Annotated in this window: 393 protein-coding genes, 10 tRNA genes, 22 pseudogenes, 2 CRISPR repeat arrays, 1 riboswitch and 1 other annotated feature (1 of these 429 cut by a window edge); of the genes and pseudogenes, 242 read left to right on the top strand and 183 right to left on the bottom strand. The window is 41.7% G+C overall.

The genetic code is table 11. The features are described 5' to 3' along the window. The first annotated feature begins 238 nt into the window (after window positions 1-238). From sucA to phoC, 18 genes are all read left to right on the top strand, one after another. Window positions 239-3,046, top strand: a complete 2,808-nt coding sequence (gene sucA, locus M1E93_RS14345; RefSeq protein WP_004917756.1) for a 2-oxoglutarate dehydrogenase E1 component — start codon at window positions 239-241, stop codon at window positions 3,044-3,046. A 14-nt stretch (window positions 3,047-3,060) separates the two neighbouring features. Continuing rightward, entirely contained in the window at window positions 3,061-4,275 is a 1,215-nt protein-coding gene (gene odhB / locus M1E93_RS14340) for a 2-oxoglutarate dehydrogenase complex dihydrolipoyllysine-residue succinyltransferase (RefSeq protein ID WP_004917758.1), read from the top strand. Between the two features lie 134 nt (window positions 4,276-4,409). Further along, window positions 4,410-5,576 (top strand): ADP-forming succinate--CoA ligase subunit beta, encoded by a 1,167-nt coding sequence (gene sucC, locus M1E93_RS14335; RefSeq protein ID WP_004917759.1) that lies wholly within the window; start codon window positions 4,410-4,412, stop codon window positions 5,574-5,576. Further along, entirely contained in the window at window positions 5,576-6,448 is an 873-nt protein-coding gene (gene sucD, locus M1E93_RS14330; protein ID WP_004917763.1) for a succinate--CoA ligase subunit alpha, read from the top strand. The genes sucC and sucD overlap by 1 nt, the downstream gene beginning before the upstream one ends. Window positions 6,449-7,373: 925 nt before the next feature. Then, entirely contained in the window at window positions 7,374-8,942 is a 1,569-nt protein-coding gene (cydA, locus tag M1E93_RS14325) for a cytochrome ubiquinol oxidase subunit I (protein WP_004917765.1), read from the top strand. A gap of 14 nt (window positions 8,943-8,956) precedes the next feature. Further along, a complete protein-coding gene (cydB, locus tag M1E93_RS14320) occupies window positions 8,957-10,096 on the top strand; it encodes a cytochrome d ubiquinol oxidase subunit II (RefSeq protein ID WP_004917768.1) in 1,140 nt (379 codons plus the stop codon). A 12-nt stretch (window positions 10,097-10,108) separates the two neighbouring features. After that, entirely contained in the window at window positions 10,109-10,222 is a 114-nt protein-coding gene (gene cydX, locus M1E93_RS14315; protein WP_008912071.1) for a cytochrome bd-I oxidase subunit CydX, read from the top strand. 6 nt (window positions 10,223-10,228) lie between these two features. Beyond that, window positions 10,229-10,516, top strand: coding sequence for a cyd operon protein YbgE (gene ybgE, locus M1E93_RS14310; protein ID WP_004917770.1), 288 nt, complete (start codon window positions 10,229-10,231; stop codon window positions 10,514-10,516). Between the two features lie 133 nt (window positions 10,517-10,649). Next, window positions 10,650-11,045 (top strand): tol-pal system-associated acyl-CoA thioesterase, encoded by a 396-nt coding sequence (gene ybgC, locus M1E93_RS14305; RefSeq protein ID WP_004917771.1) that lies wholly within the window; start codon window positions 10,650-10,652, stop codon window positions 11,043-11,045. After that, on the top strand, window positions 11,042-11,725 hold the full coding sequence (tolQ, locus tag M1E93_RS14300; protein ID WP_004917773.1) for a Tol-Pal system protein TolQ: 684 nt from the start codon (window positions 11,042-11,044) through the stop codon (window positions 11,723-11,725). Before ybgC ends, tolQ begins: the two co-directional genes overlap by 4 nt. Before the next feature lie 17 nt (window positions 11,726-11,742). Next, on the top strand, window positions 11,743-12,165 hold the full coding sequence (tolR, locus tag M1E93_RS14295; RefSeq protein ID WP_004917775.1) for a colicin uptake protein TolR: 423 nt from the start codon (window positions 11,743-11,745) through the stop codon (window positions 12,163-12,165). Between the two features lie 36 nt (window positions 12,166-12,201). After that, window positions 12,202-13,320: a cell envelope integrity protein TolA gene (tolA, locus tag M1E93_RS14290; protein ID WP_004917777.1), complete on the top strand. Its 1,119-nt coding sequence runs from the start codon at window positions 12,202-12,204 to the stop codon at window positions 13,318-13,320. A gap of 139 nt (window positions 13,321-13,459) precedes the next feature. Further along, window positions 13,460-14,752 carry a Tol-Pal system beta propeller repeat protein TolB gene (gene tolB / locus M1E93_RS14285; RefSeq protein ID WP_104873339.1) on the top strand — a complete coding sequence of 431 codons (1,293 nt, stop codon included), beginning with the start codon at window positions 13,460-13,462 and terminating at the stop codon, window positions 14,750-14,752. A gap of 42 nt (window positions 14,753-14,794) precedes the next feature. Next, on the top strand, window positions 14,795-15,292 hold the full coding sequence (pal, locus tag M1E93_RS14280) for a peptidoglycan-associated lipoprotein Pal (protein WP_014657760.1): 498 nt from the start codon (window positions 14,795-14,797) through the stop codon (window positions 15,290-15,292). Between the two features lie 22 nt (window positions 15,293-15,314). Beyond that, window positions 15,315-16,082, top strand: a complete 768-nt coding sequence (gene cpoB / locus M1E93_RS14275; protein WP_004917784.1) for a cell division protein CpoB — start codon at window positions 15,315-15,317, stop codon at window positions 16,080-16,082. Between the two features lie 154 nt (window positions 16,083-16,236). Beyond that, a tRNA-Lys gene (locus M1E93_RS14270) sits at window positions 16,237-16,312 on the top strand. Between the two features lie 158 nt (window positions 16,313-16,470). Then, window positions 16,471-16,546 (top strand) — tRNA-Lys (locus tag M1E93_RS14265). Window positions 16,547-17,011: 465 nt separating this feature from the next. Beyond that, entirely contained in the window at window positions 17,012-17,758 is a 747-nt protein-coding gene (phoC, locus tag M1E93_RS14260; protein WP_004917790.1) for an acid phosphatase PhoC, read from the top strand. Window positions 17,759-17,838: 80 nt separating this feature from the next. On the opposite strand, the gene M1E93_RS14255 is transcribed toward phoC, so the two are convergent. After that, window positions 17,839-18,714, bottom strand: coding sequence for an aminoglycoside 6-adenylyltransferase (locus M1E93_RS14255; protein ID WP_004917792.1), 876 nt, complete (start codon window positions 18,712-18,714; stop codon window positions 17,839-17,841). A gap of 248 nt (window positions 18,715-18,962) precedes the next feature. Between M1E93_RS14255 and nadA the strand changes: the two genes are divergently transcribed. The 4 genes from nadA to M1E93_RS14235 all read left to right on the top strand — a co-directional run bounded on the left by nadA (window position 18,963) and on the right by M1E93_RS14235 (window position 23,457). Then, window positions 18,963-20,003 (top strand): quinolinate synthase NadA, encoded by a 1,041-nt coding sequence (nadA, locus tag M1E93_RS14250; RefSeq protein WP_004917794.1) that lies wholly within the window; start codon window positions 18,963-18,965, stop codon window positions 20,001-20,003. A 77-nt stretch (window positions 20,004-20,080) separates the two neighbouring features. Next, window positions 20,081-20,797 carry a nicotinamide riboside transporter PnuC gene (pnuC, locus tag M1E93_RS14245; protein ID WP_004917797.1) on the top strand — a complete coding sequence of 239 codons (717 nt, stop codon included), beginning with the start codon at window positions 20,081-20,083 and terminating at the stop codon, window positions 20,795-20,797. 367 nt (window positions 20,798-21,164) lie between these two features. Next, on the top strand, window positions 21,165-22,220 hold the full coding sequence (gene aroG, locus M1E93_RS14240; protein WP_104873340.1) for a 3-deoxy-7-phosphoheptulonate synthase AroG: 1,056 nt from the start codon (window positions 21,165-21,167) through the stop codon (window positions 22,218-22,220). A gap of 550 nt (window positions 22,221-22,770) precedes the next feature. Next, a complete protein-coding gene (locus M1E93_RS14235; RefSeq protein ID WP_004917800.1) occupies window positions 22,771-23,457 on the top strand; it encodes an outer membrane protein in 687 nt (228 codons plus the stop codon). 83 nt (window positions 23,458-23,540) lie between these two features. On the opposite strand, the gene gpmA is transcribed toward M1E93_RS14235, so the two are convergent. From gpmA to modE, 4 genes are all read right to left on the bottom strand, one after another. After that, complete coding sequence (gpmA, locus tag M1E93_RS14230) at window positions 23,541-24,293, bottom strand: 2,3-diphosphoglycerate-dependent phosphoglycerate mutase (protein WP_004917803.1); 753 nt, start codon at window positions 24,291-24,293, stop codon at window positions 23,541-23,543. Window positions 24,294-24,464: 171 nt separating this feature from the next. Further along, window positions 24,465-25,295, bottom strand: coding sequence for a CPBP family intramembrane glutamic endopeptidase (locus M1E93_RS14225; protein WP_104873341.1), 831 nt, complete (start codon window positions 25,293-25,295; stop codon window positions 24,465-24,467). A 212-nt stretch (window positions 25,296-25,507) separates the two neighbouring features. Beyond that, window positions 25,508-26,992, bottom strand: coding sequence for a molybdate ABC transporter ATP-binding protein ModF (gene modF / locus M1E93_RS14220; RefSeq protein ID WP_053110327.1), 1,485 nt, complete (start codon window positions 26,990-26,992; stop codon window positions 25,508-25,510). A gap of 167 nt (window positions 26,993-27,159) precedes the next feature. Continuing rightward, window positions 27,160-27,951, bottom strand: coding sequence for a molybdenum-dependent transcriptional regulator (modE, locus tag M1E93_RS14215; protein WP_014657765.1), 792 nt, complete (start codon window positions 27,949-27,951; stop codon window positions 27,160-27,162). Window positions 27,952-28,197: 246 nt separating this feature from the next. Between modE and M1E93_RS14210 the strand changes: the two genes are divergently transcribed. From M1E93_RS14210 to modC, 4 genes are all read left to right on the top strand, one after another. Next, window positions 28,198-28,347, top strand: a complete 150-nt coding sequence (locus M1E93_RS14210) for an AcrZ family multidrug efflux pump-associated protein (protein WP_014657766.1) — start codon at window positions 28,198-28,200, stop codon at window positions 28,345-28,347. Window positions 28,348-28,583: 236 nt separating this feature from the next. Further along, entirely contained in the window at window positions 28,584-29,354 is a 771-nt protein-coding gene (modA, locus tag M1E93_RS14205) for a molybdate ABC transporter substrate-binding protein (RefSeq protein WP_014657767.1), read from the top strand. An 18-nt stretch (window positions 29,355-29,372) separates the two neighbouring features. Further along, window positions 29,373-30,062: a molybdate ABC transporter permease subunit gene (modB, locus tag M1E93_RS14200; RefSeq protein WP_004917815.1), complete on the top strand. Its 690-nt coding sequence runs from the start codon at window positions 29,373-29,375 to the stop codon at window positions 30,060-30,062. 1 nt (window position 30,063) lies between these two features. Further along, the gene (modC, locus tag M1E93_RS14195) at window positions 30,064-31,137 is read left to right on the top strand and encodes a molybdenum ABC transporter ATP-binding protein ModC (protein WP_004917817.1); all 1,074 of its coding nucleotides are present in this window, start codon (window positions 30,064-30,066) and stop codon (window positions 31,135-31,137) included. 104 nt (window positions 31,138-31,241) lie between these two features. Here the strand turns inward: modC and M1E93_RS14190 are convergent, their stop codons facing one another. Further along, window positions 31,242-32,060 carry a pyridoxal phosphatase gene (locus tag M1E93_RS14190; protein ID WP_004917819.1) on the bottom strand — a complete coding sequence of 273 codons (819 nt, stop codon included), beginning with the start codon at window positions 32,058-32,060 and terminating at the stop codon, window positions 31,242-31,244. A gap of 335 nt (window positions 32,061-32,395) precedes the next feature. Between M1E93_RS14190 and pgl the strand changes: the two genes are divergently transcribed. After that, window positions 32,396-33,382 carry a 6-phosphogluconolactonase gene (pgl, locus tag M1E93_RS14185; RefSeq protein ID WP_004917821.1) on the top strand — a complete coding sequence of 329 codons (987 nt, stop codon included), beginning with the start codon at window positions 32,396-32,398 and terminating at the stop codon, window positions 33,380-33,382. A gap of 39 nt (window positions 33,383-33,421) precedes the next feature. Here pgl and bioA read toward each other — a convergent pair whose 3' ends face one another. Then, a complete protein-coding gene (gene bioA, locus M1E93_RS14180; protein WP_004917823.1) occupies window positions 33,422-34,693 on the bottom strand; it encodes an adenosylmethionine--8-amino-7-oxononanoate transaminase in 1,272 nt (423 codons plus the stop codon). Between the two features lie 93 nt (window positions 34,694-34,786). On the opposite strand from bioA, the gene bioB reads away from it, so the two are divergent. From bioB to bioD, 4 genes are read left to right on the top strand one after another with little or no spacing between them, the layout of a single operon-like run. Next, entirely contained in the window at window positions 34,787-35,824 is a 1,038-nt protein-coding gene (bioB, locus tag M1E93_RS14175; protein ID WP_004917825.1) for a biotin synthase BioB, read from the top strand. Beyond that, window positions 35,824-36,978: an 8-amino-7-oxononanoate synthase gene (gene bioF / locus M1E93_RS14170; protein ID WP_040132925.1), complete on the top strand. Its 1,155-nt coding sequence runs from the start codon at window positions 35,824-35,826 to the stop codon at window positions 36,976-36,978. The genes bioB and bioF overlap by 1 nt, the downstream gene beginning before the upstream one ends. Next, window positions 36,959-37,735 (top strand): malonyl-ACP O-methyltransferase BioC, encoded by a 777-nt coding sequence (bioC, locus tag M1E93_RS14165; RefSeq protein ID WP_071881678.1) that lies wholly within the window; start codon window positions 36,959-36,961, stop codon window positions 37,733-37,735. Before bioF ends, bioC begins: the two co-directional genes overlap by 20 nt. Continuing rightward, window positions 37,728-38,402, top strand: a complete 675-nt coding sequence (bioD, locus tag M1E93_RS14160; RefSeq protein ID WP_014657770.1) for a dethiobiotin synthase — start codon at window positions 37,728-37,730, stop codon at window positions 38,400-38,402. The genes bioC and bioD overlap by 8 nt, the downstream gene beginning before the upstream one ends. A 92-nt stretch (window positions 38,403-38,494) precedes the next feature. On the opposite strand, the pseudogene M1E93_RS14155 reads toward bioD, so the two are convergent. Next, window positions 38,495-38,623, bottom strand: a pseudogene (locus M1E93_RS14155) (contact-dependent growth inhibition system immunity protein); the annotation flags it as partial. An 860-nt stretch (window positions 38,624-39,483) separates the two neighbouring features. On the opposite strand from M1E93_RS14155, the gene uvrB reads away from it, so the two are divergent. After that, window positions 39,484-41,502 carry an excinuclease ABC subunit UvrB gene (gene uvrB / locus M1E93_RS14150; RefSeq protein ID WP_004917833.1) on the top strand — a complete coding sequence of 673 codons (2,019 nt, stop codon included), beginning with the start codon at window positions 39,484-39,486 and terminating at the stop codon, window positions 41,500-41,502. A 76-nt stretch (window positions 41,503-41,578) separates the two neighbouring features. Here the strand turns inward: uvrB and yvcK are convergent, their stop codons facing one another. Continuing rightward, complete coding sequence (gene yvcK, locus M1E93_RS14145; protein WP_004917836.1) at window positions 41,579-42,487, bottom strand: uridine diphosphate-N-acetylglucosamine-binding protein YvcK; 909 nt, start codon at window positions 42,485-42,487, stop codon at window positions 41,579-41,581. Between the two features lie 529 nt (window positions 42,488-43,016). Beyond that, a riboswitch (molybdenum cofactor riboswitch) is annotated at window positions 43,017-43,157 on the top strand. Here yvcK and moaA point away from each other — a divergent pair. From moaA to M1E93_RS14120, 5 genes are all read left to right on the top strand, one after another. Next, window positions 43,147-44,127, top strand: a complete 981-nt coding sequence (gene moaA, locus M1E93_RS14140; protein ID WP_014657771.1) for a GTP 3',8-cyclase MoaA — start codon at window positions 43,147-43,149, stop codon at window positions 44,125-44,127. It overlaps the preceding riboswitch by 11 nt. Window positions 44,128-44,154: 27 nt before the next feature. Next, the gene (gene moaC, locus M1E93_RS14135; protein ID WP_004917841.1) at window positions 44,155-44,634 is read left to right on the top strand and encodes a cyclic pyranopterin monophosphate synthase MoaC; all 480 of its coding nucleotides are present in this window, start codon (window positions 44,155-44,157) and stop codon (window positions 44,632-44,634) included. Beyond that, on the top strand, window positions 44,631-44,876 hold the full coding sequence (moaD, locus tag M1E93_RS14130) for a molybdopterin synthase sulfur carrier subunit (protein ID WP_004917843.1): 246 nt from the start codon (window positions 44,631-44,633) through the stop codon (window positions 44,874-44,876). The genes moaC and moaD overlap by 4 nt, the downstream gene beginning before the upstream one ends. Before the next feature lies 1 nt (window position 44,877). Next, window positions 44,878-45,330 (top strand): molybdopterin synthase catalytic subunit MoaE, encoded by a 453-nt coding sequence (gene moaE, locus M1E93_RS14125; RefSeq protein WP_004917845.1) that lies wholly within the window; start codon window positions 44,878-44,880, stop codon window positions 45,328-45,330. A 200-nt stretch (window positions 45,331-45,530) separates the two neighbouring features. Next, window positions 45,531-46,238: a Bax inhibitor-1/YccA family protein gene (locus M1E93_RS14120; protein ID WP_004917846.1), complete on the top strand. Its 708-nt coding sequence runs from the start codon at window positions 45,531-45,533 to the stop codon at window positions 46,236-46,238. Between the two features lie 126 nt (window positions 46,239-46,364). Here M1E93_RS14120 and M1E93_RS14115 read toward each other — a convergent pair whose 3' ends face one another. The 5 genes from M1E93_RS14115 to cecR all read right to left on the bottom strand — a co-directional run bounded on the left by M1E93_RS14115 (window position 46,365) and on the right by cecR (window position 52,138). Next, window positions 46,365-47,471: an ABC transporter permease gene (locus M1E93_RS14115; protein ID WP_104873342.1), complete on the bottom strand. Its 1,107-nt coding sequence runs from the start codon at window positions 47,469-47,471 to the stop codon at window positions 46,365-46,367. Window positions 47,472-47,483: 12 nt separating this feature from the next. Beyond that, a complete protein-coding gene (locus tag M1E93_RS14110) occupies window positions 47,484-48,623 on the bottom strand; it encodes an ABC transporter permease (RefSeq protein ID WP_004917851.1) in 1,140 nt (379 codons plus the stop codon). Beyond that, window positions 48,620-50,362 carry an ATP-binding cassette domain-containing protein gene (locus tag M1E93_RS14105; protein ID WP_426206997.1) on the bottom strand — a complete coding sequence of 581 codons (1,743 nt, stop codon included), beginning with the start codon at window positions 50,360-50,362 and terminating at the stop codon, window positions 48,620-48,622. The genes M1E93_RS14110 and M1E93_RS14105 overlap by 4 nt, the downstream gene beginning before the upstream one ends. 12 nt (window positions 50,363-50,374) lie before the next feature. Continuing rightward, on the bottom strand, window positions 50,375-51,367 hold the full coding sequence (gene hlyD, locus M1E93_RS14100) for a secretion protein HlyD (RefSeq protein WP_104873344.1): 993 nt from the start codon (window positions 51,365-51,367) through the stop codon (window positions 50,375-50,377). A gap of 84 nt (window positions 51,368-51,451) precedes the next feature. Continuing rightward, entirely contained in the window at window positions 51,452-52,138 is a 687-nt protein-coding gene (gene cecR, locus M1E93_RS14095; protein WP_426206996.1) for a transcriptional regulator CecR, read from the bottom strand. A 291-nt stretch (window positions 52,139-52,429) separates the two neighbouring features. Between cecR and rhlE the strand changes: the two genes are divergently transcribed. From rhlE to M1E93_RS14080, 3 genes are all read left to right on the top strand, one after another. Beyond that, window positions 52,430-53,767 carry an ATP-dependent RNA helicase RhlE gene (gene rhlE / locus M1E93_RS14090; RefSeq protein WP_014657777.1) on the top strand — a complete coding sequence of 446 codons (1,338 nt, stop codon included), beginning with the start codon at window positions 52,430-52,432 and terminating at the stop codon, window positions 53,765-53,767. Further along, window positions 53,767-54,729 (top strand): tRNA dihydrouridine(16) synthase DusC, encoded by a 963-nt coding sequence (gene dusC, locus M1E93_RS14085; RefSeq protein WP_104873345.1) that lies wholly within the window; start codon window positions 53,767-53,769, stop codon window positions 54,727-54,729. Before rhlE ends, dusC begins: the two co-directional genes overlap by 1 nt. A 165-nt stretch (window positions 54,730-54,894) precedes the next feature. Beyond that, on the top strand, window positions 54,895-55,143 hold the full coding sequence (locus tag M1E93_RS14080; RefSeq protein ID WP_014657779.1) for a GlsB/YeaQ/YmgE family stress response membrane protein: 249 nt from the start codon (window positions 54,895-54,897) through the stop codon (window positions 55,141-55,143). A 137-nt stretch (window positions 55,144-55,280) separates the two neighbouring features. On the opposite strand, the gene sseA is transcribed toward M1E93_RS14080, so the two are convergent. After that, window positions 55,281-56,120, bottom strand: coding sequence for a 3-mercaptopyruvate sulfurtransferase (gene sseA / locus M1E93_RS14075; RefSeq protein ID WP_104873346.1), 840 nt, complete (start codon window positions 56,118-56,120; stop codon window positions 55,281-55,283). A 27-nt stretch (window positions 56,121-56,147) separates the two neighbouring features. Further along, window positions 56,148-56,309, bottom strand: coding sequence for a hypothetical protein (locus M1E93_RS14070; RefSeq protein WP_014657780.1), 162 nt, complete (start codon window positions 56,307-56,309; stop codon window positions 56,148-56,150). Between the two features lie 241 nt (window positions 56,310-56,550). Between M1E93_RS14070 and dinG the strand changes: the two genes are divergently transcribed. Further along, window positions 56,551-58,659: an ATP-dependent DNA helicase DinG gene (gene dinG / locus M1E93_RS14065; RefSeq protein ID WP_014657781.1), complete on the top strand. Its 2,109-nt coding sequence runs from the start codon at window positions 56,551-56,553 to the stop codon at window positions 58,657-58,659. A gap of 90 nt (window positions 58,660-58,749) precedes the next feature. Here the strand turns inward: dinG and dps are convergent, their stop codons facing one another. Further along, window positions 58,750-59,253 carry a DNA starvation/stationary phase protection protein Dps gene (gene dps, locus M1E93_RS14060; protein ID WP_004917871.1) on the bottom strand — a complete coding sequence of 168 codons (504 nt, stop codon included), beginning with the start codon at window positions 59,251-59,253 and terminating at the stop codon, window positions 58,750-58,752. 289 nt (window positions 59,254-59,542) lie between these two features. Continuing rightward, window positions 59,543-60,430, bottom strand: a complete 888-nt coding sequence (gene rhtA / locus M1E93_RS14055) for a threonine/homoserine exporter RhtA (RefSeq protein ID WP_036943544.1) — start codon at window positions 60,428-60,430, stop codon at window positions 59,543-59,545. A gap of 363 nt (window positions 60,431-60,793) precedes the next feature. Between rhtA and M1E93_RS14050 the strand changes: the two genes are divergently transcribed. The 13 genes and pseudogenes from M1E93_RS14050 to M1E93_RS13990 all read left to right on the top strand — a co-directional run bounded on the left by M1E93_RS14050 (window position 60,794) and on the right by M1E93_RS13990 (window position 73,018). Beyond that, the gene (locus M1E93_RS14050) at window positions 60,794-61,369 is read left to right on the top strand and encodes a TIGR00730 family Rossman fold protein (RefSeq protein ID WP_004917874.1); all 576 of its coding nucleotides are present in this window, start codon (window positions 60,794-60,796) and stop codon (window positions 61,367-61,369) included. Between the two features lie 17 nt (window positions 61,370-61,386). After that, window positions 61,387-61,845: a GNAT family N-acetyltransferase gene (locus tag M1E93_RS14045; RefSeq protein ID WP_004917876.1), complete on the top strand. Its 459-nt coding sequence runs from the start codon at window positions 61,387-61,389 to the stop codon at window positions 61,843-61,845. A gap of 355 nt (window positions 61,846-62,200) precedes the next feature. Next, complete coding sequence (locus tag M1E93_RS14040) at window positions 62,201-63,799, top strand: ABC-F family ATPase (RefSeq protein WP_014657783.1); 1,599 nt, start codon at window positions 62,201-62,203, stop codon at window positions 63,797-63,799. 982 nt (window positions 63,800-64,781) lie between these two features. Next, a complete protein-coding gene (locus M1E93_RS14035) occupies window positions 64,782-65,108 on the top strand; it encodes a helix-turn-helix domain-containing protein (RefSeq protein WP_004917882.1) in 327 nt (108 codons plus the stop codon). A gap of 141 nt (window positions 65,109-65,249) precedes the next feature. Further along, window positions 65,250-65,765 (top strand): fimbrial protein, encoded by a 516-nt coding sequence (locus tag M1E93_RS14030; protein ID WP_014657784.1) that lies wholly within the window; start codon window positions 65,250-65,252, stop codon window positions 65,763-65,765. A gap of 45 nt (window positions 65,766-65,810) precedes the next feature. Continuing rightward, window positions 65,811-66,341 (top strand): fimbrial protein, encoded by a 531-nt coding sequence (locus tag M1E93_RS14025; RefSeq protein WP_004917888.1) that lies wholly within the window; start codon window positions 65,811-65,813, stop codon window positions 66,339-66,341. Between the two features lie 37 nt (window positions 66,342-66,378). Beyond that, window positions 66,379-68,877 (top strand): annotated as a pseudogene (locus tag M1E93_RS14020) (outer membrane usher protein). 79 nt (window positions 68,878-68,956) lie between these two features. Further along, window positions 68,957-69,706, top strand: coding sequence for a fimbria/pilus periplasmic chaperone (locus tag M1E93_RS14015; RefSeq protein ID WP_014657786.1), 750 nt, complete (start codon window positions 68,957-68,959; stop codon window positions 69,704-69,706). Between the two features lie 32 nt (window positions 69,707-69,738). Then, the gene (locus tag M1E93_RS14010; protein WP_004917893.1) at window positions 69,739-70,350 is read left to right on the top strand and encodes a fimbrial protein; all 612 of its coding nucleotides are present in this window, start codon (window positions 69,739-69,741) and stop codon (window positions 70,348-70,350) included. 11 nt (window positions 70,351-70,361) lie between these two features. Continuing rightward, window positions 70,362-70,865, top strand: a complete 504-nt coding sequence (locus M1E93_RS14005; RefSeq protein ID WP_014657788.1) for a fimbrial protein — start codon at window positions 70,362-70,364, stop codon at window positions 70,863-70,865. Next, a complete protein-coding gene (locus M1E93_RS14000; RefSeq protein ID WP_014657789.1) occupies window positions 70,865-71,398 on the top strand; it encodes a fimbrial protein in 534 nt (177 codons plus the stop codon). The genes M1E93_RS14005 and M1E93_RS14000 overlap by 1 nt, the downstream gene beginning before the upstream one ends. Window positions 71,399-71,407: 9 nt before the next feature. Next, window positions 71,408-71,953 (top strand): fimbrial protein, encoded by a 546-nt coding sequence (locus tag M1E93_RS13995; protein ID WP_014657790.1) that lies wholly within the window; start codon window positions 71,408-71,410, stop codon window positions 71,951-71,953. 54 nt (window positions 71,954-72,007) lie between these two features. Then, on the top strand, window positions 72,008-73,018 hold the full coding sequence (locus M1E93_RS13990; RefSeq protein WP_060560676.1) for a hypothetical protein: 1,011 nt from the start codon (window positions 72,008-72,010) through the stop codon (window positions 73,016-73,018). A gap of 386 nt (window positions 73,019-73,404) precedes the next feature. On the opposite strand, the gene M1E93_RS13985 is transcribed toward M1E93_RS13990, so the two are convergent. The 4 genes from M1E93_RS13985 to moeA form a co-directional block, all read right to left on the bottom strand. Then, on the bottom strand, window positions 73,405-73,752 hold the full coding sequence (locus tag M1E93_RS13985; RefSeq protein WP_169342108.1) for a hypothetical protein: 348 nt from the start codon (window positions 73,750-73,752) through the stop codon (window positions 73,405-73,407). 216 nt (window positions 73,753-73,968) lie between these two features. Next, complete coding sequence (locus tag M1E93_RS13980; protein ID WP_004917906.1) at window positions 73,969-74,304, bottom strand: zinc ribbon domain-containing protein YjdM; 336 nt, start codon at window positions 74,302-74,304, stop codon at window positions 73,969-73,971. Between the two features lie 162 nt (window positions 74,305-74,466). Further along, window positions 74,467-75,225: a molybdopterin-synthase adenylyltransferase MoeB gene (moeB, locus tag M1E93_RS13975; protein WP_104873348.1), complete on the bottom strand. Its 759-nt coding sequence runs from the start codon at window positions 75,223-75,225 to the stop codon at window positions 74,467-74,469. Further along, window positions 75,225-76,466 (bottom strand): molybdopterin molybdotransferase MoeA, encoded by a 1,242-nt coding sequence (gene moeA, locus M1E93_RS13970; RefSeq protein WP_053110319.1) that lies wholly within the window; start codon window positions 76,464-76,466, stop codon window positions 75,225-75,227. The genes moeB and moeA overlap by 1 nt, the downstream gene beginning before the upstream one ends. Window positions 76,467-76,714: 248 nt before the next feature. Between moeA and M1E93_RS13965 the strand changes: the two genes are divergently transcribed. From M1E93_RS13965 to yeiB, 3 genes are all read left to right on the top strand, one after another. Then, window positions 76,715-77,884 carry a YbfB/YjiJ family MFS transporter gene (locus M1E93_RS13965; protein ID WP_036943552.1) on the top strand — a complete coding sequence of 390 codons (1,170 nt, stop codon included), beginning with the start codon at window positions 76,715-76,717 and terminating at the stop codon, window positions 77,882-77,884. Between the two features lie 214 nt (window positions 77,885-78,098). Then, window positions 78,099-78,758: a GTP cyclohydrolase I FolE gene (gene folE / locus M1E93_RS13960; protein ID WP_004917919.1), complete on the top strand. Its 660-nt coding sequence runs from the start codon at window positions 78,099-78,101 to the stop codon at window positions 78,756-78,758. Between the two features lie 6 nt (window positions 78,759-78,764). Further along, window positions 78,765-79,922, top strand: coding sequence for a DUF418 domain-containing protein YeiB (yeiB, locus tag M1E93_RS13955; protein WP_104873349.1), 1,158 nt, complete (start codon window positions 78,765-78,767; stop codon window positions 79,920-79,922). Between the two features lie 54 nt (window positions 79,923-79,976). Here the strand turns inward: yeiB and sanA are convergent, their stop codons facing one another. Further along, window positions 79,977-80,678, bottom strand: coding sequence for an outer membrane permeability protein SanA (gene sanA / locus M1E93_RS13950; protein ID WP_004917922.1), 702 nt, complete (start codon window positions 80,676-80,678; stop codon window positions 79,977-79,979). Window positions 80,679-80,955: 277 nt separating this feature from the next. Between sanA and M1E93_RS13945 the strand changes: the two genes are divergently transcribed. Beyond that, window positions 80,956-81,798 (top strand): MurR/RpiR family transcriptional regulator, encoded by an 843-nt coding sequence (locus M1E93_RS13945; protein ID WP_014657798.1) that lies wholly within the window; start codon window positions 80,956-80,958, stop codon window positions 81,796-81,798. 6 nt (window positions 81,799-81,804) lie between these two features. Beyond that, a complete protein-coding gene (locus tag M1E93_RS13940; protein WP_104873350.1) occupies window positions 81,805-82,584 on the top strand; it encodes a sulfite exporter TauE/SafE family protein in 780 nt (259 codons plus the stop codon). Between the two features lie 12 nt (window positions 82,585-82,596). Here M1E93_RS13940 and M1E93_RS13935 read toward each other — a convergent pair whose 3' ends face one another. Continuing rightward, window positions 82,597-83,442 (bottom strand): rhomboid family intramembrane serine protease, encoded by an 846-nt coding sequence (locus M1E93_RS13935; protein WP_053110316.1) that lies wholly within the window; start codon window positions 83,440-83,442, stop codon window positions 82,597-82,599. A gap of 338 nt (window positions 83,443-83,780) precedes the next feature. On the opposite strand from M1E93_RS13935, the gene M1E93_RS13930 reads away from it, so the two are divergent. Next, window positions 83,781-84,131 carry a hypothetical protein gene (locus M1E93_RS13930; protein WP_004917933.1) on the top strand — a complete coding sequence of 117 codons (351 nt, stop codon included), beginning with the start codon at window positions 83,781-83,783 and terminating at the stop codon, window positions 84,129-84,131. A 421-nt stretch (window positions 84,132-84,552) separates the two neighbouring features. On the opposite strand, the gene M1E93_RS13925 is transcribed toward M1E93_RS13930, so the two are convergent. The 5 genes from M1E93_RS13925 to metG form a co-directional block, all read right to left on the bottom strand. Next, window positions 84,553-86,250, bottom strand: a complete 1,698-nt coding sequence (locus M1E93_RS13925; protein WP_004917935.1) for an NAD-dependent malic enzyme — start codon at window positions 86,248-86,250, stop codon at window positions 84,553-84,555. A gap of 547 nt (window positions 86,251-86,797) precedes the next feature. Beyond that, window positions 86,798-87,685, bottom strand: a complete 888-nt coding sequence (gene cdd / locus M1E93_RS13920; protein WP_004917936.1) for a cytidine deaminase — start codon at window positions 87,683-87,685, stop codon at window positions 86,798-86,800. A gap of 177 nt (window positions 87,686-87,862) precedes the next feature. Beyond that, window positions 87,863-88,558, bottom strand: a complete 696-nt coding sequence (locus M1E93_RS13915; protein WP_004917940.1) for a CidB/LrgB family autolysis modulator — start codon at window positions 88,556-88,558, stop codon at window positions 87,863-87,865. After that, window positions 88,552-89,025 (bottom strand): CidA/LrgA family protein, encoded by a 474-nt coding sequence (locus M1E93_RS13910; RefSeq protein WP_014657800.1) that lies wholly within the window; start codon window positions 89,023-89,025, stop codon window positions 88,552-88,554. Before M1E93_RS13910 ends, M1E93_RS13915 begins: the two co-directional genes overlap by 7 nt. A gap of 155 nt (window positions 89,026-89,180) precedes the next feature. Beyond that, entirely contained in the window at window positions 89,181-91,208 is a 2,028-nt protein-coding gene (gene metG, locus M1E93_RS13905; RefSeq protein ID WP_014657801.1) for a methionine--tRNA ligase, read from the bottom strand. 225 nt (window positions 91,209-91,433) lie between these two features. Between metG and apbC the strand changes: the two genes are divergently transcribed. The 4 genes from apbC to htpX all read left to right on the top strand — a co-directional run bounded on the left by apbC (window position 91,434) and on the right by htpX (window position 95,452). Then, complete coding sequence (apbC, locus tag M1E93_RS13900; protein WP_004917946.1) at window positions 91,434-92,546, top strand: iron-sulfur cluster carrier protein ApbC; 1,113 nt, start codon at window positions 91,434-91,436, stop codon at window positions 92,544-92,546. A gap of 206 nt (window positions 92,547-92,752) precedes the next feature. Beyond that, window positions 92,753-93,700 (top strand): IS30 family transposase, encoded by a 948-nt coding sequence (locus M1E93_RS13895; RefSeq protein WP_140035165.1) that lies wholly within the window; start codon window positions 92,753-92,755, stop codon window positions 93,698-93,700. A 165-nt stretch (window positions 93,701-93,865) separates the two neighbouring features. After that, on the top strand, window positions 93,866-94,426 hold the full coding sequence (locus M1E93_RS13890) for a LemA family protein (protein WP_004917948.1): 561 nt from the start codon (window positions 93,866-93,868) through the stop codon (window positions 94,424-94,426). Between the two features lie 69 nt (window positions 94,427-94,495). After that, window positions 94,496-95,452 (top strand): zinc metalloprotease HtpX, encoded by a 957-nt coding sequence (gene htpX, locus M1E93_RS13885; protein ID WP_014657802.1) that lies wholly within the window; start codon window positions 94,496-94,498, stop codon window positions 95,450-95,452. Window positions 95,453-95,764: 312 nt separating this feature from the next. Here htpX and M1E93_RS13880 read toward each other — a convergent pair whose 3' ends face one another. Further along, window positions 95,765-96,550, bottom strand: coding sequence for an AraC family transcriptional regulator (locus M1E93_RS13880; RefSeq protein ID WP_004917951.1), 786 nt, complete (start codon window positions 96,548-96,550; stop codon window positions 95,765-95,767). 386 nt (window positions 96,551-96,936) lie between these two features. Here M1E93_RS13880 and M1E93_RS13875 point away from each other — a divergent pair, with 386 nt between their 5' ends. Genes M1E93_RS13875 through dmsD form a run of 4 tightly spaced genes read left to right on the top strand, consistent with a single transcriptional unit; the run spans window position 96,937 to window position 101,478 of the window. Further along, the gene (locus M1E93_RS13875) at window positions 96,937-99,357 is read left to right on the top strand and encodes a DMSO/selenate family reductase complex A subunit (protein ID WP_426206995.1); all 2,421 of its coding nucleotides are present in this window, start codon (window positions 96,937-96,939) and stop codon (window positions 99,355-99,357) included. Continuing rightward, window positions 99,354-99,995, top strand: coding sequence for a DMSO/selenate family reductase complex B subunit (locus M1E93_RS13870; protein ID WP_014657804.1), 642 nt, complete (start codon window positions 99,354-99,356; stop codon window positions 99,993-99,995). Before M1E93_RS13875 ends, M1E93_RS13870 begins: the two co-directional genes overlap by 4 nt. Continuing rightward, a complete protein-coding gene (locus M1E93_RS13865; protein ID WP_104873353.1) occupies window positions 99,992-100,894 on the top strand; it encodes a dimethyl sulfoxide reductase anchor subunit family protein in 903 nt (300 codons plus the stop codon). Before M1E93_RS13870 ends, M1E93_RS13865 begins: the two co-directional genes overlap by 4 nt. A gap of 11 nt (window positions 100,895-100,905) precedes the next feature. Next, window positions 100,906-101,478 (top strand): Tat proofreading chaperone DmsD, encoded by a 573-nt coding sequence (gene dmsD, locus M1E93_RS13860; RefSeq protein ID WP_004917969.1) that lies wholly within the window; start codon window positions 100,906-100,908, stop codon window positions 101,476-101,478. A gap of 92 nt (window positions 101,479-101,570) precedes the next feature. Here dmsD and M1E93_RS13855 read toward each other — a convergent pair. After that, window positions 101,571-101,744 (bottom strand): annotated as a pseudogene (locus M1E93_RS13855) (IS3 family transposase); the annotation flags it as partial. Window positions 101,745-101,792: 48 nt separating this feature from the next. Here M1E93_RS13855 and M1E93_RS13850 point away from each other — a divergent pair. From M1E93_RS13850 to asmA, 6 genes are all read left to right on the top strand, one after another. Beyond that, window positions 101,793-102,002 carry a uridine kinase gene (locus M1E93_RS13850; RefSeq protein ID WP_104873354.1) on the top strand — a complete coding sequence of 70 codons (210 nt, stop codon included), beginning with the start codon at window positions 101,793-101,795 and terminating at the stop codon, window positions 102,000-102,002. A gap of 248 nt (window positions 102,003-102,250) precedes the next feature. After that, the gene (dcd, locus tag M1E93_RS13845; protein ID WP_104873355.1) at window positions 102,251-102,784 is read left to right on the top strand and encodes a dCTP deaminase; all 534 of its coding nucleotides are present in this window, start codon (window positions 102,251-102,253) and stop codon (window positions 102,782-102,784) included. Window positions 102,785-103,111: 327 nt separating this feature from the next. Beyond that, window positions 103,112-103,267 (top strand): hypothetical protein, encoded by a 156-nt coding sequence (locus tag M1E93_RS13840; RefSeq protein WP_174822166.1) that lies wholly within the window; start codon window positions 103,112-103,114, stop codon window positions 103,265-103,267. Between the two features lie 399 nt (window positions 103,268-103,666). Next, entirely contained in the window at window positions 103,667-104,311 is a 645-nt protein-coding gene (udk, locus tag M1E93_RS13835) for a uridine kinase (RefSeq protein ID WP_004917981.1), read from the top strand. Between the two features lie 51 nt (window positions 104,312-104,362). Continuing rightward, on the top strand, window positions 104,363-104,944 hold the full coding sequence (gene dcd, locus M1E93_RS13830; RefSeq protein ID WP_014657808.1) for a dCTP deaminase: 582 nt from the start codon (window positions 104,363-104,365) through the stop codon (window positions 104,942-104,944). A 123-nt stretch (window positions 104,945-105,067) separates the two neighbouring features. Next, the gene (gene asmA, locus M1E93_RS13825) at window positions 105,068-106,915 is read left to right on the top strand and encodes an outer membrane assembly protein AsmA (protein WP_104873356.1); all 1,848 of its coding nucleotides are present in this window, start codon (window positions 105,068-105,070) and stop codon (window positions 106,913-106,915) included. Between the two features lie 73 nt (window positions 106,916-106,988). Here the strand turns inward: asmA and M1E93_RS13820 are convergent, their stop codons facing one another. Further along, window positions 106,989-107,492: a hypothetical protein gene (locus M1E93_RS13820; RefSeq protein WP_426206994.1), complete on the bottom strand. Its 504-nt coding sequence runs from the start codon at window positions 107,490-107,492 to the stop codon at window positions 106,989-106,991. A gap of 80 nt (window positions 107,493-107,572) precedes the next feature. Here M1E93_RS13820 and M1E93_RS13815 point away from each other — a divergent pair, with 80 nt between their 5' ends. Next, window positions 107,573-108,520, top strand: coding sequence for an IS30 family transposase (locus tag M1E93_RS13815; RefSeq protein ID WP_140035165.1), 948 nt, complete (start codon window positions 107,573-107,575; stop codon window positions 108,518-108,520). 253 nt (window positions 108,521-108,773) lie between these two features. Here M1E93_RS13815 and M1E93_RS13810 read toward each other — a convergent pair whose 3' ends face one another. Beyond that, window positions 108,774-110,348 (bottom strand): TerC family protein, encoded by a 1,575-nt coding sequence (locus M1E93_RS13810; protein ID WP_004917989.1) that lies wholly within the window; start codon window positions 110,346-110,348, stop codon window positions 108,774-108,776. Window positions 110,349-110,592: 244 nt separating this feature from the next. On the opposite strand from M1E93_RS13810, the gene gndA reads away from it, so the two are divergent. After that, a complete protein-coding gene (gene gndA / locus M1E93_RS13805) occupies window positions 110,593-111,999 on the top strand; it encodes an NADP-dependent phosphogluconate dehydrogenase (protein WP_014657811.1) in 1,407 nt (468 codons plus the stop codon). 136 nt (window positions 112,000-112,135) lie between these two features. On the opposite strand, the gene M1E93_RS13800 is transcribed toward gndA, so the two are convergent. Further along, window positions 112,136-112,405 carry an Imm53 family immunity protein gene (locus M1E93_RS13800; RefSeq protein ID WP_426207290.1) on the bottom strand — a complete coding sequence of 90 codons (270 nt, stop codon included), beginning with the start codon at window positions 112,403-112,405 and terminating at the stop codon, window positions 112,136-112,138. Window positions 112,406-112,466: 61 nt separating this feature from the next. Here M1E93_RS13800 and M1E93_RS13795 point away from each other — a divergent pair. The 3 genes and pseudogenes from M1E93_RS13795 to M1E93_RS13785 all read left to right on the top strand — a co-directional run bounded on the left by M1E93_RS13795 (window position 112,467) and on the right by M1E93_RS13785 (window position 115,942). Beyond that, window positions 112,467-113,272, top strand: a pseudogene (locus tag M1E93_RS13795) (IS5 family transposase). Between the two features lie 723 nt (window positions 113,273-113,995). Beyond that, entirely contained in the window at window positions 113,996-115,186 is a 1,191-nt protein-coding gene (locus M1E93_RS13790) for a multidrug effflux MFS transporter (RefSeq protein WP_104873358.1), read from the top strand. Between the two features lie 120 nt (window positions 115,187-115,306). Next, window positions 115,307-115,942, top strand: coding sequence for a CatB-related O-acetyltransferase (locus M1E93_RS13785; protein ID WP_004917999.1), 636 nt, complete (start codon window positions 115,307-115,309; stop codon window positions 115,940-115,942). A 53-nt stretch (window positions 115,943-115,995) separates the two neighbouring features. On the opposite strand, the gene M1E93_RS13780 is transcribed toward M1E93_RS13785, so the two are convergent. The 10 genes from M1E93_RS13780 to hisG form a co-directional block, all read right to left on the bottom strand. Continuing rightward, window positions 115,996-116,238: a glycine zipper domain-containing protein gene (locus tag M1E93_RS13780; RefSeq protein ID WP_014657814.1), complete on the bottom strand. Its 243-nt coding sequence runs from the start codon at window positions 116,236-116,238 to the stop codon at window positions 115,996-115,998. Between the two features lie 90 nt (window positions 116,239-116,328). Next, window positions 116,329-116,760 (bottom strand): YbaK/EbsC family protein, encoded by a 432-nt coding sequence (locus M1E93_RS13775; protein ID WP_223854886.1) that lies wholly within the window; start codon window positions 116,758-116,760, stop codon window positions 116,329-116,331. A gap of 365 nt (window positions 116,761-117,125) precedes the next feature. Continuing rightward, on the bottom strand, window positions 117,126-117,737 hold the full coding sequence (gene hisIE / locus M1E93_RS13770; protein WP_004918003.1) for a bifunctional phosphoribosyl-AMP cyclohydrolase/phosphoribosyl-ATP diphosphatase HisIE: 612 nt from the start codon (window positions 117,735-117,737) through the stop codon (window positions 117,126-117,128). Further along, window positions 117,731-118,507, bottom strand: coding sequence for an imidazole glycerol phosphate synthase subunit HisF (gene hisF / locus M1E93_RS13765; RefSeq protein ID WP_004918004.1), 777 nt, complete (start codon window positions 118,505-118,507; stop codon window positions 117,731-117,733). The genes hisIE and hisF overlap by 7 nt, the downstream gene beginning before the upstream one ends. Then, window positions 118,489-119,226: a 1-(5-phosphoribosyl)-5-[(5-phosphoribosylamino)methylideneamino]imidazole-4-carboxamide isomerase gene (gene hisA / locus M1E93_RS13760; RefSeq protein ID WP_004918006.1), complete on the bottom strand. Its 738-nt coding sequence runs from the start codon at window positions 119,224-119,226 to the stop codon at window positions 118,489-118,491. Before hisA ends, hisF begins: the two co-directional genes overlap by 19 nt. A gap of 5 nt (window positions 119,227-119,231) precedes the next feature. After that, a complete protein-coding gene (gene hisH, locus M1E93_RS13755; RefSeq protein WP_088498606.1) occupies window positions 119,232-119,825 on the bottom strand; it encodes an imidazole glycerol phosphate synthase subunit HisH in 594 nt (197 codons plus the stop codon). Then, a complete protein-coding gene (hisB, locus tag M1E93_RS13750; protein WP_004918009.1) occupies window positions 119,825-120,892 on the bottom strand; it encodes a bifunctional histidinol-phosphatase/imidazoleglycerol-phosphate dehydratase HisB in 1,068 nt (355 codons plus the stop codon). Before hisB ends, hisH begins: the two co-directional genes overlap by 1 nt. 21 nt (window positions 120,893-120,913) lie before the next feature. Then, complete coding sequence (gene hisC, locus M1E93_RS13745; RefSeq protein ID WP_004918010.1) at window positions 120,914-121,984, bottom strand: histidinol-phosphate transaminase; 1,071 nt, start codon at window positions 121,982-121,984, stop codon at window positions 120,914-120,916. A gap of 9 nt (window positions 121,985-121,993) precedes the next feature. Further along, window positions 121,994-123,304, bottom strand: a complete 1,311-nt coding sequence (gene hisD, locus M1E93_RS13740) for a histidinol dehydrogenase (protein ID WP_076914365.1) — start codon at window positions 123,302-123,304, stop codon at window positions 121,994-121,996. Between the two features lie 5 nt (window positions 123,305-123,309). Next, on the bottom strand, window positions 123,310-124,209 hold the full coding sequence (gene hisG, locus M1E93_RS13735) for an ATP phosphoribosyltransferase (protein ID WP_004918014.1): 900 nt from the start codon (window positions 124,207-124,209) through the stop codon (window positions 123,310-123,312). 41 nt (window positions 124,210-124,250) lie between these two features. Continuing rightward, window positions 124,251-124,379 (bottom strand) — a sequence feature (His leader region). 245 nt (window positions 124,380-124,624) lie between these two features. Here hisG and M1E93_RS13730 point away from each other — a divergent pair. Continuing rightward, a complete protein-coding gene (locus M1E93_RS13730) occupies window positions 124,625-125,452 on the top strand; it encodes an SDR family oxidoreductase (protein ID WP_040132945.1) in 828 nt (275 codons plus the stop codon). Here M1E93_RS13730 and M1E93_RS13725 read toward each other — a convergent pair. After that, window positions 125,445-126,068, bottom strand: coding sequence for a glutathione S-transferase family protein (locus M1E93_RS13725; RefSeq protein ID WP_014657819.1), 624 nt, complete (start codon window positions 126,066-126,068; stop codon window positions 125,445-125,447). The genes M1E93_RS13730 and M1E93_RS13725 overlap by 8 nt on opposite strands. A gap of 159 nt (window positions 126,069-126,227) precedes the next feature. Here M1E93_RS13725 and M1E93_RS13720 point away from each other — a divergent pair, with 159 nt between their 5' ends. The 4 genes from M1E93_RS13720 to M1E93_RS13705 all read left to right on the top strand — a co-directional run bounded on the left by M1E93_RS13720 (window position 126,228) and on the right by M1E93_RS13705 (window position 130,460). Next, window positions 126,228-127,433, top strand: coding sequence for a serine hydrolase (locus tag M1E93_RS13720; RefSeq protein ID WP_004918021.1), 1,206 nt, complete (start codon window positions 126,228-126,230; stop codon window positions 127,431-127,433). 694 nt (window positions 127,434-128,127) lie between these two features. Then, on the top strand, window positions 128,128-129,549 hold the full coding sequence (locus M1E93_RS13715) for a hypothetical protein (RefSeq protein WP_104873359.1): 1,422 nt from the start codon (window positions 128,128-128,130) through the stop codon (window positions 129,547-129,549). 184 nt (window positions 129,550-129,733) lie between these two features. Further along, window positions 129,734-130,117: a hypothetical protein gene (locus M1E93_RS13710; protein WP_004918027.1), complete on the top strand. Its 384-nt coding sequence runs from the start codon at window positions 129,734-129,736 to the stop codon at window positions 130,115-130,117. A gap of 55 nt (window positions 130,118-130,172) precedes the next feature. Beyond that, entirely contained in the window at window positions 130,173-130,460 is a 288-nt protein-coding gene (locus M1E93_RS13705) for a hypothetical protein (RefSeq protein WP_004918029.1), read from the top strand. A gap of 249 nt (window positions 130,461-130,709) precedes the next feature. Here M1E93_RS13705 and M1E93_RS13700 read toward each other — a convergent pair whose 3' ends face one another. The 3 genes from M1E93_RS13700 to ybjG all read right to left on the bottom strand — a co-directional run bounded on the left by M1E93_RS13700 (window position 130,710) and on the right by ybjG (window position 134,987). Then, window positions 130,710-132,080 (bottom strand): L-serine ammonia-lyase, encoded by a 1,371-nt coding sequence (locus tag M1E93_RS13700; RefSeq protein ID WP_036943586.1) that lies wholly within the window; start codon window positions 132,078-132,080, stop codon window positions 130,710-130,712. A gap of 123 nt (window positions 132,081-132,203) precedes the next feature. After that, the gene (locus M1E93_RS13695) at window positions 132,204-133,520 is read right to left on the bottom strand and encodes a serine/threonine transporter (RefSeq protein ID WP_014657823.1); all 1,317 of its coding nucleotides are present in this window, start codon (window positions 133,518-133,520) and stop codon (window positions 132,204-132,206) included. An 858-nt stretch (window positions 133,521-134,378) separates the two neighbouring features. Then, entirely contained in the window at window positions 134,379-134,987 is a 609-nt protein-coding gene (ybjG, locus tag M1E93_RS13690) for an undecaprenyl-diphosphate phosphatase (protein WP_004918034.1), read from the bottom strand. 182 nt (window positions 134,988-135,169) lie between these two features. On the opposite strand from ybjG, the gene M1E93_RS13685 reads away from it, so the two are divergent. Then, window positions 135,170-135,589, top strand: a complete 420-nt coding sequence (locus M1E93_RS13685; RefSeq protein WP_004918036.1) for a secondary thiamine-phosphate synthase enzyme YjbQ — start codon at window positions 135,170-135,172, stop codon at window positions 135,587-135,589. 233 nt (window positions 135,590-135,822) lie between these two features. Here M1E93_RS13685 and M1E93_RS13680 read toward each other — a convergent pair whose 3' ends face one another. Further along, entirely contained in the window at window positions 135,823-136,086 is a 264-nt protein-coding gene (locus tag M1E93_RS13680) for a GrxA family glutaredoxin (protein WP_004918038.1), read from the bottom strand. A gap of 310 nt (window positions 136,087-136,396) precedes the next feature. Here M1E93_RS13680 and M1E93_RS13675 point away from each other — a divergent pair, with 310 nt between their 5' ends. The 4 genes from M1E93_RS13675 to M1E93_RS13660 all read left to right on the top strand — a co-directional run bounded on the left by M1E93_RS13675 (window position 136,397) and on the right by M1E93_RS13660 (window position 139,126). Next, window positions 136,397-136,729 carry a DUF1418 family protein gene (locus M1E93_RS13675; RefSeq protein WP_004918040.1) on the top strand — a complete coding sequence of 111 codons (333 nt, stop codon included), beginning with the start codon at window positions 136,397-136,399 and terminating at the stop codon, window positions 136,727-136,729. A 129-nt stretch (window positions 136,730-136,858) separates the two neighbouring features. Next, window positions 136,859-137,356, top strand: coding sequence for a YbjN domain-containing protein (locus M1E93_RS13670; RefSeq protein WP_004918042.1), 498 nt, complete (start codon window positions 136,859-136,861; stop codon window positions 137,354-137,356). 11 nt (window positions 137,357-137,367) lie between these two features. Further along, window positions 137,368-138,495 carry a 23S rRNA (uracil(747)-C(5))-methyltransferase RlmC gene (gene rlmC, locus M1E93_RS13665; RefSeq protein ID WP_072502941.1) on the top strand — a complete coding sequence of 376 codons (1,128 nt, stop codon included), beginning with the start codon at window positions 137,368-137,370 and terminating at the stop codon, window positions 138,493-138,495. Window positions 138,496-138,940: 445 nt separating this feature from the next. Continuing rightward, window positions 138,941-139,126: a hypothetical protein gene (locus tag M1E93_RS13660; RefSeq protein WP_163762151.1), complete on the top strand. Its 186-nt coding sequence runs from the start codon at window positions 138,941-138,943 to the stop codon at window positions 139,124-139,126. Window positions 139,127-139,269: 143 nt separating this feature from the next. On the opposite strand, the gene artM is transcribed toward M1E93_RS13660, so the two are convergent. From artM to M1E93_RS13630, 6 genes are all read right to left on the bottom strand, one after another. Then, window positions 139,270-139,938 (bottom strand): arginine ABC transporter permease ArtM, encoded by a 669-nt coding sequence (gene artM, locus M1E93_RS13655; RefSeq protein WP_004918049.1) that lies wholly within the window; start codon window positions 139,936-139,938, stop codon window positions 139,270-139,272. Further along, the gene (artQ, locus tag M1E93_RS13650) at window positions 139,935-140,675 is read right to left on the bottom strand and encodes an arginine ABC transporter permease ArtQ (RefSeq protein WP_004918050.1); all 741 of its coding nucleotides are present in this window, start codon (window positions 140,673-140,675) and stop codon (window positions 139,935-139,937) included. Before artQ ends, artM begins: the two co-directional genes overlap by 4 nt. Before the next feature lie 12 nt (window positions 140,676-140,687). Then, window positions 140,688-141,431 carry an arginine ABC transporter substrate-binding protein gene (artJ, locus tag M1E93_RS13645; RefSeq protein WP_004918052.1) on the bottom strand — a complete coding sequence of 248 codons (744 nt, stop codon included), beginning with the start codon at window positions 141,429-141,431 and terminating at the stop codon, window positions 140,688-140,690. 18 nt (window positions 141,432-141,449) lie between these two features. Next, window positions 141,450-142,178, bottom strand: a complete 729-nt coding sequence (gene artP, locus M1E93_RS13640) for an arginine ABC transporter ATP-binding protein ArtP (RefSeq protein ID WP_004918053.1) — start codon at window positions 142,176-142,178, stop codon at window positions 141,450-141,452. Between the two features lie 105 nt (window positions 142,179-142,283). After that, window positions 142,284-143,759, bottom strand: coding sequence for a DUF2867 domain-containing protein (locus M1E93_RS13635; RefSeq protein ID WP_014657826.1), 1,476 nt, complete (start codon window positions 143,757-143,759; stop codon window positions 142,284-142,286). A gap of 142 nt (window positions 143,760-143,901) precedes the next feature. Continuing rightward, a complete protein-coding gene (locus M1E93_RS13630) occupies window positions 143,902-144,801 on the bottom strand; it encodes a lysine exporter LysO family protein (RefSeq protein ID WP_004918058.1) in 900 nt (299 codons plus the stop codon). 266 nt (window positions 144,802-145,067) lie between these two features. Here M1E93_RS13630 and M1E93_RS13625 point away from each other — a divergent pair. The 8 genes and pseudogenes from M1E93_RS13625 (at window position 145,068) to M1E93_RS13590 (ending at window position 155,184) form a co-directional block, all read left to right on the top strand. Further along, window positions 145,068-145,873, top strand: a pseudogene (locus tag M1E93_RS13625) (IS5 family transposase). A 197-nt stretch (window positions 145,874-146,070) separates the two neighbouring features. After that, on the top strand, window positions 146,071-147,735 hold the full coding sequence (locus M1E93_RS13620) for a DUF2813 domain-containing protein (RefSeq protein ID WP_004918060.1): 1,665 nt from the start codon (window positions 146,071-146,073) through the stop codon (window positions 147,733-147,735). Between the two features lie 81 nt (window positions 147,736-147,816). Then, window positions 147,817-148,920 carry a macrolide transporter subunit MacA gene (gene macA / locus M1E93_RS13615; protein ID WP_426206993.1) on the top strand — a complete coding sequence of 368 codons (1,104 nt, stop codon included), beginning with the start codon at window positions 147,817-147,819 and terminating at the stop codon, window positions 148,918-148,920. Window position 148,921: 1 nt separating this feature from the next. Next, on the top strand, window positions 148,922-150,865 hold the full coding sequence (macB, locus tag M1E93_RS13610) for a macrolide ABC transporter ATP-binding protein/permease MacB (protein ID WP_004918063.1): 1,944 nt from the start codon (window positions 148,922-148,924) through the stop codon (window positions 150,863-150,865). 284 nt (window positions 150,866-151,149) lie between these two features. After that, complete coding sequence (locus tag M1E93_RS13605; RefSeq protein ID WP_104873360.1) at window positions 151,150-152,499, top strand: purine-cytosine permease family protein; 1,350 nt, start codon at window positions 151,150-151,152, stop codon at window positions 152,497-152,499. A gap of 11 nt (window positions 152,500-152,510) precedes the next feature. Beyond that, the gene (locus tag M1E93_RS13600; protein WP_014657828.1) at window positions 152,511-153,356 is read left to right on the top strand and encodes a nitrilase-related carbon-nitrogen hydrolase; all 846 of its coding nucleotides are present in this window, start codon (window positions 152,511-152,513) and stop codon (window positions 153,354-153,356) included. Next, window positions 153,353-154,102, top strand: coding sequence for an IclR family transcriptional regulator (locus M1E93_RS13595; RefSeq protein ID WP_004918066.1), 750 nt, complete (start codon window positions 153,353-153,355; stop codon window positions 154,100-154,102). The genes M1E93_RS13600 and M1E93_RS13595 overlap by 4 nt, the downstream gene beginning before the upstream one ends. 143 nt (window positions 154,103-154,245) lie before the next feature. Beyond that, a complete protein-coding gene (locus tag M1E93_RS13590) occupies window positions 154,246-155,184 on the top strand; it encodes a DUF1177 domain-containing protein (protein ID WP_014657829.1) in 939 nt (312 codons plus the stop codon). Window positions 155,185-155,287: 103 nt separating this feature from the next. On the opposite strand, the gene cspD is transcribed toward M1E93_RS13590, so the two are convergent. After that, window positions 155,288-155,539 (bottom strand): cold shock domain-containing protein CspD, encoded by a 252-nt coding sequence (gene cspD, locus M1E93_RS13585; RefSeq protein ID WP_004918068.1) that lies wholly within the window; start codon window positions 155,537-155,539, stop codon window positions 155,288-155,290. Window positions 155,540-155,922: 383 nt separating this feature from the next. Here cspD and clpS point away from each other — a divergent pair. Together clpS and clpA are read left to right on the top strand one after the other, a co-directional pair. Continuing rightward, a pseudogene (gene clpS, locus M1E93_RS13580) lies at window positions 155,923-156,243 on the top strand (ATP-dependent Clp protease adapter ClpS). A gap of 30 nt (window positions 156,244-156,273) precedes the next feature. After that, the gene (gene clpA, locus M1E93_RS13575; protein ID WP_004918072.1) at window positions 156,274-158,559 is read left to right on the top strand and encodes an ATP-dependent Clp protease ATP-binding subunit ClpA; all 2,286 of its coding nucleotides are present in this window, start codon (window positions 156,274-156,276) and stop codon (window positions 158,557-158,559) included. 66 nt (window positions 158,560-158,625) lie between these two features. Here the strand turns inward: clpA and infA are convergent, their stop codons facing one another. From infA to trxB, 6 genes are all read right to left on the bottom strand, one after another. Beyond that, window positions 158,626-158,844, bottom strand: a complete 219-nt coding sequence (gene infA / locus M1E93_RS13570; RefSeq protein WP_004244560.1) for a translation initiation factor IF-1 — start codon at window positions 158,842-158,844, stop codon at window positions 158,626-158,628. A 140-nt stretch (window positions 158,845-158,984) separates the two neighbouring features. Beyond that, on the bottom strand, window positions 158,985-159,686 hold the full coding sequence (gene aat / locus M1E93_RS13565) for a leucyl/phenylalanyl-tRNA--protein transferase (RefSeq protein WP_004918075.1): 702 nt from the start codon (window positions 159,684-159,686) through the stop codon (window positions 158,985-158,987). 8 nt (window positions 159,687-159,694) lie between these two features. Then, window positions 159,695-161,437 carry a heme ABC transporter ATP-binding protein/permease CydC gene (gene cydC / locus M1E93_RS13560; protein ID WP_014657831.1) on the bottom strand — a complete coding sequence of 581 codons (1,743 nt, stop codon included), beginning with the start codon at window positions 161,435-161,437 and terminating at the stop codon, window positions 159,695-159,697. Between the two features lie 2 nt (window positions 161,438-161,439). After that, window positions 161,440-163,206 carry a heme ABC transporter permease/ATP-binding protein CydD gene (cydD, locus tag M1E93_RS13555; RefSeq protein WP_014657832.1) on the bottom strand — a complete coding sequence of 589 codons (1,767 nt, stop codon included), beginning with the start codon at window positions 163,204-163,206 and terminating at the stop codon, window positions 161,440-161,442. A 354-nt stretch (window positions 163,207-163,560) separates the two neighbouring features. After that, a complete protein-coding gene (locus tag M1E93_RS13550) occupies window positions 163,561-165,234 on the bottom strand; it encodes a DUF7057 domain-containing protein (RefSeq protein ID WP_104873361.1) in 1,674 nt (557 codons plus the stop codon). 177 nt (window positions 165,235-165,411) lie between these two features. After that, window positions 165,412-166,374 (bottom strand): thioredoxin-disulfide reductase, encoded by a 963-nt coding sequence (gene trxB, locus M1E93_RS13545; RefSeq protein WP_004918087.1) that lies wholly within the window; start codon window positions 166,372-166,374, stop codon window positions 165,412-165,414. 543 nt (window positions 166,375-166,917) lie between these two features. On the opposite strand from trxB, the gene lrp reads away from it, so the two are divergent. From lrp to serS, 6 genes and pseudogenes are all read left to right on the top strand, one after another. Further along, the gene (lrp, locus tag M1E93_RS13540) at window positions 166,918-167,412 is read left to right on the top strand and encodes a leucine-responsive transcriptional regulator Lrp (RefSeq protein WP_004918089.1); all 495 of its coding nucleotides are present in this window, start codon (window positions 166,918-166,920) and stop codon (window positions 167,410-167,412) included. A 454-nt stretch (window positions 167,413-167,866) separates the two neighbouring features. Then, window positions 167,867-168,379, top strand: a pseudogene (locus tag M1E93_RS13535) (DNA translocase FtsK 4TM domain-containing protein); the annotation flags it as partial. Window positions 168,380-168,721: 342 nt separating this feature from the next. Continuing rightward, window positions 168,722-171,409 (top strand): annotated as a pseudogene (locus M1E93_RS13530) (DNA translocase FtsK); the annotation flags it as partial. A 77-nt stretch (window positions 171,410-171,486) separates the two neighbouring features. Beyond that, on the top strand, window positions 171,487-172,107 hold the full coding sequence (lolA, locus tag M1E93_RS13525; protein ID WP_014657836.1) for an outer membrane lipoprotein chaperone LolA: 621 nt from the start codon (window positions 171,487-171,489) through the stop codon (window positions 172,105-172,107). Between the two features lie 9 nt (window positions 172,108-172,116). Beyond that, on the top strand, window positions 172,117-173,460 hold the full coding sequence (locus tag M1E93_RS13520) for a replication-associated recombination protein A (protein WP_004918094.1): 1,344 nt from the start codon (window positions 172,117-172,119) through the stop codon (window positions 173,458-173,460). Window positions 173,461-173,610: 150 nt separating this feature from the next. Further along, on the top strand, window positions 173,611-174,900 hold the full coding sequence (gene serS, locus M1E93_RS13515) for a serine--tRNA ligase (RefSeq protein WP_004918096.1): 1,290 nt from the start codon (window positions 173,611-173,613) through the stop codon (window positions 174,898-174,900). Between the two features lie 79 nt (window positions 174,901-174,979). Here the strand turns inward: serS and M1E93_RS13510 are convergent, their stop codons facing one another. Next, the gene (locus tag M1E93_RS13510; protein ID WP_004918098.1) at window positions 174,980-175,459 is read right to left on the bottom strand and encodes an Lrp/AsnC family transcriptional regulator; all 480 of its coding nucleotides are present in this window, start codon (window positions 175,457-175,459) and stop codon (window positions 174,980-174,982) included. A 167-nt stretch (window positions 175,460-175,626) separates the two neighbouring features. Between M1E93_RS13510 and M1E93_RS13505 the strand changes: the two genes are divergently transcribed. Beyond that, a complete protein-coding gene (locus M1E93_RS13505; protein WP_104873362.1) occupies window positions 175,627-176,049 on the top strand; it encodes a DUF2000 domain-containing protein in 423 nt (140 codons plus the stop codon). A 36-nt stretch (window positions 176,050-176,085) separates the two neighbouring features. Then, window positions 176,086-176,625 carry a LysE family translocator gene (locus M1E93_RS13500; RefSeq protein WP_426206992.1) on the top strand — a complete coding sequence of 180 codons (540 nt, stop codon included), beginning with the start codon at window positions 176,086-176,088 and terminating at the stop codon, window positions 176,623-176,625. Here the strand turns inward: M1E93_RS13500 and M1E93_RS13495 are convergent. The 5 genes from M1E93_RS13495 to ycaO form a co-directional block, all read right to left on the bottom strand. After that, window positions 176,608-177,555 carry an IS30 family transposase gene (locus M1E93_RS13495; protein WP_140035165.1) on the bottom strand — a complete coding sequence of 316 codons (948 nt, stop codon included), beginning with the start codon at window positions 177,553-177,555 and terminating at the stop codon, window positions 176,608-176,610. The two genes, M1E93_RS13500 and M1E93_RS13495, sit on opposite strands and share 18 nt — an antisense overlap. 278 nt (window positions 177,556-177,833) lie before the next feature. Further along, the gene (gene pflA / locus M1E93_RS13490; protein WP_014657838.1) at window positions 177,834-178,628 is read right to left on the bottom strand and encodes a pyruvate formate lyase 1-activating protein; all 795 of its coding nucleotides are present in this window, start codon (window positions 178,626-178,628) and stop codon (window positions 177,834-177,836) included. Between the two features lie 143 nt (window positions 178,629-178,771). Continuing rightward, window positions 178,772-181,054 carry a formate C-acetyltransferase gene (gene pflB, locus M1E93_RS13485; RefSeq protein WP_426206991.1) on the bottom strand — a complete coding sequence of 761 codons (2,283 nt, stop codon included), beginning with the start codon at window positions 181,052-181,054 and terminating at the stop codon, window positions 178,772-178,774. Between the two features lie 69 nt (window positions 181,055-181,123). Next, complete coding sequence (focA, locus tag M1E93_RS13480; RefSeq protein WP_004918108.1) at window positions 181,124-181,981, bottom strand: formate transporter FocA; 858 nt, start codon at window positions 181,979-181,981, stop codon at window positions 181,124-181,126. A gap of 343 nt (window positions 181,982-182,324) precedes the next feature. Then, window positions 182,325-184,079, bottom strand: a complete 1,755-nt coding sequence (ycaO, locus tag M1E93_RS13475; protein WP_004918110.1) for a 30S ribosomal protein S12 methylthiotransferase accessory factor YcaO — start codon at window positions 184,077-184,079, stop codon at window positions 182,325-182,327. A gap of 178 nt (window positions 184,080-184,257) precedes the next feature. On the opposite strand from ycaO, the gene ansB reads away from it, so the two are divergent. Further along, window positions 184,258-185,301, top strand: a complete 1,044-nt coding sequence (ansB, locus tag M1E93_RS13470; protein ID WP_014657840.1) for an L-asparaginase 2 — start codon at window positions 184,258-184,260, stop codon at window positions 185,299-185,301. Between the two features lie 36 nt (window positions 185,302-185,337). Here the strand turns inward: ansB and M1E93_RS13465 are convergent, their stop codons facing one another. Further along, the gene (locus M1E93_RS13465; RefSeq protein ID WP_004918113.1) at window positions 185,338-186,774 is read right to left on the bottom strand and encodes an MFS transporter; all 1,437 of its coding nucleotides are present in this window, start codon (window positions 186,772-186,774) and stop codon (window positions 185,338-185,340) included. Between the two features lie 473 nt (window positions 186,775-187,247). Between M1E93_RS13465 and chiP the strand changes: the two genes are divergently transcribed. Both chiP and M1E93_RS13455 read left to right on the top strand, forming a co-directional pair. Further along, window positions 187,248-188,645, top strand: a complete 1,398-nt coding sequence (gene chiP, locus M1E93_RS13460) for a chitoporin ChiP (protein WP_004918116.1) — start codon at window positions 187,248-187,250, stop codon at window positions 188,643-188,645. A 68-nt stretch (window positions 188,646-188,713) separates the two neighbouring features. Further along, window positions 188,714-191,392 (top strand): beta-N-acetylhexosaminidase, encoded by a 2,679-nt coding sequence (locus tag M1E93_RS13455; RefSeq protein WP_014657841.1) that lies wholly within the window; start codon window positions 188,714-188,716, stop codon window positions 191,390-191,392. Between the two features lie 303 nt (window positions 191,393-191,695). Here the strand turns inward: M1E93_RS13455 and fur are convergent, their stop codons facing one another. From fur to ybfF, 7 genes are all read right to left on the bottom strand, one after another. Beyond that, the gene (fur, locus tag M1E93_RS13450; protein ID WP_004918120.1) at window positions 191,696-192,145 is read right to left on the bottom strand and encodes a ferric iron uptake transcriptional regulator; all 450 of its coding nucleotides are present in this window, start codon (window positions 192,143-192,145) and stop codon (window positions 191,696-191,698) included. Between the two features lie 173 nt (window positions 192,146-192,318). Further along, window positions 192,319-192,846, bottom strand: a complete 528-nt coding sequence (fldA, locus tag M1E93_RS13445; RefSeq protein ID WP_014657842.1) for a flavodoxin FldA — start codon at window positions 192,844-192,846, stop codon at window positions 192,319-192,321. Window positions 192,847-192,992: 146 nt separating this feature from the next. After that, window positions 192,993-193,286 (bottom strand): LexA regulated protein, encoded by a 294-nt coding sequence (ybfE, locus tag M1E93_RS13440; RefSeq protein WP_004918124.1) that lies wholly within the window; start codon window positions 193,284-193,286, stop codon window positions 192,993-192,995. Window positions 193,287-193,455: 169 nt separating this feature from the next. Beyond that, the gene (locus tag M1E93_RS13435; RefSeq protein WP_102780679.1) at window positions 193,456-195,564 is read right to left on the bottom strand and encodes a type I secretion system permease/ATPase; all 2,109 of its coding nucleotides are present in this window, start codon (window positions 195,562-195,564) and stop codon (window positions 193,456-193,458) included. A 3-nt stretch (window positions 195,565-195,567) separates the two neighbouring features. After that, window positions 195,568-196,896, bottom strand: coding sequence for an HlyD family type I secretion periplasmic adaptor subunit (locus tag M1E93_RS13430; protein ID WP_231405865.1), 1,329 nt, complete (start codon window positions 196,894-196,896; stop codon window positions 195,568-195,570). A 17-nt stretch (window positions 196,897-196,913) separates the two neighbouring features. Further along, window positions 196,914-199,001, bottom strand: coding sequence for a peptidase domain-containing ABC transporter (locus M1E93_RS13425; RefSeq protein WP_104873364.1), 2,088 nt, complete (start codon window positions 198,999-199,001; stop codon window positions 196,914-196,916). Window positions 199,002-199,232: 231 nt separating this feature from the next. Continuing rightward, entirely contained in the window at window positions 199,233-200,015 is a 783-nt protein-coding gene (gene ybfF / locus M1E93_RS13420) for an esterase (protein ID WP_072502949.1), read from the bottom strand. A gap of 310 nt (window positions 200,016-200,325) precedes the next feature. Between ybfF and seqA the strand changes: the two genes are divergently transcribed. The 7 genes from seqA (at window position 200,326) to ihfB (ending at window position 208,416) form a co-directional block, all read left to right on the top strand. Next, window positions 200,326-200,874, top strand: a complete 549-nt coding sequence (seqA, locus tag M1E93_RS13415; RefSeq protein ID WP_004918133.1) for a replication initiation negative regulator SeqA — start codon at window positions 200,326-200,328, stop codon at window positions 200,872-200,874. A gap of 61 nt (window positions 200,875-200,935) precedes the next feature. Then, the gene (gene pgm, locus M1E93_RS13410) at window positions 200,936-202,570 is read left to right on the top strand and encodes a phosphoglucomutase (alpha-D-glucose-1,6-bisphosphate-dependent) (RefSeq protein ID WP_004918135.1); all 1,635 of its coding nucleotides are present in this window, start codon (window positions 200,936-200,938) and stop codon (window positions 202,568-202,570) included. A gap of 299 nt (window positions 202,571-202,869) precedes the next feature. Further along, the gene (gene serC / locus M1E93_RS13405) at window positions 202,870-203,958 is read left to right on the top strand and encodes a 3-phosphoserine/phosphohydroxythreonine transaminase (RefSeq protein ID WP_004918137.1); all 1,089 of its coding nucleotides are present in this window, start codon (window positions 202,870-202,872) and stop codon (window positions 203,956-203,958) included. A 104-nt stretch (window positions 203,959-204,062) separates the two neighbouring features. Then, complete coding sequence (gene aroA / locus M1E93_RS13400) at window positions 204,063-205,337, top strand: 3-phosphoshikimate 1-carboxyvinyltransferase (protein ID WP_426206990.1); 1,275 nt, start codon at window positions 204,063-204,065, stop codon at window positions 205,335-205,337. Between the two features lie 202 nt (window positions 205,338-205,539). Then, window positions 205,540-206,223, top strand: a complete 684-nt coding sequence (gene cmk / locus M1E93_RS13395; protein ID WP_004918139.1) for a (d)CMP kinase — start codon at window positions 205,540-205,542, stop codon at window positions 206,221-206,223. Window positions 206,224-206,399: 176 nt separating this feature from the next. Beyond that, window positions 206,400-208,073 carry a 30S ribosomal protein S1 gene (rpsA, locus tag M1E93_RS13390; RefSeq protein ID WP_014657928.1) on the top strand — a complete coding sequence of 558 codons (1,674 nt, stop codon included), beginning with the start codon at window positions 206,400-206,402 and terminating at the stop codon, window positions 208,071-208,073. Between the two features lie 55 nt (window positions 208,074-208,128). After that, a complete protein-coding gene (ihfB, locus tag M1E93_RS13385; RefSeq protein WP_004918141.1) occupies window positions 208,129-208,416 on the top strand; it encodes an integration host factor subunit beta in 288 nt (95 codons plus the stop codon). 338 nt (window positions 208,417-208,754) lie between these two features. Here the strand turns inward: ihfB and M1E93_RS13380 are convergent, their stop codons facing one another. Beyond that, window positions 208,755-209,702 (bottom strand): IS30 family transposase, encoded by a 948-nt coding sequence (locus M1E93_RS13380; protein WP_140035165.1) that lies wholly within the window; start codon window positions 209,700-209,702, stop codon window positions 208,755-208,757. 407 nt (window positions 209,703-210,109) lie between these two features. Here M1E93_RS13380 and M1E93_RS13375 point away from each other — a divergent pair, with 407 nt between their 5' ends. The 6 genes from M1E93_RS13375 to kdsB all read left to right on the top strand — a co-directional run bounded on the left by M1E93_RS13375 (window position 210,110) and on the right by kdsB (window position 216,899). Then, the gene (locus M1E93_RS13375; RefSeq protein WP_053110294.1) at window positions 210,110-212,443 is read left to right on the top strand and encodes a DNA internalization-related competence protein ComEC/Rec2; all 2,334 of its coding nucleotides are present in this window, start codon (window positions 210,110-210,112) and stop codon (window positions 212,441-212,443) included. Window positions 212,444-212,478: 35 nt separating this feature from the next. Beyond that, entirely contained in the window at window positions 212,479-214,224 is a 1,746-nt protein-coding gene (msbA, locus tag M1E93_RS13370; protein ID WP_004918144.1) for a lipid A ABC transporter ATP-binding protein/permease MsbA, read from the top strand. After that, window positions 214,221-215,219: a tetraacyldisaccharide 4'-kinase gene (lpxK, locus tag M1E93_RS13365; protein ID WP_004918145.1), complete on the top strand. Its 999-nt coding sequence runs from the start codon at window positions 214,221-214,223 to the stop codon at window positions 215,217-215,219. Before msbA ends, lpxK begins: the two co-directional genes overlap by 4 nt. 390 nt (window positions 215,220-215,609) lie before the next feature. Next, window positions 215,610-215,825 (top strand): cold-shock protein, encoded by a 216-nt coding sequence (locus tag M1E93_RS13360; protein ID WP_004918147.1) that lies wholly within the window; start codon window positions 215,610-215,612, stop codon window positions 215,823-215,825. A 145-nt stretch (window positions 215,826-215,970) separates the two neighbouring features. Beyond that, the gene (locus M1E93_RS13355) at window positions 215,971-216,150 is read left to right on the top strand and encodes a Trm112 family protein (RefSeq protein WP_004918148.1); all 180 of its coding nucleotides are present in this window, start codon (window positions 215,971-215,973) and stop codon (window positions 216,148-216,150) included. Between the two features lie 5 nt (window positions 216,151-216,155). Beyond that, window positions 216,156-216,899, top strand: a complete 744-nt coding sequence (kdsB, locus tag M1E93_RS13350; protein ID WP_014657931.1) for a 3-deoxy-manno-octulosonate cytidylyltransferase — start codon at window positions 216,156-216,158, stop codon at window positions 216,897-216,899. Window positions 216,900-216,970: 71 nt separating this feature from the next. Here the strand turns inward: kdsB and elyC are convergent, their stop codons facing one another. Beyond that, complete coding sequence (elyC, locus tag M1E93_RS13345) at window positions 216,971-217,798, bottom strand: envelope biogenesis factor ElyC (protein WP_036943618.1); 828 nt, start codon at window positions 217,796-217,798, stop codon at window positions 216,971-216,973. A gap of 404 nt (window positions 217,799-218,202) precedes the next feature. On the opposite strand from elyC, the gene cmoM reads away from it, so the two are divergent. The 8 genes and pseudogenes from cmoM (at window position 218,203) to M1E93_RS13305 (ending at window position 230,256) form a co-directional block, all read left to right on the top strand. Next, complete coding sequence (cmoM, locus tag M1E93_RS13340) at window positions 218,203-218,991, top strand: tRNA uridine 5-oxyacetic acid(34) methyltransferase CmoM (RefSeq protein ID WP_004918152.1); 789 nt, start codon at window positions 218,203-218,205, stop codon at window positions 218,989-218,991. After that, a complete protein-coding gene (gene mukF, locus M1E93_RS13335; RefSeq protein WP_014657933.1) occupies window positions 218,988-220,313 on the top strand; it encodes a chromosome partition protein MukF in 1,326 nt (441 codons plus the stop codon). The genes cmoM and mukF overlap by 4 nt, the downstream gene beginning before the upstream one ends. Then, on the top strand, window positions 220,294-221,022 hold the full coding sequence (mukE, locus tag M1E93_RS13330) for a chromosome partition protein MukE (RefSeq protein ID WP_004918154.1): 729 nt from the start codon (window positions 220,294-220,296) through the stop codon (window positions 221,020-221,022). The genes mukF and mukE overlap by 20 nt, the downstream gene beginning before the upstream one ends. After that, complete coding sequence (mukB, locus tag M1E93_RS13325) at window positions 221,019-225,464, top strand: chromosome partition protein MukB (RefSeq protein ID WP_426206989.1); 4,446 nt, start codon at window positions 221,019-221,021, stop codon at window positions 225,462-225,464. Before mukE ends, mukB begins: the two co-directional genes overlap by 4 nt. Before the next feature lie 261 nt (window positions 225,465-225,725). Next, window positions 225,726-226,439 carry an acid phosphatase AphA gene (aphA, locus tag M1E93_RS13320; protein WP_004918158.1) on the top strand — a complete coding sequence of 238 codons (714 nt, stop codon included), beginning with the start codon at window positions 225,726-225,728 and terminating at the stop codon, window positions 226,437-226,439. A gap of 394 nt (window positions 226,440-226,833) precedes the next feature. Continuing rightward, the gene (ldtD, locus tag M1E93_RS13315) at window positions 226,834-228,561 is read left to right on the top strand and encodes a L,D-transpeptidase (protein ID WP_104873366.1); all 1,728 of its coding nucleotides are present in this window, start codon (window positions 226,834-226,836) and stop codon (window positions 228,559-228,561) included. 383 nt (window positions 228,562-228,944) lie between these two features. Next, a complete protein-coding gene (locus tag M1E93_RS13310) occupies window positions 228,945-229,493 on the top strand; it encodes a YcbK family protein (protein ID WP_014657936.1) in 549 nt (182 codons plus the stop codon). A gap of 116 nt (window positions 229,494-229,609) precedes the next feature. After that, window positions 229,610-230,256: pseudogene (locus M1E93_RS13305) on the top strand (MBL fold metallo-hydrolase). A 180-nt stretch (window positions 230,257-230,436) separates the two neighbouring features. Here the strand turns inward: M1E93_RS13305 and M1E93_RS13300 are convergent. The 4 genes from M1E93_RS13300 to pncB all read right to left on the bottom strand — a co-directional run bounded on the left by M1E93_RS13300 (window position 230,437) and on the right by pncB (window position 236,585). Beyond that, complete coding sequence (locus tag M1E93_RS13300; RefSeq protein ID WP_004918170.1) at window positions 230,437-231,627, bottom strand: amino acid aminotransferase; 1,191 nt, start codon at window positions 231,625-231,627, stop codon at window positions 230,437-230,439. Between the two features lie 350 nt (window positions 231,628-231,977). After that, window positions 231,978-233,099: a porin gene (locus tag M1E93_RS13295; protein WP_426207289.1), complete on the bottom strand. Its 1,122-nt coding sequence runs from the start codon at window positions 233,097-233,099 to the stop codon at window positions 231,978-231,980. Between the two features lie 531 nt (window positions 233,100-233,630). After that, the gene (gene asnS, locus M1E93_RS13290; RefSeq protein ID WP_004918174.1) at window positions 233,631-235,031 is read right to left on the bottom strand and encodes an asparagine--tRNA ligase; all 1,401 of its coding nucleotides are present in this window, start codon (window positions 235,029-235,031) and stop codon (window positions 233,631-233,633) included. 339 nt (window positions 235,032-235,370) lie between these two features. Further along, window positions 235,371-236,585 (bottom strand): nicotinate phosphoribosyltransferase, encoded by a 1,215-nt coding sequence (gene pncB / locus M1E93_RS13285; RefSeq protein WP_004918176.1) that lies wholly within the window; start codon window positions 236,583-236,585, stop codon window positions 235,371-235,373. Window positions 236,586-237,095: 510 nt separating this feature from the next. Here pncB and pepN point away from each other — a divergent pair. From pepN to M1E93_RS13270, 3 genes are all read left to right on the top strand, one after another. Beyond that, entirely contained in the window at window positions 237,096-239,714 is a 2,619-nt protein-coding gene (pepN, locus tag M1E93_RS13280) for an aminopeptidase N (RefSeq protein WP_088498589.1), read from the top strand. A gap of 405 nt (window positions 239,715-240,119) precedes the next feature. Then, window positions 240,120-241,130, top strand: a complete 1,011-nt coding sequence (gene pyrD / locus M1E93_RS13275; RefSeq protein ID WP_014657940.1) for a quinone-dependent dihydroorotate dehydrogenase — start codon at window positions 240,120-240,122, stop codon at window positions 241,128-241,130. A 297-nt stretch (window positions 241,131-241,427) separates the two neighbouring features. Continuing rightward, on the top strand, window positions 241,428-241,973 hold the full coding sequence (locus M1E93_RS13270) for a cell division protein ZapC (protein ID WP_426206988.1): 546 nt from the start codon (window positions 241,428-241,430) through the stop codon (window positions 241,971-241,973). 99 nt (window positions 241,974-242,072) lie between these two features. Here M1E93_RS13270 and M1E93_RS13265 read toward each other — a convergent pair whose 3' ends face one another. Next, window positions 242,073-243,188: a YcbX family protein gene (locus tag M1E93_RS13265; protein WP_104873367.1), complete on the bottom strand. Its 1,116-nt coding sequence runs from the start codon at window positions 243,186-243,188 to the stop codon at window positions 242,073-242,075. Between the two features lie 99 nt (window positions 243,189-243,287). On the opposite strand from M1E93_RS13265, the gene rlmKL reads away from it, so the two are divergent. The 6 genes from rlmKL (at window position 243,288) to rmf (ending at window position 251,433) form a co-directional block, all read left to right on the top strand. Beyond that, entirely contained in the window at window positions 243,288-245,396 is a 2,109-nt protein-coding gene (gene rlmKL / locus M1E93_RS13260; RefSeq protein WP_004918187.1) for a bifunctional 23S rRNA (guanine(2069)-N(7))-methyltransferase RlmK/23S rRNA (guanine(2445)-N(2))-methyltransferase RlmL, read from the top strand. Window positions 245,397-245,408: 12 nt separating this feature from the next. Continuing rightward, window positions 245,409-247,316 carry an ABC transporter ATP-binding protein gene (locus M1E93_RS13255; RefSeq protein WP_004918188.1) on the top strand — a complete coding sequence of 636 codons (1,908 nt, stop codon included), beginning with the start codon at window positions 245,409-245,411 and terminating at the stop codon, window positions 247,314-247,316. Between the two features lie 35 nt (window positions 247,317-247,351). Further along, window positions 247,352-248,626 carry a membrane integrity-associated transporter subunit PqiA gene (gene pqiA, locus M1E93_RS13250; protein WP_071599643.1) on the top strand — a complete coding sequence of 425 codons (1,275 nt, stop codon included), beginning with the start codon at window positions 247,352-247,354 and terminating at the stop codon, window positions 248,624-248,626. Next, complete coding sequence (gene pqiB / locus M1E93_RS13245) at window positions 248,623-250,272, top strand: intermembrane transport protein PqiB (protein WP_004918196.1); 1,650 nt, start codon at window positions 248,623-248,625, stop codon at window positions 250,270-250,272. The genes pqiA and pqiB overlap by 4 nt, the downstream gene beginning before the upstream one ends. Beyond that, a complete protein-coding gene (pqiC, locus tag M1E93_RS13240) occupies window positions 250,272-250,829 on the top strand; it encodes a membrane integrity-associated transporter subunit PqiC (RefSeq protein ID WP_004918199.1) in 558 nt (185 codons plus the stop codon). The genes pqiB and pqiC overlap by 1 nt, the downstream gene beginning before the upstream one ends. A gap of 433 nt (window positions 250,830-251,262) precedes the next feature. Next, complete coding sequence (rmf, locus tag M1E93_RS13235; RefSeq protein ID WP_014657943.1) at window positions 251,263-251,433, top strand: ribosome modulation factor; 171 nt, start codon at window positions 251,263-251,265, stop codon at window positions 251,431-251,433. A gap of 125 nt (window positions 251,434-251,558) precedes the next feature. Here the strand turns inward: rmf and fabA are convergent, their stop codons facing one another. From fabA to M1E93_RS13220, 3 genes are all read right to left on the bottom strand, one after another. Then, window positions 251,559-252,077: a bifunctional 3-hydroxydecanoyl-ACP dehydratase/trans-2-decenoyl-ACP isomerase gene (fabA, locus tag M1E93_RS13230; protein WP_004918201.1), complete on the bottom strand. Its 519-nt coding sequence runs from the start codon at window positions 252,075-252,077 to the stop codon at window positions 251,559-251,561. Between the two features lie 86 nt (window positions 252,078-252,163). Beyond that, the gene (locus M1E93_RS13225; protein ID WP_036943637.1) at window positions 252,164-253,900 is read right to left on the bottom strand and encodes an AAA family ATPase; all 1,737 of its coding nucleotides are present in this window, start codon (window positions 253,898-253,900) and stop codon (window positions 252,164-252,166) included. A gap of 306 nt (window positions 253,901-254,206) precedes the next feature. Next, complete coding sequence (locus M1E93_RS13220; RefSeq protein WP_014657945.1) at window positions 254,207-254,383, bottom strand: GhoT/OrtT family toxin; 177 nt, start codon at window positions 254,381-254,383, stop codon at window positions 254,207-254,209. Between the two features lie 162 nt (window positions 254,384-254,545). Here M1E93_RS13220 and matP point away from each other — a divergent pair, with 162 nt between their 5' ends. Beyond that, the gene (gene matP, locus M1E93_RS13215) at window positions 254,546-255,010 is read left to right on the top strand and encodes a macrodomain Ter protein MatP (protein ID WP_004918208.1); all 465 of its coding nucleotides are present in this window, start codon (window positions 254,546-254,548) and stop codon (window positions 255,008-255,010) included. 218 nt (window positions 255,011-255,228) lie between these two features. Here matP and ompA read toward each other — a convergent pair whose 3' ends face one another. Next, window positions 255,229-256,302: a porin OmpA gene (gene ompA / locus M1E93_RS13210; RefSeq protein ID WP_014657946.1), complete on the bottom strand. Its 1,074-nt coding sequence runs from the start codon at window positions 256,300-256,302 to the stop codon at window positions 255,229-255,231. 355 nt (window positions 256,303-256,657) lie between these two features. Next, window positions 256,658-257,179 carry an SOS-induced cell division inhibitor SulA gene (gene sulA / locus M1E93_RS13205; protein WP_014657947.1) on the bottom strand — a complete coding sequence of 174 codons (522 nt, stop codon included), beginning with the start codon at window positions 257,177-257,179 and terminating at the stop codon, window positions 256,658-256,660. Window positions 257,180-257,411: 232 nt separating this feature from the next. Here sulA and M1E93_RS13200 point away from each other — a divergent pair, with 232 nt between their 5' ends. After that, window positions 257,412-258,014: a TfoX/Sxy family DNA transformation protein gene (locus M1E93_RS13200; RefSeq protein WP_225829639.1), complete on the top strand. Its 603-nt coding sequence runs from the start codon at window positions 257,412-257,414 to the stop codon at window positions 258,012-258,014. An 83-nt stretch (window positions 258,015-258,097) separates the two neighbouring features. On the opposite strand, the gene yccS is transcribed toward M1E93_RS13200, so the two are convergent. After that, on the bottom strand, window positions 258,098-260,284 hold the full coding sequence (gene yccS, locus M1E93_RS13195; RefSeq protein WP_014657948.1) for a YccS family putative transporter: 2,187 nt from the start codon (window positions 260,282-260,284) through the stop codon (window positions 258,098-258,100). Between the two features lie 258 nt (window positions 260,285-260,542). Here yccS and helD point away from each other — a divergent pair, with 258 nt between their 5' ends. Continuing rightward, window positions 260,543-262,597 carry a DNA helicase IV gene (helD, locus tag M1E93_RS13190; protein WP_104873368.1) on the top strand — a complete coding sequence of 685 codons (2,055 nt, stop codon included), beginning with the start codon at window positions 260,543-260,545 and terminating at the stop codon, window positions 262,595-262,597. A 39-nt stretch (window positions 262,598-262,636) separates the two neighbouring features. Here the strand turns inward: helD and M1E93_RS13185 are convergent, their stop codons facing one another. After that, on the bottom strand, window positions 262,637-263,095 hold the full coding sequence (locus tag M1E93_RS13185) for a methylglyoxal synthase (RefSeq protein ID WP_014657950.1): 459 nt from the start codon (window positions 263,093-263,095) through the stop codon (window positions 262,637-262,639). 261 nt (window positions 263,096-263,356) lie between these two features. On the opposite strand from M1E93_RS13185, the gene M1E93_RS13180 reads away from it, so the two are divergent. Next, window positions 263,357-263,770, top strand: a complete 414-nt coding sequence (locus M1E93_RS13180; protein WP_004918221.1) for a CoA-binding protein — start codon at window positions 263,357-263,359, stop codon at window positions 263,768-263,770. Window positions 263,771-263,840: 70 nt separating this feature from the next. On the opposite strand, the gene hspQ is transcribed toward M1E93_RS13180, so the two are convergent. Continuing rightward, window positions 263,841-264,161, bottom strand: coding sequence for a heat shock protein HspQ (gene hspQ, locus M1E93_RS13175; protein ID WP_004918224.1), 321 nt, complete (start codon window positions 264,159-264,161; stop codon window positions 263,841-263,843). A gap of 219 nt (window positions 264,162-264,380) precedes the next feature. Here hspQ and M1E93_RS13170 point away from each other — a divergent pair, with 219 nt between their 5' ends. Further along, a complete protein-coding gene (locus M1E93_RS13170; RefSeq protein ID WP_223854711.1) occupies window positions 264,381-264,662 on the top strand; it encodes an acylphosphatase in 282 nt (93 codons plus the stop codon). Between the two features lie 12 nt (window positions 264,663-264,674). Here the strand turns inward: M1E93_RS13170 and M1E93_RS13165 are convergent, their stop codons facing one another. Beyond that, complete coding sequence (locus tag M1E93_RS13165) at window positions 264,675-265,004, bottom strand: TusE/DsrC/DsvC family sulfur relay protein (protein ID WP_004918228.1); 330 nt, start codon at window positions 265,002-265,004, stop codon at window positions 264,675-264,677. 182 nt (window positions 265,005-265,186) lie between these two features. On the opposite strand from M1E93_RS13165, the gene M1E93_RS13160 reads away from it, so the two are divergent. Then, window positions 265,187-265,271: transfer RNA gene (locus M1E93_RS13160), tRNA-Ser, on the top strand. A 198-nt stretch (window positions 265,272-265,469) separates the two neighbouring features. Then, a pseudogene (locus M1E93_RS13155) lies at window positions 265,470-265,872 on the top strand (tyrosine-type recombinase/integrase); the annotation flags it as partial. Here M1E93_RS13155 and M1E93_RS13150 read toward each other — a convergent pair. The 4 genes and pseudogenes from M1E93_RS13150 to M1E93_RS13135 form a co-directional block, all read right to left on the bottom strand. Continuing rightward, entirely contained in the window at window positions 265,798-266,202 is a 405-nt protein-coding gene (locus tag M1E93_RS13150; RefSeq protein WP_014657971.1) for a hypothetical protein, read from the bottom strand. The pseudogene M1E93_RS13155 and the gene M1E93_RS13150 overlap by 75 nt on opposite strands. Window positions 266,203-266,706: 504 nt before the next feature. Further along, a pseudogene (locus tag M1E93_RS13145) lies at window positions 266,707-266,907 on the bottom strand (IS3 family transposase); the annotation flags it as partial. A 198-nt stretch (window positions 266,908-267,105) separates the two neighbouring features. Further along, the gene (locus tag M1E93_RS13140; protein WP_036943657.1) at window positions 267,106-267,510 is read right to left on the bottom strand and encodes a DUF2251 domain-containing protein; all 405 of its coding nucleotides are present in this window, start codon (window positions 267,508-267,510) and stop codon (window positions 267,106-267,108) included. Between the two features lie 284 nt (window positions 267,511-267,794). Continuing rightward, a complete protein-coding gene (locus tag M1E93_RS13135) occupies window positions 267,795-268,682 on the bottom strand; it encodes a PhzF family phenazine biosynthesis protein (protein WP_004918271.1) in 888 nt (295 codons plus the stop codon). Window positions 268,683-269,322: 640 nt separating this feature from the next. Between M1E93_RS13135 and M1E93_RS13130 the strand changes: the two genes are divergently transcribed. Further along, window positions 269,323-269,991 (top strand): hypothetical protein, encoded by a 669-nt coding sequence (locus M1E93_RS13130; RefSeq protein WP_014657981.1) that lies wholly within the window; start codon window positions 269,323-269,325, stop codon window positions 269,989-269,991. A 1,017-nt stretch (window positions 269,992-271,008) separates the two neighbouring features. On the opposite strand, the pseudogene M1E93_RS13125 reads toward M1E93_RS13130, so the two are convergent. Together M1E93_RS13125 and M1E93_RS13120 are read right to left on the bottom strand one after the other, a co-directional pair. Then, window positions 271,009-271,769 (bottom strand): annotated as a pseudogene (locus tag M1E93_RS13125) (IS5 family transposase). Between the two features lie 450 nt (window positions 271,770-272,219). After that, entirely contained in the window at window positions 272,220-272,600 is a 381-nt protein-coding gene (locus M1E93_RS13120; RefSeq protein ID WP_071886628.1) for a nitrogen fixation protein NifS, read from the bottom strand. A gap of 960 nt (window positions 272,601-273,560) precedes the next feature. Between M1E93_RS13120 and M1E93_RS13115 the strand changes: the two genes are divergently transcribed. After that, window positions 273,561-274,319, top strand: coding sequence for a YnfC family lipoprotein (locus M1E93_RS13115; RefSeq protein WP_004918281.1), 759 nt, complete (start codon window positions 273,561-273,563; stop codon window positions 274,317-274,319). A gap of 184 nt (window positions 274,320-274,503) precedes the next feature. Here M1E93_RS13115 and M1E93_RS13110 read toward each other — a convergent pair whose 3' ends face one another. Continuing rightward, entirely contained in the window at window positions 274,504-275,694 is a 1,191-nt protein-coding gene (locus M1E93_RS13110) for a TPM domain-containing protein (RefSeq protein WP_042116439.1), read from the bottom strand. Window positions 275,695-276,156: 462 nt separating this feature from the next. Here M1E93_RS13110 and M1E93_RS13105 point away from each other — a divergent pair, with 462 nt between their 5' ends. Together M1E93_RS13105 and M1E93_RS13100 are read left to right on the top strand one after the other, a co-directional pair. Then, window positions 276,157-277,518, top strand: coding sequence for an alanine/glycine:cation symporter family protein (locus M1E93_RS13105; protein WP_004918286.1), 1,362 nt, complete (start codon window positions 276,157-276,159; stop codon window positions 277,516-277,518). A gap of 284 nt (window positions 277,519-277,802) precedes the next feature. Beyond that, a complete protein-coding gene (locus M1E93_RS13100; protein WP_004918288.1) occupies window positions 277,803-278,168 on the top strand; it encodes a hypothetical protein in 366 nt (121 codons plus the stop codon). A 38-nt stretch (window positions 278,169-278,206) separates the two neighbouring features. On the opposite strand, the gene M1E93_RS13095 is transcribed toward M1E93_RS13100, so the two are convergent. The 5 genes and pseudogenes from M1E93_RS13095 to M1E93_RS13075 form a co-directional block, all read right to left on the bottom strand. Continuing rightward, window positions 278,207-279,166: a substrate-binding domain-containing protein gene (locus M1E93_RS13095; protein WP_376738367.1), complete on the bottom strand. Its 960-nt coding sequence runs from the start codon at window positions 279,164-279,166 to the stop codon at window positions 278,207-278,209. Between the two features lie 83 nt (window positions 279,167-279,249). Further along, a complete protein-coding gene (locus M1E93_RS13090; RefSeq protein WP_004918292.1) occupies window positions 279,250-280,263 on the bottom strand; it encodes an ABC transporter permease in 1,014 nt (337 codons plus the stop codon). A 69-nt stretch (window positions 280,264-280,332) separates the two neighbouring features. Then, window positions 280,333-281,973: pseudogene (locus tag M1E93_RS13085) on the bottom strand (sugar ABC transporter ATP-binding protein). Beyond that, window positions 281,970-283,481, bottom strand: a complete 1,512-nt coding sequence (gene xylB / locus M1E93_RS13080) for a xylulokinase (protein WP_004918297.1) — start codon at window positions 283,479-283,481, stop codon at window positions 281,970-281,972. Before xylB ends, M1E93_RS13085 begins: the two are co-directional and overlap by 4 nt. A gap of 3 nt (window positions 283,482-283,484) precedes the next feature. Continuing rightward, window positions 283,485-284,522 carry an NAD(P)-dependent alcohol dehydrogenase gene (locus tag M1E93_RS13075; RefSeq protein ID WP_004918299.1) on the bottom strand — a complete coding sequence of 346 codons (1,038 nt, stop codon included), beginning with the start codon at window positions 284,520-284,522 and terminating at the stop codon, window positions 283,485-283,487. Between the two features lie 211 nt (window positions 284,523-284,733). On the opposite strand from M1E93_RS13075, the gene M1E93_RS13070 reads away from it, so the two are divergent. The 5 genes from M1E93_RS13070 (at window position 284,734) to M1E93_RS13050 (ending at window position 288,274) form a co-directional block, all read left to right on the top strand. Continuing rightward, window positions 284,734-285,285: a D-lyxose/D-mannose family sugar isomerase gene (locus tag M1E93_RS13070; RefSeq protein WP_426206987.1), complete on the top strand. Its 552-nt coding sequence runs from the start codon at window positions 284,734-284,736 to the stop codon at window positions 285,283-285,285. 75 nt (window positions 285,286-285,360) lie between these two features. After that, on the top strand, window positions 285,361-286,374 hold the full coding sequence (locus M1E93_RS13065; protein ID WP_004918303.1) for a LacI family DNA-binding transcriptional regulator: 1,014 nt from the start codon (window positions 285,361-285,363) through the stop codon (window positions 286,372-286,374). 166 nt (window positions 286,375-286,540) lie between these two features. Then, window positions 286,541-287,128, top strand: coding sequence for a YcxB family protein (locus M1E93_RS13060; RefSeq protein ID WP_230084753.1), 588 nt, complete (start codon window positions 286,541-286,543; stop codon window positions 287,126-287,128). Between the two features lie 102 nt (window positions 287,129-287,230). Next, a complete protein-coding gene (aac(2')-Ia, locus tag M1E93_RS13055) occupies window positions 287,231-287,767 on the top strand; it encodes an aminoglycoside N-acetyltransferase AAC(2')-Ia (RefSeq protein ID WP_004918308.1) in 537 nt (178 codons plus the stop codon). Window positions 287,768-288,010: 243 nt separating this feature from the next. Beyond that, window positions 288,011-288,274: a DUF2798 domain-containing protein gene (locus M1E93_RS13050; protein ID WP_014657992.1), complete on the top strand. Its 264-nt coding sequence runs from the start codon at window positions 288,011-288,013 to the stop codon at window positions 288,272-288,274. Window positions 288,275-288,494: 220 nt separating this feature from the next. Here the strand turns inward: M1E93_RS13050 and M1E93_RS13045 are convergent, their stop codons facing one another. After that, window positions 288,495-289,508, bottom strand: coding sequence for a LacI family DNA-binding transcriptional regulator (locus tag M1E93_RS13045; RefSeq protein WP_042116444.1), 1,014 nt, complete (start codon window positions 289,506-289,508; stop codon window positions 288,495-288,497). A 356-nt stretch (window positions 289,509-289,864) separates the two neighbouring features. Here M1E93_RS13045 and ascF point away from each other — a divergent pair, with 356 nt between their 5' ends. Together ascF and M1E93_RS13035 are read left to right on the top strand one after the other, a co-directional pair. Continuing rightward, window positions 289,865-291,304, top strand: a complete 1,440-nt coding sequence (gene ascF, locus M1E93_RS13040; protein ID WP_104873371.1) for a PTS cellobiose/arbutin/salicin transporter subunit IIBC — start codon at window positions 289,865-289,867, stop codon at window positions 291,302-291,304. A gap of 43 nt (window positions 291,305-291,347) precedes the next feature. After that, window positions 291,348-292,778 (top strand): 6-phospho-beta-glucosidase, encoded by a 1,431-nt coding sequence (locus M1E93_RS13035; protein ID WP_141173473.1) that lies wholly within the window; start codon window positions 291,348-291,350, stop codon window positions 292,776-292,778. 464 nt (window positions 292,779-293,242) lie between these two features. Here the strand turns inward: M1E93_RS13035 and M1E93_RS13030 are convergent, their stop codons facing one another. Then, a complete protein-coding gene (locus M1E93_RS13030; protein WP_004918323.1) occupies window positions 293,243-293,683 on the bottom strand; it encodes a PACE efflux transporter in 441 nt (146 codons plus the stop codon). Between the two features lie 97 nt (window positions 293,684-293,780). Here M1E93_RS13030 and M1E93_RS13025 point away from each other — a divergent pair, with 97 nt between their 5' ends. The 7 genes from M1E93_RS13025 to M1E93_RS12995 all read left to right on the top strand — a co-directional run bounded on the left by M1E93_RS13025 (window position 293,781) and on the right by M1E93_RS12995 (window position 301,530). After that, entirely contained in the window at window positions 293,781-294,686 is a 906-nt protein-coding gene (locus M1E93_RS13025) for a LysR family transcriptional regulator (protein ID WP_426206986.1), read from the top strand. A 28-nt stretch (window positions 294,687-294,714) separates the two neighbouring features. Then, window positions 294,715-295,038, top strand: coding sequence for a YnfA family protein (locus tag M1E93_RS13020; protein ID WP_014657996.1), 324 nt, complete (start codon window positions 294,715-294,717; stop codon window positions 295,036-295,038). 533 nt (window positions 295,039-295,571) lie between these two features. Next, window positions 295,572-298,619, top strand: a complete 3,048-nt coding sequence (gene fdnG, locus M1E93_RS13015; protein WP_102780659.1) for a formate dehydrogenase-N subunit alpha — start codon at window positions 295,572-295,574, stop codon at window positions 298,617-298,619. A gap of 12 nt (window positions 298,620-298,631) precedes the next feature. After that, complete coding sequence (fdxH, locus tag M1E93_RS13010; protein ID WP_004918334.1) at window positions 298,632-299,513, top strand: formate dehydrogenase subunit beta; 882 nt, start codon at window positions 298,632-298,634, stop codon at window positions 299,511-299,513. Beyond that, window positions 299,506-300,159, top strand: coding sequence for a formate dehydrogenase-N subunit gamma (gene fdnI, locus M1E93_RS13005; RefSeq protein WP_004918336.1), 654 nt, complete (start codon window positions 299,506-299,508; stop codon window positions 300,157-300,159). Before fdxH ends, fdnI begins: the two co-directional genes overlap by 8 nt. A gap of 104 nt (window positions 300,160-300,263) precedes the next feature. Beyond that, window positions 300,264-300,944, top strand: a complete 681-nt coding sequence (locus M1E93_RS13000; protein WP_036943684.1) for a hypothetical protein — start codon at window positions 300,264-300,266, stop codon at window positions 300,942-300,944. 127 nt (window positions 300,945-301,071) lie between these two features. Then, complete coding sequence (locus M1E93_RS12995) at window positions 301,072-301,530, top strand: YbaK/EbsC family protein (RefSeq protein WP_036943686.1); 459 nt, start codon at window positions 301,072-301,074, stop codon at window positions 301,528-301,530. Window positions 301,531-301,540: 10 nt separating this feature from the next. Here the strand turns inward: M1E93_RS12995 and M1E93_RS12990 are convergent, their stop codons facing one another. Then, window positions 301,541-302,089: a GNAT family N-acetyltransferase gene (locus M1E93_RS12990; RefSeq protein ID WP_080998005.1), complete on the bottom strand. Its 549-nt coding sequence runs from the start codon at window positions 302,087-302,089 to the stop codon at window positions 301,541-301,543. Window positions 302,090-302,102: 13 nt separating this feature from the next. Next, a complete protein-coding gene (locus M1E93_RS12985) occupies window positions 302,103-302,543 on the bottom strand; it encodes a GNAT family N-acetyltransferase (protein ID WP_004918344.1) in 441 nt (146 codons plus the stop codon). 289 nt (window positions 302,544-302,832) lie between these two features. On the opposite strand from M1E93_RS12985, the gene agp reads away from it, so the two are divergent. After that, the gene (gene agp / locus M1E93_RS12980; RefSeq protein WP_104873374.1) at window positions 302,833-304,092 is read left to right on the top strand and encodes a bifunctional glucose-1-phosphatase/inositol phosphatase; all 1,260 of its coding nucleotides are present in this window, start codon (window positions 302,833-302,835) and stop codon (window positions 304,090-304,092) included. 153 nt (window positions 304,093-304,245) lie between these two features. Beyond that, window positions 304,246-304,737, top strand: a complete 492-nt coding sequence (locus M1E93_RS12975; protein WP_104873375.1) for a GNAT family N-acetyltransferase — start codon at window positions 304,246-304,248, stop codon at window positions 304,735-304,737. Window positions 304,738-304,920: 183 nt separating this feature from the next. Here the strand turns inward: M1E93_RS12975 and M1E93_RS12970 are convergent, their stop codons facing one another. The 13 genes from M1E93_RS12970 to ttrS form a co-directional block, all read right to left on the bottom strand. Further along, window positions 304,921-305,358 carry a universal stress protein gene (locus M1E93_RS12970; RefSeq protein WP_004918350.1) on the bottom strand — a complete coding sequence of 146 codons (438 nt, stop codon included), beginning with the start codon at window positions 305,356-305,358 and terminating at the stop codon, window positions 304,921-304,923. A gap of 187 nt (window positions 305,359-305,545) precedes the next feature. Beyond that, a complete protein-coding gene (locus M1E93_RS12965; protein WP_239505631.1) occupies window positions 305,546-306,025 on the bottom strand; it encodes a tetratricopeptide repeat protein in 480 nt (159 codons plus the stop codon). A gap of 651 nt (window positions 306,026-306,676) precedes the next feature. Further along, window positions 306,677-307,162, bottom strand: coding sequence for an AmiS/UreI family transporter (locus M1E93_RS12960; protein WP_426206985.1), 486 nt, complete (start codon window positions 307,160-307,162; stop codon window positions 306,677-306,679). Window positions 307,163-307,165: 3 nt separating this feature from the next. Next, window positions 307,166-308,179: an AAA family ATPase gene (locus tag M1E93_RS12955; RefSeq protein WP_004918356.1), complete on the bottom strand. Its 1,014-nt coding sequence runs from the start codon at window positions 308,177-308,179 to the stop codon at window positions 307,166-307,168. 145 nt (window positions 308,180-308,324) lie between these two features. Continuing rightward, on the bottom strand, window positions 308,325-309,371 hold the full coding sequence (locus M1E93_RS12950) for an aliphatic amidase (RefSeq protein ID WP_004918358.1): 1,047 nt from the start codon (window positions 309,369-309,371) through the stop codon (window positions 308,325-308,327). Window positions 309,372-309,805: 434 nt separating this feature from the next. Next, entirely contained in the window at window positions 309,806-310,261 is a 456-nt protein-coding gene (locus M1E93_RS12945; RefSeq protein ID WP_426206984.1) for a DUF1097 domain-containing protein, read from the bottom strand. A 265-nt stretch (window positions 310,262-310,526) separates the two neighbouring features. Next, window positions 310,527-310,937 (bottom strand): acyl-CoA thioesterase, encoded by a 411-nt coding sequence (locus M1E93_RS12940; RefSeq protein ID WP_014658007.1) that lies wholly within the window; start codon window positions 310,935-310,937, stop codon window positions 310,527-310,529. A 212-nt stretch (window positions 310,938-311,149) separates the two neighbouring features. Further along, the gene (locus M1E93_RS12935; RefSeq protein WP_036943694.1) at window positions 311,150-311,941 is read right to left on the bottom strand and encodes a PhzF family phenazine biosynthesis protein; all 792 of its coding nucleotides are present in this window, start codon (window positions 311,939-311,941) and stop codon (window positions 311,150-311,152) included. A gap of 142 nt (window positions 311,942-312,083) precedes the next feature. Then, on the bottom strand, window positions 312,084-313,616 hold the full coding sequence (locus M1E93_RS12930) for a peptide MFS transporter (protein ID WP_004918490.1): 1,533 nt from the start codon (window positions 313,614-313,616) through the stop codon (window positions 312,084-312,086). A 443-nt stretch (window positions 313,617-314,059) separates the two neighbouring features. Then, a complete protein-coding gene (mdtG, locus tag M1E93_RS12925; RefSeq protein ID WP_004918491.1) occupies window positions 314,060-315,280 on the bottom strand; it encodes a multidrug efflux MFS transporter MdtG in 1,221 nt (406 codons plus the stop codon). Window positions 315,281-315,351: 71 nt separating this feature from the next. Continuing rightward, window positions 315,352-316,296, bottom strand: a complete 945-nt coding sequence (locus M1E93_RS12920; RefSeq protein WP_004918492.1) for a Kdo(2)-lipid IV(A) acyltransferase — start codon at window positions 316,294-316,296, stop codon at window positions 315,352-315,354. A 268-nt stretch (window positions 316,297-316,564) separates the two neighbouring features. After that, complete coding sequence (gene ttrR / locus M1E93_RS12915) at window positions 316,565-317,161, bottom strand: tetrathionate respiration response regulator TtrR (RefSeq protein WP_004918493.1); 597 nt, start codon at window positions 317,159-317,161, stop codon at window positions 316,565-316,567. 128 nt (window positions 317,162-317,289) lie between these two features. Next, window positions 317,290-319,035 (bottom strand): tetrathionate respiration histidine kinase TtrS, encoded by a 1,746-nt coding sequence (ttrS, locus tag M1E93_RS12910; RefSeq protein WP_081384213.1) that lies wholly within the window; start codon window positions 319,033-319,035, stop codon window positions 317,290-317,292. A gap of 264 nt (window positions 319,036-319,299) precedes the next feature. Here ttrS and ttrB point away from each other — a divergent pair, with 264 nt between their 5' ends. The 3 genes from ttrB to ttrA are packed head-to-tail and all read left to right on the top strand — an operon-like array spanning window position 319,300 to window position 324,144. Further along, a complete protein-coding gene (gene ttrB, locus M1E93_RS12905) occupies window positions 319,300-320,037 on the top strand; it encodes a tetrathionate reductase subunit TtrB (RefSeq protein ID WP_004918495.1) in 738 nt (245 codons plus the stop codon). Continuing rightward, entirely contained in the window at window positions 320,037-321,065 is a 1,029-nt protein-coding gene (gene ttrC, locus M1E93_RS12900; protein ID WP_014658010.1) for a tetrathionate reductase subunit TtrC, read from the top strand. Before ttrB ends, ttrC begins: the two co-directional genes overlap by 1 nt. Further along, window positions 321,058-324,144, top strand: coding sequence for a tetrathionate reductase subunit TtrA (gene ttrA / locus M1E93_RS12895; RefSeq protein ID WP_104873376.1), 3,087 nt, complete (start codon window positions 321,058-321,060; stop codon window positions 324,142-324,144). Before ttrC ends, ttrA begins: the two co-directional genes overlap by 8 nt. Window positions 324,145-324,282: 138 nt before the next feature. On the opposite strand, the gene M1E93_RS12890 is transcribed toward ttrA, so the two are convergent. Further along, entirely contained in the window at window positions 324,283-325,305 is a 1,023-nt protein-coding gene (locus M1E93_RS12890) for a nickel/cobalt transporter (RefSeq protein ID WP_104873377.1), read from the bottom strand. Next, entirely contained in the window at window positions 325,296-325,928 is a 633-nt protein-coding gene (locus tag M1E93_RS12885; protein ID WP_040132990.1) for a DUF1007 family protein, read from the bottom strand. The genes M1E93_RS12890 and M1E93_RS12885 overlap by 10 nt, the downstream gene beginning before the upstream one ends. A 259-nt stretch (window positions 325,929-326,187) precedes the next feature. On the opposite strand from M1E93_RS12885, the gene M1E93_RS12880 reads away from it, so the two are divergent. Beyond that, entirely contained in the window at window positions 326,188-327,234 is a 1,047-nt protein-coding gene (locus M1E93_RS12880; RefSeq protein ID WP_014658015.1) for a rhodanese-related sulfurtransferase, read from the top strand. Between the two features lie 33 nt (window positions 327,235-327,267). Here the strand turns inward: M1E93_RS12880 and M1E93_RS12875 are convergent, their stop codons facing one another. From M1E93_RS12875 to M1E93_RS12855, 5 genes and pseudogenes are all read right to left on the bottom strand, one after another. Beyond that, a complete protein-coding gene (locus tag M1E93_RS12875; RefSeq protein ID WP_014658016.1) occupies window positions 327,268-327,861 on the bottom strand; it encodes a LuxR C-terminal-related transcriptional regulator in 594 nt (197 codons plus the stop codon). A 172-nt stretch (window positions 327,862-328,033) separates the two neighbouring features. After that, window positions 328,034-328,794, bottom strand: a pseudogene (locus tag M1E93_RS12870) (IS5 family transposase). A gap of 180 nt (window positions 328,795-328,974) precedes the next feature. Continuing rightward, window positions 328,975-329,229, bottom strand: coding sequence for a biofilm formation regulator BssS (gene bssS, locus M1E93_RS12865; protein ID WP_004918503.1), 255 nt, complete (start codon window positions 329,227-329,229; stop codon window positions 328,975-328,977). 210 nt (window positions 329,230-329,439) lie between these two features. After that, a complete protein-coding gene (gene pyrC / locus M1E93_RS12860; RefSeq protein ID WP_104873378.1) occupies window positions 329,440-330,489 on the bottom strand; it encodes a dihydroorotase in 1,050 nt (349 codons plus the stop codon). Window positions 330,490-330,684: 195 nt separating this feature from the next. Then, a tRNA-Asn gene (locus tag M1E93_RS12855) sits at window positions 330,685-330,760 on the bottom strand. A 542-nt stretch (window positions 330,761-331,302) separates the two neighbouring features. On the opposite strand from M1E93_RS12855, the gene M1E93_RS12850 reads away from it, so the two are divergent. Together M1E93_RS12850 and M1E93_RS12845 are read left to right on the top strand one after the other, a co-directional pair. Continuing rightward, window positions 331,303-332,025: a hypothetical protein gene (locus M1E93_RS12850; protein ID WP_104873379.1), complete on the top strand. Its 723-nt coding sequence runs from the start codon at window positions 331,303-331,305 to the stop codon at window positions 332,023-332,025. A 38-nt stretch (window positions 332,026-332,063) separates the two neighbouring features. Further along, window positions 332,064-332,309, top strand: a complete 246-nt coding sequence (locus M1E93_RS12845; protein ID WP_231405861.1) for a hypothetical protein — start codon at window positions 332,064-332,066, stop codon at window positions 332,307-332,309. A gap of 125 nt (window positions 332,310-332,434) precedes the next feature. Here M1E93_RS12845 and M1E93_RS12840 read toward each other — a convergent pair. Then, a tRNA-Asn gene (locus M1E93_RS12840) sits at window positions 332,435-332,510 on the bottom strand. 218 nt (window positions 332,511-332,728) lie between these two features. On the opposite strand from M1E93_RS12840, the gene M1E93_RS12835 reads away from it, so the two are divergent. After that, window positions 332,729-334,444: an arylsulfatase gene (locus M1E93_RS12835; protein ID WP_004918507.1), complete on the top strand. Its 1,716-nt coding sequence runs from the start codon at window positions 332,729-332,731 to the stop codon at window positions 334,442-334,444. A 12-nt stretch (window positions 334,445-334,456) separates the two neighbouring features. Beyond that, a complete protein-coding gene (locus M1E93_RS12830; protein ID WP_004918509.1) occupies window positions 334,457-335,644 on the top strand; it encodes an anaerobic sulfatase maturase in 1,188 nt (395 codons plus the stop codon). A gap of 37 nt (window positions 335,645-335,681) precedes the next feature. On the opposite strand, the gene M1E93_RS12825 is transcribed toward M1E93_RS12830, so the two are convergent. Then, window positions 335,682-335,757 (bottom strand) — tRNA-Asn (locus M1E93_RS12825). Between the two features lie 122 nt (window positions 335,758-335,879). After that, window positions 335,880-336,398, bottom strand: coding sequence for a YlaC family protein (locus M1E93_RS12820; protein ID WP_426206983.1), 519 nt, complete (start codon window positions 336,396-336,398; stop codon window positions 335,880-335,882). Between the two features lie 471 nt (window positions 336,399-336,869). Between M1E93_RS12820 and cspE the strand changes: the two genes are divergently transcribed. From cspE to mgtA, 4 genes are all read left to right on the top strand, one after another. Further along, on the top strand, window positions 336,870-337,082 hold the full coding sequence (gene cspE / locus M1E93_RS12815; RefSeq protein ID WP_008911725.1) for a transcription antiterminator/RNA stability regulator CspE: 213 nt from the start codon (window positions 336,870-336,872) through the stop codon (window positions 337,080-337,082). A gap of 108 nt (window positions 337,083-337,190) precedes the next feature. Further along, window positions 337,191-337,382 carry a protein DsrB gene (gene dsrB, locus M1E93_RS12810; RefSeq protein WP_004918512.1) on the top strand — a complete coding sequence of 64 codons (192 nt, stop codon included), beginning with the start codon at window positions 337,191-337,193 and terminating at the stop codon, window positions 337,380-337,382. Window positions 337,383-337,903: 521 nt separating this feature from the next. Beyond that, window positions 337,904-338,602 carry an MgtC family protein gene (locus M1E93_RS12805; RefSeq protein ID WP_004918513.1) on the top strand — a complete coding sequence of 233 codons (699 nt, stop codon included), beginning with the start codon at window positions 337,904-337,906 and terminating at the stop codon, window positions 338,600-338,602. Window positions 338,603-338,755: 153 nt separating this feature from the next. After that, window positions 338,756-341,467 (top strand): magnesium-translocating P-type ATPase, encoded by a 2,712-nt coding sequence (gene mgtA, locus M1E93_RS12800; protein ID WP_104873380.1) that lies wholly within the window; start codon window positions 338,756-338,758, stop codon window positions 341,465-341,467. Window positions 341,468-341,526: 59 nt separating this feature from the next. Here the strand turns inward: mgtA and M1E93_RS12795 are convergent, their stop codons facing one another. After that, window positions 341,527-342,321 (bottom strand): hypothetical protein, encoded by a 795-nt coding sequence (locus M1E93_RS12795; RefSeq protein ID WP_225829582.1) that lies wholly within the window; start codon window positions 342,319-342,321, stop codon window positions 341,527-341,529. 298 nt (window positions 342,322-342,619) lie between these two features. Continuing rightward, window positions 342,620-342,934, bottom strand: a complete 315-nt coding sequence (locus M1E93_RS12790) for a DUF5339 domain-containing protein (RefSeq protein WP_004918520.1) — start codon at window positions 342,932-342,934, stop codon at window positions 342,620-342,622. A 1,188-nt stretch (window positions 342,935-344,122) separates the two neighbouring features. On the opposite strand from M1E93_RS12790, the gene fliZ reads away from it, so the two are divergent. Further along, window positions 344,123-344,635 (top strand): flagella biosynthesis regulatory protein FliZ, encoded by a 513-nt coding sequence (fliZ, locus tag M1E93_RS12785; protein ID WP_004918523.1) that lies wholly within the window; start codon window positions 344,123-344,125, stop codon window positions 344,633-344,635. Window positions 344,636-345,041: 406 nt separating this feature from the next. Here the strand turns inward: fliZ and putA are convergent, their stop codons facing one another. Next, window positions 345,042-349,007 (bottom strand): trifunctional transcriptional regulator/proline dehydrogenase/L-glutamate gamma-semialdehyde dehydrogenase, encoded by a 3,966-nt coding sequence (gene putA, locus M1E93_RS12780; protein WP_169342114.1) that lies wholly within the window; start codon window positions 349,005-349,007, stop codon window positions 345,042-345,044. Window positions 349,008-349,479: 472 nt separating this feature from the next. Here putA and putP point away from each other — a divergent pair, with 472 nt between their 5' ends. After that, complete coding sequence (putP, locus tag M1E93_RS12775) at window positions 349,480-350,964, top strand: sodium/proline symporter PutP (RefSeq protein WP_014658023.1); 1,485 nt, start codon at window positions 349,480-349,482, stop codon at window positions 350,962-350,964. A gap of 266 nt (window positions 350,965-351,230) precedes the next feature. Here the strand turns inward: putP and M1E93_RS12770 are convergent, their stop codons facing one another. Both M1E93_RS12770 and cycA read right to left on the bottom strand, forming a co-directional pair. Next, complete coding sequence (locus M1E93_RS12770; protein ID WP_004918526.1) at window positions 351,231-351,977, bottom strand: glutathione S-transferase family protein; 747 nt, start codon at window positions 351,975-351,977, stop codon at window positions 351,231-351,233. Window positions 351,978-352,396: 419 nt separating this feature from the next. Beyond that, window positions 352,397-353,800, bottom strand: a complete 1,404-nt coding sequence (gene cycA, locus M1E93_RS12765) for a D-serine/D-alanine/glycine transporter (RefSeq protein WP_076914412.1) — start codon at window positions 353,798-353,800, stop codon at window positions 352,397-352,399. Window positions 353,801-354,050: 250 nt separating this feature from the next. Between cycA and M1E93_RS12760 the strand changes: the two genes are divergently transcribed. The 14 genes and pseudogenes from M1E93_RS12760 to cas6f all read left to right on the top strand — a co-directional run bounded on the left by M1E93_RS12760 (window position 354,051) and on the right by cas6f (window position 366,585). Continuing rightward, window positions 354,051-354,123 (top strand) — tRNA-Lys (locus tag M1E93_RS12760). A 396-nt stretch (window positions 354,124-354,519) separates the two neighbouring features. Then, on the top strand, window positions 354,520-354,894 hold the full coding sequence (locus M1E93_RS12755; protein ID WP_426206982.1) for a hypothetical protein: 375 nt from the start codon (window positions 354,520-354,522) through the stop codon (window positions 354,892-354,894). Between the two features lie 1,266 nt (window positions 354,895-356,160). Further along, window positions 356,161-357,282, top strand: coding sequence for a M42 family metallopeptidase (locus M1E93_RS12750; RefSeq protein WP_004918530.1), 1,122 nt, complete (start codon window positions 356,161-356,163; stop codon window positions 357,280-357,282). Beyond that, window positions 357,279-357,557, top strand: coding sequence for a PTS sugar transporter subunit IIB SgcB (sgcB, locus tag M1E93_RS12745; protein ID WP_004918532.1), 279 nt, complete (start codon window positions 357,279-357,281; stop codon window positions 357,555-357,557). Before M1E93_RS12750 ends, sgcB begins: the two co-directional genes overlap by 4 nt. A 17-nt stretch (window positions 357,558-357,574) precedes the next feature. Continuing rightward, a pseudogene (gene sgcC, locus M1E93_RS12740) lies at window positions 357,575-358,887 on the top strand (PTS sugar transporter subunit IIC SgcC). An 11-nt stretch (window positions 358,888-358,898) separates the two neighbouring features. After that, window positions 358,899-359,705 (top strand): BtpA/SgcQ family protein, encoded by an 807-nt coding sequence (locus M1E93_RS12735; RefSeq protein WP_004918534.1) that lies wholly within the window; start codon window positions 358,899-358,901, stop codon window positions 359,703-359,705. A 123-nt stretch (window positions 359,706-359,828) separates the two neighbouring features. After that, a complete protein-coding gene (locus M1E93_RS12730) occupies window positions 359,829-360,263 on the top strand; it encodes a PTS sugar transporter subunit IIA (protein WP_004918535.1) in 435 nt (144 codons plus the stop codon). A 21-nt stretch (window positions 360,264-360,284) separates the two neighbouring features. Then, entirely contained in the window at window positions 360,285-360,914 is a 630-nt protein-coding gene (locus M1E93_RS12725; RefSeq protein ID WP_104873382.1) for an epimerase, read from the top strand. 19 nt (window positions 360,915-360,933) lie between these two features. Further along, the gene (locus M1E93_RS12720) at window positions 360,934-361,707 is read left to right on the top strand and encodes a DeoR/GlpR family DNA-binding transcription regulator (protein ID WP_053110762.1); all 774 of its coding nucleotides are present in this window, start codon (window positions 360,934-360,936) and stop codon (window positions 361,705-361,707) included. A 971-nt stretch (window positions 361,708-362,678) separates the two neighbouring features. Then, window positions 362,679-363,011 (top strand): helix-turn-helix domain-containing protein, encoded by a 333-nt coding sequence (locus tag M1E93_RS12715; protein WP_004918538.1) that lies wholly within the window; start codon window positions 362,679-362,681, stop codon window positions 363,009-363,011. A gap of 105 nt (window positions 363,012-363,116) precedes the next feature. Then, window positions 363,117-364,064 (top strand): IS30 family transposase, encoded by a 948-nt coding sequence (locus tag M1E93_RS12710; protein ID WP_140035165.1) that lies wholly within the window; start codon window positions 363,117-363,119, stop codon window positions 364,062-364,064. A 15-nt stretch (window positions 364,065-364,079) separates the two neighbouring features. After that, entirely contained in the window at window positions 364,080-364,913 is an 834-nt protein-coding gene (locus M1E93_RS12705; RefSeq protein ID WP_426206981.1) for a type I-F CRISPR-associated protein Csy2, read from the top strand. Between the two features lie 2 nt (window positions 364,914-364,915). Continuing rightward, window positions 364,916-365,941 (top strand): type I-F CRISPR-associated protein Csy3, encoded by a 1,026-nt coding sequence (gene csy3, locus M1E93_RS12700; RefSeq protein ID WP_104873396.1) that lies wholly within the window; start codon window positions 364,916-364,918, stop codon window positions 365,939-365,941. An 8-nt stretch (window positions 365,942-365,949) separates the two neighbouring features. Next, complete coding sequence (gene cas6f / locus M1E93_RS12695) at window positions 365,950-366,585, top strand: type I-F CRISPR-associated endoribonuclease Cas6/Csy4 (protein WP_004918644.1); 636 nt, start codon at window positions 365,950-365,952, stop codon at window positions 366,583-366,585. A 140-nt stretch (window positions 366,586-366,725) separates the two neighbouring features. Beyond that, window positions 366,726-366,994: direct repeats of the CRISPR family, unit length 28 nt; unit sequence GTTCACTGCCGCATAGGCAGCTTAGAAA. A 10-nt stretch (window positions 366,995-367,004) separates the two neighbouring features. Here cas6f and M1E93_RS12690 read toward each other — a convergent pair. The 15 genes from M1E93_RS12690 to fliF all read right to left on the bottom strand — a co-directional run bounded on the left by M1E93_RS12690 (window position 367,005) and on the right by fliF (window position 380,436). Beyond that, window positions 367,005-367,244, bottom strand: coding sequence for a type VI secretion system tube protein Hcp (locus M1E93_RS12690; protein ID WP_426206978.1), 240 nt, complete (start codon window positions 367,242-367,244; stop codon window positions 367,005-367,007). Beyond that, a complete protein-coding gene (locus M1E93_RS12685) occupies window positions 367,187-368,134 on the bottom strand; it encodes an IS30 family transposase (protein ID WP_140035165.1) in 948 nt (315 codons plus the stop codon). The genes M1E93_RS12690 and M1E93_RS12685 overlap by 58 nt, the downstream gene beginning before the upstream one ends. Before the next feature lie 1,380 nt (window positions 368,135-369,514). Further along, the gene (fliR, locus tag M1E93_RS12680; RefSeq protein WP_004918654.1) at window positions 369,515-370,297 is read right to left on the bottom strand and encodes a flagellar biosynthetic protein FliR; all 783 of its coding nucleotides are present in this window, start codon (window positions 370,295-370,297) and stop codon (window positions 369,515-369,517) included. A gap of 2 nt (window positions 370,298-370,299) precedes the next feature. After that, a complete protein-coding gene (gene fliQ / locus M1E93_RS12675) occupies window positions 370,300-370,569 on the bottom strand; it encodes a flagellar biosynthesis protein FliQ (RefSeq protein WP_004918656.1) in 270 nt (89 codons plus the stop codon). A 9-nt stretch (window positions 370,570-370,578) separates the two neighbouring features. Beyond that, complete coding sequence (fliP, locus tag M1E93_RS12670) at window positions 370,579-371,322, bottom strand: flagellar type III secretion system pore protein FliP (protein WP_014658072.1); 744 nt, start codon at window positions 371,320-371,322, stop codon at window positions 370,579-370,581. Window positions 371,323-371,334: 12 nt separating this feature from the next. Beyond that, on the bottom strand, window positions 371,335-371,763 hold the full coding sequence (gene fliO, locus M1E93_RS12665; RefSeq protein WP_004918662.1) for a flagellar biosynthetic protein FliO: 429 nt from the start codon (window positions 371,761-371,763) through the stop codon (window positions 371,335-371,337). A gap of 24 nt (window positions 371,764-371,787) precedes the next feature. Next, window positions 371,788-372,204 carry a flagellar motor switch protein FliN gene (fliN, locus tag M1E93_RS12660; protein ID WP_004918665.1) on the bottom strand — a complete coding sequence of 139 codons (417 nt, stop codon included), beginning with the start codon at window positions 372,202-372,204 and terminating at the stop codon, window positions 371,788-371,790. Continuing rightward, window positions 372,197-373,204, bottom strand: a complete 1,008-nt coding sequence (fliM, locus tag M1E93_RS12655; protein ID WP_004918669.1) for a flagellar motor switch protein FliM — start codon at window positions 373,202-373,204, stop codon at window positions 372,197-372,199. Before fliM ends, fliN begins: the two co-directional genes overlap by 8 nt. A 5-nt stretch (window positions 373,205-373,209) precedes the next feature. Beyond that, window positions 373,210-373,692 (bottom strand): flagellar basal body-associated protein FliL, encoded by a 483-nt coding sequence (fliL, locus tag M1E93_RS12650; protein WP_004918672.1) that lies wholly within the window; start codon window positions 373,690-373,692, stop codon window positions 373,210-373,212. Window positions 373,693-373,857: 165 nt separating this feature from the next. Further along, on the bottom strand, window positions 373,858-375,219 hold the full coding sequence (locus M1E93_RS12645) for a flagellar hook-length control protein FliK (protein ID WP_104873397.1): 1,362 nt from the start codon (window positions 375,217-375,219) through the stop codon (window positions 373,858-373,860). Then, window positions 375,220-375,663, bottom strand: a complete 444-nt coding sequence (gene fliJ, locus M1E93_RS12640; RefSeq protein ID WP_004918676.1) for a flagellar export protein FliJ — start codon at window positions 375,661-375,663, stop codon at window positions 375,220-375,222. Window positions 375,664-375,673: 10 nt separating this feature from the next. Beyond that, window positions 375,674-377,038 carry a flagellar protein export ATPase FliI gene (gene fliI / locus M1E93_RS12635; protein ID WP_004918680.1) on the bottom strand — a complete coding sequence of 455 codons (1,365 nt, stop codon included), beginning with the start codon at window positions 377,036-377,038 and terminating at the stop codon, window positions 375,674-375,676. Next, window positions 377,035-377,766, bottom strand: a complete 732-nt coding sequence (gene fliH, locus M1E93_RS12630; RefSeq protein WP_014658075.1) for a flagellar assembly protein FliH — start codon at window positions 377,764-377,766, stop codon at window positions 377,035-377,037. The genes fliI and fliH overlap by 4 nt, the downstream gene beginning before the upstream one ends. After that, a complete protein-coding gene (gene fliG / locus M1E93_RS12625; protein WP_036944176.1) occupies window positions 377,759-378,751 on the bottom strand; it encodes a flagellar motor switch protein FliG in 993 nt (330 codons plus the stop codon). Before fliG ends, fliH begins: the two co-directional genes overlap by 8 nt. Beyond that, window positions 378,748-380,436, bottom strand: a complete 1,689-nt coding sequence (fliF, locus tag M1E93_RS12620; RefSeq protein WP_004918690.1) for a flagellar basal-body MS-ring/collar protein FliF — start codon at window positions 380,434-380,436, stop codon at window positions 378,748-378,750. Before fliF ends, fliG begins: the two co-directional genes overlap by 4 nt. Window positions 380,437-380,674: 238 nt before the next feature. On the opposite strand from fliF, the gene fliE reads away from it, so the two are divergent. Further along, entirely contained in the window at window positions 380,675-380,986 is a 312-nt protein-coding gene (fliE, locus tag M1E93_RS12615) for a flagellar hook-basal body complex protein FliE (RefSeq protein ID WP_014658077.1), read from the top strand. 675 nt (window positions 380,987-381,661) lie between these two features. Beyond that, window positions 381,662-381,780: pseudogene (locus M1E93_RS12610) on the top strand (IS200/IS605 family transposase); the annotation flags it as partial. A gap of 135 nt (window positions 381,781-381,915) precedes the next feature. Here the strand turns inward: M1E93_RS12610 and M1E93_RS12605 are convergent. Continuing rightward, entirely contained in the window at window positions 381,916-382,635 is a 720-nt protein-coding gene (locus tag M1E93_RS12605) for a YadA-like family protein (RefSeq protein ID WP_036943751.1), read from the bottom strand. Window positions 382,636-383,232: 597 nt separating this feature from the next. Between M1E93_RS12605 and def the strand changes: the two genes are divergently transcribed. After that, window positions 383,233-383,736 carry a peptide deformylase gene (gene def, locus M1E93_RS12600; protein ID WP_004918698.1) on the top strand — a complete coding sequence of 168 codons (504 nt, stop codon included), beginning with the start codon at window positions 383,233-383,235 and terminating at the stop codon, window positions 383,734-383,736. Window positions 383,737-383,776: 40 nt separating this feature from the next. Here the strand turns inward: def and fliT are convergent, their stop codons facing one another. Genes fliT through fliD form a run of 3 tightly spaced genes read right to left on the bottom strand, consistent with a single transcriptional unit; the run spans window position 383,777 to window position 385,987 of the window. Then, on the bottom strand, window positions 383,777-384,166 hold the full coding sequence (gene fliT, locus M1E93_RS12595) for a flagellar protein FliT (RefSeq protein ID WP_004918700.1): 390 nt from the start codon (window positions 384,164-384,166) through the stop codon (window positions 383,777-383,779). Next, window positions 384,156-384,554 carry a flagellar export chaperone FliS gene (fliS, locus tag M1E93_RS12590; RefSeq protein ID WP_004918702.1) on the bottom strand — a complete coding sequence of 133 codons (399 nt, stop codon included), beginning with the start codon at window positions 384,552-384,554 and terminating at the stop codon, window positions 384,156-384,158. Before fliS ends, fliT begins: the two co-directional genes overlap by 11 nt. A gap of 5 nt (window positions 384,555-384,559) precedes the next feature. Next, a complete protein-coding gene (gene fliD / locus M1E93_RS12585) occupies window positions 384,560-385,987 on the bottom strand; it encodes a flagellar filament capping protein FliD (RefSeq protein ID WP_426206975.1) in 1,428 nt (475 codons plus the stop codon). Between the two features lie 349 nt (window positions 385,988-386,336). Between fliD and M1E93_RS12580 the strand changes: the two genes are divergently transcribed. Together M1E93_RS12580 and M1E93_RS12575 are read left to right on the top strand one after the other, a co-directional pair. Continuing rightward, window positions 386,337-387,419: a FliC/FljB family flagellin gene (locus tag M1E93_RS12580; RefSeq protein ID WP_104873398.1), complete on the top strand. Its 1,083-nt coding sequence runs from the start codon at window positions 386,337-386,339 to the stop codon at window positions 387,417-387,419. A gap of 222 nt (window positions 387,420-387,641) precedes the next feature. Next, window positions 387,642-388,370 carry an RNA polymerase sigma factor FliA gene (locus M1E93_RS12575; protein ID WP_042116490.1) on the top strand — a complete coding sequence of 243 codons (729 nt, stop codon included), beginning with the start codon at window positions 387,642-387,644 and terminating at the stop codon, window positions 388,368-388,370. Between the two features lie 152 nt (window positions 388,371-388,522). On the opposite strand, the gene M1E93_RS12570 is transcribed toward M1E93_RS12575, so the two are convergent. Beyond that, window positions 388,523-389,140: a bifunctional 4-hydroxy-2-oxoglutarate aldolase/2-dehydro-3-deoxy-phosphogluconate aldolase gene (locus M1E93_RS12570; RefSeq protein WP_014658082.1), complete on the bottom strand. Its 618-nt coding sequence runs from the start codon at window positions 389,138-389,140 to the stop codon at window positions 388,523-388,525. Window positions 389,141-389,142: 2 nt separating this feature from the next. Further along, window positions 389,143-390,096, bottom strand: a complete 954-nt coding sequence (locus M1E93_RS12565; RefSeq protein ID WP_104873399.1) for a sugar kinase — start codon at window positions 390,094-390,096, stop codon at window positions 389,143-389,145. 239 nt (window positions 390,097-390,335) lie between these two features. Here M1E93_RS12565 and kdgR point away from each other — a divergent pair, with 239 nt between their 5' ends. Then, window positions 390,336-391,121 carry a DNA-binding transcriptional regulator KdgR gene (kdgR, locus tag M1E93_RS12560; protein WP_040133018.1) on the top strand — a complete coding sequence of 262 codons (786 nt, stop codon included), beginning with the start codon at window positions 390,336-390,338 and terminating at the stop codon, window positions 391,119-391,121. A gap of 206 nt (window positions 391,122-391,327) precedes the next feature. After that, window positions 391,328-391,684, top strand: coding sequence for a hypothetical protein (locus M1E93_RS12555; protein ID WP_014658084.1), 357 nt, complete (start codon window positions 391,328-391,330; stop codon window positions 391,682-391,684). Window positions 391,685-391,716: 32 nt separating this feature from the next. Here M1E93_RS12555 and M1E93_RS12550 read toward each other — a convergent pair whose 3' ends face one another. Both M1E93_RS12550 and M1E93_RS12545 read right to left on the bottom strand, forming a co-directional pair. Then, window positions 391,717-392,631 (bottom strand): chitinase, encoded by a 915-nt coding sequence (locus M1E93_RS12550; RefSeq protein WP_014658085.1) that lies wholly within the window; start codon window positions 392,629-392,631, stop codon window positions 391,717-391,719. Between the two features lie 184 nt (window positions 392,632-392,815). Further along, window positions 392,816-394,858, bottom strand: a complete 2,043-nt coding sequence (locus tag M1E93_RS12545; protein ID WP_004918722.1) for a choline transporter — start codon at window positions 394,856-394,858, stop codon at window positions 392,816-392,818. Between the two features lie 211 nt (window positions 394,859-395,069). Between M1E93_RS12545 and betI the strand changes: the two genes are divergently transcribed. The 3 genes from betI to betA are packed head-to-tail and all read left to right on the top strand — an operon-like array spanning window position 395,070 to window position 398,886. Then, complete coding sequence (gene betI / locus M1E93_RS12540) at window positions 395,070-395,666, top strand: transcriptional regulator BetI (protein WP_104873400.1); 597 nt, start codon at window positions 395,070-395,072, stop codon at window positions 395,664-395,666. 34 nt (window positions 395,667-395,700) lie between these two features. Next, a complete protein-coding gene (betB, locus tag M1E93_RS12535; protein ID WP_004918726.1) occupies window positions 395,701-397,179 on the top strand; it encodes a betaine-aldehyde dehydrogenase in 1,479 nt (492 codons plus the stop codon). Between the two features lie 39 nt (window positions 397,180-397,218). Further along, a complete protein-coding gene (betA, locus tag M1E93_RS12530) occupies window positions 397,219-398,886 on the top strand; it encodes a choline dehydrogenase (protein WP_004918727.1) in 1,668 nt (555 codons plus the stop codon). Window positions 398,887-399,117: 231 nt separating this feature from the next. Here the strand turns inward: betA and cutA are convergent, their stop codons facing one another. Next, the gene (cutA, locus tag M1E93_RS12525) at window positions 399,118-399,465 is read right to left on the bottom strand and encodes a divalent-cation tolerance protein CutA (protein WP_004918729.1); all 348 of its coding nucleotides are present in this window, start codon (window positions 399,463-399,465) and stop codon (window positions 399,118-399,120) included. 677 nt (window positions 399,466-400,142) lie between these two features. On the opposite strand from cutA, the gene M1E93_RS12520 reads away from it, so the two are divergent. Continuing rightward, the gene (locus tag M1E93_RS12520) at window positions 400,143-401,615 is read left to right on the top strand and encodes a DASS family sodium-coupled anion symporter (RefSeq protein ID WP_014658088.1); all 1,473 of its coding nucleotides are present in this window, start codon (window positions 400,143-400,145) and stop codon (window positions 401,613-401,615) included. Window positions 401,616-401,671: 56 nt separating this feature from the next. Here the strand turns inward: M1E93_RS12520 and M1E93_RS12515 are convergent, their stop codons facing one another. Beyond that, window positions 401,672-401,881 (bottom strand): hypothetical protein, encoded by a 210-nt coding sequence (locus M1E93_RS12515; RefSeq protein WP_004918732.1) that lies wholly within the window; start codon window positions 401,879-401,881, stop codon window positions 401,672-401,674. 325 nt (window positions 401,882-402,206) lie between these two features. On the opposite strand from M1E93_RS12515, the gene M1E93_RS12510 reads away from it, so the two are divergent. Next, window positions 402,207-403,079, top strand: a complete 873-nt coding sequence (locus tag M1E93_RS12510; protein WP_004918734.1) for a DMT family transporter — start codon at window positions 402,207-402,209, stop codon at window positions 403,077-403,079. 160 nt (window positions 403,080-403,239) lie between these two features. After that, complete coding sequence (locus tag M1E93_RS12505; RefSeq protein WP_004918736.1) at window positions 403,240-403,560, top strand: hypothetical protein; 321 nt, start codon at window positions 403,240-403,242, stop codon at window positions 403,558-403,560. 48 nt (window positions 403,561-403,608) lie between these two features. Here the strand turns inward: M1E93_RS12505 and M1E93_RS12500 are convergent, their stop codons facing one another. Next, complete coding sequence (locus tag M1E93_RS12500) at window positions 403,609-404,703, bottom strand: NADH:flavin oxidoreductase/NADH oxidase (protein ID WP_040133020.1); 1,095 nt, start codon at window positions 404,701-404,703, stop codon at window positions 403,609-403,611. A 596-nt stretch (window positions 404,704-405,299) separates the two neighbouring features. Here M1E93_RS12500 and M1E93_RS12495 point away from each other — a divergent pair. The 3 genes from M1E93_RS12495 to M1E93_RS12485 all read left to right on the top strand — a co-directional run bounded on the left by M1E93_RS12495 (window position 405,300) and on the right by M1E93_RS12485 (window position 408,822). Continuing rightward, the gene (locus tag M1E93_RS12495; RefSeq protein ID WP_014658090.1) at window positions 405,300-406,616 is read left to right on the top strand and encodes a CitMHS family transporter; all 1,317 of its coding nucleotides are present in this window, start codon (window positions 405,300-405,302) and stop codon (window positions 406,614-406,616) included. A 371-nt stretch (window positions 406,617-406,987) separates the two neighbouring features. Beyond that, window positions 406,988-407,698 carry an RNA ligase family protein gene (locus M1E93_RS12490; RefSeq protein WP_197709082.1) on the top strand — a complete coding sequence of 237 codons (711 nt, stop codon included), beginning with the start codon at window positions 406,988-406,990 and terminating at the stop codon, window positions 407,696-407,698. Continuing rightward, window positions 407,695-408,822, top strand: coding sequence for an AAA family ATPase (locus M1E93_RS12485; RefSeq protein ID WP_163762067.1), 1,128 nt, complete (start codon window positions 407,695-407,697; stop codon window positions 408,820-408,822). The genes M1E93_RS12490 and M1E93_RS12485 overlap by 4 nt, the downstream gene beginning before the upstream one ends. 56 nt (window positions 408,823-408,878) lie before the next feature. On the opposite strand, the gene M1E93_RS12480 is transcribed toward M1E93_RS12485, so the two are convergent. From M1E93_RS12480 to citC, 8 genes are all read right to left on the bottom strand, one after another. Continuing rightward, window positions 408,879-409,934, bottom strand: a complete 1,056-nt coding sequence (locus M1E93_RS12480) for a 4-oxalomesaconate tautomerase (protein WP_036943769.1) — start codon at window positions 409,932-409,934, stop codon at window positions 408,879-408,881. Between the two features lie 177 nt (window positions 409,935-410,111). Further along, the gene (locus tag M1E93_RS12475; RefSeq protein WP_004918749.1) at window positions 410,112-411,545 is read right to left on the bottom strand and encodes an anion permease; all 1,434 of its coding nucleotides are present in this window, start codon (window positions 411,543-411,545) and stop codon (window positions 410,112-410,114) included. Window positions 411,546-411,781: 236 nt separating this feature from the next. Further along, entirely contained in the window at window positions 411,782-412,687 is a 906-nt protein-coding gene (gene citG / locus M1E93_RS12470) for a triphosphoribosyl-dephospho-CoA synthase CitG (RefSeq protein ID WP_014658094.1), read from the bottom strand. Next, the gene (citX, locus tag M1E93_RS12465) at window positions 412,668-413,213 is read right to left on the bottom strand and encodes a citrate lyase holo-[acyl-carrier protein] synthase (RefSeq protein WP_004918752.1); all 546 of its coding nucleotides are present in this window, start codon (window positions 413,211-413,213) and stop codon (window positions 412,668-412,670) included. Before citX ends, citG begins: the two co-directional genes overlap by 20 nt. A gap of 4 nt (window positions 413,214-413,217) precedes the next feature. Then, window positions 413,218-414,744 carry a citrate lyase subunit alpha gene (gene citF / locus M1E93_RS12460; protein WP_004918753.1) on the bottom strand — a complete coding sequence of 509 codons (1,527 nt, stop codon included), beginning with the start codon at window positions 414,742-414,744 and terminating at the stop codon, window positions 413,218-413,220. Window positions 414,745-414,754: 10 nt separating this feature from the next. Then, window positions 414,755-415,651, bottom strand: a complete 897-nt coding sequence (citE, locus tag M1E93_RS12455; RefSeq protein WP_004918754.1) for a citrate (pro-3S)-lyase subunit beta — start codon at window positions 415,649-415,651, stop codon at window positions 414,755-414,757. Then, window positions 415,651-415,947, bottom strand: coding sequence for a citrate lyase acyl carrier protein (gene citD / locus M1E93_RS12450; protein ID WP_004918755.1), 297 nt, complete (start codon window positions 415,945-415,947; stop codon window positions 415,651-415,653). Before citD ends, citE begins: the two co-directional genes overlap by 1 nt. Then, window positions 415,944-417,020 (bottom strand): [citrate (pro-3S)-lyase] ligase, encoded by a 1,077-nt coding sequence (gene citC / locus M1E93_RS12445; RefSeq protein WP_036943776.1) that lies wholly within the window; start codon window positions 417,018-417,020, stop codon window positions 415,944-415,946. The genes citD and citC overlap by 4 nt, the downstream gene beginning before the upstream one ends. A 371-nt stretch (window positions 417,021-417,391) precedes the next feature. Here citC and dpiB point away from each other — a divergent pair, with 371 nt between their 5' ends. Both dpiB and dpiA read left to right on the top strand, forming a co-directional pair. After that, complete coding sequence (dpiB, locus tag M1E93_RS12440) at window positions 417,392-419,029, top strand: sensor histidine kinase DpiB (protein WP_014658097.1); 1,638 nt, start codon at window positions 417,392-417,394, stop codon at window positions 419,027-419,029. Beyond that, complete coding sequence (gene dpiA / locus M1E93_RS12435) at window positions 419,022-419,705, top strand: two-component response regulator DpiA (RefSeq protein ID WP_004918761.1); 684 nt, start codon at window positions 419,022-419,024, stop codon at window positions 419,703-419,705. Before dpiB ends, dpiA begins: the two co-directional genes overlap by 8 nt. A gap of 65 nt (window positions 419,706-419,770) precedes the next feature. Here the strand turns inward: dpiA and M1E93_RS12430 are convergent, their stop codons facing one another. Further along, the gene (locus tag M1E93_RS12430) at window positions 419,771-420,802 is read right to left on the bottom strand and encodes an SEL1-like repeat protein (RefSeq protein ID WP_040133023.1); all 1,032 of its coding nucleotides are present in this window, start codon (window positions 420,800-420,802) and stop codon (window positions 419,771-419,773) included. 1,038 nt (window positions 420,803-421,840) lie between these two features. Between M1E93_RS12430 and dtpA the strand changes: the two genes are divergently transcribed. Next, entirely contained in the window at window positions 421,841-423,316 is a 1,476-nt protein-coding gene (gene dtpA / locus M1E93_RS12425; protein WP_004918766.1) for a dipeptide/tripeptide permease DtpA, read from the top strand. Between the two features lie 140 nt (window positions 423,317-423,456). Here dtpA and M1E93_RS12420 read toward each other — a convergent pair whose 3' ends face one another. The 4 genes from M1E93_RS12420 to M1E93_RS12405 form a co-directional block, all read right to left on the bottom strand. Further along, window positions 423,457-423,945 (bottom strand): DUF4822 domain-containing protein, encoded by a 489-nt coding sequence (locus M1E93_RS12420; protein WP_014658099.1) that lies wholly within the window; start codon window positions 423,943-423,945, stop codon window positions 423,457-423,459. Window positions 423,946-424,125: 180 nt separating this feature from the next. Further along, entirely contained in the window at window positions 424,126-425,109 is a 984-nt protein-coding gene (gene glpX, locus M1E93_RS12415; RefSeq protein WP_104873402.1) for a class II fructose-bisphosphatase, read from the bottom strand. A gap of 127 nt (window positions 425,110-425,236) precedes the next feature. Beyond that, entirely contained in the window at window positions 425,237-426,160 is a 924-nt protein-coding gene (locus M1E93_RS12410; protein ID WP_004918773.1) for an AEC family transporter, read from the bottom strand. Between the two features lie 559 nt (window positions 426,161-426,719). Beyond that, window positions 426,720-427,667, bottom strand: coding sequence for an IS30 family transposase (locus tag M1E93_RS12405; protein WP_140035165.1), 948 nt, complete (start codon window positions 427,665-427,667; stop codon window positions 426,720-426,722). A 131-nt stretch (window positions 427,668-427,798) separates the two neighbouring features. On the opposite strand from M1E93_RS12405, the gene M1E93_RS12400 reads away from it, so the two are divergent. The 13 genes from M1E93_RS12400 (at window position 427,799) to M1E93_RS12340 (ending at window position 440,480) form a co-directional block, all read left to right on the top strand. After that, window positions 427,799-430,588, top strand: coding sequence for a DUF2339 domain-containing protein (locus tag M1E93_RS12400; protein ID WP_014658101.1), 2,790 nt, complete (start codon window positions 427,799-427,801; stop codon window positions 430,586-430,588). Next, window positions 430,575-432,047 (top strand): DUF3999 family protein, encoded by a 1,473-nt coding sequence (locus M1E93_RS12395; protein ID WP_004918779.1) that lies wholly within the window; start codon window positions 430,575-430,577, stop codon window positions 432,045-432,047. The genes M1E93_RS12400 and M1E93_RS12395 overlap by 14 nt, the downstream gene beginning before the upstream one ends. Window positions 432,048-432,248: 201 nt before the next feature. Then, window positions 432,249-432,515, top strand: a complete 267-nt coding sequence (locus M1E93_RS12390) for a hypothetical protein (protein ID WP_014658102.1) — start codon at window positions 432,249-432,251, stop codon at window positions 432,513-432,515. Between the two features lie 73 nt (window positions 432,516-432,588). Then, window positions 432,589-432,993 (top strand): GFA family protein, encoded by a 405-nt coding sequence (locus M1E93_RS12385; protein WP_004918784.1) that lies wholly within the window; start codon window positions 432,589-432,591, stop codon window positions 432,991-432,993. 208 nt (window positions 432,994-433,201) lie between these two features. Further along, entirely contained in the window at window positions 433,202-433,618 is a 417-nt protein-coding gene (gene psiE / locus M1E93_RS12380; RefSeq protein WP_014658103.1) for a phosphate-starvation-inducible protein PsiE, read from the top strand. A gap of 294 nt (window positions 433,619-433,912) precedes the next feature. Next, window positions 433,913-435,466, top strand: coding sequence for an AbgT family transporter (locus M1E93_RS12375; protein ID WP_014658104.1), 1,554 nt, complete (start codon window positions 433,913-433,915; stop codon window positions 435,464-435,466). A gap of 35 nt (window positions 435,467-435,501) precedes the next feature. Then, on the top strand, window positions 435,502-436,734 hold the full coding sequence (pepT, locus tag M1E93_RS12370) for a peptidase T (RefSeq protein WP_072502186.1): 1,233 nt from the start codon (window positions 435,502-435,504) through the stop codon (window positions 436,732-436,734). A 221-nt stretch (window positions 436,735-436,955) separates the two neighbouring features. Then, a complete protein-coding gene (locus tag M1E93_RS12365; RefSeq protein ID WP_163762064.1) occupies window positions 436,956-437,642 on the top strand; it encodes a LuxR C-terminal-related transcriptional regulator in 687 nt (228 codons plus the stop codon). Further along, window positions 437,609-439,441: an excinuclease ABC subunit UvrC gene (gene uvrC, locus M1E93_RS12360; RefSeq protein WP_004918794.1), complete on the top strand. Its 1,833-nt coding sequence runs from the start codon at window positions 437,609-437,611 to the stop codon at window positions 439,439-439,441. Before M1E93_RS12365 ends, uvrC begins: the two co-directional genes overlap by 34 nt. A gap of 57 nt (window positions 439,442-439,498) precedes the next feature. Continuing rightward, window positions 439,499-440,047, top strand: a complete 549-nt coding sequence (pgsA, locus tag M1E93_RS12355; RefSeq protein WP_014658106.1) for a CDP-diacylglycerol--glycerol-3-phosphate 3-phosphatidyltransferase — start codon at window positions 439,499-439,501, stop codon at window positions 440,045-440,047. Between the two features lie 164 nt (window positions 440,048-440,211). After that, a tRNA-Gly gene (locus M1E93_RS12350) sits at window positions 440,212-440,287 on the top strand. A gap of 25 nt (window positions 440,288-440,312) precedes the next feature. Continuing rightward, window positions 440,313-440,386: transfer RNA gene (locus M1E93_RS12345), tRNA-Cys, on the top strand. Between the two features lie 7 nt (window positions 440,387-440,393). Further along, window positions 440,394-440,480 (top strand) — tRNA-Leu (locus M1E93_RS12340). 131 nt (window positions 440,481-440,611) lie between these two features. Here the strand turns inward: M1E93_RS12340 and M1E93_RS12335 are convergent. Further along, window positions 440,612-440,815: pseudogene (locus tag M1E93_RS12335) on the bottom strand (integrase); the annotation flags it as partial. Window positions 440,816-441,123: 308 nt separating this feature from the next. Here M1E93_RS12335 and M1E93_RS12330 point away from each other — a divergent pair. The 5 genes and pseudogenes from M1E93_RS12330 (at window position 441,124) to M1E93_RS12310 (ending at window position 444,340) form a co-directional block, all read left to right on the top strand. Continuing rightward, a complete protein-coding gene (locus M1E93_RS12330) occupies window positions 441,124-441,294 on the top strand; it encodes a hypothetical protein (protein WP_004918798.1) in 171 nt (56 codons plus the stop codon). Between the two features lie 561 nt (window positions 441,295-441,855). Further along, window positions 441,856-442,303: a CRISPR direct-repeat array (repeat unit 28 nt; unit sequence GTTCACTGCCGTATAGGCAGCTTAGAAA). A 9-nt stretch (window positions 442,304-442,312) separates the two neighbouring features. Next, window positions 442,313-442,678, top strand: a pseudogene (locus M1E93_RS12325) (DUF1367 family protein); the annotation flags it as partial. Further along, the gene (locus M1E93_RS12320) at window positions 442,647-443,003 is read left to right on the top strand and encodes a Ref family recombination enhancement nuclease (RefSeq protein ID WP_141173636.1); all 357 of its coding nucleotides are present in this window, start codon (window positions 442,647-442,649) and stop codon (window positions 443,001-443,003) included. The pseudogene M1E93_RS12325 and the gene M1E93_RS12320, both read left to right, overlap by 32 nt. A 44-nt stretch (window positions 443,004-443,047) precedes the next feature. After that, window positions 443,048-443,827, top strand: a pseudogene (locus M1E93_RS12315) (antitermination protein). 36 nt (window positions 443,828-443,863) lie between these two features. Continuing rightward, window positions 443,864-444,340: a DUF1643 domain-containing protein gene (locus tag M1E93_RS12310; RefSeq protein WP_163762062.1), complete on the top strand. Its 477-nt coding sequence runs from the start codon at window positions 443,864-443,866 to the stop codon at window positions 444,338-444,340. A gap of 332 nt (window positions 444,341-444,672) precedes the next feature. On the opposite strand, the gene M1E93_RS12305 is transcribed toward M1E93_RS12310, so the two are convergent. Further along, entirely contained in the window at window positions 444,673-445,005 is a 333-nt protein-coding gene (locus M1E93_RS12305) for a hypothetical protein (protein WP_014658133.1), read from the bottom strand. A gap of 142 nt (window positions 445,006-445,147) precedes the next feature. Here M1E93_RS12305 and M1E93_RS12300 point away from each other — a divergent pair, with 142 nt between their 5' ends. The 6 genes and pseudogenes from M1E93_RS12300 (at window position 445,148) to M1E93_RS12275 (ending at window position 448,785) form a co-directional block, all read left to right on the top strand. Continuing rightward, window positions 445,148-445,309: a helix-turn-helix domain-containing protein gene (locus tag M1E93_RS12300; protein WP_163767551.1), complete on the top strand. Its 162-nt coding sequence runs from the start codon at window positions 445,148-445,150 to the stop codon at window positions 445,307-445,309. 147 nt (window positions 445,310-445,456) lie between these two features. Continuing rightward, a complete protein-coding gene (locus tag M1E93_RS12295; RefSeq protein WP_167537612.1) occupies window positions 445,457-445,768 on the top strand; it encodes a phage holin family protein in 312 nt (103 codons plus the stop codon). Then, window positions 445,761-446,153 carry a M15 family metallopeptidase gene (locus M1E93_RS12290; protein WP_014658135.1) on the top strand — a complete coding sequence of 131 codons (393 nt, stop codon included), beginning with the start codon at window positions 445,761-445,763 and terminating at the stop codon, window positions 446,151-446,153. The genes M1E93_RS12295 and M1E93_RS12290 overlap by 8 nt, the downstream gene beginning before the upstream one ends. 18 nt (window positions 446,154-446,171) lie before the next feature. After that, on the top strand, window positions 446,172-446,600 hold the full coding sequence (locus tag M1E93_RS12285; RefSeq protein WP_426206966.1) for a lysis protein: 429 nt from the start codon (window positions 446,172-446,174) through the stop codon (window positions 446,598-446,600). A gap of 366 nt (window positions 446,601-446,966) precedes the next feature. Continuing rightward, window positions 446,967-447,585 (top strand): annotated as a pseudogene (locus tag M1E93_RS12280) (terminase small subunit); the annotation flags it as partial. A 112-nt stretch (window positions 447,586-447,697) separates the two neighbouring features. Beyond that, window positions 447,698-448,785, top strand: a pseudogene (locus M1E93_RS12275) (IS3 family transposase). A gap of 417 nt (window positions 448,786-449,202) precedes the next feature. Here the strand turns inward: M1E93_RS12275 and M1E93_RS12270 are convergent. Both M1E93_RS12270 and M1E93_RS12265 read right to left on the bottom strand, forming a co-directional pair. Further along, complete coding sequence (locus M1E93_RS12270) at window positions 449,203-450,981, bottom strand: AIPR family protein (RefSeq protein ID WP_163762059.1); 1,779 nt, start codon at window positions 450,979-450,981, stop codon at window positions 449,203-449,205. 152 nt (window positions 450,982-451,133) lie between these two features. Beyond that, entirely contained in the window at window positions 451,134-452,864 is a 1,731-nt protein-coding gene (locus tag M1E93_RS12265) for a replication endonuclease (protein ID WP_404935920.1), read from the bottom strand. 207 nt (window positions 452,865-453,071) lie between these two features. On the opposite strand from M1E93_RS12265, the gene M1E93_RS12260 reads away from it, so the two are divergent. Next, complete coding sequence (locus tag M1E93_RS12260) at window positions 453,072-453,206, top strand: hypothetical protein (RefSeq protein ID WP_004918846.1); 135 nt, start codon at window positions 453,072-453,074, stop codon at window positions 453,204-453,206. Between the two features lie 220 nt (window positions 453,207-453,426). Here M1E93_RS12260 and M1E93_RS12255 read toward each other — a convergent pair whose 3' ends face one another. Next, window positions 453,427-454,083, bottom strand: coding sequence for a CPBP family intramembrane glutamic endopeptidase (locus M1E93_RS12255; RefSeq protein WP_060561331.1), 657 nt, complete (start codon window positions 454,081-454,083; stop codon window positions 453,427-453,429). Between the two features lie 708 nt (window positions 454,084-454,791). On the opposite strand from M1E93_RS12255, the gene M1E93_RS12250 reads away from it, so the two are divergent. After that, entirely contained in the window at window positions 454,792-455,058 is a 267-nt protein-coding gene (locus M1E93_RS12250; RefSeq protein ID WP_004918857.1) for a hypothetical protein, read from the top strand. A gap of 277 nt (window positions 455,059-455,335) precedes the next feature. Here the strand turns inward: M1E93_RS12250 and M1E93_RS12245 are convergent, their stop codons facing one another. Both M1E93_RS12245 and M1E93_RS12240 read right to left on the bottom strand, forming a co-directional pair. Beyond that, on the bottom strand, window positions 455,336-456,283 hold the full coding sequence (locus M1E93_RS12245) for an IS30 family transposase (RefSeq protein WP_140035165.1): 948 nt from the start codon (window positions 456,281-456,283) through the stop codon (window positions 455,336-455,338). A gap of 631 nt (window positions 456,284-456,914) precedes the next feature. Beyond that, window positions 456,915-457,253, bottom strand: a complete 339-nt coding sequence (locus M1E93_RS12240; RefSeq protein ID WP_163762058.1) for a hypothetical protein — start codon at window positions 457,251-457,253, stop codon at window positions 456,915-456,917. A 595-nt stretch (window positions 457,254-457,848) separates the two neighbouring features. On the opposite strand from M1E93_RS12240, the gene M1E93_RS12235 reads away from it, so the two are divergent. After that, the gene (locus M1E93_RS12235) at window positions 457,849-458,451 is read left to right on the top strand and encodes a DJ-1/PfpI family protein (RefSeq protein ID WP_036943804.1); all 603 of its coding nucleotides are present in this window, start codon (window positions 457,849-457,851) and stop codon (window positions 458,449-458,451) included. A 789-nt stretch (window positions 458,452-459,240) separates the two neighbouring features. Here M1E93_RS12235 and M1E93_RS12230 read toward each other — a convergent pair. Continuing rightward, window positions 459,241-460,233, bottom strand: a pseudogene (locus M1E93_RS12230) (chitinase); the annotation flags it as partial. A gap of 730 nt (window positions 460,234-460,963) precedes the next feature. On the opposite strand from M1E93_RS12230, the gene M1E93_RS12225 reads away from it, so the two are divergent. Continuing rightward, window positions 460,964-461,373, top strand: the 5' portion of a protein-coding gene (locus M1E93_RS12225) for a DUF4431 domain-containing protein (RefSeq protein ID WP_014658149.1). Its footprint extends 241 nt past the window's final position; the window shows 410 of its 651 coding nt (coding positions 1-410); its start codon is at window positions 460,964-460,966; the stop codon falls past the right edge of the window.

Raw genomic sequence — 461,373 nt, 5'->3', positions numbered from 1 at the left:
AAGTGAAAGTAATAAGCCAAACTGCAAATGATGAAGACGCGAGCAAACTCGAGGAACCTTTAAAAACTGCAGTCAGTTTTTAAAGGTTCCTTAAAAGGGGAGCCCGGAGTGATAAAGGGAAACCCAAAGTGAGAACATGCATAAAGCACGTCCAGAAGAACCTTTATCGAGGCCGCTTAAACGCGGCAATTAGTTAACCACGGCGAAAACTAAAGCTGTAAAAGCTTAAGGGATCACAATGCAGAACGGCGTAATGAAGGACTGGCTGGATTCGAGCTTTCTGGCAGGCGCGAACCAGACTTACATAGAACAACTCTATGAAGATTATCTAACTGACCCCAATTCTGTTGATGCTGGCTGGAGAGAAATCTTCCAGCAACTGCCTGGAGCAGGCACCAACGCTGAGCAATTCCACTCACAAGCACGCGAATATTTCCGTCGCTTAGCAAAAGACTCGACTCGTTATCATACCTCTGTTAGCGATCCTGCAATCGACGCAAAACAAGTAAAAGTTTTGCAGTTGATTAACGCATTCCGCTTCCGCGGGCATCAAAATGCAAATCTTGACCCATTAGGTTTATGGAAACGTGAATCTGTTCCCGATTTAGATCCAGCATTCCATAATCTAACGAAAGAAGATTTCGACGAAACATTCAATGTGGGTTCTTTTGCGATTGGCAAAGAGACCATGAAACTTAGCGACCTGTATGATGCACTGAAACGTATTTATTGCGGTTCTATTGGTGCTGAATACATGCATATCACAAATACTGAGGAAAAACGCTGGATCCAGCAACGCCTCGAGTCTGTGAATGTCGCTGAGCAATTTACGAAAGAAGAAAAACGTCGCTTCTTAGCTGAATTAACAGCAGCAGAAGGGCTAGAGCGTTATTTAGGCGCTAAATTCCCAGGTGCAAAACGTTTCTCATTGGAAGGTGGTGATTCACTGATCCCAATGCTGAAAGATTTGATTCACCATGCGGGTAAACAAGATACGCGTGAAGTTGTACTAGGTATGGCTCACCGTGGTCGTCTTAACGTTCTTATCAACATTTTAGGTAAAAAACCGGCTGAACTATTCGATGAGTTCGCAGGTAAACACAAAGACCACTCAAGTGCTGGTGACGTTAAATATCACCAAGGCTTCTCTTCTGATTTCCAAACCGAAGGCTCACGTGTTCACTTAGCATTGGCATTTAACCCATCTCACCTTGAGATAGTTAGCCCAGTTGTTATTGGCTCTGTCCGTGCTCGTCGTGATCGTCTTGATGAAGGCCGTAGCAATATGGTGCTACCAATCACCATCCATGGTGACTCTGCGGTAGCAGGCCAAGGCGTTGTTCAAGAAACACTGAACATGTCTCAAGCGCGTGGTTATGAAGTTGGTGGTACTGTACGTATCGTCATTAACAACCAAATCGGTTTCACAACGTCTAACCCGAAAGATACTCGTTCAACAGAGTATTGTACTGACATCGCGAAGATGGTCCAAGCACCTATCTTCCACGTGAACGCTGATGATCCAGAAGCGGTAGCATTTGTCACTCGCTTAGCATTAGATTTCCGTAATACCTTTAAACGTGATGTGATGATTGACCTCGTTTGTTATCGTCGTCATGGTCATAACGAAGCTGATGAGCCAAATGCAACTCAGCCAATTATGTATCAAAAAATCAAAAAACATCCGACCCCACGTAAAATCTATGCTGACCGTCTAATTGAAAGTGGTGTTGTGACTGCTGATGAAGTCACTGAGATGGTTAATTTGTACCGTGACGCGCTAGATAGAGGCGACTGTGTCGTTGAAGAGTGGCGTGAAATGGGGCTACATTCTTATACATGGGAACCGTACCTGAACCATGAATGGAATGAAGAATACAAATCCACATTTGATTTAAAACGCTTGCAAGAGCTTGCGGTTAAAACCAGTACTATCCCTGCTGAAGTTGTCACTCAGTCTCGTGTTGAGAAAATTTACTCTGACCGTGCTGAAATGGCAAAAGGCGAAAAACCTCTTGATTGGGGTGCAGCAGAAACATTGGCATATGCAACCTTGGTTGATGAAGGTATTCCTGTTCGTCTATCTGGTGAAGATGCTGGCCGTGGTACGTTCTTCCACCGTCATGCTGTTGTTCATAATCAAACGAACGGTTCAGTATATGTACCGCTGCAAAATATCCATAACGGGCAAGGCGTGTTTAATGTTTGGGACTCAGTTCTGACAGAAAACGCGGTGTTGGCATTCGAATATGGCTACGCGACGACAGAACCACGCGCTCTGACGATTTGGGAAGCTCAATTTGGTGACTTCGCAAACTGTGCGCAAGTGGTTATCGACCAATTTATTAGCTCAGGTGAGCAAAAATGGGGTCGTATGTGTGGCTTGGTAATGCTTTTACCACACGGTTATGAAGGCCAAGGCCCAGAGCACTCCTCTGCACGTTTAGAGCGTTATCTGCAACTGTGCGCAGACCAAAACATGCAAGTGTGTGTGCCGTCAACGCCTGCTCAGGTTTATCACATGTTACGCCGTCAGGCACTACGCGATATGCGTCGTCCTCTGATTGTGATGTCACCTAAATCACTGCTGCGTCATCCATTAGCGGTATCAAGCATGGAAGAGCTGGCGAATGGTAAATTCCTGCCAGTAATCGGTGAAATAGATGAAATCAATCCGAAAAACGTGAAACGCGTCATTCTGTGTTCAGGTAAAGTTTATTACGATCTGTTAGAACAGCGTCGTAAGAATGAACAAACAGATGTTGCTATCGTGCGTATTGAGCAGCTATATCCGTTCCCACACGAAGATATTCAGCAAGCGCTGGCGCAATATGCGCATGTTAAGGATTTCGTATGGTGTCAAGAAGAGCCATTGAACCAAGGCGCTTGGTATTGCAGCCAACACAACTTCCGTGAAGCTATCCCTGCAGGGGCGACTTTACGTTATGCAGGTCGTGCTGCTTCTTCATCTCCAGCAGTTGGTTATACGTCCGTTCACCAAGAGCAGCAACAAGCTCTGGTTAATGACGCGTTGAACATTGAATAATTAAAGGATAGAAAATGAGTAGTGTAGAAATTCTTGTTCCAGATCTTCCTGAATCCGTTGCTGATGCTACGGTTGCCACATGGCATAAAAAACCAGGTGATAGCGTTGAACGTGACGAAGTGCTGGTTGAAATCGAAACGGATAAAGTTGTACTAGAAGTTCCTGCAAGTGAAGCGGGTGTACTAGAAGCTATCGTTGAAGACGAAGGTGCAACAGTGTTATCTAAACAACTGTTAGGCCGTATTCGTTTGGGTGATAGCACTGGCATGCCAGCGGATGTGAAACCTGCTCAAGAAGCTGCACCTGCACAACGTCAAACGGCGAGCTTGGAAGAAGAGAGCAATGATGCACTGTCTCCAGCGATCCGTCGCTTAGTTGCAGAGCATGATCTTAACCCAGCAGATATTAAAGGCACGGGTGTTGGTGGTCGTCTGACTCGCGAAGATGTTGAAAAACATTTAGCAGCGAACAAATCAGCGCCTGCTGCTAAAGCACAAGCACCTGCTGCTCCACAAGCGCCACTGGCACATCGTAGCGAAAAACGTGTACCAATGACACGTCTGCGTAAACGTATTGCTGAGCGTCTGTTGGAAGCGAAAAACAGCACTGCGATGTTAACAACCTTTAACGAAGTTAACATGCAGCCAATCAAAGATCTGCGTAAGCAATATGGTGAAGCGTTCGAAAAACGTCACGGTGTGCGTTTAGGCTTTATGTCTTTCTACATTAAAGCAGCGGTCGAAGCACTGAAACGTTATCCAGAAGTGAATGCTTCTATTGACGGTACAGATGTGGTTTACCACAACTATTTCGACATCAGTATTGCGGTATCGACACCTCGTGGTCTGGTAACACCAGTATTGCGTGACGTTGATGCGATGAGCATGGCTGATATCGAGAAGACAATTAAAGAACTGGCTGTTAAAGGTCGCGACGGTAAATTAACGGTTGAAGACTTAACTGGTGGTAACTTCACTATCACTAATGGCGGCGTATTTGGTTCTCTCATGTCCACACCTATCATTAACCCACCACAAAGTGCAATCTTAGGCATGCATGCTATTAAAGATCGCCCTATGGCGGTTAATGGTAAGGTCGAAATTCTTCCAATGATGTACCTTGCATTATCTTATGACCACCGCCTAATTGATGGTAAAGAGTCAGTTGGCTTCTTAGTGGCTATCAAAGATATGCTGGAAGATCCAACTCGTTTACTGCTGGACGTATAGCAACATAACAGGGCAGGGGCATACCTGTCCGGTCTGAAGTAACCGATGCAACCGGCTCCCGCCGGTTGCTAAATCAGTAACAATTGCAGGAGGCGAATAAACGCCTCTTCAGACTCAATTATGGATAGAACATCATGAATTTACACGAGTATCAGGCAAAACAGCTTTTTACACGCTACGGTTTGCCAGCACCAACGGGTTATGCCTGCTCATCAGCAGATGAAGCTGTAGAAGCGGCTAAAAAAATCGGAAACGGCCCATGGGTTGTTAAATGCCAAGTTCACGCAGGTGGACGTGGTAAAGCTGGCGGCGTTAAAGTCACAAGCAATATCAACGATATCAAAGAATTTGCTGAAAAATGGTTAGGTAAAAACCTTGTTACTTACCAAACAGATGCAAATGGTCAGCCTGTTAACCAAATCCTTGTTGAACATGCGACAGATATTGCTAAAGAGCTGTATTTGGGTGCAGTAGTTGACCGTGGCACACGTCGTGTTGTGTTTATGGCTTCTACCGAAGGTGGTGTTGAGATTGAGAAAGTTGCTGAAGAAACGCCAGAACTGATCCACAAAGCAGTTATCGACCCATTAACAGGTCCTATGCCTTTCCAAGGCCGTGAATTAGCATTTAAATTAGGCTTAACGGGTAAACAAGTTAGCCAATTCGCTAAGATCTTCATGGGCCTAGCGACTATGTTCTTAGAGCGTGACCTTGCTCTAATCGAAGTCAACCCATTAGTTATCAATACTGAAGGCGACCTAGTTTGTTTGGATGGTAAATTAGGTGTTGATAGCAACGCACTATATCGCCAAGCAGAAATGCGTGAAATGCATGACCCATCTCAAGAAGATGCACGCGAAGCACAAGCTGCACAGTGGGAACTGAACTATGTTGCACTTGATGGCAACATCGGTTGTATGGTTAACGGTGCAGGTCTTGCAATGGGAACCATGGATATCGTTAAACTGCACGGCGGTGCACCAGCTAACTTCTTAGACGTTGGTGGTGGCGCAACTAAAGAACGCGTAACTGAAGCATTTAAAATTATCCTTTCAGATAAGAGCGTTAAAGCTGTTTTCGTTAACATTTTTGGTGGTATCGTTCGCTGTGACCTGATTGCAGACGGCATCATTGGTGCAGTAGAAGAAGTTGGCGTGAATGTACCAGTAGTGGTTCGTTTAGAAGGTAACAATGCAGAGTTAGGTGCGAAGAAACTGGCTGATAGCGGTCTGAATATTATCGCAGCAAACAGCCTGACGGATGCAGCTAAGAAAGCAGTAGCAGCGGCGGAGGCCAAATAATGTCTATTTTAATCGATAAAAACACCAAAGTAATTTGCCAAGGTTTCACTGGCGGTCAAGGTACTTTCCACTCCGAACAAGCGATTGCTTACGGTACTAAAATGGTTGGTGGTGTGACTCCGGGTAAAGGTGGCACAACTCACTTAGGCCTACCTGTATTTAATACTGTTCGTGAAGCTGTAGAAGCGACAGGCGCAACCGCTTCTGTTATCTATGTTCCAGCACCATTTTGTAAAGATTCTATCTTAGAAGCAATTGATGCGGGCATTAAACTGATTATCACTATTACTGAAGGTATCCCAACGCTGGATATGCTGACTGTGAAAGTGAAATTAGATGAAGCTGGCGTACGCATGATCGGTCCAAACTGCCCAGGTGTTATCACGCCGGGTGAATGTAAAATTGGTATCCAACCAGGTCATATCCATATGCCAGGTAAAGTCGGTATCGTTTCACGTTCAGGTACGCTGACTTATGAAGCGGTAAAACAAACGACAGATGCAGGTCTTGGCCAATCAACTTGTGTTGGTATCGGTGGTGACCCAATCCCAGGTTCAAACTTCATTGACATCCTGAAGATGTTCCAAGAAGACCCACAAACCGAAGCAATCGTCATGATCGGTGAAATTGGTGGTAACGCAGAAGAAGAAGCGGCTGCTTACATCAAAGAGCACGTAACTAAGCCAGTTGTTGGTTACATTGCAGGTGTAACAGCGCCTAAAGGTAAGCGTATGGGCCACGCTGGTGCGATTATCGCTGGCGGTAAAGGTACAGCTGACGAGAAATTTGCTGCATTAGAAGCTGCGGGCGTGAAAACAGTACGTAGCTTGGCAGACATTGGCGATGCTGTGAAATCAATGTTGGCAAAATAAGCTCTCGCTTAGCATAAACATTTAAAACAGTGAGGCTCGTATTCCAAAAGAATACGGGCCTTTTTTGTTGTGCGTGGCGCGCTAGACACAGAGGGATAACACAGGTGCTGTTATCGATAAATTAGCGGATTATCGCAGTGTGGATACGTGAGATGGAGTGTCGTACTCTTTTTGGCGGCCTAGTTTTTTTAGATTTAATTGTACTATGCAACTACCCTTTAACGGGTTCCAATTATCGCCGTTTGACGGTTATTTATACTGCTTAAATGTTGTACTCTAGTCTTAAGTTGGGTGTTTTTCACTCAATGTGATTAAATATACTACTAAAGTGCCATTTTTAATAACGGATGCTTAGTCTTAATTAATAAATCTAAAATAGTCAAATAAGCAGAGATTATTTAGTAATTAATAAAATTCATAATAAAAACCAAATAGGCTAATATTATAAATTAAATTATCTTTTTATGAAGTTTTAAATAAAAAGTTAATTTTTTAGGCTCTCTTTTAGAAAATTAAGAATATTTGTACTATTATCAATAACAGACAATTAACATTTAAATAACCATTAATTGATGATAAGGATAATCGCTTAACAACAATCAAAAAAGTTGACGCAAATCAATTCATTAGTACTAGCATTATTTTTATAATTTGCTTAAATTGGTGTGCGATCAAATACTCATTTTTCTATTATAGGGTATAATTATTGATATATATTCAGAATTCAAATCTGAATCACGCAAAAGAAGTTTATTGTATGTGAAGATAAGCGTACTATTATTATAGTGTCGTTAGAGTTTTTGATTTTGTTAATTATTTGTTGTTTTGAGGCATTTTTTGCTGGTAGTTAAGAGGCTTTCTTTAATTGTATTGGAAGCTGGGTTGCCGCAAGTCGGTGTCTTCCTGCTAGGAGCAAGGAGTCAAGATGTTTGATATTGTCGAACTGTCAAGATTACAGTTTGCCTTAACTGCGATGTATCACTTCCTGTTCGTACCACTAACGCTTGGTATGGCGTTTTTGCTTGCGATCATGGAAACGGTATATGTGCTGTCTGGTAAGCAAATTTATAAAGATATGACTAAATTCTGGGGCAAGTTATTTGGTATTAACTTTGCTCTAGGTGTTGCCACTGGTTTGACTATGGAGTTCCAATTCGGGACTAACTGGTCTTACTATGCCCACTATGTTGGAGATATCTTCGGTGCACCACTGGCAATCGAAGGTTTGATGGCATTCTTCCTTGAATCAACGTTTGTTGGTTTGTTCTTCTTTGGTTGGGATCGCTTAAGCAAAACTCAACACCTTGCGGTGACTTGGTTAGTTGCTTTAGGTTCTAACTTCTCTGCGCTGTGGATCCTCGTTGCGAACGGTTGGATGCAAAACCCTATCGCTGCAGACTTTAACTTCGAAACAATGCGTATGGAAATGGTCAGCTTCTCTGAGCTGGTCCTGAACCCTGTTGCACAAGTTAAATTCGTTCACACAGTTGCTGCTGGTTATTGTACTGGTGCGATGTTTGTTCTGGGTATCAGCTCTTACTATATGCTTAAGGGCCGTGACCTTGCGTTTGCTAAACGTTCATTTGCAATCGCTGCAAGCTTCGGTATTGCCGCTGTACTATCTGTTATCGTTCTTGGTGATGAATCAGGCTACGAAATGGGTGACGTGCAGAAGACCAAGTTAGCCGCGGTAGAAGCTGAGTGGGAAACGCATGCTCCACCTGCAGCGTTTAACCTGATCGCTTGGCCTGACACCGAAAAAATGGAAAACAAATTTGCAATTGAAATTCCATGGGTGATGGGTCTTATCACAACGCGTTCACTGGATACACCAGTTCTAGGTCTGAAAGATCTGATGAAGCAACACGAAGTTCGTATTCGTAACGGTATGATTGCATACGGTGAGTTACAACAACTTCTTGCGGGTAATAAAGACCCTGAGTTGCGTAAATCTTTCGAAGCGAACAAGAAAGATTTAGGTTATGGTCTTCTGCTGAAACAATACGCACCAAATATTGTTGATGCAACAGAAGCACAGATCCAAAAAGCGGTTAAAGATAGTATCCCGAATGTAGGTCCATTGTTCTGGGCATTCCGTATCATGGTTGGCGTAGGCTTCCTGCTGCTGATTATCATCGGTCTATCCTTCCTGTCAGTGGTACGCAACCGTATTGGTCAAAACAAATGGTTACTACGTACCGCATTGTTCGGTATTCCATTACCGTGGATTGCGATTGAATCAGGCTGGTTCGTTGCAGAATATGGTCGTCAGCCGTGGGCTATCGGTGAGGTTCTCCCTGTTTCCGTTGCACACTCAAACTTGACAACCCATGATCTGATTTTCTCTCTAGCTCTGATCTGTGGTCTGTATACACTGTTCTTAATTGCTGAATTGTTCCTGATGTTCAAATTCGCTCGTAAAGGGCCAAGCAGCCTGAAAACTGGCCGCTACCACTTTGAACAGAAAAACAACTCTGCACAAGACGTTCAGTAAACAGGAGTCCACTTATGTTTGATTATGAAGTTCTTCGATTTGTGTGGTGGATTCTAATCGGCGTTCTGCTGATTGGCTTCGCTGTCACGGATGGCTTTGACATGGGCGTCGGCTTCTTATTACCAATTCTAGGTAAAACAGATACTGATCGCCGTATCATGATTAACTCAGTTGCGCCGCACTGGGATGGTAACCAAGTTTGGTTGATCACCGCAGGTGGTGCGATGTTTGCAGCATGGCCACAAGTGTATGCTGCGGCATTCTCAGGTTTCTATGTCGCGATGATTTTAGTGCTTGCAGCACTGTTCTTCCGCCCAGTCGGTTTTGACTACCGTTCTAAGTTGGAGAATCCAAAATGGCGCAACATGTGGGACTGGGGTCTATTTATCGGTGGTTTCGTTCCACCATTAGTTATCGGTGTTGCGTTTGGTAACCTGCTTTTAGGTGTTCCATTCCAAATCGATAGCCAACAATATCTGACTTATACAGGTAACTTGTTCGGCCTACTGAACCCATATGGTCTGTTAGCTGGTGTTGTTAGCTTAATGATGATTGTGACTCAAGGTGCAACATACTTACAAATGCGTACGACTGGTGAACTACACCTACGTGTTCGTAAAGCAACTTATGTAACAGCATTATTAACTCTGCTGGCTTTCGCAGGTGCAGGTGCTTGGTTGGTTATGGGTATCGATGGCTACGTTGTGACTTCAACTATCGATACATTAAGCGTATCTAACCCACTGAACAAAACTGTCGAAGTTGCTTCAGGTGCGTGGTTGACTAATTTCAACAACTATCCTGTGCTGTGGGCATTACCTGCTCTAGGTGTGGTATTGCCACTGTTGACTATGCTGTTTAGTAAAGCAGACAAAAATGCGTTAGCGTTTGTGAGTTCATCTCTCACTATCGCTTGTATCATTTTAACTTGTGGTGTTGCAATGTTCCCATTCATCATGCCATCAAACATCATGCCAAATGCAAGTTTGACCATGTGGGATGCAACATCTAGCCTGTTTACTCTGCAAGTTATGACGGTTGTTGCGATTATTTTTGTTCCAATTGTATTGGCTTACACTGCGTGGTGTTACTACAAAATGTTTGGCCGTTTGGACAAAAACTTCATCGAAGGCAACAAGCATTCACTGTATTAAGGAGCATAACATATGTGGTATTTTGCCTGGATTCTTGGCACGCTGTTAGCTTGTAGTTTTGCAGTGATTGCAGCTCTAGCTTTAGAGCATGCGGAAGATAAAGCTGCTGCTAAAGATGGCGAGTAATAAATAATGCTGGTGGATAAAAGCTATCAGCTATTGGATAAGGGTCCGGTACGGATCCTTATCCTTATATTAGCGTTAGGGATTGCTGGGAGTGTCATGTGGGATCCAACCCAATTTGCGGCTAAAACCAGCTCATTTCTTATCTGGCAAGGGTTATTACTTATTTGGGCAACCTGTAGTGGCATGATTTTTGGTGTCGGATTTCGACCTAATAAATTGATTTGGCGACTACTTTTCCATCCTTTACCTGCCATCATTATCCTTATCTGGGGCTTGGTTAAAGTCTTCAGCTAATCTAATTGTCAATTATGGGTCTGCGGATCCATAATTTTTTTTTGATAACTTTACCCCTAGGTCATTCCAAAGCGCCACCGTCTTGAGTATAGTGGCACCGTTAATTAATTTAACCTAGGATGGAGTGATTGTTATGTTATTTCGTTGGCCTGTTCGCGTCTATTATGAAGATACGGATGCGGGCGGTGTGGTTTATCATGCACGTTATCTCGCTTTTTTTGAACGGGCTAGGACCGAGATGCTACGGGATAAAGGTATCAATCAACAAAGTTTACTGGCTGAGAATATCGGGTTTGTTGTCAGGAGTATGACAACGGACTTTGTCAGAGCGGCTCGGCTGGACGATTTATTGGAAATTGAGACACAAATCATTGAGATGAAGCGTGCCTCTTTAACCTTTCAACAAAGGTTAATTGATTCACAAGGTAACCTGCTTTGCGGGGCTACGGCCCTGATTGCTTGTGTGGACACATCAAAAATGAAGCCGACAGCGCTTCCTAAGTCTATTGTCGCGGAGTTTAAACAGTGACTGACATGAATATCGTGGATTTATTCCTAAAAGCGAGCCTATTGGTTCAGATCATTATGTTCGTTTTGATTGGTTTCTCTATTGCTTCTTGGGCCATCATTATTCAGAGAACAAAAATTTTAAATGCGGCAGCTCGAGAAGCGGAAGCGTTTGAAGATAAGTTTTGGTCTGGTATTGAGTTATCTCGCTTATACAAAGAAAGTCAGGCTCGCCGTGACTCGCTAAGTGGAGCAGAACAAATTTTCCATGCAGGTTTCAAAGAGTTTGTTCGTTTACACCAAGCGAATATTCATGCACCGGATGCTGTTGTCACCGGGGCATCTCGTGCTATGCGCATTTCGATGAACCGTGAGCTTGAATCCGTAGAAGCGCACATCCCATTTTTAGGGACGGTTGGTTCTATTAGCCCTTATATTGGTCTTTTTGGTACGGTATGGGGAATTATGCATGCCTTTATTGCATTAGGTGCGGTTAAACAAGCAACACTACAAATGGTAGCGCCGGGTATCGCTGAAGCGTTGATTGCAACAGCAATTGGTTTGTTTGCAGCAATCCCAGCGGTAATGGCATATAACCGATTAAATCAGCGAGTCAATAAGCTAGAACAGAGCTACGATAACTTTATGGAAGAGTTTCTGGCTATCTTACATCGCCAAGCATTCTCTGCTGATAAGAAATAATACGGGGAGATAAGCGAATGGCGCGCAATAGTCGCAGACGTGAGCTAAAATCCGAAATCAACATTGTCCCATTGCTGGATGTTTTGTTGGTACTGTTGCTAATTTTTATGGCGACAGCACCGATTATTTCACAAAGCGTGGAGGTTGATCTGCCGGATGCCGCTGAAAGCCAGACCGTATCATCAAGCGATAATCCACCGATTATTTTAGAGGTTGCGGGAGTTGGTCAATACAATATGTTAATTGATGGTGAGCGCTTAGAGCTACTACCACCAGAACAGATTGCGGCTGAAGCGAAAGCTCAGCTAGATAAAAATCCAAAGGCGATTTTCCTTATCGGTGGTGCAAAAGAAGTGCCCTATGATGAAGTGATTAAGGCATTGAATATTTTGCATCAAGCTGGGATCAAATCGGTCGGTTTAATGACTCAACCCATGTAATTGAGTGAGTAATGATTCTTTTTTTGGAAACCAATTGTGGGAAAGACAAAAGAGAAAAAAGATAATTTAAGGCTTTCTCTTCTAACGTCGCTTGCGTTGCACGTTTTATTGATAGGCCTAATTATAATTGGTTCCTTAGTTTCCGTTGTCAAACTTGGCGGCGGAGGGGAGGAGGGGACTGTCATCGATGCGGTGATGGTCGATCCCGGCGCGGTTGTTCAGCAATATAACCAAATGCAACAACAAGAAAATAGCGCTAAACAAGCAGCTAAAGAGCGTAAAGAGAAAGAGCGTAAACAAGAAGCTGAGCTAAGGGAAAAGCAAGAGCAGGAACAAAAACGTCTGCAACAGCTTGAGCAAGAGCGTATTCAAAGTGAACGAGAAGCGCAGGAGCGGCAAAAACAAGTTGAGCAGCAACAAAAACAAGCAGCTGAAGCGGCAAGAAAAGCGAAGGAAGAGCAAAAAATAGCGGAAGAAGCGGCGGCAAAAGCCAAAGCAGAAAAAGAACGCTTGATTAAAGAACAAGCTGCCGCGAAGGAAAAAGCAGAGGCTGAAGCGAAAAAAGAAGCCGAAGCGATAAAAGCGAAAGCAGCGGCTGATGCTAAGGCGAAAGCGGAGAAAGAAGCGAAAGCTAAAGCGGAAAAAGAGGCGAAAGAGAAAGCGGAGAAAGAAGCGAAAGCTAAAGCAGCTAAAGAAGCTAAGGCCAAAGCCGATAAGGAAGCAAAAGCCAAAGCAGCTAAAGAGAAAGCAGAGGCTGCAAAAAATTCCGCTGAGATTGATAATCTACTCGGTGATTTGACCTCTACAGGGCCAAGTCGTGAAGGTGGAGCGGCTTCCGCAGGCCAAGGTGGCGGTAAACGTTCTGGGGCATCCAATGCAGACGTTGAAAATTATGCAAGTAAAATAAAAGCCGCGATTCAGAGTAAGTTTTATGATTCAGATACTTACCGTGGACGTACGTGTGAACTTAAGTTACAAATTGCACCTGATGGCTTATTAGTAAGTATTACCCCTAAAAATAATGCTTCTAATGACCCAGCACTGTGTAGTGCAGCAATCAGAGCTGCAAACCTTGCAACGTTACCACGCCCACCGGCGGATGTGTATGAAGCATTTAAAAAACAAGGAAGTACAGTTGTATTTAGCCCAAAATAAGATAAGTCGGAGCTGTCTGTATTGAATTTATGTCTGCTATAGCATAAATAGTTCTTACAATATCTAGTTTTGTTAGTATACCTTTGTTAAAATTCAGCGAATTATTGTGGCAGTGAATACCACAGTAAGGGAGATAAGGATGAAGCAGGCTTTTAAAGTAGTTCTCGGGTTCCTCATGTTATGGGCAACAGTTGCTCAGGCTGAAATCCGTATTGAGATCACGGAAGGTGTTAATAGTGCTCAGCCAATAGGGGTTGTTCCTTTTAAATGGTCTGGCTCAGGTACACCTCCACAAGAAATCGGGCAAATTGTTGGTGCTGATTTACGCAATAGTGGCAAATTTAACCCTATTGAGCCTAGTCGTATGCCTCAACAACCTGCGACCGCTTCTGAAGTAGTTCCTGAGGCTTGGACAGCATTGGGGATTAATGCCGTTGTTGTCGGTCAAATCCAACCCGCGGCTGATGGCAGCTATGTGGTTAGCTACCAATTAGTTGATGTTGCTGGTAGCCCAGGCACGGTCTTATCTCAAAACCAGTATAAGGTCACTAAAGAGTGGTTACGTTATGCCGCCCATACCGCAAGCGATGAAGTTTTTGAAAAGCTGACTGGTATTCGTGGTGCATTCCGTACACGTATCGCCTATGTTGTGACTAATAAAGGGGGTCAATACCCTTATGAATTACGTGTTTCTGATTACGATGGCTATAACCAATTTACGGTTCATCGTTCTCCGGAACCTTTGATGTCGCCAGCTTGGTCACCTGATGGTGAGCGTTTGGCGTATGTGACGTTTGAAAGTGGCAGTTCAGCACTGGTGATTCAGACGCTATCGACTGGCGCCGTTCGTCAGGTTGCATCATTCCCTCGTCATAATGGTGCTCCAGCGTTTTCTCCAGATGGGACTAAACTGGCTTTTGCTTTGTCAAAAACAGGTAGCTTAAATCTTTATATTATGGATTTAGCGAGCGGCCAAATTCGTCAAGTGACTGATGGTCGTAGTAATAATACAGAGCCAAGCTGGATGCCAGATAGTCAAACATTGGTCTATACATCTGACCAAGCGGGTCGTCCGCAAATTTACAAGATTAATATTAATGGCGGTAGCCCTGAACGTGTGACCTGGGAAGGTACACAAAATCAGGACGCTGATGTTAGCCCGGATGGATCTTTCATTGTAATGGTCAGCTCCGGCGGTGGTCAGCAGCATATCGCCAAACAGGATCTGGCGACGGGTAACGTTGAATATTTAACGAAAACGTTTCTAGATGAAACGCCGAGTATCGCACCTAACGGCACTATGGTTATTTATAGCTCCTCTCAAGGCTTGGGGACTATATTGCAGCTAGTTTCGACCGACGGGCGTTTCAAAGCGCGTCTTCCGGCAACCGATGGACAGGTTAAATTTCCTGCTTGGTCGCCGTATCTGTGATGCATAATAATAATGTGTGGCAAACTATTAAGGATCAAAACGATGCAACTGAATAAAGTGCTTAAAGGGCTGATGATCGCATTACCAATCATGGCTGTCGCAGCTTGTAGCTCTAACAAAAACAATGACCAAAATGGCGCGGATTCTTCAATGAACCAAACTAACAGCGGTCTGTCTGCGGAAGAGCTGGCACGTCAGCAAATGCAAGAACTGCAAAATAACAATATCGTTTACTTCGGTTTCGATAAATACAACGTATCTCCAGAATACGCTGATATGTTAGATGCTCATGCAGCTTTCCTACGTAACAACCCATCTGTTAAAGTTGTTGTTGAAGGTCATGCGGATGAGCGTGGTACTCCTGAGTACAACATCGCACTGGGTGAACGTCGTGCTAATGCAGTTAAAATGTACCTGCAAAGCAAAGGTGTAGCGGGTGATCAAGTTTCTCTGGTTTCTTACGGTAAAGAAAAACCAGCTGTGTTAGGTCACACAGAAGCTGATTACGCTAAAAACCGTCGTGCAGTTATTGCATACTAATCGATAAGCGAAATTATCTCTTATGAACAGTAACTTCAGACATTTATTTGTAGGTCTGTCGTTATTGGTTGGCGTAGCGGCCCCTTGGGCCGCTATTGCCCAAGCGCCAATCATTAATGTCGGATCCGGTTCATCCGGTGATCGTCTTACTCAGCTTGAGACGGCAGTTAACTCTCAAGGCCAGATCTTATATCAAATCCAGCAACAGATTGCTGACAACCAACGCGATATCGATACATTGCGTGGTCAGATTCAGGAAAATCAATATAAACTGAATCAAATTGTTGAGCGCCAAAAAGATTTGTATATGCAATTAGGTCAGGTGAGTGGCGGTACTACAGAATCATCAAATTCATCGGCAGCAGCGGACTCCTCCACTTCAGCACCTGCACCAGAAGCTTCTGGTGGTGGCGAAAAGGAAGATTATAATGCTGCAGTTGCGCTTGCGATGAAAAGCAAATCTAAAGCGCAAATCGATGAGGCCATCGGTGCATTACAAAGCTTTATTAAAAGCTATCCCAAATCCAGCTATCAATCTAATGCTAACTATTGGTTAGGGCAACTTAACTATAATAAAGGTAGCAAAGATGATGCGGCATTCTACTTTGCAACTGTTGTGAAAGAATATCCTAAATCCCAAAAAAGCAGTGAGGCCCTGTATAAAGTCGGCCTGATCATGCAAGACAAAGGGCAGAAGGATAAAGCAAAAGCGGTTTATCAACAGGTGCTGAAACAGTATCCGAATAGCGCTGGTGCTAAACTTGCAGAGAAAAAGCTTAGCTCACTTTAATGATTAACCCCGAAGAAGTAATTACCGAATATTTCGGGGTTAACCGTATGATAAGTGTGCATTCAATCGTTTTTTTCAAAAAAATCATTGCACCATCGTCAGAAATGAGTAATATAAGCCGCCGTTGACGCAAGAATAAGTTGTTAAGTTTAATGGGTCGTTAGCTCAGTCGGTAGAGCAGTTGACTTTTAATCAATTGGTCGCAGGTTCGAATCCTGCACGACCCACCATTAACAGCCTCTATTTCGTTAATGTGCTTTAAGATGTGTGAGTTAATTTAGTCGGTAGAACAAGAGCTCATTGAACGCTTGTTCGTATTAGGCCTCAAACACAATGAGTCACCCTGCACGACCGCCATCTTAAAATAAAAAAATCAGTTATATCAGATGGGTCGTTAGCTCAGTCGGTAGAGCAGTTGACTTTTAATCAATTGGTCGCAGGTTCGAATCCTGCACGACCCACCATCTATAGAAATGCCATTATCTTCAAATCCTTCCATTTTCTAGCGTAGTTAAATTGTGTTATTCAATCTAAAAGCCCATCAAGCAAAATAGCGCTATATTGGCCACAATGGCTCGTATGTGTCGATGATTTCCAGAAATGCGCCTGTATCCTCTCCTAATCGATTAATTATACCGGTATTAGGGTAAGGGGCGGCATTGGGAATGGACCCGTGTAGACGCCGATTTTCAAACCTCTTCGTATGAGTAAGTCGATATTTAGTCGCGATCTTGTGGCTATCATCACCTAACTCTTGAGCAAAAACCATTCAGCCTGAGTTATTGTGTGGGTATTGACTTCTTTTTTTGAGAACTTACGCAAGGTATTACTGACCTACTTGGACTAGTCTAAATAAAACATCAATAACTGATCACCTTGTAAAATATAAATTATTTTATCTATGGCAAAGACTAGGAAAGGACTAGCGGATGAAAAAACTATTAGCAGTATTCTGCGCAGGGGCTTTTGTTTCAACCAGTGTATTTGCGGCGATCCCTCCCGGCAATGATGTGACAACTAAACCCGATCTTTATTATTTAAAAAACTCACAGGCTATTGATAGTTTAGCGTTATTGCCGCCACCACCTGAAGTGGGCAGCATCTTATTTTTAAACGACCAAGCGATGTATGAAAAAGGCCGTTTATTGCGAAACACTGAGCGTGGAGAACAAGCCGCTAAGGATGCTGATCTGGCTGCGGGCGGTGTTGCGAACGCATTTTCTGAAGCTTTTGGTTATCCCATTACCGAAAAGGATGCGCCTGAAATTCATAAATTGCTGACGAATATGATTGAAGATGCGGGGGATTTAGCAACTCGCTCAGCCAAAGAGAAATACATGCGCATTCGTCCATTTGCGTTCTACGGTGTTGCTACCTGTAACACGAAAGATCAGGACAAATTATCTAAGAATGGCTCTTATCCTTCCGGACACACCGCAATTGGCTGGGCATCTGCACTCGTATTGTCAGAAATTAACCCAGAAAACCAAGATAAAATTTTAAAACGTGGTTATGAACTTGGCCAAAGCCGAGTCATCTGTGGTTACCATTGGCAAAGTGATGTTGATGCAGCTCGTATCGTTGCATCGGGTGCGGTAGCAACTTTACACTCCAACCCTGAATTCCAAAAACAGTTACAAAAAGCCAAAGACGAATTTGCTAAACTGAAAAAATAGCTTTACTTAAAAACGATACCGCCCCATCAGTAACAACGAGAGGGGCGGTTTTTTATTGTGTTTTATATGGTAAAATCGCGTCAGATCCCTTCAGGCAATAAACTGTTATCTTGCAACATGCCAACTACCAGTGTTTGCATGCGCTGGCCAAGAGTGTGGTCGATGGTATAATTGAGCTGCTGGGCGACTTCCACCGTGATTTCATCAAAGCATTTCATCAACAGATGTAAGCTGTATGCAGCTTGTTGCGCATTACGGTAATCAAACAAGGTTTCCATTGCTTGGATAATGTGCTCTGGCATCCATTGTTGATATGCTCTGCCGTGATACCAAACATCTTGCTGCCCTTTACTTTTGTTTGAGACATAGCACTCTAACATCGTCAGTAGGGCATTTTTCATATCAACGTCTCTTGACCAAGCGCTCCAGAGTTCATTACGCGAAAGGGCAATCGCAACTTGATGTGATTCATACCAAAATTCGTTCACAATAAACGTGAATTTGTTTTGACTGAGTTGCTTAGGCGGAAGTTGTACCTGATCACTGTCGGGAAGGTTATCCGTGATACCGCTTTTATCGAGTAAAATGGTGTAGCCACGGGCATAAGTATTATCAAGCCCATATTGCTTCATCTTTTGCAATCGACTTGGTTCAGCAAAGGTAAAATCAACTTTTCTTCCTTGCTCGTAAATCGCTAAACAAGTCGGGCATTCAGGCTCATTTTCACCACCATTTGTAAGATGTAGAGCCACTAGAGGCTGACCAAATTGATGTATCCATTGTTGGTCATGAAAAAGTGCTGTTACACCTGAACCGACTAATTCAATATCAATGTCTGAATAATGATCAATTTGTTGTTCTCTACCTCTTGAGCCTGTCAAAATGACGGCATCAATTCTAGGATCGAGCAAAGAAACGGAAATAATTTTATTGATTAAAGATGCAGGTGATTCCATAGCTAACCCATCGAATTTATTGATGTGGCTAAGATACCTGTAAAATGATTAAAATGCTAAAAAACTCGATAATTATCATGATTATTTAGTGAATAGTGAGAAATCACGCCATCATCACCAAAAATCGAGAAGACTTCCTCAATGAATTGGGGTATCTTGTTTAGTATATAAAACAAAAATGTGGTTTTCGACCCATTTTATAGGCGATTTTAGATGTAAAATTGCATTATGCTAAACAGAGGCACAAGATGAGCGAGTTTATTGATTTTAACCAGTCGGTTTATCCGTTCCCTGCTAGACCTGCATTGCTAAGCTCAGAAGAGAAAGCATTTTATCGTGAGCGCATCAAAGCGTTATTGCTGGAAAAAAATGCGGTGATAGTTGCACATTATTATACCGATCCTGAAATCCAAGCATTGGCTGAGGAAACAGGTGGATGTGTTGCTGACTCTCTGGAAATGGCTCGTTTTGGCGCCCGTCATAGTGCATCAACCCTGCTAGTCGCGGGGGTACGTTTTATGGGGGAAACCGCAAAAATCTTAAGCCCTGAAAAAACCGTTTTAATGCCAACATTAGATGCCGAATGTTCACTTGATTTAGGCTGCCCAGAGGCGGATTTTGCGCGTTTTTGCGATCAGCACCCTGATCGTACAGTGGTGGTTTATGCGAATACCTCTGCGGCGGTGAAAGCACGAGCAGATTGGGTGGTGACATCCAGTATTGCGGTAGAATTAATCGAGCATCTTGATAGCCTAGGCGAGAAAATTATTTGGGCGCCTGACCGCCATCTTGGCCGTTATGTTCAACAACAAACAGGGGCTGATATTTTGTGTTGGCAGGGCGCTTGTATTGTTCATGATGAATTTAAAACCCAGTCTCTGAGCAAAATGAAAGCGCTGTATCCAGAAGCGGCGGTGCTGGTTCACCCTGAGTCTCCTCAAGCTGTTGTCGAGCTTGCTGATGCTGTCGGCTCGACAAGCCAATTAATCAAAGCGGCGCAAACGTTGCCTCATCCATCAATGATAGTCGCGACCGATAAAGGCATTTTTTATAAAATGCAGCAAGCGTGCCCTGATAAGTCTTTGTATATCGCGCCGACCGCGGGGGAAGGTGCGACATGCCGTACTTGTGCCCATTGCCCTTGGATGGCGATGAATGGTTTAAAAGCAATAGCACAAGCCTTAGAGAGTCACGGGGAGCAACATCAAATTTATGTGAGCGAAGCGCTACGTCAAAAAGCGATGTTACCTTTAAATAGAATGCTAGATTTTGCAGAGAGTCTAAAATAAAAGAGCACTATTGTTTATATCGAGGCCACGCGGAATCATAATGTGGCATGACATAGGGTTGAGAGAAGGATTTTGGGATGGATTTCTTTAGCACAAGTAATGTATTAGTGAATATTCCTCTATGGGATAGTGTGTATGAATTGTCATACATCGAAGCAGTAGGAACAGTGGCTGGTTTGTTATGTATTTTGCTAGCTAGTCTTGAAAAAACCATTAATTACTTGTTTGGTTTAATCAATGTGACGCTGTTTGGGGTGATTTTTTTTCAAATCCAACTGTATGCTAATTTACTTTTACAGGTATTTTTCTTTATCGCCAATATTTATGGTTGGTATGCGTGGAGCCGAGTGGATAACCAGCAACAAACGGAACTGAAAATTCGCTGGTTAAGCCTGCCTAAGGCGACGATAACAGTGATCATCTCTTTATTTGTGATCATTTACCTAACATACAATATTGATTGGGTCTTTGGGGTATTGGCGGAATGGGCAATTAACATTTTGAATCTGTTTGGCGCTAACCTAACAATGCCTGTGTTAGAACCCGATGCATTTCCATTCTGGGATTCGACCATGACAGTATTATCTGTGGTTGCAATGATCCTGATGACGCGTAAGTACGTTGAAAATTGGCTTTTATGGGTGATCATCAACGTAATTAGTATTATCGTATTCTATAAGCAAGGGGTATATGCGATGTCATTAGAGTACCTCATTTTGCTAGGTATCGCGCTGAATGGTTCAAGGCTTTGGGTGAAATCGGCAAAACAAAACGGCTCTGTGCCCCTCTCATAAACCACGGTGACGAAAATTAACAATAAAACGGCTAAAGTAACATTATCGATGTTTTGCCGTTTTTATTGTTTTTTACTCTAAAATTCCCCCTAAATATGGGGCTATTGTGCTGTTTAATCGCCTTTAGCCTCATTTTATAATCTGAAAGCTTAAAACTAACTATTTCATACTAAGCTTGCCTGTTTACAGAAGGCGGCTGAACGGTTAGATTAAAATTTCGATACCTGTCGTCTTTCAAGTTGCAGCATTGTGAGTGGTAAGAGAATCTCTCTTCGCTTAAAAGTAAGTGTTTACCATCGGCCTGCTATTGGAATCCATAGGGTATGTAAATCATCTATATAAAAAAATAAACATTGGATTAACGGGTATGAATTATCAGAACGATGACGTCAGAATTAAACAAATAAAAGAATTATTGCCACCAATTGCGTTGTTGGAGAAGTTTCCAGCGACGGACAAAGCGGCGTTTACCGTTCATGAAGCACGTCTCGCCATCCATAATATACTGTCAGGCGAAGATGATCGCCTTGTGGTTGTGATTGGTCCTTGCTCTATTCATGATACTAAAGCTGCTCTGGAATATGCCGAGCGCCTTAATAAGTTACGAGAAGAACTCAAAGATTCGCTAGAAATTGTGATGCGTGTGTATTTTGAAAAACCGCGTACCACAGTAGGTTGGAAAGGGCTAATTAATGACCCTAATATGGACAATAGCTTTAATATCAATGAAGGGCTACGTATTGCCCGTGAACTATTGGTGAAAATTAATGACCAAGGCCTGCCGACCGCAGGTGAATTTCTCGATATGATCAGCCCTCAATATGTCGCTGACCTAATGAGCTGGGGGGCGATTGGTGCACGCACAACAGAATCGCAAGTACATCGTGAATTGGCTTCTGGTCTCTCTTGCCCAGTTGGCTTTAAAAATGGAACAGATGGCACGATTAAGATCGCTATTGATGCGATTAATTCAGCACGTTCACCGCATTGTTTCTTATCGGTCACCAAATGGGGGCATTCTGCAATCGTCAATACTAGCGGGAACCCAGATTGCCACATTATTTTACGTGGTGGTAAAGAGCCAAACTACAGTGTGGAACACGTTAAGGCGGTGCGCGAAGGGCTAGTGAATGCAGGTCTAACCCCCAGCATTATGATTGACTTTAGCCACGCAAACAGTAACAAGAAATTTGAAAGACAAATGATAGTTGCTGATGACGTCAGTGAGCAATTACGCCAAGGTGATCGCTCTATTACAGGTGTCATGATCGAAAGCCACCTTGTTGAAGGCAATCAAAGCCTAGAGTCAGGTGAGCCTCTGGTTTATGGGAAAAGTGTCACTGATGCATGTATCGGATGGGATGATACAGAAAAAGTATTGCGCCAATTGTCTGATGCGGTGATTGCTCGTCGCCAGAAGTAATCGATAGTATTTCATATAGGAAGCCAGAGTCTTGTTGCTCTGGCTTTTTTACGTTATTAGATAGGAGAATCGTACTCTTTAGATTGGTAAACCGACAGGCAGCATACCACTCTCCTATTACTTATTATGAGATTAGAATCTCTAAAGCTATTGACCGATATGGTGTGGATAGCGATAGAGCAATCTAAACTTACTTTTTGGTTGTGTTGAGCTATTTTCGGATGAGTTCATGATGAACATAATCGCACTACCAAAAATAAAACGCCAAAATACCTTAAATCACGATCCGCTAAAAATACCTGTAAAAGGGGTTTTTGTGGCCTTTCTGCTCATGAATAAATAATGCAAGGAAAAATCAATATTTAAGATTTTTCTTGTCGAGCTATTCACTGTATTTACTCGTTATTATAGTTTGTTTATTTTTATTATCTTAGTTTTATATTTTTTGTTTTCAGTAAAAATGAACAAATCATTCAAAAAACTTCTCTTTCTTTAATGGTCTCTAAAGTAAATAATCCCTTTTCGATATTATAACTAAAGGGAAATATTAATGAGGAAGTTACAACTTGCATCGTTAACATTTGCATTAATCAGCACGATGGGAAGTGCTTTTGCGTCAACTAACCAAGAGGGATATTACGGTTCCGCACGACTTTCTAAAGTGTGGCAAAAAGCGGATAGTATGGATACGAGTCTCCGCCCAGGGATTGGCCAGTTTGTTTCTGGTGATGATAAAGATGATTTCTACAATGCTTCTCTTGCAGCGGGTTATCAGTATGGTAATGGCTGGCGTACCGAAGGGGAGTATAGTTTTAATAAAAAAGCGGAGTACACCAGTGGCTCAACCGCTTTTTCAACCAGCTTTAATCATCACAAAACGGAATCGCAGCGTTTAATGCTGAATGTTTATCGTGATTATGATATCTACCAAGGGATTTCAGTGTATGGCACCGTGGGATTGGGTGTTGCAAAAGTGAAATCATCGGGATGGCAAGGTAATGCCGCACGTCAATATGGTAGCAATACTGACACTAACTTAGCGTACTCGATTGGCGCTGGTGTAAGTTACGAGCCTATTGATAAATTAAATTTTGACTTGGGATATCGTTATATTGATTTAGGGAAAATCGAAAGCGGTATGAATCGTTTTGCCAATGCGCGTGGCATACAGGATGAGCAGATGAAAGCGCACCTTAAGTCACAAGAGCTTGTGTTAGGCGTTAGATATCTATTTTAATTTTTAACGTATTATTATTCATTGGAATATGTCATACAAAAAGGGTTGGCGATTAGCCAACCCTTTACTTTATTTAACTTTAATTATTTTGCTTTGCCTTGGTTGGCAACCGCTGCTTGTTTTGCAGCGATTTCATCTTGGTTGCCAAGATAGTAATGTTTGATTGGTTTCATGTTTTCATCAAACTCATAAACCAGTGGCACTGCTGTTGGGATATTGAGGTTAAGAATTTCTTCTTCGCCCATGTTATCCAAGTATTTTACCAGCGCACGCAGTGAGTTACCGTGAGCTGCAATAATCACTTTTTCACCCGCCGCAACACGTGGTTTGATCTCTTGTTCCCAGTAAGGCACAACACGCTCAATGGTTGTTGCTAAGCTTTCTGTTACTGGCAGTTCCTCGCTAGACAGTTTTGCATAGCGTGGATCGTGGCCTGGGAAACGTTCGTCATCTTTTGTTAGCTCAGGTGGCGTGATGGCAAAACCACGGCGCCAGAGTTTAACTTGCTCATCACCATATTTAGCCGCAGTTTCTGATTTATCTAGACCTTGCAGTGCACCATAGTGACGCTCATTTAGTTTCCAGCTCTTTTCAACAGGCAGCCATTGCTGATCAACCTGATCAAGGATGTTCCATAAGGTATGGATAGCACGTTTCAGAACTGAGGTATAGGCGAAATCAAAGACAAAGCCTTCATCTTTCAGCAGTTGGCCTGCATTTTTTGCTTCTTCACGGCCTTTGTCTGACAGCTCAACATCAGTCCAGCCAGTGAAACGGTTCTCTTTGTTCCACTCGCTCTCACCGTGTCTTACCAAAACCAGTTTAGTTACAGCCATAGCTTAAACTCCTATCAGTACATTCAAATTAAAATGAATCATTGCTGACTTACATTATAGGGATAGTCAATCCGAACGCTAGTCACAACTGATGTTTTACCCAAACCAAATCAAAAAAGTGATAGTCAGTCGGTTATTTGGATAAAAATCGTACCTTAATCAGCTTGTTTTTTATCCAGCAACCATTTTGACTGGGTAAGTAAAAAATAACAGATGCAATAGATTTAACCCGAAGTGAAACGATACAGCAAGCCATAATTTGCCACTCCACATCCATGCTAGTCCATAAATAATCCCTGCAAGGGTCGCAAAAAGGATCAGCAACGGGCCTCCCGCGAAATGCACAGCCCCAAACACTAAGGCACACACGATTAATGCAAGATAAGGGGAGCCAAACCATTGAGTGAGGCGCTGCTGGAGATAGCCACGAAATAATGCTTCTTCGGCTAATGAGACAAATAATAAATTGCAAATAATGAATGCAGGTAACCAAGTCGGCAAATGCCACTCAAAACCTAGTCCTCCCGCAATGGCAGCAACAACCAATAACATAGGAACGGCAATGATCAGTAACCACCATTGCCAAGGTTTTGCTGTTTTGGGGGCTTGAGCTGAAAATAGGCTGGGGAGACAAAATAACAAAACAAAAGGAACCAAGGCCTTATCAAAGTTAAAGTACATGGTAAATGGTCTGCTTTGCTCGCCAACAATCACGCTATCGAGGTATTTGAGGTTATGAAATCCTGGGAAAAAATGAATCAATAGGCCTACAGAGCAGATAACAAGCGTGACCTCGCTAATAACTTTGACCCAGACATGATATTGAAAGCGCCAACCTATCACGCCAATGACAATAATGGCGACAAATAAGAGAATTGCTTGCCAACTTAGTACACCCGTAAATAGTGCTATTGTTGTCGCAAGTAAGAGTAAAAATGTGGCAATAAATCGATGCGTTGCAAGTGTTGTGAGTGAAGCCGCCAAAATAAACCAACTGGCCATACGTTGTTCCTAAAATCTATTCGAATTATTTAAAGCGGCACAGTGTAATTGTTTTCAGTTATTTTCCGAGGAAAAAGCACAGCTATTGGTCTGGAATGATAAAAAATTAATATAAATAAACAGGTTATATAGCTGAGTATTAAGTGTGCGAACTAATCATTAGATTAATTTAGGTCGATAATCAAACATTATCGACCCCAATGATGGCGCGGTTAGACCGTTTGTTGCTCGACAGTTTCTATGTCATAACGATATTTGCCGTTATCAGGAACAAACTTCAATCGATGGGTAATGCAAGTTGGCGCATCTTCTTGATGGTGAGTAACAAAAAGAAGCTGAGTCGTGCCTTGGCTGAGCATTACATCAATAAAACGTAGGACTAATAAACGGTTTAAACCATCTAGCCCTTGAAGTGGCTCATCTAAAATCAAAACAGCCGGATGTTTGACTAAGGCGCGTGCGATAAGCACAAGTCGTTGCTGACCCCATGATAAGCTATGGAAAGGTTGTTGTGCTGTTTGTGAGGGAAAACCGAGTAGGGCTAGCCACTCATAAGCCAGTTGAATTTGGCGATCAGAAGGTGTCTGATATAAACCAATTGAGTCGTGGAACCCAGAGATGATCACATTAATCACGCTAGTCGCGACGCGGTACTCTTGATGAATGCTGTTACTAACATAACCAATATGGCGTTTGATATCCCAAATCGTCTCACCTGTGCCTCTGCGACGACCAAATAGCGTTAAATCATTACTATAGCCTTGAGGATGATCTCCGGTAATTAGGCTTAATAGCGTGGATTTCCCTGCACCGTTTTCGCCGATAATTTGCCAATGCTCACTGGGATTAACCTGCCAGTTCAAACCATGCAAAATCGGTTTGTCGTTATAGCTGACCACGCCGTTTTTCAAAATAACCCGTGGAATATCGCTAGGAAGTGGGGCTTCAGCCGTTGGATCTTCCATTTCAGGGATAGTGAGATGTTTTAAGCTTTCGCTATGTTGAAGCTGGGTGATTAACGTGTTAGCAAGTACTGACTCACGGCTGCCTGATAAAGTCAGTTTGCAGTCGGCTAATACGCCCATATTGTCAATAAAGTCGGGTAACTCATCAAATCGGTTCAGGATCAATACAATTGTTAACCCTTTTTCAGATAAGCTGCTAAGTAACTCGCTCAGATTATTTCGTGAATAGACATCAAGGCCATCAAAAGGCTCATCAAGCACTAATAAATCAGGTTCCCCCATAAGGGTTTGGCAGAGTAAAACTTTGCGTGTTTCCCCTGTTGACAGATATTTAAAGCGTCGAGAAAGCAGATCGTGAATGCCAAATTTTGTGGCCAGTTCAAGACAGTATTCATTGTCTCGGTGGTGGAGTTGGATAATTTCAGCGGCGGTATATCCGGTATCGTCTTCATCTTCACTAAGCAGATCCGTGTTATTACGCTGCCACTCTTCATTAATCATGTTTTGCAGTTGTTCGAAAGAGAGGCGTACGGGAGATACAAAGCTATTTTCCACAATACCTGAGAGTGGTTTTAGTTCCCCTGATAACGCTTTTGCAAGTGATGACTTACCACTACCATTGGCCCCAATAAACGCCCAACTTTCATGCTGATTAATGGCTAATTCAGGAATATCCAGTGTTTGTGTGTCACTGAGCTTAAAGCTGCTGTGACGAAGGGTGATTGCTTTCATGCCACTTCCTTATTTTTGTCATTATTTTTGTCGTTATTTACCTGTCACCTCAACAAATAATCATGATTACAGATAAAGTCAATCATTCACTGGAGAAAGGCGCACAAAAAACAAGCTTGCACTTATCTATTGGTGAGGAAATGGCGTATTTAGATAAGTGCACGTGGTTAGCATAGTGTGGCAATAATCACTTGATCGGCATTAAATAGCGCTGTGACATTATCGTTGAGCTGCAATTGTTGGCTATCGACTTCTTGGTTACTGAGGGTAGAGCATAGGCTCTCACCACCTAATAGGGTCACGATCACTTCGCTGTTTTCTTGACCACGTTCAAGTGCGGTTATCTTCCCAGCGAGTTGATTGTCAAATTCACTATTTTTTATTGGTTGCTTCGTCAATTTTATCCAAGGTGCTTTAATCAGAGCGAGTACTTCCTTACCTTCAGTAAGGCGTAGACGGTTGGCACTCTGTTCTGTAAGAGCGGCATTAATGATGGTTTTATTGTCGGCCAATAACACTTGGACATGTTGTTGAACTTGGTGATGGTCACGAGCAATCAGAGTACCAAAAAACTGATTACGCGCGCTGGTTTGCAATGAAAAACGGGAAATCGCGGCTAGAAGACTATCAAGAGGTAATGTGTCTTCTTTGAGAACATCAAAGGCTTTTTGCTGAATTTGTGCCAGTAAGTCGTATAGCTGTAGCAGTCTTTCCCCATAGTGGGTCAATGTTGTGCCACCACCACCTTTACCGCCAGTGGCTCTATCCACTAAAATATCGTCAGCAAGCTGGTTCATTTCATTGATAGCATCCCAGGCACTTTTATAGCTGATCCCAGCCAATTTAGCACCTTGGCTAATAGAGCCTGTTGCTTTGATTTGCTTGAGCAATGAAATTCGGCGAGGGTCTGCAAATAAACTCCCTTGTAGCTTTAGTGTCAGTAAGATTTCTGCTTGCATAAATATAACCCTTCCTATCAGATTGAATATACTCAAGTTGTACTTTGTATTAGTGAGAGTATATAAATAAACTGTCATCGCGACGCTTAATAAAAAAGCACGTTTAGTGTGTCGTTAGAAATAGAATTTGTCTACAATAGTGACAGCTATCCCGCTATTATATACGTTATTATTTAAATTCAGCTTTATTTTCCCTCGTCAGCGCATCAGTTGGCTGGTGGGCACAGTATCACTGAAGAGGCTTTAATGTTAGAAATTTTAAAAAGCATGGGCTTTGCCCTGTTGATGGTTCCCGTTGTGATGTTTTTGATTATGGGGCTAATTTACGGCCTCGGGGCTTTCTTTAATCTGCTATCTAAAGCTCACGTTCCGCACCATCATACAGAGAAGGAATAACTCTCCTCCCTATTTAAGTTCGCCTGTTTTTTAGTGGTATACTGAGAAACAGGCAACTCTATCTATTTGTCTTTGGTTGATACGCTTTTAAAGCAAGTCTTCCCTCACTTTTCTGCTTCTGGTATAAGTTTTGATGCAATTCATTGCGCTAGCACACTTTTCTGCACGCGATGACTTTAAGTTATCGTTATATCCTGTTATATATAGCGTGATAACTAATATTAGGGTGGACTGAAATGAAAAAAAATTTGATCACGTTGTTGGCGGGTGTCACGATAACACTTTCTATGGCAAGCCATACGGTTGCAGCAGAGAAAATAACTGTTTTTGCTGCCGCCTCTTTGACAAATGCGATGAATGAAATTTCTGAACAATATCAGAAAGAAAACAAAGTAGAAGTTGTCTCATCATATGCATCATCATCGACACTTGCTCGTCAAATTGAGCAAGGAGCGCCTGCAAATCTATTTATTTCTGCCGATCAGCAATGGATGAATTATGCTATTGATAAGCATTTGATGGTTGAAAACACGCGCTACACTTTATTAGGTAATGAGTTGGTATTGATCGCACCCAAAGATTCCAAAATTGAAAAGGTGGAGATCAATAAACAAACGGATTGGAAAAAGCTGCTTGATGGCGGCCGTCTGGCGGTAGGCGATCCGGAGCATGTTCCTGTTGGGATTTATGCGAAAGAAGCATTGAGCTATTTAGGGGCATGGGATACGGTCAATCCGTTATTAGCACGTACCAATAATGTGCGTAGTGGTATGGCCTTGGTTGAACGCGATGAAGCGCCTTTAGGGATAGTGTATGGCTCCGATGCCGTTGCTAGCCAAAAAGTCAAAGTCGTTGGTATTTTTCCAGCAGACTCGCACAAACCCGTTGAATATCCAATGGCTATTGTGAAAGACCAAGATAATCAAGCAACTCGTGACTTTTATGAATATTTGAAAACGCCAGCCGCTTCAGAAGTATTCAAACGTTACGGTTTCACCCCACGTTAAGGGATTTTAGTATTGCAGATGTTAAGTGCTTATGAATGGGAAGCCATCTACCTGAGCTTAAAAGTTTCAAGTGTGGCAGTCATGTTTAGTTTGCCACTAGGTATTTTGGTTGCATGGGTATTGGTGCGTTGTCATTTCCCCGGCAAAACACTGCTGGATAGTATTATCCATCTACCATTGGTGTTACCGCCAGTGGTAGTGGGGTATTTATTATTGATCAGTATGGGACGCCGCGGTTTTATTGGGGAATGGCTGTATAGCTGGTTTGGGTTTAGCTTTACGTTTAGCTGGCGCGGTGCCGCATTGGCCTCCGCCGTGGTGGCTTTTCCATTGATGGTGCGGGCGATCCGTTTAGCGCTCGAAGCCGTTGATCGTAAACTTGAGCAAGCGGCTCGAACATTAGGCGCGACGCCATTACGTGTCTTTTTTACGATAACTATCCCATTATCACTGCCCGGTATTATTGTGGGAACGGTATTAGCATTTGCACGCTCATTAGGGGAGTTTGGGGCGACTATCACCTTTGTATCGAATATTCCCGGAGAAACACAAACCATCCCACTTGCGATGTATACCTTAATTGAAACACCGGGGGCGGAAGTGGATGCAGCCCGCTTGTGTGTGATTGCTATTATCTTGGCATTAATTTCACTATTAGTTTCAGAATGGCTGACCCGTTGGGGCAAAAAGCGATTGGGGGTAGCCTGATATGTTAGAGCTGGATTTTTCACAGCAGCTTGGTGAGTTAGCGCTTGAAGTGAATACCTCGCTACCGACAGAGAGCATTACTGCCATATTTGGGTTATCTGGAGCAGGGAAGACCTCATTAATTAATGTGATAGGGGGGCTAACCAAGCCTAATCGAGGGCGTATTGTGCTCAATGGACGGACGCTGGTCGATATCGAAAAAGGCATCTGCTTGCCGCCCGAAAAGCGCCATATTGGCTATGTCTTCCAAGATGCACGGCTATTTCCCCATTATCGAGTCAAGAATAATTTACGTTATGGTATGGCTCCCGAAATGAAAGGGCGCTTCGATGAAATTGTGACGTTGTTAGGCATTGAAAAACTTCTAAATCGTTTTCCTATTACATTATCAGGTGGGGAAAAACAGCGTGTCGCTATTGGCCGCGCACTGTTAACCGCACCTGAAATTTTATTGATGGATGAGCCATTAGCTTCTCTTGATTTACCGCGTAAACGTGAGCTACTACCGTATTTAGAAAAACTGTCTCAAGATGTCAAAATCCCTATTTTATATGTCAGCCATAGCTTAGATGAGATTTTACGCCTTGCCGATAAAGTGATTGTGATGGCACAAGGTAAAGTTAAAGCTTTTGGAGCATTAGAGGAGGTGTGGGCAAGCAGTGCATTGCGTCCTTGGCTCCAACAAGAGACATTAAGTAGCGTGTTAAATGTGATATGTCATGGTCACCACCCTGACTATGAGATGACTGCAGTGATTGTGGGCAGTCAAAAATTATGGATCCCGCGTATTGATACAGAAAGAGGCGGGCAGTTGCGTTTACGCATTGATGCCTCTGATGTGTCTTTAGTATTAGAAAAGCCACAGGTCAGCAGTATCCGTAATATTTTATCAGCGGAAGTGGTTGAATGGATTGAAGATGGCGAGCAGGTGGATGTGAAGCTTGATTTAGGCGAACAGCATTATTTATGGGCGCGTATCACACGTTGGGCGCGTGACGAATTGTCTATTCGCAAAGGTCGTCGAGTTTATGCACAGGTTAAAAGTGTTTCATTAAGCCGCCATTACACATCATAACAGTACGTTAGCTGATATCTAAAGTCATGCCGCTTGAGTGAACAGCATAAAGTGGCAAAATGAGTTAATTAGGGGGCTTATTATTGGCCCCCTAATAGATAAAATTACAATACGTATTTATGGATCACTTCAGCGATACCCGGTTGGGTGTTATCACGTGTAACCAGTTTTGCTTGTTGTTTGATTTCATCGACCGCTTGGCCCATAGCAACACCTAGTCCAGCCGTTGTTAACATGCTTAAATCGTTAAAGTTATCACCAAAAGCAACCACATCATTCATGGTCATACCCTGTGATTCAACCCACTGTTTTAGTCGTTGGCCTTTGCTGTTTCCTTTGCGGCCGACGTCGACTTGATCAGCCCATGACCATTCACATTCCAAGCCAAAATCATCTTCAATACCGCGAACAACCTCTTTGAGCTGATCGATATTTTCTGAACTGACGGCAAATTTCCAAATAGATTGATAATCATGTAAGACATCAGCATAGTTTTCGACAAACTGAATATTAGGACGTTGAGCCACTGGCAGGGTTTCTGCCCAACTTAGCGTCCTTTTGATCCCTTCTGTCGGTGCGTTGTATAGCATGGCATCATCAACATACATTAAATGTTGAATATCGGTGCCACGCAGCCTTTCAATCATTTGTGTTGCTGATTCGAGTGTCATAGGGTCTGAAGAAAGAACTTTTTTACCTAAATAATCATAAAGATAAGTACCATTGCAGCAAATTGCAGGGGTATCAAGGTTAAGCTCTTGGTAGAAAGGATGAATGGCAACATGATGGCGCCCTGTCACAATCAACACTTTAACGCCTTGGCGACGTGCTTCATTTAATGCAGCAAGCGATTCGGGCAAAATTTTCTTTTGAGGATCAAGCAGTGTTCCATCAAGATCGAGCGCAATAACGCGGTATGACATAAACGGCTCCACGTGATTTGAGGTTACATATGCCTTAATGAGTGGCCATATGATGGTTTTTGTCGTTGTCAGCTAAACAGAAAGGGATCTGTTAGCCTGATAATAATCCAGTGCTAAAATAATTTTATCATCTTAGCGGATATTGCAGATTAACTAAAGTGGCGCAGAATGAATCGAGTCAGGTTATTGGTAATCTGTTGTTTTAATCATTTTGAGATAATTTAGTGGCGCGATGTATTGAAAAGAGGGGGATTGCTTGTTATTCGCTAGTCTATCCTGAGATTAACCGTCATAATGGAAGAAGATATTTTTATCATGAATCATAAGGAGACAGGATGAATCAGGTTGTCTATATTGCTAGCCCCGAAAGCCATCAGATCCACGTTTGGTCTATGAACGAAGCCGGTGAACTGACGTTATTACAGACGGTGACAACACCAGGCCAAGTACAGCCAATGGTATTAAGCCATGATAAAAAGCACCTTTATATTGGTGTCCGACCCAATTTTCGAGTAATCACTTATCAAATTGAAGATAAGGGCACTCTCAGACTAAAAGCTGAGACGGCAATTCCAAGTACACCGGTACATTTATCATTAGATAACACTGGTAAGTATTTGTTTGTGCCGTCATACCATCAACATAATTTGGCTGTCTTACCTATCAACCAAGAAGGTGTACCACAAACCGCGATCCAAGTGATCGAAGGGCTACGAAACCCACACTCTTCACATGTTGATGCTGACAATCAACAATTATGGGTGCCGTGTTTGGGGGAAGATCATATTCGCTTATTTGATCTGCATGACGATGGTCATTTAACCGAAGCTTCTGCTGATCAAATCAGTTCAGCAAAAGGCGCAGGCCCTCGCCACCTTGCATTCCATCCACAGCACAAAGTTATTTATTGTGTTAATGAGTTGGATTCAACCATTAACGTTTACCATAAATTTACTCGCTATCGCCAAGTTCAGCATATTAACGTATACCCGGAAGGTCGTGAAAGCCAACGTTGGGCGGCAGATATTCATATCACGCCTGATGGACGTCATCTGTATGCGAGTGAGCGTTCAGATAGCTATATTAGCCATTTCCGAGTATCTGATGATGGCCGCGAGTTGACCCTAGAAGGGATTTATCCAACAGAAGCTCAGCCTAGGGGCTTTAACCTTGATGCAACAGGGCGCTTCTTGATTTCTAGCGGGCAAAAATCTGACAGTATTTCTGTTTCAGAAATTGACCCGATTACAGGTAAACTCACCCAAATTGGTCGCTACCCAGTGGGCAAAGGCCCAATGTGGGTGACGGTATTAGCGCGTTAATTGCTAAACTAAGATCTCCTCAAAGCACTGAGGGGATCTTTACCCCTCAATCACGTTTCTCATTGCACTTGTCACTTTACTCAGTTGTTCCGGTGAAATAATGTAAGGTGGCATAACATAAATCAGCCGACCAAATGGCCTTACCCAAACCCCTTGTTCAACAAACTTTTTTTGTAATTCAGCGGTATTGACTGGCTGCTGCATCTCAATCACGCCAATCGCCCCTAAAACGCGCACCTGCTTGACGCTTGTGTGGGAGGACAAAGGTGCTAATTCAGCTAAGAGCTGCTGCTCAATCTTGGCGACAGTATGCTGCCATGGGCTTTCAAGCAATAATTTTAGGCTTGCGTTGGCGACGGCGCACGCTAATGGGTTCCCCATAAAGGTTGGCCCATGCATGAAACAGCCCGCTTCGCCATTACTAATCGTTTCGGCAACATGACGCGTTGTTAAGGTGGCTGATAGTGTCATATATCCCCCCGTGAGGGCTTTGCCTAAGCACATAATATCCGGTGAAATAGCCGCATGGTCACAAGCAAATAATTGGCCTGTGCGCCCAAATCCTGTCGCGATTTCATCGGCTATCAGTAATATGCCATAGTGATCACAAAGCTCACGAACGCCTTTTAGGTACTCGGGGTGATAAATACGCATTCCACCCGCACCTTGTACGATAGGTTCGAGTATAATTGCTGCAATTTCGCGATGTTTTGCTGCAAGTTCCTGCTTAATTGGTAATAAATCATCACTGTTCCATTCATCATGAAAACCACATTGTGGAGCCTCAACAAAAATATGAGGAGGTAGATAACCTTTGTATAGGCCATGCATTGAATTATCAGGATCACATACTGCCATCGCACCAAAAGTATCCCCATGATAACCATGGCGTAAAGTTAAAATACGTTGGCGCTTTTCCCCTCTTGCCTGCCAATACTGGAGTGCCATCTTTAGTGACACTTCCACAGCCACCGATCCTGAATCGGCAAGAAAAATACACTCTAAAGGCGCTGGAGTGATCTCAACGAGTTGACGGCACAAATTCACTGCGGAAGGGTGAGTGATGCCACCAAACATGACATGAGACATTTTTTGTAGCTGCTCAGTAGCGGCTTGATTGAGAACGGGATGATTGTAGCCGTGGATCGCCGCCCACCAAGAAGACATTCCATCAACAAGTGTTTTTCCATCAGCCATAATCAACTCTGCGCCTTTAGCCTCAACGATGGGATAGGCGGGGATCGGGTGGCTCATCGAGGTGTAGGGATGCCAGATATGCTTGGCATCGAATGCAATATCAGAACTGTCCATTTTACTTTGTTGTCAACTTATTTAAATGAATTTGGTTGACATGATAACCACAATATTTAAACTGGCAACGACTTTTTATGATGGAGATCTGCCGTGAGCGAATTAAAAAAGTGGACAACTAAACAGGCTAATGAATTGTTCTCTATGCCTTTCTTTGAGCTTTTGTTCCAAGCTCAGCAAGTTCATCGACAGCATTTTGACCCACAGCAAGTACAGGTCAGCACCTTGCTTTCAATCAAAACAGGGGCATGCCCAGAAGATTGCAAATATTGTGCACAAAGTGCTCGTTATAAAACCGGATTAGAAACCGAACGTTTAATGGAAGTTCAGCAAGTTCTTGAATCTGCAAAAAAAGCGAAGCAAGCAGGCTCAACGCGTTTTTGTATGGGAGCCGCTTGGCGTAATCCTCGTGAGCGCGATATGCCTTATCTCGAAATGATGGTGCGAGAGGTGAAATCGCTAGGCATGGAAACCTGCATGACACTGGGAATGATTGACGATAGCCAAGCTCAGCGCCTTGCCGAAGCGGGGCTTGATTACTACAACCATAATCTTGATACCTCCCCTGAATACTATGGCAACATCATTACCACCAGAACTTATCAAGACCGCTTAGACACATTGGATAATGTACGTAATGCGGGTATCAAAGTGTGCTCTGGAGGGATTCTTGGTTTAGGGGAAAAAATCAGCGATCGAGCAGCGCTGTTGGTTCAACTTGCGAATTTACCTAAACCGCCAGAAAGTGTACCGATCAATATGCTGATGAAAATGGAAGGCACCCCGATGGCGGATAATGAAGATGTCGATCCTTTTGATTTCATTCGAACTATTGCAGTAGCACGTATTATGATGCCGACCTCTTACGTCCGTTTATCGGCGGGTCGCGAATATATGAACGAGCAAACCCAAGCACTCTGTTTTATGGCAGGCGCTAATTCCGTATTTTATGGTTGTAAGCTGTTAACCGCTCCTAATCCGAATGAAAATAAAGATATCTCCTTGTTTAAAAAATTGAATATTAACCCAGAGCGTATTGAAGTGAGCGAAGGGGATAATCAACAAGCGGCACAATTAGCGGAGTCTATTTTGACAGCCGATAATTCACAGTTCTATAACGCGGCTGTCTAATGAGTTGGCAAACATTTATTCAAGCGCAACTCGAGCAGCGTAAACAAAATGCGGCTTGGCGTAAAAGAACCTGTATTGATTACAGCACAGGTCGTGAGTTGCGAATTAACGGGGAAAATTACCTGAATTTTTCAGGAAATGATTACTTAGGGTTAAGCCATCACCCCAAGGTCGTCGAGGCTTGGCAGCAAGGCGCCACATTATATGGCACCGGCAGTGGCGGTTCAGGGCACATTACTGGTTTTACTCGCGCCCATTATGATTTGGAAAACGCGCTATCTGCATGGTTGGGATATCCAAGGGCACTATTATTTATTTCTGGTTTTGCGGCGAATCAAGCGGTGATCACCGCTTTAATGGGGCAAGGGGATCGCATTTTAGCCGATAAACTTAGTCATGCTTCGATTTTAGAGGCATCAATGCTTTCAAAAGCTAATTTACGGCGATTTGCTCACAATAGCCCTGCATCATTACAAAAATTGCTCACCAGCACTTTAGATGTAAAGACACTCGTGATTAGTGAAGGGGTGTTTAGCATGGATGGTGACAGTGCGCCTTTAGCGGAATTAAAACAGCTCGCGGAACAACATCACGCTTGGTTAATGGTCGATGATGCCCATGGTATTGGCGTAAGAGGGCGAGAAGGGCGTGGTAGTTGTGATGTGCATGGTATTAAACCTGAATTACTGATTGTCACCTTCGGTAAAGCATTTGGTTTGAGTGGCGCTGCCGTTCTGTGTGATGAAGCAACCGCAGATTACTTTATTCAAGCGGCTCGCCACCTTATTTATAGTACCTCAATGCCACCAGCTCAGGCAGTTGCGCTATCAGCAACATTACAGCAGATCCGTACAGCCGATGATGCAAGGGAACGGCTTAATCAACATATTGAATATTTCAGAAAAAATAGTCAATTTAGTGATCTGCAATTAGCTGATTCACAGATGGCAATTCAACCCGTCATTGTGGGTGATAATGAGGTGAGCTTACAGCTTTCTGATTATTTACGACAAAAAGGGCTATGGGTACAAGCGATACGTCCACCGACTGTCCCACCAGGCAGTGCACGGCTACGCATTACCTTGAGTGCAGCTCATCACCAACAAGATATCGATCAACTGTTGGAGGCGTTAAATGGTTTTACCATTAAGTGATGAAAAACAAAAAATCGCTTCGGCTTTTGGTAAAGCAGCAAAACGCTATGATTCGATAGCTTATTATCAACAAAATAGTGGTCATCAACTGCTGGATTTATTAGCTTCAGCACGGGTCAATTTACCGGCTAAAAAAGTGATTGATGTTGGCTGTGGCACTGGTTTTTTCAGCCAAATAATTAAAGCACAAGGGGCTGAAGTGACCGCATTAGATTTATCGTCCGGCATGTTGGAGGTTGCACGTCAAAAAAATGCGGCTGAACAGTATATCTGTGCGGATATGGAAGCACTGCCTTTTGCCGACCAAACTTTTAATGTGGTTTTTTCTAATTTGGCTATCCAATGGTGCTCTGACTTATCACTGGCCCTGACTGAACTACATCGAGTGACTAAAAATGGTGGGGTGATTGTATTTACCACGCTTGCTAAAGGCTCTCTATCGGAGCTATCGCAAGCTTGGGCTAGGTTAGATGGCTATTCGCATGTGAATGAATTTTTAAGTTTTGAACAGATAAGCGCGAGTTGCCAACCATGGCAGCATCAATTGCTGCTTCAGACCGATACACTACATTTTCCGGATTTAGCTCGATTATTGAATTCATTGAAAGGCATTGGCGCGACCCATCTCACCGCAGGACGGCGTGGTGGATTGATGACAAGGCAGCGATTACATCTACTTGAGAGCGCTTATCCCACGTCAGCAAACGGTCTTGAGCTCACTTATCAAACTGTATTTGGAATAATTTATCGTGACTAAAACTTATTTTGTGACCGGCACTGATACTGAGGTCGGTAAAACAGTAGTCAGTTGCGCATTACTGCAAGCGGCTAAACAATTGGGTTATCAAACCGCGGGGTATAAACCGGTTGCTTCAGGCAGCGAACAAACAGCACAAGGGCTACGTAACAGTGATGCACTTTTTTTACAAACAAACAGCACATTGCCGTTAACTTACCAAGAAGTGAATCCAATTGTATTCGAAGCGCCAACATCTCCACATATTATTAGCGAAAAAGTTGGGTTGCCAATTGATTTTTCAGTGATGACAAACGGATTAAAACATTTGCAGTCAAAAGCGCAGTGGGTGTTGGTTGAAGGTGCTGGCGGCTGGTATACGCCATTATCAGCACAACACAGTTATGCAGATTGGGTGGTTGAGCAACAATTGCCAGTGATTATGGTGGTTGGCATCAAACTGGGTTGTATTAATCATGCCTTATTAACCGCACAAGCGATTAACCAATCAGGGCTAAAATTGGTGGGGTGGGTGGCGAATGAAGTCGAGCCAGCAGGAACCTATCAGGCCGAATATTTAGAGACATTGCACCGTTCGATCAATGCGCCTTGCCTTGGTATCATTCCTCATCAAGATGCCGAACAATTTGCCGATGTAGGGCAGTATGTTGATGTGACAGCGATTTAATTTTTTAGTGGTTAATTGTCTATTTTATCAGAGAGCTTGTTTTTCAATATAAACACGCTCTCTGGTGTATTGAACGAAAACTCTTTTGTTGTACAACGGCTCAACGCTAAACGTAGCCCAGCGCCTATCTCTTCCGTTGAATTATCAAGCGATAAAATGACATGTCTTGATTCATCAAGTTCACGCCATCCTTCCCATTTTTCATGGCGACTTGGCTTAATTAGGGGCTTGTGTGTAAAGCCCCTATATTAAATTTTTATATTCTAAATAATTCAATATTCAGGTAGGTAATAAACGGAGATAGGTAGGGAGTATCGATAACTATCAGACTCGGCTAGCTGAGCGCATTCAATAATCTTATATCCTGAAGTAGATGCTATAACTTGAGCGTTGTTAAACAGCAAAAATATCCTTTAACACCGAATGATAAGGACGATGGCGTAGTCATGGTACATTGAGTGTAATGTTTGGTTATTTATGATCGGATAAGTGTGCCTATCTAGTGGATCTTACTAGATAATTTTTTATGTTCCTGTTTATTCTGTGTAAAAGGCTATTTTGGATCGTTAATCCGTCATTTTTGTCAACTCGGATCCGTTAAAAAAGAGTAAATACTGTTTTTATGATAAATTCTGAGTAAAAATATTTTCACTGAATTGCCATTTTTTTGTCATGTATATGCGCTATGTGGTTTTTAGAGTGGAACGGAAACGCACTATCTGAAAGGGATTGCAGAGTTATCCACTATTTCTGTGGATAACCTTGTGAATTAGATCTAAAAAAACAACCGAATCCAAGGTGACAAGCGGCTTTGCCTTTATTTGATGTGATTTCAGACTTATAAATAATAATTTTAAAATACAATAAGTTAAATAAAATCAAGACATGGGTTGTTATTTGAGATAAGACTAGAAGTCGCATCAGCATAAAATATATAAATCACTTTAGGTCAAGAAAAATTTTTGGGGATAACCTTGTTTTAACCACAATAAAAAATTGCTGGAGAATTTTTAAACTTAGCACTTGAAGCTGGTTTTTTATCCAGTATCATAGGGGGGAGATCGGTTAAGAGGCGTGGGTAATGAGTAAAGTATTTAAATTGTATTCTGATTTTCAGCCTGGAGGGGATCAACCCGAGGCAATTCGTCAGCTTTCTGAAGGGTTAGAAGATGGACTTGCTCATCAAACCTTACTCGGGGTAACAGGCTCAGGTAAAACCTTTACGATTGCCAATGTCATCGCCAAAGAAAATCGCCCAACCATGTTAATGGCACACAATAAGACGTTGGCAGCACAATTGTACAGTGAGATGAAAGCCTTCTTCCCTGACAATGCCGTTGAATACTTTGTCTCTTATTATGATTATTATCAGCCAGAAGCCTATGTGCCTAGTTCAGATACCTTTATCGAAAAAGATGCGTCTGTTAACGAGCATATTGAGCAAATGCGTCTGTCAGCGACAAAAGCACTACTTGAACGGCGTGATGTGATAGTTGTGGCTTCTGTTTCGGCTATTTATGGTCTTGGTGATCCTGATAGCTATTTAAAAATGATGCTGCATTTGACCGATGGGATGATTATCGATCAGCGGGCTATTTTGCGGCGCTTAGCCGATCTGCAATATACACGTAACGACCAAGCTTTTACCCGAGGTACGTTCCGCGTACGGGGCGAGGTGATTGATATTTTCCCCGCAGAATCAGATGAATATGCGTTACGTGTCGAATTATTTGATGAAGAAGTGGAACGGTTGTCTTTGTTCGACCCATTAACGGGGCAAATTCAGCATCGTGTTCCTCGCTTTACAGTTTATCCGAAAACCCACTATGTGACGCCGAGAGAGCGGATCTTAGAAGCGATGGAACAAATTAAGGTTGAACTGGCGGATAGGCGTAAGGTGCTCCTCGAAAATAATAAATTGCTAGAAGAACAACGTATCACCCAACGTACTCAATTTGATCTCGAAATGATGAATGAGCTGGGTTATTGCTCAGGTATTGAGAACTATTCACGTTATTTGTCTGGTCGCGCGCCAGGAGAGCCGCCACCGACGCTGTTTGATTACCTACCTGCTGATGGTTTATTGGTGGTGGATGAGTCGCACGTTACTATCCCGCAGATCGGAGCGATGTATAAAGGTGACCGCTCTCGTAAAGAAACACTGGTAGAGTATGGATTCCGTTTACCGTCTGCGCTTGATAATCGACCATTACGTTTTGAAGAGTTTGAGGCGCTTGCGCCACAAACTATCTATGTTTCCGCGACGCCGGGTAATTATGAAATAGAAAAATCAGGTTCAGAGGTGATAGAGCAGGTTGTGCGACCAACAGGCTTGCTAGATCCTGTGATTGAAGTGCGGCCTGTTGCCACTCAAGTTGATGATTTGCTTTCTGAAATTCGTATTCGTTCGCAGAAAAACGAGCGTGTGTTGGTGACAACGTTAACAAAACGAATGGCAGAAGATTTAACGGAATACCTTGAAGAGCATGGTGAACGGGTTCGTTATTTACACTCTGATATTGATACGGTAGAACGGGTTGAAATCATTCGTGACCTACGTTTAGGTGAGTTTGATGTGCTGGTGGGGATCAACTTGCTGAGAGAGGGTCTCGATATGCCAGAAGTGTCATTGGTGGCTATTCTCGATGCCGATAAAGAAGGCTTTTTACGCTCTGAACGTTCACTCATTCAGACAATTGGTCGTGCGGCGCGTAACCTTAATGGTAAAGCAATTTTATATGGCGATAGAATCACCAATTCAATGGAAAAGGCCATCAAAGAAACGGAACGCCGCCGTGCTAAGCAGATAGCCTTTAATGAGCAACACGGTATTGTGCCGCAAGGCCTGAACAAAAAAATTGGCGATATCTTGCAAATTGGTCACAAAGTGGGTGGCAAATCGAAAGGTCGCAATAAAGAGAGTGCCAAAATCGATAAACGTGAAGATATTCAATTATTATCAACAAAAGAGTTGGAGCAACGTATTTCGCAACTTGAAGCGCAGATGTATAAACATGCTCAGGATTTAGAGTTTGAAGCGGCGGCAAATGTAAGGGATCAATTGCAAGAGCTAAGGGAGCGTTTTATTGCTAATTCATGATGCTACAAAGGTTAACGGCTCTATGAGTTTTTGCTGTTAACCTTTGGCGTGATTGGTGGTGATATCCCGTGGTGGTTTAAAACAAACGCACGGTTTCTTCGATAGCTTGCAAGAGTAGCTTACGGTCATGACGATAAGGAATATCATCGGCCTCTAACACCCGTTGAGTGACTAACCGCTCATGGCGAATAGGCGCGATATTCGTTCTAGGGCCAACAATCACGGCATCAATTTTTTTGCAGCCGATATGCTGCTCCATCATGGTTAACTTTTCTTGTAACGTGAGGCTAGCTGCGGATGTACTTAGCTCTTTACCTAGGTTACCGATATAGATCATCGGGGCTTTACATTCGCGCAAAGCATCCGTGATATCTTCCAACAGTAGCAGTGGCATCAGGCTGGTGAAGAAACTACCCGGGCCAATTAAAATTAAATCCGCTTGATGAATTGCTTCAATCGCTTCTGCTGTGGCTTTTACGGTTGGGTAGAGTCGTAACTCTTTCGGTAATTCAATCAGAGCATCAACATTGACCTCGCCATACACTTCATTACCCATCTCATCAATCGCCATTAAGTCGACGGGAGATTCTGACATAGGAATGAGTTTGGCATCCACTTTGAGCATATTGCGGATCAAATTAATGGCATCAAGAGGGCGTACACTGAGGTGATCTAATGACTTTAGCATCAGATTACCTAAATTATGGCCTGAAAGTTCGCCGTTGCCACTAAAACGGTATTCAAACATCGCCGATGCGATTGATGGCTCAGTAATTAATTGATTGAGGCAGTTGCGCATATCTCCCCAAGCAATCCCACCTTCCGCTCGACGAATACGACCAGTAGAACCACCATTATCCGTCGTGGTGACAATTCCAGTTAATCGAGAGCCTAAAGAGGAAAGCGAAGACATTACGCGACCAAGCCCATGTCCGCCGCCAAGGGCGACAACATGCCTAAAATCAGTCAAACTACTATTCGGCATAGTGTTCCTATATCAGTTATTTTTTCAGCGCCAAGGCTATTATACAGTGTTATTGCCAGTTAAATGCAATTTAAAACGCGATTATCACGTCTATCACAAAACGGCGCTAATTTATCATAAAACACCGTTTGGGGGTCATTTACCGTCATCATTGACAGATAAAAATTGAAAATGATGGCAGTTTAAACAGCAATTATCTCATAGGGCTGTTTTTTACTATCCAAAAAAGATCAAAATTTGGGGCAAACCTAATCTAAGATTGCTCTTAATTAACGATTAAAAATAGGGGCTGGATGTTTTTTGTACATGCGCTTAATATTGGGTTTAATAGGTGACATAATACAAATTAGAACATTAAATTTATACTGAATTAACAAATGCATAACTAAACCCTAAGTCGTTGTATAATATATTATATACCGAAATTCAAATTCGCTTTTTCCTTTCTTTTACGCTAAAATCCCCACATAAACTAAGTGAACAAAGTGAGCAATTTGATTGTTAACCTATGCTGGCTTTGTGGGCTTGTTGATAAATATCACTCCTAGCCTTTGTGTCTAAGTTCGCGATAACGAATATGATGCTTTGGCCGTGGCCTCTGAGCCACCAGGGTGCAAGATAGAAATGTCTGCATCTCCCGTATTTGGAAAGGTGTCATTATGCAGCAGCTTGTCGATCAATTTGCTCGGAAATTTTATTATCTCCGTTTATCTATTACAGATGTTTGCAACTTTCGTTGCACATACTGCCTTCCCGATGGTTATAAACCAAGTGGTCGTCACGAATTCCTTTCACTGAGTGAAATTCAGCGCATTAGCCGTGCTTTCGCAGAATTGGGCACAGAAAAGGTACGCATCACAGGCGGCGAGCCGACCATGCGTAAAGATTTTACCGATATCATTGCCGCTATCCATGAAAATCAAGCGATCAAAAAAATTGCGGTGACGACAAATGGTTATCGTATGGCTCGTGATGTACAAAAATGGAAAGAGGCGGGACTCGGAGCGATTAATGTCAGTGTTGATAGCCTAGACCCGCGTCAATTTGCGGCAATTACTGGGCAAGACAAGTTTTATCAAGTGATGCAAGGCATTGATGCTGCCTTTGAAGCGGGATTCGACAAGGTCAAAGTCAACGCAGTATTGATGAAAAACGTCAATGATATTGCTTTAAAATCCTTTTTAAATTGGATCAAACATCGTCCAATCCAACTCCGCTTTATCGAATTAATGGAAACGGGGGAAGGGAGTGACCTTTTTAATCGTTTCCATATTTCGGGAGAAACGATCCGCGACCGTCTTATTGAAGAGGGGTGGTACAGTGTGCCACGCTCTCGTAGCGATGGCCCCGCCCAAGTCTTTAGCCACCCTGATTACCAAGGGGAAATTGGTCTTATCATGCCTTATGAAAAAGATTTCTGCCAAAGTTGTAACCGACTACGCGTTTCTTCTTTGGGGAATCTTCATCTGTGTCTATTCGGTGAAAATGGTATCCCACTACGTGACTTGTTAAGTGACGATAATCAAAACGAAGCATTAAAAGCACGTATCCAAAGTGGTCTACAATTTAAGCGAGAGACGCACTTTTTACATATGGGCGACAGTGGCATCACCCCGAATTTATCCGTTATTGGCGGTTAATGAATTTTTGATTTTTCAGGAGAAAATATGTCCCAACTGACTCATATTAATGCGTCGGGTGAAGCGCATATGGTGGATGTTTCTGCAAAAGCTGAAACAGTCCGTGAAGCGAGAGCCGAAGCATTTGTCACGATGAATAAAGAGACCTTAGCGATGATTGTTGAGGGGAGCCATCATAAAGGCGATGTATTTGCGACCGCACGTATTGCTGGTATTCAAGCAGCGAAAAAAACATGGGAGCTGATCCCGTTATGTCATCCGTTGCTGCTAACAAAAGTTGAAGTGACGTTGCAAGCATTGCCGGAGCAAAATCAAGTCCGTATTGAGTCCTGCTGTCGATTGACAGGAAAAACAGGGGTTGAAATGGAAGCATTAACTGCCGCTTCAGTAGCTGCTTTAACCATTTATGATATGTGTAAAGCGGTGCAAAAAGATATGGTAATTGGACCTGTTCGCTTATTAGAAAAAACAGGTGGCAAATCTGGTCATTTTAAGGTGGACGCATGATTACGGTACTTTTTTTTGCTCAAGTACGTGAATTGGTGGGAACAGCTCGTCTCGAATTATCAGAACATTACTCAAATGTTGAAGCATTGCGTCAAGCATTGGCACAACGTGGTGACCGGTGGGCTTTAGCTTTAGAAGATGGCAAGTTGTTAGCGGCAGTTAACCAATCTTTTGTAGCAACAGATCATCCATTGGAAGATGGCGACGAAGTGGCCTTTTTCCCACCGGTGACCGGGGGCTAAGATGGAAAATACGCATATTGCGGTACAAACAGAAAATTTTAGTGTAGGCGAGCAGTATCAATGGCTTGCTGAATGTGATAGCGATGGCGCGGTCGTAACGTTTACAGGCAAAGTCCGAAATCATAATTTAGGCGATAGCGTTGCAGCATTAACGTTAGAACATTATCCCGGAATGACGGAGAAAGCGCTGGCCGCTATTGTGGTCGAAGCGCGTCAACGCTGGGCACTACAGCGAGTTAGTGTGATCCACCGAGTAGGTACTTTACAGCCGGGCGAAGAGATTGTTTTTGTGGGTGTGACCAGTGCTCATCGTGGCGCTGCTTTTCAAGCGGCTGAATTTATTATGGACTATTTAAAAACCAAAGCACCATTTTGGAAGAAAGAGACATTGCCTGATAATGAACGTTGGGTCGAGGCAAAAGAGAGCGATGAAGCTTCTGCAAACCGTTGGTGATCAGTAAATTTCATTTATATTTAAAATAATTTTTAGCGTATTTAGACGCCCGTCAGCAGCGGCATGGCATAAATTCTAATCAATGGTTTTAAGTTTGTTGAATGGTATTGTCAATAATTTATGATAAACTTTGTAGGAATTTGTCTGGCTACGGCACGTTGCTGTGGTCGTTTCTTACTAATGTATGAAGGGTAACCATCATGGATCGATTCGATCAACGTAATGATTCTCTTGTCCAGCGCAGCAGTGCCGGCATTCAGACATTTATGTCACAGGTTTATGGCTGGATGACTGTTGGTCTGTTACTGACTGCTTTTGTTGCTTGGTCCACACTGAATAGTGGCTTATTTTATACCATAGCGACTAATAATGTTCTGTTTTTTGGTTTAATCATTGTTGAGTTTGGACTTGTACTTGGTTTGTCATTTTTACTGCCAAGAATGAGTGGTATGATGGCAACGGGCATGTTTATGCTCTACTCAGTACTTACTGGGCTAACAATTTCTGTGGTTTTAGCTGCTTATACAATGGAATCGGTAGCAGGAACATTTTTTATCACGGCGGCAATGTTTGGTGCACTAAGTGTTTATGGTTACACCACAAAGCGTAGCCTAAGTGGTATCGGTAACTTCCTGTTTATGGCGCTTATTGGCCTAATTATCGCTTCTATTGTCAATATTTTCATGAAAAGCTCAGCATTATACTGGGTGATCACCTATGCAGGTGTTCTGATTTTTGCAGGCCTGACCGCATATGATACTCAGAAACTGAAAGAGATGGGTGCACAAATTGACGTGGAAGATAAAGAAAGCATGCGTAAACTCGCTATCCTAGGTGCATTAAACCTGTATCTGGACTTTATCAACCTGTTCTTAATGCTGCTACGTATTTTCGGCGACCGCCGTTAATCATGTATAAATTGTGTATTTAAGATACACAATAGCTTTTAAAGAATATCAACCCTTGTCATGGTCAAACAGACAAGGGTTTTTTATTGTTTAGTAAAAAATATAGTCGTGACTAATAGGTAATTGCTACGCTGTTTTCTGCCGAAAGAGGTAGTAAGCAAAGGTACTGGTAATGACTGATATCACGAGCAGTGGCCATAGGCTCGGCCAAATAACACTAAAATCAGCATCTTTTAAGTAAATCTGTTTGGTGATTTCAGTGAAATGGCGGATTGGATTGATCAAGGTAATTTCTTGCAACCAAATGGGCATATTCTCAACGGGAGAAATATAGCCTGAGAGCAAAATAGCGGGCATCACAAAAACAAATACACCGATAAATGCTTGTTGTTGGGTTGAACACAAAGCCGATATTAATAATCCAAAACCCACTAGTGAAAGGCCATAAACCACCATAGTTGCATAAAATAGCGTGAGGGAGCCTGCAAAGGGGATTTGGTAACAGAAGATACCAATGACTAAGACTAAAGTCGCTTGCGCGGTGGCAATAATCAATGCGGGTACGGCTTTACCGATAAAAATTTGCCAAGTCGTGAGCGGCGATACAAGTAATTGGTCAAGGGTTCCCTGTTCGGCCTCTCGGGCAATCGACAGGGAAGTGACAATCAGTACGCCAATGGTCGTGATTAATGCCACCAGTGATGGCACGATAAACCATTTATATTCCAGATTAGGGTTATACCAGTTACGAACCACTAACTCGCTATTATTGGCTAAAGGGCGGCCTGCCGTTAGCTCGCTTTGATATTGCAATACGATTTGTTCAATATAGTTAGCGGCAATTTGCGCGCTGTTAGAGTTACGTCCATCAAGTAATAACATCATCTTCGCGGTGTGCTGGCTATCGATGTCAGCGCTAAAATTTTGCCCGAAGCGTACGACTAATAAGCTTTCTCGGTTATCCAGTGTTTCTCGGATCTCGTGCTCATTTTTGAGTAATCGTACTTGAGAAAAGGCTTCTGCTTTTGCTAATCGTTGAGTTAATTCGATAGAGTGCTTCCCGCCATCTTGATCGAAAATGGCGATCGTGGTGTTGGTAACCTCAAGGGTTGCAGCCAAAGGAAACAAGATCATTTGGAAAATAACAGGCATGAGCAAAATGAGCCGCGTTTGCTTTTCCTGCAATAACGTCTGTAGTTCTTTCATGATCAAGGTATATAGGCGGTAAAACATATTTCATCCTTATCAATCAAGACGACGGCGTGTTTTCCATGCCGTTAAGCCAATAAATAAAATAGCGGAGGCGATAAGTAACAGCAGATTGGTGAACAAAACAATATAGATATCGCCTGCCAGAAATAGCGTTTGTAAGCTGCTGACAAAATAGCGCGCCGGAATGAAATAAGTCACGATTTGGACAAATATTGGCATGCTTGAGATTTCAAAAATAAAGCCTGATAGCATAATTGCTGGCAAAAATGCCGCATTTAATGCGACCATTGCGGCATTAAATTGATTGCGAGTGATGGTGGAAATCAATAGCCCCATTCCGAGAGCGGTCGCTAAATAGAGGCTAGTGATCAAAAACAGCACTAAGAGTGAGCCTCGATAAGGTATATTTAATAGTGATGTCGTGACAATCATACACAAGATCATCACAAAGGAGCCTAAGACTTGATAGGGTAATAATTTGGATAAAAGCAATTCGGTGCGTGTAATCTGTGTCGAGAGAAGGGCTTCCATTGTGCCGCGCTCCCATTCACGAGCAACAACCAGTGATGTCAAAATAGCTCCAACTACCGTCATTATGATACTAATGGCACCGGGTATAATGAAATGCTGACTAATTGCAGCTTCATTGAACCAATAACGCATATTTAACTCAATGAGGGGATCTGTGGGATAGCCTCGATTTTCACCTTGTTGTATCAACCACGTATACCAGATCCCTTTGGTGTAGGCTTGTACAAAGTTCGCAGTATTAGGCTCACTGCCGTCGGTAATCACTTGTATGGCGGCATGCCCTTCAGGACGTAGCAATTGGGCTGAGAAGTTCACGGGGATAACGATAATGCCGCGAATTTTGCCCGCTTGCATTTTTGCAATTAATTGTTGCCGATTATCGCTAACCGTAGCGTCAATAAAAGGGGAGCCTGTAAATGTATCGACGAGTTGGCGTGCTTCATGGCTTTGTTGATCCATCAAGATGCCAACACGTAATTGACTGGAATCCAAATTGATCCCATAACCAAAAATAAATAACAGCATTAGGGGGATCACAACGGCAATCAATGCACTACTGGGATCGCGTACGATTTGTTTGCTTTCTTTAATGCATAATGCACGGAGTCTACGCCAAGAAAAATGAGACGCGTTGGCGGTCATTGTTCCTCCCGCTGTTTATCATAATCAAGTATCAACCCAATAAAAGCATCTTCCATTGATGGATTTGGATGACTTTCACTAGCGACTTGCTGTTTTAGCTCATCTGGCGTACCTGCGGCAATGATCTTGCCGTGATACACTAATCCTATGCGATCACAATACTCTGCTTCATCCATAAAGTGAGTTGTCACCATGACGGTTACGCCTCTATCGACCATGCCGTTGATATGTAGCCAAAACTCACGTCGAGTGAGAGGGTCGACCCCCGATGTCGGTTCATCAAGAAATAAAATATCTGGCTCATGCATAAGGGAGCAGGCAAGGGCAAGGCGTTGTTTAAAGCCAAGAGGGAGTGAATCAGTTATTTGATTAATAATTGGCTTAAAATTAAAGGCCTCAACCATTTCAGCTATTTTATGTGTTTGATGCTTACCATGCAGACCATAAACACCAGAAAAGAATTTGAGATTTTGCCCAACCTTTAAATTGCTATAGAGCGAGAATTTTTGCGCCATATAGCCGAGGTGTTGCCGTGCTTTATCTGAGCTGGTCTTTAAATCCATTCCTAACACTAAGGCGTGACCTTCGGTTGGTCTCATCAATCCACACATCATTTTAAAGGTGGTTGACTTCCCCGCACCATTGGGGCCGAGTAAGCCAAAAATTTCACCGCGTTTTACTTGAAAATTGACGCTATCCGTCGCGGCAAAATCACCAAATTTTTTCGTTAGATCACGCGCTTCAATAACGGTTTCACTTGGATTAGCAGGGATTTGCGGCATGATAGCCGCCAATTCTGAGCGATGGGAAGGCCCCCCACCTAAGAGATCAATAAAAGCATCTTCAAAACGTGGCTCTGCCTCAATCAGCTTCCCATCAGGCATATGCAAACGGTGAAGTAGCGACGTTTTAGACGCATCAGGCTTTAATATTAAGCGGATATAACGCCCTTGGATCACGCCATCGCTGGTTTCCGGAAGAACGAGGGCATTTTGCAATATTGTACGTTTATTGGCGGCCGGAACATCTAATAAATAGGAGCGACCAACCATAGTTTGGGTCAGATCTTGAGGTTTCCCTGAAAAAAGCAATTGGCCTTGGTTAAGGAGCAAAACATTTTTGCACTGTTGGGCCTCATCAAGATAGGAGGTACTCCAAAGGATCAGCATCCCCTCATCGGCTAAAGTGTGTACCATTCGCCATAATTCGCGTCGTGCGATGGGATCAACCCCAACCCCAGGCTCGTCTAAAAGTAGCACCTTTGGTCTGCCAATCAGTGTGCAAGCTAACCCTAGCTTTTGTTTCATACCGCCGGATAATTTACCGGCAAGTCGACCTGTAAAATTTGTTAAATCAGTAAAGGTGAGCAACTGACGATAAATTTTCTCTCTCTCTTCACCGAGGACGCCACGTAAATCAGCATATAAATCAAGATTTTCTTGGACGGTCAGATCTTCATATAGGCCAAATTTTTGTGGCATATATCCTAAATTAGCATGCACTTGTACGCTGTCTTTAATCGGATCTAATCCCATTAGACTGATTGTGCCTGAATCAGGTTTTAATAAACCGGCAAGCATTCTCATTAACGTCGTTTTGCCTGCACCGTCTGGGCCGACTAAACCCGTTACCGAGCCATCATAGATCTCGGCCGTTAAGCTCTCTACTGCGGGGGAGTCTAAACCCTGAAATGTTTTTTCAACCCCTTGAAGACGAATGCAGTCATCGTGCTTACTCATCATGCACTCTTATCACTGAATTTCAGCAAAGCGGATGGTAACTGGCATGCCTTGGCGTAGTGCCTCATCAGGATCGCTGACAACGATGCGTAGCCGATATACAAGATCAGTACGTAATTGCGGAGTTTGTACGCTTTTTGGCGTGAATTCAGCGGTTGGTGATACAAAACCAATAGTACCGTGATAAGGGGGATCTGGACGGCTATCGGTGTAGAGCAAAACTTCTCGACCAGGAACGGCCATCCCTAAATTAGGCTCATCGACATAAGCCCTTACCCAAACAGGCGTCGTGAGAGTGACACTAAATACAGTATTACCAGCACCGACAATGCTGCCAGGCTCAATGGCTCGCGTTAGGATGGTTCCATCTGAGGGGGCTGTTAATACGGTATCTTTTAAGTCTAATTCTGCCTGTGCAACAGCCGCTTCAGCTTGTAACCATTCGCCTCGTGCAGCCGCTATCTCTTCTTGACGGAAACCGCTTTGATACTGGTTTAGTTTATCTTGTGCGGCTTTTAATGCGGCAAGTGCTTGATTTCGATTTGTCTTTGCATTGTCGAGCTCATTGGCAGAAATCACATGGGAGGCTGCGAGCCCTTTTTGGCGCTGGTAAAAACTTTCAGCGTATTTCCATGCCGCTTGTTTTTGGGCAACCTCAGCTTCAACTTGTGCAATTTCTTGAGTGCGATAGCCTTTTTCTTTCATAGCTAGCTGGGCTTTTGCACTGTCTCTAACGCCCTTTGCTTTGTTTAATGCGTTGATATAAGGCGCTTGGTCAAGCTGGCCTAAAGCTTGACCGGGGGTAACGCGCGCGCCTTCATCAACATTCAAAGACGCGAGCTTCCCACCAACACGAAAACCAAGGTTGACGGTTCGTACATCAACATTACCATATAAGGTTAATGTTTTATCTTGCTGTGATTGATACCAATAATAACCACCCGCAGCGAGACCGATTACTATGACAATAAGAATTAAAAAGATTGAACGACGTTTATTGTTCATAATTAACCTTATTCTTCGTGTAGATTACATGTCTAAAAATAGATAGTTCGATAATCTATAACCGTTTTTTATGGATTAATGATATCACTTTTGTGCCTCTTTGCGATGACGCAATCCTTCCAACAAGATATTGGTGTGCTCTATCAGTACTTGGTTAATGATTTTATATTCCTCTTCATTGATATGTTTCCAGCCAGTTTGCCGAAGTAACGTCTCTCTTGCGATACGAAACGAGAGCGTTTCCCCTAAGATGGCATGGGTTTGGATTAAGGTGGTTAGGCTGTTGGGATCGGAGCCTATATAAATGGCAATAAGACGGTTTAATTTGGTGTAAATAGGTCCGAGAGCCTGCTCATGAATAATGGTATAGGCTTCGGTTGGGTTGAGTTGCTCTCTAGCGAGTATTCGAGAAAAACTCAGGTTCTTTTTTTCTAGCTGAAAGTAATTATAACCGACTAATGCTTTTTGCAAGAGTTTGATGGCCTCATCAGGAGGGGGATTGGTTTGACGAAGATATGTATCAATTTCCGCGGTTATCTCGCTAAAGTTTTCTTTTATTGTGTTCGCAATCAATTGGGCTACAGCGAGATACAGCCCCTCTTTCGAACCAAAATAATAGGAAATGGCGGCAATATTTTGCCCCGAAACTTGAGCAATTTTGCGGGTTGTTGCTCCGTCGAGACCTAATTCACCATAGACATCTGCAGCTGAGCATAGCAACTGCACTCTGGCGTTTTCTCCTCGATGTGTTGACGGTGTGTTTGTAATCATGAAATTTCCTTAAACATTCAAAACTAAATATCAACCTAACAAGCTCTACACGGCTTTTTGCATAATTCAGTGACGGAAAACGACATATTCTAGTTTGTAATAGTTATATATACTATATTTGAGTAATTTTGTATTAATTTATTTTCTAAACTAAATTAATATACTTATTAGAGCCAAATAATGTTAGACTTCCCGCAATTGCACGGCAGTTTGCATCTTTTCTTCATCTACAATCCTTCCCCTCGAACTGCCTCTGATCATTCAGAGTGGTGAAGTCCGGAGTAATTTAATTTGACTAGTTTTTCAGACCTCGCATTAAACGAGGAAATTCTGCTCGCTATTAATGAGTTAGGCTACGAAGCCCCTACGCCTATCCAACAGCAAGCTATCCCAGCAGTCCTTGATGGTCACGACCTCTTAGCGAGTGCTCAAACAGGAACAGGGAAAACGGCGGGTTTTACCTTACCCATTTTACAAAAATTAATTTCGACTCCTAGAATTGGAAAAGATCGCAAACCGATTAGGGCATTGATCTTAACGCCGACACGTGAATTGGCTGCGCAAGTCGCTGAGAATGTTAAGGAATATAGCCGTCATTTAAGGATCCGCTCATTTGTCGTGTTTGGTGGTGTCAGCATCAACCCACAAATGATGAAGTTACGTGGCGGTGTTGATATTTTGATTGCGACGCCGGGGCGATTACTCGACCTAGAGCATCAAAATGCGGTCAATTTATCTCAAGTTGAGATCCTTGTTTTGGACGAAGCCGATCGTATGCTTGATATGGGGTTTATTCATGATATTCGCCGTGTGATCAGTAAGTTACCTAAAAAACGTCAAAACCTGCTGTTTTCAGCTACATTCTCTAATGAAATTAAACAATTAGCGAATAAATTACTGGACAAACCTGTGACGATCGAAGTCGCTCCTCGTAACTCGGCTTCTGAGCAAGTCACCCAGTTTGTCCATCATGTCGATAAGAAACGTAAAGCAGAGCTGTTATCTTACATGATAGGCCGTGAAAACTGGCAGCAAGTTCTTGTTTTTACACGCACAAAACATGGTGCGAACCGCCTTGCTGAACATCTAAATAAAGATGGCGTAAAAGCGGCGGCAATTCATGGTAATAAGAGCCAAGGCGCGCGTACACGTGCATTAGCAGATTTTAAATCAGGTGATGTTCGAGTACTGGTGGCGACAGATATTGCGGCACGTGGTTTAGATATCGAACAATTGCCGTATGTTGTTAACTTTGAACTGCCTAATGTAGCGGAAGATTATGTTCATCGTATTGGTCGTACAGGGCGAGCAGACGCAACAGGAATGGCTGTTTCACTGGTATGTGTTGATGAGTTAAAGCTGCTAAAAGATATTGAAAAGCTACTAAAAAAACCGGTTCCTGTTATGGCGATAGAAGGTTATGAGCCTGATCCTTCCATTAAACCTGAACCTATCCAAAAAGCGCCGCAGCGTAATAATGAAAGGCGTAGTGCAAATAAACGCCATAATACGTCTGTGAAGCCGCGCCGCGAACGTACTGGTGCTGATAGCTCAAAAGATAAATCGGCATCAGCCTCACCATGGAAAAGCGCACAAAAAAAAGTGCGTCAGGGACGCGGTGAAGGCTAATGCGTGTGTTACTTGCCCCGATGGAGGGGGTACTTGACTCGCTTGTGCGCTCCTTACTCAGTGAGGTCAATGATTACGATCTCTGTATTACTGAGTTTGTACGAGTTGTCGATACCCTTTTACCGGCAAAAACGTTTTATCGGTTATGTCCGGAATTGCGTCATGGCAGTCGGACACCATCAGGTACGTTAGTACGCGTTCAGTTATTGGGGCAGCACCCTCAGTGGTTAGCTGAAAACGCCTATAGGGCAGTTTCGCTGGGTTCATGGGGGGTAGATCTGAATTGTGGATGCCCCTCTAAAACCGTGAATGGCCATGGGGGTGGTGCAACTTTACTAAAGCAACCAGAGCTTATTTATCGTGCCGCAAAGGCGATGCGAGAGGCTGTTCCAGAGGAACTACCTGTTTCTGTTAAAGTCAGGTTAGGGTGGGATAATAGCCAATTTTGTCATGAAATCGCAGATGCCGTGGAGCAGGCTGGAGCGACGGAATTGACGGTGCATGGCCGTACCAAAGAAGATGGCTATCGAGCTGAAAAGATTAATTGGCAAGCTATTGGCGATATTCGTCGCCGCTTATCCATCCCTGTAATTGCCAATGGTGAGGTGTGGGATTATGAAAGTGCTCAGCACTGCCTAGCAATAACGGGATGTGATGCGATTATGATTGGGCGGGGCGCTCTGCATACGCCTAATTTAAGTCATGTCATAAAAAGCAATCAGCCCAAAATGGCTTGGGAGCACGTCGGCAGCTTGCTATTAAAATATACAGAGCTTGAAAAACAAGGAGATACGGGGAATTACCATGCCGCACGTATCAAGCAATGGTTAGGCTATTTACGTAAAGAATATCAGCAAGCAGACAGACTATTTTCTCTGATCCGAGCGCTAAAGAGTGCTCGCCAGATCGCCGAAGTGATCGAATCTGAACTAAAAAAGCCAGCAAAAATGATGGAATTTTAATCATTCGGTTGTTTATGATTTGCTAAAATAGAGTATTAGTTCTTAACTTAAAGGGCTAATGGCTTTTTTAATCATGCTAAATTGACTTAAATCGTATGTCATAAGATGGCAAACTAACATGGTTAAAATCTATTTTTACCGTATTAATTCGTTTGGAGGTCGATGATGGGAGTCATTTCTTGGGTCATTTTTGGTCTGATTGCAGGGGTATTGGCTAAATGGATTATGCCAGGCACTTACCATATTGGTTTTATCATGACTATTGTACTCGGAATTGTTGGGTCTGTTGTGGGTGGCTACATCAGTACCTTCTTCGGTAAAGGTAAAGTAGACGGCTTCAATTTCGGTAGTTTTGTTGTTGCGGTTATCGGTGCGATCGTCGTGCTATTTTTAGCTGGGATATTTGCCAAATAGCGATTGACTAAACTTATCTCGATTTGAAAGAAATAACCCTCTCCGTGAATAGAGGGTTATTTTTTTGAATGCTATTTAATGTTGATTAAGTATTAATCCGATTTTTAGTTCAATTAATCTTTTGATTAGATGAATAATTAAGACTCTATAGGTAACCCATTGTCTTGGCCCCATTCTGCCCAAGAGCCATCATATAGCTTAACATTTGTGTTGCCTAATAGAGTCAGAGCCATGAGCACCACAGCCGCCGTCATACCAGAGCCACACGTTGTGACGGAAGGGGCATGAATATCAATACCTTGCTCTGCAAATAGGGCTTTAAGTTGGGCTGGTGATTTAAATTCACCATTTTCAACTAATTGATCCCAAGGCATGTTTTTACTACCGGGGATGTGGCCCATACGTAGCCCTGGGCGAGGCTCAGGTGCTTGCGCTAAGAAACGTGCCGCGGCACGAGCATCAATAATTTGTACTTTTCCCTGTTCTACGAGGTTAAGCATTTGTGTTTGATTTAATGCGTTGTCACCGTGGCGCTGAGCGGTGTAGTGCTGTGGGGCTGGCGGCGTGACCTCACCGGATTCAGTTTGGAAACCGAGTGCTTTCCATGCTTCAATGCCACCCGCGAGAAGTTTGACATTTTTATGGCCCATTGTGGTGAATGTCCACCACGCACGTGGTGCTGAGAATAAATTATTCTGGGCGTAAATAATAACCTGAGTGTTATTGTTAATTCCCATTTCACCGACCGCACGGCTAAAAGTTTCAGCATCAGGCAGCATATGAGGCAGGGGTGTTCGAGTATCAGCAACCTTATCTTGATCAAAAAACTGTGCGCTTGGAATATGCTCTTCTAACCAACGTTGTCGGCAATCATAGGGTGCTGTTGGGGGCGGAGATGAAGCATCTAGTACGATAAGGTTAGAGTCAGACAAATGGTCATGTAACCATTCGGGTGTTACAAAATAAGCGTCATACATAAATTATCTTCATCCTGAATGTAAATATTATTGAACCTGACCCGCTGAAGGTATAATTGAGGGTTGCTGTGCCTGACTCTGCTCAATAGGTGTCGTTGAGCGTGTATAAATATTCATGCCAGCTAAGACAATTCCACCGATGGAGCCGAATGCGCAGAGTGCGCAAAGCGCGATAACAACCTTTTTCATTTTTATAGCCTGAATTGAAGAAATAAACCCAAAGTATAACCCGATGTTTGTTGCAGACAAGTTAAATACTCTTTTTTGTGCGGATGGATCCGGAATTTGCCAACCTGTTCCCAATTTTATGGCATAATGGTTTTTTAAACAGTAGTTTTTGCGAGCGCCTTCGTAAGCATATATTGTTTAATTCGATGTTATTGACCTACTTGGTTATCCTATATCTTCTAATGTGAACAGCAGTGAGCCTATGTCCCTGTCAAATAAAATGAAAGAACATATAACCCAATGGTACAAAGGGTTATCACAGCACATTGACGGGTTCGTATCCCGCGCGCCTCAGCGCCAAATGATTGCTGAAGTTGCTAAAAATTTGGCGGACGAAGAAGGGCGGCATTTGGTTATTGAGGCTCCTACAGGGGTTGGTAAAACATTATCTTATTTGATACCGGGTATTGCTGTTGGCCGAGAAGAAGGCAAAACATTGGTTGTCAGTACTGCGAATGTTGCATTACAAGATCAAATATTCAGTAAGGATCTGCCCTTACTCAGTAAAATTATTCCTGATCTTAAATATACAGGGGCTTTTGGGCGAGCACGCTATGTGTGTCCACGCAATCTGGAAGCAATCTGTGCCGCAGAAGGCGAACAAATTGACTTAATGTTGCTGGTGGAAGATAAAACCGAAATCGCAAACAGTGAAGAGAGAGCGATTTGCCAGCAGCTACGTAATGATTTTCATAGTTTTGCATGGGATGGCTTACGGGATCACCATAAGCGTGCTTTTAGCGATAGCTTATGGCGTAAGGTCAGCACTGACAAAATGAACTGCTTAGGCCGTAATTGCCAATTTTATCAGCGTTGTCCCTTTTTTATTGCTCGGCGGGAAATTGAAGATGCGGATGTGGTGGTTGCAAACCATGCGCTGGTGATGGCGGCAATGGAAAGCGAATCGGTATTACCAGATCCTAAAAAACTCCTTTTAGTACTGGATGAGGGGCATCATGTGCCTGACGTAGCAAGGGATGCGTTGGAAGTGGAAGGCGAGATCACACTCGTTCAATTAACAGCACAGGTGGATAATTTTCTTCATCATGTGGGGCAATATCTCGCTCAGTTTAGGCCTGCCAAGCCGCCAAAATTAGCGAACCCAGAGCGGTTACAGCAGCACGCGGAAAAGTTAAGAGAAGCATTTCGTGATTTTTCGCTACTAACCAACGCATTATTACCAGAAACCTCAAAGGATAATGAGTACTTATTTCCGATGGGGCTGTTGCCTGAGGCAATGCAGCTATGTTGCCAAGAACTTTTCAAACTGACCGACGGGCTAAGAGGGTTAGCGGAATCAATTCTCAATGATTTAACCGAGCAAACGGCTAAACAGGATATTGTTCGCTTACATCGCTCTATTCTATTAACTAGCCGAGCAATGGGCTATTTTGAAAATATGGCGAAATTATGGCGGTTAGCGTCAATTGACCAAACATCAGGAGCGCCAATTTCGAAATGGCTTAGCCGTCGTTATGAGAAAAACCAGTCTCGTTTATTTCTGCACTGTGCTGGGATACGGGTTAGTGAGCAATTACAGCAGCTATTATGGCGCAATGTGCCACACATCGTGATCACATCAGCGACGTTACGCTCACTTAATAGCTACTCTCGTTTTCAAGAATTGAGTGGGTTATCAGAAAAAAGTGATGACCGTTTTGTGACGCTGTCTTCACCCTTTAATCATATTGAACAGGGAAAACTGATTATTCCTCAAATGAAGTACGAACCAACTATCTCGAATGAAGAGCTGCATTTAGCGGAGATGGCAACGTATTTCCGGCATCAATTAGAAAAAGGTACTCATCGAGGTATGCTAGTGTTGTTTAGTAGCCAGCGAGCGATGGAAGGGTTTCTGGAACATGTAAAAGATTTACGCCTACAATTGTTAGTGCAAGGGGATCAGCCGCGTTATCGGTTAGTTGAAACCCATTGTGACAGGATCAATAAAGGGTTAACCAGTGTACTGATAGGGTTGCAGTCATTTGCGGAAGGGCTTGATTTAAAAGGTGAGTATTTAACACAGGTACATATCCATAAAATCGCTTTTCCACCGGTGACTAACCCCGTGATTATTACTGAAGGTGAATGGTTAAAATCGCTTAAACGTTATCCGTTTGAAGTACAAAGTTTACCAAGTGCATCATTTAATTTGATTCAACAAGCAGGAAGGTTGATCCGTAGCCATGAATGCTATGGTGAGATTGTTATCTATGATAATCGATTGATCACCAAAAATTATGGTAAGCGGTTGCTGAACGCATTACCCGTGTTCCCGATTGAACGGCCGGCTATGCCAAGCGGTACGTAACGTTAACGTCTTTCTTAATAGTGTAATAACAATAAGGCCACACATTAGTGTGGCCAAGGGGTCAATCAACGTTGACTATTTTTATCGACATTACTCAATATTAGCTTCTAAGAACCATAAGAACTTATCGAGGTCGCGTGATGCCGCAGTAAACATATCCGCGGTATCTTCATCTTCGACTTCATCGATAGCTTTACGAATATCGTTAGCCACAACCGCATAACGGTCTGCTAATGCTTTTAGATGATCTTGAACATCGTGGATATCAATTGGATAAGCTTCTAACGATGTAAATTTATTGACTTGCTGAGTCGTACCAATTGCAACTCCACCAAGTTGTACAGCACGCTCAGCAAATTCATCAAGGTGCTCAACTAAAGTGGTACGGAAGCCATCTAGCATTTCATGTACGGCAATAAAGTTACGACCGCGCATATTCCAATGTGCTTGTTTGGTCATTAAAGAAAGATCAGTAAAATGGATGACCATAACATTCAAAATATTGATAGACTCTAATTTAACGCTATCCTCAACATCATTGCGGGTATATAAAAGATTTGCTTGAGGTGCTTTTACTAATTTAGCTGTACTCATAATCTTCCCCTTATAAGTAATTAATTATTCAATAATCTGTTTCTGTTAATTAATATAAAACAACAGAACCAACTTGTCATAATGCAATATTCTATTACTTTGATAGGTAAAATTGATAACGGCTTATAATTAAATAAACGCTTAATAAATATTACTATAGGATTAATAAGCTAATATTTCAATGATATTAAAGAAAGTTTACAATAAATAAGGTTAATAAAGAAAATGTTGTTAACTTTATTAACCTTTATACAAATTAAATAATAAAGAAATTTCTTCCTCTATTTATTTAAGAAACCTCTTCTATTTTTGTTTTAGGGCGTGCTGTGGATGTTGAGCCTATTGAGGCACAAACAATACATAATAGTGCTAACCATTGAGTAACGGTTAAATGCTCTTGGAGGAAGACAATTCCAAGGAATGCCCCCATACAAGGCTCAAGGCTCATCAAAGTCCCGAAGGTTTTTGCTGGAAGTCGGGTAAGCGCTATCATCTCTAAGGTATAAGGAAAGGCTGTAGAGAGAACAGCAACAGCCAACGCCAACGGCAAAATAGCAGGGTCAAACATGACCTCAACACCTGTCTGCATTAACCCAATAGGGAAAAAGATCAGGGTTGAAATAAAGGAGCCTATTGCTACGGTTGCGGCACCATAACCTGCGCCAGCCCGTTGGCCAAAAATAATATAGATCCCCCAACAAACGCCCGCACCAAGGGCATATAAGGCACCGACAAGATCTAGGCCATTAATATCATCACCGATAGGCAATAAAAAGAGCAGCCCAACGATGACCAACGCTATCCATAAAAAGTCAATGGGGCGGCGGGATGAAAACATTGCGACAGCCAGTGGCCCTGTAAACTCAAGTGCTACCGCGATCCCAAGTGGAATTCGTTCTAAGGATAAATAAAACAAATAGTTCATGGTCCCCAAAGAAAGACCATAAGTTAACAGGGGAATAAGAGAGTTTCGCCTAAACTTTAATCGCCAAGGTTTAAAAATGACAAATAAAATAATGGTCGCAAGCAATAAGCGTAGCCCAGTCACTCCTGGTGCACCGATAACAGGAAACAGTGTTTTAGCTAGAGATGCTCCGCTCTGAATTGAGGTCATTGCCAGTAATAGCAATCCCACGGGTAATAGAGGAAAGGCACTCTTTTTAGTATCGGCAGACATGGATCGTTGAACCTCAGAAATACGTAATAAAATCAGCAAAAAAATGGCTGATTATTCTTCAATAAAAGAAAATTTTGACAAAGAAAATGTACGTGCTGACTATTAACAACTCAGGTACATAACATAAGCGGTGATTATGACATAAATTTAACATGGATAATATGTATTTATAAAATAGAGAGCACGATAAAACATAGCATTTAATATTTATTTTGTTGACTATATACCCCATGTGTAGGCGCTTTAATTAATTTTAGACAGAGTTTTATATGTTGATGAGGGTGGGATGAGAATGTGTGTTGAGCTTATCCTTATGTAACGTATAATTATTTTCCATAAAAACACGATAAAAACGAGGAAAAAATGAGAAAAATTAACAGTATTGCCGTTTATTGTGGTTCCAGCATGGGAGCTAATGAAGTTTATAAGCAACAGGCGATTAAATTTGCAGAAGAAATGGTCAAGCGCAATATTACTTTAGTTTATGGTGGGGCAAGCGTTGGTATTATGGGCACGGTGGCCGACACTATTTTATCTCAAGGTGGTCAAGCAATTGGAGTTATTCCTTCACTACTTGAAGAGCGTGAAATTTCTCATAAAAATCTGACTAAATTGTATAAAGTTGACACGATGCATCAACGTAAAAGTAAGATGATTGAGCTTGCCGATGGCTTTGTTGCTCTACCTGGAGGTTACGGCACTCTTGAGGAATTTAGTGAGGTGTTCACTTGGAGTCAAATAGGGCTACACACTAAGCCTTGTGGGCTATTTAATATTAATAACTATTGGCAGCCACTAATTGATATGACGAACAAAATGGCTGATGAGGCTTTTTTACAGGAAAAATATCGCCATATGGCGATAGTTGAAAATGATCCAGCAGCTCTACTCGATCGTTTTGAAACCTATCTTGCGCCATCGGTTAAAACTTATGATTAAACTTCGGTGAGGTATTTATGATCCGCTGTGCAGTAAAACACGATATTGAAGCTGTGCTGTCTCTCTATGAGCTGTTATTTACTGAAATGGCAGCGCTTGATAGTGAAAGAATGCAGCCTGCTAAACAGATGAGAGATTTTGTTGAAAATACCATTAGTGATGAAAACTTTCATTTGCTCGTGGCGGAATATGATGGGCAAGTTAAAGGCTTTTGCATTGCTCAAAAGCAAACGGCACCGCCTTATAATTGTATGGTTCCTCGGCAATTTGCCTATATTTTTGACCTTGTCGTATCTCCCGAGTTGAGAGGCCAAAAAGTGGGGCATCAATTAATTGAGCAAATGAAAACATGGGCAAAAGACAATCAATTAAGCCATTTAGAGCTTACTGTGTTAGCACAAAACCATAAGGCAATTAAGTTTTACGAGAGAGAGGGGTTAACAGAAATCACGCGTACCATGGGAATTAAGTTATAAAATACCATTGATGGTCTAATAATAAATATTAGGCCATCACGACATTATAAATAAATTCTATCTTTTATTATCGCGATATTAAGTTGCCTTAGCGAACAATATTTTTATTTAGAACTTAAAGTTCATCATACGACTTTTTAATTCCATTTATTATATCGCCATAATAGCAATAATAAGTATTGGTATATTGTGGCATAACCGATAAATGCTTACCTCGTTTGATTATATACAGGGCTGGATGGATTACTATTCATCTAGGGTGATGCAATCAGTACAAGATCTAAGCGAATGATTGTGGCATAATGCGCCGCTATTTGGTTGGGTATCCTCGACATCGTAAATTAAAGGCATAGAAGTGTTACAGACAAGCAATATCACTATGCAGTTTGGCAGTAAGCCGCTGTTTGAAAATATTTCCGTTAAATTCGGAACAGGGAACCGTTATGGTTTAATCGGGGCAAATGGCGCCGGTAAATCGACATTTATGAAGATATTAGGGGGCGATCTTATACCAACTGCGGGGAATGTGAGTACCACTGACCCTAATGAGCGCATTGGTAAACTTCGTCAGGATCAATTTGCCTTCGAAGAATACACAGTGCTCGATACTGTCATTATGGGGCATGTTGAGCTATGGAATGTAAAACAAGAGCGCGACCGTATTTACGCACTTCCTGAAATGAGTGAGGAAGATGGCTACCGCGTTGCTGATCTTGAAGTCGCTTACGGTGAAATGGATGGCTACAGTGCGGAAGCTCGTGCGGGTGAACTGTTACTCGGTGTGGGCATTCCTGTCGAGCAGCATTACGGCCCGATGAGTGAAGTCGCCCCAGGTTGGAAATTACGGGTACTGTTGGCTCAAGCACTGTTCTCAGATCCCGATATTTTGTTACTCGATGAACCAACCAACAACTTGGATATTGATACTATTCGTTGGTTAGAGCAAGTGTTGAACGATCGTAATTGCACTATGGTCATTATTTCCCATGATAGGCACTTCCTGAATACGGTTTGCACGCATATGGCTGACTTAGATTACGGTGAATTGCGTTTGTTCACGGGTAACTATGATGAGTATATGATTGCTGCAACACAAGCCAGAGAGCGCCTGCTTGCGGATAATGCGAAGAAAAAAGCGCAAATTGCCGAATTGCAATCCTTTGTGAGTCGCTTTAGTGCGAATGCTTCAAAATCAAAACAGGCCACTTCTCGAGCACGTCAAATTGATAAAATTCAGCTTGAGGAAGTTAAAGCTTCTAGCCGTCAAAACCCATTCATTCGTTTTGAACAAGAGAAAAAATTATTCCGTAATGCCCTTGAGTTGGAAGGGGTGACGAATGGTTATGATCAAGCTCCGCTGTTTAAAAACTTAAATTTATTACTTGAAGTAGGGGAAAAAATGGCGGTTATCGGTGCGAACGGTATCGGTAAAACCACATTTTTGAAAACACTCGTTGGCGAACTTCCTCCTAAGAGTGGTACGGTTAAGTGGTCTGAAAATAGTGCTATTGGTTATTATGCACAAGATCATGCAGAAGACTTCGAAACAGATCTGACCGTTTTTGACTGGATGAGTCAGTGGAAAAGTGAAGGCGATGATGAACAAGCGGTTCGCAGTGTTTTAGGACGCTTACTCTTCACTCAAGATGACATCAAGAAAAAAGTATCAGTACTGTCGGGGGGTGAGCAGGGTCGTATGTTATTTGGTAAGCTAATGATGCAACAACCAAATATCTTAATTATGGATGAGCCTACCAACCACTTGGATATGGAATCTATTGAGTCCTTAAACCTAGCCTTAGAGCTTTATAAAGGCACATTGATTTTTGTCTCTCACGACCGTGAATTTGTCAGTTCATTAGCAAGTCGTATCTTAGAAATCAAAGAAGATAAAGTCATTGATTTCAAAGGAACTTATGATGAATATTTGAAGAGCCAAGGTGTGATTGAATAAGTTTACTGGCGTCAGATAGTCAATGGAAGACCTAGCTTTAAGCTAGGTCTGAGATGACTGAACCTGCAATTTAAATGGCATCGTTACCTGTTTTAGATAGGTTAAATTACCCAATAAAGTAGGTAATATTAAAAAATTAGTGAAATTTGCAGCAAGCCCTCGACCCGTTTTGGCGTCTTCATGTGGTTTCGTCAACCGAAAATGACATTCAGTGCCGCTAGGGTTATTTTCGGCTCACCATTACGAAATACTCAAAAACGCATTTCCTCAAGTAATACGCATTCAGCTTAACTCAACTGACAATATCGTTTTCACTAAACATTTCCCGCGAGCAGTTTTAATGGCCTGTGACCACATAATGTAACTTTCTACTTTGGTAGCGAGTGCTAGAGGTAGTGGCTCCTCTGAGAGATATCATTAAGTTTATATAACTCAATATTAAGCGATATATGGTGATCTCAATATAAAACATGTGCTGTATTAGGAAATAGCCTCAGAGCCATTGTCATTAATTTATTAATTTAATTTATTTGTATAAAATATCTTTTCAATGTCTTATATCCCTATAAATTAAGTCGATATTAACATGTTATTGTATTTTAATAAGAAGTAGTTAAAAAATGAGTAAATAGATGTACATGATTTACAATTGACTTTTTACTCATAATTTGATGGTTAATTGTTGAGCAGTCATAACTTAAATGACCAAAAATATGCCTTATTTTTATAATATATATCGTCATAAAATCACCAGAAGTGAGTAATTGTGGTGATTATCATCTTCCAATAAAGACCATCAAAATTAGATCATCATAACTCATTGTAATCAAATGAGATTATTTTTTTGTATTGATGGTTTTTTTTATATTTAGATAAAGTGAGATTTTCACAGGTATTTAAATAATAAATTAAATTCGTATAATTATCGCGACAAAAGGAAGTAGTAAGTATTAGTCTTAAATATCAGGAGTGGAGACGCTATATGCATATAGAAAAATTTAATTATTCTAGCACCAATGATGGTAAGTCTATTACAAAGATAGTTGGTGCCTCCATGAAAAGAGCAAGAAGAGAAAAGGGATTATCTGGATATGAAATTGCAGTTAAATTAAATATCTCTCAACAACAAATCTCGAGATATGAAAGGGGAATTAATCATATTAGTGTCGATACGCTATTTAATTTTATATTAGCGCTAGATATTAGTTATGAAATTTTAATTCAATATATATTAGAAGAAATGAAGTTAAGTGATATTTATATATTAGATATTAACAATGCCAGTAGGAATGACTTTTTAGTTATATAAATTCTTTTTATTTAAAATCATATGTAAGAATAAACATAATATCCATATTGGATATTATGTTTATTTTCTCAATGGGAAATAAAACGAAACAATACCCCTTATTATAATGGGTATCTATTATCTTATTTTATAGAGGCAGTTATGAGTAAAAAAATTATTTTAGCAGCATTAATTTCCGGGGTAATGAGTTCATCCGTTTTTGCCGCAGGAAGTGGCACGGTATCTTTTCAAGGTGAAATCATTGATGCTCCATGCGGTATCAGTGCTGACACTGCTAGCCAAATTGTACCAATGGGTAAAATCTCCAATGCTTCATTAGCGGATGGTGGTAAATCTACTGCACAAAATTTTAATATTCAATTAGTTGATTGTGATGTTAGCACACTGAAAACAGTTGATGTTTCTTTTACTGGCGGTGCAATTGGTACTGATAGCGATATGTTAGCGATACAAGGTTCAGCATCAGGTGCAGGTGTTGTGGTTATAGGCATGAATGGTGAAAAAGTGAAATTCGATGGCTCATCGGTCACTAACCAAAACCTACTAACAGGTCGAAATACACTGAACTTTTCTGCTTATTTACAAGGATTAAGTGGGCAAGCGATTGTTCCTGGTGATTTTACCGCAGTATCTAATTTCTTATTAGAGTACAAATAATACTTGAAAAGTATTGATATTTAATTTTGAACATAGGACTTCAGTATGAAAGAAAATATGTATTATACCACTATGGCCTTCTTGATTTCTGGAGTCCTTTCATTTGCACATGCTGATGAAGAAACAGGGTTGTTAACTATTCAAGGAGAAATTACAGATGCAGCATGTGCAATCGCGACAGGCTCGAAAGAACAATCTATTGATTTAGGAACGATTCCTATAAGTTTAATTAAACAAGATGGCAAAGGTCCGGAAAAAAGTTTTTCAATTCATCTTATTAATTGCAATTTAATAAGACATAACAGCCAGAATCAATTATGGAATGCAGTTGAATTAACTTTTGATGGTCCATCTGAAGATAATATTTTTTCAATTTTTGGCGATGCTCAGGGTGTGGGGTTATCTTTAAGAAATTCGAGCGATATAAATATTATTCCCGGTAGGCCAGTATCAAAAATAGATATTACTCCACCATCAATGAGATTGGATTATCATGTGAGATTAGTCTCCAATACCAAACCATTACAATCAGGGTCTTATTACTCTGCGATTCGATTCAAACTTGAATATTATTAAAAATCATTGATGAAATTATTTAATTAGGGATGCTTATATGTATTCATATAAATTGGTTTCCTATCGGCCAAATATGGTTTGTTTATATATTTCAGTTGCGTTAAATATATACCCAATAAACTCTATTGCTCATAATGATATTGAATTTAACACGGATGTGTTAGATGTCGAAGATAAAAAAAATATTAATTTAAATCATTTTTCCCGCGCCAACTATATTATACCGGGTAGCTATTCTTTGACTCTCAGAGTGAATGGCGATGAATTATCAGAAATACCCGTTAAATTTATTACGCCTAAAAATGATCCAAAAGGAAGTGAACCCTGTCTTTCACCTGTAGAAACACAAAAGTTGGGGCTAACGAAAGACGCTTATAATTCACTGGCATGGTGGAACGATAATCAATGTGTGGATCCTAATAGCTTAGTAGGGATGTCAATTACTGGGGATTTTTCAACATCTTCTTTAAATGTAAGCGTTCCTCAGGCTTATTTAGAATATAGTGCACCTAATTGGGATCCACCTTCTCGTTGGGATGAAGGTATTCCAGCAATAATGTTGGATTACAATTTAAACGCGACAGCCAATCATTCTTACAATGATGGTAACGATATTTATGCACTAAATGGTAACGGGCTTGTCGGCATCAATACAGGTGCTTGGCGCTGGCGTGCAGAGTGGCAAAGCCGTTTAGATTATAATACTCAGTCATACGTAAAAACGAATAACGATTTTCGTTGGAACCGCTTTTATACCTATCGTGCAATTCCATCATTACAGTCAAAACTAACACTGGGTGAGGATTACTTACAGTCAAATATTTTTGATAGTTTCCGCTTTATTGGTGGTAGCTTGCGCTCGGATATCAATATGATGCCACCGATCTTACGTGGTTATGCGCCAGAGGTAACAGGGATCGCACAAACCAACGCGACAGTGATGATTAGCCAACAAGGACGCACTATTTACGAGACACAGGTCGCACCTGGCCCATTTCGTATTCAAGATTTGAGTGATGCGGTTTCCGGCAAGCTTGATGTCACTGTAAAAGAGCAAGATGGTTCGACGCAACAGTTCCAAGTAGATACGGCAAGTCTACCTTTCTTAACGCGTCCGGGACAAGTGCAATATAAGTTAGCTTTAGGGCAGCCAACGGATATCGATCGACATAGCCAAGGTGATAGCTTTGCCACAGGGGAGTTTTCATGGGGGGTGACTAATGGCTGGTCTTTGTTCAGTGGAACGCTAAATAGCCAAAATTATAATGCACTCTCATTAGGCCTAGGACGTGATTTGCTCAGTTGGGGGCTATTTCAGGAGATATTACGCACTCGATTTCTAAATTACCGAGTGAAGAGCGCATACATGGTGGCTCATATCGTGTGAATTACTCAAAACGTTTCGAAGCGATCGACAGTCAAATTCAATTTGCGGGCTACCGTTTTTCTGATCGCAACTATATGACTATGTCTGACTATCTAAGTGCTAGGCAATATGGTGAACGTTACGGCAGTAGTAAGGAGCAATACACCGTATCGATGAGCAAGAATTTTAGTGACGCAGGCGCATCTGTTTACCTCAATTATAATCATCAAACCTTCTGGGATCGTCCTGATAATGATTATTACAGCGTTATGTTTTCCAAATATTTTGATATTGGAACGATTAAAAACGTCAGTCTAACGGTTTCGGCAAATCGTAGTATTTACCAAGAGAGCCATGACGATAGCGGTTATTTATCGGTGAATATTCCATGGGGCAGTGGGGTACAAATCGGCTACTCGCTCGATACTAACCGTCACGATACAACCAATCGTATGACGTATTACAACAGCACTGATGAACGTAATAGCTATCAATTGAGTGTAGGGAATACGCGTAAGGGGCTATCAAGTAGTGCGTTCGTGACTCATCAAGGCGATCTTTCGCGCATTACAGCTAATGCTAGCTATATGCGTGGGCAATATAGCGCAGTGGGAGCTTCTTTTAATGGTGGTTTAACACTAACACCAAATGGCGGTGCTTTCCATCGTATGAGTTCGATGGGAGGAACGCGTCTATTAGTTGATACTGATGGTATTTCTGATGTTCCTATCAAAGGTTATGGCAGCCCGATAACGTCAAACCGATTTGGTAAAGCGGTAGTGACTGAGCTCAGTAGCTATTATCGCAATAAAGCCAGTATCGATCTCAATGCGTTGCCTAATGATGTTGACGCTCAACAATCTGTTGTTCAAGCCACTTTGACAGAAGGTGCTGTTGGTTACCGCAAATTCTCTGTCATATCAGGGCAAAAGAGAATGGTGGAGATCCGTTTGGCAGATCATTCTTTCCCGCCATTTGGGGCTCAAATCTTTAATCAAAAAGGGCAAGAAGTCGGCATCGTCGGTGATTCAGGAAGCGCTTACGTTAGTGGGATCAACGCAAATGAAGTGATGAGTGTGCAGTGGGGGGGGGGATGCTCAATGTCAAATCACCTTCCCTGAGCCACTTCAAAATAGTGAACACGCATTGTTATTGCCGTGCCGTGTATAGCTGTCATGCATATAGCTTAAATGCCCAGAACAATCATTGATAAACCACATTAGGTACTACATAGGAAGGTAACGATTAAATGAAACTAAACACCAAATTTATTGCAGGGGTTGGGTTAGCCAGTTGCGTGTTATCCAGCACCAATGTATTAGCGGCTATTTCAATGGACCGAACGCGTATCATTTTTGAGGGAATGCAGAAATCGGTATCGTTAAATGTCGCTAATAATAACAAACAACTTCCGTATTTAGCTCAAGGTTGGATAGAAAATGAAAAAGGAGAAAAAATCACCTCTCCATTAATTGTGTTACCGCCTATTCAACGTATTGAGCCTGCGAAATCAAGCCAAGTAAAAATTGAAGCATTACCCGCTATCAATTCATTACCACAAGATAGAGAGTCGTTGTTTTATTTCAACTTACGGGAAATTCCGCCTAAAAGTGATAAACCCAATACATTACAAATTGCACTACAAACACGGGTCAAACTTTTTTATAGGCCAAAAGCCATTATTAGCGGACCAAATACCGTTCCTTGGCAACAAAAATTAACCTTATTAAAAGAGGGGAATAGCGTAACGATAAATAATCCAACGCCTTATTATGTCACCGTTATTGAAGCTGGTGAAAGTAATCAGTCTGCACCAATTAAAGATTTTAAGCCGATTATGCTAGCCCCTTTTAGTGAGCAAAATCTTGGCGTGAATAGTCATCAACTCGGTAATACGCCAGTGCTGACTTATGTTAATGACTATGGTGGTCGCCCTAATCTCACTTTCAGTTGTCAAGGAAGTACGTGCCATGTTGATCCAGATGCAGCAGAGAAATAAGGCTAATGGTGCCTATGAAAGAGGGTAGATAAATGACTTTACATAAGCGATTGGCTATCTTTTGGACGCTGCTAATAGGGGCGCCATTGGGATGGGCAATGAATGAAAATACTCAGCTATATAATTCAGCGAATAATTGGGATGTCGATGGTCAACAAGGCGTGTTGTATGTTCGTGGTTCTTTATCGGAAAGTCCGTGCCGCTTAGCGATGACATCTGAATACCAATCTATTGATATGGGTAATTTTGAAACTGCGCAACTTAATCGTATTGGGGCAAAAGGGCGGGCGGTTCCTTTTCAAATAGAGCTATTAGATTGTATTTCTCATCCAACATCATTACTTGATGAAAAAACAGGACAAACAGCGTGGAGTCACTCTCAGCCAGCGGTAAAAATACGCTTTGTAGCACCATCAACAAATGAAATGCCTAATTTGGCTTTAGTCGAGGGGGCAAAAGGGTTTGGGTTACAGCTAAGTAATGCGTCAGGTACGGTTTTGTCTTTAGGGGAAGAGAGTCACCCTGTGTTATTACCCTCTGGCCAACGTCAACTGACCTACACGATTACACCGGTTAGGACGGGATCACTCTTAATCGCTGGAGCATACCATGCGGTGATCTCATTCCAGATGCTCTATGAATAGGAGCAGTGATAATGAAAAAATCGTTTATTCATCGGGTGAGGTGTTTGCGTAGCCTAGTGCTCAGTAGCATTTTATTAGTGAGTACCAATACTAGTGCGGATATTTATACTTTAAGGATTAAAGTCAAAGTATTACAGCAAACCTGTACCGTTAATCAAAACCAAATTATCACTGTTGATTTCCCTGACATGGTTATTAAGGATATTGATGGACAGCGTTATGAAACGTCGATCCCTTACACATTAGCTTGTGATGGCTCTGCGAATAATCCAGCATTGAAACTCAAATTTAGTGGAACGCCAGCCAGTTTTAACACCCAGTATCTTGAAACATCAGAGAGTGATTTGGGGTTAGAAATTCGCGTTGATGGCACGGCAACTGAGCCAGGACGTTGGGTTGATTTCTACTTTAACACATTACCTAAATTAACCGCAGTCCCTGTATTAAAAAATGGGGGTTCGGTGAATGCTGGGGTATTCAATGCATCAGGCACATTAAGTGTGGAGTACCTATGATGAGCAAACAAAACAGGCGTCTAATAAAGCCCATGTTTGCCTTTATGATAGGCGCTTATATGTCGCCTGCATTAGCCAATACCGTGGATGTGAAATTTAAAGGAACATTACTTGAAAATCCCCCTTGTGATGTTTATAGCGATAAAGGAATTAATCAATCAATACAGATTGATTTCCAAGACATAGGTATCAATAAAATTAACGGTATCGACCATCAACGGCCTTTTACCGTAAATATAGATTGTCGAAGTTATACGTCACGACCTTCATCTTTAGCACTGTCTTATAGCGGTGATGCTGCGAATGGTTTTGATGCCAATGCGTTACAAGCCGATGTAACAGGTCTCGGTGTACGTTTATATCGAAATGAAAATGGAAGTGTTGTGGCACCAAATAGCCACTTCACCTTTAATTTGCCTAGTAATGGCTTTACGGCGCTGAATTTCTATGCCGTACCTGTAAAGGATCCACAAGTGAACTTACAGGAAGGCCCTTTTGAAGCGATTGCAACCATTGCATTGCAGTACCCCTAAGGAGGAAAAATGAAGCATATGGGTATTTTTTTAGGGGTAAGTTCGTTGGTGGGGGCGCTTTCTGCAAATTTATATGCTGCCACAAATAGTAGCCAAGTGACATATGGCGGCACATTGGTAGCAGAACCCTGCGAAATTGTGCCTGAATTTGAGAACTTTTCTGTTGAGTTCAATAGTATCTCAACGAAAGAGTTGTACTCAAACAGCAGGATCTTAAGTAAGGAATTTGAGCTTCAATTGAAAGATTGTGACGCTTCAATTGCAAATTCAGTAACGACTATTTTTAATGGCAACGCCACGCCGGATGGGCTTTTAGAGTTTGATGCCAATAGTGAGGCATCGGGAGCCGCAATCGGTATTGAAACGTTAAGTGGTGTGAAACTCCCATTGAATCCGACGAGTGGAGTATCTTATCCATCACAGCCGATAAAAAATGGTGCCATGACGATCCGATTACGTGCTTATCTTCAAGGAAAAGCGGGAGCGATTGCCAATAACAGCATCAAACCCGGTAATTTTTCTGCCACCATGACATACACCCTAAGCTACCAATAAGTGGCTGAAATATGTCTTCAACGGGCCAATAATTCAGTTTAAATCGAGGATCATATGAAAAACATATGGGGTCAACGTTTATTTAAAAATTATCTGTTATTTAGTGTATTGTTATTGTTAGGCACTAAAAGTTTTGCATCAACACCTTGGATAAATTCGCAGTGGATCGGTGTTAACAGTTATGAAGTGAGGATCCCTTCGAGTTCAGGGCGCTGTTATAACCCCCAAAATTTAACGAATGGGAGTTGTTCTAATGTCAATATTTCTTCATACCGTCTTTTCCACTATGCGCCAGTGAATCAGTTTCCATGGATGAGAACAGTCAACCAGTGTACTGTGGAAATTGAAATAACTTTGTTACTAAGAAGCGTTGCTTATGATAGGTATGGCGCTTTTCTCTTAACTCCACCACCGACAGGAACACGCTACATCAATTCATCTGGAGGATTAAACCATTCATATTATAGGTATACCGCAAATCGGAGTTGTGAAAGTGTCTTAAATGATCTATCGCTGTTTCAAATGTCAGGTACTAGAGGGGTAGGCCAAGCGGCTCCAATAATTATATCTAGTGTGGCGAATCCGAACGATTTTAGACGAATATGTTGGCGGGTGAATGTATATGGTGCGAATAACACATCATCTTCTTTAGTTGCAGGTAGTGGCATCGATGAAACGGACTGTACACGTTCTACACCCGAAGTACCGATTGCTTGTACATTTGAGATGTCGACATTACTGGATCATGGAACGGTGGATTCTAATCAGCTCAATGGACATAAGGCAACGGCCACAGGGTATGTAACCTGTACAGGGAATACCAAAGTGACCACACAGTTACTCGGTAACGGCACTACCAGCAATACCATTCTTGCACCAGGCTTATATTCAGAAGCAAAGGTCTGTGCACGCAACACTTGCTCTTCAGGTAATGAACAATACACGATTGATACGGCTATGAATGTAAAAACGCCTTTTAATGTGGAATCGACATTACATAGTTCAGGAAGTATTGCTGCTGGGGAATATCAGGGAACTGTGGTATTAGTAACGAGTATGTTTTAAAGAGTATTATATAGACTTTAAACGGCTCGCTTTCGTTATTGTGAGCCGTTTGCTTTATTGACTGACCAATCCTTTTAAGCACGTTTCTAAAAATTATTTAGCAGATTATGTATTGATAACATCGGGAACAGTGTGGTTTCCCAATGTGTATTGTCGGTCAAAAAATGATTTTTCTAATCATCATTTATTATGTTTCGAGACCGAATCTAAGCCTCATTAAGTTTGTGAACGCTCTGAAACCTAGCTGAGCTAGGCCAACAGACTGTTATCGTTAAATGAGTTCTCAAAGGTGATGACTAATCTAGACATCATTCTTTCTAAGAAATTAATTCGACAACAAGCATATAGAGATGAACGTAGCGCCCTGATCATACAGAGAGGCTACGCTACTCCCAACCGTTCGAATGCTCTTTTGATAAATGCGGTAAAAGTGATAAAAAGACCTCGATTTTTCGCTCGACAGTCATATTCACAAAATCATCCATCGCAATCTCTACGCGTTGTATCTTTCCATCACGGATCGTGAATTTATACATCAAATGCCCAGTCCAGCTTCTGTGAACGAAAACACAGCCATCCTCACTGTATGATAGCCATTTATCTTCCATGCATGAAGGAAGCCAGCCATTCAGTATGTTTCTTTCGGCTGTTTCCGACAGAGGGTAATTCAAATGGTGAACCAATGGCTCATTTTCAAAAAACTTCAGATTTTTAAATTGGCTCTTATCGATCACTTAATTTACCAGACTAATAATATCTTACGGTACAGCCTATACAAACATCCGATTGAGATCAAAGTTAATCATAGTTTCATGGGGGGAATTTTGTCAGCTGACGAGGTGGGGATACTGGAACCTTTTTAGATCAAACTCCTCAATAAAAAATGAGGACTTTATTCGCACTTTGAGACCTAGCTGAGCTAGGTCTTAGTATTTAACTGAACAAGTTAATTAATTCTTTTTCACAAACTCAGATTTCAGCTTCATTTGGCCGAAACCATCAATTTTACAATCGATATTGTGGTCGCCTTCGACTAAGCGAATGCCTTTTACTCGAGTACCAATTTTCAACATTGATGAGCTACCTTTCACTTTTAAATCTTTAATGACAGTGACGGTATCGCCATCCGCTAATAGGTTCCCGTTAGCATCTTTAACGATCAACTCATCGCTTTCTTCTACAGGCTCGGCATCATTCCATTCATGCGCACACTCAGGGCAGATATACATATCGTTATCAGTATAGGTGTATTCAGACTGACATTTCGGGCAAGGAGGGAATTGCATATTAAATACTCTCAGTAACTTATTTAAAAATGTAAAGTGATGACTGCTTATTGATGTCAGCCAACACGAAAGGGGATAGTATAAGGTTAAAGCAAAAATAATTTATTTTTTAGGAATATTCTTAATCGAGCGGTGCGTTTGTCACCGCCCTAATGGAAGAAATTATTGGTGTGCGCACACTTCACAATGGGGGTCTTTGGTCAGTTTGAATTGGCGGAATTCCATCGTCATCGCATCAAAAAACAACACGTTACCAGTATTGACCTTGCCATATTGGGTAAGCAATTTGAGGGTTTCCATTGCTTCGAGTGTACCTATCGTACCAACCAAAGGCGCCATTACGCCGGCTTCTACACAGGTTAGACTATTTTCACCAAACAAGCGGCTCAAGCAGTGGTAACAAGGCTCTCCTTCTTGATAGGTGAAAACAGATAGCTGCCCTTCCATACGGATAGCGGCACCGGAAACAAGTGGTTTCTTATGCTGGAAACATAAGCGATTTAACTGCTCTCTAATAGCCACATTATCAGTGCAATCAAGGATAACATCATGGGTCATTATCCGTTCATTCAGTTGCGCATCGTCCAACTGTGCATTGACCGTTTCAATACAAATATGTGGATTGATTGTGGCTAACTGTGCTTTAGCTGAATCAACTTTAGGTTGACCAACCGTCGCATCACGGTGCAAGGTTTGTCGCTGTAGATTAGACAGTGAAACAGTATCGAAATCGACTAAAGTGAGTTGACCTACACCAGCGGCAGCTAAGTATTGTGTGGCTGCGCAACCTAAACCACCAAGGCCAATGACCAGCACTTTGCTGGCCTTGAGTTTCTCTTGCCCGTCAAAATCAAATCCACGTAAAATGATTTGGCGGTTATAACGCAACATCTCTTGATCGGTAAGCTCTTGCACGGTCATTATTCGCTTTTGAGTAAGTCATTAAACATTTCGACATCAACGGTTTCGCCTACCGCGACATGCCCACGCTCCCTTTCTAAGACGATAAAGCAGTTGGCTAAGCTAAAGGAGCTAAATACATGAGAGCCTTGGTGGCCAGTTGTTGCAACTTGCAGTTGCCCATGTTCATTGACGCTTAGGATCCCGCGTTGAAAATCCAGACGACCGGGGCTTTTTTTCAACGGTGTGGTAACAGGAACTTTAAATTTCATTGGCGCTTTCCATTGGCTATTCCCAGAAAGGCGAGCAATCAACGGCTGCACGAGTTGATAAAAGGTGAGTGCTGCGGAAACTGGGTTACCCGGTAATCCACAAAACCACGCTGAATGGAGTTTACCAAAAGCAAATGGTTTACCGGGTTTGATTGCTAGCTTCCAGAAGCCGATTTCTCCTAGCTCCTCTAAAATTTGTTTGGTGTAATCCGCTTCACCCACGGAGACGCCACCACTACTAATCACTAAATCAGCTTGGTTATCTGCATCAATAAAGGTCTGCTTGAGTTTTTCAGGGGAATCAGGAATAACACCAAGGTCGATAACCTCACAGTTAAGTTTTTCGAGCATTAGGCGAACAGTAAAACGGTTAGTGTCGTAGATCTGCCCCTCTTTGAGTGGTTGACCCACCGCTTGCAACTCATCTCCCGTAGAAAATACCGCAACTTTTAGACGGCGGTGTACATCAACCGTTGAAATACCCAAAGATGCAATAAGAGGCAATTGAGCCGTGGATAGCAGAGTACCCGCGGGGATCACACTACTACCTTTTGCGATATCTTCCCCAGCACGGCGGATATTGCTGCCTTTTTTAACTGTACCTGTAAACACGACCCCTTGAGCTGTCTCTTCCGTTTCCTCTTGCATGACGACAGTATCGACACCTTGTGGAATAGGGGCGCCAGTCATAATGCGCACACAGCTACCGTGCGGAAGCTCCCCTTGCATTGGTTGACCTGCGAATGATTTTCCTGCTACAGGCATAGGGGTTTTCCCATCCCACTCAGCGAAACGAAAACCATATCCATCCATTGCAGAGTTATCAAATGGGGGAACATTCATTGGCGAGGTGATGTCGGCTGCGGTGATGCGTTGGGCCGATTCTGTGAGCGGAATGCGCTCTGAGTGAGTCACTGTTTGTGTTTGAGTGAGTATTTTATCGAGTGCTTGCTCAAGTGAGATCAACCCAGCGGTATGACACATGTCCATTAGTACCCCTATTATTCTGCTTTGCCATTGAGGCTTAAGATTTTGTCGTGCTGCTTATTATGGCAGAGATATCGCGAGGGGTGAATGAATAGAAATTGATTAAGAATAGCTTTTCGTTGGATTTTACGAGAAGTCTCGCGCGAATAAATGCCTTAGATAGCCTTACGGACATAAATTGTATTTTTGTTAATGTTATGTTAAACAGTAATCTGATTAATTATTGCATTCTAAATGAAACTAAGGAATTTATGGTTTCCGCCAATGAACAGGCGCACCCTAGCCGTAGTGCAGCCGCCTTCCATATTGCTTTTAGTGGATTTCTTTCGCTCGTTGTTGTTATGGGGATAGGGCGCTTTACGCTAACTCCCCAAGTCCCTTTAATGATTGAAGAGCATCAACTTACACTCTCTACAGCCAGTGTGGTCGCTGCTTTTAATTATTTAGGGTATTTGTTGGGCTCCTTTGATGCAATGCGTGCGCGTCAACACGTTGAAAGACGCATGTGGTTGGGAATATGGGGTGCCGTTGCGATAACCTTGATTTCCGCACTTCTTGATGGCCCTATTTTACATAGTATTGCCCGTTTTTTTATTGGCTGGGCGAGTGGCATGGCACTGGTACTCGTGGTTGCTTGGGCTAATGAGAATTTAGCAAAATTAAATCGACCTGCATTAAGTGTGGCGGTATTTGCTGGAACCGGAGCTGGAATATTTCTTAGCGGTCTGTTTGCGGTAGCCATCCAAGATTGGCAATTATCTGCCAGCCAAGGTTGGTTAATCTACGGTGGGTTAGCACTAATTTTTAGTCTATACATTAGCTGCCATATTCCACGTACGGGGCAGTGGCATCGGCCTGTCGGGGAAATAAAAAAACTTCAGCTTACGCCAGAAATCAAGCGACTGGTATGGAGCTATGGATTGGCTGGCTTTGGTTATATTTTGCCAGCGACATTTTTATCACAAATGGCCGCGCAGCGTTTCCCTGATAGTTTATTTGCCCAATTTGTTTGGCCGGTCTTTGGTATATCCGCGGTGGTGGGCATTCTAATCGCCATGCTACTACGTAATTTCTCGACAACCCAAAACCGATTAGCGATCACTTTATGGTTACAAGGGATCGGAATATTAATCTCAGAAGTTATTTCGGGTATTTCAGGGTTGGTGATTGCCGCAATCCTAATTGGTGGGGGGCTTATGTGTGCGGTACAGTTGTCAATGCAACTAGGACGTGAATTGGCCCCGGAACATAACCGTTTTATGGCGGGTTTACTCACGACATGTTATGCAATCGGGCAGCTTATTGGCCCTATGTTGTCTTTTATTTCCACGACATTCACCGGAAAACTAGAACCTGCTTTATACAGTGCGTTTATCGCATTGTGTGTCGCGGGTGGGTTAGTTTATCGCCGTTCTCGATAAAGAATAGCTCTGAAAATATGTTATTAATTATAGTTAAATGATGATATATCCGAGGGGAGCATCAAAGGCTATCCTGATAAAATGAATATTTGTTGATGCAAATATTTCATCTGATCTATGGATGTAATGCTGGATTATCTAAACTTGCTGTTTTAGAGTACAGCGCACACCTGCATTTTCATAAAAAATCGTTATATCGTTTGTGGAGAATCTAATGTCATCTCTGAGTAAAGAAGCCGAATTGGTGCATGCTGCTTTGGAAGCAAGAGGGCTTGAAACCCCGTTGCGTATCCAACCAAAATCAGGCGAAGAGCGTAAGCAACTGATTGAAGGGCATATGACAGAGATCATGAAGTTACTGAATTTGGACTTAACTGACGATAGCTTGGCGGATACACCAAAGCGCATCGCTAAAATGTATGTCGATGAAATTTTTTCAGGTCTAGATTACGCGAACTTCCCAAAAATCACCGTCATTGAAAATAAAATGAAAGTTGATGAGATGGTCACTGTGCGTGATATTACCTTAACAAGTACATGTGAACACCATTTTGTTACTATTGATGGTAAGGCTACAGTTGCTTATATTCCGAAAGATAAAGTGATTGGCCTGTCAAAAATCAACCGTATTGTTCAATTTTTCTCACAACGTCCTCAAGTACAAGAACGCTTAACTCAGCAGATTTTGGTGGCCTTACAGACATTGCTAGATACTAATAATGTTGCGGTATCAATTGATGCTGTGCATTACTGTGTTAAAGCTCGAGGTATCCGTGATGCGACCAGTGCCACCACCACCACCTCGTTGGGTGGACTGTTTAAATCTAGTCAAAACACACGTCAAGAGTTTTTGCGCGCAGTGCGTCACCTGTAATCTATTATGACTGCCATATTATCGCATCGCTCCCAAGAAGGGCGAATTGATAGGCTTGATGCAACACGTGGCATCGCAATCTTAGGTATTCTATTAATGAATATTTTTGGGTTTGCTTTGCCGCAAATGGCTTATATTAATCCTGTTTATTCTCAATCTATTAGCCAAACTGATATGGCTATTTGGGTGGTTTTTAACCTATTTATTCAGGGTAAGTTTTTAACGATTTTTTCGATTTTATTTGGTGCGACGTTAGCGTTATTACGTCGCAAAGGCGACCGATGGAATATGAGTCGTTTAGTCATTTTGGCGGTACTAGGGCTGATTCATGGTATCGGTTTTTGGTCAGGAGATATTTTATTTGCTTATGCAGTAACGGGATGTATTGCGTTACTGATATTTAAACAATATGACTCTGGCAACCTATTAAAAATAGCAGGCTTTGTCTATGTTATTGGATTAGTGAGTTTATTGTTGTTAGGTAGCACGGTGGGGTCGAGTGATTTTTGGGTCGTTTCTGAAGAGCAAGCGTTGTACGAATCACTGGGAAACACTACGGGGGGGAGTGTTAGCTTAATCTATCGCACTCAATCGATGTTAACCATGGTGGAAATGCTGTTTATTCAGTATGGGTGGCAGCTGCTGGGGCTAATGATCGCGGGGTATGTCGCGATGCGCAGTGGATGGTTAAGCGGGCAATTCAGTTCCCAGCATTATCGACGTATGGCAATGCTATTAATTATTCCCGCTTTGCTTGTTCAAGCCGTATCTCTTTATATGCAAAGCCTATCAGGATGGAGTTATTTTGCGACAGCCATTGTGGGCTATGTTGTCAACGAATTGATGTCCCCATTACAATCTTTTGGTTATATCGCCCTTATTTACGGTTTTTGGGGAACGCTACAGCATAGTGTGTTGGCCAAAATGCTACAGTGCACGGGGCGAATGGCATTAAGTAATTACTTATTGCAAACCTTAATTTGTGTGACGATTTTTTATTATTTAGGCTATTTCAACCATTTTTCACGGTCTGAGTTGTTGCTCTTTATTGTGCCAATTTGGGCGGTAAACCTATTATTTTCTTATTTCTGGCTCTCCTTTTTTCATCAAGGCCCGATGGAGTGGGGGTGGCGAAGGTTAACCGAAAAGTTAGATAGAATATAGAAAAGGCGAGATAAAACAATTCAGGCAGTTACCCTGCCTGATTGCTAGAAATTTTTAAATTTTGTTGATTTCATCGGGAGAAACAGCCGGATAGCCCTTGATCCCTTCTGGCATTTTAATGGGCGCAGGGATAGACTCTTGCTCCCCTAAAAACTTAGGTTCGCGGTTTAAAACATAGAGATCCGCTAAAGCCCCCAACCGAGCAAACACTTCACGTATTCTTACTTTAAACATCGCTTTTGGTGTTGGCACCGCTAAACATTGCGCATCTATCCCTTTGTGCTTAGCGATAAACAACGCGCGTTCGCAATGGAAGCGCTGGGTAATAATCGTAAAATTGTCGGTATCAAATACTTTCCGTGTGCGCACGACAGAATCCAATGTTCTAAACCCTGCGAAGTCGAGAACAATTTTTGAAGCGGGCACGCCTGCTTTGATTAAATCCTTACGCATGGCGATGGGTTCATTATAACTGTGTGCACCATTATCACCGCTAAGCAGTAGATACTTCACCTTTCCACTGTGATAAGCATCTGCTGCCCCCTGAATTCGGTAGCTATAGTATAAATTTTGGACGCCACTTGAATAATATTTAGATGTACCCAATACCATACCAACATCACGTATTGGCAGATCAGCGACATCTTCATAAATATCAGGAGCCGTATCCCACGCTATCCAACGGTCAAGTAAAATAATAGTGACTAACGCTATCCCTAAAATCGCTATCAGACCATAAAGCAGACGTTTCCTCATTGTCCTTGCCTTTAATATTAATAGTCATGGTGATAAGGCTACTTGAGTTAAATAGGGGAAGCAAGTCGGGCAACGTAAAGTCCTGTCAATCGATTTAAGGGAGGGTTCTGTCGATAGTGCAAAAATGCGAATTGGCGGCTAATAAGAAAAATCTAGCCTAGTTGATGTAGATCAATTTTCTATCTATCACTTGCGGCAGTAGGTACATGATTGTCGATTTTATTGTCAGTATGATAATAGCTCCCAACTACCCTACAAAGAATAAGAAGGAATGGGTATGTCAACATTGACATCAAAATTGGAAAGCTTATTGAATAGAGGTAAAGGAACTGAACAGCGTCTTGCCCGTTTTTTGCTAGATAGTCGTGATAATTTTGTTGCAATGAATGTGGCGGAGTTGGCTCAAGCTGCGGGAGTGAGCAGCGCATCTGTCATTCGTTTTACTCGCCAAATGGGGTATCGCGGATATTCTGATTTTAAAGTGGACTACTTATCGGATGAAAAACAATATAAAGCTGAAAGCCTCAGCGGTAGCTTGAACCCTTATGATGATACAGAGCAAATTATCGCTAAATCGGGGCAAATGTTTATTACAGCCATTGAAAAATCGCTGGAATTACTTGATCCCAACACCATGGATGAGATTGCGCAAAAAATAGTTGAAGCGAAACGTATTGTTTTATTTGGGGTTGGTACTTCTGCGATTGTGGCTTATGACATCTTCTATAAATTAATCCGTGTAAACAAGTATGCACTATTTAGCCCTGACTTACATGTACAGCTAAGTTATTCGTCTAATGTAGATGCCGATGATCTGGTTATCGCGATCACGGCAAAAGGGAATACGCCAGACATTAACCATATGTTAAAGTTAGCAAATAAAAAAGGGTGTAGCACCATCGTATTAACCCGCTTTGGGCAAGATGAAGCCGTGCGTTTGGCGGATTTAGTCCTTCCCTATTTCTATGATGAACAGCTCTTTCAGACTGGCGTGATCACACCACAAGTTTTGCAAATGGTCGTTTTTGATACGCTGTTTTTTAAATATTTAACACTCACCAATGAAGATGTCGTGCTTGCATTACAGAAGGAACGAGAAGCCATAATACAATTAGGATGAGGCAGAATGATTTTTACTGAGTTAGTTATCGGTGCATTGATTGGTTTGGTTATTAGTACAACGGGGGTCGGGGGCGGAGTTATTGTTTTGCCAATATTGACCTATTTTTTTGGTCTTAATGCGCTGGCTGCTGTGGCGACGGCTAATTTTCTTTCGATGTTGATGAAAGTGTCATCGTCATATATGCATTTTCGTTTAGGGAATATTCCCCTTAAAGGGGCATTAATTGTGCTTGCTATCATGCTACCTAGCACATTTCTATCAAGCCTCCTTGTTACTTGGTTGGGGAGTCTGCCTGAATATACCCAACAAGTTGAGCGGGGGATCAATCTACTTGTTGCTGCCGCTATTATTTTTTCGCTGTACTTATTTATTCACCGTATGTTTTTTGCCACACCGATACAAAAAACTACCCTGAAACAACATCAAATTGGGGGAATGTTTTTTCCTGCTGTGATAGCTGGGGTCGTGCTTGGTGCGACGGGGGTTGGAGGTGGGGTGGTGGTTTTACCCATGCTATTACGTTATATGCAATTAAACATTAAGCAAGCGATTGGAACTTCTATTGTGGTGACTACTGTCTTATCCGGCTCTTCTGCATGCGCTTATGCGCAAGATGGACACACCGATTTAACATTGGCGTTAACCTTATGTATTGGTGCATTACTGATTATGCCACTCGCAAAATATTTGCTGCTCAAACTATCAGAGCGTACCTTTCAATATCTGACATTGCTGCTGATCTTATGCAGTGCCATTATGATGACACTTAAGGTGATAAACTGACCCTTCTCAAGATTATTGGTTGGCATCAGCAAGCTCTGTATAGACTTCCTGATAAATAAACTCTCGCTCCTCTAGTAAGTGCTTATTTGTAGAAAATGAATAGAGGTAGATCATCATCGTAAGCAAACTTGCTGCAATGACCGTAATACAGAGATTAGCAACACGTAACTTATGGGGAACAAGTATATAAGCGATGCTGATTAAGGCGCCGATGATAGCACCACCAATATGTGCTGCATTATCAACGCCGGACTGCAATCCATTAATTAACGTTAATGCAATCATGGCAATCAGATTATAGAGTTGGTATTTTTGTCTACGCTGTATTACGGGATGAGGATTGGGTTTATTGATAACCACTTTGATTAAATATATCACTGAGGCTGCTGCAATTCCCATAATCGCGCCAGAAGCCCCAACACCGATAGTAATGTATACAGTACTATCAGTCCAAAGGTCGCTATTTGATATTTCGTAATATTGCCAATATGCACTAAATAAGGCCGCGCCGATGCCTGAGATAATATAAATAGCTAATAATTTGAATTTGCCGTAGGCACGTTCACAGCCGATACCTATCACAAACAATGCTAAGCAATTGAAAGCAAGGTGCATGCCATTAGAATGTAGCATCATACTGATTGGATAGCGCCACCAATCACCCGTTAATGAAAGCTGATAAATATTCGCTCCAAACAAAATAAGATTACTTTCACGAGAATCAAGGGGGGATGCAAAGATGATTTGATAGAAATAGACAGCAATATTCAGTAAGACTAGAGTCAGAGTCAGCGCTATCGCGCCCAAAGAGAAGCGAGCTTTTGATTTTATTGAGAAAGGATTTTGCTGCTCTGCCATATTATTACTCTACAAGACGACCACTATAGTTGAAATATTATAATATAGTAATATATTTTCGTTAATTTTAATATAATTGAATGAGGATTGACGTTATCCAAAGCATAATGTGCTGTTCTCAGTGCTTTTAGTTATGACCTGCGTTAGGAAATAAAATTATTCCATATTAAGAGTATTACCTTTTAAGTATATTCCTAATGTTGAAATAAAAGTGATCATTTCGGCAATTTTAACATAATAGTATTTCACTTAATCCAAATTTTTTATTACCATGCGTGGTTGCTTTTTAATGTTTATCAAAAAATAAATAATTATCTTTTTAAGATAGGGAGATATCGATGTCTTACGAAAACAAAAGTGTTCCAAATGAAATCAAACGCTGGAATTGGGGGGCATTTATTTTTAATATCTATTGGGGTATTGGTAATAAATCTTATTTGCCATTACTCACATTAATTCCTTTATTGAATATAGTCTGGATATTTGTTTGTGGTATTAAAGGCAATGAATGGGCTTGGAAAAATGGCGATTATGACTCTGTTGAAACCTTTATGAAGGTACAAGAGACATGGAACAGAGCTGGGTTATTTTGTTTCATTATAAGCATTGTTGTCACATTTATTATGTTCTTCTTCTTGTCTTCAATAATCGCAATATTTGGAGCAGCATCAATGCAAGGGCACTATTAATAGCGAATATGTCAGCAAACGCTGATAATACATCAAGATTATATAATATGTTCGCTTATTTTCAGTCTAATCATGATTGAAAAAGAGAAAGCTGAAAAAGGCCGTTAAGGTGCTATCAGATTAAAACCCCATGTTATTATCCTCATGGGGTTTTGTTTTTGAATAAGTCAGTTTAAGTGACCACAATTAGGCAGTTTTCATTAGCTATTGGCATAAAAGATATGCAGTGGCAGTTGAGTAAGTTCAAAATCGATAGCAGTCTTCATTTTCGGTATGAAATGGCCTTGATAAGAGGATTCATTGAGAGGCTGGTTTTCAATTGATATAGATGAAAAAAGTTTTTTAGACTCTAATTGATTAAAGCCCTAACCAAAAGGTTAGGGCTTTGCCTGTAATATAAGGGTAACGTCCTTAATTACAACTAAAAAGAAGTACGTTTATAAGTACGATACTCTGGTTTCCAGAAGTTACGTTCAATGGCTTCATCCAATGCATTATCAGACGTTACGGTTGCAACACCTTGCACCTGTGCCTCTTTGGCGACTTGTTTTGCAATAATACGTGAAACTTGTTGGATATCAGATAGAAGTGGTAATAGTGGGCCTTCCCCTTCTTTAGCAAGTGGTGAACATTCGGCTAATGCACGGCTTGCTGCCATTAACATTGTTTCAGTGACACGTTTTGCACCTGAAGCAATTACACCTAAACCAATACCAGGGAAGATATAGGAGTTATTGCATTGAGCGATAGGATAGACTTTATCCTTGTAATTTACAGGTGAGAACGGGCTACCTGTTGCCACCAGTGCTTTACCATCGGTCCAGTTAATAATATCTTCTGGGCGAGCCTCAACCCGTGATGTTGGGTTAGATAATGGCATGACAATTGGGCGTTCACAGTGTTTATGCATCTCTTTGATGATCTCTTCTGTGAATAGGCCTGCTTGACCTGAAACCCCAATTAGAATAGTAGGTTTTGCATTACGTACAACATCCAGTAAAGAGATTGAATCACTGTTTACATCCCAATCACTTAGGTTGTTGCTGCTTTGCGTTAGCTTACTTTGGAAATCGAGGAGGTTAGGCAGTTTATCGGTTAATAAACCAAAACGGTCGACCATGTAAATGCGTGAACGCGCTTGTTCATCGCTTAACCCTTCTGATTTCATTTGTGCGATGATTTGCTCTGCAATTCCGCAACCAGCAGAGCCAGCGCCTAAGAAGGCGACACGTTGATCACTGAGTTTACTCCCCGCAGCATGGCTAGCGGCAATCAAACTACCTAAAGTGACAGCAGCAGTGCCTTGAATATCATCGTTAAAGCAGCACAACTCATCACGGTAACGGTTGAGTAATGGCATCGCATTTTTTTGCGCAAAATCTTCAAATTGCAGCAGTACATTAGGCCAACGACGTTTTACCGCTTGAATAAACTCATCGATAAATTGGTCATATTCTTCGCCTGTAATACGTGGGTGACGCCATCCCATATACAATGGGTCATTTAAACGTTGTGGATTATTAGTGCCGACATCAATAACAATCGGCAGGGTATAGGCTGGGCTTATACCACCACAAGCGGTGTACAGTGAAAGCTTACCGATTGGGATCCCCATACCGCCGATACCTTGGTCACCCAAACCTAAAATACGTTCGCCATCAGTGACAACGATCACTTTAACATTTTGTTTGGTCGCATTTTGTAGCATATCATCAATATATTCACGGTTTGGATAAGAGATGAATAAGCCACGAGCACGGCGGTAAATATCAGAGAAATGCTCACATGCTTCACCGACTGTTGGCGTATAAATGATGGGCATCACTTCAGTCAAATGAGCATCAATCAGGCGGTAAAACAGGGTTTCGTTGGTATCTTGGATATTTCTTAGGTAGATATGTTTGTCGATATCGGTTTTGAAATCGATTAACTGGCGATAAGCACGCTCAACTTGTTCTTCAATAGTTTCTACCTGTTCAGGTAGGAGACCATATAGGTTAAAGCTAGCACGTTCTTCTTCGCTAAAAGCACTACCTTTATTTAGCAAAGGAAATTCAAGCAGGATAGGGCCTGCATAGGGAATGTACAGAGGGCGTTTTGTTTCGTATTCATGTTCCATGAAAAATCACTCTTTGGACGATTAAAAAACAACAGTCGATGTAGATCCTAAGGTAAACAGAAAATATGTACAGTGATTATTGATACAAAGAGTTAAAATATTTGTTAAATAGCATTATCTATATGATAAATAATATAATCGATTTTTTCACCATGGAAAGAAATTGCACTGGAATGGTCTTTTTAGCCCTTACTTTTTGTCAAATGGAAGGGATGGCCTATCTATCTCGATTGTAGGGAAGCAAAGTGTAGGTTAAGTAAGATGTTTTCAATTAGAGCAATGTGTTAAATATACATAAGAAAAATTATAGAGTTAACCTTTTCTAAGCGATAAATATTATTCTTTATCTTACGAATTTTTTATTTTAATCGCAGCGAGCTTTGTGAGTATTAATATTTTTGATAAGAATGGTTTTATAGAAATATTAAAAGATCGTATAAATCAATTGATAATCTTTAAGTCGAATTGGGCAGTACACTAAAAAGTAGAGAAGGGCTATATAACAAATTGCCGCCATACTCTCTGGCGGCAATCAGCGATAAAACGATTAATTAAGATAAATTAACTCTTTTTGTTGGCAGCCTAGTGCCTGCAATGTATTTTCAGTGATACACCACTGTTTAACGATAGCATCTTGTTTTTCAACAAGTACCGCTTGCTCAATAGCGTGTAGGTCTTTACCTGCCATGTTTACCATAATCAACGCGGCTTGTAGAGGAGGTAAGCTTGGGTTAAATGCTGCGTTTTCAGCATAGCGACCCGTGAATAATGAGCCATCTTTTAGCTGTAGCGCAATGCCTGAGTGAGATTGGCTATAAGGGGCATGAGACTGGTTTGCCGCTTCGATAGCAGCACATAACAAGCGATTACGGCTTGGTGTGCTATAGCCGTGATCAACACTATCCATTAACAGCGTTGTGATTGCTAAATCAGCTGGTCCAAACGAATCGGGTAAATAGTCATGTAATGTTGCAGGCTGGCGCTCAGGTAAACGGATTGCGATTTTACCGCCACCGCGTAATTCATTCATAAACTGGCGGCAGTGGCCACAAGGTGTGTGGTTTACGGTGATGGAAGTGAGCTGTTTTTCACCTTTCATCCATGCATGGGTGACGGCACACTGTTCCGCATGGATGGTTTGTGCGATAGCGACATGGCTAAATTCCATGTTAGCACCGAAATAGAGGTTGCCACTGATGCCTTGAGCAATCGCACCGACATTAAAGTGGGAAATTGGTGTGACAGCGTAAGCGGCTGCGAAGGGCAATAATAAAAATGCCAATTCACTATCACTATAACCACAATCAGCTTTAAGCTGATTAACTTGTTCAGCACTCAGCATCCCTTGAAAGTCTGGCGTATCAATAATGGGTTTGAGTGCGGTTTGCAACTTTTCTGGAAGTTGAGACCAAGCGGACTTAAATCTTGAATGCATGAGATACCTCCCTAATCACTTATTTACATTCTATGTAATAAATCATTAAACCATATGTGATCAATGTCACTTTTCAAATGAAATAAATGAAACTCATCTTATAATTGAGAGATGTATCTCAAATTTTTGACGAAGTAAAAAACAAAAGAGGCAAATAAGCCTCTATTGGTTTTGAGTCTAGCCGAAAAGATGAAGAATAACAGGGAAGACAAAGGGGGCGAGCAGTGAGGTAATCACCCCACAGGTCATTAAGGCTAAAGAGCTATATGCGCCTTCAATATAGTTGATTTCAGCACATCGAGCTGTACCGAGCGCATGAGAAGCGGTTCCCATTGCTAGCCCTCGTGAGGCGTGAGTGCGAATGCGCAATGCATCAAATAAGGCGTGACCAAACATGGCTCCTAGTATCCCGACAAAAATAACACAGGCAGCGCTAATAGCAGGGATCCCACCAATGGAATCAGCAACCGCCATGGCAATCGGCGTTGTGACGGATTTCGGTAAGACAGAGGCGGCGATATCCGGTGTTGCGCCGAGCCATAAAGCAATTGCAGTACCTGTAAACATAGCAACTAGGCTACCTGCTAAACAGATACTCAATAATGACTTCCATTGCGCTCGAATTTGGTGCATCTGCTCGTATAGAGGGAAAGCTAATGCAACAACAGCAGGTTGCAATAAGTCATTTAAGATCTTACTTCCCGCAAAATAGTGCTCATAAGGCGTATTGGTAAAAATCAGTAATGGAACAATGATGGCGATTGCGACTAACAATGGATTCAATAAAGGCAGTTTTAATTTTACTGACAATTTTCTCGCAATATAAAACACAATAATTGTTAGTGGTAACGACCACCAGATATGTTCTAGCATTTGTCATTCCCCTTATTTTGTTCAGTATCGCTAGTCACGCTGATAGTGTCTTCAGGCGGGAGGGGAACTTCATCAGGTTTAACCCCAACAATTTGGCGCTCTTTATGGATATAGTGGGAGCTAAAAGCCACCACGACCATGACGATTAGCGTGCTAATAAAACAAGAAACGAGAATAGGAACCAGTTGCTGACTTAATTGACCATAATAATTCATGATGCCGATACCTATTGGTACAAACAGCAAGGTCATATTTTTGAGAAGAATGGAACAACCAGGTTGCGCCCAGTGGGCTGGGATAATTTGCAGAGCTAGCAACATAAACAGTATTAGCATACCGATGATGCTACCGGGAACAGTAAATGGAAGCAGTGTTGATAACAGGTTCCCAACGATCAGACAGAGATAAAGCAGCGCAAAAGCGCGCAAATACTGCCATCCGGTTATCAGCACATATTTTAATGACATGAGACTCGTCCTATTATGCTAAGTGTATTCATCATACAATTAACTTTATAATTGTGCTATAGATCACAGTTAAAACTGCATAAAAAAAGCGGAGAATTCATCATTCCCCGCTTTTCGCTTAATAATTAACTCTTTCCCGTTTGGGAACCGTTATTTTATTTTACTTGCATACCCGGTTGAGCACCGCTGTCTGGGCTTAGCAGGTAAATATCTTTACCACCAGGGCCTGCGGCCATTACCATACCTTCAGACAGACCAAAACGCATTTTACGTGGTGCCAAGTTTGCCACCATCACGGTCAGTCGACCTTCTAATACTTTTGGATCAGGGTACGCACTGCGAATACCAGAGAACACTTGGCGAGTTTCACCGCCAATATCCAATTGCAGTTTTAATAGCTTGTCAGAGCCTTCAACAAAGTCGGCTTGTTTGATAAGCGCGATGCGTAGATCGATCTTGGCAAAGTCATCAAAGGTAATCGTCTCTTGGATTGGATCATCGGCCAGTGGACCTGTTAACACCTTAGCTGGCTTAATGCTCTCTTTAGAGGCTTCCACCATAGCTTCGACTTTCGCCATTTCAATACGCGTAAATAGCGCCTTAAATGGCGCAACATCGTGGTGAGTTAACGGCGTGGTGATAGAATCCCATGTAAGCTCGATATTGAGGAAAGCTTCTGCACGTTTTGCCAGCCCCGGTAAAATAGGTTTCAAGTAAGTCATCAAGACACGGAATAAATTGATGCCCATTGAACAGATATCTTGAAGCTCTTGATCTTTACCTTCTTGTTTAGCGACAACCCAAGGGGCTTTTTCGTCGACATAACGGTTAGCTAGATCGGCGAGAGCCATTATTTCGCGCACCGCTTTACCATATTCACGACTTGTATAGGCGTCACCAATAATTTGTGCCGCGTCAATAAATTGTTGATAGAGCGCTGGGTCTGCGATGTTATCGGACAATTTCCCGCCAAAGCGTTTTGCAATAAAGCCCGCATTACGTGATGCTAGGTTAACCACTTTATTGACGATATCGCTGTTAACGCGTTGAACAAAGTCTTCTAAGTTCAAGTCGATATCATCAATACGCGATGAAAGTTTCGCGGCATAGTAGTAGCGTAGGCAGTCGGCATCTAGGTGATCCAGATAAGAACGCGCTGTGATAAAGGTACCACGAGACTTAGACATTTTGGCGCCGTTAACGGTCACATAGCCATGAACAAATAGGTTAGTTGGCTTACGATAACCACTGCCTTCAAGCATTGCAGGCCAGAATAAGCTGTGGAAATACACAATATCTTTACCGATAAAATGGTAGAGGTCGGTCTTTGAATCTTTATTCCAAAATTCGTCAAAATTGATATTGCCACGTTTGTCACACAGGTTTTTAAATGACCCCATATAACCAATTGGCGCGTCTAGCCACACATAGAAGTATTTACCCGGTGCATCTGGAATTTCAAAACCAAAATAAGGCGCATCACGGGTAATATCCCACTGCTGTAAGCCTGATTCGAACCACTCTTGCATTTTGTTGGCGACTTGCTCTTGCAGGGCACCTGAACGAGTCCACGCTTGTAGCATGTCACTAAATGCAGGCAGGTCGAAGAAGAAGTGCTCAGTATCACGCATCTCTGGTGTCGCACCAGAAACTACGGAACGTGGGTTAATCAGCTCTGTCGGGCTATAGGTCGCACCACAAACCTCACAGTTATCGCCATATTGATCTTCTGCTTTACAGGTTGGGCAAGTACCTTTTACAAAGCGATCGGGTAAGAACATGCCTTTTTCAGGATCGTAAAGCTGTGAAATAGTGCGATTTTTGATAAAACCGTTGTTTTTAAGCTTCTTATAAATGAGCTCGGATAACTGTTTGTTTTCTTCACTGTGTGTTGAGTGATAGTTATCGTAGCTAATCGCAAAACCAGCAAAATCGTCCTGATGCTCTTTGTTCACTGCTGCAATCATATCTTCAGGAGAAACACCTAATTGCTGAGCCTTCAGCATGATTGGTGTGCCGTGCGCATCGTCCGCACAGATAAAGTGAACTTCTTTGCCGCGCATTCGCTGATAACGGACCCAAATATCAGCCTGAATATGTTCCAGAATATGACCGAGATGGATTGAACCGTTAGCATAGGGTAACGCACAGGTTACCAGTAGTTTATTCGCGACTTGAGACATAGTAACTTTCTTACTTCCATTATTGAAAAGGGACTTTGATGTTAACCGATCAATTGTTTCGCGGCTAGGGTAATAAAATATTAATCCGTAATTTATGTGAAAAAGGAATTTTTTACTCTTAGTGGCTTTTCGTTAGTAAGGCGGTCACTATTTTGATGGTTCTCTGTTATGATAAATAGCAGTGAAAGAACGATAGTGTTAAAAATATAAAATAAAGGAGCCGGGATGAACGATAAATCCCCCGAGCAGAACAATCCAGAACTGCTGACTGAAAAAGTCTCCACCGTTTTGGCTTCATTTACACACCCAACACTGAAGCGTAATCTGATTTCTATCAAAGCATTACATCACTGTGCAATGTTGGATAATGTGTTGCATGTTGAACTAGTTATGCCATTCGTATGGAAGGGGCCTTTTCAGACTCTGATCAGCGAAAAAACGGCGGAACTGAAACAAGCGACTGGCGCTCATGCGGTTGAGTGGAAATTGCGTCACGATATTACCACGTTAAAACGGGCAAATGATTTGCCGGGTATTAACGGTGTTCGTAACATTTTGGCCGTCAGTTCCGGTAAAGGTGGGGTCGGTAAATCCAGTACCTCTGTCAACTTAGCGTTGGCACTTGCCCAAGAAGGGGCGAAAGTCGGTATTCTTGATGCGGATATCTATGGCCCATCGATCCCAAATATGTTGGGAACCACCATGGAGCGACCAACTTCACCAGATGGTCAGCACATGGCTCCGATTATGGCCTACGGTCTTGCGACAAACTCTATTGGATACTTAGTCACCGATGATAATGCAATGGTGTGGCGCGGGCCAATGGCAAGTAAGGCGCTAATGCAGATGCTACAAGATACCTTATGGCCTGATTTAGATTATTTGGTTATCGATATGCCACCGGGAACGGGGGATATCCAATTGACACTGTCACAAAACATTCCTGTTACAGGTGCGGTTGTTGTCACTACGCCGCAAGATATTGCGCTGGTGGACGCAATGAAAGGGATTGTGATGTTCAAAAAAGTCAATGTACCCGTTCTTGGTATCGTCGAAAATATGAGTGCACATATCTGTAGCAATTGTGGTCATGTGGAACCTATTTTTGGCACAGGCGGCGCAGAGAGACTCGCTGAGAAATATAACACGCAATTGTTAGGGCAAATTCCTTTACATATTTCTCTACGTGAAGATTTGGATCGTGGTCAACCTACTGTGATGCGTGATCCTGAAGGGGAATTTGCGGATATCTACCGTGAAATTGCCTCAAATATCTCTTCATTGATGTATTGGGAAGGGGAAAAAATCCCGACCGAGATCTCATTCCGAGCAGTTTAATATCGGTCTCTATTTGAAGGGGTTATTTCAGTTTTCTGGGATAGCCCCTTATATTTCAATCTACTAACCATACGCCTTATCGACCAATCCCTTTCCAACTTTCGCGAATTCAGATAATAAGTGCAACGCTCGGTCATGTTAGATGGAAGGACGGTTAGCTACTGATAAGCTATCCTGCTCTTCCGACCAAAGATGAGCGAGTAAGTATGAAGTATCAGCAACTAACCGAAGGACAACGATACCAGATATCGATACTGCGTGAGGATAATTTATCCTGCCATGAGATAGGTATCCGTATCGGTGTAAGCAAGTCCACGGTCTCCCGTGAACTGAGGCGTAACACTTCAGATACTGGTTATAACCCACAACAGGCACACCAGAAGTGCTGTGATAGGCGGCTGTCATCTGCCAAAAGGACAATTCCTCAGCAGACCATAGATTTCGTGATATTTGCTCTGGAGTGGAAGTGGAGTCCTGAGCAAATAAGTGCAATTGGCAGCATTATTGGTCTTAGCGTCAGCCATGAATGGATTTACCAGTATATCTATGCGGATAAGCGTAGCGGTGGCGAGTTGTACAGGCATCTTAGGCAGGGCAAACGGCGATATCGTAAGGGCTACGGGCAGAAACGAGGGCGCATCCCTGATGCGGTATCCATTGAGCTACGGCCGTCAGTCGTCGATGACCGTAGCCGTCTGGGGGACTGGGAGGCCGATTTGGTGCAGGGTAAACAGGGCACTGGTGCTATCGTGACACTGGCAGAACGCAAAAGCCGTATTTACCTGACAAAAAAGGTGTTTTCAAAGGATGCGGTGGAAGTCAGTAAGGCCATTATCTCACTGCTGAGTGAGTATCAGGATGTATGTCACACAATAACGTTCGATAACGGTCTAGAGTTTAGTGAGCACAAGGCGATAGCAGAAGCACTGAACGCAGATACGTACTTTGCCCATCCGTATGCCTCGCATGAGCGTGGGCTGAACGAGAATACGAATGGGTTGTTAAGACAGTTTATCCCGAAAGGAACAGACCTGCGGACAGTGACAGAAGAAGACTTACAACGCTATCAGGGAGCGTTGAACAGCAGGCCACGCAAGTGTCTGGGGTTCAGACAACCTTCGGTGGTGTTTGCGGAGCTAAGAAAGGCGGCTTAGCGTTGCACTTCGGACTTGAATCCGCCTTTTCTTATTTGTTATTTGCGTATTTCTCTATTTCATTATGATAGCGTAGAATGTTTACTATCTGTTTTTTATTAATGCTTACTCGTTAGGGCTTTGATATTGCATTTTTTTCCTATGGCGGATGCCTAAAAGGTGATTATGAAATTTTTAATTTTGATTGTCGTATTAGTATTGATTGTTATCTACTTTTATAACCGAATTGTGGCAATGCGTGAGGCTGTTATATCGAGTGAAACTGAGATTTCGGTACAATTAGACCGCCGTGGAAAAGTATTTGATAGTTTACTAGCAACGGTCAAAAAATATTTAAGCCATGAGTCAGAAGTTTTCAGTAAAATTACTGAATTAAGAACTCAGGCGAAAACAGCAACAGGGGCTCAGGCGAAAGAAGCGGAAGATGCCTTGTCTAAAATGGTCTCTAGTGGTGCGATTAATGTTGCAGTAGAAGCGTATCCTGAGCTGAAATCTGATGCCATCATGGCTAATTTGCAAGAGGAGATCGTCTCCTCTGAAAATAAACTGTCATTTGCCAAACGCGGTTATAACCGAGCATTGGAAGCGTATAAAGCCTATATTGCCTCAATGCCAGCCGTTTTTATCGTTAACCTCATTCCGAGTTTAAAAATTGATAAAGATTATTGGCGTCTTGATGAAGAAGCCATAAAAAGTGAAGAGTCCCGCCGTATTAACTTTGATTAACGATAACAAATCCATTGTATTTATCAGGGAGCCTTATGCTCCCTGAAAAGTTAGGCAGGGTATAATGTTATGGATTTTAGAAACGTCATACGCAAAAACAATATCCGTACACGATTAGTCGTGGTGAGTTATATCTTCATTATGCTGATTGTTGGATTATTAGTGGATACAGCGACACATCCTGACGAGTGGGGTGGTTTTTTTGAAAATATGCTGGCATTTGCGACCTTTAAACGCTTTCCCGTTGCTACATTAATTATTTTAGGACTTACTTTTTTAGGATTAATTTATATTCATTTTCGCGGACACAAAATGATGTTAGCGGGTATGAATGCTAAAGAGATTACTGCGGAAAATGCCAGTACCGCGGAAGAAAAGCAGCTTTATAATATATTAGAAGAGCTAAGTTTAAGTGCGACTTTACGTTATGTGCCGCGTTTGTATATTTTAGATAGCGACGAGCCAAATGCTTTTGCTGCGGGTTGGAGTGCTAAAAATGCGTTGGTTGGTGTTACGCGTGGTTTATTACAAACGCTCAATCGCCATGAAATTCAGGCGGTGATGGCACATGAAGTTGGCCATATTATTCACGGCGATTCTAAATTGACACTGTATGTTGGTATCTTGGCGAATGTGATTTTGACCATCACAAACATAGTTAGCCAAATTTTTATTCGTACGGCAGGACGTAGCCGAAATAGTGCATCCAATAAAGCACAGGTGGTTTTATTAGCGCTTAATTTTATTCTGCCGTGGATAACGCAAATTCTCTATTTTTATCTTTCACGAACGCGCGAATATATGGCAGATGCGGCAGCCGTTGATTTAACAACCGATAACCAAGCAATGATCAGCGCCTTACGAAAAATCTCCGGTCAGCATGAGAAAACAGACTATGATCATTCGAGTATTGGAGATGCTTATCGTAGTGCGGCCTATATTTTTAATAAGGGGGATTCCGTGTTTTCGACCCATCCTTCGATTGAAAATCGTATTGCTGCCTTAGAAGGGCGTAAAACGTTTTAATTGTGCCTGCTGTAGGTTGATAAATAACGGTATGCCTACAGCAGGGATCTAACCGCAATCGAATTCCCCTTTCAGGCTATTTCTTCTTAATATTTAGTGTTTTTTTAGTTATCGGGGTTATACCAGCAGAGTGTTCTGCACAAGTTTCCCTGATAACACGGATATATCGCTAACATCCACCGCGCCCAATGGCACAAACCTTAAATAACCGTCTGCGGCTAAAATTGAGCGCATCCTCATTATTATTTAGTTGTAAAAAAATCGTGGGGAAAATATCGGCAAAGATTGAATTTGTATTTGTCAAAAAACAAGTTAAAAATGGTGGATATCCGAATCGTCATTTTTAAAATGAGAAGGGGATTGCCCCATCTGTTTTTTAAACATAATTGAGAATGCCCCTGCACTATTGTAACCCAACTCATAAGCCACTTCGGTAATCGATTTCCCGGACAAAATATGGGAAAGCGAGTTCAGTAGGCATGCCTGCTGACGCCATTCTGAAAACGACATGCCAGTCTGGGTACGAAAGAAACGGCTGAAGGAGCGCTCGCTTTTGTGCAGCTGTTCTGCCCACTCCCCCGGTTGCGAAGTAATAACCGGTTTGCGCATAAACTCACGGCAGAGGCGGCCGAGCTTTTCATCTCGCGGGATCGGGGCGAAAAACGGCAGTGGGGGCATACGTGCCAGTTCGCAAAGAATCAGCTGCATCAGCACCCCGTCACGCCCCTGAATATCATATTCCGCAGGGATGTCCACTGCTTCCAGCAGTAACTGACGCAGCAGCGGAGAGACACTCACCACCTCACAACTGACGGCGTGGCGCGGCTTTGCTGCTGGTTCGATATACAAACTGCGTGTGCTGACATTCAGCATCCGAGTTTCATGGGCGACCTGTTCTGGGATCCACACTCCGCAGGAAGGTGGGATCACCCATTCACCGTCTGCGGTGCTGATTTCAATCAGTCCGGTGGCCGGATATAAAAATTGTGCCCGACGGTGCGCGTGGTATTCCAGTAGGGTATCGGGCAAATAATCTGTACCGAGAGCAATGACATCCCGCGCGATATTATCCACGCTTTTTAACGGAATATTTCTCATGAAGGCCGCGCTCCCTATCTAACGGAAAGAAAAATTAGAGGGTGTTATATCAGATCCTGTTACCGTAAAACAGGTCTTTTATGGCAATAACAGAACTGAGTGCCATATCTGTATTTTTACGGCAACAAATATAAAACGTTCAGTTAACAGGAGCAGGGATCAGGCCGGAATTCAAATGCCGTTGTCTGATTTTCGCATGGCGGCAATATATTAATCCATTACTATTTTGCTGCCGCCATTCTGTTTATACAGACTTTAATTATTACCGGCTATTAAGCGATTGCCGGTGGCGTAATGTTATTTCCGGTCATTTGAAATTAAATAATATTTATTATTTCCTGATTTTTAAATGCCGCACTGTATTTCTCACTCAGGGTAAATCCATTATGAGTCATCAATCCGGTCACGATAATGAAAAATCCGGCACTCTCGGCGAAATAAGCCGACGCCGTTTCATACAGGCCAGTTCTGTATTATCTGCGGTGCCGTTTCTGGCATCCGAAAGTATTGCATCCGTTCCGTCCGATCCTACACAGATTCCTGTTCATCAAACGGATGACGGGGTTCGCATTGTACCGACATGCAGCAGTTTTGACTGCGGTGGGAAATGTGATATCCGGGCACATATCAAAGACGGAAAAGCCATCCGCATCAGTACCCGACCGGATGCGGAACTGAATGAAGATATGCCGATCATGCGGGCTTGTGTGCGCGGACGCGGTTACCGGAAATTTATTTATCACCCAGACCGCCTGAAATACCCGATGAAGCGGGTCGGTAAGCGCGGTGAAGGGCGTTTTGAGCGCATCAGCTGGCAAGAAGCAACCAGCCTGATCGCCGCAGAATGGCAACGTATCAGTGACACATACGGCCCCGCGTCACGGTTTGTCAGCCTGAGTACAGGCGTGACCGGCGGGATTTTTTCCGGTGCGAATATGCTGCGCCGTCTGTTTAATCTGACGGGCGGGTTTCTGGAAAACTACCATTCCGTCAGTAACGGTAACACCATGGCAGCCACGCCGTATACCTACGGCACCGCCGCCAGCGGCAGCACACTTGATACCCTAGAAAATACCCCACTGGTGATCCTGTGGGGGCATAACCCGAACGAAACTATTTTCGGGCACAGTAACCACTATTTCCAGAAGATGAAAAAGAACGGCACTCGGTTTATTGTGGTCGATCCGCGCTATTCCGATACCGCCTCCTCATTAGCCGATCAGTGGATCCCGATCCTACCGACGACAGATAACGCCATGATGGATGCGATGATGTATGTCATCGTCACAGAAAATCTACATGATCAGGCGTTTATTGATAAATACACGCTGGGTTTTAGCGAAGAGCAGATGCCGGAAGGTGTAGCGGATAATGAATCACTGGTGGCCTATCTAACGGGTAAAAAAGACGGCATAGCCAAAACCCCAGAATGGGCAGAGAGAATCACTAAAGTTCCGGCGGAAACTATCCGTCAGCTGGCGCGTGAATATGCCACAACCAAACCGGCGGTGCTGATGCAGGGCTGGGGACCACAGCGTCATATCTGCGGTGAACGCAGTGCGCGCGGTGCAACGCTGCTGGCAACCATCACTGGTAATGTCGGCGTGCGCGGCGGCTGGGCGGCAGGTTACGGCATGGCACTGAATCCGGAACTGCGCAAAACCATCGCCGGACCAAAGCTGTTTGATAACCCAGTAAAAGCCAAAATCAACATCACCAACTGGGTGCAGGCGTGTGAGGACAAAAATCTGGTCACGCCGGATAACGGACTGAAAAATGCAGACAAACTCGACACCGAAACCAAAATGATTTTCTCAATGGCGGGTAACTATTTGACCAACCAAAATACCGATATTCTCCATGCCGCAAAAGTGCTGGAGGATGAATCGAAAGTCGAATTTATTGTCTGTAGCGATCTCTATCTTACCCCGAGTGCGAAATATGCGGATTTGCTACTGCCGGAAACCAGTTTTTTGGAACGCTGGAATATCGGTGGCACTTGGAGTTACGGCGATTACCTGATCCTATCTGAAAAAGCAATTGAACCGGAATTTGAACGTCGTACCGATTACGACTGGCTGTGCGACGTAGCCGAAAAACTGGGGGTTCGTGATGCATTCACCGAAGGGCATGAGACAGATCGTGACTGGATAGAATTCCTCGTCAATGATGCAGCACAAAAGCGCCCAGAAGATAATATTCCGACGTTTGATGAGCTGCTGATAAAACGCCGTCATTTGTTAACTCATCGTCCACATACCCAAAATGTGGCTTTTGAAAAAAATATTCAGGATTTTGAGAACAACCCGTTCCCGACTCCGTCCGGCAAAATCGAGATTTTCTCCAAACGCCTGTATGACATGCACAATCCGGACATTCCCGCGCTATCTCATTATGTTCCAGCCATCGAAGGACCGGAAGATAGCCTTACCGCGAAATACCCGTTACAGCTGATCACTTGGAAAGGTCGCAACCGCGCGAACTCCACGCAGTTCGCTAACCCGTGGTTGCAAGAAGTGCAGCGGCAGGAGCTGTGGATTAATCCATTCGATGCGGCGGATCGCGGTATCAGTGACGGTGAAAAAGTGAAAGTACATAACGATCGCGGTATCACCATGATCCCAGTAAAAATCACACAGCGCATTATGCCCGGTGTGGTTGCATTACAAGCCGGAGCTTGGTGGCTGCCGGACAACAATGGCATTGATCAGGGCGGATGTGCCAACGTGCTCACCTCGTCACGCCGTACCGCGCTCGCCCACGGCAATGCGCACCAAACATTATTGGTTGAGGTGGAAAAAGCATGAGCAAATTCATCGTTTATCCGGCAGTCAGCAGCAAACAGTTAGGTTTTTATATTGATTCCGCCCGCTGCTCCGGTTGTAAAGCGTGTCAGGTAGCGTGCAAGGACAAAAATAATCTTGATGTCGGCCGCCGCTTCCGTCGGGTGTATGAAATGACCGGCGGCGGGTATAGCCGCAATCAAAACGGCGCACTGATTAATAACGTGTTCGCCTATACGCTTTCTATTTCCTGTAATCACTGTAAAGACCCGATCTGTGTGCGCAACTGTCCGACAACTGCAATGCATAAACGCGAAGGTGACGGCATTGTGATGGTCAATACTGATAAATGTGTTGGCTGTGGTGCCTGTGCGTGGTCGTGTCCGTACGGCGCGCCGCAGATGAATCCGGAAACAAAGCAGATGTCGAAATGCGATTTTTGTATCGATCTTCAACAAAAAGGTGAACAGCCGGTATGCGTTAGCACCTGTCCACTCGGGGCGATTCAGTTCGGCCCAATAGACGAACTGAGGGCGAAATACGGCGACCTTGATTACGTGACTGGGCTGCCAGATCCGTCAATAACTCATCCGAATCTGGTGATTAACCCGCACTGGGGCGCGAACTTTGATGATATGAACAGTGAGAGAAAAGAAAAATGAATGAGTGGTCACTTTTAATTTTCACTTACATGATGAATGCGGCGGTGGGGCTGTGCGTTGTGAGTGGGGTATTTGCCATGCATTTCAGCCATCGCCTCCCGACAGACAGCTTTAAGCGTTTTATGATGCTGACGATTTTTATTATCTGCGGTATTGCGGGTGTGGGATCTGTTGCATCAATTACTCACCTCGGCGTGCCACTCAATGCGCCGAATGCCATTAATAACGTATTCAGTGCTTGGCTTAGCCGTGAAGTAGTGGTTACCGCATCATTTGTTGGCGTATTGGGTATCAGTTTTCTCTGGTTGTGGAAGACGGGCAAATTTTCTTTTCTGTTATATGGTGGAGCGATGGCGATCGGGCTGTTCGATATCTTCTGTATGGCATCGATTTACCGTTATACCTCGATTCTGACTTGGAATGATATCAATACCTATCTGATGTTTTACGGTACGACGCTGACACTTGGTGCAGTGCTGTTTATTCTGCTGGTGGTGATAGTTGAGAAAACCGGACACAGAGTTGGGATTGCGCTGCCCGCTGATACATTGTCATTATCACAGCTGTGGCTGTTGTGGGGGATGATGGCGGTAAGCCTAGCTGGTCGTCTGCTGTATCAGCCATTTTATGAGCATTACCTGACCCTCACACAGTTGACTCATAAATCCATTACATTTCCGCTGTCACCGATTGATGCGTATGACAGTATTGCCGAGCTGCGGATTGGTGTCCTAGCGGCAGCCGCAATTGGTGTGGCACTCTGCTGTATATCTCTTGTTCGAGCGCAGAAAAAAGCACATAACGGCGTACCGGTCTGCGGCGGGTTTATCACCGGCTGTTTACTGACTATTGCGGCAGAATTTATGTTGCGTTATGTGTTCTATTATATTCATATCTGAAGGGAGATGTAATGAATAAGACAGCTCACTATGCGGCCGCGTTTAATGTACTGGGGATCTGCTATCTGTTCCCGCCGGATGATGACAGCAACCGGATGGCGATGCGTCTGTTTACCCTGCCGGGATTTGCCCAGCAGTGGCCGTGTGAGGTGGATAGTACACTCTGCATGCAACTGAGCCGCACGGCCGCAGAGGGGGCGGAGGTACTGAAATCGGCATGGCAATCTCTGTTCGTCGGGCCAGGGTCGTTACCGGCGCCACCTTGGGGCTCGGTGTATCTCGATGCGGAAGGATTGTTGCAGGGGGATTCGACTCTTGCGCTGAGCGCTTTTCTAAAACAGGAGCGGCTAAAACTAAATACCCCGTATCCGGAACCCGCAGATCACATCGGGCTGATTTTATTTCAGGCGGCGGTACTGGCATCTGAAATGCGAGAAGTAGCGGTTAATACACTGCTCAGTCAGCACCTGATGAGTTGGTTACCGCGTTATTCGCAGCGTCTGGACACGCACGGAAACAGTCCGTTTTACTCCGCACTGACCCGACTGACAGTGACCACCGTGCAATCATTTATAAAAGCATAATCTTCACAGTGATTGATTACATCCCCATAATCTGATGCGCCTCTTTCTCTGGGGCGTTTTTTTGTGGCAGCACCAAGTGCCTTTCCTTAAGGTAAATTACCTGCCCAGACTTCATTAGGGGCTAAAAGATTAAAATTTTGATTCAGCAAATTATCCGCCACGGCATCACTGTGTTTGCGTTTGGTAGCCATTTTATAAACGATACGTTGAGTAACGATGAGACCCAATTGAGCTATTAGCCTTCGAACATAAAGATTAACGAGATAGACCAATTGGAAGAGCGGTTAAAAGTCAATTATAACCACGCAAATTTCATGGATCACAGCTTGTGGCATCAATATCTCAAAGCACCCAAAAGCGGTAAATCAGTAGAAATTCTTCAATACGACTATGTCGCTTATACATACAAAGAAACCAGCATTTACTTCAAACCTAACAAAGTTGGTATCGAAGGGGTCTTGCTACTGACAGATAAACGTTTATATGAAGAGAGAGATTTTTCGATCTTGTCGGTACTTGTTTGATAAAAGGGATAAAACGGATAAACGTACTATAATAAAAAGGAATGTATTTTTGTTGTGCGATTGAATGATGCAATAGAGCCGTTTCACCTGATGTTTTTGCAGTTTATTGAACCGCCAAAACAGTATGCCGATATTACCGTGCTTCGTGATGGTAAAAACCGCGTTAAAAGCGAAAATCGGTAAATTTTGCAAGACTAAACAGCGTTAGACTGTTTTGGCATGGAAAATAATGAAAGGGGGATACAATTATGCGTCTTTGTGACCGCGATATTATTCAATTGATGGATGAAGGAAAATTAGTGATTAACCCACGTCCATCTATTGAACAGATCAATGGAGCAGCTGTGGATGTGCACCTATCAGGTATATATCGCATTTTCCATGGATATACTTCAACTGCTATTAACCTGAGTGAGTCAGATGATGCAATTAATAGCGAAATTAGCGGAGTCATGAGTGATAGAATAGTTCTCAAAGCCTATGAGCCTTTTTACCTTTATCCAGGGCAATTAGCACAGGCACTCCTTGATGAGATTATTACCATACCTGATAATCTGGTGGGGTGGATAGAAGCGCGTTCATCATTATCACGATTGGGGTTAATGGTGCATATTAATCCTCAACGACTTGACCCCGGCTGGAGTGGGTTAATTAATCTAGAGTTTTATAATGCAGGTAGGCTTCCATTGATCCTAGGCTCTAATAAGATGTTTGGCACTTTAAGTTTTGAGCCATTATCTGGTTGCGCAGACCGCCCTTATAATAGCCGACAAGATGCGTAATATTAAAATCATCAAGGAATGGTAGGTCGTCGTATCAGTGAAGATTGATAAGAAAAGTATTGCGGAATTATCTTTATGTTAATTTGAGGTAATTCCGCCTATTGTGCAGAAATTAGTATTGTGTGAGTTTTTGTGGTGCGTAGCAGATAAAAAATGAAATGATTTCTGACGGCACTGGTCATCTTGCTAGTCGTGATTGTAGTTAGACCAACAGCGTTGGCATGTCTGGTCGACCCCTAGTATGATGACAGGACTTGCTTCGAACACCGCTCTTAATGCAAGCCAACCTGTCTTGAACGCTGAAAATATGCGTCTTGACGTAGAATTATGGCCTTTGCTTTCTTATCGCTTATCTCTATCGTTTATCCATTGAACAAATTGTTTTTAAACGATGCCGTCGTTCATCATACGCCAGAAAGTGAAACTCAAATGGATGTTAACCCACTGATTGCGCCAATGGGTAACAAACACCAAACTCTATAGAGAAGAGTCAATGGTATTGAAAAAGTTGAAGTATCAAATAGTTTAGCGCTCAGGAAAACTCAGAATGATGAGTATAATATTACGTAACATCAACCTTCCCTTAAAAACGATGAGCGAAAAATAACGGATAATAACTATCTTAGAGGGAGAAGGGCGTAAAACGTTTTAATTGTGCCTGTTGTAGGTTGATAAATAACGGCATGCCGATAACAGGGATCTAACCGCAATCGAATTCCCCTTTTATGGATATTTCTTCTTATTATTTAGTGTTTTTTTAGCGAGTTTGCTTTGTGAAGCTGGAACCTCACGCCATTAACTCCTATAATTCCGGCAACCATAACTTCATCAATATGAAGTCATGCATTTCATTTCAGATTTATTTAACCAGGTTATCATTTTATGACTGACATAGCGCATCACTGTACCATTGTTGGTATATCAGGAGCTTCTGCATCCGGAAAAAGCCTTATCGCGAGTACGTTATATCGAGAGTTACGGGAAAAGGTTGGTGATCATAATATCGGTGTTATACCAGAAGACTGCTACTATAAAGATCAAAGAGATATACCAATGGAAGAGCGGTTAAAAGTCAATTATGACCACCCAAATTCCATGGATCACAGCTTGCTGTATCAACACCTCAAAGCGCTCAAAAGCGGTAAATCAGTAGAAATTCCTCAATACGACTATGTCGCTCACACACGCAAAGAAACCAGCATTCACTTCAAACCTAAAAAAGTTATTATTATCGAAGGGATCTTGCTACTAACAGATAAACGTTTACGTGAAGAGATGGATTTTTCGATCTTTGTCGATACTCCGCTTGATATTTGCTTGATGCGACGGATAAAACGTGATGTAAATGAGAGAGGCAGAACGCTGGATTCTGTGATTGAACAATATAATAGAACCGTTCGTCCGATGTTTTTACAGTTTATTGAACCGTCAAAACAGTATGCCGATATTATTGTGCCTCGTGGCGGTAAAAACCGCGTTGCCATTGATATCTTAAAAGCGAAAATCGGCGAATTTTGCCAAGACTAAACAGCATTAGACAGTCTGGCGATGGAAAATAATGAAAGGGGGGATACCATCATGCGTCTTTGTGACCGCGATATTATTCAATGGATGGATGAGGGAAAATTAGTCATTAGCCCACGTCCACCTATTGAACGGATCAATGGAGCAACGGCGGATGTGCGCCTAGGAAACCAATTCCGCGTTTTCCGTGGGCATACCGCAGCCTTTATTGACCTAAGTGGCCCGAAAGATGAAGTTAATGCGGCGCTTGACCGTGTCATGAGTGATGAAATAATTCTCAAAGACAATGAGCCTTTTTTCCTCCATCCAGGGGAATTAGCACTTGCAGTCACTCTAGAGTCTGTTACCCTGCCTGATAACCTAGTGGGGTGGTTAGATGGGCGTTCATCGTTAGCACGATTGGGGTTAATGGTGCATGTTACTGCTCATCGAATCGACCCCGGTTGGTGTGGGCAAATTGTGTTAGAGTTTTATAATTCAGGTAAACTCCCATTGGCCCTGCGCCCTGGTATGGTGATTGGCGCTTTAAGTTTTGAGCCATTATCTGGCAGCGCAGATCGTCCTTATAATAGCCGACAAGATGCAAAATATAAAAATCAGCAAGGGGCGGTCGGTAGTCGTATCAGTGAAGATTGATAACGAGAAGTATTGCGGAATTATCTTTATGTTTAATTTGAGGTAATTCCGCATATTGTGCAGGGATAGGTGTAGTGTGAGCCTTTTGTGTGGCGTAGCAGACATAACTTGAGTGAGGGAAGAATGAAACGATTTCTGACGACACTGGTCATCTTGCTAGTCGTGATTGTAGTTGGGCTAACAGCGTTGGTCATGTTAGTGAATCCAAACGACTTTAGACAGTATCTTGTGGAGCAAGTCGAGAAAAAGAGCGGCTATCAGCTCGATTTTAAAGGCGATATGCGTTGGCATGTTTGGCCGACCCTTAGCATTATTACAGGACCTGTTTCGGTCACCGCACCTAATGCAAGCCAACCTGTCTTGAGCGCTGAAAATATGCGCCTTGACGTAGAATTGTGGTCTTTGCTTTCTCATCGTTTATCTGTTGAACAAATTGTTTTAGACGGTGCAGTCATTCGTCATACACCAGAAAGCGAAGCTCAAACTGATGCTAACTCACCGATTGCGCCAGCAGGTAACAAGCAGACACCAAGCTCTACGGAGAAGAGCCAATGGCTATTGGATATTGAAAAAGTTGAAGTATCAAATAGTTTAGTGATCTGGAAAACTCAGAATGATGAGTACAACTTACGCAATATCAACCTTTCCTTAAAGAAAAATGATGAGCGAAAAATTACGGCTAAATTCAGCGGTAATTTAAATAAAAACCAGCAGGAGCTGCGCTTTGATGCGCGAGCAGAGCTTGATCTCTCCCAGCTTTCACATCAAATTAGTGGGCAATTAACTCAATTTGATTACACCTTTACAGGTGTTGATTTGCCTGAAGGTGGCATAACGGGTCAATTCACCAGTGATTTTGCTTACATTAAAGAGAATGTTGCGACAGCCAGTTTAAATAATATTGTCATTAAGGCGAATGAAAGTGAATTAACCGGTAAAATCGCAGCACAATTAGGCAATATCCCTGATGTTCGTGTTCAGTTATCTTCTCATCGCTTAAATTTAGATAAATTACTGGGTACACCGCATACAAATGCAGGCTCCCATAATGCGAATGAATCCGATAATCCTGCTCGAGTGGGGGTTAAACCTGTTATTTCTGGGAAAGAAACCCAAAAATATGATTTATCGAATTTAAAATCCTTTACTGCCAATATTGATCTCAATATCGATAATTTGATTTATCGTGGAATGGAGGTAAGCGCAGTAAAACTTGCAGCACAAAATCAAGCGCCTCAATTAGTCATTTCTCAGTTAGAAGGGAAGGCGTTTGGGGGACTATTCTCACTGCCTGTGACCATTAATTATGCTGCGATCCCCGCGCAAGTCATGGCGAAGCCTAATATCCAAAATATTAATTTAACGCCGTTATTAAAGGCATTTAATATGCCCGAAAAATTGAGCGGTATTGTGACTATCAATGCGGATTTATCGGGGCCTGGTTATGATGATTATGCCGTGAAACATTTATGGCAAGGTCCTGTGAGTTTCAGTTTACAAAATGCACGTTTAGCGGGCTTAAATATTCCGTTATTGATCCAACAATCTATTTCACGGGTGACCAATAAAATTAATGCGCCGGTCAATACGGGAAATTATACGGAAGTTGAATTGTTCACCGTTAATGGTCGTTTAAATAAAGGAACCGTCAATATTGCTTCAATGAATGCAACGTCTCCACTCATCTCGATTACCGGACAAGGTTGGGCAAATGTACCAGCCGAAACCCTAGATGTGAACTTGGGCGTACAAATCACTAAAGGTTGGGGTGGTGATTCTCGCTTTATCCAGCAGTTACAAGCGATGACTATTCCACTGCGTATTTATGGTGGATGGAGCAATCTGCAATATCAATTGAATGTCGAAAAATTGCTACGTAACGAATTAAAGACACAAGCAAAAGAGGCATTAGGTAACTTTTTGAAGAAGGAAGAACAAAAAGGGCTAAGTGATTTGTTGAACGCATTATAGTTTATAAATCAGAAGAACTCCGGCTATAAGCGGGAGCTCTTCTTTATCTATTATTGACTATCAATAAGTTACATTAATATTCATACTTTGATCTGCTAGCTTCTTGGGTTATTCTTTCATTAATTTTTTCTTGGCTATCTAATCCAATAGTATTGTTTTGTCGGCGTTCAAATTGGAATTTACTTTCCGCCAGATGAATTTTACCTTCAGTGCTTTTTACTAAATTATTCAGCTTGGTTATTGTTTCTTTCTTACTTGTATGATGTTTGTAAGAAGAACTATCTAATTTAGTTTGGTAAGATTTAATCTCATTTTTTAATGAAGACAATGTTGTTGAAATATCTTTCATATTGACACCATTTCGACTAAAAACATCGCCGCTTTGAGCGGTTTTTAGCTGGCTCACAATTTTTTTAATACTATTTTTAATTTTCGTATTAAGTTGTTTAACATCTTTTACATGTACAGTTTTCTCTGCTGTGACAATTTTAGGTTGTTGGTTTGATGTATTACTAACATTTGATGCAGAGCTGGCAATAGAAGAATTATTCGCCGCGAATTCAGATAATAAGTGCAACGCTCGGTCATGTTAGATGGAAGGACGGTTAGCTACTGATAAGCTATCCTGCTCTTCCGACCAAAGATGAGCGAGTAAGTATGAAGTATCAGCAACTAACCGAAGGACAACGATACCAGATATCGATACTGCGTGAGGATAATTTATCCTGCCATGAGATAGGTATCCGTATCGGTGTAAGCAAGTCCACGGTCTCCCGTGAACTGAGGCGTAACACTTCAGATACTGGTTATAACCCACAACAGGCACACCAGAAGTGCTGTGATAGGCGGCTGTCATCTGCCAAAAGGACAATTCCTCAGCAGACCATAGATTTCGTGATATTTGCTCTGGAGTGGAAGTGGAGTCCTGAGCAAATAAGTGCAATTGGCAGCATTATTGGTCTTAGCGTCAGCCATGAATGGATTTACCAGTATATCTATGCGGATAAGCGTAGCGGTGGCGAGTTGTACAGGCATCTTAGGCAGGGCAAACGGCGATATCGTAAGGGCTACGGGCAGAAACGAGGGCGCATCCCTGATGCGGTATCCATTGAGCTACGGCCGTCAGTCGTCGATGACCGTAGCCGTCTGGGGGACTGGGAGGCCGATTTGGTGCAGGGTAAACAGGGCACTGGTGCTATCGTGACACTGGCAGAACGCAAAAGCCGTATTTACCTGACAAAAAAGGTGTTTTCAAAGGATGCGGTGGAAGTCAGTAAGGCCATTATCTCACTGCTGAGTGAGTATCAGGATGTATGTCACACAATAACGTTCGATAACGGTCTAGAGTTTAGTGAGCACAAGGCGATAGCAGAAGCACTGAACGCAGATACGTACTTTGCCCATCCGTATGCCTCGCATGAGCGTGGGCTGAACGAGAATACGAATGGGTTGTTAAGACAGTTTATCCCGAAAGGAACAGACCTGCGGACAGTGACAGAAGAAGACTTACAACGCTATCAGGGAGCGTTGAACAGCAGGCCACGCAAGTGTCTGGGGTTCAGACAACCTTCGGTGGTGTTTGCGGAGCTAAGAAAGGCGGCTTAGCGTTGCACTTCGGACTTGAATCCGCCCGCTTTAATTGGGGGCGATTGAACATTATGGATGCTTTGACTAGATACTTTCATCTCTAACCTCGAATAACATTATTAAGTTGCCTAAATTATTGAACAACTCAATAATTAATTCTTTTAAAAAACGCTACCATTTTTGTGTTTTAAGACATCGGATAAAGCAACTTTAAATATTTATGTAAAAAAATACCGGCTCACTGGCCGGTATGGTTCTAAATGAAGCTTAATTACTCTTCTTCATCTTCTTCAGGCTGTTTAGGTGGAATAATCAGCACCTTGCTAATACGGTGGTTCTTGACCTCAAGCGGTTGGAAAATACAACCGTTCACCTCAATTTGTTCACCTTCTTCAGGAACACGTTGAAGATGTTCCATCAATAGGCCTGCAATGGTTTCGTATTCACGTTTTTCATCCAATTCCATTGGAACAAATAAGATTAGGTCTTCTAATGGCATAAAACCATTGGCAATCCAGTGACCATCCTCCAACTTTTGGATGTCATGACGCGAATCATTTTCTTCTTCCCCATCTGGTAAGTTACCAGCAATGGTTTCCATTACATCGGTTAAGGTGACGACTCCCTCAACAGTACCAAACTCATCGACAACAAAGGCAAAGTGTGTTTGAGCTTTACGGAACTGCTCTAGCGCTTTTAGCAGCGAAAGGCCTTCAGGGAAGATTAGAGGTTGAGTAATAAGAGCACGTAAATCAAGAGGTTGACCACTGAGCTGCTGTTTAACTAAATCAAGCACATGGATAACACCAACAGGCTCATCACTGATATTCTCATCAATCACCACAAAGCGTGAATGCGGATTTTTTTCCAGCAATTGTAGTAATTCACTGGCTGATTTATTGATATCTAAATATTCCACATCATGGCGTGATGTCATGATACTTTCGACATTACGTTCCGCCATTCCCAAAACTCGGGCAATCATTTGACGCTCTTGTGGATCAAAAACAGATTGGTTATCCGCTATCAAGTCCGATGTATGAGCATCCAATTCCGCACGTTCATGGTTACCGCTTAGAATACGTAGCACCGCTTCTGCTGTGCGCTCACGTAATGGGCGACTACCTTTTAGGAATTTGCGACGGTTAAATTGTGCGAACTGATTTAAGACTTCAATCATGATAGAGAAACCAATCGCAGCATATAGATAGCCTTTCGGTATCGAGTAACCGAAGCCTTCAGCAACCAAGCTAAAGCCTATCATCAACAAGAAACTGAGACACAGGATAACGATGGTAGGGTGGTTGTTAACAAAACCAGTTAGTGGCTTACTTGCCCATATCATCAACATCATGGCAATCGTCACAGCAGCAACCATAACACCAATATGGTCAACCATCCCAACGGCGGTAATTACCGAATCGAGTGAGAAAACTGCATCAAGGACGATGATTTGTGCCACAACAGCCCAGAAATTCGATGTTTTCCGCTGGGTATGCGCGTGTTCATCCCCACCTTCTAGCCGTTCATTAAGCTCCATTGTTGCCTTAAATAGCAAAAAGAGACCGCCGACTAACATGATCAGATCTCTGGCACTAAATGGATGATCGAATAGTGTAATTAAAGGCTTGGTGAGCGTGATTAGCCAAGACAAGCTAAATAGCAGAATGACTCGCATCACTAGTGCTAGCATCAGACCCGTTACACGAGCCCTATCACGCAATTTTTGCGGAAGCTTATCTGCCAAAATGGCAATAAAGACGAGGTTATCAATACCAAGAACGATTTCTAGAACGATAAGGGTGGCAAGCCCCGCCCAAATCGAAGGATCTGCGATCCATTCCATACAGTTTGTTTTACCTTCTGATATGACGGCATATGCCGACTGGTGAATAATGCGGTTTGTTTACTCAAATTTCAATAAAAATTCACGTTAATGAGACGATAATCTACAAATAATATTCCGTTTGCGTCATCGATTGCATCAATAACTACCCACCAGAACAAACCTGAGTTAACATGTGATCCTGTTAACAGAATTGCCAGCAAGTAAAATGCTGGCTTAGGTCCTAATCAGACAGGAGTTTTTCATGTCAAAGCAACAGATTGGCGTTGTCGGTATGGCTGTCATGGGGCGCAACCTTGCGCTGAATATTGAAAGCCGTGGTTATTCCGTCTCTATTTTCAACCGTTCTAAAGATAAAACGGATGAAGTTATTGCTGAAAATCCAGGGAAAAAATTAGTTCCCAGCTACACTATTGAAGAGTTTGTCGACTCTCTGGAAAAACCACGCCGTATCCTGCTAATGGTGAAAGCAGGTGAAGCGACAGATAAAACGATTGCTGCATTGACTCCGCATTTGGACAAAGGCGATATCCTGATTGATGGTGGCAATACGCTATATAAAGACACAATCCGTCGTAATCGCGAGCTATCAGAGCAAGGCTTTAACTTTATCGGTACAGGGGTTTCTGGTGGTGAAGAGGGGGCACTAAAAGGCCCATCGATCATGCCGGGTGGACAAAAAGAGGCTTATGAACTGGTTGCACCAATTCTAAAAGAAATCGCCGCTAAAGCAGAAGGTGAGCCTTGCGTGACTTATATTGGCCCAGATGGTGCTGGTCATTATGTTAAAATGGTTCACAATGGTATTGAATATGGTGATATGCAGCTTATCGCTGAGGCCTATTCATTATTAAAAGGTGCTTTAAACCTAAGCAATGAAGCGCTTGCAGAGATTTTTGCAGATTGGAACCAAGGTGAACTAAGTAGCTATCTGATTGAAATCACCGCTGATATCTTTAAGAAAAAAGATGAAGATGGCAAATATCTTGTTGATGTCATTTTGGATGAAGCGGCAAACAAGGGCACAGGTAAGTGGACTAGCCAAAGCTCTTTAGATTTAGGTATTCCAGTAACACTTATCACTGAATCGGTATTCGCACGTTATATCTCTTTCCTAAAAGATCAACGTGTTGCTGCTTCTAAAGTGTTAACTGGTCCGGCATTAAAAGCGGTTGAAGGTGATAAAAAACAGTTTATCGAAAAAGTACGCCGTGCGTTATACCTAGGTAAAATCGTCTCTTATGCTCAAGGCTTCCAGCAATTAAAAGCGGCTTCTGACGAATATAACTGGGATCTTAACTACGGTGAAATCGCGAAGATTTTCCGTGCTGGTTGTATTATTCGTGCTCAGTTCTTGCAAAAGATTACAGATGCCTACAATGAAAACGCACAGATTGCGAACTTGTTATTAGCGCCATACTTTAAGCAAATCGCAGATGAATATCAGCAAGCGTTACGTGATGTGGTTTGTTATGGTGTACAAAACGGTATTCCAACACCCACATTCTCAGCCGCAATTTCTTATTATGATAGCTATCGTTCAGCGGTATTGCCTGCTAACTTAATTCAGGCACAGCGCGATTATTTCGGTGCTCATACTTATAAACGTACTGATAAAGAAGGCGTATTTCATACCGAATGGATGGAGTAATTCATTAAAACAATGAGTTACATAAGTGAAGGGTGCTGGTGATCCAGCCCCTTTTTTTATGCATACAACTCCCCCTATTAGGCAGGGGAAGTCATGAATATTAAAAACATTATGCTAGGCTGAAGGAGATATACTGTTATGACCCATTAAGCCATTTAATAGCGTAATCTAAGATGATATTTAAATTTTGTGGGCTTCCATAGCCTTTAAATTCTTTATCAGTTGTAATGATATTTAACCAATCATCATTGCTATTATTAACAATAAGGTTTGATTTATTTTTTCCACTCTCACCATTAATATGAACTCGCCAGCCTGGATTGTCTAACGTACTGATGTCTAATCCATATTCATGCTCCCAAATTCCATCGCATTGAGATTTATACCAATTTTGTAATTGAGTAATTAGAACCTATCCCAAAAGGAATTGTCAGATAATACATAATGATAATTTATGAGGGCAACGTATGGTAGGTAATAAGTGGCAAATCAGTGATGAACTCTGGGAGAAAATGGCTCCTCTCATCCCGGAGCATAGAACTCAACACCCGCTGGGTACGCACCGCAAGCGGGTTGATAATCGCGCTGCAATGAACGCCATTTTCTTCGTACTCAGGACGGGTTGCCAGTGGAATGCGCTAAATGCCACCGGTATATGCTCGTCAAGCTCTGCTCATCGCCGATTTCAGGAGTGGCGGGATGCTGGCGTATTTGAACGCTTCTGGCAAAACGGGTTGCTTGCTTGCGAACAGTTGGACGCTATTGACTGGTCGTGGCTGTCGATGGATGGTTGTATGACCAAATCACCGCTGGCAGGCTCAAAAAAACAGGCAAGAACCCAACAGACCGAGGGAAACGGGGCGTAAAGCGCAGTCTGATGACTGACGGGAACGGGCTTCCGCTTGCACTGGTTGTCGCTGGAGCAAATACGCACGACATAAAGCTGGTTGCGGATACGCTCGATGCCCTCCAGACGGGCAGACCGGGCAAGAGGCTCCGGTTGTGCATGGACAAAGGGTATGAAGCGGAATGGTTGGGAGCGTATCTGAAAAGTCGTCGCTATGAACCTCATATCCAGTCACGGAAGGATGAATCAGAAGCCATCAAAAACACGGATTTTAAGGCCCACCGCTGGGTTGTAGAGAGAACACACAGTTGGATGAATCGCTACCGTCGTGTCCTGACTCGTTGGGAGAAGAAGGTCGAGAATTATGAGGCAATGCTGCATCTTGCCTGTGCCATCATTGTCTGGAATAAAATCCTATTGGGATAGGTTCTTAGATTATTATTCATTTTTTAAGTATTTATTTCTCAGTTCGCTCTCTTATTATGCTAATACTCGTCAGAACTCAAAGTTGATAATGTCATAAATGTAGGTAAATCAACTGGGGTTGTCAGCTAAAACAAATTAGACAAGAACTCGCAAGAGACAGCGTAAGGGGAATAGAAGGCTTATGCAAATTATGGTGTGACTTCATGGATTGCCATTACTCGAGAATATCGCCTTATTGAATTGATGATAATACTATTTTTATTGAAGTGAGCTTACTCTACGATAGGGTGAGAAAATAGGCTTCGACTAGGAATAATACATAGCGATTATTTACCTGATGGATCCGCAAGAGAAGAGTTTTGAATAACAAACCATAACTAATAACACTATAAAAAATGAACTGGTATTCATCAATTGGCTATTACGTTGCGGGGAGTGACTGATACGACGCTGTTCATTCGCTTAGTCTAAAATACTCGTTTACTTAGTGATAGTTAGAGGATCATAAGCTGCCTAACAGAGCATCTGTACTCTGCATTCAAGCGTTAAATTTACTTAACGGTGAGTTTTTTATGCTGAAAGATATTCGGACAAGAAAATCGGGTATCGCTTTGATTGATTCTACTGATAGAATTATCAGTTCATTTTTATTATTAGGCTGAGAAAGCTTCACTGCAAAGCCTAGATTGATCATTTGATGATTGTTCACTAAGAATTCTATTTATGCGAAAGTTCCTTGTCCTGTTATTGTTACTCGTACTACTTAGCCCACTGGCGATTGACCTATATTTACCGACAATCCCTGCTATTGCGATTGCCCTTGGCTCCCCAGAGTCACTGATACAATCAACAATCGCGCTGTTTATTTTAATTTTTGGTATAGGGCAGTTGGTCTCAGGGCCTTTAATTGATCGATATGGACGTAAACCTATCGCCATCATAGGGATCTTAATTTATATCATCGGGTCGACAGTTGCAGCATTATCAACTGCGGTGGAGATCTTTATTGCTGCGCGAGTGCTGCAAGGCGTCGCGGTCTGCTGCACAGGTGTAGTTGCTTTTAGTGGGGTGCGAGACCGTTTAAATGGTACAGAAGCGGCGCGTGCTTTTGGCTTCCTGAATGGCACATTAAACATTGTGCCAGCGCTTGCTCCGCTATTAGGTGGCTTTTTGGCAGAATATTGGGGATGGCGCGCACCTTTTTGGTTCCTTGCCCTCTATGCATTACTGCTCTTAGTATTGGTGATAGCTTTTTTACCTGAAACTCGCCCTGCAAGTTTGCAACATGTGAAAAAATTGCAACTTAACCATTATCTGCACATTTTGCGTAATAAGTATTTTATGATTTTTGCATTGGTTAATGCGGGTAGTATGGGAATGGTACTGACTTATGTCTCCTTTGCACCGAGCGTGTTAATGGGGGATTCAAAGCTAACCCCGCTAGAATTTTCGCTTGTGTTTGGGGCAAATGGTTTTTGGATCATGTTTGCTAGCTATATTGCTAACCACTATATCCCGAAAATTGGTCGCCCTAATTGCTTAAAAGCAGGTAGCTTATTTATGGGGATCGGGTGTTTAGGCCTCGTATTAGGCTTAATGTTACTGCCCTATGCGTTACAAAACCATTGGTTAGTCTATATGTTACCTGTTGCTTGTGCCTGTACAGGACTCGCTTTTATGATGGGAACCGCAACCAGTTACGCGTTAGAACCTTTTGAAAAAGAGGCTGGAACGGCCTCTGCACTGGTCGGGTTTATTCAAATGGCGGTTGGTGCGGGGTTAAGTTTATTGGCGATTAATGCCTTCTTACCAGCAAAGTGGGCGCTAGCTATTTTAATGTTGTTAGGCTGTATCATTGCGCTGGCGGCAAGGAATGTCAGCTTAAAATTAGCCGCACAGAATGAGGCAGCATAAATGATAAATCCCTTATTAAAACAGCCTAGGGTGGCTAAAGGTGATGTATTTTTGAGCGCGAATACATCACCATAGACAGCGTTCTATGGTAATAATAATTTTATAATTAGGATTGTTACCATGAATCAGAAACATTGGTCAAAATATCAACTATTACACGAAGTTGTCCAAAACCCCAATATCCATATTAAAGGGCGTCACAGTTATTACAGTGACTGTTGGGATAATGGCTTTGAAGCTTCCGTTGTTCGTTACCTACAAGGAGATGAAGGGAGTCGTGACTGGCAACTTCCTTGGCAAGTCGATCAACTCTATATTGGCGATTATGTCTGTATCGGCAGTGAAGCCGTGATTTTGATGGGAGGAAATCACACTCATCGAATAGACTGGTTTTGCCTGTATCCTTTTATTGAGCATATTAATGAAGCCTATGTAGGGAAGGGAGATACGATAATTGGTGATGGCGCATGGATTGGTATGCGAGCATTCATCATGCCCGGCGTTCATATCGGTGAAGGCGCTGTTATTGCCGCCAATAGTGTTGTGGTAAAAAATGTGGCGCCATATAGCATTGTTGGGGGCAATCCAGCGAAACAGATTGGATACCGTTTTTCGCCTGAAATTATTAGTGAGCTGCTCGCATTGAGAATTTATGATTGGCCTGAAGAGCAATTCAATGCGTTAAAACCTCATTTATGTCATTCTGATTTGGCCGCATTAAAAGCGGCATTGTTGGAATATCAAAACAAATCATAACAATGACCGATAGGGAATGATGATATGTCATTCCCTTTATCGCATATATAAATTTACTTCTTGCTGGCTAAGTAACCAAATATAAAGCCGACTCCGGCAGCGATAGTGGCTGCGGCAAGTGGATGGCTTTTTACGCTATCCACAGCGGAATTTAAGGTATCACAGCCTTGAGCCGCACATTTTTTAACGGCACCTTTAATTTGATGTTCTGTAGAGTCGGTGACTTCACCATAGGCTTGCTGCGCCGTGCCAGCGGCTTCTCTTGCTCTGTTTTCTGCTTTGTCGAATAAACTCATGATATTCTCCTTTATACTGAACAACAGTTATTACTAAGTGTAGCAGCCGCATAAAAGCGCGAGACCTATTTTACTTAAAATCAAGTTATTTTACGTTGTTTCACTATCACGAATAAAACTAACTAGAGTGGGATTAGCAATACGCCGATAGTCTTCGGTATTGAGGATAACTGAGCGTTCAAGTGTGCCAGCATTAAAGGCTAATTCTTCAAAACGGGCAAATAAATAAGGATCAGCAATTAATTTTAGCGAGGGGTGGAAGCTAAAAGGAGGAATGGCGCCAAATACACATTGGGTTAAATCATCCACTTCTTTTGGACTCGCTAATGAGGCTCGCGTTCCGCCAATGGCATGGGCTATTTTGCTTAAATCAGCCTGTTTATCCGCAGGAAGAATAGCTAAAACATGTTGGCGGATCCCATTTCCTTTGACATGGCATACCAGACCTTTTGCACCTTGACCTAATTGGGTTCCTCGTACTTTAGCGACTTCCTCAGATTTACCTGCGGTTGGGTGTTCCATCACACGGTATCTGGCATTATGTTTATCAAGTAACTGGGTTAATTGAATAAAAATAGGGCTTTCTGACACGACGGTTCCTTTTTTATAAAAATAAACAGTTGAGATAGTAGCAAAATTAGATAACAAGCTAAATACCATGGATATTATCTGAAAATTGAAAGAAGCAATGAGCGTGTTTTTAAGTTAATAGCGAAATCATTGCCTAAATAGCATTTTTATTAAAATAGGCTTTCACTTGAATTGATTGACTCAATTAGCTAAACAGTCATTTATAGGTAAGATAATAGGAGGGCTTAGGTCGACGAACAATAATCAGTTCACCTTTTTTATATTGGGTAGCCCACCTTAAGCAGGCTACCGTATTATTATTGATGGCGCTCTTTCAGTCGTTTGATGATAGTGCTTAAATCAAGATCTTGGTCTTGTAAGAGTACCAGCAAGTGATACATCAGATCTGCGGCTTCATTCGTGAGTTCAGCACGATCATTCACGGTGGCAGCTAGTGCGGTCTCAACCCCTTCTTCTCCCACTTTTTGAGCGATACGTTTAGTTCCACTAGCATATAAACGCGCGGTGTAAGAGCTTTCAGGATCTGCTGTTTTACGTGATTTTAGTAAGGTTTCCAGTTCAAATAAGAAGCCCCAATCACTTTGGGCTGGAGCAAAACAGCTTTCAGTGCCCTTGTGACAAGTTGGTCCAATAGGTTGTACTAAGGCGAGCAGGGTATCGCTGTCACAGTCTGGATAGATATCTACCAAATTGAGAAAATGGCCAGACGTTTCCCCTTTGGTCCATAGGCGCTGTTTGGTTCTTGAATAAAAAGTGACCTTGCCACTCTCTAAGGTGGTTTGTAAGGCTTCAGGGTTCATATAACCCAACATTAGTACATCACCAGAGGTGGCGTGTTGTACAACAACAGGCATTAGCCCATCGACTTTTTGCCAAGCAAGTTGGTGACATTGTTCTGTGGTTAACATACTCTAATTTGAACTCCATTTTCTGCAAGGTATTGCTTTAATTCACCGATATTGATGATTTGCTTATGGAACACAGAAGCAGCAAGTGCGCCATCAACGTTTGCATCGCAAAAAGCATCAAGGAAGTGTACTTTTTCACCCGCGCCACCAGAGGCAATTAAAGGCACTTGGCAGATTTCGCGGACTTTTTTCAGTTGTAGCAGATCATAGCCTTGGCGTACACCGTCTTGGTTCATCATGTTTAGAACGATTTCGCCAGCACCGCGTTGTTGAACCTCTTTAACCCAATCTAAGGTTTTCCAGCGGGTTTGTGTGGTGCGCTTTTCATCACCAGTAAATTGATAAACCAGATAATCTCCGCTGTCATGGTCAAACCAAGTGTCGATACCAACCACAATACATTGAACACCAAAGCGCTCAGCGAGACGGCTAATTAAGGTTGGATCAGACAATGCAGGTGAGTTAATGGAAATTTTATCTGCGCCAAATGACAGGATTTGTGCTGCATCTTCGACACTTTTAATACCACCAGCCACGCAAAACGGGATATCAATGACTTCGGCGACTTTGGAAACCCAACTCTTATCGACCACACGGCCGTCAGATGATGCAGTAATATCATAAAAAACTAATTCATCTGCCCCTTCTTGGGCATAACGCTGGGCGAGCGGCACGATATCACCAATAATTTCATGATTACGGAATTGAACACCTTTAACCACTTGCCCATCACGAACATCCAGACAAGGAATTATGCGTTTTGCCAACATGCGATTGCCTCCGCGACAGTGAATTTACCTTCAAGTAGGGCGCGACCAACAATCACGCCTGCCGCTCCTGATGATGGAATAGCGGCGATATCAGCTAAAGAGCCAATACCCCCTGAAGCTTGAAAAGCAATATCAGGGTATTTTTGACTGATTTCACGATATAAGTTGACATTGGAACCCGCCAAGGTGCCATCTTTCGAAATATCGGTACATAAAACGTGTTTTAGCCCGTATGGCTGATACATCTCAATGGCCTGTTCCAGAGAAAGGTTTGAATTCTCTTGCCAGCCACTGATGGCAATTTCTTTAACGCCTTGTTGATTGATACGAACATCCAGAGCAAGCACGATAGCTTCACCGCCGTAACGTTCAAACCAAGTTTTCACTAATTCGGGTTGCTTGACCGCGGTTGAGCCAATAACCACTCGCGTCGCTCCCGCGTCTAACAGCGCTTTTACGTCTTCTTCAGTGCGGATACCACCGCCAACTTGTACAGGAACACAAACGCCAGCTAATAATTTTTTGAGTAGGGAAATTTGGCGTTTTTGTGGGTCTTTGGCTCCCGTTAAATCGACTAAATGCAGTAATTTCGCCCCTTCTTGCTCATATTGTTGCAGGCGAGGGAGAGGATCATTACCGTATGCCGTTTGCTTGGCATAGTCTCCTTGGTGTAGGCGAACAACATTACCATCAATTAAATCTAAAGCAGGAATGATCATCTCAATTACATCTCCAAAAAGTTTTGGATCAGACGGGAGCCTGCGGCACCCGAACGTTCAGGGTGGAATTGAACCCCGTAAAAGTTATCCTGATTGACAGCACTACTAAATGGGTTCCCATATAAGGTTTGAGCTAGGGTATTACCTGAAATTGGCATCGAATAGCTATGCACAAAATAGAAGTAGGCATCCTCACGGATCCCTTTGAATAAAGGGTGGCTTGCTAATGCTTTAACTTGGTTCCAGCCACTGTGCGGAACAGGCAAACCGTTAGCATCCATTTTTTGGACCGGGCTATCAATGAGGCCCAGTAATGGGATCAATTCTTTACCTTCTTCACTCACACTGCCCATTAATTGCATACCTAAGCAGATGCCTAAAACAGGTTGAGTCAGCGTTTTAATTAACGGAATGAGTTCACGCTCATTCAGTTGTTCCATGGCGGCACTTGCTGTGCCGACTCCCGGTAGAAACACTTTATCAGCCTGTAAAATCGTCTTAGTATCACGGCTAATTTTTGGGGTGTAACCCAAACGCTTAACGGCGTAAGCGACCGATGACAAATTAGCGCACCCCGTATCAAGGATCACAACATTCATTAGAGAACCCCTTTCGAGCTAGGCAAAGTATCCCCTTCAACACGGATCGCTTGGCGTAAGGTGCGACCAAACACTTTAAATAGGCTCTCTGCTTTATGGTGATCGTTTTTCCCTTTAGTTTTCAGGTGTAACGTACAACCCATCGCATAAGAGAGTGAACTGAAAAAGTGTTCGATCATTTCAGTGCTCAAATCACCAACGCGTTGGTATTTAAATTCTGCTTTGTATTCAAGGTGTGGGCGGCCAGAGATATCTAATGCACAGCGTGCTTGGCACTCATCCATCGGTAGCACAAAGCCAAAACGCGCAATACCACGTTTGTCACCTAGCGCAACACGCAGTGCCTCACCAAGGGCTAAACCTGTATCCTCAACGGTGTGATGGTCGTCTATAAATAGGTCACCTTTAACGTCGATATTTAAACGGAAACCACCGTGAGTCGCGATTTGGTCAAGCATGTGATCAAAGAAGCCAACGCCGGTGTTGATTTGGCTACCGCCTTCGCGATCAAGCCAGACTTCGACGCGAATATGGGTCTCTTTTGTGACTCGTTCGACCAAGGCATGACGATCGCGTTTGGTTAACTTATCAGTGATAGCGACCCAATCGAGTGATTCAGGGCTATAACGTAGGCCTTGAATACCCATATTTTCAGCTAATTGGATGTCGGTTTCACGGTCGCCAATCACATAGCTGTTTGCTTTGTCTAATTTACCTTCAACAAGATAATTTTCGACTAAGCCTAACTTTGGCTTGCGGCAGTTGCAGTTATCCGCAGGTTTGTGAGGGCAGATCAGCACTTCATCAAATTGGATACCCTGAGATTCAAAAACCTGCATCATTAAATTATGAGGTGGCTCAAAGTCAGCCGTTGGAAAGCTATCCGTTCCCAAGCCATCTTGGTTAGTGACCATGACTAAACGGTAGTTGGCTTTTTGGAGCGCGAGTAAGCTCGGGATCACCGCTTTTTCAAATGCTAATTTGCTTAGGCTATCGACCTGAAAATCAGTAGGTGGCTCAGTGATTAATGTTCCGTCACGGTCAATAAAAAGTATTTTTTGGCTCATGAATGTTTCCTATTTTCAGGTTTAGCAAAGGGCTTCAATAGCGTCAATAACACGTACATTTTCGGTTTCTGTGCCGATAGTGATACGTAAACAGTTGGCAAGTCCTGGCTGTTTACTTTGATCACGTAAAATAATGCCTTGATCCCACAGGGCTTTAAACACCTTATTGCCGTCAGTAAAGCGCACTAAAATATAGTTAGTTTCGCTTGGGTAAACCTTTTCTACGATAGGCAATGCCTGTAAAGCTTCTGAAAGCGCAATGCGGTTATTGGTGATTGTCGTAACACGGTGTTTCATGGTCGCTATCCCCTCCATATTCAGCGCTTGAGCCGCTATCATCGCCACAGGGGTAGAAAGCGGATAAGGAGCGATCACTTTTAGCAAAACTTCAATAACATCGGGGGCGGCTAATGTGAAGCCACAACGCAGGCCTGCTAGTGCAAATGCTTTTGATAAAGTTCTCAATACGACTAGGTTAGGGTAGTTGTTGAGCCAACTGGCTACGCTATATTGAGGGCAAAATTCAATATAAGCTTCATCAACAACCACTAACGCTCGACCTGCCGCCATTTCAAGGACTTCAACCAGTGCCTTGTTATCAATAATATTGCCGGTTGGATTATTAGGGCTGCAAATATAGATCAGCTTAGTGTTGCTCAAGTTTTCACGAATAGCATCAACATTGAGTGACCAGTCTGGCAGAGCAGGGATCTTCTTCTGTTCGATACCAAAAGTTTCAGCGCTGACACTGTACATGCCATAGGTAGGTGGACAAAACATCACCGCATCTTTACCGGGTTCACAGAAGGCCCGGATCAGCAGCTCGATTGACTCGTCAGCGCCGCGGCAAACTAACACTTGCTCAGGAGAAACCCCTGCATACGCCGCGTAATTGAGGATCACATCGGTAGGCTGGCATTCAGGATAGCGGTTTAAATTACGTTCATTAAACTGAAACTCTGGCGCAATTGGGTATTCATTCGCATTTAACCAAACATCACCACGACCGCCTAAACGGCGAGCAGACATATAGGGTGTCATCTCTTTGACATTGTTACGTGCAAGACTAGCGGCTTTAAAGGTTTCGCTCATCACTCACTCCTATTTTTGTTTGTTCAGTTCAGTGACACGTAAGGTCACGGCATTTTTGTGAGCCGTTAGGCTTTCTGCTTGCGCTAACGTTTCAATGGTAGTCGCTAACCCTAAAAGCCCTTGAGGCGAGAGTTTTTGCACTGTCATACGTTTCATAAAATCAGCAAGGCCAAGACTTGAATAGGTTGATGTATAACCGTAAGTCGGCAACACGTGGTTAGTTCCAGATGCATAATCTCCCGCGGATTCAGGTGACCAGTCACCAACAAAAATCGATCCCGCACTGGTGATGTTTTCGACTAATTCGTCGGCATTGCGTGTTTGTAGAATTAAATGTTCTGGACCGTAGCGGTTACTTATTTCAACGCACTGTGCAATGGAGTCAGCAATAATGACACGACTGGCACTCAATGCTGCTCTTGCAATATCAGCACGCGATAGCTCTGCAAGCTGTTTTTCCGTTTCATCAATAACACGTTGAGCAAATGTTTGGCTGTCGGTTAACAATATGACTTGTGAATCAGGGCCATGCTCTGCTTGCGATAATAGATCCGCCGCTGTAAAAGCAGGGTTGGCTTGGCTGTCAGCAATGACTAACACTTCTGATGGCCCCGCTGGCATATCAATTGCGGCCCCTTCGTGATCTTGGCTGACTTGGCGTTTGGCCTCTGTCACGTAGGCATTGCCCGGGCCAAAAATTTTATCAACGGCGGGAATACTTTCGGTTCCAAATGCCATAGCGGCAATTGCTTGCGCTCCCCCAACTTGGAAAATATCGGTAATACCACACAATTTAGCGGCATAGAGTATTTCATCTGCAATAGGTGGCGGTGAGCAAAGGATCACTTGCCGGCAGCCTGCAATATTTGCGGGTGTGCCTAACATCATTACCGTTGAAAGAAGGGGGGCTGAGCCTCCAGGAATATAGAGGCCCACGGAATCGATCGGACGTGTAATTTGTTGGCACACAACCCCAGGTTGAGTTTCAACTTGAATAGCCGCCGGTTTCTGAGCCTCATGAAAACGACGGATATTGCCGATGGCCGTTTGCATCGCAATTTTGATGTTGTCATCAAGGCGTGTTGCGGCTTGTTCAACAGCATCTTGTGAAACACGAATAGTTGAAATAGCTGTTTTATCAAAACGTTGGCTAAATTCGATTAATGCACTATCACCGCGGGCTTTGACCTGTTCAATGATCTGGGTGACAGCAGCGCTAATGTTTGTAGACGCAGCGATGGCAGGGCGTGTCAGTAGCGCTTTTTGTTCATTAGCATGACATGATGACCAGCGAATCGGTTGATTAAATCCCATTTCCATCGGTATTACTCCATCATTTTTTCAATCGGTAGAACCAAAATGGAGCTTGCGCCTAATGCCTTGAGTTTTTCCATGGTTTCCCAGAACAGGGTTTCACTGCTGACCATGTGCATTGCAACACGGTTTTTATCTCCCGCTAAAGGCAACAAAGTAGGGCGCTCTGCACCCGGCAGTAATGCGATAATCTCTTCTAAGCGCTCACTTGGAGCGTGTAGCATAATGTATTTGGATTCGCGGGCTTGGATAACACCTTGAATGCGTGTCATCATGCGATCAATCAGTTGCTGCTTGTCTGCTGAAATTTCCCCGTCTCGTTGGATCAAACAAGCTTTAGAACGATAAATCACTTCGACTTCTTTTAGGCCGTTGGCCTCTAATGTTGCCCCTGTTGAAACAAGGTCACAGATAGCATCGGCAAGACCTGCCCGAGGGGCGACTTCGACAGAGCCGTTTAATAAACAAGATTTAAATTGAATGCCTTTTTCATCGAAGTAACGTTTTAATAAGTTCGGGTAAGAGGTGGCAATACGAGAGCCATTTAAGCACTCTGCACCTGTGTAGTTAAAGTCAAGAGGCGCGGCTAATGATAAGCGACAAGCACCAAAATCAAGGCGACGCAGTGTCTTATAAGCGGGATTATCGCCTTGAGCACGGCGGCTTAATAGCTCCTCTTCAAGGACGTTTTCACCAATGATACCAAGGTCAACGACACCATCCATAACTAGCCCTGGGATATCGTCATCGCGTACACGAAGTAAATCAATAGGCATATTTTCTGCATAAGCAATCAATCGCTGTTGTTGTAAATTGATTTTAATTCCGCAGCGGGCAAGCAGTTCTCGTGAGTCTTCACTTAAACGACCTGATTTTTGAATAGCAATTCTTAACCGTGATTTATCCAACATAATTTTACCCTGCTTATTCTGTAATATATTTTTGATTAATAATAAAAAAACCCTCGGAAGATATTCTTCCGAGGGTTTTCTCTATTTCGCATTTCAGCCACCGGAAGAGTTATTGAACGTCTTCCAGCACACATCGCCCGAAAGACTAATCAGGATGATGGTGATGATGATGGTTGCGAGAAATACGAGTCATAATAGCTTCCGATAATAATATTGTTAGTTGCTTAAACATTCACTACTCATCAACCTATCCGATTTCATCACTAGAATGCAACTCTTTTTTTAAAAATAATCGATAATAATTGGATAGTGCCGTTTTATAGTGAATAATCGCCTGAATAATATATTCGGAAGTTAAAAGGTTTTTCGATAAGCTAAGCAGAATTAAGTTATTGTCGGTATGTAGGGGGGAATGATGAAAAAGGTCGCAATTGTTGGATTAGGGTGGTTAGGGTTACCCCTTGCGAGAGCGTTGTTAGCTGAGGGGATTGAAGTCTCTGGCACAAAAACGACCACGGATGGTATCGCTGCCGCTCGTGCTGTAGGAATTGATTGTTATCATTTGCAGCTCACTCCCGAATTAGTGTGTGATGGTGATGACTTACAGCAATTAATGGAAGAGGCTCAGGCGTTAATTATTTTACTACCGCCTTCAAAAGTGAATGTACCAGCTTATGTCAACGCCATCGAACAGCTTGTTGATACGGCAATAACCTTTCAAATTCCTCGTGTGATTTTTACCTCATCGACTTCTGTTTATGGTAATGCGATTGGTGAAATTGATGAAAATAGCCAGCGACATGCAGAAACCGCGTCAGGGCAAGCCTTGATTGAGGTTGAAAACTGGCTTCATGCACTGCCGAACATTTCAGTGGATATTTTACGGCTAGCGGGGTTGGTAGGAGAAAATCGTCACGCAGGGCGTTTCCTTGCGGGCAAAAAATCCCTAAAAGGAGCAACACAGCCTGTTAATCTTGTTCATCAGGATGATGTGATTGCTGCCATCCTATTATTACTCAGGCAGCCCAAAGGAGGACATATCTATAATTTATGTGCTCCTCAACATCCTCAACGCGCGGATTTCTACCGCCAAGCGTCTCAATCATTAAATTTGGAGGCACCTGAATTTTGCACTGAACCGGCAGAAAACGCAGGGAAAATCGTTAAAGGTGAACGTATCTGTCAAGAACTTGGGTTTGAGTATCAATACCCAAACCCAATGCAGATGCCGATGACTATTTAAGCGGGATCATCACAATTTTTTGGAAAGCAGGACGGGTTGTTAACTGAGAGTACCAACGTTCTAAGTGAGGGAATTCAGGGCGTTCTGTGACGATTTCGTGCCATGGGTAAAACAGTGGAGCAATAGCGATATCAGCGATCCCAAATTGTTGACCGCTAAAATAGGGCTGAGTCGCTAGGGCTTCATCGGCAATTTTGAGCAACTTTTCAATATTGTGATAAATGGTACGTACTGTTTCTGGATCTCGTTCGTCAGGGGAAACGCGGACAATTTTATTCATCATCTGTTTGATATTATCGAACAAACTTCCACATCCCCAATCTAACCATTTGTCGGCAGCAGCCTTTTCTTGAAGGTTTTGTGGGACCAATAAGTGAGAATGATCAAACTTTTCCGTAAGGTATCGTAAAATGGTATTTGATTCCCACAGGGTAAAGTCATCATCCTGTAAAGTTGGAATGGTGCTGTTTGGATTCATTTTTTTATATTCAGGTGTATCAAGCCCCCCAAAAGGGCCGCCAACATCTTTTTGATGATAAGCAACGTTCAATTCTTCAAGGCACCAAAGTACTTTTTTGACGTTTGATGAGTTTTTACGACCCCATACAGTTAACATAGTTTTCCCCATGATTTGATGTTTCGTTGTTTACCCTAATTAAGATAGATGAAATCGTATTATGGGAACAATCTTTATTTGTTGTGTGTAGCTTAATTGTGTAAAAAGCCCTACATTAATAATGAATTAACCGTTTTAGTATTTGTAAAGGAGTAACCGATGAACAAAAAATTTTTCACCTTAAAGGCGCGATACCTAGGAACTGGATTAGGCCTTTTAGTTGCGGTAAGTCATTTTGCTTACGCGGCAGGAACACCGGTTGCTCCACAGGTTGATGCAAAAGCTTTTGTATTGATGGACTACGACAGCGGTAAAATTTTGGCGTCAGGTAATCCAGATGAGCGTTTAGATCCTGCTAGTTTGACGAAAATGATGACCAGCTATGTGGTCGGTCAAGCAATTAAAGCGGGTAAAATCACGCCACAGGATATGGTCACGGTAGGTGTAGATGCGTGGGCAACGGGCAATCCCGTCCTAAAAGGCTCATCACTGATGTTTTTAAAGCCTAAAGATCGTGTCTCGGTATTGGATCTAAATAAAGGGGTCGTTATTCAGTCAGGGAATGATGCCAGTATCGCGCTCGCGGATTATGTCGCTGGTAGCCAAGACTCGTTCGTCAGCTTGATGAATGAATATGTGAAGCAGTTAGGGTTAAAAAATACCCATTTTAAAACAGTGCATGGCCTAGATTCTGAAGGGCAATACAGCACTGCTCGTGATATGGCAATTTTAGCCCAAGCGATGATCCGTGATGTGCCTGATGAGTACGCTTTACATAAAGAAAAAGAGTTTACTTTTAACAAAATCCGTCAACCTAACCGTAACCGTCTGTTATGGAGCCAAAATCTCAATGTTGATGGTGTGAAAACGGGTCACACCAGTGGCGCAGGGCATAATTTAGTTGCTTCCGCGACGGATGGCCCAATGCGTCTGATTTCTGTGGTGCTTGGTGCTCCGAGTGACCGAGTACGTTTTTCGGAAAGTGAAAAATTACTGACATGGGGGTTCCGTTTCTTTGAAACGGTGACTCCAATCAAAGCCGATCAAACATTGCAAACACAGCGCGTTTGGTTTGGTGATAAATCAGAGGTAGCACTTGGCGTTGAAAAAGACACTGCTATCACGATACCAAAAGGCCAGTTACAGAATTTGAAAGTGAGTTATACGCTGACGAATCCATCAATTGAAGCACCACTGGCTAAAAATCAAGCGGTTGGAACAGTCAATTTTATCTTAAACGATCAAATTGTTGAACAGCGTCCACTCGTGGTCAAAGAATCAGTTGAAGAAGCGGGCTTCTTTGGGCGTATTTGGGACTATATCGTAAAAACGGTCAGTGGCTGGTGGAATGCTATTTTTGGTTAAATTCTGATTAAAAGCACGCTTGAGGTGGCGCTGTTGCAAAGCTCAATTAGCCGATGGTGAACAATTAACGATTGGGTTGCTGAGGCTTTTTTGTTAGATGTGTGCAACGGTCACCATATTATTTTTGAATGGTGTGCTGGTGTTGTAAGTACAGCACCAGCAACTCCCCTGTAACTCATTCTATGTATTCGCCTTTCATTAAATGTGGCCGTTTGGGCCGTTACCGAACGCAATAATAAAATGACTTAATGCTTGTTTCCCGTATTGGATCAGCATGTTCCATTTTTTAGAGGCCGACTCAATCACTAAATAAATCATTCTACGTACAGAATCATCGTTCAGGAAGGGGTTGCGCTTCTGAATTGCATGGCGGGTGAACGATATAATACGAGGATGTGAGGGCCTTAAGGCACTTAGGTATAATCTTGGATTGAAAAACGCTATTTTACAAATGAAAGATTATTAACTTATCGTAATTTTGAATATTTAAATAGAGTTAGTCTTAATTTATAATTATTTTTTACAGATAAACTTCAATTGCAATATTTTATTTTTAATTCAATAATTATATTAATCGTTTGGTGTTTAATTATTTTTATGAATGTAATTTATTCAATGGAATTGCCAAACCGATATGAAGTATTTTATTTATAAATGGATTTAATTAGTGTATTTAATACGGAGAATGATATTTATGGCTATGACAATTGAAGAAAGAAAAGCACAGCTAGAAAGAAAACAAACAACACAAGGATTGGGTGAGAACACGACAATAGGCGGAGATGCTACTAATCATGGCCGTAATAAAGGCATTATTGAAGGTGGCTTAGCTCACGATGGTGGGTTAGGTAATGGTAGAATTAAAGGTGGTAGCTCAATTAATAATAACCATAATGAAGATATTATTGAAGCTGGAGCCGCCATTAATCATGGTAAAAACAATGGTGATATCGGTGGGGGTCATAGCAGTAATTATGGTATAAACAAAAATACGTTAAAAGGCGGTTTAGCGAATAACGAATTTGGTTCGGTTAATACAAAATACTCTTATTTAAAAGGGGGGGATGCCGTCAGGGAACTACAGCACTGTGTAGAAACTTATGATGGAAATCAAAAGCAGCTTAAAGCGATGAAAGACGATTTTGCCAAAATAAAAGAAAGTTTCAGTGATATGCAAGCTGATGGTAGCGCGCTATCTCAATCGGAAAAAGATAGATATGAGACATTACTAAAAGAAAAAAATGAGGAAATTAAAAAATTAAATGAAGTTATAAGTAGTGACCTTGAGAAAATTGATAATTTGGTATCTCAATTGTCTGATAAAGATCAAGAGATAAAATCGATGGCAATAAAAATAAAACAAGCTATCGAAGATAAAAATAAACTTGAAGAGAGACTTGTTGATATCAATAAAAAAATAATTAAAGCAAATGACCGTATTGAAGCATTACAGTCGGATATCCATAATAAGGAATCTAAAATTGCTGAGTTAGAGCAGCAATTAAATGACGATTGTGCTAATAAAGAAGAGCTCAATAAAGCGATTGCATCATTGAAAAAAGAACTTAATGATACACAAGACAAATTAGAAAATAACCAATCCTTAATTTCAAAAAGAGAAGAAACCATTTCTCGTTTGAATATTAAAATCACCAAAATGGAAACAGAATACAGCCAAAAACAGCAGGAGTTTGGTAAAAAACTGGAAGTTCTTTTAGAGCAAATAGCTTCACTGGCTAATGAAGGTAAAGAAGAGCTATCGGATTCTATAGTGACGACGAGCAGCAAAACTACCACAGTGACAATTTCAAATACTGCCGATCCATTGGGGGATATTAAAGAGCAAATGGCTCCTGCTGTGACGGGCGGTAATGCTGAAAACCTAGGTATAAACTCAGGTACTATTAAAGCAGGCGATAGCAATAGCCAATCTATGGTGATGAAGAATGAGATAAATATTAATGTAGATGGTAAGGCGGACATGGTTGTAAGTACATTGAGAGAGTCAATCAGTTCAATGGGGAGTAGAATCGAAGGCGTTGCAAACGGCATTGTAAATGAGGTGAAGCAAAGAGCACAATCGGTATCGATGCCGGTTAAATCAGATATCGCGTAATCATAATAAAATTAACGAAACACAGGAGTCAGTATATTGCTGACTCCTGTTTTTTTATGACTTTAGCCAGTTTAAGTCGCGTTAACGTCTTAAACATAAAACCACCCGCTTTGCGGGTGGTTATGATTGCCTGAAACCTGCATCTATCCTAGTATTTACGTACTTAACTAAAATATGGTGATGTATGAAAAAGGGGTTGGTGTTAGGAATTTTTGCTGTCTCATTGGCTGGCTGCGGTGGGAAAGATGTAACGTATGATGGAGAATACGTCTGTATTATAGATCAGGATATAAACCGTGCTGCGGATCTAACGGGTAATGAATATGAATTCCCTAGTAATTTGTCAGAAGCCGTCATTGTGATTGACAATAGAGTAGTTACAGTAAAGGGAATGAATCTTGGAGATTATGTAACTCCAAGGCTTGAAGAGAAAAAAGGGAAAGAGGGTGATGAACTGTTCTATGATAAAGATGATGTTCATATTGGTTATATGAAAAGGTTAGGGATACTTTCATTCAGACTTCCTGACGGAAGCGGTCAAGTTTTAACAGGATGTAAAAGTAAATAACCTGAACTCGGGATAAGAAAAACAGAAAAGAAAGGAACTAAAAGCGGGAGTAAAAGTGGTTATTGATGCAGGGGGCGAATTAACCTTACAGGCAGCAGGGAACTTTGTTAAGATTGATGCTGGCGGAATTACATCTAGTAAAATGATTAATTTTGGTACTGGGGCACCTTCAAGTGGTGGGGGGGAAGGACAATTACCTGATGTTGTGAAAATATTAGGGACTTCAATCCCACAAAGTTCATTACCTGATATTCCTTTTATTCCTGAGAAAATATGTATTAGCTGTTTGATAAAAGCGGAAGAATATGGTGAAATTCTTGTGAAAAGGGAAAATAATGTATGATACCTAGAACTATGCATTTTTATTCTTTTTTTAAAGAATATCCTCAATATTGTAATGAGGATACAATTATACTTTTTTCTCTCACAACACGACAAAGTTGAACGGGTATGTTAAGTCAAAACGATTGGGGATTTAAAGGGGAAATAGTTACGTTTTTGTTCATCCATACTATGCCTGCTTTATGATAAGATTTCTCATATTAAAAGCAGGCATATAAAGTGACATTACTGTCGATTAAAAACAGGGTAATTATTCACAATGCGCCAATTTAATTGCTAGACCACCTTGTGACGTTTCACGATATTTGGCATTAATATCTTTACCCGTTTCATACATGGTTTCGATAACCTTATCTAAGCAAACTCGCGGGTCACTCACACGGCGTAATGCCATGCGTGCCGCGTTGACCGCTTTTACTGCGGCTATTGCATTACGTTCGATACAAGGCACTTGAACTTGTCCGCCAACAGGGTCACAAGTCAAGCCAAGGTTATGCTCCATCGCGATTTCTGCTGCTACACAAACTTGTTCTGGACTTCCTCCCATCAACTCGGCAAGGCCTGCTGCTGCCATTGAACAAGCGACACCGACCTCACCTTGGCAACCAACTTCTGCACCAGAGATAGAGGCATTCATTTTGTATAATGAGCCGATAACACCTGATACTAAGAAATAGCGAGTATAGGAGTTCTCATTTACAGGACGAATAAATTTGTCATAGTAAGCTAAAACGGCAGGGATAATGCCACATGCGCCATTAGTTGGCGCGGTGACAACACGGCCTCCCGCAGCATTCTCTTCGTTGACGGCTAAGGCGAACATATTGATCCAGTCAATTACTGCCATTGGGTCAATATTGGTATTATCGCTAGTCACAAGTTGACGGCGTAATGCTGCGGCACGACGAGGTACTCGTAGTGGCCCCGGTAATAACCCTTCGGTGGTGACGCCACGCTCAATACCCGCCTTCATGACATCCCAGACAGCCGCTAAATATTGATGGATTTCTTCTTTACTGTGTATGGCTAACTCATTTTGCATCACGAGAGCAGAAAGGGATAGGCCTGTCTCTTTACAATGCTTTTGTAAATCTGCTGCATATTTATAGGGATAGGGAACTTGTACTGATTGTTCAGTCGATTGACCAAAATGCTCCTCATCGACAATAAAACCCCCACCGATAGAGTAGTAGGTCTTTTTGTAGATCACGTTATTATCGGCATTAAATGCACTAATGGTCATGCCATTTTCATGTAAAGGTAAATTGGTTGAATGGAAATTCATCCCGCCTTCAATGGGGAAGTCAACCTCATGCTGCCCTTGAGCCAACAGCAATTTACCACTTTGCTCAACGTGACGGATAAAGTTGGGTATGGCATCAATATCAACAGTATCAGGTAAGTTACCAGCGAGACCCATAATAATCGCGATATCAGTTGCGTGTCCTTTCCCTGTCAATGATAAAGAACCATAGACATCAACCGCAATTCGTGAGGTGGCTGTCAGAAGGTTTTGTTGGATTAAATCCTCAACAAATTGTTTACCCGCTTTCATCGGGCCGACGGTGTGGGAGCTAGATGGACCAATACCAATCTTGAAGATATCAAATACGCTAATCATATTCAGCGCTTCCTATATAAAGTCTTAATTTCTTAGGCATGTGATGCCGTATCTTCCGGCATCTTATTTGAGAAGGGGAGGCATACCCGCCGGAGTGGATCCCGCCTCCCGATAAAGGCTGACTTAGAAGAACAACTTATAAGTTGCGGCTGAGATAGCAATCAAACCCATGATAACGATAAATGCATTGCTTAACTTACCTGAGTACTTACGCATTGCTGGAACTTTACTGATAGCATACATAGGCATTAAGAACAGTAAGATAGCAATGATTGGGCCACCTAGACTTTCGATGATATCCAGTACGCCAGGGTTTAATGTTGCCACTAACCAAGTGGTGACTAACATGAAGATAGCTGTACCACGATTCAATTTACGAACGTCAATTGTTTTGCCTTTCGCACGATAAGCGCGCTCAACGAGGCCATTAAAGCCTTCTCGTGCACCTAAATAGTGTCCGAGGAATGATTTAATTATAGCAACGAAAGCGATAATTGCGGCAGCAAATTTGATGAAAGGTTGATCAAAGTAACCAGATAAGTAGTCAAGGATACTAATGTTCAGTTTTTTTGCTTGAGCCAAATCTGCCGAAGACAGGGTGAACACGCAGCTAAACACAAAGAACATAACAGTGAATACCATTAAGATGTGTGCAGATGCGAGGATACGTGAGCATTTTTGTTCAGCCTGTGCACCATATTCTTCACGCTTCGCTACAGAGAACGCTGAAATGATAGGTGAATGGTTGAATGCGAACACCATAACAGGAATGGTTAACCAGATAGTCACCCAGATACTCTGACCGCCACTGTGTTTTGCCGCTTCTGTGATGCCCTCTATGGTTAAGGTATCAAGTACCGCACCATTCCAATGGGGGATCATATATAAAGAGAAAGCGAGTAGCACGGCGATAAATGGGAACACCAGCATACTCATCACTTTAACAATATATTTTTCACCGAATGCCACAATGGCCATGATGCCACCCACCAAAACCAACGCTAGCAACCAACGTGGTGGTGCGGTAAAGCCCATGAGTTCTGTCAGGAATTTGTGCACATTATTGGTGATAGAAACACCATACACCAAGAGGATTGGATAAATTGCAAAGAAATAGAGCAGGGTGATCCAGTTACCCGCAGTACGTCCAAAATGTTCTTCAACCACTTCAGTGATATCACCTTCAGGCTTTGAACCTGAAAGAACAAAGCGTGTTAAACCACGGTGAGCGAAGAAGGTCATTGGAAAAGCGAGTACTAACATCAACAGGACGGGAAGTAGGCCGCTCATTCCTGCATTAATAGGTAGGAACAAGACTCCAGCACCGATAGCTGTACCATATAAACCAAGCATCCATACAGTATCTGTTTTACGCCAAGCAAGGGCATTTCCAATTTGCGAGGCTGTTTTATCGATGGAACCAACTCGAGTTGTATCCATAATAGTCTCCGAAATAAAAGTCAAAAAATAGGCATCTCGGTGAAGGCATAAGCCATCACTGATGTTTTAATCTTTTGGTACGAACAAATTATCGCCAAATATAATGTGCAGTTTTGTTTCTACCTAACAATCTGATTGGAAATAAATATAAAACTGATAGTAAATTTATTTTCAATCAGTTTTGTTAGTTTTGTAGGTAGATTTGATAAACCACTTTTGATGGTGCAAATGTACCTATTTTTAGTATAAATCACCGTGATCATACTCTCAAAAGAGAAAAATGTCTTTAACGTGATTATTTTTCGATTTTTATAAAATTGTTAAGAAATTTACCTTAAGATTAATAAGGGGAGGGAGGCTTTTAATATCGGAGAATAACCAATGGGGAGTAGTTATGTGTCAATTTATATTTGTGTGGAGGAATATTATTATATTAATGAATAGAATGGATTTATTGAAGTAGTAGGAAAATGAATTAAATCCAGAAATTAATATTGAATCAAAACCAATTATACACTGTTTTTGAGTTATTTAACTTGTTGTTTTCAGTGTGTTTATTTTGTTTTGTTATAGTTGTTTACTTAGTGATTAATTATTGTTTTTTTAGTTTTTTTATTCTAAAGACATTAATGAATAATAAGATGGTTTAAAGAGCAGTTGAATACTTATTTTTCGAAGGAAAAAATAATTAAAAAGCGTAACAAAATATTTGTTAATTAAATGTTGTTTATTCTGGTGGTGAAAAGGCTTTTTTATTCATTTTTAGAATGGAAAAATAAAACTAAATATTGATTCAACGCAAAATTTAAATTGTTTAAGTACTGGCGTAAATAACGCCAGTACTGATTAATGAAAAAATTAGGGTTGTACCCAGCCTTTGCGAATAAGAACTGAAAATATGATTTGGTAAAGATGTGTGAGCGGGGCTTGGATTTTATGGCCGATAAGTCCCCAAAGAATTTGGGCTAAACCACACGCGATAAGACCCAAGATAAATGCCCCTATCATATCTAAAGGCCAGTGGACGCCTAAATAGATACGTGACCATGCAATTGCAATAGCGGGAACGAGCATCAATAAACCAACCCATGTTCTTAGCCAGAACAAAAATGCGAAAACAAAGGTAAAGACGATAGTACCGTGATTGCTAGGGAAAGAAGCGGTTGGCTCGTGCTCAAGGAAATTGGTGCCTATTCCCATAACAAAAGGGCGTTCATGAGGTGCAACTAAGCCAATCAACCATGAAATAAACAGACCGATCACTAAGGCGTATGCTGTTTTGCAGACGAATGCTCTTTGGCGGGTCATATCCTGTTTGGCACCCCATAACCAGCATGCCGCAGTAAACAGAGGGAAAAGGAGAATTAAGCGTTTAGCGATAACGGTTGCAAGTGCGATAGTACCACTTGCAGACGCTGGGGCCGCATTAATGAGATTAAAGAGATCTTGATTAAGTTGTTCCAGCACGGGTGTATACCTCAGAAAATGGGTGATAAATAAGACGATAAAGCGAGAGAGTAAAGTCTCTTACATGGCAGGTAAAGTGCCTTTATCTTAATATTACTTAAATAGAGCGATAAGTTGACGTTTTGTTGATGATTTACTCAATAGCGATAAGACAAATTTAAGGCGCGATAAAGGAATAGCTTATGTGGTTTCAAAAAGAGATAAGATTAACAGCAAAAAGCAGAGGGTTTCATCTAGTGACCGATGAGTTGTTACAACAGCTTCCTGAGTTGAAACAGATCCAAGTTGGGCTGCTGAATATCTTTATTCAACATACATCGGCTTCACTGACAATCAATGAAAATGCAGACTATACGGTAAGACAGGATTTTGAAAGCTTCTTTAACCATGCTGTTCCTGAAGATGAGCCTTATTATCAGCATAACTATGAAGGAAGTGATGATATGCCTGCCCATCTTAAAGCGAGTATTTTAGGCGCGAGTTTGGTTATTCCTGTGAGTCGAGGACGTCTGAACATGGGGACATGGCAAGGAATTTACCTATGTGAACATCGAAATTATGGTGGGGAACGCAAAATAGTTCTGACATTGCAAGGGGAATAGAACGGTTAAGCAATAAAAAACCCGATAGCGATAAAACGTAAGTTGGCTATCGGGCTCCTCAATATGGGGACATCAAAGAAAAGCAGTGGCATAAATTAAGACCCCCCCTAAATAAGAAAGTTCGCATAGAGAAAAAAAATTTGCTTTATTTTTTAGCAATAGGAAGGAAATAGCACAAATTGAGAAAGGAAGCGACTCGGATTAGAGACTGAGCCGCCCATGGGGATTATTGCTTATTTATAGAGATCGAGGTGCTCTTTTGCGTAAGCTTCGAAATCAGTGCAGCCGCCGATGTGTTTCTCATCGATAAAAATTTGTGGCACAGTCAGCACTTCTTTACCGACTGTTTTAGATAGATCTTCTTTGGTGAGGCCTTCTGCTTGAATATCGACGTAGCGGTAGTCAAAGTCATCGCGGTCATTTTTCAGTTTTTCAGCTAACTCTTTAGCACGAACACAGTATGGGCAGCCAGGGCGACCAAAAATCACAGTGTACATAGTATCTCCTATAAGACTAACACAGTTTTTTTATCCACAATGCCCAATACTATGCCTCCATACTCGTCATACTTCAAGATGCAGCTTTGTTGATTTGTCTTTGTCACCGTGCACTTATTGAGGGGAATAATAAGGTGAATGATTTGCCAGACAATAAGCTAGAAATAAATGGTGATTTTACCTTTTGCTAGTATAGCTCTGATGCAGAATCCGCTAGTATATGGGGTATACTGCATCGCTAAACAATACCCCGTTGTAGTGCTGTTTATTCGGTAGGGGGTATATAGTTATTGTTCTAGAAGGGGACTTGATGAATAAGAAACCACAGCGAGAAATGCGTTCGCTATCCGATCTTCCTAAGCCGATTCTCATCTTAGAAGCAGTAGGGATTTTACTGCTTATTGTTGTCTTACTTGCGATGAATGGCTATCTGACCTTACCTGAGCCATTGATGCAGAAAAATGTTTTAGTCGCGATTGTTATGGTTGGGATTGGTTGTTTGATACCAGCCACTATCAATATTGTTTGGCGAGCGATACATGGATTAAGCTTTCTTGGTATTGATAATCAAAACTCATCTAGGCCGGGAAGAAAGAAAAAGCAAGATGACGATGATGATAAAGAGGAGAAAAAGGGGGAGTGAGCATGGTTTTACTGGTGTTTTCACCACCAATGTGTGAAAATTATCCGCTTTTCTAGCCAAAAAAATTCGGTTTGGTTAGGTAAGTGTTATTCTATTAGTTTTTATTTGAGTTGAAGAAGGTTATTACCCATGGATTCTATTTGTTACCCTGACATATCACAGCTTCGTGAATGGCTTGATCAACTCAAAACCTCTTATTTCGAGTGTGATTCTTGTGCTGCTCTACATTTGCCGCATATGCAAAATATAGAGGGCATTTTTGATGCCAAACTCGACATTATTAATAATGTTCTTGTCCTTTCCGCTCTGGCGGAGCTTAAGCCAACGGCGATCGTGACTTTAGTGGCCAATATCAGCCAAATCAACGCTAGCTCACTGACAGCGAAAGTCTTTCTTGAAATTAATAATGAAAACTTACCTAAGTTAATCGTCAGCCAATCCTTCTCGCTTGAAGCTGGGATGACTTATCGCCAATTTTGCCATTTCTTACAGCAAGCAGAAGATCAAATATCATCGATCATTTTTGAAATTTATAGCAATAATTTGTTGTATTCGAACCAAGATGAGTTTGATGAAGAAACTGTTGACCTTGATATTGATGATAACCCTTCCGTAACGCTCCATTAAATTTTTATATTATGCATTGTGAGAAATATGAGGCAGGCGAATGTCGTTCCTGTCAATGGCTTGAACTACCAGCTGATCAACAACTCAAACTAAAACAGGAAAACCTAGTTTCTTTATTACCAATGGTGACTGCCGACGCATTTCAATCGCCAGTTGCCAGCCCTTTATCAGGGTTTCGTAATAAAGCCAAAATGGTGGTGAGTGGAAGTGTCGAAAAACCAATATTGGGCATTGTGAATTCACAAGGGCAGGCAATTAGTTTAACGGATTGTCCGCTTTATCCTGAGCCATTTTCAGCCGTTTTTGATGTCATTAAACCTTTTATTGCGCGAGCAGGTTTAACGCCTTATAACATTGAACGTAAACGTGGCGAATTAAAATACCTATTATTAACGCAAAGCCAGCATACGGGTGAGTTTCTGTTGCGATTTGTCTTGCGTTCAGAAAAAAAAGTTGAGCAGCTAAAAAATGCGTTACCGTGGTTGCAGCAGCAATTACCCCAATTGGCGGTGATCACGGTTAATTTGCAGCCTGTCCATATGGCGATATTAGAAGGCGAACAAGAAATTTATCTCACTGAGCAGCAGGTTTTACGGGAACAGCTAAATCAAGTGCCACTGTTTATACGGCCGCACAGTTTTTTTCAAACGAACCCTGTTGTGGCTGCTCGGTTATATCAAACAGCGCGTGAGTGGGTTAAAAAGCTTAATATCACTAGCTTATGGGATCTTTTCTGCGGTGTTGGCGGATTTGGCTTACATTGTGCGGAAAAGCAAACTCAGTTAACGGGAATTGAAATTAGTGCTCCTGCGATCGCTTGTGCCAAGCAATCAGCGCAAGAGCTTGGACTACAACATGTTGAGTTTCAAGCATTAGATTCAACGAAGTTTGCAACGGCTAAAGGAAATATTCCTCAATTGGTATTAGTCAATCCACCTAGGAGAGGCATAGGTAAAGAGTTATGTGAATATCTTTCGACTATGCGGCCTAACTATATTTTATATTCAAGCTGTAATGCTCAGACCATGGCAAAAGATATTGAGCAATTGGAAGGCTATGCTGTGAGTAAGGTGCAGTTGTTTGATATGTTCCCACATACTGCGCACTACGAAGTGATTGCATTATTAGTCAAAAACTAAACAACTTACCTAGCGAATTATTTAGAACATTTTTATTAATCGAATAGTGTGATAATTAAAGCAGCTTATTAAAAGATAAGCTGCCGGATAATGTTAATTAGAAATGATAGGTGACACCCAATAAAATATCATTAGACTGAGCTTTAATTTTGGATTTAAAGGTGCAGCCATCTTCGATAGCGGTAACTCAAATCCATTGACAGATTGTCATTAACGGCATATTGAACCTCTAAACCTAAGCGCCAAGCAAAATTGTTTTTCGTTTTAGATTTAGACAATGAACATCATCCGTTAATCTCCCTTCGGGATCCCATTCTCTATATTGATAGCTGGAATTATATTTAAGGTTGGTCAAGCCGATACCTGCACGAATATACGGGGTAATTTTCGCTATTTACCTGTTGATTGCTATCAACAACAATCAAGCAGGAACACAACGTGGTTTGTGGAGAACGTCATCAAGTACCATCGTATGGTGGAAAATTATGTCTCAATCTTACTTGATTGTGGTTTTACCCTTGAAGGGTTGAAAGAGCCTAAACCGCTTGCTAGTGCGCTAAAAGAGCGCCCTGATCTTGAACGCTATACCCGTTATGCACCATTTTTAGTATTAAAAGCGGTAAAACGCTAGCCCTGATGGTGAATCAAACAGACTGCTGATAACACGAAGAGGGAAAAACTAGGGTTTTATCCCTGTTTATCAGCAAGCCTCAAGGGCTTATTTTCATAAGCCCTTTTATGACTGTGATAGGTTAAATTCAAAGATAAAACGGGTTAGTTCCTTTGCTCAAATGCAAGAGCGTGACGTTCAATAAATCGCATGATGATCGTCAAAATTGCGTTAACAACGAGGTAGATGATCCCCGCAGCCACAAATGCCATTACATCCCAACTTTGACCAAATACTTGGCTACTGTAACCCATAATATCCATCATCGTGATCGTACTGGCGAGTGAGGTACTTTTAAAGATTAATACCACTTCGTTCGAATAAGATGATAAAGAGCGCTTAAACGCATAGGGAAGAATAATCCGCATGGTCTGGGCTTTAGACATACCTAATGCTTGGCATGATTGCCATTGCCCAGATGGAATTGCTTTTACGGCACCATGAAAGAGTAATGTTGAGTAAGCAGCACTATTGAGGGCTAATGCAATCATCGCACATACCCAAGGCGTTGAAATAAACTCCCACAGTACAGGATAGTTTTGTAATGATTTAAATTGACTAGGGCCATTATAAATCAGGAAGAACTGCACCAATAATGGTGTGCCGGTAAATAGGGTAATATAGACTTTGACGGCTTGCGAAATAATTGGCGTTTTTAATGACAAAATGAGCGTAAATAATACGGCCAATATAAATGCCACAAATAATGCGCTGAAGGTTAACGATAAGCTCGTTGGTAAGCCAGGTAAAATATCGAGAATTAAATCAATCATTGCGATTCACCTCTTTCAAAGCGAGTTGTACGCAATTCAATTCGTTTCAAAATAACTTGGCTTAATAAAGTAATCGCAAGATAGATAAGCCCTACAATAGCGTACCATGTAAAAGGTTCATGGGTACGGTTAACAATGGTCTTAGTCTGTAACATAAGATCATTAACACTGATTAAAGAAACCAGTGCGGTATCTTTGAGTAATACCAGCCATTGGTTGCCCAAGCCGGGCAGCGCATGACGCCACATTTGTGGCATGATAAAACGAAAGAATATGGTTCGTTTGGTTAATCCAAGCGCTAAACCTGCTTCCCACTGCCCATAAGGCACCGCTTTTAAGGCACCGCGTAGGGTTTGTGATGCGTAGGACGCATAGAGAAGGGCTAATGCAACCACACCGCAAGCGAAGGGGGTAAAGTCAAACTCACCGCTGTCTGCAAAGAAAATGCTCGGATCAATCTGTAAGGTGGTTTGCCAGAAACCCAGATTGATCTCTATCCCATCACCTAAAATATTAATCAGTTGCAGTGTGCCGAAATAGACAAATAACACAACCAGCAGTTCAGGTAGACCGCGGATCAAGGTGACCCAGCACGTTCCTAAAAAAGCGATAGGTTTAAAACGCACGGACTCCCATGCCGTAAATAACATGGCGAGGATCAGGCCCAATATGAGAGCAGAAACAGCAAGGCCGACGGTGATACCGGCGGCACTTGTTAGAAAAAGAAAATTGTTCATTAACAGTATCGATTATTGTTCAAACCATTTTTTATAGATAACGTCATAAGTTCCATCAGCTTTTACTTCTGCCAATGCCTTATTCATTTTATCTAACAACTCTTTATTACCTTTACGAACCGCGATACCTAAGCCGATACCAAAGTACTGTGGATCAGTGACTTTTTCACCAACAGGCGCTAAGTTTTCGTTGCCTTTGGCTTTTAGCCATTCGTCAGCAACAGCAGTATCACCGAACACAGCATCAATACGACCATTTTGCAGATCAAGGATAGCTGATTGGTAGTTATCATAAGGAACGGTCGTCATATCCTTATGCTGTTCCATGATATATTTTTGGTGAGTTGTGCCATTTTGAACGCCAATTTTTTTCCCTTTTAACTGATCAACAGAAGAGACTTTCTCTTTAATGGCAATAAACTCAGCCGAATTAGGGTAATAAGTGTCAGTGAAGTCCACTTGTTTTTGGCGATCAGGCGTAATATCAATACCTGCCATCAATGCTTCAAAACGACGGAATTTCAAACTTGGGATCAAGCTATCGAAAGATTGATGGGTGAATGTGCAAGTTGCATTCATTTTTTCACACATCGCATTGGCAAGGTCGACGTCAAAACCCACGATTTGGTTGTTTTTGTCAAACATTTCAAATGGGGCATAAGTCGCTTCTGTTGCAAAACGGATGGTCTCTTTTTCCGCCGCAGTTGCAGATAGGGTTACAGCGCCAAGTAGTGCAGCTAATATAATTTTTTTCATTGCTTAATCCTATATCTATTAGTGTGACAGATAATTTGCAAATGCTTCAGTTTGAGGTGCTGTGAAATGGCTGGCATCCCCTTGTTCAACAATATGACCGTTTTCCATATACACCACACGGCTAGCGGCTTTACGGGCAATCTCAACTTCATGAGTCACGATTACCTGTGTAATTCCTGTTGCAGACAACTCGCGAATGATATCGACGACTTGTGCTGTAATCTCGGGGTCAAGGGCTGCCGTTGGTTCATCAAATAGCAGAACTTGTGGTTCCATCATCAATGCACGAGCAATGGCAACACGTTGCTGTTGGCCGCCAGATAAATGCAAAGGGAAACGCGTTGCAAATTGTGTTAATCGCAAACGTTCTAATAATTTTTCCGCTTTTGCTTTTGCTTCTTGACGTGACAGCTTTAAAACTCGGCACGGCGCTTCAATTAAATTATCCATGACGGTGAGATGAGGCCATAGATTGTATTGTTGAAAAACCATTCCGACATTTTGACGTAATGCACGGATAGCTTTGGCATCAGGGGTTGAGGCAAAATCAAAATTTTGACCTGCAATGTTAAGTACACCTGAACGTGGCATCTCCAACAAATTCAGTACACGTAGCAAAGAGCTTTTGCCTGCACCGCTAGGCCCGAGTAATACCATGGTTTCTCCGGCAGGGCACTCTAAGTTGATATCAAAGAGCGCCTGATGAGAGCCGTAAAAACAGTTTATATTTTTTAATTGAATGCTCATGCTTACCAATAATACCTTGTTTAACTGACACAGATATTAATCCTGTAAGCATATTTATGCAATAATATATGCATAAAAATTTGTTTTTTTGTTATTGAGCAATCATCATTTTGGCGGCTGTTGCCCAGTTGATGACTTGCCTGCAAGTTGTTTATCCCGCTCAAACGCCAATTCACTAATACGTTTAGCCATGCCTTTAAAAATAAATAGATGGGCAGGCATCATGGCAAACCAATAGAGCAACCCACTAAATCCTGCGGGGTGCCACCATGCACGTACATCAATTGAACGGCGGCTACCGCTATCGTGAATGGTGAAAGTCAGGCGGCCTAGCCCAGGCGCTTTCATCCCAAAGAGCAGGCTAAGCTGTTTATTAGGCTCCAGATTAATGACGCGCCAACCATCAATTTCATCACCTAATTGCAGCTCTTCACGAGCGGGGCGACCATATTTCACTTTGTTTAACATCATGTCATCCATAATGGCACGGGTTTTCCAAAGTGCGTTGGCATAAAAATAGCCGTTTTTACCCCCGATTTGCTGCACAACATGCCATAGCGACTCTGTACTTGCCGAAGTGCCGAGTGTGGCACCGGCCTGTTTAGGGTAAAAACCATAACCCGGTCGCCAGCGTTTTTTGACTTCAGGATCATAACCCCAATCTGCATTGTCGATAGCATCGGCTTCTTGAGCTAAGGTGGTTTTGACCGCCTCATCAAATGAAACCAACGTTTGTGGGATCAGTTCGCGTAAGGCTTTATCGTCGGCAGGCAGGTCATGCTGCAATCCTTGGATCAACTCTTTAGCAATTGCCGGAGGAACTGAGGTGATCAAACTGATGAAGTGGACGGAGATCATGCTAATAGGAATAGGGATAGGGATCAGCAATCTACGCTTACCGCTGATTTTTATAAAGCGCTTGAATAGCTCTTGGTAGCTCATGTACTCAGGGCCACCCGCATCGTAAATTTTACTTTCAGTCACGGGGCGTTTTGCTAATTCAGTTAAGTAATGCAGTATGTTACTCAGCGCAATAGGTGAAGACTTTGAACGTACCCAACGCGGTGGGGTTAAGATAGCGAGGTTGTAAACCATATCACGCATGATCTCAAAAGCCGCCGATCCTGAGCCAACGATGATTGCTGAGCGGATCTCTGTGACTGGCACCTGACTCTCACGTAAGATCTCCCCTGTTAATCGACGAGAGATCAAATGTTGAGAATAGCTGTGACCATGTTGTAGTGAACTGAGATAAATAACATGCTTAACATTCGATTGATCAAGCGCTTGCTGAACATGGCGGGCCGCCGTGCGCTCACGTTCAATCAGGTTGGCATGATCAGCCATGCTATGAACGAGGAAATAGACAATATCGATCTCCTTCATCACGTCTTTGAGTGTTTCAGGGTCTTGCAGATCAACATAAACACATTGTGTATCTTGCCAGCCTTGTGAGAGCATCCAATCCACCCGCCTAGCAGCGGCTGTCACTTGATAGCCTTGCTTAATTAATTCGGGGATTAAATTTTGCCCAATATAGCCACTGGCGCCCAATACTAAAACACGTTGCTTTTCGTTCATCTTGGTTTCCTGTTTCACTCTCATCTGTCGCTATTGTGACTGAAATTCTACTTATGTAAAGTGCTGTTAATTATAGTCATTTTAGGACTTGCCACTTATCTATCATGTTATAAATAAGTGGCAATCTGTGAGTGAAATATAGCTAAGTGAAAAATGCCATTAAGATCGGGGTAACGAGGCTGAGCACGAAACCATGCACAATAGCGGCCGGTACGATAGAGACGCCACCACTTCGCTGGAGGACTGGGAGGGTAAAATCCATTGATGTTGAGCCGCAAATACCTAATGCGGTTGAGCGGTAGCGGTTAATAATTAAAGGGATCAACATAATCGCAGCGAGTTCACGAGCGAGGTCATTAAAGAACGCGGCGCTCCCCATGACAGGGCCATAGGCATCGGTTAATACAATCCCTGTTAATGAGTACCAGCCAAACCCAGAGGCCAATGCTAGCCCCATTTTTACGGGTAAACCTAATAATAATGCGGCAATTGCGCCACCAGCTAGCGCGCTGATTGCCATCACAAAGGCGATTGTGGTTCCTCGGCGGTTAACTAAGATTTGTTTAATACTCATGCCACTATTGCGAAGTTGCAGGCCGACAAGAAGCAGTAACATCATTAACGCAATTTGGCTGCCTTTATCGGCATAGTGCAGGAAATCAAATCCAGTTAAGCCAACTAAGAAACCAATCAATAGCACACCACACAGTTGCAATGATTCAAATACCATTTTTAAACGTGATGGAGGCTTTTCTTGTTTATGCTTAGGGATTTTCCAAGGATCTAACTTATCTAATAGCAGTAGTGAGATAAGGTTAAGTGAAAATATACAACCAAAGAATGTGAGTGCGTAGATTAAAATTGAAAATAGGTGAACACTTAAGTTTTCAAGTAAAGCGAGTGTAATCCCCATTAAAAAGAGAATGATATAAACCATTGAATTTAACGCTCGATGTATAATATCTAAAATCTTTTTATTTTTTATAGGGATAAGATAACCTAGCGTTAACGGTAGTAAAATAATGAGTAGTCCTGAATACATTTTGCATCCTTATAATTATCCCATTAACAAGGGGTTATATATTAATTATTATATTTGATATTAATTTCATTTATTTGCTGTTTTATCAGTCTGGCAGATGGTTCTAAGATAGCGTCTTTTTCTCCAGTTATGGCTAAAAAATAGGATAAAAAGACTAAAAAATAAAGTTTAACTATTTTATAACACTATAAATGGAGGCTCAACTTAGAACCTATCCCAAAAGGAATTGTCAGATAATACATAATGATAATTTATGAGGGCAACGTATGGTAGGTAATAAGTGGCAAATCAGTGATGAACTCTGGGAGAAAATGGCTCCTCTCATCCCGGAGCATAGAACTCAACACCCGCTGGGTACGCACCGCAAGCGGGTTGATAATCGCGCTGCAATGAACGCCATTTTCTTCGTACTCAGGACGGGTTGCCAGTGGAATGCGCTAAATGCCACCGGTATATGCTCGTCAAGCTCTGCTCATCGCCGATTTCAGGAGTGGCGGGATGCTGGCGTATTTGAACGCTTCTGGCAAAACGGGTTGCTTGCTTGCGAACAGTTGGACGCTATTGACTGGTCGTGGCTGTCGATGGATGGTTGTATGACCAAATCACCGCTGGCAGGCTCAAAAAAACAGGCAAGAACCCAACAGACCGAGGGAAACGGGGCGTAAAGCGCAGTCTGATGACTGACGGGAACGGGCTTCCGCTTGCACTGGTTGTCGCTGGAGCAAATACGCACGACATAAAGCTGGTTGCGGATACGCTCGATGCCCTCCAGACGGGCAGACCGGGCAAGAGGCTCCGGTTGTGCATGGACAAAGGGTATGAAGCGGAATGGTTGGGAGCGTATCTGAAAAGTCGTCGCTATGAACCTCATATCCAGTCACGGAAGGATGAATCAGAAGCCATCAAAAACACGGATTTTAAGGCCCACCGCTGGGTTGTAGAGAGAACACACAGTTGGATGAATCGCTACCGTCGTGTCCTGACTCGTTGGGAGAAGAAGGTCGAGAATTATGAGGCAATGCTGCATCTTGCCTGTGCCATCATTGTCTGGAATAAAATCCTATTGGGATAGGTTCTTAGTCAGCTCTATTGTTATCTGCCGTTGATACGTCGTCAAGTGGCTTTACGGACGAGCCAGCCGCGTCTGTTGCCGAAATACAACTTTAGTTATTGAGTGTAAAAATATATTTAATTTTCGAGCTGTCTTATAGTCATACCAGCAGTTAAGAGGTAAGCTCTAAAAATAGATTAATAGCAAGGAGAGGGTGTATGTATCTGGAACGAGTGGAAATCTACGGTTTTAGAGGGATTAACCGGCTCTCATTAGCTTTAAATAATAATACGGTGTTAATTGGTGAAAACTCATGGGGAAAGTCGAGCCTTTTGGATGCACTGACGATTTTACTTTCGCCTGAACAAGAAAATTACCAATTTAATAAGCATGATTTTCATCATCCAACAGGGGATGATGCCTCTCGATTTCGCTCATTGCAGATAGTGTTGAAATTTTGTGAAAACCGCCCAGGCCGACATCGTTCATTTCGCTTTCGTAATCTTACCTCCGTTTGGGTCGATAACGGTGATGATCTTAAGCATATCTTTTACCGCGTTAGTGCTGAATTAAAAGAAGACGGCAGCATTAGCGTTGACCGCAGTTTCCTCAATGCAGGGGGAAATAAGTTGTCATTGGATAATGTCGGTAAATATATCAAAGAAATTATTCGCTTATATCCAGTGATCCGTTTGCGTGATGCTCGTTTTTTGCGCACATTAAATACTGAGACGATTGTTGCGGGTGAAAAAGAGGTACGCGATATTTTTAACTCGCGAATGGAAGAGCTGACTCGTGCATTAATCAATAATCCGCAACGCTTGAGCGACGAGGAGTTGGTTGAAGGGGTGGATGCGATGCAGCAACTGCTCAGTCATTATTTTGCGGGGCAAAGTAACCATCTGTTTCAAGAGCATAAAGCAGCAATTAAGTTTGAACCACGCAAAAGAGGCTGGCATGCTTTAGATAATATTAGCCGTATTATTGCAAAACCAAATCAGCGTAATATCCGTTTAATTATCTTAGGCATGTTTTCTTCTTTATTGCAGTCAAAAGGCAATATCCAACTCGATAAATATGCACGCCCTTTGGTTATTGTAGAAGACCCCGAAACACGCCTGCATCCAATTATGTTGTCGATTGCTTGGGGCCTACTCAATCTCTTTTCTTTACAACGCTTGACCACAACGAACTCTGGGGAGCTTCTGTCGCAAGTGCCGATTGAAAATCTTTGCCGCTTGGTGCGCGATTCCGGCAAAGTTTCGGCTTATCGCTTAGGTGAGAATGAGCTATCTGCGGAGGAAATTCGGAAAATCTCCTTTCACATCCGCTTTAACCGGCCATCAGCGATGTTTGCGCGTTGTTGGTTATTGGTTGAAGGCGAGACTGAAATTTGGTTAATGAATGAGTTAGCGCGGCAGTGTAACTATTACTTTGAAACAGAAGGCATCAAAGTGATTGAGTTTGCACAAAGCGGTCTTAAGCCTTTGTTAAAGTTTGCCAGCAAAATGGGTATAGAATGGCATACACTTGTTGATGGCGATGAGGCTGGTAAGAAGTATGCCGCCACCGCGCTGAGTTACGCTGAAAAAATGCATGACACGGAACGAGACCGATTAACTCGATTGCCGGCACCGGATATGGAGCATTTTTTATATCGCGAAGGATTTAAACATCTTTATCATGAGATATCAGGGATACCGGATAACGCGAAAGTTTCGACTCGACGTGTGATTATTAAAGCAATTTCCAAAACATCCAAACCTGATCTTGCTATCGCTATTGTCAATCGAGCAGCAGAATTAGGGCCAGATTCTATCCCATCACAACTCAAAAATATGTTTTCTCGGGTAGCGTGGTTAGCAAGAGGTAAAGCTTACTAAATTATTCACGAATGCTCGGCTAAATAGGTAAATTTTATGAGGGGGCGTAGCCCTCTCTTTATTGGTATAGGTATAGATTGAATGAGAGCAAATTCACGTAAGAAGTGGCTGGTTTCTTTACTGGTTATTTTAATTGCGATTGGTATCGCATTCTTTTTTTTCACGGAAGATAAAAAAGAGGCTTTTCAAACAGTCGCAGTGGCCCGAGGTGATCTCAATAAACAAGTTCAAGCAACAGGTAAACTGGATGCTGTGCGCAAAGTTGATGTCGGTGCGCAGGTCAGTGGGCAGCTACAAACTCTGTATGTTCAAGAGGGAGATAAAGTCAAAAAAGGTGATTTGCTGGCGGTCATTGATCCACAAAAAGCACAAAACGACGTGACAGAATCTCAAGAAACGATCCATGAGCTGGAATCACATTTGGCGTTAGCGAAAGCAGAGTTACGCTTAGCTGAAGTGACTTATCAACGCCAATTGAGTTTATCTAAGCTCCAAGCCGTCTCAAAACAAGATTTAGATAAAGCGCAAACGGATGTCGCTGTGAAAAAGGCGCAGGTGGCAACATATCAGGCGCAAATTAAGCGCAACCAAGCGACCTTAGATACGGCAAAAACAAACTTGAAATATACGCAAATTACCGCGCCAATGGATGGTATTGTCACGTTTATCAAAACATTACAAGGTCAAACAGTGATAGCGGCTCAGGAAGCGCCAACCATTCTGACATTAGCTGATTTGAATACAATGTTAGTTAAAGCTGAAGTGTCAGAGGCGGATGTTATTCATCTTAAACCGGGTCAGGCAGCGTCATTTACTGTATTGGGCGCGCCAGATAAACGCTTCTCAGGGGTATTGAAAGATATTTTACCGACTCCTGAAAAAATCAACGATGCTATTTTTTATTATGCACGTTTTGAAGTGCCCAACCCCCAGCATTTACTGAAATTACAAATGACGGCACAGGTCAATATTGATCTTGAATCGCATAAAAATGTATTACTTTTACCGCTCTCTGCTTTAGGGGATGAAGTTTCCCCGCAAATTTATGAGGTAGAAGTGTTGCAGGGAGAACAGGCAGAAAAACGGCAAATAAAAATCGGTAGCCGTAATGATGTATATGTTGAAGTCACTGATGGACTAAAAGAAGGCGAACAGGTGATCACCGGCCGTAACGCGGAGAGTTAATATGTCAGCCTTATTAGAACTTAGAGGGATCACGCGACGTTATCCTGCTGGTGAAACAGAAATTACGGTATTGAAAAATATTTCATTAACTGTTGATGCTGGGGAAATGGTGGCCATTATTGGTGCATCTGGCTCGGGGAAATCAACTTTAATGAATATCATCGGCTGTTTGGATAAACCTAGCTCAGGGGAATACTTTGTTGCTCAGCAAAATATTTCCCAGCTTGATAACGATCAGCTAGCTGAGTTACGCCGTGAACACTTTGGCTTTATTTTCCAGCGCTACCATCTACTTAGCCATTTAACGGCTGAACAAAATGTTGAAGTTCCCGCCATTTACGCGGGGGCAGGTAAGACTCAACGCCGTAAAAAAGCCATTGAATTATTAGCGAAACTCGGGCTTGGCGAACGAACAGAATACCGACCAAGTCAGTTATCGGGAGGGCAACAACAGCGGGTAAGTATCGCGCGTGCGTTGATGAATGGTGGTCAAGTTATCCTTGCTGATGAGCCAACTGGTGCCCTTGATAGCCACTCTGGTGAAGAGGTAATGAAAATCCTCAAAGAATTATGTGCGCAGGGGCACACCGTTATTATTGTTACCCATGACCCCAAAGTCGCTCAGCAGGCTGAACGCATTATTGAAATTAAAGATGGCGAAATTATTAGTGACTCAGGCTCTGCTAAAGCTCCAAACGTACCTTCATTGGAGAAAACATCACCTAGGAAAATGTCGTTAGGGCAAATCTATGGACGGTTTAGCGAAGCACTGTTAATGGCTTGGCGCGCCATGGTGGTTAATAAAATGCGTACACTACTCACCATGTTAGGCATTATCATCGGTATTGCGTCAGTCGTCTCTATTATGGTGATCGGTGATGCCGCTCAAAGCATGGTTCTCAATGATATAAAATCAATCGGCACGAATACCATTTCGGTTTACCCTGGGGAGGATTTTGGTAGTGATGATGCAGAGAATCGGCAATCTTTAAAGCCATCCGATGTTGACGCCATTGCCAAGCAACCTTATGTGCAAGCCGTATCGGGGGAGTTATCTAAATCAACTCGATTGCGTAAGGGGAATTTAGATGCTTCAGCCCAGTTATTAGGGGTTGGGCGTGATTATTTTCAGGTCTACGCTGAAAAGTTTTCCGAAGGGATGAACTTTACTGCAGACATGGTAGAGCGTAGGGCGCAAGTGGTTGTGATTGATGCGAACACAAAACGTCGCTTTTTTCCTAACCAAAAGCAAGTGGTAGGGGAAACCATCTTGATTGGGAATATGCCAGCTACCGTGATTGGTGTTCTCGCGGAGCAAAAATCAATTTTTGGTTCAAGTAATTCGCTGTCAGTGTGGCTGCCGGATACGACGGTAAATAGCAAAATCTTAAATCGACCTTACTTGGATAGTATTGTCGTAAGGGTTAAAGAGGGGGTTGATGCCAAAACAGCGGAGCAACAGATCACCCGCTTATTGACATTGCGACACGGTAAGAAGGACGTTTTTACTTACAATATTGATACACTTGTGAAAACAGCGGAGAAAACCACTCGTACCATGCAACTGTTTCTAACCTTGGTCGCTGTTATTTCGCTGGTGGTTGGTGGTATAGGCGTGATGAACATCATGTTAGTTTCCGTTACTGAGAGGACCCGAGAAATTGGTATCCGTATGGCGGTTGGTGCGCGCACAAGTGATGTGATGCAGCAATTTTTGATTGAAGCGGTACTGGTCTGCTTGATTGGTGGGTTAATGGGGATTGGGCTTTCCTATGGCATTAGTGTCATGGCACAAATGGCGTTGCCCGGCTGGACTTTCGTTTTTCAACCTATGGCGCTGATCAGTGCATTTATCTGTTCGACAGCAATTGGTATCATTTTTGGATTCTTACCCGCGCGAAGTGCAGCAAGATTAAACCCTATTGATGCATTAGCAAGAGAGTAGTAAGAGATCTATCTGTATTTTTTCAAGTACCTCTGTAATGGTCTGAGGTACTTCAACATCCTTATTTTTATATCAATTTATCTCCCCAGCCTTTAGTTTTCCCGTTATAGTTATATCTACATACACAAAAAGCTATGTAAAAAGTTAAATTCTACTTGCGATTTGGTATCGAACATGGATATCATTTGTCTCGTAGAATAAATGAAACCTAGTTCCATAAAATGGAACAAATAAAATAAAGCCAATAAACTTAATAGCAAAGATCCACACAGCAGGAATACTAAATGGCGAATAAAACAGGTGAAGATTATTCTCTGGCTCGGGTGCCCTTCAGTGCTCGCAGGCCATTCTACGAAGTTCTTATAATCCGAATTGGCTCACTAGCCTGTGTATCTCAGGTGATGTTAGGTGCAGCATTGGGTTATGGACTGACGTTTTGGCAAGCGTTTTGGGCCACAATGTTAGGTTCAGTGATTTTACAAGTTGTTAGCTGGGCTTTAGGTGCAGCTGCGTGCCGTGAAGGAATGTCAATCAGTCTACTATCAAGGTGGTCTGGATTTGGTAAGTTAGGCTCTGCTTTAATCGGTGGCGCAATTGCGATTTCACTGATGGGCTGGTTTGGCGTACAAAATGGCTTCTTTGCGGATGGAATGTATAAAGCGACGAATGTGCTAACACCAGGGACTTGGTCGCTTATTACAGGTATCGCGGTGACGATTATTACGGTATATGGGTATCGCTTTTTATCTATTACCGCAAATATATCAACGCCGCTATTTTTACTCGCATTAGCTTGGGCAACCTATAGCTTGCTTTCTGGGCAAGATATCGGAGCGCTTATTAATCGCACTGAACCTGCGGGGGCTTTTATGACTCTACCAGCAGCCATTACGATGGTTGCTGGTGGGTTTATTATTTCAGCTATCACAACGCCCGATATTAGTCGTTTCATGAAAAGCCCGAAAGAGGTTTTTTGGATGACCCTTATCGGGACTTTTTTTGGTGAGCTGTTAGTCAATATGATTTCAGTGTTGATGGCACTTGCCCTGCGTACCAATGAAGTCTTTGACCTAATGTTGACGTTAACTGGGTTGGTTGGAGCATCGATCGTTATCTTCTCCACTATCAAAATGAATGATATTAACCTCTACTCTTCATCACTAGGTTTATCGACTTTATTGAATGCCATCTTCAAAAAACGGTTTGACCGTCGTTATCTAACGTGGGTTATCGGCATTTTGGGTACGATCGCCTCGATGCTCGGTATTTTAGATAATTTTGTGGGTTTTCTGATTTATTTAGGTATAGCAATCCCACCTGTGGCGGGGATCATGGTGGTTGATTATTATTTATTAAAGCGTGATCGGCGTGAGTTAGATACAACCAGAGCAGCGGGTGAACTTCCAACTCTGTGTGAGGCAGTTAATCCCATTACGTTGGTTGTTTGGGCTATTGCTGTTGTTGTCGGTTGGCTAAGCTCGGCATTAGGCCCTTGGGATACTGATTTTGGTGTGCCAGCGCTTAACTCTTTGCTAGTTAGCGGAGTCCTTTATTGGATGATGATGATGCTGCTGCAAGCTCGAATAAAAGGTGTCGATACGCTGCAATTTCGTAAAGTTAACCATTTAGATTAAGGATGAGAGCAATGGATCATAGCAGCGTTAAAGTTGCTCTTGCGCAATTTAACTCTTTACTTGGTCAAAAGCAGCATAATTTAGAGCGGATGGCCGCATTCTGCCATCAAGCTGCGGAGCAAGGTGCCAAATTAATCTGTTTTCCTGAACTGGCTACAACAGGCTATCGAGGCGATTTGCTTGCGACCCAACTATGGGATCTCAGCGATGATGAAGGCAGCGAAACTTATCGCTTGTTTAGCGCACTAGCGACGCAATTGGATCTCACTATTGTTAGTGGCTTTGCTGAGCGAGGAAGCTACTTAGGCGAGGTTTATAACGCTGTTGGGGTGTGGAATCCAGGTTGTGAAGGTGTCAGCGGGGTCTACCGTAAGGTCCACGCATTTGGCATTGAAAAACAATGGTTTAGCAGTGGTAATAGCTATCCGGTATTTGATACTCCATTCGGTAAGATTGGTGTGATGATCTGTTACGACATGGGGTTTCCTGAGGTGGCTCGTATCTTAACCTTAAATGGCGCTGAATTGCTGCTCGTGCCTTCTGCATGGCGTATTCAAGATAAGGATATGTGGGATATCAATACCGCGTGCCGCGCTTTGGAGAATGGTAGCCACTTATTAGCAGTTAACCGTTGGGGGAATGAGGAAGATCTTCATTTATTTGGCGGTAGTAAGATTGTAGGGCCTCGTGGGCAAGTGTTAAGTGAAGCCAGTTGTGATGGTGAAACGTTGCTCATTGGTGAGGTTGATTTTCGAGTTCAGGCTCATACGCGTTTGAACATTCCTTATTTAAGAGATAGAAAACCACAAAGCTATGAGGCGTTGGTGCAGAATTCTCAGGTTACAGGTGAGTTATGAGTATTCTCTCAAGTGTTGTCGATGTATATCGGTTGTTTCTTCGCTCCGGCGATGAACTGACGGTGACAACGTTAGTGAATGAATTGGGAATGCCAAAAAGCTCAGCATCACGTTTATTAAAACAGATGGCAGAGCATGGTTTGCTCGAAAAGAAAAATGATGCGCCCATTTATCGTCCGGGGCTGATCATTATGGAGTTAGCGCATCGCGCTCGGGGTATGAACCCGTTGATTGATATGGCTCTTGAATCACTCGATGAACTGACCAAAGAAACGGGGTTCACCACTTATGTCTCTTTAAGAGACAAAGATAAGGTAAGAGTCGTGCATGCACGTATTGGTAATAGCATGCTTCAAGTGATCACTCAGCCGGGAACAAAATTGCCTATAGCGGGAACTTCTACAGGTAAAGCGTTATTAGCTCGTTACTCTTTGAGTGAACGTGAAGTGATCATTTGCCAAGAGCCGCAAGAAAAGCAAGACAAGCTACGCCAAGAGTTAAATCAAATTGAGGAACGAGGCTGGGCATTTTCAATTAATGAGTCCGTTCCGGGGGTCGCCTCTGTCTCAAGTACCGTGTATGACCCTGCGCAAGGTACACTCTATGCCTTATGTTTGAGTTTACCTGCATCGCAAATTACCTCTGAATTATTGGCGCAATTAGCGACAAAAATATGTCATAAGGCATCCTATCTTGGCAGTATGGTAGGTGATCCTTATTGGTTAAAACGTAGTAGTGAATCATAAAATAAAAATATTATATTTATTGTGCGTGTATGCGCCTTCACCAGGAAATAGGCTAATTTTTGACGGTTATACACCAACCATTAAAGGAGAGTGGTGAGATCGAGAGAAATAAGCTGAAAAGTAGTACATAACAAGGGAAATATATGAGTTTAAAGCAGACCCTGTGTGCTTACGAGTTAATCGATAGCGCCGTTGTTAATGGGGATGATATTGTCGCTTTGTTTAAAAACTTTACTACCATTGAAGCATCATCAAAAACAGTGCGAGATGGAAAAGGGCAAAGTGATTTTGTGCGTATCGTGATCCCAGGTACTCATGGTAAACGCCAAGGTAACCATGCCCCAACATTGGGGATTATTGGGCGTTTAGGGGGTATCGGAGCGCGCCCATCTCGTATTGGGCTGGTTTCTGATGCTGATGGCGCTATTGCTGCCATTGCGACGGCATTAAAACTTGCCGAGATGAGAGAAAAGGGTGATGTCCTCATGGGGGATGTGATCATTACGACGCATATTTGCCCAACAGCGCCAACACGTCCTCATAGCCCCGTTGATTTTATGGACTCACCACTCAACGATGAGACGATGAATGAAAATGAGGCCATCCCAGAAGCGGATGCTATTTTATCTGTGGACACGACAAAGGGAAATAGGCTGATCAACCATAAAGGTTATGCCTTGTCACCAACGGTAAAAGATGGCTATATCTTGCCTGTTTCTGAGGACTTACTTCATTTGATGGAGTGGAGCAGTGGGCAGAATGCGGTGACGTTCCCGCTCGCGGTACAAGATATCACGCCTTACGGCAACGGATTACATCACATCAATAGTATTATGCAGCCAGCAGTCTCAACAACAGCCCCTGTTGTTGGTGTGGCTATTTGTACGCAGACAATTGTGCCGGGTTGTTCAACAGGCGCTAGTCATGAAGTGGATATTGCCGCATCGGTGAAGTTTATGATTGAAGTTGCGAAGGCATTTGGTAGCGGTAATTGCCAATTCTATGATGAAGAGCAATTCGCACTGCTTAAATCACTTTATGGTGATGTCTCTTTTTTACAAACCCACGGCCGTCCCCATTGATATCAAAAGATTGATATTAAAAAATAGACACAGTTAACGACCAATCATGCAAACCAGTTATTGCTAAATGAAAAGTAATTAACTGTGCTCTATTACACGGGGGTTATTCTTGAGGCGTTGCCTCTGCACTTGTATGATTCAACGTACTGCTTTCAATCGGAATGATGAGGTTGGCATGGTTCCCTTTTGGGCCAGTATTAATACTAAAATTGACTTTCTGACCAGCTTTTAATGTCCTGTAACCTTCCATTTGTATACAAGAATAATGAGCGAAAATATCTTCGCCCCCATTTTCTGGGCAGATGAAACCAAAGCCTTTGGCGTTGTTGAACCATTTAACTGTACCTGTCTCCATACATCGTCCTTCGTATTTACAAGTTGTGTTTGACATAAATGCATAACCACTATGCATCGACTAAGTATAATTACACATATTGACTGTCTGCAAATCATACTGTAGTGAATTGCCTTCGGACGTCAAGCGATCAATTTGCTGATTTTTGGCGAAGTGATAAAAATTTGATATGGCTAACGCTCTCCAGTTTATTAATTTTGAAGCAGATCACAAAATTTAGGCCATATGAGTTGCGTTAGGTTGCGTGTTACACTGTTATTAAGCGGAAACAGCAATTGATAAAACAAATGATTTTATTTATGTTTTATTGTTATCTTGATTAATAGAAATCATTGATAATAAAGGCTATGCTTAATAAATCTTAACTCCGAGCACGACAAGTAATGAGCGATTTTCTTGGTACATTTAAAACAGATGTTGTTTTTAAAGATGAAGTGGAGCAAGTTTTACAGCCCCCTTCGATGTATAAGGTTATATTAAATAACGATGATTACACTCCAATGGATTTTGTTGTTGAAGTGTTGTAAAAATACTTTTCTTTTGATGAAGAACGCGCTACACAGATAATGTTAGATGTCCATTTTCAGGGGAAAGGGGTTTGCGGTATCTTTACGGCAGAGGTTGCGGAAATAAAAGCGGCACAAGTTAACAGCTATGCGCGCGAACATGAGTACCCTTTGTTGTGCACAATAGAAAAAGTGTGAACTCGCTAATATCAATTTTGGGAGGTGCTTATGCTCAATCAAGAACTGGAGCTGAGTCTAAACGTCGCATTTGCAAAAGCGAAAGATAATCGACATGAATTTATGACAGTGGAGCACCTGTTGCTGGCATTATTGAGTAATGCGTCAGCACGTGAAGCATTGGATGCCTGTAAAGTTGACCTTGTTGTTCTGCGACAAGAGCTTGAGCACTTTATTGCGCAAACGACGCCACTGTTGCCTGAAAATGATAATCGCGATACTCAGCCAACATTAAGTTTTCAACGCGTTCTGCAACGTGCGGTCTTCCATGTTCAATCATCGGGTCGCAATGAAGTAAGTGGCGCTAATGTACTGGTCGCAATATTCAGTGAGCAGGAGTCACAGGCAGCTTATTTATTGCGTAAACATGATGTAAGCCGTTTAGATGTTGTCAATTTTATCTCCCACGGCACGATTAAAGGGGAAGCTTCGGCATCATCCGAGCAAGATACGCCAAACAGCAACGTCAATCATGAAGAACAGCCTGTTTCTGATGATCATATGGATAATTTCACAACCAATCTGAATCAACTGGCTAAACAAGGCAAAATTGACCCGCTGGTAGGGCGTCAGGCAGAGCTAGAGAGAACGATCCAAGTTCTTTGCCGCCGTCGCAAAAACAACCCATTGCTGGTGGGAGAATCTGGCGTTGGTAAAACAGCGATAGCGGAAGGGCTAGCATGGCGCATTGAGCAAGGGGATGTCCCCGAGGTCATGAACGGCTGCACTATCTATTCATTAGATATTGGTTCTTTATTAGCAGGCACTAAATACCGAGGTGATTTCGAAAAACGGTTTAAATCACTGCTAAAAATGCTGGAAAAAGACAGTAAAAGCATTCTATTTATCGATGAAATTCACACGATTATTGGGGCTGGTGCAGCGTCTGGTGGTCAAGTTGATGCGGCAAATTTAATTAAGCCATTGTTATCAGGTGGCCGTATCCGTGTTATTGGTTCAACGACTTATCAAGAGTTTAGTAATATTTTCGAAAAAGATAGGGCGTTGGCACGCCGCTTCCAGAAAATTGATATTGTAGAGCCAACAACCGAAGAAACGGTACGTATCATTAATGGATTAAAACCGAAATACGAATCACACCATGATGTTCGTTATACGGCAAAAGCCATTCAAGCCGCGGTTGATTTGTCGGTTAAATACATCACGGATAGGCATCTGCCAGACAAAGCGATTGATGTTATCGATGAAGCAGGCGCTCGGACACGTTTGGTTGCACCTAGCAAACGTCGGAAAACCATTGGTGTGCCTGAGATTGAATCTGTAGTTGCGCGTATCGCACGTATCCCAGAAAAAACCGTCTCTTCGAGCGATAAAGAGCGCTTAAAAACGTTAGATTCGCGCCTGAAAATGCTAGTGTTTGGGCAAGATGATGCGATCACCGCATTAACAGAAGCTATTAAAATGAGTCGAGCGGGGTTAGGCCAAGATCATAAACCGGTAGGCTCCTTCTTATTTGCAGGCCCTACTGGGGTAGGTAAAACGGAAGTCACAGTCCAACTCGCTAAGGCATTGGATATAAAATTATTGCGCTTTGATATGTCTGAATATATGGAACGGCATACCGTGAGCCGCTTAATTGGTGCACCTCCTGGGTATGTAGGGTTTGATCAAGGCGGGCTTTTGACGGATGCGGTGATTAAACATCCACATTCTGTTGTGCTGCTTGATGAAATTGAAAAGGCGCATCCCGATGTGTTTAATATCCTTCTACAAGTTATGGATCACGGCACACTGACAGACAATAATGGGCGCAAAGCCGATTTCCGTAATGTGATTGTTGTCATGACAACCAATGCAGGGGTTCAAGAAACACAGCGCCGCTCAATTGGCTTTGCAGAGCAAGACAACAGTACGGATGCGATGTCTGAAATTAAGAAAGTCTTCTCGCCTGAGTTCCGTAACCGTCTTGATGGCATTATTTGGTTTAATTCATTATCCATGGATATCATCATACAGGTGGTGGATAAATTCATTGTCGAGCTACAAGCGCAACTTGATGAGAAAGGTGTTTCGATTGAAGTTAGCCAAGAGGCTCGCCGCTGGTTGTGTGAAAAAGGCTATGATAAGGCGATGGGAGCCCGACCTATGGCACGTGTGATCCAGGATAACCTGAAAAAACCATTAGCAAATGAGCTACTGTTTGGTTCGTTAACTAATGGCGGCTCAGTACGTATCGGGCTTGATAATAAAAGTAACACACTGACATATAGCTTCAGTAGCGTGCACAAGGCCTCTCCGGAGGATGCGGTATTCTGACAACAAATAGACCACAGGTGTCTTGTGCACCTGTGGCTGTATCAGGCCTTGCCTGAAGAGATAGAATCAGCGGCTACGGAAAATGATACGGCCTTTGCTCAGGTCGTACGGAGTTAACTCTACAGTTACCTTGTCGCCTGTCAGGATGCGGATATAGTTTTTACGCATTTTTCCAGAAATATGGGCAGTCACAACGTGACCATTTTCCAGTTCAACACGAAACATTGTGTTTGGCAGGGTATCCAGTACTGTGCCCTGCATTTCAATATTGTCTTCTTTGGCCATCTAATCCTCTAAGTCTAATAACCATGATTTTTAACGGGCAAGATAATGCCCAAAAACCCTCACTAAGTAAAGAAATGTTGCATTTTAAAGCGATTTTTCTTGAACAGTATGGGCATAAAATAACGTAAAGCCAAAATTCGCTATTCGAATAATGGCGGTATTTCAATCGATTGCGGTAACCAGCAGGCGGGATCAATCGCTTTGTTACGCCACCGATAAAGAATATGTAAAAAATCCCGACGGGATATTTCTTTTGCGCCTAATGAGGCGGTATGGTGGTTAAGTACCTGACAATCAAAAAGCTGCCCATTATAGCGCAAAAAATGAAAATAAAATGTAATAAAAGCAAATTTGGAGGCATCATTCATCCGACTGAACATAGATTCCCCACAAAATAGGTGCCCCATGTTCACGCCATACAGGCCGCCAACCAGTTCTTCACCATACCACGCCTCAATAGAATGAGCGATCCCCTGCTCATGAAGTGCCTGATACCCCTCACGCACCTCAGGTAAAATCCATGTTCCTTCGTCACGTATCGCACAAGCTGCGATGACATCTTTGAAGGCATGGTTGACAGTGACGCGATACTTTTGCTTTCTCAATAACTTTTTCATCGAACGGCTAATGTGCAATTCGCCAACCATTAAAACCGCTCTAGGATCGGGTGACCACCATAATGGCATTTCGCCCGGGTTAAACCAAGGGAAAATGCCATCATAGTAGGCAGCCTTCAGCCGATCTGGCGCTAAATCGCCACCAATAGCTAACAGGCCATTAGGTTCCCGCATCGCTTCATGGACGGGCGGGAACAGATAGGAGTCATCATCGAGCTGGTACATGATGTGCCTCACAGGGCCTGCTGTTGTAAATGGCGCTGGCGAAACTGAAAATAGCGGCCTTTTAAATCTAAAAGCGCCTGATGTGAGCCTTGCTCAACAATTTCACCGTTATCCATCACGCAAATAGTATCCATTTGCTCGATACCTTGCATGCGATGGGTGATCACAATTAGTGCCTTATCGGCACATTTCTCTTTTAACAGGGCAAGGATCTGCTGCTCTGTTTGTGCATCAAGCCCTTCGGTTGGCTCATCCATTAAAATTAATGGCGTATTATGTAATAGCGCTCGAGCGATCCCTAAGCGGCGCTGCTCTCCACCCGATAATTGTCGACCACCTTCACCCATCCAAGCGTTAAGTTTTTGCTCATTTTCCAGCAAATTACCAAGACCAACTTGGTCTAACACCTCAATGAGCTGTTTGTCGGTTGCCTTATCGTTAGCGAGCAGTAGGTTATTACGCAAGGTATCACTAAAAATGTGTACCCGTTGTGGAACGACTGACATGAGCGAACGCAGTGCTTGTTCACTATAGTCACTAATATTTTGACCATTAATTTTGATCATACCACTATCAACATCCCATGCTCGAGTGAGTAATTGCAAAAGTGTTGATTTCCCACAACCTGTTTTACCTAATAAGGCGATGTGTTGCCCCGGTAGCAGTGAAAGCGAAACCTGTTTTAAAACTGCGAAAGGTTGCTCGGGGTAAGTAAATGAAATATTGTCGACAACAAGGCTTTCCAATTGGGGAAGGGATAAACCGTTGTCAGGGAATGTTACCTCTGGTTTGGCATCAATTAGCTGAGAAACACGTTCAGCAGAAGCAATCACTTGCCCCATATGCTGAAAAGCAACGGCGACAGGGCCTAAGGCTTCAAAAGCGGCCAGTGCACAGAAGACAAATAAAGCAATGAGTGCTCCTGGGTTAGTATTCCCCCCCACATGATCTGCCGCCATCCACAACAACAAAGTAGCAGTAAAACCAGAGGCAAATAGAATAATGGCTTGAGATACCCCTGTTAGATTGGCTTGCTGTTGTTGGCGCACTTGCCATTGGCTTTCAATATTTGCCAATGTTTGGCGAAAACGGGGAAGCGCTCCAAACAAAGTCAGTTCCGCTTGCCCTTGTAAAGCGGATGTCAGGACAGTGCGGTAATGGGCACGTAAGTAAGTCAGCTCTTGTCCGATGGGCTTACCTGCACGATAAAAGACAAACGGTAAGGTAAATAATAAAAACAGCATAATACAACCGAGTGTCCACGCTAGGCGAGGGTCAAGGAAGCTCAACCCAAAAATCAGGACAAAGATCACGACAAAAGCAGCAAAAATCGGCGATAAAACACGTAAATATAGGTGATCGAGGGTTTCGACATCCGCCACAAGGCGGTTAAGAATTTCCCCTTGGCGGAAGCGGCTGATCCCCCCCGGTGAGAGCGGTAATATTTTACTAAAGGCGAACACACGTAAATGGGCCAAAACTCGGAATGTGGCATCATGGCTAACCAGTCGTTCGGCGTAGCGACCTGCGGTCCGGAAAATAGCGGCACCGCGGACACCAGCAGCAGGCAGCATATAATTAAAATAATAAAGCCCCGGAAAACCTGCAATTGCCGCCCCAGCGAGGAACCACCCTGATAGAGTAAGTAGCCCAATACTGGCAAGTAAAGTCACGATGGCTAAGATCATGCCGAGCAGGATCAAAAACCAGTGTCGGCGATAGAGAGCCAAAAAAGGTAATAGAACTCGCATTATCAAAGCTCCTCACTACGGTGAGCCAACAAGCGGGCAAACGGCCCTTCCGATTGGCTCAATTGTGCATAATGACCACGCTGAATGATTTGACCATTTGCCATCACCCAAATTTGGTCGTAATTAACCGTTTCTTCGAGTAAGTGGGTGACCATAATTGTCGTTTGCTGTTGAGCTAGTTGATTAAGAGTATGCATGACCCGTTTTTCACTGTGCGCATCAAGGCTAGCAGCTGGTTCATCCAGTAATAAAATACGCGATGGCTTTAAGAGTGTACGCGCGACAGCAACACGTTGAGCTTGCCCAACGGATAGCCTGGCAGCATAGTCGCCAAGGCGTGTATTTAAGCCATCAGGTAGCATAGGGAGAAACTCGGAAACATAGGCATCATCAATGGCTTGTTGTATTTCAGCCTCTGAAGCAGTCGGTTTACCTAAGCAGATATTCTCGATAAGCGTTTGTTCTGGTAAATGAGGGTTTTGACCCACCCAGCCAATTAATGCACGCCATTTATCTGGGCAAAGCTCTTTTAGCTCATCCCCATTAATTTTAATCGAGCCTTTATAGGGAAGAAAACCTAACAAAAGATTGAGTAAAGAGCTTTTCCCAGCACCACTTTGCCCGACAACAGCGATACGCTGTTGTGGCTCGATAGTAAAATCGAGAGGACCGACAAGACGTTGACCGTCGTGGGAATAGATTTCTAACTTATTTGCTTCAATTTGAATGGGTTTATCTTGCGGTGTCTTATCCCCAGTTTCTGTTTTTTGTTCGCCATCGCTTTCTAACAATGTCACCAAACTTTCTGCTGCGCCTACCGCTTGAGCTTTGGCATGATAATAGGTGCCTAAATCACGTAGAGGTTGGAAAAACTCAGGCGATAAAATTAATGCCAGAAAACCGGCAAACATGGTGACTGGTAACCCATAGCTTCCAAAATTTAATTCGCCAAGATAGGAAAAACCGAAATAGACGGCTACGATAGCGATTGAAATTGAGGCGAAAAACTCAAGCACACCAGAGGAGAGGAAAGCCATTCTAAGGACTTCCATGGTTCTTGAGCGAAAGTCTTCGGTAGATTCACGAATTTGTTGCACTTCTGCTTTTTCACGGAAAAACAGTCGTAATGTATCTAAGCCGCGTAACCGGTCGAGAAAACTACCGCTGAGGCGACCTAAAGCAACAAAGTTACGTCGGTTAGCATCTGCGGCACCGAGTCCCACTAAGGCCATAAAAATGGGGATCAACGGGGCGGTTGCAAACAAGATTAAGGCGGCGGCCCAGTTAAATGGGAAGATGGCAATCAAGATCATAATAGGGATGATGCCAGCAAGATACATTTGTGGTAGATAGCGCGAATAGTACTCTTGCATATCTTCTATCTGCTCTAGAACGATAGTCGCCCAGCTACCGGCTGGTTTACCTTTTACCCATACAGGGCCTAGCGCTTGTAGCTTATTTAAGACCATGTTGCGTACTTCTTGGCGTACAACTTGACCACAACGAAAGCCCACTCGCTCTCTAATAACCGTTAGGAGTGCGCGTAGCACAAATACGGCAAGGAGTAGGATAAAAGGGGTCAGAAGTTGCTCTCGTGGAGTGTGTTCCATAATCAGAGCTTGCAATATTACCGCCAAGAACCACGCTTGTGCGATAATCAGCAGACCACTAACAACGCCTAATAGCATAGATATACGCAGCCAACGTTTTGCGGATGTACTATGCTGTTTCAACCAACGTACCAATTCAGTCTGTCTTGTTTTATCCATAATGATCAGTGTGCAGGTATAGTTTTATATTGAGAGTGTGCCGCTAGCTAAAATAAGCCAATGGATTAAAGCTTAACGGAGTTTTTACCTATCATAGCAGCTTATTCGCGATATGTTGCATAATAAAAGTGTGTTATTAAAATAGCACAGATGATTGTTATCAATATGTTTTATAAAGGTAAATGATAATTGTCATCCATGCAAAACTAAAATCAATAAGGTAGTTAAACCTGTTAGAGCGATGTCGGTGAGTTTACAAGATGTGTGGCATTTAGCATACAAGGGATAAGCTGTAGGTTCATAACAACGAATGGCTTTACATAAATGAGTAAAGCCATTTATCACGCATAAATATTATTGCTCTGGTACCACTTGTAGCCATTCTTTAGGCACTAATTTAAATTGACCATTTAATAATTTATCCCATGCGTTATCTCGCTGTGCCACCGAATCATAATGACTGATTTGGTGATCAATAAACTTCCAATCAGTTATTTGATATTGCCAAATAGTACAGGCTAAAGAATCACTCTTAGGGGAAGCACGGCATATGATAACCTCATTTTGCCCATCTTGATTGATATCTGCCATAAAACCTAGGCAATGAGGTGGATGATAATTATTGATGCAGCTCGATTCGCGTGTTTGGGACCACCAACTTTCCGGCAATTCGGCACTATTTTTTGCGATAATTATGGCCTCTTTGGGGGATTTACTCATTTTTTCATTACCAATATCGATATCTGTATAGAGTAGAGCGGTGTAATTGGGATTTAATTTGAGCTTTTCGATAGCTTGTTGGCCTTTGGGCCCGAGTTCTTTTAAGGCAAAAGCGAGCCGAGGGTTAACGTCAATTTTACCATTTTCGATACTGGCTAATATGCTGTTTGCGGTAATACGGTTAAAATCAGCAATCGGACTACTAATCATAAGGATGGCAGCCATTAGCCCTACAATCCCTACTTTGTTTATGGTACCTAAAGATTTTGCCCAAAGCGTTCTTCGGCGAATAATAGCAAAGCTGTAGGCGAAAATAATGACGGTGAAAAAGAGTGCGATGCTAAAGGCATAGAGGCGAGAGACACTCCAACTGTATTGGTTGACACGCACTAAAATGCCGTAAAGTGAAAAAAGTGAGAAAAAATTCAATAAAATGATACTAGACAGCGTTAAGGTGTTTAGCCATGTAAAACGTTGGTATTGGTGGTGTCCATTCCCATAGGTCAAATTAATTAAAATGATATTTAAAGCCAAGAACCACAGTATTGCGCTAGCCCCCACCTCTAATATCGATAGTTTCATCACAAATGAAAATAAAAAACCACCGACAAATATGGCAGCAATAAGATGGAGTATTATCAGGAAAAAGCGGGCGATATAATGGATAAATTGGCTAAAGCGAAACTCAAATATTGAGCGTAAAAAAACCAGCCCAATATTAAATCCTAAAGTGAAACCTGAATATAAAGTAAAATTGTTATCAATAAGCTGACTAAGAGTAGAGAGATTGACAATCGTAAATAAAAAACTGGCGAGATAAAGTAAAATAACCAGAAGCCCACCAATGACGGTGGCAATAATCATTAATAGCGTATTTTTAATATAAAAATCGAGTAAGTGGCTATAATCAATATGCCATCTACCCACTAACTGACGTGTCTGCAACCAAGGTAGCAAAAAGAAAAAAAGAACAATTAAGGTAGCAAAGGCAGTAAATTGAGGTTGACTGTAACTTAATTCTAAGTTCTTTGCATCCCATAGCGTGATCCAGACTGTTAATACAGCAATGATCAAGATATTAGTATAGAAAATAGCTGATTTGGCATTCGTAATTAAGTAACTGACAGCAGAAGGTACAAAAATTGCGACCATAAAAGGAAGATAGGTATATGGGGCGCTTAAATTATAGATGAACGAGAATGAAGAGTCCGTTGACAATACAATCAAGGTCGATTGGATAATAGCAAGTAGAGCGACAAAAAGGTAGGCATAGCGGCTGATAGCTTCTCGTTGTATTTGTTGACCCATAATATTTCCTAGCGCGAATTGTCAAAAATAATGTATCAATAATTTGATTATTGTAGATTGATGGAGGAAACTCCCCTATGAACTTACTCTGAAAAAAAAGGAACTTATCCTATAAAGAGGGGGCAAAAAAGGCACCTATTTGAGGTGCCTAAAATGATCAGGATGGATGTGGTTATACTATTTTTTATCCGCTAAACCATCTAAGTAGCGTTCTGCGTCTAGGGCAGCCATACAGCCTGTACCTGCTGATGTAATTGCTTGACGATAAATATGATCCATTACATCACCTGCGGCAAAGACTCCTGGGATAGAGGTTTGCGTTGCATTACCATGTGTACCGGATTGCACTTTGATATAGCCATTTTCTAAATCTAGCTGGCCATCAAAGATAGCGGTATTTGGGCTGTGACCAATCGCGATAAATGCCCCCATCACCTCTAATTCTTCAGTTTCATCGGTTTTGGTATTACGCAAACGGACGCCTGTCACGCCCATATCGTCACCGAGTACTTCATCAAGTGTACGGTCGGTATGCAGCGTAATATTGCCGTTCTTCACTTTATCCATTAGGCGATCAACTAGGATTTTTTCTGCGCGGAAGCTATCACGACGGTGAACCAAATGGACTTCTGAGGCAATGTTGGATAGATAAAGGGCTTCTTCAACCGCAGTATTACCTCCGCCGACAACAACCACTTTTTGATTACGATAGAAGAAGCCGTCACAAGTTGCACAAGCAGAAACGCCACGGCCTTTAAAGGCTTCTTCAGAAGGTAAGCCGATATAACGCGCCGATGCACCTGTCGCAATAATCAGGGCATCACAGGTATATTCGTTTTCATCGCCAAAAAGACGGAAAGGGCGCTGCTTAAGATCAACCTTATTAATATGATCTGAGATAATTTCTGTTTGGAATTTGGTCGCGTGTTCATACATGCGATCCATCAAACCTGGACCAGTCAAGCCTTCAGGGTCACCCGGCCAGTTCTCAACCTCAGTCGTAGTGGTTAACTGACCGCCTTTTTCCACGCCAGTAATCAGAGCTGGACTTAAGTTTGCGCGTGCAGCATAAACTGCCGCTGTGTATCCTGCTGGGCCAGAACCCAAAATGATTAGCTTGCGATGTATGGCTGTGCTCATGAATACCTCATTTTCAGTATAAAAATAGCGATAATGGGATTGTAGGAGAATTGGCAAGCTAAAAAAAGTGATTTAAATACTAAGTAAATTATAGCTGAGCTATTTTTGCGATAGATAATAGTGATTAAAGTGAAAATTTAGTATGGCAAGTATGCTTATGTCACGTGGTAGGATTTTTAGGAATATTCCTGAATCCGGACAGCGAAACGTTTAAATAGAAAAAAAATCGAAATCTTGTACTGATTTTTATTCATTTGCTTTGACAATCGGCTGTGCATTTGCGAAAACATCTATGTAAGAGTTAATTATCTAGTAGACCAATGCAAATGGTGTGTTTTTGTTCTTGCCGGAAAGTTAACTTTACAGCACTTATAACTTAACAAACAGGTGATCATTGTGAACAGGGGTTCTGTTCACGTCGATTTCAGCATTGCGCATAAAATTTGCTCCTGAACACGAATACCTAAATAAATAAAGTATGAGCGAGGATGGTGCTGTTTTATAGGTGTGGAAAATAACAATTAGAGAAAGAGAGATAAAGAGATGATTGATAATAAAAAGCGTCCAGGAAAAGACCTTGACCGTATTGATAGGAATATACTTAACGAATTACAGAAAGATGGGCGTATCTCAAACGTAGAACTGTCTAAGCGTGTTGGTTTGTCACCAACGCCATGTTTGGAGCGTGTGCGTCGTCTGGAAAGACAAGGGTTTATTTCTGGCTATACAGCACTTTTGAATCCTCACTACTTAGATGCTTCACTCTTGGTGTTCGTTGAAATTACACTAAACCGTGGCGCACCAGATGTGTTTGAGCAATTCAACACAGCGGTTCAAAAGCTTGAAGAGATCCAAGAATGTCACTTAGTTTCTGGTGATTTCGATTATCTGTTGAAAACGCGTGTGCCAGATATGTCCGCTTACCGTAAACTGCTTGGTGAGACTCTTCTACGTCTACCGGGTGTGAACGATACTCGTACGTACGTCGTTATGGAAGAAGTGAAGCAAAGTAACCGCTTGGTTATTAAAACACGCTAATAGGCTTGTATAGTCTCATTTCTGCACAACATCATTTATGGTTGTCGCACTGCAGTTTCAACGCTGAGTTTACTCAGCGTTGTTCCGTTTTAGAGGCCAATATTTTATCTCTCTTAGCGCTTTTTTGACTCTGTTTCCGATTAAAGGCACAGCGTCGATATGATTTTTTCTGAAAATAGGCTAAATAGCTGTAACTCTTCGTTTTAATCTATTGATATTAAAGCCATAAATAATTAAGATTTTTAACGTAAAATAGAAATTGAATCCTCAACTGTAAGATGAAATACTGCATCTTGCTGTGTCTACAGTCGTTTAGTTTGCCTGAGAGGCAACAAGTCACGCACAAGAAGGTGATTGGTGTTAGAATGGCTTTCAATATGTGCTTATCATCATTGCGAATTCAAGTGAGTTCGTTTCGGCATGGGTGACATCATCAGTCAGTAAAGAAACAGTAATGAGCCAAGAATATACAGAAGACAAACACGTTCGATTAAAAAAACTCAGTAGTGGAAGACGGCTACTCGAAGTCATTTTGCTTGCCATTTGTTTAAGTGCCATTTTCTTAATGGTGGCATTAATGAGTTTCAATCCTTCAGATCCAAGCTGGTCGCAAACCACATGGAATGCACCGGTTAAAAATTTGGGGGGAAGTGTTGGCTCTTGGAGTGCGGATATTCTCTTTTCGGCTTTTGGGATTTTAGCATTTGCAATTCCACCTCTACTGCTACTCGGTTGTTGGGCGATTTACCATTATGAAAGCCAACGTCGTTATATTGACTTCTTTTCGTTGTCATTGCGCTTAATTGGTGGGTTAGCGCTGATCCTCTCATCATGCGGTCTTGCTGCGCTTAACTTTGACGACTTACCGAATTTCGCGTCCGGTGGGGTGATTGGCAGTGTGTTTAGTAATGCGATCATGCCATGGTTTAATTCTTTAGGTGCAACACTGGCATTGCTCTTTTTATGGGCAATTAGCTTTACACTGTTTACGGGCTGGTCATGGTTGACGATTGCCGAAAAAATTGGTGCGGCGGTATTAATTCCTATCACATTAATGACTAATCGTGCGCGCGGCGATGATTATGATGCGTATGATGTTGAAGAAACAGAAGATGCGTTACAGCGGGCGCAGGAGGCAGAGCGCCAAGCGATTGATAATGTAGACAGTGACGATGTTTTGTTCTCCGCTCCCTCAATTAGTGAATTAGCCGCAGTAGAAACCGAAGAGGTTCAACCCACAGAAGAAGCGGCTCCTTTGGCTGCCAATCAACCTATTGATGAAGTTGAAGAACCCCTTGCGTTTTCAGCTTCTGAGCCGCAAGAAGCTTATCATTTTGAAGTGCCGGATGATTATCAACCTGTTGTGTATGATAGGGATTTCCAATTCAAAACCAGTGAGCCTCAGGCACAAGTCGCGGAGCCAACAGGCTACCAACCTGAAAGCCATAATGTATCTCCAGAGAATGGTGTGGTTAACCAACCTGCCAATCATTATACACATGAGCGTTGGGGGGCAGAGGCACAACCTGCTGCAACGACACCGACAGAACATACTGATAATCCATCATTAGCAAACCCAACAGGGCAGCAAAATGTATCGATGCCAGCTTCTTCTATCAGTGAGGCGGTTTCACAGGCAAGTGGGCGATCAGTAACAGATAGGCTAGCCGATCCCGCTGCATTGGCAGCCGCTGGTATTTCCGTTGCGGCTCTTGAGCGCCACGCCCAGGTTAAACAAAATATGGAGCCTGAATTGCCTCGCCCAAATCCTGTTCGGTTACCAACCCGTCGGGAGCTATATGGCATTCGCATTCCTTCTCAACGTGATGCTGAACTTCAGCGCCGTAAAGAAGAAGCTTTGCAACGTGAGCAGATATATCAACAATGGTCTGCTGCGTCAGAGAATGAACCACAACAAGATGAAGAACAAGAAAATAGGCTCCGTGAGCAATTTTTGCAGCAACAGCGCGAACGGTACGGCAGTGATATTGAGCATCATGATGAGACTGAGTCACCAATATCTCATCAGGCTGAAGTGACGCCAACGCCAGAAAAAGTGGTTCATTATACTCAACCTGAAATAGAGCATCGTTGGTCTTCTGCGCCCGCTTCTGTTGAACAAACTGAGCAAAATACTCATCACTTTAGCCAGTCTAAAAATACCTTCTCAGCGCAAGATGATGATGAGAATGCGGGTTATAAAGTTGAACCTAAATTCGATCTAAGTGAACATATTTCGGTATTAGATGAATTTTCGCCAGTTAATGATTTGGTTAATGAAGAGCCTGCAGATCCTTTATTTATGCCGTCATTTAGTGCAACGAGCGTGGAGAATACAAACAATACACCTCAAGTGAATGAGGTGACAAAACATGTCGCTCCAACACCGGATATCTCTGCTAATCAGTCGCACACTTTTGCTCCGCTGCAACAACCACAACAACCGGAGCCGCAGCAAGACAGCTTGTTCCATCCGTTCTTGGTACGCAATGATCAACCATTGCCAAAACCAACGACGCCTATGCCTTCTTTGGATTTGTTAACTACGCCACCAACACAAGAAGAGCCTGTTGACATGTTTAAATTAGAGCAGACAGCACGGTTGATTGAAGCTCGCTTAAATGACTATCGGGTGAAAGCGGAAGTGGTCGGCTTCTCTCCGGGGCCAGTGATCACTCGATTCGAGCTAGATTTGGCACCGGGGGTAAAAGCGGCGCGGATCTCCACTTTATCGAGAGACCTTGCCCGTTCACTTTCTACCACAGCGGTGAGGGTTGTTGAAGTGATCCCCGGCAAGCCATATGTGGGGCTTGAATTACCGAACGAAAAACGCCAAACAGTCTATTTAAGAGAAGTACTGGACTGTGACGAATTTAGGCATAGTGCATCACCGTTAACAATGGTGTTGGGTAAAGATATCGAAGGCGATCCGGTTATTGCGGATTTGGCGAAAATGCCACACTTACTCGTTGCGGGGACAACAGGCTCAGGTAAATCGGTAGGGGTCAACGCGATGATCCTCAGTATTTTGTATAAATCGAAACCTGACGATGTCCGTTTTATCATGATCGACCCGAAAATGTTGGAACTGTCTATTTATGAAGGCATTCCACATTTGCTGACAGAAGTCGTGACTGACATGAAAGATGCTGCTAACGCATTGCGTTGGTGCGTCAATGAAATGGAACGTCGCTATCGCTTAATGTCGGCGCTTGGCGTACGTAATCTTGCTGGCTACAACGATAAAATTAAAGCTGCCGAAGAGATGGGGCGACCTATTCCTGACCCACACTGGAAACCGAGTGACAGCATGGAAACTGAGCATCCAATGCTGAAAAAAGAACCCTATATTGTCGTCATGGTTGATGAATTTGCTGACTTGATGATGACGGCAGGGAAAAAAGTTGAAGAGTTGATTGCTCGCCTAGCGCAAAAAGCACGTGCAGCAGGTATCCACCTAGTATTGGCAACTCAGCGCCCGTCAGTGGATATCATTACAGGTTTAATTAAAGCAAACATACCTACGCGTATTGCCTTTACAGTATCAAGTAAAATTGACTCTCGGACTATCCTCGATCAAGGTGGCGCAGAGTCATTATTGGGAATGGGGGATATGCTGTATTTACCACCTAACTCATCGATTCCTGTTCGTGTCCATGGGGCATTTGTCCGTGACCAAGAAGTGCACGCGGTGGTGAATGATTGGAAAGCCCGCGGTCGCCCAGAATATATTGATAGCATTACCAAATGCAGCGATGAAAATGAAGGGGGCGGTTATGATAGCGCAGAGGAAGAGTTGGATCCTCTGTTTGATCAAGCCGTCGAGTTTGTTGTAGAGAAACAACGCGTTTCTATTTCAGGTGTTCAACGTCAGTTCCGCATTGGTTATAACCGCGCTGCGCGAATTGTTGAGCAAATGGAAACGCAAGGGATTGTCAGTGAGCCGGGACATAATGGAAATCGCGAAGTGCTTTCCCCACGGCAAGCTGATTACTAACCTTGTTGTCGATGAGTTGCGAGAGCAATAATAAAGGCATAGCGCCTATTAAGGTATCAATAAAAGGTCTTTGTTCGATGAAAAAAATGATGTTATTGGGGGCGTTGGCTCTAAGTTTACATATCGGCTCAGTACTGGCAGATGCCAGCCAAGACCTTCAGGATCGCCTGAATAAGGTCAATAGCTTCCACGCTAGCTTCTCTCAAAAAGTCACCAGCCCAGAAGGTGACCTCGTACAAGAAGGTGTGGGGGAATTATGGCTTCAGCGCCCTAATTTATTCAATTGGAATATGACGTCACCTGATGAAAGTGTTTTAGTGTCTGATGGCAAAAATTTATGGTTTTATAACCCGTTTGTTGAGCAAGTCACTGTCACTAACTTAGCGGATGCGACTCAAGATACCCCATTTTTATTGATTACACGTAATAACCCAAGAGATTGGAAACAGTACTCTATTATTCAGCAAGGTAATACATTCGACTTAAAACCCAAGTTGAGTAATGGCACATTAAAACGTTTTTCAATTACGGTTTCTCCAGAAGGCACCATTGAGAAGTTTTCAGCCGTTGAGCAAGATGGGCAAACAAGTGCTTACCAATTGAAAGAACAAAAAAATGGTAATGTCGATAAGCGTAAGTTTACATTCACTGTGCCGGAAGGGGTCACATTGGATGACCAACGCTCAGGTGGTAAATAAGAGGAAATAGTGGGCAACCTATCACTCGATTTTTCACAAAATGAATTTCAACCTCTGGCAGCGCGTATGCGCCCAGAGGTTCTTGAACAGTATATAGGCCAAAAACATTTGCTTGCTGAAGGTAAACCATTACCCAGGGCAATAAAAGCAGGTCATTTACATTCAATGATTTTGTGGGGGCCACCAGGAACAGGCAAAACCACATTAGCCGAAATTATTGGTCACTATGCACAGGCAGATATTGAACGTATTTCTGCCGTTACGTCCGGTATTAAAGAGATCCGTGAAGCGATAGAGAAAGCTCGCCAAAATCGAGATGCGGGTCGTAGGACTATTTTATTTGTTGATGAAGTGCATCGTTTTAATAAAAGTCAGCAAGATGCGTTTTTACCACACATTGAAGATGGCACCATTACTTTTATCGGCGCAACCACAGAAAATCCTTCGTTTGAACTCAATTCCGCATTATTGTCGCGTGCACGGGTCTATCTACTGAAATCTTTAACGGTAAGCGATATTGAAGATGTGTTGCAGCAAGCCATGGAGGATCCCAAGCGAGGCTTAGGCGGGCAAAATGTGATTTTACCCGATACCACTCGTCAATTAATTGCCGAGTTGGTTAATGGTGATGCCCGTCGCTCCCTCAATCTTTTAGAGATGATGGCGGATATGGCGGAAACCGATAGCCATGGTCAGCGTATTTTAACGGCTGAATTACTAAAAGAAGTCAGCGGTGAACGTACAGCGCGCTTTGATAATAAAGGTGATCGTTATTACGATTTAATCTCTGCCTTGCATAAATCAGTACGAGGCTCGGCTCCCGATGCCGCTTTATATTGGTATGCGCGGATTATTACCGCAGGTGGTGATCCACTTTATGTGGCTCGGCGCTTGCTGGCTATCGCATCTGAAGATGTAGGGAATGCCGACCCGCGAGCGATGCAGGTCGCTATTTCCGCATGGGATTGCTTCACTCGGGTTGGTCCTGCGGAAGGTGAGCGTGCGATTGCTCAAGCTATTGTTTACTTGGCATGTGCACCAAAAAGTAATGCAGTTTACACGGCTTATAAAGCCGCGTTAGCGGATGCGCAAATGCAGCCTGATTATGATGTACCTGCCCATTTACGTAATGCACCGACAAAACTGTTGAAAGAATTAGGGGCGGGGAAAGAGTATCGCTATGCTCATGACGAAGAAAATGCTTATGCAGCCGGTGAGGTTTATTTCCCACCTGAAATGCAACATACCCAATATTACCACCCAACGAATCGTGGTTTAGAAGCGAAAATAGCAGAAAAATTAAACTGGTTAGCGCAACAGGATCAAAATAGCCCAACAAAACGCTATCGCTAATGTGGGCAATGCGGTAAGGTTATAAGAAATATTTTTTATAAAATTATTTAGGTCGCCTTCACAATAGGCGGCTTGATGGTGTAACGAGTATAATGCCGGAATGTGTTATACTCCCTTTCAATATTGACTAACAATAATCACAGGATAAGCATGCTCGATCCCAATTTACTGCGTACGGAGCTAGACGCGGTTGCTGAAAAACTGGCTCGCAGGGGTTTTACCCTTGATGTGGAAAAGCTGCGTGAATTAGAAGAACGCCGCAAAGTTTTGCAAGTTGAAACTGAATCCCTGCAGGCAGAGCGTAATTCGCGATCGAAATCCATTGGTGCAGCTAAGGCGCGTGGTGAAGATATCGAGCCTTTACGTCAGGAAGTGAACCAGTTAGGCGAAAAATTAGATGCTGCTAAGTTAGCATTAGATAAGCTGCAACAAGAGATCCGTGATATTGCATTAAGTATCCCGAATATGCCTGATGATGCTGTTCCTGATGGGAAAGATGATTCAGATAACGTTGAGGTTGCCCGTTGGGGTGAACCACGCCAATATGACTTTGAAATTAAAGATCATGTTAGCCTTGGCGAACTCGCTGGTGGTCTAGATTTCCCTGCGGCCGTTAAACTGACAGGCGCGCGTTTTGTGGTGATGAAAGGGCAAATTGCTCGTTTACACCGTGCACTGGCTCAGTTTATGCTGGATTTGCATACTGAACAGCATGGCTATCAAGAGCTGTATGTACCGTATTTGGTTAACCATGATACGCTTTATGGCACTGGTCAATTACCTAAATTTGGTGAAGATCTGTTCCATACTAAGCCGCTTGAAGAAGAAGCGGAAAGTACTTATGCATTGATCCCAACAGCAGAAGTGCCGGTCACCAACTTAGTACGTGATGAAATCCTTGATGAAGATGCATTACCACTAAAAATGACTGCGCATACACCATGCTTCCGTTCAGAAGCGGGTTCTTATGGCCGTGACACGCGTGGGCTTATCCGTATGCACCAATTTGATAAAGTCGAATTGGTACAAATAGTGCATCCTGAGAAATCGATGGAAGCATTGGAAGAGCTAACCGGTCACGCGGAGAAAGTGCTGCAATTACTGAAATTACCCTATCGTAAAGTGATCCTTTGCACTGGTGATATTGGTTTTGGTTCACGTAAAACCTATGACTTGGAAGTTTGGTTACCAGCTCAGAATACCTACCGTGAGATTTCTTCGTGCTCAAATATGTGGGATTTCCAAGCTCGCCGTATGCAAGCACGTTTCCGCAGTAAAGGTGACAAGAAAACACAGTTGGTGCATACACTGAATGGTTCTGGTCTTGCTGTTGGTCGTACGTTGGTTGCTGTATTGGAGAATTACCAATTAGCAGATGGTCGTATTGAAGTACCAGAAGTATTGCGCCCATATATGAAAGGCCTAGAGTACATCGGTTAATCAAGTTAAATTAACTAAAACAGAAAACGCCACTTATTAGTGGCGTTTTTTTTACAACCCACTGATACGTTGCTGGTTATTATGCTTCACTATTAACGGTTGTTACAGGATAAGAAACTAAGGGTTTGATCTCTTTAAGCACGAACATACTTTGCATTTCTTTAATACCAGGAAGCCGTCGGATCACAGACATCGCGAAATCGGCATAGGAATCTAAATCATGGGAAACCACTTGCAATAAAAAGTCGGCATCTCCCCCGATGCTGTAGCATGAAACAACATTTTCTAACTCACTGACTTCTTGTTCAAATTTCTTTGCTTCCGTTTCACTATGGCTGTCGATAGTGACACGCACAAAAACCATAACACCTAAACCAATTTTTTTGCGGTTAAGAATAGCTCGATAGCCTTGGATCACATCATCGTCTTCTAATTTACGGACGCGTCGCCAGCAAGGGGATGCTGACATACCGACTTTATCAGCGAGTACTTGATTTGTAATACGTGCATCGTCTTGAAGGAGCTTAAGAATCTTGATTTCTGTCTTATCTATTGCCATAGCGGGTATTTCCTTTCGGAATATATTTATACATAGGTAATTTTTTTCTTTTGGCTACTTTACTACAGATAAGATAGGCAGCAAATTTCTATTTATTGATGACATAATTGTTACAGTTCACGACCAGAAGAACCTTATGTTATCAAAAATTATGAAAAGGGGATTTTATGCAATTTGATGCATCTATTCATCGTTGTGCCATCATCGTCAATCAAGATCTAGCATTAGGGTTTGCTATGAATGCTGCAAGTATCATTGGTGTAGGGATAGGCAACAAAATTACCCAATTAATAGGGAATGATTTAATGAGTGCAGATAATATTTATTATCCTGGGGTCATCAGTGCATCATTACCTATATTAAAAAGCTCGCCTGAGCGAATAAAGCAAATTCAAAAAGAAATAGCAGAGCATGAAGATATTTATATATTACCTTTTAGTTTAATTGCTCAGTCTTGTAAAAGTTATGATGACTACACTCAAAAATTAACTAACACTCTAGATCAAGAAATTCAATTAGCAGCTATTGGTTTGGTAGGGAATAAAAATAGCATCAATAAATTAACCGGTAATTTATCATTATTTAAATAAGCGTTATATCTCGCCATTCTACTGTAGGTTAATCATATGATAAGCATAACACAATTGCTCTCTTATGCGAGTGCATTGGCGATTGCTGCCGTTATTCCAGGGCCCGGAATGACCGCAGTCGTCGCACGTACCTTGAAGGGTGGCGTAACAATGGGGTTTGCACTACTGAGTGGATTAATTTTAGGGGATATTATTTATCTCTCTTTTGCGATATTCGGCCTAGTATTCGTTGCTGACCACTTAGCCGCGATCTTTAATTTAATTTATTGGTTTGCTGCACTGTATTTATTTTGGTTAGCTTATGTCTTTTGGCGCCACGATGCCCAACCATTAAATACTGTAGGTGCTATATCAAAAAAGCAGTTAGCTATTGTGAGTGTTTCCGGTCTTGCCATTACATTAAGTAATCCAAAAACAATCGCTTTTTATATGGCAATATTACCGTTAGTCATTTCTTTAAATGAAATTACTATAACGATTTGGAGCACAGTATTAGTTCCAACTACGTTATTAATATTACTTTTAGTTGGTAGGCGGATTCAAGTCCGAAGTGCAACGCTAAGCCGCCTTTCTTAGCTCCGCAAACACCACCGAAGGTTGTCTGAACCCCAGACACTTGCGTGGCCTGCTGTTCAACGCTCCCTGATAGCGTTGTAAGTCTTCTTCTGTCACTGTCCGCAGGTCTGTTCCTTTCGGGATAAACTGTCTTAACAACCCATTCGTATTCTCGTTCAGCCCACGCTCATGCGAGGCATACGGATGGGCAAAGTACGTATCTGCGTTCAGTGCTTCTGCTATCGCCTTGTGCTCACTAAACTCTAGACCGTTATCGAACGTTATTGTGTGACATACATCCTGATACTCACTCAGCAGTGAGATAATGGCCTTACTGACTTCCACCGCATCCTTTGAAAACACCTTTTTTGTCAGGTAAATACGGCTTTTGCGTTCTGCCAGTGTCACGATAGCACCAGTGCCCTGTTTACCCTGCACCAAATCGGCCTCCCAGTCCCCCAGACGGCTACGGTCATCGACGACTGACGGCCGTAGCTCAATGGATACCGCATCAGGGATGCGCCCTCGTTTCTGCCCGTAGCCCTTACGATATCGCCGTTTGCCCTGCCTAAGATGCCTGTACAACTCGCCACCGCTACGCTTATCCGCATAGATATACTGGTAAATCCATTCATGGCTGACGCTAAGACCAATAATGCTGCCAATTGCACTTATTTGCTCAGGACTCCACTTCCACTCCAGAGCAAATATCACGAAATCTATGGTCTGCTGAGGAATTGTCCTTTTGGCAGATGACAGCCGCCTATCACAGCACTTCTGGTGTGCCTGTTGTGGGTTATAACCAGTATCTGAAGTGTTACGCCTCAGTTCACGGGAGACCGTGGACTTGCTTACACCGATACGGATACCTATCTCATGGCAGGATAAATTATCCTCACGCAGTATCGATATCTGGTATCGTTGTCCTTCGGTTAGTTGCTGATACTTCATACTTACTCGCTCATCTTTGGTCGGAAGAGCAGGATAGCTTATCAGTAGCTAACCGTCCTTCCATCTAACATGACCGAGCGTTGCACTTATTATCTGAATTCGCGGTATGATATTTATCTTTGGTGCAAAGAAGGCAAGTAAATTTTTATCGAGTACGAAATCGCAGAGAGTGATTTTTCGAGGAACCGCTTTGATCATGTTTGCCGCAGCTATTGGTATGCTGTTTAAAACACAATAAAGGATAATGGCTCTACATGAGTGTAGAGCCATTAGGGTGTTTAATACATGACCTTGTGGCCGTAGCTTTCAAGGATGCTTTTGACACGTTCCATGATCTCTTTTGAAGGGGGCTTAACGCCATCGAGTTTATACTCCTCGCCCATGGTTTCCCATTTATGTTTGCCTAACTCATGGTAGGGGAGCAATTCGATTTTCTCGATGTTTTTCATATCCTTGGTAAATTCGCCGAGCAGATGAACAGAGTGGTCATCATCACTCCAGCCGGGAACAACGACATAACGCACCCAAGTTTTTTGGTTACGTTTGGCAAGATAACGAGCGAACTCGAGTGTCCGGTGATTAGAAACGCCGACCAATGTTTGGTGAATATCATCGTTGAGCTGTTTTAAATCGAGCATAACAAGATCGGTCACCTCCATTAGCTCATCAATCACGGGATCATAGCGACGTACAAAGCCGTTTGTATCAAGGCAAGTATGGATATTTTGCGCTTTACATGCACGGAACCAATCACGAACAAATTCAGCTTGTAAAATCGCTTCGCCGCCCGATGCCGTTACGCCACCACCTGTGGCATTCATAAAGTGGCGATAAGTAACAGCTTCTTTCATTAACTCTTCGACGGTAACCATCTTACCGGTATGGGTGTCCCAAGTATCACGGTTATGACAATATAAGCAGCGCATTAAGCAGCCTTGAAAAAAGACAATAAAGCGAATACCAGGGCCATCAACAGTACCACAAGATTCAAAGGAATGGATACGTCCCAGCGTCGCAGGAGGCGCAGTGGTGCTTAAATCAGCGGTTGGAATAATATTGGTTGTTGTCGACATAGCAGGAACTCCAAAAATACCTGTTATACTTAAATATATCGTTATTAGTGGGTAATTGACTTAAAGTATTCAGGTTTAGTTCTAAAAAAGCCCCATAAGGCTGGGGCTTTTTAGTTATTTTAATTGACTTATTAACCTAATTATTACATTGAACTTGTGAAAGTACGAGTAATAACGTCTTGCTGTTGTTCTTTAGTCAGTGAGTTAAAGCGCACTGCATAACCAGAAACACGGATAGTTAACTGAGGATACTTCTCTGGGTTTTCCATCGCATCCAACAGCATTTCACGGTTCATTACGTTGACGTTCAGGTGCTGACCGCCTTCGATAGAAGCTTCATGGTGGAAGTAACCATCCATTAGACCGGCTAAGTTCGCTTTACGAACCTCATCATCTTTACCTAATGCATTTGGTACGATAGAGAAGGTATAAGAGATACCATCTTTCGCGTAAGCAAATGGCAGTTTAGCGACAGAAGTCAGTGAAGCCACAGCACCTTTTTGGTCACGTCCGTGCATTGGGTTTGCACCTGGTCCGAATGGTGCGCCAGCACGACGACCATCTGGTGTGTTACCTGTTTTCTTACCATAAACCACGTTAGAAGTGATTGTCAGGATAGATTGAGTTGGTACTGCATTGCGGTAAGTCGGCAGTTTCTGAATTTTCTTCATGAAACGTTCAACTAAGTCACAAGCAATATCATCGACGCGAGGGTCGTTGTTACCAAATTGTGGGTATTCACCTTCGATTTCAAAGTCAATTGCAATGCCGTCTTCGTCACGAATTGGTTTTACTTTCGCATATTTAATTGCGGACATTGAGTCAGCAGCGACAGATAGACCTGCGATACCACAAGCCATTGTGCGGTAAACGTCACGGTCATGCAGTGCCATCAGAGCCGCTTCATAGCTGTATTTGTCATGCATATAGTGAATGATATTCAATGCAGTGACATACTGAGTTGCTAACCAATCCATAAAGTGATCCATACGATCCATCACAGTATCGAAGTCAAGTACTTCGTCCATGATAGGAGCGTGTTTAGGACCTACTTGCATTTTCAGTTTTTCATCAATACCACCATTGATGGTATACAGCATGGTTTTCGCTAAGTTAGCGCGAGCACCAAAGAACTGCATTTGTTTACCAACTACCATTGGGCTGACGCAACATGCGATAGCATAGTCATCGTTGTTGAAATCTGGGCGCATTAAGTCATCGTTTTCATACTGAACTGATGAAGTATCGATAGAGACTTTTGCAGCGAATTTTTTGAAGCTAATTGGCAGTTTCTCTGACCACAGGATAGTCATGTTAGGCTCTGGAGAAGGGCCCATGGTATACAGTGTATTCAAGAAACGGAAGGTGTTTTTAGTCACCAGTGTACGGCCATCAAGACCCATACCTGCTAGAGATTCTGTTGCCCAAATTGGGTCACCAGAGAACAGCTCATCGTATTCAGGAGTACGTAGGAAACGAACCATACGTAGCTTCATGACTAAGTGGTCAATCAGCTCTTGTGCTTCTTGCTCTGTCAGTTTACCAGCTTCAAGGTCACGTTGGATATAAATGTCTAAGAAGGTTGAAACACGACCAAATGACATTGCCGCGCCGTTTTGTGATTTCACTGCCGCTAGGTAAGCGAAGTAAGTCCACTGAACCGCTTCTTTAGCGTTAGTCGCAGGACCTGAAATGTCATAACCATATTTTGCAGCCATTTCTTTGATTTGGCCTAATGCACGGTGCTGTTCAGCAATTTCTTCGCGCAATTGAATGGTCATTTGCAGGTCTTCACCGTTCTCTAATCTTTCTTGCAGTGAAGTGAACTGATTAAATTTGTCTTTCATCAGGAAATCAATACCGTACAGAGCAACACGACGGTAGTCACCGATGATACGACCACGACCATATGCGTCAGGCAGACCGGTTAAGATACCTGATTTACGGCATTTTAGAATGTCTGGAGTGTAAACATCGAAAACGCCTTGGTTATGGGTTTTGCGGTATTCAGTAAAGATTTTTTTCAGGCTAGGATCTAAAGTGCGATCATAGGCTTTACATGAATTTTCCACCATTTTGATCCCACCGAATGGGATAAGTCCACGTTTTAGAGGTGCATCAGTTTGCAGACCAACGATTTGTTCTAAATCTTTGGCGATGTAACCCGCATCATGGGAAGTGATCGTTGATGCAACATCAGTGTCAAAATCAACGGGGGCATGAGTACGGTTTTCGATTTTGATTCCTTCCATGACTTTTTCCCACAGCGCATCTGTTGCTGGGGTAGAGCCTGCTAAGAAAGATTCATCACCTTCATATGGAGTGTAGTTTTTCTGGATGAAGTCACGCACATCGACGTTTTCTTTCCAGTTACCTTGGTTAAAACCTTGCCATGCTAAAGCGAATTTTTCATTTAATTCTGACATGATACTTTTACCTTTTAACAATGGATCTTTTAAGGATCTTAATAAATCTTTTCGTGAAAGTAGTGGCTATTAATGTTTTTGACCACCACGTAAATGCATGAACCAGTAAATTAGGCCGACTAAAAGTGCGCCGCCAATGATATTGCCGATAGTAACGGGTATTAGGTTGTCTGTAACAAAGTTGCTAACACTGAGTTGAGAAAAGTGTTCTGGTGAAACGCCAATTTGAGTCCAGAATTCAGCTGGAGCAAACTCTTTGATCATGATACCTAATGGGATCATAAACATGTTTGCAATGCTATGTTCAAAGCCACTCGCAACGAACATGGCGACAGGGAGCACAAGCACCAAAAGCTTATCGGCTAGGCTACGACCTGAATAGCTCATCCAAACAGCGAGACAAACCATTAAGTTAGCTAAAATACCTAAACAAACAGCCTCAATAAATGTATGGTGCAGTTTATGGTCTGCGGTTTGTAGGACATTAAGCCCCCATTGACCATTTGCCGCGGTATATTGACCAGCAAACCAAATCAAAGCAACAAAGAAGAGCGCGCCGATAAGGTTGCCAACATAGACGTTAAACCAATTTAGGAACATTTGCCCCCAAGTGATCCGCCCTGTAGCTTTTGACACAATGGTCAACACCGTGGATGTAAATAGATCTGCACCGCAAATAACCACGAGCATCAACCCAAGAGAGAAACAGACACCACCGATAAGTTTCGTAAAACCAAAAGGAGCGGCTTGTGCGCCAGTGGTCGCAGTAATATAAAAAACGAATGCGATTGAGATAAAGATACCGGCAGTGAATGCTGACAAGTATGTTATTGCAGGATGTTTATTGGCTTTGTAAACACCAGAGTCATCTGCAACTTGAGCCATTACAGCGGGAGGCAAAAGATTAAAAGGGTTGTCAGCTTTCATACTAACACTCTCTTACTAAGTTGATTAATTATAGCACGCAATCATAGTAACAAACGGCATAACTAAGAAATTTGATATGGATCATGAACCATCGTAAGAAATCGACGTAAATTGTTGAAAAATGGTTAAATTTCGATTTATCTAATTGATTTTTATAAATTAAATATTTTTTAAATTTTATTAAAAATTTTTATATTCTGACTTTGCTCAGAGAATATAGGTAAATAAAACCGGTGATTTGTTATTTAAATATTGCAAAATGAGCGGTGATTTTAATTAATTTAACTTATATAAAGATAATGGCCCGAAGGCCACTATCTAAAAATGATGAGTTAGAAAACAATTAGGCATGTTCACGTTTTGCTTTTTGCAGTTTTTCATAGGCTGCAAGTAGCGCTTGGTGAGCTGGAAGCGCAGTTAATTCATCATCGATGGACCACAAACCATAGAAACAAGATTCGCCAGCAATAGCAGCGGATGCCGCATCGACGGTCTCTTGCCCATACATACGGACAAAAGCGCTATAATATTGTGACGCATCACGTTGTTCTTCTTGGCTCAGTAGTAGCAGGGTATGCAAACAACGATAATAGTTAGCTCGTTCAGCGGTAAAAACGGAGCTATTAAAGTCTTGTGTCCATTCTACCCAGGCTAATGCCTGATCTAGGTCACCACCTGCTAGCGCCAGCATGGATTTTAACTCACCAATACGCAAGTTACTCCAGCCATTATCTTTACCTACGGCAAGGCCAAGTAGCTCTCGTACACGCGTGAAATCATCGAGGCCTTCATCGTCCAATTGCGCTATTAATGCCAGATAATCTTGCTTTTCCCATTGGCTATCAGGCAGCGTGATAATGGTATGACGTAAATGTGCCCCCATCGCATTGTTGGCAATATGCAAGTCTTCGACAGGATAAATATCAGACATACCCGGCACTAAAATACGGCAGGCATAAACCCCTAAGTGGTGATAATCAGCAATATAAACCTCGGCGCCGAGCTGATTAAAAATACCCATAAGTGTTGCAAATTCTTCTTGTGTTGTGCCTTTAAAATTCCAATCGACGAAAGGGTAATCGGCATCGTCTTTAAAGAGATCCCAGCTAATAAGACCACTAGAGTCGATAAAATGGGTCTCTAGGTTAGTCTGCTCAGCCACTTCCTCATCATCGAATGTCGGCGCATTAAACACATCAAGATCTTTAAGGCTACGGCCTTGTAAGAGTTCTGTTACGGTACGCTCTAAAGCAACACCAAAATCAGGGTGGGCACCAAAAGAGGCAAAACAGGTTCCATTTTGTGGGTTAAATAGCACCACGCAAATGACTGGGAATTGACCACCAAGAGAGGCGTCATAACAGAAAATAGGGAAGCCTTCTTTTTCAAGTGTGGCAACGGCTTCAACCACATTAGGATAGCGAGCCATGATCTCATTTGGGATGGTAGGCAAGCTGATTCGTTCAGCAATAATGCGGTTTTTCACAAAACGTTCAAAGACTTCAGATAAGCCTTGAACACGCGCTTCATTTGCCGTGTTGCCTGCCGACATACCATTAGAGACATATAAGTTGCCGACAATATTCATAGGAATATAAACCGTTTGGTTATCGGATTGGCGAGTAAAAGGCAGTGCACAGATACCACGCTCTTCATTACCCGATTGTAAATCGATCAACTGACTGCCTGCCAAAGCATTATCAGGATCGTAAAATTCACGTAAGCGAGTGTCTAAAATACCTTCCGGTAAGCTATCGTCTTCGGTAAGAGGAAACCATTTTTCATTGGGATAATGAACAAAATCACCTTCAGCGATCGATTTTCCTAAATAGAAATCGGCAAAGAAATAGTTAGTTGATAAACGCTCGAAATATTCACCGAGTGCAGAAGCTAAAGCGGCCTTTTTGCTCGCGCCTTTGCCGTTCGTAAAGCACAGAGGGCATGCTTTGTCTCGAATATGGACTGACCAAACATTAGGAACAGGATTCAGCCATGAGGCTTCTTCAATATCAAAACCGAGCTTTTTCAATTTTGTTTGAAATGCATCGATGGAAACTTCAAGGGCGGCATCTTTGCCAGGAATAAATGTTTGGCTCATGATTTTGTTACTTATCAATAGGGAGAATTATAGGGGGCTATGATACGGATTTTTGTTACACACCTCACGCAAAATTATCCTAATCCCCACTATTTTGCCTAAAATAATTATCGGTATCACGGAAATGCAGTTTCAAATCCACATAATAACGGTAGTTTATTTAAAGAGAGGTTATAGGATGAAACAGAGTCATAAAATATTACTGGCGACAGCGCTCTCATTGGCAAGTACATCCGTTTTTGCACTACCAAATATTACCGTATTAGCCACCGGAGGAACGATAGCAGGAGGTGGTGAATCAGCAACATCTTCAAGCTACCAAGCCGGAAAGGTCGGTATTGATGCTCTCATCAATGCAGTGCCTGAAATCAAAAAAATAGCGAATCTTAATGGCGAGCAAGTGGTCAATATTGGCTCCCAAGATATGAATGACCAAGTCTGGTTAACGTTAGCGAAAAAAATCAATCAAGAGTGTGATAAAACAGATGGATTTGTGATCACTCATGGTACAGACACGTTAGAAGAAACTGCCTTTTTCCTCGATTTAACAACATCATGTCAAAAACCTATTGTATTGGTTGGCGCAATGAGACCATCGACTGCACTGGGGGCTGATGGCCCTCTCAACCTATATAATGCGGTGGTGGTAGCGACGGATAAATCAGCGGGGGATCGCGGTGTCTTAATGGCAATGAATGATAAAGTGATCCAAGGGCGTGATGTCGTTAAGATGAACACAACCGAAGTGCAAGCGTTTGAGGCAGTAAATGCAGGCCCACAAGGTTTTATCCATGATGGCAAAGTGACTTTTTATAAACCAGCAGAGCCTAGAGATAATAAAGCAGCCTTTGATGTCAGTAAATTAGATAAATTACCTCAAGTTGGCATTGTCTATAACTATGCTAATGCCTCTGCTGCCCCTGTGAAAGCGTTACGTGATGAGGGAGTTGAGGGAATAGTGAGTGCGGGGGTTGGGAATGGCAACATGTATAAAACGGTTTTTGATGCATTAGCCACTGCTGCTAAAGAGGATGTGGTTGTCGTTCGTGCCAGCCGTGTACCAACAGGCTACACCACTCGTAACGCTGAAGTGGATGATAACTTATATGGCTTTGTAGCTTCAGAGCGCTTAAACCCGCAAAAAGCACGTGTTTTACTTCAATTAGCCTTGACTGAAACCAAAGATCCTAAACGTATTCAGGCACTTTTTGAAAAATACTAACCCACACTAAAATTAGCGAATAGGGGGAATGACCCTCTATTCGCAGCTTTTCGCAGATAAATCCACCCTATTGGCGACAATATTAGCGGTAATTAGCGCAAAGCAAGGTACTAAGGAAAAGAGTATAAAGAGCCATATTGATGCCGATTGCGCACCTTCAATCCCTCCAGGTGAAGAAAGCCCTGCAAGGTTAGCGATCATACCTGCCAAAGAGGCACCAAAAGCAGTGGAAAATAGCTGTAAGGTCGTAATTGCCGACGACGCTTTTTGAGATTCACTTCCAGCCGAGACTTGCAATACTCGCGTGAGCAAATGTGGCCATGCTGCACCAATACTTGCGCCAGTGATAAATAGACCAATACAAATAATCCATACCTGAAATGCTTCAATAGCAATAATTTTTGTTATGAACAATGCAAGAGTGGTTAGGCCTACCAGTGTGAATAGTGGAGCAAAACGAATAATTCGCACGGCAACCGTCGGCTTTAGTGATGAGGAAGCAATGGCGGCACTTGACCAACCCGCACCGACTAGGGCCGCTAAATAGCCTGATAACAAGGGAGCCACACCATGCAATATCTGTAAAAAATAGGGAACAAAAACCTCTGTTTGTACACTTAGACCCAACAATGCCATCGTGAGGTAAATAGGCGCTAATTGTGCAGAAAAGCGAAATGTTCCCGAAGGGAAAAGCGTATTATGACCACGACGCTCAATAACCATTAATCGAGCACACAGTAAAACGGCAATAAACATCCCTCCAATAGGGATAAATTTGTCTTGACTTAAACTGCCTAGAGAGATGGCGAGCACGGCGCAAGAAAGCAGTAAAAGGGCCTGTAATGGAATCGGCTGTTGAGGGCAGTTTTCATGGGGATTTTTTGCCGGCAAAATCCGCCAAGTCAGCCATAAATAAGGGATACCGACTACGACCAGACACCAAAATGCTCCTCGCCATATATCGTACTCTGCAAATACGCCACCCAGTGCTGGCCCTAGTAATGTTGCCATTCCCCACATACTCGACATCATCGCTAACACTCTCGACCATAAATGTTGAGGAAATACAATGTGTACCATTGAGTAAGATAAGGTGAGTAAAATCCCGCCACCAGCCCCTTGGATCACTCTGCCAAGGAGCATCACTGGCATTGAGGGGGTGATAGCGCAGATAACGGATCCTACAAGAAAAATCAACGTCGCCAGCCCATAACTTTTTTTGGGGCCAAAATAATTGAGGATCCGTGAGGTAAGGGCGGACAAAATAATCGAAGACAGAATAAACAGTGTGGTATTCCAAGCATAGAAATTAATGCCGCCAATATCCCGTACAACGGAAGGTAATGTGGTAATGGTGATATAAACATTAATCGCATGGAGGCAAATCCCCCCCGATAAGGCAAGTGTTAAACAGAGATTCTTACCGGTGAGTAGTGTACGCCAACCTTCCTGCTGACTTTTCTCTATATTCACGTGTGACGGATCCCTCTTATTTCTCTTATTGAATCGCCTTATTTTCCCTCACTAAAATCATTCACTTGATCTGTTTATGAGTGAAAAACTATTCATCAACTAAAGCAGTTATGAATCAACTTAGCAAGTTTGAATGAAACGATTACATTCAAATGTAGTTATTTTTTATGTTGAAATAAGTCCAAAATGCCCATTCTGTCCATAGTGTTTTGCCTGCATTTTATCCTAAAATCAGGATATTAATTCGATAAATACCATAAATTCGAATAATTAGTACTGTAAATGAATAGAAAAATTAATGTGTCTTGGCTCATATTTTAGGAATAAATATATTTTTAGCCTTGATAATTCGCGTTGCGAAAAATAGGCTAAGTAGGTACTCGTATTTTGTTTATCAAAACTAATCATTACTTAACGGGCGGCTACTGAAATTTATCACTGAAAAATAATATAAAAAACTGAGGAAACATCGAATGGTTAATAAAAATGTCAATCGTGGCAGGGGAATACTCGTGCTTAAAATAGGAATAGCACTCCTTCCTATTAGTTATCAACCAATAAGTTTTTCTGAGCAATTTTTAGATGATTCAACCCTTAAAGGCGGTTTGTATTATTGGCAACGTGACCGTTCGAGGAAAGAGTTAAATCCAGAAAGCGATAAATATAAGAAATATGTCGACAACCTTAAACATTCAACCGTGAATGCCAGCCTTGATTATTCTTCAGGTTATTTTCAGGATGTCATCGGTTTAGATTTAGCCGCATTTACAGCCATAGAATTATCCAATAGTGGCCCAGCGGCGCCTAATGAAATTGGTTTTAGTGATGCAAAAACGCGTTGGGATGAAAAATGGACCGGTGATCGAAGTGGTGTCAGCGTCTATAAAGCAGCGGCTAAAATGCAATATGGTCCGTTTTGGGGCAGAGGCGGTTATATCCAACCAACAGGACAAACACTATTAGCTTCTCACTGGAGCTATATGCCCGGAACTTATCGGGGTTTCGAAATCGGTGGGGTATTTGATTTCGCACAACAAGGGGCCTTGAGCCTGTCATATATGTGGACAGACCGTTATAAAGCGCCTTGGTATCGCGATATGTATAACTTCCGTGAAGCGGATGGCCAAACAGGGATCAGTTATTTGCAATCCCTTGGTTTTAAATATGATTTTAAAAATAACCTTGTTTTAGAGGCGGCTTATGGGCAAGCAAAAGGCTATATGGACCAGTACTTTGCTAAGGCCTCTTATGCTGTTCCTGTGGCTACACGTGACCTGCGGATGTCTTATCAATTTTATGGAGCAAAAGATAAGGTAACCAATGGTGGCATTAATGATGTTTACGATGGATTGGCGTTCTTGCAAGCCGTGACGTTTGGCTATACCTATGATCAGTTTGATTTTCGATTAGAAGGCACTTATGTGAAGGCAAAGGGGAATCAGGGCTATTTTTTACAGCGTATGACCCCGGGGTATGCGACATCAAATGGGCGATTAGATATTTGGTGGGATGGGCGCTCCGATTATAACGCGAATAATGAAAAAGCGCTCTTTGCGGGGGTGATGTACGATTTAGCTAAATGGGATCTTGCTGGTTGGAAAGTAGGAACATCATATATTTATGGATGGGATGCTAAACCCAGCACGAATACACAATATGCTCAAGATGTAAAATTAAAAGAAACGGCTTGGAACGTTGATATTTTATATACCGTTCAGACAGGTAAGGCGAAAGATACCTTATTTAAATTACATTTTACTAAATATGACAACCATACAGATATTCCAAGCTATGGTGGTGGGTTCGGCAATATATTTCAAGATGAAAAAGATATTAAGTTTATGGTCATGATGCCATTTACTATTTTTTAATAGCGCGGTCACTGCTATTAAAAAATAAAATAGCAGTGGTTGATTTTGAATTTAATATTGAGGTCACAATGAAAAAGAATTATTTAAGTCCTTTAGCATTATTCATATCAGCAACACTTTTTTCTACCGCAGTAAATGCTGAACAATCATCGGCTCAAGTCGTCGATGCATTAAGTGATATAGATGTGAAAATAAATGTGCTTGATAACCAAGCTGGTGAGCATGGTACTCACTGTGCTGCACTGGGTGCCGATTGGGCTGCATGTAACCGTGTCGATATTACCTTAACAAATGGCGATACTGCGATTGAATCCAACGATTGGGCGCTTTATTTTCATAGTATTAGACAGATTCTAAAACAAGATAACCCGCAATTTAAGATCACACATATTACAGGCGACCTTCATAAAATTACACCAACAGAGCAATTTAAAGGGATTAAAGCCCACGAAAAAGTGGTATTACCGCTAACGGGAGAATATTGGCAGGTTAGTTATTCAGACTTTATGCCTAGGTGGTACGCGACATCGGGAGATGCATCCCCACGCAACCTTAAGAGCACTGATACTCAAGATCCAACAACCTTTGTTACCCCCTTTGAACTGAAAAATTGGAAACGAACCGACGCCGATAACAATCTATTAATGACGCCAGAAAACCGCTATCAAAAAAACTTAGCGATGAAACCGTTATCTGAGCAGCAATTGCGAGGGCAAATCTTACCTACGCCATTTGATATCAGTTTGCAGTCAGAGGATGTTGATCTGAGTAAAGGCGTTAAATTACAACTAAATGGGCTAACGAAAGGTGAGTTAGCTGTTATTGAACAACACTTACAACTGAGCAAGCTAAAACAAAATAGTCACGGGTTCCCCATTGAAGGAAAAATCGCACCTAAGCAATTTTCTACTGAAGATCAAGTGAGTGGTGCTTACAAATTAGTGATCACACCGCAACGAGCCGAAATTATTGGTTATGACCGTATAGGGTTATTTTATGGTGTAGGTTCATTATTGTCAGCAGTAACTGAAGGTGACACACCGAAAGTGGCAGCAATGGTCGTGAATGATAAACCACGTATGGAATATCGTGGGGTCTTTTTAGACGTTGGACGAAATTTCCACAGTAAACAGGTGGTGATGCGATTAATTGACCAGATGTCACGCTATAAATTAAATAAATTCCATTTTCATTTAACCGATGATGAAGGTTGGCGGATAGAGATCCCCGGTTTACCTGAATTAACGGAAGTGGGAAGTCAGCGTTGCCATGATTTAACTGAGCAAAAATGTTTATTGCCGCAACTCGGGTCGGGGGCTGACAATAATAATATGGGGAGCGGCTATTTCACACGTGATGACTATATTGAAATTTTACGTTATGCCAAAGATCGCAACATTGAGGTGATCCCTGAAATTGATATGCCAGCCCATGCACGTGCAGCCGTTGTTGCTATGGAGGCGCGTTATAATAAGTTAAGCGCGGCGGGCGATGAACAAGGGGCAAATGAGTACCGCTTAGTTGACCCATCAGATACTTCAATAACCACATCGGTACAGTTTTATGATAAGCGCAGTTATTTAAACCCTTGCTTAGATTCATCACAGAACTTTGTCAATAAAGTCGTCAGTGAAGTGATGCAGATGCACGATGAAGCAGGTGTTCCACTGAAAACATGGCATTTTGGTGGTGATGAGGCGAAAAATATTCGCTTAGGTGCAGGCTTCCAAGATAAACGCGGCCCTATTGAGCCGGGCAAAGGTATTATTGATAAACAGCGCGAAGATAAGCCATGGGCAAAATCGAAAGCATGTCAGGCTTTAATTCAGCAAGGGGATGTCAGCGATTTTGACCATCTTTCCAGCCATTTTGCTAAACAGGTGAGTAAAAGTTTGCAACAAAAAGGCGTTACAACAATGCAAGCATGGCAGGATGGTTTAAAAGACGCTTCGAGTGCGAAAGATTTCGCCACTGACAATGTTCGCGTTAATTTCTGGGATACTCTCTATTGGGGAGGCTTTGACTCGGCAAATGATTGGGCAAACAAAGGCTACCAAGTGGTTATCTCCAACCCAGACTATGTCTATTTTGATATGCCTTATGAAGTTAACCCAAGTGAAAGTGGTTACTACTGGGCAACACGCGCGAGTGATGAACAAAAAGTCTTTGCTTTTGCTCCGAATAACCTCCCTCAAAATGCTGAAACCTCAGTGGATAGAGATGGGAATCCTTTCAGTGCGAAAAGCGACAAGCCTTGGCCGGGCGTATATGGTCTTTCAGGGCAATTGTGGAGTGAAGCCGTCAGAACGGATGATAAGGTCGAATACATGTTATTCCCTCGCATTTTGCCGCTGGCAGAAAGAGCGTGGCATAAGGCGCAATGGGAAAATGATTATCAATCAGGGCGTGAATATATTGGTGGTAAAACCCAATATGTTTCACAGCAAAAATTAGCAGATGATTGGAACCGTTTTGCGACTATCGTAGGGCAAAAAGAGCTTCGCCGCTTAGATAGAGCCGGAGTTGCCTACCGTATCCCTGTTCCTGGTGCAAAAATTGAAAACGGTGTGCTACTGGCGAATATCAGTTACCCTAGCTTAATTATCGAGTATGCATTGGCAGATAGCGATAACTGGCAGGTTTATTCGGCGGATAACCCACCCAAAGTCAATGGGAACGTCAAAATAAGAGCGAAAAGTCCAGACGGGGCGAGGGCGAGTCGTGTAGAAATCGTGACTCAAAAATAACGGGTATGTGGTGAGGGAGCGAATGAAGAGGCTCCCTCACGGTTTTATCGTCACCATACAATAATCACATTCTATTACCCGCCGAGCTTGGGTATCAGAACCCTATCAACCATACGACTTAATCTTTACTCAGCTGACAAAGGATTGAAGGGGACTCGTTAGGTTCTTGAAAGATCTCAAAACAGGATAAGTAAGGCATTAATATGAAGTGGGGAAGGCTAGAGCCCAGTGAGTACTGGACTCAAATCCCACAGCCTTTTTAAAAACTATCTATAGTCAGTTAAAGGCAAAGATTTACGGTAATTACTCTTTTGGATCGTGTGCATCCGCATTTTCACGGCAATCGCCATCAGCACAGTGACCATAAAGATACAAACTGTGGTTAGATAGTTTAATACCGTGGCGTGCAGCGATATTGGTCTGGCGCTCTTCGATGGATTTGTCAGAGAACTCGATGACTTTTCCACAGTCTAGGCAGATTAAGTGGTCATGATGGTGCTGTTGAGTCAGCTCAAAAACGGATTTACCGCCTTCAAAGTTATGACGTGTCACGATACCTGCATCATCAAACTGGTTTAATACGCGGTAAACTGTAGCCAGACCGATCTCTTCGCCCATATCAATCAGCTTTTTGTAGAGATCTTCCGCACTGACGTGATGGCACTCAGGCTCCTGAAGTACTTCCAATATTTTTAATCTTGGAAGAGTGACTTTGAGTCCAGCATTCTTCAATGCTTTATTGTTGTCTGTCATGCGGGTTTGTCCTGTATCTTAAATCATAAATTTAACAATAATGAGACGTTTTTAACATAAATTCAGTTGTCTTCTAAACTGATTTACAATTATAGGCATGGAAATAAAAAATAGAAACCATGCTTTGTCGCATTATTATAATAGTATTAATAAGCCTATTTCTAATTAGTCGATTAGCCTAAAATTTCAGACAAAGACATCTCTTCTGAAATTTGCTGTACCCATGCATCAACACGTTCTTCGGTGAGTTCCGGCTGGCGATCTTCATCAATAGCAAGGCCGATAAAGTGGTTATCATCCGCCATTCCTTTAGATGCTTCAAAATGGTAGCCATCAGTTGGCCAATGACCGACGATCACTGCACCGCGTGGCTCGATAATATCGCGAATGGTTCCCATCGCATCACAGAAGTACTCCGCATAGTCTTCTTGGTCGCCACAGCCGAATAAAGCAACAAGTTTACCTTCAAAGTCAATTTCTTCGAGTGTTGGGAAGAAGTCATCCCAATCACATTGGGCTTCACCATAGTACCAAGTTGGGATACCGAGAAGCAGAATATCGAATGCTTCAATATCTTCTTTACTGCACTTTGCAATATCATGAACTTCCGCGTTCTCGTTGCCTAATCTCTTTTGGATCATCTTGGCAATATTTTCTGTATTACCAGTGTCACTACCGAAGAAAATGCCTATGACTGCCATAAAGTGAATAACCTCTTGTTTTTCCAATCTGGTTTACTAAAGCCAGATAGGGCTAAATTTGAACTAAAGTACCTAGAATTTTGACCCTATTTTGGCGAAAAAGCGTGAATAAATCTGTCGAATTTGTGTGGTTTATGAAGACGAAACTATTGACCAGAAGGCTCATAGACTAGCGCTAGCTGTGACATTAACATCTCTTCTATCAACTCACTACGGCTCATGTTTTTTTCATTCGCCAATTGATTCAATATCGTGACAGCATCTTCATTAAGTTTTAATTCAACGCGGCGTAGTCCTTTGACCTTATCACGCTTAAGTTGATTACGTTTGTTGATTCTTAATTGTTCATCCCGCGACAGCGGACTTGTTTTAGGTCGCCCAGGCCTGCGTTCCTCAGCGAACAAATCAAGGGTGGTGCGATCAGTTTGTTCTTTTGCCATATATTTTTACTGCTAAAGGGCGTATACCAATAATCCAGCGCGCAATAATACCCTAGCTGACTCCCTTGTACCATAGCGTATGTCGAGCGAAAGTTATTGATAGTAAAAAAAAGAGCTGTTTGTTGGAAAAAGCACCAGCCGAGCGAATGCTGGTGCTTTGACGGTACTATTATTGAGTTTGCTGCCGCCATAAATGTGCATATAACCCATTTTGCTGAAGCAAATTTTGATGGTTATCCATTTCAGCCACCTTACCGTCGCAAATTACACAAATGCGATCCGCATGCATGATAGTATTCAAACGGTGCGCAATACTGATCACTGTCCGTCCTTGTGTGATTAAAGGCATATTCGCCATGATGGCGGCTTCGGATTCATAGTCTAATGCCGAGGTAGCTTCATCCAAAATCAAAATATCCGGTTTTGTCAGTAACGCTCTAGCGAGTGCGATGCGCTGGCGCTGCCCTCCCGAAAGATTCAGTCCACGCTCTGACAGAGGGGAGTTAAACTGCTCAGGAAGTGACATAATAAAGTCATAGGCGCCTGCAAGTTTAGCCGCTTCCACAACGTCATCATGATTGGCTTGTGGTTTACTCAAACGAATGTTTTCTTCAATAGTACCGACAAACAACATACTTTCTTGAAGTACGACACTCATGCGGCGACGCAGAGCAACCGTATCGCTAACCGCAAGATCCATCCCATCGACAATCACTTGACCATGTTGTGGAATATATAACCGTTGCAGTAGTTTCGTTAAGGTACTTTTTCCAGAGCCAGAAGGCCCAGTAATACCGATAAACTCTCCCGCTTTAACGGATAATGAAAGATGGCTCAACACTTCTGGGGCTTCGGGTTGATAACGAAAACGAATATTTTGGAACTCAATACGGCCTTGAATAGATGCCGAACTGACAATGCCTTTTCGTTCATTTTCAATAGGCTCATCCAAAATATCCCCCACACGGCGAAGAGAGATAATGGTATGCTGAAAATCTTGCCATATTTGCGCTAATCGAAGTACAGGTTGAGTGACATGAGCGCTTAACATATTGTAGGCAACCAATTCACCGGGGGTGATCCCCCCATTCATCACCTCTTTGACACCCACCCAAAGCAACAGCGCTGTGGTAATTTTACTGACGAGAGCCATTAGCTGTGAGGCGACCTCACTACGCAAGGTGACTTTAAAACCTTGAATAAGTTGTTTACTGAGTAACTTTTGCCAGCGACGATAAAAATAGGTTTCAGTTGCTGTCGTTTTAATCGTTTCAATCCCTGTGACAGCCTCTGTTAAGAAGGTTAGCCCATTTTCATCGGCTTGATAGGACTTCTCTGTTTGTTGCCGAATAATGGGGCCGAGTATCATCCATAAAATAAAAAAGATGACCAAAGAGCCAATGAGAAGCCATGACATAATGGCGCTATAGGTAAACAAAATGGCAATAAAAAGGCTAACAAAGAGTAAATCGATAAATAGCATCAAGGTAGAGCCAGTTAAAAACTGGCGGATATGGGCCATTTCACGAATTCGAGCGATAATTTTCCCTGTAGGGCGCCGCTTAAAATAGCCCAATGGTAGTGCCATTAGGTGCCGATAGAGTTTTCCTGATAATTCAGCGCCAATTTGTGTACTGGTATGGCTAAAAATTTTATTCCGAAGAAAACTATAAAGCGGCTCTGCAAAGGCAATACTAATAATGCCTATTGCCAAGACATGAAGGCTATTTAAACTACGTCCAACAAGTACCTTATCAATGACATTTTGAAATAATAATGGGCTAACTAAGGCAAAAAGTTGCACGACAGCTGCAAGGATAAAAACATTCTTTAATTGGGCGCGCTGACGTAATATTGAAGGGATAAACCAGCCAATACCAAACTTTCTTTTTTGCTCGGCTTCAAATTGTTCTTTGATTAATAACACGGCAAAGCGGCTATTTACCTCTGTATTATGTTCATGCCACAGACAAAGCTCACCTTGTGTGGGGTGAATTAACACTAACGCCCCCTCATGATTGTTTGCCAGCACCCACCAAACATCGTGAATACGAATTAGTGCGGGAAGGGGAAGGTTAGCAATTTGCTGTTTGTCTAAATCATCAAGCTCACTTTCATAGCCTATAATGTGGGCACATTCTCTAAGCTCCCAGTCGGTCGGTGAATCAGAGCTCATGCCAATAGCATGCATTAATTGGTCTTTAGTGACATTTTTTTGATAATGGTTTGCCACCCACACTAAAGCCTCTAAACCATAATTTGTTTCAGTCGCAGTCATGGATTATTTTTCCCTCATGGCGGTGGTGGTATATTCTTGAATAGGGCTAAGTAAATAATCGATGACGCGACGTTTTTCGGTTTTAATTTCGGCAGTGACCGATAAACCAGGGGTTAATTCGATGTGATTGCCTTCAACCAATAGGCTCTTTTTCTTTAAACCTATTTGTCCTAAAAAAACCAAACCTAATTGCTCGTCTTGGGTGCTATCTCTAGAAATCGAAATGACTTCACCATCGATAGTGCCATAGCGTGTGTAGGGGAAAGCATCTATTTTGACCGTTGCTAATTGGCCTTCACGAATAAATCCAATGTCTTTATTGAGAATTTTGACTTCGGCTAATTGCACGTCATTATTGGGCACAACCACCATCAATTGTTGAGCTGGCTGTAATACGGCACCTAAAGTATAGGTCGCGAGTTGTTGTACTGTACCATCTACAGGGGAACGAATAATTTTTAACTGCTCTCTTTCTTGGTTTTTTAGTAATTCCTGCTCCGCTGAAACTAATTTAAATTCAGCTTGGCGATATTTTTCATACCACTCTTGGGCTTTCTGTGTCTGTAGTCGGTGACGTTTTTCATGTAGTGCGGAATGTTGACTATTGAGGATCGCTAGCTCGGATAATTTTGAGGTTTTCTCTTTTTTCGCCATTAACAGTTCACGCTCTTGCTCCAAAAACTCTTTTTGGCTAATCAGTTGCTGATTATTTAATACCCGATGGGCATCAAGGCGTTTTTGTATATTGATGATCAAAGTATTAACGTCTTTTAATTCACGCTCTCTTGCCGAATAATGAGTTCTATTCAATGTTATTTCATTATCAATCTCATTGAGTAACGCATCATATTCATTTTTTAAGCTTTGATAGCTTTCTAAAAGGCGTTGCTGCTCTGTAGGTAATAATTTAGCAAACTCCGGAGTGAGCTCAGGGGAGATTTGATTTAATAACGCATGATGTACCCATTTTTCAATTTGTTGAAAATGAATTTGATAATTAAGATTATGAATATCTTGATTGATCCCTAAGACATTAACACTTAATAATGGGTCGCCTTGTTTGACGTGTTGTCCATCAGCCACATAAATATGTTGTAAGCGGCTAAGCTCAAAGGCTTGAATAACTTGTGTTCGCCCGGAAACGACCAATCGGCCTTGTGTCGTCGCTTGAATATCTAATTTACCGATATATGACCAAATAATCGCAAATAAAATGCCAATACTGATAATGATGGCCGTTGTTAAGGCTAGGTAAGATGGCGGGCTTTTTAATAGTGCTAAATGTGACGGTAAAAAATGGTTATACCGTGTCGTTGCTGCTGTTTGTTTCATAACTAACATCCGTGTCATTATTTAAAAGATTGCTGTAACGCCCATAAATGTTGATAAAACTGGCCTTGCTCAAGTAATTGTTGATGGCTTCCTTGTTCAACAATTTTGCCTTGTTGCATCACGATAATACGTTGGTGATGACGAATAGTAGAAAGGCGATGAGCAATCGTAATTACCGTTCTGCCCTGAGCAATAAGCTGCATATTTTTTTGAATGATAGCTTGAGACTCATCATCTAATGCGCTGGTGGCTTCGTCAAAAATAATAATTTTAGGGTCGGCGAGCAGTGTACGTGCAATAGCAATTCTTTGGCGTTGTCCCCCAGACAGTGATGCGCCTCCTTCGGATAATATGGTGTCATAACCCATCGGTAATTTTAAGATAAAATCATGGGCCCCCGCCATTTTGGCGGCATGTATGACTTCATCCATTGACGCATTGGGATAAGTTTGCGCAATATTATCGAAAACGGTTTGGTTAAAAAGAAAGTTCTCTTGTAATACGATACCAATTTGCCTTCTGAGCGAATGAATATTCATCGATGAAAGAGGAGTGCCATCTAATAGGATCGTTCCTTTCTCAGGGGTATATAATCGGAGTAATAAACGTGCAAGAGTACTTTTCCCTGAGCCAGATGTACCAACAATGCCTAATGTTTCACCAGCCTGAATCGATAAATTAAAATTATCGAGAATATAAGGCATGTCAGGTTGATAGCGAAAAGAGATATTACGCAAATGGATATGGCCTTTTAAGGTATTATTATCCGCTTGTTTTGTTTGCTCTGTCGGCAAATTGATAATTTGCGCTAATTTTTCGATGGCAACTTTGGTTCTAATATAATCCCCCCAGAGCTTAACCAACTTAACAAGAGGCTGGCTTGCATGATTGACCATCATATGAAATGCAATAAATTGACCAATAGTAAGCTGTAAGGCTAAGACTTCAGAGGCACCAATCCACAAAATAACGGCGCTGGTTAATTTCTCAATCACCATCACAATATGTTCAGAGCGGGAGTTGATTTGGCCTGCCGCAAATGTCGTATGACTCATATCAGAAGTTTGCTGATCCCAGCGGCGAGTAAAATTGGGCTCTATTGAGAGGCTTTTGGCTGTTTCAATACCATTAATACTTTCGGTTAAAAATGAGGTGTTGATGGCAATATTTGCAAATTGCTTATGGGCCGCGGCCTCAATTTTAGGCGTCAGCCACCAAGCAACTAATAAATAGAAAGGAATTGAGCATAAAAAAACCAACATTAAGGTTGAGGATAATAGGCTCATGACATAAAGAAAAACAAATAAAAAGAGCACATCAACACAGAGTGTAAAAAAACTTCCTGTCAAAAATTCGCGAATAGTCTCTAGCTCTTTAACGCGTGTAACGATTGCACCAATTTGCCGAGTTTTAAAAAACGAAAGAGGCAGATGCAGTAAATGATTGACCAGCTTTAACCCTAAAGTCATATCGATACGGTTAACAGTATGGTTATAAACATACTCACGCAGCCCTTTAAGCGTCACTTCAAGGATGGCGGCAATAATAAGACCAAAGATCAGCAGATCTAATGTCACCATACTATTATGCACTAACACTTTATCCATAATGACTTGGATAATAATTGGTGTCACTAAAGCGAGTATTTGCAAAATAAATGAAAATAATAAAACGCTAGCGATAATATATTTATATTTCAAAAATTCTGTTTTAAACCAAGTAATATCAAATTGGCTTTGTTTGGTTTTAACCTGTAGCCATTTACCACTCCACATTTGGATAAACTTATCCATACTCCATAATTCTGGAGGATGGTTACCAAATCGCTGAATAAGAACTTGCTCATGATTAAAGTTAGCTAATAGATAAGCTACGTTATCATTATCATAAATAATAGAAGGAGAATCTATCTTACTAATGTTTTTATTGGTTTGATTTTTATATTTACACTTTATATTAAGCTTGTTTTGAAGCGCTTTTAATGTATCACGGAAACTTTCTTTCTCTGCGGTGATGGTATTAAACTCGTCTTGACTAATATCACTTGTTAACTTAATGATGATGCCAATAAAGTAGAGTGTTGACTGAGTATTTTCACTTTCCATTTTTTCTGTGAATATTCCTTTGGGTTATTGCTTGTCATATAGGATGGTTGATATTTATTGCTGATAAAATAATGTTAGCAATAATAGATGAAATAGCATGGATAGTTTTCACAGAGATAATACAGAAATAATAGTTATCAGTGTATTGAAGTTTGTCTTATATATTATTGGTTCTTATTTGGTTTATAATGAAGGGTTATATATTCCCTTCATTATAAATAAAGCTTGAATTTATTGGTATTCGGGCAAATCTAAGAAACGGTGTATGGCTCTAAGTACATGATCTGGTTTCTCTGCATGAACCCAATGCCCTGCATCCGCGACGACCCATGCTTTCGCATTTGGGAACTGTGCGGCAATCTCTTCTCTATATTCGGCTTGCACATAAGGGGAGTTACCGCCGGGGATTAATAGAACAGGTTTATCCCAAGCCGGAACGGTTTCCCAGCCAATAATAGACTCATAGTTTTCTTTGATGGCAGGCAGGTTAAATTTCCACTCGCCTTGGCGGAATGATTTGAGTAAAAACTGAATGACACTCTCTTCATCAAGGTATTCGCGCATGACGACCGTCGCGTCTTGGCGGCTTTTGACGCCAGCGTGGGTCACCGCTTCGAGAGCCGCAATAATGGTATCGTGGCGGCGAACTTGATAAGCGACAGGCGCCATATCAATAGCCACAACTTTTTCTACGAAATGAGGGGCAATTTCGGTTGCTGCCATCGCAATTTTCCCGCCCATGGAGTGACCAATCAAAATGGCGTTTTCATATCCAAGGGATTGTAAGAGTGTCATGACATCTTGTGCCATTTGGCGATATTCCATTGTCGTGGCACGGAATGAGTCGCCATGGTTTCTGACATCAATTTGGATGGTGACAAAATATTTTTGTAAATCGCGGGCTAATACACCGAGATTATTGAGATCACCAAATAATCCGTGGATCAGCACGACAGGGGTAGACGATACCGGAGTTTCAGGTTTATGAATAGTATGGTTTAGCAGGTTTGTCATAGTTCATTTTCAGCTTATTTATCTTCTTTAACGATATGATGGCATGTACATTAGCAAAATCCAAACGGGTCGATTAATTATTCAATGCTATCAATAAAAGAATAAATGGAATATTAAGGTCTCATTCTTCTCATTATTGTATTTTTTTCTGATTAAACATAAAACCACCAATCAGATGATAACTTACTGAAATATCGTTGAACTTAGTGTGCTGTTTACTTTAAGTTATTGAAATTTTAATTGTTTTGTTTTCTTGAAATCTATCTTATAATCCCAACGCAAATTTTAGTTAAAAAAGTACTGGGAAAAAATGAAAACGATAGAAGTTGATGAAGAGCTTTACCGCTATATTGCCAGCCACACACTGCATATCGGTGAAAGTGCATCGGATATTTTGCGCCGTATGTTAAATTTAAAGTCCGGTCAGCCAGTACAAGTCGTTAAAGAACTCGGCAACGAACAGCCGCCGCAGCAGGCGGTCGAGACAAAAAAAACAGCCATTACGCCGCAAAATCCAGTTAGGGTGATGAGGGAGCTTTTACTCTCTGATGCTTATGCAGAAAAAAGCAAAGCCATCGACCGCTTTATGCTAATTTTATCGACACTCTATAGCTTAGACGCCACTGTTTTTGCTAATGCGACAGAGTCAATGCATGGTCGTACGCGTGTCTATTTTGCTGGCGATGAGCAAACACTGTTAGCCGCAGGTAAGCAGTCAAAACCACGGCATATTCCGGGAACGCCATTTTGGGTGATCACCAACACAAATACCAATCGCAAACGCAGCATGGTTGAAGCAATCATGCAGGAAATGCAGTTCCCTGCCAATGTGATTGAGAAAGTTTGTAATACTATCTAATCGAAAAATTGAGGCATCGCTGGTGTCACAAATAGGGCACCAGTGCATTGGGAGATAACAAGTGACAATACATGAACGCGCAGGGCAGCTTCCGTTTCAGAAAGATTTGATTAATGTTGCACAACTAACCGCTCAATATTATCAACTAAAACCACAAGTCGGTAACCCTGAACATGCAGTGAAGTTTGGAACATCGGGGCATCGAGGCAGTGCAAGTAGGAAAAATTTCAACGAAAATCATATTCTTGCTATTGCTCAAGCGGTTGCTGATTTACGTAAAAAGCAAGGGCTAACAGGGCCATGCTTTGTCGGCAAAGACACCCACGCGTTGTCTGAAGCGGCATTTATTACGGTTATTGAGGTGTTAGCTGCAAACCAAGTCAATGTGGTTATCCAAGCCGATAACGGGTTTACTCCGACGCCTGCCATATCCCATGCGATTATCAGTTATAATCAATCCCATCAAGATGTTGCGGATGGAATTGTCATTACACCTTCTCATAACCCACCAGAAGATGGCGGTATAAAATATAATCCCTCAAATGGTGGCCCTGCTGATACCGATTTAACATCGGTTATCGAAAAGCAAGCAAATCAATTACTCGCAAACGGCCTTACGGGTGTTAAGCGTATTTCTTTTGAAGATGCGCTGGTCAGTGGTTATGTCACCGAACAAGATTTAGTCATGCCTTATGTCGCCGCACTGGGTGAAGTGGTGGATATGAAGGCGATTCAAAAAGCAGGTTTAAAATTAGGTGTCGACCCACTCGGTGGTTCTGGCATCGAATATTGGCGCAAGATTGCTGAATATTATCAATTAGATCTTGAACTGGTGAATGATCAATTAGATCAAACATTCCGTTTTATGCCGCTTGATCATGATGGCGTGATCCGCATGGATTGCTCATCGCGTTGGGCGATGGCTGGCCTATTAGGGATGAAAGAAAAGTTTGACTTAGCATTCGCCAACGACCCTGATTATGACCGTCATGGTATTGTCACCCCAGCAGGGTTAATGAATCCAAACCACTACCTTGCGGTCGCGATCGATTACCTATTCCAGCATCGCCCACAATGGGGGAAAGAGGTCGCTGTCGGGAAAACACTCGTTTCAAGTGCCATGATTGACCGTGTTGTTGCCGATATTGGACGTGAACTTGTCGAAGTACCCGTTGGTTTTAAATGGTTCGTCGATGGCTTGTTTAACGGAAAATTGGGTTTCGGCGGCGAAGAGAGTGCCGGAGCGTCTTTCCTTAAATTTGATGGCACACCTTGGTCGACAGATAAAGACGGTATCATTTTATGTTTGCTAGCGGCGGAAATTACTGCGGTGACAGGGGAAAACCCTCAGCAACGTTATAACAAACTCGCCGAAAAATTTGGTGCGCCTATTTATAGTCGTATTCAAGCCAAAGCCACCCATGAGCAAAAAGCGAAACTCAGTAAGTTGTCGCCAGAGATGGTCACTGCGGACTCTTTAGCGGGCGATAAGATCACTCAACGTTTAACGACGGCACCGGGTAATGGCGCTTCTATTGGCGGGCTAAAAATCATGACCGATTATGGTTGGTTTGCCGCTCGTCCATCCGGCACGGAAGAAGCGTACAAAATCTATTGTGAAAGTTTCCGTGGCGAAGAGCATTTACGCCAAATTGAACAAGAAGCAATAGAGATTGTGAATAAGGTTATTGCTTAATCAGCCGTATCATTAATGCCTAACTGGCTAGAGCAAAATATTTTCAAATCCCGATTATGCAAAACAGGCCATAATCGGGATTATATTTTTTATTCGTCCACTATCGCTTCATAATATTGTGGTGGTATTTGTTGTGACGGGATTAACAAAATTCCTCTCTTTTTTATCAATAAATTCAACTTATCGTATTTCCCATCAACTCGACAATAACCGTTGCAGCAAGTGACAGGTGATGATACAACCATAGTTACTGAGTTAATTTAACAAACATTGTTGAAATTGAAGATAGGGTGAAATCAATGAGTCAGGTTTATAATTTCAGTGCGGGTCCTGCCATGCTACCTGTTGAAGTCATGCGTCGTGCTGAACAGGAATTTTGTAACTGGAAAGGCTTAGGCGTTTCTGTTATGGAAGTTAGCCATCGCGGCAAGGATTTTATTGCGATAGCGGAGGAAGCAGAGCAAAATTTACGTGATTTATTAAATATTCCGCAAAATTATAAAGTACTATTTTGCCATGGTGGTGCTCGCGGTCATTTCGCTGCATTACCGCTGAATCTGTTGGGCGATAAAACCACGGCAGACTATATTGTTGGTGGCTATTGGGCGGAATCTGCGGCAGAAGAAGCACAAAAATATTGCACTCCTAACATTATCCAAGTCAAACAAGAAAAAGACGGTGTTGTGGGTGTGAAACCGATGAGCGAATGGCAATTAAGCTCAGATGCGGCTTATGTTCACTATTGCCCTAATGAAACTATTGATGGCCTAGCTATCCATGAAGAACCTGATTTCCCGAAAGACAAAGTGATCATTGCGGACTATTCATCTTCGATTCTGTCTAAACCTATTGATATTAGCCGTTATGGCGTGATTTATGCAGGAGCACAAAAGAATATTGGTCCAGCGGGTCTTACCATTGTTATTATCCGTGAAGATCTCTTGGGCAAAGCTTCAAAGCAGACACCCTCAATATTTGATTATACAACCTTAGCAAAATATGACTCGATGTTTAATACACCGCCGACTTTTGCTTGGTATTTATCAGGCATGGTCTTTAAGTGGTTGAAAGAGCAGGGCGGCTTGCAGGAAATGGCAAAACGCAACTATGAAAAATCACAATTGTTGTATAACGCAATCGATGATAGTGAATTTTATATTAACCGCGTTGCGGTCGAAAACCGTTCTTGGATGAACGTACCTTTCCAAATGCAAAATCCTGCGTTGGATGACAAATTCCTTGAAGAAGCGAAAGCACAAGGGCTATTGTCACTAAAAGGTCACCGCGTTTCAGGTGGGATGCGTGCATCAATATACAATGCGATGCCATTAGCCGGTGTCCAAGCACTTGTTGATTTCATGGCAGACTTTGAACGTCGCCACGCATAATCATCTTCCCGACCTAATCCGCGCATTGGGTCGGGTTTAACTATCTTCATTTTTGAAAACGATAATAAATAATTAGGCAAACAGTACTGGAGAACCTGCGCTTTATGCAATCCCTGACATTACAACCTATCTCTTCAATTAACGGAACGATCAACCTGCCAGGGTCTAAAAGTGTATCGAACCGAGCGCTGTTATTAGCGGCTATGGCTAATGGCACAACGTTACTGACAAACTTACTGGATAGTGATGATATTCGCCATATGCTGAATGCATTAAGCCAGCTTGGTGTTAATTACCAATTGTCTGAAGATAAAACACGTTGCCGTGTTCAAGGAGTCGGTGGGCGGTTATGCCATACTGACGAACTGGAAATTTTTCTGGGTAATGCGGGTACGGCAATGCGCCCATTGACCGCAGCATTGTCGTTAGCGAATAACAATATTGTGTTAACAGGCGAGCCTCGCATGAAAGAGCGCCCAATAGGGCATTTAGTTGATGCTTTACGTGAAGGTGGCGCTACGATTGATTACCTAGAACAAGAAAATTATCCGCCCCTTCGCTTACGTGGTGGTTTTTCTGGTGGTGAAATATCGGTTGATGGCTCTGTCTCTAGCCAATTTTTGACCGCACTTTTGATGGCCGCGCCGTTGGCTGAGAAAGAGACAATCATTACTATCTCAGGTGAATTGGTTTCAAAACCTTATATCGATATCACCTTAGCCTTGATGGCCACGTTTGGCGTTGAAGTGGATAATCACCAATATCAACGCTTTGTTATTAAAGGGCAACAGCAGTATCAATCACCCGGTGAATACTTAGTCGAAGGTGATGCGTCATCAGCATCCTATTTTCTTGCCGCGGCAGCTATTAAAGGTGGTACTGTCAGAGTGACAGGTATTGGTCGTAATAGTCTCCAAGGCGATACCAAGTTTGCCAATGTACTGGAGAAAATGGGGGCAACAATTCGTTGGGGGGATGACTTTATTGAATGCCAACGAGGTACGTTAAACGGAATCGATATGGACATGAACGCTATCCCAGATGCGGCGATGACCATTGGTACTGTGGCACTGTTTGCGCAAGGGGAAACGGTGATCCGTAATATCTATAATTGGCGCGTGAAAGAGACGGATAGACTGTATGCTATGGCGACTGAACTGCGTAAGGTCGGTGCTGAAGTCGAAGAGGGGTACGATTTCATCCGTATTGTTCCGCCAGCGCAATTACAGCATGCTGAAATTGAAACCTATAACGATCACCGAATTGCTATGTGTTTTTCGCTCGTTGCCTTGTCTGATACCCCTGTTACGATTTTAGATCCAGGGTGCACGGCAAAAACATTCCCAGATTACTTCCAACAATTAGCCCGTCTGAGCTAAATTTTAATCATTCGACTGACTGACTTTGCATTGAGGCAATGTCAGTCAGTATCCATAATTAGCCGCCATTTATATATCTGCATAACCATTTTTCTGCGACTCATCAGAACCTGCTTATTTCACAAAATCGTCGAGTAGGTATAATACCACTACAGATTTTAATTGCAGGTGGTGAAACCACGTGCAGAGAAGGAGACCTTTTATGGTGGCAATTGCCCCTGTAATAACCGTTGATGGACCAAGTGGTGCTGGTAAAGGTACATTATGCCAAGCGCTGGCAAACCAGTTTGGATGGCAACTCTTAGATTCTGGTGCGATTTATCGTGTTCTCGCATTAGCGGCTTTACATCATCATGTAGACATTCAGTCTGAAGATGCGTTAGTACCTTTAGCGGCAAACCTAGATGTACGCTTTGTGCCAGAAGAAAACCAGTTAAAAGTGATTTTAGAAGGTGAAGATGTTTCAAATCAAATTCGCACGGAAGATGTGGGTAAAACCGCCTCGCAAATAGCGGCTTTTCCGCGTGTAAGGGAAGCGCTATTACGCCGGCAACGCGCATTTAGAGCGATGCCAGGTTTGATTGCAGATGGCCGTGATATGGGAACCGTTGTTTTTCCTGACGCTCCCGTCAAAATTTTTCTTGACGCTTCCGCCGAAGAGCGCGCTCATCGGCGCATGAAGCAGTTGCAGGAAAAAGGGTTTGATGTTAACTTTGAACGACTTTTAACCGAAATACAAGAACGCGACTATCGTGATCGTAACCGTTCGGTTGCACCTTTAGTTGCCGCGAAGGATGCTTTGATTTTGGACTCCACAAGTATGTCAATTGAGGAAGTCATTGAAAAAGCACAAGCCTACGCGAAAAAAATTCTGCAATTATCTTAATAATTGGCTGTATTTTAGCTTATAATGTAGATAGTATACGCATCTAATACTATGTTGATTTTTTCGCTTAACATGGTAATCACCTTATGACAAGGAAAGTTGTGGGGTATGTAAAACAACCCCATTTGGCCGGAAGCTGAATGGACGTTAATTTAAAACTCTTGAAGATCATTAATATGACAGAATCTTTTGCTCAACTCTTTGAAGAATCCCTGCAGAATATTGAAACCCGTCCTGGTTCTATCGTCCGTGGTACTGTTGTTGCCATCGATAAAGACGTTGTTCTGGTTGACGCAGGTCTGAAATCTGAATCTGCTATCCCAGTAGAACAATTCAAAAATGCTCAGGGTGAGCTAGAAATCCAAGTTGGCGACGAAATCGACGTAGCTCTGGATGCAGTTGAAGATGGTTTCGGTGAAACTATCCTTTCTCGTGAGAAAGCGAAACGCCACGAAGCATGGCTGATGCTGGAAAAAGCTTACGAAGAAGCTGAGACTGTAACCGGTGTTATCAACGGTAAAGTAAAAGGTGGTTTCACTGTAGAACTGAACGGTATCCGTGCGTTCTTACCAGGTTCACTGGTTGACGTTCGTCCAGTTCGTGACACAACCCACTTGGAAGGCAAAGAGCTAGAGTTCAAAGTTATTAAGCTGGATCAGAAACGCAACAACGTTGTTGTTTCTCGCCGTGCTGTAATTGAATCTGAAAGCAGCGCAGAACGCGATCAACTGCTCGAAAATCTGCAAGAAGGCATGGAAGTTAAAGGTATCGTTAAGAACCTTACTGACTACGGTGCATTCGTTGATCTGGGCGGTGTTGATGGCCTGCTGCACATCACTGATATGGCTTGGAAACGTGTTAAACACCCAAGCGAAATCGTCAATGTTGGTGATGAAATCACAGTTAAAGTTCTGAAATTCGACCGTGAGCGTACCCGTGTTTCTCTGGGTCTGAAACAACTGGGCGAAGATCCTTGGGTTGCAATCGCTAAACGTTATCCAGAAGGTACTAAACTGACTGGTCGCGTAACTAACCTGACTGACTATGGTTGCTTCGTCGAAATCGAAGAAGGCGTTGAAGGTCTGGTTCACGTTTCAGAAATGGATTGGACTAACAAAAACATCCACCCATCTAAAGTTGTTAACGTTGGTGACGTTGTTGAAGTTATGGTTCTGGATATCGATGAAGAACGTCGTCGTATCTCTCTAGGCCTGAAACAATGCAAAGCGAACCCATGGCAGCAATTTGCAGAAACTCACAACAAAGGTGACCGTGTTGAAGGTAAAATCAAGTCAATCACTGACTTCGGTATCTTCATCGGTCTGGAAGGCGGCATCGATGGCCTGGTTCACCTGTCTGACATCTCCTGGAACGTTGCAGGCGAAGAAGCAGTTCGTGAATACAAAAAAGGTGACGAAATCGCAGCCGTTGTTCTGCAAGTCGACGCAGAGCGTGAGCGTATCTCTCTGGGCGTTAAGCAGTTAGCTGAAGATCCATTCAATAACTACTTAGCAGCAACCAAGAAAGGCGCAATCGTAACTGGTAAAGTTATCGCAGTTGATGCTAAAGGTGCAACTGTTGAGCTGACTCTGGGCGTTGAAGGTTACCTACGTGCATCAGAAGCTTCTCGTGACCGTGTTGAAGATGCAACACAGGTTCTGAAAGTTGGTGATGATGTTGAAGCTAAATACACTGGTGTTGACCGTAAAAACCGTGTAATCAACCTGTCTGTTCGTGCAAAAGACGAAGCTGATGAAAAAGACGCTATCGCTACTGTGAACAAGCAAGAAGATACTAGCTTCGGTAACAACGCAATGGCTGAAGCTTTCAAAGCAGCTAAAGGCGAATAATTAAGGTAGGGGTAACAGGCGTTACCCCTTCGTAACGGTAGTTTAGGGAGGTACTATGACCAAGTCTGAGTTAATCGAAAGACTGGCTAGCCAGCAATCTCATCTGTCAGCAAAAACGGTCGAGGATGCTGTTAAAGAAATTCTCGAACATATGGCAGATACTCTGGCTGGTGGTGAACGTATAGAAGTCCGCGGATTCGGCAGTTTTTCTCTTCACTACCGTGCTCCGCGTGTTGGGCGTAACCCAAAAACTGGAGACAAAGTGGAGTTGGAAGGTAAATACGTTCCTCACTTTAAACCAGGTAAGGAATTACGTGACCGTGTAAATATTTATGGTCAATAATTGATTGTAAATCTTAATTATTAGTTCAAAACGGTGCTTGTGTTTCACAGCACCGTTTTTTTATTGGGGGTCTTTAACGTATTGATAGCGTTTCTGGCTAAAACGACACGCTCAGTAAAGGGGACCGTGAGCTGCTTAATTGCTTATCTGACTCGCAGGAAACCGTTTAAGTATTGTCGTAGGGCTGGAGCAATCTGCTAATGGCTAAAAAATAGAGCACCATAGGTTAGGAGCGTAATAAAACTGGTTATGGTATAGCAACGGCTCGGAATACAGACACAAGTTACCCGAACATGAATGACCCACTTAGGTGGCGGATTCAAGTCCGAAGTGCAACGCTAAGCCGCCTTTCTTAGCTCCGCAAACACCACCGAAGGTTGTCTGAACCCCAGACACTTGCGTGGCCTGCTGTTCAACGCTCCCTGATAGCGTTGTAAGTCTTCTTCTGTCACTGTCCGCAGGTCTGTTCCTTTCGGGATAAACTGTCTTAACAACCCATTCGTATTCTCGTTCAGCCCACGCTCATGCGAGGCATACGGATGGGCAAAGTACGTATCTGCGTTCAGTGCTTCTGCTATCGCCTTGTGCTCACTAAACTCTAGACCGTTATCGAACGTTATTGTGTGACATACATCCTGATACTCACTCAGCAGTGAGATAATGGCCTTACTGACTTCCACCGCATCCTTTGAAAACACCTTTTTTGTCAGGTAAATACGGCTTTTGCGTTCTGCCAGTGTCACGATAGCACCAGTGCCCTGTTTACCCTGCACCAAATCGGCCTCCCAGTCCCCCAGACGGCTACGGTCATCGACGACTGACGGCCGTAGCTCAATGGATACCGCATCAGGGATGCGCCCTCGTTTCTGCCCGTAGCCCTTACGATATCGCCGTTTGCCCTGCCTAAGATGCCTGTACAACTCGCCACCGCTACGCTTATCCGCATAGATATACTGGTAAATCCATTCATGGCTGACGCTAAGACCAATAATGCTGCCAATTGCACTTATTTGCTCAGGACTCCACTTCCACTCCAGAGCAAATATCACGAAATCTATGGTCTGCTGAGGAATTGTCCTTTTGGCAGATGACAGCCGCCTATCACAGCACTTCTGGTGTGCCTGTTGTGGGTTATAACCAGTATCTGAAGTGTTACGCCTCAGTTCACGGGAGACCGTGGACTTGCTTACACCGATACGGATACCTATCTCATGGCAGGATAAATTATCCTCACGCAGTATCGATATCTGGTATCGTTGTCCTTCGGTTAGTTGCTGATACTTCATACTTACTCGCTCATCTTTGGTCGGAAGAGCAGGATAGCTTATCAGTAGCTAACCGTCCTTCCATCTAACATGACCGAGCGTTGCACTTATTATCTGAATTCGCGGGTAGTTAGATTATATAGGCTGTTGATATTTAGCTTAGCTAAAATCGAGATAGACGAAGCTATATAGACAACGATATCACTCACTTTTAATTTAATCCAAGCGGCGATACTCTCTCTCAATAATTATTTAAATTAACAATAAAAACAAAATAGTTTTGCGAAGCCCCTCCTAAATAAAAAAATATGATTGATTGATATCATCAAGTATTAGGAAGCAGCTCGTATCGCTGATATTCATGTTTTCCAAAAAAGGGTAAGCCTCGTTATGGTGCTCATTCATGTGGCGCACTAAGAGGTGAGGAAATGTATGGCAGTATACTGACACTATTTCGGGGAGGATCACTTTCCTATACTTTAGCGGCGATCGCGATATTTATTGGCACATTACCGATTTTATTTATTCATCATATCCCCACAATAAATAATTCATTCATTATTTCAGGTATCTTGTTTCTATTTTTGTTATTTATAAAAGCACATCGTTATCTGAAGTTTTTTCTATTAATAGCTATCGCATTTTTGTGGGCATGTTGGCACGCTAATGATGTTATTGAGAAAATAAACCTACTGTCAAAAAAGTACCAATTATTAGACGTTACTATTATCAGCGTACCACTATTTAATAAAGAAAAAGAAAACATTAAAGTCAGAATTAATAAAGTTGCTGGGGTCACCGTGTTTCCGCCATTATATGCGGTATGGCAAGTGAAACATCGGTCAGGTGTTACTATTTGTGCGGGGCAAACTTGGCAACTTAATAGCCTATTAAAACCGTTACATGCATCCTTAAATGAAGGGGGCTTTGACCAACAACGTTATAGCCTATCACAACGTATTATTGGTAAATTAAAAAACACCCAAACAACAATGATCGACTCTCGCTGCTCTGTGCGGCAGAGGGTAATAGATTTTTATAAGGAAGAAATTCTTTCATTAAAAAATGCTGCGATTACTTATGCTTTAATGTTTGGTGAGCGCACATTATTAACGCCTGAGTTATCCGCACTATTACAAAGTACAGGTGTGAGCCACCTTATCGCCATATCCGGTTTGCACATCGGGCTATCTTATTTACTAGGCTATTGGCTTGCTCGGTGCTTACTGTATTTGCTTCCCAGCTACGTTATTAGCCCCAAAATACCTATTATATTTGGAGGCATTTTTGCTTTTCTGTATGGATGGGTCTCTGGTTTCGCTATTCCAGCAACACGTGCTTTAATTGCATTGGGGTTGTGGATCTATATCAAACAGCAAAAGAGCCTCTATTTTTCATGGCAATGGGCGGTATGGAGCATTGGTTTGATTGTGCTTGCAGACCCTTTAGCTATGCTATCTGACAGCTTTTGGTTATCCAGTTTTGCGGTATTGGCGATACTGTATTGGTTCAAGTTATTTTCTGTATCATCTTCTACACAGCATACAAAAGTCCTTGGTTGGTTAATTCCTTTCGTGCATTTACAAACGGGTTTATTGATCTTATTAGCACCAATACAAATGGGATTATTTCAAGGGATCAATTTTATGAGCTTTTGGGCAAACCTCTGGTTGGTTCCTATTGTTTCTTGGTTGGTTGTACCGCTTATCTTACTCTCATTTCTGCTATATCTGTTTCCAAGTGCTGCAATCCATCATTTTATTTTGCAGTTAATTGATAGCATTATTTCAATAGGAATAAAGCCATTAGTGTATCTCAGTGATTTTTGGATGGAGCTACAGTCCGTTTCATTGTGGGTTTCTATATTCTGCTGGTTGATTGGTGTATTTATTTCATTTGGCTGGCATCGAACCTATATTGGGTTATTAGGCTGTTTTAGTGCATTGTGCATCGGCACTGAAAGTGCGGTTGATAAATCAGTAGAGCAAGGATGGAGCTTAACCACTCTGGATGTTGGTCATGGTTTAGCCGTTGTAATACAGCAAAAAGGCGTCTCCTATTTATATGATACAGGTAATCGTTGGCAAGGAGGAAGTAACGCCCAAAAACAGATCATTCCATACTTAAAACGAAAAGGGATTATCCCGATAGGCCTTATTCTAAGCCATAAGCACCTTGACCATATAGGCGGAGTGCCATTTCTAAAAAAACAATACCCTTGGTTAAATGTGCGAAGCAGTTTTGGAGGGGGGCAACATCTTCCTTGCTCTAAAGGTCAACGTTGGCAATGGGGAGAGCTGCACTTTGAAGTGCTTTGGCCTGAAAAGCTTGCTGAAAAGTCTCATAATGATGATTCTTGTGTGATCATGTTAACCGATGGCTACCATAAAATCTTACTAACAGGTGATATCGAAAAGCAGGGTGAGCAAGCAATTACCGCACTATATAAACATCGATTAAATGCGGACATTGTTTTTGCGCCACATCATGGCAGCAATACGTCATCAACGTCACTATTCATTAGAACAATTTCACCAACAACGGTATTAGTCTCTTCAGCAAGATACAGTCCTTGGAAAATACCGTCAGATAAAGTGTACTTACGGTACAAAAATAATAATATTAAATGGATTAATACAGCGGAGTCAGGTCAGGTAACTATCTGGTTTAAAAAAGAAAAGTTAAATATTTTGCGCTATCGAATCGAAATGTACCCTAGATGGTATCATCTCTGGTTTGGTGATCCGCCATTTCCCGAGTAGAATAGTGCGCTTACATTAAGTTTGGTAATAAAAACATGATTGATAAAGACCTTTCGACACGACAAACGTTTCGCCGGTTATGGCCTACTATTTCGCCGTTTAAAGCAGGCTTATTTGTTGCAGCTATCGCTCTAGTCATCAACGCAGCAGGGGATGCGTTTATGATTTCTTTATTAAAGCCTTTACTCGATGAAGGGTTTGAGAAAGCGGATAATGACGTTTTAAAATGGCTTCCTCTCGCTATGTTAGGTCTAATTATTGTTCGTGGTGCATCTAGCTTTGTTTCAACCTACTGTGTTTCGTGGGTTTCTGGGCAAGTTGTAATGAGTATGCGCCGTAAGCTATTTGGCCATATGATGGGAATGCCTGTCAGCTTTTTTGATCAGCAATCTACAGGGACCCTCTTATCACGTATCACTTATGACTCAGAGCAAGTGGCGGCATCATCGTCAGGTGCATTAATTACCATTATTCGTGAAGGTGCCTATATCATCGGTTTGTTTGCGATGATGTTCTACTATAGCTGGCAACTCTCCCTTATTTTGATTGTTATCGCGCCAATCGTCTCTATTACAATCCGCATCGTCTCTAAGCGTTTTCGCAAGATCAGTAAAAATATGCAAACGGGGATGGGGCATGTTACGGCTAGTGCTGAACAAATGTTAAAAGGGCACAAAGAAGTTTTAATTTTTGGCGGACAAAAAGTTGAAACTGAGCGCTTTAATAAAGTCAGCAATAATATGCGTAGCCAATCAATGAAAATGGTCACTGCTTCGGCAATTTCAGACCCGATTATTCAATTGATTGCTTCTTTTGCATTAGCGTTCGTTCTGTATGCGGCAAGTTTCCCTGAAATTCGTGAACAGTTATCACCAGGGACAATCGCCGTTGTTTTCTCTTCTATGTTTGCTTTAATGCGCCCATTGAAATCGCTCACTAACGTTAACTCTCAGTTCCAACGTGGGATGGCAGCATGCCAAACACTATTCTCTATTCTCGATACTGAACAAGAAAAAGACGAGGGAACCAAAGTATTATCTAATGTGAAAGGTGATATTGAATTTGAAAATGTCACGTTTACTTATGCAACTAAAGAACATCCTGCATTAGATGATATTTCATTTACTTTACCAGCAGGCAAATCGGTGGCCTTGGTTGGGCGTTCAGGCTCAGGGAAATCAACCATTGCCAATTTGATTACACGTTTCTATGACATCGATAAAGGCTCTATCCGTATTGATGGGCATGATATTAGGGAATATACCCTTGAGTCATTGCGTAACCAAGTGGCTCTGGTTTCACAGCATGTGTATTTGTTTAATGATACCATTGCAAACAATATTGCTTATGCAACGGATGGGCGTTTTAGCCGCGAGCAAATTGAGAAAGCCGCAGAAATGGCTTATGCGATGGACTTTATCGCGAAACTGGATAAAGGTTTAGATACGGTGATTGGGGAAAATGGTGTGATGCTCTCGGGGGGGCAACGCCAACGTATTGCCATTGCTCGCGCACTGTTGCGTGACGCCCCTATCTTGATCCTAGATGAAGCAACGTCTGCATTGGATACTGAATCAGAAAGAGCTATTCAAGCAGCACTGGACGAACTGCAAAAAAATAGAACGTCTCTTGTGATTGCTCACCGTTTATCAACTATTGAAAATGCGGATGAAATTTTAGTTGTTCAAGATGGTCGCATTATCGAACGTGGCAACCATAAAGCGTTATTAGCGCTAGAGGGGGCCTATGCTCAACTACATAAAATACAGTTTAGCCAATGATAGAAAAAATCTGGGCTGGTCAGTCATGGCTTTATATCTTACTACTGCCGTTCTCGCTGCTGTATGGGGCGATCGCGTTAGTTAGGCGTATAAGTTATCAAGCTGGGTTATTCCGTTCTTGGAAGGCACCAGTTCCAGTAATCGTTGTTGGCAATTTAACGGCAGGGGGGAATGGTAAAACGCCTGTCGTTATTTGGCTAGTAGAAGCATTAACTCGGGAAGGTTACCGCGTTGGTGTGGTTTCTCGGGGATATGGTGGAAAAGCAGATCACTATCCACTAGTGATTTCATCAACGACGACAACGGCTGAAGCCGGTGATGAACCTATTTTAATTCACTACCGAACCAAAGCGCCTGTCGCGGTGGCCCCCAAACGCAGTGAGGCGGTGAGAGCATTATTGGAAAACCATGAGTTGGACGTGATCATCACCGATGATGGTTTGCAACATTATGCGTTAGCGAGAGACTACGAAATCGTTGTGATTGATGGTCAACGCCGTTTTGGCAATGGCTGGTGGTTACCCGCTGGGCCAATGCGTGAAAGAGCGGGGCGTTTAACGAGTGTGAATGCCGTCATCGTTAATGGTGGGCAAGCAAACGCTAATGAAGTCGCTATGGCATTAGAAGGGGATATTGCCGTTAATTTACTCAGTGGTGAAAAGTGTGCAGTGAGTGAACTTAAAACGGTGGTTGCTATGGCTGGCATAGGTCATCCTCCTCGCTTTTTCGCCTCCTTAGAAAAAAAAGGGTTAGAATTGGTGCAAACGCATGCTTTTGCAGATCATCAGCCGTATCAACAACACTCTCTGTTAGCATTAACACCTAATAATGAACCCCTGCTAATGACCGAAAAAGACGCAGTAAAATGCCAATCCTTCGCCCAAGCCAATTGGTGGTATCTGCCTGTGGACGCTTCTTTCGATGCGTCAGGGGAAGCAAAGATCCTCAGTGAGATCAAAAACACGGTAGAGCGCTATAAAAAAACTTGTCTTTAAACATTTACTGTGATAATAATATCTCCAACGTGATGTAGATCTCTTTATTATGTATATAAATGTAATTCATTAATAATGAGTATCTATATTTGATTTATTCACGGTCAACTGAGTTCGTCTCTATTTCCTCGCAGTTTCCACGTTTATTCATCAGTTTTGTCATCTCAATGTCAAAATAGGCTGTTAAGTTACAGTGGATGATTGGTATGCGAAAGACCGTTAATTTAATAGTGTGTACAGATTAATAACAACAGTACATCCGGTAGTAATCGTTTACTTGCTCTTAAAGCATTTTAATAAATCGGCAATTTATCATGGGGTATAACGTGTAAAGAGTAATAGTACAACAATAAATAGAATTATTGTTCTCAGAACAAAAGGAGTTTTAATATGAATTTTCAATTACATATGGGTCGAGTTAAATGGTTTGATGCAAATAAGGGTTATGGATTCATTTCACCAATAAATGGCGGTGATGATATCTTTGTTACACGTAAATCAATTGCAAATAAAAAAATCAAATCATTATTTGAAGGTCAAAATGTCGAGTTTTCTGTTACTCGCAATTCAGATGGCATAACGGCTGCTGACGTTATTGCTTATTAATTAAATCATTAACAGTACCGTTTCTCCTGCACCTCTATCCTCTCAATTTCTCGCAGGAGAGCGTATTCAAAAAGATTAAAGTTAACGGTGATATCGGCTTGTGTTATCCTGACCCGAAGTGAGTTAAATCCATTTGGGAGAAAACATGGATCACCGTTTACTTGAAATCATTGCATGCCCTATCTGTCATGGCAAATTAAGTTACAACAAAGAAAACCTTGAACTGATTTGCAAATTCGATCACCTTGCCTATCCTATCCGTGATGGCATCCCTGTTTTGTTGGAAAGTGAAGCTCGCAAAGTTGCATTAGACGAAGGGCAGTAATCATTATGTTTACTGTTATTATTCCTGCTCGTTATGCTTCTACTCGACTGCCGGGGAAACCCCTTGCTGATATCCATGGCAAACCGATGGTTGTCAGAGTCATGGAGCAAGCCATTAAGTCAGGGGCGTCACGTGTCGTTGTGGCGACCGATCACCCTGACGTTGCGAATGCAGTTATCCAAGCAGGTGGTGAAGCTTGTATGACTGATCCTAACCACCAATCAGGAACAGAGCGTTTAGCAGAGGTCATTGACACCTATGGCTTTGCGGACGACGAAATCATTGTGAATGTACAAGGTGATGAGCCTTTGATCCCACCTGAAATCATTAGCCAAGTTGCAAGGAACCTTCAAGGTAGCCAAGCGCAGATGGGAACATTGGCAGTGCCTATTCATGATGCTCAAGAAGCCTTTAATCCAAATGCAGTAAAAGTAGTGACAGATCATGAAGGTTATGCGCTCTACTTTTCTCGAGCGACCATTCCATGGGATAGAGATAAATTCGCCGTTAGCCAAAATGCTATCGGTGATCATTTCTTACGTCATATTGGGATCTACGCTTATCGCGCAGGGTTTATTCGTCGTTATATTAAATGGGAAGCCAGCCCATTAGAGAAAATCGAAATGCTAGAGCAGTTAAGAGTGCTTTGGTATGGCGAAAAAATACATGTGGCAGTGGCTGAAAAAGCACCGGGTGCTGGTGTGGATACTCCAGAAGATCTCGAGCTAGTAAGAAAGCAATTTAAATAAGCAACGATAAATATCGGTAGCCATATAAGGTGTGTACTCATTTCTGAGCCACACCTTTTTTATTGTTCTATTTATTCTGCTTCTATGGCCTCAGGCGTTAAAATGGGGGTTTCTAGTGCTTCGGTGTTATCTGGCTTTAAATAAAACCAAATAGAGCCGATTAATTCATACCAAGCCCGTTCGCTATGGCTAAAATAGAATGCGGAAGGGAAATATTTTTCCCACGGATTGAGTGCACTTTTGATGGCCAATTGGTTTGCAGGGGCAGGAATAGGCTGCATGCCGCGTGCTGTAAACATGGAAATGGCTCTTGGTAAGTGGTTCGCCGAGGTCACCAGCAAAAACGGCTCTTTCCCAATTATTTTTTCCACTTCAAATGCTTCTTCTTGCGTATCCTTTGGCTCTGTTAATGCAATCGTATCGCTAGCAGGTACACCAAGTGACTGAGCAACCATGGCCGCAACTTCTGCACTACTGATAGTGCTATTCGCTTTGCTTCCTGTAAAAATAAGCTTACTTCCTGGGTATTTTAGGTATAAACGGACACCTTCAGTGACGCGAGGCAGGCTATTGTTGAGCAAGTTAGAACTCGGGCTCCAATCTGGGTTATAGGTAAACCCACCACCGAGCACGACAATATAGTGAACATTCTCGGGGGGATTTTCTGTGATCAGTTCATAGCGTTTATCGAAATTCCCTTCAACAGGGGCAAGTAAACTGTCGGAAATAGGCTGCAACCCTAAAAGGGCAATAACAATAAGGCTCATGGACACACAGGCTTTGCCACTCTTTTGCCAGCGTGTAAACCACAGCAATATAAGGCCGATAAACCCGATCAGCAGCAGTAGAGGGAGCGGCATAAGTAAGGCGCCCAAGTATTTTTTTAAAAGAAATAGCATAAGTGAACCTATTTTTTGGAGTTTATCGTCAATTAATTGTTCTGATTGCTGAATTCAGGACCGCACTATGCCAAAATAAGGCCGTTATCTGTTATAATCGTCATACTTCAAGTTGCTGTATTTTTGACTACACTCATTCGCACGAGTCACAGAGCTATCGATGCTCCTAGCGGTTCAAACCCTGCACATCGAGTTATTGAGCGTATATCATTTAGGTTTCAGCAGCCTTAAACATCAAGCAGATGTACAGCGTTATTTTAGCCGAATTAATATTGAATCATATTCTGGATTTGATCTTATTTCATTAACGGCGAAATAAGAACTGGCTGATTTTAACATTTGCTGGGAAGGTGGCGTTGTGTTAACAGGCATGAATGGCTAATTTAAAGAGTACCGGATAATACATGGTAGACCGCAACTTTGATGATATTGCTGATAAATTTGCAAAAAATATCTATGGCACGACAAAAGGTAAAATACGCGAAGCGGTTGTTTGGCAAGATCTAACCCAATTGATTTTATCTCAGTTTAATGGGCAAACATTGCGTATCTTAGATGCAGGCGGTGGCGAAGGTCACTTTTCGCGCAAACTGGCGGCAATGGGACATCAGGTCATACTTTGCGATTTATCCGAAGAAATGCTTGAACGCGCTAATGAACTTGCCGAAGAACAAGGGATTAGCGAAAATATGCGTTTTATTCATTGTGCCGTTCAAGATATTCGCCAACATATTGAAGGTACGGTTGATTTAGTGCTATTTCATGCGGTACTTGAATGGATTAGTGAACAGAAATATGCAATTGAACAGTTGGTAGATATAATTAGGCCAGAAGGCGTATTTTCTGTCATGTTCTATAATGCAAATGGTTTAGTAATGCGAAACGCGATTTTAGGTAATTTTCATCTTGCTACACCGCATATCCAACGTCGACGTAAACGTTCATTATCGCCACAAAATCCATTACTACCACAACAAGTCGATGAATGGTTGTCTGATTGCAAAATGGAGATTATTGGCAAAAGTGGCGTCAGAGTCTTTCATGACTACCTGCAAAGTCGGCAGTTACAGCAAAAAGATTTTCCGGCGCTTTTGGCTTTAGAACAACAATATTGTCGTCAGGAACCCTACATCAGCATGGGGCGTTATATTCATGTCATGGCACGAAAACCAATAATAAAGGACGATTTATGAGTGATTTTTCCCAGACCGTCCCTGAACTCGTGTCCTGGGCACGAAAAAATGATTTTTCGATTTCACTGCCTCCAGAGCGCTTAGCTTTCTTGCTGGCGGTTGCGGTATTAAACAGCGAACGCGTTAACGGTGAAATGAATGAAGGGGAGTTGATTGATGCATTCCGTGAAGTGTGTAAAGGTTTTGAACAGACCACGGAATCATTATCTGTCAGGGCGAACAACGCCATCAATGATATGGTTCGCCAGAAAATATTTAACCGTTTTACCAGTGATATTACAGAAGGTAACGCCATTTACCGTTTGACATCACTTGGTATTGGAATAAGCGACTACTACATTCGTCAGCGTGAGTTTTCTACATTAAGGTTGTCTATGCAGCTATCCATTGTGGCAGGTGAGCTACAAAGGGCAGCAGAGGCAGCCGAAGAAGGCGGCGATGAATTTTATTGGCACCGTTTTGTATTCGCCCCCCTGAAATATTCAGTGGCTGAAATATTCGACAGCATTGATTTATCTCAGCGCGTGATGGATGAGCAGCAAAATAGTATCAAAGAAGATATTGCGGCATTACTCAACCAAGATTGGCAGGCCGCTATCGCAAACTGTGAACAGCTGTTATCAGAGACATCCGGTACATTGCGAGAGCTTCAGGATACGTTAGAAGCCGCCGGAGATAAATTACAGGCGAATTTATTACGTATTCAAGAAGCGAATATGAATGCGCCAGTCTTTTCCGATATGGTGGATAGGCTAGTTTACGATTTGCAAAACAAATTAGACCGCATTGTTAGTTGGGGTCAACAATCTATCGATCTCTGGATTGGTTACGACCGCCATGTCCATAAATTTATCCGTACTGCAATTGATATGGATAAAAACCGTATTTTCTCGCAGCGTTTACGCCAATCCGTTCAACAATATCTCGATAGCCCATGGGCGCTGACTTACGCGAATGCGGACCGTCTATTTGATATGCGTGACGAAGAGTTGGCCTTGAACGATGAAGAGGTGATGGGGGAATTGCCTCCAGACCTTGAATTTGAAGAGTTTAGCGAGGTGAACGATCGGTTAGCCGAGCTTATGGAAGCGGAACTGGCATTCTATAAACGCGAAAAACAGCCACTGGATGTTGCCCGAGTCGTACAAGAGTACTTAACGCAGTATCCACAGAAACGTCACTTTGATGTGACACGCATTATTATTGATCAGGCTGTTAAATTAGGTATCGCAGAGGCTGATTTGGCGGGATTGCCGTCAGAGTGGCTAGCAATTAATGATTACGGAGCCAAGGTGCAGGCACATGTCATCGACAAATATTGAACAATTTATGCCAGTTAAACTGGCTCAGGCATTGGCCAACCCCATTTTCCCAGAGCTAGATAGTCAATTGCGTTCAGGGCGTCATATTAGTATTGATGACCTTGATAACCATGCCTTCTTGATGGATTTTCAAGAGGTGTTAGAGCAATTTTATGCACGCTACAATGTGGAACTGATTCGGGCACCGGAAGGCTTTTTCTATTTACGTCCCCGTTCAACAACTTTGATCCCACGCTCGGTATTATCTGAGCTGGATATGATGGTAGGGAAAATTCTTTGCTATCTCTACTTAAGTCCTGAACGATTGACTAACCAAGGCATTTTTACCGCCCAAGAGCTATTTGAAGAGCTACTATCGTTGGCGGATGAAAGCAAATTATTGAAATTTGTTAATCAACGCTCAACCGGTTCTGATTTGGATAAGCAAAAGCTACAAGAAAAGCTGAGAACCTCCCTGAACCGCTTACGTCGTTTAGGCATGGTACATTTTATTCAAAACGACTCGAACAGATTTATTATTTCTGAATCGGTATTCCGTTTCGGTGCTGACGTTCGTAGTGGTGATAACGTTCAAGAAGCCCAATTACGTATGATCCGTGACGGTGAGGCCATCTCCCTCGAAGAAGGGTTATCCTTACAGGATAGTGAAGATGAAGAGACAGACGAAGACCAAGATGCGGCTGAGAGTGATGAGGATGAACAAGTATGATTGAACGCGGGAAGTTTCGCTCACTGACGCTGATTAACTGGAACGGTTTTTTTGCGCGTACTTTTGACCTTGATGAGCTGGTGACCACGCTGTCAGGGGGAAATGGTGCAGGTAAATCAACAACGATGGCGGCATTTATTACCGCAATGATCCCCGATCTCACCTTGCTGCACTTCCGTAATACCACCGAAGCAGGGGCAACAACAGGTTCACGTGATAAAGGCTTACACGGTAAGCTACGCCCGGGTGTCTGTTATGCTGTTTTGGATGTTCTGAACTCTAAACATCAGCGCGTCATTGTTGGGGTGAGGCTGCAACAGGTTGCGGGTCGTGATAAGAAAGTCGATATTAAACCTTTCATGATCCAAGGTGTGCCAATCGCGACAGTACCGACCGAAGTTTTGACCGAAATAGTGGATGGGCGCCAAGCAAAAGTTATCGCTCTCAACGAATTAAAAGAGCGTTTAGAACAGCAAGAAGGCCTCCACTTTAAGCAATTCAACTCAATCACGGATTACCATTCAGTCCTGTTTGAACTCGGTGTTTTACCGAAGCGTTTACGTTCAGCCAGTGACCGTAGCAAATATTATCGTCTGATTGAAGCGTCATTGTATGGCGGGATCTCTAGTGCCATCACTCGCTCGCTACGTGATTATTTATTGCCAGAAAACAGTGGAGTACGTAAGGCTTTCCAAGACATGGAAGCTGCGCTACGTGAAAACCGCCTGACACTAGAAGCCATCCGCGTAACCCAATCGGATCGTGATTTATTCAAACATCTGATCAGCCAAGCTACAGATTATGTGTCAGCCGATTATATGCGTCACTCCAATGAACGACGTATTCACCTTGATTCAGCAATGGCAGCGCGTAGTGAACTATTGGCGAGCCGTAAGCAGTTGAGGCAAGAGCAAGTTCGTAGCGTTGAAATTGCCCGCGAATTGAACGAACAAAATAATGCATCGTCTGATTTAGAGGCTGATTATCAGGCTGCAAATGACCATTTAAACCTTGTTCAGACGGCATTGCGTCAGCAAGAGAAAATCGATCGCTACCAAGCCGATATTGAAGAGCTGACTTTCCGTCTTGAAGAGCAGTCGGAAGTGGTTGCTGAGGCGACAGAGCGCCAAGAAGAGTTTGAAGCACGTGCTGAAGCGGCTGAAATTGAAGTTGATGAATTAAAAAGCCAGTTGGCTGATTATCAGCAGGCGCTTGATGTCCAGCAAACCCGAGCTATTCAATATCAGCAAGCATTGCAGGCACTGACTCGGGCGCGTGAATTGTGCCAATTACCTGACTTATCAATAGAAAATGCAGACGAGTGGTTAGAAACCTTTGAAGCTCGCGAGCAGCAGGCCACAGAAGCGTTACTGACATTAGAACAAAAAATCAGTGTTGCGGATGCGGCACACAGTCAGTTTGAGCAAGCGTACCAACTTGTTAAAAGTATGGTAGGTGAAGTCAGTCGTAGCGAGGCTTACCAGCAAGCAAGGGCGCTATTACGCGATTGGTCTTCACAGCAACATTTGGCAGAGCGAGTGCAACCATTGCGCATGCAACTCGCTGAATTACAACAACGCTTAGACAGTCAGCAAAATGCAGAGCGCTTATTAAACGAATTTTGTAAGCGACATAACAAAAGCTATGAGCCAGATGAATTAGATGGTCTAATGGCCGAGTTGGAAGCGCAGCAAGAAGAATTAAGTGTTGGTGTCAACGAAAGCGGCGAACGTCGTATGCAGATGCGCCAAGAGCTTGAGCAAATTCGTCAACGCATTCAAGTATTAACGGCTAAAGCGCCTGCATGGTTAATGGCACAAGAAGCGTTGACTCAGCTTAACGAACAAGCCAAACAATCATTTGAATCAAGTGGTGCTGTTACAGAGTACATGCAGCAACTGCTTGAACAGGAAAGGGAAATCACCGTTGAGCGTGACGAGGTGGCGAGCCAACGTCGCGAATTAGAGAAGCAAATTGAGCGCCTCAGTCAACCTAGTGGTGTGGAAGATGGCCGTTTACTTGCCCTTGCAGAGCGTTTTGGTGGGGTGTTGTTATCGGAAATCTACGACGATATCACCATTGAAGATGCCCCTTATTTCTCGGCGCTGTATGGTCCTGCTCGAAATGGGATTGTTGTTCAAGACCTTTCGGTGGTGCGCAGCCAATTAGAAACGTTGCAAGATTGCCCAGAAGATGTTTACTTTATTGAAGGGGATCCCCAATCCTTCGATGACAGTGTTTTCGATGCAGAAGAGTTTGAAAATGCGGTATTAGTACGCTCGTCAGATAGGCAATGGCGTTTTTCTCGTTATCCGGAAGTGCCCTTATTTGGCCGAGCAGCCCGTGAAACACGCTTAGAAGCATTGACACTAGAGCGTGATAACTTAGCTGAGCGCTACGCAACGCTCTCGTTTGACGTACAAAAAATTCAACGTGCACATCAAGCTTTTAGTCGTTTTATTGGTCAACATATTTCGGTAGCTTTTGAAGCCGACCCCGAAGCCGAAATCCGCACCTTAAACCAAAAACGTACTGAGATAGAGCGTAATTTGGCTCAGTTTGAAGAGCAAACTCAGCAACAGCGCCAACAGTTTGCAATGGGTAAAGAGTCTCTATCTGCATTAAACCGACTATTACCTTTAGTTGGGTTATTGATGGATGAAACGCTAGCGGATCGCGCTGACGAAATTCGAGATGAGCTTTCAGAAGCAGAAGAAGCTGCCCATTTCTTAAATAAACATGGTCAGGCGTTAGCAAAACTAGAGCCTATCGTTACCGCGTTATTGAGTGACCCTGAGCAACATGATCAGCTACGTCAAGACTATGAGAATGCGAAACATAGTCAGCAAATCGCGAAACAACAGGCCTTTGCCTTGGTGGAAGTGGTGCAGCGTCGCGCCCACTTTAGCTACAGTGATTCGACGGGGATGGTGAATGAGAATGCCGACCTTAACGAAAAACTCCGCCAACGCTTAGAGCAAGCTGAAAATGAAAGAAGCCGCGCTCGTGAGCAGTTACGTCAGCAGCAATCACAATCAGCACAATTCAATCAAGTTTTAGCGTCGCTTCGCAGCTCGTTTGATACCAAACAAGAGATGTTAAAAGAGCTAGAAGCAGAAATGCAGGATATTGGTGTTAAAGCGGATCCTGATGCGCAAGAGCGTGCACGTATTCGTCGTGATGAGCTACATCAATCTGTCATGGCGAATCGTAGCCGAATTAACCAGCTAGAAAAACAGCAGACCTTATGTGAAGCGGAAATGGAAAACTTGCAAAAACGTATTCGCAAGTTAGAGAAAGATTATTATCTATTGCGCGAACAAGTGGTATCGGCTAAGGCTGGCTGGTGTGCTGTCATGCGCTTGGTGAAAGACAATGGTGTTGAGCGGCGTTTACACCGTCGAGAATTGGCTTATACCGACGGTGATAGTTTACGCTCAATGTCGGATAAGGCTTTGGGGGCGTTACGTTTAGCGGTAGCAGATAATGAACATTTACGTGATGTACTGCGTTTATCTGAAGATCCGAAACGCCCAGAGCGTAAGATCCAATTCTTTATTGCTGTTTATCAGCATCTTCGCGAGCGTATTCGTCAAGATATCATTCGTACTGATGACCCCATCGATGCGATTGAGCAAATGGAAATTGAGTTGGCTCGATTAACAGAAGAGCTAACGGCTCGTGAGCAAAAACTGGCGATCAGTTCGAAGAGTGTGGCTAACATTATTCGTAAGACCATTCAGCGTGAACAGAACCGTATTCGCATGTTGAACCAAGGCTTGCAGGCCGTTGCGTTTGGTCAGGTGAAAGGGGTACGTTTGAATGTCAATATTCGAGAAAGCCATTCTCTGTTATTGACGGTGCTCTCAGAAGAGAGCGAATTGCATCAAGACCTGTTCACCAGCCAGCGTTTAACCTTCTCTGAGGCGATGGCTAAGCTCTATCAACGCTTGAACCCACAAATCGATATGGGGCAACGCTTACCGCAAACTATCGGTGAGGAGTTACTTGATTATCGTAATTACCTTGAACTTGAAGTTGAAGTTAACCGCGGATCTGATGGGTGGTTGAAGGCGGAAAGTGGTGCATTATCGACAGGTGAAGCGATTGGTACAGGGATGTCGATATTGGTTATGGTGGTGCAAAGCTGGGAAGAGGAGTCACGTCGCTTACGTGCAAAAGATATCATTCCTTGCCGTTTACTGTTCCTTGATGAGGCCGCTCGACTGGATGCAAAATCTATCGCCACCTTGTTTGAGCTGTGTGAACGGTTAGAAATGCAGCTGATTATTGCAGCACCTGAGAATATCAGTCCTGAAAAAGGAACGACCTATAAATTGGTTCGTAAAGTGTTTGATAATCGAGAGCATGTACACGTTGTTGGATTAAAAGGGTTTGGTCAAGATAACCCAAGTTCACAAGCACAATTGCCTCAAGGGTAATTAACCTATTTAAGTCACTAAAAACGGCGTTAGAAATAATGCCGTTTTTTTTTAATAAAAATCCGCATAAGTTAAATTTACTGAATAGTGGTTAATTGGATCGGAATAAGAAAGTCACTATGAGACATTAATCTCATTTTTATGAGAGAAAAGACATTATTATCTGAATTCTTGTGATGCATTCCAAATAAATTATATTTCGTATAATTATGGCTTGCTTTCATGATGCCTGCATCGTCAATAAATCAGTAAGGATCCAACATGAAAAAAACGACATTGACCCTAAGTGCCATCGCGTTAGTATTCAGCTTTACGGCAACGTCACAGGCAAAAGTATTAATGCCAGACGTTGTTAGCCCAGGGGTAACTGTGGCAGAGTTAGCTGAACAGAAACCAATTCATTGGGTTTCTGTTGAGCAAATTAAAAATAGCCTTGAAGGCCAAGCTCCTATGGCTGTTGGTTTTGATATTGATGATACCGTACTTTTTTCCAGTCCTGGTTTTTATCGCGGTAAACTAGAATATTCTCCAAATGATTTTAGTTATCTCAAAAATAGGGAATTTTGGGAAAAGATGAATAATGAATGGGATAAATTCAGCATGCCTAAAAAAGTCGGCATCGAGTTAGTCCAAATGCATCTAAAACGTGGTGATACTGTTTACTTTATTACTGGCCGCACGAAGACAAAAACAGAAACCGTTAGCCAATATGTACAAGAAGGGCTTGGTATCCCGGCAGATAAAATGAACCCAGTCATTTTTGCGGGGGATGAACCGGGACAAAATAATAAAGTCAGTTGGATGCGTGACCATAAATTAAAAATTTATTATGGTGATGCTGATGCCGATATTGCCGCAGCTCGTGAATTAAATATCCGTGGTATTCGTATTTTACGTGCCGCAAACTCCTCCTACCAACCATTACCTAAAGCAGGGCAATTTGGTGAAGAAGTTGTGATTAACTCTGAATATTAATTAGGTTAATCGACATAATATGAATAATATAAAGGCGCCTGGCGCCTTTTTTAGTATCTCACAAAGATTAACTCATAAGAGGTAAATGTATCATTCGCCATGAAATAGTCAAAAGAGGTGTAAAGAGGAAACTATCACACTTAAGTCATATTTAATTTAACAATCTAGTTATTATTTCATTTTTATGATTTGTTTTTAGGTATTTTAGCAGTAAATACGTCTATTTTTCATTGGTTGTATTTATTCTGTTTTAATGGCTAAGCGTAAAATCGTTTCGCGTTATTTAAAGACAAAATTAGCCAATTCCTATAACATTCTTTTCGAAATTAAATACAATTAATATTCAATATAATAAAAAATGATTGTTATCCATGTGGTTACTTAAGGTGGATTTATGGCAAAGAAAAGAGTGAAAGCTCTGCAACTTTCGGTAATTTGTGGGCTGTTGTCGATACAACTTCCTGTATTTTCAGCGCAAGACAATGGGCTAATTTTGACAGAAGAAGCGCCATTGCAGCAAGAGGTGGTGGCAGCCCCTGTGGCGACTATCACACCAACTGAAAGTTTAGCGCAAATTACGGGAGCATTACCTGCCGATATAAAACCTGTTTTTTCTTCACAACTCGCGAAGATTTATGCAGATCGGCAGATGAAACTGTTATGGCAAGATGAAACGGCTATCGAACAGTTTCAGCAACAACTGGCGGAGCTGGCACTTTCAGGGGTACAACCTCAATTTAATGAGTGGTTAGCCGCCCTTGAACATGTTCAGTTGAGCGAATTAGGCCGTGATGTGATTTTGTCTGATGCCATGTTGGGTTATCTACAATATCTTTCTGGTGTTTCAGCTAATGGACAATTTTGGCTATACCGGAAACAGCCTTACAAAATAGCGGCACCTACGGCAGAGCAAATGAAGCCATGGTTGGATGCCGCCGCTGAAAATCGCCTTAATGAATGGGTCAAATTACAAGCGCCTCAACATTCCCTGTATCAGCCTATGCGCGAAGAAATGTTGAGGCAACTAAAAATGGATGACGATGGGTTGGCTTTAGTGGATACCAAAACCCTAAAACCGGGTCAATCGAGTGATGATGTTATCGCTTTACGTGAGATCTTGTATCGCCAAGGGCTACTTGATGAAACGGCGATTAATACAGAGTTAGATGCCGCAGCGCCAGATGCAGAAATCGCCAAAGCGACCGCACAAGCGCGTTTGTATAGTGATGAGCTAGTTGAAGCTGTCAAAAAATTTCAACAGCGCTACGGCTTGGAAGCTGACGGTATGGTGGGGAAAGGCACCAAAGTTTGGCTGAATATGAAACCTCAGCAAAAAGCAGGGCTAATGGCGTTGAATATTCAACGCTTACGTATTATTCCTGAAAATAATGGCACTGGGATCTTGGTGAATATCCCTGCATTTTCATTAAATTTCTTCCTAAATGATGAAGTGATTTTAGATTCGAAAGTGATTGTTGGCCGGCCTGATCGTAAAACGCCAATAATGAGCAGTGCATTAAATAATGTGGTGATCAATCCACCTTGGAGCGTGCCTACCAGCATGGCTCGTAAAGACATTGCACCAAGAGGGAAGCAGGATCCTAGCTATTTTAGCCGCAAAGGTTACACGGTCTATTCCGGATGGGGGGAAGACTCCTTTGAGATTGATCCCTACTCCATCAATTGGGATGTGATCACTCCAGCGAATTTCCCTTATCGGATCCGCCAAGCACCGGGGCCAACCAACTCATTAGGCCGCTATAAATTTAATATGCCAAGTTCGGATGCAATCTACCTGCATGATACACCGAACCACAGCTTATTTAATCGGAGTGCACGTGCTATCAGTTCAGGGTGCGTACGGGTAAATAAAGCTAGCGAATTAGCCAGTATCTTGTTAGGTGATGCAGGGTGGGAGCAAAAGCGTATTGATGGTGCAGTAAAAGCAGGAAGTACGCGTTATGTGAATATTCCGGATAGGATCCCCGTTTATCTTTATTATCAAACGGCGTGGGTAGACAAAGAGCAACAGCCTCAGTACCGCGCTGATATTTACCAATATGATAATAGTATCAATAATGCTGAAAAATATTTACCCGTAATAAAAAACATCTTACATTAAATGTGATATCAGGGAGGTTTCCTCCCTGATATTTCTATTATCACTAATAATTAGTTGATAGTGGGTTACACTTAAGTATCAAAACCTATATTTTCAATGATTACTCAATAACAAGAAGATATTCTGTTTATTATGAGTGACCAAGTTCACTCTTTTGGCGTAAATATGCCAAATTTGCGCTTATTTACTTATTTCTTTACATTTTTATACATTAAAGTTAAATATCATTTGTTAGACTGAACAATAGTATAAATTTTGTTCCTATACTCTCTCATTCGAGATGCAGCTAGGCGCGCAATGAAGTGATTCGAAAGAAGTTAGCCGCTAAGTTGTAGCTCGAACGGCTGGGTATGTTTAACCCATTGAAATTTGAGTTACCATCTATGGATATTATCGACCAAAATCGCCGCAAGTGGTTAGGTGCTGGTGCAGCCGCTTTTGGGCTGAGTTTATTGCCTAGCCATGTTTTTGCTGCTATGACGACGCCTAAACCAAAAATTTTGCGTTTTCAAAACCTCAATACTGGGGAATTTTTAAAAACAGAGTTTTTTGATGGACGCCATTATAACAAATCTGAGTTAGCTCGATTAAATCACTTATTCCGTGATTACCGTTGCGATAAAGTCAAAACCATTGATCCTAAGTTATTCGACCAAATTTATATGTTACAGGTTATGTTAGGGTCGAATAAGCCTATTCAATTGATTTCAGGTTACCGTTCACTTGAAACAAATAATGCCTTGCGCCGTAGCAGCTCGGGGGTGGCGAAAAAGAGTTACCATACTCGTGGACAAGCAATGGACTTCCATATCGAAGGGATACAATTGAGCCATATCCGTAAAGCGGCACTGAAAATGAGAGCTGGCGGCGTTGGTTATTATCCAAAAAGTAATTTCATCCATATTGATACAGGTCCGGCAAGAACATGGTAATCTGTACCTATGCTCAGCGTACTTCAAGTCACCGCACTCGCAGGGATTACTTTGCCTTGCGCTGTTTCTTGAAGTATTTAGGGTATAAATAAAACAGATTACGGAGCGATTGCTTAATGAACTATATGATTATCCCAGTCACCCCTTTTCAGCAAAATTGTCAGGTGATTTGGGATGAAAATACGATGGAAGCAGTGATAGTCGATCCCGGTGGTGAAGCTGAAAAACTCATTGCCGCTATCGAAGAGCGTGGTTTAAAACTCACTAAAATTCTGCTCACACATGGGCATGCTGATCATATCGGTGCAACGGCTATCATTTCTAAGCACTTTTCAGCCCCTATTTATGGCCCACAAAAAGAAGATGCTTTTTGGATTGAAGCGTTAGCAGAGCAACATGCGATGTTTAATATTGAAGGTGGTCCTAGCTTCACCCCTGACTATTGGTTAGAAGAGGGGCAGACTGTTCATTGTGGATCGATGGCCTTTGATGTATTGCATTGCCCCGGTCATACCCCTGGCCACATTATTTTTGTTAACCATGCAGATAAACTTATCTCAATGGGGGATGTGCTGTTTAAAGGGGGGTAGGGCGCAGTGATTTCCCTCGTGGAGACCATCAGGCGTTGATTGCTTCAATCAAAAACAAGGTTCTACCTTTAGGGGATGACTATCAGTTTATCCCAGGCCACGGGCCAATGTCAGATCTTGGTCATGAGCGCAAAACCAATCCATTTTTGCAGGATGATCTTCCTGTTTGGTGATGACGACTTAATCACCATCTAAGCTTGCTTTCACCCTATGAAGCCATGCCCCAACCTGTTGGGACATGGCTATTTCTGTGATTTTATCGAGCTAGTTTTCTGTTCTTTAAAAGAAAAAACGCCTCTCATAATTTATTGAGAGGCGTTCTATTATTGTAAAAACTTTATCGTGTTAAGCCATTACAGTACTTTTACGATGGCTTCACACAGTGGCACCATGTTTTCCAGCGTTAAACCTGCGACGTTGATACGCCCAGAGCTAACTGCATAGATACCAAATTCGCTACGTAAGCGCTCTACCTGCTCTTTATTGAGGCCACTGAAGGAGAACATACCATTTTGGTTGATAATGAAGCTGAAGTCCTGTTTAGCGCCTTTTTCTTCCAGTGTATTCACCAGCAACTGACGCATACGTTTAATACGCTCACGCATTGAGGTCAGCTCTTGGATCCACTCTGCTTTTAGTGCGTCATCAGAAAGAATGGTCGTAACCACGGCTGCACCGTGTGCTGGTGGGTTTGAGTAGTTAGCACGGATAACCGCTTTTGCTTGGCTAAACGCACGCTCTGCATTATCGCTATCTTTCGCAATAATGGTGCAGGCACCGACACGCTCATTATATAAGCCGAAGTTCTTAGAGTAAGAGCTGGCGACGATCATTTCTGGATTTTGTTGGGTAAAGATACGCAGCCCTTCAGCATCTTCATCTAACCCTTTAGCAAAGCCTTGATAAGCGAAGTCAAATACTGGCAGTAAACCTTTCTCCGCGCATAGGGCAGAGAGTTTAGCCCATTGCTCAGCTGTTGGGTCGATACCTGTTGGGTTATGGCAGCAGCCATGCAGAACGATAACATCACCGGCTACCGCAGAAGATAAGCTGTTGAGCATACCATCAAAGTCCATACCATGACTTGCGGCATCATAGTAGTTGTAAGTCAACACTTCTAAGCCAGCGGCTTCAAAAATATTTTTGTGGTTTGGCCATGTTGGATTGCTTATCCAAACACGTTTAGCATTGGTTTGACTAGCGATAAAGTCAGCGGCAATACGTAGGGCACCCGTACCTCCAGGCGCTTGTGCAGTACGAGCGCGTTTAGAGGTGACAATTTCATGCTCTTTACCAAATAACAGCTCTTGGGTGACACGACCAAATTCTGGCATCCCACTGATGGCAAGATAGTTTTTGGTATTTTCGTTTTCAAGCAGGAATTTCTCTGCTTTTTTTACAGTGTCTAAAACAGGGGTTTTACCCGACTCGTCTTTGTAGACGCCGATACCGAGGTTAATTTTGTTTTCACGAGGATCAGCACGGAAACTATCAGCAAGGCCTAAAATAGGGTCAGCAGGGGCAGCAGTAATTTTTTCAAACATGTTGTCGATTCCAAAGCTCAGTTGTTAAGCCGAAAATGTTGAGTGCTCAGGTTAACGCGCAGAAAACAATTTGCCAACCGTTTTACTAAAAATTGGCAAGATCTTGTGATGCAGGTATAAATTGCATGGGATATGACCATTAATCGCACAAAATACAGCGGTTTTCACTTACTTCCCCACAGATTAACTTAAGAATTGATTTTTATGCGAGATTTAATGGCTTAGCGGTAACTAAAAGGTGGAAAGACAATAGGTTGTGCAAGCTCGCTATACAGACGAAAAAAGCAACGCCGAAGCGTTGCTTTTCAAAACAGATTTCACTGTTGTCTGAATTATTGTTTAAACAATAATTAGAACTGGTAAACCAGACCCAGACCCAGAACGTTATCAGTGTTGATACCGTATTCTTTAGTGAAGTCGTTGTCTTTCAGCAGGTTGATTTTGTAATCAACAACTGCAGACATGTTTTTGTTGAAGTAGTAGTATGAACCTACAGAGATGTATTTAACCAGATCTTGGTTGTCGTAACCATTACCTAAGTTTTTACCTTTAGATTGGTTATAACCAATAGATGGTTTCAGACCGAAGTCGAACAGGTATTGAGCAACTAATTCAACGTTTTCAGTTTTGTTAGCGATCAGATCAAGGTCACCGTAGCGAGATGTATTTTGAGTTTGACCGTACATAGCTGCTAAGTAAACGTTGTTAGCGTCGAATTTACCACCAACGTTCCATGCTTGAGCACGTTTACCAGTTGCGCTGTAGTAAGAATCACCTTCAGATGTAACTACACCAGCTTTTTGGTTTGGAGTACGAGAAGAGCTAGAATAACCACCACCCAGAGTTACGCCCCAGCCTAACTCATACGCAGTTGAGAAACCGTAGCCGTCACCGTTGTCTTTAGCCATACCAGCGCTTGACTTGTTGTTGTCGCCGTTTTTACCTTGATATTGCAGAGCGAAGCTCAGGCCATCAACATAACCGAATGCGTTGTTGTTACGGTAAGTTAACAGGTTACGGTTACGGCTAGTCATGAAGTTATCAGTTTGATCCATAGTGTCCGCGCCCCACAGTGGGAACACGTCGGTCCATGCGTTCGTGTCGTATACTACACCGTAGTTACGGCCGTAGTCGATTGAACCGAAGTCAGCAAATTTCAGACCCGCGTAAGCCAGACGGTTTTTGTTTTCACCTTCATTTTCAGCTTTGTTAGTCTTAGTTTCCCACTCAAAACGACCAAAACCAGTCAGTTGGTCAGTGATTTGAGTATCACCTTTAACACCTAAACGAACGCGTGAGTCGTCGCCATCTTCACTTTTCTTACCTTTATCAGCAGAAGCAAAATAGTGACGAACGTCAACTTTACCGTAAACGTCTAGTTTGTTGCCGTCTTTGTTGTATACTTCAGCTGCGTTTGCTGCGCCTGCAGCCAACAGAGCTGGGATAACCATTGCAAGAATATTGCGTTTCATCATTATTATTACCCTCATTGGTGTTATTCGGACACCTGCCACTGCCAAAAATAATTCTCAAAAAAATTTGGAACTATTTATGAGAGATTAGTGTCGTCTATGTCGGCGTCCAGTGTTCCATTGGTAAATAAATTTATCTACCCTCAAAGTGCTACAAAAATAAAGATTCTGAAACAAATGGTAACAAGGTGTTTCAAAATGTAAAAAATAGAGTGAAAAATAACCACAGGTATGACCAGTTTAAAAATAATTACAAAATTTAGGGAACTTTTTTAAAGGTCAAATTGAACTTTTTTTGAACAGCTTAGATAAATATAAGTGATAGATTTGCTTATAGAGAAAACAAAAAACGATGAAAAAAGCGGAATTTTCCGATCTAAGCTAAATCAATTTAAAAAGGGTGCAGAAATTGTGCTCAGTTGGTAACGCTGTGATGTATTTCGCAAATCGACTAAAAAGAATGACGGTGATAAAAAATATCGAGCCATGATAGGCTCGATATTGGAAGCTTATTTGGAAAAGCTGTAGTGATTAGAATGCCGCATTGCGTGGTGTACGTGGGAATGGGATCACTTCACGGACGTTACCGACACCTGTTACATAAGCCACTAAGCGCTCGAACCCGAGGCCAAAGCCTGAGTGAGGCACGGTGCCGTAACGACGTAGGTCACGATACCACCAGTAATCTTCTTTGTTCATTCCAAGCTCTTCAAGACGCGCGTCTAACATATCAAGGCGCTCTTCACGTTGTGAACCACCGATGATTTCACCAATACCGGGGGCGAGTACATCCATTGCTGCCACTGTCTTGCCATCTTCGTTAAGGCGCATATAGAAAGCTTTAATGTCCTTAGGATAGTTTTTAACAACCACAGGTGCTTTGAAATGTTGCTCAGCCAAATAGCGCTCATGCTCAGAAGACATATCAACCCCCCAGTAAACGGGGTTTTCAAATTTCTTACCGCAGGTTTCAAGGATCTTGATTGCGTCAGTGTAATCAACTTGAGCGAAATCTGAATTAACGAAGCTTTCAAGGCGGTTGATAACCTCTTTGTCGACACGTTGAGCGAAGAACTCAAGGTCATCGCGGCGCTCATCCAGCGCAGCTTTAAAGACAAACTTCAACATTTGCTCAGCAAGGCCCGCAACATCGTCTAGGCTAGCAAAGGCCACTTCTGGCTCTACCATCCAGAACTCCGCTAAGTGGCGGCTGGTGTTTGAGTTCTCTGCACGGAATGTTGGGCCAAAGGTATAGACTTTGCTTAATGCGGTGGCATAAGCTTCGCCGTTTAATTGACCGGATACGGTTAAGAAGGATTCACGACCAAAGAAGTCTTCACTGAAATCCACTTCGCCTTTGTCGTTACGTGGCAGGTTGTTGTAATCCAGTGTAGAAACACGGAACATTTCACCTGCACCCTCGGTATCAGAAGCTGTAATAATTGGGGTAGAAACCCAAAAATAGCCTTGCTCATCAAAGAAACGATGCAGCGCTTGGGCGAGGGTATGGCGAACACGAGCTACCGCACCAATTAAGTTGGTACGAGGACGCAAGTGTGCGACTTCACGTAAGTACTCAACGCTATGACGTTTTGCAGCCATAGGGTAAGTATCCGGATCTTCAACCCAACCAACAACGTTAACGGCTGTTGCTTCTAATTCGAAAGATTGGCCTTGGCCCGGTGACTCTTTCACGATCCCCGTGACTTCAACAGAACAGCCTGTCGTCAAATGCAGGACTTCGTCGTTATAATTAGGTAAATTATTATTGATGACAGCCTGTAATGGGTTAAAGCAGGAACCGTCATAAACGGCGAGGAAAGAAAAACCAGCATTTGAATCTCTCCTTGTACGTACCCAGCCTTGAACGGTGACTTCAGAGCCAACCGCCACACGGCCTTGCAGTACATCGACTACAGGCGCTACGATCATAAAAATTACTCTCTTTTATATAAACGAAATTAACGATGACATTTTCACTGGGCTAAATAAGTCATTTTTCATCTTATAGACCAATGAAAGTATTTGTTTTCCCGAAATTCTCTATTTCAAGGTTAAAGTTCTATGTTACTTGCCGTGAGGCAGGAAACAAGTAAAAAATCGATACTTTTGTACCAAAAAGTGCAATAGCCTCTAGCTATAACCTAGTTGGGGTTAGAATAGCAAGCAAATATATTATTAAGCGACAAGTTATCGTGTTATTGCGTACGCTGAAAGGGGAATTGGTGTGATACCTATTCCCATTAAGGTATCACACAGTGCATCGCCAAATTAGCAAGCCTTTTCCATTTTAGGAAGATCAAACGCTTTGCGAAGCTGATTAACGAACTCATCGTCTTCACAAATGGTTTTACCCGGACTATCGGATAATTTCGCGACGGGTTTGCCGTTGCATTCAACCAATTTGATCACAATATTCAGAGGTACGACACCGGGAATATTGCAAGTGAGCCTTGTGCCAATCCCAAACACAAGGTTAATGCGTTTATGGAAATAGCGATACAGCTCTAATGATTTTTGTAAGTCGAGACTATCTGAGAACACGAGCGTCTTAGTCATTGGGTCAATGCCTAATTTCTCATAGTGCGCAATGGCCTTCTCTCCCCATTCAATAGGATCCCCTGAATCGTGGCGTAATCCTTGGTAGCGCTTCGCAAAGTTATCATCGAAATCACGCAAAAATGCATCCATCGTGATACAGTCCGTTAATGCAATGCCAAGTTGGTCGGGGTATTCGTCAAGCCAACTTTGGAGTGCAGCACGTTGGCTATTGGCTAACTCAGGGCTAATTTGTTGGTGCGCTTGGAACCATTCATGGGCTTGGGTGCCGACGGGGGCTAGCCCTAATTTATGTGCCAGTTTGTAATTACTTGTGCCCACAAGGTAAGGGAACTCCTCTTTAAGCAAGGAGACGATAGCAGATTGGACATCATAGGAAAAACGGCGGCGCGTGCCGAAATCCATGAGTTTAAAGCGGCTAAGGTCGATATGGTTTTCGGCCGCTTGATCATAAAATACCGTCAGTAATTTTTTCAATTGAGTAACGGCATCTTCTTGGGTCACCTGTGGATGCCTATCGCGTTGAACTATTTCACTGATCAAGGCGAGGAGGGGAACTTCCCACATAATCACTTCGCACCATGGGCCACTAATACGAATCGCGAGCTGCCCATCATCCGCAGTGGTGATATTGACCTGTTCAGGTTTAAAGCGAAACGTTTTTAGCCATGCAAGATAATCGTCTTTGAAAAAAGGAAGCTCTTTTAAATAGTTGGCCTCATCATCGGTGAGTGAAAGGTGAGCCATCAATTGGACTTGCTGGCGGATTTCATCGGCATAGGCACCTAGAATTTCACGACTACGACAGCGGAACTCGGCGACAACCGGTACTTGGCTGTAATGGTGAAATACGGCCTGCTGCATATGAAGCTTATAAGCATCAGTGTCAAGCAGTGATGTAATAATAGGGGTAGCGTCTAAATTCATGGCGCGCAGGCGTCCTCGCGGAGCTATCTACTTATTAGCTAAATCGTTAAAGTTGGAAAAGTATACTCACTTTGACAGAAGATAGAAGCCTTATTGCATCACTCTTGTGTCTGTGAGCATTTCCAATATTTATTTATACTCATCACATTTCGAGTTGTCGGCTTATCGGTGACGGTTATGGCCTATTTGCCATGGCTCTCGAATGATTTAGAGTATACGTCATTGACCAGAATGGCACATTAGCGATTAGAGTTGATTAACAAGCGTTAATATACTCATTGCCAGTCATTGAGCATGAAACGATACTAACACGTAATTTTCTATTTAACAGCGTTATAGCATCAACGAACAAACCAATTGTTAACATTTATCGATGCTGATAGTCATAAATCGTTAACATAGTATGATGAGAGTGTTTCTCATATAGCATTTATGTTGCAGCAGCGTATAGTAATATAAAGAAGAATTGGTAAACGACTATATCGAATTAACGAATAAAAAAGGTTTCATATGACCCAATTGCGACAAGCGAAATATCGTCAGGACTACCAAGCACCTGATTATACTATCTCTGAAATTGATCTTGATTTTATCCTCGATCCCGCAAAAACCGTCGTGACGGCAATTAGCCAAGTCAAACGCCTTAACCCAGCCTCATCTACACTGGAACTGCATGGTGAAGACCTTAAATTGGTCTCTATTGAAGTGGATGGTCAGCCTTGGACTGATTATAAAGAGCAAGATGGTAAGCTGATATTGGCATCATTGCCTGAGGCTTTCACATTACGCATAGTGAATGAAATCAGCCCTGAAAAAAACACAGCATTAGAAGGCTTATATGTTTCAGGGGATGCATTATGCACTCAATGTGAAGCAGAAGGTTTCCGCCATATTACTTATTATCAGGATAGGCCGGATGTGTTAGCGCGTTATACGACGACAATTACCGCCGATAAACAGCGCTATCCTTACTTGCTATCGAATGGTAACCGTATTGCCGAAGGGACACTCGATGATGGGCGCCATTGGGTGAAATGGCAAGATCCGTTCCCTAAACCAAGTTACCTATTTGCGTTAGTTGCGGGGGATTTTGATGTTCTTCGCGACACTTTCGTGACGCGCACAGGCCGCGAGGTCGCATTAGAGTTGTTTGTTGATAAAGGCAACCTTGATCGTGCACCATGGGCGATGCAATCCCTAAAAAATGCCATGAAATGGGATGAAGATCGCTTTGGTCTTGAATATGACCTTGATATCTACATGATAGTGGCGGTTGATTTCTTTAATATGGGCGCGATGGAGAATAAAGGGCTGAATGTCTTTAACTCAAAATATGTGCTCGCTAAAAATGAAACCGCAACCGATAAAGACTACTTAAATATAGAATCTGTTATCGGTCATGAATATTTCCATAACTGGACAGGTAACCGTATCACTTGTCGCGATTGGTTCCAACTGAGCCTAAAAGAAGGTTTGACCGTTTTCCGTGATCAGGAGTTCAGTTCAGATCTTGGCTCTCGCTCTGTCAATCGCATTAATAATGTCAAAGTGATGCGTGCGGCTCAGTTTGCTGAAGATGCAAGCCCAATGGCTCATCCAATTCGCCCTGAAAAAGTGATCGAGATGAATAACTTCTATACGCTAACGGTCTATGAAAAAGGGGCTGAAGTTATTCGTATGATCCATACTCTGCTAGGGGAAGAAATGTTTCAAGCGGGTATGCAACTGTATATTCATCGTCATGATGGCAGCGCCGCAACCTGTGACGACTTTGTGCAAGCGATGGAAGATGCTTCGAATGTGGATCTTTCGTTATTCCGTCGTTGGTACAGTCAATCAGGGACACCTGTATTAACGGTTCGTGATGAGTACTTCCCTGAAAAGCAACAGTATGTGCTGCATGTGAGCCAAATGACACCTCCGACCGCGGATCAGTCAGAAAAGCAGCCGTTACACATTCCACTCGATATTGAGTTGTATGGTGAAGATGGGGCCGTTATTCCTCTGCAATATCTTGGCAGTAGCGTAAACGCTGTATTGAATGTTACGCAAGCATCACAAACATTCACTTTTGATAATGTGCCAAGCCGCCCTGTGCCATCATTACTACGTGAATTTTCTGCGCCAGTTAAATTGGACTATCCATACAGTGATGAGCAACTCGCTTTTCTGATGCAGTATGCAAGTAATGAGTTCTCACGTTGGGATGCAGCTCAGCAACTGATCGGTAACTATGTGAAGATCAACGTTGCGAACTATCAGGCGGGCAACGCGCTCGTTCTCCCTGAGCATGTGATTGATGCATTCCGAGCAGTGTTACTTAATGACACCATCGATCCAGCACTCGCGGCACTGATTTTGACTCTGCCTTCTGAAAATGAGATGGCAGAATTTTTCCAAACTATCGACCCTGATGCCATCCATCATGTTGCTAACTTTATCGCTCATCAACTGGCGACAGCAATGGCTGATGAATTCCTCGCGGTTTATCAATCGATTAAAATTGATGGCTACCGTGTTGACCACAGCGATATTGCGAAACGTTCATTACGTAACGTGTGTTTACAGTATATTGCAGCAGGCGATGATCAAGCACTCGCAGACAAATTAGTGTCAGAACAATTCAAATCGGCCGATAATATGACCGACTCTTTAGCCGCATTAACGGCGGCGAGTGAGTCTCAGTTACCGTGCCTAGAGTCATTAATGACGGCCTTTGATGAGCGTTGGCACCACGATGGCCTAGTGATGGATAAATGGTTTACATTGCAAGGTACTAGCCCTGCTCCGGATGTCTTGCAGAAAGTACGTAGCTTGCTGAATCACCGTTCATTTAGTATGAGCAACCCAAATCGTGTGCGTTCTTTGGTTGGGGCGTTTACCTCCGGTAACCCGTCAGCTTTCCATGCGAAAGATGGTAGCGGCTATCAATTCCTGTATGAGATCCTCGTGGATTTAAATACACGTAACCCACAGGTCGCATCGCGATTGATTGAACCGTTGATCCGTTTGAAACGTTTTGACGATAAACGCCAAGGCCTGATGCGCAATACGTTAGAGCAACTCAAAGCGTTGGATAACCTTTCAGGTGATCTGTTCGAAAAAGTGACGAAAGCGCTCGAAAGCTAAGTTCTTTACTGATATTAGCTGTGTTGTTAGCCCTTGAACGTCGTTTCAAGGGCTTTTTCTTTTAAATCAGGCAATCATATTAGGTTGTATGCGGTGCTATTCCATTGACAGCAACGGTTCAATTGCCGATTAAGGCAACTTTGGTTTGCAAGTAGCGAATAAATGAATTTTTTATAGAAAAAAAGGCGTAAAATAGGGTAATCTATGTCGCGTTTTATCGGATGAAAATGTATCCCTGTTAAAAATGGCCTCAGCAAATTTCATTTGTTGAGTGTTTTGACGCGCGGAACATTGTGTCTTTTAATCGCTTTATACACAAAATAGTTTGAGGTGTCGGCAGCAAGTGTTATCGCTGTGCTTACAACTTAAAATATGGTGGGTATAGACAGAAATAGGTTATTGGATATGTTATATCACCTTGCCCGCAAGGCTCTATTCCAGTTCGACCCAGAAAAAGCCCATGAACTGACGTTTCGGCAGCTTCAATGTTTAAATAATTCCCCGCTTAAATTCCTTCTCCGCCAATCTGTTGCTACTAAACCTGTTCAATGTATGGGACTGTCTTTTAAAAATCCACTTGGCCTAGCTGCGGGTTTAGATAAAGACGGTGAATGTATTGATGCTTTTGGAGCAATGGGTTTTGGTTTTGTTGAGATTGGAACGGTGACGCCACGGCCGCAATCAGGTAATGATAAGCCTAGATTGTTTAGATTAGTGGAAGCGGAAGCACTGATTAATCGTATGGGGTTCAACAATAAAGGCGTTGATAACCTTGTTGAAAATGTCAAAAAATCAACTTACGGTGGGGTTATTGGCATTAATATCGGTAAAAATAAAGACACCCCAGTGGAACAAGGCAAGGATGACTATTTAATTTGCATGGATAAAGTTTATGCACATGCCGGTTATATTGCTATTAATATTTCATCACCAAATACGCCAGGTTTACGCACTTTGCAATATGGCGAAGCGTTGGATGATTTATTAAGTGGCATAAAAGCCAAGCAACTGGAGTTACAATCGAAATATCAAAAATATGTTCCTGTTGCGGTTAAAGTTGCACCGGATCTGACCGAAGCAGAAATAATCCAAGTTACCGATAGCTTAGTTCGACATAATATTGATGGTGTGATTGCAACCAATACCACGTTAGATCGTTCTTTAGTTCAAGGTTTAAATCATTGTAATGAAGCTGGCGGTTTAAGTGGACGCCCAGTGCAACTAAAAAGCACAGAGGTTATTCGGATCATTTCTCGTGAATTAAAAGGGCAGTTACCTATTATTGGAGTGGGTGGTATAGACTCATTAACTGCTGCGAGAGAAAAAATGGACGCGGGTGCATCATTAATCCAAATTTATTCTGGTTTTATATATAATGGGCCAAAATTAATAAAAGATATTGTGAACCATATATAGTTAACTGTAAATTTACCTAAAGGGGGCTTTATTTATGCTCCCTTTTAATCTATATTGAGTTGGCTGTCTATTTTTAAATCATTTTGTTTTGCATTTTTAAGATCGAATTATTTTGAGCTAGTATCTTAAAAATATATTTATACTCTAACTCATTTGAGTTGCTTTTAGGCAGTAAGCGAATTATTCGTTTAAAAAATCCTTAGAGCAAAATAATGCAACAGCTAGGGTAATTGAGCACGACTCAATTGGCAACTTAAAGTATGGTGAGTATACCGGTAAATCGCTAAGGGATCGTTTATGATAATAAAACCCGATGATCATTGGCGTTGGTATTTTGATCATGACCATGATAGGGTGATGCTAGATCTCGCCAACGGCATGATATTTCGCTCATGTTTTCCCGCAAAAATGCTGACAGCATTCGCACATGATGAAATGCCTTTTAGCATTGAAGATGCTGCGGAGTTTTATATATTTGATGAGCAGGCTAAAAAATTAAATCTATCTCATGAAGAACGGGCTGAATTAGTACTGAACAGTTTAGTGGCATTTCGCTTTTTAAAACCGCAAATGCCGAAAAGTTGGTATTTTTCTCCTTTTCACGATATTCAAGTACCTGCGCAAGGTCAGCTTATTCAAGTGTGTTTAGAAAATAGCCATCATATAGCGACATTTATTATTGCTGAGGCTGGTACGTCGGCAAGTTTGTGTTTATTAGCGGAGGCACAATTAGAATTGCCTGATCGTAAATTACGCTTTTGTGATCCAATTAAGATCATGAATGATCGCATGAGGCAATATAAACGCAAGTCTAATCGCTTACTGTATGAGAATGTCATTTAATTGATCGTCCATGATCTATTAATATGGATATTCTTTAATATTCGCCAATAACACCATCAATAAAATAATCGTTATTATTGAGATGATGGTGTTAGAAAATTAGCTTAAAGCTAATTTAATGGTACTTTTGGGAATGCAACTACAGGCTAAGATATAACCATCCGCTTTAATTGCACTTTGTTTTAATGGTGTGACTTCCCCTTCAATCAACTTTATTTTGCATTGACCACAAATACCAGCACGGCAGGAATAAGGTAAAGTGATCCCTTTTGATTCCAATTGTTCAAGGATCACTTCTTGGTTATTTCCTTCATAATCATGATTTTCAAAAGTGACTGTGACCGTACTTAATGGCGTAGAAGGAGTTTTCGCTTTATTATCCGTTTCTCGCTCTTTTGGGATATACTGATTAGGTTGTTTCTTTTCAAGAACCGTCACGGTATCACCCACTCGTATAATTCCAGTATTATGGATAACGACATTTTGCCCGAAATCCACATCACCACTTTCCGTGGTACGGAAGGTTTGTAGTGTTGCTAATGGTTCTCTGTGTGGATGTTTAATGCCTTTTTCAGGGCTAACAGTCGTTAGAATACAGCGGCTACATGGTCTGTCTAAGCTAAAAACGACATCGCCAATCTGAATCGTTTTCCATGTATCTTCTTCGAAAGGTTGGGCACCGGTGATAATCAAATTACCGCGAAATTGCTCGAGCTTAATGCTGGCGGGGCAACGCCTTTGTAGCTCTTGTACCGAAGCTTCATTAATTAATAAGAAGGGGTAGCCATCGGCAAACGACATAGGCACATCGGGCATGGTTTTGACGCGACGTGACAAGTGAGGACTTAACCAGCGTAGTTGAACAGGCTCATCAAAATAACGACTTAGCCAAGTATTGACTGATTCAGGCGCAATGAGTGCATGAAAATGATTGCCCCAGACTTCAGTTGGACTCTGATTCTCATCAAAGTCCTGATACAATACCGTCACACTTTCACCATCGGGTGCTTTGAGATAAAGCCCATTATTTAACATTGCTGGTGTAAATAGTAACATCTGAGGGTATTTTCTTGCCGTGATAAATTTACCTTCCAGCGTTGTTACCATAAAATTGCGATCAAATATTAGCCCACTGGTATCGGCGTATGCATGAGACAGGCGTATCCCTCTCATTGATTTGACTGGGTGCGTATAAAGGCGTGAAAGCGTAATCATTATTTAATCCTTATAATTGTTGCTGAGCAACTTTATGACAAGTCCATAAGATTAGCTATAATGCGCAACAATTTTTCATCCAAATTGGTAAAAAATACTATGAATTCTCTGTTTGCCAGCACAGCTCGTGGCCTAGAAGAACTATTGAAATCGGAATTGGAAGCTCTGGGCGCTAGTCAGTGCCGAGTTGCACAAGGGGGCGTCTATTTTCAGGCTGATGAACGGGTGATGTATCAGAGTCTACTCTGGAGTAGGCTGGCATCCCGTATCTTATTACCATTGAATGAATTTGATGTTTATAGCGACTTAGATTTATACCTTGGTGTACAAGCTATCGATTGGACTGAGGTATTCTCAGTTGAGGACACATTTTCAGTTCACTTTAGTGGTACAAACGAAGAGATCCGCAATAGCCAATATGGTGCTTTAAAAGTTAAAGATGCCATTGTCGATTGCTTCGTACGTAAATTAGATCAGCGGCCTGATGTTGCACGCCAGCAGCCTGATATTCGTATCAATGTTTACTTGAATAAAGAGAAAGCTAGTGTAGCGCTTGATTTAAGTGGTGATGCACTTCATATCCGTGGTTATCGTGATTTGGCAGGGCAAGCGCCATTAAAAGAGACGTTAGCCGCTGCAATTATCAATCGCTCAGGCTGGCAGCAGGGCACCCCCCTGGTCGATCCTATGTGTGGCTCCGGCACACTATTGATTGAAGCGGCTATGATTGCAGCAGACAGAGCGCCTGGCTTGTACCGTGAACACTGGGGGTTCTATGCTTGGTCAAAATATAACCCTGCATTATGGCGAGAGCTGATCACGGAAGCGCAAGTGCGTTTTCGTCAAGGCCTAAAAGAGACAACATCGCGTTTTTATGGTTTTGATATCGATAAACGAGTGCTTGATATGGCGCGCTCTAATGCACGTAGGGCGGGCGTTCAAACATTAGTGAGTTTCAATCATGGCGATGCTGCTATGCTTGAAAACCCTGTTGAAACAGGCATTAAGGGAACCATTTTAAGTAACCCGCCTTATGGCGAACGTCTTGAAAGTGAGCCTGCATTGATTGCTTTACATAGCCAATTAGGCCGTATTGTGAAGGCGCGTTTCCCTGGTTGGCGTTTATCTATTTTTAGTGCCTCTCCTGAACTGTTAAGTTGCTTACAACTACGCTCTGAACGTGAATTTAAGGCCAAAAATGGCCCATTGGATTGCGTACAGAAAAATTATTTATTGGCAGAAACACCGTCGGAAACGGTCGGTGAAATCTCTCCTGATTTTGCTAATCGCTTACGTAAGAACCATAAAAAACTCAGCAAGTGGGCTAAACAGCAAGGGATTGATTGCTACCGCATCTATGATGCAGATTTGCCAGAATATAATGTGGCTATCGATGTTTATCGTGACAAAGTGGTCGTACAGGAGTATGCACCACCGAAAACGGTGGATGAACGCAAAGCGCGCCAACGTTTATTTGATGTGATCACGGCGACGATGAATGTATTGCAGCTGTCATCTAACCAGTTGGTATTAAAAACACGCCAACGTCAGAAAGGTAAACAGCAATATGAAAAACTAGCACAAAAAGAGGATTTCTTTTTAGTGCAAGAATACAACGCTAAGATGCTGGTGAACTTAACCGACTATCTTGATACGGGGCTGTTTTTAGACCACCGCATTGCTCGGCGCATGTTAGGACAAATGAGTCGTGGTGCAGATTTTCTTAATCTCTTCTGCTACACCGGCTCCGCAACAGTTCATGCAGGGCTTGGAGGCGCGAAAAGCACCACGTCAGTTGATATGTCGCGTACCTATCTTGAGTGGGCAGAGAAAAACTTACAGGCTAACGGCTTAACGGGGCGCCAACATCGCTTGATCCAAGCTGACTGCTTAAACTGGTTGGCGAATAGCCCAGAACAATTTGATTTGATCTTTATTGATCCGCCAACATTCTCAAACTCAAAGCGAATGGATGGTACTTTTGATGTACAGCGCGACCATGTTCAGTTGATCACTCACCTAAAACGCATGTTACGTCGTGGTGGTACCATCATGTTCTCTAACAATAAGCGTGGCTTTAAAATGGATATCGAAGCTCTGAATGCGTTAGGACTACAAGCAGAAGAAATTACCGCCAAAACGCGTTCAGAAGATTTTGCTCGTAATCGTCAGATTCATAACTGCTGGCTGATCCGCCATGCAGCATAAAGGATAACATCAATGGCTTTAATTAATTTATCGGGTGCATACCTTTCGTTTAGTGATGCCCCTTTATTGGATAACACGGAACTTCATATCGAAGAAAATGAGCGTGTCTGTTTAGTTGGACGCAACGGTGCGGGTAAATCGACACTCATGCGCGTCCTAACTAAAGAGCAGCCTCTTGATGATGGGCAACTGCTTTACCAACAAGATCTCGTGGTTGCTCGTTTACAGCAAGACCCACCCCGTAATATTGAAGGGACGATTTTTGACTTTGTTGCCGAAGGCGTAGCAGAGCAGGCAGAATACCTCAAAGAGTATCACCATGTTTCTAAATTGGTGGAAACCGATCCGAGTGAAAAGAATTTAAATAAATTAGCTGAATTACAAGAAGTACTAGATAGCCGTAACTTATGGCTATTGGATGCCCGTATCAGTGATGTCTTGAAAAAATTGGATTTGCCAGCGGATACTCAACTGTCATCACTGTCTGGGGGTTGGCTACGTAAAGCGGCTCTTGGTCGTGCATTAGTGAGTAATCCACAAGTCCTCTTTCTTGATGAGCCGACTAACCACTTGGATATCGAAACCATTTTATGGTTAGAAAACTTTTTGAAAGATTTCCAAGGTAGTATCGTATTTATTTCCCATGACCGCTCATTTATTCGCAATATGGCAACACGTATTGTTGATCTGGATAGAGGCAAGTTATCGTCATGGCCGGGCAATTATGATGATTACTTGGTGGCAAAAGAAGAAGCGTTGCGTGTGGAAGAGATGCAAAATGCAGAATTTGACCGCAAGTTGGCCCAAGAAGAAGCGTGGATCAGACAAGGTATTAAAGCGAGACGTACCCGTAATGAAGGGCGTGTTCGTGCACTCAAGGCCTTGCGCGTAGAACGCTCTCAGCGCCGTGAAGTGCTGGGAAGTGCGAAAATGCAGGTTGAGGAAGCGTCTCGCTCAGGGAAAATTGTCTTTGAACTGGAAAATGTGAATTACCAAATCAATGATAAAGTACTGGTTAAAGACTTTAGTGCGCAAGTGTTACGTGGAGACAAAATCGCTTTAGTTGGGCCAAACGGCTGCGGTAAAACAACCCTGCTCAAATTGATGTTGGGTGATCTCAAAGCAGATAGTGGCAGAGTGCACTGTGGAACTAAATTAGAAGTCGCTTATTTTGATCAGCACCGCGCCGCACTCGATCCTGATAAGACGGTCATGGATAACCTTGCAGAAGGGAAGCAAGAGGTGATGGTCAATGGTAAACCACGCCACGTACTCGGTTATCTACAAGACTTTATGTTCCCGCCCAAACGCGCCATGACACCGGTACGAGCATTATCTGGTGGTGAGCGTAATCGTTTGTTACTTGCACGCTTATTTTTAAAGCCAAGCAACTTATTGATCCTCGATGAACCGACCAATGACCTTGATGTCGAAACACTAGAACTGCTTGAAGAGTTGGTCGATAGCTATCAAGGCACTGTTTTATTGGTTAGTCATGATCGTGAATTTGTTGATAATAGCGTAACAGAGTGTTGGATTTTTGAAGGTAACGGGGTGATTAACCGTTACGCTGGAGGCTATTTTGATGCCCAACAGCAAAAAGCACAAACCGTGAGCTTGAAAAATTCACAACAAAGTAAAATAGCGGAGCAAGATAAATCGCCTAAGGTAAAAGAACCTACAAAGCGAAATAATAAGATAAGCTACCATTTACTACGTGAATTAGAACAATTACCATCGAAGCTCGAACAGCTAGAAGGTGAAATTGAAGCACTTCAAGCGGCGATTGGTGATGCTGATTTCTTCAACCAGCCTCACGATATAACCGAAAAAACATTAAATACATTAGCTGAAAAGGAACAAGCGCTAGAGCAGGCGTTTGACCGCTGGCAAGAGCTTGAGCTACTGAAAAATGGCTAGTTTATCGTTCAGGAAATAAGAAGGGGCGAATCACCTTGTGCTCTCATGAGTCTCATGAACATGTGCTGTGCACACAATGCGACATGCTGGTTGCGGTACCTGAATTAGAACAGGGGACTAAAGCAACCTGCCCACGCTGTCATACAGTGTTGGTGTCAAAGTGGCGCTATCCATACAAGCAGCCGGCAGCGTATGCGTTTAGCGCATTAATTATGCTGCTCGTCGCTTGTATGTTTCCATTTGTCAAAATGAGTGCGGCTGGGATTGAAAATGAAATTTCTATATTTCAAATTATCGAGATTATTTCGACAACGCGTTACAGCAGCTTAGCCCTCTTTTTTCTGTTATTTTCATTAGTCATCCCTGCCTTTTGTATGGTGACAATCATACTATTGGGATTACAAGTGTATGTTCCAAAAAGAATCAAAGTGTGGATCAGCCGTATCCTATTTCAAATGAAATCTTGGTGTATGGCGGAAATTTTCCTCGCAGGGGTTCTGGTTAGCTTTGTAAAACTGATTGCTTATGGTGACATTGGTGTTGGGTTAAGCTTTTTGCCGTATTGTCTATTTTGCCTCTTGCAAGTTAGGGCATTTCAATGCCTTGACCGGCATTGGATGTGGAACAAAATTGAAGCAGCCCCTAAGTTAGCTCATAAATTAGAAGTAGGGCGAACTGGGATCAGCCAAAACGTAAGGCTGTGCCTAGTGTGCACGGCTATCTTACCGGCGGAACAATCCCAATGCCCGCGCTGTTACGCTCGTGGTAGCGTACGTAAGCATCAAAGTATACAGTGGACAGTTGCGCTGCTATTGACCTCGTTTTTCCTATATATTCCAGCGAATGTCTTACCGGTGATGACGACCAATATGTTGGGTAGCGATATGGACTCAACGATTATGGACGGCGTGATATTATTGTGGGGGGATGGCTCTTATCCTGTCGCATTAATTATTTTTATCGCCAGTATTATGGTGCCCTCGTTAAAAATGATAGGTATCGCGTGGTTATGTCTTGACTCTCAAGGTTATGGCAACCGAGACCCACATCGAATGCACTTTATTTATGAATTGGTGGAGTATGTGGGGCGTTGGTCAATGATCGATGTGTTTGTCATTACTATTTTGGCCGCATTGGTACAAATGGGGCAATTAATGAGTATCGTCCCTGCACAGGGCGTTATTTTCTTTGGTGTCGTTGTGATTTTAACGATGTTTGCTGCGATGACTTTCGACCCTCGATTAACATGGGATCGTTGTGAAAAGAAAAGTGCGGTAAAAGTTGTTGAACAAGAAGGAGCCATCGGGTGAGTGAACAAGAAACACCACAGGCCAATGCCAAAATCAGTAAATTGAAAAGTTGGTCACCTGTTTGGGTGATCCCTATCGTTACTGTTCTCATTGGTGCTTGGATACTATTTTATCACTTCAGCCATCAAGGCCCTGAAGTGACATTAATTACTTACAATGCAGAAGGCATTGAAGCGGGTAAAACCAAAATCAAGAGCCGTAGTGTGGATATTGGTATTGTTGAAAGCGTGACGCTGGATGACAACTTCAGTCGAGTTGTTATCAAAGCACGCTTAAATAGCGATATGAAAGATCTCCTACGTGCGGATTCTGCATTTTGGATCGTAAAACCGACAATTGGCCGTGAAGGTGTGACAGGATTAGGCACATTGCTTTCGGGAGTTTTCATCGAATTACAACCCGGTAACTCTAAAAAGGAGCATAACGAGTTTACACTGCTTGATTCGCCGCCTTTAGCCTCACCGGATGCGAAAGGGATCCGCGTTATCTTGGTGAGTGACCGCGCTGGACAACTCAATCCAGGCGACCCTGTACTGTTTAGAGGCTACCGTGTTGGCTCAGTTGAAACCAGTAATTTCGACATGAGTAAGCGTGATATGCGCTATCAACTGTTCATCAACGCACCTTATGATAAGTTAATTAGTACGAATGTGCGCTTTTGGAAGGACAGTGGTATTGCATTTGATATGTCATCGCAAGGGATCCATGTTGAGCTTGGCTCTATTGCCACCTTGCTGACAGGAGGCGTAAGCTTTGATGTACCTGCTGGCTGGGCGCCGGGGGAAGGTGTAAAAGAAAATACAGAATTTAAACTCTTTGATAACCAAAGTAGTATTCAAAACTCTCTGTATACTGAATACCAAGATTTCGTTCTGTTCTTCTCTGACTCAGTACGTGGGCTACAGCCTGGTGCACCGGTGGAGTTCCGTGGTATTCGCCTAGGAACGGTCGCTCAAGTGCCATTCTATACCAAAGGCCTCGACCAAAAACTGGATAACGATTTCCGTATTCCTGTATTAATTCATATTGAGCCTGAGCGTTTTGCAAAAGATGTTGGTGCTGATTTTAACTTGAAAAATGAGTTGAAATTAGCGATGAAGGATGGGCTTCGTGCATCGTTAAAATCTGGGAACTTGCTAACAGGGGCACTGTTTGTTGATCTCGACTTTGTGCCTAATGTGCCTGAATATAAAGGGCCAACTGTGGTGGCTGGTTATAAAGTCATCCCAACGACGAGCGGTGGCTTAGCGCAAATTCAGCAAAAAGTGATTTCTGTGCTGGATAAAATCAATGCGATGCCGATTGAGCCTATGCTGAATCAAACGACTCAAACGTTGGCTGAAGGGCAAAAAACGATCAAAGAAGCGCAAGTTATGCTCGCTGAGCTAAATAAAGTGATGGGAAGTAAAGAGTTCCAGAAACTCCCTCAAGACTTGCAAAAAACGTTGAATGAAATGAACCGTGCGATGCAAGGGTTCCAGCCGGGGTCTCCTGCATATAATAAGATGGTCGATAATATGCAACGTTTAGATCAGGTGCTTAGGGAAGTTCAGCCACTGTTACGTACTTTGAATAATAAGAGTAATGCCTTGGTATTCGAAGCTGAGCCGTCTAAGGATCCTGTACCGAAAGGAGTGAAAAAATAATGAGATATCTGATATCGATATTTGTTTTAATGCTGGCGGCTTGTAGCAGCACCCCTGAAAAAGTGTATTACCAATTGCCGGTGAAATCGCCGGCAACACAAAGTGCGGTTGTGATGGGGCAACAAAATCAAATTTGGTTACAGCGCATCATGCTGGCGGATGTTCTGACATCAAATGGTATTACTTACCAAACGTCAGATGTCAGTTACAATAATGCTAGCTCCCATTTATGGGCTAGCCCATTAGAACAACAGTTAGGACAATCCATGGTGAGTGAATTGTCTTCTGCGTTGCCGGGGCGTTTAGTCTCATTACAACCTTTGCAGAATTCGCCGGACACATTGGATATTACGCTAACAAGTTTTAATGGCCGCTACGATGGCAAGGTATTAGTTCAAGGGTTCTGGACTTTGTCGCGTGGCAAAGAGATCATCCGTCGTAACTTCGATATACAGCTTGAACAAAAAGAAGATGGCTATCCAGAATTAGTCCGTACGCTGGCTGATGGATGGCAGCAAGTTGCGAGTGAGATTGCTAAAGAGGCCAATAAATCTTAAGTAATATTCACTATTTTCATCAATAAAGTGCATCTTACGCCGTCATTGGCTAAGGTGCATTTTTTTATAAAATTGGTTGCATATCATTCAATTATAAAATATTTCAATATAAATACATATAATAAAATTGATATTAATTTATTTAAAATCAACGAGTTGTCATAATTTGAAAATATAAATCACATTTATAGCATTTATGACATTTATATGAAATTCTTTACTTGATTTTCTAATCTGTCGGCTGTATTTCTATAGTGTACCTAAATGAGATGATCCCCTACATAGTTTGAATTGTCTGTGAGTGGCAAGGCAAGCTATCCCTAAGTATCAAGAAAGGGTCGGTGAGCGGAATCCCACTAGTGACTTAACTTAACGCTATGAAGGGCTTAGGTGCTGTTTTCTTTTCCATTTTAGACAATGAGGGAAGTAAGGCATGAAAAGACAGAAGCGAGACCGTTTAGAAAGAGCTTTATCAAGAGGTTATCAAGCAGGTATAGCAGGTCGTTCTAAAGAATTGTGCCCCTACCAATCTGTAGATGCACGATCGCACTGGTTAGGAGGCTGGCGTAAAGCCATGGAGGACAGGGCGATTCTCTCTGCATAATCAGGCAGAACAAAGCCTAACTTATTCGTTAGAGAACCTAAATAAACGGTTTTTTAATTCACTTCAAACAAATTTTAAACCTCCGCCATTGCGGAGGTTTTAGTTTTTAGCGCTTAGGTGCGGGATCAGAAAGCACTAGTGTCTTTAAATAGACCCACTTTTAGGTCATTAGCCACGTAAATGACTTTACCATCAACCAGTACTTCACCATCGGCAAGACCCATAATCAATTTACGGTTAATAACACGTTTAAAATTGATACGGTAAGTCACTTTTTTAGCCGTTGGAAGTACTTGGCCCGTGAATTTTACTTCACCAACACCAAGAGCACGACCTTTGCCTTCCCCGCCGAGCCACCCGAGGTAGAAACCAACGAGTTGCCACATGGCATCTAGGCCTAAACAGCCAGGCATAACAGGGTCATTAACAAAATGGCAGCCGAAGAACCATAAGTCTGGATTGATATCCAATTCAGCTTCGACATAGCCTTTATTGAAGGTACCACCATCTTCAGTCATGGTGATGATACGATCCATCATCAACATATTACCTGAAGGTAATGGAGGCCCATTTTCGCCAAATAATTCGCCTCTTCCAGAAGCTTCTAAATCACTTTTTGTATAGGAACTGCGTTTATCAACCATGTTCTTCTGATAGCCTTAATTAAGTTTAAGAATACAGGATAGCTTACACTTGTACGCTGAACAACTCCGATCTGATATTTTTTTATTCAACCAAGCCATTTTAGGAACCATGGAAGTTTTGGTTTTTCGGGTGAATTTGCTTGATTGATGCGTTCTTGAATTAAAGCTAACAGGTGTACGTTATCACCTTCAGCTTGCTGCTCAAAATAGGGCTGCTTAGTGAGTAATGTGATCGCTTGAGCAACATGCTCCACAGGCCAAATATGGAATTGCCCCTCTTGTACGGCATTGACAACAGCCTCTTTGACACAGAGATGGCGCACATTAGCCATTGGGATAATTACCCCTTGTTGCCCTGTTAAACCACGCTGAGCACAAATATCATAGAAGCCTTCGATTTTTTCGTTTACACCACCTATAGGCTGCACATAACCAAACTGGTCGACAGCACCGGTGACGGCGATTTGCTGATCGATAGGCTGGAGCGCTAATGCACTAATTAACGCACAAAGTTCGGCAAGAGAGGCGCTATCGCCATCAACTTCACCATAGGATTGCTCAAAAACAATCGAGGCTGAGAATGGCTGAGGCTGCTCCAATTTTAGCTCATAATTTAAATAAGCTTGCATGATCATCATGCCTTTAGCATGAATGTTGCCGCCAAGCTCGGCTTTCCGTTCAACATCGACAAATTCCCCATCACCTAAATGGGCGACACAGGTAATGCGCGAAGGCTCTCCCAGCGCTTCTGGGTGCCCAGGATAGTGCAAGACGGACAATCCATTGATTTGTCCTATCACTTCGCCTTCGGTTTTGATAAAAACCTGTTCTTGCAGAATATCGTCTTGTGAACGTTCTGTCAGGAAACTATGGCGCCATAGGCGGTTTTCCACAGCCTGATTAAAGGCATTGGCGTCCATTAAGTTGCCTGACTGATAGTGAGAGGCATCCGTCAATCGGCGGGCTAGCCACTGTGTATCAAGAGGCAGATTAAATTTATCTTCACAAAACCGTGTTGCCTGAGTGATAAACGTAGGCCAACCATCAGGTGCGATTTCGGGGAGATGGTTAGCATTAATAATTGATTTTATATAGCGCATCCACAAGGCGAGTTGTTCTTCATTATCAAAGAACATTATGGGTTCATATTCCCCATAAATAGCATGTTCAAAGAGATCTGCGTGAGTGTACTCAAACTCTTCAAGCTCAAGCCGGTCACCAACAATGATTAACTTGATATCGAGTGGCTGAGGTTCAATTTCAATCGGTAATGGTTGATTATCGGAGAAAGGCAACCATTCGAATTGGCGGCGAGCTATCATATTTTGTAGCCGCTGCCACATCAGGGGTTGAGAGACCAATGATGATGCCGATAATATCAATACTCCACCATTAACGTGATGTAATAAACCCGGCACTGGATGTAATGATGGTGTGATATACCCAAACAGTTGTTCCGGCTCAATCCAATGGCGACAGGCAATATTTGCTCGGCTTGAGAAGCGCCCCTCAATTTCAGGACACCATTTGAAAGCAAGTTTATTTTCAGTGAGTTGATAATCACCATTAATGGGCGAAAATGGGGTCAGTAAAGGGCGGATCGCCTCAGCAAATGTTGCTAGATAATGCTCACTGTCGTCGGACTTGATAAACATAAATCGAGTCCGTGAATTCTCTTTGATAAAGCGCTCAATGCTATCAAATAGCCTTGGCTGGATTTCTGACAAAGAAGCAGGAGTCAGGGTATCTGAAGAAACAAAGTTTGCCTGGTAAGGCGTTAGGTCAGGTATTAGGCCTTGCCATGTTAGTTCTTGACTGATCACTATAATTTTTCTGCTATTAATATGATTATAAGTAAAATGCCTGTCGGTGAGCAGGGCGCGTATGCCTGAATTTGGTTTGGATATTTTATACTCTTTTTATTGTAGGCTGCCCCGTTATTGACGACATACATATGTACGACTCACAGACTTTAGTACATTAGCGGCGGCTCATTTTTTGAGCAATTCGCTGTACTGCAAACTATTTAGAGTATATGTTGTTTTCAGGCCAATTTATTACCCATAGGGCAAGGTTGCTATATTAGCGTTTGAGCGCCAATCTTGCAGCAATAATTGTCGTATAATCAGTTAGAATAAAGAAAATAATAGCACAACAGGCAAAGACATTGGCCATGTTAAGCCAATTAAGAGCGCACTGAGCAATCTCATAAAGATATTAGGGTCTTTAGTCAGGAGTAGTGTTATAAGCGCTGAGCACACCCCGCCTATCCCATATACGAGAAGTATGCATTCAAATGTTGACATGCTTGTTCATTAAATTGTTAATAGATGAACGTTGATTGTACACTATTTTGTGCCTAGTTGTTATCTTCTTTGTCAATAATAGGTCGACGGTGGTGCTTAAATTGCGTATCTTCATCTAAAATTGCTAATATAGGTCAGGTTCGATCTTCGTCAGGAAAAAATATGAAATATCAGCAGCTTGAAAATTTAGAATGTGGCTGGAAATGGGAATATCTGGTGAAGAAGTCCCGAAGTGGTGAGCCAATTACTCGGTATATCGAAAGAAGTGCCGAAAGTGAGGCTATCGCGCTATTGCTCAAAATGGAAAACCAGCCCACAGAGGTTTTAAAATGGATCGCTTTGCATATGAATCCACAATTGGATAACCGTATGAAGCAAAGCATTCGAGCAAGACGTAAACGTCATTTCAATGCTGAGCATCCCCATACCAGAAAAAAATCTATCGACCTTAACTTTTCTGTTTGGCAGCGTTTATCTAACCTTGCAGTGAAACGCAATAAAACATTATCAGAGACGATCATTCAGTTGATCGAAGATGCTGAGCATAAAGATAAGTATGAGAGCCAAATGAGTTCGTTAAAGCAAGACCTACAGGCGATTCTAGGGAATTCAAGTACCAAAAAATAGGGGGGGACGATTATCTCAAGTTGCCCGTTGATCAACCACGATCGTTTTATTCCCAACGAAATGCTTTGTAACCCGCCATTATTTTTTCGACCACGATCGATTTAATCGTAACAATGACAGATTGTGTTTAGTGAGCTGATGATTTTTAGCATAAAAAAAAACCCCATCGAAATGGGGTTTTTTGTATTCAGTTCGAAATTCGAACGAGGGGCTAAGAATTAAGCACCTGGTTGAGTGACAACTTCAGTTGTACCTTGAATTTCGATTTCAACGCGACGGTCTGGAGCCAGACACTCGATCAGAGCTGCACGGCCTTTAACGTTGTCACATTTGTTACCAGTTACTGGATCTTCTTTACCACGACCTTCAGCAGCGATTGCGCTTGCTGGAACGCCTTTAGCAACTAAGTAATCAACAACTGACTGAGCACGTTTTTGTGACAGTGGCAGGTTGTAGTTTTGTGAACCGATACGGTCTGTGAAACCAACTACCAGTACGCGACCTTGAGTTGGGTCGATGCTGCTCAGTTCGTTATACAGTTCGTTCAGTGCTTGCTGACCTTCTGGTTTCAGAGTTGCTTTGTTGAAGTTGAACAGAACGTCTGAACGCAGAGTGAAACGCTTGTTCTCAACAACTGGCGCTGGCTCAACAACTGGAGCTGGCTCAACAACTGGTGCTGCTTCTTGGTTGAAGCGGTATGCCAGACCAACGCTCAGCATGCCGTTGTCAGGACGTACGCCCAGGTTGTCGTTATCACCGATGTTGCTAACCCATTGGTAATCTAAACGAGTTGCCCAGTTTGGAGTGATTGCATATTCAACACCCAGTGCGTATACAGGAGAAACACCAGTATCGTTTTCTTTGTAACGCTCTTCACCTGTTTGGTGTGCTTTAACATCAGTACGCCATACCATACCACCTAAACGAGTGTAAACGTCTAAGTCGTCCATTACTGGATAGCTCAGTTTGGTAGTCAGAGAAACACCCATTGATTTCAGGTCGCCGTTGTTACCAGCACCTTTGTATTTCATTTTACCAAACCAGTCATAACCAAGCTCGAAGCCCATGTACTGGTTGTATTGGTAACCTGCGTATGCACCAGCACCGAAAGTATCACGGTCAGTACTTTTACCTACAGTGTTTTCACGATCAACTGGAGTGAAGCTGGTATCTTCATAGTGAGACCAACCCAGTTTAGCACCGGTATACCAAGTGTTGTCTTTTGGAGCTGCCTGCGCAACAGTTGCGAAAGCTGCTACTGCCACTGCTACTGCGATAGCTGTCTTTTTCATTTTTTACGCCTCGTTATCATCCAATATAGGCATGGCTTCAAAGAGCCTTATTATTCGCCATTGGTTTAAAATACTTGCTAGGTTTCGCTGACATTATCTACAAAAATTTATAAAAAGTAAAAAATAATGCCATAGCCTTAACAAGCTAAAGTCTACAACGAACTAAAAAAGATACAAGTAGAGCAAGCAAAAATCATGGTAAAAAAACATTTTTTAGCGGATAAATCAGAGAGATAAACGTAATCCTATTTTGAGTTGATTATTATCTATCACATTGATCTCAATTATTTTTTCGGTATTTTCTGAGTCTGAGATATCCGAATGTCAAATTTACTAAGAATATTCTTAATCTTGGCTAGTGATAATAGTTAGAGTGAATTTTTAGGTTATTTTGCTGTCCAGAATGGATACTTGCGATATTATGTGTTTTTTGAGGGCGCATAATAAAGCCGATAGAATGTCCTTCTTGTGCTGCCGTTTGTAAGCGAGCAAAGTCCTGTTTATTTAATTCCGGTAGCCAACCTAAAACAACACTATAATTACCACTTCTTAATGCCTTTTCCATCGCATCTATCGTCGTTATCGACGCCATATTGCTGAGTTGCATAATTTTGTTAATAGGCAAGCCTGATTGCATTAACCAGTGACGACTTAACTTTTTATTGGGGCTTAGCCAAAGCAGCCAACGAGATTGCGCCCCGAACTGACGCAACATCGGCAGTAGAATGTAATCCATAATAGGATGTTTTTCATCGTAAACCAGCTCACTCACCATGCCTTGTTGCATCGAGCCATCAATAGGCGGTGTTGAAGGCATTGCTTGTGTGCTGTGGTTAACAGAATGTTCAGTTGCCTTGTTCCAAGAATAAATAGCCATAGTTCACCTCACAATCAAACTGTATGTATATACAGTAACTGTATATTTATCCAATATCAAGACTATTTTTTCAAAGCGCTTCGCAACTTTGTTGTTTTTATCTGCAATATTCTTGGAGTTTTTAGCGGATCCTCTCAGAATGTACTTCTGCTAATTGTTTGTAAAATTAAGGTATTTATAGTTTCACACACAAGGATGGAAGTAGATGAATGCTCATAAGGAGTTTGGGTGTATGTCTTTAACGGAAAAAAATGATTCTCGATTAGATCAGCTGTTAAAAGGTTTTGGTGAATTTAAAAAGAAAAACTATTTTGGCGGCTATTGTTTGATTGTTGATAACGTTATTGTTGGCTTAGCGCTTGATGGGCTCTTATATTTACGTGGCTGCCTTTTTGCAAGGAGCTACTTTGAATCAATTGAACTTGAACGGTTAGTTTTCAGTAAAAAAGGGATCCCACTAGAGCTGCGCTATTATCAGTTACCTCAGCAGATTTGGGAGAATGAAGCGCTTTTATTGCACTGCATTGATTTAGCCTATCGTTCAGCTATTGAAGAGCGGCAGCAAAAGCAGTCTGCCGTCACTCGGATAAAAGATTTACCTAATATGAATATGTCGGTTGAAAGGGCATTAGGGAAAATAGGTATTCATAAAGCCGACGATTTACGTGAAATAGGCGCGAAAGCGTGTTTTTTGAAGTTAAAACAGCTTGGTCGTTTTTCCCCTAGTATCAAATTATTAATTGGGTTGGCTGGTGCAATCGAAGGTTATCACAGTGCTGTGCTGCCGACACAAATTAAACAAGAGTTGATTAATTGGTACAACAGCGTTGGTTGAACCGTATTAGGCTAAAGGTCGCACAAGCGGGTGTAACAATTAACGCTGTATTTTGACACCCGCTCATCAGTTTGATTTATCCGCTATATGGCTGAATGATGGCCATTTGCAAGAGGCGAAGTAACGGGAATATTAATTTGTTTGATCATGGATTTTATTTCAGGGATCAGTTCAAGCAGCAGCCTTGTTTGTTCCATAATAAGAACCGTCTTTTCATCATCGCTGGTCGATATGCTATCTATGCGATGAGTGATACTCTCTCGTAGACGTTCTGATTTCTCATCCATTAAGGTATCTAGGCTCATGACTTGTAATGATGTTTCTACATAACAGATAGCATCACTCAAAATAATCAGGTTTTCCTCATTTTGCATTTGCTCTCGGTGCGCACCCAATGCTGAAATATAACTCAGTAAGGTGTGGTTGAGGCAGAGGAGCCTAAAGGCTTGCTCTTGAGTGACTTTATACGATTTAGGATCGGATGCCATATTGGAAACGATAGAAGCAAACTCAGCATCATTATTGTGGGCATCGCGGCGTGCAACACGGTATTCCAGACTGTTATCTTTACCTTGGTAATATTGCTGTAAAATCGCATCTAAATAGCGGCAGTTACTGTTCATGGTTTTTTGCACAACCTGCGGTAACTGGCGGAATTTCCAATCAGGCCATATAAAGCTAACAGCAAGGAAGGCTATAAAACAACCAACTAGCGTATCAATGACCCGAGGGAGAGCAACTTCAAATCCTTCCCCTAGCAGGTTGAAACAAAATAGAACGAGCAGAGTAATAAATAGTGTCGCTTGCGCATATTGGCTACTGCGGAAAACAAAAAACAGTAACCCAGAGATAACAATTAAGGTGAGCTGCCCTTCCATAGAAGGAACAAATTTTAATAGCGGCAAGCCAACGAGGATCCCAATCAGTGTGCCAATAATACGGAGTGCGAGCCGCCGTTTTGTTGCGCTATAGTTAGGCTGACAAACGAACAAGCTAGTCAATAAAATCCAATATCCTCTTTCTAAATCAAATAATTGGATGATGAGATAGCCTGTACATAATAAGAGAGACATCCTAACTGCATGGCGGAACAGGGCGGATTGCGGCGTTAAATGGTGCTTGAAGCGCGCGATGATATCACTGATGCCTGAAGGTGACTCATCTGAGAGTTGTTCAAATTGTTTATTATTCTGTTGGCGTGAACCTTGTTCGAGGCCAAGCCCTCTCAGTTGGACATCAATCCCTTTTAGATTTTTGAGTAGATTATACAGCGCCTTAATTTCATGAATTGCAGGTGACTGTTGTTTTAGCAGTTGCAGTGAGTTTTCAAGGTAAGCAAAAGTACCTTCAAAGCGCGGGTTATGTTGGTACTGCTTACGCCACAAAACAGATTGTGCTACCTGTTGGCAAGCCCGCGCTTGCATGCTAAGTAGTCGTTGGAAACGAAAGAGAATATCGCTATGGCGTAGCGTACGACTCAGTTGCTGATATTGTATGTGTGATGAGCTAGCCCGTTCATGGATATCTTGTGCAACGAAATAATATTGTAGGGTATTACGTGTTCCTTTCTGGCCTCTATCGCCTTTGAGCCGACTGAGCAGCGCAATTTTAGCCTGATTCATCGTACTGACTAAGGTGCTATTGACTAAGGCTAAATCATAGACTGACTGTTGGTAGTCATCTTCAAGATCAGGGTCGAATAAGTTGGCCTTTGCATCGAGGTAGGCGGCTAATTGTTGATAACATTGAGTGATCGCATCTTGTAAAGGCCGAACAGGGAAAAGAATGTGGCCGATCAACGTAAGAAGGTTATACCAAATAGCCCCAATAAGTAATAGGGCGGGTTGTTGGTACCAAGTATCAAATATTGGCACCCCAAGCATGGTATAGATGGCTATCAATAACGCACCAAATGCAATAGTGGCGTAGCGTTGACCTAGCGCCCCTAAGAGAATAAACCCACAGGTCGAGAGTGCCAACCCAAAAAAGAACAGAACGGGATGCGGGAACAGTAACTCAATCGAAACTGAGGCAATAAAAAAACAAAGTAGGGTGATAGCTAGGTTTTTTAATCGGCCAGTCAACCTATCATCTAGGTCGGTCAAGGCGGCCGCTACCATACCTAATGTCAGAGGGATTGTGACTTTAGGCTCTTGCCCCAATAACCAAGGGATCAGTGTCGTCCCTGTCAGGGCGATTAAGATTCGGATATAATATAGAGCATGACTGTTATATAAAACACGACGATAACTGGTAAGCAGCGTTAACACAAAGTACCTCAGAGGCGAACATTTCGTAGTCTATACTCGTTATATTTTAAGTTGCCTAGCTGTTACGTGTTGAAGTGCTCAAGGTTTATAGGCTCCTTGGGCGTCTTTTCGACGAATAAACAAGCAGTTTAACCTGCCGCCTAGATACAACTCGAATATTTAGAGTCTATATAGGATAGCGTGTTTGTAAGTAATAAAAAACTGTCTGGAATCAAGCAGCCGTTATTTTCATGATTGAACTACTCAGGTGCAGGATGTATGGAACTGAAATCAACACAGATTGGGCAGCGCCTGGCTCAGCATCCCTATAATCGGGTTCGCTTATTAAATGCTGGCATTGAGGTGAGTGGTGAAAAACATCAATATCTTATCCCTTTTAACCAATTAATTGATATTCATTGCAAAAGGGGAATTGTTTGGGGGGAGTTAGAGTTTGAACTAGCTGATGAGCAAGTTGTTCGTTTGCATGGAACCGAATGGAAGCAAACGCAACGCTTTTATCACTATTTAAATGATAAATGGCAACAATGGAGCATTGAAATGAGTGAGGTCAGTGCTCAAGTGCTTGTCGCCCTCGCAAAAGGAATACAGCAGCAAACTCAGCAGGATAATTGGTTTAGCTTGCGTGAATTAAACACCTTTCGTAAAAAGATCAGCGAGCAATTTTCCTCCCTTCCTCTGCCGTTAGCGCGAGTCAGTCAATTTGAAAACTGTGCTGCCCCTTATCACTACTGTTTGCAATGGCTCAATGATGGAGAACGTTGTCGGCAACAGGTTAACCAACAATGGAGTGAATCAATCCTGTCACGCTATAGTGATTTTTTCCAACATGTTGAAACCTCCCCGTTAAACTCAAGCCAAGCACTCTCCGTCATTAATGGAGAAGATAACGTTTTAGTACTTGCTGGGGCGGGGAGTGGGAAAACGTCAGTATTAGTCGCGAGAGCCGGCTGGCTTCTTTTAAGAAAGCTCGCTAAGGCTGAGCAAATCTTATTATTAGCGTTTGGTCGTAAAGCGGCGCAAGAAATGAATGAACGTATCCAAGAGCGTTTGCAGCAGGAGGATATTGAAGCCAAAACATTTCATGCGCTAGCGCTCTATATCATTCGTGAAGGAAGCAATAAATCACCTGCTATCAGTGAATTCGAAACTGACTCTCAAAAACGCGGTGAATTGTTATTGAATGAATGGCGTACACAGTGCAGTACGAAAAAAGCGCAAGCGAAAGGCTGGCGGGAGTGGCTAACTGAGGAGCTACAGTGGGATGTGCCGGAAGGTGAATTCTGGAAAGATGAAAAAATCAGTAAAAAGATAGTAAGTCGCTTAGAGCGCTGGTTAAGTTTAATGCGTATGCATGGCGGTAGCCAGAAAGAGATGATCGAATCTGCCGACGAGCAGTTTAGAGATCTGTTTCAAAAACGCCTTCGTCTCATGTCACCTTTATTAAAGGCTTGGAAAAGTGCTCTAAAAGATGAAGGGGCTATCGATTTCTCTGGGTTGATCCATCAAGCTGTTAATTTATTAGAGAAAGGGCGTTTTATTAGCCCTTGGAAACACATATTGGTCGATGAATTTCAAGATATTTCGCCGTTAAGAGCAAAACTGCTACAGGCATTGCGTCAACAGAATAAACAAACGTCACTTTTTGCTGTTGGTGATGATTGGCAGGCTATATATCGTTTTAGCGGGGCAGAGCTTGATCTGACAACCTCTTTTGAACACAATTTTGGCGAAGGAGCGCTGTGCGCATTAGACACCACTTATCGGTTTAATCAGCGCATTGGTGAAATTGCGAATCGCTTTATATTGCAAAATCCGACGCAGCTCGATAAACCACTTAATAGCCTCGTTAAAGGCAATAAAAAGTCAGTCGTTTTGCTTTATGAAAATGCACTGGAGCGTTTATTCGATAAGATGAGTGGTTATGTCACGGAAAATGAAACTATTTTATGTTTAGCACGTTATCACTATCTGCGACCAGAAATCTTAAGTAAAGCGCAAACACGCTGGCCAAAGCTTAAGATTGAGTTTATGACCATTCATGCCTCTAAAGGGAAGCAAGCCGATCATGTCATTATTTGTGGGCTGAACAGTGGGAAGGATGGATTCCCAGCGGCGGCACGCGAATCCATTATGGAACAAGTGTTACTCCCTAAACATGAGGAGTTTGAGCACGCAGAAGAGAGGCGGCTGTTATATGTGGCAATGACGCGTGCAAAACAGCAAGTATGGCTACTGTATAACCCCGATGAACCATCAGAGTTCGTTAGTGAATTAAAACAGTTAGGTGTGCCTAGACAGAAAAAACCTTAAATAGCAAAGAGCCGGATAAACTATCCGGCTCTTGAAGGCTTATTTTGTGCGTTCTTGTAAGTACTGCTGGTAATCAGGGATCACTATATCAATTGCACCATTAAAATAGGGTGACGTAATAATAAAGTCTGCTGTTGCTGGATTAGTGGCTACAGGGATATTCCAAACAGCCGCTAAACGTAATAAGGCTTTCACGTCTGGATCATGAGGAACGGCATTCAGAGGGTCCCAGAAAAAGATCAAAACATCGATTTTTTGTTCGGAGATCATCGCTCCTATTTGTTGGTCACCGCCCATAGGGCCGCTAAGCATACCAGTAACATGAAGCCCTGTATGGTGACTAATCAGTTTCGCTGTGGTACCCGTTCCAAACAGTTGGTGGGATTTAAGTTGTTCGCTATTCTTTGTTGCCCAAGCTAATAATGAAGATTTACAGTGGTCATGGGCAACGAGTGCTATATTTTTAGTGTTTTTTATTGTACGAGTAGTTGATTCCATGATGTTCCCTTAAAGGTGGCGTGGTATCACGCTAAGCATATTAATAATGACGTGTTTGTCGCGATCTGCTGGTTTTTATCGCAATAATGAGAGAAAGACTATCTCATAACTTTCTGGGGTAATTGAAAACATAATCCATGTTTTCTCTCATCTTGCCAGCAACATCAACGTGGTACTCATAGTAGAAAAATTGAGTTAGCACACACTACAACATATATCATATTGTAGATTAATAGTTTACTGATTTAGGGAGTTATTTTGATGACTAACCAAGAAATTGCTGAAATATTACGTAGTGTCAATACGATCGCCTTAGTTGGCGCAAGTGATAAAAAAGATCGTCCAAGTTATGAAGTGATGGAGTACTTATTAGAGCAAGGATATACCGTAATCCCTGTCAGCCCTAAATTAGCAGGGCAAATGCTATTAGGGCAAAAAGTCTACGCAAAATTAGCGGATATTCCTCAACCAATAGATATGGTGGATGTATTTCGTAATGCTGAAGCCGCGGTGGGGATCGCACAGGAAGCCGTTGCGATTAAAGCCAAAGTACTGTGGCTACAAAAGGGGGTTATTAGTGAAGATGCGAAAAACATCGCACTTGCTGCGGGCATGAAATTTGTTATGGATAGATGCCCAAAACAAGAAATCCCTTTATTAGGTTTAGAAAAGTAAGCATGACAATACAGTAAAGCAGCGTTGGGCTGCTTTACTGTTGGATACAAGTTAATAATTTTATAAACAACTAGTTACGTAGGCGCGGTGCCTGTAATTGTGAGCGAATAGACTCTGCCAATTCGTCCATGGAAGGTTGCTCTGGATGGTCATCAGCGGTTTCATAAGTAATTTGCGCTTCAGCCAAATAAGTATGAATAGCTTCGCCGTTGTCATCTTCCATAACAACATGGTACCAAGGCAGATCACGTAATGTGCTGTTTGAAGCAATATCATCATCGTGTGGTTGTTCGAGCGAATATTCGGCATCGACGTCGACCACAACGCCTAGGTAGCCGAGTAGTTTATGTCTAACTTGTTGCCCGATCCCATATTTACTGGTGATCATCATAGCCACCTCCTAAAAGCCTTGCTTATGCTATAACTTTATATTGGGGCAGTGTTCCGCGTTTTCAAGCCAATGTATGGACAATTACTCATAACGCAATACACTGTCTTATATGCAACATTGAAAAGCAGTGCCTCAATTCCAGATTATATGTTCGATGAATAAAAGACAACTGTAATAAATCGTATTTTAGTAAATAATGCACTGATAATGGGGGCCAAAATGACAACATCAACCGGACGTTTGTTTTATATCTATGGTCGTGTACAAGGAGTTGGTTTTCGTTACCAAACGTATCATTGGGCGAATCAAAATGGCATAAAAGGGTATGTCTATAATCGCGAAGATGGCAGTGTCGCACTGGGTATCTATGGTTCAGACCAAGATATCCGTTTTGTCGAAGAATGGCTCAATGCAGGTGGCCCTCCAGGAGCAAAGATTGATCACTATTTTAGTGAAAATTGGCACACTGAAAAAATAGCGGATTTTTCGGTCCGCTATTAATTGGCTAGCCATTTAAATACATTTCACGGGCTTTGGCAGGCCGGCAAGTTTTGTTGCTTGCTTTGCTGGGCCTTTAGGGAATAGTCGATATAAGTAGCGGCTATTTCCTTTATCTTCCCCAAATTGCTGTGAAACGGCTTTCACGAGCATACGGATGGCAGGAGATGTATTAAATTCCAAGTAGAATGCGCGAACAAAGCGAATGATTTCAAGGTGCTCTTCTGTCAAAGTGATATTTTCTTGCTCTGCGAGAAGAGGAATAAGATCTTCGCTCCATTGTTGGCTATCGATAAGGTAGCCCTGAGGGTCAGTCTCAATTTCTTGGCCGTTAAAAAGCAACATACAGATTTCAACCTAAACAAAAACAGAGTGCAAATTTAGCAAAAAATAGGCGATAACCCAAGCGACCTGTTGGAAATGTTGATAATTTAGCCCATTAACACATTAAGTGCTTATTTTTATAGCAATTGATAAAATAGGGGGTTTACATCGAAAGCGCAGATGTTTATAGTGCACGTCATTGCGGAGGGGTGGCCGAGCGGCTGAAGGCAGCGGTCTTGAAAACCGCCGATGGGAAACCATCCGAGAGTTCGAATCTCTCCTCCGCTCTTCACTTCTAATCAAGTCTACTAAAGTCTTCCAATCCCAAGTAAATCAAGCATTCTAGCTAAATCTCACTCTACCGAAGTCTACTAACGTCTTTCTAAATCTCTACAATAATTTGTTGCATAGTTTTTTATATAGAATTCCCTCTACAATATTAGTGACTTATGAAGCTAACAAATATGCTAATCAAGTGTGCTTACACGCCGACCTCATATTGTACCGCTATCAAAGCAGGTGATTGATTTGCTGAAACAGACACATCCCATCAGTGGCAGTTATCAATATATATTCCCTAGTCGCACTGATTATAGAAAGCACATACCAGATATGGCACTGAATACGATGATTAGGCGCATGGGCTATAGTGGTAGAGCCACAGGCCACGGCTTCAGGCACACAATGAGCACCATCCTACATGAACAAGGTTATAACACTGCATGGATTGAGACACAGCTAGCACACGTTAATAAACTCTATTCGTGGAACGTATAAACATGCTCAGTATATTGATGGGCGTAGAGTGCTAGGGCTACTTTGCCAACATCGCCTTCATCCAAGAGTCAATCTGAGATGGCGGTATATGAATACCTGCTTGGGGATCTGACAGGACTCCATCAGTTAGCTTTACAAGGCAGTATGCGGATATTACAGCTGCTATCAATTCAAGCGGTCGGTTACCAACTGAGAATAAAATACAGAAATCAGCTGTAGGTATATTAATTTCTTTTTTATGATCATCATCCATAAACCATGAGCCGTATTCAAAGCCGGTAATCTCGTTATCTAATTGATAAGGAAGAAAACCAGAAAAGGTGAGTAAGTCAAAATCAGTATCCATAATCAGTGATTTATTAACCTTGGCTATTTCCGCCTGCCACTCGAAAGGTGATGGGAGTGACTTAGAAGAGAGGTAAACGTTAAAATCTTGAGACATAGATATTACCCTAGCTAGCATGTTTTTCATTTTAGCCTACTAAATACTATTAATTGAGAAAAGGCTTTTAATAGGAAAATAATTTTTAATAACCATAAGCAAACACGGTGTGGTTATTTTGATATCAAAAAGACTCATAGTAATAACGTACCGAAATGGTACTGGAATAAACCACGGTGGTACTATTGATTGGGCTATATAAAACCTAATGCTTGCCATTGACCAAAATTAGATTGGATTGATTAATATCTTTGTTATCACTAGTGTTTTATGAGTATGCAGTAGGTACATCTTCGGTTTCAAATTAAAGCAAGTTATACAGCATTTACTATGATGGTATGAAGGTGAGTAAATCAAAAATGAGAAATGCGAAATCAACCAGAATCACCACATCAGGAACGGTAATAAAATCCCCTGAGAGAGTTAAAACAGCTACAGGTAAAGTTATGGCCACAATGACTATTCAGGCTGAGAGTGACAAGCGTAGTCCGTACTCATTAAAGTATGTTGGTTGGCTTTAATAAAGGCATATTTAAGTCGGATTGACTTGCAAAGTACAACGCGGCTTTTTTAATGTATCCTGCTTTTTAGTGACTCTTTGTAACTCTTTTTTAAGTCGCAGAATGTCATCACTTTCAATAGATATAATTTGATATTGCGAAGAGTCTGGCTAGATTTTTTAATCCATGCGTAAAGACTATGTGTCCACTCCCTACTAATTGAGACACACCCATTTAGAGTTTTCTAGTTGCTGACAATTTGCGTTTCAGTAAAACGAACGTTTTCATAACGGCTTCTGTAATTTTTGGGCAGAAACTCTAATTATAGCTATCTTATTTTAGGGGAAGTGGACAGTTGAGATATCGTTTTTTAAAAAGTAATAACTAAAAAATGCCAGACGCGTTACTTAAAAAAATCATGAACAGTATCATTCCATTCGTGTCCTAAAATAGACCATTTATGATTTGTTGGTGGCGGAAAACCACTACGACAATACCCATTTTTAGTCTCAAAATTAAATATACCATGTGGGTAATTATTAATTAACAGAACGCACTTAAGACTATCTTCTGACCAGCCAATTTTGACATCAGATGGAATGTTTCTATCTGAAATATCCTCTACATTGTAAATATGGAGGGCGTCCTGAATTGGGTTGCCGTCAGCAGATTCATCTAGCGCATAGAAGTATCCTGTTTCTCCATCATCTTCAAATACAGCTGCAAATGTACCTTCAGGGGCCAAGCTTTCGATTACTTTTTCCTGCCCCACGATAATTTGCTCTTGAGCTGTAACTAGTATTGTCATATGTGGTTCCTTAATTTATGCACCTGTAAAGTAAAAAAACTGTCAAAACTCAGTATAGAAAAAGCTCGTCATATGTAAAAATATTTATCTTACAATCCTACATATGTATAAATACCCTAGTCTTAGTGGTGGCAGTTTTTGTTAGGGATTCATTTTATTATAATCGCTCAAATCTATTAATACCTGAATTTAATTGGTAATGAGTGGAAATGCCTATGGCTGTTTCTCCATTAGTGCAAAACGTTATCGACGGTTTACTTGGACGATAATTGTGATGTGCTTGATTAAATACTAATTACTCTTGTACCAATCATCGTGGCTTGCCCTCCAACTCTAACACGACGAATCGCCTGTGCTTGTCTATCAATCGTCACTTGGATCATCGAAGAACAGCCCATTGCTCGCCCTTGCTCTAACAGAAAGTGAGTTTCATTAGGTAAGACATGATTGACCAAATAGCACCCTAGCGCGCCGCTGGCACTGCCAGTTGCCGATTCTTCATCTATGCCATATAGAGGGGCAAAATTTCGGCAGTGGGCTGTGATGGGGGCATGGTGGCTCAGCTCAAAGACATGGAAACCAATAGTACCGAATTCACGACTTAAGTTTGCGATAGCGTCATGATCGGGGTGCAGAATATCTAATTGGCCAGCCTGCACGGGAATGATGATATCAGGCAAACCTGTTGAAATGATTTCAATGGGAAAGCCAGTTCCTGTAATAGCCTCGGGCCGTATACCGATGGCAGCGGCGATATCTTCAACATCAGGCCCATGCCGCGTGATAGGTAAAGCTTGATCCATGACGATACTGTCAGGACTGACGGTTACGTTTAGAATACCAGCTTTGGTTTTTTGTGTATAAGAGCCTGGTGTAAGCAAATTAAGTGAGGCTAGAGTGAAAAAAACGGCTAGTGTTGCATGCCCGCAAAAATCGACTTCCCCTTCCGATGTGAAAAAATCCACTTCAAAATCCGTCTCCTTGCCAGTATAGACAAATGCAGTCTCGGAAAAACCAACTTGACGTGCGATAGCTATTTTTTGTGCAATGCTTAGGTTTGGGGGATTGAGAACCACCCCAGCAGGATTACCGCCAGAATTATTCTGGGTAAATGAGTTCACAAGGTATACCTTGACGCCGTGCTCAACCGAGTATGTTGCCTCGTTTTGCATTAACTGCTCCTGTGTAATAAATAGGTTCTATACGTTTTGTGTATCGTTAATAGGTTGGATATCTTCAATGTGAGGTTGGGCATGGTCGCTTTTGTGTCGTGCCTAAAATATAAAATAGATTACATAGACGTTGCGGTAGCTCGGAAAAGTACCAATATTTTCAAAGCAACCATCAGCCCCAATATACCCAGATATTTTTCAATGCCACAGACAGCTAAATGCTTTCTCTGACCATCAAGCCTTTTATTCTTGTGACAGAAACCCTTTCTATCATCTTTTTAGGAAGAAAGCTTGTAAAAACTAAAATGCTCGGACTTGTGCAGCTAAAGTAACATATAAAGCATCTCGATTTATGGGAGAGGTGCAATATTAGCTAGCACAACGAACGTTTAACTCAATATCAGCGTCACTCACCTCTTTCATCATATTGTTTGTCGGTATATTAATTAACATAAATGGAATTTTGCTATGAAAGAGTGGGGTAAAATCATCGATTAACTGCAATATTAAGAATAACCAGGTGGTAAAAGATAATCGCATTTTACTGTTACTCGACAATAACTTGTTGGTCATTATTAATAAATGTAACATTCGGTATGTAAAATATTTTATTATTCTGTCCATATAGGTATTTAGTTAAATGAGAAAATTATCAGTCTTATGTGTTTGTATGGTTGCCTTATCGGGATGCGCAGTTACGGAATATAACTATACCCCTTCTTCACATAAGGTGAGCGAGCCAAAAATAGGAACTGTAAACACGATAAGTATTGGGCAACCCTTAGTAAGGGATGGAGTAATTAGTGAGATTGATGGGATCAAAGTGCTCGATTCAACTCAGATAGATTTAGCCTATAAAGTGACGCCAGGAACCTTTAAAAAGGTAGGGGAAAGCGATAAAGGTGATTTTTATATGCCTACGAATACGAATGATTCTGGTAGTGTGGTCGTTGAAGTTATTGGGCAACCATGGACTTCATTATTAGTAAAAAAAGAGAGTCATGAGCTATGTGTTGTCACCGAATTTAATGTCTTTATCTGTAGCGATAAGGCTAAATTTGATAAGGTGAAATTAAGTAATCCTGCAGGAAATTCCTTTGAAGAAGCATTAATTTTCAATGGGAAAAATGGTGACTCTGTAAATATAGGCTATAGGCAAATAGGTTCTAATATTGAAAACCAAGGCTTTAATAATGATATCCAGTATGATTTAAAGAAAAGTAATATTATTTCATACAAAGGCGCAAAAATTAAAGTGCTTGATAGCTCAGAACAATCAATAACATATGAAGTATTAAGTCATTTTTAGCGTCAAGTTATTTTCGTCAAACAGCCCGTACAACGGGCTTATTGGCATATATCTTCTTTAATGCTGTCTCAATGAAAGGCTACTTGCTAAATCATAGAACTTGTCATAATTTTTGATAGATTAAAACTAGGGGGATCGATATGAAAAAAGTGATAGACAAATTATTCGTGGTCGCTACATTTTTGATTGTTGCTTTATCCTTTATTTTTGCTAACGGTCTACCGTTTGATCCTACTGAAAAAAGCGAGCAAAAATAATTTTCAGAGAGTTTAACAAAAGGTCACTATAGTGAAGTGGCCTTATAAATCTACCACATGGGCTTCTGTTATAGGTCATGACTTGAAGTTTACAACAACAAATAGCCGTCACTTGTAGAGTATACTTATATCTTCGTGTTATCTTATAGATGATGTAAGTTTGGTGTTTTTAAACGTAATCTGATAATGACCTATGGGGCAGAGGAATAAAATCTTTCCTAGCGACTTTTTTAAACATATTAAATGAATGCCAGTCAGTAGGTTATCTAATTGATTTTATACTCCTTTGGTCAAATAACGATAATTAAAATGTTATAGGAATGTACTGGCTCAATATGAAAGTTATCATTTATTGAAGCTAGATTATGAAAAAATTACAGCCCACTAATGAAAGAAAGTTATGAAATACGAAATGGTGACAGTAAGTTAAATATCCTGTATTCTTGTCTAAAATTTTTCGTAAGCTGATAAGGATATTAAGTGAAAAAACCTATTTCATTATGGATAATTCAGATAATTATTATAATTAATATATCTTCATTTTTGTTTTATTTGTTAAAAAACACATCTTTTTTATTTGTTGTTTACAAGATGAACATTCCTCTTTACTTGAAAATTGAAACTTACTTCTTTAACGCAATCATGTTATTAGTATTAGTCATTCAAGTTGCTGCTTTGTATTTATCATTTAAAAGAAATCGGTTAGCCAGAATATTTACCTTATTAGGATGGTTTTGTTTTCTTATTTCATTCTTAGAACCTATCCCAATAGGATTTTATTCCAGACAATGATGGCACAGGCAAGATGCAGCATTGCCTCATAATTCTCGACCTTCTTCTCCCAACGAGTCAGGACACGACGGTAGCGATTCATCCAACTGTGTGTTCTCTCTACAACCCAGCGGTGGGCCTTAAAATCCGTGTTTTTGATGGCTTCTGATTCATCCTTCCGTGACTGGATATGAGGTTCATAGCGACGACTTTTCAGATACGCTCCCAACCATTCCGCTTCATACCCTTTGTCCATGCACAACCGGAGCCTCTTGCCCGGTCTGCCCGTCTGGAGGGCATCGAGCGTATCCGCAACCAGCTTTATGTCGTGCGTATTTGCTCCAGCGACAACCAGTGCAAGCGGAAGCCCGTTCCCGTCAGTCATCAGACTGCGCTTTACGCCCCGTTTCCCTCGGTCTGTTGGGTTCTTGCCTGTTTTTTTGAGCCTGCCAGCGGTGATTTGGTCATACAACCATCCATCGACAGCCACGACCAGTCAATAGCGTCCAACTGTTCGCAAGCAAGCAACCCGTTTTGCCAGAAGCGTTCAAATACGCCAGCATCCCGCCACTCCTGAAATCGGCGATGAGCAGAGCTTGACGAGCATATACCGGTGGCATTTAGCGCATTCCACTGGCAACCCGTCCTGAGTACGAAGAAAATGGCGTTCATTGCAGCGCGATTATCAACCCGCTTGCGGTGCGTACCCAGCGGGTGTTGAGTTCTATGCTCCGGGATGAGAGGAGCCATTTTCTCCCAGAGTTCATCACTGATTTGCCACTTATTACCTACCATACGTTGCCCTCATAAATTATCATTATGTATTATCTGACAATTCCTTTTGGGATAGGTTCTTATATTCTAATTTTAGTGGTGGGTGGGCCAGCATCCCAGAAGGTCCTATTCGTTATGATAGTGATCTTGAAAGGTTGGGGGCACTTTGGGGGAAGTATGAGGAAACTGCATTATGTTTGCTGTTAACTGCATTTTTGTGTTTTTCAAAAAAAATGAAACAGTATTTTCAATTTAACTAGTTCCTTCTTATTTTCTTAAGAAACTACCTTAATTTAAGGTCTTAATGATAAATGTGTTGATAGAGTTGGTGTTTTATGTTGTTGAAAAAACAGTACATTTATATGTTGATTTAGAGATGGCGTATGGTACTTCCACATGCGTAAATAAAGATGAATAAATGTATATTCACTGCAAATTTTCTAATTCGACAATTCTATCTATAACAGGTGTTGTGACATTATTAGCATATTCTAAAGTGTCGAGATAAATAATGTTTTTTCTGTCGAATCCTTTTCTATAAAACATGTATTTCAAACCTGGGGCGCAGACCAGAAGTCTAGCACCTTGTTCAATAAGTTTTTTTATATCTGATTCGGTGTCATCTCGGTAAACATGCCAGTCTAAATTTTTCTGTGCTATCGCTTTTTGTAGGGCTAATATATAGTTATCTTCGGTATATAAATTAAACAAAGCGCCGAAAATACCGGAACCTGTTACCCCTTGTATAGGGTTTCTGCCAAGTATAGGGCTAGGCATATAGATAAAGTATATTTTTTTCTTTTCCATTGTTGAATTATCAATATCGTAATATATAAACATACCACACTGACTAGGATCATTGATATAAATTTATGCTAGTTTCAATCCTACTGATGGATTGAAATAACTGTTTTTGACCTTTGCTTGTAAAACATCACCTCTATAGCTAAAGAGGGGATACATAAGCGATCAAGACGTGTCCTCGGTGTGCTCTTCATCTATGAACGTCGGGTGGCGCCATATTGCCATATAAAGAGGTGAATAGTGTGATGGCAATTTCTTCACATTTAGGTACCTAATCTTCTGAACTGCGCAAATCACTTCGACCATAAAAAGTACCGTATGATATAGATTGGTGTGTGATAAGACGGGGAATTACGGAAAGGATGATTTTGTCGCTATGCCATCATCACTCATCTCACTTTGCACATGTTCTGATGTTATCGATTTATAATGATTGTGCATTGAATATTTATGTTAATGAGTAGTAATTTTTTTATCAAATTAAATGATGAGCGATAAGCTATTTTATTACGCTTGATGGTGAGTAAATGAAAATATAGTTATTTTTACTTATATCAATATTCTGGGGCGTGAAAATTAAAGCCATTTAACCTTAACAACAGTACCTGTTTCTATGCATACTATGACTTCGGATTTATAAGAGTAAAGATATTTTTACAGTGCTTGGAATATTTCGTAAGTATAATATAATTAAAAGTTATTTTTCCTAATTCAAGTGTCTTTTTGCTTAATTTTTGCTCAGGCTTGCTCATCGGATGGCTCGAAAAGATGAGATAAATCTTATTTATTTAGGTGGTTACCATTAGCATATTTAGGAGCATACATGCTATTATTACGTGTAATGTTTTTTATTAACTAGCTGATTTTTATGTAAAATATTATATTGATAATAAATTAAATTAAATTAATGATTATTGAAAATAAACCACAGCATACAAGTCGTTTAGAGGTATAAAATTAAAAATGAGTAATAAATACCTATTGGCAATTACACCGCTAATTACTTTTTTTATCGCTTCTGAATCTTTGGCATTTCAAAAGCAACAATATAATCCTGTTGTGTTCAACATGGCACAACTCTATGATTTTAATCCAGTTAAAGGAAATGTTAAAGAAATTAGGTCCGTCGTTTACAATAAAGACAAGTCTATTAACTATGAGTCATTGTTAAAAATTGGTCGTGATGGCTGCATAGATAGTTTTGCTTTAAACCAAAAAAAGGATGAATACCTCAGTGGTGTACATAATTATCTCTTTGTTGAGAGAGTTAAAAATAAATTAGTTGGTAGGGATAATAATGGCCCTGTAGAAATGGAAATCGGTAATAACTGTACGATATTATCAAGAAAGGATAATAATGGAAAACTGATATATCGATATAACAAAGAAGGGATTATTATCGGCTCTGTATTGGCAGATAATAAAACAAAGTTTAGCGAAAATAATTATAATGAGTTTAAACTACCAACAACGATAAAATATTACAAAGATAATAAAGTAATATCTGAAACCATTATTACATATGGGAAAGATATCACTAAGCCATTTGATCTGTTAATGAAAATTCGTGTGTTAGGTCAGACTATTTTACAAGTAGACTCTAAATGTGATTACAATAGCCAAAATATTGCACATAAGTGTCATTTTGAACTAACAATAAATGAAAATGGTCAGGACATTAAGTTAATCAAAGATAGTACGACGGAAGTGTCATTCTATTGATAGCGAAATTTTTATAAAGGAGCTTTAGTCTGTGTCCAAGAATCGCCCTCTCAGAGTATAACAGGCTTTTAATTTTTAAAAGCCAGTTATAAGAGGGTATAAATTGTTATTTTAGCAACCTAACTTGAAATCTCGTGTTAGGCGTATCCCGTGAATGGCTACTATGGCGTAGTCTTAAGGAAATTTACCACGACCCTGAAGAGCCGCCTCCACCGGAGCTCCCGCCACCACCTCCGCTAAATCCGCCACCGCCTCGGCTTCCACTACTGCCGCCTCGGCCATTATTATTGCTCCCACCAATGTACACATTGATAAAACCAAAATAATGACCAATGCCAATGATGCAACCAACACTACTTGAAATAACGGATGAAATAACAAAATCACCTTCTGATATGACGAGTGCAAATAGAAAAATAAAACCAGTAAATAAGAAGGCAATAGTAATCGAAAGACGCTTTTTTTCTGACTTAATAATGAGGCCAAGTATTTTATAAATAATAGCAACAGCCAAAAATAAAAGTAGAAATATCGCAACAAACATAGTGAAAGCGAGGATGAACACCATCCAGGTGGGTAGTATTTTGAGAAAAAGGAATTGGCTCCAACGTGGTAATTCTGTATATAAAAAATCTTCTCCAAACTTCATGCCATTACCTGCGGGGTTATTAAAGCCGCCAGTGTAAGCAGTTAACAAGAGAATGATAGCGATTGGAATTGCAGCCTTAAGTTTATGTAATTTAATAAGATGATATATGATAAAAAGCCAGATATAAGCGCTTGCCGCTAGTACGATAGCAAGTGAAGCATCTAATAAACCAAAGGGAGCAGGTTGTTTAGAAATAAAAAAGCTAGGAGTTTTGGCGTCAGGGAGTGGCTCATTTTTTATTAAGGCGATTAGGGAATCAATAGTACGGTTGAGACCTCCTGCATAATTACCGCGCTTAAATTCAGGTATAAAATCATATTCTAAAATACGCTTTGCAAGGCTATCGCTGATTGCCCCTTCTAACCCATAACCCACCTCGATACGCATTGTACGGTCATTGACAGAGACGAGTAAAAGAACACCGTCATCAATATTTATACGACCAATCCTCCATTGATTGAATACTTTTTCTGCATAGCTTTCAATATCTAATGGGGAAGTACTCTTTACGATTAAAATGGCAATTTGCGACCCAGTTTGTTGCTGAAATAGCGCTAACCGTCGAGCTAAACTATCGCGCTGTTCTGTTGTTAATAAATGTGCTTCATCCACGACGTGACTGGTCATCGTGGGAATAGAAAGTGTATTCGCAAAAGTGGGAATAGAGAACAATAAGAAAAACAATCCCCATAGCCATTGTTTTGTTTGCTGAATTTTGCCAATCATCGTGGAATCCTTTCTGAAAGGGTGAATTTCATTATATTCGATAGTCATATAACGTCAGCATATACTGACTGAATAATACATAATCTTATTTAATTTGTAATCGTTTTCATAGGATGGAATAGCGTTTTGAGAAATAATGATTAAATTAAAATTAATTTAATCATTGAATATTGTTCCGATAAAATAAGAATATTCGTTAAAACCTGTCATTCATATCATTAAATGTTAATAGGCTACTCTTGAACTCTTGAGTAGCAAAGCTCACATATTGTCTAACAAAAGCTTAATTTCTAATCGCAACGAGGTGACATTACTCACATTCTTTAACTTATCTTGCTATTTAAGACATTTTTTTCTCGCACTTAATAGATTTATCGTCTTTATTAAATTTTATACAGAAATGTTATTGAATTGTGACAGACGGATAAAGAATAAAGTGAATACAGCTTATGTGAGGGCAGAATGGAACTGATAACAGCTTGGTTAGGAGAACTTAACGGTATTGTGTGGGGAGTTCCCATGTTGATTGGGATCCTCGGTGTTGGGATCTATATGCAGCTCCGATTGGCATTTTTGCCAATCCGTAAATTGGGTACAGGGTTTAAGTTACTGTTTCAGAAAAATGAGGATAGGGGTGAAGGGCAAATATCGCCTTTTAATGCGTTAATGACAGCATTATCGGCGACAATCGGTACTGGTAATATCGCAGGGGTTGCCACCGCTGTGGTGATGGGAGGGCCAGGCGCGCTGTTTTGGATGTGGATCACGGCATTGGTTGGTATGGCCACAAAGTACTCAGAAGCTGTGCTTGCGGTACGTTTTCGAGAAGTCGATAAGTATGGACAATATGTTGGTGGCCCAATGTATTACATCAAAAATGGTTTAGGGCCTAAATGGATTTGGTTAGGTACATTATTTGCTCTTTTTGGTGCTTGCGCCAGTTTTGGAATTGGGAATACTGTACAAGCGAACTCTGTTGCCGATGTGCTGGAAAGTAACTTCGGCGTGCATAAATGGTTGACTGCTGGGGCACTTGTAATCTTAGTTGGTGCTGTGTTAATTGGTGGATTGCGTCGTATCTCTGATGTTGCAGGGAAACTCGTACCATTCATGACAGTGGCTTATTTTGGTGCAGGTTTATTGGTATTAGGGCTCAATTTTACGGAGATCCCAGCTGCATTTTCTTTAGTGATTACCTCAGCATTTACACCAGTTGCGGCTCAGGGTGGGTTTGCCGGTGCTGCTGTATGGGCGGCAATTCGCTTTGGTGTTGCGCGTGGCGTATTTTCCAATGAGGCTGGTTTGGGAAGTGCACCTATTGCTCACGCTGCGGCAAAAACACAAAACCCGATCCGCCAAGGGTTGATCGCAATGTTAGGTACTTTTATCGATACCATTATCGTGTGTTCGGTAACAGGTCTTACTATCATTATTACTGGTGGATGGTTAACAAGTGAAACAGGGGCGACACTAACCGCATCTTCTTTCCAATCAGCGATCCCCGGTGGGAATTATATTGTTGCCGTTGCGTTAGCCATATTTGCTTTTACCACTATCCTAGGATGGAGTTTTTACGGTGAAAAATGTGTGCAATATTTATTTGGGGTGAGGGCAATTAAGGTCTTTAGGGTGTTATGGCTTATTGCATTACCGATTGGTGCAACCCAATCTCTTGATTTTGTTTGGCTACTTGCAGATACCTTAAACGCGATGATGGCGATACCGAACTTGATTGCTCTATTATTGTTAAGTCCGGTTGTTTACCGTTTAACGCGGGATCATATTAAAGATGTCAATGCCGACAGCATTGATATGGAAAAATAAATAATATCACTGATGGCCTCACGCTCTGTGAGGCCATCTCAACATTTAGGTGGTAGGGTATTTTCGTTTTTTATTTTGCTCTTATTCGCCCCTAATTCTTTTCCAACGCCTTTCCCTGTTAGACCTATATTTCTTATATGTAATATCGATTTTTTCTATTTATAAATAGAATAGCACTATGATTTCACAGGAAAAATATTGCAATTGTGTAGAGGCAATGTTTTCATAAAAACCCGAGTGGTGATGCGAGTAATATATTAATAAGCTAATAATACGGAGGGAAAATGCTAAAAAAGGGGATTTCGATTGCGATGTTGTGTGCGATTTGCTTACCCGTGCAAGCGATGAAAGAATATGATCTTAAATGCCCTGAAAGGGGAGTGATGACCGTACTACATACAAATTATTTAATTAGCACATTGAAGTGGGGAAGCCGCTTTATTGTCTCTCACCCGGCCATTAGTTATAACGAACACAATGTAAACTATAAAATTTATAATTTCTTAAATGGTGATTCATTAGTGAAAAAGGCAGGGGATCATAAACGTTACTATTTTATTTATAAGGATGGGGAAAAGGTCGAATGCACGAAAATAGGGGAAGCGGAATTGGAAATAACGAAATTACCGATTGTTCATAATGTGAGCTGAATATCGCCACCCAAAGTATGAGTGGCGATAAAAATAACTTACTTACGTGCGTCTAACAGTTGTTGCGCATTGTCTTTTGTGACTACAGTCCAAGGGATTTGGTAACGTTTATCTTTACCGTCATTCCATTGCAGTTGATCAGCATATTGTTTCCAAATGGCTGATTTGGGTTGGTAGCTGTCGCCTTTGACTGACTTCATTGCGATATCAATCGAGCCCTGCATTTGAGCATTGGCATCTTGTAGGATAGAAACCATTTCTCCGTTCTGCACTGCTAGGATCGCATCAGAAACACCATCCACACCAGCAATAGCAAAGCTATTTACATCAAGGCCAGCACCTTTAATGGCTTCGATAGCACCTAAAGCCATTTCATCGTTTTGAGCGATGACGCCGTTGATTTTGCCACGGTGTTTTTGTAACCAGTTTTCCATGAGTGGCATTGCTTCTGCACGTGACCAGTTAGCTGTTTTGCGTTCTAATACTTTAATTTTTCCGGGGCCACATTCAGCGATAGCTTTATCGTTACCTTCACCGCGTTGGATCTCACCGCTACCCCCTTTAGGGCCTTCGATAATCACAACATTACCTTCACAGTTCATTTTATCGAGGACGGTTTTTGCTTCCATATAACCACCTAAAACGTCATCAGAAACAACTTCAGCGGTCATTTTATCCGTGTTGAGGCGTGCGTTAGTCACGATCACAGGGATTTTGGCATCATTTGCCATAGTGACGACATCAATGTTCGCTTCATAATCCATTGGGTTGATGATGATAGCATCTGCTTTAGTCTGAATTGCTGTTTCCGCTTGGTTGTTTTGCACCATCGGATCATAGCGACCATCGTAAACGGTGATCACCGCTTCACCCTCTTTAACCGCAGGGTGCTCTTTGGCGGCTTTTTCCATTAATTGAACAAATTCAGCTTTCATGCCATACATCAAAATAGCAATTTTGACAGGCTCCTCTTTGGCTGCAAGCGCCATATTACTCATGAATAGTGCAGTGGTAAGAGCTGCAATTTTAGTCATTTTTTTCATTATGATACCTTTCACAGTGAGGGTCAGTGTTGTTTTAATTAGTCACGTCTTTGTTTACGTGAAGGGTCGAGCAGAACTGCGATGACGATCAACGCACCTTTAATGATTTGTTGGTAATAAGAGGGGACACCCAACAAATCTAATCCATTGTTCATAACGCCGATAATTAGCACACCAAAGAAGGTGCCAACCAGTGTACCAACGCCACCAGACATACTGGTTCCGCCAATAACGACGGCAGCGATAGCATCTAGTTCATAGGCTCCTCCGGCACTGGTTTGTGCAGAGCCAGTTCTTGCGGTAAGGATCAGTCCAGCAATACCCGCTAATGCACCACACAGGGTATAAACCAGCACTTTGACTTTGATGACACTAATACCGGATGTTCTTGCACTTTTAGGATTGCCACCAACCGCATAGACATAACGGCCAAATGTTGTTTTATTTAGCAATACCCAAGCGAGTGCAAAGATCACGATTAATATGACGACGGGCACGGGGATATCAAAGATATAGCCATTACCTAACCATCTAAAGTCATTATTGAGTTGTGATACGGGGTTGCCGTCGGTAGTTAATAGGGTTAAGCCACGGGCAGCGGAGAGCATCCCCATGGTCACGATAAACGGTTGTAGGTTGAATTTTGCTAAAATAGTTCCGTTAATGAGACCACAGATGATACCAATGCCTAATGCGATGATCATTGGCATCATAACGGCATTTGCGGTGTCGCCAATGGATAGGCCTGCATTTGTGGTTGCAAAACGCGCTGCTACAATACCGCTCAGAGCGAGGACTGAGCCAACCGATAAGTCAACCCCCGCGGTGATAATGACGAAGGTCATGCCAATCGCTAAGATACCGTTAATTGATATTTGGCGTAAGACAATCAACATATTGTCTTGACTAAGAAAATAGTTGTTAGTCCATTCGCCGCGCGCAACTTGCACTTCACCTATCACAGCAACAATTAGGCAAAGTACAAAGAAAGCCATGATAATGCCGTACTTGTGCATGTTTTTCTTATTGCGGGCTAAAAAGGACATCCCCATTGTTGGCGTAGAGTAAGTACTATTCATAGTTTTTCTCTTTATTTTTTGAATAAAAACCAATGTGCTGAATTAAACAGCAAGTTTCATTAATTCTGTTTGAGTTGCTTCAGTTGCCGATAACTCACCAGCTAATTCACCATCACGGAATACAATAATGCGGTCGCTCATACCGATAATTTCTGACAGTTCAGAAGAAACCATGATGATCCCTTTGCCTTTTAAAGCGAACTCCGACATATAACGATAGATTTCTTTTTTGGCTCCCACATCGATTCCACGGGTTGGTTCATCGAGTAGCATCACTTCAGGGTCGAGAAGCGCCCAACGGCCTAAGACAACCTTTTGTTGGTTACCACCACTAAGATTTCCTGCAAGTTGATCGGCATCTGGTGTTTTAATGTTGAAGAGTTTGATCATGTCATCTGCACGAGCTTGCTCTTTCTTTTCATTGATAAAACTCGCTCGGCTAATATCAGAGAATGAAGCGATATTAATGTTTTCGTTAATTGAACGACCCAGCATTAACCCTGTTTCTTTCCTGTCTTCAGTGACATAAGCAATGCCCGCTTTAATGGCATCTTGAGGTGAGTGTTTCCCTAATTGGATGTCATTAATTTTAATGGTTCCCGATGAGGCGTGTTCAATACCAAAAATAAGATCAAGAAACTCACTACGGCCGGACCCAACCAGCCCATATATTCCAAGGATCTCGCCTTTTTTCAGGGTGAGGCTGATATTTTTTATTTTATTGAGCCAACTTAATTGTTCGACAGTTAAAATAGTTTCATTAGTTGGTTGGTTGAATTTGGCGAATTCATCTTTAAATTCGCCACCGATAATATGCTCAATTAAGAGCCTATCTCAATAGGAGCTAAATTCATCACCTTACCCAGCCATATCGATGTTTAAAAGTCAGGCTGTATAAGGTTTTGGTTACAGTGATAATATATTTTTTATGCGGTAATTAATCCCTATTGAGATAGGCTCTAATTGTTCGCGAGTAATATCGGCAATCGCCCCTTCAGTGATAAATGTGCCATCACGGAAAATCGAAAAAGTGTCTGCGATTTGGAATATCTCGGATAGGCGGTGGGAAACATAAATAATCCCTTTGCCTTTTTGAGCTAAACGCGTAATCACATCAAAGATTTTTTGCGCATCCTCTTCACCTATTGCGGATGTTGGTTCATCCATAATGATGATGTCAGCATTTGAGTGAGAAAGTGCTTTAGCAATTTCCACCAATTGTTGTTCAGCAACGCTGAGATTGCGCACTTTTTCTGTTGGCGAAAGATCAAAATGTAGGTCAGCCATTAAATCTGCCGTCAGTTGATTCATTTTTTTGAAATCAACGAAACCGAGTTTTTTAGGCTCGCGACCTAACCAAATATTCTCTGCAATTGTCAGATCAGGAATCGAACTCAGTTCTTGTTGAACAATCGCTATACCGGCATTGAGTGCATCCTTTGGTTGATGAAAGTGACACCGTTTTCCTTTCACAAAAATGTCGCCTGAATCAGGCTGAATGAACCCCATTAGGATACTTAAAAAGGTCGATTTACCCGCGCCATTGCCGCCACATAAAGCATGAATAGATCCTTTTTTCAGGCTAAATTGCGCATTTTTCAGCGCAACGACTGGCCCAAACGATTTTTTAACCCCAGTAATATGTAAAAGTTCATCCGCCTGAATGCCCGCTGAGTTTGTCATACAGCCACCTCTGGATATTCAGTTTGGAGTAACGAAAGATAGTCTTGATATAAAGCTTCATAGCGAGAAACTTTTTCACTATCAGGATTGACCAGCGTGCTCTCATCAAGGTGAACGAAACGCTGGCAAATTTTTGCTAATAATTCTGTTTTATTATCTTGCTCTGTTAAGGTGTCGCACCAAACAGCTTGAATAGCCGCTCCCAGTGCGGCAGCTTCGCTGTTAGTCACACAAATAACAGGGGAATTCATAATGTTCGCGACAATTTGACGCCATTTGGCACTTTTAGCCCCGCCACCAGTTAGGCGGATTTCGTTGGTTTGTATCCCTTGTTTACGGAATAAATCAATGCCAAAGCGCAAACCATAAGTGGCGCTTTCTACGACAGCAAGGCTCAAATTTTGTGCATTTAAATTATTACTATCAATATTATGGATGCTCGCCTTAGCGAGAGGCAGTTGAGGAACACGTTCGCCATTGAAAAATGGCAGTATTTGTAACCCATTAGCACCCGGCTCTGTTTGCTCTAAGGCCTGATTAAAACCATTAAGATCAAGATTCAAAAATTTTTGTATCGTCGTGGTGGCTGATGTGACATTCATTGTGCAAATCAAAGGCAGCCAACCATTGGTTGAAGAGCAGAAACCGGCAATCATTTCTGAATCGGCGACAACAGGTGTATTCGAATAGGTAAATAGTGTGCCAGAGGTACCTAAGCTCATGGTGATGATACCCGGTATAATATTACCAGTACCAATTGCAGCCATCATGTTGTCACCCCCGCCTGATGCCACTTTCGTTTGGCTCGAAATGCCAAGTTTATGGGCGATTTCAGGAAGTACGGTGCCAATGCAGGTTTCAGCAGTGACAAGTGGAGGTAAAGCTCGTTGTAGACGGCCTGAATCATCAATTAGATTGATGGTATGAACATCCCATTCACGGGTACGAATATTTAACAGGCCAGTACCAGATGCATCACCAAATTCAGCCACACGAACGCCCGTTAGCCAAAAATTGAGGTAATCATGTGGCAGTAATACCGTCTCTAACTGTTCCCAAAGTTCAGGGTGGTGAGTTTTCAACCATAAAATTTTAGAAATGGTATAACCTGTTTGAGGCATGAGTCCGAGTTGAGATAACGCACCGTCAGTGCCACCTAAAGCATCAATGATCTTTTGGTTTTCTGCCGTTGTTTCCGTATCACACCACAGTTTAACCGGTGCGATCACTTTGCCTTGGGCATCCAAAGGCACAAAACCATGTTGTTGGCCTGAAACGGCGATTGCGGCTATCTCTTTACCATCAATACTGGCATTATTGAGCGCTTGGTGAAACGCACTGACAAGTGCGTCTGTCCACCAAGAAGCATGCTGTTCACGGCGCCCAGATGCTTCGCTAATGAGTGGGTGAGGCGCAGAGCCTTCACCCAAAATTTGTGCGCTTTCGCTATCCACGATAACGACTTTGGTACTTTGTGTACCGCAATCGATCCCAGCATACAATGTCATGTATTACTCCATTTCCAGCACAATCTTAATATCGGTTGGACGGCCTTCAGCTGCACGCTCATAAGCCTCAACACTGTCTTTAAACTTATAAGTGGCTGACAACAAAGGTTTTACGTTGAGCTTACCGGAACTGAGTAGGCGGATAGTACGTGGGTACATGTTTGCGTAACGGAAAATGGTTTTAAACGTAATTTCTTTCGCTTGCGCTGAAACAATATCTAAAGGTGCAGGATCAATTGGCATACCAACTAATACGGCAGTTCCACCCGGTGCCATATGCTCAGTGATATTAGCGATCACCGCTTTCGCTCCGCTGCATTCGAATAAGACATTCACCCCATTACCTTCAGTGAGTTCATTAACTTTATCGGCGATAGCTTGAGTATCTTTGCTATTGATAGGGTGTAGGCCTGGATATTGTTTAGCGACTTCCAGTTTTTTATTGAAGAGGTCACAGATGATGACATCTGAACAGCCGCCAGCGAGTGCAGACAACGCGGTGATAATACCGATAGTTCCCGCACCAATAACGAGTGCGATATCACCGGGCTTGATTTCAGCTTTGGTCGCGGCTTGCATACCGATAGCGAGTGGTTCAACCATTGCGCCTTCAGCAAAAGAGACATTTTCAGGTAATTTAAAAGTGAACGCAGCGGGATGAATAACGCTCTCGCGTAGGCAACCATCAACAGGAGGAGTCGCCCAAAAGCGTACAGCGGGATCGAGGTTGTACAGGCCAGCGCGCGATTGCGTGGATTGTAAATTAGGAATACCGGGTTCCATACATACGCGATCGCCAACTTTTAGATGAGTGACATTTTTACCAACAGCGGTAATTACGCCGGATGCTTCATGGCCCAAAATCATTGGCTTTTCAACGACGAAGGGGCCGATACGACCATGTTGGTAGTAGTGAACATCACTACCGCAAATGCCTACGGTATGAATTTTAATTTCGACATCATCCTCTCCAAGGACTTCAGGACTTTGCCAATCTTGAATAGAAATTTTCCCTGCTTTTTCGAGTACTAATGCTTTCATGATTACCTCTGGCTCATTTTTATGGTATCGATATCATTTTTATGATGCGGATATTAGATCGAATTTTATTATTTTTATGTGACGCAGGTTATAGTTTCATTAAATGAGTGGCATTTTTGTAAACAAAAGCGGAAGAATAGGCTACCTGATCACATTTTTTGAGGGGGGGATGCCGTTATAATGTTATCGGTATCATTAAGGAGAGCAGAGCATGAATAAAGCACACTATCGGCAGCAAGTCGTTAATTTTCTAGAAAAAGCACATATCCGTCTCACAGAAGAAGAAAAAGCACGAATTGAGATCGCCAGTTTTGGATTACCAGACTATCCACGTTCAGGCTTACAACTGTTAACTTATTGTAATAGCGAACGTTATTGTGCTAAAGAGTTGGTGCTGTTTCCCCATCAGGTTTGCCCTGAGCATCGGCATCCACCGTTTGGCTCTTCAATGGGTAAGCAAGAAACTTTTCGTTGTCGGTGGGGGGAAGTATACCTATTTGTTGATGATGATTCGTTAACATTGAATAAAAATGAATCGGGGGAACCGGTTTGCCCTAAACCAGAAGGTGATGAGCAGTGGTATCAGTGTGACCGCTTTATTTTACTCAAACCGGGAGAGCAGTATACGATAAAACCTAATACATTACATTGGTTTAAAGCTGGCAGTATGGGAGCGGTTGTTTCTGAGTTCTCAAGTGAAAGTCGTGATGAATTTGATATTTTTACCGACCCAAGAGTACGACGTTTAGAAGGGGTCGAATAATATTACGGTTTTGCATGACTGAAACGATTAAATGATACTATAATGGTACGAAATGATACTTAATTTAATAAGGAGATGAAATTGGCCGATCATAAGTCACAGAAAGTGACATTAGAAAATGTCGCAGCGCTTGCTAATGTCAGCAAAATCACCGCATCACGCGCTTTTTCTCAGCCAGATAAAGTTCATCCCGAGACGCTGAAAAGGATTTTAGAGGCGGCAGACAAAATCGGTTATGTCGTTAATGCCGTAGCGCGCAATTTACGTGCTAAGTCATCAAAAACGATTGGTATTGTTAGCCCCGATATGGGGAACCCATTTTTTGGTGGTTTAGCGAAGTTGATGACACAAGAAGCCTATCAAGTAGGGTACGACACATTGGTTTTTGATTCTTATGAGTCAAAGGAAAATGAGGCGCGTATCATTGAAAAGTTGATAGGTTATAATGTTGACGCCATCATTCTTTCTGTGGTTTCGTCTGATCGTTTTTATAAGCCCGATTATTTTCGGCAGCTTGAGCTGCTAAATATCCCCGTTATTTTAGTCGACCGAGAAGTTGATATTAAGCACTGTAGTGGTGTTTATATTGATAATTTAGACTGTGGTTTGCAAGCCGGGCGTTTTATACAGTCACAAGAGGCAAAAAGTGTTGTCATTGTTTCAGGACCCGAAGATTCTAATGTCGCACGGGATAGGGTGACAGGGCTTAAAGCTGCATTACAAGGAAGTGTCGATAAGGTTGAAATTTTATATGCAGATTTTCTGATGGATGAAGCTTATAAAGTAACGGATAGCTATCTACAAAAAAACAGTGCCCCTGATTTCTTTGTCGGCTGTAATAACCAGATTTCTTTGGGGATCATCAAGGCTTGTATTAAGCATCAAATTTCATTACGTGATGATGTTTCACTGTTTAGTATTGATGAGGTCTCTTATTCATCAATTTATGGTTTTAACTTCCCTTGTATCTCGCACGATTTGCAAGAAATCTCTTGGCAAGTGATTAACATGGCGGTGAGAAGGGCATCGGATGAAACAGCGAAGCCAGCAAAGGTTATTGTTAGAGGTAAACTCACCAATACGGTTTAGTCAATTTTCCTTTCATAGAATGGTGGAAATATTGTTGTTATCATAACTTAACGTGTCTGAATAAGACTATTATGGGTGATATTTCATGAGGAAATATCATTTTTATATCTCTATAGTGATACTTGCCAAGATAGACTAAAAGCCAATGTTTGGGGGCATTAGTGAGATGAAAGACCGTTATGACATCAAGTTTTCACTTTCTATTTCTGAAATACGAAAAATACAAAAGTATATAAAAGCAAACAAAGTGATAAGCGTGGCTAAACCCTATCATTGGGTCCTTAATATAGCCAATCTAAGCTTGTATAGTCTTGTCATCGGTTTATTATTCTTTTTTGCTATTGCATTATTGCTGTTGTTATCGACAGAGATAGACCCGAGTATGGCTCGCTTACAAAGAATGAGTGGCACAGCCCTAGCATTTATTGTCATAGCAGTGATGGCGCTCCTTCTTTCTAGTGTGTTAGAAAAATATTTTATGAAAAAATATGAACACAAAGAGCAAAATGATGAGACATATATTAGACATATTAAAATTAACCGTTATTTTATTGAGTCCATTCAAGATAACAGTATGTATAAGGTGTTATGGCCTCGAGTTAACAAGGTTGATGTGCAAGAAGATTTGATATTTGTCCATGTTGGAGATAATGGTTTTATTATTTTCCCTACACGAGTGTTTTCTTCACAAGAAGAGTTTCAGCAACTTTATTCGTTTATTAAAAAGCAAATCGAGCGACATACGGTGCCATAATAAGCTGTTAAGTGAAGAAAAGTGCACGATTGTTTCGCTTTTTGGTGGTTCAATGGCGTTATAATGTATCGGTATCTTTAATCGACTTTAATATAGGTTTTTATAGGCATAGAATACCGCAGTCTGCATACCAGCCAATTGACACTGAGTGAAAAAGAAGCGCTTTACGATTTATTAATTGAAGGTTTTGAAGGCGATTTTTCGCATGACGATTTCGCGCACACTTTAGGTGGAATGCACGTCATGGCTTTTGATCAACAAAAATTGGTTGGTCATGTTGCAATTATTCAACGCCATATGGCCCTAGATAATACGCCTATCTCTGTAGGGTATGTTGAAGCGATGGTGGTTGAACAAAGTTATCGTCGCCAAGGTATTGGGCGGCAATTGATGCTGCAAACCAATAAAATTATAGCTTCGTGTTATCAATTAGGGCTGCTGTCGGCTTCGGATGATGGACAAAAATTGTATCATTCGGTTGGATGGCAAATCTGGAAAGGTAAGTTGTTTGAATTGAAACAAGGGAGCTATATCCGTTCTATTGAAGAAGAAGGCGGAGTCATGGGCTGGAAAGCGGATGGTGAGGTTGATTTTACCGCTTCGCTTTACTGTGATTTTCGTGGCGGTGATCAGTGGTAATCAATATTGATAATATAGCGTTATTATTCTGGATTACTGTTAATAATATTTAGGTTAGTTTTCATTTTATTGATAAAAATAAAACCATTAAATGGTAATTCAGTTTGACAACGAAATTGTTATATATAGAATACAGGCTGATTTTTAGTCTAAGGACTCGTAAGCGTTTACGTTAATCAACGCATATAACTTGTCATGCAACAGTTATATGCTGTTGTGTTCGTCTTATTTGGAGTCTGCACGATGTCTTCACAAAATAAAAATACCCTCTTTGGAATACCTAAACTTCCCACCAGAGCACTGATCTTTTTGATCCCTTTTTTCTTGTCATTAGTGATGAGTGGTATTGTTTCTTTAATCAGTACAGTTAAAGCGTTAGGGTTGAATAGTGAAATGCTAGCACCTTGGTTAAGTTCTTGGATGTTATCATGGATAATTGCTTTTCCTACCGTACTGGTCGTTCTGCCACTAGCGAAAAGATTCTCTCTATTTTTTGTTAAGAGTTAAGTAATCGCCATCCTTATGATGGATGGCGTATTGGTATTATTAAGTTATCTGCGCTTCTTGTGGTAATGCTGGTTTTGGGTAAGCCAAATATCTTGTCAAAGGCTCAATTAATAAAGAATGTGTAGATAGATATACACATAATTAAAGCCAAATCCAATATCAGGGCTTGTAACAAACTCATTGATAGCCACCAAATTCATACGAGATCAATAGTGGGTCGCTACAAATAAGGGCCATCAGCGACTGAATCCCTTATTTTCAATTCAGACGTAAAGATGTTTTCTTTTGAAAAATAGCCACCATCAAGCATCGAAATAGTGCGATGGATCGCCTCATTAATCATTGCACTTATGGGATCTTTAATGCTGGATAAAGCAGGTTTTAGGAAGGGGGCTAATGGAATATCATCGAAACCGATAACGGAAACGTGGTGTGGAACGGTTATACCTGTATCATCCAACGCTTTGATTGCACCAATGGCCATATCGTCATTACTGGCTAGAATAGCGGTGAAAGGCGTCGCTTGCTGCTGTAATTTTATTACGGCCTGAGTACCACAAGATGGTGTCCAGTGACCAGAAATAATTAGTGACTCATTAATATCAATACCATTGGCAGATAAGGCATATTTATAACCAGACAGGCGTTCAATCGCGGTTGGCGAGTCCATTGAACCAGTGATAAAGGCAATTTCTTTATGCCCTCGGGAAATGAGATACTGTGTCGCATTAAAACTGGCGCCCCTATGATCGCAGACAACACAGTGACTGTGATTTTTTCTCAGTTTACGGTTCACAACCATAATCGGTTGGGTATGTTGATCAATTATTTCATCTATCTGGCTAATACTCAGAAAGCGTGAATAAACAATAATCGCATCACAACGCAATCCGAGCAAAAATTGAATCGCAGCATGCTCTTCCTCTGCACTGTGCTTTCCATCAACAAGGAGCAGTTGCCGGCCGTTGTCCTCTAGTTTTTTTGCTGCTTGTGACAGGATTTCATTAAAATAACTGCCCTGATAAAGATTATTGGTCACCACCAAACCAATGCAGGCGGATTTGCTGGTTGAAAGGTGACGCGCTAGTAAATTAGGACGATAGCCGGTTTCTTCAATGGCTTGATAGACCCGTACTTTGGTCTCCTCGCTGGTGTAGCCTTTTCCAGATAGTACTCGCGAAACTGTCGCTTTTGATACGTTTGCCCGTTTCGCTACTTCCTGCATTGTAGACATATCTTTATCCTGACAAATTGATATCAAAATCATTTTACACTTTTATATAGGGAGATGCAGAGGTCTATGTCACTACCAAAGCGGATCCCAGCCAAAACCCAATCCTATTACGTGAAAACTGTCACATAAAAACAATTAAAATAATAAACGTCTTGAACTACTTTCAAATATATTAAATATTATATGTAACCGGTTACCTATTTGTTGCCCAGTAATATAAACACTTAAGCAATGATATTAAATATCTATTAATACATAGGTTTAGGTGCGTTTACAAAAAACCAGAATATGTATTCGTTACGGGTATAGCTGCATACCGCTGAATGAAAAGTGTGATTACAAGAGAGCATTTAATTATGTCAAAGAACTATGTGGCTGTTTCCCGTGCAATTGTTGATGCTATTGGCGGGAGTGAAAATATCACTGCTATTACTCACTGTATGACCCGTCTGCGGCTTGTATTGAAAAGCGATAAGCCTGTTGACCTTGCACGCTTAAAAAGTATCGATGGTGTGCTGGGTGTAGTGAAGATGGACTTACAGTATCAGATCATCATTGGTAATACAGTTTCAAAGGTTTATGAGCAAGTGATCAAGTTGCTACCAGAAGGAGCTGTGCAGGAAACTCAACTTATCGCTAAAAAAAGCTGGTCCTTTCGCCGTGTAGGAAGCGGTATTCTCGATGCTTTAATCAGCACGATGTCACCGCTGATCCCTGCGATTATTGGCGCGTCAATGGTAAAATTACTGGCCATGATCCTCGAGATGTCTGGTATTCTGACAAAAAGTTCCTCCACATTTATTTTGCTCAATGTCATTGGTGATGGGGCATTTTTCTTCTTACCGATTATGGTTGCCGCCTCTGCTGCACTGAAATTCAAAACCAATATGTCGCTCGCCATTGCTATTTCAGGGGTGTTGGTGCATCCAGCATTTATTGAATTAATGGCTAAAGCAGCGCAAGGTCAACCTGTCGATTTTATTGGAATTTCAATTACTCCAGTAAAATACACCTATACTGTGATCCCTGCATTATGCATGACTTGGATCCTCTCTTATATTGAAAAGTGGATTGATAAAATCACCCCTGCGGTTACAAAGAATTTCCTTAAACCGATGCTCATTGTGCTGATAGCTTCGCCGATTGCCATTATCCTGATTGGGCCGATGGGGGTCTGGATTGGGAGTGGCATTTCAGCGCTGGTTTACACTATTCATGACTATCTTGGTTGGTTATCTGTCGCCATTATGGGAGCTATTTGGCCACTGCTTGTCATGACGGGTATGCATCGAGTATTTACTCCAACCATTATTCAGACAATTGCTGAGACAGGAAAAGAAGGCATGGTGATGCCATCTGAAATTGGTGCCAACCTCTCATTGGGTGGCTCATCGCTGGCGGTTGCTTGGAGGACGAAAAACCCTGAATTACGTCAGACGGCACTTGCCGCTGCGGCCTCAGCGATTGTCGCCGGGATCACAGAGCCTGCACTGTATGGCGTAGTAATACGTCTTAAGAAACCTTTAATCGCTTGTTTAATCACTGGATTTTTCTGTGGTGCAATTGCTGGAATCGGTGGTTTAGCAAGTCACTCTATGGCCGCTCCGGGTCTATTCACCAGCGTACAGTTTTTTGATCCACAAAATCCGACGAGTATCGTTTGGGTATTTGGAGTCATGATCTTGTCGGTGGTAATGTCATTTATTGTGACACTGCTACTTGGGTTTGAAGATATTCCTGTTGAAAAACAGGATGATAAACCAAAACAGGTAGCACAGGCTTTATCTCGTTCGTAACAAATAATTATCTGAGTGAATGAATAAATCAGGAGAAACACGTATGTCCACAGCAAAATTCCCCAAGAATTTCCTTTGGGGGGGAGCTATCTCAGCCAATCAAGCTGAGGGAGCATACCGTGAAAGTGGAAAAGGGCTGACCACGGTGGACATGATCCCTTATGGTAGTCATCGGATGCCGGTTAAACTGGGGTTGGAACAACGCTATAGCTTACGTAAGGATGAATATTACCCCAGTCACCAATCTATTGATTTTTATCATCACTATAAAGAAGACATCGCACTGTTCGCGGAAATGGGCTTTAGTGTGTTTAGAACGTCCATCGCATGGAGTCGGCTTTATCCTAATGGTGATGAGTTGGCGCCTAATGCTGAAGGCATTGCTTTCTATCGTGATCTGTTTAATGAGTGTAAGAAATACAATATTGAGCCACTCGTTACTTTATGCCATTTCGATGTTCCCATGCACTTGGTGACTGAGTATGGTTCATGGCGTAACCGAAAAATGGTGGATTTTTTTAGCCGCTACGCGCGAACCTGTTTCGAAGAGTTTAATGGCTTAGTAAAGTACTGGCTTACTTTCAATGAAATCAACATTATGCTGCACAGCCCTTTTTCTGCCGCAGGGCTTGTTTTCAAGGCTGATGAAGATCCTGAACAGGTTAAATATCAAGCAGCTCATCATGTGTTAGTGGCCAGCGCTTTAGCGACATGTATTGCGCATGAAGTTAATCCTGAAAACCAAGTTGGCTGTATGTTAGCTGGAGGGGGATTTTATCCTTGGTCATGTCGTCCTGATGATGTATGGGCGGCACTGAATAAAGATCGCGAGAACCTCTTTTTCACGGATATACAGGTACGTGGATATTATCCAGCTTATGCGACTCGCTTATTTAAAGAGAAGAACATTTCGCTTGTTGTAGAGCCAGAAGATGAAGCGATTCTCACCAATACCGTCGATTTTGTCTCTTTTAGTTACTACACTTCCCGTTGCACTTCCGCAGAAATGAACGAGCAGAATAGCAGCGAAGCCAACGTCGTTAAGTCCTTGAAAAACCCCTATATCAAGGTTAGTGATTGGGGATGGGGTATCGATCCCTTGGGCTTACGTATCACGATGAATATGATGTATGACCGTTATCAAAAACCACTTTTTTTAGTCGAAAATGGGTTCGGTGCAAAAGATGAAGTGACGGAAGACGGGGAAATTAATGATGATTATCGGATTAGCTACTTACGTAGCCATATTCGTGCTATGGCTGAGGCTATTGGGGATGGTATTCCGGTAATCGGCTACACAGCATGGTCTTGTATTGATTTGGTTGCTGCGTCCACTGGGGAATTAAGTAAACGCTATGGCTTTATTTATGTTGATCTTGACGATCAAGGTAGGGGAACACGTGAACGAAAGAAAAAAAAATCCTTCTACTGGTATCAAAAAGTCATCGCGAGTCATGGGGAGGATCTGGAATAACAGAATCCCCTAGTTCAGTGTTTAACTAGGGGCTATTAAAACGGTGAAAACGTTCTAGTGTAGCCAAAAAAGTCATTTATGACCGTTACAGAGAAATAGGGCAATTCATGATGGCCTCATTTCGGTGAATTACCTTGAAGCGATGGTTGTTGATCAAAGTTATCGTCGCCAAGGAATTGCGCGAGTTTGATTCTGTATACCCATGAAATCATGGAGGCATGTTACCAGCGAGGAATGTTATCCGCTTCAAAGGAAGGGAAAACGCTCTCTCATTCAGTTGGCTGGAAGGTAGAAAGCGGCATTGTTTGAACGACAACAGTCACTCTATTGAAGAAGTGGGTGGAGTAATGATGGGATGGTCAGTGAATGATAATATGATTGGCTAGTGTTTGCGGGTTATTCTAACTATTTCGTCAACAACCAAATAGCCATCCTTATTTAGGATGGCTATTTGAGTTAGCTCATTAATGACTGTGCTCCTGTTGCGGCAAGGCAGATGCCGGAAGCCCAAATATCTTGTCAAAGGCCCAATTAAAAAAGAATGTGTAGATAGGGATAAAAATAATTAAAGCAAAATCCAATATCAGAGCTTGTAACAAGCTAATTGATAGCCACCAAGCAATCAATGGAATTAGAAAGATCACCAAGGTTAATTGAAATAAAACCGCATGGGCAAACCGGCGGCGAAATGTGCGAATTCGGGATTTCTGTTTGGATTCCCAATATTCAAAAGCGACATTGAAAATAAAGTTCCAACTAACGGCGATGGTGGTTATTACCAAAGCCAATGGCCCAGTTGTACCCGCTGAATTCCCCGAAAGAAATGCGAGTGCTAATGATGAAATCACCCAGCCAATCACTTCATAGGCGGTGATAAAAACAATTTTACGCTTAATACCTTGCATGTTTTATCTCATTTACTGTGTCGTCAGGTCTGGTAAATTAAATCAAGATTGATGATAATAAAAGTCAGCTACTATCAATATTATTGAAAGGTTAGAGATGCCATTTAACAGTGATAATTTAATGATCTTTTTAACGGTATTAGAAAAAGGATCTTTTTCAGCAGCGGCAAGGGCATTACACCGTGTGCCGTCCGCGGTGAGTATGGCTATCGCCAATTTAGAGGCGGAGTTGGGCTTTTTGCTGTTTGAAAGGCATACAAGGGAGCCTAAACCAACCGAAAAAGCGCTGGCCTTAGCACCTTATGCACGTAATATTGTGGATAATCTATGGCAGTTGAATGTATTTTCTCGCGAGTTGACTCAAGGGGTAGAAAGTACGTTAACGATTGGAATTGCGGAAGGAATTAACCCTGATTTATTATTTGATGCGCTAAAAATATTGAGTCAGCGCTACCCATTAATGCATGTGGAATTAATGACCGCGCCTCAAGATGATATTTTACCTTTATTGCATCAAAATCATATTCAATTAGCCATTGCATTTGGTAGTATATCGGTCAATTCACAAGAGCAGTTTCACTGTATTGGCTATGAGTCTTTAGTCGCAACCATCTCATCAAAACATCCATCAATTGGGCATTCAGCTTCCTTATATATGGAAGATCTCGTGCAAACTCGTCAAATAATTATTACTAGTTTTCAGCATCAGCTCAGCGATATTCGTGCTGTAGTTGCGACTAATTATTGGCGAACAGATAATTTTTCAATGGCATTGGGATTAGTTGAAGCTGGAATGGGATGGGGAAATTTACCCCTCTCTTTAATTAAAGATAAATTACAGCAGGGTTCACTGAAACGATTAGAGTTTAAAAATACGCCGAATGGTTTAGAGCTACCGATACATATTGTTTGCTTGAAAGGTCAGGTGTTAAAGCGTGGTGCACAGGAATGTATTGAATTATTAAAGGCAAATAATCAATTAATGCAATCTTCCCGTGTTTGAAAACGGTTCTAATGTAGAGAATACTTTTATGTCACTAAACATTATTGGTTTATTCTTTTTAACGGCGTTAGCTGAGATTGCAGGTTGCTATTTCCCGTATTTATGGATGAAAAAGCAAGGTGGTGCATGGTTACTTTTGCCTGCTGCACTATGTTTAATGTTGTTTGTTTGGTTGCTGACACTCCATCCTGAAGCAAGTGGGCGAATTTATGCAACATATGGGGGGATCTATATTGCAACTGCATTGATATGGTTGCGTATAGTCGATGGTGTATCATTAAACACAACGGACTGGGTGGGGGCTGTAGTAGTATTTATTGGTGCTGGTATTATTATTAGTGGTTGGAAATAGCGTTTAATTTTAAATTAATATAATTAGTTAACGCTTATTAATGAAAAGGGATTTTTGTTTTTAGTTGGATGATTATTTGAATTAAAGTAAAATTACGTATTCCTAAAGTTAAATTTAATAATAATGATAAATAGCGCGTTATTTGGTTTAAGTTTTATTTTTGTTTGGTCTTGTGGTTTTTATATTTTGATCTGAATTGTATTTTTGCAATTTATAAATTTATCGTTAATTGATCTGTATCAATATTTAAAATAGCTACTCTATTGGTAGTATATTTAATTGGAGATTAACTACTCAGTTAATATTAATTTACCTTTTATTTTCACATTCATTGATTTTAGGCAATATATAATTATCATACGCTGATATTCTGCGACCGACTTATACCCATTTTGTTTCAAGTTGCTTAGTGTTGGACTGCACCGATTAATTCGAGTTATAGAATTTATCTTTGTCTCGAAATAGCGTTGTTAGCCACCTATCGCATGCTTGGATTATTTAGGGTAATGACAATAAATATAAAGAGGGAAGCAATGAACGTCAGTCGCAGAAAGTTTTTTAAAATCTGTGCCGGCGGGATGGCAGGTACTACTGTAGCAGCGTTAGGTTTTATGCCAGCAACGGCAATGGCCAATGTACGTGAATATAAATTACTACGGTCTAAAGAGACTCGTAATACTTGTACTTACTGTTCTGTAGGGTGTGGATTATTAATCTATAGCATGGGCGATGGTGCCATGAATGCTAAATCCGCTATTTTCCATGTTGAAGGAGATCCGGATCATCCTGTTAACCGTGGAGCTTTATGTCCTAAAGGGGCGGGCCTACTTGATTACATCCATAGTGAAAATCGACTACGTTATCCTGAATATCGCGCACCAGGCTCTGATAAATGGCAGCGTATAAGTTGGGATGAAGCTTTCACCCGTATTGCTCGGTTAATGAAAGATGACCGAGACGCAAATTTCATCGAAAAAAATGAACAAGGAACAACGGTAAATCGTTGGTTATCGACAGGGATGCTTTGTGCATCCGCGGCGAGCAACGAAACCGGTATGTTAACTCAGAAATTTGCACGCTCCCTCGGGATGTTAGCGGTTGATAACCAAGCGCGTGTCTGACACGGACCAACGGTAGCAAGTCTTGCTCCAACATTTGGTCGCGGTGCGATGACCAACCACTGGGTTGATATCAAAAATGCTAATGTCGTCGTTGTGATGGGCGGAAATGCTGCGGAAGCACATCCTGTTGGATTCCGCTGGGCAATTGAAGCGAAAAATAACAACGATGCCACACTGATTGTCATTGATCCACGTTTTACGCGTACGGCATCAGTGGCTGATCACTATGTGCCTATTCGCTCAGGTACTGACATTACCTTCTTGTCTGGGGTACTACTGTATCTGATAGAAAATAACAAAATTAATAAAGAGTACGTACAACACTATACCAATGCGGCACTCTTGGTAAGGGATGATTTCAGCTTTGAAGATGGTCTATTTAGTGGTTATAACGCGGAAAAACGCGCTTATGATAAGACCACGTGGAACTATCAATTTGATGAAAATGGTCATGCGTTGCGTGATGACTCTTTACAACATCCTCGTTGTGTATGGAATTTGCTCAAACAGCACGTTTCTCGTTATACACCCGAAATCGTCGAACAAATTTGTGGTACACCAAAAGATGACTTTTTAAAAGTCTGCGAAATTTTGGCTTCAACCAGCGCTGCCGATAGAACAACAACGTTCTTATATGCGTTAGGTTGGACTCAACATACTGTTGGTGCACAAAATATTCGTACTATGGCGATGATCCAATTGCTGCTCGGCAATATGGGTATGGCTGGTGGTGGGGTGAATGCGCTGCGTGGTCACTCAAATATTCAAGGGCTGACGGATCTCGGTTTGTTATCAACAAGTCTACCGGGATATCTCACTTTGCCTTCTGAAAAAATGGTGACAGTAGACAGCTATTTAGCTGCTAATACACCAAAAGCAACGTTGCCAAATCAGGTTAACTATTGGAGTAACTATCCAAAATTCTTTGTCAGTTTGATGAAGTCTTTCTATGGTGATGCTGCGCAAAAAGATAATCAATGGGGCTATGATTGGTTGCCAAAATGGGATCAGGCTTATGATGTCATGAAGTATTTTGACATGATGAGTAAAGATCAAGTTAATGGCTATATTTGCCAAGGTTTTAACCCTGTTGCATCGTTCCCGGACAAGAACAAAGTAGTTAGCTGCTTAAGTAAATTGAAGTACTTAGTTATTGTTGACCCTTTGGTGACGGAAACGGCTAATTTCTGGCAAAACCATGGTGAGATGAATGACGTTGATACGGCATCTATCCAAACTGAAGTGTTCCGTTTGCCATCAACCTGTTTCGCCGAAGAAGATGGTTCGATTGCTAACTCAGGCCGTTGGTTGCAATGGCACTGGAAGGCAGCAGACGCACCGGGTGAAGCACGTAATGACGGCCAGATCTTAACCGGTATTTTATATAAAATCCGCGAGCTTTATGAGCAAGAAGGCGGGAAAGGTCGTGATCAATTAATGCAGATGCGTTGGGATTACAAACGCCAATTCCATCCTGAATCAGAAGAAGTTGCGAAAGAGAACAATGGCGTTGCATTGGTCGATTTGTATGACGCTGACGGTAATTTGCAAGCCAAAAAAGGTGAACTGCTTAGCTCGTTCGCGCTGTTACGCGATGACGGCTCTACGGCCTCGTCTTGCTGGATTTATACTGGTTGCTGGACCGAAAAAGGGAACCAGATGGCAAACCGTGATAACAGTGACCCATCAGGACTCGGAAATACATTAGGTTGGGCGTGGGCATGGCCACTGAATCGCCGCGTGATTTATAACCGTGCATCTTGTGATACACAAGGTAAGCCATGGGATAAAAAACGGATGTTGATCGAGTGGAATGGGAAAAAATGGGTCGGTAATGATATTCCTGACTTTAATGCTTCGGCACCTGAAGTCGGTACTGGGCCATTTATCATGCAACCTGAAGGTTTAGGCCGTCTATTTGCAATTGATAAAATGGCGGAAGGGCCATTCCCTGAACATTATGAGCCGTTTGAAACCCCATTAGGTACGAACCCGCTACATCCAAATGTCGTTTCTAACCCAGCGGCACGTATTTTTGAGGACGATAAAAAGCGCCTTGGAAACCATGAGCAGTTCCCTTATGTCGGAACGACTTACCGCTTAACGGAGCATTTCCATACGTGGACGAAGCATGCGCGTTTAAATGCGATTGTGCAGCCTGAACAATTCGTTGAGATCAGTGAAACCTTGGCGAAGGCAAAAGGTATCGCAAATGGCGATAGAGTCAAAGTGAGCAGTCAACGTGGCTTCATTAAAGCAGTAGCCGTTGTGACACAGCGCTTACAAACGTTGATGGTCGATGGTAAACCGATAGAAACGGTTGGGGTACCGATCCACTGGGGCTTTGAAGGTGCAACGCAAAAAGGCTTCATTACGAATACGTTAACACCATCCGTTGGTGACGCAAACTCTCAGACACCTGAGTATAAAGCGTTTTTGGTTAATATAGAGAAGGCGTAAGGGAGGGAACGAATGCAATCTCAAGACATTATTAAACGTTCCGCGACCAACAGTATTACGCCTCCACCACAAGCGCGTGATGACAAGTTTGAAGTTGCGAAACTCATTGATGTAACGTCCTGTATTGGTTGTAAAGCCTGTCAGGTGGCGTGTTCGGAATGGAACGACATTCGTGATGAGGTCGGCCATTGTGTGGGGGTTTATGACAACCCTCTGGATTTGAGCGCTAAGTCATGGACAGTGATGCGTTTTAGCGAAACGACTGAAAATGGCAAGTTAGAATGGCTTATCCGTAAAGATGGCTGTATGCACTGTACGGATCCTGGTTGTTTAAAATCTTGCCCTTCAGCAGGCGCTATTATCCAATATGCAAATGGTATTGTGGATTTCCAATCTGAGCACTGTATCGGTTGTGGTTATTGTATTGCGGGATGCCCATTTAATATTCCTCGTTTAAACCCGAAAGATAATCGAGTTTATAAATGTACTTTGTGTGTGGATAGAGTCGCGGTAGGCCAAGAGCCAGCCTGTGTGAAAACCTGCCCAACAGGGGCTATTCATTTCGGTACTAAAAAAGAGATGTTGGAATATGCCTCTGAGCGTGTCGATAAACTACAAAAACGTGGTTTTAAAAACGCAGGGATCTACGACCCTAAAGGCGTGGGCGGTACACATGTGATGTATGTACTCCAACATGCGGATAATCCAGAGTTATATCATGGGTTACCAAAGGATCCACAAATTGATACACCGATTAACTTGTGGAAGGCAGTCTTGAAACCACTTTCAGTAGTCGGCTTTATTGCCACTTTTGCAGGGTTGATTTTCCACTATGTTGGAGTTGGCCCTAATAAAGAAGTGGATGATGAAGAGGAGGAAGATGGTCATGAGTAAAAAGAGCAAAATGATTGTTCGGACAAAGTTTATTGACCGAGCATGCCACTGGACCGTGGTTATCTGCTTCTTTTTAGTTGCTTTGTCTGGGATAGCGCTCTTTTTCCCAACATTGCAATGGTTGACTGAAACCTTTGGTACACCACAAATGGGGCGGATCCTACATCCATTCTTTGGCGTATTAATCTTTGTGGTGTTGATGTTTATGTTTTTCCGTTTTGTAAAACATAACATTCCAGATAAACAAGATTTACCTTGGATCAAGAACATTGTGGAGGTTCTTAAAGGTAACGAACACCATGTTGCAGATGTAGGCAAATATAACGCAGGACAAAAAATGATGTTCTGGAGCATCATGAGTATGATTTTTGTACTCTTAGCAACAGGGATCATTATCTGGCGTCCATATTTTGCGCATTTATTCCCAATGTGGTTAGTACGCTGGAGTTTATTTATCCATGCGGCGGCGGCAATCATCTTAATTCACGCTATTCTGATCCATATGTATATGGCATTTTGGGTTAAAGGCTCGATTAAGGGGATGATTGAAGGGAAAGTCAGTCGTCGTTGGGCGAAAAAACATCACCCTCGTTGGTATCGAGAAATTGAAGCAAAAGAGGCGGAAACGGAAAAAAACAAATCGTAACGCTTTCCATTTTTAATTCAAAGCCACTGCAATAATGCGGTGGCTTTTTTTTGGCGATTTTTTTGTTAGTGTTAATGGTTCGTGCATATGCAGAGGAAAAAAACATGCGGGCTGACCAATATATTGCTTACTGTTCCGTTCGAGCATTAAAACGAGAAAAAGACCGTTCATTATTACGTAAAATGTCTTATGTGAAATATTGGGTTTTATGTAACCAACAAGGCGCAGAAGTTATCCGAGAAATTCAGGTGGATGATTTTATCGAACAGTTACGCCGTTATTTAAATATAACAAGAAACAGCCAATACTATTTTAATCAACAGCAACAAATCGTCATCACTTGCGATAAGCCTACTTCAATAGTTTTAACTTTAGAATGGGCAGATGAAAGTGCCATATTTGTTGAATCAGTATCAGAGCAATCTCTGTCATCATTGCAAAATGAAGGGAATAACTTGCAGGCATTTTTGCTGACGCTGCAAAAAATTGAACAATTAGCTGAACAAATCGGTGAAACAGGATTTGCTGCTATTTTTAAATCGCAAGCAGAAAAACTCCAAAAGCCAGTTGAAGATAATGAGATGCTTTGTGAACGATTATTTGATGTGGCATGTGGCGCTTGGGTATTCGGTGGTATGGGGTCATGGAATGATTCATCCCCATTTTTAGCTTATGAAAAAGGGTTAGAAGCAGAATATGATAGGTTAACCAATGAACTGTATCACCATATAAACCTTGCGCTTCGTTATTCAGCAAATCAATGTGCGTGTGACCCATTGAACTGAAACAGCACTTTTTCTGAAAAACAAACATAAAAAGCAGCATAGCTTAGAACAGCGACTTCAATTATCGGAGCGAAGTCAGCGACATACATTAACAATCACTTGCAAACAACAATAAAAGAGTACGACTATGAGTATTGAATCTGTTAGACGCTTTATGGCTCAACATGCGCCGGATATCGACATTATTGAAACCGATGGCGTGACGGCTACCGTTGAGCAAGCTGCCATCGTTCATAATGTTGAGCCTAACCAAATAGCGAAAACCTTATCATTGAAAGTGAAAAATGAGGTTGTGCTTGTGGTTTGTGCTGGAGAAGCTCGATTAGATAACCAAAAGGTTAAACAGGCTTTAGGCTCGAAAGCGAGAATGCTCAGAGCCGATGAGGTGGTAGAGCTAACCAGTCACCCTGTTGGGGGTGTTTGTCCATTTGGTTTGCCTTCCGAACTCCCTGTATATTGCGATATTTCATTGCAACAATACAGTGAGGTACTGCCTGCTGCTGGCTCTGTAAACAGTGCGCTGAGAATATCGCCTCAACGGATGCTCGAGCTGACCAAAGGTGCTTGGATAGATATTTGCCAATAGTTGTATCGATTTACAAATAAGGGTTTTGTAGGCGATATAACACATGTTCTTGTAGCCAATGGCCTTCAGGGAGTGCTGGATGAGCGAAGTTTTCAGCCTCCTTGGTCATCCCTAATTTTTTCATCACGCCTTCAGAAGGGGTATTGGCGACCGCAGTGAATGCGACAATTTCTTTTAGTTTAAGTTGATTAAAAGCGAATTGGATAACAGTCTTGGCCGCCTCTGTTGTATAGCCTTGCCGCCAATATTGCGGAAGTAATCGCCATGCGATTTCTGTGCAAGGGGAGCAAGGAAGCGGATATTCTGGAATATTTAATCCAACAAACCCAATCAGTGAATGGTTCGATTTTAATTCAACGGCCCATATGCCCCATCCTCCTTGGGTGGCAAATCGTTCCATAATCGTGTCCATCATTTGATCACTTTGTGATTTATTTAATACCGAAGGGAAGTAGCGCATTACCTCCGGTGAACTATTCATATCAAAAAAACGCTCTTTATCTTGTTCGGCCCAGCGTCTTAAACGTAAGCGAGGCGTTTCAAGTTCTATGATTGACATGTGAAACCTTGTATTATTTTGTGGTTAATTGCATGTGGAGAATGGGGAAGGGGTTGCCTTCACCATCCGTTTCAGAACGAGCAAATTGTGTAAACCCCATATGTTGGTAGAAACCAACAGCCTGTGGATTCTGCTCATTGACATCAACTTCATTAATGCCCAACTCTTTTATGGCAAAATTGAGGAGTTGTTTACCTATTCCTTTACCCCGATGAGCCGCTGAAATAAATAACATTTCAAGTTTATGTTGATCAACGCCAATAAACCCACTTATTTGGTTATTTTCATCTATTGAGACATAAGTTGCCAATTGGGGAAGATATTGTTCACGGATTGCCACTTTTAACGTCTGTAATATATTTTCAGGTAAAAAATCGTGCGTTGCTCTGACGGATGACTCCCAAACAGCCATAATTTGCTGGTATTGTGCAGGAGTAGCAGGTTGAATACCCATGAATGATGCCTTTAGCCCAATGTCGTTTCTTTGAGTGTATTGATTAATATGCCGTAGCGCAATTTTAAAATAGCTTTCATAGAAATAGCGTATTTATCCTTAATTGAGGGAAAAACAGCAGGCCAAGTCTATTTTTGAGATATTAATCGCAGAAAAAAAAGTCAGTTACTTCATTATAACGGAATGTTAATTTTATAGAAAAATAATCATAATGGGATTGTTTTTATAGAATATTAACGGCAGGAATCATAACGATAATATACAACAACAAAATGGTAGGGAGCTTTCGATGAAATATAAAGTTTTAACAGTTTGTTTATCAGCCGCATTGCTTACCCCAATGACTCCAGTACTTGCAAATACCGATAATGTCGAAAATATGCAACTTGACCAAGTTTTATTATTAAGTCGTCATAATTTGCGCACACCGATTGTGAATACGGGGATCTTAACCGAAGTTACCGATAAAAAATGGCCAGCTTGGGATGCGCAAAGTGGCTATTTAACAACAAAAGGTGGTGCACTAGAAGTGTATATGGGGCACTACTTTAGAGAATGGATTGAGCAAAATAAATTAGTTCCCGATGAATTATGCCCAACGGGTAATGAAGATCTTTTCGTTTACACGAATAGCTTACAAAGAACCATTGCAACGGCTCAATTTTTCACTGCGGGCGCATTTCCTGGGTGCACAGTGAAGATCCACCACCAACCTGAAATAGGTAAGATGGATCCTGTTTTTAATCCAATCATTACTAACGATAGCCCTGAGTTTAAACAAAAAGCATTATTAGCCATGGAGGAGCATTTAAAGGGCCTCAACCTTAAACCTGGTTATGATGAATTGGATACCGTGCTCGACATTAAAAATTCGGAGAAATGTAAGACCGATAAACTCTGCGAGCTTTCATCGCAAACAAACAGTTTTATTATTGAAGCGAATAAAGAACCGGGGGTTGTTGGCTCACTTAAAATAGCGAACTCGGCAGTAGATGCTATCTATTTGCAATACTATGAGGGTTTTCCTGAATCACAAGTGGCTTGGGGTATGGTCAACACGGATGATAAATGGACTAAATTAAATACCCTTAAAAATGGTTATCAGGAAACGCTATTTTCCCCCAAATTGATTGCGAAGAATGTGGCTCACCCATTATTAAATTATATCAATAAGGGCTTTGTTTCCGCTGATAAAGGTGAGACTGCTAAATTTATTATGTTGGTTGGGCATGACTCAAATATTGCTTCCTTAATGTCAGCAATGGATTTCAAACCTTATAAACTACCTGATCAATATGAATATACGCCTATTGGTGGAAAATTGGTCTTCCAACGTTGGCATGATAAGAGCGATAAGAAAGACTATGTTAAAGTGGAGTATGTATATCAAACAGCAGAGCAACTTAGAAATAATAGTTACCTGTCTTTAGATACGCCACCAAAACATGTCACGCTAGAAATGAAAAATTGCCCAATAGATAAAAATGGATACTGCTCTTGGGAAGATTTCCAAAAAGTGATGAAATCAGCATTAGATCAATCAAACTAAAATAGCCTCTATTTATTGCCCGTGGCCTTGCGGGCAATAAATATCATCTGTATATATACTTTATATTTCGCATGTTAAAACTCACGGAATGGACCCCAGTGTGTGTGTTAGCATTTGTTTTTTACACAAGATAAATCGATAAAACTGGACAAAATGAATATCCAATTACAACGTTTAAGTCAAATTAACTGTCATGACATCATCGCATTAAATACTCACCCGCTTGTATTAGCGCATATGCCGCTAGGTGATAATCAATTTGATGAGACTTTTTGCAAGGAATGGGTCAAACAGAAAGAGCAACACTGGCAAACACATGGCTTTGGTGTGTGGGCATTAATTTTTGATGGCGTATTTGGCGGCTGGGGTGGTTTTCAAGATGAAAATGGAGACGCAGATTTAGCGTTAGTGCTTCATCCAGATTACTGGGGATACGGTAAAAATATTGCTAAAAAAATAGTTGAGCAAGCGGCGGCTCAACTGTCATTAACGTCGATAACTATCCACCTCCCATTAAGTCGAAAAAAACTGGGCGCAATTAGGCGCTATGGTTTTATCGAAGAGGGAGAGGTGGATTTTGATGGGGTGGCTTTTAAGCGTTTTCGATTGAAACTATCATCGTTAATGAAGAAAAAACCCTGCTAAAAAGCAGGGCGTGAAAGCCACGAAAATGTTTATGAGCCTTCAATTTAACTGATAATCTTGTGTAATAGTCTTATAAATTGTGTGTATTTATTATCTCTTGATATCATCGTAAAAAGATGATCTTGATGAGTTTAAAGGCTGAATATTTTATTAAAAAATCTATTTTTTGCTATCGCATTTTTATTATCGAACGACTAAAACTGAAGTTTTTGCATAGCGTACGACAGATGCTGCATTAGACCCTAACAGGTATGTTGACATACTTGGATGGCGAGAGCCGATTAAAATGAGATCTGCATTGATTTCCTCAGCGATAGCCAAGATTTCATCTTTCACGGAGCCGACAGAAGAGGTGACGTGGATCTTATTTTCTGGGATAGAGAAGCGTTTAACTTTCTCTTTTAATTCATCGAGAATCACTTCGGCTTGCTTTTCTTCGTCAGGGAAATCACTAGGAAGAATGGTTCCACCATAGCGCAAATAGTTAGAAATAGGTGCTGTGACAGCAAGGAAATGAACTTCAGCGTCATTTAATTTCTGAATTGCATTAACATGGGGTATGACGAGATCAGTCAGTGCATCTTCGCTAACGTCGATCGGAACTAAAATAGTTTTGTACATAAATCCTCCTTTTTATCTTTTATTTTATAAGTTTAGAACATTTCAAAGCATATTGAAATTAATCATTAATATTTTAAATGTAATTAGCTATTTTGGTTAAAAATGAAAGGGGATAACTGTTCTGTGTTGAAAGTAGGGGAGGAAAGTATCACTGCTACGGCTTGTAGCAGTGAATCAAACGAATAGATTACTTTTTACAAGCTTCTTTTAAACCACCTTTACAGGCTTTATTTAAATATTCGCTCGCTGCTTTATCATCCATTTCTGTACCCTCACCATTTTCATACATTTTACCGACTTGGTATTGTGCTGGTGGGAACTTTTTATCGGCTGATTTTTTAAACCAATCAAAAGCAATAATGTAGTTTTGTTTCACTCCAACGCCTTGATAGTATATCTGCCCAAGGTAATTCTGGGCTTCTGCATTGCCTTGATTGGCGGATTTTTCAAGCCAGTTGATTGCAGTTTCAATGTTAGGTTCAACGCCATTACCATTTAAGTACATATCGGCTAAAAAAAGCTGTGCATCTGCGTTACCCTTATTGGACGCCATAGTTAACCATTTTTTAGCTTTAGGATAATCTTGTTTTATCTCTTTGCCTAGGTAATAGCCAATACCTAGCATAACTTGCGCTTTGATATCACCTTTTTTGGCTTCATTCTCCACAATTCTTAACGTCTCTTTTGGAACTTCCGCGAAACTTGAGTGAATAGAAAGAATGAAAAGTAACAGTAATGAGTAGATTTTATACATAGTGCTATTAATATCTTATTGTGTCAGTGAGCAAGATAAAGATAGTGATTCGTTTTTATATGAAGACATAGATCAAGCGAATAATAACATTATCAACAATCGTTGTTAGGGTTAACCAATAAATTTTACGTTAAATACTCTACGTCGCCAAACATAGAATATCAATGTGTTTTAACGTTTTTTATATGATGGAAGATATTTCAATGTGATGAATCGATATCACGCAGATTATGTGTATTTTTAATATAAAACAAGGCATGGGGTGAGTTAAATTCAGATGGTGACGGAGTGGGAGTATTTTATAAGTTTATTATATTGTAATTAGCATATTATATAGTATTTTTCGATATGCTGGTTTTTTTTGCTAATGCTGGATTGGGATAGTTTTTTTGAAATATCAAGCATGGTAAAGGATAAATAAAAATCAATTAACAACCCCTTAAAAACGGCATTTAAAGCCGGTTATTTTTAGGCATTTTCTTAAACGTATAATTATTTAAATATAAGTTAAAAATCGTTAACACCCCCTAGCAATTTAGGGGATGTTGTTATTTAGACGTTATTTTACCAGGCGTTAGTTACCATCATTAGCCCAGGTAAGGTGCAAGTCACAATACCGATTACCAAAGTTAACTCACCGAGATATTTAATGGTTTTATTAAGTGAAAATACGCAGAAAAATAGAAACCATAGAATAGCCCAAAGCAACCATAGTGCAATCATTCGAGCATCAGCACTTGTGTAGTAGGCGTAGAATAAAGCATTAAAAAAGACAAAAAGGCAGTACCAACCAAATAGTTTCCCTGTTAGTGAATATATCTTTATAAAACTGAGAAAAATATAAGTGAATGTAAATAACATTGATTGGGCAATGGCAAGGTATGCAGTATTTTCTTTAGCATTTACCATTAAAATAATATTGCCAATTAAGCAGAAAAAACCAATAATGCCATTGAATATTCCTGTTTCTTTATTGTCATATCCTTTAATGATAGAAATACCGTTAATGATTAAAACGCTACCAATAAAAATGAGTAATAGGCCATTCATTTATCACCTCTTGAGGGAGAATTGATTTTTTTCGACAGTAAATTCTATGTGCTCTCTGCTTTTTTCATGTAATATTACATCGGCAACTAATGGTTCAATATGAATTTTAAATATTCGCTTGATATCTCTTACCCCGTAGCGACGATCGCACATTGAATTTATTTTCATTTTTGTTGCAGTATCCAGTACTACTGTGACGGCGTTTTTAGCGATTCTTTTATTGAGTTTTGAAAGTTCAATATCAATAATTTTACTCGCTTGTTCTGAATCTATTTTATTAAAGCTAATCTTTCTATCGATACGGTTAATAAATTCAGGTTCAAATTTATTTTCTAACAATTTTAGTATTTTTTGCTGATAATATTTTTTAGTGAATAAATGTACTAACCCCTGTTTTTCATTTAAAATATCTCTAGAGCCTAAATTGGAAGTCATAATAATAATGGCATTTTTGAAGTTAATAACTTTCTGACCATTTGCAAGGCTCAATTCACCAGTATCAAGAATATTGAGCAGTGTTCTAATCACTTCTTTGCTTGCTTTTTCTATTTCATCAAATAAGACAATACCTGGTGTACTATAGCTTCCTTCGATTTTATCTATATCAAACAAGGAATATGATTCTTTACTCCCGGCGTAACCGGGAGGTGCACCAGATAAAGATGCGGCATAATGATCTTGAGACAACGTATTCATATTTATGCGACAATAATGCGCTTTACCATTATTAAGCGCTTTTGCTAAAGCGATCACTGTTTCTGTTTTACCAACACCAGTTGGCCCAAGAAATAGCATGGTACTTAGTGGCCTTTCGGGATCAAAAATATTGGTTTTAATACAATAAAGAATATCCTTTAACTGTTTTAAAGCCTCCTCTTGGCCAATAATAGTATTTTCAATATATTGAATGACTTTATCAGGATCAAAAATAAACCGGAAATGGCCCATCTTTTTTTGGGGCTCTGAAATGTGTTTTTCTTTATGACTTTCAGCTAGCATATCATTAATAAAGGGCATGGATTATTCCTAAATAGTGATAATTTATTAAGTAGTAAATCAAGAAAAACTATTTATATAAAATACGATAATATTCCCCGTTGTTGACGCATACGACAACGTTTAAAAATAACAATTTATATTTAGTAAATTTATAGTTTATTCATTAGCCTACAATTTTTATTTTATTGCCATCGGTTGGTAAATTGTAAACTTGGCACTCTGAAACACCAATAGTCTCTCTGGTTATGCTTTCAACTTGCTGTTGAGTTTTTTCTGCATCTAGAACCCAACTACGATAAAACTCAAACGGGCACTCTGCGAGACCTTTATCACCATCACCTGATTGATAAATACCGGTGTAACCACGATGTAATATTTTAAAGAGATGGTTTTGTGATTGATCATATCGACGCGCATCGCGAATTTCCGTGACGGAAAGTTGCGCGTATTGGACGCCCATCTCTTCTTCACCACATTCGCCCAATGTGTGACCATCAAAACCAATAATAGCGGAATGACCAAAGTAGGTATAAACACCGTCAAAACCTGTTCCATTCGCCACGGCGACATAACAGTTATTTGCCCACGCCATGGTTTTTGCCATCATAATTTGCTGCTCTTTGGCAGGATACATATAGCCTTGGCAGCGAATAATTAACTCAGCGCCTTTCATTGCACAATCACGCCATATTTCAGGGTAATTACCATCATCACAGATGATCAGACTTATTTTTAACCCTTTAGGTCCTTCTGAAACATAAGTTTTATCGCCGGGATACCAACCTTCGACAGGGCACCACGGGATAATTTTGCGGTATTTTTGTACAATATTCCCTTTGTCATCAATTAAGATAAGTGTGTTATAAGGGGCTTTTAAGGGATGTTCTTCGTGCTGTTCACCTGTGATTGAAAATACGCCCCACACACCATTTGCTTTACATGCAGCTGAAAAAATTTGTGTTTCATCACCCGGTACAGTTGCTGCCGTTTCCATCATCTCTTCATGATCATACATAATGCCTTGAGTGCTGTACTCAGGAAAAATAATCAGATCAAGTCCTGGAAAACCGGTTTTCATTCCTGCAATAACATCTGAGATTTTATTTGCATTTTCAATAACTTCTTTTCGATTATGCAAACGAGGTATTTTATAGTTCACAACCGCAACACCCACTGATGTTGGACTACTTGAAATATCACCATGTCTCATAAGTTTCCCCTTTGTGTCATTTTGATGTTCGTTTTACGACTAAGTAAATATAGTTATTAAGTTACAAGTGGGGGGAGTAAATGGCGCCGAAATGTGATTTACGTCGCATTTTTATAATGAATTTTGTGGAGTTATTTAATTGTTTGATTTTATTAGCTAATTTTTTCTTAGAGAGTGTGTTTTATCGTTTATATGGGGTTTTACTTGGTCAATCACAGAAGAGGTAATGGGGGATAATAACGAAAATTTGTGTAATAAATTTATTTTTATATTGTGATTTTGATTTAAATTAATGATAAATGTTGGTGATGGGCGCGCTTAGCTGTTTTTCAAAGTTTAATCTTTAGTAGAGGGTTGTCGTTCTTATTTGTAAAAAATCAGCACAACTAACTGATCAATGTCATGATAAACGGCAACCCCGTAAAATTGAAATGTCACTTTAATTTTTCAGATAACCATAAGCCACTTTTTTTCATTAAATAACCGAATAAGACCCCCACCAATAATGAAGGAAGGGCGGCTGTCCATTCGCCTTGAGAGGCAAAAAGAGCACATGCGCCAATAAATGTGCCGGGAATATATGATAGCCATTGCTGCCTTGCTTGAATGCACATCATAAAAGCCACAATACTCGTGATCAAATATTCCAATAAATTAGGAATACCATTAAACAAGGTATCGCTGTGGAGCATAATGAGACCCCATGCGACTCCGCTGGCGGTAGTGAAGAAGGTAATGAACAACCCTTTAATGCCTTCTTTTGGATAAGCAAAATAAGCGGTACAGCCTAAAAAACCAGCCCACCCAATCAACCCTAACGAATTCGCTAACCACGCCCAAACGGCTGACAAAATCGCGGTTGTTAAAGAAATAGAAAAAAGTATTTTCACAGTGATTCTTAAATAATGATTAAAGTTAAACCAGAATAGAAAATGAACCCGTCATTCTCTTGACATGTTTATCGAGCCATCTATCGGGAGAGGTTATCGAAGGGAGGGGATTCTATCATTAGCTAATCAGGTAAAAAAAAGCATTTGATCAAGATATACGCGGAAATTTTCCTATCTAGATTGAACGTGTTGTTTTTAGACGGCTAGGTAGCAGGTGAGTGCTTGTTGAACGGGTTCGATTGACAGCTTGCTACCTAGATATACACTATTCCATATCAAATAACGGTGTTGGTTTTCCGTTATCATCAACGGCAACAAAATTAAATTGACCATGGATCACTTCTTCGCGTCCTTCACGATACATATCTTCTAAGAATATCGACACATTGACAGTCAAACTTGTTCGACCAACGCGGCTAACTTTACCGACTAATTCGACGATGGTGCCAGAAGGAATCGGGTGAGTGAAATTGATTTTTTCGGTTGAGACTGTCACTAAGCGTTTACGGCAAAAACGTGTTGCGGTAATAAAAGAGACCTCATCCATCCAAGCGAGAGCGGTACCACCAAATAAGGTGTCGTGGTGGTTAGTGGTGGTTGGAAAAATAACCTTTGAAACACTTGTGATAGAACCTTCAATTTTTTGCGTGATTATCTCATCAACGTCAGAACGCATAATATGGCCTTACAATAATTGCTGTGGAGACGATATTCGTCATACTTCAAATGGCAGCATTGCTGACGGCATTGATGCAATAATGGCATACATTTGTATGTATTTAGTGGCATATGCGTCGTCGCCTAGCTGCCTTTCATCTATCAACTCAGTGTAATATGCTTTTAAAATAAATTACACCGATGATATTTTAAGGGTAAATATATTAGTGATCATAGATGTATATGACCCGTTAAAAACAGTGTTGCCTCACCCGTTAATTTTACCCGCTGATCTTCAACCGCACATAGTACGACACCACCACGAGCCGATATTTGATGGCCGACTAACTGATTTTTATTTAAGCGAGCCGCCCATAATGGGGCAATGGCACAATGCGAGGTACCTGTGACGGGATCTTCATCCACGCCTTTAGCTGGGGCAAAATAGCGTGAAACAAAGTCGATATGTGGTTCATGACTTGCTGCTGTAATTGTTAGGCCAGGTAGAGGCAGTGCAGCTAAAGCAGACATATTTGGAGAGCAGTGTGCCACTTGGTCAGGGCTACTTAAGAAACAGACATAGCGATCTTTAGCTAGCCACAATGCTTCAATTTCAACCCCCAAAATATCGGCTAGCTGTGGGTAATCTGCAATTGAAGCGGGTTGTGTGTTGAGAATAGGGAAATCGAGAGTAAACCCACTGCCATTTTTATAAAGCGTCAGCTCCCCTGAGAGGGATTTAAAAATAAAAGGGTTAATGGGGTGTTGCCTAAACTGATTAAGGACAAATGCAGCCGCTAATGTGGCATGCCCACAGAGATTGACCTCTACCGCCGGTGTGAACCAGCGAATATGATCCCCAACTAAAAATGCGGTTTCTGATAAATTAATTTCAGCCGCAATCGCAATCAATTGGTTATCTGGTAACCATTCATCAAGTAATACGACCGCGGCAGGGTTGCCTTGAAACTGGGTATTGGTAAAAGCATCAACATAGAAAACAGGCAGTGTTGAAAGACTCATAACGGTTTCCAAAAGCAGGTTAAATAGGGGAAAAGTATAGCGTTAATTAATCACTAACATAATAGTTTTAAGGATGAAATAAAAACGCCCGATAGGCAATTCTGCATATCGGGCGAGGGGATGATTGATAACTAACGGAAAATTATTTTGCGTTTACTTCGTTATCATCTGCATTTTTTAACATTTTTCTGACTGGAATGATTAATGCAGCTAGCACGATTGCACAGATAACTAATGCGATTGAAACATGTGAGAACAACTCAGGCATTGAATTTAGTTGCTCTTTATTGATATTCCCGCCCATGATACCAGCAGCAAGGTTACCTAATGCGCTTGCACAGAACCAGAGCCCCATCACTTGGCCACGCATCTTTTGTGGTGCCAGCAGAGTCATGGTTGCTAAGCCAATAGGGCTTAGGCATAGCTCACCGAGAGTGAGTAAAAGAATACTCGAAACTAACCAGAACGGCGAAACCCCTGTTTGTGTGGCAAGAACTTGGTTGGCTGCCATCATCATGACCGCAAAGCCTGCCGCAGCAAATAAGATACCGATGACAAATTTAGTCATGCTGCTTGGGTTGATATTGCGTTTGGCAAGAGAAGGCCAGAACCAGCTAAAGACAGGTGCCAACAGGATAATAAACAATGCGTTGATAGACTGGAACCAAATGGTTGGGATCTCAAATGAGCCCATTTGGCGATCGGTATAGTCACGCGCAAAGATATTAAATGAGGTTGGTTTTTGTTCAAACGCTGACCAGAAGAAAGCTGCTGCAATGAGCAGTATCAAACAAGCGAGGAGACGTGAACGCTCACTGCTATTAAGGCCGGCAAAGAAGAACATGAAAAAGAAGTAGATACCCACACACGTGGAGATGATGTAGGCTGAGCTTTTTGCGATTGTCGCCGCATTAAAGGGGATAACGCCATTGTCGATAAGGATCACTAACACCGCGAGGATTGCCATAGCGAGCGTTACCCATTTACCGACATTTTTACGCTCGACAGTTGGGCGGTTCCACGTTGAATCTAACCCGACTTCTTTGTCGTAGCGGCGCATTTGTGGGATGGCATAGAAACGGAAAATCAAGAGTGCAATCAGCATACCGATACCGCCAAGACCAAAGCCAAGATGCCAGCCGTATTTTTCATGCAAAGGGCCGATGATCAGTGGAGCGATAAACGACCCCATGTTAATCCCCATATAGAACAAGGAGAAACCACCGTCACGACGAGTATCTTCTTTTTTATAGAGTGTTCCCACCATAACCGTGATACAGGTTTTAAACAAACCAGTTCCTAACACGATTAATAGGAGACCAACAAAGAAGAAGGTATTGCTTAAAAACGCTGACATTGCGATCGATAAGTGGCCGAATGCAATGATTAACGAGCCGTACCAAACCGCTCTGCGCTGCCCTAGCCAGTTATCTGCTAGCCAGCCACCAGGAAGTGATGTGATATAAACCCCACCAGCAAAGATCCCGACGATAGCGGAAGCTTGCTCAATAGGTAACTCCATTCCCCCTTGTAGCAGTGCGGCACTCATAAACAAGATGAGCAGTGGGCGCACGCCATAGAAAGAGAACCTTTCCCACATTTCGGTGAGGAAGAGTGAACTCAGTGGGTATGGATGCCCAAAAAAGGTTTTTGTTTTAGTCGCAGAATGACTCATCTGTGAACTCCGATAAATTATATTTTGATTAGTTGTGCTTGAAAAAACACCTGACAAAGTGGTAGGTGCCAAAATTTAGAGATATGTTAACTTCATTTTGTAAACATATTTTTAACATACATTATTATAAAAACACTGAAAAACAGAATATATTTATTGTGAAAAGTGTTTTTTTAAGGTGAAAAGTCGATATCACTCGCATTTTTCACGATAAGGTAGGCGACAATACAGGAATTTTGTTGACAAGAAAAGAGGTGATTATAAAAGAAACATAGCCTTATAAAACATAAATTTATGTTATGTTTTCTGTGTTTTTTGCATAAAATGCTGTTATACCTACAATAAATGAGGGAAATGAATAAATAACTCTACCGATTATTCACAGTGAACGTGATGGGATGTTTTGTTCAGCAGCGAGAGAAGGCTTAGCCCTCTCTTTTCTATTAGGCCGATGGTGATTTACAATCCTGAGATTGACGTTTAATGATGTACCATGAATAAAGTAAGTTAAATAGAACTAAGGCAGCGGTAAAGAAAAAGACGGCTCTAAAGCCATAGCTTGCGGCCACAAACGAGCCCATTAGCGGGCCAGTCACGTTCCCAACATCCCGCAAGGCTTGGTTGTAGCTGAAAATGCGCCCTGTCACTTGATGTGAGATGTTATAGATAATTAATGTTTGTACTGCGGGCAATAAAGCGGCGTTTAATGCACCGAGCAAGAAACGCAGCGCCCCCAACTCCCAGTAATTACTCACCAATCCCATAGGGAATAAAACGAAAATAGAGGCCGCTAATACTGCAAGTAGCACTTTTTCTGGCCCGATACGATCACTTAGTTTCCCCAATCTAGGCGCACTGAGTAGCGCTGCAACCCCTGGAATTGAGGCAATTACCCCGCTAATAAAGGCTAAATTCTCAGTCGTGCCTGCAAGATCACGAACATAGAGTGTAATGACAGGGTTGATGGAACCAATCGCAGCTTGAATAATCATGGTGGTAAAAAATAAGCTAATCACCAAATTCTTATTTTTGAGGGAGGCAAATACTTGTTTGTTATTCAGCGCGTCTTTACGTGAAACAGGGGTAAAACGTTCACGAACATAGAATAAGGTCACAATAAAACAAATAAAGAGGACCGTTGCAGTAATAAAGAAAACGGGGCGTAAGCCATATTGGTCAGCAAGTAACCCGCCAATCAATGGACCGATCAGGGCACCACTAACGGCACCCGTCGCTAATACGCCCATTGCCCAACCACTTTTTTTCACGGGAACTTGTGTGGCGATGAGGGCATTTGCATTGGGCACAAATCCACCGAGTAATCCTAATAAGGCCCTTAGTATCAATAATTGCCAAATGTTTTGAGCGAAACCAATGAGCACCATCACTATTGCCATACCGAGTGCTGAGCGTAGTAGCATCAACTTTCTGCCTTTGCGGTCAGATAAACGCCCCCAAAATGGAGCGGCAATAGCGGAAAACAAAAACGTAATACTGAAAACGGCCCCTGTCCATAGGTTTAATGAGCTGTGATCGGTAACCCCTAACTCCTCAATATAAAGCGGAAGAAAAGGCATGATCAGGCTAAATGCCGCACCGGTTAAAAAACAACCGAACCAAACGACATAAAGATTACGTTTCCAATAACTGTTTCTGTTTAACATAGACTCCTTGCTCAACTGTTTATGCTTAAAACACAACGGCTGCCAGATAACTGACAGCCGTTGTGTTTTATCTAATGATGGATTTTGTCTAAATCACCGTACAAAGAAGTTTCTCCTTTGGGGCGCGTTTTAAAACGTCGGTGTAGCCACATATATTGTTCGGGGGCTAATAATATCGCTTGCTCAATAAGTTGATTCATTTTGGTTGCAACCGCGACTTCATCATCGATAGGGAAATCATCGACAGCAGGTTGAATAACCAACTCATAACCTTTTCCTGCGGGTAAGCGACGCGGAATAAAAGGAACAATAAGCGGATTCGCTAAGCGCAATAAGATCGCTGAGCCATTGGTGGTTGCTGCATTTTTTACTGCAAATAGTGGGGCAAACGAGCTATTTCGAGGACCATAATCATGGTCGGGGGCATACCACAATATTTCCCCTTGTTTGAGACTGCGTACCATCCCTTTGACGTCTTTGCGGTCCAACATATATTTGTTAGAGCGTAGGCGTCCTCGGGTCTGAAGCCAGTCCATTAATTTATTATCATTTGGGCGGTAAACGCCAATGCCGGGGTTAAGCATACCGAAAGCTCTTGCACCAAGCTCTAATGTCAGAAAATGGATCCCTAATACAATAATGCCACGACCTGTCGATTGAGCCGCAATCATATGTTCACGCCCTTCGATTTTGAACCAGCGGCGTATGCGCCATTCAGGCCAAAACCATGCCATGCCTGTTTCAAAAACCCCCATACCCACGGACTCAAAATTTTTATCAATGTAGTGTTGGCGTTTTTCTAAGCTCATTTCAGGAAAACAGAGCGCTAGGTTGCGATCGGCAATTTGGGCGCGTTTTTTTAGCAAATGTTTGGACAATAAGCCTAAACGGGTTCCCATCCAATAAATCATGGGATAGGGCAAAAGAACCAGTACGTAAAGCAGACCGATACCAAACCAAGTGAGCCAGTAACGTGGGTGTAATAAACTTTTATCAAACTTTGGAGCTTGTATCATTGGTTTCCAAAAAATTAGGTTAGTGACTGAAGGCTGTTGTGAGTTGTTTAAATTTTTATGACAACAGCGATTAACAGATTGATTTTAGCGACTAGAAGGCCATGAGATGAGCAAGCAAGCCAGTGCTAAAAGCAATCAAATTATCAATAGTATCTATTATATACTCTAAATAATTTGAGGGGCAGGTCAGTAGAGACCTAAGGCTGTAATTTGAGTAAATTCACTTAATTAACAGCGTTGCCACCTAAAGTATGGTGAGTATAACAAATTATTCATTTAATAAATTGGCCGTCTGTAGGGTACTCATCAGTTCGGCCAAATTCCGTACTGCCATTTTTTCCATCATGCGAGAACGATGCACTTCGACGGTTCGAACAGAAACACAGGCCACATCGGCGATTTCCCGGTTAATTAAGCCTTGCAAAACGTATTTGCAAATCTCTTTTTCTCTTGGTGTCAGTGTTTGGTAACGCTGCTGAATAAGATAACTTGCCGTGGCTTGTTGGGTTTTTTCTTGTGCTTGCTCAAGTGTTTTTGCTAATAGCTGGCTATCAATTGGTTTTTGTAGAAAATCGACAGCGCCTAGTTTGACTTGTTCGACGGCCATAGGAATATCGCCATGACCAGAGAGAAAGATCACCGCTAATGTGCTTTGTTGGGCTTTGAGCAGTTGGTGAACTTGGCGACCATCCAGTTTTGGCATACGCATGTCGAGGAGTACCACGCCCTCTTGGTGAAGGTCGGCTTGCTGAACAAATTGTTCACTGTCATTCCAAACAACGACGGTATAACCGAGCGTTTCAAGGAGAAATTGGCAAGCATCGGTAACTGCCGGATCGTCGTCCACCAGATGGATAACAGGCATGAATAGAACCTCACTTCATCAAATTGGGATATCAATGTTTAAATTCATGATGAATGTATTTTTACATATTAACATAGTTAATGTTATCAATAGTATGCGAAAGTCCTATTTATCGTTACTGAATAAGGCTATGTTTCGCTCGATTTTCCATGATGGTACGGGAAAATGAGGGTTACTCTTAGCCCATTTAAGCCAGCCTCACTCACATTATTTTCAATGCGAATGTCGCCCCCTTGGCTTTGGATCAATCGCTGGCAGATCACTAAACCTAGCCCTAATCCCTCTTTTTTAGTGGTTGCAAAAGGCGTGATCCCTTGAGTCAGTTGTTCAGGCTGCATGCCGCCTGCATCATCTTGTAGTACGAGTAAAAACCGTTCTGGGGCAAAGTGAAAGCTAAAACATAATGTTGTCGCGCCGGCTTGCAAGCTATTACTAATGAGGTTTGATAGCAGTTGATCCAGCAGTGTTTCAGGTAGCTTCAATGAAACGTCACGGCTGTCCGGTAACATGAGTTTGACCTGTGGATAATGTTGCGATACCCGTAGTAATTGCCAAATATGTTGTATCGTCGGTATAACATGCTGCTCACTCAGTTGCAGTGCGACCTCTTGGTGAGGTTTCCCAGCCCATAGGCGAAGATTACGAATAATATCGGCCCCGCGTTGCGCTTGATTATCAATTTTTGTTAAGGCATTAATCAGGGGATGATCATCTGACTCTTTTTTGAGACGTAAAATACAACCTTGTGCGTAGTGGCGGATCGCGGAAAGTGGCTGGTTAAGCTCATGGGCAAACCCTGAGGCCATTTCACCTAATATATTTAATCGCTGAGCTTTTTCTAAATTCGCTTCCTGTTGGCGTAAGCGATTGTGAGCCTCTTCTAATTGGCGGCTACGGCGGCGAACTAAGAAGGCTATCCAAACATGATTGACCCCAAGTAAGATAAAAAAGAGTAAGACGAGGCCTAGCGATAGTTGATGCTGGATCAACCAACTTATAATGTCTTGCCAAATTTGCCGTTGCTGTGGATGTTGGTTTACATCACGTAACAAGGTTTCGACTTGGTTCACTGATGCTGGGGCTCCCCAACGCATTCCAGATTTATCGGATGAAAGTAATGTTTTGGTCACCTTATCAACTAAATTATCGGGGACATCATTCAAGGCAGCAAATGACCAGTTAGGGTAAAGCTCAGTGCTGGTCTTACAAGGTAGAGTGCTCGCATGCTCAATTAAAGGCCGAAACTGGTTTTTATCAATTAATCCTTCACTGTCCATATTTTCCAATAAGCAAACAGGGATGATAGCAGCCGAAAGTGAGCTATCGCGTAAGGCATATAAGAGCGCATCGGCGGGGAAACCGAGAAACTGCATACGAAAATCTTTTTCTGCGTCATACCCCATATCTCTGAGTACCTTATAACCTAAAAGGTAGCCGCCGAAAGCGTCTGGAGAAATTGCCCCCACTTTTTTACCAATTAGGTTTTTTACCTCGTTAATATCACTGTCTGCCCGCACTAAAATAAGGCTTCCGATAACGTTACGAGTGGCGCTATCAGGCTCTACGGATGAACGCAATGAAAGTAACCAGCGTAAATGATAGCGACTATCGAGTTGGATAAATTGAGCAGGGTTTGTCAGCAGAAAGTCTATCTTACGCTCTGCAATTGCGTCACGCATCTCATCCAAGTTAAGTGGCTGTAACGTGAAATGTTCACCCGGTAGAGACTCATTTAATGTGTCGGCTAATATTTGCCAGTGGGATTGTGTTGAGTTTGCACCGCGTAGTGCAAGCACCCCGATTTTCCATTCAGCCGCCATAGCAGGAAAACTGCCAGCAAGAAGCAAGATGAACAGTAGGCGATACAAAGACATAGATGATTTCTTTAACATATTTGGGTTATTCGTTGCGTTAGATCAATTTAGTTACGGGTATGTGGTAAACCACAATAGGGTCGTTACGCAGCCCCTCATACAATAAAGCTAATTAAAGATAACACACCGTTTTTAAAGAGAAATAAGAATTACCGTGGTTATCAAAAATAGGTTGAGGTAACGGTAAATAAAGCCTGTAAAACCAAAAGCATACTAATATTTACCATCTGTTTTTGCATTAGCAATGTCCTACTGGAGCCAATTATGGATCTGAGTAAACGAAAATTTCTACAACAATTAGGGGCAGTCACCGCGGGGGCATCGTTAATACCGATTGCCGAAGCTGGACTCAATTTCTCCCCAACTCGCCGCGAAGGTAACCCTGAAAAACGTTATGGTATGCTGATTGACTTACGCCGTTGTATCGGCTGTCAATCCTGTACCGTTAGTTGTTCTGTTGAAAATCAGACACCGCAAGGTCAGTTTCGTACGACGGTTAACCAATATCAAGTTTCTTTAAAAGGGCAGGAGGGCGTGGCAAACGTCCTATTACCACGTTTGTGTAACCACTGTGATAACCCGCCTTGTGTGCCCGTTTGCCCAGTACAAGCCACGTTTCAACGGGAAGACGGAATTGTGGTTATTGATAATGAGCGCTGTGTTGGTTGTGCTTATTGTGTACAAGCTTGCCCATATGATGCGCGTTTTATCAACCATACGACCCAAACCGCAGATAAATGTACATTTTGTGCGCATCGTCTTGAAGTCGGCTTACTACCAGCCTGCGTTGAGTCCTGTGTTGGTGGCGCGCGAATTATTGGTGATTTAAGAGATCCAAACAGTACGATCCGGAAAATGCTCGAAGAACATAAAGCCGAAATTAAAGTGCTGAAACCGGAAAGTGGCACATTACCTCAAGTGTTTTATTTAGGCTTGGATGATGCTTTTGTTGAACCGCTAGCCGGTAAAGGGCAACCCGCATTATGGCAGGAGGTATTCTGATGAGCGAACAAGTGACCTATATTTCGGAAATTATGGCACAGCCACAAGAGTTTTTCTGGTTGCCTTGGGCCGTTCAATACTTCTTTTTTATCGGTATCGCGGCTTGCGCGACACTTTATGCTTGTTACTTGCACTGGCAAGGTAAGAGTGAAAATAGCCGATTAGAGATGATTGCCGTCTTTATCACGATAACGATGGGGATCACGGCTCCATTAGCGCTGACCGCCGACTTACACCAAACGGCGCGTGTTTGGCACTTCTATGCTCATCCAACTATTTGGTCATGGATGTGGTGGGGCTCAGTTTTACTGCCATTGTTTACCACTTTTAGCGGCCTCTACTTTGTTGCATTGTTGGTGAAATTAATTTGGAAAAAAGAATTTAAAGCAACACGTTGGGTGGCCTTACTGTCAGCGCTGTCTGCGGTAGGTTTATTGTTATATACCGGTCGTGAAGCCTCGGTGCTGATCGCACGACCTATTTGGTTTAGCTGGTGGATCCCTGTACTGCTGTTCTTTAGTGCAATGCAAGCGGTTCCTGCGTTAATTAGCTTGGGGGCTCGTCGTGAACCTCAATATCAGCAGCGCTTAGCACGTCTTCAGGCAATTAGCTTGCTTCTGTTAGCTGTCTGCTTTGCATTGTGGTTATCGGGTGACACTGTTTCGGGTATTGCTGTTCGTCATCAACTAGAGGTCGCAAGCCCTGGCTGGTGGATGCTCATGGGGATATGCGCACTGTGGGTTGTGGCATTGGCAATGTCAATCATGACATTAAAGGCTACACGCTCAATGGTTTATATCACAGTAGCGGCATTAGTGGCGATGGGGCTAACGTGGAGCTTGCGCTGGGTTTTCCTAATGGAAGTTCAAGCGGTGCCAAAATATAACGTGTTAGTTAATCCATATCACTTCCCGATGGGAACGGACGGACTGTTAGCTCTACTTGGTACGTTTGGTTTGTGGATCGCTCTGATTATTATTATTCGTGAAGGTGTTCGTTGGTTTGCTAGGAGAGTGCAACATGGCTAAATTCTCAAGACGTCAGTGGCTCAAAGGTGGTTTAGTTGTCGGTGGTTTAGCACTATTTGGTGCAGGTTACCGTGATGTGGCTAAGCGTGCAGTTGATGGCCTCGCCAATGGCACTTCCGGTAAAGTCACATTAGATCGTATTCATGGCAACTCATTGCGCCCAGAGGGGCAAGCTAACGGTGGTTGGAAAGAGGATCCTAGCCAAGTTATTGCGATGACCCAATGTTTTGGATGCTGGACTCAATGTGGGATCCGTGCTCGTGTCGATACGGCAAAAAACGAAGTGCTACGTATTGCGGGGAATCCATATCACCCTCTGTCTCACGAAAAACATTTCCCGTATGGTATGCCACTGAAAACGGCGTTTAATAAAATGGGCGGCGAAAGTGGGTTAGAACATCGCTCCACGGCGTGTGCTCGCGGTGCAACCTTAATGGAAGGGTTAACTAGCCCATTGCGTATCCTAGAGCCGATGAAACGTGTTGGTAAACGTGGTGAAGGTAAATGGGAACGTATCAGTTTTGAACAATTAATCAAAGAAGTGGTTGAAGGGGGCGATTTATTTGGTGAAGGGCATGTTGATGGCTTACGGGCGATCCGTGACCTTGAAACGCCTCTCGATCCATCACAACCTAAATTAGGCCCCAAAGCCAACCAACTGCTGGTGACTAACGCGGGGGATGATGGTCGTGATGGTTTTATACGCCGCTTTGCCCAAAATGCTTTTGGTAGTAAAAACTTTGGTGCCCATGGCTCCTATTGTGGTCTGGCATACCGTGCTGGCTCTGGGGCACTAATGGATGATCTGGATAAAAATGCGCACGTCAAACCGGATTGGGATAATGTTCGTTTTGCGCTATTTATTGGAACATCGCCAGCACAGTCGGGTAACCCATTTAAACGCCAAGGTCGCCAACTGGCATCTGCACGTTTACGTGACAATTTTAACTATGTTGTGGTTGCCCCTGCATTGCCACTTACAACGACTCTGGCGAATGATCATGGGCATTGGGTTCCTGTGCAGCCGGGAACGGATGCGGCATTAGTCATGGGAATGATCCGTTGGATCATCGAAAATGAGCGTTACAATGCCGCATATTTGCGCGTACCAAGCGAAAAATCGATGAAAGCAGTTGGCGAAAAGAGCTGGACCAACTCTACTCATTTAGTGATCACTGATGACGAGCATCCATTAGCAGGGCAATTATTGATCGCTTCACATCTTAATGGTCAGATGGCGGAAGATGATGACAGCAAAAAAGCATATTTGGTTCAGGATGCGTCAGGTGAGCTAAAACTCGCAGATGATGTGACGCAGGCAGAGCTGTTTGTCACGCGTCAGGTGACATTGCACGATGGTAGCGAAGTCACGGTTAAATCTAGTTTCCAATGTTTGAAAGAAGCAGCTGAGCGCATGACGTTGGAAGAGTATAGTGAACGCTGCCAAGTCCCAGTTAAAACCATTGAGTCACTGGGGCGTGCATTAACCTCTTATGATCGTAAAGCTGCGGTGATCTCGCATGGCGGTATGATGGGGGGGAATGGATTCTATACCGCGTGGTCGGTCATTATGCTGAATGCGCTTATTGGTAACCTGAATTTGAAAGGTGGGGTATCAGTAGGTGGTGGTAAATTCAACGGTGAAAGCGATGGCCCTCGTTACAAGATAACGAGCTACGCTGGCAAAGTGAAACCAAAAGGTGTTGTGTTATCCCGTAGTAACGAATCCTATGAAAAATCAGATGAATTCAAGGCTCGCGTTGCTGCTGGTGAAAATCCTTATCCTGCAAAAGCACCATGGTATCCGTTTGCCAAAGGTCAGTTAACTGAACAATTAGCGTCAGCGTTGATGGGATATCCGTATCCACTTAAGGCATGGATCACCAACATGACTAACCCTGTTTACGGTATTGCAGGCATTCGTCAGGTGATGGAAGAAAAGCTGAAAGACCCAAAACATCTTCCACTTATCATTGGTATTGACGCCTTTATGAATGAGACAACAGCGCTGGCGGATTATATTGTGCCGGATACCCATAACTTTGAAAGTTGGGGCTTTAGTGGGGCTTGGTCGGGGGTTCAAGTGAAAGCCAGTACTGCTCGCTGGCCAATTGTTGGAGCACGTACCGCGAAAACGGCCGACGGTCAGCCTATTTCAATGGAAGCATTTTGTATCGCAGTGGCGAAAGCGCTCGACCTTCCTGGGTTTGGTGACAACGTGATTGAAGATATGGATGGAAATAAATATCCACTTAATTGTGCTGAAGATTATTACCTACGTGTCGCTGCAAATATGGCATGGTTAGGTGAAAAACCAGTGCCAGAAGCAGCAAATGAAGACATCCAAATCAGTGGTGTGGAACGGATTTTGCCTGCAATGGAAAAAACACTCAAACCGGAAGAGATCCGTCGTGTTGCCTATATCTATACTCGCGGTGGTCGTTTTGCGCCTTATGAAAAAGCGTGGGATGGTGATGCAACAGGGCCTCAGTGGAAGAAAGGGTTGCAGATTTGGAACCCAACGGTGGCGGTGAACCGTCATGCGATTACGGGGGAGCGCTATAGTGGTTGTCCAACTTACTATCCGCCTCGTTTAGCGAATGGGGAAGATGTGAATAAGATTTTCCCACCAACAGAATGGCCGTTAAAGCTTATGTCATTTAAATCCCATGTCATGAGTAGCTCAACGACAATGATTGAACGTTTACGCCATGTGAAACCTACCAATCTTGTGGCTATTCACCCTGATGATGCCCAAAAAATGGGGGTTAAGCATGGAGATTGGGTCAAGATAACTACGCCAGGTGGTCATGTTGAAGCACAAATCAGTGTGTTAGACGGTGTTATGCCAGGGGTTTTAGCCATCGAACATGGTTATGGTCATAAAGAAATGGGGGCTAAACAGCATTACCTTGATGGTGAGCCAATGCCAATGAACGCTGCGAATGGTTCAGGCATTAACCTAAATGATTTAGGTTTTGCCGACCCGACGCGTGAAGTGGCGAATACTTGGTTAGATTGGGTATCCGGTGCCTCAGTGAGACAAGGCTTACCGGCTCGAATTGAATTAATCGGTTAAAAGTAATAACAGACCAGCGCACTTTGCGCTGGTCACCATAAGTTTAGACAGTTGACATTGCGCTTTACGATGTGGCTACCTCATCGTAACTTCGGCAGATGCCTAGGAGGGGGAGCCCTCCTTTTTTTCGTCTTTTGATCAGCGTATTCGTGGCGATAGCAAAGGTGACGCTGTTTCAGTGAGCATCAAACTTTGATACATCAAGACACCTAACAGAATAAAAATTAACCCTGTACACAAATAAAGGAGCGCGCGCCAGTAAGGCGAAAAAGAGATCCCCTGAGTTTTGGTCAGCCGCATTGCGTGATGACGCATAAAATAGACAAACAAAGCAATAAGGCTGATGGTGAATGCGGTTCCCATTGCCATGGCTAGTGCAGCGAAGATCCCCCACGTATACACCCCAATCACATAAGAAAAAAGCAATACCAATAATGCACCGGAGCAAGGTCGCAGCCCCATAGATAGAACCAAAATGGCTTGGGTGCGTAAAGAGGCTTGTAACTGCTGACTTGAGACAACATGTTGGTGACCACACTGGCAAAGAGGAGCCATTTTAGGCGGTGTCTTGATAGCGGATATTGAGGTTGAATTTAACGGCAAAAGGCGCTGGATATGTAAGACTGATGCTGTCCGTTTATTTCTGGCTTTTAGCCATTGATGAAATGCTTTGTAGCAACATAAGGCACCCAGCAAAACAACGAAACCATAACTGAGTTTTTCGCTGTATAAGCTAACCATATTCAAGTGGCGAGTAGAGAGCTGGAAAACCACTAATACAGCTGAAACTAACACAATCGCCACGGCACCTTGTAATAAAGAAGCGAGTAGACTAAGGATAACACTTTGTTTTAAACGTGTTGGGTGGGTGGCGATATAGGTGCTAATGATCAGCTTACCATGACCTGGGCCTAGTGCATGAAGGAGCCCATATAAAAAGCTGACAGCGACTAGCAAGCTACCTGCTTGTAATGGGTCGCGCTGAGTCGATTGCAGTAGTTCCGAGAGTAAAAGATTGAGCTGGCGCTGCCAAGCAACACTGGTTTGTAACCAAACTGACCAATTTTGGTAGAGATAAGCGGCGGCGCAGAGAGCGATGAAAACTACGCCAACGATGATTAAGTTTAGGTGCTTGGGTTTATTACGTTGAATTATTGGCATGCAATCTTCACCTTTTGAGCAAATTGCAGCCCTAATGTGGTGTCATCTTCAGGTGTTTGATTGATATCGAGCGAGTAGGCATAAAAGCGTAACTCATCAGTGACATTAGGCTCGTTGAGCGTCATTTTACATTGGGAGTCTAGCGTGTTAGATAGAATAACCGCCTGTTGATTGGGATAGGTCATGCTGACAAAAAATGTCGGGTCATAAGTCATAAACTCGATATCCAATCCTTTTATCGGCACGGGTTGTTTTAATCGCGCAGTAAATGAAAAAATAAGCTGTAGCCCTTCACGTTGTAAGCGGTAATGGCTTGGTATCGCTTGAAAAGCTATTTTTTTACCTTGTGAATAAAAGTCGGTGAAATAGTCCTGGGCAAGAATATTTGCCATTAATGTTGCCGCTTGCGTTTTCCATTGAATGTCATCTTCTTGGCTATTTTTTAACTCATAAGCAATATCCGCAGAGGTCATTGGATCCATCTTCCACGTGAATGTCAGGCCGATAACTTGCTGTTGCTTGATTTCGGGTATGACCTGCATATCGATAAAGCTATGGGGGTGAGCAAAACTCTTGAAAGAAAAGACTAAACACAAACTGAGGAATAACACATTGAATTTCATAAGCGGTACATTTCAACGAGTAAGTCAAATAGGCGAAAAATGTTATAACATAACTTAATTTCAATGTGAAATAAATTTATGGTGCAACTTACTATCGAGAGGGCATTGTAATATTCAATATAAAACCTTTTAACATTCAGGGTTTTTTATTCACAAAATAACAGCGATAATAGTCATAATGGCTAGTGTGGACACTATGTGGACACTGGTACATTTTATTAAATTAATCTCAATGAGTTATAAGGGTTTAAAGAACACCATGCCAGTGTTACATAATCAAATTTCAAATAAAATTCTTAAAGAGCGTATGTTGGCGGAGACTGAGCCACGTACCACAATTTCGTTTTATAAATATTTCAACATCCACGACCCAGTAGAATTTCGCAACGAGTGGTATGTGAAGTTCAAAGCACTTAATGTGTTTGGCCGTGTGTATATCGCTAAAGAGGGTATCAACGCTCAAATCAGCGTGCCTTCATCAAATGTCGAAGCGTTGCGCGAACTGATTTATAGCACTAGCCCTGAACTGAATAATTTACGTCTTAACATCGCTATTGATGATGATGGTAAATCTTTCTGGGTCTTACGCATGAAAGTCCGTGATCGTGTGGTTGCGGATGGGATTACTGACGATTCATTTGATGCCTCAAAGACAGGGCAATATCTTAAAGCACATGAAGTGAATGAGATGATTGATGACCCGAATACCGTATTTGTAGATATGCGTAACCACTATGAATACGAGGTTGGTCATTTTGAAAACGCGATTGAAGTGCCTTCTGATACTTTCAGAGATCAGCTGCCAATGGCTGTAGATATGCTACAGGAACAAAAAGATAAAAATATAGTCATGTATTGTACAGGTGGGATCCGCTGCGAAAAAGCGAGTGCTTACATGCTGCATAATGGCTTTAAGAACGTATACCACGTTGAAGGCGGTATTATTGAATATGCGCGTAAAGCCAAAGAGCAAGGTTTACCGTTACGTTTTAAAGGGAAAAACTTTGTGTTTGATAACCGCATGGGGGAGCGCATTACTGATGAAGTATTGGCTCACTGCCATCAATGTGGTGAACCTTGTGACACGCATACGAACTGCCGTAATGATGGCTGTCATTTATTATTTATTCAGTGCCCTTCATGCGCAGAAAAATATGAAGGCTGCTGTAGTGTTGCCTGTACTGAGGAGATGAAACTGCCAGAAGAAGTGCAACGTGCACGTCGAGCAGGGCGTGAAGTCAGCAATAAAATATTTAATAAATCACGTCATCGCTTAAGTGATGGCCTATTAAATAACGATAATTAGTCACTCATAAAAAAGCCCGATTAAGGGCTTTTTTTAATAGAGATATTTAAAAATATTATAAATAAAAAATAGCTCAATACGATTTTTAACATAGACTTTGGTGACAATATGTCTTTTTTGTGAATAAACGGTGCTATTACTGATCCCCAGTTTTTTTGAAATAATATGATTCGGTGTTTCATTCATCCAACTATTAATAATGCATTGTTCTTTTAGTGTAAATATTGATGAGTTTGAATTATTAGTTAGCCTTATTGTTTTTTCTATTTGTTCCGCATCATTGATCACTTTATCTAACGTAGGGATAATGATTTTCTTAGACATAATAAAATAATTATCTTTAAGTAATAGTGGCTTATCAGATATTGGATAAGGGGCATTAATGTAGATATAGAATCTAATCTCATTTGATGTGCTTAATAGCTTTTTTAAAGTTAAACAGTAATTGGAATGGTGACAATAATAAGTTAAATTCACGAGTATGATATTGGGTTTACTATTGTTAATACAATGAATAGCTTCATCAATACATCCTACACTAATAAACTCAAGTTTTTTATTTGAAGATAAGTATTCAGTAATACCAATTCGAGTATAATAACATTCATCAATAATGAGTATTCTCATAAGGAACATCCTTGTTCGAAAGAGGATTACAATAAATTGGAATGGATATTAAAGTCAATAAACTAGTGATAAAAAATAATTAATTTAGTTTGTTTTTGCAATTAATATAAAAATAACTATTATTATTTTTATATTATGAATATTAATTATTAGAAGTATAAAAATTTAGAACCTATCCCAATAGGATTTTATTCCAGACAATGATGGCACAGGCAAGATGCAGCATTGCCTCATAATTCTCGACCTTCTTCTCCCAACGAGTCAGGACACGACGGTAGCGATTCATCCAACTGTGTGTTCTCTCTACAACCCAGCGGTGGGCCTTAAAATCCGTGTTTTTGATGGCTTCTGATTCATCCTTCCGTGACTGGATATGAGGTTCATAGCGACGACTTTTCAGATACGCTCCCAACCATTCCGCTTCATACCCTTTGTCCATGCACAACCGGAGCCTCTTGCCCGGTCTGCCCGTCTGGAGGGCATCGAGCGTATCCGCAACCAGCTTTATGTCGTGCGTATTTGCTCCAGCGACAACCAGTGCAAGCGGAAGCCCGTTCCCGTCAGTCATCAGACTGCGCTTTACGCCCCGTTTCCCTCGGTCTGTTGGGTTCTTGCCTGTTTTTTTGAGCCTGCCAGCGGTGATTTGGTCATACAACCATCCATCGACAGCCACGACCAGTCAATAGCGTCCAACTGTTCGCAAGCAAGCAACCCGTTTTGCCAGAAGCGTTCAAATACGCCAGCATCCCGCCACTCCTGAAATCGGCGATGAGCAGAGCTTGACGAGCATATACCGGTGGCATTTAGCGCATTCCACTGGCAACCCGTCCTGAGTACGAAGAAAATGGCGTTCATTGCAGCGCGATTATCAACCCGCTTGCGGTGCGTACCCAGCGGGTGTTGAGTTCTATGCTCCGGGATGAGAGGAGCCATTTTCTCCCAGAGTTCATCACTGATTTGCCACTTATTACCTACCATACGTTGCCCTCATAAATTATCATTATGTATTATCTGACAATTCCTTTTGGGATAGGTTCTTAATATACTAAAAAGATATGAATTATTGATGGTGTTAATGGATATTTGGTTATTACCAAATATCCATTATTTTCACTAGTGCGTTTTAAAGTCAGGCTCTACATAATCACCGGACTCTATTTTATCAATACCGGCTTGTAGAATATCAATAAGTTGTCTGGCTACATCGGTTGTTAACCACATTGTTTTATCAACAATGGCGTTCTCACTGTTTTCACTTTTTTCTGGGAGATAATGCAAACGCAACATCATTGCATCATAGGCATCAACAGTACTGATGTCCCAGCCAACAACAGGGTGAGTCTGAATCACTTCATTTTTTCTATTCATAAACACCTCCTAATCATACTGCGTGATAAATATATATCGATAACTGACTAAGAGCGAAAAACTCATAACGAGTATCAATCAGTATAAGGGGATTTTGCCAATTGAAAAGAAAAATACGCTTTTTTTTGCATCCAAATGACAGATTATGCAAAAAAGTGACAAAAAAGGGAAAAGGACTAACGGGAAGTGATGAGCTTCCCGTCGATATGACTAGTCAACAACGCGTACAGACCAGCGAGCATCCTCACCTGCAAGGAAAGGGATCAGTGCATCATGGCCGCACTCAATGGATGAGGTGGTTATATTTTCTTCTTTAGTTAACTGAATAAAGCCATCATTAACAGGTAAATTATAGAACTTAGGGCCATTTAATGAGCAGAAGGCTTCAAAATGAGCAAGTGCGCCGAGTTCTTCAAAAACTGTTGCATAAGCTGCAAGTGCTGTTGGAGCATTAAAAACCCCAGCGCAGCCACAGGAGGACTCTTTACGATGTTGAACATGAGGTGCTGTATCCGTTCCTAAGAAGAAACGATCACTGCCTGAAGCAACGGCTGCACGCAATGCTTCTTGGTGAACATTGCGTTTTAGAATAGGCAGGCAGTACAAATGTGGGCGCACACCGCCAACTAACATGTGATTGCGATTAAACATTAAATGTTGTGGTGTTAATGTAGCTGCTAGATAGTCATCGCCCCCTAGTACATATTGGGCAGCTTCTTTAGTGGTGATGTGCTCAAAAACCACCTTTAATTTAGGGAATGTTTTTCTAAGAGGTTCCATGACTTGCTCAATAAAACGAGCTTCGCGATCAAAGATATCAATCTGACTGGATGTGACTTCTCCATGGATCAATAATGGCATTCCTGCTTGCTCCATTGCCTCAAGTACAGAGTAGATATTTTTTATATCAGAGACTCCGTGGCTTGAATTGGTTGTTGCATTGGCAGGGTACAGTTTACAAGCAGTAAATATCCCTTCATGAAAGCCGCGTATTAGTTCATCAGCATTCGTGGTGTCAGTTAAATAACACGTCATTAATGGCGTAAAGCGATCACCTTCAGGAACTGCTTGAATAATACGTTCACGATATGCTTTAGCCATCTCTATTGTCGTGACAGGGGGAACGAGATTTGGCATGACAATGGCGCGACCGAAGAATTGACTGGTATAAGGCACAACAGTTTTTAGCATATCACCATCGCGAAAATGAACATGCCAATCATCTGGGCGGCGGATCGTTAAAGTTGTTGCAGTTGTCATGAAACCGGCTCCGTAAAGGGTAAATAGAGTAATGAGCGAAATGCTCAAGCCGGAGCAGAATGATAAAACGAAAACGATAAAATAGCTATGTTAATTCACAATTATCTTGAAAAAGAATGGTTTTATGATAGGACAGAAAAAATGTGAATTTAAGATAAGGTTGGGTGAATTAAGATGAATTAAATAAGAAGAGATTGGCTCCTCCAGCTGGACTCGAACCAGCGACATACGGATTAACAGTCCGCCGTTCTACCGACTGAACTATGGAGGAACGCCTTAAAGCGAGAGGAATATTAGCGTTACTGATTCTAAAAGTCAAAGAAGAAACAGCAATAAAAGTTCGATTGCTTGTTATGTGATCGAATTGCTGTAACTTTCATCGAATAAGGGATCTGACAGGTGCTAAAAATAAACTGATCGCTATAATTGTGGTATTTGCGATGAATGGTCATTGCTATTTTTGTGGCTTGGTTTGCATATTTTAGTATGGATAACTGATTTAATAATAGTAGGCACGTTATCTTAACGTACGATAAAACTAAAAATGGAATAGAACAAGGAGGAGCATGTGCCAAAGGATACTACGGTCATTGAGGTACAGTTTGACCGATATGATATTCAACAAATTTGTGGTGATGACATTATAAGGATCATAGCATCAAATAAGGTTTTATATTGTTATAGCTCTCAATTTCCCCAAATACTTCCCAAATTAGACAGTATCAAAAAAATGAAAAATTAAAGGTTTGTGTTAGTCAACTCGATAGTGGTGATTATTGGTTATATTGGTTAATCGCTGAAAATGGATGTGAATTGACGACTGATTACGAGCGAGGAGAGGGAGATTTTGCATTTCTCTTTAATTTTTTTGTGCTAATTATCATGGCGATCCTGATAATGATTATAAAAGCAGATATATTCCTATCAGGAATAGCATTTATTCTGATGGCAATTGTTTACATAGGTTTGATTTATGGGGTAAAAGGATTGTGGATAATGTTATGTTCTCCTTTTAATTCGGCGATTCTAAATTTACAAAAAGAAAAGGGACAAAGTGAAACTGGAATATTCAATAAAAAAGCCTATTTCTATATGTTTTTTCTGTTAAGAAAGATAATTAATAAATTGAGTTTCACTGAACATTATTATATAGAAAGTAATCCTGATATAAATATTAATCGTATAAAAAAATTAGGTTTGCATGTTAGTCATTTTGAAGTTGAGGAAAAGGAAACTATTAATAAGAATGTACATATAAGTAACTATGTTGCTGATAAAAGGGTAGAAATTGATGCATCCAATAATTACCATTATATTCACAGTAAGGGCAATATTTACTATTGTGGTACTCATGAACGAAGAAAGGAAAATAGTATCTTTATGAGGAGCCAAGCGCCATTTATTGTTGCAAAAGGGGATGATGTTGAGATTATCCATGATGAGAAAAAAGCGGTGATTGGTCTCATTAATAATACGAGTCAATCAGCTTACCTATTTACTTCAATATATTTTTTTTCTTCAAAAGATATAGCGTAATGTTTTCATTAAAATTCGCCATTCTCTTTGGTTTCACTATGACATTCTCACTAATGCCTTTTTCTTTTTCCCTTGCTCCTGAACTTAGAGCTAATCTACATATTCTGTTGTTATTCTTAGGGCTCAACTTGGTACTTTTTGTGCTCTATTTTTTACTAAGAATGGTTTATGTGAAATATGCTAACAATGACCGTTATGAAATCACTCAGCAATATTTACAAAATCGAGTGTTAGAAATGAATAAAAAGCACTTGACCATTATTGATTTCTTAGATCTCTCATAACGTTTTAGGCAAACCATAGAGAAGGGAAATAAAGAGTTATTAGCTAACGAACGCGATTTATTCAAATAATGTTAGAATAAGTCTGCATAACGAAAAAGCCCGCTAAAAAGCGGGCTTTCAAAATTTGGCTCCTCCAGCTGGACTTGAACCAGCGACATACGGATTAACAGTCCGCCGTTCTACCGACTGAACTATGGAGGAATTGCTGTGTTCCTGAGAACGAGGCGCATATTACCCATCCTGTTCATGCTTGTAAAGTATAAATATGAAAAAAAATGCCAAGTGATTGCTAAGTGAGCAATGCGGTGGTTATGTCGGCGAAAAACATTACCTGTAGATATCATACCTAAGAACGATAGTCATAAAGCAAAACTATATTTAACGTTAATGATACAATAAATTAACAATATGGTGATGTGATGAAAAAAACACTGCTAGCAATTGCATTAAGTTCCGTGATGTCGGGTGTGGCATTGGGGGAAGTCGATGATAGGCCTAATGTTCTGATCATCATTGCCGACGATATGGGGTATTCGGACATTAGCCCTTTTGGAGGGGAAATCCCAACACCAAATTTGCAAAAAATGGCTGAGCAAGGTGTCAGGATGAGCCAGTATTACACTTCGCCGATGTCTGCTCCTGCACGCTCAATGTTAATGACTGGAGCCACAAACCAACAAGCGGGAATGGGAGGGATGTGGTGGTATGAAAATACGGTCGGCAAGCCAGGTTATGAATTACGCTTAACGGATAGAGTGGTAACCATGGCTGAACGCTTCCAAGATGCGGGTTATAACACGTTGATGTCAGGCAAATGGCATTTAGGTTATACCAAAGGTGCGAGGCCAACAGACCGAGGTTTTAATCAAGCATTTGCTTTTATGGGAGGAGGAACCAGTCATTTTGATGATGCTAAACCGCTTGGAACGGTTGAAAGTTTCCATACGTATTATACGTTAAATGGCGAGAAAGTTTCGTTGCCGAGCGATTTTTATTCAAGTAAAAACTATGCGCAGCAATTGGAACAGTGGATTAAACAGACTCCGAGTGATCAACCAATATTTGCTTACCTCGCTTTCACCGCACCTCATGATCCTATCCAAGCGCCTGATGACTGGATCCGTAAATTTGACGGAAAATATGACGAAGGATTTGGCAAAATTTATCGGCAAAGAATAAATCGCTTGAAAGAATTAGGGATTATTAACGATAAAACACCGATGCCGAAATTAAATTTGGATAAGGAATGGGAACAATTAACCCCTGAAGAAAAGCGCTATGCAGCTAAAACGATGCAAGTATATGCTGCAATGATTGCCTATATGGACGATCAGATTGGTGGCGTTATTAATACGCTAAAAGAGACGGGGAGAGATAAAAATACGATTATTATTTTTGCGACAGATAATGGTGCAAACCCTGCATCCGGTTTTTATTATGAGTCAGACCCTGAATATTGGAAACAGTTTGATAATAGCTATGAAAATCTTGGGCGTAAGAATTCGTTTGTCTCTGTGGGGCCTCAATGGGCGAATGTCAGTAATGCACCTTATGCCAATTACCATAAAACGACCAGTGCTCAAGGGGGGATCAATACCGATTTAATTATCACTGGGCCGGGTATTGGTAAGGCGGGGAGTATAGATAAAACACCGATGGCGGTTTACGATATTGCCCCAACGCTATATGAATTTGCTGGTATTGATGCTAATAAGCAGATCAAAAATATCCATCCATTACCGATGTTAGGTACGAGCTTTAAATCCCATTTCCTTGGCAAATCGACTGTTAATCCACGGCAGCTATTTGGTGTCGAATTACATAATCAAGCGGCGTTAGTCGAAGGCGATTGGAAATTAAGGCGTTTAGTGAAAGCCTCTCCAAAAGCAGAAATGGCTCCTTGGCAACTTTTCAATTTAAAAGAAGATCCACTTGAAACCCGTGATTTAGCGGCAAAACACCCTGAAATTGTGCAAAAGCTGCAAAAGAAATACGAACAATTTGCCAAGACCGGCATGATTATTGAAGCGAAAGGAGAGGCTATCGATTACATCGGTGTCGATGAGTCTACAGGGAACTATATCGGCATAGATCCGAAGACAAATAAGCGTATTGAGCCTGCAAAGGTGAAATGATGGGAGGTTAATATGAAAATTTCTTTTTATGACCCTCCCAGATTGCAGGGGAAATCATTAAAATCAGCAATTCCTTTTCATATTTTATTAAAGCCTGTTGGTTCGGGATGTAATTTAAAGTGTGATTATTGTTATTACCCCCAGCATAATGAGCAGAAAGCGGCGCCAATGCTCAAAGCCATGTTGGAACCATTTATTAAAAATTATATAGCTGCCCAGCCGGCTTACACCAAAGAGATCAATTTTGTCTGGCAAGGTGGAGAGCCGTTATTAGCGGGGTTAGATTTTTATAAGCGCGCGATTGCGTTACAGCAAAAATATGCGCCTCACGGAGTGCGTATTATTAACACGTTGCAAACGAATGCGACGTTATTAACGCCTTCTTGGTGCCGTTTTTTGAAACAACATGATTTTGTTATTGGCGTGAGCCTTGATGGCCCCGAATCTATCCATGATCAATACCGTCATGATAGAAGGGGAAATAGTGGCAGCTATGCCTCCGTAATAAAAGGGATCGCACTACTGCAACAGTTTGACATTGAATTCAATATATTAACGGTGGTACACGATGGTGTCGCTCATTTAGGCAAAGAGATTTACCTTCATTTTGTACAACTCGGTATTCGCTATATTCAATTTCAACCCCTTATGCTGGAGGGGGATGCTATCCATCAAGGATTCACGCTCAGTGCGAATAATTGGGGGCTATTTTTAAGCTCAGTGTATCAACAGTGGCAAGCGTCAGGGCATATCGGGCGTGTTTTTGTGATGAACATTGAACAGGTATATAGCCAATACTTTACTCAGGTGAGCAGTACTTGTGTTCATTCAGAACGCTGTGGCACGAATATGATGATGGAAACTCAAGGCGAGATTTACGCTTGCGATCATCAAGCAAATCAAAGTCACTATCTTGGTCAATTTAATGGGCAGCAAGGATTTAGTGATTTTGTCGAGGCATCTATCTCGTTGCCTTTTGGGCAAAATAAGAGTCGACGCAAAGAGTGCCAACAATGCTCGGTTAAAATGGTTTGCCAAGGCGGTTGCCCGGCTCATTTGAATCAATTTGGACGTAACCAATTGTGCGAAGGCTACTTTGCCTTTTTTAGTTTGGTGCTAGCGCCGATAAGGCAATATCAGCGAAATGCGCAGGGGGTTCAGCATTGGCGTAATGCATTCTTAAAAAATGCGGTTGCTTAAATAGCAAAAGCCCGCTATAAAGCGGGCTTTCAAAATTTGGCTCCTCCAGCTGGACTTGAACCAGCGACATACGGATTAACAGTCCGCCGTTCTACCGACTGAACTATGGAGGAATTGTTGTGTTCCTGAGAACGAGGCGAATATTAACGGTATCGCCTCAGACTGTCAACGATAAAAACACAAAAATAATCTGTTTGATTACTGACTGTGCATTATGGTTGATTTTCATACTAGCTTATTGATATTGCGCTTTATTCTGAGTCATTAAAGGGGCCTTTGCCTGTGATGGGATCTCAGGATAGGCAATATGATAAATATCATAAAATGAAAACATCCCTTTAAGTTCTAGCAAACGGGTTATTTCTTGCTTAATTGCATGATTGACTTCATTTGAATCAAGTATCTTTTGAATTGATGCATCAGAAACTTGCTCGGTAACAAACCACTCGCCATTATAACAAACACGCAGGTCGAGCACGCCAATATCTTCAAAACGGTAAACAGGTTTAATATCAAATAATAAGACAGCCGCTAAAATAACAAATAGTGCGGTAAAACCTAGCATCCAATACAGACCAAAATAAGGGGCATATAAAACCAAAATTGCTAATGGAATATAGGCCGCGACCATACCGATACACAGGTAAGGATGATTTGCGATGAATTGACTGTTGAAGTAAGGTTTGCCATCGCGTTTTTCTTTTTTATTGATGGTGTCTAAATCTTCAATAAGTATTTTTTTGATGATATCCATAATGTGATAGCTCTCTGTAAAGGCATCTATACCTTGAAGAGTATCATGCGTAAGTTGAATTGTTATATATCAGTTGTAAAAAATTTTGAGTGTAATTGTCACTGTATAAGAATAATCTCACTGACAAATGGGATATTTGTTCAATAAATCTTTTAATCTATCAACAAAATGCGAAAAAATTTGTTCGGTTAACCGCGTGAAAAGTGACGTAACTTAAAAAACAGCATTTTTTTAGGGGTAATCTATATAAAATAGTTGCTATTATCCTTAACTCATGAGTTAATGAGTCTCGGCCTGTTTAGCAGTCCTATTTGATGTACGATTACTGAGTTTGTGTTCTAAAGAAGAAAGTTATCCCAGATAGCCTTTGACCGTGACGCTTCATCTTGGTTTTTTCCTGATTAAATAGTTGACTCTGGCCCATATATGCCGAAAAGGCAAGTTTTTTTGATGTTATATAGGAAAAGTCAAATGTCCGACAAAATGAAAGGTCAAGTTAAGTGGTTCAACGAGTCTAAAGGCTTCGGTTTCATCACTCCTGCTGATGGTAGCAAAGACGTTTTCGTTCACTTCTCTGCCATTCAGGGCGCTGGTTTCAAAACTCTGGCAGAAGGCCAGCAAGTTGAATTCACCATTGAAAATGGTGCGAAAGGCCCAGCAGCTGCTAACGTAACTGCAATCTAAGCTTAATTGCTTAACTGATTTTCTAAAGCCCGTCATTTTTAATGACGGGCTTTTTCATACCCGCTAAACTAGGCTTCAGAGGATTTTTTTTACTGGAGACCGCCATCAATGAAAATTCATGATCGTGTTTATGTTAAAACAGACGGACAGAGTCGTCGTGAAGGGAAGATATTGTTAATTGAGCCTTTTAATGAAGGTACAATGTATTTAGTTTCCTTGCCAGAGTACCCGGGCGGTATTTGGTTTTTTAACGAAAAAGAGGGTGGTGAAGGCGTATTTGTCAGCCCTATTGAAAGTTAAATTTGTTAAATATTTTTTTAAAGCTTTACTTCATAAATGACGCAATCTATACTTCTTGCAAATTTTCTTAGGAGATAATTACTTGGACAGTCAGAGTTGTAACACAAACACTAAATTTATTGGCAAGTAATTAATTACCTTTCTATTTAACTGCTTGCCACCATGGCGGGCAGTATCGAGCGTAAATGCACGCGATACTCCTTAATATAAAGTGATGAGCTATCAATAGCTTATTGTTATTTTGTGAGTAAAAATCATGAAGCTCTATTTCTATTCATTATTTCCTCCGGGTATATGCCTATAACGTCTGAATAATTATTTTTATTATTCATTTTAAGGCTATATGGAATTTATTTTCCATATTTTCATCTACCCAAAATAATTTGAGATGCAGTGGAGCAGCAAGAGAATACATTGCCAGAGGTATAGCTAATGATGCCTCTGCGGTGAATAAATATTGTTAAAAACACTGCGGCTTGAAATATGACTGATATATCCAAATTATTTTTGGAGGAACAATCATGTTATTTACTCCTGATATTTTCAATTTAGTTTCTGCAATGTGCCTAGGAGCATTAATCGGCGCTGAGCGTCAATGGCGTCAACGTATGGCAGGGCTACGCACTAATGCCTTAGTTGCAACTGGGGCGGCTGTATTTATTTTAAGCTCAGTGACAACTTCACCTGATAGCCCCGGACGAATTGCGGCACAAGTCGTGTCAGGGATCGGTTTTCTTGGCGCTGGTGTCATTATGCGTGAAGGAATGAATATCCGTGGTTTGAATACGGCGGCAACCCTTTGGTGCTCAGCGGGGATTGGTGTGTTATGTGGACTTGGCCAATATTCTTTAGCGACCATGGCAACCATGCTTATCTTGTGCGCCAATATCTTACTGCGAGAGGCAGCACAACGTATTAACAAACAGCCACAGCAGCAGGCGATTGATATAGCGCAGCGCTATAAGATCCGCGTGATGTGCCATCAAGAAGACGAAATCTTAGTGAGAACTTTAATTTTACAGGCCATCAATGGGTTAAATATTCGTCTACAGTCATTAAGCAGTGCCGATACATTGAAACCTGAACAGTTAGAGGTGCTCGCGGAGTTTTTAGCGACGCCAGCGGAACAGAAAGAAATTGAAGCGCTAGTGTGTCGGATCAGTCTTGAACAGAGTGTTAGCGCAATCAATTGGAAAGTCGCATCAGAGCTGCCAGCCTGAATGCCAGATCATCATTAACAAAAGGAGCCGCAATGGACGATCACCCTCCGTCATGGAGCCAATACAGGAGCTATCTAACTATGAATAAATAATTTATTTTCAGTTAGATAGCGTTTTAAGCCGCACGCAAAGTGCCTAGTAGAGATAAACGTTATGACTGAAATCAGGCATCAACACAGAACTGGCAAAAATGCCAAAGTGACTGGACGCCAAAAATTTATTGTTGGCGAACAAGCAAACAAAACAGTAGAGCAAGTGCTGAATGCGTATCAAACTCATTTACTTGGTTTATCCGAGAATGAAGCACTCGACCGATTAGTCTCTGTGGGGGAAAATGAAGTCGCTCATGAAAAGGCCCCTCCAGCATGGAAACAGCTACTCTCTTCATTTAAGAACCCCTTTATTTTTGTTTTAATGACGTTGGCTGTAGTGAGTTTTTTCACCGATTACCTGATCCCAGAGCGACACGGTGAAGAGACTGATTTAACGGGCGTGATTATTATTGTCACGATGGTTTTGCTAAGCGGATTATTGCGATTTTGGCAGGAGTATCGAACTAATAAGGCCGCGGAGGCGTTAAAGTCACTTGTTCGTACGACAGCAACCGTATTTCGTCGTGATAACCAAACAGGGCGCTCAGTCCGTAAAGAAATTCCAATAAAGTGTTTAGTGCCGGGAGATATTGTACTGTTATCGGCAGGGGATATGGTTCCAGCAGATCTCAAACTCGTTGAGTCTCGCGACCTCTTTATCAGTCAGGCCATATTAACAGGGGAATCAATTCCTGTAGAGAAATATGACACTTTGGGGGATGTTAGTGCTAAAAGTCTTGAAACGGTTTCACCAACGGAAAATGAATTATTGGAGATTTCCAATATTTGTTTAATGGGAACCAATGTTACCAGTGGGGCAGCAAGAGGTATTGTGGTTGCCACAGGGGCAAAAACTTACCTTGGCTCATTAGCAAAATCAATCGTAGGAACCCGTGCACAAACTGCATTTGATCGTGGAGTCAGTAGTGTGAGTTGGTTACTTATTCGCTTTATGTTGGTGATGGTTCCGATTGTTTTGTTGATTAACGGTTTTACAAAAGGCGATTGGTTTGAAGCGACACTATTCTCTCTTGCTGTTGCAGTCGGCCTCACACCTGAAATGCTGCCTATGATTGTTAGCTCTAATTTAGCCAAAGGGGCGATCGCCATGTCTAAACACAAGGTGATTGTTAAAAGGCTTAATGCGATTCAAAATTTTGGGGCAATGGATGTCCTTTGTACAGATAAAACAGGCACGTTAACGCAAGATAAGATCATATTAGAGCATTATTTAGATAGTGCAGGGCAGAAAGATAACCAAATCCTTCAGCTCGCGTGGTTAAATAGTTTTAATCAAAGCGGCACGAAAAATATGATGGATCAGGCAATTATTCGCCGAGGAAGAGGGAAACAGGAGATTGAACAGTTACGTGCTTATCAAAAAATTGATGAGTTACCGTTTGATTTTATTCGTCGTAAACTTTCTGTCACGGTAAAAACAGCGGAAGGTGAGGCTCTGTTGATATGCAAAGGTGCGGCGGAAGAGATGCTAGCGGTATGCACAAGCTATCAGCAAAATGGTCAATCGCTCTTATTAGATTCACAAGCTAGGAAGCAAATCAGTGAGTTAGTGAGTGACTATAATCGTCAAGGTTTTCGCGTTTTATTACTTGCAACTCGTCACTTAAATGAAGGTGAGGCTTGTTTACCTCTTTCAGCCCAAGCTGAGCAGCAGCTTGAATTACGTGGTATTTTGACATTCCTCGACCCTGCAAAAGAAAGTGCAATTTCAGCAATTGCCGCATTGCGAGACAATGGGGTAACCGTAAAAGTATTAACAGGTGACAATGCCATCATTACGGAAAAAATTTGCCGTGACGTTGGGATAAGTATTAGTGAAATTATGACTGGCCTTGAAGTCGAGGCAATGACCGATGAGGCGTTAAAACAAAAAGTAGAGCAGGTATCGGTATTCTGTAAATTAACACCTTTACAAAAATCCAAAATTTTAAAATTACTACAGGCGAATGGCCATACAGTAGGTTTTTTAGGTGATGGCATTAACGATGCGCCCGCACTTCGTGATGCGGATGTCGGAATTTCTGTTGATACAGGCAGCGATATTGCGAAAGAATCCGCTGATATTATTCTGCTAGAAAAGGATTTAATGGTTCTTGAGCAGGGCGTAATTAAAGGAAGGGAAACGTTCGGCAATATCATTAAATATTTGAATATGACTGCGAGTTCCAATTTTGGAAATGTCTTCTCGGTATTGATTGCAAGTGCATTTATTCCTTTTTTGCCGATGCTAGCCATCCACCTGTTAGTGCAAAATTTATTGTATGATATTTCCCAGTTGGCTTTACCTTGGGACAAAATGGATAAAGAGTTTTTAAAACGTCCCCGTAAATGGGATGCAAAAAACATTGGCCGTTTTATGGTTTGGATTGGGCCAACATCATCCATATTTGATATCACTACATTTGCACTGATGTGGTATGTATTTCAGGCCAATACGGTTGCTCATGAAGCATTATTCCAATCAGGCTGGTTTGTCGAGGGATTATTATCACAAACATTAGTCGTTCATATGTTACGGACTCAAAAGATCCCATTTATCCAAAGTACAGCAGCATTACCTGTATTATTAACCACAGGGTTTATTATGGTACTAGGGTTATATATTCCATTCTCACCATTTGGTGAAATGATTGGATTACAGCCATTACCAATTGAATATTTCCCTTGGCTGGTGTTAACTCTAGTCAGTTATTGTATTGTCGCTCAGTTAATGAAACAGTTTTATATTAAACGGTTTGGTAATTGGCTGTAATATAAGGGGCATAATAAAGCAGTAAAGTGATATAAGATTACTTTACTGCTTTTTATTTATCAAACAAAAATTAATGGTTGTTGCTTGGACTTCTCGATAACAATATTATTGATGAGGGTTGCCGTATCTTCTCTGATCTTGCTTAATGAGATATTCGGGTAATAGTGTGAGAAAATATAATCACTAATTGTGTTTAAACATAGTTCTTTAATTTGGCCTCTCACTAGGCTATTTCCGTCCGAGAACTCTTTTGCGAGAGTGTGTAGCTTGCTTTCTAGCTCTTTGACAGAGATAACGGCTCCCTTAATTGAGGGTTGAGCTAGCGTATCAAAGTCGACACCAAGGTATATGCCATGAGACTGCTCTATCTGTGAAAATATTTTGGCTTTATCCGCTTTAGTAATAATATTTTCTTTTTTATCGTTAGCTTGGTTTTTTGTTAAAATTTGACTGTTTATTTTATCTATTTCTTTGTTAATAATTGAGCAAACATAGGTTTTTTGTTCTTGCAAGATAAATTCATCAACAATCTTTTCATAGATCTTCGATTTTTCTTTTTGATTAAAAAACGGAAGCTTCCCTCGTGTCAAACTCGATAGGGTATCTTGGAAAGATGCTGAGATGGAATGATTCACGCTATCATGAATATGATTAATATCAAATTCTAATGTTTTCTTTAATTCAAAAGGGGTGTTTTTAATATAGTTTATTTTAGGTGCTATTTGAGGGGTAACTTTTAATTCATTATTATCGGACTCTACAGTGACAATAAACTTATCTTTACTGTTAATTTTTCTTAAAAAGGTATCACTTTCGTAGGCTTTAGTGGGTGTGGATGTTAGATAAAATTTCATATTTTCCCCTTTTGAATAATCTCTATTTAAAAGAACCTTAAATCTAATCATTACGTGGTTATTTAGATTACGATTAAAATGAATCTTAATAGGTTAGTTTCGTATTATCTAAAATAGCGTCTAATAGCCACACAATGACTGTTTTTTCCGTATAATTTATAGTAGGTAAATAGAGATGAAATTACTTTCAAAAAACAATAATACGTTTCGTGGATGTCATCGATTGGAAGATATGAAGAGATTCGCTATGAGTGATGGAGCCAAGGATTAATGGCTCCATGTTTTCAAAGATATCTGATTATTGCAGACCTAATACAGATTTCATTTGTTTCAGTGCATCAATACCTTGTTGGCAAGCTTTATCTTGCTGATCTTTAGGTAATGCTGCAATTTGCTTTTTACCTTCTTCCAGCTGGCCTTTCATTGAGTCCAGTTGAGTTTTTGCTTGTGGATCTTCAGAAGCTTTAGCGATTAAACCATCCACTTCAGCAAAATATGCGTTACAAGTCTCAGTTGCACCTGCAACTACTTCTGCTTTTTTCTCTTCTTCAGAGCAAGCAGTGATAGTCAATGCCATTAAACCCATACCGCAAGCTAAAATTAACTTTTTCATAATCAACCTTAAAATTATTTGTTATTGAAGTAGCAAAATCGAGTATATAAGAGATTGCTGCAATATCAAACGTGACAAATCCTAAAAAATAACTCGACAAATCGTTTATAAGTTAATCAAAAATAAATATTTTTATCGTTATAAATTTACTATTTGGTTTTTTAGTCTAAACAATACGAGTTATTCATTAAATAAGGCTTGGAATAAGAACAATGAAAATGTGTTATTGAAAGTACGATATGTGTACCTGCTCCACTTGTTGGATATTGAGAGCCGTTAGAACAGTTGCCGCGAGTCGCTTGTTTTTCATTCAGATAATGCAAAGTGCCATTTCATCACTTACCAAGAAAGTTATCCACAGATTGAAGGGGGTTTTACCCACAGAAAATGTGGATGGCGTGACATTTTCTATGATGCTTTTTTCATCGTTCGATGAACTCACTATCCTTTTCTATGAGTAAGTACGTAGAGGAATATACTTGCTGTATATCATTAAGTTACTGGTTTTCTGGAAGAACATTAAGTAAGTTCTATAAACCTAATAGACTTTTTTGCTATAAACTATAACTATTTTGCATATAATCAGAAAATAAATTCATATGTGTAATTGTCATATAAATGTAAAAAATAATTTACATCTTAGTGTTTATAGTAGCTTATGGACTATTTAAAAAATAAACAACTACGGCATAAATAGTTAAATTTTAGTTATGCTAAGTGATTTGCGTCACACTTTTGCTATTTTAGCGTCAATTTATCTATAGAACTGATTTTTAAATTAAATTTCCATTGAATGCACTGGTGAATATCAGTAAAGTTTCTGTCCTAGTGGTTGGTATGGTGAGCGTCTTATAAAATTTCATCGTGCTTTGATTTTATGCAAAGACAATAAAAGACTGGTTTAATAGGTTGACGCTAAATCAAATTCGTACCAAACTCTAGTCTTCGCAGAAATTCGCCAAAGAGCGATAGACGCGATAGAATGCATTTCACAGAGGGAAGTAGTGCATACGGTGTTTTTTTAGTATGAATGCTTACCTTAAGTGAAAGTAAATAGCTTGATATAGGTATATCTGTATCACTATGCAACATAGCGGATAATAATAATGCTATGGGCATAATCAGAATGTAACGTGACATGTCACGCTACAATTTTAATTTTAGACTTACACACAGGGCTTTATCATCATGTCTGCTTCTATTGTTAAGAAACGGCCTCTGAGTCGTTATATTAAAGACTTTAAACACAGCCAAACACATTGTGCACATTGTCATAAAACATTGGATCGTATCTCTCTCGTTTTTAACGATAGTATCTTGAATAAAGAAGCTATTGCTGAGATGACTGAGTTGGTCGATGAAAATACTTGGCTTGAGTTACAGGATAAATTTACTGCACTTTGTCGTTTCTGCAGCGAAATTTATTGCAATAGTAATACTGACTTCTTTGATATTATGTCATTTAAGCAGTATTTGTTTTTACAGACTGAAATGAGCCATAGTACCGTTCGTGAATATGTTGTTCGTTTGCGCCGCCTAGATGAACTACTCTCATCATCAAACTTCTCAATGAAAGAGTTCACTACAAGCAAAATCCAAGAGCAATTAAGCGATAAAATGACTGAATCGGCTTTCAGTAATTATAATATTGCGCTCCGTAAATATGAGCAATATTTATACTGGGAATCAGAGAAAAATTAATCAATAGCATCAGAGCAAGTCAAGTGCTTGCTTAAAATGTTATAGTTAAAATATGTCAGGTGTCCATTTTGGGCACCTTTTTGCTTTTCCCTTTAAATAAGCCCACTTTTATTATTCAATTACCAATTACACTGCCAAATATTTATTAGTTTAATACTCCTGAATCAGAATATAGATATTATTTTGACCAATTAAGTCATATAAAGAATAAGCAATAATGACTATTGTTTATTGAGTATAATTCGCTCTTAATTAACCAATATCATAAAGCGCCAGTAATAATGGTAAGTGATTAAAGCGTGAATAGGAGCGTGTTATTGAGGGTAGGGAGTCTGATCAATTGAGGTATTCTGAAAACCAAAAAAACAGCCTGACCCCAATATTTTTAGGCTCAGGCTGTGGTTAATTAGCCAATTGTCATTAAGCTTGCATTGCCGCCAGCAGCAGCGGTATTGATGCTTAGTGAGCGCTCATGAACTAATCTTTCTAGCAGTAAGTTAGTTTCACCTCGTTCAAAGCCTTGAACAGAGATAATCGGGCCTTTACGTTTGGCAACCGTTTCACAGACGATTTTGAGTTGATCGCTGTCACCATGGTAAATAACCGCTTCAATATGTCCGTTATACTCTTGCCAATCTTTGGTGATTGAAACTGCGTTACGCACTTTTTCAGGTAGCGACTTATACAGTTTTTGGTGTATTTCGCTTTCTGGCCATAATGCTTGGCAGCCACTCGCAAGAACTCCCGCCAATTGCACTAAGCAGTCTTTCTCGTTATCACTGAGACATAAAATAGTGCCTCGAGGCGTTAAAGTATAAGTGTTTCTTTCCCCTGTAGGCCCAGGTAATAAACGCGAAGTCCCCGCCTGTGCATGACGTGCAAACTGCTCAAAGATAGCCGGTTCGATGCGATTTTCTTGCTTCTCCAACCATGACGAGAAGGCATCAAAAGGTTCGAGGAGTTGTGGTCTTGCGCTGGCATCCATTGCTAACTCATTGTCTTGTCTTTCGAGTGTACGTGATACCGCATTATCAGGGCGTTCACTTAACAACCGATAGAGATAAAGTGGGCCGCCGGCTTTAGGTCCGGTACCAGAGAGGCCTTCACCACCAAATGGTTGAACGCCAACTACAGCACCTACCATATTGCGGTTGACATATAAGTTACCGACTTTTGCTTTCATAACGACTTGATTGATAGTCTCATCAATACGGGTATGAACACCAAGTGTTAACCCATATCCTGCCGCATTAATTTGTTCAATAAGATCGGTGAGTTGTTCGCGCTTGTAGCGCACCACATGTAATACAGGACCAAAAATTTCCTTTTTCAATTCGCCAACGTTGTCTAACTCAATCAGTGTTGGTTTAACATAAGTACCTTCGGACTGCTCACGTAGGTCATCAATATTGTCAAATACAGCTTGGAAGACCTCTTTACCTTTGCTACGCATTTGCTGGATATGCTGTTCAATATTCTCTTTAGCTTCATTATCGATAACCGGCCCGATATCCGTAGAAAGGTGCTCTGGATTGCCCATACGGCACTCTTCCATCGCACCTTTTAACATACGAATTGTGCGATCAGCGACATCTTCTTGGATACATAAAATACGTAGGGCGGAGCAGCGTTGACCTGCACTATCAAAAGCAGAAGCGACAACATCTGTCACGACTTGCTCTGTTAAGGCCGACGAATCGACGATCATCGCATTTAATCCGCCAGTTTCTGCGATGAGTGGGGTTGGACGTCCTTGAGCATCCAGCCTTCCCGCAATATTACGTTGCAGCAATCCAGCAACTTCCGTAGAGCCTGTAAACATTACACCACGAACTCTTGTATCACCCACTAATTTCGCTCCAATTGTTTCCCCTTTACCCGGTAAAAATTGCAATACTTCACGTGGAATACCGGCTTGATGGAGCATTGATACTGCAATTGAGCCGATCAGTGGTGTTTGCTCTGCGGGTTTCGCTAATACCGTGTTACCTGCTGCGAGAGCTGCCGCAATCTGTCCGGTGAAAATTGCTAGAGGGAAGTTCCATGGACTAATGCAAACCACAGGGCCTAACGGTCGATGGGTATTGTTATCAAAGTCATCGCGGACTTGAGTTGCATAATAATTCAAGAAATCAACGGCTTCACGAACCTCTGCAATCGCGTTAGCGTAGGTTTTCCCCGCTTCACGAACCAGTACATCAAGTAGAGGCTGTAATTGTTGCTCCATGATGTCTGCGGCACGTAAGAGGATAGCTGCACGCTCTGACGGTGGAGTCGCAAACCAAATAGCTCCTGCATCATTGGCGATGTTTAATGCATGCTCTGCTTCTTCCAACGTTGCTTCACGAACATGACCGACAATGTCAGAATGGCATGCTGGGTTAATCACTGGAAGCGCATTTTCGGCTGATTTAGCCAGTTGATATTCCCCACCAAGTAGTGGTTGAGCTAATTTTTCTTGCATCGCTGAGGTTAAAAGTGCGCTAGAAAGCGATGCTAAGCGATGTTCATTGGAGAGGTCTAGCCCCATTGAGTTGACACGATTCTTTCCATACAAGTCACGAGGAAGGGCTATTTTAGGGTGAGGTAACCCAATTTGTCCTTCTGCTTTCGATAACTCTAATACGTCTTTGACAGGATCAGATACTAGTTCATCAAGTGGAATGGTCGCATCAGCAATGCGGTTCACAAATGAGGTATTCGCCCCATTTTCGAGTAAGCGACGGACTAAATAAGCCAATAAGGTTTCGTGTGTTCCGACAGGTGCATAGATACGACAAGGGCGGTTGAGTTTACCATCAGCAACTTTCCCGACAACTTGTTCATATAATGGCTCACCCATTCCATGTAGGCATTGGAATTCATATTGACCTGGATAGTAGTTTTTACCTGCAATTTGGTAAATTGCAGCCAGCGTATGGGCGTTATGAGTTGCAAATTGTGGGTAAATCAGATTTGGTACTGACAACAATTTGCGAGCGCATGCGAGGTATGAAACATCGGTATACACTTTACGTGTATAAACAGGGTAGCCTTCTAAACCATCAATTTGAGCGCGCTTAATTTCACTGTCCCAATAAGCCCCTTTAACTAGGCGGATCATCAAGCGGCGTTTGCTTCGTTCAGCAAGATCAATAATTGCATCAATCACGAATGGGCAACGTTTTTGGTACGCCTGAATAACAAAACCAATACCGTTCCAACCTGCAAGTTGCGGCTCAAAGCAAAGTTTTTCGAGTAGGTCGAGGGAGATTTCTAAACGGTCTGCCTCTTCAGCATCAATATTAATTCCAATATCATATTGATGGGCTTGTAATACGAGTGATAGCAAACGAGGGTATAGCTCTTCCATTACGCGAGAGTATTGCGCTCTGCTGTAACGAGGGTGTAAGGCTGATAACTTGATAGAGATCCCCGGTCCTTCATAGATACCGCGGCCATTCGATGCTTTACCGATAGCATGGATCGCCTGTTGGTAGGATACCATATAATCTTGAGCATCTTTTTCTGTTAACGCCGCTTCGCCCAACATATCATAAGAGTAGCGGAAACCTTTTTCTTCCAGCTTCCTTGCATTCGCTAATGCTTGTGCAATTGTTTCGCCAGTAACAAATTGCTCTCCCATTAAGCGCATTGCCATGTCAACGCCTTTGCGAATTAATGGTTCGCCACTTTTACTAATAATACGGTTCAATGAGCTAGATAGCTTGGCTTCATTGTGAGTCGAAACCAGTTTGCCTGTAAATAGTAATCCCCAAGTTGCTGCATTAACAAACATGGAGCTACTTTGGCCCAAATGAGATTGCCAATTACCTGTACTGATTTTATCGCGGATGAGTGCATCTCGTGTTGCTTTATCAGGAATACGTAATAAAGCTTCAGCCAAACACATGAGTGCAACACCTTCTTGTGAAGAGAGTGAAAACTCTTGCAATAAGCCTTGAACTAAACCAGAGCGGCCAATCCCATTTTTTTGATTACGTAATTTTTCTGCGATGGAATAAGCCAACTTATGGGCGGCATCTGCTTGCTCTGCGGGGAGTTGTGCTTGTTGTAGCAACATCGGCAGTGCTTGTGTTTCAGGAATACGATAAGCAGATGTAATCGCTGAGCGTTTAACCGATTGAGGTAAAATATGTTCAGCGAAATCCAAAAAAGGCTGATAATTCGATTCAGTAACGGATTCTTCTTCTGATATTTGGCCATCTTTGTTATCTTGTCCCGAGGAAATCTCAGGGATGAACTGTTGATTATCAAGCTGTTCAAGATAATTAAATATGGCTTGTTTAATTAGCCAATGCGGCGTGCGGTCAAGACGTTGAGCAGCAGTTTTAATGCGTTCACGAGTCGCTTCATCAAGTCTCACACCCATAGTTGTCGTACTACTCATCCCATTTCCTCTAAATAATTAGCTACTAGAAACAAAAAAGTTACACATCAATAGTACGATGTTGCAACTTTGTGCAACGTTGTTAAAGACTATTCTAAAGGAATTGTGAAATATATCGTATTTTTATTTGTAAAATGAGATGGTTAGAAATGGATTTTGCTGATTTTTATTAAAAATCAATATGTTATTAATTCGCTTTGCTAGATGAGTTGTGAGTGAATTGATTAATTCTCGCATCAAAAATTTAACATTTGTGATACGGATATCGTTTATTGAACAAAATAACGTTAATTTCTTGTTAATCGGAAATGAGATTGTCTAGCATGCTAAGGTAGCATTTTTAATCAAGTGCAACTAAATACAAACACAACACACACTATATTTATTATTTAATTTGCTTGCGTGCAATTTAGTGCAACAACCAAAGAAGATAACTATTCTATGGAGAAGACGGATGACTGTAAGCACTCCGATGATCATTATGTTCATCGTATATATTACTGGCATGTTACTTATTGGTTATTTAGCTTATCGTTCAACGAAGAATTTCGATGATTACATTCTTGGTGGACGAAGTTTAGGTAGTGTAGTCACAGCACTTTCAGCAGGGGCCTCTGATATGAGTGGTTGGTTGTTGATGGGGCTACCTGGTGCTATTTTCCTCGCTGGGATTTCAGAAAGTTGGATTGCTATCGGGCTGAGCTTGGGGGCATATCTTAACTGGTTATTTGTTGCTGGGCGTTTGCGGGTTCAAACGGAAAAAAATAATAATGCATTGACGCTACCTGACTACTTTACCAGTCGCTTTGAGGATAATAGTAAAATTTTACGCATTATCTCTGCTGTTGTAATTCTTGTTTTCTTTACTATCTATTGTGCCTCTGGTGTTGTTGCTGGGGGATTACTGTTTGAAAGTACTTTTAATATTAGCTATGAAAAAGCTATGTGGCTTGGTGCGTTAGCAACTATCGCTTATACCTTCCTTGGTGGCTTCTTAGCTGTCAGTTGGACTGATACAGTGCAAGCCTCATTGATGATATTTGCACTTATTTTAACGCCTATTGTGATCATTTTCTCATTAGGTGGACTAGATACTGCAATCGATGTTATTCAAACGAAAAACCCTGAATACTTAGATATGTTTAAGGGGTTGAATTTTGTTGCGATTATTTCATTATTAGGGTGGGGGCTAGGTTACTTTGGTCAGCCTCATATCTTAGCGCGTTTTATGGCTGCTGATTCACATCGCACGATTCGCTCTGCGCGTCGTATTAGTATGACATGGATGATCCTTTGCCTTGGAGGAACAACTGCGGTTGGTTTCTTTGGTATTGCTTACTTCGAAATTAACCCTGCGTTAGCCTCATCGGTGATGGGAAATAACGAACGTATTTTTATGGAGCTTGCAGGAATACTGTTTAACCCATGGGTTGCAGGTATCTTACTCTCTGCTATTTTAGCGGCGGTTATGAGTACATTAAGCTGTCAATTACTTGTGTGCGCAAGTGCGTTAACCGAGGACTTATACAAGCCGTTCCTGCGTAAAAATGCGAGCCAAAAAGAGCTGGTTTGGGTAGGGCGGATCATGGTTCTGGTAGTGGCTGCGATTGCTATCTATATTGCACGTGACCCGAATAACAAGGTGTTAGCATTAGTGAGTAACGCATGGGCTGGCTTTGGTGCCGCATTTGGGCCAGTCGTCTTGATTTCTGTGTTATGGAAACGAATGACTCGTACAGGTGCACTTGCGGGGATGGTTGTTGGTGCCGTTACCGTATTAGTCTGGATGAAATATAAATGGTTTGATCTGTATGAAATCATCCCTGGTTTTATCCTTGCAACAATTGCAATTATTGTGGTCAGTATGATAACTAAAGCGCCAAGTGCCGCTGCTCAAGCCCGCTTTGATGAGGCTGAAGCGGAATATAAAATGAAATAATTGATAAAATAAAGTAACCCCCAATAGTTGGGTAACCAACTATTGGGGGTTATGAGCAAATATAAAATGACTAATGGATCTTTTTCATTGATTTTATTTTTAAATAGTCTCATTTTATGAGCATTCAAATTTGAGTTTTTTGGTTGTTTTTTCACGGTAAATGACAGTAAAAATAATCGGAACAAATAAGCCAATTGAGTATTTTCTTTGAGTAAGGCGCTCAGCTTGCTTCCTCTAGGCTTGTCTAAATCGCTTATTTGCTTTTGTTACCCGATGACTTTCTCACAAGTATCCGCAATCCACTCTGGAGACCCCTTAGACCCACCGTTTAGTGCCAATATTTGCGGAACAATATGATCCCATGCTTTATGTGAAAGCTCATAACTTGGCCTTGATTCAAGTTTTGTTAACCAGCCACGGATATTGGGGTATTTTTCTATCATTTGCTTAAAATTGGGGTCAATCCTTAAAGCAAAAATATCGCAAGCGTAGAGTAAATCTGCGGCGGAAATATCACTTCCTGCTAAGAAATTTTTGCCTTCAAGCAGAAAATCTAAATTTGCAAACATATCATGAAGTGCATTTAATTTGGCTTCAATCTCATTGACCGATGGTTTTGCCACCCCAAGATATGCAGGCATTAACAGTACGGGAAGAAAATATTCCAATGTTGATATTTTACGAAGATTCGTATGATACCAAGACAAATGTTTATTGATGACAGCCTTAGCTCGATGGGTTGCTCCAAACCATTTATCACTGCAACCGTGAATATCTGTAAGATAGTTCATGATTGCCGTTGCTTCGGAAAGGCAAAAATCGTCGTGCTGCATTGCGGGTATCTGATGCAACGGATTGACGGCTAAAAATTCATTAGAAAGATGTTCTCCCCGCGTCAACCATGTGTATTTGATATTGATGGGAATATTAGCTTCAATACAAAGCCAGTGAACGGCTCTGCTTGGCTCTGAAGTAGGATCATGAAAAAGAGTTAATGTGGATAAATCTGCCATTTTTTTACCTTTAATTTAACGTTGCCCATTAGAGATAAAGTGAACTTTACTGGCAAGTTCGTGACTTACCTCTTTCAAAGTAATATCAAAATAAATTAATAAATAACAGCTCAAATTCTTAATAGTCCGTAGATATAAATTCTCTATGCTAATTTAAGTCAATGGCGTCATTAACAGAAGGTGCCTGCATGGCTAGGAAAAAGTGCATTGAAAATGTACTCGCACAAATGAAGAAGTTTGAGCTGAGCATATTTGGCGCAGAAATATGCCATATCGGTAGGCTATGGATATGAATGGATAAGCCATTACGACACAGATAAACGTTAAAAGGCCTGAGTTCAGAAGTGTATTGAAATCAGGCCTGATAAGTTATTTGAACAAAGTATCTAATTTTATGGGAACACTTTGCTATCTGGTCTTTAATGGGTCTGCTTACGACGTTTAACTACTTGGTAACCAATGAATAGAATAATAAACCAGACAGGCGTTGCGATAAGAGCTTGCCTTGTATCGTGCTGGAAGGCGAGCAGGATCACCATAAAGACAAAGAAAGCCAAGCAAATCCACGACATCACAATACCTGCTGGCATTTTATAATGCGAGGCCTGATGAAGTTGTGGGCGGTTTTTTCTGAACTTGAGATAGCTATATAAGATCATGCTCCAGATAAACATAAATAGGATTGCTGACACGGTAGTAACCAACGTGAAAGCGTGCATGATATCTGGGATAAAGTAGATCAAAATAATACCGAAACTTAGGCAAATGCAGGTAAATATTAACCCCGTTGCAGGCACGGCTTTTTTCGATAAGCGACTAAACTGTTTTGGTGCATCGCCTTCTTTTGATAGGCCAAATAGCATGCGGCTCGTAGAAAAAACGCCACTATTGGCAGAGGATGCCGCAGAGGTAAGTACGACAAAGTTGACAATACTTGCTGCGGCAGGAAGGCTGATCAGGACAAACATCTCTACAAATGGGCTTTTATCCGCCAAGATGGTGCGCCAAGGTGTTACCGCCATAATAACTATCAGCGATAGCACATAGAAAGCAATAATTCTAAAAGGGATGGCGTTAATTGCTTTTGGTAATGATTTTTCGGGATCGCGGGTTTCCGCAGCAGCAGTTCCCACTAATTCAATACCAACAAAAGCGAAAATAGCTATCTGGAAACCAGCAAAGAAGCCACTAATCCCCATAGGAAACATTCCGCCGTCATTCCAGATATTGCTTAGTGATGCCGTATGACCAGCCGGTGATTGGAAGTTCATTGCGATTAAAGTGCCGCCAACGATAATTAACGCGATAATGGCGACAATTTTGATCATGGCAAACCAAAACTCCAGTTCACCAAATAATCTGACTGAGACTAAATTGAGTGTTAACAGCGTCACAACACAGATGAAAGAGGTCACCCATTCAGGGAAATCAGGCACCCAAAAGCTGACATAGGATGTGATAGCCACAATATCAGCAATACCAGTAATGACCCAACAAAACCAATAGGTCCAACCAACAAAGAAGCCAGCCCATGGGCCAATCAGGTCGGCAGAAAAGTCGCTGAATGATTTGTAATTAAGATCGGAGAGTAATAATTCACCCATCGCTCGCATAACAAAGAACAAGATGAACCCAATAATCATATAAACGAAGATGATAGAAGGGCCAGCTAGCGAAATAGTTTTACCTGAGCCCATAAATAGGCCCGTTCCGATCGCGCCACCGATAGCGATAAGTTGGATATGTCGGTTGCTGAGGCTACGTTTTAGCTGATTCCTCTCTGTGGGAGGATTTGTTGATGTTGAGGGTTGATTTTCTTCCATAGTATCTATCCAAAGAAGTGGTTATGTGCAGTCACAGTGTATTTTTAATTGTGTGACAGTGTTTGCATAAAATATTGTGACACAAATCTCAGTCAGTGTAAGAAAAACTTAACTGACTGTAATCAGAGTGGTGATATCTTAATCTGAATATAACACCAAGTTAACATTAGCAACCAAAATTTAATTGGTTAAGTAAAATTAGCAGAATAATGTTGACTGTGCTAAATGAGAGGCGTTAAATAAGTGCATCGGGTTGTTAGCTCAGTTGGCAGAGCAGTTGACTCTTAATCAATTGGTCGGGGGTTCGAACCCCCCACGACCCACTAATTAAATCAGTGCGTTATGTGTGAGTGAGTATTTTTAAATTATCTTGCGTGTCATATTCGTGCCATTCGCATTTAAAATATCATCAATGTTTTCCCAGTCGCCCATTTCTTGAAGCGCGGATAGAGCCTCCCCAGATTGCCCAAGTGTGATGTAAGTCTTCGTTGAAAGTGTGTTGGTGCGGTAGGCTACTGCTGATGTATTTCTTGGATATCTAGCGCTTAGCTCGAATGATAGCCCATAAATATATATGCGCTGCGTAAACTTCCTCATTTTCTGCGGTTATTTTCTTTTCCTAATACTCCTCACTATGCCATTTACAAATGATTCTAATCATACTCTCTCTATGATTAACTGATATAATCCATGTAACTTAAAAAAATGAGTTTATGATTATGAAGTTACTAGCTGTTGCTGCTTTATTATTCTCTACATCGACAATAGCGGCTAATCAATGCAAACCTGATAATGAGTGCTTGTCTTTTAAAACCAGTGAGAGTGAAATCTCTATAGCTTGTAAAAATATAGAATCAGCGAAACTCAATACATATATAGATACAAACGGCTCATTAGCTATTATGCTAAAAAGCGGTACTGGGCTGAGTGATTTTTCTGTTAAAAACACTGGAAAAACAATAGATATTTACATTAGTGGCGTAAAGTATCATCGAGCTGTTATTACTGCACGAATGGACACTTCGATTCGAATTCCAATTACAGTACGCCCTAATTTTAAATTAGTAGATGATTTGATAAGGTGTGTGAATTAATATTAATCCAACATGCTTTTAGATTAGGTGATCTTCCTTATTTTCTTCTATCGTATATATCTTGTGGATGAGTATCTTTTTCACAATTTCCACGGTGGTATCGAAATCGAGGCAGAGGACATTAATCGAAGTATGGTACATTCTAACTCATTATTTAGATTTTGCAGGTTCTATTGCGGTTTGAATGCTCTCGATAGCTTCAATGCTAGGTGGCGACGAAGCAATAGAAATCGTGCTTGCTTGCCTGCTAGTTTACGGCTGCAATATATGGTCAGCGTTAAATATTAATTTTATGAAAAAGTATCGAGCCACCACCAAGGGTGTTCAATGCCTTAATTTATTGTGATAACCATAACGAACCCCAATGTTAGAGGGATGACAAAATAGAATGTGCGAATGTAAAAAATAAATATCCATTAAAAATAATATGGAGAATGATAAAAATAGTAGTCAACAAGTAAATAATTGAGAATTTTCTTCTTAAAAAGGATATGAGCCCAGATAGAACACAAACGGAGAGAACAACTTTTAAGCCGTATGACGCAATTATTGAATATAAAAGGGATTCATCAGGGTGTTTAATCAACCACAACGGGATCGTTTTCAATAACGCCCCAATTAAAAATTGAGAAATAAACCAAAATATAGCAACAGATATAAGAGGGTATTGTCCAGTGATCAATTTTTTAAATGGGTTCATAAATAATCATCAGTATTGGATGGGTTTACAGAAAATACTACAGGTAAATGACTAACACAAATATTAAAAGGCGGTTTAGTATGAATTAACTAAAAAACCCCTGTTTTGTAATTACATTTTCATCGCAACTTATGAATATGAAGATAGGCAAATTTACTACAAAGTGATATGCAATCCCCTATAAATCTGCCGATTTGCCTTTCATTAAATATCACTGCTTAAACGCTCACTTAGCTCAATAGTTAAATGTTATCAGCTTTCAGTGTGGAATGACGTGTAAACTAACATAGTCCATTAAGGCAATATACGCGCTTTATATCCATGATAAATCGACATTTACGCTTCTAAGATCTATTCACTATCACCATTGTTAAGTATTTAAAAGCCATCAATGCCTAAAAATTTAGTGCAATCAGCATGAGCGAAATTGTTATATGTTTGTCACAAAATTGTTTCTATTTGTTGTTTTTAATGGTTTGTTGTGATTTTAATCACAATAATCCCATCTTTTTTTACATATAAATCGCTCATCTTTATGTCGTTTTAGTCAATGAAGGATCATCATTATGGTATTTTCCATTCGAGATACACTTTTTTCCTTACTGACCTTGGACGGTATTTCAGGTCATGAAGCCCCTATTGCCAATGTTATGCAAAAACATTTTACAGAGAGCGCTAAGGAAGTTTGGCAGGATCGCCTCGGTAATATAGTTGCTCGTTATGGAAGTGACGACGCAAAAGCGCTGCGTTTAATGGTATTTGCGCATATGGATGAAGTGGGATTTATGGTGCGAAAAATTGAACCGTCGGGGTTTATTCGTTTTGAACGAGTCGGAGGGCCTGCACAGGTGACGATGTCAGGATCTGTTGTCCGTCTTGCGGGAGAGCACGGCTCAATACCTGGATGTATCGGTATTAAATCCTATCACTTTGCTAAAGGTGATGAACGTACGCAATCACCCTCGATTGATCAATTGTGGATTGATGTCGGAGCGAAAGATAAGGCTGACGCTGAAAGAATGGGCATAAAAGTCGGTACGCCAATCACACTGTATAACCCGCCTCAAGAATTAGGCAATGACATGGTGTGTAGTAAAGCATTAGATGATCGACTTGGATGCACTGCTTTACTTGGTTTAGCTGATGCGATTAAAGATAAAAAGCTAGAAATCGCACTATTTATTGTCGCGTCAGTGCAAGAGGAATTTAATATTCGTGGGATTTTACCAGTATTACGCCGTGTAAAACCCGACCTTGCTATTGGGATCGATATTACGCCTTCTTGTGATACGCCCGACCTTCAAGACTATTCGGATTTAGTGATTAACAAAGGTGTCGGCATTACTTGCTTAAACTATCACGGTAGAGGCACGCTTGCGGGATTAGTAACTCCTGTTCGCTTAATCAATATGTTAGAAAAAACAGCTTCCAAAAATCATATTCCGGTACAAAGAGAAGTTGCACCAGGTGTCATAACAGAAACGGGATATATTCAGGTTGAACAAGATGGCATTCCTTGCGCAAGCCTATCTATTCCTTGCCGCTACACACATTCACCGGCTGAAGTTGCTAGCTTACGAGATCTCAGTGACTGCATCCGGTTATTGGCTGCATTAGCGACACTTCCCGCTAATCAGTTTCCTATCGAGTCTGACTCAGACAATAACCAAGAGGTTACATTAAAATGAAAAAAGTCCTCGTTGCATGTGGAACGGGTATGTCTACGTCCACAATGATTGCTCAAAAACTCCAAGATTACTTAGCTAGTGAAGGCATCTTAGTGGCGACTTCACAATGTTGTTTAAACGAAATCCCACTAAACAGCCACGGTGTTGATTTGATCATCACCGCAATGAAAACGGATACAGATTATGGCGTACCGACTTTGAATGGAGCCGCTTTACTAACAGGAGTTAATGACGATGCATTAAAACAAAAAATTAAAACGTTGTTATCACAATAAACCTCATAGGTGACGTTATGTTTGACTATATACTTTCTCTAGGCGGTACAGTATTTGTCCCAATCGTCATGATAATTATTGGCTTAATCTTTCGCATTCCATGGCTACAGGCCATTAAAGCTGGGGTTACCGTCGGTATTGGTTTTGTCGGAATGGGGCTAGTGATCGTGATGGCTATTGATAGCCTAAGCCCCCCATCAAAATTATGATTGAACGTTTTGGCTTATCGCTACATGTACTTGATGTAGGGGCAGGGCCAGCATCCGGTGTTGGCTATGCAACGGCGATTGGTGCAGTCATTATTCCCGTTATTTTCTTACTTAATATCACGTTATTGTTTACTCGCCTAACGAAAACAATGAACGTTGATATTTATAATTATTGGCACTATGCAATTACCGGAACAGTTGTTCAAATTGCGACGGGGAGTTTAGTTTATGGTATCGCTGGTGCTATGTGTCATGCCATCTTATCGCTAAAAATGGCAGATTGGACGGCAAAACGCGTACAGACGATTGTTGGTTTGGAGGGTATTTCAATTCCTCAAGGGTATGGCTCTAGCTCAGTTCCTCTATTTGTACTTCTTGATGCTATCTATGAAAAGATCCCTTTCCTAAAAGGAAAGAATATCGATGCACAAGCTATTCAAAAACGCTATGGCATGGTGGGTGATCCGGTTATTATCGGTGTTGTACTGGGATTATTATTTGGGCTTGCAGCAGGAGAAGACTTTAAAGGTTGTGCGACTTTAATGATTACGGTTGCCGCGATCATGGTGTTATTCCCTCGCATGATCCGCTTAATTGTTGAAGGCTTACTTCCTATCTCTGAAGGCGCTCGTAAATTTTTTCAGAAACATTTTAATGATCGAGAAGTGTTTATTGGCCTAGATACCGCCGTAACGCTGGGTCATCCAACCACAATTGCAGTGGGTTTGCTTCTTATCCCTATCATGTTGATTTTGGCAAGTATCCTGCCATTGAACAATGTATTACCACTCGCTGACTTGCCAGTTGCTCCTTTCTTTATCTGTATGGCCACGGTGATCCACCGCGGTGACTTATTACGCACATTACTGAGTGGTGTGATTGTTATGAGCACCGTTTTGCTCATCGCAACGCAGTTTGCCCCTTTCTTTACCGAAATGGCACGTAATGGCGGATTTAACTTTGCCGAAAATGGCGCGCAGATTAGCGCACTGTCAGTTGGCAATATGTTTGGTTGGTCTATTTACGAATTAATGTCATTTGGTCTTATCGGTGTCGTGTTAACTGTTGGCATTGTTGCCTGTGTCGTTATTTTCTTACGTAATCGTGAATTACCTGAATAAGGAGTATAGAAATGAGTTGGTTGAAGGATGTTATTGGAACAGAAAAAGCAGTCATTGCTATGTGCCATTTACGTGCATTACCTGGTGATCCTGATTTTAATGCGCAGCATAGTATGCAATGGGTAATTGATAGGGCATATGAGGATTTAATGGCATTACAAAATGGCGGTGTTGATGCAGTTATGTTTTCAAATGAATTTAGCCTGCCTTATCTCACTAAAGTGAAGCCGGAGACAACTGCGGCAATGGCACGGATCATTGGTCAATTAATGAGTGAGATCCGTATACCATTTGGTGTAAATGTTCTTTGGGATCCGATCGCTTCGTTCGATTTAGCGATGGCGACAGGAGCGAAATTTATCCGAGAAATATTTACGGGTGCCTATGCAAGTGATTTTGGCGTATGGAATACCAATGTTGGTGAAACTATTCGCCATCAACATCGTATTGGGGCAGGGGATGTAAAAACGCTTTTTAATATTGTACCTGAAGCCGCGGTATATCTAGGTGGACGAGATATCTGCTCAATAGCAAAGTCTACCGTTTTTAATAATAAACCAGATGCACTATGTGTTTCGGGATTAACTGCTGGAGCAAAAACAGATAGTGCAATTTTGAAACAAGTGAAAGATACGGTGCCGAATACTGTGGTCTTTGCCAACACTGGGGTTTGCCTCGAAAACGTTGAAGAGCAGCTGAGTATTGCTGATGGCTGTGTCACCGCGACGACTTTTAAAAAAGATGGCATTTTTGCCAACTTTGTTGATCAAACTCGAGTGGAAAGATTTATGGAGAAAGTGCATAGCATAAGGCAATAAGAAAGGAGATAAGCAAAATACTTATCTCCCTCGTGATACTAAGAGTCCTCGCAAGCTTCGCCAAAAGTTAGGCGAGGACTCAATAATCAAGCATATACCGAACCTTAAAGGAGTCAATATACAATGATTGATGATGCTAAATGGATCCAAATAAATCAAGTTGCAGCCGATTGGAAAGAAGCGCTTAGCATAGCTTGTACGCCTTTAATTATTCATGGTGCTGCTGAGCCTAACTATTTACAAGGCATCATTAAAAACACCCAAAGTTGGGGGCCTTATTATTTAATTGCTCCGGGCATTGCTATGCCACATGCACGTCCGGAACAAGGGGCTATCTATAACCAAATTACTCTCACAACCTTAAAACAGCCCGTTGTATTCGGTCATGAAGATTGTGACCCTGTATGGTTATTAATGACTGTTTGCGCAACTCAAAGTGATGATCATATTCGACTCATACAGTACATCGCTGAACTTATTGATAATCCATTATTACTTGATGAAATTCGTTGTGCTAAAACCCATGATGATGTTTTGCGGTTGCTAAATTCATATTGATTTATCCATGAAGGAGTGATGATGATATTACACCCGTCTTTGGCTTCTGCTGACCCACTTTGGCTGGGTTCAATTATTAATAAACTGGCTAATCAGAATATTGGGTCATTACATCTGGACATTGAAGATGGCAATTTTATCAACAATATTACTTTTGGTATTAAGTTGGTAAAAGCAGTTGCACAAGCTACAGAACATGCATTATCTATTCATTTAATGGTGTCTCAACCGTTATTTTGGATAAGGGAGCTTGCTCCTTTTAGCCCCAAATGGATCTTCTTTTATCCTGAGGCGGTGCAAAACCCTTCAGAAATTATTGCTGAAATAAAAAAGATAAAGGCAAAAGCAGGCATAGCATTAAATCCAAGTACACCAGTTGCTCCTTATCAATACCTCATTAATAAATTAGATGCTTTGATGTTGATGACTAGCGAGCCGGATGGTGAAAATCAGCAATTTATACCATCAATAGTGGATAAAATTCAGCAAATACCACCACTCTTTAGCCAACTGGAGTATTGGGCTGATGGTGGGATCAGTGCAGATAAAATTCAGTCATTAAAAAAGGTTGGTATTAATAATCTTGTCATAGGAAGAGCACTGTTTTCGACTGACGATTATGAAAATACGATAAAACAACTTAGCAATTAAATTCGGAGAGAAGTCGCTTATGAGTCTGTATAAATCTGATCGGATCCAACAGATGCTGCACTATCTTTGGAAATGTCGAGAGCTTTCAACACAACAAGCGGTGGAGTTGTTTGGTTGTGCAGAAGCGACAATTCGTCGCGATTTTCAATATATCGCTGAACATTATCCTGGTATGACGCGAACTCATGGGCACTTAAATTTCGACGACAGTACGACAGATAAAGAGTCTCAATTTGATGTCAGACGCTCTTTAAATTGTGCATCTAAACGTGAAATCGCACTCATTGCTCGCAAATTAATTCATGAAGGCGACTGTTTTTTTCTTGACTCAGGCTCTACTTGTTTAGAATTAGCGAAGTGTCTGGGGGATATTAGCGTTAAAGTCATTTGTAATGACATCAAAATAGCTAACCAACTTGGAATGTTTCCAAATGTAGAAAGTTATATCATTGGGGGGTTAATCAGGCCTGGTTATTTTACGGTAGGTGAAAGCCTAGCATTAGAGACGTTAAATGCTTTTGCCGTTGATTGTGTCTTTATGTCTTGTGATGCATTATCGATTGAGATGGGAATAACGAATGCTACTATGTTTGAGGTGGGAGTTAAACGCAAACTAATAGCGCGTTCACCAGAGGTTATTTTGCTAGCGGATCACACAAAGTTTGATATGTTCGAACCTCATGCTGTTGCAACCCTATCTTGTATTAAAACAATTATTAGCGATAGTGGGCTATCGAGTGAAACTCAGCAACGGTATCGCCAAGCAGGCTGTGAATTAAAATGTGGTTATTAGGGAATAATAGGCGTATTTATTACGGCTATATGTTTCCGTAAAATTGCTGTTCATATGATCACTTAAAAGGATAGGGTGAATCTAGTTGTCGCTGTCTTATTTTAGGATAAGTAGTAAGTGAATAATTTCAGATTTATAGTATTATTTTAGATGATTATTAATTTTCAGCTATCATCATGATGCGCTCAGTTAGCATTGAGATATAGCATGATTTAATTTTTTCGATGTTCAATATCTATTTTATTGTTTTCGAGTTTACTTGGTTTTTATTTTATTATATATCTTCTAATTGAATTTAAGTGCCTTCATTTTTTATTATGAGGTAAAAAAATCCAATTTATATATATTGATTTTGAAGTAAGCTCTGCTCTAACTGAGTTGCTGAAATTTTATTTGATGAAGAGATGAAATACTCTTTTCAAGAGAAAAATGTATCTAATAAAATGAGTAAAGTAATATAAATGAGAATGTCTAAATCAGATTTTTGAATAAGCCGTAGAGGGGAGTAAACTGCCTGTATTATGTCAGTTTGATGCTGAGTGTTTCGTAATATTTCGTTTTTTAATATAAGTATTACACCGTAGACTGTTTTTTAACCTAATTTATAAGATATTGAATAAATCTTAATGATTTTTACCTTTTTTTGTAATATATACTTTATCAATTAAATTTAAATGCTTTTTTTTTGTAAAAATCGAATATTTAATCTGAATATATTCCCTCCTGAGTTTTCTTTTGGTTTTTATTACTATTCAATAATGATGGTCTTTTTTGGATTAAGAGCTATTAAGGCTTATAAGTTCAAGAGAATTCATTAGTTTTTACACTTATTTGTTGTTTTTTGGGTTTCTATAATCAATGGATATTGTTTTAGGATAATTTGATTTAATCAGGATAATTGATTAAATTACCGAAGAAATATTGAATGATTCAGACTTTATGTTTCGTTCTGTACTCGGGGTTAAATAAAAATGAAAATTAGTAATTTAGAATTTGAACAAATTGAATTAGATTTGAGCCATAGGGAAGTGTTTATTAAAGCTGTAGGAATAGAATTAAGAAAATTGAGGAAAAGTTATTCTTTAAGTGGTAGGGAATTAGCTGGAATTATGAATGTATCTCAGCAGCAAATATCTAGATATGAGTGTGGTGTTTGTGCGATCCCTACTGATGTTTTGATTATAATTTTAGGTTTTTTTAAAATTACACTGTTTGAGTTTTTTAAAGGGGTTTATCTAAATGCTTTTGATATAGATATGAATATGGTTCAAGATAAATACTATAATGTTTTTATTTCTCATTGAACGCGAATTCAGATAATAAGTGCAACGCTCGGTCATGTTAGATGGAAGGACGGTTAGCTACTGATAAGCTATCCTGCTCTTCCGACCAAAGATGAGCGAGTAAGTATGAAGTATCAGCAACTAACCGAAGGACAACGATACCAGATATCGATACTGCGTGAGGATAATTTATCCTGCCATGAGATAGGTATCCGTATCGGTGTAAGCAAGTCCACGGTCTCCCGTGAACTGAGGCGTAACACTTCAGATACTGGTTATAACCCACAACAGGCACACCAGAAGTGCTGTGATAGGCGGCTGTCATCTGCCAAAAGGACAATTCCTCAGCAGACCATAGATTTCGTGATATTTGCTCTGGAGTGGAAGTGGAGTCCTGAGCAAATAAGTGCAATTGGCAGCATTATTGGTCTTAGCGTCAGCCATGAATGGATTTACCAGTATATCTATGCGGATAAGCGTAGCGGTGGCGAGTTGTACAGGCATCTTAGGCAGGGCAAACGGCGATATCGTAAGGGCTACGGGCAGAAACGAGGGCGCATCCCTGATGCGGTATCCATTGAGCTACGGCCGTCAGTCGTCGATGACCGTAGCCGTCTGGGGGACTGGGAGGCCGATTTGGTGCAGGGTAAACAGGGCACTGGTGCTATCGTGACACTGGCAGAACGCAAAAGCCGTATTTACCTGACAAAAAAGGTGTTTTCAAAGGATGCGGTGGAAGTCAGTAAGGCCATTATCTCACTGCTGAGTGAGTATCAGGATGTATGTCACACAATAACGTTCGATAACGGTCTAGAGTTTAGTGAGCACAAGGCGATAGCAGAAGCACTGAACGCAGATACGTACTTTGCCCATCCGTATGCCTCGCATGAGCGTGGGCTGAACGAGAATACGAATGGGTTGTTAAGACAGTTTATCCCGAAAGGAACAGACCTGCGGACAGTGACAGAAGAAGACTTACAACGCTATCAGGGAGCGTTGAACAGCAGGCCACGCAAGTGTCTGGGGTTCAGACAACCTTCGGTGGTGTTTGCGGAGCTAAGAAAGGCGGCTTAGCGTTGCACTTCGGACTTGAATCCGCCAGAGCTTAAATTAAGAAAGATAGGCTTTTTAGAATTACAACTCGAGTCAATCGCGGTTATCAGCCACGAATGTAATTTACAAACGTATAAAGGTCCTAGTGATTTTGTAAGTTCAATCGTCGGTACGGGTAACCCACTCGATAAAGAGGGTAACCGTTCAGCGTTTATTGAAGAAGCCCGGTGTCATTTAGACGTTTCATTACTGATTGAATTTTCAGATAGAAATGATGAGTACGGTAATGTGTTAACGGATAAATCAATCGTTGACCGGATTTATGAGCTAATCCCAATGATGAAACTGGCTGGTGGCGATATTTTGTCTGTGGATCTGCCTCAGATGCATTATTTGCCTGCCAATGATGATATGGGGAAATATAGACGTAGCTTATTCAATAGTTTAATGCCCGGCTACGCTTTGATTGAGCGTAGAGACTTAATGGTATCTGCAATGGAAGATGGTCAAGATGCCATGGATGCGCTTTTAGACTATGTGACTGTCCATAATCAATGCGTTGAAGTAGACATTCAAAATGAATCAAAAAACAAACACTATGAGTGGAAAGTTCAGCGTAAAACAGCGGGCTGGATTGTACCAATAGCGACAGGTTACCAAGGTATTTCCCCATTAGGTCAGGCTAAAAATCAACGAGACCCAAACGTTCCCCATCGGTTTGCGGAAAGTCTTGTGACGCTTGGTCAATTTGTCATGGTCAATAAGATAGGCCATCCCAATGAAATATTATGGAAATACAGTAATAACTTAGAAAATAGTCTCTATTTATGCCAACAAGTTGAATCAAAATATTTTACGAGCGGAGAGTAACAATGGCGAAGAATAATGATGTAGCATCAGTACTGGCATTTGAAAAAAAATTAGTTCCTTCAGATGGTTATTTTTATGGTACGAGTTGGGATCATAAATCACAATGTACACCGCTCGTGCTACAAGAAAAGTCAGTCCGAGGTACCATTTCAAATCGTTTAAAAGGTCCGGTTAAAAACGACCCATTAAAATTGAACGCTGAAGTAGAAAAAGCCAACTTACAAACAGTTGATGCTTGTGCATTAGGCACTCAACAAGATACGTTAAAGCATCAATTTACACTCAAAATTTTGGGGGGTGTAGAGACGCCATCTGCTTGTAATAATGCCTCTTTTAAAGAAAGTTATACTAAAGCGGCAAAAGAATATATTGCTAGGGAAGGTTTCCGTGAGCTTGGTCGCCGTTATGCGCATAATATTGCTAATGCACGCTTCTTATGGCGCAACCGCGTGGGCGCTGAAAAAATTGAAGTTGAAGTGAGAGTATTAAATAAAGGGCAAGAGCAGCAATGGACATTTGATGCGACACAATACAGCATTCGTAGTTTTGAAAAGCAAGATGATAAAGTGAATGAGTTAGGCGCTAAAATTGCTGCTGCACTGGCAAACAGTGAAGGGGCACTACTTCTTGAAATTACCACCTATGCCCAACTCGGGCAGTCTCAGGAAGTTTATCCTAGTGAAGAGTTGGTATTGGATAAAGGTAAAGGTGATAAAAGTAAGATCCTTTATCATGTGAACGGTCATGCGGCGATGCATTCACAAAAAATAGGCAATGCTCTACGCTCTATCGATACTTGGTATCCTGATTATAACGATGAAGTTAATAGTGCGGGGGCAATTGCTATTGAACCTTATGGGGCCGTGACTAACCTTGGTCGTGCATATCGAACTCCTAGCGATAAACAGGACTTTTATACGCATTTTGATAAATGGGCTCGTGGTGAAAAATTGGCACGACTCGAAGATGAACACTATGTTATGGCGGTCTTGGTGCGTGGTGGTGTCTTTGGGGAAAGTGACAAATAAGGTGAACTATGGACTATTATCAGGAGATCACATTACTGCCTGATTCGACGATACCGTTGGACTTTTTATGGCAAAAGGTCTATCAGCAAATACATATTGCGTTGGTAGAAAATAAGTCTGAGGCCGGTGATAGCGAAGTTGCGGTTGCATTTCCTGAATATGGAAGTGTTGGCTTCCGGTTAGGAAAAAAATTGCGTTTGCTCGCAAAGACTGAAAAAACGCTGACTCAGTTAAATATCAGTCACTGGCTAATGAGGCTAGCGGATTATGTGCATATTAAGTCGATTCAAGCGGTGCCAGAGCATGCCACGCCAATTAGTTATGTGCGTCAACATGTAAAAGGTGCAAAGCGTCTTGAACTGGATAGGTATAAGAAAGCTCAACTGTATTCAGTAAAATCAGGGCAGCCTATTGAGGTCTGTTTAAGCGCAATAAAAGAGCCTCAAACGCGTAGTCGTTTACCTTTTATTTGGATGGAAAGTCAGCAAACAAAGTCTAAAACAGAAGGCGATGGGCATCGTCCATTTCCACTCTTTATTCGGTGTGTTGCTGCGAAGGAAGCAAAGGCAGGCACGTTTAATTGTTATGGGTTAAGTCAGTCTATGGGGAAAGGCGAAGAGGTTGCCACCGTTCCACATTTTTGACCTTTTTTACCCTTGTTTTTTTGCTCTTTAAAAATTAAACATAAAAACAATAAGTTGCAGCAGGCTGTAAAAAAGAAGGTATTTTGATAAAAATAGCTTTAACTGTTTGTTGTGACTTATTTTTTATTTGATACGCTATAGTTCACTGCCGCATAGGCAGCTTAGAAATGACAAAGATTATTTTTTCAAGCCTTCATTTGGTTCACTGCCGCATAGGCAGCTTAGAAAATCACGGAAGTGATTGACGCAAAGTTACGCTACGTTCACTGCCGCATAGGCAGCTTAGAAAACGATTTACATATAGTGATATCCGTCTAACATGTTCACTGCCGCATAGGCAGCTTAGAAAGTCCGCATTTGCTATTGGAGTGTCATCAAGAAGTTCACTGCCGCATAGGCAGCTTAGAAAAATGAAACATCTACTTGATTTTATAATATTTTTCAAGGTGACCATTTTGGCTTGTTCTATAAAATACAAAGGTAGCTTCTAATTCTTTATTTTCGTCCAAAGTCACCGCTAATAGAGGCGAGGATTTATCAATCGGCTTTGTAAATACAACTGGTTTATATGAGACGGCGGATTCAAGTCCGAAGTGCAACGCTAAGCCGCCTTTCTTAGCTCCGCAAACACCACCGAAGGTTGTCTGAACCCCAGACACTTGCGTGGCCTGCTGTTCAACGCTCCCTGATAGCGTTGTAAGTCTTCTTCTGTCACTGTCCGCAGGTCTGTTCCTTTCGGGATAAACTGTCTTAACAACCCATTCGTATTCTCGTTCAGCCCACGCTCATGCGAGGCATACGGATGGGCAAAGTACGTATCTGCGTTCAGTGCTTCTGCTATCGCCTTGTGCTCACTAAACTCTAGACCGTTATCGAACGTTATTGTGTGACATACATCCTGATACTCACTCAGCAGTGAGATAATGGCCTTACTGACTTCCACCGCATCCTTTGAAAACACCTTTTTTGTCAGGTAAATACGGCTTTTGCGTTCTGCCAGTGTCACGATAGCACCAGTGCCCTGTTTACCCTGCACCAAATCGGCCTCCCAGTCCCCCAGACGGCTACGGTCATCGACGACTGACGGCCGTAGCTCAATGGATACCGCATCAGGGATGCGCCCTCGTTTCTGCCCGTAGCCCTTACGATATCGCCGTTTGCCCTGCCTAAGATGCCTGTACAACTCGCCACCGCTACGCTTATCCGCATAGATATACTGGTAAATCCATTCATGGCTGACGCTAAGACCAATAATGCTGCCAATTGCACTTATTTGCTCAGGACTCCACTTCCACTCCAGAGCAAATATCACGAAATCTATGGTCTGCTGAGGAATTGTCCTTTTGGCAGATGACAGCCGCCTATCACAGCACTTCTGGTGTGCCTGTTGTGGGTTATAACCAGTATCTGAAGTGTTACGCCTCAGTTCACGGGAGACCGTGGACTTGCTTACACCGATACGGATACCTATCTCATGGCAGGATAAATTATCCTCACGCAGTATCGATATCTGGTATCGTTGTCCTTCGGTTAGTTGCTGATACTTCATACTTACTCGCTCATCTTTGGTCGGAAGAGCAGGATAGCTTATCAGTAGCTAACCGTCCTTCCATCTAACATGACCGAGCGTTGCACTTATTATCTGAATTCGCGGACACTTTGCTCACGAAAAGAACCATATTAGTTAGCCCCAATCACTTAGACTTCATCTTTATGACCAATTTGATAACGATTATCAATTGAGCTCTGAGATAAGCATCCTACTGAAATAAAACAAATATTTCCTTAGTGCGAGTTTGAAGTTGAGTTAAGGCTTCAAGTATATCATCATGATTGAGTGTGCGTTGCGGCTTCTTTTCCGTCAGTTAGATGGCCCATTATCCGGAGGAGCGCCTTGAGAACGCGTATTACCATTTATCCTGAACCAATTTTATCAATTCTAATGTGCGGCCTAAGCGTGTATTATCAACGATAGCCCTTGGTCAACCTCGGACAGCTGATCATAAATAGAATAGGGCAAAATTCCGCCTTTTAAGCGGAGCTCTTTTTTCGAATTAACTCGAAACACCTCAATATCGCCATTAGCGTTTTTCGACTCAGCCTCTGAATCACGCTGTAGTATCGAAAGATTACAACGTGTACCTGATAAGAGCACCAATCAATGGACTAGGGATATTTTGGATTGCACCGTCAAAAGAAGCCCAACCTAACCAGGCTTAGCTAAGTTAATGGGCTAAAAAGCCATCATCGATAACTGACCTCGGAGAAAAGCAGACGCTGTCGCTTCACTTTTTTTGATTACAAGTCAGTAGGCTACCTATATTGTTGTATAGGTGGTTTGAAAATTAAATATATCCTAAATATAGATTAACAAATTATGATAATTCTCTGATGAGTTTTTTTTAAATAAAGATTTTACTTTTTTGTTTTTAATACTAAATTAGAGAATAGACTGAGATAGCCATAAATATACATTTTGATGCTTAGGTTGAATTATTGGGGAATAACATAGTTACTGACGTAGGTCAGCTTAGAAATCGGTGATTTTACTGTTATTTATATATGTTCACTGCTATATGAGCAGCTTTTAGAATAACCATTATTAGATTTTTATTGTCTTAATAGTATTTAAGACTAGTTAAAATTCAATTATGATTTTTATCTCTGTGTGTTATTTTTTGTGAATAATACCTCGGTAATTTTACTGTTACTATTTTCCCTTGTCTGGTGCAGTGTATAAAACGAGGGATAATTATGATGATTGAAATTTTTATAATATTTTATTTAAAAGAGATGTTATTGCGGATAATGTTATCATTCTTTTGAAAATGTATTTTTTGATAACTCAATAAAAGAACATAAGTAGGATGTTTCTATCCTACTTAATTATTTATGACCATGAATATTTCAATAATTCGCATCTTCTGAATCACCCCCCAAGTAACCCAAACATCAAGGATAGCTGCTCAAAAGCTTGATGAATCAGTCGTTCACTGTAACGAGGAAGAATCGAAATAATTAACCCAAGCATACTGATACCGATAGTTAGAGTCAGTGGAAAACCGACCACAAACACCGATAACTGCGGAGTCATTCGGTTAAGAATACCGAGAGCAAGGTTAAGTATCAGAAACAGCGTGATAAATGGTAATGCCAACATTAATCCATTAATAAAAATGCTACTCGCAAATTGAGCCAATGACCAAAAGCCATCTCGACTAAGAGGGGAAACTTGAATTGGGATCAATTCAAATGAGTGAATAAGAATATAAATTAACCATAAATGCCCATCAAATGAGAGAAAAAGCAGCAACATAATTAAATTTAGAATACGCCCCAAAATAGGCATATTTGGCCCACCGGTTGGGTCGAAGAACGTTGCAAAAGATAACCCCATCTGTAAACCAATCACTTCACCGGCATGGCGCACAGCCGCAAATGCCATCTGCATGGTCAGTCCAATAGCCACGCCAATCACGATCTGTTGTACAATGACCCATAACCCCATCGCTGAAAATAAGGGAATGTTAACGACAGGAAGTTGCGGAGAAACTATTAAGATTATAAAAAACGCTAAGATAACTCGTACCTTAGTAATGGATTGCTTTTCATTAAAAAAGGGCGCTGTACCAAACAGCGCTAAAAGGCGTATAAAAGGATAGAAACCTTGGCTTAACCAGAGTGTGAGTGTCTCACTGGTAATCGTTAACATGATTAGCCAATAATAAAGGGCAGATTACTGAATAGCGTACGCATATAATCCAGTAATAGGTTGAGCATCCAAGGCCCTGCAATAATAATTACCGCGATGACCGACAAAATTTTAGGGATAAATGACAGCGTCATCTCATTCACTTGGGTTGCAGCCTGCAACAAACTGATCGTCAACCCTGCAACGAGTGCCGCCAATAATAGTGGGGCCGCTAACATTAAGGCAATTTTCATTGCTTCAGTGCCCAGTGCCATAACCGATTCGGGTGTCATTGTGATCCCTTAATTAAAAAAGCTTTGTGATAAAGAGCCAAGTAATAATTGCCATCCATCAACCAGAACAAAAAGCATTAATTTGAACGGTAAAGAGACAGTGGCGGGTGGTACCATCATCATCCCAAGCGCCATCAAGACACTGGCAACCACTAAGTCAATGATCAGAAATGGAATGAAAATAGTGAAACCAATTTGGAATGCGGTTTTTAGTTCGCTAGTGATAAATGCAGGTACTAAAATCCGCATTGGAACATCTTTTGCCTCTTGGATCTCACCGACTTTGGCAATGCGTGCAAAAAGAGCCAAATCACTTTCTCGAGTTTGCCCTAACATAAAAGTACGAAAGGGGGCTGTGCCGCGTTCTAAAGCGGTTTCTAAACTGATTTTATCTTCACTAAATGGCTGATAAGCTTCACGATAGGCTTGGTCGGCAACAGGCGACATCACAAAAAATGTGAGAAATAACGCAAGGCCTAATAGTACTTGGTTTGGTGGTGCAGAAGGGGTTCCAAGCGCATTACGCAGCAAACCTAGCACAATGATAATGCGCGTAAAACTTGTCATCATCAATAACAGTGCAGGGATAAAACCCAGCAATGTTAGAAAAAGTAAGGTTTGGACAGGTAACGACCAACTTTGCCCACCATCGGGTAATGTTCGACTGATTACAGGTGGTAATGATGCTAGAGCTTGCATAGGCAGCATCAATAATAACGAAGCGATCATTGCTGGGGATTTCACAGAAAACATGAGCGCTTCCAGTTAGTTATAATTAGAGAGATTTGAAGCCGCATGGTTGGCGGCATCTTGTTTTTTCTTTAGGATAGACTGAAATGTGAGTGGCTCAGTCACTGAAGTGAGTGCAGTTTCATTTTTAGCTGGGCATTGATGGAGTAAATTAACAGATTGTGCCGTGACACCAAGCACCAGCCATTCGTTATTCATTTCAACCACAACAACACGCTCTTTATTGCCTAGTGAGCAACTCGATTTGACTTTTATTAATGAGGGTTTACCTAAATTTCTAGGCGCAAAACCAAGTTTTTTCACTAGCCAAGCACCGGCCAATATCAACAAAATGATGCCACCTAACGCCCCTGAAACTTGCACTAAACTATCGCTATTGCTAATCGCAGGGGATATTTGGCTGCTAGGTTGTTCGGTCTGGCTGATAAAAGGTGTTGTTTTCATTTCAGTCTAGTCTCCGCTGTCTTATTAACGACTTAAACGGCGCATACGCTCTGAAGGTGTAATGATGTCCGTGATACGGATACCGTAATTATCAGAAACGACTACAACTTCACCTTGTGCAATTAAGTAACCATTAATGAGAATATCCAATGGCTCACCGGCTAATCCATCGAGAGAAACGACAGAGCCTTGTGACAAACTTAATAGCTTTTTAATCGTCATTTTTGTGCGCCCCAGTTCGACAGAGAGGCGAACGGGGATATCCATAATAAGATTGATATCAGAAAGCTGATTGAGTGCATTTTGCCCATCAAGATTTGCAAACGCCTGTGCACCGGCAGAGGCGGATTCCGCTTTCTTTTGTTGCTCCAGTGCCTCAGCCCATAAGTCCTCACTGTCGTGATTGGTTGATGCATCAGGAGAATTCTTCGCCTCACTCATTGGTACTTTCCTCATCTAGAGTGTTTAAAACAGGGTTAATCAAATGTTCTACACGCAATGCATATTGGCCATTTTGGGTTCCGTATTGACTGGTCAACACAGGCACGCCATCAACACTAACGATGAGGCGATCTGGCTTCTCAATAGGGATAACATCCCCTTTTTGCAATTGCAGTAAGCGAGATATCCGCAGTGGAATATCGACAAAATTTGCGACTAGCTCTAACTCTGAGCGCTTGACTTGGGTGACTAAATTACTCACCCAAGCTTCATTTTCTTGATGTCCTTGCTCCACAGGTGGGTTAATCAACCGTTCACGTAACGGTTCAATCATGGCAATAGGGATACAGATACTGAATTCACCAATGGTATTTCCTATCTCGACTAAGAAAGGTGTCGTGACCACGATGTCATTAGGCGATGTCGTAATATTGGTAAACTTCACCTGCATTTCGGAACGAACATATTCCACATCAATATCAGCGATAGGCCTCCAAGCATCACGGTAAGCGCTTAATGCCAATTTCAGCATACGATGAATAATGCGCTGCTCGGTATTGGTAAATTCCTTGCCTTCTGAGCGAACAGGAAAACGTCCATCGCCACCAAATAAGTTATCGACCGCGATATACACCAGCGCAGGTTCGAATGTGAATAATGCCGTACCGCGTAACGGTGGCATATGAATAAGGTTCAAGTTTGTAGGAACAGGTAAGTTACGAGCAAATTCATGATAAGGCTCGATTTTTATGCCACCAACAGTAATGTCAGGGCTACGGCGTAACATATTAAACAACCCCATACGGAATTGGCGTGCAAACCGCTCGTTAATAATTTCGAGTGATTGCATCCGCTCCCGAATAACACGACGTTGGGTATTCGGGTCGTAAGGGCGAACCTGCTCTTTGTCTTTAGGTTGTGTCGCTGATTCATTTGACGATGGTGCGTCATCATTGAGCAACGCATCGATTTCAGCCTGAGATAAAATATTATCGCTCATCTGAATTACCGCAAAATAAATGTCGTAAATAACACGTCGGTGATCTCCTGATCGTTTTCGCCGGGGATCACAGTTGGAGACAAAGTTTTTTTAATGGCTTGCATTAATTGCAATTTACCGTCATGAGTACTGAGTGCTTTCGGCTTCTGCTCTGATAGCAATAACAACAAACGGCTACGGACTTCAGGTAGAAAATCATGCAGTTGCTTGCGTGATTTCTCATTTGCTAATCGTAACGTGATATTGATATACAGAACCCGATCGGGGGATTCGTTCAGTCCCGGAAGGTTGACGGTAAAAGGTTCTAAATCCATAAAAATAGGTTGGGATAGCTTAGGTGATTTCTCTTCCTCATTAACTGAATTTGCCGTCTGTTGCGTTGTCCACCATGTATAACCACCAAAACCCGCACCGGCAATGGCGAGAAGGGCGAACAGCACGAGCAACCCTTTGTTTGAATTCTTAGATGTATTGCTTGAAGACGACATGTTAGCAAAATTCCTATTTATGAAGACCAAACCCACCTCGGGGTTTTTTACTTTGTTATCTTTAGCATTATGGCTTGATTGAGCCAGACTAAAGGGGGGAAAAACGAAACAAAAAGGGGGTAACTCGGCGCTTTAATTACGAAATCACCACCTCTCGTTTAAAAATTAAGCGAATGTATCGATCCCACCTCGTGTGCGAATGGTGGAAGTCGTCGGTGACACTGCCGCCATCTCAGTACTTGTCACGCTGCTAAGCGTTTGTCCGCCATACAGATTTTTTTCGTGACCTTGCTCTGAGTGCGTATCCGCATTCGATTGATCACTAAAGTTATCTTGCCCAACCGAGCCTTGAGCCAAATGGATGCCACTTTCTTGTAACGCATTACGTAAGATTGGCATCATGGTTTCCATCGCGGCACGTACTTGACTGTGAGGCGACACAAAATGCATAACGGCTTGGTTATCTTCAATGCGTAGGTGAACATTTAACGAGCCAAGCTCTTCCGGATGTAAGCGAATTTGTGCATGTGAGACCCCTTGGCGTGAGAAAAACAGCATATGTTGGTTCAATTGCTGTTGCCAGGCTTCACTGCCTAATGGTACTCCCGGCTGCATGGGGATAACGGGCACATTCGTCGAAACTATTTGAGAACTGTTAGGCAGCGGCGTTAAGCTGACCGTTTGAGTGGGTGATGAAGGTGCCATTTGAATGGCATCACTGCCCGTTGTCGGGGTAAATGCCCCTTTAATTAGGGCGCCGTTATCTGCCGTCGCAAAGGTAGGTACGATGGAGCTTGGTGCCTCTTTATCCGCCAGTTTTTTATTTAATGGCATAAAGTCTGAGGATAAGTTTTTGGTTAAGCTCTCGCGGCCTTCATTGAGTGAGAAAAGTGGTTGATCTTTACGCGGCTCTCGCTCATTTTTAATGAAAGCCCCTAATGATGGCGATTCTTCTTCGCCGGCTAATTGCATTTGAGCACTTAGGTCAATTGGCTCATCCATTGTTGCCATCGCCACCAACGAGTCATTTAAAGGTTGAGTTTTTTGGGCAAATGGCACTAAAGCCGCTCGCTGACCATCAGCAAATTTTGTTGTTGCTGACGACAGGGTTTGCTGATCAACGGCATTTTTCAGGTTAGCTAACCACACTTGCTCAACAGCGTCTGATTGCGCCAATAATTGCGATTGTAAAGCAGGTTGCTCGCTACCGTTGCGTAAGTGGCGGCTATAATTTAGTTGCTCAATTGCCTGCTCTGCTTGTTCCTTTTCTTTTCCCGTGGATGGCTCATGGGCTTTGGTTGTTAAACGCTCATCAGCACTTGTAGGCTTTTGATTAGCCTGCTTGTCCATCGTTGGTTCAGACGTAGACGCTTTTTGTGGCGTGGGTTGCTGGCTTTCCAACGCGGCTTGAAAAGGCACCACCACCTCTTGGTTATCATCAGCACGTGATTGATTTGGCTGCGTATGGCCGTTTTTAGCGCCATTTGCTGCCGTAATGGCTGGAGAGCCTGTATTATTGACGTCCATTTATTGATTTCTCCGTAACATTGCGCGCTGAGCATATTCATCCATCTGCTTTTGCTCTAGGCGGTTTAAACGTTGGTTTTTAGTTTGCTCAGCACGTTGAATTAAAGTGTCGAATGCATTGACGCGTTGCTGTTTTTCTTGCCAATGGCGGTTAGCTTCGCTAACACGTTGCTCCCATAATGAAAGCTGTTGCTGCTGTTGCTCAATGGTGAGTTCTAATGTGACTAAAAACTGCTGGTAGTTTTGCCATTTATCAGCATCTATCCCACTGTGCAGTGTTTGGTTTAATTTTTGCCGATATTCAGCCTGATAGTTCTCTAACATATTGAGTTGTTGAGTCATTTGTACCTGCGTTTGTCGAACTTGGGCCAACACCTTTGCGGCTTCTTCAGAGGCCTCAACGGCTAAACTCAATAATGTATCTAACGCATTGTTTTTACTCATTTAACCCTCATTACTCATTTGGAACAGCATGCACCAATTGTTCGCAAGCACTTTGATAATCGCAGCGCTCATCAATGTCTTGTTGTAAAAACTTCGACATACGGGGGTAATATTGGATTGCCATATCTAACAGCGGATCACTGCCTGTTGCATACGCACCCACATTAATCAGATCGCGGTTGCGTTGATAACTGGAGGTGAGCTGCTTGAAGCGTTGGATTTGGCGATAATGTTGTTTATCAATTAACTCTGTCATCGCTCGGCTGATTGATGCCTCAATATCGATAGCCGGATAGTGGCCTGATTCCGCCAGTGATCTTGATAGCACGATATGCCCATCGAGAATGGCGCGGGCAGAATCTGCGATAGGATCCTGTTGGTCATCCCCTTCGGTTAATACGGTATAAAAAGCGGTAATAGAGCCACCATTTTTGCCGTTACCTGCCCGTTCGACTAATGCAGGTAATTTGGCAAAAACAGAAGGTGGATAGCCTTTTGTTGCAGGAGGTTCACCGATGGCTAAGGCAATTTCTCGTTGAGCCATACTGTAACGGGTGAGGGAATCCATGATCAGCAATACGTTTTTTCCTAGGTCACGGAAGTACTCGGCAATCCGTGTCGCATAAGAAGCCCCTTGCATACGTAATAGTGGCGAGACATCAGCAGGTGCCGCAACCACAACGGCACGTTTTAAGCCCTCGGCCCCTAAAATATTTTCGATAAAATCTTTGACCTCACGACCACGCTCACCAATCAAGCCAACCACAATAATGTCAGCCTGAGTGAAACGCGCCATCATGCCGAGTAAAACACTTTTTCCGACCCCTGAACCTGCAAATAGCCCCATGCGTTGGCCTCGCCCAACGGTCAGTAAGGCGTTAATGGCGCGTACGCCCACATCCAAAACACTATGGATAGGCGTGCGTTCTAATGGGTTAATAGGAGGCGTGATCAATGGCGCCCGTTGCTTGGCGTCCAATGGGCCTTTTCCATCGAGCGGTGTACCTTGCGCATCAAGAATACGTCCTAATAGTTCATCCCCTAATGGCAACAAACGACTGGTTTGTCCATCATCACCGTTAGTTTGTGCATAGACGCGCGCGCCCGGCGCAATCCCTTCTAGGTCAGCAAGTGGCATCAGTAGCATGCGTGGGCCATTAAAACCGACAACTTCACAAACCACTTCGTCATGGCGATCGTTAATGGCTCGTTCGACAAAGCAGGTGGCGCCTAATGGCATCTTGATCCCTTCTGCCTCCATGACTAACCCGGTTATTTTTGTCAGTCGTCCATAGCGACGTATCATTGGGATCCCTTTCATTCGGGATTCAAAGCCTTCAAGTGCAGCAATCCAGCGACTCATTCGTACGGTCATGAGAGTGTCTCCGGCGCGTAGAGGCGGCATAGCTCTTGCCAGCGCGTTGCCACTGTCATATCGATTTCGCCATCTTCAGCGACGACACGACAACCACCAAGATGCAGCTTCGGATCGCCAACTAAGCGCCAGCCATTCAAATTCAGCAGCGAGCCTAAATGTTGCTCGATCAATGCTGTGTGAGCTGGGTTAACGTGTAGTTCAGGTTGCCCAGAAAACAGCGGTTTTTGCTGTAACAAATGGCTGATCTCTTCCAGCAAGGCCGTGCCATCACAAATGGTGGATTGACCGAGCACTTGTTTTGCGGCAGTTAAAGCAATTTGTAAAAGCTTAGTGGTGATCACGGTATCGAAACTATCTAATGAATAATGAAATTCAGATAGCAGCTTTTGCCATGTATCAATAATTGGTTGCTCTTGAGCCAGTGCTTGCTGGCGGCCTTGCTCTGTACCTTCGCGTTGGCCTTGCTCAAAACCAGCTTGATAGCCTTCTTTTTTACCTAGCTCATAACCTTGTTGGAAACCTGTTCGTTGAGCTTCTTCTTTTAAGTTATCAAGAATATTAATTTGTTCGAGTACCTCTTGGGGTTCAAGACACGGTACTGCTGGTTTGGTTGGCTCAGGGAGTTCCTCCGGTGAAGAGACACCGGAGGCGTTGAGATCCCATTGATTCAGTTCGCGCAACTGCCAAGGTTGCCATGCTTCTGGATTAATCGGGGATTTAGACATAGACATCGTCTCCACCACCGATGGTGATCTCGCCTTTTTCTGCTAGGCGACGGACAACCATAAGAATAGCTTTCTGCTCGTTTTCCACTTGAGACATGCGTACTGGTGAACGGGATTCCAAATCATCGCGCACAATTTCAGCCGCACGAACAGCCATATTGTTGAGGAAGTGGTCGCGTAGAGCTTGATTGCAGCCTTTGAGCGCAATAACCAGAGAGTCGTTGGAGATCTCTTGTAGGATGCGTTGAATACTGCGATTGTCGACTTCGATAAGGTTTTCAAATAGGAACATTTCATCAATAATGCGTTGTGCCAATTCACCATCGTAATCGCGCATTGCGTTGATAACGCTTTCTTCTTGCTGATTTTTCATTAAGTTAATAATTTCAGCCGCTGTTCTTACGCCACCCATTTTGCTGCGTTTGAGATTTTGTCCATCAAGCAGATTATTGAGGACTTCCGTCAGTTCTGCTAAAGCAGCAGGTTGCACACCACCAAAGGTTGCGATACGCAACATAATGTCATTGCGTTGACGCTCTTCGAACAGCTCTAAAACATCGGCAGCAAGGTTACGCTTAAGGTGAACTAATATGGTTGCGATAATTTGTGGATGCTCATCACGAATAATATCGGCCACAGTTTGTGGCTCCATATAGTTAAGACTTTCAATACCTGATGTGCTCTCTTGCTTATCGAAAATATCTTCAAGTAGGCTAGCTGCGCGCTCTTCACCCAGCGCTTTAACCAGTACCGAACGGAGATAATCATTGGTATTGATATTTAATGCCGCAAATTGAATCGCCGATTCTTCAAACTCAGTGAGCACTTCTGCTAACTCATTGTTAGAGATTTGGCGCATGTTTGAAACAGCCATACTTAGTTGCTGCACTTCTTTTGGGTTCAAATGCTTAAAGACCTCAGCGGCCTGATCTTCGCCGAGAGTCATTAGCATCACGGCACTTTTTTCGGTTCCACTTAACATTATTGTGCTTTTCCTAACCACTGACGGATAACCATTGCCACGACTTGTGGATCTTTTTCAGCCATTTCACGAATACGCTGACTTTGGATCTCTGCACTCACACGTTGGCGAGTTAAGCGACGACGGGTTTGCTCGTCCATATCTTCATTAATTTCTTCATCAACCACGAGAGGGGTTTTAGGCTGAGCCGCCACAAACACTTCTGCCGCCGATTGGGCTTGTTGAGTTTGACGATATTTCACCCATTGTGGTTTGACGCCGAAACGCCACATCAACCAAGCAATGATGGCTATCAAGATGATTTTGCCGTAATCCAACACTTGAGCGATAAATTGAGGGTTTTCAAGCATGGATGGTTGTTCTTCAACGACAGTATCGTTGGTAAACAATGAGTTAGTGATACTCAGTGAATCGCCGCGTGTGCTGGAATAGCCCATCGCTTCACGGGTTAACGACTCAATTTGCTGCATCATTTCTGGTGATAATGGTTTCATCTGTTGTGTGCCATCTTCACCATCTTGCGGTAAATAGTTGATGATCACAGCTACGGATAGTCTGTCGATAACGCCAATTTGACGTTGGGTATGGCTAATTTTGCGATCGACTTCGTAGTTTGTGGTTTCATCACTTTGTGAAAGGCTAGAGCCATTATTAGAAGGGCTATTTTGTGCCGAATTTGCACCTTTATTATCGGTAGAAATAGGGGCACTTGGCGCACTTGGTGGCTGATTAGATAGCGCACCTGGCACACCACCTACACCACTGGTATTGTTTTGCGAGCTTTGGCTATTTTGGCGAGAGCGTACGGCTGCGCTATTTGGCGTTTGATTAGGCTTATACTCTTCGGAGGTTTGTTCAACCTTCGAAAAATCCATTTGTGCCGTGACTTGGGCATGCACATTAGCGCGCCCCACTAAAGGCGAAATGATGTCTTCAATGCGCTGTTTTAGATGGGATTCCATCTCTTTGGTCATTTTAATTTGCGCATTGTTGGCAGATTGTTGGCTATTATCATTATTTGTGAGCAAGCGACCCGTTTGATCAACGATGGTCACGTTAGCCGCCGTTAGGCCAGAGACACTGCTTGATACCATATGGACAATTGCCGTGATTTGTCCTTCGTCTAGCATGCGTCCGGGCAATAAGCCGACGGTCACCGAAGCGGTGGGGAGTTTCTGTTCACGGACAAATAATGTCGGTTTGGGGATAGCTAAATGCACTCGTGCATTTTGAACAGGACTGAGTGATTCAATCGTGCGCGATAATTCACCTTCTAATGCACGTTGATAGTTAACTTGCTCACTAAATTGGCTAATCCCAAACTGCTCTTTATCTAATAGTTCAAAGCCTGTATTGCCACCTTTAGGTAATCCTGATTGTGCCAATTTCAGACGAAGTTCATGAACTTTTTCGGCGGGTACTAAAATTGCACTGCCGTTATCCGCAATTTGATACGGTACGTTCATTTGGGTTAATTGGCTGACAATATCACCGCCATCTTTTGCGCTGAGATTGCTTAACAATACACGATAATCCGGACTGCGTAGCCAAAGAAGTAGGGCGACAACGACGGCAATCGCTGCGGCGCCAGCAATCATTAATGGGATTTTTGGGGATGCTTTGAAGCGTGCTGCAATAGATGCAAACCCTTTTGAAGCTTCTCCCGTCTCTTTCGATGCGGCACTCATAGATATTCCCTGCCTTGTAGAATCAACAGATGAAAACACTTTTGGCGAAACAATGTTATTCCCTCTTCGTAACGTCACTTTTTTACGCTGCTATTATTGATGACTCTGATAAATCTAATGACGGAATCAGCCTATCATTTTGGTGTTATTTATCGGCTTCAAGTTAAAAAGGCTGTGTTAGGGTATGCAGCTATATAAAACAGCGATGGTTGTTCGCACAGACATTGAAGAGAAGAAAATGACAATCCAAGCAATTGAAGGGGTGTTGTCGCAGCTACAGACAACGGCATTACAGGCCGCAAACCATCAAAAACCGGTGGTTGAACCCGTTGGATTTGCCGATCATCTGGTTTCAGCGGTTAATCAAATCAATACCGTGAGAAACCAATCGGCAAAACAGATAGAAGACTTTACATTAGGTAAAAGTAATGTCTCGTTAAATGATGTTATGGTGGATATGCAAAAAGCCAGCTTGAGCCTACAAATGGGGATCCAAGTGCGTAATAAGTTGGTTGCGGCGTACCAAGAGGTGATGTCGATTCCTGTTTAGCAGTCGCCCTCGCTCGTCACCTTTTTCACCTAACGATGTTGTCCACACTCGTTCGCCCTAGTGACATGCTTATGTATGCTCCTAGGGTTTCTTGCCTTTGCTATTTTGTCGGAACACTAATGTTATAGCGCTAGCTTGCCACTGTTTGCACCCTCGTGTGTTGGCGACGCTCGCTCGCCCTCGTTACATACTTGTGTATGCTCTAGAGTCTCTTTCTTTTATTACTTTGTTGGAGCACAAAAGTCATAGAGCTAGATATTGGGTCAATTATACCTTGCAAAAGAAGGCACAGAGGTATTGGCTCCGCGAGTGAAAAACTTAAATGAAACGCTACATTAATAAATTAAAGATAAGCTATGTCATCATATATTGGGTTGAGGGATTAATTTACGTGTTTTTTTAGACAACTACTCTGTTGATTAAATTGTTTTGAACATTTTGGGGGTGGATAAATAAATATTTTAACTGTTTCTTTTTACTTTCAATTGAAGCAGAAAGTTGAGAAGGCGCTCAGTAAATGGAAACAGTTCATTGTATATAGAAAACCCCAGCTAGGCTGGGGGGCCGTAAAGCTTTCAGTTTTGAATAAGATATAAAAACCCCTTTTGATTTGTTAAAACATCTTGCGGCCTGGCAACGGGAAGAGTCAAATAAGAAATCAAAAGGGGGGTTCCAATGGGAGACGAAAAGAGCTTAGCGCATACACGATGGAATTTGCACCCAAATATAGAAGACAAGTTTTTCACGGTGAAAAACGTAGAGCGGTAGGCAGTATTTTAAGAAAGTTATGTGAGTAGAAGAATGTCAGAGCCGTTGTGCGCCTGTTAGGGCGCGGTAGGTAACAAAGCCTTATCGGCGCATATTAAAAACCTCCGGCTACGCCGGAGGATATTTTTTACTTAAGCATAAATATCATCAAAAATGATGAGTTACCAACCAATGGCGATACCTGCACCAACAACCGCACTATCGGCATTATTCCATGCGATAGAGCTACGCAGATTCAGATCCTTTTTTAATTGGTATTGTGCTCCAGCAGCAATAGCATTGCCATTACGGTAATGACCCAAGCCAATGCCAGCACTAAAACGTGTATTTAACGAATAAGGGATATTAGACATAGCTGCCACAGAAGCGATACCTGAGTTGGCCTGTTTTTCCATTTTAGTGATTTTTTTATCTAGCTGGGTAAAACGTACTTTATTGAAGGCTTGTGTGTTATCGAAATTTTGCTGGAAATGGGCAAACCTATTTTGATTTTCAGCTTGGATTGTACTGTGTTGTGAATCGAGTAACTCAAGCTTATTGTCTAAATCACGGTGATGCTCAATCAATCGGTTATCAATATAATCATTGTTAATATTAATCGACTGTTGGATCTTTTCATCAATCTCCGTGATCGTCGGCGTCACTTTTTTATCTTGTTTGATGAGTTGTTGATACACTAACTCTTCTAGGGTAGGTATTTCGATATTTTTTGCTTGTTCTGCCCTGTAATGTTTGAATAATTCAGCGGCTTTTTGGAACTCAGCTAGTGACTCAGCGACATCGAAGGCAACCTCTGTTGCGCTCGGAAATAGGGGGGCCGCCTGTGCTGAATGTGAAAGTGCTAATACCGCCATTGAACTCGCCAATAACGTTTTTTTCATGTTGATATCCTTATTAATGAAATAAACGCCTCTAATTTTTGCTTTTATTACATTCAAAAAGAGGCATTAATTTATATTAGAGTTAATGGCCACTTTTGAATATTCTAATATTACTCTCAATGATATCGTAAAAAGTGATTTGGTATGAATTAAGCGCGGTTTTATACACTTTATAAATGATAAAATAAAAGCAATATGCCATGATATTTTAATTTTACTATTATCATAAATAACGGAGATTAAAATATTAGCATTTTGAATGTATTTTCTGAGATAACGATTTTTATTAATTTATATTATTAATTAATCATATGGTTAAAACCTTAGCATAGTTAGGGTTGCTAAGCTGCGATGGGGCGACGATAAACGATGTAGCAATAAAAATAAGCGGCTATTATTTTTAGTGTTTTTTTCTAGATAACATGTTATTTTTCTGTGAAATTATAGGGTGTTTTATTTTTAGGTTAACCTAGTTGATCTTGATGTGATTTTTTTAGCTAGTGGGTAATGCCATTTTTTGCATCTTATCGTCAATTTAAAAAGACGATAATGCGTAATAGTTTGAATAAAGAGTATGACAGATAGGATTTTTGAGATATGGCAGTAAGAGCTATTATTGAGATACCCGATGAGCGGTTACGCGTTAAATGTGACCCAGTCACCGACATTGCGGCAGCACAGCCATTAATTGATGATTTATTGGATACCATGTACAGCACCGATAATGGTATTGGCTTAGCAGCGACGCAAATTGGCGCAACATTATCGGTGATGGTGATTGATATTTCTGAAAACCGTGATCAGCCTATGGTATTTGTTAACCCTGAAATTATTGAAAGTGAAGGGGAAACGAGCTACCAAGAAGGTTGTTTATCCGTGCCTGAAATTTATGCTGATGTGGCACGTTTTAAGCGCGTAAAAGTTAAGGCGCTAGATAGAGACGGGAAGGCGTTTATCACCGATTCTGATGAATTTTTGGCGATTGTAATGCAGCATGAAATTGACCATTTGCATGGAAAGGTTTTTCTTGATCATTTATCGACCTTAAAACGCAATATGCTGTTGAAAAAACTAAAGAAACAGCAGCGTTTAAGACAGTAATCGATCCATAAGTGTCAGGTAGGCCGCCTGACACACATGGCTATTCAATGGGTTTTATTGTTATTGGCGTATCTGGCTCATTAAATTGGCCGTAGCTATTATTGAGTGCTCGTTTTTGGTCCAGTTGCTTCATTTCTTTACTTAAAAAATCTAAGTGCTGTTGTAAATGCGTTTTCGTGATCTGCTCGTTCTCAATAATTTGATGTAATAACCTAACCAACTCATCGGTGATGGGTTGGTGTGCTTCAAACTCATGAGTTAGCTGCGTTAAATTTTCGACGGCATAAACATATTCTGTTTCGTGGGCAACTAACTGTTCCCACTGTTGTGCTTCTGCGAGTGCGACTAAATTTTCACTTAATGCTAAGACATCACGATAGATTTCATATAAATCGGTAGGTTTTTTATTATTCACCTGGTTATCTTTCATCCACATTTGCCCCGATCTGTTGCCAAGCTGACGCGATATCGGAGAGTAATTGGTAAACTTCTTGGATATAAGCCACATTATTTTCAAGATTAGCATTTAATAGGCGCATGATCATATAGTCATAAAGACTTGCAAGATTATCGGCGATTTCACCTCCGGCCTCATGGTTGAGCGCCTGTTTTAGACCTGTGTCAATAATATCGATTGCTTTAGAAAGTTCTTTGCCTTTTGCAGCGATATTATTTTGTTGCATAAAAATTTCAGCACGTTTGAGGGCGCTTAACGCCCCTCGATAGAGAATGCTAATCAGTTGGTATGGGGTCGCATTGGCAATTTCACTTTCCAAATCGACTTGTTGGTAGGCTTGTTTTGCTTTTTGCTGATACATAATTATTAACCTAACAGTCTGCCTAATGAGTTACTGGTGCTATTGAGTGAATTCATCATTTTATCTAAATTTTGGAATTGGCGGCGGTATAAATCCATGGTGTTTTCAATCTGCTTATTAGTTTGTTCAATACGCTTATCAAGGCTTTTCTTTTTCTTTTGTACGCCATCAGTCGCGTTATGCAGTGTGCCTTCGCGGGCATCGAGGGTATCTTTTAAGAAATTAAAGTTCTCGGTTGCAAAGCCCGTCTCTTTACCATCCCCCATAAAGAAACTTTTGACGCTACCAGGATTCTCTTTTAACGCTTTTTCGAACTTTTTATCTTCTATCTCTAATGTGCCATCAACTTTTTGTGTGATCCCCATTTTATTTAATAAATTAATTTCACCACTATCTTGTGCTGAACGTATTTGAGTACGTAATTGGCTTTGAATTGTGCGTAATGTCGAATCACCGATGAGTGGGCCATTGGTTTTATCTGGGGCGGTTCCTTTCGTTGTTGGCGTATATTTGGTCAATTCTTTGGCTAAATTCTGGAATTCGTTATAGGCGTCTACCCACGCTTTAATTTTTGCTTTAGCGGGCTCAATATCTTCAGAAATGATCAAATGGTCAGGTTTTTTGTCTTCACTCTCTTTTTTCAATGTCAAAGTGAGCCCAGGAAAGAGATCTTTTGCTTCATTGCTTTGTGATTCAAGTTCAAAACCATCAATATTTAGCAAGGCATTTTGCGGGGGAACTTTTTGCTCCATGCCGATGTTTTCTTTATCTTTTAAAACGACATTTCCACCACTGTCTAGTTCAGACTCAACATTCAGTATTTTAGCGAGCTCGTCATCACCTTCAACTTTGATATTAATACGGTGTTCAGTACCTTCTTTTTTGGAGGTAACGACAAGATGATAACGATTACTTTTATCTTTGATCACCGCGGCGGTGACCGTTTTATCTGTTTTATTGATAGCATCAGCGATTTCAACCAAAGAGGTGTGTTCATTATCAAGTTTGATAATAATGGGATCTTCTTCAGCAGGCTGAGTGATAGTGATAGTTCGCTCTGCGTTACCGTTACCTAATAATTTTTTATTATCATTATGGCCTTTAGTCACAATAGTTTGTGCTTTCGCAAGTTGAGTGACTAGGACATCATGAACCCCAGCTACGGCCTTGCCATCTGTTTTAACGTCGAAGCTTTTATATTCACCGTTCACTTTGGTGGTGCTGATATCATTGTATTTTTTAAGATCTTCCGCCGCTTTTTTTAATTTTTCTAGAGATGACTGCATCTTACCAAAAGCGCTAATCTGTGCATCATAGCTGGCTTTTTGTGCCGTTAATGGCTCAAGGCGACGTTTTTCCATCGCTTCAAGTTGGTCCATTTGGTTATTTAAGTCTAAGTTTGCCCCGATACCGAGTGTCGATATACCAGCCATTGTTCTCTCCTAAAAAATTATTCTCATTTACAGGGTTATCGGCGAGAAGAACGGAAATCTTAGACTAAGTCGATAAATAATGATGGCAGGAGTTGACCCTACAAAACAGGGTATTTATCTCTATTGATAATCAATAATTTAAAATTTGCGGTTTATAAATTTATTTTGACAAAATAATTTACCGCTTGGAGCGGGGCGGTAGCTGGGTTTCTCGCTTTGAGATAAAAAATTTTTGTCGAAATCCCTAAAGCCCTTTTTTATGCCGCCGATAATGGTATTGCTGGCAACAAACTGTAAAGCCTAACAGATTGGCTAACTTTATTATTACGGAATAACAAGGACATATATTATGGCACAGGTTATCAACACTAACATCCTGTCTCTGACAACTCAGAACAACCTAAACCGTTCACAAAGCGTACTGGGTACTGCAATTGAGCGTCTATCTTCAGGTTCACGTATCAATAGCGCAAAAGACGACGCAGCAGGTCAAGCGATTGCTAACCGTTTCACTGCTAACATCAAAGGGTTGACCCAAGCTTCTCGTAATGCGAGCGACGGTATTTCAATGGCGCAAGTTGCTGAAGGCGCAGTTAACGAAATCAACGAAAACTTGCAACGTATCCGTGAACTGACTGTTCAAGCAGCTAACGGCAGTAACTCTGACAGCGATATCACTTCAATTCGTGATGAAGTACAACAACGTCTGGATGAAATCGACCGTATCTATCAACACACTGAATTTAACGGAACACAAATTCTAAATGGTGACACTGTTTCTTACCAAGTGGGTGCGAAAGATGGTCAAACTATCAGCATGGAAATGCAAAAAATGGATCTTGATACACTAGGTATCAAAGATTTCAAAGACAAAGTTGAGAAGGTTTCTGCGGCTGCAGCTGGTCCAAAAGAGCCAGCAGGTAAAGGCACTGCAATCACCGTAGATGCTGATAGCTATGCTGTTGGAACCGCTGGCGGCGCAAAAATTGGCACTGCTGAAATTTATGCAGATAAAACAGATCCTGCTAAATTCTATATCAAAGATACAACAGATAATAAATGGTACGCAGCGACTAAAGACACAACAACTACTCCAAGTAAAACTGAATATGTGAAAGGTGCTGAGATCACTGGTCTAGGTGGTGGTACTGCTGCAAAATCTGACGCATTAGATACTTTAGATACTGCACTGAAAAATGTGGATTCATACCGTTCTAAACTGGGTGCATTCCAAAACCGTATGCAATCTACTATCAATAACCTGAACAACTCAGTCAACAACTTGAGTGCGGCACGTAGCCGTATCCAAGACGCTGACTTTGCAACAGAAGTGTCTAACATGAGCCGTGGTCAAATCCTGCAACAAGCAGGTACTTCAGTTCTGGCACAAGCAAACCAAGTTCCACAAGGTGTTCTGAGCCTGTTACGTTAATTCGTCACGGATTAATATCAGTGATTGAAGGCCAGACGTTGTTCTGGCCTTTTTGTTTATCATTCAGGCATCACATTATATATTCACAGTGTAATTGTCTTCGCTAAATTTATTTAGGTTAGGATAAATAGCACTAATTTACCTCATTACTCTACGGATTGAATTATTGTGCAGCTAGCATAATGAATACCTTTATATAAGTTTTAAAGGGTGATTCCGGTTGTGAGTGATTTGTATACTGCCGAAGGTGTAATTAATAAAAATAGCCTATGGGAGCGTTATTATCCCTTAATACGACATGAGGCCCTAAAATTACAAGTGAGATTGCCTGCGAGCGTCGATATTGATGATCTTATTCAAGCTGGCGGTATCGGGTTATTGCATGCGTTAGAGCGCTTCGATGCTTCTCAAGGAGCATCATTTGCCACTTATGCAGTGCAGCGTATTCGCGGCTCCATGCTAGATGAATTGCGCAGTCGAGATTGGGCACCGCGTAGTGTGCGCCGACAAGCTCGTGAAATGGCTAAAGTCATTGGAGAATTAGAGCAATCATTGAGTCGCAGTGCGACGGAAAGTGAAATTGCCCAAGCACTCAATATTGACGTTACAGAATACCGTCAAGCCTTACTTGATACCAACAACAGTCAACTTTATTCCTATGATGAATGGCATGAAATTCATGGCGAAAGCTGTGAGCCTGCTATTGATGAAAGTGATGGAGGCAATCCATTAAGTTTACTGATGGAGTCTAATCTACGCGCACAAATCATTGAGGCAATTGAGCAGTTACCAGAGCGGGAGAAACTGGTACTTACCCTCTATTATCAAGAAGAATTGAACTTAAAAGAAATTGGTGCGGTTTTGGAGGTCGGAGAGTCGCGAGTCAGTCAGCTCCATAGCCAAGCCATAAAACGTTTACGCGGTCGCTTAAAATCATTAACGGAGTCGTAGGCTATTTACGATTAAAAGAGCAGACAGGGAAGTGGCTAGCTAAAGGATGAGAGTATCAATAATGTGACTGTAATTTATTGCGTATTATCGCTACGCTTCTATAAGTTGGCGCTCTTGACTTAAGATAGTGTAAAGAGCGCCAGAGGCGTTGGTTAAAGGCTCGCAGCGTCAGCAATTAATTGGCCTAAAGCTTGCCAATTTTCATTATCGATCAGCTCATTAGGCACCATCCACGAGCCACCACAAACTAATACAGATGGTAGTGCTTTATATTCTTTGATATTTTTGGGGTTGATCCCACCCGTTGGCATAAAGTTAACAGGATAAACCGCGCTCATTGCTTTTAGCATCGCTACGCCACCAGAAGCTTCTGCTGGGAAAAACTTCACTGTGGTTAAATTAAATTCTAATGCCTGCTCAACTAAGCTTGGGTTATTGAGCCCAGGGATAATAATGACATTTTTTTGTTGGCAATAAGCGACGATTTTAGGGTTAAAACCTGGACTTACGATAAAATCCACGCCAGCGTCAATGGCTTGATCAACCTGTTGCGTGGTCAATACCGTGCCCGCCCCAATAAGGATTTCGGGGTATGCTGCTCGCATATTTTTAATCGCTTGTACTGCGGCGGGAGTGCGAAAGGTGACCTCAGCACAAGGTAGACCATTTTCCATTAGCGCTTGTGCGAGAGGCGCGCCATGTTCCGCCTTGTTGATTGTGATCACTGGCACCACACTGATTTTTTTTAGTTTTTCGATTAATTGATTCATGTTTAGATCCCTTTGATATTGTTTAGCTCTATGATAGGCATCGCTTCACGCGGAATAATGGCGCCTCGGTGTTGGATCACGGTTCCTGCAAGTAAATGGCCTGTGCGAGCCGCTTCTTCAGGAGAGCCACCTAGAATTCGACAGGCAAGATAGCCTGCACTGAAAGAATCGCCAGCGGCGGTGGTATCAATGACGTGAGTCACTTTATTCGCAGCCACTTCGAATTGTTGATCGTGAATGATGATATAGCAGGGTTTTGCTCCGCGTTTAATAACGATCTCTTCAACACCCTGCTGCTGTGCACGTGCAATGGATTGGCTTTCTTGCTGATCACCATACAGCAGTTGCTCATCATCAAAAGTTAAAAATGCAATATCAGTCAGTGATAACATTTGTTGGTAGGCTTGCTGTGCCGCCTCGACAGAAGGCCATAATGCAGGGCGATAATTATTGTCAAAAATGACCTTAGCACCTGATTGGCGAGCCGTTGCTAACAGTGTAAACAGTAATTGGCGAGCGGGTTCAGGTAAAATGGCTAAGCTAATCCCACTTAGATAGATATATTGCTGTTGATTGAGTAATTGTTGAGTTCGCTCGGCGGTTTGCTCATTCAACCAAAATTTGGCCGCTGAGTTATCACGCCAATAAAAAAAACGGCGCTCGCCATCCTCTGATGTTTCAATTAAATACATACCGGGAAGGTGTTTTTCGGCGATCACGACATGGTCGGTATAGATCCCTTCGGCTTGCCAACTTTCTCGCATTTGTTGGCTAAAGGGGTCTTGACCAAGCCCCGTTAAATAGCGAGTGACAACACCTTGTTTGTGGGTTAAACGTGCAAGGTAGAGTGCACTATTTAGGGTGTCTCCGCCAAAAGTCTGCTTAAATAATTCCCCTGATTTTTGTAACTCAACCATACATTCGCCAATCACGGCAACTTGCAAAGCTGTAGCCATTTTTACCACCTATCGTTTTTATTTTTTATAACCGAATTGAGTCAAACCTCATTAGCTAACAGCATTAAAACCTATTTTTTAGACAAGTTCAAATAAAAATGAAACGCTGTTTTAAAAATATCAAATCACCGTTCTTGTTTTTCATGAAAGTGATCTTTATGCTGTTGAGTAAACATAAAGTCAGCACATCAAACCATCTGATATGGCTATCATATTGATTTGAATAAATAGGAAGGTGAATGGTGGATAAGGTCACGCAAACGGATGCCGTTTCGTCAGTAGTAAAAGTATTCAGTATTCTCAATGCATTAGGAGAACAAAAAGAGATTGGTGTGTCTGAGCTTTCACAACGACTGCTGATGTCAAAAGCGACTACCTATCGTTTCTTGCAAACCATGAAACAATTAGGTTATGTGGCACAGGAAGGGGAAGCGGATAAATATTCATTGACGCTTAAACTATTCGAGTTGGGGGCTAAATCTCTAGAGTATGTTGATTTAATTGAAATTGCTGATAAGGAGATGCGCCATATTGGACAGTTAACCCATGAAGCGCTGCACCTTGGTGCTTTTGATGATAATGCGATTATTTATATTCATAAAATTGATTCTAGCTACAACTTGCGCATGTACTCACGGGTTGGACGGCGTAATCCATTGTATTGTACCGCGATCGGTAAGGTGCTTTTAGCATGGCAGGATGAAGCAACAGTAACAGGTATTTTAGCGCAGATTGAATTCGTCAAAAAAACCGATACAACACTATTGAGTATTGAGGCGTTAATGGCTGAATTAGCGGTGGTGCGAGAGCAACATTATGCAGAGGATAGGGAAGAGCAAGAGTTAGGGTTACGTTGCATTGCCGTACCTATTTATGACCGCTTAGGGCATGTGATAGCAGGACTATCAATCTCCTTTCCTACAATTCGTTTTGATGAACAGCAGTTGGAATATTATATCCGTTTGCTAAAGGCTGCCGGACGTCAGATTTCAGAAAAAATGGGATACCACGCTTATCCGTCATAGTCAGGGTTTAAACCAGTTATTTTTCATTGAGCTTTATATGATTGACTATTTGATATTAAAGTTTAATTAAATCAATCGTTTGATGCTTGGTTAAACTATCACTTATTTGCGGATAAAAAGACCAATCACGCGAGTTTTTACTGATAAAACTCGCCATCTCATTTGTCATATTTATAATTTTGGCATTATCTTGTAATGAAAATATGATGATGCTTAAAAATTTATTGATATTTAGCCTATTTATTATGTCTCCCCAAGCCATAGCAACGGATTATACCTTCACAGAAAAAGCGCCTGCTGACCGTGTGTATGATGAAGATTATCAAGGTATTGATGCTATCAAGCAGCAGCAACGCTTCATGTTTGATCCAAACAAGAAAGTCGCTGAAGAGGAGCGCAGCTATGAAGATTTACTTGCTCAAAAACAACAAAATGATGCGTGGGATAGTTGGGGTAATGATGTCTGTCATCGCTCTTTCACCACGATGGGATGCACTAGTGAGCCAGCATGGTTGCATGATCCGCAACAATTGAAGCACATGATTGAACAAGCAGGAAAATAAGGTGAGGCAATGTATCGCCTCACCTTGGGCCGTTATTTCAGTGCGTTAGTGAAGCGTTCCGTGTATTCAAAATCTTTGGTTTGCTCGGGGTTACCTGAATAAGAGGCTGATGCGGACTCGCCGACGCCGACCCTATCGCGGGTTAAGCTCCACATTGAAATTAAGTTCACACCATTAGTTTTTGCAAAATTACTTAATGTATTGATATCGTTAAAATTAAACATAGACCTATCATCATTAAGGCCGATCATCGGTGTGACTTGTACTAAATCATACAGCTCAGCATCTGTCAGTGTAGGGTAGTAGGTTTTTAATTGGTTTTTTAGACTGGTTGCCACATCTACGGCGGCCTGCCCCATATTTTTATCCGTTCCTTGACCATAATCCATCGCCATACCATTCACTTTCATTTTTAAACCTGCGTTAACCGATTTTTGTACTAGCGCTAACCCTTTTTCGACAAGGCCATACGGCATAACAGGTAACGTTAGGCTCAAGGTGATATCAGGGTTATTTTTCACGATGGTTGATAGTGCGGTAAAGGTTTTATCGGCATCGTATAAATCATTTTCAAAATCAAAATCCAGTTGTGAGGCACCAAGTATATCAATGACTTCTTGGTAAGTTGCAATCAATTGGTCAACAGTCTGCCTTGCAGAGACATCATAGTTAGCTGCACCTCCGAATGACACAATCACTTTGATATTGGCTTCAATTAACGCATCACAAAATGGCTTAGCCCAAGCGATAGGCATACTCGAATATGCTCCCCATGCGGCATTATTATTAGGATCAGCGGTTAAAAAAGCCAAGTAAACACCATCAACGCTGTGACTAATTGCAGCTTGGCTATATTTAGGGTTTGGTTTGCCGTTAGGAGAAAGCGGGTCATTCCAAATCGCATCAACGGTCACATCCAAATAAGGGGCAAATAGTGTCTTGTTCATCATCATTTCTCCTTGAATAGGGGGAATTTTAGCCATCTGGCATCGCGCCATTAATGAACAAAATACGCCATATTTATTGGTCAAATGATGAACAGATTAATCACTTGTCATGAAATTTATTTCAAAAACACGTGTATTGTTGCAGCTTAAAAAGGGGCCTAATGGCCCCTTTGCAGTAAAACGATTAATTAGTTTCAGGAAAGGTTAATGTTGCCCCTGGCGCTTCTCTGCTTAAGTGAATGAAATTAAGATGTTTTTCATATTGATCTAAAATATCACTGATCACCTGTTCTTTGGTGTAATCCATTAAATCATTGCTTTGTGTTCCCTCCCAAAGGAAAGTTTCTAGGCGATAGTAATGGGATTTACCTGAACGTGCGCGGTAGGTAAAGGCGGGAACAGAGTAACGTTGCGGCCAAATTTGATAGATAAAGTTCTGTTCTTCCCCTAAATCAACCACGAGCTCTAGGTGATTTAAACGCTCATCTTCGGCAGGGGGCAGAATATTAAATTCCACATTAGCGCCGCGTAGTGATAGCTCTTTTGCCACTTCTTGCATGGCAGGCGTACACACTAGATCCAACATACGTTGAGTGTAAGTGGTACCGGGGAAGTTCATCACACGGCCCAACCGCTGTTTCCAATTTAACTTACCATTGCCATATAAAGGCGCTGGTGCATTGGTGGTGAGTGAACTGACGCGCCTGAAATCTTCGACTTTTAGCGATTTATACAGCCCCGCCATAATAAAAAAGATCACAAAACTAAAAGGTAACCCCATGATCACGGTCGTATTTTGTAGTGCGGCAACCCCATCGGTCATCAACATACCTAGGGTTAATAAACCAATCGCCACTGACCAGAAAATACGTAACCAGTTAGGCGCATCATTATTGATATCGCTTAGGTTTGAGGTGAAATTCCCGAGTACGAGTGACCCAGAATCCGCAGAGGTCACATAAAATAGTAGGCCAGTGATCGTTGCCACCGATGCGGTCAAACCAAACCCGGGATAGAGCTCTAGTAAGGAGTAAAAGCCTTTTTCAGGGGCGGCAAGCACCGTTTCTGCCAATTCTTTGTTGCCATGAATGATTTCGTATAAGGCGCTGTTACCAAAAATAGATAACCAAAGTAGGGTGAACACGAAAGGGATAATCAGCGTGCCAATGACAAACTGGCGAATTGTCCGTCCACGGGAAATTCGTGCGAGGAATAAGCCCACAAACGGCGACCATGCAACCCACCAAGCCCAGAAAAATAGCGTCCAGCTATTCATCCAATCTGTTGGTCTATCAAAAGCAAAGCTGTTAAGCGTCATTCCCATAAAGCGATTAATGTAATCACCAACGTTAAGCACTAACGCATTGAGTAAAAATTCCGTATCACCAACAAACAAAATGAATAAAATCAGCCCTAATGCGAGCAAAACATTCAGTTCGGATAAGATACGGATCCCTTTATTAACCCCAGATGTGGCGGAAATAACGGCCATAATGACCGAAAGTAAAATCAGGCCACCTTGTACGCCAAGCCCTTGGGGGAGATCAAACAGGACTTTTAAACCATAGTTAAGCTGTACCACACCGATACCTAATGTGGTCGCAATACCAAAAATTGTACCAATAACGGCGGCAACATCGACAGTATGGCCGATTGGCCCATAGATACGTTTACCAAAAATAGGGTAAAGGGCAGAGCGAATGGTTAAAGGCAAATTATATCGGTAACTAAAGTAACCGAGCGCAATCCCCATCAGCGCATACATAGACCAGCCCGTCAGGCCATAGTGGAAGAGAGTCCACACCATCGACTGACGAGCTGCTTCTAATGTTTCCCCTTCGCCAGTGGGTGGCAGCATATATTGCGTGACAGGCTCGGCAACAGAGAAAAACATTAGGTCGATACCGATCCCTGCCGCAAACAGCATGGCAGACCAACTTAATACGCTAAATTCAGGTTTTGATTGCTCCGGCCCTAATTTGATATTACCAAAGCGTGATGTCGCCACAAATATCACAAAGACAATATACAGCGTTGCGGCTAACAAGTAGTACCAACCAAACGTTTTTGATACCCATCCGAGTGTTGCGACGATCCATTGGTTGGCGGTTTCTGTCATGAGTATGGTGAAAAATGAAAATGCTAGTATTAGACCAGCAGAAGTGAAAAAAACCACAGAGTTTAATTTGTCTTTCTGCTGATTTTTTGGACTATTTTGAGTTGTCATCGGCAGTTTCCACAATTTTATTTATTCAAAAGTTAAAAGTTACATTCTTTGCTAATTAATTGAATTAATTGCAAAGAGTTGTTTTTTTACATCTATCTTTCTCCTGATTTTGTAAAACAATTGTGATAAAATATAGTTAATATTGATTGAATGTTCAATTAAAAAAAAGTTTAATAACAGGGTTCACTGTATTTTTTTGGGTCTAGAGGTTATGCCGAAAATAGGAATGCAATCGATACGTAAGCAGCAGTTAATTCAAGCCACACTTGAAGTGATTAATGAAGTGGGCATGCAAGAGGCCAGTATCGCGTTAATTGCTCGAAAGGCGGGTGTATCAACAGGGATCATCAGCCATTACTTCCGCGATAAAAATGGTCTGTTAGAAGCCACCATGCGTCATATTCAGTACCAACTTGGGATCGCCGTGGCAATGCGTTTAAGAATGCTGAGTCATGCCCAACCTAAACAGCGCATTCAAGCCATCGTTGAAGGTAACTTTGATTCTTCGCAAATCAGTGAGGCGGCGATGAAAACATGGTTAGCCTTTTGGGCAAGTAGCATGCATCAACCGAATTTAAATCGGTTGCAGCAAGTGAATGATAGGCGATTGTATTCCAACCTAACGTATGAGTTTGCTCGAGTACTCGATAAGTACGCCGCGCGTATGGCCGCAAAAGGGCTGGCGGCGTTAATTGATGGGTTATGGTTACGTAGTGCATTGAGTAATGAAGCTTTTCCATTACAGGATGCGTTGACCATCACGAATGAGTATATCGATATGCAGCTCAGTCGGTCGCGGGATAGCTAAACCAAAAGAAACGTTTTAATAGGAGGGAGATATTATGCACGAACCACAATTACATAAACTTTATATTCATGGTGGTTATGTAGATAGCTCACAACCGGAATGTGGGCAGTTTGATGCAATTAACCCAGCGAACGGTGAAGTGATCGCTCGTTTACAATCGGCGACACATGAAGACATCGATTGGGCGGTGGAAAGTGCCAAACAAGGGCAAAAGATATGGGCATCAATGACGGCAATAGAGCGTTCACGCATCTTACGTCGAGCAGTTGATATTTTACGTGAACGTAATGACGAGTTGGCTCAGTTAGAAACATTAGATACTGGCAAGCCACTTTCAGAAACGCGTTATGTGGATATTGTGACGGGGGCGGATGTTCTCGAATACTACGCCGGTTTGATCCCCGCTTTAGAAGGCGAACAGATCCCATTACGCGACAGTTCATTTGCCTATACGCGCCGTGAGCCGTTAGGTGTTGTCGCTGGTATCGGTGCTTGGAATTACCCTATCCAAATCGCACTTTGGAAATCTGCTCCTGCTTTAGCCGCAGGTAATGCCATGATCTTTAAGCCAAGTGAAGTGACCTCATTGACCGCACTCAAATTAGCGGAAATTTACACAGAAGCTGGGCTACCTGCCGGTGTGTTTAATGTGGTGACAGGAGGAGGCGCTGATGTGGGCCTATGGCTGACGGAGCATCCGGGCATTGCCAAAATTTCCTTCACAGGTGGCGTGCCTACAGGTAAAAAAGTGATGGCAAATGCCTCTGGGTCAACTCTAAAAGATGTCACGATGGAGTTAGGGGGGAAATCACCACTGATTATTTTTGATGATGCAGATCTGGATAAGGCTGCTGATATTGCCATGATGGCTAATTTTTACAGTTCGGGGCAAGTTTGTACTAATGGTACGCGGGTCTTTGTTCCAGAACATTTAAAAACGCAATTCGAAGAGAAGATCCAACAACGTGTTGCACGTATCAAAATAGGCTCGCCTATTGATGATGAAACCAATTTTGGCCCGCTAGTGAGTTTTGCTCATATGGAAAATGTGTTGCGTTATATCGAAATTGGTAAACAACAAGGGGCGAAACTGCTTTGTGGAGGTGAACGCCTCACAGAAGGTGAGTTTGCTCAAGGCGCGTATGTATTACCTACGGTATTTACCGACTGTTCTGATGATATGCAAATCACTCAAGAAGAGATTTTTGGCCCTGTGATGAGCATTCTCAGTTACCAATCTGAAGATGAGGTGATTGAACGCGCGAATAACTCGCTATATGGCTTGGCAGCGGGGATCGTGACTTGTGATTTATCCCGCGCGCATCGTGTCATTCATCAATTAGAAGCCGGAATTTGTTGGATTAATACATGGGGTGAATCACCCGCGCAAATGCCTGTCGGGGGCTATAAGCACTCAGGGGTTGGCCGTGAAAATGGCTTAGTCACACTACAAAATTATACTCAAATCAAATCAATACAAGTCGAACTTGGGGAGTTTGCATCCGTATTTTAATTTCTTATTTTTAATTTGACTGAAACAGAGGAGATAACAATGGTCTATGACTACATTATTATCGGTGCTGGTTCAGCCGGTAACGTTCTTGCTACCCGCCTGACAGAAGATTCTGATGTTACTGTGCTGCTCCTTGAAGCTGGAGGACCGGACTACAGGTTCGATTTTCGTACACAAATGCCAGCGGCATTAGCATATCCATTACAAGGTCGACGCTATAATTGGGCCTATGAAACTGATCCTGAACCTTACATGAACAACCGCCGTATGGAGTGTGGGCGCGGAAAAGGGCTTGGGGGGTCATCGCTGATCAATGGTATGTGTTATATCCGAGGTAACGCATTGGATTTTGACGGGTGGGCGCAAACTCCAGGTTTAGAAGACTGGAGTTACCTCAATTGTTTACCTTATTTTCGCAAAGCGGAAACGCGGGATATCGGTGCAAATGATTATCATGGTGGCGATGGTCCTGTCAGTGTGACTACGCCTAAAAATGGTAATAACGTCTTGTTTCATGCCATGGTTGAAGCGGGGGTTCAGGCTGGCTATCCAAGAACAGATGACCTAAATGGTTATCAACAAGAGGGCTTTGGTCCAATGGATAGAACGGTAACACCAAAAGGGCGTCGTGCGAGTACGGCTCGAGGTTATCTCGATCAGGCTAGAAAACGTAAAAATCTGACCATTATTACCCACGCCACTACAGATGTTATTGAATTTGAATCGAAAAAAGCGGTTGGCGTGAAATTCTACCAAGGGAGCAGTAAAACTGCCGTGCATGCCAAAGCCCGTAAAGAGGTGCTTTTGTGTGCTGGCGCCATTGCTTCACCTCAAATATTGCAGCGTTCAGGTGTAGGGCCAGAAGATGTGCTCAAAGAGTTTAATATCCCCGCGGTGCATGTGTTGCCTGGGGTAGGGCAAAATTTGCAAGATCACCTTGAGATGTATTTGCAATATGAGTGTAAGCAGCCCGTTTCGCTCTATCCAGCATTAAAATGGTATAACCAACCCGCTATCGGTGCGGAGTGGTTGTTTAAAGGAACGGGTATCGGTGCTAGTAACCAATTTGAGGCGGGCGGATTTATCAGGACAAGTGATAAGTTTGCATGGCCAAATATCCAGTTCCACTTTTTGCCTGTTGCAATTAATTACAACGGCAGTAATGCAGTAAATGTACATGGTTTCCAAGCTCACGTAGGCTCTATGCGTTCGCCGAGTCGAGGGCGTGTGAGGATAAAGTCAACGGATCCTTACCAACACCCGAGTATTTTGTTTAATTACATGTCGAGTGAGCAGGATTGGGAAGAGTTCCGTGCCGCCATTCGCATTACCCGCGAAATTATGGCTCAACCAGCATTAGATCCGTACCGAGGTGAGGAAATTAGCCCCGGTAAGCATGTCCAATCAGACGACGAGCTTGATGCTTTTGTCCGCGAGCGCGCTGAAACGGCATTCCATCCTTGTGGCTCTTGTAAGATGGGATACGATGAAATGGCGGTCGTTGATGGTGCAGGTCGTGTACATGGCCTTGAAAATCTAAGAGTGATTGACGCTTCAATCATGCCTTTGATTATTACAGGTAACTTGAATGCAACGACAATTATGATCGCCGAAAAGATGGCGGATAAAATCCGTGGGCGTGAACCCTTACCGGCAAGTCAGGCTGATTATTATGTTGCAGGGGATGCCCCTGTTCGCCAGCTATAGTTGCATTAATCTATCAATGGCCCCAGCCAGCGAAGGGGTCATTTTTTCGACTGACCAAAAAAAATCATCGAAAAAAGCCCTCAATAAAGAGGGCAAATAAAGCGAAAACGAGAACTTCTGTATAGCATTTATTTTTTACTTACCATAGCAGACCAGTTAGCGAATCTATCGGTAACGCCATGGAGAGTGGAATATTGAGAACAACCTCACTATTTAACACCATGATGACGCTTATTTGACTGATTTAACTAACCACGCCAAATATCCACTGTCGACCTGATCCAAATCGAGGCTAATCAATTCAGGAGTTTCGTATGGGTGGATTTCCTTGATAGCAGAAAACAATTCAGCTTGGTTTTTATTAGTAGATTTAATGAGTAACAGTACCTCTTTATCTTGTGCGATCTCGTTCTTCCATTGATAAATGGAGGTTATCTCAGGCAGCAATGAAACACAGGCCGCCAAGCGTCTATCTAATAACTGTTGAGCAATCTTGACCGCATTATTTTGGCTGTTTGTTGTACATAAAATAATGCAAGGTTGGTGCTCTTTATAACAATTTACATCATGCTTTATCATCTATATTTCCTTAGAATAGTTATCTAATTCAGAGTGTCCATGATTAAGATTAGATTAAATAACCACAATATGTATGAAGTTTAATCAAGTGATAATTGTAATGTAGTGGTAAATAGTTTCCTACTAGACTATCTAATAAGATATAAGGTTATTAAAACATCTAAGTACTCATTGATGAATAGCGTGTTATTTGTACATTTAACTCTAAATTTTTGAATTTGTTATTTAATGCTATTTAGCAAAATTAAGATTATTTGTATGAATAATTCGATTCAGCCTGCATTTTTACCTATTGTAATATAAATAAATCATTGGGTTTTGTATATTGTTGATGTTTCAACGTCTATTTTAAATTAAATAAACAATGTTTTTTGTATGGTTAATTATTTAAGGCAATAAACGTGCTTTTTATATGAATGTTATACATTGTCGTTGTCGTTTATAAAATAAAAGTTAATATTATGATGGTTCCTTGTTAAATACTATTAGTAAATTGTTGTAATTACTAATTACTCTTTGTTACTAAATTTAAATCGTTTTTTATATGTAAAAATAGCTATGTCAATGATAACGATCAATGTCTGCCAAAGATATTTAGTTAACATATTTGTAATGATAAAAAATATATTGCTAAGAATTTTTTATTTCCATCTTAAAAACATGTATGGATGCCCGATATGAATAAACTGACCCCATTAAAACCTATACCTACATTGATAGCAGTTGCAATCACACTTATTATTTGGTTCTTAATCCCTGTTCCCGAAGGTGTTAATCCCGATGCTTGGCATCTATTAGCACTCTTTGTTGGAACGATCGCCGCAATTATTGGTAAAGCCCTTCCTATTGGCGGTGTTTCCATTATTGCCATTGCTTTAGTGGCTGCAACGGGAGTGACTAATCCAAACTCCACAAAGGATGCGATAGCGGATGCGTTAAGTGGTTTCTCAAATGACCTGATTTGGTTAATCGGTATTTCTATTATGGTTTCAATGAGCCTAAATAAAACCGGATTAGGCGCGAGGATTGGCTATTATGTTATTTCCTTATTTGGTAAAAAAACATTAGGTATTGCTTATTCACTGGCGATTGCAGAAACAGTACTTGCGCCAGTGACCCCAAGTAATACTGCGCGTGGCGGGGGGATCATTCACCCTATTATGCGCTCCATTGCGGATAGTTTTGGCTCTAAGGCCGATGATGGTACTGCCGGTAAAATAGGGCGTTATCTCTCTTTGGTTAACTATAATATTAACCCGATTACTTCAGCGATGTTTATTACCGCGACGGCGCCAAACCCTTTAATTGTCAGTTTGATTGTCAGCGAAGCTGGAGGAGCAAATGAATTAACTTGGTCAATGTGGGCGCTAGCAGCATTTGCACCTGCTTTGGTGTCGTTAATTTTGATGCCGTTAGTTATCTATTTCATGTATAAACCTGAAATTACGTCAACCCCTGATGCGCCTAATTTTGCAAAACAGCGTTTACAACAATTGGGCCCAATTTCATTACCAGAAGTTATTACGCTTGGCGTGTTTGTGCTATTACTGGTGATGTGGGCAGGAGTACCCGAACACGTATTTGGACCTGCTTATAAGATTAACGCAACAACGGCCGCATTTATTGGACTGGGTATTTTATTAGCCACGGGCGTCATCAATTGGGATGATGTATTAAAAAACAAAGGGGCTTGGGATACCGTTGTTTGGTTTGCTGCTTTGGTGATGATGGCAAGTTTCTTAGGTAAGCTAGGTTTAATTAAATGGATGTCCATCTCAGTAGGGACTTCAATCGATAATATGGGATTGAGTTGGGTTTGGGGAGCATTAATCCTTGTGCTTATCTATGTCTATTCACACTACTTCTTTGCGAGTACAACCGCCCACATTACCGCGATGTTTGCTGCTTTCTTTGCGGCTGGTTTAGCGCTTGGCGCTCCACCGATGTTACTCGGCTTAACCTTAGCATTCTCCTCTTCTTTGATGATGTCTCTGACCCATTACGGCACAGGAACTGCCCCCATTATTTTCGGTTCAGGCTACGTAACACTCGGCGAATGGTGGAAAGCCGGATTTGTGATGAGTGTCGTCAACCTTATTATCTGGATTGGTTTAGGCAGTATTTGGTGGAAAGTCTTAGGTTTCTGGTAATTCATTACTCAAACAAAAACCGCAATGGCCGGAGAAGATCCCGGCCATTTTTTTGTTTAGTAGGATGTCAACAGTAATACAATAGCGGTAGAGATACACGCCGCTAACATCACTTTAGACCAACTGAGATTGAACGATGAGTTCATGGCATTTTTCCATAACAAGCTAATTTCAGCAGGATGAGCATATTTGCGTGTATTAATAGCGCTTTTTATCTGACTAATTTTCTCTGAATCGTTATATGGATGTTTATGTGTGATTGACATATCGACCTACCTTTTTGAGCTGATGCGTAATGTGCTCACTGCATCAAGCCATTGATTAATTATCTATTTGCATTATGTCACCCCAAAATTTCAGAAAAATTGACTAGTTTAATGGCATATTTCCCCATTTATTCGATGAGAAAACAGTCAATAGGAAGGAATAGTGATTGATAACTGTATTTTATTAATGTCATTGGCGTGTTAAGAGGAAATGAAGAGGTTTTCAAAGCCCTATTTAATCAAGGAGGCAAAATAGAGATTGGCATAAATAGTATAGACAGTATGATGATGACAATAATGTCGTGATTGATAGGTAAAATAAAATATGCAGTCGCAAAGGAAAGCCGAACTATTTTTAGTGCTGACCACTTTTATTGCCGCATGGGGATGGATTTTTTCTCGTGAAGCTGTACAAGGCATGCCAATATTTGCTTTTTTAGGTAGTCGTTTCTTATTGGCGGCGATCATTCTAGCCCCTTTTTGTTGGGGGAAACGCCATCATATTCGCTTGCAACAACTACCGAGTATTTTGATGACGGGGGGATGGATGGCCCTCAACCTCGTTTTATGGATTTATGCCGTTGCTACAACAGACTCGCTAGGTGAGGGCGCGTTTATCATGAGCCTAGCCATGCTGTTTGTGCCATTAGTGGGTTGGGTGCTTTTAAAAATACGGCCGACACGTTATTTTTGGCAAGCGTTACCTGTTGCAGTATTAGGCTTAGCGTGTTTAACCCTGTTTAAGGGGCAAGTTCAGTTTAAGAGTAGTCAACTTTGGTTTTTAGCTGCCGCAATCGTTCAAGCCATTTATTTCTGCTATACCAGCGTCTATGCGCGTAGTGTTCCTGTTTTACCTTTAACGGCTATTCAGTTGGCTTGTACGGGCGTGGTTGGTTTGACGTTATCTCTTTTATTAGAGGAGTGGCCAACCACGTTAGCGCCATCGATATTGATGTGGTTTATTGCCAGTGTGGTGATAGCAACTAGCTTACGTTTTATTTTGCAGTTGATTGGGCAAAAAAATACCACTGCCGCGAACGCTGCCATTATTATGATTTTAGAACCGGTGATGACCGTGTTTGTTGCTGCCATTTGGTATCATGAACGGATGCCAATGATCCAAATAATAGGTTGTATTCTTATTTTAAGTGCTCTCTTTTATTATCGATGGCGCTCTTTTCGTGCATTATCAAAATAAGACTTTTACTAAAAATAGTCCTTATAATAGAGATTTTTTAAATTAAAGCAGCTATTATTATTTACATGAGAAAGGTATGGGTAATTAATCTAAATATGACTCTCTTATTTAAATTTTTTAGATTAATAGTAATGCAAACTAAATTTATAATAGGCTAAAGATGAAAAAGATCGCATTAATTTTGGGTATGGCAGGCATTATGACATTATTAGCAGCATGCTCGGACGATAAAGCCGAAATCGCTGAATCTAAAAAAGTTTTTGTGAGTGATTGTGTGAAAGCGTCTGGGAGTCCAGCCGGTGAAACCGCAGATGCTATTAGCGCAATTTGTGCCTGTGCATATGACAAAACAATCGAAAAATACGGTTTGAAAGAATATAAACGTATTGAAGGTGAATTAGCGAAATCAGCAACAGCAGAAGCTGATTTTCAAAAATCAATGGTTGAATTTGTTAATCAGTGTACAAAAGCTGAGCGTTAATTAAGATATATCACAGCGGTAAGTGTCTTGTTACCGCTGTGACTATTATTATGCGCTAAATAACTTTTTATATTGATAAGGCGCACTGCGTAAATATTGTGGTGCAACACTGATATTTTGCCCTAGTTGTGCTGCCGCATGCCAAGGCCAACGAGGGTTAAAAAGTATCCCTCGACCGATTGATACAAAATCCGCTTGCCCAGTAGCGATTATCGCTTCGGCTTGATTAGGCTCAGTAATAAGGCCGACGGCAATCACCGGCATCATTGTATGCTCATGAATAGCTTGAGCGAGTGGCACTTGGTAATTGGGGCTAATAGGGATCTGCTGCTCAGACGATAACCCCCCTGACGAGACGTGTATATAATCACAGCCTAGTTCTTCGAGTTGTTCAGTAAGTTCAATGGATTCAGGAACCCCCCATCCACCACTAACCCAGTCGGTTGCAGAAATTCGAACGCCAACAGCAATATTGGGATTAACTGCATCTCTAACCGCACGAAATACATCGATTAATAGACGACTGCGGTTTTTAAAATTGCCCCCATATTCATCTTGGCGCTGGTTCGCGATTGGCGATAAAAATTGATGCAATAAATAACCGTGGGCTGCATGGATTTCAATAACATCAAATCCCGCATATTCTGCACGTTTAGCCGCATCGACAAATTGTTGTTGGATGTCGTGGATCTCTTGTTTGCTCAGTTCTCTTGGCGGGTGTGAATGACCAAAAGGCAAGTTTGACGCAGAGACCGTTTCCCAGCCATTTTGTTCTTGTTTAGAGAGGCTCTGACCACCCAGCCAAGGGAGATCTGTTGAGGCTTTTCTACCTGCATGAGCGATTTGAATACCTAAGCGTGCATCAGCAAATTGCCTGATATCTGCTAACATGTTTTTTAGGGCGGTTGCCTGTTCATCATTCCAGATACCGAGATCTTTATAGGTGATACGCCCAGCGGGGGTGACTGCGCTAGCTTCGACAATAACTAACGATGCCCCTGAAAGCGCGAGATTCATATAGTGTGAATGATGCCAAGCGGTTGGCATGCCGTCGATGGCGGAATATTGGCACATCGGTGGAACAATGATCCTGTTTTTTAGGGAAATTTGCCCCAAAGCTGCGGGGGAAAATAGGAAGCTCATCTGTCTTGTTCCTTAGTGATCATGATTAATTTATCCATGATACAAGTAAGTTCAGTATCATTTTGTGCTGTTCATGTGGTTTTTTACAGTTAAAGCTCAATTCTATTAGTCACAGAATAATGCAAGTAGATAAGTATAAATTTGAGAACTATGTGAAAAAGTATAATTTTCTGTCTGTTTCTCCTCATTGTGAAAATAAAACACTAAAAAAAAATAGAAAACATAAACTAGTTTGATAATTAAAAATAATTACCCTCTTATAATCGCCAGCTTAGCAATTAAGTAAATAAAAAACAATTAATATTGGTATTAATTTTAATTAATGGTTTTAATGGTGCTAATAGCGTTTTGCTCTAAATTTTTATCTTAAATGCTGATTTTTATAGCTAATTTTTAGGTTGTTATTCAGCAAAAAAATGATCTAGCTCTTGCGAAAATTAATTTTGATTTATATAAGGTCAGGGAGATAGATGTGTATTTACCGTATATTCAAAATGCATATCGCAACATTGAAAATATACAATGGAATAAATTAATACTCGTTTAAGTGTATTTAATTTTCACCTTAAAAATATAATTCTAATAAGGAACTCAATGTGTTAACAATTATCGGTATATTGATCATTCTTTCCATCGTCACCTTGCTTATGATGGGAAAAGTTAGCCCTATCATTGCAATGTCTTGTATTCCTTTTATTGGCGCCCTGATTGCAGGGTATTCAATCCCTGAAATTTCAGCTTTTTTTGAAAGCGGTATTAATAAAGTCTCTAAAGTGGCGGCGATGTTCCTGTTCGCTATTTTATTCTTTAGTTTGATGAAAGATTTGCATATTTTTGATCCTCTTATCCGTTTGATGGTCAAAATGACGCGAGGCAATGTGATCATTGTGTGTGTGATGACCACACTAATTGCGGGTGTCGTGCATTTAGATGGCTCTGGTGCCGCGACATTCCTGATTATTATTCCAGCACTGCTGCCTTTATATCGCCAGCTCGGCATGAGCCCTTATTTAATGTTGTTATTGATGTGCGCCAGTATGGGGATTATGAACATGGTGCCATGGGGTGGCCCATTAGGCCGTGCTTCTGCGGTGACAGGCATTGATGCCGCAACGTTATGGCAAAGCTTGATCCCTGTGCAGATCATCGGTATGGCTGGTGCTGTGGTATTCGCAGTAATTATGGGTTTACGTGAGAAACGCCGTATTGCCGCTGCTGCACTTAAAGGCACAAGTCCGTATCTGATGGACTCTTTATTGCCTGCTAATGAGCAAATAGCGGATGTGAATGAACAAATAAACAAGCCACAAAAGCCATGGATTAACGGTGGGTTAATTGTCGCTTCTATTATTTGTCTGGCATTTGGACTGTTATCGGCGCCTTATGTGTTTATGATTGCGTTATCAATCGCCTTGCTGGTTAATTTTCCTAATCCGAAAGATCAAATGAAGGTTCTCTCTGAACATGCCCCACAAGCGTTAGGCATGGTCGCGATTATTCTTGCTGCGGGTGCTTTCCTCGGTATTTTGTCGGATGGGGGAATGCTAAAATCGATCGCTGAAGATTTAACGGCAATATTACCAACAGAATGGGTCTCTAAAATCCATATCTTTGTTGGCATCCTCGGCGTACCGATGGATATTTTCACCAGTACCGATGCGTATTACTTTGCTCTGCTACCTATTATTCAGCAAATCGCTGAAACGGCTGGTGTAGACCCCTCTTCGGTCGTATATGCAATGGCAATTGGTAATAACGCCGGAACATTTGTTAGCCCATTCTCACCAGCTGCATGGTTGGCAATGGGGCTTGCTGGAATTGATATGGGGCGCCATCTGCGCTATTCATTCGGTTGGATTTGGCTGTTTAGCTTCTTCACCTTAGCGGTAGGTGCTGTACTCGGCTTATATTAAGCCACAGGTTAGCCCTTTAATGCATCGGTGTGCCCCTTAAGATAAGGGGCACATTGTCATTTTTAACGTTTAAAATTGAGGGAAAGGAGCTGAACAGCGCGACACAGTAAAAGTGAAAGTGGGCTGATACGCGATGAAAGCCACTCCATTACCGTCATAGATTCAGATTAAATTGATAGCCTTTTACTTGACAGTTAGGCTAGAATCGGCCTGTTTTTAAATGAATTTGTTACTTTTGAATAAGTAACACCCCATAACGAGGCCGTTCCGCGGAAGAGATATGTAATACCAACTCTTGATTTCTCACACAACACAGAGGCAAATCTTGCTAAAGGATTTGTTGTTTTTCCTATTTCTGTAGAGAAAGCATGATGAATATGCAATCAAGAAAGTATGGTAGAACGTATCACTATCCGTTCTCACCTGGCACCACCAGTGATGATCGTATCAATAGCGATTGGTGGTCGCACATTCAGAATATTGAACAACTGGTACATACCGAAAAACTCGATGGTGAAAATAATTGCTTAAGCCAATATGGGGTTTTTGCTCGCTCGCATGCTGCGCCAACACAGTCAGCATGGAGCCAACAGATCCGCCAGCGCTGGCAGTTAATTAAAAACGATTTAGGGGATATCGAACTGTTTGGCGAAAACCTCTATGCGATACACTCTATTGAATATCAACATATTGAAGATTACTTCTATGTTTTTGCCGCGCGACAAGGTGACTATTGGCTTAGCTGGGAAGAGGTGAAGTTTTATGCCGCTCTATTTGATTTTCCAACAGTGCCGGAGCTAACCCTCAAGATTGATAGGCAACTTGGGCCACAGGCTTATGCGGCTCAGCTTAGTGAGGCCGCTTCACAAGATAGCCTTTTTGGGGCTTGTGATACGTTTACTCAGCAACCTTGTAGTATGGAAGGCATTGTGACTCGCGATAGCCGCCGTTTTTTGGTCGCTGATTTTATGCAGCATGTCTTTAAATATGTGCGAAAAAACCATGTTAAAACCGATATTCATTGGAAAAGACATTGGCAGCGAGCGAAGTTAGCGTTCGAACGCCAAAAGGGGGAAGTATGAGTTGGCAATTGACTGAACAACGCGCATGGTCACAGCTAGAGGCGCAATTTGATTTTGTGCGTGATATGCGAGGCGTACCGCAAGATGCGCTGCATCATGCCGAAGGTGATGTGGCAACACATACACAAATGGTTTTAGCAGCACTCGAAGCATTACCTGAATACCAACAACTCCCTGTTTTACAGCAAAATATCGTTTGGGCAGCAGCACTGCTGCATGATGTTGAAAAGCGTACGACAACACGAGAAGATGAAAACGGGCGTATTATCTCCCCTGGTCATGCGAAAAAAGGTGAATTATCTGCTCGACGCATTCTTTATCGAGAGGTTGAAACCCCGTTTGCGATACGTGAACAAATCGCCGCTTTAGTTCGCTATCATGGCTTACCTTTATGGTTGATGGAAAAAGTCGACCCTGAGCGGGCGCTATTTGCTGCTTCTTTACGTGTTGATATGTCACTGCTGTGTTTATTAGCAAAGGCGGACGTATTGGGGCGCATATGCCAAGATCAGTCGGAACTCTTGTCTCGCATTGAAATATTTGAGCTATTTTGTCGCGAACAGGGGTGTTGGACGCAACCAAAAGCTTTTGCTTCGGCGGTTGGGCGTTTCCATTATTTTCATCACCAGCGTGGCACTACGGATTACGAGCCTTTTGAGGAGCAAGGAAGTGAAGTGGTTATGCTGTGTGGCTTGCCGGGAATGGGAAAAGATCACTTTATTGCTCAGCATTATCCGCAATGGGAAGTGGTCTGCCTTGATGAAATTCGTCGCGCGCATAAAATCGATCCTGCCGATAAAAATGCGCAAGGTTGGGTCGCTCAACAAGCGAAGGAGCAGGCGAAAGTCTTGTTACGTGCAAAAAAGGACTTTATTTGGAATGCAACTTCACTGAGTGCGTCATTAAGAGCCAGTATGATCGGTTTGTTTGCCCGCTATCAGGCGAAAATCCACCTTATTTATTTGGAAGTTCCCTACAAGCAGTGGCAACAACAAAATCGTCAACGTGACTACGCCGTGCCAGAAAAGGTAATGGAGCGTATGGCAAGTAAATTAGAATTGCCAACACCTGATGAGGCTCATCAAGTTTCTTATGTGATCCAAGGGGAATTTCAGTCACACTAGTTAGAGAAAGGTGACGCCTATAATAGATAGGCGTCATGTGTCAGAGAGATAACCGATTAAGGAACATACACATCCCCGGAAAATAGCTTTCGCGCCGTTCGAATAATGGAAGCTTGTAACCCTTCTGGGAAGTCGCCTTGCTGATTGAGCGAAACATCAAAATGACCACTGAGGTGTTCAATCGAGATATGTTGCATATCGACATTTTTTGTTAAATAACGCTTGATGACGCTATTTTCTAAGATGGTGCCTGTCGCTATTGCAATAGCGCCTGTAACAGCTAATGCACCGTGACACTTATGAGGCATAAAATAGCGAACGTTAACCGTTCCACCATGAATTGCAGGGGAAACCAGAACAGGCTTGGGGATCACTTTTTGGCTGACATCACCTAATCCCATCGCAAGGCCAGCTTGGCGGCGAATGCTCTCTAGGCGCTGCATAAACGCCTTATCCGCTTCAAGTTGAGCCGCGCTCTCATAACCCGTTTTGTTTAATTGAGGGGCGTCAATGAGCACAACTGGCATCGCCATATCGATACAACTGACTTCGACGCCATCGAAAGTATCAATGGCATGGCCCGTGGGGAGTAGTTTTCCAGTTTTTGTACCACACGCATTTAAAAATGTGAGGGCGATAGGGGCAGCATGACCAGGAACGCTTGCAATGGTGGTATCACCTTCATAAACAATATGACCATTTGGTGTTTGTACTGTGGCGTTGACGAAGGTATTCGTATTGATATTACGAATTCGGATTGTTGTTTCATCACCTGTTATAGGCATTAACCCTTTTTCGATGGCGTAAGCGCCAACGGCACAGAGAATATTGCCACAATTAGGCGCGGTATCAACAATACGTTCCGTCACTGAAACTTGAGCAAATAAATAATCAATGTCGGCATCAGGGTGGGGGGAGCGGCTAATGATTGCCACTTTACTGGTTTGAGGGCTACCACCACCAATACCATCAATTTGCAGTGCGTGGCCCGATCCCATAATAGCTAATATGAGTTCATCGCGCTCTTGGATATTCTTTGGTAGGTCATCTGCTAATAAAAATACGCCTTTAGATGTGCCGCCACGCATCAACATACAAGGTATTTTTTTCATGTATTTTCCTATTTAGAGTATTGCTCATTTATTATTTATGCTGTTGATGGCATGAAATAAAAACAATCGCTGCCGGTAGCACAGCAAAATAATAGGAAGAGGACATTTAATATTTAAATGGGATCTCATAAGCTCAGATCCCATTGTTAATTTAATTTGTATTCAGATTATTATTTTCTAAATTAAACCGGAGCTGATTAATATTTCCCACCAGCCTAAACCAATTGTCATATGTACCAGTAAACTTAAGAATGCAACGATACCACCTATAATCCACCAAGAACGAATATCGTTGTAGCCAGCACCGAAGACGATTGGTGCTGCCGCGCCTCCGTAGTGGGTTAAGCTGCCACCGTAAGCATTCGAGAAGAGTAGACCGAGGGCTAGCAGCATTGGTGGTGCACCCGCAACCATACCGACAGTTGCAAACACAGGCACCATTGCAGCGACATAAGCACCGCCAGACGCGAAGAGGTAACGTATCGCAACACTGATAAACATAATCACAAAGAAGGCGAGCATGGTTTGATCACCGAATGAGAGGTGTTGACCCATAACATTGGCTAACCATTCGAAAAAGCCAGCTTTTGTCAGTACACCAGACATCCCGATGATACCGCCGTACCAAATCAAGGTATTCCAGCCACCTTTATTTTTTAGCACATCATCCCAAGTCACAACGCCCAGAATTAATGTCAAAGCCATAACACAAATCGCAACAGTGGAAGCACTGACACCAATTTTATCGGCAAAGATCCAACCCGCTAAAGCTAATAGGAACACAATACTCAACAGCTTTTCTCTTACCGTCATGGGGCCAAGCTCTTCTAAACCTTTTGCGGCGATCTCTTTGTTGTTGACCTTTTTTAACTCAGGTGGATAAAGCTTATAGATAATGAATGGCGTTAAAATGAGCATGATAAGACCCGGAACTGCGGCTGCAAGCGCCCAGCCTCCCCAACTCAAACTAATGCCCATAATATCGCTCATCATCGCCAGTGCTAACGCATTCGGAGCCATAGCTGTTAGGAACATATAGCTGGTGGTTTTTGTCACCATATAAACGTTCACTAAAAGGTAGTGACCTGCTTTTCGAGGGCTTTTTTCGGGATCTGAACCCAGAGCCACAGCCACACTGTTAATGATAGGGAAAACAATCCCACCAGCACGCGCGGTATTGGAGGGGGTTGCAGGCGCGATAATTAAGTCAAGGATGGCAGTCACATAGCCAAGACCTAATGTCGTACTACCTAATTTACCAATTAAAACATAGGAAAGTCGTTTACCTAACCCAGTGATCACGAAAGCAGCACTGAGTGTAAACGCTGCAAAGACTAACCATGTTGTACCCGAAGCATAACCACTTAAGACCTCGCTCACTTTGACATCTTTAGTGCCAGTCACACCGATGATCGTCGCACTTGCAGCAATGGTGGCTAACAATATTACAGGTTCAGAATAAGGTTTTAGTACCAGCCCGACGATAGCGGCTAAGTAGAGACCAAATAGTAACCAAGCAATATGGGGTAGCCCCTCCGGCGTGGGAATAAGCGATATGATTATGGGAATCGCTATTAGAATAAATAGCTTCCATATTTTATCTTTTTGCATAGGCCAGTTTCCTTAATATTAATACTAAACTTAATTAATATTAAATTTTATGAACTTTAATATTATGAATTTGTTTAATGACAAATTTGGCATGCAGAGATTCGTTGAAGAGTGTCAATCTCTTCTTCAATACCAAATAAGTTATAAATTCGTTAAACTAATAATCAATATTTAATTAACATATCTTTATTAAAATGATTTTTAATTTTCCTATGTTGATTTAAATTTATTTTTTATTAATGAGTAAAATGGATCCTGTCTTTTGAATAAGGTAACCGAGATAAAAACCACGTTAAAATAAGTAAATCAGCACTTCCTCCAGGACTTAAATTTTTTGCGATACATTGATTATCGAATGATTTAATTTTTTCTAAATCAGCAGAGGTTGTTAATCCACCTTGGTCGAGTAAAGTTTGCGCTTGTGTTTTTAACCATGCTAACCCTTCCAATCCACCACGATTGGCAACATTGGTATCATCATTGTTCGCCATTAATAGGATTAACGTTTCAAGTAATGCGAGTTCTTGTGGTTTACCTTCAACAAGTTGTTTTAAATAGTAGGGGAGCGATAAATTGACGACTAATTGATAACCACTTTCAGCTTCACCGCGCGCGCCTGTCAAACCGAAAGATTGATATAACCGCTGGCCTGCTGTAGGACGGCTCGTTTTATGTTTTAGTTCCGCGGTAATGCCTCGGCACATTTGTGATACCCCATTACTGATACTCATGGCTGAAACGGGTTCATGCAGTGCTAATTGGCGACCAATAACGGTTAGTAGTAATCCAAGAGAAAATATTGATCCTTTATGGGTATTAACCCCTTTGGTGGATTGGAACATCGACTTTTCACAAGCTATACCAATAGGGCGAATAAGCGTCAAAACTTGCTCGATGGGGTACTGCTTATATTTGGCGCCTGCCAGTAAAAAGTCAGGAAAATGTTGTGCAATAGCATGAGCACTAAGATGAAAATCGGTCAGCGCCATGTCTTTATGAGCGCCAGTATTGAATTTATCAACTAACCCTGGTTTGGGGGTTAAATTGACTTCTGCCATCATGGCTTGCCAGCCGAGTTGGCTGTAGTAGTGCACGATCTCTTGTGTGAGTTGCTCTGTTTGCTCAATCGTGATTGGACGCATTGGCTAGCACCTCTATCTGATGAATAATTTCACTTAATGAATGAGCACGCTCTCGCGCACAGATCTTAGCTTCTTTTTCGCAGATTAAGCAGCGTCTAGGAGGAAGTTGCAGCTCAGAGCGCGAATATTGCCGTCCTTGTGCATCAAAGACATCAAAATCCCACAGGCGACCGACCGCTGATAACTCTTCTGCTTCAATTAAGGCAGTTTTAACCTCAATGGCATCGGCATCGACTGCCACGAAACATTCAGGGCCTGTTGGTAAAGCGAAAGATTGTTGTGCTAAAAGTACCCACTGCCTGCATTGAGCCACCTGTTTAAGCGCATTTAATCCCTGATTAAAGATTTGCCTGACAAGATGATTATCTTTAACAGGTCCAGGAAAAACGACAGTAAATGAAATCAGGGTTACCTGATGGAGACCAATCCATTGTTGTTGCCGAGCCTGACGAACATCACGGCTTGCCAACAATTCAGATAAAGAAATTTCAGGTTGCTCTATCGTATCAGGCAGTGGGTAAAACATGGTGTTACTCCTTAACCTGATGCACGACATCAATTACAGAGCCATCGCGATAACGAACTACTGCCACGACTTTGTCTGTAAATTCAATCGGATTAGGTTTACCCGTTAACAGTTCAGCTCGTTCGCGTAACCAATCAATGGAGACCGTTTTTATGCCCTGACTTTCCAATTGCTGTTTTAGCTCAGGACGGGCAGGGTTGACGGCAATACCATGGTCAGTGACGAGAATATCGACGCTAGAGCCGGGGGTAACACAAGTGATCACTTCATCGACTAAAGTTGGAATGCGACCACGTACTAAAGGTGCAACAATGATTGACAGTTTTGATGCAACCGCGGTATCACTGTGACCGCCAGATGCACCGCGGATCACGCCATCTGAGCCAGTTAACACGTTGACATTAAAGCGTGTATCAATTTCGAGGGCGCTGAGTACAACAACGTCAAGCATATCAACAGAGGCCCCTTTCGAGTCAAAGCAAGCGTATTGATTGGCGCTGATTTCGATGTGATTCGGGTTGCGGGCGAGTGACATTGCCGCAGCACGGTCAAAACTCTGCACATCAATTAACTTGCGAATAAAGCCTTTTTCATGCAGATCAACAATCGTGGATGTGATACCCCCTAATGCAAAACCTGCACAGATGTTATGGCGACGCATTTTGTCTTCAAGGAAACGAGTGACGGCAAGTGAAGCACCGCCAGTCCCCGTTTGTAGTGAAAAACCTTCTTTAAAGTAGCCTGATTTTTCGATGACGTCTGCGGCTGTTCGCGCAATCAGTAATTCACGCGGATTAGAGGTCATACGAGTTGCATCGGCACCGATTTTGTCGGCATCCCCCACACGCGCTACTTTGACGATATAATCGACTTCATCTTGTTTGATGCTAGCAGGGTTATGTGGATAAGGGAGTAACTCTTCGGTTAGCATCACGACTTTATTTGCCGTTTCGGCATCAATTTTTGCATAACCTAATGAACCGCAACAAGCTTCACCGGTATAGCCATTGGCATTACCGTATTCATCACAAGATGGAACACCAATAAAAGCCACATCGATATTCAGTTCGCCGCTATGGATCAGGTTAGCTCGCCCACCATGCGAGTGAATTTGTACTGGTTCAGCTAATTCACCACGGGAAATGGCTTCTGCTAATGGCCCACGAATACCAGATGTGTAAATTTTGCGGATAACACCATGGCGAATATGTTCTACTAATGGGGAATGGCAAGCACTCAACGAGCTAGAAGCCAGAGTGAGATTACGGAATCCCATCTCTGCAATCACTTGCATGACAAGGTTGATGGTCAAATCACCGCCACGAAAAGCATGGTGGAATGAAATGGTCATGCCATCTTTTAAACCTGAACGGCGGATGGCGACTTGCAAATCATCACACAGTTTGCGATTGCGGGGTTTTTGAACTTGTTGTTGTACTTTGCCAATATCTTTAAATTGACGAGGGGCATCGTCAGTTATATGGTCAAAATAGGCTGATACGCGTGCCTGGCGCTGTGTTATCGTTGTCATTTTCAATGCCTCACTCTTCTCGAATACCTGATAATGCCGCTCGTGAAAGCACTAAGCGTGCTCGGTCAATGACAGGGCCATCAACCATTTTTCCGTTCAGTGAAACCACACCACGGCCTTCTTGTTCCGCGGCATTGGCGGCATCAACAACGCGTTGGGCGTGATCCACTTCTTTTTGTGTCGGCGCATAAAGGTTATGAAGGAGTTCGATTTGACGAGGATTAATTAAGGATTTGCCATCAAAACCAAGTTGCTTAATGTGTGCGGCTTCTTTTAAGAAACCTTCTTCATTATTGGCGTCAGAGTACACGGTATCAAATGCTTGAATACCGGCTGAGCGTGCAGCTTGTAAAATGGCGCACCGAGCATAGAGGAGTTCAATACCGTCTGGAGACCGCTCGGTACGCAAATTGCGGACATAGTCCTCGGCACCTAATGCGATGCCAATAAGTCGGGGTGATGAGTGAGCAATGTTGACTGCCTGTGTGATCCCCATCGGTGATTCAATAGCAGCAAGTAAACCGGTGCTACCAGGTTCGCGACCACAGCTTTTCTCAATACGTAAAATTTCATTTTCGATATCAATAACATCTTGTGCTGTATCTGTTTTGGGTAAACGCACAATATCAGCACCACCGCGAACAACGGCTTCTAAGTCTGCGACGCCGAAAGCGGAATCCAGTGCATTGACACGAACAATGGTTTCAACATCCTGATATAAAGGGTGTTGTAGCGCATGATAGACCAAACGACGAGCCGTATCTTTTTCGCGCAAGGCGACGGAGTCTTCAAGGTCGAACATCAACGCATCGGCTTTGTAAATAAATGAGTTACTCAGCATTGCGGCATTAGAGCCGGGGACAAACAGCATGCTTCTACGCGTCCGAGTTTTTCTTTCCGGTGTCATTATTTGTCCTCCCAAGGCAATGCAGTGATATCACATGCTCTTGCAAGCAAGGCTTCTAGGCGCGCTCTAAGAACACATTCAAGGGCACCCTTATCATCAATAATGATTTGAGCGCCTTCAATTTCATGTTGTTCAATCAATTCAAGGACAATTTTTTCAATCGCATCACCAAACTGTTTCTCAACACTACTGCTGATTTGTATTGAAACTTCCTGCGTGTCTTCTAAGGGTTCTATTCGTACCATGACATCGCTTGATTCAAGCGTGCCTGCAACCGCTGCGTGGAGTATTTTCATAGTTCACCTGTGACTAATTCAGAATTTTCGATACGGTGAGGGGCCGATGTTGAACGGGAAGCTAACATATCCTCTAAATAGCGATAGGTTGCCTCGGGAACAATCGGCTTGATCGCCGCAAGATCTTTTTTAGCAAGCAGTCTACGAACTTGTGAGGCGGATACCGCCGTGCCGTCATAGACCATTCGCGGAAATTCAACCAGCTCAATAGGTGGATAACTAAGCGTGCGAGTTTCGAGCCAATAGCGCATGTCTTCGTTATATTGATTAGTGACTTTGCAAAAAGGCTCAGTGCCCACAAAACGGTGTGTGATCCCCAGTGCTGGTGCAATATATTGACGGAAAATTTTGATATCGATTTCGGTATAACAATTATCAACAACGGCTTTGTCCTTGATGAAATAGCAGGGAAAAGTCGCTCTTGAGATGATGTATTCAGAGCCTTTGTGGATAGTGAGATTTTCAATTCCTTTGGTGCCAGCTTCAATCAGTGCTAAGCGAACGCTATAAGGGAACCGTGAGGTATCTTCTTTGACGACAAATAAATGTAGCCAATCACAAGACTGAGCGGCTTTTTCGATTAAATAGCGGTGACCCAGAGTGAATGGATTGGCATTCATCACGATAGCACCTATTTTTTTGCCTTCTTTACGGTAGTTTTTTAAGTTTTTAATATAGCGTTTTAAGTAACAACAACTATTTTCCATTAATACCATGATATTTGGCACAGTAGCCAAAGTATGGAATCCACATTGTTGAAATAAACTTTCGTTTTGAGTTTTAGTATAAATGAAGAGATGGGTTGTATTATTTTCGTAGGCAAGGTTAACTAATTCAGTGGCTAATTTTAATGCAAGACCTTCACCACGAACATGATCACTGATAGCCACACATTTAATAACATTTTTAGCGAGGCCACCACATGCAATTAATTTATCATTGCGCGTAATTGTAATAAAAACGTCAATGCTTGAATCAATATCGAGGTCGTTCTCTTTTAAAAACTGAGCAATTTCAGCTAGTTTCCTGTTCTCATGACGTTTTACTTGGTGAAACGTTATGTTTTCGAACATATTAGTATCCTGCATCTCATATAGAGATGTTTTTAAGTTGTTACTAATGTTAAAGTTAATTAAATAAAACTCTTAATATTAATTTAATAAATAACTCATTAGCTTTTTATTTAATTATCCTTTTCGATATTAATATTAATGCTTATAGCATTATTATATTTGACCTGTTTCATGTTTCTAAAAGGAGTTTGTATTTGTTTAATGGTTTTTATGCACTTTATTATGGGATATGTTTTTTATTGCTTGGTTTTAATGGATTTAATTATTAATATGGTGTTTATTTGCTCGCTAAATCGAGTCTAGTGTGTGTTATTGGCTTGCTTTTCGTGTAACAATATTTTTACTTTTCAGTAGGTAACATAGGGTATCTCATGGCAAAAGAGCATCAACGTTCTCTATTTAGAAAAAATAAATCGATATCCTTTTCAGTGCGGGTGTTCTTTTTGCTATTACTCGTTTCTGTCGTATTGACTTTTAGCCTAGGCAAGTATTTCACCGACACGGCAGAAAACCGTTTAATGGCCAATATTCGCTCTCTTGCCATGAGCCAGGCGAAGCTAATTGCATCAATGGAAGGTATCGTCCAATCCGTCAAAACCAAAGACATTCAAAGCCTCAAAGTGATTGCAGATCAACTAAATCAAGATTCAGATTATGATTATGTGGTGATAGGGGATGAAAATTCGATGCGCTTATATCACCCAAACCAAGAAAAGGTTGGCTTTAAAATGCAGTGGAATAAACCCGGTGCGTTGGAACGAGGTGAAAGCTATTTTATTGACGGAGAAGGGTCTATAGGGAATGCTGTACGCGCAAAAACGCCGATATTTGATGAAAATAATAAGGTGATTGGGGTGGTGTCTATCGGGTACCTCACCAATAAAATTGAAACTTCCCGTAGTGAATTATTTGTACAAACGGGAGCCACCTTTTTTGGGGTTTTGGTCATCTTGCTTTTTTTGTCATGGGCCTTTACTCGGTTGATCCAACGGCAAATGCTGGGGATGGAGCCTGAGCAGATCGCGCAAATGGTGGTTATGCAAAAAGGGATCTTTGAAGCCGTTTTCGAAGGGGTGATTGCCGTTGATTGTGAAGGGCGCATCATTAATATCAATCACAACGCACGCAAAATGCTCTCCCTAAGTGAACCATCTAACCATTTGGTTGGGCGCGCTATCAGTGAGTTAGTGACGCCGGCAACATTTTTTATTAATGATATCTCTACCACACAACATGATGTCATTTGTTCCTTCAATGGGTTAAATGTGATTGCAAACCGCATTGCATTACACGATGAAAATCACTTAATTGGCGCGGTCATTAGCTTTCGTAGCCAAAATGATATTGAATCTCTCAATTCCCAATTGACACAAGTACGTCAATACGTTGAGAATTTGCGCTCTTTGCGTCATGAACACCTTAATTGGATGTCAACGCTGAGCGGCCTTCTACAAATGAAGGAATATGATCAAGCACTAGCGATGATCAAAGGGGAATCTGAGTCACAACAGCAGTTGATTGATTCATTACGCAAGCAATTTGCCGATAAGCAAGTCGCTGGGTTACTGTTTGGTAAATATCACCGTGCCAGAGAGCTTGGGGTGCAATTGGTATTTATAGAAGGGTGCCAATTGAGTTCGTTACCGCCGTTACTTAGCAGTACAGAATTTTGTGCCATTTTGGGGAATCTTCTGGACAATGCGTTTGAAGCAAGCTTGAAAAATAATGAGGGTAATAAGCAGGTTGAGTTGTACCTTTCTGATGAAGGGAGCGAGTTTGTGATCGAAGTCGCGGATCAGGGCTGTGGTTTCCCTGCTGAAATGAAAGAGAGGTGGTTTGAAAGAGGTATGACAACAAAAACGGAGTCAGTCGATGGGCACGGCATTGGCTTGTATCTTGTGGCTTCGTATGTCAAAAGGTGTGATGGTGTGGTTATAATTGAAGATAATCAACCACATGGTACTCTATTCTCAATTTTTATTCCGAAAGTGAAGATGCAAAATGATTAAGATAAAAATCCTCATTGTGGAAGATGAACTCTTATTAGCAGAAATGCACGGTGAGTATATAAAATCCTATCCCGCTTGCGATAAAGTTTGGGTTGCAGGTGATTTGGCTCAGGCCAGAAAAATGATTGAATATATGAAGCCTGATCTCATCTTACTCGATAACTATTTGCCTGACGGTAAAGGCATTGATCTGGTTCATGAATTGATCCAAGAAAGAAACAACGCCGATATCGTATTTACCACGGCGGCGAGCGATATGGAAACTGTCTCAGAAGCTATCCGCTTAGGTGTGTTCGATTATTTGGTGAAGCCTATTGCTTATGAGCGCTTAGGGCAAACACTCGATCGCTATATTCAACGTAAATCAGTGTTACAGGCAGGGAGCAAAACAAATCAAAGCCAAATCGACGATATGTTTAATACTTATGCACGGGGGGAGGCCAAAGAGGAACTACCAACAGGGATTGATGCGTTGACACTCGAAAAAGTGCTCTCACTTTTTGCACAACCCGATGCGGAATATACCGCCGAGACAATTGCAGAAACAATTAAACTGAGCCGTACAACGGCACGCCGTTATTTAGAGTACTGCTTAGCTCAACATAAAATCGAAGCGGAAATTGAGTACGGCAAAGTAGGGCGGCCTCAACGAATCTACCGTGCCGTTCAAAAATAGCGGGTAATAACATCATGAAGTCTGCATAAACAAACAGCAAACCGTTTTTATGCAGACAAGCAGGATTATTTTTTAAGGTTATTTTCGAGGATCAACACTTTCTTTTCTGCTCTTTCATTTCCCTGAGAGGCGGCGAGCTTATACCAGTAAAGTGCTTTTCTATCATCCTGTTTGACGCCCATACCGTATTGGTAGCATGCTCCCGTGGCATATTGTGCGTCATTATTACCGTGTTGGGCTGCGCGAATAAACCAGTGACAGGCTTTTGCTTGGTCAGCAGGCACACCATCACCCCTCGCATAAATTAATGCTAAATTAAATTGAGCAGAAATTTCACCTTGTTCGGAGGCCAGTGTTAGCCATTTAATCGCAGATTTCACCTCTTTTTTCACCCCCTGACCATGCAAATAGAGCATACCTAAGCTATTTTGTGCGGGTGAAAAGCCCAGTTGAGCTGAGCGTGAAAAGTATTGATAGGCTTGCTGATAATCGGCTTTATCATACATGCCAGTGGCGGCTTGATAACCCAATAAATAAAGAGCTTGGGGATTATTTTGCTTTGCCAGCGATTGGTAGATTTGTTGTGCTTTTTGGGGGTCTTCAGTAACGGCAATGCCTTTTTCATACCAGTAAGCTAGCATTAATTCTGCGGGTTGAAAATGTTGTGCTGCCGCCTTAACCAACCAAGCTTCGGCTTGTTGTTTATTTTTAGGCAATAATTTATCAACGCCGCTCAGAGTATATTCAGCCATATTTAATTGGCCTAGAGGGTCGCCTGCTTCAGCCGCTTTTTTCATCCAAAACAGCATTTGTTCTGGGCTCTTATCGACACCATTGCCTTGTTGATACAGCAACGCAAGGTTAATTTGCGCTTTTGTAAACCCTTGCTGAGCCGACAAACGATACCACTTAGCGGCCTCCGTTAACTGTTTTTCGGATTGAAGCAGCATAGCAAGGTTAAACTGAGCTTCGGCTTGTCCGTCCTGCGCACTTTTGAGCAACAGTTGTTTGTCTTGAGGGGGAGACAAAGGTGCTGCATAACTGTTAAGCGCAAAGGCACTGCAAATAACGAACAGTGACAACAAAAATTTTTTCACTGAAGATCCTTTTATTAACGTATCTACCATAAGGTTAACTCGCTGTTTTCCCTAGCGCAATAAACAATCTCTTTCAGGTGGTTATCGCAAAATAGCTATTTGTGCTGCAAAAGGAATTTCTGGTGATAAAAAAATAAAAAATTATGAACCTTTTGTATGAGCTGGTGGTCTTAGTAATAAGTATATTCTGTTTGCTTGCGTAAACATTCATATATTTACCCTCAACATTCATTTCTTTACATGAAGTAATGCAATAATGCAGCTATGAAATGGTAGTTTTACTCGAAGTAACTAAGATCCTTAAGTAGAATGCATTATGCCCAGCCGATTTGCTGGGCTTTTTTTTATCTAACTTCCTTCAAATCCCACCTGATTAGTTCTGTGAATAGATAGATGGAGTGTGGTTCCATACGACTCCCATCGGCGTGATTAAATATCAAACAACTCATCCCAAATAGAGTATCCAATAATGGATTTTTTAGTCGGACGGCACTGTCATATAACAATCCACCGAGGGAAAGATATAAGGTTATTAATTGAAATGAGCTTAAGGTAAATTTAATTATCTTAGTTTTAAAATTAGCACAAAATGCTTAACATTCACGTATCAATTGGTTAATTAATATCCAGTATTAACTGTGTAAATTAGCTATAAAAGTGACCTTATTCACGATATCGAACTATTTATGGGGTAATTAGTACTAGCTAAATCTTTATTTTTGGTGCATAAATAGCGTATATTGCTTAATTGATTTTCGCATTTCTAGCGGTATTTATCACTATCAATGTTGAATAAATAATCAAATCTGCTTTAACTCATTGAATTTTATGTTTGTGATTCATAAGCATCCTATTACACACAGTGATGTCGAATTTGAAGGTTAATGTATCGGCGGGAAGTTAGTGAATTTAACGCGTTTAACCGGACAACTTTGGATTTTTAAACTGGAATTCTTGAGACAATAACAATGCTGAGGGTATAAACAGTACCCCATTTAGCTTTTTTTGCTTATGTACAGGTTGTCATAGAGGTAACTAGTGTCCACAACTAACAACAAAGAGGAAGTCAGTCTTAACGCGTTTAAGCAACCTCGCTCGTTCTATCTCATCTTTTCTATTGAACTTTGGGAACGTTTTGGTTATTACGGTCTCCAAGGGATCCTCCCTCTCTACCTAAGCCAAGTGCTGGGCATGTCAGAAACAGAGTCAATTACTTTGTTTTCTGCTTTTGCTGCATTAGTTTATGGCTTTGTTGCTATTGGGGGATGGTTAGGCGATAAAATTCTCGGCACAAAACGCGTTATCGTTCTCGGTACGTTAGTGTTAATTGCTGGTTATGCTTTCGTCGCATATTCAGGGCACGATGTCTCCATGGTGTATATCGGGCTAGCAACGATTGCTGTTGGTAATGGTTTATTTAAGGCTAACCCATCATCGTTACTATCCACTTGTTATGAAAAAGATGACCCGCGTTTGGATGGTGCATTCACCATGTACTATATGTCCGTTAACATCGGCTCTCTTTTCTCGATGTTAGCAACGCCTTGGTTGGCAAAACATTATGGTTGGGATATTGCCTTTTCCCTCAGTGTTGTCGGCCTCGTTATCACATTGATTAACTTCTTTATGTGTAAGAAATGGGTTGCCGATCATGGTTCTAAACCTGACTTTGCTCCAATAGTGATTTCTAAATTGCTAGTGACTATTGTAGGGGTTGTGGCTCTGATCGTGATTTCTACATGGTTACTGCACAATTTGGAGATCGCTCGTGCAGCATTGGGTATCATTTCGCTAGGGATTATTGTTATCTTTATTAAAGAAACCTTAGCGCTAAATGGCTCTGCACGTCGTCGCATGATTGTTGCACTTATTCTGATGTTAGAAGCTATCGTCTTCTTTGTTCTGTACAGTCAGATGCCAACCTCGCTTAACTTCTTTGCGTTACACAACGTTGAGCATGAAATATTTGGAATATTCTCTGTTGAACCAGCACAATATCAAGCATTAAACCCATTCTGGATTATTATTGGTAGCCCAATTCTGGCGGCAATCTACAATAAAATGGGCGATCACTTACCGATGCCACACAAGTTTGCTATCGGTATGTTGCTATGCTCGGCAGCCTTCTTGGTGTTGCCATTAGGTGCGAAATTTGCCAACGAGGCGGGGATAGTGTCTGCTGGCTGGCTCATAATTTGTTACGGTTTCCAGAGTATTGGTGAACTGATGATCTCAGGTCTCGGCCTCGCGATGGTAGCGCAATTGGTTCCTCAGCGTTTGATGGGCTTTATCATGGGAGCATGGTTCTTAACTAACTCTGCTGCTGCATTTATTGCCGGTTACGTAGCATCCTTGGCCGCTGTACCAGAAGGGAAGGTGACAAGTTCACTTGAATCACTATCCGTTTACAGTGATGTCTTCTTGAAAATTGGTATTGTAACGGGTGTGATTGCGATTTTGATGGTGATTACTGCTCCAATGTTGAATCGTATGACATTGGCACAAGATAAATAACGCAGTTTAACCTATATAAAAGGCCATAGACGGTGAGCTGTCTATGGCCTTTTTACTATGTCACCATCCTTTTTACTATGATGGGGTCAGGAATATGTTGTTGTAATACCATGCAAGGGAACAACCGCATATTGGGGCAATTAGTTTTTCACTTTATGCACAATATCAACGTATTTTGATTTATCATCCGGTGTTGGATAAATACGATAAGTATATTCTTCCGGCGTCACGGTGATGTTTTCAACTACGCGGGTAAATAGCACTTCACCTTTATCATTTTTCGCGGTAATTGAGCGGCTTTTACCATCGTCACTAAATGACCAGTCACCCTGCATTTTTGGCTTACCTTCTGGCGTCATCATTTTAAATGTGCCATCTGGAAAGTATTCGGCAAGTCCAAAGAAATTGGCAACTTGTTCATTGGCGGGGTCAACTTGCTTGTTATCTTGATCAAGCGCTTCTGTGGTTACCCAGACTTTACCTACCATGATATCCTCATAGCTATTGAGTTTTTTCGCGACAGACGCTGAAAACGTAGTGCTAGCGTTAGCATTTGAGTTAGCTTGAGCTGTAAAAGCAGACAGGGTTGACAGAGCGACGGCTGTGGCGATAAAAAGTTTCAATTTCATAAATACTCCATTATTAGATCATGATACAGATGATTAAAAAATATCCTTCTATAACCTAGAAGAATAATGTCAAAATGTGAAGGTGAAAATTATTGCCAATTATGTCGTCGAACTAAGTAGATTTACAAAGGCGCTTTGAAAAAGAACTGGTAGGTTTAATACCAGTTCGATCAGATGAGATTAATGGAAATGTCGGTTATTAATAATCTTTAACGAACGGTTATGACCATTAATTAGCAGCGTATTCGAGGTATAACTGTGGGAATGATGCGCGATGCCATCCATTAACACTGTGGGGGTAATGGCTGTTGCTGCAAACATGACATCATTACTACTCACCATTGAGTCTAATGTGAGAATTTCCCCAATATTCACGCCCATTTGGCGGCAGCGCGCTGCCTCTTGCTCAGCTAAGAGTCTATTTTGTGCATTATCTCCTTTAGCTTGAGTACGAGAGACTAAACGAGCTTGCATATCACCACCTAAAGCACGTGCAATGGCGGCACTAATAATTCCTTCAGGTGCACCGCCAATACCATACATCATATCAATAGGATGCTCAGGTAAGATAGCTAATAAGGAAGCTAAAACATCGCCATCAGGGATTGCAATGACATTCGCACCAAAATTGCGAATTGTTTGCATGATATGTTGATGGCGTGGCTTATCAAGCATAGCAATTGATAAATGAGCTATCGGTTTATTCAGTGCTGAGGAGAGGTTTTCAAGATTTTTTTCTAATGGATTATTGAGATGTACTGTACCTTTGGCTTCGTAACCGACAACCAATTTTTCCATATACATATCTGGAGCCTGTAACAGGGTACCTGTTGGCGCTGCCGCTAAAACCGCAATGGCATTGCGCTCATTACAGGCGACCATACGAGTACCATCAATAGGATCAACAGCGATATCTAATTTCTGTTTCGCTGAGGGATTACCCACTTGCTCCCCGATATATAGCATGGGCGCATCGTCAATTTCACCTTCACCGATCACGACTTGACCGTGAAAATCTAATTCATTTAGGCGGTTACGCATGGCTTCAACGGCGGCTTTATCTGCTGCGTTTTTATCTTGTTTACCTACCCAATTATGCGCGGCTAATGCCGCAACCTCTGTAACGGAAGCGATTGCATAAGCTAATTCATCGCTAATTTTCATTATTTATTCCCTGAATGCGAAAAGAAATCATATATAGATATGATACTTTTTTTGTGATCTCTATGGCAAATAATCGGTGAACAAAATCAGGAAGGAAAAGCAGGCTAATGCTAGCCTGCTGAATAGGTTAGAGCATTTCGACGATAGTAATACCGCCAATAATTGAGATGAGGGAGGCTAATGTACTGAGTAAAACTGTGCCAGCGGAGGTGTCCGTGTAAGCCTTATTACTGATAGCCAGTGCCGGTACCGCCGTTGCTGTTGGTAAAATACCGATAATAAAGGCTGATTTTAACATATCGCCCTGTAGCCCCAATGCAATACCCGTTCCTAGTATTAATGCGGCTTGCAAAAAGTTTTTCACAAAGACGTTGAACACAATCTCAACACTGATTTTCAGCTTAATACCTGAAAGTAATAAGCCAAGGAAAAACAGCGCGACACCACCAGCGGTTTTACCTAATTCGTTGACCGAATTTTGCAAAATTTCAGGTAATTTAACGCCAAATATGGCTAATAGCGCCCCTAATATAGGTAAGAAAACTAATGGCTGTGCAATCGCTTTGCCGATCGATTTTAAAATACCATTATTCTGTTGTCTGCCACTAATAAGCAACAGGGTAAAAGGAATAATAATAATGGTATAAATTAAATTTCCCAACACCATCGCAATAAGACCGGACGACCCGACCGTTGCTAATAAAACAGGTGGCCCACAGTAAGCCATATCAGGGAAGGAAACCGATAAGGCTTGCATTGCTGCATCTTTCTTATTATGACGAAAGAATAACTTACCAACCACGAAGCCAATAATATAAGAAGCGATTAAACCAACCGCCAACGCTAATAGATAATCAATATTTAGCAGTACGGAAGGTGGCGCTTGTGCAGCGGCAAGAAATAAAGCAAAAGGTAGCGCAATTTTAACCACAAAGTCTGCAAACGCTTGTGAATACTCACGTTTTATAAAACCATATTTCCCGGATAGCCACCCGACCGCTAAACCGAGGATGATTGGTCCAAGTGCAGCCATTATTATATGTAACAGCATAATGTCCTCATAATATGAAATAAAAATATTTCCAGCATATTTAAGCTGCGATTGATGGAATCGATTAATCCTAATTTGAGTATCGAAATAAAACTATTTATATGCAATCTAAATTATTTTGTATATACTTCTTTTATTGATACTCTTTCTTACATTATTAATGCGTATTTATTTTTTAATAATGTAAACATATAAATAACATAAATTTATAAAGAAAGGCGAAAAAAAGATGAGTTTTTATTAAATAACATCAATGAAAACAAAAAAAAGAGTTACAGAGAATCAAGAGAGATAAAAAATAGTCAATAAGCATATTACATTAGCAAAAAAGGCTATTTTATGGTTCCTCTTAATAAGAGTAATAGCGTGTTGGCTTGTAGGACAAACTCTTTTTGAGTTACCGTTTTTAGGCATAACCTAGCGAGCACTTTAATTTGTAATAATTTATTACAGCAGCTTGGCAATAGCTAGAATGCTATCTACACTAGGCGAAGAGAGGAATACGCTTTTTTTGCAAATTTTTTAATCGTAGGGGCGGATTCAAGTCCGAAGTGCAACGCTAAGCCGCCTTTCTTAGCTCCGCAAACACCACCGAAGGTTGTCTGAACCCCAGACACTTGCGTGGCCTGCTGTTCAACGCTCCCTGATAGCGTTGTAAGTCTTCTTCTGTCACTGTCCGCAGGTCTGTTCCTTTCGGGATAAACTGTCTTAACAACCCATTCGTATTCTCGTTCAGCCCACGCTCATGCGAGGCATACGGATGGGCAAAGTACGTATCTGCGTTCAGTGCTTCTGCTATCGCCTTGTGCTCACTAAACTCTAGACCGTTATCGAACGTTATTGTGTGACATACATCCTGATACTCACTCAGCAGTGAGATAATGGCCTTACTGACTTCCACCGCATCCTTTGAAAACACCTTTTTTGTCAGGTAAATACGGCTTTTGCGTTCTGCCAGTGTCACGATAGCACCAGTGCCCTGTTTACCCTGCACCAAATCGGCCTCCCAGTCCCCCAGACGGCTACGGTCATCGACGACTGACGGCCGTAGCTCAATGGATACCGCATCAGGGATGCGCCCTCGTTTCTGCCCGTAGCCCTTACGATATCGCCGTTTGCCCTGCCTAAGATGCCTGTACAACTCGCCACCGCTACGCTTATCCGCATAGATATACTGGTAAATCCATTCATGGCTGACGCTAAGACCAATAATGCTGCCAATTGCACTTATTTGCTCAGGACTCCACTTCCACTCCAGAGCAAATATCACGAAATCTATGGTCTGCTGAGGAATTGTCCTTTTGGCAGATGACAGCCGCCTATCACAGCACTTCTGGTGTGCCTGTTGTGGGTTATAACCAGTATCTGAAGTGTTACGCCTCAGTTCACGGGAGACCGTGGACTTGCTTACACCGATACGGATACCTATCTCATGGCAGGATAAATTATCCTCACGCAGTATCGATATCTGGTATCGTTGTCCTTCGGTTAGTTGCTGATACTTCATACTTACTCGCTCATCTTTGGTCGGAAGAGCAGGATAGCTTATCAGTAGCTAACCGTCCTTCCATCTAACATGACCGAGCGTTGCACTTATTATCTGAATTCGCGAGGTTTAAAGATGAGGGAAAGCTATTTGTGGATGGCTTGATACTGATAGGGTTAATAATTGCTATTTTAGCAGCTGTTTCACCTATACTTGCGATTATCGCAATAGTTTTTGTCCAGCGAGTGAAATACCAATTATTCCAGCAAAATCAACGTATTCTATCATTAGAGCAAACGCTAAAGCGCTATCAAGATAGGGAGATTAATCAGCAAACGGAGCTGAGCCCTCCAGAAACGATTGTTGCCTCTGAAAAACCACAACAATATCAAAGCGCCTCGGAAGAGCTCTCTCATTATTCTAATGAGTTGGAGCCTTTGCCTACGGCTCCACCCGTCTTAAACTCCCAAGTAACAGAAGAAGTACCTCAACGGCAATTCCAACCAACAGTGGATGTTAATCGCGTTGCTCAATCTTCAAACAACGTTGGTCATCCTTCAAACAATAAAGTGAGTGGCCAAAATAATGAGGTAGTACCTCTATTTAGTCACTTTTTTAGTTGGATTTGGAAAGGGAACCCACTAGCAAAAATTGGTATTCTTTTGCTGTTTTTTGGTATCGCTTATTTACTGAAATTCAGTATTCAAAACAACATGCTATCACCACAAGTACGCCTGATAGCGAGTGCAGTAGCTTGTTTAGCTTTACTTGGTGTGGGGTGGTATTTACGCCATAAAAAGTCTTTATTTGCCTTGATCTTACAAGGTGGCTCAATAGGCTGTTTTTACATTACCGTTTTTGCCGCTTTTAAACTGTATACAATGCTACCTTATAGTATGGCATTCGTTGCAATGATCTTGATTTGTGCAGCCAGTATTTTGCTTGCATTATTACAACGAGCGATCAGTTTGGCTGTTTTAGCCTCGTTAGGCGGGTATTTAGCGCCTATTTTGCTATCTACTGGTGGCGGAAATCATATTCTGCTCTTTTCCTACTATTTAATGTTATCAATCGCCATTTTAGTGATTAGTGTATGGCAAGCATGGCGCCCACTTAATTTAGTTGGCATGTTCATGACCTATGCAGTCGCACTATTATGGGGAGTACAGTATTATCAAATTGACTATTATGTTTCTAGCCAACTGTTTCTGATTGCTAATTTAATTGTGTTTAATGTGTTAACACAATTATTTGCATTACGTTACCCACACGAGAAGCAATTAGTTGTCGACTATACATTACTGCTTGTTCCACCTTTTATTAGTATGGCAATGCAGTGTGCAATTTCTTGGCAAATCAGCTTTGCGCCAGCATTTTCGGCACTATTACTCGGTTTACTTTATTTACTCGCTGGGTTAAGGATCCATAAACGCTATGCTGTGGTGGGGAAAAATTTAGCATTAGGCAATATTATCATTGGTATTGGGTTCGTTACGTTGGCAATACCACTGGCGCTCACCTATGAATGGACATCAATTCTTTGGTCTGTCGAAGGGTTATTATTACTGTACTATGGTTTCTCTCAGCAAAATAAAAAACTAATCGTAATTGGGCCATGGCTTATTTCAGTGAGTGCCTTGATCTTATTAGCTGGTTTTTCCTTCAATATATGGAGCCGTACAAGTACTTATTTGGTGCCTGTCTTATTGGCGGCTTGTTTCAGTGCCGGTGCGATATTTCACGTAAAACGTGGCACATCAGAAAATTACAAAGTGCTTAGCTATGCTTTCTTGATTCTTGGCTTGATGATTTGGATTGTATGGCTCCCTGTTATCACCGACATATTATCTTGGAGCGGTGAGTCTGAAAGCTTCATCATCATGGCATTAGTCATTATTTCCGCTTGGCTATGGCGCATGTTAGCCATTAAGACTGATTGGGTGCCTTTATTGTTATGCCAATCGTTTATTTGGCTAATTGGCTATTACTATCTGGCCTTGGATTTTATTAATGACCAAAACCCAATGGGGAGAGGAGATGGCTCTCTGATTTGGCCAGTGATGTTAGGTAGTTCGATTTTATTTGTGATACATGCTCAGAAAGCGCGTAATATTTGGCTGCAACGTATATTACACGGTGCAACGTTTTGGCTGATCTTGGCGTTTATTGCGACACAAGTGAATTGGTTTGTTGCCATTTTACCTTGGGGAATGAATGAGCTTGGTTACTTTATCTATGTGATGGCGATAACCCTAACAATTTTAGTGATGTATTGGTTGCAAAGCCAAAAAATGCCGCCAATGAAACGCAACGGTATAATTTATTGGTATAGTTTTTTACCTGTTATTGTTGTTTTAATCGGCCTCTCATTTATTGCCAATTTTGAAGATGGGAAACTGACATTCTGGAATTATGTTCCACTGATCAACCCATTGGATGAAGCCGGTTTATTTAGCATTGCTTCATTATTATTAATGCGTCGTGGGCTAATACAAAAATTAAAGAAAATTAGGGAATTTGACCTTTGGATCATTAGGGGACTAGGCTTTTCGGCTATCGTTCTGAGTGGGGTATGGTTTAATGGCATAATCATCAGGATCATCTCCGATTTTGCTGAAATTAATTGGAATGTCGATGCGCTCTTTAATTCTCGATTAGTCCAAACTGTCCTCTCTATTAGTTGGTCACTAGTCGCTTTAGGCTTTATGATTTTTGCCAGCATTAAACAAAACCGTATGAGCTGGTTCTTGGGGGCAGGAATATTTGCTTGTGTTATTGCTAAATTATTCTTAGTCGATATTTATGGGCAGGATGGCTTATCTCGTGCAATAAGCTTTATTGTTGTCGCGGTGTTGATTTTAGTGGTGGGGTATTTTTCACCACTGCCACCAAAAACAGCCCAACATAAAGGAACTAATGAGGTTGAAGATGAAGCTAACTAAAAGCAAAGGGAAGTGGCTGACTTTCGTTTATCTTTCTTTTTCATTTTTATTGTCTAGCTTCGTGCATGCACAAGAGCAAAAAGCATTAACGCCCTATGACTTTTATCAGGGCATAGAATTGAAATATTCTAGTGATAATAGTTCGTTTGCTTGGCTTGAGCTTCCTTCTGAAGCCTATATCAACTCTGCATATCCTCAAACATTACAAGATGTCAGAGTGTTTAATGGAACAGGTCAGGAGGTTCCATCGGCTTTATTTTATGATACAGAAGAGAGGCGTAAAATCTCACAAGTTAGCTTTGCTTTGCAGCGACTAATTATTCGTGCAGACCAAGTCAATTCGAAAGAAGAAACTCACGACGATCAACAATATCTTTTGATTGAAACGCAACCAAGTAAGCTAACACGCATAGAATTGCCCGCAATGCAGCAAGCCAAAGATGCGGTATATCAATCTTATCTATTAACGCGACAAAATAATAATCAAGAAGATTTTCCGATTCAGACACTTTCTTTGCAGTGGATGAATAATCAACAAGATTGGCAAGGGAAAGTGTTTATTTATGCTAGCGATAATAAACAGGATTGGGTGAATATTTCTGCTTATCAGCCTGTCATGAGTTTGAATTCAAACTCTGGGGGGATTTATAGCAATACAATTAAGTTATTAGAAGGGCATTACGTTGCGCTAAGAGCCCCTTATTTGATGGTCATTATTGTGGCAGCTAAAGAGACGAAGATCCCTGATTTAACAATGGCGCAAGGGACCTCTATGGTTGTTCATTCAACAAGGCGGCAAGAGACCTGCCACTTTATTACCAATAATGAAGGGGTGTCACTAAACCAATTAATATATCGTTTACCCTCGCCACAGCCTTTAAGTGCGATTGTGATCCAATTGCGGCAAGCAAACCGCGTGTTGCCTTTACACATTGAATATACCTCTACTTCTGGAGAAGAATGGCTACCACTAACAAATATAGTGGCCTATAACCAAATACAAAATGGTCAAGAAATCCGCAATCCGGAGTTGGTATTAAATGATTTAATGGTTAAAAAACTCAGAATTACTGCATTAAAAGGCAGCTGGGATGATAAACCACCATATATTGAAGGGAAACGCGATGCCGTTAATTTAATGTTCAACGTACAAGGAGCATCGCCTTATCTATTAGTTTGGGGGAGCCAGCTTGCCGGTATTGATAATATCAGCTACCAAGAGTTACTTGGTCAACCACTAACAATCGATGAATTAATGCATCGTTATCCTAAATTGTATGTGCCAGAAGAGATTATTGAGCTGGGTGGTGAAGAGCAATTAACATCAAATGACTTTGTGATAAATGAGTTTGACTGGATGACTATCACGTTATGGGTGCTACTTGGGGTAGGGATCATCGTATTGCTGTATTTCTGCTGGTATCTATTAAAAGAAGTGAATGCAAAGTCATCAGAATAAATTAACTTCCTTTCGAAAATCCTTATCGCTAATAGGGGGAAAACGTTCTCCCTATTGTGATAAGCGACCGTACAGCGCCTTTATAGAAAAGGCATATTTTGCTATTAAAAAATTTACAAAATTCCCCAAATGATTACTTGTCGGTACTATTTTTTGACATGGTATTGCGCTAAAACGAAGGTTGAGCAGGAGGGAATTTCAATGAGAACACGTTTTTTTTCAAAGTTATTTATTGCTATCGCATTGCTAACCAGCGCGTCATTATTTGCTGAGGCGGCAGAAACGGTCACTTCATACGAGCAGGTTAATGTGAAAATAGAACATCCATTGAAACAAAATAAGATGCAAGATCTTGGTGATATAGAATCAATGCGTGAGCAAGCCGAGGTAAGGCGTGTAGAGCTGACTGAAACAACAACAGATCGCCGCTTTAATGGTCGCCAATTCCGAATTGGTGACAAGCAATGATCACCTTGTATTTTTATCGTGTCTCATCTTATAGTGAGCACTAAACTAACGTGAATCATCAAAAGGAAATACCATGTATCAAGGGCAATGCCTCTGCGGCGCTGTAAAAATTAGTACCCATCAGCCTATCGATAAAATAAGTGTTTGTCATTGCGGTATGTGTCAACGTTGGAATGGTGGTCCAGGCTTTAGTGTTGATTGCCATGATGATGTCGTTATTGAAGGGGAAGAGGCGGTGACGCGTTTTGCCTCATCACAATGGGGTGAACGCGCATTTTGCCAACGGTGCGGAACGCATCTATTTTATCATCTGCATTCACCGTCTTCTTACTATGTTTCTGCGGCTTTATTTGAAGAAAGTCAGCATGCAGAGATGGCCATGCAAATATTTGTTGAGAGTAAACCTAAGTACTACAACTTTATTGAAAAAACACCCATGCTGACAGAACAAGATATTATGAAGCTAATGGCTAAATAAAAGGTTTGAGAGCCAGCCGTTGCTGGCTTAGTTAAATTTAATCTATTTTATTTTGCTTCCATAATGTTAATACCCTAAATATGAATTACAATAACCTAAAAGACTTATAACCTTTTATAGAAGGCGATTTAATTCTGTGCATTTGATGCGGGGAAGTGCACGCAAGCTTACCATATCAATATGCATCACTATCTAGGGAATATAACGAATGAATAGTATGAGAAATATGCGGCACGCCAGTAATATTGCGTGGGTTTTGCAATGGGTATTAAATATTGGCTTGATCGCATTAGCGATTGTACTGGTTTTCTTTTTAGCAAAAGAAACGTACACCATGGCCTCCTTAATGTTTAGTGGGCAAAAGGAAGCAACAGCATATGAACTATTAGAAGGAATTGTGATTTACTTCCTCTATTTCGAGTTTATTGCACTGATTACTAAGTATTTTTTGTCTGGTTACCATTTTCCATTAAGGTATTTTATCTATATCGGCATTACGGCTGTAATACGTTTAATTATTGTTGATCACAGCGATCCACTGACAACACTACTTCATTCTGCTGCAATTTTAGTCTTAGTGGTTGCCCTTTATATCGCGAATACCGAAAAACTAAAAAGAGAGTAGAATATTTCAAAAAAAATTAATGGCAAAAAAGGAATGTTATTCATTCCTTTTTCTTATCTTTTGATTAATAAAAAATAATCGTTAATTTGCGAAATCTGAGAAGTTATCCCTAACAAAAGCATATTCCTGCTGAGTTTAAATAATTAAGATAATTTATAATGATAAATTATCTTAATGCAAGTCATCACAACTGGTTTATCCTGTTAAATAATCGAAAGAAAGTATTTTACTTTTCATAAATCGTTATTTAGTGTGTAAAAGTTTATTACTCTAATAACTTAAGTACTTGCAAATATGACAACAAATACACTCCCTAAAAAAAAGGGCTTCTTAAACCGTGTTGAACGTATCGGTAACGTGATGCCTGACGTTACAATGCTGTTTATTTATGCCTTGATAATCTGTTGGTTTTTATCTTATTTACTTTCATTTGTAGATTTTAATTATTACCATCCAGTGTCGAAAGAAAAAATCACTGTCATTAATATGTTTAACTATGAGGAAATCATATTATTCATCACAGCGGCAGTGAAAAATTTTATTAATTTCCCTCCTCTTGGAATAACAATAGTTGCAACATTGGGGATAGGGATTGCTGAAAGCAGCGGTTTTATCAATACTGCGCTGAAAAAAATGCTCTCGTTTATCACTCCGAAAATGTTGACGCCAACGGTAGTGTTCGTGGGGATTGTTTCCCATATTGCTTCTGACTCTGCTTACGTTATTTTGATGCCTGTCGCTGCAATGATGTTTTACGCGAGTGGTCGCCATCCATTAGCGGGTATTGCGGCTGCATTCGCAGGATTAGCGGGCGGATTTACTGCAAGTTATACGCCTTCTATCATCGATCCTATTATGCAAAGCTTCACACAAGATGCTGCGCAAATGATGGCTCCTGGCTATAGCGTTAACGTACTGTGTAATTACTTCTTTAGCCTTGGTGGCACATTTGGTGTTATTTTTACTTGCTGGTTTATTACCGAAAAAATTGTTGAGCCATGGTTAAATAAAAACTGCCCAATTACCACCAAAGATGTGGATACCGATGCCGATCAGGACCTCGGTAAGATCACGCCATTAGAAAATAGAGCGTTTCGCGTATCGGGTCTTGTCGTGCTGGCTTTGGCAGCGGGTCTGTTTGCCTTATTATGGCCGGAAAACTCATTATTACGTGGTCCAGATGGCAGCTTAACTAGCCCGAAAGCGCCTATCATGCAAATCGTTGTGCCACTGCTGTTTATTTTCTTTGCGTTGCCCGGCATCGTGTACGGCTATATGACTAAATCTTTCACCTCTACGAAAGATGTGGTGAAAGCGATGGAAAATATTACTAAGTCACTGATCCCCTTTATTGTCTTCGCTTTCTTTGCCGCGCAATTCTTATATTCGTTCCAACATTCGAATCTAGGTACATTATTAGCGTTATCTGGTGCGGAATTACTGCGTACCCTTGATATGCCTTCAGGATTGACTGTTTTTGGTGTCATTCTACTGACTGCAATATTAAATATTATGATCACCTCAGCCACGTCTAAGTGGGCGATCATGGCTCCTGTACTTGTGCCAATGTTGATGGCGGTCGGCATCTCTCCGGAACTTACCCAAGCGGCCTTCCGAGTCAGTGATTCGGCAATGAACGTCAGTACCCCCATGTTCCCATTCTATCCGTTGATCCTGATGTATTGTCAGAAATATTACAAAAATGCAGGAATTGGTACTCTTTGCTCCATGATGATACCGTTTACGGTGGGTCTGTTGATCACATTGACCGCAACGCTATACCTCTTCTGGGCATTCGATATTCCAATTGGATTTGACAGTGGTTATACATGGCAGCCAACACCATAAGTCAGTTGTTGGATTGAGTAAAAGGAACAAGAAAAATGAATAAATTAGGTAAACAGCTCGAACAACGTTTTTTTCGCTATCTTGCAATCGAAAGTCAAAGTGATGCAGCGGCAACGGTTGTGCCGAGTACAGAAGGGCAACGTGATTTAGCGAAATTGCTGGCAAAAGAGCTAGAAAGTTATGGCCTAAAAGAGATTTATATCGATGAACATGCAATTCTTTATGCTGTACGTCCGGGCAATAAACCTTCAGCACCTAAAATCGGTTTTGTCACCCATTTAGATACAGTCGATGTTGGTCTATCGCCAGTTATTAAGCCTCAAACACTTAAATATGAAGGCAAAGATCTGTGTTTGAATGCCCAAGAAGATATTTGGTTTAAAGCGTCAGAGCACCCAGAAGCGGCCCCTTATATCGGTGAAGAGATTATCTTTAGTGACGGAACGAGCGTACTCGGTGCGGACAACAAGGCCGCGGTTACCGTGGTTATGGAGTTAATGGATAAGCTGCAACAGGCAGATTTTGATTGCGGTGATATCTATATTGCCTTTGTTCCTGATGAAGAAATAGGGTTACGTGGCTCAAAAATCATGGACCTATCTCGCTTCAAAGTAGATTTTGCCTACACCATTGACTGTTGTGACCTCGGGGAAGTGGTGTATGAAACCTTTAATGCAGCGTCAATTGAGGTGACAATTAAAGGGGTGACGGCTCATCCTATGTCGGCAAAAAATGTACTATTGAATCCTATTCGTGTCGCACATGATTTTATCGGCTGTTTTGACCGTTTTGATACTCCTGAACATACCGAGCAGCGCGAAGGTTATTTCTATGTGACTGATTTAGTCGCAAATCCCGATAATGCAAAAATCAAAATGGCGATCCGCGATTTTGACCGAAACAGCTATGAAGCTCGTAAACGTTATATCGGTGAAGCGATTGAATTGATCCGAGCGCGCCATCCGAGAGCAAAAATTGATTTTAAAATCGAAGATGTGTACAGCAATATCAGTGATTCGCTCGGTGATGACCGTACGGCTATCGATTTAATTTTTGAAGCATTAAAAATTCAAAATGTTGAGCCTAAAGTGATCCCTATGCGAGGGGGCACAGATGGTTCTGCACTCTCTGCTCGAGGGGTTTTAACGCCGAATTACTTTACAGGTGCATTAAATTTCCACTCGCGATTTGAATTCTTGCCTCTCAGCTCGTTTGAGAAAAGCTATTTGGTATCAGAGAGTATCTGCCGTTTAGTCGGTCAGAAATAACCAATTAGTTTCTATTTATAATAATGTCATAGCCATGTATTTGCATGGCTATTTTATTTTAAAAGGATATCGCTTTTTTGACGTTATTTTTAGCATGTATTGATTCGTAGAATAATAAAGCAATCAGTTAATCACGAAACGAAAAGACTATATTTTATTTTGTAAAATTGCTATTTATGGAGGTTTATATGGGTGAGTCGTCATAAAATATAGAGAGAAAGATGATTAATATTATAATTATTGATAATAATAATATATTAATTCGTGGGCTTGATGCTATTTTTAGCCGACACAAACGATGTCATATTGTGGCTTCATTTCCTTTAATCGAACAAGCCATCTCCTGGAATCGGCAACAAAAAGCCAGCATTATCTTAATTAATAACGATAACTGCCAATTTGAATCATTAAAGGCGCTACAAACGCTAAGACGAACACAGCCTGATGTTGGTATTATTATTTATAATATCCACGCTCATTATTCATTCTTACTCAAAGCGCTCGATCTTGGGATCCAAGGTATACTAAGTGCCAAAATTGAAGTAAATGAATTCTTAGAAGCTATACAGGTGGTCAATGCGCGCAGCAAAATTATCTCACCAGACATTGCGCAATCTATTGCTTTAAAACGTATTAATCAGCATGAACAGACCGATCTCTATGAGTTATTGTCAACGCGTGAGTTAGAAATCATGTTGCTTATCACCCAAGGGATCCCCACAAAACAGATAGCACAGGTGCTAAATTTAAGCCCTAAAACAGTAAATACCTATCGATATCGAATGTTTGGTAAACTTAATATCCGTAGTGATGTAGAATTAACCCATATTGCCATTAGCTATGGGTTAATTGTAGCCAAACAGGGTTTATTAGGGTGTCAGAACAGTTTGAACCAAAAGCTTTCTTAAAGACAGTGACCAACCAACCCGGCGTCTATCGAATGTATGATGCTGGGGGAACGGTTATTTATGTCGGTAAAGCAAAAGATTTAAAAAAACGACTTTCCAGTTATTTCCGTACTAACGTCAGCAGCCGAAAAACTGAACAGTTAGTGAAAAATATCGCCTCCATTGACGTCACGGTTACACACACAGAAACAGAGGCGCTATTACTCGAACACAACTATATCAAGCTTTATCAGCCTCGCTATAACGTCTTACTGCGTGATGACAAATCCTATCCTTATATCTTTCTGAGTAAAGAAACGCATCCAAGATTATCGATGCACCGTGGTGCTAAGCATGCGAAAGGTGAATATTTTGGGCCATTTCCTAACTCTTATGCAGTAAGGGAAACATTGGCTTTGATGCAAAAGCTATTTCCTATCCGACAATGTGAAGATAGCGTCTACAAAAATCGTTCAAGGCCGTGCCTACAATACCAAATCGGGCGTTGTTTAGGCCCTTGTGTTAAGGGATTAGTGAGCGATGAAGAGTATGAACAACAAGTTAATTACGTTCGTTTATTTTTAACAGGTAAAGACCAGCAAGTATTAACTGGCTTGATTGAACGGATGGAAAAGGCCAGTCAAGCGTTACGTTTTGAAGAAGCGGCACGGTTTCGCGATCAAATTCAAGCGGTGAGGGCGGTAACAGAGCAACAATTTGTTTCTGGTGATAGCGATGACCTTGATGTGATTGGTGTAGCATTCGAGGCAGGGCTTGCTTGTATTCATGTGTTGTTTATACGGCAGGGGAAAGTGTTAGGAAGCCGGAGTTATTATCCTAAAATACCGGCTGACACATTACTTGAAGAAGTGGTGCAAACTTTTCTTGGGCAGTTCTATTTACAAGGAAGTGAAAATCGAACATTGCCCGGAGAGATCCTGTTAGATTTTGCGTTACCTGAGAAAACATTGCTGGCTGACTCACTATCGCATATCGCTGGGCGTAAAATTCAAATTCAAACTCAACCTCGTGGTGCAAGGGCGCGTTATCTGAAACTGGCACGGACGAATGCATCAACCGCGTTATTAACCAAGCTTGCACAGCAGTCCACAATCCATCAACGGATGTCATCACTAGCGAAAACAGTTGGGTTGGATTCAATCGCTCGAATGGAGTGCTTTGATATTTCCCATACGATGGGGGAACAAACCGTCGCATCTTGTGTTGTTTTCGATAAAAATGGTCCAGTGAAGTCGGAATATCGGCGCTATAACATTACGGGGATCACCCCAGGTGACGATTATGCTGCGATGCATCAGGTTCTTACTCGCCGCTATGGCAAGCATATTGATGAGAGTAAAGTGCCTGACATTATTTTTATTGATGGGGGGAAAGGGCAATTAGGCCAAGCAAAAGATGTGTTTAATTCTCTGGATGTGGATTGGGATAAAAATCGACCATTGTTAATTGGGGTTGCAAAAGGGAGTGACCGTAAAGCAGGGTTAGAGACGCTATTCTTTAAGCCAGAAGGGGAAGGGGTTGCGTTGCCGCCTGATTCACCTGCACTGCATGTGATCCAACATATACGAGACGAATCACATAATCATGCGATTACAGGCCACCGCCAGCGTAGAGCAAAGGTTAAAAATACCAGCGCGCTCGAATCTATTGAAGGTGTAGGACCCAAACGTCGTCAAATGCTACTAAAATATATGGGGGGCTTACAGCCGCTGAAAAATGCAAGTATAGAAGAGATAGCAAAAGTGCCCTCGATCTCATACGCGTTGGCAGAAAAGATTTATAATGCATTGAAACAGTAGGTGTCTTAAGGCACCATACTTATTAAATCCAATTTGGTCAAAAAGTTACTGAGCATGATGAAATTAAATATTCCTACGTGGTTGACCCTGTTCCGAGTCATTCTGATACCGTTTTTTGTGCTGGCTTTTTATTTACCAGTCAGTTGGGGGCCTTTTGTTTGCGCATTAATTTTCGTTATTGCGGCAGTAACAGATTGGTTTGATGGCTATTTAGCAAGGTTATGGAAGCAAACAACCAAGTTTGGGGCATTCCTAGATCCTGTTGCCGATAAGGTGATGGTGGCAACAGCATTAGTGCTTGTTACGGAAAGTTTTGATGTTTGGTATGTCACTTTACCCGCCGCGACGATGATCGCTCGTGAAATTATTATTTCTTCGTTAAGAGAATGGATGGCTGAGATAGGCAAAAGAAGTAGTGTTGCCGTGTCATGGATTGGTAAATTTAAGACAACAGCCCAAATGATCTCTTTAGTTGGGTTATTGTGGCGTCCAAATTTGCTTATTGAGAATCTTGCTATCGCATTATTGTATGTTGCAGCTATCTTAACGTTCTGGTCAATGTATCAATATTTGAAGGCAGCATGGTCAGATTTGAGCGAAGCTTGATCGAAATGATTGAAAAAACAGCGAACGAACGGTTTTGAGTGATTTTTTTAAATATTTGTGTTGACTCAAAATGTGAAATCAGTAGAATGCAACGCATCGAACGGCAACGAGGTTTACGAAAAAAAATAAGTAAATCAGCCAGTTTGAAAAGCGAAAGCTGAAAGGCGGGAATAGCTCAGTTGGTAGAGCACGACCTTGCCAAGGTCGGGGTCGCGAGTTCGAGTCTCGTTTCCCGCTCCAAATCTCAGTAAGAGATTGAGAAGAAGGCGCGTTAGCAAAGCGGTTATGCACCGGATTGCAAATCCGTGTAGCTCGGTTCGACTCCGGGACGCGCCTCCAAAATTCAGCCCAGGTGGTGAAATCGGTAGACACAAGGGATTTAAAATCCCTCGGCCTTTAGGCTGTGCGGGTTCAAGTCCCGCCCTGGGCACCAAATAAAAACTCAGTTGAATATCAACGAGTTAGGGAAAGAAAGAAGCCACCTTTTAGGTGGCTTTTTTTGTGACTGAAATCACCTTTCGCTATTATTTCGCTATTAACTTTCGCTACTAACTCCCCCATTCACTAACGCTTTTGCCCTCCGACCGTTGGAACGATTACTACTTTTCGATCATATCGTGCAGTCTGTGATGGTGTTTTATGGCCAGAAATATTTTGTTTCTCACTCAGCGTTCCTTCCAGATCAGATATTCCTTTGGCCTTCAAATCATGAAACGTAAAATTAAAATCTAAATAAGGAAATTTTTTTACAGCTTCCTCTTTAGCTTTTACCTGTTTTTAGCTTGCTTAATATAAATACCTGCTTTCATGAGTTGATCTTTTTCAGCGACAAGACGTCTTGCTGACGAGGACTGCATCAAAATAGACAGAGAGCGAGTGCTGGTGAAGATTAAAAAGGCACCTGAGGTACATTGGGCGTTTTTCAGAGGCAGACTAAAATATTTGTGAGTAATGAAAGTATGAAACTTACATACTTGGAAAAAATAAAATCGCTCCCATCATATAACTACGTACCTTGTAGAGGATATAAAGCCGTTTTGTCATCAGGTTATTGAATGTAGTTAGTTGGAGTGAAAATGAAAAAATCGGTTTATAAAGCAAGTGGTTTATGGAACCAACAATCTTTCATAACTCTTTTTGTCGCAACAAGCGAAAAAGATGTGCTTTCAACAATAGCATTTTTGGCAAATTTAGGTGGCGCTAGGGTCGATGAGCTATCTATTGAACGTTTTTGTTCCGTGCATTAGTGTAGTTAAAATGAAGAAACGGGACTAATGGCAAAAGCCGCATAACGTAAAATAGAAAAACGCAAACGACAAAAGGAATTAGGTGTGACTAAGATAGAGCTATTTCTTGGTGAACAGGGATTAGAGATTCTCCCAAGAAATTGCGTAATATGTAGGTCAGGCAGGGCGCTGTATAACGTAGCCAACTATCTTTTTATGTGAGCATTGATGGCTGTTCATTGTGTCCGCTCGGTAGTGCTGAATAAAAAGTGTGTAAGGGAGGTAATGATCAGCTACTGATAGTTATTTAAGTGAGGCTCATAAATGCTGGGTAACTCATGGGTGACACGGGCTAAAATTGATGTCACAAAATCTCACAGATAGTTCAAATTTAACGTGTCACTATTAATTTTGATGGGTATAGAAGATGCACTGTTTTCCTCTTTTTTACCCTTTATTTTTTTACTTGAAATTTATTGATTAAAAATCAATGTGTTAAGAATCACTGAAATATAGAAGGTATTTTTCATAAAATCAGATGTAATTTATTGTTGAACATGGTTTTTTTCATGATAATTTATAGTTCACTGCCGTATAGGCAGCTTAGAAAATTAAACAAGGCATCAATAGCCATTTGCTCATGTTCACTGCCGTATAGGCAGCTTAGAAATGACTTCGGGGCGATGTGATCATGGTGCGAGTGTTCACTGCCGTATAGGCAGCTTAGAAATTAAAGCAGGTGCGCGCTTCTATTTTCGCGCTGTTCACTGCCGTATAGGCAGCTTAGAAAACTTAGCTCAGGAATTAGTAGTATTTATGTCAGTTCACTGCCGTATAGGCAGCTTAGAAATATTGCCATGCCAGCTGACGCACCACCAAGACGTTCACTGCCGTATAGGCAGCTTAGAAAATACAAACAAGGCTCACAACCTGCCTCAACTGGTTCACTGCCGTATAGGCAGCTTAGAAATCTATAAACACGTTTTGGATAGCAATTATCTTGTTCACTGCCGTATAGGCAGCTTAGAAACAGATAGCAGTGTGTGGTTACGTTAAATTCCTTGCTTACTACACCGATAATGATGATGCCCTCCAGTCAGCTACAGATGTTTATTTAGACGATGTAGCACAAAAACGTGCTCACAATATCCCAGCAACCAAATCCTTTGATGCTTTCCGCTATTGGGTAGTAGAGCAATCTGGCCGTTATGAAACGTTCGAAATGCCAGACGGTAGCCTACGCCGTGTCGCTAAATCAATCAGCTTTGCAAGAATGGATGACCTAGCTTTTGGCGAACTCTACAAAGCCACACTCGATGTGCTTTGGAACTTCATTCTATTCCGTAAATTTCCCACCCAACAAGCTGCTGAAAATGCAGCTGGCCAGCTATTGGATTTTACCTAGAGGCAAGACCAATGACCCAAAAACAAAGACCAAAGAAGAGAAGCAGTGGTTATCAGATGTAGCCGAACTTGGCTGTGTTTGTTGTAGAAACATGGGGTATGGGGCAATTCCTGCGGAAATCCATCATACACGAACAGGGCAGGGAATAGCGCAGCGTGCTAGTCATAAAGATGTATTGCCGTTATGCCCGCCTCATCACCGCGCTAGCTATGACACCGGCTTTCATGCGGCCCCAAAAACATGGCAGCAAATTCACGGTACCGAAGCGGAATTGCTTGAGCAAACCAAAAGAGAAGTCATGGAGCTGCGCGCATGTCGTATCTGATAGCCATTAAAAAATATTGTTGATGTGTAATAGGTGGTGAACCAATGAAACTCGAAAATACACTTAAAAACTTTCACCCTAAGTCACCTACATTCGGTAATGTAGCAGGTTGTACATCTCCTGACCGAATAACGGGAACAGATATCATGGCAGCTATGGGGATGACTGAATCACAAGCTAAGTTCGGTATGACAGCCTTTCTAGCGAAGAATGATATCAGCGAAGAAGATAAATTTTCTACAGTAGAGGCGCTGACCCAATATGCACTTAAAGTAGCACCTAAACTAGTTCGTAAAGCCGCGGGTAAGGAATTGGGTTGTTGCTTAATTATTCTGGCCAAGATGGCATTTGAAGATTATGCCCGTTCAGTAGGTTCAGTTTTTCCATGTTCAGCATGTAGCGGTAAGGGCCTTATTTATAAGCGTAAGGACGTAGTCAAACATCCTGGTATAACGAGACTAGACGGAGCAGTGGTTATTGAGCCATGGATTGAAAATGAAAAGGTGGATGAGTTATGTGTTTCTTGCAATGGAAAAGGGTAAATAGCGCACCGTTGCCGCTGCAAAGGGCGAGGTAAGGTATTAGATGACATTCAAACTAAGCTGCAGGGCGTGCCTGTATTTAAAGATTGCCCTCGTTGCGCGGGTAAAGGTTTCAACCGTGTGCCATCTTCAGTAGCCTACAATGCAATAAAGCACCTAGTACCCGATTTAACCCAATCGTCATGGTCACGAAATTGGAAACCATTTTATGAGAAATTAACAGCTAAATGCTATATTGAGGAAAGCATCGCTGAGCGTAAATTTAGCTCAGTGATTAAGTAAGTTTAATGGTGCTATGAATTAAATGTGGTGAGGCTTATGGTTTTTACTGAACAATCGGCTAAATTTTCAGAACGCAATATTTATAGATATGAGCTGTTACGCATATGGGACCAGGATCTAAAAACGGTTATGTTTATTGGACTAAATCCGTCCAAAGCAACTGACAAAGTCACCGACAGAACTATTTCAACATGTATCAATAGGGCCAAAGCGTGGGGATTCGGTGGTATCATTATGTGCAACCTTTTTGGATTAGTATCAACAGACCCGAAAGAACTGCTGAATAGCTCAGACCCAATTGGGGTTGAGAATGATATATATTTGAAGGATAACGCTGACAAAGTCGATATGATTGTAGCCATGTGGGGCGATCTTGGGCAATTGAATGGAAGATCAGAGGTTGTTAAAAAGCTATTTTTAGAAAAGTTATTTTATTTAAATCTAAACAAAAGCGGAGAACCAAGCCATACGAGAGGGCTAAGTCTTGATTTTGAACCAACTCCGTTTAAGTAAAGCACATCAACACTTAAAGTAAGAGTCTTTGCATTTTGCATAAAATTGGCTTATTATCTTCTAATAATGGGCATTCTATACCTAGTCGCATTAAACCAATTAAAGGCCTCGCAATCGCGGGGTTTTTCGCACTATAGAGGTTTATATATGTTTGATGATTTTGAGGGGTTTGATGAGTTCGAGTGGGTTTAATTTATTGATATTGTTAAGTGGCTTATTGCTGAATTAAGCATATCTATATGATTAAAGTTAGTAATTAGATGAATTAAAGAAAAAAGCCATTCAGTATCAAATGGCTTAAATATCGAAAGTTGATTATTTATTGTTAATTATTAATTATCGTCATATACATCATTGTCTGGTATAATGTTGTTTGACATATCAAAGCCAATCAGGCCGCTATCATCTAACGAAATTCCAGCCCTTAGATACTTAGGGCCTAATAAATTATTAGGGTTTGAAAAAGATGGCGATCCATAGCAATATGAGAGCAGTGTTTGGTAGAACATCATGTCAAGTTTTGAGTGTAGATTTAAATTAACCACCTCTGTCCCTCCGCTAGCTCTTTCTAGCATTAACCTAAAAGGAATATCCTCCCCCGCAAAGTCATTATATATACTAGAAAACCCTTTAACATTGAAAACTATATAACGGCGCCTTTCCATAAAAACCTCGCTTAAATTTTATTAATAGACTAAGTTTTTGAAATTCAATTTAACTGTAGTTAATTAAAGCAACAAAAGCTAATTAATATTAAAATATTTAATGGAATGTGTTTTTTGTATTTAAGTGAGTATCTTTGATTGATTGGTTGATTCAAAATTAACACAGTCAGATCTAGCGAGAGAGATGGGAGTTAAAAAGCAGGAAATCACCCGGCTTTTTAATCTTCAACACTCAACTAAAATTGACACTATTAATCAAGCTATTATTGCAATGGGGCATAGACTAACCCTTTCATTATTATAGTGCAAAACATCTAACCAAGAGGTCGCCTAGTGCGGCCTTTTTCGTATACAGCCACCGCAAATCACTATTAACACGTTTAATTACTGCAATGACGTTGCGGTTGGCTACCTATTAACTAAATCATGGAACACTCCATCGGGGGTGGATATGCGTATGCCACATAGAGATCCAAATAACTATAGCTGGTTCCGCGAGGTGCTTATCTTATTGATGACCATGCTCGGCGTGGCTGCCAGCTATGCATATAAGGTTTTAAACGGAGAGAGGTTCAGCTGGCGGACTTTTATCTTACAAGCAATTGTTGCGGTATTTGCTGGCGCAATTGTATTTCTTGCATCTAGTTACTATCAATGGGTTCCTGAAATAGCTGGAGGAGCAGCTGGCTTTGCTGGCTGGTCTGGTGCTGAACTCATTAAAACAATTGAAAAGCGTTTTTTAAGGAAGGTATCAGGTGAGTAAATTTAAATTCAGTAAACGCAGTGAAGAGAATTTACGTGGTGTTCATCCGGACTTAGTTAAAGTGACCCGTCGAGCGATCGAGTTAACCAATATTGATTTTATGGTTATCGAAGGTAAGCGAACTGAAGCTCGCCAACGACAATTAGTGAAAAATGGCGCTAGCCAGACTATGAATAGTCGCCACTTAACTGGACACGCTGTTGACTGCGCACCGTTGGTTAATCGTGAAATTCCGTGGAACGATTGGTCTAAGTTCAAGTTAGTTGCTGATGCAATGTTGCAAGCTGCCAAAGAGCTTAATGTCGATCTAGAGTGGGGCGGAAACTGGAAGAGCTTTAAAGATGGTCCTCATTTCCAATTAACACATAAATCATATCCGGCTTAATGCTTATTGGGGTTTGTAATGAAATTCGATAAGTCATTTTGGCTATTTATCATGGTAGTGGGGCTGGGGTGGTGGGTTGTTACTGTTCACGATAGTAATAATCTACTGAAAAAAGAAAACTCAGGGCTCATTGATAGCATTCAAAACTACGAACGGCGTATTGATTCCCTTCACGAACTCGATACTAAACATACCCAAGAGCTAACAAATGCAAAAACTGAAATTGACAAGCTGCGTGTTGCTGCTGAGCGCAATCCTGAGCGGGTGTACATCAAAGCCAGCTGTAAAAAAGCCGAAGGCACCACCGCCACCGGCTTGGATGATGCAATCACCGCCAGACCTACTGACTCCGCTATCCGAAATTATTGGTTACTCAGAGAGCGAATTGCAGAGTCAGAACAGATGATTAAGGGACTGCAAGAATATGTAAAAAAGGAATGCTGGTAATTGAGAATCTAAATACCAAATATTTGTGAAATAGCACAGCTAGCAGCAAAAATAGCGGCTATTCCATTAAAGCGAGCTTGCTTGCTAGTAGTTAATAGAAAATTATGTAAATCAACAGGATCTCTCCCGTCTCCAAATGTTAATTGAACTCGATTTGGGCTTACTTTAGATTTTACGAATGCGGCAGCCACCCAAAAAATTGCAGATAATACCCCTAGAGTTATGGATATGATGTGATATTGAGATATAAAGTCCAACATTATAATTTAACTGTCCCGACAAAGTAGTTTCATTTTTATGATTGTATCTCATCACAAAGCCTATTCACACTGATTGGCTTTTTAATGAGCTAAGGAGATAAACACGATGGCTAAACCGGATTGGGGGGACGCTACAGCAACAGTTCCTCACCGAGCATGCTAAATCAGGAATATCCCCTAAAGAGTGGAGTGAAGACCAGGGACTTAATTACGCAACAGCAAGGCGATATATTAAAAGGCCAGCTGCGCAATCTGCGCAAAAGAAATTGCGCACTGCGCACGAAAAAGAATGCGCAAAAGAGTCTATATGTAATAGCGCAATACCAACTGCGCAGAGTAGAGAACATGATAGTGCGCACGATGATGAAAATACCTTTGATGTGCGCAACTACGGGCTTAATGACTCACAAGTCAAATTCGTTAACGAGTATCTTATCGACTTAAATCGAGCTGCTGCATATAAGCGAGCCGGTTATAAAGGCGAAGGCAATACAGCTTATGTAAATGCTACTCGAATGCTAAGAAATGCTAAGGTTTCAAGAGCAATCGCGGACGCGCTAGCAGAACGAGAACGTAGAACCGAGATAACCCAAGATGCCGTATTAAAAATGTGGTGGGATATTGCAACTGCAGACGTAAATGAGCTAACCGAATATCGTCGATTATGTTGTCGCCATTGTTGGGGATTTGGATTTAATTATCAGTGGCGTGATGCGGTCGAATATTAAGATGCTGTGAAAAAAACATGTTAGCCAATAAAGCGCCCCGGTAATCCCCCCGAAAAATCGGTGTATTAATAAGTAGAATTTTCTCGTAATCTGAACTGAGGAGATCTCTATGAAAAAAGCACGTTTTACCGATAGCCAAATTATCACCATCCTTAAGCAAGCTGAGGCGGGAACGCCTGTTTCTGAACTGTGCCGCGAACATGGTATGAGCAACGCCAGTTTTTATAAGTGGCGCTCACGCTTTGGTGGGATGGATGCTTCCATGATGACCCGCTTGAAAGAACTGGAAGAGGAAAATCGCCGCCTCAAAAAAATGTATGCAGAAGAAAGGTTGAAAGCTGAGATCATTCAGGAAGCTATGGCAAAAAAGTGGTGAAGCCATCGCATCGAAAGCGGATGGCGCAAGAAGCTGTCAAAATACGGAATATCAGCGTACGTTTTGCCTGCCAGTTATTTGTAGTGAGCGAAAGTTGCTATCGTTATCAAGCTAAACTGAGTAAAGAAAATGAAGCAATAGCTGACTGGCTGATACGCATCACTGATAGCCAGCGCAACTGGGGATTTGGCTTGTGCTTTTTATACCTTCGAAACGTAAAAAACTTAAGATTTAACCACAAAAGGGTTTACTGAATTTATTGTGCGTTGTCACTGAACATGCGAATAAAGCCGAAGAAACGCCTAAAACGGGATAAGCCCGAGCCACTGACGGTACCCGAAACGAGCAATGAATGTTGGTCAATGGACTTTATGCATGATCAACTGTCGGATGGGCGCTCAGTCCGTTTATTGAATATCATCGATGATTTTAATCGTGAAGCATTAGCTATTGAAGTGGATTTTTCCCTGCCGGCGAGTCGGGTTGTAAGAGTACTAGAGCAACTTATTGAGTGGAAAGGAAAACCGGTTTCCATACGCTGTGATAATGGGCCAGAATACACCAGTAATATATTGATATCATCGGCTAATCTGCAAGATATCAAAATAAACTTTATCCAGCCAGGTAATCCGCAGCAAAATGCTTACATTGAGCGTTATAATCGGACAGTCCGCTATGAATGGTTAGGGCAATACTTGTTTTCATCACTGGATGAATTACAAGACTATGCTACACGGTGGCAATGGTTTTATAATCACGAACGACCGAACATGGCGTTGAATGGCTATACCCCAATGCAACATCTACAACGAATGACCTGATTCTACTTATAACCTCGGTTAAAAACGGGGGATTACCGCACCACCAAGACTAATCCGCAGAAATTAAACCTCATCAAACAGCGATTTAAGCGCTCTGTGCACCATTGTAAGCAACGCAAAAATAATTGCTATCGCGGTGAATAATTGATTTTAACGCCTCTGTGACGCTGAGATTTTGCGGACGGATAATTAACAACAAACATGTCGCCGCGCAATCGTAGCCCCGCCTCGCCTGCCCACTAAATAGGGCGCTTTTCATGCAGTTGCAAGAGATCGCCTGAGCCGCGCCAGTGGTGGTGCTTCGTGCAGGTAACGATCCTTGTTTAATATTGCGGATTGTGGCGGAGAATTGCGGAAGTTGTTCGTGGAAATGTAAAACCGTCTTTCGACGGTTCAATATTTTAAACTTATAGCTAATTATGATTCTTCGCGTAGTTTTTCTAGTGTGAGTGATATTTTATCTACGTTACTAAAAAAACGAGCTGGATATGCAGTAGGGTATTCTGCTTCAATGAAATGTTCTGTTACTGATAAAATACGCTCTAGTTCATCATGAATTCGATTTACATTGACAGTCATAATTTCCCTTGCAGTTTTAAGTCTTGGTGTATTATCAAGGATATACCCAGCAAATACGCGATTGGCATGAGTAAGAATCCCATAGCGTTTTTTATCTTCTTGTCGGTTAGTTGAGACTAGCATTTCTTTGATTTTGTTATCAATAACTCGGTGGTGTAAAACCGCATTAATGAGAGAGACCCCACTAACTGAAGAGTTAAATAATGCTTTGTATGCAGGTCCTTCAAGATTATCGAAAAACTTACCTCGTTGGACTTTTAATAGTGATAAGGTGGATGACCTGCAACTTAAGCACGCTAAAGCATCTAGCGCTTCATCAATATCAATGTGTTTTTCCCCTAATTCATCGGTAGACACATCGCTTCTGAGTAATTGGTATATGTATCCTTCGATAATTAATTCATCACGTAGACGCAGTTGCTGAGGATGCTGAGATGCAAAATCTCTTCCTAGAACTCGGTTTTGATGATTATTAGCTCTAGTTATTAAGTTTATAATATCTTCTGAAGCGCCTTGTGGAATTTGTATGAATCTAGCCTGAACTTTTATTTTTGTTAATGTATCCTCATCGACAGTATCTAGTGAACCTATACTACTCACTGTTTGAGCACCATTAATGACGCTCACGTCTCTAAAATTAAAACGTCCGACATCTCGCTGATTTGTTTTATTCCGCCTATGTGGCTCAATGGAGCGAACTAAAACTGTAATGCCATTATTATAAAACCAAAAATTATCAGGGTCATTTTGCGCGGTTTCTTTTATCGCTTCATTAACTTCTGTTTTGCCAAGTAAGTTACGAATATTTTTTGTAAACAATTTTGAGGAGTGTAGCTTCCACCATTCGGATAGCTGATCACCACTAATTATACCAAAGAATGCAGTATATGGTGTTTCTATTTTCCCATATTGCTCTAATTCAACATCGTCTAAATCAACGGCTGCTGATGATTGTGCATGTCTCCATTGAGTAATATCTTCAGAGGAAACTAAGTGAACTTGAAAAGGTAATTCGTTATTTGGTAATTCGCTAGTTAAAGATGCAGATTCATTTAGTTCATTCTGCCATTGTTGCATGTCCGACAGAATTATATTTGCCGCTCCACGCTTTCCTGTATGAGCCATAACAAATAGGAATTTATAATCAATTGAACTAAGTGCTTTGCTAATATCTTCTCTCTTACTTTGTAATATAGTATCAAAACGTTCATATTCTTCTTCGATTAGATGATCACACGCCTGTTTAAATACAAGAAAGTCTGCGTTTGTCCATGTTGAACTACCTGATTGGGAAAATTTTGATTGTACGACAACAACAGTTTTTTCAGTGTGATTTACATGAATAGCATCAATTCCGCCATCGTGAGAGCTATCACATACCGATGCCCCTGAAATATAATCATCAACTTGGCTTAAATGGTGTATTACAAAAGCAGCAATAGCTCTACTTGCCATTTTTATTTCATAGTCAGATTGCCCAATAGAACATTCACGTTTATGAATATGTTCTTCAAACCGCTCACGTAAAGTAACACCAAGTCTGATTGCTGTTAAGTTGGCAGTTGCCATAGCCGGAGTTGCATTATCTTCTTGTGTTAATTCTGTTACAAAGGCCATAAAAATTCCATTAAGTCATACTGAGAATATATTTAGTACTGATTTTATTTTTCAAAAAGAAAAATTAAAATCGCCGTTTATTGAGAATAAAATTAATATATTGAGATAATTTGTCAATCGTAAAAATAAATATTCTAAATTAGATTATTGCCTTATGGTTCATTATTATATTTTTCTTTAATGCGCACCAGTGCTTCGATGCAACGCTCCCTATTCCGCTGTAAATCAGCTTCTTTTTTCATTTTTACCGCTTGAATTCGTTTTTTTATGACTAATTCAGACTCAATAACCCGCACTTGTCTACCGTCAAACCTGAAAATACGGTCATCATCTTTGATGGCCATACCTTTAATAAACATGTTGGCCATGGTTTCAGTTGGCAGATCAAAGCCTGTTTTCTGCATAAAACTGCAAATTTCTGGCCTTAATTCGCTTTCCTCTTCATTTAATTCAATTCGTGATACTTGCCGCTGCTGTCTACCCTGTGAAATTTCGCTTCCTGCCGCGTTCTGAGCGTCTGTTTCAATAAACGCAAAACCGTATTCCTCTATGTTGCATACTTCACCAGAGCAGTGCTCTGGCTCGTAAAATTGCACATCTGATAGATTTGATGTGATCCGCGATCTACAGTTATTGACAGGACTCCGAGGCGCGCCGATGGCGCTTTTTAAAAGACCATCGTTCGCAGCATCGGTGTTTTTCTTCACAATCTTGTATTGCCTTTCACGCGTTTTGAGTGTTGGTTTGCCGGTTGCGAGCTGGTTATAAATACCTACCACTTTCTGCACCTCTTCGCCGTATGTGTTTACATCACTGACTTCACGTGCAACTCGTATCGTTTCTTCTTTACGACGAATACATGGCCCACCTTGCGACATCACATATTCAAAGAAATCGCCACCATCGGCAGCGGCGCGAACACGCTCCGCAACATCACCGAGTTGATCAGCAATCGAAACGCCTCGCGGAAGCCGACGGCATTCACGATAAGCACCTTTTGAGGGAAGTTTGTAAAAATGAAATTGAGGAATGCGCCAAGTAGAAGCCCAAGCAGTAACCGCTGCCGCCATGCTTTTTAAATCTTTGCCTGTTTCGTTGTCTATCTCGCCATCAAGCGCATAACCATCAATATTTTTAGCGATATACTTTGCAATGTAACCCACAGCACCGCCGCGATTCATGTGCTTACATTCGAAACGGTACTTATGTGCGCCGGCCTCGTCACCATCTTCTTTTAAAGCGCGTTTACGCATAATCTCAATGGCTTTTGCACGGCTGGCTTTATCAACAAATAACAGCATATGCCAGTGAGGCGTGCCGTCATGATGCGGCTCAACAACCCGAACACCATAAACATTAATGTTATTGTCATTAAATGCAGAACGAATACGCGACCAGACTTTGACTAAGTACTGTTGTCCGTCTTTTGGTGTGTAGGCCTCATTTTTCCATTTACCATTAAGCGCAGCGATCACGTCTTTCTTACGCTTACGCAGTTTTGTTGGATGATATTTAGAAGGGCAGGTCCTGGTAATAAACATACCGATATCGCCACGTTCTTTCGCTACACGTTCAATGCCGGCCATTTGCGCCATTAATTCCATGCGACGAATTTCAGGGTTTGAAACACTTGCCATCACTTTATCGAACAGATCAAACCGCTCACCCGTTTCAACGTCTTCAATATCCATGCCTTGTAAATACTGCATATTAGATAAACGTTGCGCTTGCACAGCTCGAATGGCTTGTTTACTGGCGTAGGGGTTGCGATTCTGGCAAACATCCATATTTGCGATCATCAAGGCTTCAAGCCATTGGGTACGATGGGCTTTTAATTTGCGATACCAATAATCTGTATTGGTTAGGCGCTGAACGGCGGCAATAACTTTGCGAGCATCTAATGACGTGACAGCGGGACAATCAAAAATCTATTTTTATGAGTGGGCTTTTTAATCAGCGAAGAAGATAAACACGATGGCTAAACCAGATTGGGGGACTTTAGCCGGTGCATCTTGCCAGTTATTTGTGGGGGGAAGGAGGGGAAGTTTGGCGTTGAGGCAATCACTCGCTATTAAGGTGATGCGCTTAAAATGGCCACACAACATTTAGGGATGGTGAAAACCCGAACTGAATTAACCAGCAAAGGCGGCGAACCTATCAAAACCGAAGTTGCAAACATGATTTCACAAGAAGTTGCCGACGCTTATAAAAAACTAATGGGTTAATTACTGGAAATAGCCGTTTGAGCGAAAAAATAGGTTATGCAAAATTACACCTATTTTACGTACGTTTTATTCATTGAGAATTTATGCATTTTTAAGGAGTAATTTAGATAAATGGTGCTTATCTGCAGAAACTAAATTGAACCTGTTTTCCGTAGGGGTAAGCACCATTATTTTAAATAAAAATGTGTTAGTCACATTTAAGTGGGGGGCAGGATGCCCCTTAGGGGGTGTCGTTTAAAAGAAACAATAAAAGCATTGCCACGGCGTTATTAATCATATGCAAAATAATTGGTGCCATAAGCGAATTAGTCTGAATTCTGACATGGCAAAAAATAACGGACATCACAAAAATCATAATAAATGTGGCAGGTGAATTATATTGATGGTGTATCATTGCAAATAGTACAGAGGTGATAATAATCATCACATGCTTGCCATTTGGGCCGTAGCCCATTCCGGCATTCAGTAAAAAGCCTCTGAAAATAATTTCTTCAATAATTGGCGCTGCGAAAACGACTGACACGACCAGAATAAACTGATGCAATGGTGATAGGGCGAGCATCTCAAGTATCGATGTTTCATCTTCTCCGTAAAACATAGTTGCAACAGATAATATGACCATTGCTATTATTGGAAGCCTGAGATCTGAAAATCGTACTGTGCCGAAAGGCATTAGCCCGGTTTGTTTCTGGTAATATGCTCGAGAGAACAGGGAATAAGGTAAGATAAATAGAATCGTAAATAGGGGCCAAGCGGCTAAGGCATCGTTATAGGTGGTTATTCCAGGAAATGCCAGTAAGGCATACTGAATTAAGTACCAACCTACAAAAAAACTGACGCAGACCAAGCTGTGTAGAACTCTGTCCATAGATATCATTATTATCCACATTGTTTTGTTGTTTATAAACATTGATTTTAATGTATTACCAATAAAAAACCAAAAAATATTGGTTTTGTTTCATTTGCCATTGTCGAAGCGCTTAAGTGGATTATATTAAATAGCCCCTAAATGTAAGGAATTGACTAAGCCAACTCCTTCCCATTTGATTTAAAAATACTGAGCTATTTCCTGCATTAAGAGCATGTGACAAAGACAATCCAGCCCAATTTATCATTGATTAGGGGATGATTAACGACCCACGTAATCCTGAGTGTGGCTTACCCTCGTATATTCCATTTACTGCTCTTTCCTTGGCAGGAAGAATGGACTAAACGGTTTATCAGTAACGCACTAACAAAATATCGTCGTCTGTAATGAGGCGGCGCTAATCTCCCAGAGCGAGAATGATACGTATGATAATGTAAAACAATGCTATTAGCTTAATGAAACTTAATTTTAACTCTTATCTGGAGTAATAGCTATCATATATCTAGATATGGTGTATAGCTCGTAGGCTTACAATGATGCTGATGTGGGGCACGCACTGCAAAAGTAAATATACCTGCTCGTAATAAAAGTAAAATCGCAATACCAAAGCCAGCCACGAGCAAAAAATCACACTCAGGATGAGTAAATTAAAAATGCATTTGACCTTGGTTTTGCTTGCCACGAAAAAACCATGGAAAATTAGCTAAGGTAAAGTGAGTGCTGAATATCACAGGGAAATTTGTTGCAGGAATTACTTATCTGCCAGTTGATGACTTAAAAAGTATCAACAGCGTATTGATAGTGCTGCAAACTCTTAATGAGCCAATAGAAGTAGAAGTATTGAACTTCAATGATCTTAGTTTATCCCAATCAAGTTCAAGTCATGTGAACTATTACCAGCAAACAGATGATATGTTTGTTCTTGTTTCATCTTTAATTAAAAGCTGGATAAGAAACCACCCGGTTGCTAATGCGAATAAATGAACCGCTATGATGGCGAGTTGTGTTTATCTACTGCTTAACGGTTATGAGTTAACTACCCCAAAGAATGAGGTCATAGAGATGGCTAATGGAATGGCGACCAAAGAATATTCGCTTATTGAGTGAGATGGTTGGTTAAGTTTCTGATTTAGGCCTTTTGACTTAAGACAATTGTGTGAGTAAACGGAGACAGCAGCCATCTCAATCATCAAGATAAAGATAGACTAGTTCACTGTGGCGATTTTCCTATGTATGGCGGATTCAAGTCCGAAGTGCAACGCTAAGCCGCCTTTCTTAGCTCCGCAAACACCACCGAAGGTTGTCTGAACCCCAGACACTTGCGTGGCCTGCTGTTCAACGCTCCCTGATAGCGTTGTAAGTCTTCTTCTGTCACTGTCCGCAGGTCTGTTCCTTTCGGGATAAACTGTCTTAACAACCCATTCGTATTCTCGTTCAGCCCACGCTCATGCGAGGCATACGGATGGGCAAAGTACGTATCTGCGTTCAGTGCTTCTGCTATCGCCTTGTGCTCACTAAACTCTAGACCGTTATCGAACGTTATTGTGTGACATACATCCTGATACTCACTCAGCAGTGAGATAATGGCCTTACTGACTTCCACCGCATCCTTTGAAAACACCTTTTTTGTCAGGTAAATACGGCTTTTGCGTTCTGCCAGTGTCACGATAGCACCAGTGCCCTGTTTACCCTGCACCAAATCGGCCTCCCAGTCCCCCAGACGGCTACGGTCATCGACGACTGACGGCCGTAGCTCAATGGATACCGCATCAGGGATGCGCCCTCGTTTCTGCCCGTAGCCCTTACGATATCGCCGTTTGCCCTGCCTAAGATGCCTGTACAACTCGCCACCGCTACGCTTATCCGCATAGATATACTGGTAAATCCATTCATGGCTGACGCTAAGACCAATAATGCTGCCAATTGCACTTATTTGCTCAGGACTCCACTTCCACTCCAGAGCAAATATCACGAAATCTATGGTCTGCTGAGGAATTGTCCTTTTGGCAGATGACAGCCGCCTATCACAGCACTTCTGGTGTGCCTGTTGTGGGTTATAACCAGTATCTGAAGTGTTACGCCTCAGTTCACGGGAGACCGTGGACTTGCTTACACCGATACGGATACCTATCTCATGGCAGGATAAATTATCCTCACGCAGTATCGATATCTGGTATCGTTGTCCTTCGGTTAGTTGCTGATACTTCATACTTACTCGCTCATCTTTGGTCGGAAGAGCAGGATAGCTTATCAGTAGCTAACCGTCCTTCCATCTAACATGACCGAGCGTTGCACTTATTATCTGAATTCGCGTATAAAAAAGTCGAAGGTGTTATCACCTCAGCTATAGATAATACCATCATCGACCAACCTGCTAATTTCGCTAACAAAATTATTGGTTATTCAGATAGCACATGATTTTAAGGTCGCAGAATTATGTAAGACAGAAGTGTTTATTTGAATAGCAAATAAGTGATACTGATTAGAAAGGGAAGGTATCCAGTATTGAAAAGATATAAAGAATAATGTTAACAAGAGATATATCACTAAAATATATACGATTATATCAAAAATCTTTCCCGTGTGCTGATTGCGTTCAAATATAACAATATAAATCTTATTTAAGTCTGAATAGGATTTATATTAACTAGCCATACGGGAACAGCAATAGTTAAAATAACAAGTCAACAAAAAGCAACATCGCTACACATATGCAGATATAAAGAAAAGGGGGATGCCATCATCTTGAGCAAAGGAGGGTGCAACCGATACTGCATGCCCCTCTTTCTTTAATGACGCTAACTAACAATGTTCACCAAATAAATACATTGTGTGATATTTTAATTGACTTGAGAGTCTTCTTGCTCAGCGAATGCTTGTAATTCCCTGATATATCTATGCCATTGCCTTCCCTTTATTTCTTGAGCGTATTCACGAATAGGGAGGGTTAGGTCATGAGTGATAGAGTGGTCGATTCGAGAAATTTCAAATATAACAACCATCTCTCCATTAACTAAGTAGGTATAAATATTTTCACCTTGTTCAATCATCTCATAAATACAAAATACTGATTTTAATTCGGTAGGATGAATCACTTGCCTTAAGTAAGGGACTATCACCTCATTTTGTTTTATCATAAATTTCTGCATATAGTCTTGAGTGGTGTGTTTATTCTTCATTTATAAGCCTTTTAGCAATTCAGGGTTTAAATAACTATATATTTATAACCCGTCATAGTGAATGATCCCTAGCAACTGGCTCTCCAATTTTTGAGGACAAAACAGAAGATCAGGTCTCTGCCAGCAGTAGGCGTTCATAATGATCTATGGTTCGTTTAGCTCTTGAATTATTTCTGAAGAAAAGAACGATATTGACTCATGACTGTGTTTGGATAGTCGTTCAAAATGCGGTCACTTCATGACAAATCGTTTTTTGATGGATTCAAAATATTCAGTAAGATAATTGCCTATCTGTACACTGTATTTAGTGAAATTTCCTGCCAATGATTCTGTCTGTAAAGTAATTTATCACGCTACCAAGTCAGCCTCTAAACAGTGGCGTATGTCAATTTGAAGCCGAAGGCAGGCGATGCATCGCTTTATTATTGAGCTTAGTGACAGCATAGATGACTATCTTAAATGCAAGGCAAATACACAAAGGTATTTTAGGTGCGGATATAAATTTATCCGTAAATGCTTCCCTCTCAGCAATCGCTTCCTTTAACAACATAAATATTTATCATGGAAATAGCGGTTTATTTAATAAGGAATAAAAATGTTTAATGTTGCTATTATTATTTTTGATGAATTTACTGATATCGATTACTTTTTGATGCGTGATATTTTTGGTCGCTGCCGTGAGGATTGGAATGTTAGCGTGTTGGGCACTAAACCCTTTCACACATCTACTCTTGGGCAAAAGGTCGAAACCGATGGTCACGTCTCACTTGCAAATCAAGCTGATGTCGTTTTATTCAGCAGCGGTCAGCAAGGTGTGCCAAATGCACTTGCCGATGAAAGTTTTATGCAATCCTTTAAACTTAACAGTCAGCAACAAATCATTGGTTCTATTTGCGCAGGCTCCTTTATCTTACATAAGCTTGGATTATTGAATGACATTCAAGCAACGACACATCCCGATGCAAGAAATGCGTTTATTAATATGGGAGCAGACGTTGAAGATAAGCCTCTGGTTATTCGTGGTAATATCGGTACAGCAGGGGGGTGTTTATCCGCCTTATATTTAACGGGGTGGATAGCTGAAAAACTTTTTGATAGTGACAAACGTCGACAAATGCATCGTCAGATATTACCTGCAAACCAACACGAGTTATATGAACAAATTATTGTTAATGCAATTACAGAAGCCCAACACTAAATTACAATAAGTTTTATTGGTTTTTAAATGCGAAATGGATTGCGCAATAGTCTGAACCATCTGCTCAGCGGGTGGTTATGTTTTGTGCTATAGCATCGCTATTCTTATTAAATATGTCATTTTTTACCTTGAATATTGATGAAAAATCAAAAACAGAATTGTTCAGTTATAGATGAACAACGTCAGGGCTGATAGAAAAAAATGGTGCCGCGTGGTGAGTGTTTAATTATACATATTGCTCAATGAATGACCTTGATAAGGCTTATTTTAATATTATCGGGTGTATTACTGTTTTGATAGCATTATTATCAACCCCCTTTTATCACTGCGCATAGCTGATGATTAATATAACAATGTGCTACAGTGATTATTAGTATTTGAGTGATCCCTCAACTAACCAAAAACATCAAAATAAAGCCTCACCGAAGTGAGGCTTATGTATATGCGCTTTGCTAAAGAAACACTAAAGATCCTATACACGGTAAATGAATAAAGAATATTGCAGAAAGTACCAATATCAGGGTTAGCAATAAAAGGATTGAATGTCTAAAAAAGCTTACAGATTTTGGATTTTTCAGGAAAAATATTAATAAAAATGGGATGATAATTCCTAATATAGATACATAAGTTAGATACTTATCCAAATATTTAAACATAACTAACCCTATTTAAATTGGCTCTTTATATTGTCATTTCACGTACACAAATGGTCATTTATATCTGCCAGCTAGTAAGGCCGTCAGTGCCAATGACATTGTAGTGACAGCGGCTGCAAGGTAGCTTCCTTTAGAGCAGTGCGGCATAACGAGTTTTAAATTCCCAGTTATAGGCCACACCAGTCTTGCTCTTGCCATTATCCCAATTCACCGACCAAGTCATTAGGCCTTTAATCGACAAGTTTTTGGCATCAAGACGCGCAAAAGCATTATAGACAGCTTGTTTATCAATCACATAACCAGAGCCAGCAGCATCATTGTTGGCAGGCAAACCGATAACAAATTTAGAGGGTGGAATTTTTGTATAACCGCGGGTACCAGTAACTAGACTTTCAGTCAGGTAATACAAAAAGTCTTCTTTCATTGCGTCACTATTTTGGGAGAGCCAAGCACCTTTACCGCTCGTGGTTTCATCAACCCAAATACCATCGCCACCCTGATTATAATATTGCGGAGCAATAAAATCATAATATCCTTCGAGGGCATTGATATAATCTAGATAAGCACCGTTGATGCGTAAATATGGGAATTCTGGCGCCATACTGATAATAAAGTTTTTCCCTTCGGCGGCGTAATGTTCTTTTACTTTTTTCAATGCGGCAGGTAAAACTGTTTTATTATTAGCTGAACTAATGGCTGTTTGCTCTAAATCGATATCTAAGCCATCAAAGCCGTAGGTTTCCACCAAACGGATAATTTCATTAGTTAGCTTGTCTTCGTCGCCAGTTTTCAATTGGATATGCGCATCGGCACCACCTAGGGAAATGAGTACTGCGCGGCCTTGGCTGTTTAATACTCCGACTTGACGGCGGAACTCGGCATCCGACAGATTGTATGGCTTGAAGGTTGGAATACCTTCGCCTTTCATAAAGGCCACGGCCACCACGTTATATTCTTCAGGAATGTCTGTCAGATTCATATTGGCACATTGCCCCTGCTGATAGCCATCACTGGCACCCGCGGCCCAATTGTGCCAAAAACCCATCATAATTTTTTTATTAGAGATATCCGGCATGGCGGCTGCGTCATCTACGACTTGTGTATTGATAATGTTATCTGAGCTCATAGTAACCTCGTTATTTTAGGTAAGATTAATTCCACACGCGCCAATATTGGTGGGCGTAAAGATATAATGCGTTTTTTTAACGAGGGTAAGGTGAAACCTTTTCCTGCCAATAATAAATTAAATTCAAGCTGACTGGAAAATATAGGATGCTTTCAAAAAAGAATGTTTTGCTCTTAGATGTATAATTTTTCAGATTAGTGGAGGCGTATTTATAGCAATGGCTATCTTCAAATGACTCACTAAAGAGTAAATAAATTATGACAGTAATTGTTACATATTATTTATAGCTATTATTCCAATTTATATTGATGATATTTATTGTCAGTATCATGCCGCGGTTTTCACTTATGAAGCGAGTGACGATTAGCTTTGTGAAATAAATAAATGAACCATAATCTGATAATGTTGACAAATTAGCAGGGGTTCGCAAGAAGCTAGAAGCGACGTATCAAGTGAGCCGTGCAAGAAAATAAAATAGGTAATTCTGCTAGTATTATTGGTTGCAGCGGAATAGCTAGTGTTTATTTTATAAATGATAATGATTGTTTATAAGTGGAATATTATCTGCTTTGGTCTTTATTGTCTATTTTATGGAGGATGCCAAAGATATTACAACAAAATTCTAAAATTAGAGATTGCAGTGGTGAGTCGTAATAGAAAAATAGAGTATTTCGCTTTTAGTTAAAATGCTAGAATCATTCTACCGATGAAAATGCGATAGAGAATTTAGATGATTAGATTATTTCTATTTTTAATATTTGTGTTCCCTTCAATCACATACGCTGCAAGTTTTGATTGTGCTAAGGCTCAGAGTAATGTGGAAAAACTAATATGCAATACTCCTGAGCTATCTAAAGCAGATGATGAATTATATGTTGATTATCTGCAAGCAAAGTTAGTAACTGGAAATAGCGATGAATTTAAGAGGTTAGTTAAAAAGAATTGGGAATTGCGGGTTAAAAATTGCGATACAAAGTCGTGCTTGCTAGATTGGTATCATCGCTCAACGATTATTTATAGAAATATTGCTGCTAGCCAACCAGTAGATGAGCAAGATATATCTGAATTTAATTATTATTATAATTCGCCAGTAAAGTTAAGAGGCGTTATTAGATTAGAAAAACCAGATGGGTTCTTAAC

The organism is Providencia sp. PROV272 (assembly GCF_049901975.1).
Lineage (GTDB): Bacteria > Pseudomonadota > Gammaproteobacteria > Enterobacterales > Enterobacteriaceae > Providencia > Providencia stuartii.
This window is presented reverse-complemented; position numbering and strand designations above follow the sequence as displayed.

Bases quoted from the DNA above. Each gene is read 5' to 3' on its own strand.
- sucA (WP_004917756.1), top strand. From the start codon at position 239: ATGCAGAACGGCGTAATGAAGGACTGGCTGGATTCGAGCTTTCTGGCA.
- odhB (WP_004917758.1), top strand. From the start codon at position 3,061: ATGAGTAGTGTAGAAATTCTTGTTCCAGATCTTCCTGAATCCGTTGCT.
- sucC (WP_004917759.1), top strand. From the start codon at position 4,410: ATGAATTTACACGAGTATCAGGCAAAACAGCTTTTTACACGCTACGGT.
- sucD (WP_004917763.1), top strand. From the start codon at position 5,576: ATGTCTATTTTAATCGATAAAAACACCAAAGTAATTTGCCAAGGTTTC.
- cydA (WP_004917765.1), top strand. From the start codon at position 7,374: ATGTTTGATATTGTCGAACTGTCAAGATTACAGTTTGCCTTAACTGCG.
- cydB (WP_004917768.1), top strand. From the start codon at position 8,957: ATGTTTGATTATGAAGTTCTTCGATTTGTGTGGTGGATTCTAATCGGC.
- cydX (WP_008912071.1), top strand. From the start codon at position 10,109: ATGTGGTATTTTGCCTGGATTCTTGGCACGCTGTTAGCTTGTAGTTTT.
- ybgE (WP_004917770.1), top strand. From the start codon at position 10,229: ATGCTGGTGGATAAAAGCTATCAGCTATTGGATAAGGGTCCGGTACGG.
- ybgC (WP_004917771.1), top strand. From the start codon at position 10,650: ATGTTATTTCGTTGGCCTGTTCGCGTCTATTATGAAGATACGGATGCG.
- tolR (WP_004917775.1), top strand. From the start codon at position 11,743: ATGGCGCGCAATAGTCGCAGACGTGAGCTAAAATCCGAAATCAACATT.
- tolB (WP_104873339.1), top strand. From the start codon at position 13,460: ATGAAGCAGGCTTTTAAAGTAGTTCTCGGGTTCCTCATGTTATGGGCA.
- pal (WP_014657760.1), top strand. From the start codon at position 14,795: ATGCAACTGAATAAAGTGCTTAAAGGGCTGATGATCGCATTACCAATC.
- cpoB (WP_004917784.1), top strand. From the start codon at position 15,315: ATGAACAGTAACTTCAGACATTTATTTGTAGGTCTGTCGTTATTGGTT.
- phoC (WP_004917790.1), top strand. From the start codon at position 17,012: ATGAAAAAACTATTAGCAGTATTCTGCGCAGGGGCTTTTGTTTCAACC.
- M1E93_RS14255 (WP_004917792.1), bottom strand. From the start codon at position 18,714: ATGGAATCACCTGCATCTTTAATCAATAAAATTATTTCCGTTTCTTTG.
- nadA (WP_004917794.1), top strand. From the start codon at position 18,963: ATGAGCGAGTTTATTGATTTTAACCAGTCGGTTTATCCGTTCCCTGCT.
- pnuC (WP_004917797.1), top strand. From the start codon at position 20,081: ATGGATTTCTTTAGCACAAGTAATGTATTAGTGAATATTCCTCTATGG.
- aroG (WP_104873340.1), top strand. From the start codon at position 21,165: ATGAATTATCAGAACGATGACGTCAGAATTAAACAAATAAAAGAATTA.
- M1E93_RS14235 (WP_004917800.1), top strand. From the start codon at position 22,771: ATGAGGAAGTTACAACTTGCATCGTTAACATTTGCATTAATCAGCACG.
- gpmA (WP_004917803.1), bottom strand. From the start codon at position 24,293: ATGGCTGTAACTAAACTGGTTTTGGTAAGACACGGTGAGAGCGAGTGG.
- M1E93_RS14225 (WP_104873341.1), bottom strand. From the start codon at position 25,295: ATGGCCAGTTGGTTTATTTTGGCGGCTTCACTCACAACACTTGCAACG.
- modF (WP_053110327.1), bottom strand. From the start codon at position 26,992: ATGAAAGCAATCACCCTTCGTCACAGCAGCTTTAAGCTCAGTGACACA.
- modE (WP_014657765.1), bottom strand. From the start codon at position 27,951: ATGCAAGCAGAAATCTTACTGACACTAAAGCTACAAGGGAGTTTATTT.
- M1E93_RS14210 (WP_014657766.1), top strand. From the start codon at position 28,198: ATGTTAGAAATTTTAAAAAGCATGGGCTTTGCCCTGTTGATGGTTCCC.
- modA (WP_014657767.1), top strand. From the start codon at position 28,584: ATGAAAAAAAATTTGATCACGTTGTTGGCGGGTGTCACGATAACACTT.
- modB (WP_004917815.1), top strand. From the start codon at position 29,373: ATGTTAAGTGCTTATGAATGGGAAGCCATCTACCTGAGCTTAAAAGTT.
- modC (WP_004917817.1), top strand. From the start codon at position 30,064: ATGTTAGAGCTGGATTTTTCACAGCAGCTTGGTGAGTTAGCGCTTGAA.
- M1E93_RS14190 (WP_004917819.1), bottom strand. From the start codon at position 32,060: ATGTCATACCGCGTTATTGCGCTCGATCTTGATGGAACACTGCTTGAT.
- pgl (WP_004917821.1), top strand. From the start codon at position 32,396: ATGAATCAGGTTGTCTATATTGCTAGCCCCGAAAGCCATCAGATCCAC.
- bioA (WP_004917823.1), bottom strand. From the start codon at position 34,693: ATGGACAGTTCTGATATTGCATTCGATGCCAAGCATATCTGGCATCCC.
- bioF (WP_040132925.1), top strand. From the start codon at position 35,824: ATGAGTTGGCAAACATTTATTCAAGCGCAACTCGAGCAGCGTAAACAA.
- bioC (WP_071881678.1), top strand. From the start codon at position 36,959: ATGGTTTTACCATTAAGTGATGAAAAACAAAAAATCGCTTCGGCTTTT.
- uvrB (WP_004917833.1), top strand. From the start codon at position 39,484: ATGAGTAAAGTATTTAAATTGTATTCTGATTTTCAGCCTGGAGGGGAT.
- yvcK (WP_004917836.1), bottom strand. From the start codon at position 42,487: ATGCCGAATAGTAGTTTGACTGATTTTAGGCATGTTGTCGCCCTTGGC.
- moaA (WP_014657771.1), top strand. From the start codon at position 43,147: ATGCAGCAGCTTGTCGATCAATTTGCTCGGAAATTTTATTATCTCCGT.
- moaC (WP_004917841.1), top strand. From the start codon at position 44,155: ATGTCCCAACTGACTCATATTAATGCGTCGGGTGAAGCGCATATGGTG.
- moaD (WP_004917843.1), top strand. From the start codon at position 44,631: ATGATTACGGTACTTTTTTTTGCTCAAGTACGTGAATTGGTGGGAACA.
- moaE (WP_004917845.1), top strand. From the start codon at position 44,878: ATGGAAAATACGCATATTGCGGTACAAACAGAAAATTTTAGTGTAGGC.
- M1E93_RS14120 (WP_004917846.1), top strand. From the start codon at position 45,531: ATGGATCGATTCGATCAACGTAATGATTCTCTTGTCCAGCGCAGCAGT.
- M1E93_RS14115 (WP_104873342.1), bottom strand. From the start codon at position 47,471: ATGTTTTACCGCCTATATACCTTGATCATGAAAGAACTACAGACGTTA.
- M1E93_RS14110 (WP_004917851.1), bottom strand. From the start codon at position 48,623: ATGACCGCCAACGCGTCTCATTTTTCTTGGCGTAGACTCCGTGCATTA.
- M1E93_RS14105 (WP_426206997.1), bottom strand. From the start codon at position 50,362: ATGAGTAAGCACGATGACTGCATTCGTCTTCAAGGGGTTGAAAAAACA.
- hlyD (WP_104873344.1), bottom strand. From the start codon at position 51,367: ATGAACAATAAACGTCGTTCAATCTTTTTAATTCTTATTGTCATAGTA.
- cecR (WP_426206996.1), bottom strand. From the start codon at position 52,138: ATGATTACAAACACACCGTCAACACATCGAGGAGAAAACGCCAGAGTG.
- dusC (WP_104873345.1), top strand. From the start codon at position 53,767: ATGCGTGTGTTACTTGCCCCGATGGAGGGGGTACTTGACTCGCTTGTG.
- M1E93_RS14080 (WP_014657779.1), top strand. From the start codon at position 54,895: ATGGGAGTCATTTCTTGGGTCATTTTTGGTCTGATTGCAGGGGTATTG.
- sseA (WP_104873346.1), bottom strand. From the start codon at position 56,120: ATGTATGACGCTTATTTTGTAACACCCGAATGGTTACATGACCATTTG.
- M1E93_RS14070 (WP_014657780.1), bottom strand. From the start codon at position 56,309: ATGAAAAAGGTTGTTATCGCGCTTTGCGCACTCTGCGCATTCGGCTCC.
- dinG (WP_014657781.1), top strand. From the start codon at position 56,551: ATGTCCCTGTCAAATAAAATGAAAGAACATATAACCCAATGGTACAAA.
- dps (WP_004917871.1), bottom strand. From the start codon at position 59,253: ATGAGTACAGCTAAATTAGTAAAAGCACCTCAAGCAAATCTTTTATAT.
- rhtA (WP_036943544.1), bottom strand. From the start codon at position 60,430: ATGTCTGCCGATACTAAAAAGAGTGCCTTTCCTCTATTACCCGTGGGA.
- M1E93_RS14050 (WP_004917874.1), top strand. From the start codon at position 60,794: ATGAGAAAAATTAACAGTATTGCCGTTTATTGTGGTTCCAGCATGGGA.
- M1E93_RS14045 (WP_004917876.1), top strand. From the start codon at position 61,387: ATGATCCGCTGTGCAGTAAAACACGATATTGAAGCTGTGCTGTCTCTC.
- M1E93_RS14035 (WP_004917882.1), top strand. From the start codon at position 64,782: ATGCATATAGAAAAATTTAATTATTCTAGCACCAATGATGGTAAGTCT.
- M1E93_RS14030 (WP_014657784.1), top strand. From the start codon at position 65,250: ATGAGTAAAAAAATTATTTTAGCAGCATTAATTTCCGGGGTAATGAGT.
- M1E93_RS14025 (WP_004917888.1), top strand. From the start codon at position 65,811: ATGAAAGAAAATATGTATTATACCACTATGGCCTTCTTGATTTCTGGA.
- M1E93_RS14015 (WP_014657786.1), top strand. From the start codon at position 68,957: ATGAAACTAAACACCAAATTTATTGCAGGGGTTGGGTTAGCCAGTTGC.
- M1E93_RS14010 (WP_004917893.1), top strand. From the start codon at position 69,739: ATGACTTTACATAAGCGATTGGCTATCTTTTGGACGCTGCTAATAGGG.
- M1E93_RS14005 (WP_014657788.1), top strand. From the start codon at position 70,362: ATGAAAAAATCGTTTATTCATCGGGTGAGGTGTTTGCGTAGCCTAGTG.
- M1E93_RS14000 (WP_014657789.1), top strand. From the start codon at position 70,865: ATGAGCAAACAAAACAGGCGTCTAATAAAGCCCATGTTTGCCTTTATG.
- M1E93_RS13995 (WP_014657790.1), top strand. From the start codon at position 71,408: ATGAAGCATATGGGTATTTTTTTAGGGGTAAGTTCGTTGGTGGGGGCG.
- M1E93_RS13990 (WP_060560676.1), top strand. From the start codon at position 72,008: ATGAAAAACATATGGGGTCAACGTTTATTTAAAAATTATCTGTTATTT.
- M1E93_RS13980 (WP_004917906.1), bottom strand. From the start codon at position 74,304: ATGCAATTCCCTCCTTGCCCGAAATGTCAGTCTGAATACACCTATACT.
- moeB (WP_104873348.1), bottom strand. From the start codon at position 75,225: ATGACCGTGCAAGAGCTTACCGATCAAGAGATGTTGCGTTATAACCGC.
- moeA (WP_053110319.1), bottom strand. From the start codon at position 76,466: ATGGACATGTGTCATACCGCTGGGTTGATCTCACTTGAGCAAGCACTC.
- M1E93_RS13965 (WP_036943552.1), top strand. From the start codon at position 76,715: ATGGTTTCCGCCAATGAACAGGCGCACCCTAGCCGTAGTGCAGCCGCC.
- folE (WP_004917919.1), top strand. From the start codon at position 78,099: ATGTCATCTCTGAGTAAAGAAGCCGAATTGGTGCATGCTGCTTTGGAA.
- yeiB (WP_104873349.1), top strand. From the start codon at position 78,765: ATGACTGCCATATTATCGCATCGCTCCCAAGAAGGGCGAATTGATAGG.
- sanA (WP_004917922.1), bottom strand. From the start codon at position 80,678: ATGAGGAAACGTCTGCTTTATGGTCTGATAGCGATTTTAGGGATAGCG.
- M1E93_RS13945 (WP_014657798.1), top strand. From the start codon at position 80,956: ATGTCAACATTGACATCAAAATTGGAAAGCTTATTGAATAGAGGTAAA.
- M1E93_RS13940 (WP_104873350.1), top strand. From the start codon at position 81,805: ATGATTTTTACTGAGTTAGTTATCGGTGCATTGATTGGTTTGGTTATT.
- M1E93_RS13935 (WP_053110316.1), bottom strand. From the start codon at position 83,442: ATGGCAGAGCAGCAAAATCCTTTCTCAATAAAATCAAAAGCTCGCTTC.
- M1E93_RS13930 (WP_004917933.1), top strand. From the start codon at position 83,781: ATGTCTTACGAAAACAAAAGTGTTCCAAATGAAATCAAACGCTGGAAT.
- M1E93_RS13925 (WP_004917935.1), bottom strand. From the start codon at position 86,250: ATGGAACATGAATACGAAACAAAACGCCCTCTGTACATTCCCTATGCA.
- cdd (WP_004917936.1), bottom strand. From the start codon at position 87,685: ATGCATTCAAGATTTAAGTCCGCTTGGTCTCAACTTCCAGAAAAGTTG.
- M1E93_RS13915 (WP_004917940.1), bottom strand. From the start codon at position 88,558: ATGCTAGAACATATCTGGTGGTCGTTACCACTAACAATTATTGTGTTT.
- M1E93_RS13910 (WP_014657800.1), bottom strand. From the start codon at position 89,025: ATGTCATTAAAATATGTGCTGATAACCGGATGGCAGTATTTGCGCGCT.
- metG (WP_014657801.1), bottom strand. From the start codon at position 91,208: ATGTCTCAAGTCGCGAATAAACTACTGGTAACCTGTGCGTTACCCTAT.
- apbC (WP_004917946.1), top strand. From the start codon at position 91,434: ATGAACGATAAATCCCCCGAGCAGAACAATCCAGAACTGCTGACTGAA.
- M1E93_RS13895 (WP_140035165.1), top strand. From the start codon at position 92,753: ATGAAGTATCAGCAACTAACCGAAGGACAACGATACCAGATATCGATA.
- M1E93_RS13890 (WP_004917948.1), top strand. From the start codon at position 93,866: ATGAAATTTTTAATTTTGATTGTCGTATTAGTATTGATTGTTATCTAC.
- htpX (WP_014657802.1), top strand. From the start codon at position 94,496: ATGGATTTTAGAAACGTCATACGCAAAAACAATATCCGTACACGATTA.
- M1E93_RS13880 (WP_004917951.1), bottom strand. From the start codon at position 96,550: ATGAGAAATATTCCGTTAAAAAGCGTGGATAATATCGCGCGGGATGTC.
- M1E93_RS13875 (WP_426206995.1), top strand. From the start codon at position 96,937: ATGAGTCATCAATCCGGTCACGATAATGAAAAATCCGGCACTCTCGGC.
- M1E93_RS13870 (WP_014657804.1), top strand. From the start codon at position 99,354: ATGAGCAAATTCATCGTTTATCCGGCAGTCAGCAGCAAACAGTTAGGT.
- M1E93_RS13865 (WP_104873353.1), top strand. From the start codon at position 99,992: ATGAATGAGTGGTCACTTTTAATTTTCACTTACATGATGAATGCGGCG.
- dmsD (WP_004917969.1), top strand. From the start codon at position 100,906: ATGAATAAGACAGCTCACTATGCGGCCGCGTTTAATGTACTGGGGATC.
- M1E93_RS13850 (WP_104873354.1), top strand. From the start codon at position 101,793: ATGGATCACAGCTTGTGGCATCAATATCTCAAAGCACCCAAAAGCGGT.
- dcd (WP_104873355.1), top strand. From the start codon at position 102,251: ATGCGTCTTTGTGACCGCGATATTATTCAATTGATGGATGAAGGAAAA.
- M1E93_RS13840 (WP_174822166.1), top strand. From the start codon at position 103,112: ATGGCCTTTGCTTTCTTATCGCTTATCTCTATCGTTTATCCATTGAAC.
- udk (WP_004917981.1), top strand. From the start codon at position 103,667: ATGACTGACATAGCGCATCACTGTACCATTGTTGGTATATCAGGAGCT.
- dcd (WP_014657808.1), top strand. From the start codon at position 104,363: ATGCGTCTTTGTGACCGCGATATTATTCAATGGATGGATGAGGGAAAA.
- asmA (WP_104873356.1), top strand. From the start codon at position 105,068: ATGAAACGATTTCTGACGACACTGGTCATCTTGCTAGTCGTGATTGTA.
- M1E93_RS13815 (WP_140035165.1), top strand. From the start codon at position 107,573: ATGAAGTATCAGCAACTAACCGAAGGACAACGATACCAGATATCGATA.
- M1E93_RS13810 (WP_004917989.1), bottom strand. From the start codon at position 110,348: ATGGAATGGATCGCAGATCCTTCGATTTGGGCGGGGCTTGCCACCCTT.
- gndA (WP_014657811.1), top strand. From the start codon at position 110,593: ATGTCAAAGCAACAGATTGGCGTTGTCGGTATGGCTGTCATGGGGCGC.
- M1E93_RS13790 (WP_104873358.1), top strand. From the start codon at position 113,996: ATGCGAAAGTTCCTTGTCCTGTTATTGTTACTCGTACTACTTAGCCCA.
- M1E93_RS13785 (WP_004917999.1), top strand. From the start codon at position 115,307: ATGAATCAGAAACATTGGTCAAAATATCAACTATTACACGAAGTTGTC.
- M1E93_RS13780 (WP_014657814.1), bottom strand. From the start codon at position 116,238: ATGAGTTTATTCGACAAAGCAGAAAACAGAGCAAGAGAAGCCGCTGGC.
- M1E93_RS13775 (WP_223854886.1), bottom strand. From the start codon at position 116,760: ATGGAACACCCAACCGCAGGTAAATCTGAGGAAGTCGCTAAAGTACGA.
- hisIE (WP_004918003.1), bottom strand. From the start codon at position 117,737: ATGTTAACCACAGAACAATGTCACCAACTTGCTTGGCAAAAAGTCGAT.
- hisF (WP_004918004.1), bottom strand. From the start codon at position 118,507: ATGTTGGCAAAACGCATAATTCCTTGTCTGGATGTTCGTGATGGGCAA.
- hisA (WP_004918006.1), bottom strand. From the start codon at position 119,226: ATGATCATTCCTGCTTTAGATTTAATTGATGGTAATGTTGTTCGCCTA.
- hisH (WP_088498606.1), bottom strand. From the start codon at position 119,825: ATGAATGTTGTGATCCTTGATACGGGGTGCGCTAATTTGTCATCGGTC.
- hisB (WP_004918009.1), bottom strand. From the start codon at position 120,892: ATGAGCCAAAAAATACTTTTTATTGACCGTGACGGAACATTAATCACT.
- hisC (WP_004918010.1), bottom strand. From the start codon at position 121,984: ATGAGCGAAACCTTTAAAGCCGCTAGTCTTGCACGTAACAATGTCAAA.
- hisD (WP_076914365.1), bottom strand. From the start codon at position 123,304: ATGGAAATGGGATTTAATCAACCGATTCGCTGGTCATCATGTCATGCT.
- hisG (WP_004918014.1), bottom strand. From the start codon at position 124,209: ATGTTGGATAAATCACGGTTAAGAATTGCTATTCAAAAATCAGGTCGT.
- M1E93_RS13730 (WP_040132945.1), top strand. From the start codon at position 124,625: ATGAAAAAGGTCGCAATTGTTGGATTAGGGTGGTTAGGGTTACCCCTT.
- M1E93_RS13725 (WP_014657819.1), bottom strand. From the start codon at position 126,068: ATGTTAACTGTATGGGGTCGTAAAAACTCATCAAACGTCAAAAAAGTA.
- M1E93_RS13720 (WP_004918021.1), top strand. From the start codon at position 126,228: ATGAACAAAAAATTTTTCACCTTAAAGGCGCGATACCTAGGAACTGGA.
- M1E93_RS13715 (WP_104873359.1), top strand. From the start codon at position 128,128: ATGGCTATGACAATTGAAGAAAGAAAAGCACAGCTAGAAAGAAAACAA.
- M1E93_RS13710 (WP_004918027.1), top strand. From the start codon at position 129,734: ATGAAAAAGGGGTTGGTGTTAGGAATTTTTGCTGTCTCATTGGCTGGC.
- M1E93_RS13700 (WP_036943586.1), bottom strand. From the start codon at position 132,080: ATGATTAGCGTATTTGATATCTTCAAGATTGGTATTGGTCCATCTAGC.
- M1E93_RS13695 (WP_014657823.1), bottom strand. From the start codon at position 133,520: ATGGATACAACTCGAGTTGGTTCCATCGATAAAACAGCCTCGCAAATT.
- M1E93_RS13685 (WP_004918036.1), top strand. From the start codon at position 135,170: ATGTGGTTTCAAAAAGAGATAAGATTAACAGCAAAAAGCAGAGGGTTT.
- M1E93_RS13680 (WP_004918038.1), bottom strand. From the start codon at position 136,086: ATGTACACTGTGATTTTTGGTCGCCCTGGCTGCCCATACTGTGTTCGT.
- M1E93_RS13675 (WP_004918040.1), top strand. From the start codon at position 136,397: ATGAATAAGAAACCACAGCGAGAAATGCGTTCGCTATCCGATCTTCCT.
- M1E93_RS13670 (WP_004918042.1), top strand. From the start codon at position 136,859: ATGGATTCTATTTGTTACCCTGACATATCACAGCTTCGTGAATGGCTT.
- rlmC (WP_072502941.1), top strand. From the start codon at position 137,368: ATGCATTGTGAGAAATATGAGGCAGGCGAATGTCGTTCCTGTCAATGG.
- artM (WP_004918049.1), bottom strand. From the start codon at position 139,938: ATGATTGATTTAATTCTCGATATTTTACCTGGCTTACCAACGAGCTTA.
- artQ (WP_004918050.1), bottom strand. From the start codon at position 140,675: ATGAACAATTTTCTTTTTCTAACAAGTGCCGCCGGTATCACCGTCGGC.
- artJ (WP_004918052.1), bottom strand. From the start codon at position 141,431: ATGAAAAAAATTATATTAGCTGCACTACTTGGCGCTGTAACCCTATCT.
- artP (WP_004918053.1), bottom strand. From the start codon at position 142,178: ATGAGCATTCAATTAAAAAATATAAACTGTTTTTACGGCTCTCATCAG.
- M1E93_RS13635 (WP_014657826.1), bottom strand. From the start codon at position 143,759: ATGAACGAAAAGCAACGTGTTTTAGTATTGGGCGCCAGTGGCTATATT.
- M1E93_RS13630 (WP_004918058.1), bottom strand. From the start codon at position 144,801: ATGTATTCAGGACTACTCATTATTTTACTACCGTTAACGCTAGGTTAT.
- M1E93_RS13620 (WP_004918060.1), top strand. From the start codon at position 146,071: ATGTATCTGGAACGAGTGGAAATCTACGGTTTTAGAGGGATTAACCGG.
- macA (WP_426206993.1), top strand. From the start codon at position 147,817: ATGAGAGCAAATTCACGTAAGAAGTGGCTGGTTTCTTTACTGGTTATT.
- macB (WP_004918063.1), top strand. From the start codon at position 148,922: ATGTCAGCCTTATTAGAACTTAGAGGGATCACGCGACGTTATCCTGCT.
- M1E93_RS13605 (WP_104873360.1), top strand. From the start codon at position 151,150: ATGGCGAATAAAACAGGTGAAGATTATTCTCTGGCTCGGGTGCCCTTC.
- M1E93_RS13600 (WP_014657828.1), top strand. From the start codon at position 152,511: ATGGATCATAGCAGCGTTAAAGTTGCTCTTGCGCAATTTAACTCTTTA.
- M1E93_RS13595 (WP_004918066.1), top strand. From the start codon at position 153,353: ATGAGTATTCTCTCAAGTGTTGTCGATGTATATCGGTTGTTTCTTCGC.
- M1E93_RS13590 (WP_014657829.1), top strand. From the start codon at position 154,246: ATGAGTTTAAAGCAGACCCTGTGTGCTTACGAGTTAATCGATAGCGCC.
- cspD (WP_004918068.1), bottom strand. From the start codon at position 155,539: ATGGAGACAGGTACAGTTAAATGGTTCAACAACGCCAAAGGCTTTGGT.
- clpA (WP_004918072.1), top strand. From the start codon at position 156,274: ATGCTCAATCAAGAACTGGAGCTGAGTCTAAACGTCGCATTTGCAAAA.
- infA (WP_004244560.1), bottom strand. From the start codon at position 158,844: ATGGCCAAAGAAGACAATATTGAAATGCAGGGCACAGTACTGGATACC.
- aat (WP_004918075.1), bottom strand. From the start codon at position 159,686: ATGTACCAGCTCGATGATGACTCCTATCTGTTCCCGCCCGTCCATGAA.
- cydC (WP_014657831.1), bottom strand. From the start codon at position 161,437: ATGCGAGTTCTATTACCTTTTTTGGCTCTCTATCGCCGACACTGGTTT.
- cydD (WP_014657832.1), bottom strand. From the start codon at position 163,206: ATGGATAAAACAAGACAGACTGAATTGGTACGTTGGTTGAAACAGCAT.
- M1E93_RS13550 (WP_104873361.1), bottom strand. From the start codon at position 165,234: ATGGGTCAACAAATACAACGAGAAGCTATCAGCCGCTATGCCTACCTT.
- trxB (WP_004918087.1), bottom strand. From the start codon at position 166,374: ATGAGCACAGCCATACATCGCAAGCTAATCATTTTGGGTTCTGGCCCA.
- lrp (WP_004918089.1), top strand. From the start codon at position 166,918: ATGATTGATAATAAAAAGCGTCCAGGAAAAGACCTTGACCGTATTGAT.
- lolA (WP_014657836.1), top strand. From the start codon at position 171,487: ATGAAAAAAATGATGTTATTGGGGGCGTTGGCTCTAAGTTTACATATC.
- serS (WP_004918096.1), top strand. From the start codon at position 173,611: ATGCTCGATCCCAATTTACTGCGTACGGAGCTAGACGCGGTTGCTGAA.
- M1E93_RS13510 (WP_004918098.1), bottom strand. From the start codon at position 175,459: ATGGCAATAGATAAGACAGAAATCAAGATTCTTAAGCTCCTTCAAGAC.
- M1E93_RS13505 (WP_104873362.1), top strand. From the start codon at position 175,627: ATGCAATTTGATGCATCTATTCATCGTTGTGCCATCATCGTCAATCAA.
- M1E93_RS13500 (WP_426206992.1), top strand. From the start codon at position 176,086: ATGATAAGCATAACACAATTGCTCTCTTATGCGAGTGCATTGGCGATT.
- M1E93_RS13495 (WP_140035165.1), bottom strand. From the start codon at position 177,555: ATGAAGTATCAGCAACTAACCGAAGGACAACGATACCAGATATCGATA.
- pflA (WP_014657838.1), bottom strand. From the start codon at position 178,628: ATGTCGACAACAACCAATATTATTCCAACCGCTGATTTAAGCACCACT.
- pflB (WP_426206991.1), bottom strand. From the start codon at position 181,054: ATGTCAGAATTAAATGAAAAATTCGCTTTAGCATGGCAAGGTTTTAAC.
- focA (WP_004918108.1), bottom strand. From the start codon at position 181,981: ATGAAAGCTGACAACCCTTTTAATCTTTTGCCTCCCGCTGTAATGGCT.
- ycaO (WP_004918110.1), bottom strand. From the start codon at position 184,079: ATGAGCCAAACATTTATTCCTGGCAAAGATGCCGCCCTTGAAGTTTCC.
- ansB (WP_014657840.1), top strand. From the start codon at position 184,258: ATGAAACAGAGTCATAAAATATTACTGGCGACAGCGCTCTCATTGGCA.
- chiP (WP_004918116.1), top strand. From the start codon at position 187,248: ATGGTTAATAAAAATGTCAATCGTGGCAGGGGAATACTCGTGCTTAAA.
- M1E93_RS13455 (WP_014657841.1), top strand. From the start codon at position 188,714: ATGAAAAAGAATTATTTAAGTCCTTTAGCATTATTCATATCAGCAACA.
- fur (WP_004918120.1), bottom strand. From the start codon at position 192,145: ATGACAGACAACAATAAAGCATTGAAGAATGCTGGACTCAAAGTCACT.
- fldA (WP_014657842.1), bottom strand. From the start codon at position 192,846: ATGGCAGTCATAGGCATTTTCTTCGGTAGTGACACTGGTAATACAGAA.
- ybfE (WP_004918124.1), bottom strand. From the start codon at position 193,286: ATGGCAAAAGAACAAACTGATCGCACCACCCTTGATTTGTTCGCTGAG.
- M1E93_RS13435 (WP_102780679.1), bottom strand. From the start codon at position 195,564: ATGACTGCGACTGAAACAAATTATGGTTTAGAGGCTTTAGTGTGGGTG.
- M1E93_RS13430 (WP_231405865.1), bottom strand. From the start codon at position 196,896: ATGAAACAAACAGCAGCAACGACACGGTATAACCATTTTTTACCGTCA.
- M1E93_RS13425 (WP_104873364.1), bottom strand. From the start codon at position 199,001: ATGGAAAGTGAAAATACTCAGTCAACACTCTACTTTATTGGCATCATC.
- ybfF (WP_072502949.1), bottom strand. From the start codon at position 200,015: ATGACAAACCTGCTAAACCATACTATTCATAAACCTGAAACTCCGGTA.
- seqA (WP_004918133.1), top strand. From the start codon at position 200,326: ATGAAAACGATAGAAGTTGATGAAGAGCTTTACCGCTATATTGCCAGC.
- serC (WP_004918137.1), top strand. From the start codon at position 202,870: ATGAGTCAGGTTTATAATTTCAGTGCGGGTCCTGCCATGCTACCTGTT.
- aroA (WP_426206990.1), top strand. From the start codon at position 204,063: ATGCAATCCCTGACATTACAACCTATCTCTTCAATTAACGGAACGATC.
- cmk (WP_004918139.1), top strand. From the start codon at position 205,540: ATGGTGGCAATTGCCCCTGTAATAACCGTTGATGGACCAAGTGGTGCT.
- rpsA (WP_014657928.1), top strand. From the start codon at position 206,400: ATGACAGAATCTTTTGCTCAACTCTTTGAAGAATCCCTGCAGAATATT.
- ihfB (WP_004918141.1), top strand. From the start codon at position 208,129: ATGACCAAGTCTGAGTTAATCGAAAGACTGGCTAGCCAGCAATCTCAT.
- M1E93_RS13380 (WP_140035165.1), bottom strand. From the start codon at position 209,702: ATGAAGTATCAGCAACTAACCGAAGGACAACGATACCAGATATCGATA.
- M1E93_RS13375 (WP_053110294.1), top strand. From the start codon at position 210,110: ATGTATGGCAGTATACTGACACTATTTCGGGGAGGATCACTTTCCTAT.
- msbA (WP_004918144.1), top strand. From the start codon at position 212,479: ATGATTGATAAAGACCTTTCGACACGACAAACGTTTCGCCGGTTATGG.
- lpxK (WP_004918145.1), top strand. From the start codon at position 214,221: ATGATAGAAAAAATCTGGGCTGGTCAGTCATGGCTTTATATCTTACTA.
- M1E93_RS13360 (WP_004918147.1), top strand. From the start codon at position 215,610: ATGAATTTTCAATTACATATGGGTCGAGTTAAATGGTTTGATGCAAAT.
- M1E93_RS13355 (WP_004918148.1), top strand. From the start codon at position 215,971: ATGGATCACCGTTTACTTGAAATCATTGCATGCCCTATCTGTCATGGC.
- kdsB (WP_014657931.1), top strand. From the start codon at position 216,156: ATGTTTACTGTTATTATTCCTGCTCGTTATGCTTCTACTCGACTGCCG.
- elyC (WP_036943618.1), bottom strand. From the start codon at position 217,798: ATGCTATTTCTTTTAAAAAAATACTTGGGCGCCTTACTTATGCCGCTC.
- cmoM (WP_004918152.1), top strand. From the start codon at position 218,203: ATGGTAGACCGCAACTTTGATGATATTGCTGATAAATTTGCAAAAAAT.
- mukF (WP_014657933.1), top strand. From the start codon at position 218,988: ATGAGTGATTTTTCCCAGACCGTCCCTGAACTCGTGTCCTGGGCACGA.
- mukE (WP_004918154.1), top strand. From the start codon at position 220,294: ATGTCATCGACAAATATTGAACAATTTATGCCAGTTAAACTGGCTCAG.
- mukB (WP_426206989.1), top strand. From the start codon at position 221,019: ATGATTGAACGCGGGAAGTTTCGCTCACTGACGCTGATTAACTGGAAC.
- aphA (WP_004918158.1), top strand. From the start codon at position 225,726: ATGAAAAAAACGACATTGACCCTAAGTGCCATCGCGTTAGTATTCAGC.
- ldtD (WP_104873366.1), top strand. From the start codon at position 226,834: ATGGCAAAGAAAAGAGTGAAAGCTCTGCAACTTTCGGTAATTTGTGGG.
- M1E93_RS13310 (WP_014657936.1), top strand. From the start codon at position 228,945: ATGGATATTATCGACCAAAATCGCCGCAAGTGGTTAGGTGCTGGTGCA.
- M1E93_RS13300 (WP_004918170.1), bottom strand. From the start codon at position 231,627: ATGTTTGAAAAAATTACTGCTGCCCCTGCTGACCCTATTTTAGGCCTT.
- M1E93_RS13295 (WP_426207289.1), bottom strand. From the start codon at position 233,099: ATGAAACGCAATATTCTTGCAATGGTTATCCCAGCTCTGTTGGCTGCA.
- asnS (WP_004918174.1), bottom strand. From the start codon at position 235,031: ATGATCGTAGCGCCTGTAGTCGATGTACTGCAAGGCCGTGTGGCGGTT.
- pncB (WP_004918176.1), bottom strand. From the start codon at position 236,585: ATGAATTTAGACGCTACCCCTATTATTACATCACTGCTTGACACTGAT.
- pepN (WP_088498589.1), top strand. From the start codon at position 237,096: ATGACCCAATTGCGACAAGCGAAATATCGTCAGGACTACCAAGCACCT.
- pyrD (WP_014657940.1), top strand. From the start codon at position 240,120: ATGTTATATCACCTTGCCCGCAAGGCTCTATTCCAGTTCGACCCAGAA.
- M1E93_RS13270 (WP_426206988.1), top strand. From the start codon at position 241,428: ATGATAATAAAACCCGATGATCATTGGCGTTGGTATTTTGATCATGAC.
- M1E93_RS13265 (WP_104873367.1), bottom strand. From the start codon at position 243,188: ATGATTACGCTTTCACGCCTTTATACGCACCCAGTCAAATCAATGAGA.
- rlmKL (WP_004918187.1), top strand. From the start codon at position 243,288: ATGAATTCTCTGTTTGCCAGCACAGCTCGTGGCCTAGAAGAACTATTG.
- M1E93_RS13255 (WP_004918188.1), top strand. From the start codon at position 245,409: ATGGCTTTAATTAATTTATCGGGTGCATACCTTTCGTTTAGTGATGCC.
- pqiC (WP_004918199.1), top strand. From the start codon at position 250,272: ATGAGATATCTGATATCGATATTTGTTTTAATGCTGGCGGCTTGTAGC.
- rmf (WP_014657943.1), top strand. From the start codon at position 251,263: ATGAAAAGACAGAAGCGAGACCGTTTAGAAAGAGCTTTATCAAGAGGT.
- fabA (WP_004918201.1), bottom strand. From the start codon at position 252,077: ATGGTTGATAAACGCAGTTCCTATACAAAAAGTGATTTAGAAGCTTCT.
- M1E93_RS13220 (WP_014657945.1), bottom strand. From the start codon at position 254,383: ATGTCAACATTTGAATGCATACTTCTCGTATATGGGATAGGCGGGGTG.
- matP (WP_004918208.1), top strand. From the start codon at position 254,546: ATGAAATATCAGCAGCTTGAAAATTTAGAATGTGGCTGGAAATGGGAA.
- ompA (WP_014657946.1), bottom strand. From the start codon at position 256,302: ATGAAAAAGACAGCTATCGCAGTAGCAGTGGCAGTAGCAGCTTTCGCA.
- sulA (WP_014657947.1), bottom strand. From the start codon at position 257,179: ATGGCTATTTATTCTTGGAACAAGGCAACTGAACATTCTGTTAACCAC.
- M1E93_RS13200 (WP_225829639.1), top strand. From the start codon at position 257,412: ATGTCTTTAACGGAAAAAAATGATTCTCGATTAGATCAGCTGTTAAAA.
- helD (WP_104873368.1), top strand. From the start codon at position 260,543: ATGGAACTGAAATCAACACAGATTGGGCAGCGCCTGGCTCAGCATCCC.
- M1E93_RS13185 (WP_014657950.1), bottom strand. From the start codon at position 263,095: ATGGAATCAACTACTCGTACAATAAAAAACACTAAAAATATAGCACTC.
- M1E93_RS13180 (WP_004918221.1), top strand. From the start codon at position 263,357: ATGACTAACCAAGAAATTGCTGAAATATTACGTAGTGTCAATACGATC.
- hspQ (WP_004918224.1), bottom strand. From the start codon at position 264,161: ATGATGATCACCAGTAAATATGGGATCGGGCAACAAGTTAGACATAAA.
- M1E93_RS13170 (WP_223854711.1), top strand. From the start codon at position 264,381: ATGACAACATCAACCGGACGTTTGTTTTATATCTATGGTCGTGTACAA.
- M1E93_RS13165 (WP_004918228.1), bottom strand. From the start codon at position 265,004: ATGTTGCTTTTTAACGGCCAAGAAATTGAGACTGACCCTCAGGGCTAC.
- M1E93_RS13150 (WP_014657971.1), bottom strand. From the start codon at position 266,202: ATGTCTCAAGATTTTAACGTTTACCTCTCTTCTAAGTCACTCCCATCA.
- M1E93_RS13140 (WP_036943657.1), bottom strand. From the start codon at position 267,510: ATGACAATACTAGTTACAGCTCAAGAGCAAATTATCGTGGGGCAGGAA.
- M1E93_RS13135 (WP_004918271.1), bottom strand. From the start codon at position 268,682: ATGCAAAACGAGGCAACATACTCGGTTGAGCACGGCGTCAAGGTATAC.
- M1E93_RS13130 (WP_014657981.1), top strand. From the start codon at position 269,323: ATGAGAAAATTATCAGTCTTATGTGTTTGTATGGTTGCCTTATCGGGA.
- M1E93_RS13120 (WP_071886628.1), bottom strand. From the start codon at position 272,600: ATGGAAAAGAAAAAAATATACTTTATCTATATGCCTAGCCCTATACTT.
- M1E93_RS13115 (WP_004918281.1), top strand. From the start codon at position 273,561: ATGAGTAATAAATACCTATTGGCAATTACACCGCTAATTACTTTTTTT.
- M1E93_RS13110 (WP_042116439.1), bottom strand. From the start codon at position 275,694: ATGATTGGCAAAATTCAGCAAACAAAACAATGGCTATGGGGATTGTTT.
- M1E93_RS13105 (WP_004918286.1), top strand. From the start codon at position 276,157: ATGGAACTGATAACAGCTTGGTTAGGAGAACTTAACGGTATTGTGTGG.
- M1E93_RS13100 (WP_004918288.1), top strand. From the start codon at position 277,803: ATGCTAAAAAAGGGGATTTCGATTGCGATGTTGTGTGCGATTTGCTTA.
- M1E93_RS13095 (WP_376738367.1), bottom strand. From the start codon at position 279,166: ATGAGTAATATGGCGCTTGCAGCCAAAGAGGAGCCTGTCAAAATTGCT.
- M1E93_RS13090 (WP_004918292.1), bottom strand. From the start codon at position 280,263: ATGGGGATGTCCTTTTTAGCCCGCAATAAGAAAAACATGCACAAGTAC.
- xylB (WP_004918297.1), bottom strand. From the start codon at position 283,481: ATGACATTGTATGCTGGGATCGATTGCGGTACACAAAGTACCAAAGTC.
- M1E93_RS13075 (WP_004918299.1), bottom strand. From the start codon at position 284,522: ATGAAAGCATTAGTACTCGAAAAAGCAGGGAAAATTTCTATTCAAGAT.
- M1E93_RS13070 (WP_426206987.1), top strand. From the start codon at position 284,734: ATGAATAAAGCACACTATCGGCAGCAAGTCGTTAATTTTCTAGAAAAA.
- M1E93_RS13065 (WP_004918303.1), top strand. From the start codon at position 285,361: ATGAAATTGGCCGATCATAAGTCACAGAAAGTGACATTAGAAAATGTC.
- M1E93_RS13060 (WP_230084753.1), top strand. From the start codon at position 286,541: ATGAAAGACCGTTATGACATCAAGTTTTCACTTTCTATTTCTGAAATA.
- M1E93_RS13050 (WP_014657992.1), top strand. From the start codon at position 288,011: ATGTCTTCACAAAATAAAAATACCCTCTTTGGAATACCTAAACTTCCC.
- M1E93_RS13045 (WP_042116444.1), bottom strand. From the start codon at position 289,508: ATGTCTACAATGCAGGAAGTAGCGAAACGGGCAAACGTATCAAAAGCG.
- ascF (WP_104873371.1), top strand. From the start codon at position 289,865: ATGTCAAAGAACTATGTGGCTGTTTCCCGTGCAATTGTTGATGCTATT.
- M1E93_RS13035 (WP_141173473.1), top strand. From the start codon at position 291,348: ATGTCCACAGCAAAATTCCCCAAGAATTTCCTTTGGGGGGGAGCTATC.
- M1E93_RS13030 (WP_004918323.1), bottom strand. From the start codon at position 293,683: ATGCAAGGTATTAAGCGTAAAATTGTTTTTATCACCGCCTATGAAGTG.
- M1E93_RS13025 (WP_426206986.1), top strand. From the start codon at position 293,781: ATGCCATTTAACAGTGATAATTTAATGATCTTTTTAACGGTATTAGAA.
- M1E93_RS13020 (WP_014657996.1), top strand. From the start codon at position 294,715: ATGTCACTAAACATTATTGGTTTATTCTTTTTAACGGCGTTAGCTGAG.
- fdxH (WP_004918334.1), top strand. From the start codon at position 298,632: ATGCAATCTCAAGACATTATTAAACGTTCCGCGACCAACAGTATTACG.
- fdnI (WP_004918336.1), top strand. From the start codon at position 299,506: ATGAGTAAAAAGAGCAAAATGATTGTTCGGACAAAGTTTATTGACCGA.
- M1E93_RS13000 (WP_036943684.1), top strand. From the start codon at position 300,264: ATGCGGGCTGACCAATATATTGCTTACTGTTCCGTTCGAGCATTAAAA.
- M1E93_RS12995 (WP_036943686.1), top strand. From the start codon at position 301,072: ATGAGTATTGAATCTGTTAGACGCTTTATGGCTCAACATGCGCCGGAT.
- M1E93_RS12990 (WP_080998005.1), bottom strand. From the start codon at position 302,089: ATGTCAATCATAGAACTTGAAACGCCTCGCTTACGTTTAAGACGCTGG.
- M1E93_RS12985 (WP_004918344.1), bottom strand. From the start codon at position 302,543: ATGGGTATTCAACCTGCTACTCCTGCACAATACCAGCAAATTATGGCT.
- agp (WP_104873374.1), top strand. From the start codon at position 302,833: ATGAAATATAAAGTTTTAACAGTTTGTTTATCAGCCGCATTGCTTACC.
- M1E93_RS12975 (WP_104873375.1), top strand. From the start codon at position 304,246: ATGAATATCCAATTACAACGTTTAAGTCAAATTAACTGTCATGACATC.
- M1E93_RS12970 (WP_004918350.1), bottom strand. From the start codon at position 305,358: ATGTACAAAACTATTTTAGTTCCGATCGACGTTAGCGAAGATGCACTG.
- M1E93_RS12960 (WP_426206985.1), bottom strand. From the start codon at position 307,162: ATGAATGGCCTATTACTCATTTTTATTGGTAGCGTTTTAATCATTAAC.
- M1E93_RS12955 (WP_004918356.1), bottom strand. From the start codon at position 308,179: ATGCCCTTTATTAATGATATGCTAGCTGAAAGTCATAAAGAAAAACAC.
- M1E93_RS12950 (WP_004918358.1), bottom strand. From the start codon at position 309,371: ATGAGACATGGTGATATTTCAAGTAGTCCAACATCAGTGGGTGTTGCG.
- M1E93_RS12940 (WP_014658007.1), bottom strand. From the start codon at position 310,937: ATGCGTTCTGACGTTGATGAGATAATCACGCAAAAAATTGAAGGTTCT.
- M1E93_RS12935 (WP_036943694.1), bottom strand. From the start codon at position 311,941: ATGAGTCTTTCAACACTGCCTGTTTTCTATGTTGATGCTTTTACCAAT.
- M1E93_RS12930 (WP_004918490.1), bottom strand. From the start codon at position 313,616: ATGAGTCATTCTGCGACTAAAACAAAAACCTTTTTTGGGCATCCATAC.
- mdtG (WP_004918491.1), bottom strand. From the start codon at position 315,280: ATGTTAAACAGAAACAGTTATTGGAAACGTAATCTTTATGTCGTTTGG.
- M1E93_RS12920 (WP_004918492.1), bottom strand. From the start codon at position 316,296: ATGATACAAGCTCCAAAGTTTGATAAAAGTTTATTACACCCACGTTAC.
- ttrR (WP_004918493.1), bottom strand. From the start codon at position 317,161: ATGCCTGTTATCCATCTGGTGGACGACGATCCGGCAGTTACCGATGCT.
- ttrS (WP_081384213.1), bottom strand. From the start codon at position 319,035: ATGTCTTTGTATCGCCTACTGTTCATCTTGCTTCTTGCTGGCAGTTTT.
- ttrB (WP_004918495.1), top strand. From the start codon at position 319,300: ATGGATCTGAGTAAACGAAAATTTCTACAACAATTAGGGGCAGTCACC.
- ttrC (WP_014658010.1), top strand. From the start codon at position 320,037: ATGAGCGAACAAGTGACCTATATTTCGGAAATTATGGCACAGCCACAA.
- ttrA (WP_104873376.1), top strand. From the start codon at position 321,058: ATGGCTAAATTCTCAAGACGTCAGTGGCTCAAAGGTGGTTTAGTTGTC.
- M1E93_RS12890 (WP_104873377.1), bottom strand. From the start codon at position 325,305: ATGCCAATAATTCAACGTAATAAACCCAAGCACCTAAACTTAATCATC.
- M1E93_RS12885 (WP_040132990.1), bottom strand. From the start codon at position 325,928: ATGAAATTCAATGTGTTATTCCTCAGTTTGTGTTTAGTCTTTTCTTTC.
- M1E93_RS12880 (WP_014658015.1), top strand. From the start codon at position 326,188: ATGCCAGTGTTACATAATCAAATTTCAAATAAAATTCTTAAAGAGCGT.
- M1E93_RS12875 (WP_014658016.1), bottom strand. From the start codon at position 327,861: ATGAGAATACTCATTATTGATGAATGTTATTATACTCGAATTGGTATT.
- bssS (WP_004918503.1), bottom strand. From the start codon at position 329,229: ATGAATAGAAAAAATGAAGTGATTCAGACTCACCCTGTTGTTGGCTGG.
- pyrC (WP_104873378.1), bottom strand. From the start codon at position 330,489: ATGACAACTGCAACAACTTTAACGATCCGCCGCCCAGATGATTGGCAT.
- M1E93_RS12845 (WP_231405861.1), top strand. From the start codon at position 332,064: ATGACATTCTCACTAATGCCTTTTTCTTTTTCCCTTGCTCCTGAACTT.
- M1E93_RS12835 (WP_004918507.1), top strand. From the start codon at position 332,729: ATGAAAAAAACACTGCTAGCAATTGCATTAAGTTCCGTGATGTCGGGT.
- M1E93_RS12830 (WP_004918509.1), top strand. From the start codon at position 334,457: ATGAAAATTTCTTTTTATGACCCTCCCAGATTGCAGGGGAAATCATTA.
- M1E93_RS12820 (WP_426206983.1), bottom strand. From the start codon at position 336,398: ATGGATATCATCAAAAAAATACTTATTGAAGATTTAGACACCATCAAT.
- cspE (WP_008911725.1), top strand. From the start codon at position 336,870: ATGTCCGACAAAATGAAAGGTCAAGTTAAGTGGTTCAACGAGTCTAAA.
- dsrB (WP_004918512.1), top strand. From the start codon at position 337,191: ATGAAAATTCATGATCGTGTTTATGTTAAAACAGACGGACAGAGTCGT.
- M1E93_RS12805 (WP_004918513.1), top strand. From the start codon at position 337,904: ATGTTATTTACTCCTGATATTTTCAATTTAGTTTCTGCAATGTGCCTA.
- mgtA (WP_104873380.1), top strand. From the start codon at position 338,756: ATGACTGAAATCAGGCATCAACACAGAACTGGCAAAAATGCCAAAGTG.
- M1E93_RS12795 (WP_225829582.1), bottom strand. From the start codon at position 342,321: ATGAAATTTTATCTAACATCCACACCCACTAAAGCCTACGAAAGTGAT.
- M1E93_RS12790 (WP_004918520.1), bottom strand. From the start codon at position 342,934: ATGAAAAAGTTAATTTTAGCTTGCGGTATGGGTTTAATGGCATTGACT.
- fliZ (WP_004918523.1), top strand. From the start codon at position 344,123: ATGTCTGCTTCTATTGTTAAGAAACGGCCTCTGAGTCGTTATATTAAA.
- putA (WP_169342114.1), bottom strand. From the start codon at position 349,007: ATGGGTGTGAGACTTGATGAAGCGACTCGTGAACGCATTAAAACTGCT.
- putP (WP_014658023.1), top strand. From the start codon at position 349,480: ATGACTGTAAGCACTCCGATGATCATTATGTTCATCGTATATATTACT.
- M1E93_RS12770 (WP_004918526.1), bottom strand. From the start codon at position 351,977: ATGGCAGATTTATCCACATTAACTCTTTTTCATGATCCTACTTCAGAG.
- cycA (WP_076914412.1), bottom strand. From the start codon at position 353,800: ATGGAAGAAAATCAACCCTCAACATCAACAAATCCTCCCACAGAGAGG.
- M1E93_RS12755 (WP_426206982.1), top strand. From the start codon at position 354,520: ATGAAGTTACTAGCTGTTGCTGCTTTATTATTCTCTACATCGACAATA.
- M1E93_RS12750 (WP_004918530.1), top strand. From the start codon at position 356,161: ATGGTATTTTCCATTCGAGATACACTTTTTTCCTTACTGACCTTGGAC.
- sgcB (WP_004918532.1), top strand. From the start codon at position 357,279: ATGAAAAAAGTCCTCGTTGCATGTGGAACGGGTATGTCTACGTCCACA.
- M1E93_RS12735 (WP_004918534.1), top strand. From the start codon at position 358,899: ATGAGTTGGTTGAAGGATGTTATTGGAACAGAAAAAGCAGTCATTGCT.
- M1E93_RS12730 (WP_004918535.1), top strand. From the start codon at position 359,829: ATGATTGATGATGCTAAATGGATCCAAATAAATCAAGTTGCAGCCGAT.
- M1E93_RS12725 (WP_104873382.1), top strand. From the start codon at position 360,285: ATGATATTACACCCGTCTTTGGCTTCTGCTGACCCACTTTGGCTGGGT.
- M1E93_RS12720 (WP_053110762.1), top strand. From the start codon at position 360,934: ATGAGTCTGTATAAATCTGATCGGATCCAACAGATGCTGCACTATCTT.
- M1E93_RS12715 (WP_004918538.1), top strand. From the start codon at position 362,679: ATGAAAATTAGTAATTTAGAATTTGAACAAATTGAATTAGATTTGAGC.
- M1E93_RS12710 (WP_140035165.1), top strand. From the start codon at position 363,117: ATGAAGTATCAGCAACTAACCGAAGGACAACGATACCAGATATCGATA.
- csy3 (WP_104873396.1), top strand. From the start codon at position 364,916: ATGGCGAAGAATAATGATGTAGCATCAGTACTGGCATTTGAAAAAAAA.
- cas6f (WP_004918644.1), top strand. From the start codon at position 365,950: ATGGACTATTATCAGGAGATCACATTACTGCCTGATTCGACGATACCG.
- M1E93_RS12685 (WP_140035165.1), bottom strand. From the start codon at position 368,134: ATGAAGTATCAGCAACTAACCGAAGGACAACGATACCAGATATCGATA.
- fliR (WP_004918654.1), bottom strand. From the start codon at position 370,297: ATGTTAACGATTACCAGTGAGACACTCACACTCTGGTTAAGCCAAGGT.
- fliQ (WP_004918656.1), bottom strand. From the start codon at position 370,569: ATGACACCCGAATCGGTTATGGCACTGGGCACTGAAGCAATGAAAATT.
- fliP (WP_014658072.1), bottom strand. From the start codon at position 371,322: ATGTTTTCTGTGAAATCCCCAGCAATGATCGCTTCGTTATTATTGATG.
- fliO (WP_004918662.1), bottom strand. From the start codon at position 371,763: ATGAAAACAACACCTTTTATCAGCCAGACCGAACAACCTAGCAGCCAA.
- fliN (WP_004918665.1), bottom strand. From the start codon at position 372,204: ATGAGTGAGGCGAAGAATTCTCCTGATGCATCAACCAATCACGACAGT.
- fliM (WP_004918669.1), bottom strand. From the start codon at position 373,204: ATGAGCGATAATATTTTATCTCAGGCTGAAATCGATGCGTTGCTCAAT.
- fliL (WP_004918672.1), bottom strand. From the start codon at position 373,692: ATGTCGTCTTCAAGCAATACATCTAAGAATTCAAACAAAGGGTTGCTC.
- M1E93_RS12645 (WP_104873397.1), bottom strand. From the start codon at position 375,219: ATGGACGTCAATAATACAGGCTCTCCAGCCATTACGGCAGCAAATGGC.
- fliJ (WP_004918676.1), bottom strand. From the start codon at position 375,663: ATGAGTAAAAACAATGCGTTAGATACATTATTGAGTTTAGCCGTTGAG.
- fliI (WP_004918680.1), bottom strand. From the start codon at position 377,038: ATGACCGTACGAATGAGTCGCTGGATTGCTGCACTTGAAGGCTTTGAA.
- fliH (WP_014658075.1), bottom strand. From the start codon at position 377,766: ATGTCTAAATCCCCGATTAATCCAGAAGCATGGCAACCTTGGCAGTTG.
- fliF (WP_004918690.1), bottom strand. From the start codon at position 380,436: ATGAGTGCCGCATCGAAAGAGACGGGAGAAGCTTCAAAAGGGTTTGCA.
- fliE (WP_014658077.1), top strand. From the start codon at position 380,675: ATGACAATCCAAGCAATTGAAGGGGTGTTGTCGCAGCTACAGACAACG.
- M1E93_RS12605 (WP_036943751.1), bottom strand. From the start codon at position 382,635: ATGAAAAAAACGTTATTGGCGAGTTCAATGGCGGTATTAGCACTTTCA.
- def (WP_004918698.1), top strand. From the start codon at position 383,233: ATGGCAGTAAGAGCTATTATTGAGATACCCGATGAGCGGTTACGCGTT.
- fliT (WP_004918700.1), bottom strand. From the start codon at position 384,166: ATGAAAGATAACCAGGTGAATAATAAAAAACCTACCGATTTATATGAA.
- fliS (WP_004918702.1), bottom strand. From the start codon at position 384,554: ATGTATCAGCAAAAAGCAAAACAAGCCTACCAACAAGTCGATTTGGAA.
- fliD (WP_426206975.1), bottom strand. From the start codon at position 385,987: ATGGCTGGTATATCGACACTCGGTATCGGGGCAAACTTAGACTTAAAT.
- M1E93_RS12580 (WP_104873398.1), top strand. From the start codon at position 386,337: ATGGCACAGGTTATCAACACTAACATCCTGTCTCTGACAACTCAGAAC.
- M1E93_RS12570 (WP_014658082.1), bottom strand. From the start codon at position 389,140: ATGAATCAATTAATCGAAAAACTAAAAAAAATCAGTGTGGTGCCAGTG.
- M1E93_RS12565 (WP_104873399.1), bottom strand. From the start codon at position 390,096: ATGGCTACAGCTTTGCAAGTTGCCGTGATTGGCGAATGTATGGTTGAG.
- kdgR (WP_040133018.1), top strand. From the start codon at position 390,336: ATGGTGGATAAGGTCACGCAAACGGATGCCGTTTCGTCAGTAGTAAAA.
- M1E93_RS12555 (WP_014658084.1), top strand. From the start codon at position 391,328: ATGATGCTTAAAAATTTATTGATATTTAGCCTATTTATTATGTCTCCC.
- M1E93_RS12550 (WP_014658085.1), bottom strand. From the start codon at position 392,631: ATGAACAAGACACTATTTGCCCCTTATTTGGATGTGACCGTTGATGCG.
- M1E93_RS12545 (WP_004918722.1), bottom strand. From the start codon at position 394,858: ATGACAACTCAAAATAGTCCAAAAAATCAGCAGAAAGACAAATTAAAC.
- betI (WP_104873400.1), top strand. From the start codon at position 395,070: ATGCCGAAAATAGGAATGCAATCGATACGTAAGCAGCAGTTAATTCAA.
- betB (WP_004918726.1), top strand. From the start codon at position 395,701: ATGCACGAACCACAATTACATAAACTTTATATTCATGGTGGTTATGTA.
- betA (WP_004918727.1), top strand. From the start codon at position 397,219: ATGGTCTATGACTACATTATTATCGGTGCTGGTTCAGCCGGTAACGTT.
- cutA (WP_004918729.1), bottom strand. From the start codon at position 399,465: ATGATAAAGCATGATGTAAATTGTTATAAAGAGCACCAACCTTGCATT.
- M1E93_RS12520 (WP_014658088.1), top strand. From the start codon at position 400,143: ATGAATAAACTGACCCCATTAAAACCTATACCTACATTGATAGCAGTT.
- M1E93_RS12515 (WP_004918732.1), bottom strand. From the start codon at position 401,881: ATGTCAATCACACATAAACATCCATATAACGATTCAGAGAAAATTAGT.
- M1E93_RS12510 (WP_004918734.1), top strand. From the start codon at position 402,207: ATGCAGTCGCAAAGGAAAGCCGAACTATTTTTAGTGCTGACCACTTTT.
- M1E93_RS12505 (WP_004918736.1), top strand. From the start codon at position 403,240: ATGAAAAAGATCGCATTAATTTTGGGTATGGCAGGCATTATGACATTA.
- M1E93_RS12500 (WP_040133020.1), bottom strand. From the start codon at position 404,703: ATGAGCTTCCTATTTTCCCCCGCAGCTTTGGGGCAAATTTCCCTAAAA.
- M1E93_RS12490 (WP_197709082.1), top strand. From the start codon at position 406,988: ATGAATATGCAATCAAGAAAGTATGGTAGAACGTATCACTATCCGTTC.
- M1E93_RS12485 (WP_163762067.1), top strand. From the start codon at position 407,695: ATGAGTTGGCAATTGACTGAACAACGCGCATGGTCACAGCTAGAGGCG.
- M1E93_RS12480 (WP_036943769.1), bottom strand. From the start codon at position 409,934: ATGAAAAAAATACCTTGTATGTTGATGCGTGGCGGCACATCTAAAGGC.
- M1E93_RS12475 (WP_004918749.1), bottom strand. From the start codon at position 411,545: ATGCAAAAAGATAAAATATGGAAGCTATTTATTCTAATAGCGATTCCC.
- citG (WP_014658094.1), bottom strand. From the start codon at position 412,687: ATGCGTCCAATCACGATTGAGCAAACAGAGCAACTCACACAAGAGATC.
- citX (WP_004918752.1), bottom strand. From the start codon at position 413,213: ATGTTTTACCCACTGCCTGATACGATAGAGCAACCTGAAATTTCTTTA.
- citF (WP_004918753.1), bottom strand. From the start codon at position 414,744: ATGACAACGATAACACAGCGCCAGGCACGCGTATCAGCCTATTTTGAC.
- citE (WP_004918754.1), bottom strand. From the start codon at position 415,651: ATGACACCGGAAAGAAAAACTCGGACGCGTAGAAGCATGCTGTTTGTC.
- citD (WP_004918755.1), bottom strand. From the start codon at position 415,947: ATGAAAATACTCCACGCAGCGGTTGCAGGCACGCTTGAATCAAGCGAT.
- citC (WP_036943776.1), bottom strand. From the start codon at position 417,020: ATGTTCGAAAACATAACGTTTCACCAAGTAAAACGTCATGAGAACAGG.
- dpiB (WP_014658097.1), top strand. From the start codon at position 417,392: ATGGCAAAAGAGCATCAACGTTCTCTATTTAGAAAAAATAAATCGATA.
- dpiA (WP_004918761.1), top strand. From the start codon at position 419,022: ATGATTAAGATAAAAATCCTCATTGTGGAAGATGAACTCTTATTAGCA.
- M1E93_RS12420 (WP_014658099.1), bottom strand. From the start codon at position 423,945: ATGAAATTGAAACTTTTTATCGCCACAGCCGTCGCTCTGTCAACCCTG.
- glpX (WP_104873402.1), bottom strand. From the start codon at position 425,109: ATGAAAATTAGCGATGAATTAGCTTATGCAATCGCTTCCGTTACAGAG.
- M1E93_RS12410 (WP_004918773.1), bottom strand. From the start codon at position 426,160: ATGCTGTTACATATAATAATGGCTGCACTTGGACCAATCATCCTCGGT.
- M1E93_RS12405 (WP_140035165.1), bottom strand. From the start codon at position 427,667: ATGAAGTATCAGCAACTAACCGAAGGACAACGATACCAGATATCGATA.
- M1E93_RS12395 (WP_004918779.1), top strand. From the start codon at position 430,575: ATGAAGCTAACTAAAAGCAAAGGGAAGTGGCTGACTTTCGTTTATCTT.
- M1E93_RS12390 (WP_014658102.1), top strand. From the start codon at position 432,249: ATGAGAACACGTTTTTTTTCAAAGTTATTTATTGCTATCGCATTGCTA.
- M1E93_RS12385 (WP_004918784.1), top strand. From the start codon at position 432,589: ATGTATCAAGGGCAATGCCTCTGCGGCGCTGTAAAAATTAGTACCCAT.
- psiE (WP_014658103.1), top strand. From the start codon at position 433,202: ATGAATAGTATGAGAAATATGCGGCACGCCAGTAATATTGCGTGGGTT.
- M1E93_RS12375 (WP_014658104.1), top strand. From the start codon at position 433,913: ATGACAACAAATACACTCCCTAAAAAAAAGGGCTTCTTAAACCGTGTT.
- pepT (WP_072502186.1), top strand. From the start codon at position 435,502: ATGAATAAATTAGGTAAACAGCTCGAACAACGTTTTTTTCGCTATCTT.
- M1E93_RS12365 (WP_163762064.1), top strand. From the start codon at position 436,956: ATGATTAATATTATAATTATTGATAATAATAATATATTAATTCGTGGG.
- pgsA (WP_014658106.1), top strand. From the start codon at position 439,499: ATGAAATTAAATATTCCTACGTGGTTGACCCTGTTCCGAGTCATTCTG.
- M1E93_RS12330 (WP_004918798.1), top strand. From the start codon at position 441,124: ATGAAAAAATCGGTTTATAAAGCAAGTGGTTTATGGAACCAACAATCT.
- M1E93_RS12320 (WP_141173636.1), top strand. From the start codon at position 442,647: ATGCAGCTGGCCAGCTATTGGATTTTACCTAGAGGCAAGACCAATGAC.
- M1E93_RS12310 (WP_163762062.1), top strand. From the start codon at position 443,864: ATGGTTTTTACTGAACAATCGGCTAAATTTTCAGAACGCAATATTTAT.
- M1E93_RS12305 (WP_014658133.1), bottom strand. From the start codon at position 445,005: ATGGAAAGGCGCCGTTATATAGTTTTCAATGTTAAAGGGTTTTCTAGT.
- M1E93_RS12295 (WP_167537612.1), top strand. From the start codon at position 445,457: ATGCGTATGCCACATAGAGATCCAAATAACTATAGCTGGTTCCGCGAG.
- M1E93_RS12285 (WP_426206966.1), top strand. From the start codon at position 446,172: ATGAAATTCGATAAGTCATTTTGGCTATTTATCATGGTAGTGGGGCTG.
- M1E93_RS12270 (WP_163762059.1), bottom strand. From the start codon at position 450,981: ATGGCCTTTGTAACAGAATTAACACAAGAAGATAATGCAACTCCGGCT.
- M1E93_RS12260 (WP_004918846.1), top strand. From the start codon at position 453,072: ATGGCCACACAACATTTAGGGATGGTGAAAACCCGAACTGAATTAACC.
- M1E93_RS12255 (WP_060561331.1), bottom strand. From the start codon at position 454,083: ATGATATCTATGGACAGAGTTCTACACAGCTTGGTCTGCGTCAGTTTT.
- M1E93_RS12245 (WP_140035165.1), bottom strand. From the start codon at position 456,283: ATGAAGTATCAGCAACTAACCGAAGGACAACGATACCAGATATCGATA.
- M1E93_RS12240 (WP_163762058.1), bottom strand. From the start codon at position 457,253: ATGAAGAATAAACACACCACTCAAGACTATATGCAGAAATTTATGATA.
- M1E93_RS12235 (WP_036943804.1), top strand. From the start codon at position 457,849: ATGTTTAATGTTGCTATTATTATTTTTGATGAATTTACTGATATCGAT.